General features: G+C 35.8%; 425 protein-coding genes, 1 tRNA gene, 1 other RNA gene, 14 pseudogenes, 3 riboswitches and 2 other annotated features (2 of these 446 running past the window's edge). Of the genes and pseudogenes, 116 read left to right on the top strand and 325 right to left on the bottom strand.

Annotated elements, in window-relative coordinates; genetic code table 11:
• The 5 genes from B5P42_RS06195 to B5P42_RS06175 all read left to right on the top strand — a co-directional run.
• A protein-coding gene (locus B5P42_RS06195) for a DUF3978 family protein (RefSeq protein WP_002145010.1) crosses the window boundary here: on the top strand, positions 1 to 103 show its end. It extends 341 nt beyond the left edge of the window; 103 of the gene's 444 nt are visible here — the last part of the coding sequence; its start codon lies off the left edge, out of view; it ends in the stop codon at positions 101 to 103.
• Between the two features lie 30 nt (positions 104 to 133).
• The gene (locus tag B5P42_RS06190) at positions 134 to 595 is read left to right on the top strand and encodes a L,D-transpeptidase (RefSeq protein WP_113733850.1); all 462 of its coding nucleotides are present in this window, start codon (positions 134 to 136) and stop codon (positions 593 to 595) included.
• Positions 596 to 959: 364 nt separating this feature from the next.
• Positions 960 to 1,625: a response regulator transcription factor gene (locus B5P42_RS06185; protein ID WP_113733849.1), complete on the top strand. Its 666-nt coding sequence runs from the start codon at positions 960 to 962 to the stop codon at positions 1,623 to 1,625.
• Positions 1,603 to 3,036: a sensor histidine kinase gene (locus B5P42_RS06180; protein ID WP_113733848.1), complete on the top strand. Its 1,434-nt coding sequence runs from the start codon at positions 1,603 to 1,605 to the stop codon at positions 3,034 to 3,036. Before B5P42_RS06185 ends, B5P42_RS06180 begins: the two co-directional genes overlap by 23 nt.
• Before the next feature lie 139 nt (positions 3,037 to 3,175).
• Entirely contained in the window at positions 3,176 to 4,078 is a 903-nt protein-coding gene (locus B5P42_RS06175; RefSeq protein ID WP_113733847.1) for an EamA family transporter, read from the top strand.
• 195 nt (positions 4,079 to 4,273) lie between these two features.
• Here B5P42_RS06175 and metG read toward each other — a convergent pair whose 3' ends face one another.
• Entirely contained in the window at positions 4,274 to 5,908 is a 1,635-nt protein-coding gene (gene metG, locus B5P42_RS06170; RefSeq protein WP_113733846.1) for a methionine--tRNA ligase, read from the bottom strand.
• A 50-nt stretch (positions 5,909 to 5,958) separates the two neighbouring features.
• Positions 5,959 to 6,229: a binding site (T-box leader), on the bottom strand.
• Positions 6,230 to 6,342: 113 nt separating this feature from the next.
• Between metG and B5P42_RS06165 the strand changes: the two genes are divergently transcribed.
• From B5P42_RS06165 to B5P42_RS06150, 4 genes are all read left to right on the top strand, one after another.
• Positions 6,343 to 7,161, top strand: a complete 819-nt coding sequence (locus B5P42_RS06165) for a class I SAM-dependent methyltransferase (RefSeq protein ID WP_113733845.1) — start codon at positions 6,343 to 6,345, stop codon at positions 7,159 to 7,161.
• A gap of 413 nt (positions 7,162 to 7,574) precedes the next feature.
• Entirely contained in the window at positions 7,575 to 9,269 is a 1,695-nt protein-coding gene (locus B5P42_RS06160; RefSeq protein WP_113733844.1) for a methyl-accepting chemotaxis protein, read from the top strand.
• A gap of 228 nt (positions 9,270 to 9,497) precedes the next feature.
• A complete protein-coding gene (locus tag B5P42_RS06155; RefSeq protein WP_113733843.1) occupies positions 9,498 to 11,189 on the top strand; it encodes a methyl-accepting chemotaxis protein in 1,692 nt (563 codons plus the stop codon).
• Positions 11,190 to 11,309: 120 nt separating this feature from the next.
• Positions 11,310 to 11,627 carry a metal-sulfur cluster assembly factor gene (locus B5P42_RS06150; protein WP_113733842.1) on the top strand — a complete coding sequence of 106 codons (318 nt, stop codon included), beginning with the start codon at positions 11,310 to 11,312 and terminating at the stop codon, positions 11,625 to 11,627.
• A gap of 44 nt (positions 11,628 to 11,671) precedes the next feature.
• On the opposite strand, the gene B5P42_RS06145 is transcribed toward B5P42_RS06150, so the two are convergent.
• The 6 genes from B5P42_RS06145 to B5P42_RS06120 form a co-directional block, all read right to left on the bottom strand.
• Positions 11,672 to 13,321, bottom strand: coding sequence for a M4 family metallopeptidase (locus tag B5P42_RS06145; protein ID WP_142674045.1), 1,650 nt, complete (start codon positions 13,319 to 13,321; stop codon positions 11,672 to 11,674).
• A 207-nt stretch (positions 13,322 to 13,528) separates the two neighbouring features.
• Positions 13,529 to 14,227: a pirin family protein gene (locus tag B5P42_RS06140; RefSeq protein ID WP_113733840.1), complete on the bottom strand. Its 699-nt coding sequence runs from the start codon at positions 14,225 to 14,227 to the stop codon at positions 13,529 to 13,531.
• Positions 14,228 to 14,276: 49 nt separating this feature from the next.
• Complete coding sequence (locus B5P42_RS06135; RefSeq protein WP_002089461.1) at positions 14,277 to 14,687, bottom strand: MarR family winged helix-turn-helix transcriptional regulator; 411 nt, start codon at positions 14,685 to 14,687, stop codon at positions 14,277 to 14,279.
• Between the two features lie 113 nt (positions 14,688 to 14,800).
• Positions 14,801 to 15,235 (bottom strand): DUF3920 family protein, encoded by a 435-nt coding sequence (locus B5P42_RS06130; protein ID WP_113733839.1) that lies wholly within the window; start codon positions 15,233 to 15,235, stop codon positions 14,801 to 14,803.
• 194 nt (positions 15,236 to 15,429) lie between these two features.
• On the bottom strand, positions 15,430 to 16,629 hold the full coding sequence (locus tag B5P42_RS06125; protein WP_113733838.1) for a cation:proton antiporter: 1,200 nt from the start codon (positions 16,627 to 16,629) through the stop codon (positions 15,430 to 15,432).
• Positions 16,630 to 17,127 carry a cation:proton antiporter regulatory subunit gene (locus B5P42_RS06120; RefSeq protein WP_002015988.1) on the bottom strand — a complete coding sequence of 166 codons (498 nt, stop codon included), beginning with the start codon at positions 17,125 to 17,127 and terminating at the stop codon, positions 16,630 to 16,632. It abuts the gene before it with no gap.
• Between the two features lie 410 nt (positions 17,128 to 17,537).
• Here B5P42_RS06120 and B5P42_RS06115 point away from each other — a divergent pair, with 410 nt between their 5' ends.
• The 3 genes from B5P42_RS06115 (at position 17,538) to B5P42_RS06105 (ending at position 20,034) form a co-directional block, all read left to right on the top strand.
• Positions 17,538 to 18,971 carry an alanine/glycine:cation symporter family protein gene (locus B5P42_RS06115; RefSeq protein ID WP_113733837.1) on the top strand — a complete coding sequence of 478 codons (1,434 nt, stop codon included), beginning with the start codon at positions 17,538 to 17,540 and terminating at the stop codon, positions 18,969 to 18,971.
• 170 nt (positions 18,972 to 19,141) lie between these two features.
• Positions 19,142 to 19,582 carry a Dps family protein gene (locus B5P42_RS06110; RefSeq protein WP_002015990.1) on the top strand — a complete coding sequence of 147 codons (441 nt, stop codon included), beginning with the start codon at positions 19,142 to 19,144 and terminating at the stop codon, positions 19,580 to 19,582.
• A gap of 254 nt (positions 19,583 to 19,836) precedes the next feature.
• The gene (locus tag B5P42_RS06105) at positions 19,837 to 20,034 is read left to right on the top strand and encodes a hypothetical protein (protein ID WP_002166501.1); all 198 of its coding nucleotides are present in this window, start codon (positions 19,837 to 19,839) and stop codon (positions 20,032 to 20,034) included.
• Between the two features lie 105 nt (positions 20,035 to 20,139).
• Here the strand turns inward: B5P42_RS06105 and B5P42_RS06100 are convergent, their stop codons facing one another.
• Positions 20,140 to 20,643, bottom strand: coding sequence for a DinB family protein (locus B5P42_RS06100; protein WP_000533787.1), 504 nt, complete (start codon positions 20,641 to 20,643; stop codon positions 20,140 to 20,142).
• A gap of 369 nt (positions 20,644 to 21,012) precedes the next feature.
• Complete coding sequence (locus B5P42_RS06095) at positions 21,013 to 21,591, bottom strand: LOG family protein (protein WP_001225748.1); 579 nt, start codon at positions 21,589 to 21,591, stop codon at positions 21,013 to 21,015.
• 73 nt (positions 21,592 to 21,664) lie between these two features.
• Between B5P42_RS06095 and B5P42_RS06090 the strand changes: the two genes are divergently transcribed.
• The 3 genes from B5P42_RS06090 (at position 21,665) to B5P42_RS06080 (ending at position 24,018) form a co-directional block, all read left to right on the top strand.
• Complete coding sequence (locus B5P42_RS06090) at positions 21,665 to 21,988, top strand: MazG nucleotide pyrophosphohydrolase domain-containing protein (protein ID WP_113733836.1); 324 nt, start codon at positions 21,665 to 21,667, stop codon at positions 21,986 to 21,988.
• 53 nt (positions 21,989 to 22,041) lie between these two features.
• On the top strand, positions 22,042 to 22,548 hold the full coding sequence (locus tag B5P42_RS06085; RefSeq protein ID WP_002015996.1) for a ferritin: 507 nt from the start codon (positions 22,042 to 22,044) through the stop codon (positions 22,546 to 22,548).
• A 300-nt stretch (positions 22,549 to 22,848) separates the two neighbouring features.
• On the top strand, positions 22,849 to 24,018 hold the full coding sequence (locus tag B5P42_RS06080) for a DUF418 domain-containing protein (RefSeq protein WP_113733835.1): 1,170 nt from the start codon (positions 22,849 to 22,851) through the stop codon (positions 24,016 to 24,018).
• Between the two features lie 46 nt (positions 24,019 to 24,064).
• Here B5P42_RS06080 and B5P42_RS06075 read toward each other — a convergent pair whose 3' ends face one another.
• From B5P42_RS06075 to B5P42_RS06060, 4 genes are all read right to left on the bottom strand, one after another.
• On the bottom strand, positions 24,065 to 25,246 hold the full coding sequence (locus B5P42_RS06075; RefSeq protein ID WP_113733834.1) for a NupC/NupG family nucleoside CNT transporter: 1,182 nt from the start codon (positions 25,244 to 25,246) through the stop codon (positions 24,065 to 24,067).
• Positions 25,247 to 25,733: 487 nt separating this feature from the next.
• The gene (locus B5P42_RS06070) at positions 25,734 to 26,915 is read right to left on the bottom strand and encodes a NupC/NupG family nucleoside CNT transporter (RefSeq protein ID WP_002089478.1); all 1,182 of its coding nucleotides are present in this window, start codon (positions 26,913 to 26,915) and stop codon (positions 25,734 to 25,736) included.
• A 299-nt stretch (positions 26,916 to 27,214) separates the two neighbouring features.
• Positions 27,215 to 28,657, bottom strand: a complete 1,443-nt coding sequence (locus tag B5P42_RS06065) for an alanine/glycine:cation symporter family protein (RefSeq protein ID WP_033708503.1) — start codon at positions 28,655 to 28,657, stop codon at positions 27,215 to 27,217.
• Positions 28,658 to 28,879: 222 nt separating this feature from the next.
• Positions 28,880 to 30,310 (bottom strand): alanine/glycine:cation symporter family protein, encoded by a 1,431-nt coding sequence (locus B5P42_RS06060; RefSeq protein WP_002016014.1) that lies wholly within the window; start codon positions 30,308 to 30,310, stop codon positions 28,880 to 28,882.
• Between the two features lie 304 nt (positions 30,311 to 30,614).
• Here B5P42_RS06060 and B5P42_RS06055 point away from each other — a divergent pair, with 304 nt between their 5' ends.
• A complete protein-coding gene (locus tag B5P42_RS06055) occupies positions 30,615 to 31,253 on the top strand; it encodes an NAD(P)-dependent oxidoreductase (protein ID WP_113733833.1) in 639 nt (212 codons plus the stop codon).
• 40 nt (positions 31,254 to 31,293) lie between these two features.
• On the opposite strand, the gene B5P42_RS06050 is transcribed toward B5P42_RS06055, so the two are convergent.
• The 3 genes from B5P42_RS06050 to B5P42_RS06040 form a co-directional block, all read right to left on the bottom strand.
• A complete protein-coding gene (locus B5P42_RS06050) occupies positions 31,294 to 32,241 on the bottom strand; it encodes a thioester domain-containing protein (protein ID WP_113733832.1) in 948 nt (315 codons plus the stop codon).
• A gap of 125 nt (positions 32,242 to 32,366) precedes the next feature.
• On the bottom strand, positions 32,367 to 33,206 hold the full coding sequence (locus tag B5P42_RS06045; RefSeq protein WP_113733831.1) for an aldo/keto reductase: 840 nt from the start codon (positions 33,204 to 33,206) through the stop codon (positions 32,367 to 32,369).
• A 15-nt stretch (positions 33,207 to 33,221) separates the two neighbouring features.
• Positions 33,222 to 34,385, bottom strand: coding sequence for an MFS transporter (locus B5P42_RS06040; protein ID WP_181458786.1), 1,164 nt, complete (start codon positions 34,383 to 34,385; stop codon positions 33,222 to 33,224).
• Between the two features lie 383 nt (positions 34,386 to 34,768).
• Between B5P42_RS06040 and B5P42_RS06035 the strand changes: the two genes are divergently transcribed.
• From B5P42_RS06035 to B5P42_RS06025, 3 genes are all read left to right on the top strand, one after another.
• Positions 34,769 to 35,113 carry a winged helix-turn-helix transcriptional regulator gene (locus B5P42_RS06035; protein ID WP_088033313.1) on the top strand — a complete coding sequence of 115 codons (345 nt, stop codon included), beginning with the start codon at positions 34,769 to 34,771 and terminating at the stop codon, positions 35,111 to 35,113.
• A gap of 435 nt (positions 35,114 to 35,548) precedes the next feature.
• A complete protein-coding gene (locus B5P42_RS06030; RefSeq protein WP_002124127.1) occupies positions 35,549 to 35,989 on the top strand; it encodes a DUF1641 domain-containing protein in 441 nt (146 codons plus the stop codon).
• A gap of 44 nt (positions 35,990 to 36,033) precedes the next feature.
• Positions 36,034 to 37,212, top strand: a complete 1,179-nt coding sequence (locus tag B5P42_RS06025; protein ID WP_002016002.1) for an NAD(P)/FAD-dependent oxidoreductase — start codon at positions 36,034 to 36,036, stop codon at positions 37,210 to 37,212.
• A gap of 263 nt (positions 37,213 to 37,475) precedes the next feature.
• On the opposite strand, the gene tyrS is transcribed toward B5P42_RS06025, so the two are convergent.
• The 5 genes from tyrS to B5P42_RS06000 form a co-directional block, all read right to left on the bottom strand.
• Positions 37,476 to 38,738 (bottom strand): tyrosine--tRNA ligase, encoded by a 1,263-nt coding sequence (gene tyrS, locus B5P42_RS06020; protein WP_113733829.1) that lies wholly within the window; start codon positions 38,736 to 38,738, stop codon positions 37,476 to 37,478.
• A gap of 52 nt (positions 38,739 to 38,790) precedes the next feature.
• Positions 38,791 to 39,006: a binding site (T-box leader), on the bottom strand.
• 107 nt (positions 39,007 to 39,113) lie between these two features.
• Positions 39,114 to 40,031, bottom strand: coding sequence for a UDP-N-acetylmuramate dehydrogenase (gene murB / locus B5P42_RS06015; RefSeq protein WP_002016019.1), 918 nt, complete (start codon positions 40,029 to 40,031; stop codon positions 39,114 to 39,116).
• Between the two features lie 387 nt (positions 40,032 to 40,418).
• Positions 40,419 to 40,814 (bottom strand): SET domain-containing protein, encoded by a 396-nt coding sequence (locus tag B5P42_RS06010; protein WP_002129853.1) that lies wholly within the window; start codon positions 40,812 to 40,814, stop codon positions 40,419 to 40,421.
• A gap of 211 nt (positions 40,815 to 41,025) precedes the next feature.
• Positions 41,026 to 42,528, bottom strand: coding sequence for a DUF4077 domain-containing protein (locus tag B5P42_RS06005; protein WP_113733828.1), 1,503 nt, complete (start codon positions 42,526 to 42,528; stop codon positions 41,026 to 41,028).
• Positions 42,529 to 42,562: 34 nt separating this feature from the next.
• Positions 42,563 to 43,621, bottom strand: coding sequence for an endonuclease/exonuclease/phosphatase family protein (locus B5P42_RS06000; RefSeq protein WP_113733827.1), 1,059 nt, complete (start codon positions 43,619 to 43,621; stop codon positions 42,563 to 42,565).
• A 219-nt stretch (positions 43,622 to 43,840) separates the two neighbouring features.
• Positions 43,841 to 43,900: riboswitch (Fluoride riboswitch) on the top strand.
• Between the two features lie 54 nt (positions 43,901 to 43,954).
• Here B5P42_RS06000 and crcB (B5P42_RS05995) point away from each other — a divergent pair.
• A complete protein-coding gene (gene crcB / locus B5P42_RS05995; protein WP_002143706.1) occupies positions 43,955 to 44,359 on the top strand; it encodes a fluoride efflux transporter CrcB in 405 nt (134 codons plus the stop codon).
• A complete protein-coding gene (gene crcB, locus B5P42_RS05990) occupies positions 44,356 to 44,712 on the top strand; it encodes a fluoride efflux transporter CrcB (RefSeq protein ID WP_002167412.1) in 357 nt (118 codons plus the stop codon). Before crcB (B5P42_RS05995) ends, crcB (B5P42_RS05990) begins: the two co-directional genes overlap by 4 nt.
• 194 nt (positions 44,713 to 44,906) lie before the next feature.
• On the opposite strand, the gene B5P42_RS05980 is transcribed toward crcB (B5P42_RS05990), so the two are convergent.
• From B5P42_RS05980 to B5P42_RS05955, 6 genes and pseudogenes are all read right to left on the bottom strand, one after another.
• Positions 44,907 to 45,131, bottom strand: coding sequence for a DUF3947 family protein (locus B5P42_RS05980; RefSeq protein WP_113733825.1), 225 nt, complete (start codon positions 45,129 to 45,131; stop codon positions 44,907 to 44,909).
• 63 nt (positions 45,132 to 45,194) lie between these two features.
• The gene (locus B5P42_RS05975; RefSeq protein WP_181458785.1) at positions 45,195 to 45,407 is read right to left on the bottom strand and encodes a DUF3955 domain-containing protein; all 213 of its coding nucleotides are present in this window, start codon (positions 45,405 to 45,407) and stop codon (positions 45,195 to 45,197) included.
• A 181-nt stretch (positions 45,408 to 45,588) separates the two neighbouring features.
• Complete coding sequence (speG, locus tag B5P42_RS05970) at positions 45,589 to 46,104, bottom strand: spermidine N1-acetyltransferase (protein WP_002034701.1); 516 nt, start codon at positions 46,102 to 46,104, stop codon at positions 45,589 to 45,591.
• A gap of 137 nt (positions 46,105 to 46,241) precedes the next feature.
• Entirely contained in the window at positions 46,242 to 46,646 is a 405-nt protein-coding gene (gene psiE / locus B5P42_RS05965) for a phosphate-starvation-inducible protein PsiE (RefSeq protein ID WP_002089513.1), read from the bottom strand.
• A gap of 71 nt (positions 46,647 to 46,717) precedes the next feature.
• Positions 46,718 to 47,014: pseudogene (locus B5P42_RS05960) on the bottom strand (winged helix-turn-helix transcriptional regulator).
• Between the two features lie 32 nt (positions 47,015 to 47,046).
• On the bottom strand, positions 47,047 to 47,478 hold the full coding sequence (locus B5P42_RS05955) for an Lrp/AsnC family transcriptional regulator (protein ID WP_002089514.1): 432 nt from the start codon (positions 47,476 to 47,478) through the stop codon (positions 47,047 to 47,049).
• A gap of 167 nt (positions 47,479 to 47,645) precedes the next feature.
• On the opposite strand from B5P42_RS05955, the gene B5P42_RS05950 reads away from it, so the two are divergent.
• The 3 genes from B5P42_RS05950 to B5P42_RS05940 all read left to right on the top strand — a co-directional run bounded on the left by B5P42_RS05950 (position 47,646) and on the right by B5P42_RS05940 (position 50,116).
• Complete coding sequence (locus B5P42_RS05950) at positions 47,646 to 48,227, top strand: beta-class carbonic anhydrase (RefSeq protein WP_000926491.1); 582 nt, start codon at positions 47,646 to 47,648, stop codon at positions 48,225 to 48,227.
• Positions 48,228 to 48,258: 31 nt separating this feature from the next.
• Positions 48,259 to 48,708, top strand: coding sequence for a cyanase (gene cynS / locus B5P42_RS05945; protein WP_001081567.1), 450 nt, complete (start codon positions 48,259 to 48,261; stop codon positions 48,706 to 48,708).
• Positions 48,709 to 48,835: 127 nt separating this feature from the next.
• Positions 48,836 to 50,116, top strand: coding sequence for a purine/pyrimidine permease (locus tag B5P42_RS05940; RefSeq protein WP_113733824.1), 1,281 nt, complete (start codon positions 48,836 to 48,838; stop codon positions 50,114 to 50,116).
• Positions 50,117 to 50,167: 51 nt separating this feature from the next.
• Here the strand turns inward: B5P42_RS05940 and alo are convergent, their stop codons facing one another.
• From alo to B5P42_RS05820, 24 genes are all read right to left on the bottom strand, one after another.
• Entirely contained in the window at positions 50,168 to 51,697 is a 1,530-nt protein-coding gene (gene alo, locus B5P42_RS05935) for an anthrolysin O/cereolysin O family cholesterol-dependent cytolysin Alo (RefSeq protein WP_113733823.1), read from the bottom strand.
• A 578-nt stretch (positions 51,698 to 52,275) separates the two neighbouring features.
• Positions 52,276 to 53,028, bottom strand: coding sequence for an iron ABC transporter ATP-binding protein (locus tag B5P42_RS05930; protein WP_002192292.1), 753 nt, complete (start codon positions 53,026 to 53,028; stop codon positions 52,276 to 52,278).
• Positions 53,025 to 54,089: an iron chelate uptake ABC transporter family permease subunit gene (locus B5P42_RS05925; protein WP_002089519.1), complete on the bottom strand. Its 1,065-nt coding sequence runs from the start codon at positions 54,087 to 54,089 to the stop codon at positions 53,025 to 53,027. The genes B5P42_RS05930 and B5P42_RS05925 overlap by 4 nt, the downstream gene beginning before the upstream one ends.
• Positions 54,086 to 55,102: an ABC transporter permease gene (locus B5P42_RS05920; protein ID WP_002166486.1), complete on the bottom strand. Its 1,017-nt coding sequence runs from the start codon at positions 55,100 to 55,102 to the stop codon at positions 54,086 to 54,088. The genes B5P42_RS05925 and B5P42_RS05920 overlap by 4 nt, the downstream gene beginning before the upstream one ends.
• A gap of 19 nt (positions 55,103 to 55,121) precedes the next feature.
• Positions 55,122 to 56,135, bottom strand: a complete 1,014-nt coding sequence (locus B5P42_RS05915) for a siderophore ABC transporter substrate-binding protein (protein ID WP_113733822.1) — start codon at positions 56,133 to 56,135, stop codon at positions 55,122 to 55,124.
• Positions 56,136 to 56,565: 430 nt separating this feature from the next.
• Complete coding sequence (locus tag B5P42_RS05910) at positions 56,566 to 57,243, bottom strand: response regulator transcription factor (RefSeq protein WP_113733821.1); 678 nt, start codon at positions 57,241 to 57,243, stop codon at positions 56,566 to 56,568.
• Positions 57,244 to 57,999: 756 nt separating this feature from the next.
• Entirely contained in the window at positions 58,000 to 58,905 is a 906-nt protein-coding gene (locus B5P42_RS05905; RefSeq protein WP_113733820.1) for a TniQ family protein, read from the bottom strand.
• A 4-nt stretch (positions 58,906 to 58,909) separates the two neighbouring features.
• Complete coding sequence (locus B5P42_RS05900; protein WP_113733819.1) at positions 58,910 to 60,055, bottom strand: AAA family ATPase; 1,146 nt, start codon at positions 60,053 to 60,055, stop codon at positions 58,910 to 58,912.
• Positions 60,056 to 60,062: 7 nt separating this feature from the next.
• A complete protein-coding gene (locus tag B5P42_RS05895; RefSeq protein WP_258397424.1) occupies positions 60,063 to 62,516 on the bottom strand; it encodes a TnsA endonuclease N-terminal domain-containing protein in 2,454 nt (817 codons plus the stop codon).
• A gap of 213 nt (positions 62,517 to 62,729) precedes the next feature.
• A complete protein-coding gene (locus B5P42_RS05890; protein WP_369008132.1) occupies positions 62,730 to 63,995 on the bottom strand; it encodes a TniQ family protein in 1,266 nt (421 codons plus the stop codon).
• Between the two features lie 719 nt (positions 63,996 to 64,714).
• On the bottom strand, positions 64,715 to 67,765 hold the full coding sequence (locus B5P42_RS05885; protein ID WP_113733816.1) for a type I restriction endonuclease subunit R: 3,051 nt from the start codon (positions 67,763 to 67,765) through the stop codon (positions 64,715 to 64,717).
• A 34-nt stretch (positions 67,766 to 67,799) separates the two neighbouring features.
• Positions 67,800 to 69,017 (bottom strand): restriction endonuclease subunit S, encoded by a 1,218-nt coding sequence (locus tag B5P42_RS05880; RefSeq protein WP_113733815.1) that lies wholly within the window; start codon positions 69,015 to 69,017, stop codon positions 67,800 to 67,802.
• A complete protein-coding gene (locus tag B5P42_RS05875) occupies positions 69,010 to 70,623 on the bottom strand; it encodes a type I restriction-modification system subunit M (protein WP_113733814.1) in 1,614 nt (537 codons plus the stop codon). Before B5P42_RS05875 ends, B5P42_RS05880 begins: the two co-directional genes overlap by 8 nt.
• A 19-nt stretch (positions 70,624 to 70,642) precedes the next feature.
• On the bottom strand, positions 70,643 to 71,206 hold the full coding sequence (locus tag B5P42_RS05870; RefSeq protein WP_181458782.1) for a restriction endonuclease subunit S: 564 nt from the start codon (positions 71,204 to 71,206) through the stop codon (positions 70,643 to 70,645).
• 417 nt (positions 71,207 to 71,623) lie between these two features.
• Positions 71,624 to 72,376: a hypothetical protein gene (locus tag B5P42_RS05865; RefSeq protein ID WP_113733812.1), complete on the bottom strand. Its 753-nt coding sequence runs from the start codon at positions 72,374 to 72,376 to the stop codon at positions 71,624 to 71,626.
• Between the two features lie 207 nt (positions 72,377 to 72,583).
• On the bottom strand, positions 72,584 to 73,813 hold the full coding sequence (locus B5P42_RS05860; protein WP_113733811.1) for a hypothetical protein: 1,230 nt from the start codon (positions 73,811 to 73,813) through the stop codon (positions 72,584 to 72,586).
• Between the two features lie 20 nt (positions 73,814 to 73,833).
• On the bottom strand, positions 73,834 to 74,325 hold the full coding sequence (locus B5P42_RS05855; protein WP_113733810.1) for a hypothetical protein: 492 nt from the start codon (positions 74,323 to 74,325) through the stop codon (positions 73,834 to 73,836).
• Between the two features lie 690 nt (positions 74,326 to 75,015).
• Positions 75,016 to 75,370: a transfer-messenger RNA gene (gene ssrA / locus B5P42_RS05850) on the bottom strand.
• A 125-nt stretch (positions 75,371 to 75,495) separates the two neighbouring features.
• Positions 75,496 to 75,963 (bottom strand): SsrA-binding protein, encoded by a 468-nt coding sequence (gene smpB, locus B5P42_RS05845; protein WP_002034685.1) that lies wholly within the window; start codon positions 75,961 to 75,963, stop codon positions 75,496 to 75,498.
• A gap of 92 nt (positions 75,964 to 76,055) precedes the next feature.
• Positions 76,056 to 78,488: a ribonuclease R gene (gene rnr, locus B5P42_RS05840; RefSeq protein ID WP_370445689.1), complete on the bottom strand. Its 2,433-nt coding sequence runs from the start codon at positions 78,486 to 78,488 to the stop codon at positions 76,056 to 76,058.
• A gap of 222 nt (positions 78,489 to 78,710) precedes the next feature.
• Positions 78,711 to 79,451 (bottom strand): alpha/beta hydrolase, encoded by a 741-nt coding sequence (locus tag B5P42_RS05835; protein ID WP_162836430.1) that lies wholly within the window; start codon positions 79,449 to 79,451, stop codon positions 78,711 to 78,713.
• Between the two features lie 161 nt (positions 79,452 to 79,612).
• Positions 79,613 to 79,846, bottom strand: a complete 234-nt coding sequence (secG, locus tag B5P42_RS05830; RefSeq protein WP_002016062.1) for a preprotein translocase subunit SecG — start codon at positions 79,844 to 79,846, stop codon at positions 79,613 to 79,615.
• 94 nt (positions 79,847 to 79,940) lie between these two features.
• Positions 79,941 to 80,633, bottom strand: coding sequence for an LrgB family protein (locus tag B5P42_RS05825; protein WP_002129877.1), 693 nt, complete (start codon positions 80,631 to 80,633; stop codon positions 79,941 to 79,943).
• Positions 80,630 to 81,007, bottom strand: a complete 378-nt coding sequence (locus B5P42_RS05820) for a CidA/LrgA family holin-like protein (RefSeq protein ID WP_002016064.1) — start codon at positions 81,005 to 81,007, stop codon at positions 80,630 to 80,632. Before B5P42_RS05820 ends, B5P42_RS05825 begins: the two co-directional genes overlap by 4 nt.
• A 285-nt stretch (positions 81,008 to 81,292) precedes the next feature.
• On the opposite strand from B5P42_RS05820, the gene B5P42_RS05815 reads away from it, so the two are divergent.
• The gene (locus B5P42_RS05815) at positions 81,293 to 82,243 is read left to right on the top strand and encodes a nucleoside hydrolase (RefSeq protein WP_113733808.1); all 951 of its coding nucleotides are present in this window, start codon (positions 81,293 to 81,295) and stop codon (positions 82,241 to 82,243) included.
• A gap of 49 nt (positions 82,244 to 82,292) precedes the next feature.
• Here the strand turns inward: B5P42_RS05815 and eno are convergent, their stop codons facing one another.
• The 11 genes from eno to B5P42_RS05760 form a co-directional block, all read right to left on the bottom strand.
• Positions 82,293 to 83,588, bottom strand: coding sequence for a phosphopyruvate hydratase (gene eno, locus B5P42_RS05810; RefSeq protein ID WP_002034740.1), 1,296 nt, complete (start codon positions 83,586 to 83,588; stop codon positions 82,293 to 82,295).
• A 30-nt stretch (positions 83,589 to 83,618) separates the two neighbouring features.
• The gene (gene gpmI, locus B5P42_RS05805) at positions 83,619 to 85,148 is read right to left on the bottom strand and encodes a 2,3-bisphosphoglycerate-independent phosphoglycerate mutase (RefSeq protein WP_002129880.1); all 1,530 of its coding nucleotides are present in this window, start codon (positions 85,146 to 85,148) and stop codon (positions 83,619 to 83,621) included.
• On the bottom strand, positions 85,145 to 85,900 hold the full coding sequence (gene tpiA, locus B5P42_RS05800) for a triose-phosphate isomerase (protein WP_113733807.1): 756 nt from the start codon (positions 85,898 to 85,900) through the stop codon (positions 85,145 to 85,147). The genes gpmI and tpiA overlap by 4 nt, the downstream gene beginning before the upstream one ends.
• A gap of 32 nt (positions 85,901 to 85,932) precedes the next feature.
• Positions 85,933 to 87,117: a phosphoglycerate kinase gene (locus B5P42_RS05795; RefSeq protein WP_002016070.1), complete on the bottom strand. Its 1,185-nt coding sequence runs from the start codon at positions 87,115 to 87,117 to the stop codon at positions 85,933 to 85,935.
• Between the two features lie 139 nt (positions 87,118 to 87,256).
• Positions 87,257 to 88,261, bottom strand: coding sequence for a type I glyceraldehyde-3-phosphate dehydrogenase (gene gap, locus B5P42_RS05790; protein ID WP_002016071.1), 1,005 nt, complete (start codon positions 88,259 to 88,261; stop codon positions 87,257 to 87,259).
• Positions 88,262 to 88,287: 26 nt separating this feature from the next.
• Positions 88,288 to 89,316, bottom strand: coding sequence for a gapA transcriptional regulator CggR (cggR, locus tag B5P42_RS05785; protein ID WP_002089545.1), 1,029 nt, complete (start codon positions 89,314 to 89,316; stop codon positions 88,288 to 88,290).
• Between the two features lie 135 nt (positions 89,317 to 89,451).
• Positions 89,452 to 89,697, bottom strand: a complete 246-nt coding sequence (locus B5P42_RS05780; RefSeq protein WP_002089547.1) for a glutaredoxin family protein — start codon at positions 89,695 to 89,697, stop codon at positions 89,452 to 89,454.
• A 9-nt stretch (positions 89,698 to 89,706) separates the two neighbouring features.
• Entirely contained in the window at positions 89,707 to 91,014 is a 1,308-nt protein-coding gene (gene rpoN, locus B5P42_RS05775) for an RNA polymerase factor sigma-54 (protein WP_002129881.1), read from the bottom strand.
• Between the two features lie 510 nt (positions 91,015 to 91,524).
• On the bottom strand, positions 91,525 to 91,791 hold the full coding sequence (locus tag B5P42_RS05770; RefSeq protein ID WP_002143723.1) for a hypothetical protein: 267 nt from the start codon (positions 91,789 to 91,791) through the stop codon (positions 91,525 to 91,527).
• Between the two features lie 400 nt (positions 91,792 to 92,191).
• A tRNA-Arg gene (locus tag B5P42_RS05765) sits at positions 92,192 to 92,267 on the bottom strand.
• 357 nt (positions 92,268 to 92,624) lie between these two features.
• A complete protein-coding gene (locus B5P42_RS05760; protein WP_002129884.1) occupies positions 92,625 to 92,825 on the bottom strand; it encodes a hypothetical protein in 201 nt (66 codons plus the stop codon).
• Between the two features lie 911 nt (positions 92,826 to 93,736).
• Here B5P42_RS05760 and B5P42_RS05755 point away from each other — a divergent pair.
• The 8 genes from B5P42_RS05755 (at position 93,737) to clpP (ending at position 98,338) form a co-directional block, all read left to right on the top strand.
• Entirely contained in the window at positions 93,737 to 93,943 is a 207-nt protein-coding gene (locus tag B5P42_RS05755) for a DUF1657 domain-containing protein (protein ID WP_000216167.1), read from the top strand.
• A 107-nt stretch (positions 93,944 to 94,050) separates the two neighbouring features.
• Complete coding sequence (locus B5P42_RS05750) at positions 94,051 to 94,539, top strand: YhcN/YlaJ family sporulation lipoprotein (RefSeq protein WP_002139164.1); 489 nt, start codon at positions 94,051 to 94,053, stop codon at positions 94,537 to 94,539.
• Between the two features lie 28 nt (positions 94,540 to 94,567).
• Positions 94,568 to 95,044 carry a stage V sporulation protein AC gene (gene spoVAC, locus B5P42_RS05745; protein ID WP_002034730.1) on the top strand — a complete coding sequence of 159 codons (477 nt, stop codon included), beginning with the start codon at positions 94,568 to 94,570 and terminating at the stop codon, positions 95,042 to 95,044.
• Positions 95,045 to 96,061 carry a stage V sporulation protein AD gene (gene spoVAD, locus B5P42_RS05740; RefSeq protein ID WP_113708895.1) on the top strand — a complete coding sequence of 339 codons (1,017 nt, stop codon included), beginning with the start codon at positions 95,045 to 95,047 and terminating at the stop codon, positions 96,059 to 96,061. It begins immediately after the preceding gene.
• Positions 96,058 to 96,408 (top strand): stage V sporulation protein AE, encoded by a 351-nt coding sequence (gene spoVAE, locus B5P42_RS05735; protein ID WP_000575919.1) that lies wholly within the window; start codon positions 96,058 to 96,060, stop codon positions 96,406 to 96,408. The genes spoVAD and spoVAE overlap by 4 nt, the downstream gene beginning before the upstream one ends.
• Before the next feature lie 11 nt (positions 96,409 to 96,419).
• Positions 96,420 to 96,626 (top strand): DUF1657 domain-containing protein, encoded by a 207-nt coding sequence (locus B5P42_RS05730; protein WP_000215909.1) that lies wholly within the window; start codon positions 96,420 to 96,422, stop codon positions 96,624 to 96,626.
• 20 nt (positions 96,627 to 96,646) lie between these two features.
• On the top strand, positions 96,647 to 97,516 hold the full coding sequence (locus B5P42_RS05725) for a DUF421 domain-containing protein (protein WP_105589896.1): 870 nt from the start codon (positions 96,647 to 96,649) through the stop codon (positions 97,514 to 97,516).
• Positions 97,517 to 97,756: 240 nt separating this feature from the next.
• Positions 97,757 to 98,338 carry an ATP-dependent Clp endopeptidase proteolytic subunit ClpP gene (gene clpP / locus B5P42_RS05720; RefSeq protein WP_001049163.1) on the top strand — a complete coding sequence of 194 codons (582 nt, stop codon included), beginning with the start codon at positions 97,757 to 97,759 and terminating at the stop codon, positions 98,336 to 98,338.
• A 237-nt stretch (positions 98,339 to 98,575) separates the two neighbouring features.
• Here the strand turns inward: clpP and B5P42_RS05715 are convergent, their stop codons facing one another.
• From B5P42_RS05715 to B5P42_RS05600, 24 genes are all read right to left on the bottom strand, one after another.
• A complete protein-coding gene (locus B5P42_RS05715; protein ID WP_002068337.1) occupies positions 98,576 to 98,824 on the bottom strand; it encodes an HPr family phosphocarrier protein in 249 nt (82 codons plus the stop codon).
• Positions 98,825 to 98,847: 23 nt separating this feature from the next.
• Positions 98,848 to 99,798 carry a DNA-binding protein WhiA gene (whiA, locus tag B5P42_RS05710; protein WP_002016082.1) on the bottom strand — a complete coding sequence of 317 codons (951 nt, stop codon included), beginning with the start codon at positions 99,796 to 99,798 and terminating at the stop codon, positions 98,848 to 98,850.
• Between the two features lie 88 nt (positions 99,799 to 99,886).
• Positions 99,887 to 100,840 carry a gluconeogenesis factor YvcK family protein gene (locus B5P42_RS05705; protein ID WP_113733806.1) on the bottom strand — a complete coding sequence of 318 codons (954 nt, stop codon included), beginning with the start codon at positions 100,838 to 100,840 and terminating at the stop codon, positions 99,887 to 99,889.
• Positions 100,841 to 100,843: 3 nt separating this feature from the next.
• Positions 100,844 to 101,725 (bottom strand): RNase adapter RapZ, encoded by an 882-nt coding sequence (rapZ, locus tag B5P42_RS05700; protein ID WP_002016084.1) that lies wholly within the window; start codon positions 101,723 to 101,725, stop codon positions 100,844 to 100,846.
• 20 nt (positions 101,726 to 101,745) lie between these two features.
• The gene (locus tag B5P42_RS05695) at positions 101,746 to 102,204 is read right to left on the bottom strand and encodes an NUDIX hydrolase (RefSeq protein WP_001190080.1); all 459 of its coding nucleotides are present in this window, start codon (positions 102,202 to 102,204) and stop codon (positions 101,746 to 101,748) included.
• Between the two features lie 215 nt (positions 102,205 to 102,419).
• Positions 102,420 to 103,226 (bottom strand): DUF368 domain-containing protein, encoded by an 807-nt coding sequence (locus tag B5P42_RS05690; protein ID WP_002016085.1) that lies wholly within the window; start codon positions 103,224 to 103,226, stop codon positions 102,420 to 102,422.
• A 160-nt stretch (positions 103,227 to 103,386) separates the two neighbouring features.
• A complete protein-coding gene (gene trxB, locus B5P42_RS05685; RefSeq protein ID WP_002089563.1) occupies positions 103,387 to 104,343 on the bottom strand; it encodes a thioredoxin-disulfide reductase in 957 nt (318 codons plus the stop codon).
• Between the two features lie 84 nt (positions 104,344 to 104,427).
• The gene (locus tag B5P42_RS05680; protein ID WP_002129890.1) at positions 104,428 to 105,939 is read right to left on the bottom strand and encodes a tetratricopeptide repeat protein; all 1,512 of its coding nucleotides are present in this window, start codon (positions 105,937 to 105,939) and stop codon (positions 104,428 to 104,430) included.
• Between the two features lie 145 nt (positions 105,940 to 106,084).
• Positions 106,085 to 106,591, bottom strand: coding sequence for an acyltransferase (locus tag B5P42_RS05675; RefSeq protein ID WP_061673729.1), 507 nt, complete (start codon positions 106,589 to 106,591; stop codon positions 106,085 to 106,087).
• A gap of 53 nt (positions 106,592 to 106,644) precedes the next feature.
• Positions 106,645 to 107,292 carry a pyrophosphatase PpaX gene (gene ppaX, locus B5P42_RS05670; protein ID WP_002089567.1) on the bottom strand — a complete coding sequence of 216 codons (648 nt, stop codon included), beginning with the start codon at positions 107,290 to 107,292 and terminating at the stop codon, positions 106,645 to 106,647.
• 66 nt (positions 107,293 to 107,358) lie between these two features.
• Positions 107,359 to 108,171 carry a prolipoprotein diacylglyceryl transferase gene (lgt, locus tag B5P42_RS05665; RefSeq protein WP_002034719.1) on the bottom strand — a complete coding sequence of 271 codons (813 nt, stop codon included), beginning with the start codon at positions 108,169 to 108,171 and terminating at the stop codon, positions 107,359 to 107,361.
• Between the two features lie 24 nt (positions 108,172 to 108,195).
• Positions 108,196 to 109,125, bottom strand: coding sequence for an HPr(Ser) kinase/phosphatase (gene hprK / locus B5P42_RS05660; RefSeq protein WP_002016091.1), 930 nt, complete (start codon positions 109,123 to 109,125; stop codon positions 108,196 to 108,198).
• 156 nt (positions 109,126 to 109,281) lie between these two features.
• Positions 109,282 to 109,662, bottom strand: coding sequence for a phage holin family protein (locus B5P42_RS05655; RefSeq protein ID WP_002089574.1), 381 nt, complete (start codon positions 109,660 to 109,662; stop codon positions 109,282 to 109,284).
• A gap of 185 nt (positions 109,663 to 109,847) precedes the next feature.
• Positions 109,848 to 112,718, bottom strand: a complete 2,871-nt coding sequence (uvrA, locus tag B5P42_RS05650) for an excinuclease ABC subunit UvrA (protein WP_002016096.1) — start codon at positions 112,716 to 112,718, stop codon at positions 109,848 to 109,850.
• Positions 112,719 to 112,723: 5 nt separating this feature from the next.
• Entirely contained in the window at positions 112,724 to 114,700 is a 1,977-nt protein-coding gene (gene uvrB / locus B5P42_RS05645) for an excinuclease ABC subunit B (RefSeq protein WP_002016097.1), read from the bottom strand.
• 149 nt (positions 114,701 to 114,849) lie between these two features.
• Positions 114,850 to 115,281 (bottom strand): DUF4362 domain-containing protein, encoded by a 432-nt coding sequence (locus B5P42_RS05640; protein WP_113733805.1) that lies wholly within the window; start codon positions 115,279 to 115,281, stop codon positions 114,850 to 114,852.
• A 47-nt stretch (positions 115,282 to 115,328) separates the two neighbouring features.
• The gene (locus B5P42_RS05635) at positions 115,329 to 115,949 is read right to left on the bottom strand and encodes a hypothetical protein (RefSeq protein ID WP_113733804.1); all 621 of its coding nucleotides are present in this window, start codon (positions 115,947 to 115,949) and stop codon (positions 115,329 to 115,331) included.
• Complete coding sequence (locus B5P42_RS05630) at positions 115,946 to 116,707, bottom strand: MerR family transcriptional regulator (protein WP_002129901.1); 762 nt, start codon at positions 116,705 to 116,707, stop codon at positions 115,946 to 115,948. The genes B5P42_RS05635 and B5P42_RS05630 overlap by 4 nt, the downstream gene beginning before the upstream one ends.
• Positions 116,708 to 116,807: 100 nt before the next feature.
• Positions 116,808 to 117,035, bottom strand: coding sequence for a hypothetical protein (locus tag B5P42_RS05625; protein WP_002034710.1), 228 nt, complete (start codon positions 117,033 to 117,035; stop codon positions 116,808 to 116,810).
• Positions 117,036 to 117,051: 16 nt separating this feature from the next.
• Positions 117,052 to 117,444, bottom strand: a complete 393-nt coding sequence (locus B5P42_RS05620) for an ATPase (RefSeq protein ID WP_113733803.1) — start codon at positions 117,442 to 117,444, stop codon at positions 117,052 to 117,054.
• Entirely contained in the window at positions 117,441 to 117,662 is a 222-nt protein-coding gene (locus tag B5P42_RS05615) for a hypothetical protein (protein ID WP_113733802.1), read from the bottom strand. The genes B5P42_RS05620 and B5P42_RS05615 overlap by 4 nt, the downstream gene beginning before the upstream one ends.
• Before the next feature lie 17 nt (positions 117,663 to 117,679).
• The gene (locus B5P42_RS05610) at positions 117,680 to 118,069 is read right to left on the bottom strand and encodes a hypothetical protein (protein WP_113733801.1); all 390 of its coding nucleotides are present in this window, start codon (positions 118,067 to 118,069) and stop codon (positions 117,680 to 117,682) included.
• Positions 118,070 to 118,080: 11 nt separating this feature from the next.
• The gene (locus tag B5P42_RS05605; RefSeq protein ID WP_002016109.1) at positions 118,081 to 118,278 is read right to left on the bottom strand and encodes a helix-turn-helix transcriptional regulator; all 198 of its coding nucleotides are present in this window, start codon (positions 118,276 to 118,278) and stop codon (positions 118,081 to 118,083) included.
• A gap of 80 nt (positions 118,279 to 118,358) precedes the next feature.
• The gene (locus tag B5P42_RS05600) at positions 118,359 to 119,381 is read right to left on the bottom strand and encodes a YeiH family protein (protein ID WP_113733800.1); all 1,023 of its coding nucleotides are present in this window, start codon (positions 119,379 to 119,381) and stop codon (positions 118,359 to 118,361) included.
• 152 nt (positions 119,382 to 119,533) lie between these two features.
• Between B5P42_RS05600 and B5P42_RS05595 the strand changes: the two genes are divergently transcribed.
• From B5P42_RS05595 to abc-f, 4 genes are all read left to right on the top strand, one after another.
• Positions 119,534 to 120,427, top strand: coding sequence for a LysR family transcriptional regulator (locus tag B5P42_RS05595; RefSeq protein WP_060749257.1), 894 nt, complete (start codon positions 119,534 to 119,536; stop codon positions 120,425 to 120,427).
• A gap of 51 nt (positions 120,428 to 120,478) precedes the next feature.
• Positions 120,479 to 120,847, top strand: coding sequence for a MerR family transcriptional regulator (locus B5P42_RS05590; protein WP_002016114.1), 369 nt, complete (start codon positions 120,479 to 120,481; stop codon positions 120,845 to 120,847).
• 4 nt (positions 120,848 to 120,851) lie between these two features.
• Positions 120,852 to 121,397: a flavodoxin family protein gene (locus B5P42_RS05585; protein ID WP_002016115.1), complete on the top strand. Its 546-nt coding sequence runs from the start codon at positions 120,852 to 120,854 to the stop codon at positions 121,395 to 121,397.
• A gap of 264 nt (positions 121,398 to 121,661) precedes the next feature.
• Positions 121,662 to 123,296 (top strand): ribosomal protection-like ABC-F family protein, encoded by a 1,635-nt coding sequence (gene abc-f / locus B5P42_RS05580; protein WP_113733799.1) that lies wholly within the window; start codon positions 121,662 to 121,664, stop codon positions 123,294 to 123,296.
• Between the two features lie 133 nt (positions 123,297 to 123,429).
• Here abc-f and B5P42_RS05575 read toward each other — a convergent pair whose 3' ends face one another.
• The 9 genes from B5P42_RS05575 to secA form a co-directional block, all read right to left on the bottom strand.
• Positions 123,430 to 123,741, bottom strand: a complete 312-nt coding sequence (locus B5P42_RS05575) for a YbjQ family protein (RefSeq protein WP_002112849.1) — start codon at positions 123,739 to 123,741, stop codon at positions 123,430 to 123,432.
• A 65-nt stretch (positions 123,742 to 123,806) separates the two neighbouring features.
• Positions 123,807 to 125,522 carry an ABC transporter ATP-binding protein gene (locus B5P42_RS05570; protein ID WP_113733798.1) on the bottom strand — a complete coding sequence of 572 codons (1,716 nt, stop codon included), beginning with the start codon at positions 125,520 to 125,522 and terminating at the stop codon, positions 123,807 to 123,809.
• 128 nt (positions 125,523 to 125,650) lie between these two features.
• On the bottom strand, positions 125,651 to 126,835 hold the full coding sequence (locus B5P42_RS05565) for a PDZ domain-containing protein (RefSeq protein ID WP_181458784.1): 1,185 nt from the start codon (positions 126,833 to 126,835) through the stop codon (positions 125,651 to 125,653).
• A gap of 95 nt (positions 126,836 to 126,930) precedes the next feature.
• Positions 126,931 to 128,367: a S41 family peptidase gene (locus tag B5P42_RS05560; RefSeq protein WP_098167532.1), complete on the bottom strand. Its 1,437-nt coding sequence runs from the start codon at positions 128,365 to 128,367 to the stop codon at positions 126,931 to 126,933.
• 118 nt (positions 128,368 to 128,485) lie between these two features.
• Entirely contained in the window at positions 128,486 to 129,379 is an 894-nt protein-coding gene (gene ftsX / locus B5P42_RS05555; protein ID WP_002089596.1) for a permease-like cell division protein FtsX, read from the bottom strand.
• Entirely contained in the window at positions 129,369 to 130,055 is a 687-nt protein-coding gene (gene ftsE / locus B5P42_RS05550; RefSeq protein ID WP_002016128.1) for a cell division ATP-binding protein FtsE, read from the bottom strand. The genes ftsX and ftsE overlap by 11 nt, the downstream gene beginning before the upstream one ends.
• 318 nt (positions 130,056 to 130,373) lie before the next feature.
• Positions 130,374 to 130,697 carry a cytochrome c551 gene (gene cccB / locus B5P42_RS05545; RefSeq protein ID WP_113733796.1) on the bottom strand — a complete coding sequence of 108 codons (324 nt, stop codon included), beginning with the start codon at positions 130,695 to 130,697 and terminating at the stop codon, positions 130,374 to 130,376.
• Between the two features lie 457 nt (positions 130,698 to 131,154).
• A protein-coding gene (gene prfB / locus B5P42_RS05535; protein ID WP_113733794.1) for a peptide chain release factor 2 occupies positions 131,155 to 132,253 on the bottom strand; the annotation gives its coding sequence in 2 pieces (ribosomal slippage) (positions 131,155 to 132,180 and positions 132,182 to 132,253; 1,098 coding nt in all).
• Between the two features lie 143 nt (positions 132,254 to 132,396).
• Positions 132,397 to 134,904, bottom strand: coding sequence for a preprotein translocase subunit SecA (gene secA, locus B5P42_RS05530; RefSeq protein WP_002034761.1), 2,508 nt, complete (start codon positions 134,902 to 134,904; stop codon positions 132,397 to 132,399).
• Positions 134,905 to 135,272: 368 nt separating this feature from the next.
• Here secA and B5P42_RS32535 point away from each other — a divergent pair.
• Positions 135,273 to 135,473, top strand: a pseudogene (locus B5P42_RS32535) (tyrosine-type recombinase/integrase); the annotation flags it as partial.
• 55 nt (positions 135,474 to 135,528) lie between these two features.
• Here B5P42_RS32535 and B5P42_RS05520 read toward each other — a convergent pair.
• The 14 genes and pseudogenes from B5P42_RS05520 to B5P42_RS05455 all read right to left on the bottom strand — a co-directional run bounded on the left by B5P42_RS05520 (position 135,529) and on the right by B5P42_RS05455 (position 146,843).
• Positions 135,529 to 136,056, bottom strand: a complete 528-nt coding sequence (locus B5P42_RS05520) for a hypothetical protein (protein ID WP_113708905.1) — start codon at positions 136,054 to 136,056, stop codon at positions 135,529 to 135,531.
• A gap of 41 nt (positions 136,057 to 136,097) precedes the next feature.
• Complete coding sequence (locus B5P42_RS05515) at positions 136,098 to 136,736, bottom strand: ATP-binding cassette domain-containing protein (RefSeq protein WP_088033375.1); 639 nt, start codon at positions 136,734 to 136,736, stop codon at positions 136,098 to 136,100.
• Positions 136,737 to 136,739: 3 nt separating this feature from the next.
• Positions 136,740 to 137,507 carry a hypothetical protein gene (locus B5P42_RS05510; RefSeq protein ID WP_113733793.1) on the bottom strand — a complete coding sequence of 256 codons (768 nt, stop codon included), beginning with the start codon at positions 137,505 to 137,507 and terminating at the stop codon, positions 136,740 to 136,742.
• Between the two features lie 71 nt (positions 137,508 to 137,578).
• Positions 137,579 to 138,273 (bottom strand): annotated as a pseudogene (locus B5P42_RS05505) (hypothetical protein).
• Positions 138,260 to 139,048 (bottom strand): hypothetical protein, encoded by a 789-nt coding sequence (locus B5P42_RS05500; RefSeq protein WP_113733791.1) that lies wholly within the window; start codon positions 139,046 to 139,048, stop codon positions 138,260 to 138,262. Before B5P42_RS05500 ends, B5P42_RS05505 begins: the two are co-directional and overlap by 14 nt.
• A gap of 31 nt (positions 139,049 to 139,079) precedes the next feature.
• Entirely contained in the window at positions 139,080 to 139,664 is a 585-nt protein-coding gene (locus tag B5P42_RS05495; RefSeq protein WP_113733790.1) for a hypothetical protein, read from the bottom strand.
• A 119-nt stretch (positions 139,665 to 139,783) separates the two neighbouring features.
• Positions 139,784 to 140,278 (bottom strand): hypothetical protein, encoded by a 495-nt coding sequence (locus tag B5P42_RS05490; RefSeq protein ID WP_002184661.1) that lies wholly within the window; start codon positions 140,276 to 140,278, stop codon positions 139,784 to 139,786.
• A gap of 288 nt (positions 140,279 to 140,566) precedes the next feature.
• The gene (gene hpf, locus B5P42_RS05485; protein ID WP_002016135.1) at positions 140,567 to 141,109 is read right to left on the bottom strand and encodes a ribosome hibernation-promoting factor, HPF/YfiA family; all 543 of its coding nucleotides are present in this window, start codon (positions 141,107 to 141,109) and stop codon (positions 140,567 to 140,569) included.
• Positions 141,110 to 141,429: 320 nt separating this feature from the next.
• Complete coding sequence (gene cspC, locus B5P42_RS05480; protein ID WP_001990088.1) at positions 141,430 to 141,627, bottom strand: cold shock protein CspC; 198 nt, start codon at positions 141,625 to 141,627, stop codon at positions 141,430 to 141,432.
• Positions 141,628 to 141,753: 126 nt separating this feature from the next.
• Positions 141,754 to 142,458, bottom strand: a complete 705-nt coding sequence (locus tag B5P42_RS05475) for a ComFC family protein (RefSeq protein WP_113733789.1) — start codon at positions 142,456 to 142,458, stop codon at positions 141,754 to 141,756.
• Positions 142,458 to 143,807, bottom strand: a complete 1,350-nt coding sequence (gene comFA, locus B5P42_RS05470; protein ID WP_142674046.1) for an ATP-dependent helicase ComFA — start codon at positions 143,805 to 143,807, stop codon at positions 142,458 to 142,460. Before comFA ends, B5P42_RS05475 begins: the two co-directional genes overlap by 1 nt.
• A gap of 129 nt (positions 143,808 to 143,936) precedes the next feature.
• A pseudogene (locus tag B5P42_RS05465) lies at positions 143,937 to 145,390 on the bottom strand (C40 family peptidase).
• A gap of 133 nt (positions 145,391 to 145,523) precedes the next feature.
• The gene (locus B5P42_RS05460) at positions 145,524 to 145,838 is read right to left on the bottom strand and encodes a winged helix-turn-helix transcriptional regulator (protein ID WP_002089608.1); all 315 of its coding nucleotides are present in this window, start codon (positions 145,836 to 145,838) and stop codon (positions 145,524 to 145,526) included.
• A gap of 162 nt (positions 145,839 to 146,000) precedes the next feature.
• Positions 146,001 to 146,843, bottom strand: a complete 843-nt coding sequence (locus tag B5P42_RS05455) for a DegV family protein (RefSeq protein WP_113733786.1) — start codon at positions 146,841 to 146,843, stop codon at positions 146,001 to 146,003.
• Positions 146,844 to 147,233: 390 nt separating this feature from the next.
• Between B5P42_RS05455 and B5P42_RS05445 the strand changes: the two genes are divergently transcribed.
• Entirely contained in the window at positions 147,234 to 147,869 is a 636-nt protein-coding gene (locus B5P42_RS05445; protein WP_061689030.1) for a YigZ family protein, read from the top strand.
• A gap of 73 nt (positions 147,870 to 147,942) precedes the next feature.
• On the top strand, positions 147,943 to 149,070 hold the full coding sequence (locus B5P42_RS05440) for an LCP family protein (protein ID WP_060749247.1): 1,128 nt from the start codon (positions 147,943 to 147,945) through the stop codon (positions 149,068 to 149,070).
• 53 nt (positions 149,071 to 149,123) lie between these two features.
• On the opposite strand, the gene wecB is transcribed toward B5P42_RS05440, so the two are convergent.
• A complete protein-coding gene (gene wecB, locus B5P42_RS05435) occupies positions 149,124 to 150,239 on the bottom strand; it encodes a non-hydrolyzing UDP-N-acetylglucosamine 2-epimerase (protein ID WP_002034751.1) in 1,116 nt (371 codons plus the stop codon).
• Between the two features lie 75 nt (positions 150,240 to 150,314).
• Positions 150,315 to 151,685: a UDP-glucose dehydrogenase family protein gene (locus B5P42_RS05430; protein WP_113733785.1), complete on the bottom strand. Its 1,371-nt coding sequence runs from the start codon at positions 151,683 to 151,685 to the stop codon at positions 150,315 to 150,317.
• Between the two features lie 450 nt (positions 151,686 to 152,135).
• On the opposite strand from B5P42_RS05430, the gene B5P42_RS05425 reads away from it, so the two are divergent.
• The 3 genes from B5P42_RS05425 to B5P42_RS05415 all read left to right on the top strand — a co-directional run bounded on the left by B5P42_RS05425 (position 152,136) and on the right by B5P42_RS05415 (position 157,092).
• Complete coding sequence (locus tag B5P42_RS05425; RefSeq protein ID WP_002068377.1) at positions 152,136 to 153,209, top strand: glycosyltransferase family 4 protein; 1,074 nt, start codon at positions 152,136 to 152,138, stop codon at positions 153,207 to 153,209.
• A gap of 208 nt (positions 153,210 to 153,417) precedes the next feature.
• Positions 153,418 to 154,155: a polysaccharide deacetylase family protein gene (locus tag B5P42_RS05420; protein ID WP_113733784.1), complete on the top strand. Its 738-nt coding sequence runs from the start codon at positions 153,418 to 153,420 to the stop codon at positions 154,153 to 154,155.
• Between the two features lie 258 nt (positions 154,156 to 154,413).
• On the top strand, positions 154,414 to 157,092 hold the full coding sequence (locus B5P42_RS05415) for a sigma-54-dependent transcriptional regulator (protein ID WP_113733783.1): 2,679 nt from the start codon (positions 154,414 to 154,416) through the stop codon (positions 157,090 to 157,092).
• Between the two features lie 73 nt (positions 157,093 to 157,165).
• On the opposite strand, the gene exsM is transcribed toward B5P42_RS05415, so the two are convergent.
• Positions 157,166 to 157,579, bottom strand: a complete 414-nt coding sequence (gene exsM / locus B5P42_RS05410; protein WP_002166452.1) for an exosporium regulatory protein ExsM — start codon at positions 157,577 to 157,579, stop codon at positions 157,166 to 157,168.
• Positions 157,580 to 157,768: 189 nt separating this feature from the next.
• Between exsM and B5P42_RS05405 the strand changes: the two genes are divergently transcribed.
• On the top strand, positions 157,769 to 158,950 hold the full coding sequence (locus tag B5P42_RS05405; RefSeq protein WP_113733782.1) for a chromate transporter: 1,182 nt from the start codon (positions 157,769 to 157,771) through the stop codon (positions 158,948 to 158,950).
• A 40-nt stretch (positions 158,951 to 158,990) separates the two neighbouring features.
• Here B5P42_RS05405 and chbG read toward each other — a convergent pair whose 3' ends face one another.
• The 5 genes from chbG to B5P42_RS05380 all read right to left on the bottom strand — a co-directional run bounded on the left by chbG (position 158,991) and on the right by B5P42_RS05380 (position 163,208).
• Positions 158,991 to 159,695, bottom strand: a complete 705-nt coding sequence (gene chbG, locus B5P42_RS05400; RefSeq protein ID WP_113708874.1) for a chitin disaccharide deacetylase — start codon at positions 159,693 to 159,695, stop codon at positions 158,991 to 158,993.
• A 51-nt stretch (positions 159,696 to 159,746) separates the two neighbouring features.
• On the bottom strand, positions 159,747 to 161,072 hold the full coding sequence (gene celF / locus B5P42_RS05395; RefSeq protein WP_113733781.1) for a 6-phospho-beta-glucosidase: 1,326 nt from the start codon (positions 161,070 to 161,072) through the stop codon (positions 159,747 to 159,749).
• 3 nt (positions 161,073 to 161,075) lie between these two features.
• Entirely contained in the window at positions 161,076 to 161,399 is a 324-nt protein-coding gene (locus B5P42_RS05390; protein WP_000989054.1) for a PTS lactose/cellobiose transporter subunit IIA, read from the bottom strand.
• A 183-nt stretch (positions 161,400 to 161,582) separates the two neighbouring features.
• Positions 161,583 to 162,890, bottom strand: a complete 1,308-nt coding sequence (celB, locus tag B5P42_RS05385) for a PTS cellobiose transporter subunit IIC (RefSeq protein ID WP_113733780.1) — start codon at positions 162,888 to 162,890, stop codon at positions 161,583 to 161,585.
• A 15-nt stretch (positions 162,891 to 162,905) separates the two neighbouring features.
• A complete protein-coding gene (locus tag B5P42_RS05380; protein WP_001023565.1) occupies positions 162,906 to 163,208 on the bottom strand; it encodes a PTS sugar transporter subunit IIB in 303 nt (100 codons plus the stop codon).
• Between the two features lie 430 nt (positions 163,209 to 163,638).
• On the opposite strand from B5P42_RS05380, the gene B5P42_RS05375 reads away from it, so the two are divergent.
• Together B5P42_RS05375 and speD are read left to right on the top strand one after the other, a co-directional pair.
• A complete protein-coding gene (locus B5P42_RS05375) occupies positions 163,639 to 164,766 on the top strand; it encodes a polyamine aminopropyltransferase (protein ID WP_113733779.1) in 1,128 nt (375 codons plus the stop codon).
• A 27-nt stretch (positions 164,767 to 164,793) separates the two neighbouring features.
• A complete protein-coding gene (gene speD, locus B5P42_RS05370) occupies positions 164,794 to 165,165 on the top strand; it encodes an adenosylmethionine decarboxylase (protein WP_060749239.1) in 372 nt (123 codons plus the stop codon).
• 110 nt (positions 165,166 to 165,275) lie between these two features.
• Here the strand turns inward: speD and B5P42_RS05365 are convergent, their stop codons facing one another.
• Genes B5P42_RS05365 through B5P42_RS05355 form a run of 3 tightly spaced genes read right to left on the bottom strand, consistent with a single transcriptional unit; the run spans position 165,276 to position 167,221 of the window.
• On the bottom strand, positions 165,276 to 165,593 hold the full coding sequence (locus tag B5P42_RS05365; protein WP_078175844.1) for a PTS sugar transporter subunit IIA: 318 nt from the start codon (positions 165,591 to 165,593) through the stop codon (positions 165,276 to 165,278).
• Between the two features lie 9 nt (positions 165,594 to 165,602).
• Positions 165,603 to 166,904, bottom strand: a complete 1,302-nt coding sequence (gene celB, locus B5P42_RS05360; RefSeq protein ID WP_113733778.1) for a PTS cellobiose transporter subunit IIC — start codon at positions 166,902 to 166,904, stop codon at positions 165,603 to 165,605.
• Between the two features lie 14 nt (positions 166,905 to 166,918).
• On the bottom strand, positions 166,919 to 167,221 hold the full coding sequence (locus B5P42_RS05355; RefSeq protein WP_002089630.1) for a PTS sugar transporter subunit IIB: 303 nt from the start codon (positions 167,219 to 167,221) through the stop codon (positions 166,919 to 166,921).
• Between the two features lie 224 nt (positions 167,222 to 167,445).
• On the opposite strand from B5P42_RS05355, the gene B5P42_RS05350 reads away from it, so the two are divergent.
• The 3 genes from B5P42_RS05350 (at position 167,446) to B5P42_RS05335 (ending at position 170,563) form a co-directional block, all read left to right on the top strand.
• On the top strand, positions 167,446 to 168,663 hold the full coding sequence (locus B5P42_RS05350; RefSeq protein ID WP_002016167.1) for a dicarboxylate/amino acid:cation symporter: 1,218 nt from the start codon (positions 167,446 to 167,448) through the stop codon (positions 168,661 to 168,663).
• A gap of 167 nt (positions 168,664 to 168,830) precedes the next feature.
• Positions 168,831 to 169,988, top strand: a complete 1,158-nt coding sequence (locus tag B5P42_RS05340; RefSeq protein WP_078175841.1) for an acyltransferase — start codon at positions 168,831 to 168,833, stop codon at positions 169,986 to 169,988.
• Positions 169,989 to 170,182: 194 nt separating this feature from the next.
• Complete coding sequence (locus B5P42_RS05335; RefSeq protein WP_000609851.1) at positions 170,183 to 170,563, top strand: VOC family protein; 381 nt, start codon at positions 170,183 to 170,185, stop codon at positions 170,561 to 170,563.
• A 53-nt stretch (positions 170,564 to 170,616) separates the two neighbouring features.
• Here the strand turns inward: B5P42_RS05335 and B5P42_RS05330 are convergent, their stop codons facing one another.
• On the bottom strand, positions 170,617 to 172,617 hold the full coding sequence (locus tag B5P42_RS05330) for a YhgE/Pip domain-containing protein (protein WP_113733776.1): 2,001 nt from the start codon (positions 172,615 to 172,617) through the stop codon (positions 170,617 to 170,619).
• A gap of 135 nt (positions 172,618 to 172,752) precedes the next feature.
• On the opposite strand from B5P42_RS05330, the gene B5P42_RS05325 reads away from it, so the two are divergent.
• Positions 172,753 to 173,637 carry a LysR family transcriptional regulator gene (locus tag B5P42_RS05325; RefSeq protein ID WP_002129960.1) on the top strand — a complete coding sequence of 295 codons (885 nt, stop codon included), beginning with the start codon at positions 172,753 to 172,755 and terminating at the stop codon, positions 173,635 to 173,637.
• A gap of 67 nt (positions 173,638 to 173,704) precedes the next feature.
• Here B5P42_RS05325 and B5P42_RS05320 read toward each other — a convergent pair whose 3' ends face one another.
• Together B5P42_RS05320 and B5P42_RS31910 are read right to left on the bottom strand one after the other, a co-directional pair.
• Positions 173,705 to 174,790 (bottom strand): transcriptional regulator, encoded by a 1,086-nt coding sequence (locus tag B5P42_RS05320; RefSeq protein WP_113733775.1) that lies wholly within the window; start codon positions 174,788 to 174,790, stop codon positions 173,705 to 173,707.
• A gap of 89 nt (positions 174,791 to 174,879) precedes the next feature.
• Positions 174,880 to 175,029 (bottom strand): hypothetical protein, encoded by a 150-nt coding sequence (locus B5P42_RS31910; RefSeq protein WP_002016173.1) that lies wholly within the window; start codon positions 175,027 to 175,029, stop codon positions 174,880 to 174,882.
• A 252-nt stretch (positions 175,030 to 175,281) separates the two neighbouring features.
• On the opposite strand from B5P42_RS31910, the gene cydA reads away from it, so the two are divergent.
• The 3 genes from cydA (at position 175,282) to B5P42_RS05305 (ending at position 179,233) form a co-directional block, all read left to right on the top strand.
• Positions 175,282 to 176,637, top strand: a complete 1,356-nt coding sequence (gene cydA / locus B5P42_RS05315; RefSeq protein ID WP_002016174.1) for a cytochrome ubiquinol oxidase subunit I — start codon at positions 175,282 to 175,284, stop codon at positions 176,635 to 176,637.
• Complete coding sequence (locus tag B5P42_RS05310) at positions 176,630 to 177,655, top strand: cytochrome d ubiquinol oxidase subunit II (protein WP_002089640.1); 1,026 nt, start codon at positions 176,630 to 176,632, stop codon at positions 177,653 to 177,655. The genes cydA and B5P42_RS05310 overlap by 8 nt, the downstream gene beginning before the upstream one ends.
• 219 nt (positions 177,656 to 177,874) lie before the next feature.
• On the top strand, positions 177,875 to 179,233 hold the full coding sequence (locus tag B5P42_RS05305) for an arsenic transporter (RefSeq protein WP_113733774.1): 1,359 nt from the start codon (positions 177,875 to 177,877) through the stop codon (positions 179,231 to 179,233).
• 251 nt (positions 179,234 to 179,484) lie between these two features.
• Here B5P42_RS05305 and thiC read toward each other — a convergent pair whose 3' ends face one another.
• Together thiC and lldP are read right to left on the bottom strand one after the other, a co-directional pair.
• Entirely contained in the window at positions 179,485 to 181,245 is a 1,761-nt protein-coding gene (gene thiC, locus B5P42_RS05300) for a phosphomethylpyrimidine synthase ThiC (RefSeq protein WP_113733773.1), read from the bottom strand.
• 112 nt (positions 181,246 to 181,357) lie between these two features.
• Positions 181,358 to 181,473: riboswitch (TPP riboswitch) on the bottom strand.
• 71 nt (positions 181,474 to 181,544) lie between these two features.
• Complete coding sequence (gene lldP, locus B5P42_RS05295) at positions 181,545 to 183,206, bottom strand: L-lactate permease (RefSeq protein ID WP_002016180.1); 1,662 nt, start codon at positions 183,204 to 183,206, stop codon at positions 181,545 to 181,547.
• Between the two features lie 287 nt (positions 183,207 to 183,493).
• Between lldP and B5P42_RS05290 the strand changes: the two genes are divergently transcribed.
• The gene (locus B5P42_RS05290) at positions 183,494 to 183,811 is read left to right on the top strand and encodes a magnetosome magnetite crystal formation protein family (RefSeq protein WP_002167374.1); all 318 of its coding nucleotides are present in this window, start codon (positions 183,494 to 183,496) and stop codon (positions 183,809 to 183,811) included.
• Positions 183,812 to 183,987: 176 nt separating this feature from the next.
• Here the strand turns inward: B5P42_RS05290 and B5P42_RS05285 are convergent, their stop codons facing one another.
• Both B5P42_RS05285 and B5P42_RS05280 read right to left on the bottom strand, forming a co-directional pair.
• Complete coding sequence (locus B5P42_RS05285) at positions 183,988 to 184,479, bottom strand: metal-binding protein (protein ID WP_002089644.1); 492 nt, start codon at positions 184,477 to 184,479, stop codon at positions 183,988 to 183,990.
• A 50-nt stretch (positions 184,480 to 184,529) separates the two neighbouring features.
• Positions 184,530 to 184,895 (bottom strand): YkvA family protein, encoded by a 366-nt coding sequence (locus B5P42_RS05280; protein ID WP_002016186.1) that lies wholly within the window; start codon positions 184,893 to 184,895, stop codon positions 184,530 to 184,532.
• Positions 184,896 to 185,445: 550 nt separating this feature from the next.
• Here B5P42_RS05280 and B5P42_RS05270 point away from each other — a divergent pair.
• From B5P42_RS05270 to B5P42_RS05245, 6 genes and pseudogenes are all read left to right on the top strand, one after another.
• On the top strand, positions 185,446 to 187,374 hold the full coding sequence (locus tag B5P42_RS05270) for an LTA synthase family protein (RefSeq protein WP_113733771.1): 1,929 nt from the start codon (positions 185,446 to 185,448) through the stop codon (positions 187,372 to 187,374).
• A gap of 464 nt (positions 187,375 to 187,838) precedes the next feature.
• Positions 187,839 to 188,723, top strand: coding sequence for a D-amino-acid transaminase (locus B5P42_RS05265; RefSeq protein ID WP_003192435.1), 885 nt, complete (start codon positions 187,839 to 187,841; stop codon positions 188,721 to 188,723).
• Between the two features lie 210 nt (positions 188,724 to 188,933).
• Positions 188,934 to 190,640 (top strand): C40 family peptidase, encoded by a 1,707-nt coding sequence (locus B5P42_RS05260; protein ID WP_113733770.1) that lies wholly within the window; start codon positions 188,934 to 188,936, stop codon positions 190,638 to 190,640.
• A gap of 365 nt (positions 190,641 to 191,005) precedes the next feature.
• Positions 191,006 to 192,217, top strand: coding sequence for a NupC/NupG family nucleoside CNT transporter (locus B5P42_RS05255; protein ID WP_002184643.1), 1,212 nt, complete (start codon positions 191,006 to 191,008; stop codon positions 192,215 to 192,217).
• 262 nt (positions 192,218 to 192,479) lie between these two features.
• The gene (locus B5P42_RS05250) at positions 192,480 to 193,127 is read left to right on the top strand and encodes a dGTP triphosphohydrolase (RefSeq protein WP_113733769.1); all 648 of its coding nucleotides are present in this window, start codon (positions 192,480 to 192,482) and stop codon (positions 193,125 to 193,127) included.
• Positions 193,124 to 194,322: pseudogene (locus B5P42_RS05245) on the top strand (glycosyltransferase family 2 protein). The gene B5P42_RS05250 and the pseudogene B5P42_RS05245 overlap by 4 nt, the downstream one beginning before the upstream one ends.
• A gap of 153 nt (positions 194,323 to 194,475) precedes the next feature.
• On the opposite strand, the gene B5P42_RS32530 reads toward B5P42_RS05245, so the two are convergent.
• Together B5P42_RS32530 and opuD are read right to left on the bottom strand one after the other, a co-directional pair.
• Positions 194,476 to 194,610, bottom strand: coding sequence for a hypothetical protein (locus tag B5P42_RS32530; protein WP_002068447.1), 135 nt, complete (start codon positions 194,608 to 194,610; stop codon positions 194,476 to 194,478).
• A gap of 306 nt (positions 194,611 to 194,916) precedes the next feature.
• Positions 194,917 to 196,431 carry a glycine betaine transporter OpuD gene (gene opuD, locus B5P42_RS05240; RefSeq protein ID WP_113708861.1) on the bottom strand — a complete coding sequence of 505 codons (1,515 nt, stop codon included), beginning with the start codon at positions 196,429 to 196,431 and terminating at the stop codon, positions 194,917 to 194,919.
• A gap of 677 nt (positions 196,432 to 197,108) precedes the next feature.
• Between opuD and B5P42_RS05230 the strand changes: the two genes are divergently transcribed.
• Both B5P42_RS05230 and B5P42_RS05225 read left to right on the top strand, forming a co-directional pair.
• The gene (locus B5P42_RS05230) at positions 197,109 to 197,987 is read left to right on the top strand and encodes a cell wall-binding protein EntA (protein ID WP_113733768.1); all 879 of its coding nucleotides are present in this window, start codon (positions 197,109 to 197,111) and stop codon (positions 197,985 to 197,987) included.
• Between the two features lie 85 nt (positions 197,988 to 198,072).
• Entirely contained in the window at positions 198,073 to 198,375 is a 303-nt protein-coding gene (locus tag B5P42_RS05225; RefSeq protein ID WP_002184639.1) for a DUF3910 family protein, read from the top strand.
• A 235-nt stretch (positions 198,376 to 198,610) separates the two neighbouring features.
• Here B5P42_RS05225 and B5P42_RS05220 read toward each other — a convergent pair whose 3' ends face one another.
• The 3 genes and pseudogenes from B5P42_RS05220 to B5P42_RS32520 all read right to left on the bottom strand — a co-directional run.
• On the bottom strand, positions 198,611 to 199,990 hold the full coding sequence (locus B5P42_RS05220; protein ID WP_113733767.1) for a zinc ribbon domain-containing protein: 1,380 nt from the start codon (positions 199,988 to 199,990) through the stop codon (positions 198,611 to 198,613).
• Positions 199,991 to 200,002: 12 nt separating this feature from the next.
• Positions 200,003 to 200,389 (bottom strand): annotated as a pseudogene (locus B5P42_RS32525) (zinc ribbon domain-containing protein); the annotation flags it as partial.
• A pseudogene (locus B5P42_RS32520) lies at positions 200,347 to 200,445 on the bottom strand (zinc ribbon domain-containing protein); the annotation flags it as partial. The pseudogenes B5P42_RS32525 and B5P42_RS32520, both read right to left, overlap by 43 nt.
• A gap of 191 nt (positions 200,446 to 200,636) precedes the next feature.
• Here B5P42_RS32520 and B5P42_RS05215 point away from each other — a divergent pair.
• Together B5P42_RS05215 and B5P42_RS05210 are read left to right on the top strand one after the other, a co-directional pair.
• Entirely contained in the window at positions 200,637 to 202,256 is a 1,620-nt protein-coding gene (locus B5P42_RS05215) for an SWIM zinc finger family protein (protein ID WP_002068435.1), read from the top strand.
• A complete protein-coding gene (locus B5P42_RS05210) occupies positions 202,240 to 204,996 on the top strand; it encodes a DEAD/DEAH box helicase (RefSeq protein WP_113733766.1) in 2,757 nt (918 codons plus the stop codon). Before B5P42_RS05215 ends, B5P42_RS05210 begins: the two co-directional genes overlap by 17 nt.
• 155 nt (positions 204,997 to 205,151) lie before the next feature.
• Here B5P42_RS05210 and B5P42_RS05205 read toward each other — a convergent pair whose 3' ends face one another.
• Positions 205,152 to 205,637 (bottom strand): VanZ family protein, encoded by a 486-nt coding sequence (locus B5P42_RS05205; RefSeq protein WP_002184633.1) that lies wholly within the window; start codon positions 205,635 to 205,637, stop codon positions 205,152 to 205,154.
• A 111-nt stretch (positions 205,638 to 205,748) separates the two neighbouring features.
• Between B5P42_RS05205 and B5P42_RS05200 the strand changes: the two genes are divergently transcribed.
• The 7 genes and pseudogenes from B5P42_RS05200 (at position 205,749) to B5P42_RS05170 (ending at position 208,661) form a co-directional block, all read left to right on the top strand.
• Entirely contained in the window at positions 205,749 to 205,973 is a 225-nt protein-coding gene (locus B5P42_RS05200; RefSeq protein WP_002016256.1) for a DUF1659 domain-containing protein, read from the top strand.
• Between the two features lie 21 nt (positions 205,974 to 205,994).
• Positions 205,995 to 206,084 (top strand): annotated as a pseudogene (locus B5P42_RS32260) (DUF2922 family protein); the annotation flags it as partial.
• Positions 206,085 to 206,221: 137 nt separating this feature from the next.
• Positions 206,222 to 206,605 carry a rep family protein gene (locus B5P42_RS05195; RefSeq protein WP_016127662.1) on the top strand — a complete coding sequence of 128 codons (384 nt, stop codon included), beginning with the start codon at positions 206,222 to 206,224 and terminating at the stop codon, positions 206,603 to 206,605.
• A gap of 34 nt (positions 206,606 to 206,639) precedes the next feature.
• The gene (locus B5P42_RS05190) at positions 206,640 to 206,873 is read left to right on the top strand and encodes a hypothetical protein (protein WP_139211975.1); all 234 of its coding nucleotides are present in this window, start codon (positions 206,640 to 206,642) and stop codon (positions 206,871 to 206,873) included.
• On the top strand, positions 206,852 to 207,124 hold the full coding sequence (locus B5P42_RS05185; RefSeq protein ID WP_025148143.1) for a hypothetical protein: 273 nt from the start codon (positions 206,852 to 206,854) through the stop codon (positions 207,122 to 207,124). Before B5P42_RS05190 ends, B5P42_RS05185 begins: the two co-directional genes overlap by 22 nt.
• A 447-nt stretch (positions 207,125 to 207,571) precedes the next feature.
• Complete coding sequence (locus B5P42_RS05175; protein WP_113733765.1) at positions 207,572 to 208,414, top strand: hypothetical protein; 843 nt, start codon at positions 207,572 to 207,574, stop codon at positions 208,412 to 208,414.
• A gap of 7 nt (positions 208,415 to 208,421) precedes the next feature.
• Positions 208,422 to 208,661 (top strand): hypothetical protein, encoded by a 240-nt coding sequence (locus tag B5P42_RS05170; RefSeq protein WP_016127659.1) that lies wholly within the window; start codon positions 208,422 to 208,424, stop codon positions 208,659 to 208,661.
• On the opposite strand, the gene B5P42_RS05165 is transcribed toward B5P42_RS05170, so the two are convergent.
• From B5P42_RS05165 to B5P42_RS05155, 3 genes and pseudogenes are all read right to left on the bottom strand, one after another.
• Positions 208,658 to 208,843, bottom strand: a complete 186-nt coding sequence (locus B5P42_RS05165) for a hypothetical protein (RefSeq protein WP_033713836.1) — start codon at positions 208,841 to 208,843, stop codon at positions 208,658 to 208,660. The genes B5P42_RS05170 and B5P42_RS05165 overlap by 4 nt on opposite strands.
• A 418-nt stretch (positions 208,844 to 209,261) precedes the next feature.
• Positions 209,262 to 209,396 (bottom strand): annotated as a pseudogene (locus B5P42_RS05160) (IS6 family transposase); the annotation flags it as partial.
• Positions 209,397 to 209,543: 147 nt separating this feature from the next.
• Positions 209,544 to 209,942 carry a DUF4359 domain-containing protein gene (locus B5P42_RS05155; RefSeq protein ID WP_003192852.1) on the bottom strand — a complete coding sequence of 133 codons (399 nt, stop codon included), beginning with the start codon at positions 209,940 to 209,942 and terminating at the stop codon, positions 209,544 to 209,546.
• A 193-nt stretch (positions 209,943 to 210,135) separates the two neighbouring features.
• On the opposite strand from B5P42_RS05155, the gene B5P42_RS05150 reads away from it, so the two are divergent.
• Positions 210,136 to 210,612: a competence protein ComK gene (locus B5P42_RS05150; protein ID WP_044439437.1), complete on the top strand. Its 477-nt coding sequence runs from the start codon at positions 210,136 to 210,138 to the stop codon at positions 210,610 to 210,612.
• 83 nt (positions 210,613 to 210,695) lie between these two features.
• On the opposite strand, the gene B5P42_RS05145 is transcribed toward B5P42_RS05150, so the two are convergent.
• The 15 genes and pseudogenes from B5P42_RS05145 to B5P42_RS05075 form a co-directional block, all read right to left on the bottom strand.
• Positions 210,696 to 211,166, bottom strand: a complete 471-nt coding sequence (locus tag B5P42_RS05145) for a sigma-70 family RNA polymerase sigma factor (RefSeq protein WP_002089676.1) — start codon at positions 211,164 to 211,166, stop codon at positions 210,696 to 210,698.
• A gap of 174 nt (positions 211,167 to 211,340) precedes the next feature.
• Positions 211,341 to 212,021 carry a YknW family membrane protein gene (yknW, locus tag B5P42_RS05140; protein WP_003192860.1) on the bottom strand — a complete coding sequence of 227 codons (681 nt, stop codon included), beginning with the start codon at positions 212,019 to 212,021 and terminating at the stop codon, positions 211,341 to 211,343.
• 124 nt (positions 212,022 to 212,145) lie between these two features.
• Complete coding sequence (locus B5P42_RS05135; RefSeq protein ID WP_113733764.1) at positions 212,146 to 213,348, bottom strand: ABC transporter permease; 1,203 nt, start codon at positions 213,346 to 213,348, stop codon at positions 212,146 to 212,148.
• Complete coding sequence (locus tag B5P42_RS05130; RefSeq protein ID WP_002089682.1) at positions 213,345 to 214,025, bottom strand: ABC transporter ATP-binding protein; 681 nt, start codon at positions 214,023 to 214,025, stop codon at positions 213,345 to 213,347. Before B5P42_RS05130 ends, B5P42_RS05135 begins: the two co-directional genes overlap by 4 nt.
• The gene (locus tag B5P42_RS05125) at positions 214,022 to 215,206 is read right to left on the bottom strand and encodes an efflux RND transporter periplasmic adaptor subunit (protein ID WP_113733763.1); all 1,185 of its coding nucleotides are present in this window, start codon (positions 215,204 to 215,206) and stop codon (positions 214,022 to 214,024) included. The genes B5P42_RS05130 and B5P42_RS05125 overlap by 4 nt, the downstream gene beginning before the upstream one ends.
• Positions 215,207 to 215,454: 248 nt before the next feature.
• Complete coding sequence (gene pgtP / locus B5P42_RS05120; RefSeq protein ID WP_002184617.1) at positions 215,455 to 216,789, bottom strand: MFS transporter; 1,335 nt, start codon at positions 216,787 to 216,789, stop codon at positions 215,455 to 215,457.
• A 19-nt stretch (positions 216,790 to 216,808) separates the two neighbouring features.
• Entirely contained in the window at positions 216,809 to 217,843 is a 1,035-nt protein-coding gene (locus B5P42_RS05115) for an ABC transporter substrate-binding protein (RefSeq protein ID WP_002184616.1), read from the bottom strand.
• Positions 217,840 to 218,622, bottom strand: coding sequence for a DUF3919 family protein (locus tag B5P42_RS05110; protein WP_016127655.1), 783 nt, complete (start codon positions 218,620 to 218,622; stop codon positions 217,840 to 217,842). Before B5P42_RS05110 ends, B5P42_RS05115 begins: the two co-directional genes overlap by 4 nt.
• A 66-nt stretch (positions 218,623 to 218,688) precedes the next feature.
• A complete protein-coding gene (locus tag B5P42_RS05105; protein ID WP_113733886.1) occupies positions 218,689 to 220,119 on the bottom strand; it encodes a HAMP domain-containing sensor histidine kinase in 1,431 nt (476 codons plus the stop codon).
• A gap of 11 nt (positions 220,120 to 220,130) precedes the next feature.
• Positions 220,131 to 220,802 carry a response regulator transcription factor gene (locus tag B5P42_RS05100; RefSeq protein WP_078213850.1) on the bottom strand — a complete coding sequence of 224 codons (672 nt, stop codon included), beginning with the start codon at positions 220,800 to 220,802 and terminating at the stop codon, positions 220,131 to 220,133.
• A 120-nt stretch (positions 220,803 to 220,922) separates the two neighbouring features.
• Positions 220,923 to 221,915, bottom strand: a complete 993-nt coding sequence (gene galE, locus B5P42_RS05095) for a UDP-glucose 4-epimerase GalE (protein ID WP_078213851.1) — start codon at positions 221,913 to 221,915, stop codon at positions 220,923 to 220,925.
• A 35-nt stretch (positions 221,916 to 221,950) separates the two neighbouring features.
• Positions 221,951 to 222,766, bottom strand: a pseudogene (locus tag B5P42_RS05090) (SGNH/GDSL hydrolase family protein).
• A gap of 104 nt (positions 222,767 to 222,870) precedes the next feature.
• Positions 222,871 to 223,776, bottom strand: coding sequence for a polyisoprenyl-teichoic acid--peptidoglycan teichoic acid transferase TagU (gene tagU, locus B5P42_RS05085; protein WP_078213852.1), 906 nt, complete (start codon positions 223,774 to 223,776; stop codon positions 222,871 to 222,873).
• A 231-nt stretch (positions 223,777 to 224,007) separates the two neighbouring features.
• Positions 224,008 to 224,637: a class D sortase gene (locus B5P42_RS05080; protein WP_078213853.1), complete on the bottom strand. Its 630-nt coding sequence runs from the start codon at positions 224,635 to 224,637 to the stop codon at positions 224,008 to 224,010.
• An 8-nt stretch (positions 224,638 to 224,645) separates the two neighbouring features.
• A complete protein-coding gene (locus B5P42_RS05075) occupies positions 224,646 to 225,353 on the bottom strand; it encodes an LPXTG cell wall anchor domain-containing protein (protein WP_078213854.1) in 708 nt (235 codons plus the stop codon).
• Positions 225,354 to 225,514: 161 nt separating this feature from the next.
• Here B5P42_RS05075 and B5P42_RS32515 point away from each other — a divergent pair, with 161 nt between their 5' ends.
• Both B5P42_RS32515 and B5P42_RS05070 read left to right on the top strand, forming a co-directional pair.
• Positions 225,515 to 225,640: a hypothetical protein gene (locus tag B5P42_RS32515; RefSeq protein WP_255291059.1), complete on the top strand. Its 126-nt coding sequence runs from the start codon at positions 225,515 to 225,517 to the stop codon at positions 225,638 to 225,640.
• Positions 225,615 to 225,875: pseudogene (locus B5P42_RS05070) on the top strand (integrase core domain-containing protein); the annotation flags it as partial. The gene B5P42_RS32515 and the pseudogene B5P42_RS05070, both read left to right, overlap by 26 nt.
• Before the next feature lie 113 nt (positions 225,876 to 225,988).
• Here B5P42_RS05070 and B5P42_RS05065 read toward each other — a convergent pair.
• The 74 genes from B5P42_RS05065 to nuoA form a co-directional block, all read right to left on the bottom strand.
• Positions 225,989 to 227,368, bottom strand: a complete 1,380-nt coding sequence (locus tag B5P42_RS05065; RefSeq protein ID WP_078213855.1) for a hypothetical protein — start codon at positions 227,366 to 227,368, stop codon at positions 225,989 to 225,991.
• 454 nt (positions 227,369 to 227,822) lie between these two features.
• The gene (locus B5P42_RS05060) at positions 227,823 to 229,103 is read right to left on the bottom strand and encodes a flippase (protein ID WP_078213856.1); all 1,281 of its coding nucleotides are present in this window, start codon (positions 229,101 to 229,103) and stop codon (positions 227,823 to 227,825) included.
• 31 nt (positions 229,104 to 229,134) lie between these two features.
• On the bottom strand, positions 229,135 to 230,229 hold the full coding sequence (locus B5P42_RS05055) for a glycosyltransferase family 4 protein (RefSeq protein WP_078213857.1): 1,095 nt from the start codon (positions 230,227 to 230,229) through the stop codon (positions 229,135 to 229,137).
• A gap of 55 nt (positions 230,230 to 230,284) precedes the next feature.
• Positions 230,285 to 232,063 carry an asparagine synthetase B family protein gene (locus B5P42_RS05050; protein ID WP_231348241.1) on the bottom strand — a complete coding sequence of 593 codons (1,779 nt, stop codon included), beginning with the start codon at positions 232,061 to 232,063 and terminating at the stop codon, positions 230,285 to 230,287.
• Positions 232,064 to 232,107: 44 nt separating this feature from the next.
• On the bottom strand, positions 232,108 to 233,115 hold the full coding sequence (locus B5P42_RS05045; protein ID WP_233152550.1) for a glycosyltransferase family 4 protein: 1,008 nt from the start codon (positions 233,113 to 233,115) through the stop codon (positions 232,108 to 232,110).
• A 137-nt stretch (positions 233,116 to 233,252) separates the two neighbouring features.
• On the bottom strand, positions 233,253 to 233,738 hold the full coding sequence (gene pssE / locus B5P42_RS05040) for a PssE/Cps14G family polysaccharide biosynthesis glycosyltransferase (RefSeq protein WP_078213859.1): 486 nt from the start codon (positions 233,736 to 233,738) through the stop codon (positions 233,253 to 233,255).
• The gene (pssD, locus tag B5P42_RS05035) at positions 233,735 to 234,190 is read right to left on the bottom strand and encodes a PssD/Cps14F family polysaccharide biosynthesis glycosyltransferase (protein ID WP_078213860.1); all 456 of its coding nucleotides are present in this window, start codon (positions 234,188 to 234,190) and stop codon (positions 233,735 to 233,737) included. The genes pssE and pssD overlap by 4 nt, the downstream gene beginning before the upstream one ends.
• Before the next feature lie 91 nt (positions 234,191 to 234,281).
• On the bottom strand, positions 234,282 to 235,604 hold the full coding sequence (locus tag B5P42_RS05030; protein WP_078213861.1) for a UDP-glucose dehydrogenase family protein: 1,323 nt from the start codon (positions 235,602 to 235,604) through the stop codon (positions 234,282 to 234,284).
• Positions 235,605 to 235,716: 112 nt separating this feature from the next.
• Positions 235,717 to 236,397 carry a sugar transferase gene (locus B5P42_RS05025; protein WP_078213862.1) on the bottom strand — a complete coding sequence of 227 codons (681 nt, stop codon included), beginning with the start codon at positions 236,395 to 236,397 and terminating at the stop codon, positions 235,717 to 235,719.
• A 19-nt stretch (positions 236,398 to 236,416) separates the two neighbouring features.
• On the bottom strand, positions 236,417 to 237,298 hold the full coding sequence (gene galU / locus B5P42_RS05020; protein WP_078213876.1) for a UTP--glucose-1-phosphate uridylyltransferase GalU: 882 nt from the start codon (positions 237,296 to 237,298) through the stop codon (positions 236,417 to 236,419).
• Between the two features lie 245 nt (positions 237,299 to 237,543).
• On the bottom strand, positions 237,544 to 238,311 hold the full coding sequence (locus B5P42_RS05015) for a tyrosine-protein phosphatase (RefSeq protein WP_087962902.1): 768 nt from the start codon (positions 238,309 to 238,311) through the stop codon (positions 237,544 to 237,546).
• A gap of 83 nt (positions 238,312 to 238,394) precedes the next feature.
• Positions 238,395 to 239,084 carry a CpsD/CapB family tyrosine-protein kinase gene (locus B5P42_RS05010; protein ID WP_113733762.1) on the bottom strand — a complete coding sequence of 230 codons (690 nt, stop codon included), beginning with the start codon at positions 239,082 to 239,084 and terminating at the stop codon, positions 238,395 to 238,397.
• Positions 239,074 to 239,814 (bottom strand): YveK family protein, encoded by a 741-nt coding sequence (locus B5P42_RS05005; protein ID WP_078213865.1) that lies wholly within the window; start codon positions 239,812 to 239,814, stop codon positions 239,074 to 239,076. The genes B5P42_RS05010 and B5P42_RS05005 overlap by 11 nt, the downstream gene beginning before the upstream one ends.
• Before the next feature lie 598 nt (positions 239,815 to 240,412).
• The gene (gene fabZ, locus B5P42_RS05000; protein ID WP_002184592.1) at positions 240,413 to 240,847 is read right to left on the bottom strand and encodes a 3-hydroxyacyl-ACP dehydratase FabZ; all 435 of its coding nucleotides are present in this window, start codon (positions 240,845 to 240,847) and stop codon (positions 240,413 to 240,415) included.
• A gap of 1,194 nt (positions 240,848 to 242,041) precedes the next feature.
• Positions 242,042 to 243,844, bottom strand: a complete 1,803-nt coding sequence (locus B5P42_RS04995; protein WP_113733761.1) for an ABC transporter ATP-binding protein — start codon at positions 243,842 to 243,844, stop codon at positions 242,042 to 242,044.
• 2 nt (positions 243,845 to 243,846) lie between these two features.
• Entirely contained in the window at positions 243,847 to 245,034 is a 1,188-nt protein-coding gene (locus B5P42_RS04990) for a nucleotidyltransferase domain-containing protein (RefSeq protein WP_078213867.1), read from the bottom strand.
• Positions 245,035 to 245,056: 22 nt separating this feature from the next.
• Positions 245,057 to 245,509 (bottom strand): lasso peptide biosynthesis B2 protein, encoded by a 453-nt coding sequence (locus B5P42_RS04985; protein ID WP_016130929.1) that lies wholly within the window; start codon positions 245,507 to 245,509, stop codon positions 245,057 to 245,059.
• 45 nt (positions 245,510 to 245,554) lie between these two features.
• Positions 245,555 to 245,854: a lasso peptide biosynthesis PqqD family chaperone gene (locus tag B5P42_RS04980; protein ID WP_000095761.1), complete on the bottom strand. Its 300-nt coding sequence runs from the start codon at positions 245,852 to 245,854 to the stop codon at positions 245,555 to 245,557.
• Entirely contained in the window at positions 245,854 to 246,783 is a 930-nt protein-coding gene (locus B5P42_RS04975; RefSeq protein WP_078213869.1) for an aldolase, read from the bottom strand. Before B5P42_RS04975 ends, B5P42_RS04980 begins: the two co-directional genes overlap by 1 nt.
• 106 nt (positions 246,784 to 246,889) lie before the next feature.
• Positions 246,890 to 247,021 (bottom strand): paeninodin family lasso peptide, encoded by a 132-nt coding sequence (locus B5P42_RS04970; protein WP_000808480.1) that lies wholly within the window; start codon positions 247,019 to 247,021, stop codon positions 246,890 to 246,892.
• 14 nt (positions 247,022 to 247,035) lie between these two features.
• Entirely contained in the window at positions 247,036 to 248,973 is a 1,938-nt protein-coding gene (locus tag B5P42_RS04965; RefSeq protein ID WP_078213870.1) for a lasso peptide isopeptide bond-forming cyclase, read from the bottom strand.
• Between the two features lie 1,038 nt (positions 248,974 to 250,011).
• Entirely contained in the window at positions 250,012 to 251,181 is a 1,170-nt protein-coding gene (locus B5P42_RS04960; protein WP_088004902.1) for an aminotransferase class I/II-fold pyridoxal phosphate-dependent enzyme, read from the bottom strand.
• A 13-nt stretch (positions 251,182 to 251,194) separates the two neighbouring features.
• Positions 251,195 to 251,827 carry an acetyltransferase gene (locus B5P42_RS04955; protein ID WP_078213782.1) on the bottom strand — a complete coding sequence of 211 codons (633 nt, stop codon included), beginning with the start codon at positions 251,825 to 251,827 and terminating at the stop codon, positions 251,195 to 251,197.
• A gap of 13 nt (positions 251,828 to 251,840) precedes the next feature.
• Positions 251,841 to 252,437, bottom strand: coding sequence for a sugar transferase (locus B5P42_RS04950; RefSeq protein WP_113733760.1), 597 nt, complete (start codon positions 252,435 to 252,437; stop codon positions 251,841 to 251,843).
• A 347-nt stretch (positions 252,438 to 252,784) separates the two neighbouring features.
• The gene (locus B5P42_RS04945; protein ID WP_078213784.1) at positions 252,785 to 254,332 is read right to left on the bottom strand and encodes a lipopolysaccharide biosynthesis protein; all 1,548 of its coding nucleotides are present in this window, start codon (positions 254,330 to 254,332) and stop codon (positions 252,785 to 252,787) included.
• A gap of 48 nt (positions 254,333 to 254,380) precedes the next feature.
• Complete coding sequence (locus B5P42_RS04940) at positions 254,381 to 255,388, bottom strand: glycosyltransferase (RefSeq protein WP_016127645.1); 1,008 nt, start codon at positions 255,386 to 255,388, stop codon at positions 254,381 to 254,383.
• Positions 255,389 to 255,431: 43 nt separating this feature from the next.
• The gene (locus B5P42_RS04935; protein ID WP_113733759.1) at positions 255,432 to 256,358 is read right to left on the bottom strand and encodes an SP_1767 family glycosyltransferase; all 927 of its coding nucleotides are present in this window, start codon (positions 256,356 to 256,358) and stop codon (positions 255,432 to 255,434) included.
• A 128-nt stretch (positions 256,359 to 256,486) separates the two neighbouring features.
• Positions 256,487 to 257,653 (bottom strand): acyltransferase family protein, encoded by a 1,167-nt coding sequence (locus B5P42_RS04930; RefSeq protein ID WP_078213786.1) that lies wholly within the window; start codon positions 257,651 to 257,653, stop codon positions 256,487 to 256,489.
• 72 nt (positions 257,654 to 257,725) lie between these two features.
• Positions 257,726 to 258,907 (bottom strand): glycoside hydrolase family 88 protein, encoded by a 1,182-nt coding sequence (locus B5P42_RS04925; protein ID WP_113733758.1) that lies wholly within the window; start codon positions 258,905 to 258,907, stop codon positions 257,726 to 257,728.
• A gap of 20 nt (positions 258,908 to 258,927) precedes the next feature.
• Positions 258,928 to 260,109, bottom strand: a complete 1,182-nt coding sequence (locus B5P42_RS04920) for a glycosyltransferase (protein ID WP_016127641.1) — start codon at positions 260,107 to 260,109, stop codon at positions 258,928 to 258,930.
• Between the two features lie 12 nt (positions 260,110 to 260,121).
• Complete coding sequence (locus B5P42_RS04915; RefSeq protein WP_078176133.1) at positions 260,122 to 261,312, bottom strand: glycosyltransferase; 1,191 nt, start codon at positions 261,310 to 261,312, stop codon at positions 260,122 to 260,124.
• Positions 261,313 to 261,325: 13 nt separating this feature from the next.
• Complete coding sequence (locus B5P42_RS04910; protein WP_078176134.1) at positions 261,326 to 262,486, bottom strand: polysaccharide pyruvyl transferase family protein; 1,161 nt, start codon at positions 262,484 to 262,486, stop codon at positions 261,326 to 261,328.
• Between the two features lie 17 nt (positions 262,487 to 262,503).
• Positions 262,504 to 263,535 (bottom strand): glycosyltransferase, encoded by a 1,032-nt coding sequence (locus tag B5P42_RS04905; protein WP_078176135.1) that lies wholly within the window; start codon positions 263,533 to 263,535, stop codon positions 262,504 to 262,506.
• Between the two features lie 84 nt (positions 263,536 to 263,619).
• On the bottom strand, positions 263,620 to 264,816 hold the full coding sequence (locus tag B5P42_RS04900) for a glycosyltransferase (RefSeq protein ID WP_078176136.1): 1,197 nt from the start codon (positions 264,814 to 264,816) through the stop codon (positions 263,620 to 263,622).
• A 9-nt stretch (positions 264,817 to 264,825) separates the two neighbouring features.
• On the bottom strand, positions 264,826 to 265,566 hold the full coding sequence (locus tag B5P42_RS04895) for a glycosyltransferase family 32 protein (RefSeq protein WP_078176137.1): 741 nt from the start codon (positions 265,564 to 265,566) through the stop codon (positions 264,826 to 264,828).
• Positions 265,567 to 265,669: 103 nt separating this feature from the next.
• Positions 265,670 to 266,743 carry an EpsG family protein gene (locus B5P42_RS04890; protein ID WP_113733757.1) on the bottom strand — a complete coding sequence of 358 codons (1,074 nt, stop codon included), beginning with the start codon at positions 266,741 to 266,743 and terminating at the stop codon, positions 265,670 to 265,672.
• Positions 266,744 to 266,893: 150 nt separating this feature from the next.
• Positions 266,894 to 267,796: a glycosyltransferase family A protein gene (locus tag B5P42_RS04885; RefSeq protein ID WP_078176139.1), complete on the bottom strand. Its 903-nt coding sequence runs from the start codon at positions 267,794 to 267,796 to the stop codon at positions 266,894 to 266,896.
• A gap of 30 nt (positions 267,797 to 267,826) precedes the next feature.
• Positions 267,827 to 268,918, bottom strand: a complete 1,092-nt coding sequence (locus tag B5P42_RS04880; RefSeq protein WP_078176140.1) for a hypothetical protein — start codon at positions 268,916 to 268,918, stop codon at positions 267,827 to 267,829.
• A 57-nt stretch (positions 268,919 to 268,975) separates the two neighbouring features.
• Positions 268,976 to 270,076, bottom strand: coding sequence for a glycosyltransferase family 1 protein (locus B5P42_RS04875; protein WP_078213791.1), 1,101 nt, complete (start codon positions 270,074 to 270,076; stop codon positions 268,976 to 268,978).
• Positions 270,061 to 271,215 (bottom strand): glycosyltransferase family 4 protein, encoded by a 1,155-nt coding sequence (locus B5P42_RS04870; protein ID WP_078176142.1) that lies wholly within the window; start codon positions 271,213 to 271,215, stop codon positions 270,061 to 270,063. The genes B5P42_RS04875 and B5P42_RS04870 overlap by 16 nt, the downstream gene beginning before the upstream one ends.
• A 117-nt stretch (positions 271,216 to 271,332) precedes the next feature.
• Positions 271,333 to 273,147, bottom strand: a complete 1,815-nt coding sequence (locus tag B5P42_RS04865) for a polysaccharide biosynthesis protein (protein WP_078176143.1) — start codon at positions 273,145 to 273,147, stop codon at positions 271,333 to 271,335.
• A 441-nt stretch (positions 273,148 to 273,588) separates the two neighbouring features.
• Positions 273,589 to 274,248 carry a CpsD/CapB family tyrosine-protein kinase gene (locus tag B5P42_RS04860; RefSeq protein ID WP_002184562.1) on the bottom strand — a complete coding sequence of 220 codons (660 nt, stop codon included), beginning with the start codon at positions 274,246 to 274,248 and terminating at the stop codon, positions 273,589 to 273,591.
• Positions 274,238 to 274,936: a YveK family protein gene (locus B5P42_RS04855; protein WP_078176144.1), complete on the bottom strand. Its 699-nt coding sequence runs from the start codon at positions 274,934 to 274,936 to the stop codon at positions 274,238 to 274,240. The genes B5P42_RS04860 and B5P42_RS04855 overlap by 11 nt, the downstream gene beginning before the upstream one ends.
• A gap of 559 nt (positions 274,937 to 275,495) precedes the next feature.
• The gene (gene galU / locus B5P42_RS04850) at positions 275,496 to 276,377 is read right to left on the bottom strand and encodes a UTP--glucose-1-phosphate uridylyltransferase GalU (RefSeq protein ID WP_041488624.1); all 882 of its coding nucleotides are present in this window, start codon (positions 276,375 to 276,377) and stop codon (positions 275,496 to 275,498) included.
• Between the two features lie 237 nt (positions 276,378 to 276,614).
• Positions 276,615 to 277,823, bottom strand: coding sequence for a glycosyltransferase family 4 protein (locus B5P42_RS04845; RefSeq protein WP_233152496.1), 1,209 nt, complete (start codon positions 277,821 to 277,823; stop codon positions 276,615 to 276,617).
• A complete protein-coding gene (locus B5P42_RS04840) occupies positions 277,813 to 281,052 on the bottom strand; it encodes a CDP-glycerol glycerophosphotransferase family protein (protein WP_078176145.1) in 3,240 nt (1,079 codons plus the stop codon). Before B5P42_RS04840 ends, B5P42_RS04845 begins: the two co-directional genes overlap by 11 nt.
• A gap of 221 nt (positions 281,053 to 281,273) precedes the next feature.
• Positions 281,274 to 282,866: a CDP-glycerol glycerophosphotransferase family protein gene (locus tag B5P42_RS04835; RefSeq protein WP_078176146.1), complete on the bottom strand. Its 1,593-nt coding sequence runs from the start codon at positions 282,864 to 282,866 to the stop codon at positions 281,274 to 281,276.
• 146 nt (positions 282,867 to 283,012) lie between these two features.
• Positions 283,013 to 284,641, bottom strand: coding sequence for a teichoic acids export ABC transporter ATP-binding subunit TagH (tagH, locus tag B5P42_RS04830; protein WP_078176147.1), 1,629 nt, complete (start codon positions 284,639 to 284,641; stop codon positions 283,013 to 283,015).
• Positions 284,642 to 284,656: 15 nt separating this feature from the next.
• Positions 284,657 to 285,460 (bottom strand): ABC transporter permease, encoded by an 804-nt coding sequence (locus B5P42_RS04825; RefSeq protein WP_044438318.1) that lies wholly within the window; start codon positions 285,458 to 285,460, stop codon positions 284,657 to 284,659.
• A 1-nt stretch (position 285,461) separates the two neighbouring features.
• The gene (locus B5P42_RS04820; RefSeq protein ID WP_113733756.1) at positions 285,462 to 286,661 is read right to left on the bottom strand and encodes a CDP-glycerol glycerophosphotransferase family protein; all 1,200 of its coding nucleotides are present in this window, start codon (positions 286,659 to 286,661) and stop codon (positions 285,462 to 285,464) included.
• Positions 286,662 to 286,837: 176 nt separating this feature from the next.
• Positions 286,838 to 288,016: a CDP-glycerol glycerophosphotransferase family protein gene (locus tag B5P42_RS04815; protein WP_078176149.1), complete on the bottom strand. Its 1,179-nt coding sequence runs from the start codon at positions 288,014 to 288,016 to the stop codon at positions 286,838 to 286,840.
• 6 nt (positions 288,017 to 288,022) lie between these two features.
• Positions 288,023 to 288,418, bottom strand: coding sequence for a glycerol-3-phosphate cytidylyltransferase (tagD, locus tag B5P42_RS04810; RefSeq protein WP_078176150.1), 396 nt, complete (start codon positions 288,416 to 288,418; stop codon positions 288,023 to 288,025).
• 317 nt (positions 288,419 to 288,735) lie between these two features.
• Positions 288,736 to 289,737: a rod shape-determining protein gene (gene mreB / locus B5P42_RS04805; protein WP_044438315.1), complete on the bottom strand. Its 1,002-nt coding sequence runs from the start codon at positions 289,735 to 289,737 to the stop codon at positions 288,736 to 288,738.
• Between the two features lie 161 nt (positions 289,738 to 289,898).
• Positions 289,899 to 290,171, bottom strand: a complete 273-nt coding sequence (gene spoIIID / locus B5P42_RS04800; protein ID WP_002089714.1) for a sporulation transcriptional regulator SpoIIID — start codon at positions 290,169 to 290,171, stop codon at positions 289,899 to 289,901.
• Between the two features lie 309 nt (positions 290,172 to 290,480).
• On the bottom strand, positions 290,481 to 290,615 hold the full coding sequence (locus B5P42_RS04795) for a hypothetical protein (protein WP_002016211.1): 135 nt from the start codon (positions 290,613 to 290,615) through the stop codon (positions 290,481 to 290,483).
• Between the two features lie 141 nt (positions 290,616 to 290,756).
• Positions 290,757 to 291,680, bottom strand: a complete 924-nt coding sequence (gene spoIIQ / locus B5P42_RS04790) for a stage II sporulation protein SpoIIQ (protein ID WP_003192544.1) — start codon at positions 291,678 to 291,680, stop codon at positions 290,757 to 290,759.
• Between the two features lie 160 nt (positions 291,681 to 291,840).
• Positions 291,841 to 292,548, bottom strand: a complete 708-nt coding sequence (locus B5P42_RS04785; RefSeq protein WP_016127629.1) for an ABC transporter permease — start codon at positions 292,546 to 292,548, stop codon at positions 291,841 to 291,843.
• Positions 292,548 to 293,390: an ABC transporter ATP-binding protein gene (locus B5P42_RS04780; RefSeq protein WP_002184548.1), complete on the bottom strand. Its 843-nt coding sequence runs from the start codon at positions 293,388 to 293,390 to the stop codon at positions 292,548 to 292,550. The genes B5P42_RS04785 and B5P42_RS04780 overlap by 1 nt, the downstream gene beginning before the upstream one ends.
• A 179-nt stretch (positions 293,391 to 293,569) precedes the next feature.
• Positions 293,570 to 294,577, bottom strand: a complete 1,008-nt coding sequence (locus B5P42_RS04775; protein WP_002184547.1) for a LytTR family transcriptional regulator DNA-binding domain-containing protein — start codon at positions 294,575 to 294,577, stop codon at positions 293,570 to 293,572.
• 377 nt (positions 294,578 to 294,954) lie between these two features.
• Positions 294,955 to 295,974 (bottom strand): stage II sporulation protein D, encoded by a 1,020-nt coding sequence (gene spoIID, locus B5P42_RS04770; RefSeq protein WP_002184544.1) that lies wholly within the window; start codon positions 295,972 to 295,974, stop codon positions 294,955 to 294,957.
• Positions 295,975 to 296,385: 411 nt separating this feature from the next.
• Complete coding sequence (murA, locus tag B5P42_RS04765; protein ID WP_002068497.1) at positions 296,386 to 297,690, bottom strand: UDP-N-acetylglucosamine 1-carboxyvinyltransferase; 1,305 nt, start codon at positions 297,688 to 297,690, stop codon at positions 296,386 to 296,388.
• A gap of 39 nt (positions 297,691 to 297,729) precedes the next feature.
• Positions 297,730 to 298,434: a YwmB family TATA-box binding protein gene (locus tag B5P42_RS04760; RefSeq protein WP_181458780.1), complete on the bottom strand. Its 705-nt coding sequence runs from the start codon at positions 298,432 to 298,434 to the stop codon at positions 297,730 to 297,732.
• Between the two features lie 51 nt (positions 298,435 to 298,485).
• The gene (locus B5P42_RS04755; RefSeq protein ID WP_113733754.1) at positions 298,486 to 298,722 is read right to left on the bottom strand and encodes a DUF1146 family protein; all 237 of its coding nucleotides are present in this window, start codon (positions 298,720 to 298,722) and stop codon (positions 298,486 to 298,488) included.
• A gap of 208 nt (positions 298,723 to 298,930) precedes the next feature.
• Complete coding sequence (gene nuoN, locus B5P42_RS04750) at positions 298,931 to 300,445, bottom strand: NADH-quinone oxidoreductase subunit NuoN (RefSeq protein WP_113733884.1); 1,515 nt, start codon at positions 300,443 to 300,445, stop codon at positions 298,931 to 298,933.
• A 7-nt stretch (positions 300,446 to 300,452) separates the two neighbouring features.
• Positions 300,453 to 301,955, bottom strand: a complete 1,503-nt coding sequence (locus tag B5P42_RS04745; protein ID WP_113733753.1) for an NADH-quinone oxidoreductase subunit M — start codon at positions 301,953 to 301,955, stop codon at positions 300,453 to 300,455.
• Positions 301,952 to 303,814, bottom strand: coding sequence for an NADH-quinone oxidoreductase subunit L (nuoL, locus tag B5P42_RS04740; protein WP_113733752.1), 1,863 nt, complete (start codon positions 303,812 to 303,814; stop codon positions 301,952 to 301,954). The genes B5P42_RS04745 and nuoL overlap by 4 nt, the downstream gene beginning before the upstream one ends.
• 29 nt (positions 303,815 to 303,843) lie before the next feature.
• On the bottom strand, positions 303,844 to 304,158 hold the full coding sequence (gene nuoK, locus B5P42_RS04735) for an NADH-quinone oxidoreductase subunit NuoK (protein ID WP_000100081.1): 315 nt from the start codon (positions 304,156 to 304,158) through the stop codon (positions 303,844 to 303,846).
• Positions 304,151 to 304,675, bottom strand: a complete 525-nt coding sequence (locus B5P42_RS04730) for an NADH-quinone oxidoreductase subunit J (RefSeq protein WP_002198777.1) — start codon at positions 304,673 to 304,675, stop codon at positions 304,151 to 304,153. Before B5P42_RS04730 ends, nuoK begins: the two co-directional genes overlap by 8 nt.
• Entirely contained in the window at positions 304,672 to 305,091 is a 420-nt protein-coding gene (gene nuoI, locus B5P42_RS04725) for an NADH-quinone oxidoreductase subunit NuoI (protein ID WP_002016193.1), read from the bottom strand. The genes B5P42_RS04730 and nuoI overlap by 4 nt, the downstream gene beginning before the upstream one ends.
• Positions 305,092 to 305,116: 25 nt before the next feature.
• Positions 305,117 to 306,118 (bottom strand): NADH-quinone oxidoreductase subunit NuoH, encoded by a 1,002-nt coding sequence (gene nuoH, locus B5P42_RS04720; protein WP_002068471.1) that lies wholly within the window; start codon positions 306,116 to 306,118, stop codon positions 305,117 to 305,119.
• The gene (gene nuoD, locus B5P42_RS04715; protein ID WP_113708827.1) at positions 306,118 to 307,218 is read right to left on the bottom strand and encodes an NADH-quinone oxidoreductase subunit NuoD; all 1,101 of its coding nucleotides are present in this window, start codon (positions 307,216 to 307,218) and stop codon (positions 306,118 to 306,120) included. The genes nuoH and nuoD overlap by 1 nt, the downstream gene beginning before the upstream one ends.
• 3 nt (positions 307,219 to 307,221) lie before the next feature.
• Positions 307,222 to 308,469 (bottom strand): NADH-quinone oxidoreductase subunit C, encoded by a 1,248-nt coding sequence (locus B5P42_RS04710; protein WP_113733751.1) that lies wholly within the window; start codon positions 308,467 to 308,469, stop codon positions 307,222 to 307,224.
• Positions 308,466 to 308,984, bottom strand: a complete 519-nt coding sequence (gene nuoB, locus B5P42_RS04705; RefSeq protein ID WP_113733750.1) for an NADH-quinone oxidoreductase subunit NuoB — start codon at positions 308,982 to 308,984, stop codon at positions 308,466 to 308,468. Before nuoB ends, B5P42_RS04710 begins: the two co-directional genes overlap by 4 nt.
• A complete protein-coding gene (nuoA, locus tag B5P42_RS04700) occupies positions 308,975 to 309,343 on the bottom strand; it encodes an NADH-quinone oxidoreductase subunit NuoA (protein ID WP_000179270.1) in 369 nt (122 codons plus the stop codon). The genes nuoB and nuoA overlap by 10 nt, the downstream gene beginning before the upstream one ends.
• 306 nt (positions 309,344 to 309,649) lie before the next feature.
• Here nuoA and B5P42_RS04695 point away from each other — a divergent pair, with 306 nt between their 5' ends.
• Positions 309,650 to 312,379, top strand: a complete 2,730-nt coding sequence (locus B5P42_RS04695; protein ID WP_113733749.1) for an EAL domain-containing protein — start codon at positions 309,650 to 309,652, stop codon at positions 312,377 to 312,379.
• 17 nt (positions 312,380 to 312,396) lie between these two features.
• On the opposite strand, the gene B5P42_RS04690 is transcribed toward B5P42_RS04695, so the two are convergent.
• The 19 genes from B5P42_RS04690 to B5P42_RS04595 form a co-directional block, all read right to left on the bottom strand.
• Positions 312,397 to 313,050 carry a DUF975 family protein gene (locus tag B5P42_RS04690; protein WP_113733748.1) on the bottom strand — a complete coding sequence of 218 codons (654 nt, stop codon included), beginning with the start codon at positions 313,048 to 313,050 and terminating at the stop codon, positions 312,397 to 312,399.
• Between the two features lie 44 nt (positions 313,051 to 313,094).
• Positions 313,095 to 313,880 carry a DUF975 family protein gene (locus tag B5P42_RS04685; RefSeq protein ID WP_113733747.1) on the bottom strand — a complete coding sequence of 262 codons (786 nt, stop codon included), beginning with the start codon at positions 313,878 to 313,880 and terminating at the stop codon, positions 313,095 to 313,097.
• Between the two features lie 331 nt (positions 313,881 to 314,211).
• Positions 314,212 to 314,613, bottom strand: coding sequence for a F0F1 ATP synthase subunit epsilon (gene atpC, locus B5P42_RS04675; RefSeq protein ID WP_002016279.1), 402 nt, complete (start codon positions 314,611 to 314,613; stop codon positions 314,212 to 314,214).
• Between the two features lie 20 nt (positions 314,614 to 314,633).
• Positions 314,634 to 316,043, bottom strand: coding sequence for a F0F1 ATP synthase subunit beta (gene atpD / locus B5P42_RS04670; RefSeq protein ID WP_002034913.1), 1,410 nt, complete (start codon positions 316,041 to 316,043; stop codon positions 314,634 to 314,636).
• Between the two features lie 69 nt (positions 316,044 to 316,112).
• The gene (gene atpG, locus B5P42_RS04665; protein WP_002034912.1) at positions 316,113 to 316,973 is read right to left on the bottom strand and encodes a F0F1 ATP synthase subunit gamma; all 861 of its coding nucleotides are present in this window, start codon (positions 316,971 to 316,973) and stop codon (positions 316,113 to 316,115) included.
• A 289-nt stretch (positions 316,974 to 317,262) separates the two neighbouring features.
• Positions 317,263 to 318,771 (bottom strand): F0F1 ATP synthase subunit alpha, encoded by a 1,509-nt coding sequence (gene atpA / locus B5P42_RS04660; RefSeq protein WP_002034911.1) that lies wholly within the window; start codon positions 318,769 to 318,771, stop codon positions 317,263 to 317,265.
• Between the two features lie 11 nt (positions 318,772 to 318,782).
• Positions 318,783 to 319,325, bottom strand: a complete 543-nt coding sequence (atpH, locus tag B5P42_RS04655) for a F0F1 ATP synthase subunit delta (RefSeq protein ID WP_002130060.1) — start codon at positions 319,323 to 319,325, stop codon at positions 318,783 to 318,785.
• The gene (atpF, locus tag B5P42_RS04650; RefSeq protein WP_002016287.1) at positions 319,322 to 319,828 is read right to left on the bottom strand and encodes a F0F1 ATP synthase subunit B; all 507 of its coding nucleotides are present in this window, start codon (positions 319,826 to 319,828) and stop codon (positions 319,322 to 319,324) included. The genes atpH and atpF overlap by 4 nt, the downstream gene beginning before the upstream one ends.
• Before the next feature lie 129 nt (positions 319,829 to 319,957).
• Positions 319,958 to 320,176, bottom strand: a complete 219-nt coding sequence (gene atpE, locus B5P42_RS04645; protein ID WP_000052064.1) for a F0F1 ATP synthase subunit C — start codon at positions 320,174 to 320,176, stop codon at positions 319,958 to 319,960.
• Between the two features lie 56 nt (positions 320,177 to 320,232).
• On the bottom strand, positions 320,233 to 320,952 hold the full coding sequence (gene atpB / locus B5P42_RS04640) for a F0F1 ATP synthase subunit A (RefSeq protein WP_000399874.1): 720 nt from the start codon (positions 320,950 to 320,952) through the stop codon (positions 320,233 to 320,235).
• 7 nt (positions 320,953 to 320,959) lie between these two features.
• A complete protein-coding gene (locus B5P42_RS04635) occupies positions 320,960 to 321,352 on the bottom strand; it encodes an ATP synthase subunit I (protein ID WP_002016288.1) in 393 nt (130 codons plus the stop codon).
• Positions 321,352 to 321,576, bottom strand: coding sequence for an AtpZ/AtpI family protein (locus B5P42_RS04630; RefSeq protein ID WP_002089742.1), 225 nt, complete (start codon positions 321,574 to 321,576; stop codon positions 321,352 to 321,354). Before B5P42_RS04630 ends, B5P42_RS04635 begins: the two co-directional genes overlap by 1 nt.
• 26 nt (positions 321,577 to 321,602) lie before the next feature.
• The gene (locus B5P42_RS04625) at positions 321,603 to 321,716 is read right to left on the bottom strand and encodes a DUF4024 domain-containing protein (RefSeq protein WP_000232963.1); all 114 of its coding nucleotides are present in this window, start codon (positions 321,714 to 321,716) and stop codon (positions 321,603 to 321,605) included.
• A gap of 377 nt (positions 321,717 to 322,093) precedes the next feature.
• Positions 322,094 to 322,723 (bottom strand): uracil phosphoribosyltransferase, encoded by a 630-nt coding sequence (upp, locus tag B5P42_RS04620; protein ID WP_002034907.1) that lies wholly within the window; start codon positions 322,721 to 322,723, stop codon positions 322,094 to 322,096.
• A gap of 273 nt (positions 322,724 to 322,996) precedes the next feature.
• Positions 322,997 to 324,238, bottom strand: coding sequence for a serine hydroxymethyltransferase (gene glyA / locus B5P42_RS04615; RefSeq protein ID WP_002034906.1), 1,242 nt, complete (start codon positions 324,236 to 324,238; stop codon positions 322,997 to 322,999).
• Positions 324,239 to 324,491: 253 nt separating this feature from the next.
• The gene (locus B5P42_RS04610; RefSeq protein ID WP_002130064.1) at positions 324,492 to 325,064 is read right to left on the bottom strand and encodes a TIGR01440 family protein; all 573 of its coding nucleotides are present in this window, start codon (positions 325,062 to 325,064) and stop codon (positions 324,492 to 324,494) included.
• Positions 325,065 to 325,130: 66 nt separating this feature from the next.
• Positions 325,131 to 325,574, bottom strand: coding sequence for a ribose 5-phosphate isomerase B (gene rpiB, locus B5P42_RS04605; protein ID WP_000869917.1), 444 nt, complete (start codon positions 325,572 to 325,574; stop codon positions 325,131 to 325,133).
• A 96-nt stretch (positions 325,575 to 325,670) separates the two neighbouring features.
• Positions 325,671 to 326,111, bottom strand: coding sequence for a low molecular weight protein arginine phosphatase (locus B5P42_RS04600; RefSeq protein ID WP_088031721.1), 441 nt, complete (start codon positions 326,109 to 326,111; stop codon positions 325,671 to 325,673).
• A 311-nt stretch (positions 326,112 to 326,422) separates the two neighbouring features.
• A complete protein-coding gene (locus B5P42_RS04595) occupies positions 326,423 to 326,920 on the bottom strand; it encodes a PTS sugar transporter subunit IIA (protein WP_002016294.1) in 498 nt (165 codons plus the stop codon).
• 386 nt (positions 326,921 to 327,306) lie between these two features.
• On the opposite strand from B5P42_RS04595, the gene B5P42_RS04590 reads away from it, so the two are divergent.
• Both B5P42_RS04590 and B5P42_RS04585 read left to right on the top strand, forming a co-directional pair.
• On the top strand, positions 327,307 to 327,693 hold the full coding sequence (locus B5P42_RS04590; RefSeq protein ID WP_002113051.1) for a DoxX family protein: 387 nt from the start codon (positions 327,307 to 327,309) through the stop codon (positions 327,691 to 327,693).
• 161 nt (positions 327,694 to 327,854) lie between these two features.
• Complete coding sequence (locus B5P42_RS04585; RefSeq protein ID WP_002034901.1) at positions 327,855 to 328,466, top strand: flavin reductase family protein; 612 nt, start codon at positions 327,855 to 327,857, stop codon at positions 328,464 to 328,466.
• A gap of 325 nt (positions 328,467 to 328,791) precedes the next feature.
• On the opposite strand, the gene B5P42_RS04580 is transcribed toward B5P42_RS04585, so the two are convergent.
• The 15 genes from B5P42_RS04580 to spo0F form a co-directional block, all read right to left on the bottom strand.
• On the bottom strand, positions 328,792 to 329,070 hold the full coding sequence (locus B5P42_RS04580) for a DUF3935 domain-containing protein (RefSeq protein ID WP_113733745.1): 279 nt from the start codon (positions 329,068 to 329,070) through the stop codon (positions 328,792 to 328,794).
• 81 nt (positions 329,071 to 329,151) lie between these two features.
• Positions 329,152 to 329,283: a hypothetical protein gene (locus B5P42_RS32510; RefSeq protein WP_002139014.1), complete on the bottom strand. Its 132-nt coding sequence runs from the start codon at positions 329,281 to 329,283 to the stop codon at positions 329,152 to 329,154.
• A gap of 19 nt (positions 329,284 to 329,302) precedes the next feature.
• Positions 329,303 to 329,851, bottom strand: coding sequence for a manganese efflux pump MntP (locus B5P42_RS04575; RefSeq protein ID WP_002016298.1), 549 nt, complete (start codon positions 329,849 to 329,851; stop codon positions 329,303 to 329,305).
• 77 nt (positions 329,852 to 329,928) lie between these two features.
• Positions 329,929 to 330,969: an L-threonylcarbamoyladenylate synthase gene (locus B5P42_RS04570; protein WP_002016299.1), complete on the bottom strand. Its 1,041-nt coding sequence runs from the start codon at positions 330,967 to 330,969 to the stop codon at positions 329,929 to 329,931.
• Positions 330,970 to 331,077: 108 nt separating this feature from the next.
• Complete coding sequence (locus B5P42_RS04565; protein ID WP_002016300.1) at positions 331,078 to 331,536, bottom strand: GNAT family N-acetyltransferase; 459 nt, start codon at positions 331,534 to 331,536, stop codon at positions 331,078 to 331,080.
• 49 nt (positions 331,537 to 331,585) lie between these two features.
• The gene (gene spoIIR, locus B5P42_RS04560) at positions 331,586 to 332,446 is read right to left on the bottom strand and encodes a stage II sporulation protein R (protein WP_113733744.1); all 861 of its coding nucleotides are present in this window, start codon (positions 332,444 to 332,446) and stop codon (positions 331,586 to 331,588) included.
• 244 nt (positions 332,447 to 332,690) lie between these two features.
• Complete coding sequence (prmC, locus tag B5P42_RS04555) at positions 332,691 to 333,542, bottom strand: peptide chain release factor N(5)-glutamine methyltransferase (protein WP_113733743.1); 852 nt, start codon at positions 333,540 to 333,542, stop codon at positions 332,691 to 332,693.
• Positions 333,542 to 334,609, bottom strand: coding sequence for a peptide chain release factor 1 (prfA, locus tag B5P42_RS04550; protein ID WP_002113060.1), 1,068 nt, complete (start codon positions 334,607 to 334,609; stop codon positions 333,542 to 333,544). The genes prmC and prfA overlap by 1 nt, the downstream gene beginning before the upstream one ends.
• Positions 334,610 to 334,962: 353 nt before the next feature.
• Entirely contained in the window at positions 334,963 to 335,547 is a 585-nt protein-coding gene (locus B5P42_RS04545; protein ID WP_002016305.1) for a thymidine kinase, read from the bottom strand.
• Positions 335,548 to 335,657: 110 nt separating this feature from the next.
• A complete protein-coding gene (locus B5P42_RS04540) occupies positions 335,658 to 335,903 on the bottom strand; it encodes a type B 50S ribosomal protein L31 (RefSeq protein ID WP_000643447.1) in 246 nt (81 codons plus the stop codon).
• A gap of 448 nt (positions 335,904 to 336,351) precedes the next feature.
• Positions 336,352 to 337,623 carry a transcription termination factor Rho gene (gene rho / locus B5P42_RS04535; protein ID WP_002016308.1) on the bottom strand — a complete coding sequence of 424 codons (1,272 nt, stop codon included), beginning with the start codon at positions 337,621 to 337,623 and terminating at the stop codon, positions 336,352 to 336,354.
• 381 nt (positions 337,624 to 338,004) lie between these two features.
• The gene (gene glpX / locus B5P42_RS04530; RefSeq protein ID WP_002016310.1) at positions 338,005 to 338,970 is read right to left on the bottom strand and encodes a class II fructose-bisphosphatase; all 966 of its coding nucleotides are present in this window, start codon (positions 338,968 to 338,970) and stop codon (positions 338,005 to 338,007) included.
• 183 nt (positions 338,971 to 339,153) lie between these two features.
• Positions 339,154 to 340,443, bottom strand: a complete 1,290-nt coding sequence (gene murA, locus B5P42_RS04525) for a UDP-N-acetylglucosamine 1-carboxyvinyltransferase (RefSeq protein ID WP_002034893.1) — start codon at positions 340,441 to 340,443, stop codon at positions 339,154 to 339,156.
• A gap of 347 nt (positions 340,444 to 340,790) precedes the next feature.
• Entirely contained in the window at positions 340,791 to 341,648 is an 858-nt protein-coding gene (locus B5P42_RS04520) for a class II fructose-bisphosphate aldolase (RefSeq protein WP_002016312.1), read from the bottom strand.
• 211 nt (positions 341,649 to 341,859) lie between these two features.
• On the bottom strand, positions 341,860 to 342,228 hold the full coding sequence (gene spo0F, locus B5P42_RS04515; RefSeq protein ID WP_000398592.1) for a sporulation initiation phosphotransferase Spo0F: 369 nt from the start codon (positions 342,226 to 342,228) through the stop codon (positions 341,860 to 341,862).
• Between the two features lie 202 nt (positions 342,229 to 342,430).
• Between spo0F and B5P42_RS04510 the strand changes: the two genes are divergently transcribed.
• Entirely contained in the window at positions 342,431 to 342,955 is a 525-nt protein-coding gene (locus B5P42_RS04510) for a DUF2529 domain-containing protein (RefSeq protein WP_113733742.1), read from the top strand.
• A 32-nt stretch (positions 342,956 to 342,987) separates the two neighbouring features.
• On the opposite strand, the gene pyrG is transcribed toward B5P42_RS04510, so the two are convergent.
• The 8 genes from pyrG to B5P42_RS04470 all read right to left on the bottom strand — a co-directional run bounded on the left by pyrG (position 342,988) and on the right by B5P42_RS04470 (position 352,904).
• Positions 342,988 to 344,595 (bottom strand): CTP synthase, encoded by a 1,608-nt coding sequence (gene pyrG / locus B5P42_RS04505; protein ID WP_002016314.1) that lies wholly within the window; start codon positions 344,593 to 344,595, stop codon positions 342,988 to 342,990.
• 257 nt (positions 344,596 to 344,852) lie between these two features.
• A complete protein-coding gene (rpoE, locus tag B5P42_RS04500) occupies positions 344,853 to 345,374 on the bottom strand; it encodes a DNA-directed RNA polymerase subunit delta (RefSeq protein ID WP_113733741.1) in 522 nt (173 codons plus the stop codon).
• A 165-nt stretch (positions 345,375 to 345,539) separates the two neighbouring features.
• A complete protein-coding gene (locus B5P42_RS04495) occupies positions 345,540 to 346,169 on the bottom strand; it encodes a TetR/AcrR family transcriptional regulator (RefSeq protein WP_002034889.1) in 630 nt (209 codons plus the stop codon).
• A gap of 64 nt (positions 346,170 to 346,233) precedes the next feature.
• Entirely contained in the window at positions 346,234 to 347,373 is a 1,140-nt protein-coding gene (acdA, locus tag B5P42_RS04490) for an acyl-CoA dehydrogenase AcdA (protein WP_002016320.1), read from the bottom strand.
• 22 nt (positions 347,374 to 347,395) lie between these two features.
• Positions 347,396 to 348,526, bottom strand: a complete 1,131-nt coding sequence (locus tag B5P42_RS04485; protein ID WP_002034888.1) for an acyl-CoA dehydrogenase — start codon at positions 348,524 to 348,526, stop codon at positions 347,396 to 347,398.
• 72 nt (positions 348,527 to 348,598) lie between these two features.
• Complete coding sequence (locus B5P42_RS04480) at positions 348,599 to 349,450, bottom strand: 3-hydroxybutyryl-CoA dehydrogenase (protein ID WP_002016322.1); 852 nt, start codon at positions 349,448 to 349,450, stop codon at positions 348,599 to 348,601.
• A gap of 49 nt (positions 349,451 to 349,499) precedes the next feature.
• The gene (locus B5P42_RS04475; RefSeq protein WP_113733740.1) at positions 349,500 to 350,783 is read right to left on the bottom strand and encodes an acetyl-CoA C-acetyltransferase; all 1,284 of its coding nucleotides are present in this window, start codon (positions 350,781 to 350,783) and stop codon (positions 349,500 to 349,502) included.
• A gap of 9 nt (positions 350,784 to 350,792) precedes the next feature.
• Positions 350,793 to 352,904: a (Fe-S)-binding protein gene (locus tag B5P42_RS04470; protein WP_113733739.1), complete on the bottom strand. Its 2,112-nt coding sequence runs from the start codon at positions 352,902 to 352,904 to the stop codon at positions 350,793 to 350,795.
• A 331-nt stretch (positions 352,905 to 353,235) separates the two neighbouring features.
• Between B5P42_RS04470 and cls the strand changes: the two genes are divergently transcribed.
• The 3 genes from cls to B5P42_RS04455 all read left to right on the top strand — a co-directional run bounded on the left by cls (position 353,236) and on the right by B5P42_RS04455 (position 358,221).
• Positions 353,236 to 354,429 carry a cardiolipin synthase gene (cls, locus tag B5P42_RS04465; RefSeq protein WP_088031715.1) on the top strand — a complete coding sequence of 398 codons (1,194 nt, stop codon included), beginning with the start codon at positions 353,236 to 353,238 and terminating at the stop codon, positions 354,427 to 354,429.
• Positions 354,430 to 354,462: 33 nt separating this feature from the next.
• A complete protein-coding gene (gene uvsE, locus B5P42_RS04460) occupies positions 354,463 to 355,416 on the top strand; it encodes a UV DNA damage repair endonuclease UvsE (RefSeq protein WP_113733738.1) in 954 nt (317 codons plus the stop codon).
• Positions 355,417 to 355,542: 126 nt separating this feature from the next.
• On the top strand, positions 355,543 to 358,221 hold the full coding sequence (locus B5P42_RS04455; RefSeq protein WP_113733737.1) for a DUF4084 domain-containing protein: 2,679 nt from the start codon (positions 355,543 to 355,545) through the stop codon (positions 358,219 to 358,221).
• A gap of 16 nt (positions 358,222 to 358,237) precedes the next feature.
• On the opposite strand, the gene B5P42_RS04450 is transcribed toward B5P42_RS04455, so the two are convergent.
• On the bottom strand, positions 358,238 to 358,384 hold the full coding sequence (locus tag B5P42_RS04450; protein WP_002068556.1) for a quorum-sensing peptide PapR: 147 nt from the start codon (positions 358,382 to 358,384) through the stop codon (positions 358,238 to 358,240).
• A gap of 88 nt (positions 358,385 to 358,472) precedes the next feature.
• Entirely contained in the window at positions 358,473 to 359,330 is an 858-nt protein-coding gene (locus B5P42_RS04445; protein WP_044438295.1) for a helix-turn-helix domain-containing protein, read from the bottom strand.
• 170 nt (positions 359,331 to 359,500) lie between these two features.
• On the opposite strand from B5P42_RS04445, the gene B5P42_RS04440 reads away from it, so the two are divergent.
• Complete coding sequence (locus B5P42_RS04440) at positions 359,501 to 361,255, top strand: M4 family metallopeptidase (protein WP_113733736.1); 1,755 nt, start codon at positions 359,501 to 359,503, stop codon at positions 361,253 to 361,255.
• A gap of 44 nt (positions 361,256 to 361,299) precedes the next feature.
• Here B5P42_RS04440 and B5P42_RS04435 read toward each other — a convergent pair whose 3' ends face one another.
• From B5P42_RS04435 to B5P42_RS04420, 4 genes are read right to left on the bottom strand one after another with little or no spacing between them, the layout of a single operon-like run.
• Complete coding sequence (locus tag B5P42_RS04435; protein WP_113733735.1) at positions 361,300 to 361,902, bottom strand: response regulator transcription factor; 603 nt, start codon at positions 361,900 to 361,902, stop codon at positions 361,300 to 361,302.
• A complete protein-coding gene (locus B5P42_RS04430) occupies positions 361,899 to 363,026 on the bottom strand; it encodes a sensor histidine kinase (RefSeq protein ID WP_113733734.1) in 1,128 nt (375 codons plus the stop codon). The genes B5P42_RS04435 and B5P42_RS04430 overlap by 4 nt, the downstream gene beginning before the upstream one ends.
• Entirely contained in the window at positions 363,027 to 363,761 is a 735-nt protein-coding gene (locus B5P42_RS04425) for an ABC transporter permease (protein WP_113733733.1), read from the bottom strand.
• A complete protein-coding gene (locus B5P42_RS04420; RefSeq protein WP_002034877.1) occupies positions 363,758 to 364,660 on the bottom strand; it encodes an ABC transporter ATP-binding protein in 903 nt (300 codons plus the stop codon). The genes B5P42_RS04425 and B5P42_RS04420 overlap by 4 nt, the downstream gene beginning before the upstream one ends.
• A gap of 157 nt (positions 364,661 to 364,817) precedes the next feature.
• Here B5P42_RS04420 and map point away from each other — a divergent pair, with 157 nt between their 5' ends.
• The 3 genes and pseudogenes from map to B5P42_RS32505 all read left to right on the top strand — a co-directional run.
• The gene (map, locus tag B5P42_RS04415) at positions 364,818 to 365,612 is read left to right on the top strand and encodes a type I methionyl aminopeptidase (protein WP_016121123.1); all 795 of its coding nucleotides are present in this window, start codon (positions 364,818 to 364,820) and stop codon (positions 365,610 to 365,612) included.
• A gap of 527 nt (positions 365,613 to 366,139) precedes the next feature.
• Positions 366,140 to 367,540, top strand: a complete 1,401-nt coding sequence (locus B5P42_RS04410) for a M28 family metallopeptidase (protein ID WP_113733883.1) — start codon at positions 366,140 to 366,142, stop codon at positions 367,538 to 367,540.
• Positions 367,541 to 367,910: 370 nt separating this feature from the next.
• Positions 367,911 to 368,089 (top strand): annotated as a pseudogene (locus B5P42_RS32505) (type I methionyl aminopeptidase); the annotation flags it as partial.
• 190 nt (positions 368,090 to 368,279) lie between these two features.
• On the opposite strand, the gene B5P42_RS04405 reads toward B5P42_RS32505, so the two are convergent.
• The 3 genes from B5P42_RS04405 to B5P42_RS04395 all read right to left on the bottom strand — a co-directional run bounded on the left by B5P42_RS04405 (position 368,280) and on the right by B5P42_RS04395 (position 377,255).
• A complete protein-coding gene (locus tag B5P42_RS04405) occupies positions 368,280 to 373,538 on the bottom strand; it encodes a Cna B-type domain-containing protein (protein WP_113733732.1) in 5,259 nt (1,752 codons plus the stop codon).
• Positions 373,539 to 375,147: 1,609 nt separating this feature from the next.
• Positions 375,148 to 376,818, bottom strand: a complete 1,671-nt coding sequence (gene argS, locus B5P42_RS04400; protein ID WP_002143903.1) for an arginine--tRNA ligase — start codon at positions 376,816 to 376,818, stop codon at positions 375,148 to 375,150.
• The gene (locus B5P42_RS04395; RefSeq protein ID WP_002089794.1) at positions 376,818 to 377,255 is read right to left on the bottom strand and encodes a YwiB family protein; all 438 of its coding nucleotides are present in this window, start codon (positions 377,253 to 377,255) and stop codon (positions 376,818 to 376,820) included. Before B5P42_RS04395 ends, argS begins: the two co-directional genes overlap by 1 nt.
• A 148-nt stretch (positions 377,256 to 377,403) precedes the next feature.
• Here B5P42_RS04395 and B5P42_RS04390 point away from each other — a divergent pair, with 148 nt between their 5' ends.
• The gene (locus B5P42_RS04390; protein WP_181458779.1) at positions 377,404 to 378,444 is read left to right on the top strand and encodes a S66 family peptidase; all 1,041 of its coding nucleotides are present in this window, start codon (positions 377,404 to 377,406) and stop codon (positions 378,442 to 378,444) included.
• Positions 378,445 to 378,469: 25 nt separating this feature from the next.
• Here B5P42_RS04390 and B5P42_RS04385 read toward each other — a convergent pair whose 3' ends face one another.
• Positions 378,470 to 378,832: a YxeA family protein gene (locus tag B5P42_RS04385; RefSeq protein ID WP_002130097.1), complete on the bottom strand. Its 363-nt coding sequence runs from the start codon at positions 378,830 to 378,832 to the stop codon at positions 378,470 to 378,472.
• A gap of 234 nt (positions 378,833 to 379,066) precedes the next feature.
• Between B5P42_RS04385 and B5P42_RS04380 the strand changes: the two genes are divergently transcribed.
• Positions 379,067 to 380,104, top strand: a complete 1,038-nt coding sequence (locus B5P42_RS04380; protein WP_002016349.1) for a PTS sugar transporter subunit IIC — start codon at positions 379,067 to 379,069, stop codon at positions 380,102 to 380,104.
• Between the two features lie 419 nt (positions 380,105 to 380,523).
• Here B5P42_RS04380 and speB read toward each other — a convergent pair whose 3' ends face one another.
• The 4 genes from speB to B5P42_RS04355 all read right to left on the bottom strand — a co-directional run bounded on the left by speB (position 380,524) and on the right by B5P42_RS04355 (position 384,205).
• Positions 380,524 to 381,396: an agmatinase gene (speB, locus tag B5P42_RS04370; RefSeq protein WP_113733730.1), complete on the bottom strand. Its 873-nt coding sequence runs from the start codon at positions 381,394 to 381,396 to the stop codon at positions 380,524 to 380,526.
• A gap of 218 nt (positions 381,397 to 381,614) precedes the next feature.
• Entirely contained in the window at positions 381,615 to 382,442 is an 828-nt protein-coding gene (gene speE, locus B5P42_RS04365; RefSeq protein ID WP_000424693.1) for a polyamine aminopropyltransferase, read from the bottom strand.
• A 186-nt stretch (positions 382,443 to 382,628) separates the two neighbouring features.
• Complete coding sequence (locus B5P42_RS04360) at positions 382,629 to 383,792, bottom strand: MFS transporter (RefSeq protein ID WP_002016352.1); 1,164 nt, start codon at positions 383,790 to 383,792, stop codon at positions 382,629 to 382,631.
• Positions 383,793 to 383,797: 5 nt separating this feature from the next.
• Complete coding sequence (locus B5P42_RS04355; RefSeq protein ID WP_113733729.1) at positions 383,798 to 384,205, bottom strand: MerR family transcriptional regulator; 408 nt, start codon at positions 384,203 to 384,205, stop codon at positions 383,798 to 383,800.
• A gap of 150 nt (positions 384,206 to 384,355) precedes the next feature.
• Between B5P42_RS04355 and B5P42_RS04350 the strand changes: the two genes are divergently transcribed.
• On the top strand, positions 384,356 to 385,081 hold the full coding sequence (locus B5P42_RS04350) for a glycerophosphodiester phosphodiesterase (RefSeq protein ID WP_113733728.1): 726 nt from the start codon (positions 384,356 to 384,358) through the stop codon (positions 385,079 to 385,081).
• 100 nt (positions 385,082 to 385,181) lie between these two features.
• Positions 385,182 to 387,233, top strand: coding sequence for a transglycosylase domain-containing protein (locus B5P42_RS04345; RefSeq protein ID WP_002068524.1), 2,052 nt, complete (start codon positions 385,182 to 385,184; stop codon positions 387,231 to 387,233).
• Between the two features lie 32 nt (positions 387,234 to 387,265).
• Here the strand turns inward: B5P42_RS04345 and B5P42_RS04340 are convergent, their stop codons facing one another.
• Together B5P42_RS04340 and B5P42_RS04335 are read right to left on the bottom strand one after the other, a co-directional pair.
• Positions 387,266 to 387,775, bottom strand: coding sequence for a YwhD family protein (locus B5P42_RS04340; protein ID WP_113733727.1), 510 nt, complete (start codon positions 387,773 to 387,775; stop codon positions 387,266 to 387,268).
• A gap of 25 nt (positions 387,776 to 387,800) precedes the next feature.
• A complete protein-coding gene (locus tag B5P42_RS04335) occupies positions 387,801 to 388,475 on the bottom strand; it encodes a site-2 protease family protein (RefSeq protein WP_002016358.1) in 675 nt (224 codons plus the stop codon).
• A gap of 112 nt (positions 388,476 to 388,587) precedes the next feature.
• On the opposite strand from B5P42_RS04335, the gene B5P42_RS04330 reads away from it, so the two are divergent.
• Positions 388,588 to 388,773: a 2-hydroxymuconate tautomerase gene (locus B5P42_RS04330; RefSeq protein ID WP_001147171.1), complete on the top strand. Its 186-nt coding sequence runs from the start codon at positions 388,588 to 388,590 to the stop codon at positions 388,771 to 388,773.
• 39 nt (positions 388,774 to 388,812) lie between these two features.
• Here the strand turns inward: B5P42_RS04330 and B5P42_RS04325 are convergent, their stop codons facing one another.
• The 6 genes from B5P42_RS04325 to B5P42_RS04300 all read right to left on the bottom strand — a co-directional run bounded on the left by B5P42_RS04325 (position 388,813) and on the right by B5P42_RS04300 (position 394,762).
• Entirely contained in the window at positions 388,813 to 390,117 is a 1,305-nt protein-coding gene (locus B5P42_RS04325; RefSeq protein ID WP_002130105.1) for an HD domain-containing protein, read from the bottom strand.
• Between the two features lie 145 nt (positions 390,118 to 390,262).
• Positions 390,263 to 391,201, bottom strand: coding sequence for an ABC transporter substrate-binding protein (locus B5P42_RS04320; protein ID WP_002138981.1), 939 nt, complete (start codon positions 391,199 to 391,201; stop codon positions 390,263 to 390,265).
• Positions 391,202 to 391,403: 202 nt separating this feature from the next.
• Positions 391,404 to 392,216, bottom strand: a complete 813-nt coding sequence (locus B5P42_RS04315; protein ID WP_000212073.1) for an ABC transporter ATP-binding protein — start codon at positions 392,214 to 392,216, stop codon at positions 391,404 to 391,406.
• A 15-nt stretch (positions 392,217 to 392,231) separates the two neighbouring features.
• Complete coding sequence (locus B5P42_RS04310) at positions 392,232 to 393,248, bottom strand: FecCD family ABC transporter permease (protein ID WP_113733726.1); 1,017 nt, start codon at positions 393,246 to 393,248, stop codon at positions 392,232 to 392,234.
• Positions 393,245 to 394,300 carry a FecCD family ABC transporter permease gene (locus tag B5P42_RS04305; RefSeq protein ID WP_113733725.1) on the bottom strand — a complete coding sequence of 352 codons (1,056 nt, stop codon included), beginning with the start codon at positions 394,298 to 394,300 and terminating at the stop codon, positions 393,245 to 393,247. The genes B5P42_RS04310 and B5P42_RS04305 overlap by 4 nt, the downstream gene beginning before the upstream one ends.
• Positions 394,301 to 394,537: 237 nt before the next feature.
• Positions 394,538 to 394,762 (bottom strand): YuzB family protein, encoded by a 225-nt coding sequence (locus B5P42_RS04300; protein WP_000526075.1) that lies wholly within the window; start codon positions 394,760 to 394,762, stop codon positions 394,538 to 394,540.
• Between the two features lie 289 nt (positions 394,763 to 395,051).
• On the opposite strand from B5P42_RS04300, the gene B5P42_RS04295 reads away from it, so the two are divergent.
• Positions 395,052 to 395,747 (top strand): RsfA family transcriptional regulator, encoded by a 696-nt coding sequence (locus tag B5P42_RS04295; RefSeq protein WP_002016365.1) that lies wholly within the window; start codon positions 395,052 to 395,054, stop codon positions 395,745 to 395,747.
• Positions 395,748 to 395,874: 127 nt separating this feature from the next.
• The gene (gene lipL, locus B5P42_RS04290; protein ID WP_002034931.1) at positions 395,875 to 396,720 is read left to right on the top strand and encodes an octanoyl-[GcvH]:protein N-octanoyltransferase; all 846 of its coding nucleotides are present in this window, start codon (positions 395,875 to 395,877) and stop codon (positions 396,718 to 396,720) included.
• Between the two features lie 69 nt (positions 396,721 to 396,789).
• On the opposite strand, the gene pta is transcribed toward lipL, so the two are convergent.
• Positions 396,790 to 397,761 (bottom strand): phosphate acetyltransferase, encoded by a 972-nt coding sequence (gene pta, locus B5P42_RS04285; RefSeq protein WP_002016367.1) that lies wholly within the window; start codon positions 397,759 to 397,761, stop codon positions 396,790 to 396,792.
• Positions 397,762 to 398,038: 277 nt separating this feature from the next.
• On the opposite strand from pta, the gene hemQ reads away from it, so the two are divergent.
• From hemQ to gerQ, 4 genes are all read left to right on the top strand, one after another.
• On the top strand, positions 398,039 to 398,782 hold the full coding sequence (hemQ, locus tag B5P42_RS04280; protein ID WP_113733724.1) for a hydrogen peroxide-dependent heme synthase: 744 nt from the start codon (positions 398,039 to 398,041) through the stop codon (positions 398,780 to 398,782).
• A 196-nt stretch (positions 398,783 to 398,978) separates the two neighbouring features.
• A complete protein-coding gene (locus tag B5P42_RS04275; protein ID WP_113733723.1) occupies positions 398,979 to 400,256 on the top strand; it encodes a serine hydrolase in 1,278 nt (425 codons plus the stop codon).
• A gap of 174 nt (positions 400,257 to 400,430) precedes the next feature.
• On the top strand, positions 400,431 to 400,853 hold the full coding sequence (locus B5P42_RS04270) for a cell wall hydrolase (RefSeq protein ID WP_088293208.1): 423 nt from the start codon (positions 400,431 to 400,433) through the stop codon (positions 400,851 to 400,853).
• A 27-nt stretch (positions 400,854 to 400,880) separates the two neighbouring features.
• The gene (gene gerQ, locus B5P42_RS04265; protein WP_113733722.1) at positions 400,881 to 401,312 is read left to right on the top strand and encodes a spore coat protein GerQ; all 432 of its coding nucleotides are present in this window, start codon (positions 400,881 to 400,883) and stop codon (positions 401,310 to 401,312) included.
• Positions 401,313 to 401,343: 31 nt separating this feature from the next.
• Here gerQ and B5P42_RS04260 read toward each other — a convergent pair whose 3' ends face one another.
• From B5P42_RS04260 to B5P42_RS33375, 4 genes and pseudogenes are all read right to left on the bottom strand, one after another.
• On the bottom strand, positions 401,344 to 401,712 hold the full coding sequence (locus B5P42_RS04260) for a DUF423 domain-containing protein (RefSeq protein ID WP_002016371.1): 369 nt from the start codon (positions 401,710 to 401,712) through the stop codon (positions 401,344 to 401,346).
• A 63-nt stretch (positions 401,713 to 401,775) separates the two neighbouring features.
• Positions 401,776 to 402,063 (bottom strand): YwdI family protein, encoded by a 288-nt coding sequence (locus B5P42_RS04255; RefSeq protein WP_113733721.1) that lies wholly within the window; start codon positions 402,061 to 402,063, stop codon positions 401,776 to 401,778.
• A 6-nt stretch (positions 402,064 to 402,069) separates the two neighbouring features.
• Positions 402,070 to 402,363: pseudogene (locus tag B5P42_RS04250) on the bottom strand (cation:proton antiporter regulatory subunit); the annotation flags it as partial.
• On the bottom strand, positions 402,332 to 402,433 hold the full coding sequence (locus B5P42_RS33375; RefSeq protein WP_370445688.1) for a hypothetical protein: 102 nt from the start codon (positions 402,431 to 402,433) through the stop codon (positions 402,332 to 402,334). The pseudogene B5P42_RS04250 and the gene B5P42_RS33375, both read right to left, overlap by 32 nt.
• Before the next feature lie 164 nt (positions 402,434 to 402,597).
• On the opposite strand from B5P42_RS33375, the gene B5P42_RS04245 reads away from it, so the two are divergent.
• The 3 genes from B5P42_RS04245 to B5P42_RS04235 all read left to right on the top strand — a co-directional run bounded on the left by B5P42_RS04245 (position 402,598) and on the right by B5P42_RS04235 (position 405,562).
• Positions 402,598 to 403,881 carry a purine/pyrimidine permease gene (locus B5P42_RS04245; protein ID WP_113733720.1) on the top strand — a complete coding sequence of 428 codons (1,284 nt, stop codon included), beginning with the start codon at positions 402,598 to 402,600 and terminating at the stop codon, positions 403,879 to 403,881.
• Positions 403,882 to 404,237: 356 nt separating this feature from the next.
• Complete coding sequence (locus tag B5P42_RS04240; protein WP_113733719.1) at positions 404,238 to 405,059, top strand: Cof-type HAD-IIB family hydrolase; 822 nt, start codon at positions 404,238 to 404,240, stop codon at positions 405,057 to 405,059.
• Positions 405,060 to 405,268: 209 nt separating this feature from the next.
• A complete protein-coding gene (locus B5P42_RS04235) occupies positions 405,269 to 405,562 on the top strand; it encodes a DUF3817 domain-containing protein (protein WP_000953390.1) in 294 nt (97 codons plus the stop codon).
• Positions 405,563 to 405,600: 38 nt separating this feature from the next.
• On the opposite strand, the gene B5P42_RS04230 is transcribed toward B5P42_RS04235, so the two are convergent.
• Genes B5P42_RS04230 through B5P42_RS04210 form a run of 5 tightly spaced genes read right to left on the bottom strand, consistent with a single transcriptional unit; the run spans position 405,601 to position 410,066 of the window.
• The gene (locus B5P42_RS04230) at positions 405,601 to 406,278 is read right to left on the bottom strand and encodes a uracil-DNA glycosylase (protein ID WP_113733718.1); all 678 of its coding nucleotides are present in this window, start codon (positions 406,276 to 406,278) and stop codon (positions 405,601 to 405,603) included.
• 19 nt (positions 406,279 to 406,297) lie between these two features.
• Positions 406,298 to 407,290: an ABC transporter permease gene (locus B5P42_RS04225; protein WP_002089839.1), complete on the bottom strand. Its 993-nt coding sequence runs from the start codon at positions 407,288 to 407,290 to the stop codon at positions 406,298 to 406,300.
• Positions 407,283 to 408,200, bottom strand: coding sequence for an ABC transporter ATP-binding protein (locus B5P42_RS04220; protein WP_113733717.1), 918 nt, complete (start codon positions 408,198 to 408,200; stop codon positions 407,283 to 407,285). Before B5P42_RS04220 ends, B5P42_RS04225 begins: the two co-directional genes overlap by 8 nt.
• Positions 408,197 to 409,078 carry an SGNH/GDSL hydrolase family protein gene (locus tag B5P42_RS04215; protein WP_113733716.1) on the bottom strand — a complete coding sequence of 294 codons (882 nt, stop codon included), beginning with the start codon at positions 409,076 to 409,078 and terminating at the stop codon, positions 408,197 to 408,199. The genes B5P42_RS04220 and B5P42_RS04215 overlap by 4 nt, the downstream gene beginning before the upstream one ends.
• A gap of 10 nt (positions 409,079 to 409,088) precedes the next feature.
• The gene (locus B5P42_RS04210; RefSeq protein WP_113733715.1) at positions 409,089 to 410,066 is read right to left on the bottom strand and encodes a LacI family DNA-binding transcriptional regulator; all 978 of its coding nucleotides are present in this window, start codon (positions 410,064 to 410,066) and stop codon (positions 409,089 to 409,091) included.
• Positions 410,067 to 410,164: 98 nt separating this feature from the next.
• On the opposite strand from B5P42_RS04210, the gene B5P42_RS04205 reads away from it, so the two are divergent.
• Complete coding sequence (locus B5P42_RS04205) at positions 410,165 to 410,791, top strand: YczE/YyaS/YitT family protein (protein ID WP_113733714.1); 627 nt, start codon at positions 410,165 to 410,167, stop codon at positions 410,789 to 410,791.
• A gap of 29 nt (positions 410,792 to 410,820) precedes the next feature.
• Here B5P42_RS04205 and B5P42_RS04200 read toward each other — a convergent pair whose 3' ends face one another.
• The 3 genes from B5P42_RS04200 to B5P42_RS04190 all read right to left on the bottom strand — a co-directional run bounded on the left by B5P42_RS04200 (position 410,821) and on the right by B5P42_RS04190 (position 414,442).
• Positions 410,821 to 412,116, bottom strand: coding sequence for a homoserine dehydrogenase (locus tag B5P42_RS04200; protein ID WP_002130122.1), 1,296 nt, complete (start codon positions 412,114 to 412,116; stop codon positions 410,821 to 410,823).
• A 138-nt stretch (positions 412,117 to 412,254) separates the two neighbouring features.
• Complete coding sequence (gene metA / locus B5P42_RS04195; protein ID WP_002143920.1) at positions 412,255 to 413,160, bottom strand: homoserine O-acetyltransferase MetA; 906 nt, start codon at positions 413,158 to 413,160, stop codon at positions 412,255 to 412,257.
• A complete protein-coding gene (locus tag B5P42_RS04190; protein ID WP_113733713.1) occupies positions 413,144 to 414,442 on the bottom strand; it encodes a bifunctional O-acetylhomoserine aminocarboxypropyltransferase/cysteine synthase in 1,299 nt (432 codons plus the stop codon). The genes metA and B5P42_RS04190 overlap by 17 nt, the downstream gene beginning before the upstream one ends.
• A gap of 234 nt (positions 414,443 to 414,676) precedes the next feature.
• A riboswitch (SAM riboswitch) is annotated at positions 414,677 to 414,781 on the bottom strand.
• 319 nt (positions 414,782 to 415,100) lie between these two features.
• Here B5P42_RS04190 and B5P42_RS04185 point away from each other — a divergent pair.
• Positions 415,101 to 416,330: a chloride channel protein gene (locus B5P42_RS04185; protein ID WP_113733712.1), complete on the top strand. Its 1,230-nt coding sequence runs from the start codon at positions 415,101 to 415,103 to the stop codon at positions 416,328 to 416,330.
• A 186-nt stretch (positions 416,331 to 416,516) separates the two neighbouring features.
• Here B5P42_RS04185 and B5P42_RS04180 read toward each other — a convergent pair whose 3' ends face one another.
• Positions 416,517 to 417,212, bottom strand: coding sequence for a YjjG family noncanonical pyrimidine nucleotidase (locus B5P42_RS04180; RefSeq protein ID WP_044438384.1), 696 nt, complete (start codon positions 417,210 to 417,212; stop codon positions 416,517 to 416,519).
• 107 nt (positions 417,213 to 417,319) lie between these two features.
• On the opposite strand from B5P42_RS04180, the gene B5P42_RS04175 reads away from it, so the two are divergent.
• Positions 417,320 to 417,991: a transcriptional regulator YeiL gene (locus B5P42_RS04175; RefSeq protein WP_044438382.1), complete on the top strand. Its 672-nt coding sequence runs from the start codon at positions 417,320 to 417,322 to the stop codon at positions 417,989 to 417,991.
• Between the two features lie 58 nt (positions 417,992 to 418,049).
• Here the strand turns inward: B5P42_RS04175 and B5P42_RS04170 are convergent, their stop codons facing one another.
• The 3 genes from B5P42_RS04170 to B5P42_RS04160 all read right to left on the bottom strand — a co-directional run bounded on the left by B5P42_RS04170 (position 418,050) and on the right by B5P42_RS04160 (position 421,106).
• The gene (locus B5P42_RS04170; protein WP_002184487.1) at positions 418,050 to 418,676 is read right to left on the bottom strand and encodes an FMN-dependent NADH-azoreductase; all 627 of its coding nucleotides are present in this window, start codon (positions 418,674 to 418,676) and stop codon (positions 418,050 to 418,052) included.
• Positions 418,677 to 418,866: 190 nt separating this feature from the next.
• On the bottom strand, positions 418,867 to 419,514 hold the full coding sequence (locus B5P42_RS04165) for a response regulator (RefSeq protein WP_002016393.1): 648 nt from the start codon (positions 419,512 to 419,514) through the stop codon (positions 418,867 to 418,869).
• Positions 419,515 to 419,534: 20 nt separating this feature from the next.
• A complete protein-coding gene (locus B5P42_RS04160; protein ID WP_113733711.1) occupies positions 419,535 to 421,106 on the bottom strand; it encodes a GAF domain-containing sensor histidine kinase in 1,572 nt (523 codons plus the stop codon).
• Positions 421,107 to 421,240: 134 nt separating this feature from the next.
• On the opposite strand from B5P42_RS04160, the gene pdxK reads away from it, so the two are divergent.
• Entirely contained in the window at positions 421,241 to 422,065 is an 825-nt protein-coding gene (pdxK, locus tag B5P42_RS04155; protein WP_002016397.1) for a pyridoxine/pyridoxal/pyridoxamine kinase, read from the top strand.
• 111 nt (positions 422,066 to 422,176) lie between these two features.
• Here pdxK and B5P42_RS04150 read toward each other — a convergent pair whose 3' ends face one another.
• The 8 genes from B5P42_RS04150 to B5P42_RS04110 form a co-directional block, all read right to left on the bottom strand.
• A complete protein-coding gene (locus B5P42_RS04150) occupies positions 422,177 to 423,232 on the bottom strand; it encodes a diguanylate cyclase (protein WP_113733710.1) in 1,056 nt (351 codons plus the stop codon).
• Between the two features lie 147 nt (positions 423,233 to 423,379).
• On the bottom strand, positions 423,380 to 423,583 hold the full coding sequence (locus tag B5P42_RS04145) for a YbdD/YjiX family protein (RefSeq protein WP_002184484.1): 204 nt from the start codon (positions 423,581 to 423,583) through the stop codon (positions 423,380 to 423,382).
• A complete protein-coding gene (gene cstA, locus B5P42_RS04140) occupies positions 423,576 to 425,651 on the bottom strand; it encodes a carbon starvation protein CstA (RefSeq protein ID WP_002089870.1) in 2,076 nt (691 codons plus the stop codon). Before cstA ends, B5P42_RS04145 begins: the two co-directional genes overlap by 8 nt.
• Before the next feature lie 122 nt (positions 425,652 to 425,773).
• Positions 425,774 to 426,490, bottom strand: a complete 717-nt coding sequence (locus B5P42_RS04135; protein ID WP_002089871.1) for a LytR/AlgR family response regulator transcription factor — start codon at positions 426,488 to 426,490, stop codon at positions 425,774 to 425,776.
• Between the two features lie 208 nt (positions 426,491 to 426,698).
• On the bottom strand, positions 426,699 to 427,898 hold the full coding sequence (locus B5P42_RS04130) for an MFS transporter (protein WP_002016404.1): 1,200 nt from the start codon (positions 427,896 to 427,898) through the stop codon (positions 426,699 to 426,701).
• A gap of 153 nt (positions 427,899 to 428,051) precedes the next feature.
• Positions 428,052 to 428,792: a WecB/TagA/CpsF family glycosyltransferase gene (locus B5P42_RS04120; protein ID WP_002016406.1), complete on the bottom strand. Its 741-nt coding sequence runs from the start codon at positions 428,790 to 428,792 to the stop codon at positions 428,052 to 428,054.
• A 21-nt stretch (positions 428,793 to 428,813) separates the two neighbouring features.
• Positions 428,814 to 429,923 carry a glycosyltransferase family 4 protein gene (locus tag B5P42_RS04115; protein WP_113733709.1) on the bottom strand — a complete coding sequence of 370 codons (1,110 nt, stop codon included), beginning with the start codon at positions 429,921 to 429,923 and terminating at the stop codon, positions 428,814 to 428,816.
• Positions 429,924 to 430,018: 95 nt separating this feature from the next.
• Positions 430,019 to 431,470 carry an O-antigen ligase family protein gene (locus B5P42_RS04110; protein ID WP_044438376.1) on the bottom strand — a complete coding sequence of 484 codons (1,452 nt, stop codon included), beginning with the start codon at positions 431,468 to 431,470 and terminating at the stop codon, positions 430,019 to 430,021.
• A 495-nt stretch (positions 431,471 to 431,965) separates the two neighbouring features.
• Here B5P42_RS04110 and B5P42_RS04105 point away from each other — a divergent pair, with 495 nt between their 5' ends.
• The 3 genes and pseudogenes from B5P42_RS04105 to B5P42_RS33365 all read left to right on the top strand — a co-directional run bounded on the left by B5P42_RS04105 (position 431,966) and on the right by B5P42_RS33365 (position 434,022).
• Entirely contained in the window at positions 431,966 to 432,598 is a 633-nt protein-coding gene (locus tag B5P42_RS04105; protein ID WP_002016412.1) for a trimeric intracellular cation channel family protein, read from the top strand.
• Positions 432,599 to 432,834: 236 nt separating this feature from the next.
• Positions 432,835 to 433,221: pseudogene (locus B5P42_RS33370) on the top strand (protoglobin family protein); the annotation flags it as partial.
• 99 nt (positions 433,222 to 433,320) lie between these two features.
• Positions 433,321 to 434,022: a methyl-accepting chemotaxis protein gene (locus B5P42_RS33365; protein ID WP_002184479.1), complete on the top strand. Its 702-nt coding sequence runs from the start codon at positions 433,321 to 433,323 to the stop codon at positions 434,020 to 434,022.
• Between the two features lie 91 nt (positions 434,023 to 434,113).
• Here B5P42_RS33365 and B5P42_RS04095 read toward each other — a convergent pair whose 3' ends face one another.
• Positions 434,114 to 435,427, bottom strand: coding sequence for an ArnT family glycosyltransferase (locus tag B5P42_RS04095; RefSeq protein ID WP_113733708.1), 1,314 nt, complete (start codon positions 435,425 to 435,427; stop codon positions 434,114 to 434,116).
• A gap of 367 nt (positions 435,428 to 435,794) precedes the next feature.
• Between B5P42_RS04095 and B5P42_RS04090 the strand changes: the two genes are divergently transcribed.
• The 7 genes from B5P42_RS04090 to B5P42_RS04060 all read left to right on the top strand — a co-directional run bounded on the left by B5P42_RS04090 (position 435,795) and on the right by B5P42_RS04060 (position 444,358).
• Positions 435,795 to 436,307 (top strand): acyl-CoA thioesterase, encoded by a 513-nt coding sequence (locus B5P42_RS04090; protein WP_000412118.1) that lies wholly within the window; start codon positions 435,795 to 435,797, stop codon positions 436,305 to 436,307.
• Positions 436,308 to 436,525: 218 nt separating this feature from the next.
• Complete coding sequence (locus tag B5P42_RS04085) at positions 436,526 to 437,254, top strand: glycosyltransferase family 2 protein (protein ID WP_000021472.1); 729 nt, start codon at positions 436,526 to 436,528, stop codon at positions 437,252 to 437,254.
• A gap of 6 nt (positions 437,255 to 437,260) precedes the next feature.
• Positions 437,261 to 437,605 (top strand): DUF2304 domain-containing protein, encoded by a 345-nt coding sequence (locus B5P42_RS04080; protein ID WP_113733707.1) that lies wholly within the window; start codon positions 437,261 to 437,263, stop codon positions 437,603 to 437,605.
• Between the two features lie 231 nt (positions 437,606 to 437,836).
• Positions 437,837 to 438,817, top strand: coding sequence for a glycosyltransferase family 2 protein (locus B5P42_RS04075; RefSeq protein ID WP_113733706.1), 981 nt, complete (start codon positions 437,837 to 437,839; stop codon positions 438,815 to 438,817).
• Positions 438,818 to 438,910: 93 nt separating this feature from the next.
• Positions 438,911 to 440,332: an oligosaccharide flippase family protein gene (locus B5P42_RS04070; protein WP_002184476.1), complete on the top strand. Its 1,422-nt coding sequence runs from the start codon at positions 438,911 to 438,913 to the stop codon at positions 440,330 to 440,332.
• Between the two features lie 322 nt (positions 440,333 to 440,654).
• Positions 440,655 to 443,327, top strand: coding sequence for a YfhO family protein (locus B5P42_RS04065; RefSeq protein ID WP_113733705.1), 2,673 nt, complete (start codon positions 440,655 to 440,657; stop codon positions 443,325 to 443,327).
• Between the two features lie 92 nt (positions 443,328 to 443,419).
• The gene (locus tag B5P42_RS04060; protein WP_113733704.1) at positions 443,420 to 444,358 is read left to right on the top strand and encodes a glycosyltransferase family 2 protein; all 939 of its coding nucleotides are present in this window, start codon (positions 443,420 to 443,422) and stop codon (positions 444,356 to 444,358) included.
• Between the two features lie 48 nt (positions 444,359 to 444,406).
• Here B5P42_RS04060 and B5P42_RS04055 read toward each other — a convergent pair whose 3' ends face one another.
• Both B5P42_RS04055 and B5P42_RS04050 read right to left on the bottom strand, forming a co-directional pair.
• Positions 444,407 to 445,345 carry an SDR family NAD(P)-dependent oxidoreductase gene (locus tag B5P42_RS04055; protein WP_060750551.1) on the bottom strand — a complete coding sequence of 313 codons (939 nt, stop codon included), beginning with the start codon at positions 445,343 to 445,345 and terminating at the stop codon, positions 444,407 to 444,409.
• Positions 445,346 to 445,403: 58 nt separating this feature from the next.
• A complete protein-coding gene (locus tag B5P42_RS04050; protein ID WP_002130146.1) occupies positions 445,404 to 445,976 on the bottom strand; it encodes a TetR/AcrR family transcriptional regulator in 573 nt (190 codons plus the stop codon).
• Between the two features lie 169 nt (positions 445,977 to 446,145).
• On the opposite strand from B5P42_RS04050, the gene B5P42_RS04045 reads away from it, so the two are divergent.
• Complete coding sequence (locus B5P42_RS04045; RefSeq protein ID WP_002130147.1) at positions 446,146 to 447,699, top strand: ABC-F family ATP-binding cassette domain-containing protein; 1,554 nt, start codon at positions 446,146 to 446,148, stop codon at positions 447,697 to 447,699.
• 23 nt (positions 447,700 to 447,722) lie between these two features.
• On the opposite strand, the gene B5P42_RS04040 is transcribed toward B5P42_RS04045, so the two are convergent.
• Positions 447,723 to 448,604, bottom strand: coding sequence for a TetR/AcrR family transcriptional regulator (locus B5P42_RS04040; RefSeq protein ID WP_113733703.1), 882 nt, complete (start codon positions 448,602 to 448,604; stop codon positions 447,723 to 447,725).
• Positions 448,605 to 448,903: 299 nt separating this feature from the next.
• Here B5P42_RS04040 and B5P42_RS04035 point away from each other — a divergent pair, with 299 nt between their 5' ends.
• Positions 448,904 to 452,020, top strand: a complete 3,117-nt coding sequence (locus B5P42_RS04035) for an efflux RND transporter permease subunit (RefSeq protein ID WP_113733702.1) — start codon at positions 448,904 to 448,906, stop codon at positions 452,018 to 452,020.
• 25 nt (positions 452,021 to 452,045) lie between these two features.
• Here B5P42_RS04035 and msrB read toward each other — a convergent pair whose 3' ends face one another.
• From msrB to lytS, 6 genes are all read right to left on the bottom strand, one after another.
• Positions 452,046 to 453,011: a peptide-methionine (R)-S-oxide reductase MsrB gene (gene msrB / locus B5P42_RS04030; RefSeq protein ID WP_113733701.1), complete on the bottom strand. Its 966-nt coding sequence runs from the start codon at positions 453,009 to 453,011 to the stop codon at positions 452,046 to 452,048.
• Between the two features lie 91 nt (positions 453,012 to 453,102).
• A complete protein-coding gene (locus tag B5P42_RS04025) occupies positions 453,103 to 454,146 on the bottom strand; it encodes an AI-2E family transporter (RefSeq protein WP_002089894.1) in 1,044 nt (347 codons plus the stop codon).
• Positions 454,147 to 454,479: 333 nt separating this feature from the next.
• Positions 454,480 to 455,172, bottom strand: coding sequence for an antiholin-like protein LrgB (lrgB, locus tag B5P42_RS04020; protein WP_000168872.1), 693 nt, complete (start codon positions 455,170 to 455,172; stop codon positions 454,480 to 454,482).
• Between the two features lie 34 nt (positions 455,173 to 455,206).
• Positions 455,207 to 455,638: an antiholin-like murein hydrolase modulator LrgA gene (lrgA, locus tag B5P42_RS04015; protein ID WP_113733700.1), complete on the bottom strand. Its 432-nt coding sequence runs from the start codon at positions 455,636 to 455,638 to the stop codon at positions 455,207 to 455,209.
• Between the two features lie 132 nt (positions 455,639 to 455,770).
• Entirely contained in the window at positions 455,771 to 456,511 is a 741-nt protein-coding gene (locus B5P42_RS04010; protein WP_113733699.1) for a LytR/AlgR family response regulator transcription factor, read from the bottom strand.
• Positions 456,489 to 458,258 (bottom strand): two-component system sensor histidine kinase LytS, encoded by a 1,770-nt coding sequence (gene lytS / locus B5P42_RS04005; protein ID WP_002089899.1) that lies wholly within the window; start codon positions 458,256 to 458,258, stop codon positions 456,489 to 456,491. Before lytS ends, B5P42_RS04010 begins: the two co-directional genes overlap by 23 nt.
• A gap of 328 nt (positions 458,259 to 458,586) precedes the next feature.
• Here lytS and B5P42_RS04000 point away from each other — a divergent pair, with 328 nt between their 5' ends.
• Complete coding sequence (locus B5P42_RS04000) at positions 458,587 to 459,885, top strand: MFS transporter (protein WP_016127605.1); 1,299 nt, start codon at positions 458,587 to 458,589, stop codon at positions 459,883 to 459,885.
• A 119-nt stretch (positions 459,886 to 460,004) separates the two neighbouring features.
• Here B5P42_RS04000 and B5P42_RS03995 read toward each other — a convergent pair whose 3' ends face one another.
• On the bottom strand, positions 460,005 to 461,373 hold the 3' portion of the coding sequence (locus tag B5P42_RS03995) for a BCCT family transporter (protein ID WP_113733698.1). 200 nt of this gene lie beyond the right edge of the window; the window shows 1,369 of its 1,569 coding nt (coding positions 201-1,569); its start codon lies beyond the right edge, outside the window — the gene reads right to left on this strand; its stop codon occupies positions 460,005 to 460,007.

Here is a 461,373-nt window from a genome sequence, read left to right as displayed (position 1 = left end):
TGATAAAAACAACAAACACAATACAAAGATTACTACCTTCTTTGAAACATTAGATGAAAATATAAATCAAGCATTACGAGGATTACAAATTCATTGTATGTAAGACTATTACAACAAGTAAAAGGAGAACATAATGAAAAAACTATTATTAAGTGCACTATTATCATTAGGATTTTTAACTCTTCCATTCACTACTGCAGAGGCAGCTACAACGAAAGATCAGCTTATCGTAAACACGCAGATAAATAAAATGGATTATTATCAAGATGGAAAATTCATAAAAAGTTTCACTGTCGCTACTGGAAAAGTAGCAACACCTACACCTAAAGGTACTTTTCAAATCGTAAATAAAATTAAAAACCGTCCTTACTATACAGGCAAAATTAAAGGCGGCGACCCACGTAATCCACTTGGTGACCGTTGGCTCGGATTAAATATGGCAGGAACTTACGGAACAACTTATGCTATTCATGGAACTAACAATAATCAAGCAATCGGAAAAGCGACAACACTCGGTTGTATTCGTATGTATAACAATGATATACACTGGTTATTTGAGCGTATTCAGCAGCAAGCTACTGTCACTGTAAAATAACCTAAGAACACGATTTACGTGTAGCCAAGAATTTTATATCTTGGCTTATTTTATTTATTCAATTACAGTAGCAAAACAACTGTATTTACATATATAATGAGAATAGATTGTGTCAAATAACATCAAAACATTGATAAACATGGATATTAAAATTATACAGTTATAATATTTTATAAATTTTACAATACATACTATAATAGAACTACTGTAATTCTGAAATATTCAGTTTCTCTAAACAATTCCCCTTGCTGCTTTCATGATTATTTTATAGCGGGGGCTTATTATATGTATAAACAATTTGAGTCATCCGAAAAATGATGAATTCGAATATTGCAGTAAAAAGCGTTATTTAGGAGGTGTTACTATGACGCATATACTGGTGATTGAAGACAACCCAGATATACAAGAACTTATTCGTGAATTTCTAATGGCACAAAACTTTAACGTTGATGTCGTTGGCGCTGGCACAGAAGGTATACTTCTTTTCCAAAAAAATTCATACGATCTTGTCCTCCTTGATGTGATGTTACCAGATATAAATGGCTATAGTATTTGTAAAATTATGCGAGGACAATCTGATGTACCAATCATTATGTTAACAGGCTTACATAATGAAGAAAGTGAAATTAAAGGATTTGAATTAGGTATTGATGACTATATTACGAAACCGTTCCATTATACGGTATTTATTAAACGTGTAGAAGCTGTATTAAGAAGGGCAGCAACGAAGGAAGCAGAAACTGCGACTATACTACAATTCCATGAGTTGATGTTAAATTCTACAGCATATGCCGCTTATGTTCATGGTAATCAAATTGAATTGACAACAAAAGAATTTGAAATTATATATACTTTACTGCAAAATCGGGGGAAAGTATTATCAAGAAGTGATTTGTTGAATAAGGTATGGGGCTATGAACATTATGGTGATGTAAGAGTTATAGATACACATATTAAAAACTTACGAAAAAAATTAGGAATTCCTTATATCAAAACGGTGAAAGGCATTGGCTACAAAATCGAATCGTAGTAAAGACAACATCACCAAAAATATTTTCATCAAAACCCTATTATTTTGTATTCTTTTATCACTTTGTCTTTATCAAGTTATTTATTTTCTAGCTTCAAACTACGATAAAGAACGTTTTGCAAAAGAAAATGGCGCGCAGACTACAGAACATGCGGATTCAAACAAACAAAACGACCAAAGTAAAACGAATCAAAATAAAGCTGTGCCAGAGAGTAATATTTTTAATTTTCAATCTTCTATTATAGATTATAAAACACTCTCTACAGCCATCAATCACCTGTTGCAGCCTAGCCAAACTGCAAAAACAAAAGAACATGCACAAAATATTGCGGGGAAAAATAGTACAGCTGCTCCACTTACAGAAGCGGAAAAGCAAATCGCTAACAATGATGCCTTACATAAACAAAATGCAGCACATAAAACAAATGATAATCCAAGATTAGCAGATGCACTGCAACAGTTAGCTCCACATATTGGGGCGACAATGCTTGCATTATCTCTGCTTGGATCTTTAATCTACGCAAAAATAATCGCCAAACCTTTCCGATATATGAGCGATGCTTTAAAAGATATTATGAATCTTGATTTCTCAGATAAAAAGCTACTTAACAAAAATACAGATCAAACAGATTTTAATTTGCAAGTAGCTGCCTCACAAGTACCTACTATTGTGAAAAATTTACATGAAAGCAATCAAGATTTAAGAAATGAGCTCAAGAAGGAACAACAATTAGAACAATCTCGCAAAGAATTTATGTCTATGGTATCCCATGAATTAAAAACACCAATCGCAGCCGTTATGGGACAACTCGATGGCATGATTCACGGAATTGGCGCTTATAAAGATAGAGATAAATATTTAAAACGTTCATATGAGATGATGCAAGATATTAACATATTAACGGAAAAGATGTCAGAATTATCCAAAATACAAAACCCTCAATTTAAACCGAATTTAGAAGTTATTTCATTAACTACTATTATTGAGGATGTTATGAAAAAAGTGGATTATTTTGTATCTGTAAAACAATTAAATGTTCAATCTAACATTAAACAAGATGTACAAATTTTAGCTGATCCTAAATTTATTCAAACTGCTATTTTTAACATTATTTCAAATGCAATTCATTATACAATTGATCATCAGCATGTATATATAAAGCTTTATGAAAAGCCAAACGGTTACGCATTAGAAGTATTAAATACAGGTTCACAAATCGATGAGGATAAACTTGCCCATTTATTTGAGCCATTCTATCGCGCAAATCCTGGCAAACATGGCTTAGTACAAGGTAGTGGTCTTGGGTTATATATTGTAAAACAAATATTAGATAAACATCAGTTCCCTTATGGGATACAAAACACACCTCAAGGTGTAAAATGCTCCATTGTATTCCCAAAAGCAATGTAAACTACTACTATAATTTCATACCCCAAACTCATACTTCGTATGAGTGGCGGAATTTTGTAGAGTCTCTTACTCTGTTTCGTTCGCCCGTTGTCCTTATTAGGATAACGGGCGTTTTTTATTTATATAAGGAGGTTTTCACATGGAGAAATTTAAGTATTCATTACTAGTTTTATTCGGCGCTTGTAGCTACGGCGTACTTTCAACTATTTTTAAACTCGGATTCATCGACGGATTTTCAGCACACCAACTACTAGGAGGACAATATGTCTTCGGATGGATTGGACTACTTTTACTCGTTCTTTTCTTTTCACGCCATAAAGTATCAAAAAGACAATTCTTTTCGTTACTAATAGTCGGTACAACAATGAGTATGACAGGTATTTTCTATGCTATTTCTGTAGAAGAACTGCCAGCCTCTATCGCTGTCGTTTTACTCTTTCAGTTCACTTGGATTGGTGTAGTCATCGAAGCGATTGCGAATCGAACATTCCCAAGCCGTGAGAAAGTTATATCTATTATTATTTTATTTACTGGTACATTGTTTGCTGGTGGAGTATTTGAAGGTCTTGGACAAAACTTTTCTACGAAAGGTATTATTTTCGGACTATTAGCTGCCGTCTCTTTCTCATTCTATGTATTTGTAAGCGGGCGCGTTGCTACAGATGTTCCGCCTTATACGAAAAGCTTTCTTATGACAACGAGTGCTACTCTTATTGTATGCTTATTTTTCCCGCCTACCTTTTTAACGGACGGCGCTTTACAAGCAGGCCTATGGAAATATGCTTTCTTCCTTGGACTGTTCGGGGTTATTATACCTGTCATTTGTTTTTCAATTGGGGTACCAAAAGTCGGAACGGGACTTGGTACAATATTAGGTGCAGCTGAATTACCAACAGCAATTATCGCTTCTATTACACTTGTTCATGAAGTTGTATCACCTATGCAGTGGATTGGGATTGTAGTTATATTACTCGGTATTTTTACACCGCAACTACTTACTGCTAGGAAAGAAAAAAAACATAATCGTGTGCATAGTGCGTGAAAACATCAACTTGTATATAAATGTGAATAAAGTTACGATATGTTAAACTTTAATACTACATTCAAAATAACATATGATATTGCAGCTATTATTCTCGTAATCCTTACTGTACTTTTCTTTTTAAAAGATAAAAAAGAGAGTCCTACTGCATAACTAAAGACCTTTCATTTATTTGAAAGGTCTTTTCCTTATATTTCACTTTACCGCTCCATATAACTTCTCTACCTCATGTTCAATTTGTTTTACATCGATTCGTTCAAATAATGGCTGCACATTATCAATTCGTTTTGGTAACGTGTTTTGAGATTCCCAACTTGGTTTAACAATTGATAATGTATTTCTAACTCTTTCACTAGAAAACGGTAAAAATGGTTCAAGCAAGTGTGCAAAATTAGCGATAAGATAAACACAGTTACAAATCGTTTCTTCACATGAAACTGGGTCGTCTTCTCTTTGTTTCCAAGGCTGCTTTTCATCAAAGTATTTATTTGCAAAGCGTACTGCATCAAATATTGTTTCTAATGCCACCTTAAATTTAGTTTGTTCAATTGCTTCTCCTACACTTTTATATAATCCTTCTACTTTATCTTTCAGCTCTACATCAATACTTCCCTTCGGTACAGTACCACCATAATATTTTTCAATAAACTTTAATGTCCGGTTCACAAAGTTCCCGTATGCACCTAACAATTCACTATTATGACTGTAAATGAATTCACGCCATGAAAAATCAGTATCACGATTTTCTGGTGCGTTAACTGTTAAAAAGTAACGAATAGAATCTGGATTGTAGCGTTCTAATATGTCAGGCACCCATACTGCCCAGTTTTTACTTGTAGATAATTTTCTTTTTTCCACTGTTAAATACTCATTCGAAACGATATGACGCGGGATCGCTTCTTCTCCTATTCCAAGTAATACCGCTGGCCAAATGATTGAATGAAACGGAATATTATCCTTTCCGTGCACATAATATGTTTTCGCTTCTTTATCCCAAAACTCTTGATCATCTTTCCCTGTTTCTTCAGTCCAATTTTTACTCGCCGAATAATATCCTGTCACTGCTTCAATCCATACGTAAATTTTCTTATCTTCATATCCTGCCACCGGAATTGGTACCCCAATTGGTAAATCACGTGACACTGCCCTATCTTGTAATCCTTCCTTTAAATATCTCTCTGTTAATTGAATTGCATTGTCGCGCCATGTTCCTTTCTGCTTTGCAATTTCTACGACCTCTTTAATTTGCTGCTGAAATTTATGCAATGCAAAATAGAAATGCTCTGTTTCCTGTACTGATGGCGTACTACCACATAACTTACATTTCTTTTCTAACAAATCGAGTGGATCTAAAATAGCGGAACAAGCATCGCATTGATCGCCCCTTGCTGCTTCATGACAATGCGGACAAATACCTTCTACATATCGATCCGGTAAAAATTGTGTACACGTTTCGCAATAAGCTTGTTCAACTACTTTTTTATAAATATAACCTTCTTCTAATAGTCGCAAAAAGACTTTTTGAACAGTTTCATGATGATGCTCGCTATCTGTACGTGTATAGCAATCATAAGTAAAACCAAGGCTACGAAAACATCGCTCAAACTCTTCATGATACTTATCAGCAATTTCTTTCACCGTCACACCTTCTTGTTTTGCTCTAATTGTAATCGGTGTTCCATTACAATCACTTCCCGAAACATACAACACATTCTCACCTTTTGCCCGGTAATAACGTGCTAAAATATCTCCTGGTAACAAACTAGCAATGTGTCCAAGGTGTAACGAACCATTTGCATACGGCCAAGCGCCTCCAATAAAAATACTCATCTTATATTCCTCCTTTAAAATATAAAAAGCCCCGCCCTTATCTTAAAAAAGATAAGGGCGGGGCTTTATAAACAGTCGCGGTACCACCTTATTTCGTCAGTCATTCGCATAACTAACCTTAACAAGTACGGAGCTATATGCTCTTATACTGTGGTTTTGATAACGAGTACCAACTCTCGTCGCCGCCTACTATTATCATTTGATAAGTTCAGGACGAAGCTCAAAGGCCATTGTTCAAATGAATATTCTTGCTTCTTCTCAGCTACCGAAGCTCTCTGGAAAGAATGGTTCCATTCTACTTTTCCTTTTCAACGCTTTTATGTATAAAACGTATTTTACGACTTAACAACAGAAAAATCAAACTTTTATTCAAAAAAACAGGAAATCCTACTCATTCACCGAATAACTATACGTTCACAAAAGGAGTGATAAAATTGAATCAAAAACAACTAAGTACTATTAATGAAAAAAGCTGGAACGCAGCTGCTTATGAAGCTTGGACAAATCGCCACGGGGCACCAGAGGATTATGCGAAAAAGCTCATGGAAGATCCCGTGCGCGAGGTCACTCATTATTTACCCTACATACAATCTCCAAAAGGAAAGCGTATTATTAATTTACTCGGATCAAAAGGAAATAAAGCAGTTGCTCTTGCTCTTTTAGGAGCCGATGTAACAGTTGTAGACATTTCAGCAAGTAATGAAAAATACGCAACCGAACTAGCCGAAGCTGCTGGTGTCTCTATTCAATATATCATTTCCGATGTACTAGATTTAAATCTATCCCAATCATTTGATATCGTGTTACTGGAACTTGGCGTGCTCCATTACTTTTTAGACTTAAAGCCACTCTTTCATATAATCTCTCACTTACTAAAACAAGATGGGACATTTATACTACGTGACTATCATCCCGTTTATACAAAATTATTAGGAGTAGATCATCCATCATTTCGAGCAAATGGAAATTATTTCGACGAGGAACTTATTGAAGATGACGTAGCTTATAGTACTCTCCTTACGGGATCACAGAAATACGCTTTACCGAGAACAAAAATTAGGCGCTGGACACTAGGAGAAATAATTACATCAATGGCAGAAACAAATTTCAAGGTTGAAAAATTGATTGAAGAACACGGATCTCATCAAAAGTGGGTTTTCCCTTCTACTGCACCAGAGGGAATTGAAGAGCGTATACCTGGTCTATATACATTAATTGCGACAACATGCAAAAAAGGATCCCTTCACGGATAGGATCCTTTTTTTGCATGCTTACGCATATAAGTTGAGGTTGGAGATTACCATAATTCTGTAGAATAGGACACAAGATATTTCAACATTCGTCTCTGACTTACGTCGTCAAAAAGGGGTATGACCAACATAACGAAGAGTAACGTTCAGTTGATAGTGATAATCGTTATCAACTAATTAGAAGTATACAGGATGTTATTTCAAATTACAATACCATTTCTGATTTTTATTTATGAATTTTTTGATATACAAATGTATACATTTTAAGAACATTTATTCATATCAATTTGCCTCCTTCCATTATCTGCTATAATTTTCACTGAACAGATTAATAACTTCATAATAATGTTTTTATTAATTCCGTTTCTTGTATTTATAAATCATAATAAATAGTTTCAAAAAAGGTAGGGGTAACGATGAAATATATTAGTATTCGAAAAAAACTTCTGTTCACACTCTTAAGCATTTCTTCTTTATTTAGCATTGCTCTTATTGTTATTCTTTCGTTCGCCATGAGCCAAGCAAGTGAAATCGAAACATTAAAAAATGATGTATCAAAAAGAGCAACCATTTTAAAAGAACGCGGTGATTGGTTCCAGGCGCAAGTTGCTGGCTTACAAGAATATTTACTATCGCACGATCAAAAAGGATTAGATAAATTCAACCGGGAAGGAAAGAAATTAGCTGATACAAGAGAAAAAGTAACAAGTGATAAAAAACTCCCTGAAGGAATGAAAGAGGCCATTTTAATGGGAGCAAAATGGCGCAGCGTCGTAGATAATGAAGTCCTCCCTCTTGCACGGGAAGGAAAATGGGATGAAGCATCCAAAATTGCTCTTGCTCAAACAGATTATGTAAATGATCTTTTAAGTCGTTTTACTAAATATGCAAATGAAGAAAATGACAAACGGGACGTATTAATTGCTGACGTAGAGTCTTCTTCATCCCTTATTCAATATATTATTTTCTTCTCACTCATTACATGTACATTAACGTCTATTCTATTGGCATGGTGGTTCTCTGGTAAACTCGTTAAACCGATTCGACAAATTGATGCGAAGTTAAAAGAATTAGCTTCTCAAGATGGCGATTTAACCGCTAGATTACACGTAACGAGTAAAGATGAAATTGGTGACATCGCAAATTCCTTTAATCAAATGCTTGCTAACTTACAGCGTATAATAAAGCAAGTTCAACAAACATCAACAAGTGTAAAAGAAGCTTCTGAAAATGTGTTTATCGAAACAACTGCTTCTATGGAAAATACCGCAAAAACTAAAGAGACTATGAATGCTCTTGAGCACAATATTCGTTCACAAGTTTCTAGCATTGAAGAAAGTTCAACCGCAATGGATGATATGGCAACGAGTGTTCAGCGCATTGCACAAGCTGCCTCTTCTGCCGCTAGCCTAGCTGTTACAACTTCTGAAAAAGCAGATGATGGTAGTAAAGTAATTGAAAAATCTATTACACAGATGAATACAATCAATGACGCTGTTAACGCTACATCAAAAGTGGTAGAGCGACTCATTACACATACGAATCATATTGATACTGCTCTTCAATCCATTTCTAACGTTGCAGAACAAACGAATCTACTTGCTTTAAACGCTTCTATTGAAGCCGCCCGCGCTGGTGAACATGGAAAAGGATTCGCTGTTGTTGCCGATGAAGTACGAAAACTTGCTGAACAATCTCAGCTAGCAGCAAATGACATTAACCATTTACTTCATCAAATTCAAGCGGACACAAAAATAGCAAATGACATGATGACACAAGGTCAGTCAGAAGCTTCTGAAGGAATTACAGTCATTCGTACCGCTGGATCTTCATTCTCAGCAATTGTTAACCACATTAATAAAGTCTCTACACAGATGCAAGAAATGTCTGCAACTGCTGAAGAAATGGCCGCAAGTTCTGAAGAAATGAATGCAGCTTTAAATAATATCGCTTCTATTTCAAATGAATTTGCTGCCGAAACATCGAAAACAGCAACTTCAGCTGGTGACCAAGTAAACAAAATGAGTGTCGTTGCTAAAAAATCATCAGAAATGAAAACAATTGTGCGAGAACTTGAAGTGCTCGTTTCTCATTTCAAAACAAATGGTTAAAATGAAAATTTCATTTATACTTCTACGAACTCTAAATTGTTAGAAAGAGCGATTTAGAGTCTCTCTTTTTTCACGCTAAAATATCTCTTTCTATCTCCCATTCTGTCTGCTATAATTCCTAAAGGAAAGAAGAAAGCTTTATTCCAGATGGAGTAAAGCTTTCTTTCAATTTTTTACATTAATTAATTAATTCTAATACTAAGATTTTACAAGGAGGATTTTTATCATATGAATTTTATTAGCATTCGAAAAAAACTAATGTTCATGATGGGAATGATTTGCGCTTTATTCGGCATCGCCTTAGCTTTTATTTTATTCTTTACCATGGATCAGTCTCATAAAGCTGAAACATTACAAAAAGAAATTTCTCCTCTTGCAACAGAATTGAAAGAGCGCGGAGACGCTTATCAAGTACAACTTTCTGCTTTAAGAGGTTATTTACTACAACATGATCAAGTCGAATTAGACAAGTTTAATGAGATGAGTAAACGTCTTGAAGATACAAAAGGGCAACTTCTTTCTAACCCTAACACTTCTCAGTCCGTGAAAAGCACAATGGAATTAGGATCCACTTGGAGAAAGTTCATTGAAGAGAAAGTATTCACTCTTGCAAAAGAACAAAAATGGGAAGAAGCTTTACAAGTAGCTTCTACAGAGAATGGCACTGTTTATAAAGTAATCGGTGATTTCACAAATTACAGTAATGAACAAGCTAAATTACGTGAACAATCTATTGAAAAAATCGATCAATCTTCACTACGAATTGAATATGTTGTCTTCTTATCACTTGTTATTTGTATTGTAACTGCAATTATTCTTGCATGGTGGTTCTCTGGTAAGCTTGTAAAACCAATTCAACAAATTGATACTAAACTAAAAGAATTAGCCTCTCAAGAAGGCGACTTAACAGCCCGTCTACAAGTAAATAGCAATGATGAAATCGGTGCTATTGCCACATCATTTAATAAAATGTTAGAAAACTTGCAGCATATCATTAATCGTGTTCAAAAAACATCTGTAGAAGTACAAACAGCTTCTGAAAATATGCTAGAAAAGACTAATACATCACGCGAGGCAACAATAAGAGTTCAAAGCTCGATGTCCAACTTAAATTCAAGTATTCAATCGCAAACTTCTAGTATGGAAGAAAGCTCGACTGCGATGGATGATATGGCAATAAGTGTTCAGCGTATCGCTGAATCTGCTTCATCTGTAGCCGAACTTGCTGTAGCTACATCTGAACATGCTAACGACGGAAGTACTGTTATCCAAAAATCTGTTTCACAAATGACAACGATACATGAAGCTGTAAATGCTACATCAGAAGTGGTCGAACGTCTAATCACTCACACGAAATATATTGATACGGCTGTACAATCTATTTCTAATATCGCTGAGCAAACAAACTTACTTGCTTTAAACGCTTCTATTGAAGCAGCTCGTGCTGGTGAGCAAGGAAAAGGATTTGCTGTCGTAGCTGATGAAGTTCGTAAACTTGCGGAACAATCTAAAACTGCTGCAAAAGATATTAACCAATTACTACATCAAATTCAAAATGATACAGAAACAGCTAGTTCTATGATGTCTAAAGGTCGTTCTGAAGCATTTGAAGGCATTACTGTCGTTCGTGAGGCTGGTACTTCTTTCACAACAATTGTTGAACAAGTAAATAAAGTATCAACTCAAATGCAAGACATATCAGCAACTGCTGAAGAAATGGCTGCAAGCGCTGAAGAAATGAACGCTTCACTTAATAACATCGCTTCTATTTCAAATGAAGTATCTAGTGAAACAGCCGCAACGGCACAATCTGCTGAACAGAAAGTCATCGTGATGAATGAAATGACTCTCACTGCAAAACAAATGAAACAAACAGTTGAAGAATTAGATCAGCTTGTATCTCATTTTAAAACTGAATAGCTTTTCAAAAAAATATTCCTCTCTCAGGGAGGAATATTTTTTTGAGCTCATTTCCTGCACTTATCCCGCATATCCGTTATAATGAGAACCGATATCATTAATATTTAGGGGGTGCTACACATGTCACAACAAGCATTTGAAGAAAAGTTATATGCCAACTTAGAAGCTGTTATTGACCCTGAATTAGGTGTTGATATTATCAATCTCGGATTAGTTTATGACGTTACAGCGGATGAAAATAATAATGCTGTCATTACAATGACGATGACTTCTATCGGTTGTCCAATGGCTGGCCAAATCGTATCAGACGTTAAAAAAGTATTATCAACGAACGTACCTGAAGTAAATGAAATAGAAGTAAACGTTGTATGGAACCCACCGTGGACAAAAGAACATATGTCACGTATGGCAAAGATTGCATTAGGTATTCGTGATTAAATAAGGAAAAGACCTGACAATCCAGTCAGGTCTTTTTTCTCTTATTATTTTACTCCTACTGCATCATAAGCTTTCGTTACAGCTTGTACAGCTTTAGAGTTTTTACCGTATAAGTCTTCCGCTGATTGAAGTGCTGCTTGACGCATCATTTTAAAGTCAGAGTTTGCAGTTAAATATTTCGTAAGAGCACGATAGTAAATTTTTTCTGTCGCTTCACGGCCTACTCCAGTTACTTTCAAACCGTAATGTGTGCCGCCCTCAGACACTAAATACGCTGCCTTATTGTTAATACTACTGTTAATATGAACGCCGCCATTATCAGCTTTTCCAGTATAACGTTTATTGTAGTGATCTGGGTAACCTTCACCTGGTTTTAATGGGTTTGGAATAGATGCTGGATCTTTCAGAGAACGAAGTGCATCACCAGGTTTACCAGGTGTATAAATATCAGCACCTAAATCCCAGCTCTTCTTCTCAACCATGACACCCATGATATCAGATAACGATTCATTTAACGCACCTGACTCATCTTTATAAACAAGGTTTGCTGTATGTTCAGTTACAGCATGCGTTAATTCGTGACCGATAACATCTAGTCCAGCAGATAATGGAATGAATGTCTTGCCATCGCCATCACCATACATCATCTGAACACCGTTCCAAGCTGCGTTATTCCAAGATTCACCTACGTGAACAGTAGAAATAAGTCTCGCACCTTTATCATCGAAAGAGTTACGGTTAAATGTCTTTTTATAATAATCATATACTTTTCCTGCATTCACATGCGCATCAACTGCCGCTTTATCTTCGAAGAACTTAGATTTACTTACAACTTCTTCTCCTGTATATCCAAGAATTTGTGAGAATAAATTAAACCAGTTTTCATCCATATTCTCTGCATCAAATGTATGGACACCTTGTCCTCGTGTACCATCAAATAAGTTGAACGCTCCTGTTTTCGTATCTTGAGCAATTTCAAATGATTGTCTAGCACCTAATACTCCGTAACCAAATCCAGTAATGTTATCTACAGCATTATATTTCTCAATAACATTTCCATTTGTTGCATCAACAAAGTAATGCCAATATCCTGGAGCTGGTTTCGAAACCGACGCTTTTACAAGATATGCAAGATAGTATTGACCATCTTTTTCATACACATATAAATCTTTTTTCACACCATCATAATTCTTTACTTTACCAATTTCTTTCTCAATATTAGCTTTTGCAATCGTTTCTGCTTGTTCCGCACTAATACTTGCAGATGCAGGAATATTTTTATTATCTAAATTCGGAATAACTTGTCCGAAAAATGCTTTTACATTATTCTCTTTATCAAGCGTAACTGTTTGATCTGAACCATACACAGGAATGTTATTATGCTTCTCAACTAACTTCACATGTGTTGTACCAGAATCAGCATCTTTTTCTTCACCAACGATATTGAAATGTTTGTCAATATTTCCCGCTAGTTTAAACATATCCTTTTTACTCTCTAAATATTGAAAGACCGTCTCTTTTTTATCTAGTCCTTCCGGCGCTTTCCATTCTTCACCTATGTAAGCTGGCGTTTTAAACTCTTGGTGATACTGGATTTTTTGCTCTTCTGCTTTCGTCGTAGTTGCTCCAAATGCCCCAAACCCACTTGCGATAACAGTTAATGCTAATGCTGATGAAATTACTTGCTTTTTCAATCTAACACTCCCCATTTCCCTAAAAGTTTTTAACACCTTTATAAATATTCTGAATAATCTTTCTAATACCTGCTCTCAAAAATTGAGAAAGTTTTTTCTGTTAATTTAACTCACACAAAAAAGGATATCGTTTTCGATATCCTCTTCCCTATAACTTTTCATCTCGCTATTTACATACTTAAAACCGCCATGGGTTAAAGTTTCACTTTATTCCATTTTCATTTCAATCGCTAAATAGTGAGACTTCTCTTTCGCTTGAATGCGAATATATTCTTCTACAGCCTCCGCTGCATCACGCATTACAAGTGTTTCACCGTTTACAACGCTGCTACCTTCAATTTGTACAAGGTACAATTGACGTCCTTCTTTAACAGGAAAATGAATTTCTTTACCAGCTTCTAATGATAAAGAATATAAATTTGCATCTTGGTGAATATGAATTGGTGCATCTCCATCAGAAGGAGATACCATATGGAACCACTCATTTTCACGTTTACTCCAATCAAATTTAAACTCACCATAGTTTGGTTTATGACCGTCGCGGTCTGGTAAAATCCAAATTTGCAATAAACGTAATGTTTCACTTCCTAAGTTATGCTCACTGTGAAATACACCAGTACCTGCACTCATATATTGAACATGCCCACGCTCAATTGTCCCGCGATTCCCCATACTATCTTCATGTGTTAATTCACCATCTATAACGTAAGAGATAATCTCCATATCACGGTGCGGATGCATATCAAAACCAGTTTGTGGCGCTATTAAATCATCATTCATAACTCGTACTGCTCCAAAATTCATGTTGTTTGGATTATAATAATTTGCAAAGGAAAAATGAAAATGTGTATTTAACCAACCGTGATTTGCTCTTCCCATATTTTTATGATCAACTTTTCTAAACATATCCTTCACCTCATATTATCTCGAAATCGAGATTTTTTTTTTAATTTTATCACTGCAACTTCTTCAGTAATTCTAATAATTGTTTTTGTTCTTCTCTATTTAACTTATCAAATTGCTCTGCTTGAAATGTTTCTTGCGGCGGGACTATTTCTTCATATAGAACCTTTCCCTTTTCTGTTAATGAAATATATTTCGTAGTACCTTCTTGTTCACGCTGAATCCAATCTAGTTGCTCCATCTTATTTAAAAGTTGAGTAACATTTCCTTTCGTAACAAACAACTTATTTCCAAGTTCTTGCTGCGTTAAACGATCGTTTCCTCCAATTTGAACTAATACATCAAACTGAGCGGCAGATACATTCCACTTTTTCAAATGCTGATTCGTCTCACGAATACTTCTATTATAAAAGCGTGATAAACGAAACCATAATATTAATCCAAGTCTTTCCTCTGCTTTCATTCCATCACCTCGCTCATTTGATACTATTAGTTTAGAACTAAACTTATTAAAGGTCAACTACTTATTTTTAATTAGCAACAAATAAAAGCACAGTGATTTTCCTCCACTATGCTTCAGATTAAATTTCTATTTTTATATTCATCTAGCTTCCTCTCCGCGAAATGCCTCGCATCTTTCTCAATCCATCTTTCTTCGTATAGTTCATTTCCAACATATAGTACATCGTCCTTATGCTGCCTCGCATGCCTGAATTCATGCAATAGCGTTTTGAGCACTTGCTCATATTCTTCCCACATACAAACGAAAATTAATTGTTTTTCTTTATGATAAAAACCACCTACTGGGAATAAAAACTCCTCTTCTTCTTCTCCTAATGATAAAAGTACATGATTCGCATCACACGTATCACAAAAAATAACTGGCGTTGCACTTACTTCAATAAGAGAAAACAAATCATTTCTTAACTTTTTGACATCCCAAGGAAGCTCCGAATCCAACACATACCAATTCTCGACTTGTTGATATACATTTTGAAACTGGAGTTCCATTTCTCAATAATCCCCTTCCTAAACTCCCTTTTCCTATATGTATGCCACAATATGTAAAATATTAAACATATCCTTCTCTAACAAATAACAGCCAGTTATTAATTTCCCATAAAAAAAGGAATCTATTTAACTATAGATTCCTTCACGATAATACCTTATATAAAATCTGACCTTACACGTCAATTGTTTAAAATTTAGCTATTCTTTGTATCCCACTTAAAGATTTTATTTAAAAATTTATATACATTCTTTGACTCTTTCGTTAGAAGCGGACCTAAAATGGATAGTATAAGCACATATAGTGCTGAGAATGGTTTCAATATCGACATTAACCCACCCGCGATACCGATATTAGCCATAATGATTGAGAATTCTCCCCTTGAAACGATTGTTAATCCAATATTTGTTGATGCTTTATGAGATAATCCAGCTTGTCGTCCCGCAATCATCCCTGCTACAAAGTTTCCGATTATCGTCAGAAGTACAGCACCTAACGTTAACCATATTGCTCCGCCCAATGAAAACGGATCGATACTTAATCCGAAACTGAAGAAGAAGATAGCTCCGAAGAAGTCTCTAAATGGAACAACAAGATGTTCAATTCGATCACTATGCTCTGTCTCAGAGAAAACTAACCCTAAAAGAAGTGCCCCGATTGCTTCTGCAACGTGAATTGTTTCTGAAAAACCTGCAATAAAGAACAACGAAGCAAATACCACAATAATAAAAATTTCATCTGAACTAATATTGAGCAATCTATTTAATAACGGCGTTGCTTTTCTAGCCACAATAAAGAATAGAAGCATATATCCTAAAGCAATTCCAATTGAAGTAAGGGCACCTAAGAAGGAAGCGTGATCCCCAAGAACTAAGCCAGAAACTACTGATAAATATACAGCAAGGAATATATCTTCAAACATAATAATTCCTAAAATTAATTCGGTTTCATTATTACCAGTTCTTCTTAAATCAACTAATACCTTTGCAACGATAGCACTAGAAGAAATCGTAATAATACCCGCAATAATTAAGATTTCGAGTAACGGGAACCCCATTATAAATCCGTATAATAATCCTAGTGAAAAGTTAATCAAAATATAGATTGTTCCGCCAATCGCGATAGAACGTCCAGATTTAATTAGTTTTTTCATCGAAAACTCTAATCCCAGATAGAAAAGAAGGAACAGAACGCCAATCCTTCCAAGGAAGGATATCACACTTGCACTTTCAATAAATTTGAGATCGATAACACCTATTGTCGGCGCGTGCGGCCCCACTAACATGCCAAGAACAATTAGAAAAGGAATTACTGAGAATTTAAACTTTCCAGCGATTACCGCCGCAATTGCTACTAAAACTAAAGCTGTACCAACTTCAAAAATTAAAGTATCCATCTAGTCAGTCCCCCTATTCGAAAGTAATTCATTAATAATCTTTTTAATTTCTTCTCTCTCACCAGAAACTACAAGCATATCTCCTTCTTCAATCACCGTGTCTGGACCTGGATTAAATAGCTTTTTCATATTCTTTTTCATAACTGCAATTATCGTTACGCTATATGTTTTTCTTATTTCAAGATCACCAATTGTTTTTCCAATTGCTGGCGCTGCATTCTCCACTTTGAACCACTCAATTGCTAAACCTTCAAAGACCATCTCAACATTTTCTAGTGCCCTAGGCTTATATACCATCCCGCCTAATATTGCTGCAATTTGTCTTGCCTCTGAGTCGCGCAATGAAATGCTTGATAGACTTTCTTCATGGTCTGAATCGAAATGATACATTTCTCTACGTCCATCATCATGAATAACAATCACCATTTTTTCGTTACCTTTCGTAACGATTTGAAACTTGTAACCAATACCTGGAAGTTCACTTTCTCTAATATTCATCTTTAACTCCTCCTCAACGGATTTATATTTAAATTTTCTGTTTTTCTGTCTTTTATTCATCCAATCAATTTTAGAAATTCTAACCATTCAGGATATTTGTGATTTGGAAATCTTTTATTGTAATAATAAGTAGCTCCTAGAAACATACTTGAAGATGTAACGATAAAAAATAAATTACTTCTCGTTTTCAAAATCTTAAGGCTTACTTTCAATAAAGATTCTTCTTTCAAATTATCCCCTCTTTCTCGCTTTAAATTTAGTTTTTTAAAATGTAAATAATTCTAAAAACTCCATGATGTAACTTAATCATAACATAAAACACATTTAAGTAACATGTTTTTTACAGGATTTGATTCTGGTATACTTTTTGCATATACTTTTCTTATTATGAAAAAAAGGAAGTGTATTATATGGTTGATATCTTTAGCAGATTCCTTGAAGTAACGAATAATATTTTGTGGTCATATATTCTTATTGCAATGCTAATCGGCTTCGGTCTTTATTTCTCTTTTAAATTAAAATTTGTCCAAATTACTCATTTCGGTGAAATGGTCAGTTTAATTAGTAAAGGGTTCAATCGAAAAGAAAAGAAAAAAGATAGCGTCTCTCCATTCCAAGCATTTTGCTTAAGTGCAGCTGCACGTATTGGTATCGGGAACTTAGCTGGTGTAGCACTAGCAATTTCAATGGGCGGACCTGGCGCAATATTTTGGATGTGGTTTATCGCCATTATCGGTGCAGCTACTAGTTTTGTAGAATGTACTCTCGCACAAATTTATAAAGTAAAAGACGGACGTGGATTCCGTGGTGGTCCTGCTTACTATATGGAAAAAGGCTTAAACAAGCGCTGGATGGGTATTTGGTTTTCACTTCTCATTACAGTTGCATACGGATTAATCTTCAACTCAGTACAGGCAAATACAGTAACAATAGCGTTTGAAAATGCTTTTGGACTAGAGCGAACTATCGTAGGAGCTGTATTAGCTTTATTGGTTGCTGTTATTATTTTTGGTGGTATTAAAAGCATTTCACGTATTACAGAATTGATTGTTCCTCCAATGGCAATCATTTATATCGGCGTAGCTGTTTTTGTCGTTATTAACAACTTCAATATGTTACCAAGCATTTTCATGGAAATATTTAACGGCGCATTCGGTTTAGACCAAGCCATCGCTGGTGGTATTGGAGCAGCAATCAAATTCGGAATTCAGCGCGGTTTATTCGCGACAGAAGCAGGTATGGGTAGCTCTCCTAACGCAGCTGCAACATCAGATGTATCTCATCCTGTAAAACAAGGACTTGTTCAAGCATTAGGTGTTTTCGTAGATACATTCTTAGTATGTACATCAACAGCATTTATCGTATTATGTTCTGGACTTTACAAAGGATCAAATTTACAAGGAATTGAATTAACACAACAAGCATTAAGTTCACAAATCGGACCGTGGGCTAGCACTTTCTTAGCGATTATTATTTTCCTATTCGCTTTCAGTTCTTTACTTGGAAACTACTATTATGGTGAAACAAATATCGCATTCATTAAAGAAAGCAAAACATGGTTAATGATTTATCGTGTTGCAGTTGTAGCAATGGTTTTCTTCGGATCAACCGCTGCCCTTCAAACAGTTTGGAGCTTAGCTGATTTATTCATGGGACTAATGGTACTCACAAACTTAATTGCCATCTCATTCCTTAGTAAATTTGCCTACTCAGCATTAGTAGACTATATAAAACAAAAGAAACAAGGAAAAGATCCTGTTTTCGTCGCAAGTTCTATCCCTGGCTTAAAAAATACAGAGTGTTGGGATGGGCAAGATTTAGAAGAGAAGAAACAAGCTATTTAACAATAAAAATCCCTATTACTTCACAGTAATAGGGATTTTTTATTTACAACATTTCATAATTTGTTCAAATTAATTCCAGCAAAAGGGTTGATTTATACAAATTACTAGATTATAATAATTATAAATTAGTAATTCATATAAAATAATAACTCAAGAGGAGATTGATCATAATGAATACACAAGTAATCGAAGCATTAAACAAACAAGTAGCAAACTGGAGCGTTTTATTTACAAAACTACACAACTTCCATTGGTACGTAAAAGGACCTCAATTCTTCACACTACATGAAAAATTTGAAGAGCTTTACACAGAATCAGCTACTCACATCGATGAAATCGCAGAACGTATTTTAGCAATTGGCGGCAAACCAGTAGCAACAATGAAAGAATACTTAGAACTATCTTCTATTCAAGAAGCAGCTTACGGAGAAACTGCAGAAGGGATGGTCGAAGCAATCATGAAAGACTACGAAATGATGCTAGTCGAACTAAAAAAAGGCATGGTAATCGCTCAAGAATCTGACGACGAAATGACATCTGACCTACTACTAGGCATCTACACAGAACTAGAAAAACACGCTTGGATGCTACGTGCATTCTTGAATCAATAATAGATTAAAAGCGGAAGCGGCTCGCTCAGAGTCGCTTTTTTCTATGGGGTAATCGCGCAGAAATTATATCGGCGATTTTTCCAATATATCGACTTACCGACAAATCACGACAATAATAGCACTCCCCTCCACTACTTTTATCAATATATTACAATCTCTTTTATGTTAAAATATAGGAAACACCCTTTAGTAATTAGATCCAAAAAGCTTGTCCAAGTTCATCATTTACTACTTAAATGACGGGAGTGGTTCAGTTGAAAGACTACTTAATTAGAGCATTTTTTGCGTTAATAACAGTTGGGATTCTCTTACTCATAGCTAATATTTTCAACATACGTGTCGAGGTTAAAGACTATGCTTTCCTCGTTGTTGTAGCTATTGGTGGCGGCTGGGGTGGCTGGTACCTGTATAAAAAACAAAGTAACAATAACAATAAAGGCATTCCGAAATAATATGGAATGCCTTTTTTCTCTAATACATAATTAAGCTTAAGCCACTAATAAAAGCAGTCCCCAAAAACATCATACAACACATATTCTATCGTAAATAAAAAGAATTCATTTTGAATATAGAAATAGTCCAAAATCTTGCATAACAGAGGTATGCCCCATTTGCCGCAACATTGTGGCTATATTCCCACGGTGATATGCTCCGTGGGTGACGACGTGTAGTATTGTTTCAGAAACCGTCGTATCCAGGAGCCCAGCATACGGATTATCAACCTCAAACACCTTTTCATAATCTTGTTGACTACTTAAAAGTTCTTTATATCGTTTAGATAATTCATAAAAACTAGTTTCCATTTCCTCAATATTTTTTGTTTCTAGCTGTTCTTTCAATTGGTCTGTGTGTACCATTGCATCACTCATACTTTTGCCAGAAATGATCTCGAGCCAGGCTAAATCTGTGAGGTATATGTGAGACATTACTTTTGCCACCGAAGAAAAACCACTCTTAACTTCCTTATGGAAAATGTCTTGCGGTAGTTCTTTTAAGCGATTTAAAATAACTTCATTTGCCCATAAGTGGTAGTTATACATTTTTAATACAGAACGACCCATGCTCATTTCTCCTCCAATTTTCATTTTAATGATTAGATTATGATACATAGCTGCTTAAAAATTCCCAAAGGATTACATCTATAAAATTTATTCTGATTACGATTAAAAAAACCTCTATTAACTTCATAAAAAATATTCGCCATCTTCCACAATCTGACCCTTTAACGGAACAATTCTATGTCACTCAATAATTCCTTACTCACCGTTTATTCAGATGTTCTTTTTTTAAGTAAGCAAAACATACCTCCATCTACTTCCCCTCTTCCAACGATTTCACATCTCGCTATCAATATATTTAACCAAATTAAAAACACATGCCTTTTTACGATAAAAAAGACATGTGTTTCTATAAATCGCTATAAAAATGTACTATGATAATTGCTTCCACTTCGTCCCCAAGACAGGACGCTCGTAATTTTGGATTTCATGAATTAGTTTATCTGCCGTCTCAGCGGAAACAATTAACTCTTTATTCGATGGATTCATAAAGCCTTCTTCTGCTGCCCGTTCAACCATTTGCAAAATTGGTCCGTAAAAGTCTTTTATGTTTAATAAACCAACCGGCTTATTATGTATACCAATTTGTGACCAACATACTACTTCAAATAGTTCTTCAAACGTTCCGTATCCGCCTGGTAATGCAATGAAAGCATCCGCAAGCTCTGCCATTTTCGCCTTTCGCTCATGCATCGTTTCTACTTCAATTAATTCTGTTAATCCTGTATGTACGATTTCTCCTCGAAATAGACCGCGCGGCATAACACCTGTTACACGTCCACCTAAACGAAGAACTTCGTTTGCTACTTCTCCCATTAATCCAACACATGAACCACCATATACGAGCTCATAGTCGTTCTCAACAAACATTTTCCCTAACTGGATTGCCTGCTCTTTAAACTCTGGTCTCTCCCCTAAATTAGAACCTGCAAACACACAAATCTTTCTCATTCCTACACCCCAAAACTATATATTGTCATGATACAATTGACATTGTACAACATATTGAGGGGATGAGGAAGAAATGGATATCGTTGCATTTCAAAGATGGGTTGAGGAATTTTACGAAAAACGAAGCTGGTCACAGTATAATGCCTTTATTCGCTTAAATTTCTTAATTGAAGAAGTTGGGGAAGTTTCACGAGTTGTTCGCGCTATTGAAATCGGCCGCGATCGTCCTGATGAAGATGCGAAAACAGAAGAAGAGCTAAAACAAGAACTAAAAGAAGAACTTGGTGATATACTATCTAATCTTATTGTTCTTTCACAAAAATATGATTTGGATTTACAAGACATTATGGACGCACACGTCACAAAGCTTTCGAAAAGGTTCGAAGCACTCAAATGAGAATGTTATCAATTATGGTATAATATTCTTGTCACAATAATAAGGGGGATTTTATGTTATCTAAAAAATTGCACGACGCATTAAATGAACAAATGAACTTTGAATTTTACTCTGCCCACGCTTATATGGCAATGGCTGCATACTGTACAGCTGAGAGCTATGATGGATTCGCTAACTTTTTCCTTGTACAAGCTGAAGAAGAGCGTTTCCACGCAATGAAGCTTTACAACTATATTAATGACCGCGGTGAGCGCGCTATTATTACTGGATTCGATCATCCTAATAACGAATATGAATCTGTACTGAACGCTTTTGAAGTAGCACTTGAGCACGAGCGTGAAGTAACGAAACGTATTTATCACTTATCTGATATCGCTTGGGATGAGCGTGAGCATGCAACAATTACATTCTTAAAATGGTTCGTTGATGAGCAAGTAGAAGAAGAAGCTTCATTTGATAGCATCATCCAAAAATTAAAACGTATTACAAGCGATTCAAACGCATTATTTATGCTAGATGCTGAATTAGAGAAACGTACATTTACGCCTCCAGCTGAGTAGTATTTCAATCACCTTAATGAATATATTAAGGTGATTTTTTTATTTTCTCTCTAGCTTAAAATAACCTTAAAATTCCTCGTATTTGACATAGAATCAGTAAAAAATGGTATTACTTTCAATATAAAGTAAAACTTTAATCCGTGGGGTTTTGTTCATCCCCCACGGATTATTAGCCCTCACCAATCGGGCGTTTACGAGCAGCCCGACTCCCACCTAACTTCTTTGCTCCCGCCGAATTTTGAGGTGGGAGTCTTACTGCCCGCAAATAGCGGGATAAAACAATATACGAGGAGAGAAAAAATGAACCAACGTGTAGAATTTGTTGACGCCATTCGTGGTTTCGCTTTATTTGGCATTTTACTTGTTAATATTACATTAATTCAATTCGGGTTATTCGCTAATGAAAAATCCACTTATATTTTCGGAAAACTCGATGAAAGTGCTAATTGGTTTATTCAATTTTTCGGCACACAGAATTTTATTTCCCTATTCTCTTTTTTATTTGGGCTTAGCATTATTTTGTTACAAAAAAGTATTATCGCAAAAGGAAAAAAGTTTTTCCCTACATATATAAGGCGTATTAGCATTCTTTTACTACTAGGTTTCATTCACGGCACCTTTGTTTGGTCCGGAGATATTTTATTTGCATACGGGCTTATCGGGATTTTCTTAATGATGTTTATAAATAGAAAACCAAAAACATTATTGATTTGGGCAACTATTCTACTCGCACTCATTACACTTATGTCTTATCAAACTGATCCAAATACAAATATTAATGATTTTGCTCCTTATATTGAAAAAGAGCATAAAGTTCATGAAACTGGAAGCTATATGGATCATGTCAACTTTAGATTAACTGAAAATCCTTTCGAGTATATTGGGATTAACGGTTTCTTCGGACTAGTTTTCATATCAATTTTCGCAATAATTTTTATGTCCCCACTTTTCTTACTCGGAATGTATGTAGGAAAAAAGGGCTGGCTATTTGAGATTGATAAACACATACCTTCTATCAAAAAGATTTGGCTTATCACTGGTATTTTCTCTTTTACAATTAAAATCTTAGCCATGTTCGTAAAGCATCCAATTTTAATTATGTTACAAGATGGCCTTACATCAGTAACCATGACATTCTTTTACGGAAGCACAATTATTTTATTATTTCATTACAAAAAAGCATCGCGCTTACTAACATATATGGCGAATATGGGGAAAATGTCGGTTAGTAATTACTTAGCTCAATCCATTATCGCAACAACAATTTTTTACGGTTATGGCTTTGGCTTATTCGGTAAAATCGGATACTTCTTCGGTATTCTTTTAACCATCGGAATTTATACGATTCAACTATTGGTTAGCACATATTGGCTACGGAAATATCGAATGGGGCCTGTTGAATATGTATGGAGACTGGGAACTTATTTAGAGAGACCACGATTTAAAAGAAGTTTGGATAAAGCAAGTTAAACAAAAAAAGCAATGAGCCCACACGCTCATTGCTTTTCTTAATTTATTAAAGCATAACCCCAACGATAATCGCTGATAATATACTTACTAACGTTGCACCGTATACAAGTTTTAATCCGAATGAAGATACAACGTTTGCTTGTTTGCCATCGATACTCTTCGTTGCACCTGCGATAATTCCGATAGATGAGAAGTTCGCAAATGATACAAGGAAGATAGATAAAATACCTACTGTACGAGCTGATAAATCGCCAGCTACTTTTCCTAGATCAAGCATTGCAACGAATTCGTTCGTTACTAATTTCGTTGCCATAATTTGTCCTGCTGTTAGCATCTCTGATGTTGGAATACCCATTACGAATGCTAATGGTGAGAAGACATATCCTAAAATGCTTTGGAATGTGATTCCGAAAATTGAATCGAATACACCGTTAATTGCTGTAATTAATGCTACGAAACCGATTAACATCGCCGCTACTGTTACAGCAATAGAGAAACCAAGCATAATATATTCGCCTAACATTTCAAAGAATGTTTGTTTCTTGTCTTCTTGTAATTCTAAAATATCGTCTTCTTCATTCACATCATATGGATTAATAATATGAACGATAATGAATCCACTGAATAAGTTTAGTACAAGTGCTGTTACTACATATTTCGGATCAATCATTTTCATATAAGAACCGACGATTGACATTGATACTGTTGACATTGATGATGCACAAAGTGTGTATAAACGATTTCTCGGTAATTTGCTTAGTTGATCTTTTACTGTAATAAATACTTCACCTTGACCAACAATTGCAGCTGCTACTGCATTATATGATTCTAGTTTTCCTAAGCCGTTAATTTTACTTAATAGGAAACCGACTGCACGAATGATAATCGGTAATACTTTAATATGTTGCAGGATCCCGATTAATACTGCTAAGAAAATAATTGGTAATAATACTGTTAAGAAGAATGGTGCTTGTCCATCATTTGCTAGACCACCAAATACGAAATTAACCCCTGCTTCCGCAAATTTTAAAATAGCTCCAAATCCATCTGCAATCCCTTTTACTAATACAAATCCGACCTTTGTATTTAGTAAGAAATACGCAAGTACCAATTGAATTACAAGCATAACTGCAATTGGTTTATATTTAATTTTCTTACGATCTGAACTTATAAGGAACCCTAGTACAAATACTACAATTAAACCGACTAGAAACATTACTAACTTCATATGTGAATCCTCCACTTCCATGAGTTATCAGTCGTATAACGAATGACGTCTGACCATTAATGTTAAAAAATATGAACCCCTAAAATATTTTGAACTGTCTTCTAAAATAGGTAAGCGTTTACATAAATTGCAATTTATAACAGGTAGTCTCTTCTTCTCTACCGTATTTAACGTCTGAAATGGATACCACCTACAAATCAAATTGTAAGCGTTATCTAATTGAAATGCAATATAAATTTTAAAAGATTTTTATATGTTAATATATTCCTAACCGATTGGGTTTTTTATGTAAATTCACCATAAAAAATAGCCCTAGCTATGAGCTAGGGCCTCCCTTTTTACCCCGCTTTAACGGGCAGTAAGACCCCACCTCAAAATTCAGCGAAAACAAAGAAGTTAGGTGGGTGATTAACTGCCCGTAAAAGCCCGATTGGTGAAGGCTAATAATTAGCGGGGGATAAAGCCCCCCACTGATTAAAGTTTCACTTTATAACATAACACCAACGATAATCGCGGATAAAAGACTTACTAATGTCGCACCGTATACAAGTCGTAATCCGAATGATGAAACAACGTTTGATTGGTTTTCATCGATCCCTTTCGTTGCGCCTGCGATAATTCCGATAGATGAGAAGTTCGCGAATGATACAAGGAATACAGAAAGAATACCAACTGTACGAGCTGATAAATCACCAGCTACTTTTCCTAGATCAAGCATCGCAACAAACTCGTTTGATACTAATTTTGTTGCCATAATTTGTCCCGCTGTTACCATTTCTGCTTGCGGGATACCCATTACGAATGCTAATGGAGAGAAAATATATCCTAAAATAGCTTGGAATGTAATACCGAACACTGAATCAAACAAGCTATTGATTGCTGTAATTAATGCTACGAAACCAAGTAACATTGCTGCTACCGTAATCGCAATCGTGAAACCAAGCATAATATATTCGCTTAACATTTCAAAGAATGACTGTTTTTTCTTATTTTCTAACTTCAGTGTATCTTCTTCTTCTGTAATATCGTACGGGTTAATAATATGAATGATAATGAAACCACTAAATAAATTTAATACAAGTGCTGTTACTACATATTTTGGTTCAATCATTTTCATATAAGAACCAACGATCGACATCGATACTGTCGACATGGAAGATGCACATAGTGTATATAAACGATGTTTTGGTATTTTACTTAATTGATCTTTTACTGTAATAAATACTTCTGCTTGCCCAACAATTGCGGCCGCTACTGCATTATATGATTCTAATTTTCCTAAACCATTTACTTTACTTAGCATAGTACCAATAGCACGAATAAATATCGGTAAAATTTTAAAGTGTTGCAGAATTCCGATTAACACTGCAAAGAATACGATTGGTAATAAAGCTGTTAAGAAGAATGAAACCTCCCCTTTATTAACAAGGCCACCAAATACGAAAACGATTCCAGATTCCGCGTATCCAAGAAGCGCTCCAAATCCATCTGAAATTCCTTTTACTAAAATATAACCAATTGGCGTATTTAATAAGAAATACGTTAACGCTAGCTGAATAACAAGCATAATTGCGATTGGTTTATACTTGATCTTCTTACGATCAGAACTTATAAGAAAGCCGAGTACGAATACAACTAGTAGTCCTACAAGAAACATAACAAACTTCATTAATAAAATCCTCCATTTAACTCTTCATTAACGTTGAACGTCTGACTACTCAAAACAAGGAATAATCCGAACTTTCCATTTCTCCTCCAAAACCTTCAATCGGATATGAAAAACCATAAAATCTCTTGTCTCAAAGCCATTTTCCATTCTAACACAAATTATAACTCACATCCGCATTTTTCTTAAAAAAATACATTTTATTATAAAACACTCATTAATGTTCGTATTTTCCCTCTTCCTTTAGTTTATCACCATAAAAAAAACGAGCATCAAATTTCTCTGATGCTCGTTCCTTTTTATTATACAGCTTTTTCTTTATCTGCTACTGCTGGCTTGTCCCAGCACTCTGTATTGTTTAAACCAGGAATAGACTCCGCATAAAAGACTGGATCTTTTCCTTGTTTCTTTTGTTTTACGTAATCTGATAATGCCGCGAAAGCATACTTAGAAAGGAATACAATCGCCACTAAGTTAATAATAGCCATGATACCCATGAATAAATCTGCTAAGTCCCAAACAATTTGAATTGTTGCTACAGAACCTAACATAACCATACCAAGTACCGCGATTCGATAAACATTTAGTAAAACTTTACTTCCATTTAAAAACTCAATATTTGTTTCACCATAGTAGTAGTTACCTACTAATGAACTAAATGCAAACAAGAAGATTGCAACTGCTACAAATATAGAAGCCCACGGTCCGATATGTTGACTTAATGCTTGTTGCGTTAATTGAATTCCGTTTAAATCAGCCGCTCCAGGCACATCTGATAATAAAATGATAAATGCTGTACAACTACAAATTAATAATGTATCTGTAAATACTCCTAAAGTTTGAATGAAACCTTGTTTAACTGGGTGCGTTACGTTTGCAGTCGCAGCTGCGTTTGGCGCACTACCCATACCTGCTTCATTTGAGAATAATCCACGTTTTACCCCTAGTAAAATCGCAGCTCCTAATCCCCCGCCCACTACTTCTTTAATTCCGAAAGCATGTAAGAAAATTTCTTTAAATACATATGGAATTGCCGTAATGTTTGTTACAACAACGAATAATGCCACTGCTACATATATAATTGCCATTACTGGAACAATCATTTCAACCGCACGTGCAATACGTTTTACTCCGCCGAAGATAATGATTGCAAGTAAACCAGCCATAAACAGACCTACAAACTTACCATCTGTGTTAAATGCTCCATCAAAAGCCGCCGCTACTGTGTTGGACTGCACGGCGTTGAAAATTAATCCGAAACTAACTGTTATTAGAACAGAGAAGACAACTCCTAGCCAGCGTTTCTTTAAACCCTTTTCCATATAATACGCTGGACCACCACGGAACGCATTCCCATCTTTTACTTTATAAATTTGCGCTAATGTGCTCTCTACAAATGCAGAAGCACCCCCAATTACCGCGATTAACCACATCCAAAATACCGCTCCTGGTCCACCTGCTGAGATTGCGATAGCTACACCAGCTAAGTTACCAGTACCTACACGAGAAGCTGTACTCATACAAAAAGCCTGGAATGATGATACACCACTTTTTTCTTTTTGCGCTTTTCTTGTTTTTGAACTCGCTCCATCCCCAAGTAAACGAATCATTTCTCCAAAGTAACGTATTTGAACAAACTTTACTCGGAAAGAAAAATAAAGCCCAAGTCCAATTAGCATTGCAATAATAATATATGACCAAAGAACATTATTTATATCCCCAATAACACTAGTTAAAAAATCCATCATTGCGTTCCCCCTCTTCATAACACTAAGAAGATTATATTCTAAAAACTTTTAACAATCAAGAATTTTCGACAAGAAATGTAAGGTTTTATAACATGAAAATGTTAACAATTATAACATCCGTATTTTTTATAAAAATTATATTAATCATCTTTTAGCCTTAATATCATTAATTACAACAAAAAAACGAGCATCGAATTCATCTCGATGCTCGCCTTTTTATTATACTGCTTTTTCTTTATCTGTTACCGCCGGCTTATCCCAACACTCTGTGTTCGTTAAACCAGGAATAGAATCTGCACTGAATACCGGATCTTTTCCTTGTTTCTTTTGTTTCACATAGTCCGCCAACGCAGCATACGCAAATCGGCCAAGAAGTGTAATCGCAATTAAGTTTGTGATTACCATTAGACCCATAAATAAGTCTGCCATATTCCATACAACTTGAAGCGTCGCAATAGAACCGAATAATACCATTCCCACTACCGCAATACGGTAAATCGTTAACCAAGTTTTACTTTGCTTAATAAACTCAATATTCGTTTCACCATAATAGTAGTTTCCTAGAAGTGAACTGAAAGCAAATAAGAAAATGATAATCGCTAAGAAGCTACTTGCCCATGGGCCAATTTGTGAACTTAATGCATTTTGCGTTAATTCAATACCTTCTAAATTTGTTGCCTTATATGCACCAGAACATAGTACGATAAACGCTGTTGATGTACATACTAAGAACGTATCTACTAAAACACCGATTGTTTGAATAAAACCTTGTTTCGCTGGATGCGTTACATCTGCTGTTGCTGCCGCATTTGGCGCACTCCCCATACCCGCTTCATTCGCAAATAATCCTCGCTGAATACCAAACTTCATTGCAGCACCAATACCGCCACCTACAGCTGAATCTAAACCAAATGCACCTTTAAAGATTTCTGTGAAAACATCCGGTATTAAATAGAAGTTTTTAATAACAACGAAAACAGCTACTGCAATATAAATAATTGCCATCGGCGGAACAATCATTTCTGACATACGCGCAATACTTTTTACACCACCAAAAATAATAACCGCGACTAATACCGCTAACACAATCCCAACAACGTAACGCTCAATACCAAAAGCATTTTTAAATGCTAATGTAACTGTATTTGCTTGTACGGAGTTGAAAATTAATCCGTAAGTAATTGTAATTAGAATAGAGAACCAAATTCCCATCCAACGTTTATTTAAACCTTTTTCCATATAATAAGCAGGACCACCACGGAAGCCACTGCCATCTTTTATTTTATAAATTTGCGCAAGCGTACTTTCTACGAAACTTGAAGACGCCCCAATAATCGCAATAACCCACATCCAAAATACAGCTCCTGGTCCTCCCATAGAAATAGCTAGCGCTACACCAGCTAAGTTCCCGATACCAATACGAGCTGCTGAACTCATACAAAATGCTTGGAATGACGATACACTTCCCTTTTTACGTGTCTTTCCAGTTAAGCCATCACTCATTAATCGAATCATTTCCCCTAAATGAGTAAGTTGTACGAATTTCAATTTAATAGAAAAATAAAGCCCTAAACCAATTAACATTGCAATAAGAATATATGACCAAAGAATTGTATTCGTTGATGAAACGAATTGTTCTAAAATATTCATACAATTAACCCCTCCTTTTCTCCATAAATCGAATTATATTCAAAAAATATTCAAAAATCAACATTTTTCGACAATTTATAACTTCCAAATTTTAGGATTCACCTTACGAATACAATGCTCTTTTCTGAATCTACTTTCATCAGGTGCGCATACTAAAATAAAAAATAATTTCATAAACAACACCATTGACAAAAACGCACACCTGTAACTATAATGATTACATCAAGTTGTAACAAACCTAATTACACTAAATTCGTTTATTTTTAGATATACACTTTAATAAAGAAACTTGGAGGGAATCATTATGAAAATTGGAATTATCGGAGCAAGCGGAAAAGCAGGAAGTCGTATTTTAAAAGAAGCATTAGATCGCGGACATGAAGTAACTGCAATCGTAAGAAGCGCTGCAAAAATTACAGAAAAAAATGTAAAGATTTTAGAGAAAGATGTATTCACTCTTACATCTAACGACCTACAAGCATTCGATGTAGTTGTAAATGCATTCGGTGCTCCAGCCGGACAAGAACACCTTCACGTAGATGCAGGAAACGTACTTATCGAAGCTATGAAAGGTGCACCTAATACAAAATTACTTGTTGTTGGCGGCGCTGGTAGCTTATTTGTAGACGAAGAGAAAACAACACGTGTATTTGATACACCAGGATTCCCAAATGAATATCTTGCAACAGCTCAAAACCAAGGTAAAAACTTAGAAATCCTAAATCAAACAAATGATATTACTTGGACATTCATTAGCCCTTCTGCACTATTTGCATTAGGAAAACGCACAGGCTCTTATACAGCTGGAAAAGACAACCTTCTTGTTAACTCAAAAGGTGATAGCTACGTAAGTTACGAAGACTTCGCAGTTGCAGCACTTGATGAAATCGAAAATCCAAAACACGTAAACAAACGCTTCACAGTTGTTTCTGAAGCTGAGTAATAGAAAAAGCTCGTAAACATAATGTTTACGAGCTTTTTTATCATCTGTTATATTGATTCGGTTTATGTGGTTCATTTGGTGTATAGGGTTTATTTGGTTTATTTGGTTTATTATCATGACCATTTGCTTTTTTCCAACTTACCGCCAACTCTGGACTTGTTTTCTCTTCACTACGGTCTAATAATACAACTGCATTTTGAATTGTCGGTGTTCCTTTATGTGCAATTCCTTGTAGTTTCGTTAAATTCCCTGATACTTTAAAGCTAAATCCACCCGATGGTGTTTGTTTCGGAATTAAAATGCGGAACTTTTCTCCTACATTAAATTCTGTTTTTCCCTCGCCTTTTTCATTTACGAACTTCGCGCCTTCTGGTGCACCTGTTGCTTGTACTTTATACGTTCCGCTTTTTGCATTTGTTTGCACTGTATATAAACCAGTTTCAAAAAACTCATCTTTTAATACGGCTTCTTGTTCTTCTGACGGTATTACACTCATCGTAATTTCTTGTAAATCTTCACTAGCATTGGCTTTTTCAACTATAGCTTTCGTGACTTTTTCTACATTTTTATTACGGAAATCTAAATCGTTAATATCAATTTGTTTTAACGCATTCCACACCGCAAGCTGCGTTGCGTAATGTGCATCTCTCCAGTCAGAAACACCTAATTCTTGTGGGCTCTTCTGCGGATACCCGTTTAATAGTACACGGTACACGTTAATATCTACTTTACCCATTTCAGGTAAATCTTGGCCGCTCGGAGATTTCAAATCTACATTTAAGCAAAAAGCAATTTTGCCATCTGCCGTTTTAATAAGCTCTGTTCGAATTGGTTTCTTCTTTGACCTACTATAACTCCAATCCATTTCATACTTCGTATGATCCATAACTTCTGCGAATGCTTTTTGAAGTGGGAATAATAAGTTCGCAAATACAAATAAAACACTCAAAAAAGCGGCCACTAGCTTGAACGATCTTTTTATATTCATGTCTACAACCCCTTATTAAATAACAAATTTACTCCTGTTTATTATTTAGTTAGAAATTTTTTTTATGCATAAACAAAACAAAAAAGAGTGCAAACTGTTTGCACTCTTCTCTCTTTACTTTAATCTTAGAAATCGAAGTTATCAGGATCTGGACCAACGCGGTGATTTTCATTTAACGCATCGATTTTTTCCATATCTTCTTTAGTCAATTCAAAATTAAATACATCAGCATTTGCAATAATGCGGTGCTCTTTCGTTGATTTTGGAATTGTGATCACTCCATTTTGTAAGTCCCAACGTAAAATAACTTGCGCTGTTGTTTTGCCGTGTTTATCAGCAATTTCTTGTAATGTTTCGTTATCTAATAATTGGCCTTGCATAAGTGGTGACCATGCTTCCATTTGAATACCTTGTTCTTTACAGAAAGCTTGTAATTCTTTTTGTGTTAAACGAGGGTGGTATTCTACTTGGTTAATCATCGGTTTAATTTCCGCATCTTTCATTACATCTTGTAAGTGATGGATTTGGAAGTTACTTACACCAATTGCACGTACGCGCTCTTCTTTATAAAGTGTTTCTAACGCTCTCCACGTATCTTTATATTTTCCTCCTACAGGCCAGTGAACAAGATATAAATCTAAATAATCTAGTTCTAATTTTTTTAAGCTCTCTTCATATGCAGCAATTGTTGATTCATATCCTTGATCTGCATTCCATACTTTTGAAGTGATAAATAATTCTTCTCTTGAAATACCAGTTGCTTCAATACCTGCACGAATTCCTTCACCCACAGCTTTTTCATTTCCGTAAATTGCAGCTGTATCGATGCTACGGTATCCTGCTTTAATCGCTGATTTTACAGCTTCTACAAGTTCTGGTCCTTCTTCTACTTTAAATACACCTAAACCGAACCAAGGCATTTCTACACCATTATGCAATACTGCTTTACTTTGTAAATTTTTCATTTTATTTTCTCTCCTTTATTTTGCTTGATCTCTTTTTTCTAATGTCATACTCCACGCTGTTAAAATAACAGCGCCTACTACCATAATGCCGCCTACCCAAGCAGTATGGATTAATCCTAACGAATTCGTTACAAGGCCACCTATATAAGAACCTAAAGCAATCCCTGCGTTAAATGCTGCAATATTAATTGCTGAAGCAACATCAACCGCACTTGGAACAAAGCGCTCTGCCAATATAACGACATATACTTGTAGCCCCGGAACATTCATAAATGCGAATAGTCCCATGAAAATAATTGTGATTAATCCAGCTACTTTAAATGGTGCTGTAAATGTTAAAACAAATAATATAATTGCTTGAATAAAGAACATGTAAAATAGCGCTCGAATCGGATTATGATTCGATAATTTTCCGCCGACCATATTCCCTATCGCAATTGCGATTCCATACACTAATAAAATGATTGTAACGGTACTCGATTTAAATCCTGTTACTTCTTGTAATAGCGGAGATAAATACGTAAATGTTACGAATGTTCCTCCGTATCCTAATGCAGTAATGACGAAAACAAGTAAGAGTCTTCCGTTCGTGATAAGTTTGAATTGATCACGAAATGATACTCGTGTACCCTTTTTTAAGTTAGACGGAATTAACATGCTGTTTGCGACTAAGGCAACAATTCCAATGACCACAATCACCATAAAAGATGCTCTCCAGCCAAATTGTTGACCAATAAACGTTCCAATTGGTACACCTGTAATCGTCGCAACGGTTAAACCAGTAAACATAAATGCTATTGCACTAGCACGTTTATTCTCTGGTACAAGTGCAGCCGCAATTGTGGATCCGATCGACATAAAAACGCCATGTGCAAACGCAGAGACAACCCTCGCGATAAGTAACACAGTAAAACTTGTTGCTACCGCTGCAATCCCATTACCGATAATAAAGACAATCATAATCCACATTAATAATGTTTTTCGCGACATACTAGCAGTTAGCGAAGTTAAAACAGGAGCACCGAATGCTACTCCTAACGCGTATAAAGAAACGGTTAAGCCCGCTGTTGTAACAGAAACATGTAAATCTTCCGAAATAGATGGTAATAAACCGACACTAATAAACTCAGTTGTACCAATCCCAAACGCACTAATTGCTAGTGCTAATAAAGCAAACATACTTCTTCGATTCGTCTGAACTTCTGAAGATGATACTGTATATGAACTCAATTGAATTCCTCCTTATTACAAGAAATCCAATCATAATAGTATGATAAAAAGGCCCTTTTATCTTCTAAAAAATATATTTCATACTTACAAATGCTATTATGAATGGTTTCATCCTTTTTTTGAAGAACGCACTTTAAAGTACGATAGGCACTAAAAAGTAACATAGTCACTTTTCAGTACCGTACTACTCATTTGCCTCTTACATGTGCTATTATGAAACATATTTAACATAATAAAAAGTACGTACTTTAAAGTGCTATAGGTACTAAAAAGTAACATTTGTATTATTTAGCTTACTTTTGAAATCTGCATTTACCAAAGGAGGGTTTCATATGAAGAAATACAATATTCCTGTAGAGGCGACTTTAGAGGTTATCGGCGGAAAATGGAAAGTTGTTATTCTTTGTCACTTAACGAAAGGTACAAAGAGAACGAGTGAACTAAAACGTTTAATGCCTGGTATTACACAAAAGATGTTAACACAGCAATTACGTGAATTAGAAGACGACGGCGTTATTCAAAGAAAGGTATATAATCAAGTCCCACCAAAAGTAGAATATTCTCTTACCGACTACGGTTGGTCTTTAGAATCGATTCTTGACTCTCTTTGTACTTGGGGCGAATGCCATCTTGAAAAAGGCGGCAACACATCGATGCTAATCGCAGAGAGTGAATAATAAGAAAAAAGGAAAAAACGAACGTGAATTTGTTTGTTTTTTCCTTTTTTTATTATTATATAGGTATACTTCTCATCGAAGTAAAATAATTTATGCGCTTTCATACCTTGTCATTACTAGGTTACGGGCTCAATATCAAATAATTAGGAATCATTTTTATGTTAACATACGTGTATATAGTATATAATATAGGATATATATTATATACACTTTCCGATAAGGGAACTTTCCATTATGCGGACAAGCCATGTATCGGACAGTTCATAAATAATAGGTAAGACGTTATGGTTTTAAATTTATGTTTTCAGCCTACTTGCTGTCATAAATTTAAAGGCATTTTATTGTGTTTTGTGAAACTTTGTATAAAGTTTCGTAAACGGTTACTATCTTACTTATAAAAAATAAGAGTATTGCTATCGTAAAGGAGAATTGGAGATGCCAGAAACTATGACTCAAACAAAGCCAGAACAAGAAACTGTACAAATTTCTGCTAGCCAAGGACAACTTGATGTACTTGATCAGTTGTTAAAACCTGAGGTACAAGAATCATTAACAACACTAGTGGAACAGCTTCCAAAATTAACTGAGCTTGTTAACATTTTAACTAAGTCTTATGACTTCGCTCAAACTGTTGCTACTGATGAAGTATTAAAAAACGACACTGTTAGTGCAATCACAGAGCTTGTAGAACCTGTAAAAGATACAGTGAAAAGCATGGCTGCAACTGCTATCGAAGCGAAAGATCGTGCTGACGAAAGCAACGAAGTTATCGGCCTGTTCGGTCTATTAAAATTACTAAAAGACCCACAAGCACAAAAAATGTTCCGCTTTGTGAACGCATACCTTCAAATTAGTGCAGAACGTAATAATAAATAATTTTACTTATAACAACAATTAGTAAAGACGGGGGATAACATACTATGTCAAAACAAATTGTCATCTTAGGCGCTGGTTATGGCGGTCTTCTTGCCGCTTTAAACGTACGTAAATATTACAGCAAATCAGAAGCACAAGTTACAGTGATCAACCAATACCCAACACACCAAATCATCACTGAACTACACCGCCTTGCAGCTGGTAACGTTGCTGAGCAAGCAATTGCAATGCCACTTACAAAGCTTTTCAAAGGCAAAGACATCGATCTTAAAATTGCAACAGTTGAGTCATTCTCAGTTGATAGCAAAGAAATCAAACTAGCTGGTGGCACTACGCTATCTTACGATGCACTTGTAGTTGCTTTAGGAAGTAAAACTGCTTACTTCGGTATTCCAGGACTAGAAGAAAACAGCATGGTATTAAAATCTGCTGCTGATGCAAACAAAATCTACAAACACGTTGAAGACCGTATTCGTGAATACGCTAAAACGAAAAACGAAGCTGATGCTACAATCGTAATCGGTGGTGGCGGATTAACTGGCGTTGAGCTAGTTGGTGAGCTTGCTGACATTATGCCTAAACTTGCAAAAAGCCACGGCGTAAATCCAAAAGAAGTTAAACTTCTTCTTGTTGAAGCAGGTCCAAAAATCCTTCCAGTATTACCAGACCACTTAATCGAACGTGCAACTGCTAGCTTAGAAGCACGCGGTGTTACATTCTTAACAGGTCTTCCTGTAACAAACGTTGCTGGTAATGAAATCGACTTAAAAGACGGTCAAAAAATCGTTGCTAACACATTCGTTTGGACAGGCGGCGTACAAGGTAACCCATTAATTGGTGAATCAGGTCTTGAAGTAAACCGCGGTCGTGCAACTGTTGATGCGCACCTACAATCTACTTCTCACAAAGACGTATTCGTTGCTGGAGACAGCGCTGTTGTCTTCTCTCCAGACGGTCGTCCATACCCACCAACTGCACAAATCGCTTGGCAAATGGGTGAGTTAATTGGATACAACTTATACGCAGCACTAGAAGGCAAAGCATTCGAAGAGTTCGCACCTATCAACTCCGGAACACTTGCTAGTCTAGGACGTAAAGATGCTGTTGCTACAATCGGAGCAAGTAATACTCCACTTAAAGGTTTACCAGCATCATTAATGAAAGAAGCAAGTAACGTTCGTTACTTATCACACATTAAAGGTCTATTCAGCTTAGCTTACTAATCTGAATATAAGCCCGAATCATGCCCTGCATGGTTCGGGCTATTTTTATCCCGCTATTTGCGGGCTGATAATCAGTGGGGATGAACAAAACCCCCTACTGATTAAAGTTTCACTTTATCCGTAATTTTCTCTAACTTATTTATTCGGCAGAGTAATAATATAACCCTCTTTAATTATCAAAATATACTGACTCTTTGTGACGAAATTGTGTATATGAAAGGAGTGGAAGTAGGTATCTTCCCTACTTCCACTCTTTCACAAAACTATTCTCCCAATTTCACTAAGCTGTAGTTCTTCTTTCCTTTACGAATAATAATAAACCTTCCATCAAATGAATTTTGGGCAGTAACATCAGTACCTACATCCGTTACCTTTTCACCATTCATAGATATAGCCCCATTATTAATATCTTCACGCGCTTGTCGTCTAGATGGTTCAATTCCTAAATCAACTAGCCACTCTACGATGTTTTTCGGCTCTTTTGAAGACTGGAATGTTGGCATCTCTTTAAATCCTTGTTCAATTTCATCGGCTGTTAGCGATTTAATATCTCCGCTAAATAACGCTGCTGTAATTTTCACTGCCTGTAAAAATGCTTCTTCTCCATGAACGAATTTCGTCATTTCTTCTGCTAATACTTTTTGCGCTTCACGTTTATGAGGCTCTGTTTCTACTTTCACAGCTAATTCATCAATTCGCTCTTTCGTTAAGAACGTAAAGTATTTCAAGTATTTAATTACATCACGGTCATCTGTATTCACCCAGAACTGGTAAAATTCAAACGGTGTTGTCTTTTCCGGATCAAGCCAAATAGCACCACCTGCTGATTTACCAAACTTCGTACCATCTGATTTTAATAATAATGGAATCGTTAATCCGAATACTTTCGCTTCATGACCTTCTAACTTACGAATTAAATCTAAACCACTCGTAATATTTCCCCATTGATCACTACCACCAATTTGCAATTGAACATCTTCTTTTGTGTATAAATGATGAAAATCCATCGCTTGCAAGATTTGGTACGTGAATTCTGTGAAAGAAATCCCTGTATCTAAACGACTTGCGACAATATCTTTCGCTAACATGCTATTTATGCTAAAGTTTTTTCCGTAATCACGTAAAAACTCGATAATGTTTATTTTATGTGTCCAGTCATAGTTATTTACCATCTTCACTTCGCTATTCCCGCCAAAGTCAAACAGCTTTTTCATTTGCGCTGTTAACGCATCAACATTATGCTGCACTACTTCTAAAGTTTGCAGTTGACGCTCTGATTGACGTCCACTTGGATCACCAATTGTTCCTGTTGCCCCACCAATTAAAATAACCGGATGATGACCAGCTAATTGGAATCTCTTCATCATCATAAACGGAATCAAATGTCCGATATGCATACTATCACCAGTCGGATCAACTCCGCAGTATAGTGAAATCTTTTTCTCTTCTACTAGTTTACGTAAACCTTCTTCATCTGTCTGCTGATTCACAGCACCGCGCCATTCTAATTCATCAATAATATTCATCTTTTGTCATCCCCTTTATTTTTTAAAAACAAAAAAGCCCCTATGTCTATGACATAGGGACGATTATTCACCGTGTTACCACCCAGTTTGCATAAATAGCATAGCTACTCATACCACTCTTAGCAATAATATCGATTGCCAATCCGCTTAGCATTACCTAAGATACTCCAGAGTGTAATTCGCAAGTTTGTTTGTGCTAGGTTCCAGCAACCCCTAGCTCTCTCGTTAACAGTGACAAACTGCTACTGGGCTCTTTCAACGTATATTTTATTTGTTAAATTATTAGCCATTATATTGAATCCAAATCAAATTGTCAACAATACCCAAATGTTATTTCGAAATAATTCATACTTTTATACGTTTTTTATTCAAAGATTACTGTAGATCTTCTCCAATAATCCTTACTTCTCTCTCTAATTTCACACCGAATTTTTCTTCAACAGTTGTTTGTACGAAATGAATTAAATCGATATAATCTTGTGCAGTTCCGTTATCAACATTCACCATAAATCCAGCGTGTTTTAAAGAAACTTCAACTCCGCCAATTCGCTTACCTTGCAGTCCTGATTCTTGAATAAGCTTACCAGCAAAATTATTTGGTGGACGCTTAAATACACTGCCACATGAAGGATACTCTAAAGGTTGTTTTGATTCACGCTTATACGTTAAATCATCCATCTTTTCCTTAATCTCTTCACGTACACCTTCTTCAAGTTCAAACCTCGCTTCAAGAATAATGTAATGATTGTTCGCAAATACACTCTTACGATATCCAAATTCAAATGCATCTTTCGTTAAAGTACGTAGCTCTCCATCACCTGTCATTACGACAGCTTCTGTTAGCACATATGCAACCTCACCGCCATATGCACCAGCATTCATATATAACGCTCCGCCAACTGAACCTGGTATACCACAAGCAAACTCAAGTCCTGTTAAACAGTGATCTAATGCAATTCGTGACACATCAATAATTGCTGCACCACACCCCGCAACAATCGCTGTCCCTGTTACAGTAACATTTGTAATATGAATTAAACTTACTGTAATCCCGCGCAGACCACCGTCTTTAATAATAACATTAGAGCCGTTTCCTAAAAACGTAACTGGAATATTGTATTGATTCGCATACTTTATAACTTCTTGAATTTCATCATAATTCGTAGGAGAAACGAACACATCCGCTTTCCCGCCCACTTTAATATGCGTATGATTCTTTAACATTTCATCTTGCTTCACATGACCTTCAGGCAATACTGTACTTAAATATTTATAAACCTCGTGCATATTCATTTTACGATTCCTCTATTTCTATAATCTTTTTATCCCACTATATACGGGTCCATAATATCCCCACATAAAAATGCATTACAAAACAACAGCTAACGTGGTGAATACGGTGTACATAAAGCACACCTATAAACCTCTTAAATTATAAGAGGTTCCACTCATATTAAAATATATATCGCATAATAAAGCAACCCAAATGGGCTACTAAACTTGACATGTAACCATATAGACAACAATTTGTAAAATATATAGGTTTTTCAAAGTAATACCCTTCAATATCTTACTATACCATACGAAAGAAAAGTGGTATTTTTTTGTAATCTTTACTTTATTTTCATCAATAAAAAAAGGGCACATCCCACAGAATGTGCCCTCTCTATACTTTTTAACTTATTTTTCGTTCTCTTCTTTTTCCTTATCAAACCATAATAGCTCATCGTCATCAACTTCACCATTATAATTGATTAGAATCTCTTCTCCAACTTTTATATCTTTGTAAGCAAAGAAGTTAAACGTATGATTCTCAAAGACAATATCATACGTTGCATTCGGCTTATATGAATGATTAAATAACATGCCGTATCCTAAAAGGAATGCCGTATGATTTACCCCATACTCAAATGCGTAGTCAGCAAGTAACGTTTTCTCAATGTGTTCATGCTGTTCATTCGGATAAGAGATAACTGGTGCTGAGTGAATCAACTCACCCTTTTTAATATCACGAGTTGCAAATACCCCTCTATTAAATTCTCCATCACTAAGTTCAGAAGTCTTAACTTCGATCATATGCGTCACCTATATAATTCTTTCTTTGAAGTATTTTATTCCGCTATTTGCGGGGTTCAACTAATAATCAGTAGCGTATAGCCCCACTAATTAAAGTCTCAGTTTATCTCCTTAAGCTTGGCAGAAAACGCGCAGAAAAGCAATTAAATTACTATCAAGTATTCATTTAAATGAAAAAAGAGCACACATGGTGTACCCTTTTTAAGAGATATTACTTTTCTAAAATATCTTCTAGCAACTTCACTTGCTCGCTAACAGTATGTAACGTCTTCACCGATGTATCATTTCGATGCTTTTCTTCTTCAACACTCGCTAACACTTCTTCCGTAGCTGCAGAAGTTTGTTGAATTACGTTAGAAGCATGTGTAACGTCCTTTACGATATTCGTCGTTTTAGCTTGGAAACTTTCTTGATGACCAACAATCTCCCTCATTACATCATTAATCGCATCAATAAACTTCCCTAAATCCGTTACATTCGTCAAAACACTTGCTAACATTTCGTTACATTCTTCTTGTACTCTTTCTGATTTCTCTACCTGTACTTCCACCTTGCTTGCTTGATGACTAAACTCCTTCAAAATACCTTGAATTCTCCCCGCAGAACGATTCGATTCTTCGGCAAGTTTTAATACTTCATTCGCTACTATAGCAAATCCTTTTCCGTGCTTACCTGCTCTTGCAGCTTCTATATTTGCATTTAAGGCTAACAAACTCGTCTGACTAGAAATATTCGTTATTACATCTACAATTTCGTTGATTTGCTTCGACTGCATCATTAAATCTCTAAATATAATTCCTGATTGTGAAACAACATCATTTAAACTTCTCATATTCGCTTCAAAATTTCGTAAAGTATGTACACTACCCTTTGAAATCTCTAAACTTTCATCAACACGAATCGATGCATTTCTTACTTGAGATATAATTTGTTCAATATTCCCTTCCATATCGTTCAATACTTCTACTGAACGTGACATCATCTCTGATTGTGATTGAGTGCCAACTGCCACCTCTTCAAAAGCAAAATTAATTTCACTCATCGACTCCATCGATGTATTCATATTTTGTCTTAAGTGATTGAAATTACTATCTAGTTTCCCAACCGTTTCCTCAATAAGTCTTTGCGTTTCTTCTAGCTCCTGAGCTTTCCTCATTACTTCTTGCTTCTCATCACTTAAACGAGCTAACAGATTAGAGCCAATCTTCGTTACGCCCCACATTGCAATCGTTACAATCGCTAACAAGCTTGCGAAATTTGCAGCTTCAGATGACGCTGTATACGCAAAAAATTGATTTGGCCAATAACTACAAAGTATAAATGTAACAACAACTGCTACCCCGCCAAGAATTAAAATAAGACGTTCACTCAAATAAATAAGTGAAACCGCTAATGTAAAATAGACCATTTGAAATACAGCTGGGCTTTCATTAAATGCTTGTACCATAATGAAAGACATAATAAGTAGCATACATGTCATGATGTATTTATACATTGCTTCCATACTTTCTATAAAAGTAAGCAGCGTTCCAAATACTACGATAGAAATACCACACATCCAAAATGCTATTGCTCTCTCTGTAAAAATATATCCGTAATACCCAATCGCGATTATCCCAAGGAAGAAACTACAAATCGTGATAAATAGCAATAAATGATTTTTCTGTGATTCTTTCTCAAGGTTAGAAAAACAAGTTCTCTTTAACCACTCCATATATGAAGCCCCACCTTCTACTCATACGTATCGATTACCTCAGCTTGAATACCGCACTCACTGGGTTATGATCGCTATTTTCAAACTTCAAATCTTTCCCTTGTACATTTACAATTTCAACATTCGGTGAAACGATAAAACCATCAATAATCGTGACGAAATTTTCACCTTCCACATATTTCTTCACATCATCTCTCACAGTCATAACAGACGGATCTACAGCCCACTTAAAGCCACCATCAGTAAAGTCCTTTGGTAACGCTACTAACCACTCAGGACGCTCTTTCACGAACTTCGGATCACTTAACTGAGCGTTAGAAATTAATTGATTCCAGTCTCCACCCATTATTACATAATCACCATTTTTATAATGCTTGTTCATATATTTTTTTAAATACTCTACTTGCTGCTTTCTAATTTTCCCACCTTCATCATAAGCAGATAAATGTAAGTTTACGAGCCTAACAAATTTCCCATTATTAACAGGAATTTTATGTTCAACAATCGCTCGGTCTAAATCAAATAAACGCTTTGGCCACGGCTCCATTCCAGGAAGCTGAAATCTCTTCGCTGTTTGAACCGTATATTTAGAAAATGTACTTAATCCAGCTTCAGCATATCCCATTGGACTTGTGATTGGTACAGGAACCCATTTTGTATCATAGTTCTTTCCGAACGAAGAAGCATAATCAGGTAGTCCTTTTTTCAAAAATTCATGCCCATTTACATCAAATGATCGCATTGATTTTATATCTACTTCTTGTAATAGCGCAAAATCACTATTCTCATTTTGTAAAAACGAAAGCATATTCTTTAAGTTAGTTTCAGTTTGTTCTTTACTACTTGAACCAGACCCTTTTCCCCCATCCATAAAGAAGTCTTGATCCTTATCTAATCCAGCATATCCAATATTAAATGTTGTAACTTTAAATTCATTTCCATGCGCAATTACGCGCTCTTTATTGTTTTCCACCTTCAAGCTTATAACATCAGCCGGCTGTTCTTTTGTAAGTGTCATATAAGCTAAAAACCCACCTACAACTCCCACACCTACTAAAATACATATAAGTACTATTTTTAATAACTTTTTCAAACAAACGACTCCTTTTCTAAAACATACGATTTTACTTTTCTTTATTTTCAGTTAAATAAAGAAATGACAGACATACGAAATATTTTATCACACTGAAAACCTTATATCACTATATTTAGTTTATAAGTAATGATTCCCTATCTTAAACTATTATATAAATACAAAATGCACCAACTTCTTCACTGGAAATTAAACGCAATGTTTAGTACACTATATGTAATAATCATAGGTGATGGAGTTCGCCATAACCGCTGCTTAGCTAATGACTCCTACCAGTATAACTACTGGTAGGAGTCTATTTTTTTGAGCAAGCTATTTAAAGAGGTGAGAAAATTGATTTATATTATCGTTGGCATCGCCGGCATATTAGGAGCCCTTTCCCGCTATTATTTAGGTCTTACTATTCATACATTTTGGCATCATTCTTTTCCATTAGCTACATTACTCATTAACTTAGCCGGCTGCTTCTTATTAGCATGGCTAACTACGTATATCGCCCGGCTAAACATCTTACCTTCAGAGGTTATCACAGGCATCGGGACTGGATTCATCGGTTCATTTACGACGTTTTCAACATTTAGTGTAGAAACTGTGCAATTAATCAATCATTCTGAATGGAGCACGGCTTTCTTATATGTATCATGTAGCATACTTGGCGGTCTCATTATGTCTGGACTTGGCTATACACTAGGTGATTTCTTAATTAAGAAATCACTTACGGAAGGTGATCACTTATGATGGAAGCTTTATTAGTGGCAACTGGAGGGTTTTTCGGTGCGATTACACGATTTGCAATTAGCAATTGGTTTAAAAAAAGAAATAAAACACCCTTTCCAATTGCTACATTCCTTATTAATATAACAGGAGCATTTTTACTCGGGTATATAATTGGCAACGGAGTCTCTACAGGATGGCAATTATTATTAGGAACTGGATTTATGGGCGCATTCACCACATTTTCGACACTTAAATTAGAGTCCATTCAGCTTCTCAATCGCAAAAAAATTTACACATTCCTTTTATATTTAAGTACTACTTACATAATTGGTATCCTATTCGCATTCCTTGGAATGAAGCTCGGTGGAATATAAAAAAGCGACTCTATTGAGTCGCTTTCTTTCATAAGAAGTATGTCCCGCCATATGGAATGGAAATAAAGTGAAACTTTAATCAGTGGGGGTTTTGTTCTTACCCACTGATTATTAGCCTTCACCAATCGGGCGTTTACGGGCAGCCCGACTCCCACCTAACTTCTTTGCTCCTGCCGAATTTTGAGGTGGGAATTTTACTGCCCGTTAATGCGGGATAAACCAGCTGGATACACATCATAATGTATACTTTGCACAGGAAGCTGTGAATACGACATATACTGGCTCTGCATCATTTGTGCTACTTGTGCTTGCTGCTGCATTTGAATCGCTTGATTCACAGCATGAATTGTCCCCTGTGCTCCTGCCAAAGTAATAGCCGATCCTACTTGTCTTTCAGGATAACAATAATGATTCACCATGATTCAGCTCACTTTTTATTTTTCTTCCCTATCGTATGTTTCTATTTCATGGCAAGTGTTTTATTACGCTGTCTTTTTTCGAAGCACCGAGAAAAGAGCCACACACAAAATTGCAACAATTCCAGTGAAGGTAAATAAATATGCTAACGGAATTAAGTAAAATGGCTCCACTAAAGTTCCGTCTGGTTTTACTTCCGAACCAATTACATTAAACATAATGATGCATAACACTCCTAAAAATATTGGACTAGAAGCTAATAAATATTTTTTCATAATATATTCTCCTTTGATTTCACAATTAATTTATCTGCATTCCTTTTTACTATTCTCAATACCATCATAATAAGCCCACTAACATTTTAAGTCAACAACTATTTATTGTTTTACAATAAATAGTTGTTGTTAAACATAATAAAAAAGGCTATAGACAATGATCGTCTATAGCCTTTTCACTCCATTATTTCGTTCTAAAATATTCCTTCTGGAACATGCACATTCTTATCGCATTATGGTAGTTTCCATCAACGAAAAACTCGTCGAGAAGTTCTCCTTCTACCATAAATCCAACCTTTTTATAAACATGTACAGCCTTTTCATTCTCTTTATCAACAACTAAATAGAGTTTATGCATATTTAATACAGAAAAAGCGTAATCCATCGCTAAACGCGTCGCTTCCGCTGCATAACCATGTCCTTGATAATTCGGATCAATAATAATCTGGAATTCAGTTCTTCGATGAATATAATCAATTTCCACTAACTCAACTAATCCAACCATCTCATTATCTTTCTCCAGGATAAAACGGCGTTCACTTTGATCGTGGATATGTTTATCATATAAATCCTGTAGTTCTACAAAAGCCTCATACGGCTCTTCAAACCAATAAGACATAATATGTGCGTTATTATTAAGTTCGTGCACGAACTTTAAATCTTCCCGTTCTAAAGGACGTAACTTTAATTCCTGACTCATTTCTATAACCTCCAAGTAAAATAACCTCTTCACTTAATTTCTCAATTTTTTTCGATTTCAAACGCCCTAATTACATTGTAAACCTTCAAGTAACTTGAAGGTCAAGGTACAAAAAGTAGTGCAAACTTATGTCTGCACTACTCTTTTCTCAAATCTCTCATATTCGATATGTATAAAGCAATAACTAAAACAAGAATGGATCCCGCATATAATAACGTCTCCATCGGTTCCTCATGAGATACAATAATTAATCTAATTAAAGCCGTAATTCCGATATAAATAAAATAACGTAACGGAAAATGATAATTCGATTTGAAATACTTAATAATTAATGCGATAAACTCGAAGTATAAGAAATAGACGATAATACTTTCAACTAATTTATAAGATGTATACTTCTTCGTCGAAAATATGTATTGAATAAAAGTAATCGTTTCATTAATTAAAAAGATAGATAAGACAATGGATAATATGATTAGAGCTATATTTAATATCCACTGCAAGACACTAGCAATAAAATGATCGATGTTAAATGATTTCATTTTCTCTTTAAACTCCCCTTCGTATAAGTACTTGTTCATTATAGCAAACTTACAATTATAGGAGTGTTAAATCATATATGATCGTCCTCTTTCACTATCACCATTAGGATATCTTTGCTTAATATAGTTGCCTCCCCAATCGCAAAGTACTTTTAAAACTTCTTTTAATGATTGTCCCTGTTTCACTCAACTTTCGGTGGTACTTGATTGTATACTTTTCTAGACACAAGCCCATCTTTTTCAAGCTCTTTCAATTGCTCAGTAAGCATTTTTTGCGTAATACCAGTTACCAATCGTTTTAACTCGCCCGTTAATGCGGGATAAAAATCAAACGACTTTATTATCTCTATACAAATAGGGATTAGCAAATAAGGTTACTATAACCTCAAAAAAAGAAATCTTATTTTAACTTTCCTATTGATAGGTTAACACGATAATTCCCGTACTCTAATAGTCGTCCTAGAAATTTATCTAAGTCTTCATTGGAAGCAAAATGTGTTTTTAATAAATAACATCCCTCACCACTTATACGGTCTACTTCAGAAATCCCTTCTTCTTTTTGAAAGAAATTCATAAACTCTTGATGATTAGCTGTTGTTACGAATAAAGTAACAAATGCAGTCACTACTTGTCCTAATTTGATTCGGTTTATTGCGATTGTATATTGTTCAATAATCCCTAAATCCTCTAATCTTCGAATTCGATTTCCTACAGCCTGCCCCGTCATATGTATTTTTTGACCAAGTTCTTTCCATTGTATTCTTGAGTTTTCTCCTAATAATTTCAGTATCTCAAAATCTGTTTGATCAATGATATAAACCAATCCTTTCATCGTGAAAGTAGAAAGCCAGAAAGTGTTTCGCCAACTTATTCTGCTTGTCGATACAATTCACTATACTTAGTTTATCCTCTTACATCACATTGTTTATCAGTTATATTTACTTATAACACAGAGGACGCAACAAAAAAATACATCTAGATTTAAAGGAGGTTACAAATATGTTATTACAAGAGATTTTATCGTTCAATGAACAATTTGTAGAAAATAAAGAATACGCTCCTCGTGAAGCGACAAAAATGCCTAAAAAACGTATGGTTGTTGTTTCTTGCATGGACGCTCGTTTAATTGAGCTACTTCCAAAAGCTTTAGATATACACGATGGTGATGCAAAAGTTATCAGAAATGCAGGTGGTAAAATTGCTTCTGCTTTCGATAGTGTTATGCAAAGTGTTGTCGCATCAGTATATGATCTAAATGCAGATGAAATCTTCCTTATCGGACACCAAAGATGTGGTGCGAGCCAAACTAATCCAAAAGGAACACTTCAAAAAATATTAGATCGTGGAGTAGCTTCACCAGAAATTTTATCAGCGATTGAATATGCTGGTGTTGACCTTGAAAAATGGTTATTTGGATTCGATGATGTCAACGGTTCAACTCAAGCTAATGTTGATTTAGTAAGAAATCATCCACTTATTCCAAAAGATGTTCCTGTACATGGTTTAGTTATTGATCCTCACACAGGTAAATTAGATTTAATAGTTGATGGATATAAAGCATTAAATGGTATGAAAAATTAATTATTACTTAAATGAAGGGAAGTTATTAGATATGAATAGACAAGAAGCTACGCAAAAAATTATGGAAGCAAAAATTGCAAAAGGTTTAACATGGGAAGAAATTTCAAAAGTAAGTGAAAACTCTGAGACTTGGGTTGTAACAGCGTTATTAGGACAAGCTACAATGACACGTCCAGAAGCAGAAAAAATCGGTAAACTATTAGAATTAGATGAAGAAGTAGTTCAAGCATTAACAGTAGTTCCACTTAGAGGTCAAGTAATGCAAATGCCTCCTACTGACCCAATCTTATATCGATTATATGAAATGATGTTACAATACGCACCAACTCTTAGAGAATTAATCTTAGAAAAAGCTGGAGAAGGTGTAATGAGTGCAATTAACTTCAATCTAGGTGTGGATACACAAGAAGATCCAAAAGGTGGCGACCCTCGTATCGTGATTACACTTAACGGGAAATTCTTACCGTTCCGTACATGGTAATTAATTAAAAATCTATCTATATAATTAAAGTAATTTTATAGATTTACAAAATCCATCCTTTTTAATCTAGCTGTGTAGAAAGGATGGATTTTTACTATGAGATTCTTTTTATACAAGGGAGAATAATATGAATAAAAAATACGTCGATACGAGCTTTAGTATTCTACAGTGGTTTGTGTTTTTATTAGCAAATGCAATTGCATTGCCTATCATTATTGGTGGCATATTCCATTTATCAATAGAAGATATCTCAACATTAATGCAACGAACTTTTTTAGTTGTAGGAGTAAGTTCATTTATACAAGCATGGTTTGGGCATCGCTATCCCATAGCGGATGGGCCAGCCGGTTCATGGGTAAGTATATTTGTCATATTGGGACAAGTCGCTATGCATCAGGGACAAAGTGCAAAGGATGTATTACAACTTTTAGAAGGCGGATTAATTATTGCAGGTATATTACTCTTCGTCCTTGGTATAACAGGGCTTGTTCATCGAATTCTACGTTTATTTACACCCTTGGTTACAGGAACTTTTCTTTTAATATTATCTCTTCAGCTTAGTGGTGTGTTACTAAAAGGAATGATGGGATTACAAGGAGCTGTAACTCATCCTGATTATACAACGGCTGCTATTGCGCTCTTTGTTTTTGCCCTTATTACTTTCTTATCAATTAAAGGGAACGGATGGATGAAAAGTTACGCTGTGTTACTTGGAATTTCATGTGGTTGGCTTTTGTATGCTGTATTAGGAAAATCATCTCATATGCCTTCACACACACCGTTAGTTAAGTTACCAGAGCTATTTTCTTGGGGCACACCTAGATTAGATATTGGAATGGCTCTAACTGCAACTTTATTTACATTTCTTTTAGTTGCAAATACAATCGCTGCTATTTCGGCTGTAAAACAAGTGGCTCCGTTATCTAAAGAAAATGAAAAGCAAATACTGAACCGCGGCGTGTGGGCCGGAGGTATATCGCATATTATCTCGTCGTTGTTTTCTACAATTGGAATTGTACCATTACCTGCATCAGCAGGATTTATTCAACTAACAGGACAAAGAAAAGTGAAGTCGTTCCTTATAGCAAGTCTTATATTAGCAGGAATTTCTTTTATTCCTTCAATTGTAAACTTTATATCCTCGCTACCAGGTCCTATTGCTAATGCCGCACTTTTAGCAACATTTGTCCAAGTAATAGGCATTTCATTTCAATCCATTTTACGTGAAGAATTAAATCAACGCCGATTAACTATATTAGGAATTTCATTATTAATCAGTTTGGGAATAATGTTTCTTCCAGAAAGTGCATTTAGCGGAATTCCTTCTTCCTTACAATATGTTTTAAGTAATGGATTACTTGTGGGTACCATGCTTGTCATTCTATTGGAACAGTTTTGGAAAGAGTAAAATTTGTGACTAAGTAAAAAAGCGCCCTGCTTACAGGGCGCCTTTTTATACCTAATGACTAATACTAGCAGTTGGGTATAATGTTGTTCCTCCAATTGAAACTTTTATTTCATTTGTTAATGGAACATTTTGTTCATTAATAATTGTTCTCCACCATTCCCATGCAAGACCAGTACATTCTCTTGCTACGATTTTTATATTTTTTGAATTTGGTGGAAGAGGGATAACTGTAGAGTAATGAGCCGTTTTGTCTTTGCCGCTACCATCCCATGTTTTATGTGTTAGTACTTCTTTACCATTTTGATCAAATGTGAATTCATCCCAAGATACATCAAATTGCGCAACGTAAGCACCGTAATGATCCAGTGTCATTTTAGCACTTGAATATTCTGTAGTTGTCGTCTCGATATAATCTGTATTGTTATGAACAGCAGCAGTTGCATTATCTTTTAAAAAAGTACTTGTATATGAAATTGGGTATGCTGGATTTTTAAGACTTAATTCAGCATTATCTTTAATGATATTTCGGATTTCATTGAAATCTTTAGTAACAACCTTGTTATGCTCTTTCGCATCTCCGCCTAATACTACAGCAGTAAAAGTACTTTCTTCAAAAATATCTTTGTACTGTCCATTCGTTTCGACGCTGTTATTCTTAAGTAAGGCTTTAAAAGCAGCTTGTACATCTTTGCTCTTAGATGTTGTTTCTAATTTTACATAAACAGTTCTACCATAAGCTACATTTGAGACCATAACAGGTGGGGCCGAATTACTTACACCTTTACGAGTTAACTCACCAAAAGTAACACTATTATCAAAAAGATCGGATGGATTGTTAGGTAGTTCAGCACTTACGGTATAAAATATTTGCTTATATGCCGCTACCATCACTTTTTTCTCTCCATTTGCAACCGCATTAAAATCAATGTTTAGACTGTTATCAAGATATTTGGCGTTAACGTTAAGGGCACTTGCGATTTGTGATTTACTATAAACCATTGATTCTGTATACTGCATTCTTGCAGGTAACGTATGTGTTTTAGAATACTTTTCATTCCAAGTAGATACTAAATCATCTACTCCTCCAGCCACATTACCATATGTCGGATTCTGGACAGTAATTGTATTTTCTTTTCTCATGCCAGGTAAGTCTATACTAATATTTAAAGGCTTTCTCTTAGCCACTAATAAACTCGGTTGATTGTCTGCAAAAGCTTTATTTGCAAGTTGTACCGCTCCTGGATACGTACGATTCACCACAGAATCAATAATCGAAATATCGACTGGTGAAGTTGTAAGTGATTTTTTCTCGCGTTCCACTACTACAAATTTACCATTTGAATTGATACTTTCTTTCGGAACAAAACTCTCTACCTTATCACCATTTACAGCTAAAACCTCTTGATTATTATATTTAAGATTTGCTATACCAGTATCAATGCCACTAGCATTTTTGGTTACATCAGTTGCATTACCTACTTGTGTTTCTGCGAAGGAAATAGATGAATAATTAATAGTGCATAGACTAACTAATAAACACGCAAGGAACTTTCTTCTTTTAGTGTTTTTCTTAATATTCAGAAAAATTACCCCGTTCTTTTTTTAGTAAGATATGATAATGATTGATAAATGATAGCTAACTAATAAACCTACATAAATGCTTTCAAAAGTTCTTGAATTAACGGGATTACGCCACCTACAAATTTCAAAACTGCCATTGCGATTTCCATATTATTTCCTCCTTTTTTATTGCTACGAAAATGTGATTTATCTTTATGCCCTCATTATAGTGACCCCTTACACTTTTATCAATACACTCTTATATGCAATATTACATACAAAAAAAACAAGCTAAATTCTTATAAAAAGTTATACAGAGATAAATTTTTCGTTTGGTAAATACTTGAAAATACGAAGCGTTCCTTTGCATTTCATGAGTAATTTACAAGTTTATTGTTGGAAGCATCGCAGGACCGGAAGTAATGAAATACATGCAGGACTGTTACGAGCAGCCAGAAATATCAAGAGTTATCATGGGCAACCGCATTAAAAAAAGCTGCTGCCTATAAAATACAGACAGCAACTTCAACTAGAGTAGCTGGCATGATTTACACAAGCTACAGTATTTTTTTGACATACTCATTTTTTACACTTTGTAACTAATAAACAGCAATTGGCCCATAAGGACCATTGATAATTTCTATTTTTGTTTCAAAAATATCTGTCAAAATTTCCGGGTCCATAACCTCTTCTACTGTTCCAAAAGCAGCAATTTGTCCATCTTTCATAGCACAAATTTTATCAGAATATTTGGCTGCAAAATTTATGTCATGCATAACAGTCAAAATTGTTCTTCCAAATTCATTAGCCGCACGTCTCAAATGCTCCATCATTTGAACAGAACGAGCAACATCAAGGTTGTTCAGAGGCTCGTCCAAAAGTACATATTCAGTCTCTTGGCACAATACCATCGCTACATATGCCCTTTGTCTTTGACCACCAGAAAGCTCATCTAAATATCTATTCTCTAAATTAGTTAAATCTAGAAAATCGATATATTTAGAAATAATAACTTCATCCTCTTTAGTTAATCTTCCCTTTGAATAAGGAAAGCGCCCAAATCCAACTAATTGTCTAACAGTAAGCCTAGTTACAAAATGATTCTCTTGTCGCAATATAGTCAAAACTTTTGCTAAGTCTTTTGATTTGGATTCAGAAACATCCATATTTGCTACCTGAATTTGGCCTTCATCCATATCTAAAAGTCTTCCAATCATCAATAGTGTCGTTGACTTTCCAGCGCCATTTGGTCCAATTAAAGAAGTAAAGCCCGCTTTTGGTATTTCAATATCCAAAGGTCCTATTTTCACCTTATCAGTATAGAACTTTTTAACATTATCAATTTTTATCATAAAGCCCTCTTCCTTAAAACTATAGTTAAGAATATTATTCCACCAAATAATTCAATAATAACTGAAACTACACCTTGAGCATGGAATACATGATACATTAAAAAGTATGCACTCGTCATTATCAAAAATCCTATTGCAAAAGCCATTGGAAAAATATATCTATGATCATAAGTTGACGCCGCCTGATAACTCAAAGTTGCTACTAAAAAGCCGTAGAAAGTAAGTGGCCCAATTAGAGCTGTTGAAATGGACATCAAAATAGCAACTAATACAAGCGTATAAATTACACTAGGTTGATATTTAACTCCAAAAGAAGTAGCAACATCCTTTCCTAGTGACAAAACATTCAAATTCTTAGAATGAGCAAAAATTAATACTGCTACAATTATGATCATAGGAATTACAATAGGAAAATATGCAGGATCTGCGTGATTAACAGAACCAAATAATTTCGCTTGTAAAATATCAAACTCTGAAGGCGCAAGTAGCTTTCTCATAAAAGTTGACACAGAATTTAGTCCGGTACCAATAATAATTCCAACTAAAAGCATAAGTTGTAAATTCCCGTATTTACCGGAAAGTAACCATCCATAAAGTATCAAACTCATGAAGACCATAACAACAACTTGGAATACAAACGATCCAATTCCATTAAAGTTTATTAATGCACTAGCACCAAAGAAGAATATTGTACTCGTATGAATTGCTGAATAAAGTGATTCGAAACCTAAAAGCGAAGGAGTAATAATCTTATTGTTCGTAATAGATTGGAAAGCAACTGTCGACAAGCTATGGCAAACTGCAGCAATAATCATCGCAACAATGGCTATTATCCTTCTCTTAACAACTGGGATAAAAGAAGGTGAATCTATCGGAACTGGATTGTTATAAACTAAAAGTCCATATGAAGAAAGGAGACCTAAAGCGATCAATGTTATCAGTACAATCCAATAACGTCTTGCTTCCTTCTTAGAACGAAAAGCGCTAGCTGATCTACTTTCATTATGAAGGCTAGAATCGATTTCGACATTTTCTTTATTTCTATAGTCTAATGTGATCATCGCAGCCTCCTTGGTTTTCTTTTTCTCAATAAAATAGTAATAAATACGACTGCTCCCACTGTTGCAAGTATTAAAGAAACAGGTACTTCAAAAGGCTTTATAATTGTTCGAGAAATGATGTCACAGGCAGTTATTGTCCCCATTCCGATCACACATACCCAAGGTAAATTACTCCTAAGATCATCTCCCCTAAACATTGAAACAATGTTTGGAACAATTAATCCCAAGAAAGGTAAGTTTCCAATAACAGCTGCAACAATTCCAACTGCAACAGAGATAAGGCCAGTCCCAAAAAGAACAATTCTATTGTAATTAACTCCAAGGCTTGTTGCGACATCTTCTCCTAGTCCAGCTAAAGTCAATCTATTAGCATACATAAAAATAAGCAAAGTAACGATAACAATCAGCCATAAATATTCATATCTTCCCACCTGAACGGTAGCAAACGAACCTACGAACCAAGTTTCAATACTTTGCGTCATTTGAAAAAGGAGTCCCAAAAAAGTAGACACTGCAGAAATAACTGCTCCAAGCATCAATCCGATAATCGGGACAATTAAAGACGAACGAAGTTTAACTCTTCTTAAAAATAGAAAGAAAATCATAGTTCCTATAAAAGAAAAAATGATTGCACCAGTCATTCTTTGAACTAACGTCGGGGCAGGAAATAATAAATATACAAAAAGCAGGCCTAAGCCTGACCATTCAATAGTCCCCGTTGTAGTAGGTTCAACAAAACGATTCTGTGTAATTAATTGCATTACGAGCCCTGCCATCGCCATTGCAGCTCCAGTAAGCATTAATGCAACTGTTCTCGGAACACGAGTGATGAAAAACATCTCCATTCCGTCCTCTTGTCCACGTATATCATAAACTCCAGTAAACAGTGATATAATCCCTAAAATTATAACAACTATAATCGCTATTATAAAAGGTTTTGTCCATATTTTATTGTGATTATAAAACTGGGGTTGAGAAATATTCTCAACCCTAGAAATCATATTTTTTGACACTGTTTCGTACTCCTTTACACTACTTAGCTAAAGTTTTTGCGATATTTCCAAATAACTCTATATAAGTCTCAATTGATTCATTTGTGTAAGTATCTGCTGGTGCATAAATAACTTGTTTTTTAGAAACAGCAGTTGTGTTTTGAAGAGCAGGTGATTTAGAAATAACATCTTGAGCAGGAGCTGAAGTAGCAGCATCAGATGTTGCAGCATCACGATCTAATACGAAAAGCCAATCAGGATTTGTTTGTGCAATAGCTTCAACAGAAACGTCATCACCTTTATGACCTGCAGTAGAATTAGACACTTCTAGTGCTGGAGTCCAACCGAAAATCTCATACATTGGTCCCCAAACGCGACCAGAGTGAGGAGCAGCAAAACCAATATTCCCACCAGTAACGATAACACTCATAACTTTATCTTTTCCATTATAAGAAGATTTTACATTTTCAATAGATTTATCAAAATCAGCTACTAATTTTTTAGCTTCTTTATCTTTATCAAAGATTTTTCCTAAAGAAATTGTAGAATCTTTAAGTCCTTTTACTAAGTTTTCTCCAGGCTTAGTAGCTTTCTCAGAAACATCAACATTAAGATCGATAACAGCTGCATTTGGCACTAATTTTTTGATTTCTTCGTAATGGCCAGCAAATCTTTGACCAACGATTACAAGTTCAGGGTTTGCCGCTGCAATAATTTCAAGATTTGGTTCGCGGTGATTTCCAATATTTTGAACTTTACTATCCTTTACATATGCTGAATCTGCAGGCATTACATCCTTTGGAGCAGCCGCTAATTTAATTCCCCAATCAGCTAAAGTTTCAAAAGTTCTATTATCTAAAGCAACTACATTTTTTGGATTTACAGGGACTTTAACAGTTCCATGTGCATCAGTGATTTCAACCGTTTTTGGCTTATCACTACTATCACCTTTATTAGCTTTCGAAGTTTCCTTACTTGAATCTGAGCAAGCTACTAACATTAAAGTGAAAATTGCTAGAATACTTACTAATTTTAAAAGCATAGTTTTTTTCATACGTATACTCCTTATAATGTAATTTAGTTTGAAAATGATAACGTCCATAGATTAAATTAGATAGTAACTTTTATGCATCTAAATTGCTATTGATAATCATTTTCATTTGAACATCCTGTTAATAAGTATAGTCATTAATTATGTGAAAATCTTGTGAATGGTGTGAGTTAATAAAATTAAACATACATTAGATACAGTCTCATCTAATGCGCACCAGAATCATCCCCCACACGTACTAATCAATAGATTGGGCACCTTATAAACCATGATTTCTACTGCAAAAAAAATGCCCATGAATAGCTAATTTTTCATAATCCATTGCCTGGTAGCAATCTTCTTTTTATAGTTTCCGTCTTTTAATATTTCACAGAAACTATTTGATTATCAGGTTTAATAGAAAAAACTGTACTTTACCTATTATCTTATTTTATCATTCAATCATTGAATAGCCCCTGCCATGTATCGTTTGAATATATCTATCTCTCTTCTCGCACTTTAACTTTTTTCTTACATACCCAATATATAAATCCACTACATTGGGATTGACTACTACGTTATATCCCCAAACCTGGTTCAAAAGCATTTCACGGCTCAATATTGTATTTTTATTCTTGATTAAAAATACAAGTAAATCGTACTCGCGCTTAGTAAGCATGAGATTTTTACCACCTTTTTTCACAATATTGCTAGATGCATCAACAAAGAGATCTTTAAACTGAAAAAAGTTTGTCTCATTTTGCTGGATACAGTCACTTCTCCTTAAAATAGCTTGAACCCTCGCTACTAATTCTTCTTTCACAAATGGTTTTCTTATATAATCATCTGCTCCTGCTTGTAGCCCTGCTATGCAATCCTTGCTAGAAATATTGTCGGTCACAATAATTATCGGTGTCGTTTTAACAAGTCGTATTTGTCTGCAAATTTCTGGTCCCGATATACTTAATGAATCCCAATCCAATATGATAATATCCCAATTTTGTTCATATATTATATTTAAACCTTGGTTTTCATTGTGAAGTTTTAAAATGAAATAGCCTTCTTGCGTTAGACCGCTTACGATTTTCTTTGCAAAAGACCGTTCATTCTTAATTACTAACACCTGCTTCACCGATGGTTCACCTCTACTTCAATATAACTTAGTTAGATAAAAAATTATCCCAAAAAAATAATTTAAGATTTATAAATATTAAATCCCTAAAAAAAGCCGTTATAACAGCTTATTAGGAGAACTCTATATAATCTTACAATAGATATGGATAAAAACACAAAATATATGAAGATTTAAATACATATTATTTAATCATTAAGAGCAACTATATTATCTAGCTGCTTATTATCAATAACTATTCCCCCAGTTTCTGTTTCAAGGGTACCGCCCCATCCCCTGAAACTTAAGTATTTTATAAAACCACAAAACAAAAAAACTGTATTCTTTCTATTTTTCTACTTATAAATACTTGTGTAGAAGTGATTTTGTTGTTGTTTATTTTAGATAAAATTGTGATCGTTAGGGGATAACACACACAAGGTGTATTGAGAATGGAATTGAAAGAACCGAAGAATTAGATACATTCTGTTTTGAGAACAATAACTTTGCCGCAAACAAAAAGAACCATAACCCCGCCAATCTGGCAAAGTTATGGTTCATATCATACAATGTAACTTTACCCATAAAGTTGCCGCTAAAGGAAGCATAACTTTGCCGGAAATCACATGTTATTGAGGAGATTTAGTTGATTATTCGAGGAAAAAGGAAGCATAACTTTGCCGTGGATTAATTATTAACCCATAAGCTTGCCGTGAATTTTATAACAAGACAAATAAAAATACCTATTATCAGTATGAGGTATTTAATCTTACTATTTTATTCATTAGAACTTTTATACGACAAGTTCAGTAACTTTAACAATGGAATTTTAGTATACAGGCTTAATGATAAAAGTGCTTGTAGTGATATCCTTTGCTTTCTAAGCATAATTGCTTTTAGAGTCATAGGATGTATTTCTGCCGCTTTACAAAACTGGCGATGGTCACTTTGAAAAAGAACTGTTACATACTGTTCAAGCATTAAAGAGATCTCTTCTATTGTCGGAGGAACAATGTATGGAGCTACTTGTAACAATTCTCCTATACTTTTATTAATCCATTCATCTCTTTGAGTTATCTCATATTGCTTTTCCGAAAAATCATATTCTCTTTGTCCTAACCAATTACCACATGCATAACAATGACCCCGAGACTGTCTAATAGCTACTTGTTCTCTCCTACATTTTGGATTAGGACACAAAGCTTCTAATTTTCTTTTATGCTTCAAACATACAGTGGCACAATCAAAATACCAAATAAATGGTTCATATATTTCTTCATCAACCTTCTTCCATTCATCAAGACAGTGGGGACACCACTTCTTATGAAATTTATATAAATTCTGAGAATATACAACTTCCTTCCAAGTTAGCATCGTCATGTACTTAAAACCTTTTTGTAACGTTAACAGTTCTAAGGATTCAGCAATTATCGATGTACTTTTTGCCATACTATAATAAGAAGTCTGATTGATAAAACTTCCCTGTTGAGGTTCTTTAGAAAGTAAGTTACGCTTCTCTGGATGCAAAAAAATAATATGAGAAACAAGGGTTCTTAATTTAACATTATGCGCATCAGCAAGTCTTTTAAGATAACTATTTAAGCATTCAACCATTGGAGTACCAATATTTATAGGTTTTATAGGATAGAAATAACTAACTGTTGGCTTTTTAGATATATCCATATTTTCAGCCTTCCATATAATCTTGTTTACCTACGGGATCTCTTTTTGGATTACGTATTCCTACCTTACGCCCTCTAGTCGCAACTGTTTTTTCCGCTTGCTTTTCCTCTCTCTCTTTTAATCCTATTTTATATAAGAAATTCATCCTATGTTGTTCATCTTCATCAAATAAAGCTTCACCTTGTTCAATTTCCCCATACAACATTTCTAAAGCCTGAATTGGCATAGCATATTTATGTAGCATTTCTTTTGTAATGGTGCTTTTTTGATTATGAAGAGCATCTCCGAGACAACGAGTTAACCAATCTTTTAATATACCTACACACCCCAATGTACGCTCATAAATAAAATCTGCATGCTGTAATAAATTAGGTTCTTCTTCTAGAGGCATGTTTTTTTGCAACATACGAATCACTGATAAAAATGTACGGTATTCATCTACATTACTGGCTTTATATCTTGGGAAGTGTATACTAATTGTCCTACGACTAAGCTGAGCACTTAAATTAAAAAATTCTTTTAATTCATATGTACCAACTAATATGTGAGGTACTTTTGTTTGATTTGCTAAAGACTTAATAGTATCTAGTTGATTTTGTAAACTTTTAGAGCCCGATACTTTTAGCAAATGTTGCGCTTCATCCAATATACAAGCTACAGGTCTTCGAAACTTAAATGCGTTCTCAAGGGAGCTTCTTAACGCATACCAGGTAGATTTACTATGATAGTTAATTGTAGAATTTGGCACCTTATCCTTTTGGTCTTCTATAATAACCTTATGATTTATAAGTGGTTCCTGTAATGCCTCTAAAGTTCGATAATAATAATCTTTCCAAGTAAATTTTCCAGAATCAAATCCTACAACTTCAGTTCTTACTATAGGGATTCTCCCTCGATCCCTTACTAATTCTTCCTTCATTTGTTCAATGAAATATTCTTCTAACACGTGGGCTAAAGTTGTTTTTCCTACCCCACTTGGTCCAAGAACTAAAAAGATAAAGGTTCCTGCCGGATTAAGGATACAAGATATGAGTTGTTCTTTGACTTGTTTAATTATAGTATGTTCTACCACAAGACTTTCAAATTGCTTTAACTTCTTATCTTGTTCAACAAATGAAGGTCTATTCTCATTCTCTTTATATTTATTCATCTTAATCTCAGCCTCCCTTCTTATAGATATCAAACTCTTGAAATTCCATATTTTCCAATAAATCTTTAGCTTTTGATGAAATAGAAGAAGGATATTGTTCTTCAAATTCGTTCTGATCCCCTTTAGAAGACAATTGCCTCTTCATATTCTCTGCCATTAATTTCTCTTTTTCCTCAATATTATTAACAAATTCAGCAATTTTCTTAGCTGTGATGCTATATCCTTTGACATGATTTTGTTTTCTTTTCTTAATTTCCTCCATAGCTAATTTTAACTCTCGTTCCGTTTTCCCTTTTAATTCATGATAATATTCAGAGGTACACGTTATCCATTTTTTATTTACATACGCGTAAGCAATTCCGATATTAAATGGATCATATCTCACAGGTACACTTTTCGCCTCAAGTATAGAATTATTCAAAGCAGGGCTCCAATAATTTATATAATTCACTTTAATACCTGTACGTAAATTCACTTTAGCCACCCCATTCCTTGTAGACGGCAAAGTAGTAACGATAAAGTTTTCATCATACGAGATGAAATCAAGTTTCCGCTCTCCTGTTCTATATATGCCTTCATTAAGTGCTTCATTAGGCGTAAGCCCTTCCAATGATGGATGTACATTATTGCTGTATACCTCCACTAGCCATTTATCAAACACATCCTCTAAATTTTCCAAAGTCCATATCGCGTGATTTACAGGATTTACAGCCTTGGTAACTTGTCGAACATTCTTCATAATTTGAGTATTTCCCCTTAGATTATGAAGAAAATTAGAATTCGAGGTGCCAAACAACCTTTCAATTACACTTCCAAATCTAGCTTTTGCTGGTGGTCTTACTTTTTTGTTAATTTCGTACATAGCTGTAAATGTCTCGAAATAAATGCTGTGAAATTCTTTTCCTCCGTCCACTACAATAGATTGCGGAAGTCGATGATATTTACGCACACATTCTCTCAATGCTACCATCACTGATCTATAACTAGGTGACTCGAAGGTAATATAATGGGAAAGGACCATTCTAGAGTAAGCATCCACTAATAATGTTAACCATGGTTTTCCTAATACTTTCCCTGTCCTAGAACATACAACCTGAATATCTAACTGTGTATGATCTATATGTGTAATCTCAAAAGGCCTATCCCCATGTTTTGGAACGCTTCTTTCTAAGTTCCAATAAAACGGCTCATGCTTATAAGCAGACCGTTCTCCTTGTCTTTTCTTGACTTGTTCATACCGATTTCTATGCTTAATAGCTTTACAAAATGTTTTAAAGCTTGGAACAGGAATATTTTTACTTTCACATAGAATGACTAGCTGTCCGTATACGATCGTTTTATTCTTCTGTTTAAGATTCTCATATTCCCTTTCAATTACTTCTTCTATTAGAGATATTGTTTCAGCTGGAAGCTTTTTCTCTCGATTACCCTTGCTTTGATTTTTAGTTAATAAACCTATATATCCATTTCCATATATCTGTTGCGCCTCTTTGTAGTCTTTTACCCACTGTCTCAAAGTTCTTTCAGAAACTTCACTACTAGGTATTTTTTCATTATTTAATTTTCGCTTAACTACATTTATTTTTCTATTAGCCTTTGCCAACTCTTCTGGTCCCATTTCTAATATATTTTCTATAAAGGGCGCATATTTTCTACCCTCTTCTTTTTCATTTTTGTGATCTATCCTACCGTTATTCAGCAACTCTATAAAATGTATTTTAGGTAGTTCTAATAATCCATTTTCATCCGAATAAAGCGAGATGGATTGAAAACCTACATTTACAATCCTCCAAACAATTCCGTCCCACATAACTGTCGCATTAACATCTATGGTTACAGCTGTTATTGGATGAATATTTTCGGTTTTTGTTGAATTAATACTTTCAAATGCCTTGCTATGCTGTTCACTCAAAAAAATTGGTACATCATTAGAATTGGCAATTATATATTTCACCAGGTCCACATATATTTCATTCTTCACAATCAATGTATATACATCATCAGCATTTGTTGTTTTTAAAGAAGTGAGTAGTTCGGATAATTTCATCCCTAAATTCGAGGAAAGAATATTAAGGATTTCTTTTTTCTTTTCTTCTGATACTGTATAATCTCCATTCTTGAGATACGCCTCTAGAAATATAAGATTTCTGTACACATTTATATCTATTTCAGCCGATGATCGAACAACAAAGTCCAAACCTAATTGACTGGCTGCGATTTCTGCAGGCGGACACCTCCAGTTCCCCCCCTTATCTTTTAAGTACCTTACCGGATCTTTTTCTGAAAGCTTAATTAGTTGTTCTTCTGTTTTCCATTCCTCAATCTGTACACCATCTTTTCTTAACACTAGAAAATCTGGGGTATAATAAAAGGCGATTCTCTTACCATTTTCCCGGGAATAATCTAACTTTAAATTAATAGGCTGATCATAATACTCAAGTACATCATCATCATATTCCATTACGTACATAGCAACTAGTTCAACCGTATAACTCTCATATTGAATAGACATCCCCATTTTTTTACTTGGGTATTTCCCCGATACGTTTTTCTTCGAACTTCTAACACTACGAGCAGGCGGTGATGTCCGGATTTTTTGAATTGTACTAACTGTCTCTTTGGTAAAATCTAATAAAATACACCAGCTTTGAAACTCCTGTTCACTGAACATGACTTACCTCCTGTCATTAGAAAATTCATTTTGCATCAATACATTTAAATACTCTCTTAACTTCTTATCTTTAAGTAACCCTGGCTTATGGGCAATTTCTTCTATCTTTCTTCTACTCGGATACACACCGTGCTTTCCTAGAACTTCAACACAGTTATCAATTATTAAGCAATTATCTTCATAAGCCTGTTTTGTTCGTCTTTTAATAAATTCTTTATTCTTTGCAGAAATAATCTTGCATAGGTCTGGAAAATGTTCATAAAGTGTTCTTTTGGGGTAGCCTATCAACTTAGCTAATTCAGTCATAGATATAATTCGTTCTGAATTGCTGGCATACTTCTCAAGCATAGCCAATGCTCTAGTGTGATCAAATCTGATTTCTCTTGTACCTTGATTCCGTGAAGCAAGCTCTGTATTCAAGGTAATTAGAGTTTTATTTTTATTTGTACTGATATCTTGGGTGTAGAAATAAACCGGTGAAATATCAAATAAGCTACATATTTCAAAAATCCTAGGAAGGGGTGGTAAAACTTTTCCTTTACACCAATCCCAAAGAGTCGTTTTTGCTAGGTTTAAGTTCTTCGCAAACCTTTGTAGATTCCCCTGTTCATAAGTTTCAACAAGATAATTTAAATTTCTAATGATTTGTTTTCTATTTCCTGAAACCGATATCTCTTCCTTGTGTTCTATAAATTTTTCCGCCATTAAAGTGATTTTGTAATTAAGCTCTAGATTATGTGAATCTTGATTGTTACCTTTTTCTATACCTAGCCATGTATTGCAATATACACAGTATCCGTTTTGACTTTTCCTGTGTAAAATAGGGAGATTTTTATTGCAAGAAGGACATTGTGTTTCTAATCTACGTTTATGCTTAAGGCATACCTTCACTACCTCCAGGTGCCACAATAATGGATTATAATGAATTTCTCCATTATTCATTTGTTCTTCATAACATGATGGACACCAAGAAAAATGATTCTTCAATAAATACCGTGATGGAATTACGTCCTTCAAGCCCATTAATGTCAATTGATCTAAATGCTTTACTCCTGTTAGATCTTCTAAAACAGTTACCATGTCTGCAGCATTTTTTTCAAAAGTATTAATTGTTCGGGCACCATCGTAAAATCTATTCCCTCCTCTTTTAACACTGTTGATAAAAAATTCTTTATCAAGTATTGGTGCAACGATATAAGAAAGTAACGATGACGGATAAACTTTATGTACTTCTGATAACCTAATTAAATAACTTGTTAAGCATTCCATATAAGGACTCCCTACTCCCATTGCTTTGACCTCATATAGTTGACTTCGTTTTGAATATGCATAATGCAATTTCAACACCGCGCTTTGCAAAATATCCTATTACAAATATGGACATATATGCTCACATATAAACTACTGGTTCTTTCAAATAAAACATTTATGAATCCTTATTCTAAAAACTAGATGATTGATATAATTAAATGTAATCAATGTACTAGCAGGAGGATTATAAACACTATGTATTATCTTTAATTTTCATGAGATATTTATCATTGTGTTATGTATGATAAACACAAAGCACAGATTGAAGCCATGACAGATAATCCAAGCAGTGATTTTTATGCAGTTGGGAATGAAATAATACGTGGAATCTTTCTTGTTGGGTTGGAATAACGTTTGATCAAAAACATGTTACAAACGTTAATTTTATAATCGAAGAAACCCACGCATTTTGAAAAAAGATTGATCAAAATGAATGGGTTTGATTTTGGAGTAGAGTTAGTTTTTATAAACAAGATTGATTGAAAATCACAATTCTAAATAGCTATTTCAACTTCACCAGATATCAAACTCTGAACAATACTATAATTAACTATGTGAGTTCGTGTACAATGACTTTTAATATATCATCGCCTAGTAGTTAATCGCTAAGTTGTTTCAAATAAAACAACTTAGCGATTTTTAATTCTTATAAAATATAAATTGCACTCTCTTTTAATCTAGCTCTTTTGTAATGGCAAGACATCATGAATCATCATATCTTCAAAAGCGCTTTTGACTATTTTCCAATATTTTAGTTTAATTACTGGATTAGTCGCGTATTCTCTGTATGCTTCATAATTGCTTGTACGTTTCAATTCAACCTCACCATTTTGTTTTTCAAGGTTTGGATTATAATTCGCAACCATAAATGCAAGTTCCTCTTTTTGCACCCACCATTTCTGAACAAACGTGTCAAGAAGCGCATCGATAGTCCGCTGAATCATATCTTCTAATATAGAAGATACATACTGATCACGGTAGGCTTCTGGATTCGCTTGAATGTTTGTCCATAATTCTTCCATGATTCCAGCCAAATTGGGATTACTTTTCTTCAACCATCCGATATATTGATTGATTTCATCCACTGTTTTTTCTGCTGTTGGTTTCTTTTCGGTGTCTTCTCGCGTATTCGGTAAAAAGGCTTGGATGAGAAGCAAAATGTATTCATAATTGATTTCTTCTGTTTTCACAGATTCCAACTCATACTCAATATTCACGTCCACATCGTCTTTATCTTCTTTTTCCCGACGAAGTTTCTCTAGTGCATTGACGTATTTGCCATGGTACTCTTCAATTTCGTCCATTTGGATTGGATAATCTGAACCCAGCTGCACATCACTATACTCGGTATATACTTGAATATTCGCAAAGGCTTTATCTAAAACTTGATAGGCTTTCGCAAATTTCTTCAATTGCGCTGTTTCTAAGCCCTCTAAATCTATTTCTTCAGGTGTTGGGGCTATCTCACGTAATTCCTCAATTGCTGTTAAGAACGCTTCGTGTGCTTCCTCCCACGTTGGTGCAACCACTTTATTTTCGCCACCATTTGAATAAAGGACAAGTGCTTGCTTCACTTTTTCTTCAAAAATCATGGGTGTTTGGAATGTTACGATTTGACCGTATTTTTTCGACTTATCGAACAGACGGTTTGTACGTGAAAAGGCTTGAATTAAATCATGTGGCTTCATTGCAGGGCGGTCAATGAACAATGTCGATAGACAAGGCGCATCAAAACCTGTTAATAAACGATCCACAACAATGATAATATCCAATTGTTCCGATCTAGGTAAGAACTTCTCTTTTTTACGTGCTAAACGGTCATTGACGTTGCGGTTGTATGAACGCATCGTTTCCAACGTATAGCTTGTAGCGAAGGCTTCATTGTAATCAAGAAGGGCCTCTTTCATCTTCTCTTGATTTTCGATAGAAGATTCCTCATTTTCGGAAATCGAGTAGGTAATCGCCACTTTCGGGAAGTCTGGTAAAGTACGTTTTGTTTTCTCACTAATCTGAATGGTTGTTCCCCCTACTTTTACACGTTTAAACAGGTCGTAATAGCGTTGTGCCTGTGCAATCGAAGAAGTTGTTAGAATCGCATTATACGTCTTACCGACACCGTTTTGGAAGCCGAGTTTGTTGCGGGATTTGTTAACGATTGATTGAATGACTTCTAGCATATGACGTTCATCTTCATACACACGCTTCGGTAGACGTGCTTCTTTATCTGCAAGTGTAAGGTCGTCTAATTCAATTTCACTATCTAATTGAACCAATGCTTCATCGAGTTCTTCTTCTGAAAAGGTACTCTTATATTCGATTTGGAACCCTAACACCGCTTTATCGTAAATAGCTTCTTTGACCGTATATTCATGTAATCTTTGCCCATATTGTCCCTCTGTTGTGCGAGGGAGATTACCTACAGCCTGTTTCGCATTTTCAGCGAAAATAGGCGTACCTGTAAAGCCGTACCATAATGAACGAACAAAGAATTCTTTAATTTCTTGTTGTTTTTGAGGTGATACTGCTCGGTGACATTCATCTACGACAAATGCTATTTTCAACTGGCGCAAAGTATCAGGTTTCTTTGTATCGTCTTTTCCATCAAAACGTTTCATAACATGATTTAACTTCTGAATCGTTGTCACGACAACATTTCGGTCTTTGGACAGTAACTTCTTAATTAAATCATTCACATTGTCCGTTTCATCAATTTCAATCACATCATGTTCTGCATACGATTCGAATGAACCCGTTGTTTGTTGGTCTAAATCGACACGATCCACAATAAAGATTGTTTTTTGTAAGGACGGAATTTGAAGTAAATTACGTGCTACTTTGTACGATGTTAATGTTTTACCTGAACCGGTTGTATGCCATACATAGCCCGATTCTTGGCGTCTTGAAGCTTCTTTCACCGCTTCAATCGCATGAATTTGATACGGACGAAGCAAAATCAAAGCCTTTTTCGCACTATCAATGACCGTATATTGCGTCACCATTTTGTGTGCCTGAGGAATCGAGAGAACATTTTCAGCAAAATCTAAGTAATTATTGACCGGTTGATTTTCACAATCTACCCATTTACTTAAAAATTGTTCATTCAACTTTTCATCACGAGCAGTCGCAATATAACGTGTATCTGTACCATTCGATACGACAAACATCTGTACAGTCGAGAAAATGCCTGTAAATTTATCTTCTTTTAAATACTTTTTAATTTGACGAAAGCCTTCCATGTAGGAGTGCTTTCGATTTTTTAACTCAATATGAATCATCGGTAACCCGTTAATGAGTAGTGTCACATCAAAACGACGTTCTTGATCTGATTTTGCTCGTTTATTGCTCTGGTATTGATTAATTACTTCATAAGAGGACATACCTCCCGCTACATCAGCACGATTTAATACTCTCAAACGAATCGTACCAAGTGCCGCATCTTCTCGCTGTACTTGAACTTTAGCGATTCCGTTCTCACCAGCCAACCATTTAGCCGCTTCGTAAAAATTCACGAAATGAAGCTGGTCTTTAATTTGACTGAATTCTTGTTCCGTCAAAGGGACCTCGTTTAGTACATCTTTATTATTGTTTTCGAGCTTGTTTTTAAAATTTTGCCACAACTCATCTTCCGTATGTAAATCCTCACGATACGTCCATTGAGATTCACCACGTATTAATTGTTGAATTAAACTATCTTCTAGTTCTGATTCAGGCACAAAAGAGCGAACCATAAGCTCACCACACCTCATTTCGATTTTTAAAATATTAAACGAACATGCACTGTAATAACGCTTTTTTCAGTTGTTGGTAATCTTCGAGCTTTTTCTGATGAAGGGCGATCGTATCGTCCAGTTGCTTGAAGAATGTGCCGATCTTTTGTTGTTCCTCTTTTATAGGTAACAAAAGAGCATATGGTTCTATGTGTTTGTTATTGATTTGAGGAATAGTAGATGTATCAGCAATCTTATATAGGCCTGTTTTTTCAATAAAAGTGTATAAGAAATCATCAATAATATTTTGAGGTATTAAGCCCATCATATTTGTATCCATATATGAATCTACTTTAAGACTTCGAACTTTATTAGTCATAATGGCAGCCCCCCTTTTCGGGAATACTACGCTCCTTTTGGGTATTAACGGGAATTTAATATTATTAAGAACATGGATTTTTGAAGACTTTTGTGTTCTTATAGATGCATTTAAGTCATCCACTTTTAAAAATACGTTTCCTTCAGCTGTACTACATTCCACAAAATTAGATGGAGACCATCCTGATTTTATAGTTACCAAATCACCTAATTTTCTTTCTTCCCAATCCCCACTAAACCCATCAAAACGAACTTTCGGCACACGTTCGCCTTTTTGTGGGAACATTTTTTGCAGCATCGCTTTTTTGTATTGTTGCTGCTGTTCGACCAGTTGTTGTTGCAAAGCGATCGTATCGTCCAATTGTTTGAAGAATGTACCGATTTTTTGTTGTTCTTCATAAGAAGCTTTTAATATTTCAATAGTGTTTAAAATTGTTTGGCTTATGTTGAAGCGAGTACTTCCTCCCGCTTTTCTCTCGATTTGTTTACGATTTGTATAATTTAAAGATAATTCAACAAATTTAGAACTAAAACTCCCCTTTTTCTTCCCTCGTATTGAGAATCCGCTATATAAAGCATATTCTTTTTCTAAGTAAGCCTTGGACCACCCAACTTCTTCAGACACCTCCGAAGAACGTACAAAAATTAAATCCCCATATTCAACTTTATTTTTTTCTTCAATAGAAGTGCTAACTTCAACAGAACTTCTAATATTTTCATATTTCAAATAAGATTCATCTAAAATATCCATAACACTAATCATTTTTCTACCTTTTCCATAACTTTCTTTAGGAGCATTAATGCCATTAGAAAAATCCATTAGTTCCGATAGATTTATTGGACGCCACTCCTCACTAAATCCTTCAAACCTCACTTCAGGAACATTCTTACTCATTCTTTCCACCACCTAATCCAAATGCTTGAATAAAGTGGTGAAGCTCTTTGCTAGCATCTTCATTCGTACCCTCCAATTCATTCAACATCGCAAATAGATTTTGTTCAGCTTGTTGGAGTTCTTGCTGTGTTTGTTGCATTGCACCTGATAGCTCAACAAGTGAAATTTCATCTTCTTCCTCAAATGTGTCCACATAGCGAGGGATATTTAAGTTGTAATCATTTTCAATGATTTCATCAAAAGAAGCGACATGTGCGTATTTTTCAATATTTTCACGTTGAATATACGTTTCAAGCATTTTGTCGATATGGTCATCTGTTAAGACATTTTGATTTTTACCTTTTTCAAACTCGTTTGATGCGTCAATAAATAGTACATCTTTTGTTGAACGATTTTTCTTTAAGATAATAACCGTCGTTGGGATAGATGTATTAAAGAAAATGTTCGATGGTAGCCCGATCACCGTATCAATTGCGCCATTATCTAATAAGATTTTACGAATCTTGCCTTCTGTATTCCCTCTAAATAAAACGCCATGCGGCAATACAATCGCCATCACACCGCTATCTTTTAAGTGATAGAAACCATGCAGTAAGAAAGCAAAGTCTGCTTTCGATTTTGGTGCTAATACACCATACATTGAAAAGCGTGGGTCATCTAAGAAACCTTTTTCCGCAGTCCATTTAGCCGAATACGGTGGGTTCATTAATACACCATCAAAGTTCGTTGGTTCATCAGTAGGCCAGTCTTGATCTAATGTATCTGCATTGTTCAAATGTTGGTTGGCAGTATCGACACCATGCAAAATCATGTTCATACGAGCCAAGTTATATGTAGACGTATTTAGCTCTTGTCCGAAGTATGAAATCGTTCCGGCTTCATTCGAGTATTTCTTCACGTTTAATAGAAGTGAACCCGAGCCCATTGTTGGATCATACACCGAGAAACCTTTTTGGTTTTCTTTGTCATGTAAAACGATTCTTGTCATAAGCGTTGAAATGGCTTGTGGCGTATAGAATTCGCCCGCTTTCTTACCTGAATCTGATGCAAATTGACCGATTAAGTATTCATACGCATCACCTAGCATGTCACCTTCATGTCCTGCAACATTCAATACGGATAATTCTTTCATCACTTCCGCAATCGTTTGATTTTGTTTTTGAGGTGTTGAACCTAGTTTTTTCGAGTATAGATCGACATCTTCGAATAGATTTTCAAATGTTTCACTTGATTGCTCAATATTGCGGAAGCCTTGTGCCAAATCTTCTAATTGGAATAAGCCTTTATGTATAGCTTGAACAAGTGCTGTAAAGGTTAAGTTCGGTTCAAGTGTATAAGAAAAGTCATATTGTAATTCACCAAGTAAATCATCTTTCACATCTTCATCTTGGTACGCTTCTGCGTAGACTTTTTGTGCGGCTTCTAGGTCTGTTGTTGGTTCTTCGAGTAATGATGCAACATGAATAAGCATCTTATCTGATAAGTATTTATAGAAAACTAATCCTAATAGGTAACTTTTATATTCATTTGCGTCCATTTTAGAGCGTAAAATATCAGCTGAATTCCATAATGCTTGATATAGTGTTTTCGAGTTTTTTTCTTCCATTTATTCCACTCCTAATAAATTAGTTATTTTCCACATCTGATTTTTGAATCAATTTCAAAAAAAATTGTTCTTCTAATTCAGATTGTTGTTTTAATAAATATTGTCGTTTACATAAGTTAAAATAAGCTCTACCAATAAGTGATTGCTTTTGAAGGTTAGGCAAATTAACATGTAAATCTTTTAAAATAGCTGGTGTCATCTTAGGTAAAGTAGAACCTTGCATAAGCATCAGTTTTTGTTTACGAATTTGATTGGCTTCATTTAGGATATAACAGAAATAATATGGATCCATCAATGAGTCATCAATAATGATTTTGGCGAAATTTTGATTAATTAACTTCCCTTGATTACTTTCTGTTATAACAGTTGCCTTTGTACCTACAAAGCTAATTACAATATCACCTCTATGCGTGAGATAATCACTTTGCGAATTCTTATTCTTTTTCACATATTCGTCATCTATATGTGTTAAATCAAAATTCAAATCATCAAATGTATAAAAAATATTGTTATTTAGCTCGTCATCAGGGATTCTTGAAATATTTTGACCTACCTTAATTATTGCAACCTCATCTATTTTCACGCCGCCCCTCCTTTTTGTAATTCTTATGAATTACTTAATGATAAGTTTAATATTACCATGCGAATCATACAAACAACAAGTAATTCTTTAAAATTACTAGAATATAATGAATCAAAAAAGATTTACACTCATAATTTCATCCAATATTAATGCTATTAAATATTGGATAAAGCCTTATTTTTCGCAAATGAAAAACAACCATGTTAAACAAAGGTTGATTAACATGGTTGCATCTATTCTAATTACTAATTTGATTTTTATAAAAAATATTGATTAAAACTTTTACTCAAACATTGGTACGAAAGGATTTTTAAAAAATTTTGCCATCATTTTGATTGAATTTTATTATAAATGATTACACTATTTTCAAAACATCGCAACTTCATTTCAAACCTACAATTTCTCAAGAAAAATTCATCAATATCCTATAACAGTAGTATTAACTTCATTGATAATCTCATTAGGTATTGTGCTTATCGGTAATAAATAGACTTTATTTAAACGAGGATTAAATATCCCTAAATTCTCAATTTGTTTGAATTCGGAATGAATAGAATGAACACTCATTAAATAATATATAAGCAGCTGTAAAGTGTTTTTATTAGTCGGATCTTTCTTTGAAACTTTAAAATCCCATAAAGTCGTTTCAGTTAAAAAATCACCATCTCCACTAGATATAAGCTGAGTATATCCACCTTCAAAAGTGAAACCATCTTTTACAATCGGTCCGTAATTATCGATAAAAGTCCTACTACGCTCTACCATAGTTCTAATATTAGAAATAGTAGAGAAATCTGGCTGAATAGTATGTACTGGCTTATAACTTGCAATACCAGCTCTAAAAGCAGCATCAAACCCTACCAATTTGCACGTATTTTCTATCGAATTATCATCAAGACCGCTAATTCCGTTTAATAATTCTTCTGCATAATCGCTCTCATTAACCCTCGATGCACCTCTAAGAGAAATTTTAAAAGCTTGTTCTAAAGAGGTTCCCATAGTAAACCGAGTAAGATAATCAACGGCTAGCCCAATCAAAGTACTATGTATATTTTCTTCTCCATACAAATCAATACCATCATTTAATTCGATAACATTGAAATCTTTAGGTTTAATATACCCACCTCTTGGCTGTTTAACTTTAGAAATCCTCTGAGTAACCGATACCATAAAAACACCTCTTTTTTTGTATGTTATTTTCATTTTCTTTGATGTTTCTGGTGCAAAAACCTCAAAATAACTATTACAGTTTTGTCAATTGCTTTATCTAATGGTGCTACAAGCCCATGCTTTAGTTATTTTTCTAGTGTAGTGAAGTATCTTACATTAAAAATTAAACAACTATATTTTTAATTTCGTCCTAAATTTAGAACGGGCTTATGCTTCTTTTCTCACTTTTAATATGGCATGTTCATTTAGAAAGCCATAATCTTTAGCATTTTCTATAAACCGCTCTTCATTACCTCTTCTTAAATTATCAAGTATATCTTGGGTAGCATCTGTAATATTTATCTCTTTGTTATTTTCCCTTTCTTCAATAGCTTGTTTAATTTCACTCATTAGATCCGCTATTTCGTGTTCTTCACTAATATTTACAGCGGATTCAGCTTGTTGTTTCCGTAATAAACGTTCATCCAGCGCAACAGTAATATGCCTACTTAAAAATGTTAAGCCTCCTACACCCAAAACAACACAAACAGCTAATGGACTATTCCTTGAAATACTTTTAATATCTAAAAATCGTTTATTCTCTTCAACATATAAAGTTTTATCTATAAAGTCTCTACAAATAATTTCGACACTATTGTCATTTGGATTATAAATACCAATTATAGGTCTAATCAGATTATCAAAAGTTGATTTAAAAGTATTAAAATATCCTGCTATGTTAGATGGCGTTTCATTAATATCTTTAATATTTTTAATATCATTTGCAAGGATACTTTCTTTTGTAATAGCGAGACTTATGAAATCAGATTCCATTTTTTGATAAGATGACATTACCTGAGCAGTACTGGACTCTAAATAATTAGCTAATTTTTTTTGATCTATTTTTTTGTGCTGTTCTTTATTTCTTACTTCTTCTTGACTTGATTGATTGAGGTTTTCATTTGCCAAACTAATAATTTTTTCTTTTATTGCTATCATTGTAGTGTTCGGGCTTATAGAAAAAGTTATCAAACCACTTAAACTCTCTTTATTCAAACCCTTTACTTTATACTCACTTAAGGTCTCATTCACTTTCCTGAATATCTCAAACATACAATTTATTTTTATTAATTTTTCATTCGGAAACATTCCTATGGGTTTTCCCAAATGATATAAGGTTTTTGCATCTCTCTCATTTCTAAGATTTAAAATGCCAAGATTTTTATAGATGTTATTTAACTTAAAAGATTCATCTATTATGAATATATTTTCTAAATCGGTTCCTTTATTAATGTAACTTTCAATAGTATTTAACAACTCATTCTTATAATAACTTCTTGATAAGTTTTCAATAAAGGCTGAAATTTGCCAAGATGATAAAAGTTTTTCCCCATCTCTTTTCATTTCTAAATTAACTCTATAATCACTTTCAACAACAACCTTATTATAAGCATCCATCTTAAAACAATCTCCCTTATTTAATTATCTTTTTTCACACTTTTTAGCACCTCTTGTAACACTTCTTTTTTAGCTAATCTAACTTCATCTTTTAATCTTTTTTCATATATTTTTTCTTTTTGTTCTTCTTTCTTTTCATTAAGTCTAATGTTTACGAATAAAAGTCCTAGATTTAGTATCATAAGTGTCCCATTAGAGATAAAATTATCAACTATAGGTGTAATAATGTTATTTTTAAAAATGTCTATATTTGTTAACCATCCTACTGTTAAGCCTAATCCTATCGCTAATATCAACAGTATGTTACTTAACCAAGAATTCCAAGATCTTCTAAACTTGTTTTCTGAAATTGTAGTCAATCCAGCTGATAAAGCATAAAAAAAAGTGAATACTGAAACACCATTTTTAAAATTCGAACCCATAATATTCGAATCAGGATATATCATATTAACGATAGCCATCACTATTAATACGTATCCTATAGTCGAAATCAATTTATCACCTTTAGTCATTAAAACACCGCCCTTATATACCAATGCTCCCTATACATTGTTCTTGGAATGATAAAATTTTTCATTTGACCTCGGCATCTATTACGGTATCATGGTAATTGAATTATATTTTCACATTCCTTTTAATTACTCTTTTCTTACCTCCTCCTCTAGTTGCATCTGCCATTCTAGTCTGATTGATCATACAATTCATCATTACTTCTACAATCGAGATTTAAATTTTTAAAAATATTTGTTACTCATTATAAAGAACCTCTTTATCTACTTAATATCAAGCCTCGTACCTAAATAAATGATTGCTACCAGCTTAAAAAACAAAATTTTGTCTTCTTATCTTTTTTATTCCTTCCGAATTCATCCACATCTCATATAATTCCTTATTAATCCATATATTAACTTCATTTTACATTAACCGCTTTAAAACATAAACATAAATACATTTTTATTATGATTATTTCCATTTACTTAAGGGTGTTAAGAGAATGGATTATATTACCAAAAGAGAACTAATAAAGATATAGGCTTGAAGCTCTAATATAGTAAAATCTTCATTCAAAATACCCCTAAACTTGCAGAAGGTTTATTTTGGAAGCATAAGTTTGCCGCAAACAAAAAGAACCATAAGCTTGCCGTTCCGGCAAACTTATGGTTCATATCACATACAAAATAAAAAAACCACCAAATATGTATTGGTGGAGACGGTGGGAGTCGAACCCACGTCCAAAAATATCGGCACTTAAGCTTCTACGAGTGTAGTCGATATATTAGCATTTCGCGAACTCTTCGGCCTATCGACAGGCTTCCAAGTTGCTAGTCTGATTGTTCTCTTCCTTCGCCCTCAGACGGCGAACTCCGGCGTAGTCCACTTAGTTTGAGTCCCTTACCCTACCACATGGACGATGGAGGGAGGAACCTTTAGTGCAATTAAGCAGCTAAAGAAAGATTGTTTTGTTTGCCAATTATAGGCTTTGACGTTTTAACGAGGCCGATCCCCTCGACTCGCAACCTAAGCTCGAACTATCCCTGTCGAATCCGTAACGTCCCCATGATAAAAATGGAGCATACGAAGAAATATCGTGATAGCTACTAAGAGCTGTTTTTCAATGTGCAACAATCTTACATAAGTTATTATATCATACGCGCGCCGTTTTACAAATGTAAATATCTGTATTACATCTTTTGACGATCACGGAACACGCGTGCAATTTCACGTTTAGCTTCTTTCTCTTTTAAATCGTGACGCTTATCATATTGCTTCTTACCTTTTGCTAAACCAAGTGCCATTTTCGCAAATCCATTTTTCAAATAGATTCTAACTGGTACTAATGCATATCCTGTTTCTTTTGCGTAACCTGCTAGCTTATCAATTTCTTTTTTATGAAGAAGTAACTTCCTTGTACGTAGCGGATCGTGATTGAAACGATTCCCTTGTTCATATGTATTAATATGCATATTATGAACCCATACTTCACCGTTATGTATACGTGCAAACGCATCTTTCAAGTTCACGCGTCCAGCGCGAATCGACTTAATTTCCGTTCCTTGAAGGACAAGCCCTACTTCGTATGTTTCTTCGATGAAATAATCATGAAATGCCTTTTTATTTTGCGCAATAACCTTACCTGTACCTTTTGGCATATAACGTCCCTCCTCTATTTTTACCATTGTAACAAATGTAAACAAAAAGCGAAAGTGGCTCGCTCAGAATGTAAGGCGAAGCCACTCTTTTCTTACTTGCGCTTTTTCTTTTTCTTCTTGAATCCTGGTACATTTTCAAAGAATCCTTTTTTCTTCTTACCATTACTATTACTATTACTATTACCATCTTTTTTCCCTGGCTGACTAGCGGATGTGGATGCAGATGCTGATGCTTTTCCTTTTCCTTGTCCACTACGATCAAACTTTCTTCCTGTGCCGCGTTCACCACCGCGCTCATTACTACGTTCGCTACGTCCACCGCGTTTCTTTCTGCCTGTTCTTGGCTGTTCAATCACAACTGGACGATCTTTGAACTTACGACGAGGTGTGCCTTTCATGCCAACGATTTCAAAGTCGATTGCACGCTCGTCTTTATTTACGTTAATAACACGAATTGTAATTTCGTCACCGATGCGGAATACGTTACCTGTACGTTCTCCGATCATCGCAAAATGTTTTTCGTCATAACGGTAGTAATCATCTGTTAAATAGCTAACGTGTACAAGACCTTCAATTGTATTTGGAAGCTCTACGAATAAACCGAAGTTTGTTACAGAGCTAATCATACCGTCATACTCTTCACCGATCTTATCGACCATATACTCTGCTTTTTTCATTTCGTCTGTTTCACGCTCTGCTTCAACAGCACGGCGTTCCATATTAGAAGAGTGCTCTGCAATCTCAGGTAAGTTTTCACGCCATTTCGCTTGCGTTTCGTTGTCTACTTTACCATTAATGATGTATTCACGAATCAATCTATGAACAATCGTATCTGGGTAACGACGAATTGGCGATGTGAAATGCGTGTAGAACTCAGTTGATAAACCAAAATGTCCTAAGCTGTTCGAATCGTAACGTGCTTGCTTCATAGAACGAAGCATAACTGTTGAAATGACTATTTCTTCCGGCTGACCTTGAACCATTTCAAGAATTTGCTGCAATGCACGAGGGTGTATTTCATTCGCACGTCCCTTTACTGCATATCCGAAGTTTGTTACAAACTCGAAGAAACGCTCAAGCTTATCTTCTTTCGGATCTTCATGGACACGGTACATAAACGGTACGTTCATCCAGTGGAAATGCTCCGCTACTGTTTCGTTCGCAACAAGCATAAACTCTTCAATTAACTTCTCTGATACAGAACGATCACGCATTACAACATCAGTCGGTTTTCCTTCTTCATCTACTAGTACTTTCGCTTCTTTAAAGTCAAAGTCAATCGCACCACGGCGCATACGTTTTTCACGTAAAATTTGTGCTAACTGCCCCATTTCTTTAAACATTGGTACTAGCGGCTCGTAACGTTCAATTAGTGCTTCGTCTTCATCTTCTAAAATGCTTCTTACGTCAGCATACGTCATACGCTCTGTCGTTTTAATTACACTTTGGAAAATCTCGTGTTTTACAACATCACCTAGATTGTTGATTTCCATTTCACAAGATAGTGTCAGACGGTCTACTTTCGGATTTAATGAACAAATACCGTTTGATAAACGATGCGGAATCATCGGAATTACACGGTCTACAAGATATACACTCGTTGCTCTCTCTGCTGCTTCAACATCAATTGGAGAACCTTCTTGAACGTAATGACTTACATCCGCAATATGAACGCCAAGCTTATAGTTACCGTTCTCAAGCTTCGTTACTGTAACAGCGTCATCTAAGTCTTTCGCATCCGCACCATCAATTGTAACAATCATTTGATCACGTAAATCACGACGATCTTTTATATCTTCTTCTGAAATCGTTTCTGGTACACTGTTTGCATGCTCCATCACTTCTTCAGGGAATGCTAAAGGTAAATGATGTTTATGAATGACAGATAAAATATCTACTCCTGGGTCATTTTTATGACCTAGAATTTGAATAACTTCACCTTCTGCACTTAAACGGTTCTCTGGGTAGCCCGTAATTTTCACAACTACTTTATGGCCTTCTACAGCGCCCATAGATGCACTCTTCAAAATAAAAATGTCACTTGTCCAGCGTTTATTATCAGGTATAACAAATCCAAAGTTCTTTGACTCTGTATATGTACCAACTAGTTCCTTCGTTCCACGCTCTAAAATACGAACAATCGCGCCTTCTTGGCGTGATCCACTTGATTGTGCGCTAACACGTGCTAATACTGTATCACCATGAAGTGCACCATTTAATTCTGTCGGCGGGATGAAAAGATCATCATCTCCTGTTTTCTTCTCTTCTGGAACGACGAACGCAAAACCACGTGCGTGCCCAATTAATTTACCGCGTACTAAATTCATTTTTTCTGGAAGACCGTAGCGGTTACTACGTGTGCGGATAACAAGCCCCTTCTCTTCCATCATTACAAGTGCCTTTACGAAATCTTTAAAGCCCTCAGAGCCTTCGATTCCAAATGCCGATTCTAATTCTTGTATCGTTAACGGTTTATATGCTTCTTCCCTCATAAATAATAACAACTTATCAATATGTTCTTGCATGATTTCTTCCAAGCAGAAATACCTCCTTTAAACCCTTATATTATTTAGTGTATCCGAAAGATGGGGGATGTATAAAGTGAAACTTTAACCATCTCCCAATGATTTTTTACAGCTTTCATAAAGTGTAACTTTAACCAGTGGTTTTTTGTCCGTCCCCACTGATTATTAGCCCACAAATAGCGGGATAAAAATTCCCTTATGAAAAAAAGAGGCAACTAGACCTTACCAATCTAGTTGCTCCAAGAAGTTATATACATCCTCATGTAGCACATCACGTTCTTTATCAAGTGTAATGACATGCGTAGAGTCTTCATACCATTTAATGTCTTTTAACGTAGATTCTACACCGTTATAAATAATGTTAGCACTATCTGTATTAATCATCTCATCATGACGTGCTTGTACAACGAATGTTGGAGCATAAATCATATCAACATTATTGCGTACGTCACGAATCAACTCCTGTAATGCTTTTAATGTATTCATTGGTGTCTGTTTAAATTCAAACATTTCCTGCTCAATTCGTTCTGGTGATTTTTGCTCACGCTTTTTATATTCGCGGGCATATGCCAATATACCTTGGTACATAATTTCTTCACTTTTAATGTACATCGGTGCACACATTGGTACAACACCTAAAATCGGTAATGTATAAGCAAGTTTTAATGAGAATACTCCGCCTAATGATAATCCAACCGCAGCTATTTTCTCGTAACCTTGATCTTTTAAATGCTGGTAGGCATTCATTACATCTTTCCACCAGTCTTCAGGGCCTGTATGAACAAGCTCTTCTGGTGGTACACCGTGTCCTTTATAAATTGGCGCATGACAAGTATAGCCTTTCTTCTCTAAGAAACGCCCTAGCATGCGTACGTCAGCTGAGTTCCCTGTGAATCCATGTAATAATAAAACAGCGCGGTCTCCACCTTCAAATGTAAATGGTTTTGGAGATGCTAATTTCATCATGTACTTCTCCTCTTTCTCTTCTGTAATCTAGTCGTATTCTTTCTATTCTTAGTGTACCATATTTATAATTCTATAATCTAATTAGAAACTTTTTTTGAATAACAAATCAAAAAAAGAAGAACCATTAGCATAATCCGCTAACGCTTCTTCTTTTAATTTTATAAATTTAAGTACGTAACACCAATTGTTAGTACGAAGAATAGTACAGCTAAGACAACTGTAACACGGTTTAATACCGCTTCAATTCCACGTGCTTTTTGCTTACCAAACAATTGCTCTGCACCACCTGAAATAGCGCCTGAAAGGCCTGAGCTATTACTAGACTGCATAAGTACCATAACAATCATTAAAATCGATACAATAATAAGTAAAACTGATAATAACGTATGCACTTGGCGTACCTCCTACAAAGATTCAGTTATTTTAAATGTAGCATAAATCCTATAGAAAAGCGAGAGCTATAGAATCGCTCTCGCTTTTCTTCTATTACATGAACATCATTGCGAATAACGGTCCAAGCAAACATGTCAAAATTGCTGTTAATGTCATTGTTACCGATCCAATAACACCTTCATGCTCATTATTTTTCATCGCTCTCATAACACCCATAATATGAGACGCACATCCAAAGCCAATCCCTTTACCAACTGAGTTTGTAACACGGCTCCATTTTAATAAAATTGGTCCTGAAATCGTTCCAGTAATCCCTGCGATAACGACGAATGCTGCTGTTAAGGACGGGACACCACCAACTTGTTCAGATACACTCATCGCAACTGGCATTGTCACTGATTTTGGTAAAGAAGATAAAATTAAGCTTTTATCTGTTCCCATAAGTGTGGCGATAGCAAAATCACTTGCAATAGCAACTGTTGTACCTACTAATACACCACCAGCAATTGGTACAACATATTTTTGCAAAACATGACGTTGTTTATAAAGCGGGATTGCAAATGCTACAACACCTGGTCCTAGTAGCTTCGCAATCCAGCCACCACCACTTTCCATATAATTTTGATATGGTATATCAAGCATTATAAATAAGAAAGCCATTAATCCTGTTGCAACAAGCATTGGAATGGTAAATGGTGTTGGAAATAATTTGTAGATTTTTTTAGATAATTGATATAATAGCACCGTAAAAAGAACCCAACCGATTCCGATTAATATTTGGCTCATTGTGTCTCTTTTTCCTTTCTATTCGCAAGATATTGTCCTGTATGTCCTGCGACAATAATAATTAAAAACGTACTCGCTACAACTGTAATGAAAAGGGAAATTCCTTTACTCATAAAAAAAGCACCGTAATTCATTAAGCCAAGCGTTGGCGGAATTAATAAAAACGGCATAATAGCAACGAGTGTTTCTGCTCCTAAATCAAACCATTTCACTGGAAGTACTTTTAGGCTAAGCAAAACAAGTAGGAGGAACATCCCAATCAAACTTCCTGGAATCGGAAGATTCAACATTTCTTGCACCCAATTTCCAACCATATAAAATACATAAAGAGCAGCAATTTGGACAAGAATCTTTGTAAGTTTCATGTTCATCATCCCTCATGTTTATACGATCTTCTGTTAATATCCTTATCATAGTATAAATTGTAAAAACCTGCAATTTATCAAATCGACAACGAAAACCCACTATATCATACGCTTACACCCTTGATATGACTACGTTTCCAATGTAATTTACGTCAAAAACCTTGACCTATTATATAAAGTTTATATTTTCTGAATTTTGATGGTTATTATTTTAATAAAACAAAATTCTTCACTCCATTTTTATTCTGCCTTCTCTCTAGCACAGATATATATATAAAGATAGGTGGTGAACGTATGTCTAAAAAAATTCTCATTTTTTGTGATCCTGGAATCTACGATGCGATAGCCCTCCTCCTCGCATTCTTTATCGATGAAATTGAAATTGTTGGGATTGTCGCTGATTACGGCAATGTTCCAAAAGAAATGGCCGTACAAAATGCTCATTTTCTTAAACAAAAATCAAGAAATAGAGACATGAAAATATTTGGTGGTTCAGACCGTCCTCTCAATGGAGGTCCACCCGCCTTTTTTACCAATATTCACGGTAAAGAAGGGTTAGGGCCAATCATCCCAAATGAAAAGTTACAAAACGGAGAAATGGAGAATTTTTTTGAAGTTATCCCTCTTATCGAGCAGTATAAAGACGAACTAATCATTGTAAGTTTAGGGCGACTCACTTCCCTAGCTGCTTTATTTATTTTATGTAAAAACTTAATGCAGCAAATTAAATCTTATTATGTAATGGGTGGTTCCTTTCTGCACCCAGGTAATGTAACTCCCGTATCAGAAGCGAATTTTTATGGCGATCCAATCGCGGCTAACATTGTATTACAATCTGCATCCAACATGTACATATACCCGTTAAATGTAACTCAGTATTCCATCGTTACACCTGATATGGCTGAATATATTGAGGCGAAAGGAAAGGCTTCTCTCGTCAAACCTCTATTCGATCATTACTACTATGGATATTACGAAAAAATTTTACCACAATTAAAAGGCTGCCCTTTTCATGACACGATACCGATATTAGCTTTACTTGATAATTCTATGTTTACCTACTACAAATCACCAATTACCGTCATGACCGAATCTTACGCTCAAGGAGCAAGCATCGGTGATTTCCGCTCTTTAGTAGGACCAAGCTCATTCACCAATCGGCCCTCGCAGCAAATTGCTATCGATTTTGATTATAATCTCTTCTTTAAATACTTCATGTCACTTATGACAGACGAACAATTTTAGCAAAAAAAACAGACCGTGATTTCTCACGGTCTGTCGTTATTTTCTACAATTATCGTTTGATATTGTAGAAAGATTGTAAACCAGCGTAAACAGCGATTTCGCCTAGCTCGTCTTCGATACGTAATAATTGGTTGTACTTAGCAATACGGTCAGTACGGCTCATAGAACCAGTTTTGATTTGGCCAGCGTTAGTTGCAACTGCGATGTCAGCGATTGTAGCATCTTCAGTTTCACCAGAACGGTGAGATACAACTGCTGTGTAACCAGCACGTTTAGCCATTTCGATTGCTTCGAAAGTCTCAGTTAAAGTACCGATTTGGTTAACTTTAATTAAGATTGAGTTAGAGATACCTTTTTCGATACCTTCAGCAAGTTTTTGAGTGTTAGTTACGAATAAATCGTCACCAACTAATTGTACTTTATCACCGATACGCTCAGTTAATAATTTGTGACCATCCCAGTCGTTTTCGTCTAAACCATCTTCAATAGAGATGATTGGGAAGTCTTTGCAAAGCTCTTCGTAGAAATCAACCATTTCTGCAGAAGTTAAGCCAGTACGGCCTTCGCCTGCAAGGTCATATTTACCAGTTTCTTTGTTGTAGAACTCAGAAGAAGCAACGTCCATTCCTAAGAATACGTTCTCGCCAGCTTTGTAACCCGCTTTTTCGATAGCTTCGATGATTACTTCTAATGCTTCACGGTTAGAACCAAGGTTTGGAGCGAATCCACCTTCGTCACCTACTGCAGTGTTAAGACCTTTGTCATGTAATACAGCTTTAAGTGCATGGAATACTTCAGCACCCATACGGATTGATTCTTTGAATGTTGGAGCACCAACTGGTAAGATCATGAACTCTTGGAAGTCAACGTTGTTATCAGCGTGAGAACCACCGTTGATGATGTTCATCATTGGAGTTGGTAATTGTTTTGCATTGAATCCACCAAGGTAACGGTATAATGGAAGACCTACGAAGTCAGCTGCTGCGTGAGCTACTGCCATAGATACACCAAGGATAGCGTTAGCACCTAGTTTACCTTTGTTTGGAGTGCCATCTAATTCGATCATAGCACGGTCGATACCAGCTTGGTCAGTTACGTCGAAACCAACGATTTCTGGAGCGATTGCTTCGTTAACGTTGTTTACTGCGTTAAGAACACCTTTACCAAGGTAACGAGATTTGTCACCGTCACGTAATTCTACTGCTTCGTGCTCACCAGTAGATGCACCACTTGGTACGATAGCGCGTCCGAATGCGCCGCTTTCTGTGTAAACTTCTACTTCTACAGTTGGGTTACCACGAGAGTCAAGGACTTCGCGAGCATAAACATCAATAATTGTTGACATAATAAATTCTCTCCTTTTTATATAAGCAAATTATTTAATAATTGTTTTACCTGTCATTTCTTTCGGTTGTTCCACATTTAAAAGTGTAAGCATTGTTGGGGCGATATCTCCTAAAATACCACCTTCACGAAGCTCTACATCATTTTTTGTAACGATGAAAGGAACCGGGTTAGTTGTATGAGCTGTCATTGGTCCACCTTCAGCAGTTAACTCCTGATCGGCATTACCATGGTCAGCAGTAATAAGTGCCACACCATCTTTTGCAAGAATCGCTTCTACAACTTTTCCTAAACATTCGTCAGTTGCTTCTACTGCTTTAATTGTTGGTTCCATCATCCCAGAATGGCCAACCATATCACAGTTTGCAAAGTTAAGAATGATAACATCATGTTTATCATTTTCGATGTCATTTACTAAAGCGTCCGTTACTTCATAAATGCTCATTTCAGGTTTCAAGTCATACGTTGCAACCTTCGGTGAGTTAATTAAAATACGCTCTTCTCCTGGGAATTCAGCCTCACGACCACCGCTAAAGAAGAATGTAACGTGCGGATACTTTTCAGTTTCCGCGATGCGAAGTTGCTTTAATCCCGCTTGCGCAACAACTTCACCTAATGTGTTATCAAGGTTCATTGGCTTGAATGCCACGTAACCATCTACAGTTTCACTGAAATGTGTCATACAAACGAACTCAGGAATGTGAGGTACTTTTTCACCACGATCGAACTCACGGAAGTCTTCGTTTGTAAATACACGAGCAATTTGAATTGCACGGTCTGGACGGAAGTTATAGAAGATAACTGCATCATCATTATTGATTGTTGCAACTGGCGTGTCATCTTCGTTAACAATTACAGACGGCAATACGAATTCATCATGAATACCATTTGCATAAGAGTCTTCTACACACTCTTCTGCTGATTTATAAGTAGGGCCTTCACCATTCACCATAGCACGGTAACATTTTTCTACGCGATCCCAGCGCTTGTCACGGTCCATGGAGTAATAACGACCAGAGATAGTCGCGAATTGTCCTACTCCTGTTTCTTTAATTACTTCATTTGTTGCATCGATATAACCTTTTGCTGTTTGTGGTCCAACATCGCGGCCATCTAAGAATGCATGGATATATACTTTCTCCACGCCTTCTTTTGCTGCTAAGCGAAGAAGAGCAAACATATGGTTCATGTGACTGTGCACACCACCATCAGAAAGTAAACCGAATAAATGAAGAGCAGTACCTTTTTCTTTCACGCTTTTAATTGCATTTTGGAAAGTTTCGTTCTGATCGAACTCACCTTCACGAATTGCAACGTTTACGCGTGTTAAGCTTTGATATACGATGCGGCCAGCACCGATATTTAAGTGACCAACCTCTGAGTTACCCATTTGACCTGCTGGAAGACCTACTTCCTCACCAGAAGCTGTAAGCGTTGTGTGAGGGAATTTGTTCCAGTAACCATCAAAATTAGGTTTCTTAGCTTGTGCTACAGCATTCCCGTAAGTTTCTTCACGTAGTCCGAAACCATCAAGAATGATTAAAGCTGTTGGCTTTCTCATTTTACCGCCCCCAGAAGACCTAAGAACGAAGCAGGCTCTAAGCTAGCACCGCCAACTAAAGCGCCGTCGATGTCAGATTGTGCCATATACTCTTTAATGTTTTCTGGTTTTACGCTACCGCCGTATTGAATACGAACAGCTTCTGCAGCTTCTGGAGAAACAGCTTCTGCAACAACTTTACGGATATGCGCACATACTTCATTTGCATCTGCAGAAGAAGAAGATTTACCTGTACCGATAGCCCAGATTGGCTCATAAGCGATAACAGTTACTTTAACTTGCTCTTCTGTTAAACCTGCAAGTGCTTTTGTTACTTGACCTGCTACTAGATCAAATGTTTTTCCGCTTTCGCGCTCTTCTAAAGTCTCACCACAACAAACGATTGGTGTTAAACCATGTTCAAATGCTGCAAGAGTCTTTTTATTTACTGACCCGTCTGTTTCAGCAAACATTTCACGACGCTCAGAGTGGCCAAGTACTACGTAGCCTACTTTTAAGTCGCTAAGTGCTACTGGGCTAATTTCGCCAGTGAATGCACCATTTTTTTCGAAGTGCATGTTTTGTGCACCTACTTGTAAGTCAGTTCCTTCAGCCTTTGCTACTAAGCGCTCTAAGAATAGAGCTGGCGAACAAACTACTGCATCAACAGCTGAAGCTGCTGGGATTTGACCTTTAACTTCCTCTACGAAGCTAACTGCTTCAGATAGAGTTTTATTCATTTTCCAGTTACCTGCGATAATTGGTTTACGCATGCTTTGCACCGTCCTTTTTCTTTGGCTGCTACTTATTTGTCGTTAAGACAAACTACACCTGGAAGTTCTTTACCTTCCATGAATTCTAATGACGCACCGCCGCCAGTAGAAATGTGGCTCATTTTATCAGCCATACCGAATTTTTCAACAGCTGCTGCAGAGTCACCACCGCCGATAACAGAGTATGTATCTTCTGCATCTGCTAATGCTTGCCCTACTGCTTTTGTACCTTCTGCGAATGGAGTCATTTCGAATACACCCATTGGTCCATTCCATACAACAAGCTTAGAGTTTTTAATTACATCTGCATAAATTTCACGTGTTTTAGGACCGATGTCCACGCCTTCCCATGTAGAAGGGATAGAGTCGATACCAACGATTTGAGTTGTTGCAGTTTCAGAGAATTCCTCTGTGATTACAACATCAACTGGCATATAGAAGTTTACGCCTTTTTCTTTTGCAAGTTGCATAAATTCTTTAGCTAGTTCAATTTTGTCGTTTTCACATAGAGATAGACCAATTTCATGACCTAATGCTTTAACGAATGTGTAAGCAAGTCCGCCACCGATGATTAAGTTATCTACTTTGTCTAATAGATGACGAATTACACCGATTTTATCTTTTACTTTCGCACCACCGATGATAGCTGTGAATGGACGTTCTGGGTTAGAAAGTGCTTTACCTAATACATCTAACTCTTTTTCCATTAATAAACCAGATACTGCTGGTAGGTAGTCTGCGATTCCTGCTGTAGAAGCGTGAGCACGGTGAGCTGCACCGAATGCATCGTTTACGAAGATATCAGCAAGAGCTGCAAATTCTTTCGCAAGTTCTGCATCGTTCTTTTCTTCGCCCGCATAGAAACGTACGTTTTCAAGAACTAATACGTCGCCTTCGTTCATTGCTGCAACCATTTCTTGTGCAACTGGTCCGAATGCTTCGTCCGCTTTTTTAACATCTTTACCAAGAAGCTCGCCTAAACGTGCTGCTACTGGAGTAAGACGTAATTCTTCTACTGCTTGACCTTTTGGACGGCCTAAATGACTTGCTAAAATTACTTTCGCACCTTGCTCTATTAAATATTGAATTGTAGGAAGAGCTGCACGGATACGAGTTTCATCTGTAATTTTGCCTTCTTTCATAGGTACGTTGAAATCAACGCGGCAAAATACACGCTTACCTTTTAAATCTACGTCACGAATTGATTTTTTGTTCATTGGATTTCCCTCCGACTACTAGTTAGGATTGACAAAACCCATTCAAAAGCTTAACACATTTGCTTCTAAAACGAAAGAAGAGAGAGAGGGAACAAACCCTCTCCCTCGTTTTGTCATTGATTGCTTATATACTTAAGAATTAAAGACCTTTAGAAGTCATGTATGCAGCTAGGTCTACTACGCGGTTAGAGTAACCAGTTTCGTTATCGTACCAAGAAAGTACTTTAACCATGTTACCTTCCATTACCATTGTAGATAATGCATCGATTGTAGAAGAAGCTGTACATCCGTTATAGTCGATAGATACTAATGGCTCTTCGCTGTATCCAAGGATACCTTTTAATTCGCCTTCAGAAGCTGCTTTGAATGCTGCGTTTACATCTTCAACTGTTACTTCTTTGTCAAGTTCAACAACTAAGTCAACAAGAGAAACGTTAGCAGTTGGAACACGTACAGCGCCGCCGTTTAATTTACCTTTAAGTTCTGGTAATACTAATGCTACAGCTTTAGCAGCACCAGTAGATGTTGGGATCATGTTTTCAGCTGCTGCACGAGCACGACGTAAATCTTTGTGTGGTAAGTCTAAGATTTGTTGGTCGTTAGTGTAAGAGTGAATTGTTGTCATCATTCCGCGTTTTACGCCGAATTTTTCGTTTAATACTTTAGCGAATGGAGCTAGACAGTTTGTAGTACAAGAAGCATTAGATACTACGTTGTGGTTAGCTGCATCGTATTGTTCGTGGTTAACACCCATAACTACAGTGATATCTTCGTCAGAAGCTGGAGCTGAGATGATAACTTTCTTAACTGATCCACCTAAGTGTTTCTCAGCGTCTGATTTTTTAGTGAAACGGCCAGTAGATTCTACTACTACTTCTACTCCGTAGTCGCTCCATGGTAATTGAGCTGGGTCACGCTCAGCGATAACTTTAATTTCTTTACCGTTAACAACGATGCTGTTTTCGTTAGCAGATACTTCTGCATTTAAAGTTCCGTGAACTGTATCATATTTTAAAAGGTGAGCTAATGTTTTAGCATCTGTTAAGTCGTTGATTGCTACTACTTCTACCTCAGAGTTGTTAAGAGCTGCGCGGAATACGTTACGTCCGATACGTCCAAATCCATTAATACCAATTTTAGTCATTTAAATTTCCTCCTTGGGGGATTATATTAAAGGGTAATACCCTTTGTTAATTGTTTTGCTGCACCTTCATCTGTAATTAGAATTGAAGTGTGCCCTTGCTTTATTACAGCCTGTATTGCTTTTGCTTTTGAAGAACCTCCAGCGACTGCGACAACGTGAGATACATGTTGTAAATCTTCAAGTTGCATACCAACTGTTCTTACTTTATGAACAACATTTCCTTGTTCATTAAAGTAGTAACCGAAAGCTTCGCCAACTGCTTCGCTTGCCTGAATCTTTAACCAATCTGCTTCTGAAGTATTTCTGCGACGTGCCATTGTTAACGCATCACCAATTCCATGAATGACGATATTGGAAGATCGAATCAACTCAAGAACTTCTTTCACGGAGGGCTCGGTTACAATAGACGCATATGCTTCGCTACTAACGTGATCTGGAACATACAATAAGCGATAATTACTCATCGTATTTTGTGCCATTTTGGCGCAAATGGTATTGGCTTCTAACTCAACACCTTCTCCAATTCCACCACGTGCTGGGACAAATAGCATATGTAAATCTTTGCAATCAAGTTGCATCATGTCCGCAGCAGCAGCTAGCGTAGTTCCTCCAGCCACAGCAACGATATTATTCACTGTCAGACGGTCTTTTATACAAGTCACACAAGCACGGCCCATCTCCAGTTTGACCCAAGGTGATTCATCACTATCACCAGGGACAACGAAAACTTCATCCAAGTCTAATGTTTCCTTAAGTTGTTTTTCTAAAACCTTTAACCCGGAAATTTCTTTCATAAAGTCTTCCAAAGCAAGAACTAAAGCTGTTCCTTCTTCTGTCAAAGTCATTCCAGAAGAAGCGACGTGAACTAAGTTTTGTTCTTTCAAAACTTGAACTTCACTTCGCAATACTCGTTCTGTCATACCGAGACTTGCAGATAAGTTTCTTCTTCCAATCGGCTGCATAAGCCTAATGTACTGAAGCACTTGCATTCTCGTTTGCATAACAGGTAGCAGATCAGGTAATAATTTTTTTGTGTTCTGAATCCATGAGCGCATATCTTTTCTCCTCACTACATCGGTTCATTTCCCTTCATGGTCACTTTATGTCCCGTAGTGACATTTTGTGTCCCACTTAAGTTAAAAAAATAATCCCTGCTACGTGTATTATTGTAACAGGAGACAGAAACTTATTCAACTCTTAACTGCATTGTTTATATAGTTTATTATGACACCTTTGTGAATGTTACCATATTCTACTTGTCTTCCGCCTATTTCTACAACAGGAATCATTAGATGGTATTTCTCTAAAAGGTCATTATCTTCATATATATCTATTTCCTCAATTTGAAAAGAATATTCATATTGTACTTCTTTTAAAACTTGTTTTGCCTTCACGCAAAGACCACAATCTTTTTTTGTATATAGTACAACCTTCATCTTCTTCACCTATCCAATTGTTTTTCTTAGAGACGAAGCAGGAATATGCATTTGTTCTCTATACTTCGCAACCGTTCTTCGAGAAATAACGATTTCATGCTCTTCTTCTAATAATTTTGAAATCTTTTGATCCGAAAGTGGCTTTTTCTTATTTTCTGCTCCAACAAGCGTTTGAATGAATTGTTTCACACGCTTTGTAGAAACCGCCTCATCTTCCGTCGTAGAAATAGAATTACTAAAGAACGATTTCATCTCAAATAAACCGTACGGCGTTTGCACATATTTATTACGCGTTGCACGACTAATTGTAGACTCATGCACACCTAACTCTTCCGCCACCTCTTTTAAAGCAAGTGGTTTTAAATACTCTGGACCTCCCCAGAAGAAATCATGCTGTTTTTCCATAATAATATTCATCACTTGTAAGAGTGTTTGTTTTCTCTGTTTCAAACTGCGCATAATCCATTGCACATGCTGATACTTCTCCGATACGTAAGAAGCCACTTCACTTTCACTATTATTTAGTAACGCACTATACTCAGAGTGAATTTCAATTCTTGGCATATTTCTCTCATTCATCTGTAAAACGAGATGATCGCCATCTTTTTTTACCGCCATATCAGGCACAATATAAAGTGGTTTATCAGAAGAAAATGCAAGACCTGGTTTCGGCTGCAATGATGTAATACAGTTCACCGCATCCTGTAATTCCTCGTTGGTACACTTCAACACTTGAACGAGCTTTCGCCAATCTTTCTTAACGAAATAATTAAAATGATCATCTATAATTTCTTCCGCTAACCCATTTCTTCTTTGTAAGCGCTTCAATTGGATTGATAGACATTCCTGAATATTACGCGCACCTACCCCTGCTGGCTCTAACGATTGAACAAGCTCCACGGAACAGTCCACTACATCAATTGGCGCAGAAAGAAGCTCTGATAACTCTTCATTTGTTTCTTGTAAATAACCATTTCCATCCATGTTCATAATAATGAAAGAAGCTGCTTTTCGCTCTTCTTCATCTATTTTATAATACTGTAGTTGATTTAATAAATGTTGCTGAATCGTTGTAGAATCCACACTGTAGATTTCCATTTGATTCTCGACTTGTTTGCGGGTACTTTTACTTGTGTTAGAGCTCTTTTTCTTCTCCCTCTCAAAACCACCTAACTCAATAAGGGGATTCTCTAACGATTGCTCATACAAAAACTCCGATAATTCTTGTACATTATACTGGAGCATTGTAATCGCTTGCCTTAACTCTTGTGTCATTGCCAAACGTAAGCTTTGTTCTTGTAAAAGACTTGCCTTCAAACTAATCTCCCCCTTGTTTCTATTGTACAATAAGTTTGGTAAAAGGAGAATCCTATCGCAGACACCCATTCCAAAATATTATTAATTTATATGTATTAATGAGATTTACATCTTACAACCTAAATTTGAATAATATTGAAAGAAAATAATAACGCATAAAAATTATTACCACATACTAATAGTAAATCTTATTATCAGATATAACAAGCGATAATAAAAAAAGGTCTGAACTTATACCTGTAAGTTCAGACCTTTTTTACAATGGCGAGTACATATCGAATATTACACGTTTCTTCACCATTGTCGCATTTTCATTTGATAGATTAATTCCGTTCGTATCCTCTACGAGTACCACACGCACCAAATTCACAGCGTTGCGATTTGCTATAAAGATACTTTCTTGTTTATCTGCTTTGTGTAATTTTCGAATTGTGACTTGGATTGCCTCTGAGTTATTTTTCCAGGGTCTATTCTTACAAGTGAACCACATTTATGACATGTACTTTTTACTTAACTGCAATAAATACCTAGCGATGCCGTTATCTTATAAACTTCATTGAAATTTTCATCTTCCATGAAGACCTCCATGATTTCAGGTATTCCTTTTGCATACGCAACTAACATTTCGAATGCATCATCTTTCGTTATCTTGTGACGAGTCACACTACTGTTGTGATGTTCCATCGTTACATAATAGACCTTTTCTCCGCACTCCTCTTCTTCAATACATGTAAGAAACGATTTTATTTCAAATAGCTTGCGAGAACCTTTTTTCATTCTTCTTCTCCTTCATAACGGTCAAGAAAGTCCGATAATGCCAACGAAAGATGATCACTTTTATTAAACTTCAGCTTACTGGAAAAGACGGCTAGCCTGTCCCTATTGCTTTGTGAATCACTACTATCTTACGTGTCATATCTTCGTTCAGCAACTTAACAATACGCTTGTGCAATATATCTCGTTACAATTTCTTTTAGTGCTAAAATCTGTTCTGATTTGAATTGCATTTCACTCTTTAATTCTTTTCATAATGAAAAACCCCCTATACACGATTATTTCTAATCACATACAAGGGGTTTCTTTAGATTTACTATTAATTTTCAACACGTTCTTCACGCTATTATGTGCTATTTACTCAATACTTTTAAATAGAACACATCACAACAACAATACATAACGCGCCCAGAGGGATTCGAACCCCCGGCAGACGTGGTACCGGAAACCACCGCTCTATCCGACTGAGCTATGGGCGCATGATTATTACGATAATATCAACGGTTTGCCTCCGTCTTCTTCCGACTTGTTCTTACCGAAAGTTAAACGTAGGATACGAACACCAACACGTAGACGTTCGCTTCTTTACATATGGATATTATATCCTGACGCTAACCTAATACGCAAGCATAAAAACCTCTTCTACACTAGCTTTAGCGCGCAGTTTTCCTTCTTTCGTTCCCCCTTAATCTACTTAAATCGAAATAGAACGCATATAGGCTCATAACTTCATCATATTAAATCTAATCGTCTAGAATTGCATCTCTCGGCATCGCACTTTCCGCATATAGTCTATAAAAAAAAGACAGGCGAAGTGATGCCCGCCCATCTCCGCACTATTTTATATATTTTGATCGCAGGCTAAATATATCTTCCCCTTCACGAATGCCTGCCGATCCCTTCCTCACATTTTTTACGACAGTCCAATTCGGGTTAGTTTCATCACCGATGTTCTGTACTGTAAAGTTGCCGTCACCATATTCTCGGTGACCTTCTGCCAATTTCTCCGTTAAATCATTCTCTTTTGATCTCACCATCTTTGCGCCATCTCCCTTTTTATACAACCCTCTTAAACTGTCCAACCGATCACACGTCCAGTCAATTGGAGATCCTCGTTTTCCGCTTCGATTAATTTTAACACACTGTCGGGGGTAAGTTCCGATAACGGCTGCCCAATCGCATTAGAAACGTTATTTTCTTTGATAGTAGAAACTCGGCGAGGATTGGGTAAAAGACAATTCGCTGGGCTGCGTCAGGACTTCGCGAGAGATCAACCCCCTGATTCAAAAATCACAAATACTATCTCTAAGGGACTCCTGCGACGGCTCAGCGGGGTGGCTTGGAGGGTTCGAAAAATTTTCGTTTGGGTTGGCTTGTGGTGAATAGCGTATTCATTTTGATGAATGACGAATACAACATAAATGACTTTTGTTACTTTCGACTTTCTCTTCTAAATGTTGATTTAAAAGAATTCGCAAGACTTTCGATGAACAAAACAATTCGTAAATGTTTTATGCATTAAAAGAAACGTTGATTTAATAACGTTCTTCTTTCGTGAATGACTTCGATTGAACGAATAAGATAATGAAGATATTATTTTTTTAAAACTGAACACATCCTTTTTTTACTATACAAGAAAATTTTATTTTAAATTGAAAATAACTACAAGAATAGAAATATATATATTTTATTGATATGTTTTTTGTGAATAATTAGAAATTTAACCTCATGTAATTTTCAGTTACTTTTTAATCTTCAACAGGTAACATACCTACATCATGAATTACATATCATCCTCTTCCATCTTATAAAGCGCCACTATAACAAAGAATTCATTGACGCTTGAATCAAAGCTTCAACTTCAAAAACCTAAATTTTCCAATCATAAATTCACCCAAACCCACAAATTATAATCTTTGAATTGATATTCCAAAGGGGGCTTCATTCAATGACTGTAATTACAAAACTAAAGCAAACTGTTTCTGGATTAAAAAGTGCACAAGCTAGCTTAGAGGGATTCGCTCTTGATACGGATAACCAACAAGCAAAGCAACTTTTCCAAACAGCTGCGCAGCAAACACAAACAATTATCGATTCTTTAAACCCGCGTGTTGAAGAAGTCCAGCAAGAAGAACCACAATACACACAGCAATAACCAAAGGTGCCACTGTATCTAATGGTACACAATTTGAGAAAAAGGGTGATATGCAATCATCCTTTTTCTCTCACATTACATACTGCAATAGAAATGGAATGATTATAATGCGAAAACTTGGAATCATAACCGCGTTATTTATGCTCCTATTCGGTTCACTTACCGGATGTGATAATAGCCCGTTAGATAAAAAAGTAAAGAAAGAAGAAGCTAAGCGAACAGATGAGAAAAAGGGCCCTAAATTAACAAAAATGAGTACAGAATCCTTTAATCAATCTATATCGCAAGACGCTAAGAAAAAAGCTCTTGCTATGGAGGGAATTATAGAAGCTACCGCAGTTAATACAAATTTAGATCTTTACATAGCCATCAAACCTGAACATCACGAAAGATTTGGTTTAAAACCTTTACGAAGTAAATTAAAAAAGAAGCTAAGTGATGAAAACCCTACTTTCGATATTCGTGTAAGTACAGACAAAAAGATCTTTATGCTCATAGAAGAACTTGAAAACAAAATTAAGAAAAAGAAAGTGAGTAAGGATGGCATTAAAGAACAGTTAAAACTCATTCAATCAGAAATGGGATCTAATATTTAAGCTTTCTAAAAGAGAAGGAAGGATTCAAATGTCTAGTAAAGATAAAAATTTAACACCTGTACAACAAGAATATAAAAAATTCGAACAACAGCGCGAACCGAAGCGCCCCGTTTTAAAAAATTGTATAAAAGCTTTTTTCGTTGGGGGATTAATTTGTCTAATAGGCCAACTGATTTCCACCTTTTATATTACGTACTTTGATTTCACTGAAAGATCTGCCGGGAACCCTACCGTTGCAACTCTTATTTTTATCTCCATGCTACTGACGGGATTTGGCGTCTACGATCGCCTCGGACAATTTGCTGGTGCTGGTACCGCAGTTCCCGTTACTGGATTTGGTAACTCTGTTATTGCCGCGTGTATTGAACACCGTACAGAAGGGTTCGTTCTCGGCGTTGGTGGTAACATGTTTAAACTAGCAGGATCGGTCATCTTATTTGGCGTATTTTCAGCTTTTGTCATCGCTCTTATTAAAACGATTCTCTTTCAATGGGGAGGGCTGTAAATGTTACAAGGACACCGAACATGGGTATTCGAAAACAAACCAGTTATCATCTCAACAGGTGTAGTCGGTGGCCCATTTGAGGCAAATGGAAAAATTCCTGAAGACTTCGATACCCTGCATGAAGATTTATGGCTCGGACAAGATTCTTACGAAAAGGCGCATAAAATTTTATTTGAAGAAGCTTGTAGCCGCGCTACCGAAAAGGCAAAGCTCCGTAAAGACGATATTCAATTCGTACTCGCAGGGGATTTAATTAACCAAATAACTCCAACGAGCTTTGCATGCCGCACACTCGGAACACCTTATCTCGGTTTATTCGGCGCCTGTTCTACCTCTATGGAAGGCCTAGCACTCGGCGCAAGTATCGTAAATGCAAAAGGTGCAAAGTATTTATTAACTGGGGCATCAAGTCATAACGCTGCGGTAGAAAAACAATTCCGCTATCCAACTGAATATGGTGGTCAAAAACCTCCTACGGCTCAGTGGACAGTGACCGGTGCAGGCGCGGCTATTTTAAGCGACACTGGATATGGTCCACAAGTAACATCGGCTACCATTGGACGAGTTATTGATATGGGACTAACAGATCCTTTTAATATGGGTGGTGCGATGGCCCCAGCTGCTGTCGATACGATTGAAGCTCATTTACGCGAACGACAAATTGACGCCTCTTATTACGACTTAATCGTAACAGGTGACCTTGGACATGTCGGTCGCGAAATCGCTTACGACCTACTACATAAACATGGAACAAAGGTAAAGAGCGAGCAATTTCAAGATTGCGGAATCATCATTTATAGAGAAGGTCAACCTGTAATAGCCGGCGGAAGTGGCCCAGGCTGTTCAGCAACAGTAGTGTACGGACATTTATTAAATAGAATGAAAAAAGGAGAATTCAAAAAGATACTAGTTGTTGCGACAGGCGCTTTACTATCTCCCCTTACATTCCAACAAGAAGAAACAATTCCATGTATCGCTCATGCTGTATCGATCGAATTTGGAGGTGCAACACAATGATTTTTTTCTGGGCTTTCGTCATTGGCGGACTCATATGCGTAATCGGACAACTTATGTTTGATGTCGGTAAACTTACTCCTGCCCATACGATGGCAACACTCGTTGTTGCTGGAGCAATATTAGATGGATTCAATTTGTATGAACCACTAATCGATTTCGCCGGAGCTGGGGCAACAGTACCTATTACAAGTTTCGGTAATGCCCTCGTTCATGGCGCGATGGAGGAAGCAGCCAAACATGGCATCGTCGGCGTTATTACCGGCATGTTTAAAGTAACGAGTGCTGGTGTATCAGCTGCCATTATTTTCGGCTTCATTGGAGCATTGCTATTCAAACCGAAAGGATAAGAGGTGTTTTCATGACTGTTATCGCTAGCGTAAAAACTTGCCTTGCCAGTGTAAGAGGGGCTCAAGCAAGTTTAAGCTCCCTTTCATTAAATTCACAAGACGAAGAATCAAAACGCGTATTTCATGAATGTATGTTAGAAATGGACAGCGTCATCGCTGATTTAAAGGATAGAATTTCAGTATTAGAACGTGAAGAACCTCAATATAAAGGGTTTTAAGTAGACTGGAGGAAATGACTATGTCTCACCTGCCCGAATGGACACTCGTTATTCTTCGCTCTGTATTCATATTAATCATTTTATTCGCTATTACGAAATGGTTAGGGAAAAGACAAATCTCTCAGCTCTCCTTTTTTGAATACATAGCCGGAATGACCATCGGTGACATCGCTGCCCAAGTATCTACAGGGCTCGATTCAAAATTTTTCCACGGCGTCTTTGCGATACTCATTTTCGCTGTGGTACCTTTTTTCACAGGAATCATCTCCTTAAAGAACAAAACAGCTCGGGACTTCTTTGAAGGAAAATCTACCGTATTAATAAAAGACGGAAAAATACTCGAAGATAACTTAAAGAAAGAAAAGTATACAAGTGATGAATTGCTTGAGCTTCTCAGAGGAAAAAATGCGTTCAGCGTAGCTGATGTTGAATTTGCAGTACTAGAACCGAGCGGAGAATTAAATGTATTATTGAAGAAAGATCGTCAACCACTTACAGCAAAAGACATCAGCTTAAAAGTACCAAACGAAAAAGAACCGCAAACCGTTATTATGGATGGAAATATACTAGATGAACCTCTTTCTGCTAGCGGACATAATCGCGCTTGGTTACATTCTGAGCTAGAAAAACTCGGTGTTGTCATTGAAAATGTCTTTCTTGGTCAAGTTGATTCATACGGACAACTTACTATCGACATCTATAATGATAAACTCCAAATGCCTTCTCCTCAAAACAAGCCTTTATTATTAGCATCCTTAAAGAAATGCAATGCTGATCTTGAATTATTCTCTTTAGAAACGAAATCAAAATCAGCGAGTGATATGTATAGTAAAAACGCAAAACAAATCGAGAAAATCTTAAATAAAGTAACCTATCTGTTAAAAGAATAAAAAATGAAAGAACGCTTCTATACAAAAGGCGTTCTTTTGCCTTTTCCACACCATTAATCACGTTTAAATTTATGTAATTCGGTTATGATGTTGAAGATACATAAGCAGGGAATTTTAAAAACATAGCGAATAAATCATGATACAACTACATATTTTTTGATTTAAAGTGGTTTCGTTTGACCTTCATTGACCATAATTGTATTATAAGACTAAGAAAGCTTTTAAAGGAGGAAATAACAGATGAATTTAATTCCTACAGTAATTGAACAAACAAATCGTGGAGAACGCGCTTACGATATTTACTCTCGACTATTAAAGGATCGCATCATTATGCTTGGTAGCGCAATTGATGACAATGTAGCAAACTCAATCGTTTCCCAGCTTTTATTCTTGGAATCTCAAGATCCAGAAAAAGATATTCACATTTACATCAACAGCCCTGGTGGTTCTATCACAGCTGGTATGGCAATTTACGATACAATGCAGTTTATTAAACCACAAGTATCAACAATCTGTATCGGTATGGCTGCATCTATGGGTGCATTCTTACTTGCAGCAGGTGAAAAAGGAAAACGTTACGCACTTCCAAACAGTGAAGTTATGATTCACCAACCACTTGGCGGAGCCCAAGGTCAAGCGACTGAAATCGAAATCGCTGCAAAACGTATCCTATTCTTACGTGAAAAATTAAACCAAATTCTTGCTGACCGCACAGGTCAACCACTTGAAGTTCTACAACGCGACACAGACCGCGACAACTTCATGACAGCAGAAAGAGCTCTAGAATACGGCTTAATCGATAAGATCTTTACAAATCGTTAAGACACTTAAAAGCGGAAGCGGCTCGTTCAAAATCGCAGGGCGTTGGAGCCCCTGATTCCGAGGCGCTTTTTGCCTCGAATGAAGGGGCGAAACGACCGGAGATTCTAGCCGCTGGAGCTGGATACATCTAAAAGCGGAAGCGCCCTATTACAGGGCGCTTTTTTATTATGTACAAGGGTATCACATACCCCACAAACAGAAAAATAAAAAAAGCTATCGCACATTCGCGATAACCCTTTATTGTACATATGCAGCTAATGCTTCCAAAGCCTCTTCTGCATCTGAACCTTCTGTTGTGATTGTAATCATGCTACCAGTTCCGATTGCTAAGCTCATAATCCCCATTATGCTCTTTGCATTCACTGTCTTTCCATCTTTCTCGATGAAGATATCCGCATGAAAGCGATTTGCCTCTTGTACAAACAACGCAGCCGGACGTGCTTGTAAGCCGTTTTTTAATGCCACTTTAACCAGTTTTTGAACCACAGCTCCATTTCCCCTTTAACCTTTTATTTTTTTGCTACTGTTTCCCCCGCGCGTAATTTCTCTGCAATTTCATCGATTTTACGCAAACGATGATTAATACCCGATTTACTAATTTTCCCCCCGGATACCATCTCACCTAACTCTTTCAATGTTACATCTTGATAATCTCTTCGTAACTGTGCAATTTCTCTTAATTTATCTGGCAAAATATCAAGCCCAACCGTCTCATCAATATAGCGGATGTTCTCAATTTGCCTTAGCGCTGCACCAATTGTTTTATTTAAATTAGCTGTTTCGCAGTTAACTAAACGATTTACTGAATTACGCATATCGCGAACAATTCGAATATCTTCAAATCTTAAAAGTGCATTATGAGCACCTATAATATTTAAAAACTCTGTAATTTTTTCAGCTTCTTTCAAATACGTAATGTACCCTTTTCTTCTTTCCAACGTCTTACTATTTAAATCAAATCCGTTCATCAGTTCACATATAGAATCATTATGTTCCTTATATAACGAAAAGATCTCTAAATGATAAGATGATGTTTCTGGGTTATTTACTGAACCACCTGCTAAAAATGCACCGCGTAAATACGATCGTTTACAACATTTCTTCTCGATTAATTCCTGCGATATATTTCGAATAAACGAAAAGTCATCCCGAACAATGTGAAGATCTGCTAATATTTCGCGAGACTTCTCAACAAGCCGCACGATATATACATTATTTTTCTTCAATCGCATTTTTTTACGAACAAGTAATTCTACCGTCACATCATATCCTTTTTTCAAAAGCGTATAAATCCTTCTTGCAATTGCTGCATTTTCCGTTTGAATATCGATAGATAGGCGACGGTTTGAAAAAGAAAGCGATCCGTTCATTCGAAGCAACGCCGATAATTCTGATTTCTCGCAGCATTCCTTCATTTCAAGGTTGGTCAACTCTTTCTTTGTTTCTGATGCAAATGACACAGTCAACACCTCCTTATACTATTACTTTGGAACAAAAATCTTGTCCTATATGAATGAGGAGCGTTACCTCAAATGAGGCAACGCACATTTATAACAATGAATATAAAATAGAAGCTAACTTTAATGTATCATGTCTTACAACACGATCATCATATTTCGCTAATCGATCTTGAATGATTTCGATATTATGTTCAGCAAAACGATCTGTATCCGGTGCAACTGGTTCCGACATCTCTTCCTCATATAACTTACGTAATTCACGAGGAATATCACGATTATTTACAATCGCAGTGTCGATAAATGGTTTACCTAAATGATCATGTAACGCCTGCACATGATCAAATGCAGTATAACCCTTCGTTTCGCCCGCTTGCGTCATAACATTACATACATATACCTTCTTCGCTTTTGCAGCAAGAACAGCGTCTCCAATTTTGTTAACAACTAAATTCGGTAATATACTTGTGTACAGACTTCCTGGACCGAAAACAAGCAAATCAGCTCGTTTAATTTCCGTCAACGTTTCACATAACGGTTCTACATCTTCTGGAGTTAAAAAGACACGATTAATCTTCTTCCCGAAATGAGGAATCTTTGATTCACCTGTTACAATTTCTCCATCTTCTAATTCTGCATGAAGTACCGCACTTTGATTCGCTGCTGGTAATACACGTCCTCTGACATTTAATACTTTACTCGTTTCCGTAATCGCGTGGTAAAAGTCTCCTGTAATCGAAGTCATACCTGCCAATAGTAAATTTCCTAACGCATGCCCTTTCAGTCCGTCTCCAGTTGTAAAACGGTGCTGAAATAAAGCCTCCACTAATGGTTCTACATCCGATAACGCAACAAGTACGTTACGAATATCACCTGGAGGTGGAATTTCTAGCTCATCACGTAGTCTACCTGAACTGCCTCCATCGTCGGCTACTGTTACAACTGCTGTAATATCAACAGGATATTGTTTTAATCCCCTTAATAAAACAGAAAGTCCAGTTCCACCTCCCATGATAACAATTTTAGGTTTTCTCTCTTTTTTCATCCCTTAATGGCCCTTTCTCTTCTCCACATCACGATGAGATACATGAACGCTATACTCTGGTTTCAAATGTTTCCCAAGGTACTCTGTAAGCGTAACAGAACGATGTTGCCCACCTGTACATCCAATCGCAATTACAAGTTGACTCTTACCTTCTCTTTTATAATGAGGCAGCATGAAAGTGATAAGATCCGTCAATTTCTCTAAAAACTTATGTGTTTCATTAAATTTCAACACATACGACGAAACTTCTTCATCCAGTCCTGTTAATGGCTTCATATGTGGAATATAATATGGATTTGGTAAAAAACGAACATCAAATACTAAATCAGCATCAATTGGAATTCCGTACTTAAATCCGAATGACATAACATTTACACGAAATGCTTGCTCAGTTTCTGTTGAGAATAAGTGAACAATTTTTTCTCGTAATTCTTTCGGTTTCAAATCAGATGTATCAAGCACAATATTCGCTCGTGCCTTCATATCAGTTAAGAGACCACGCTCAGCTTCAATTCCCTTTAACGGCAAGCCAGTTGGCGCAAGTGGATGCGAACGTCTCGTTTCTTTATAACGAGTTACAAGTGTGCTATCTTTCGCATCTAAAAATAAAATATGAGGAATAATCCATGTACGTTCTGATAAATCATCAAGCGCTCCCCATAAATATTCAAAAAACTCTCGGCCACGTAAATCAATACCGAGTGCCACTTTATTCATTTTACCTTTTGAATCTGCCATAAGTTCAATAAACTTCGGCAATAACATCGGTGGTAAATTATCTACACAAAAATATCCTAAATCTTCGAAACTTTGTAACGCTACCGTCTTTCCAGCTCCAGACATCCCTGTAATAATTACCATTTTTATATCATTATTCTCTGTCATCGTATCCTCTCCTTGCAGGTTTAACTCGGATCTAATCGATATGAAAGCAACTCAAAATCTGGGGTATATACAAATGTACCGTAGATTATACCATTCCCTTTAATTAAATAATCAATAATGTGATAATCTCCTGGTGCCATTGCTAAATCATCAATTTTATCAAATGTATGCCAACCAATGATGCCTTCTTCGCTCTCTAATTTGTTTTCTCCTGCAAAATCTGTTGCTAAAAAGGAGAACATCATCCATTCAGAAACAACTTTATCACCTTCTTGGATGACAAAAGTGAAGACCCCTTTTAATGCTGGATTCTTTAAATAAATACCTGTTTCTTCACGATACTCGCGAACAACGGAATCTCTTACTGTCTCACCACGCTCCATTTTCCCGCCCGGTGCAACCCACCAATTCCGGCGAGGTTTTTGGAGTAAGAGTACTTCATTATCTCTAATTAACACACAGTTTGTCACTCTTTGCATGTTTCTTCACCTCAGCTACTTGCAGCAAAATTTCTCACTGCATACTCATTTCATTATACTATCAAAAACAGTTTGCTACAACGAAGGTGCCAGTCCCCTTTCGCTAAGCAATTGTAAAAATTCTTTCTATAACAAGCAATCAAAATACCTTACTTCCCATGAATAGCACATAAAAATCCCCTTAACGATTTTTATCGTTAAGGGGATTAAAACACTTATTTCTTACCGAAATAAGTAACAACCGCAAATCCTAAAATAAAAGTAATAATTGAACTTACAATTGAAATTCCACCAGTCGGAATGCCAGGGAACACAATGACAATCGACCCGATAACGAGCCCAATAATTGCCGCAAATGTCATACTTTTATAACGATCTAACAAATAACTAATTCCTTTACTACTTACAACAAATCCGGCCATCACGCCGGCACCGATAACCACGATTAACGGTAAATTGAGTGTAGTTAAAGCGTTAATTGCTGTCGGATACACACCAATAATTAATAAAATAAACGATCCACTAATTCCAGGAAGAAGCATAGCCATACTAGCCATCCATCCTGCGAAAAATAAACCAATTGCATTTAAAATTGTTAACGTCGTAATCGGATCCGCTGCCTTATCTGGTTTAAAGAATGCTGTTATTGCAACAAGAATTGCTGCAATTATTAATAAGGCAATATGACTACCTTTAAACGTTGCCTTTGCATCAGCTTCTCTCATTAACATCGGTAATATACTAATAATTAAACCGAGAAAGAAAAATTGAGTCGGTTCATAATGATTTGCTAATAAATATTTAATAACGTGACTTAACGTTAGAAAAGCTGCCGCTACACCAGCTGCAAGTGGGATTAAAAACGCTAAATGTTTTTTCCATTCACGACTAAAGAATCCGCTAATTGCTGCAAGCAATTGTTCATAAATCCCCAACACAACAGCGATTGTTCCGCCACTCACACCAGGAATTAAATCACTAACGCCCATACAAAATCCACGATATATATTACGCCATTCCATACTGAATAAATTCCTCATTTCTTATAATGATTTTTCCCGTAAATTCTAGTATAACAATAAGAATCATTATATTCTTAATTGTTTTTGACAATAGTTTGACATTTGGACAAAAAAAGAAAGCCACCTATCGGTAGCTTTCTTCTCAAAAGGAAAAATAACCTTATTTTTCTGTTACAGTCTTTAGTTCCTCTACTAACTCTTCTATATAATGCTGTGCACTCTGCGCTGCAATACTACCATCGCCTGTTGCCGTTACAATTTGACGAAGCATTTTTTCACGAACATCACCAGCTGCGAAAATACCAGGAACTTTCGTTTCCATACGCTCGTTCGTTTCAACATAACCATTTTCATTTGTAATACCTAGCTCAACAAACGGTTTTGATAATGGTAACATACCGATGTATATGAAAACGCCGTCAGTTTTAACTTCTTGTTCTTCTCCACTGTTTACATCTACAAGTGTTACGCTTCCTACTTTACCATTTGCATCGTTAATTTCTTTTATAGTGTGATTCCAAATGAAATCTACTTTCTCATTTTGGAAAGCACGATCTTGTAAAATTTTCTGTGCACGAAGAGTGTCACGACGGTGAACGATCGTTACTTTTGATGCGAAGCGTGTTAAGAACACACCCTCTTCAACAGCAGAATCTCCGCCGCCAATAACAACAAGTTCTTTCCCTTTAAAGAATGCACCATCACATACTGCACAATATGATACACCGCGGCCGCCAAGTTCTGTTTCACCTGGCACACCAATTTTTTTATACTCTGCACCGCTTGCAACGATAATTGCACGTGCTTTATATTCTTTTTTACCAGCAATAATTGTTTTGTACTCTTTACCATCGATGATTGCTTTCACATCACCGTATGCATATTCAGCACCAAATTTCTTCGCATGCTCAAACATTTTATTTGATAAGTCTGGTCCTAAAATAGACTCATAACCTGGATAGTTCTCTACATCTTCTGTATTTGCCATTTGTCCACCTGGAATACCACGCTCAAGCATCAGTGTGCTTAAATTCGCACGAGATGTATATACCGCAGCTGTCATACCAGCTGGTCCTGCACCAATAATAATGACATCATAAATTTTTTCTTCTGACACACTATTCACTCCCATTCATTCATACACATTAAGTTACCCTCATTATACTGTTAGCATCATTTTTTTCCCAATGATTTGCCTACCCTACGTGTGCGTGCGCTTAACAGCCTGCACATACTTTCGTACAGTCGCTACAGATACATTATATACATCACCAAGCTCTGCCTGTGTCATCTTATTTCTTTGTTCGCCGCGTACAATGTATTCAATTGCCGCTGACCAACCGTACACATTTGTAAAAGTCGCTCCAGATGTATATAAACGTATGAACGTGCAAAACCAAAAATTTAAACACTCTTCGATTAATTCATCGTCTTTTTTCGTATAATTGTATAATGCATCCGCGATTCGTACGCACTGTTCAAATTGCTGTAAATCAGCTGGGATGCTTTTATGACTATTAAGTAAAAAGAAATATTTTGCAAGTTGCGATACGATTGGAACACCATTTTTCGCTTGCGTTACATCAAAGAAGAATCCAACCTTCTCTGGTGTTGACAATTCATTCATTAAATATAAAGCTAGCATTTTCTCTTCTAGCGTCGTACTTTGCTGAAATGATTTTCGTAACTCTTCAAATAAAAGATTTTGTCCTTCATCTGCTAAATTCAGTGCATTCCACGGTTCTTTTCCTTTTTTATCAGGATGCAATTCTACAACATGTTGCCACATTTTTTCAGCTACTTGCTGTTCCTTCACCATATACGCAGAGTATGCAAACCAGTAATAAAAACTGACGTCTCCTTCGTATCCTTGACGCTTTAATACTTTGAACCATTTATATGCAGGTTCAAAATGACCAATTGTTGCAAGCGTTGTTCCAAGTTTCAAACGATGCTCAAATGAAATTGGATATACCGAAACTAACTGCCCCGCTAATGACTCTACTTGCTTATGCTCTCCAATTGAATATAGAAAAATAAGCGTATTACAAAGCGCATGCATATTACCAGGATTTTTCTCTAAAATCATTTCTGTTAACTTAAGCGCTTGATCTACATTACCTGATTGAAAATGTGCAATCGCTAAATTATTATGTCCTGACCAAAATTCTGGATATTCTTTCGTAACAACTTCTAGTGTAGCAATCGCCTCTTCTAATTGTCCGTTACGAATGTAGCGGTTCGCTTCTTCTTGCATAACAATTAGCTCATCTTCATCCTCAATCTCTTCCGCACCCATTGCATCTTCTTCCATAATCTCAAGCAATTCTAATGTATCTTCTACAAATTCCTTCTCTTCCGCAACTTCTAAATATCGCTCTGCATATTTCTTCGCCTGTTGAAACAAGCCCATATATGCATAATTATTTGAAATAAAATAATAGCATTGCTCAAGTTCAGGATTGGATCTAACAAGCTTTAGAAATATCTGATTCGACTCTTGATATTCACCAGATTCAGATAATGCTATTGCTAGTTGGCATAAAATAAACGGCTCCTTCTCGCTTTGTGCTGCTCTTCGAAAATACTTAATTGCATCTTGCAATTTTTGCCCTTTATAAGCCCTCATCCCTTTTTTATAAAAGAAGTCCGCTAACTGATTAAAAGAGATAACTTGTCCGTTCTCCTTATATATTCTTTGATTTTTCCCCATATATCCTCCAGTTTTTTGTTTTCTTCGTTCACACATTCTTCTATCTATAAGTATAAACGATTCCGTAAAAAACAAAACATTATATTATAATCAATTATTTCCTTTTTATTCATAAAAAGAGAAGGGAAATGTTACATTTTTAACATCAACCTTCTCTAGTGGCCATTTCCTCTTTCGTATAAATAATACGCATCGGATTTCCGCCTACGAAAGCGCCGCCTGGTACATCTTTATGGACAAGTGTGCCTGCAGAAACGATAGCTCCATCTCCAATTTTCACACCTGGTAAAATTGTCGTATTCGCTCCAATCATAACTTCATTCCCTATGACAATTTCTCCAAGTCGATACTCACGAATTAAATATTCATGCGCTAAAAGCGTTGTATTATAGCCGATAATTGAATTGTCTCCCACAGTAATCTTTTCTGGAAACATAATATCTGGCATTACCATAAGTGCAAACGACGTTTTCTTTCCTACTTCCATCCGTAAAAACGTGCGATATAACCAATTCTTTACGGATAAAAATGGCGTGTAACGTGCGATTTGGATGATAATAAAGTTTTTCATTACCTTCCAAAAAGAAACTGTTTTATACACATTCCACAATGAATTTTCTCCTGAAACAGGATAGCGCGTTGTCCGTCGCACTGAACTCTCTCCTCTACTTATATAAAGTGACACTTTAACCGGCAGGAATCTTACTACCCGTTAATGCGGGACAAAATCGGTAGTAAATCACTCATTTTATCTAGCACATAATCTGGTTTATACGCTTCTAAATACGCTCTACCTTTCAATGTCCATGAAACCGCTACTGTTTTCGTACCTGCATTTTGTCCACCGACGATATCATGATGATTATCACCAACCATCAATGTTTCTTCTGGCTTTGCATCTAATAATTTCAATGCTTTTTGAAGTGGTTCTGGATGTGGTTTCACATGTTCCACATCATCAATCGTCACAACAACATCAAAAAACTGATCAAGTTTCGAAAGCTTTAATCCCATTTCAACCGTCTGTCTCGCTTTCGTTGTAACGATGCCGATCTTATAACCTTGCTTCTTCAATTCTTGAACCGTTTCATATACAGTTTCATACTCTTCCACTAATTCATCATGATGCTCATGATTAAATTGACGATAACATGTAATCATCTCTTCAACCTTACTTGCATCAATTTTACTAAAAGTATCATGCAAAGATGGACCGATAAATGGCAATACATCTTCACGCTTATACTGATTAGAATAATAGTGATTTAACGTATGTAAAAAAGAAGAGATAATAAGTTCATTTGTATTAATTAACGTTCCATCTAAATCAAATAACACTGTATTTATTTTCATCGTCCTTAATCCTTTCATTACCTGAATATGAAAGAAGCAGCATCTTATATAAGATGCTACTTTTCTCTAATTTTCTAAATATCTTTTATCAGCTTGCCCCATTTTTCGTCTCACAATAATGAAAATGATAGAAATAACAACAATTCCAATAGACATTACTTGTGCAATACGAAGTGGTCCTAACATTAAACTATCTGTACGCAAACCTTCTACGAAGAAGCGTCCCACTGAATACCAAATTAAATATGTGAAGAATAATTCACCACGGCGTAAATTCACTTTTCGTAACGCGAGTAGTAAAATAACACCTGCAAAGTTCCATAATGATTCATATAAAAACGTTGGGTGATAATACACACCATCAATGTACATTTGATTAATAATGAAATCTGGTAAATGAAGACCTTCTAAAAACTGTCTCGTTACTTCATCACCATGCGCCTCTTGGTTCATAAAGTTTCCCCATCGGCCAATTGCTTGTCCTAGTAAAATACTCGGCGCAGCAATATCCGCTAACTTCCAGAATGAAAGCCCGCGTCGTTTCGCAAAAAGGATTCCTGTAATAACAGCCCCGATTAAACCACCATGAATCGCCAAACCACCTTGACGAATATTAATAATTTGACTCGGATTTTGCGAATAATATTCCCATTCAAAAATGACATAATACATTCTCGCAAAAAGAATGGCAATTGGTACTGCGATTAATACAAGGTCGATAAATGTATCTTTGTGAATACCAAGCCTTTCTCCCTCGCGAGTTGCTAGCCAAAGACCTAATAGCACACCTGTACCGATAATAACCCCATACCAATAAACAGGGAACGGCCCAAGTTGGACTGCTATACGGTCAAGCTGTGGTACAGAACCTAACAGCATATATATGACCTCCCTCTCCAGAGTCTACTCTTGATTTCCTAACTCAATCGCACTCATTAATCGTTCAGAGAACTGTTGTGCCGCATTGACTCCCATACGTTTTAATCTGAAGTTCATCGCTGCTACTTCAATAATAACAGCCAAGTTTCGACCAGGACGAACTGGAAGTGTAATCTTCGTAAGTTCTGTATCAATAATCTTCATCTTCTCTTCATCAAGACCTAAGCGATCATAATTTTTCTTTTGATCCCAAATTTCAAGATTAATAACAAGTGTAATACGTTTATAATTTCGTACTGCCCCTGCACCGAATAACGTCATTACGTTAATGATACCTAGACCACGAATTTCTAATAAGTGCTCAATTAAATCAGGTGAGCTCCCTACTAATGTATCTTCATCTTCTTGACGAATTTCTACGCTATCATCCGCAACAAGGCGGTGACCACGCTTTACAAGTTCAAGCGCTGTCTCACTTTTCCCGACACCACTTTGACCTGTAATTAAAACACCAACACCATAAATATCTACTAACACACCATGAACAGCTGTTGTTGGCGCTAACTTACCTTCTAAATAGTTTGTTAAACGACTTGATAATCTCGTCGTCGTTTGAGCAGAACGTAATAAAGGCACGCCCGATTCACGTGATGCTTGTAATAACTCATCCGGTACATCTTGATTACGAGTTACAATAATACAAGGCGTCTCCTCAGTACAAAGCGCTTTCATTCTCTCTTGCTTTTGCTCTGTCGTTAACGTATCAAAGAACGTAAGCTCCGTTTTCCCAAGAAGCTGCACGCGATCAGCTGGATAATATGTAAAAAATCCTGCCATTTCAATTCCAGGTCGCGATAAATCACTCGTATCAATCGGACGATGAATCCCTTCTTCACCACTTACTAACTCCAATTGAAATTGTTCAATTAAATCTTTTGTCCTTACTTTCGGCATATATATAAACCTCCACTCCGCTGCGGGTTCAGTCTCATTTGATGTAAAATTCCATTCTATCGGATATTGTACCATTTTTTTCTGGAAACAAGAAACTCGGTTTCTAATAAATAGAAAAAAACATTTCATATGAATCATGAAATGTTTTTCTTTTTGTCATTTTCTCTTTTTTTCATGTAATGGTTCAACAATTACTTTTTCAATTATCATATTAAAAATAGAAATACAAATTGCCGCAACAATCGCTACACCAAATCCTGATATATTAAAGGCGTCCCCTAATAACGAATCCGTCATCTTTAACGTAATCGCATTAATAACAATTAAGAAGAAACCGAAAGTTACAAGAGTAATCGGTAGCGTAATTAAAATTAAAAGCGGCTTTACAAATACGTTTAAAATCGCCAATATAATACTCGCAATAATTGCAGTTTGTATATTTGCTATGTAAAATGCGTCTGGTGCAACCCCTTTTAAAAGTCCGGATACAGCGATTAACACAACGCTATTTACAAGAAGTGATACAATCCATCTCATTTCCTTACACATCCTTTTAACATATATATTTCATCATACGCTAATAGATAATAAACGCAAGTAACATGCAAACACTTATACCAATTTATTCTATTCTTTATACTTGTATACCTACTAACATTCTTACCAGTTTCCCTTAGTGAAATAAAACCGAGTGTAATTCCCACTCGGTTTTTATTAACAACTTATTGTGATAACTCTACTTCTTTTATTTTCTCTTTCATTCTTGCTTTATCACGATCTAAAATCTCTTTTAAATACTTACCTGTATAAGAGCGCTCTTCTTTCACTACTTGCTCTGGCGTTCCGGAAGCAACGATCTGTCCGCCTTTGTCTCCGCCTTCTGGTCCAAGGTCAATAATATAATCAGCTGTTTTAATAACATCTAAATTATGCTCAATTACAAGTACCGTCTCACCACTCTCAACAAGACGTTGCAACACTTCTAGAAGGCGTGCAATATCATGTGCATGTAAGCCAGTCGTTGGCTCATCTAAAATGTATAACGTACGCCCTGTAGAACGACGATGTAATTCAGAAGCTAATTTCACACGCTGCGCCTCACCACCTGATAACGTCGTAGCTGGTTGTCCTAATTTCATATAACCAAGCCCTACATCTACAAGAGTTTGAAGTTTACGCTTAATTTTCGGGATATTAGCAAAGAACTCTACCCCATCTTCAATTGTCATCCCTAACACTTCAGAAATATTCTTATCTTTATATTTCACTTCTAACGTTTCACGGTTGTAACGTTTACCGTGACAAACTTCACATGGAACATACACGTCTGGTAAGAAATGCATTTCGATTTTAATAATTCCATCACCGCGGCACGCTTCACAACGGCCGCCTTTTACGTTAAAGCTGAAACGTCCTTTTTGATACCCACGTACTTTCGCTTCATTCGTGTGCGCAAATACATCACGAATATCATCAAATACGCCAGTGTATGTCGCCGGATTTGAACGTGGTGTACGCCCGATTGGTGATTGATCAATATCAATAACTTTATCTAACTGCTCAAGACCTTTAATTTCTTTATGAGCCCCTGGCTTTGCTTTCGCTTTATATAGCTTTTGAGCTAATGATTTGTATAGTACTTCATTAATTATCGTACTTTTTCCAGAGCCAGATACGCCTGTTACTGCTACAAATGTTCCTAGAGGGAATGACATTTTCGCATTCTTTAAGTTATTTTCTTTCGCACCGACAATCTCCACTTTACGTCCGTCACCTTTACGTCTTTCAAGTGGTACCGGAATAAACTCTTTACCGCTTAAATATTTCCCAGTTAATGAATTCTCGTCTTGCATAACTTCAGCTGGTGTACCTGCTGATACAACTTGACCACCATGAATACCTGCACCAGGTCCGATATCAAGTAAATAATCAGCAGCCATCATTGTATCTTCATCATGCTCAACAACAATTAACGTATTTCCTAAATCACGCATTTCCTGCAATGTACGAATAAGACGATCATTATCACGCTGATGCAAACCAATAGAAGGCTCATCAAGAATGTAAAGTACGCCAGTAAGGCGAGAACCAATTTGTGTCGCTAAACGAATACGCTGCGCCTCACCACCTGATAAAGTTCCTGCGGCACGACTTAACGTTAAATAATCTAAACCGACGTTCACTAAGAACCCAACACGTTCCTGAATTTCTCTTAAAATTAAATGAGCAATTTTTTGTTGTTTCTCCGTTAACTCAACAGTTGAGAAGAACTCCTGTACTTCTTGAACAGAATATTTCGTTACATCGGCAATCGTTTTATCACCAACGAACACAGCTAAACTCTCAGGCTTTAAGCGTCCACCTTTACACTTCGGACAAGCTTGCTCTGCCATATATTTCTCCATTTGCTCACGAATATAATCAGAACTCGTCTCACGATAACGACGCTCAATATTCGGAATAACACCTTCAAATAAAATCTCATTTTCCTTTACTTGACCAAATTCATTCACATAGCGGAAATAAAGCTTCTCTTCCCCGCTTCCGTACAGCACTTTATCAAATAAATCCTTCGGTATATCTTTCACCGGCATATCCATATCGATGCCGTAATGATTACACACGGATTTTAATAATTGCGGGTAATATTGTGAACTTGTCGGTTCCCAAGGAGCAATCGCATGTTCATTTAATGATACATCCCAGTTCGGAATAACAAGTTCTAAATCTACCTCTAACTTCGATCCAAGTCCATCACAAGAAGGACACGCGCCGAACGGACTATTAAACGAGAACATACGCGGCTCTAATTCTCCGATTGAAAAACCACAATGTGGACAAGCATGATGTTCACTAAATAGAAGTTCTTCCTCTCCCATTACATCGATTAAAACTCGGCCCCCGCCAAGCTTTAAAGCACTTTCTAGTGAATCTGCAAGTCGGCTTGCAATTCCTTCTTTCACAACAATACGGTCAATAACAACTTCAATTGAATGCTTCTTATTTTTTTCTAAAGTAATCTCTTCCGATACATCCAGCATCTCTCCATCAACGCGCACACGAACATAACCTTGCTTCTTAATATCTTCTAATACTTTCGCATGCGCACCTTTACGCCCTGACACGATAGGCGCTAGCACTTGTAACTTCGTACGTTCAGGATATTCAAGAACACGGTCTACCATCTGTTCCACTGTTTGTGATGTAATTTCAATTCCATGATTCGGACAAATCGGTGTACCAATTCGTGCAAATAATAAACGTAAATAATCATAAATCTCCGTTACCGTTCCAACCGTTGAACGAGGATTACGACTCGTCGTTTTTTGATCAATTGAAATCGCTGGAGATAAACCTTCAATCATATCAACATCCGGCTTATCCATTTGCCCTAAAAACTGGCGCGCATACGCAGATAAAGATTCCACGTATCTACGCTGCCCTTCTGCATAAATCGTATCGAATGCTAACGATGATTTCCCCGAACCAGACAATCCCGTCACAACAACAAGCTGATTTCTCGGAATGGTTACGTCAATATTTTTTAAATTATGCGCTCTAGCACCTTTTACAACAATAAAATCTTTACTCACTCTTTTCACCCTTCCGCTTTTAATTCTAATAGTAAATCTCTTAATTCAGCTGCACGCTCGAAATCTAATGCCTTTGCTGCTTCTTTCATCTCTGCTTCCATCTTCGCAATTGTATTTTCACGTTCTTTTTTCGTCATCTTCTTAGCTGGTGTTGCTTCATATATTTCCGTATCCTCAGCTGCTGTTGTCGCACGAATAACGTCACGTACTCCTTTTTGAATCGTTTTCGGCGTAATACCATGCTTTTCATTGTAAGCTTCTTGTATACTACGACGACGCTGTGTTTCTTCAATTGCAATTCCCATCGATCTCGTTATGCGATCTGCGTACATAATAACGCGGCCGTTTGCATTACGCGCCGCACGACCAATTGTTTGAATTAATGAACGCTCTGAACGTAGGAACCCTTCCTTATCAGCATCTAAAATAGCTACAAGTGATACTTCTGGAATATCTAATCCTTCTCGTAATAAGTTAATACCGACAAGTACATCAAACTTACCAAGGCGAAGATCACGGATAATTTCAATACGCTCTAATGTTTTAATTTCAGAGTGAAGATAATTCACTTTAATTCCTACATCTTTTAAATAGTCCGTTAAATCCTCTGACATTTTCTTCGTTAAAGTCGTAATTAATACACGTTCATTTTTCGCAATCCGGTCATGGATTTCTCCTAATAAATCATCTATTTGTCCTTCAATTGGTCGTATATCAATTGGTGGATCTAAAAGCCCTGTTGGACGAATAATTTGTTCTATTGCTTTCGGTGACTGCTCTAACTCGTACGGTCCTGGCGTTGCCGAAACGTAAATAACTTGATTCGTTTTCTCTTCAAACTCATCAAACGTGAGCGGTCTATTATCTAAAGCTGATGGCAGACGGAATCCATGATCAACAAGCACTTGCTTACGTGCTTGGTCCCCGTTATACATCGCTCTTACTTGCGGAACCGATACGTGCGACTCATCCATAACGATTAAGAAATCCTCTGGAAAATAATCTAAAAGCGTATACGGCGTTGAACCTGCTGGACGAAGTGTTAAATGACGGGAATAGTTTTCAATCCCTGAACAAAAGCCCATCTCGCGCATCATTTCTAAATCATAACGCGTTCGCTGTTCTATGCGCTGCGCCTCTAACAACTTACCGTTATCATTTAATTCTTTTAAACGCTCTTCTAATTCTTTTTCGATATTTTCAATAGCGACCTTCAGCTTTTCTTCACGTGTAACGAAGTGAGATGCCGGGAAGATTGCTACATGATCACGTTCTGCTAATACTTCACCCGTTAATGCATTTACTTCTCGAATACGATCTATTTCATCCCCAAAAAATTCAATTCGAATACAATGCTCATCAAGTGATGCGGGGAAGATTTCAACTACATCTCCTCGCACACGGAATGTACCACGCTTAAAATCAATATCATTACGTCCATACTGTACATCAACAAGTTCACGAAGCAATTGATTGCGGTCCTTTTCCATACCAACTCGAAGCGAAACAACTAACTCGCGGTATTCTTCCGGAGAACCTAAACCGTATATGCACGAAACACTCGCAACGATAATAACATCATCTCGTTCAAATAAGGAAGACGTTGCCGAGTGGCGTAATTTATCAATTTCATCGTTAATTTGCGCATCTTTTTCAATAAACGTATCCGTATGTGGTACGTACGCTTCCGGCTGATAATAATCGTAATAACTAACAAAATACTCCACAGAATTGTTAGGAAAGAAATCTTTCAGCTCACTATATAACTGTCCTGCTAACGTTTTATTATGAGCCATTACAAGTGTTGGCTTCTGCACTTCTTTAATGACATTTGAAATCGTAAATGTCTTACCCGTTCCTGTCGCTCCAAGCAACACTTGCTTTTTCTTTCCACTATTAATTCCCTCTACAAGCTTCTCTATCGCTCCCGGCTGATCACCTTGCGGGGAATACTCTGAGATAATTTCAAATGGATGTTCCAACTAAAAACCGACCTCCTCATAAAAATCTGTATTATTATTTTACCACGAGTGCCCATAAAAAACCTAAAAAACGAACAGATATTCGGTAAAATTTTCGACAAGATATACATAAAAAAAGAAGGAATAAATACTTCCTTCCTTTACTAACTCTATTTTTTAAGTACATATAATAAGTCATATCCATTGCGCCCATTTTCATTCGTACAATCTATTAACCTATATACCGTTTCTGATTCACGTTGCTCTTTAACAATCCTTTTACAACTATCTTTATGTAACCCTTTATGGTCACCAGCAAATTGATCTTGTCTATTATCTAACACATAAAGTATATCTTTCTCACTATGCTCTAACGTTTGAAAAACAGGCTCACCTTCATGTGTATACTGTACAATTCTTATTTTATCAACTTTCCCTTGTTCCACATTCCAAATGAACTTCTCGAATTTATCTAGATTAGAAATTTCTGCCCCCTTTGCAACGACATCATTCTTCTTATCAATTGCACTGTTAGGTTGTGAACATGCTACTAAACTAAAGAGAAATAAGCATATAAAACCTGTTCTTTTCCCTATTGTTATCCTCTCCTATACAAACTATTGGTATACTAGAAAAAAGCTACTTTCCTCTATGAAAGTAGCTTCTTGTTTCCTTTCTCCTTCTTCGGAAAAATAACATATGAAAATGAAATCGCAGTATCCACTAAAAGAATAATAGCCCATACTTGGCTTACACGGCTTGCTGTTTTATTTAAAACAATTCCTGACTCTAACCAATTCCCCCACTGTTCTATTGGAATAAGCCCATACATGAAGAAAAAGAATATATGAACCGCAATAAACAAAATAAGATGTAAAATCCAATTTTTCATTTCCTGCTTCGCATGCGCCATCCCTGTTACTTCAAGTGGTTCTTCGATAATAGGCGCCGGTTCATTCCGCCACTTCGCAACTAATTTTTGTGCATATATGTCTAATTTCCCCAAATCCTTTTTCCCATAAAAAACTGCATATAATAAAATGACTACCGTAATGATTTGAAAATTAGAGAACTTCCCTGTTTGATAATAGTCCAATACCCCTAAAGTTAAAATAAACACTTCATTTATGAGTAGCACAATCCCCATAATAAAGCTCGCCTTTTTCAAGCGAAATCCATACCTTAGTAAAAAGAATCCAATAGCTGATAGCCAAAATACAATCTCTGCACCAATTAAAAAGTACCATCGATATTCTGCGAGTATACTCATTTATCCCTCTCCCTTTCATCATATATACGAAAAGCCTCATCCATATATACTAGAAGCTCTTCCTCAATTGGATACATACTCATTTTCTGTGAATCTTCTTTTGACTTTCTTACTTCCCACAGTTTATCTAAAAATGCTTCATCACCATTTGCCATCTCTAAACACTTCTGCATTAATTTCTTTGTTGCGCCTTGTACTTCATCACATGATGCTTCCTTACCGTCTTTCATAAAGTTACGTAGTTGCTTTAATAAATTTACCCATTCTAAAACATTCGGATCTTCTTCACTCATGTTCGGCAAATTATGAAGCAACTTTTGTTCTCCCTTAGAAAAAACTTCATTTTGAAACATCTCACGTATTCGCGGAGACTGTTTCGAAAGCTGAATGAGTTCAAACATAACTTTCCAATCCAGTTCTCCCTCCACATCTACTGAATAAACAACTGCCTGTAAAATACGTTCCATTCGATTAAATTTTTTCTGTTCTTCCTGTACAAATCTAAGTTGCTTTTCAAGCGATACTTTTAAATTGAGCTCATCCGTTATTAACATATTCGTAATCTCTTTTAATGAAAAACCCATTTCTTTTAAAAATAAAATTTGCTGCAAACGAACAACATCTCTCTCGCTATATAACCGATGTCCTCCATCAGTTTTCCCACTCGGCTTTAATAAATCAATTTGATCATAATAACGTAACGTCCTTACTGTAACCCCTGTTTCCCTCGTTAGTTCTTGAATTGAAATCAACTCCATCACCTCTTCTCCTTCATTATAAAAGATGACGTAACGTAACTTTCAAGTAGTTTGTAAAAAAAATACAAAAAGCTGTTTATACCTTTTGTATAAACAGCTTTTATGGAAATAACCCCTTTTGTATAGCACGACCACAAAATAAAATAATTGCCCCTACAACAACACTTGTTGCTGTTTTATGATAATGCGCTAAAATTAATAAATAGTATGATAAACCTACAGCACCAATCATAATACATACACTTGGCACTGGATTACGAGAGAAGTTTTGTATTCCCCAAAACAAAGCAAAAATAGCCGTAGCGACACATAATACCGGTAATCCCATCCCAGTTCCCCTTTTTCTATCTATTCCTTGTTGCTAACACACTCGTCGATGCCATACTTATTAATAAACCAAAAATAGCAATATATAATAACTCATTTACATGTACTACTTGCCTATCTAAATACTTATTTACACAAAGATACATAATGAACAAAAAAACGCAGCTTGTAATACAAATCGTAAAATATGACTTCATATTGTTCACAACTCGCTCATCAATTGACGGTATTCTCTCTTCTTTCAAACGCTTCTGTTCTCTATATTCCGAAATGCCATATAAAATGACTAGTGCTACATTCGATATGAAGATCGTTCGCCACGAAATACTTAAAATCATTAAACTCACATTTAAAACAAGACCCGCTAAAAACAAACTTCCTATGAACCGTATAATATCTTGCTTACTCATACATGATCAGCCTCTTTTTGATTTCTATATTTCCATTTCGGCCAATAGTTCACAAAGAAATAAACAAACTGTCCTAATACAAATAAAACAAACGGCATGCCCGCATTTCCATAAACAATTAAATTATACAAACTCCATACCGCTAAAATCATTGTTAAAAACAACCCTAAATATTTAAACGCTTTATCCGACTGAAATCTCTCAAACTCATCTTGCATTTTCATTCCTCCTATCGTTATGCTCGTTTTCCCGCCATTACTCCTATGATGAGACTACCAGCAAATAAGAACCTACATACAATGAATATTTCTGGAATCGGTATAGTAATTCGCCCTATCGCTTTGCTTGCAACAATATAAACAATAAGCAAAAGAAATGCGAATATAAATGAGACATTTACATACTTTTTTATATTTTCATTTACCCGCTCATCTATATCTGGAAGTTCTTCTTTTTTGTACTTCCGCTTTTTGTAATTCGTATACAATATCAGAAATACAATTGCTAAAATGTTACTAACTATAAGCGATAACATCGGTATGGATGGGTCCATAATACGAACTAAAACGTCCCCTCCACATAATCCTAAGACCGTAGCAATATACAACTTTTTAGTATCGTTCATTTTCTCTCCCCTTACTCCAGCGTAAATATTTCCTCCACCTTCATTCCAAAATATTTGGCGATTTTTAGGGATAACTCTAGACTTGGGTTATAGTGGTGGTTCTCAATCGCCACGATTGTCTGCCGCGTCACTTGCATCGCCTTTGCCATTTCAATTTGCGTTATATGATGTTGTTTTCGCAATTCTTTAATTTTATTTTTCACACCCATAGGCTCCACCTTCGAAAGTAAAGATATCTTTACAAAAAAAGGTAAAAAAAAGAGACATCTATAAGATGCCTCTTTTTTTGCTACATAAATCCTAACGCATACACAAGAACGTACCCAAGAACAGATAAGCAAACCGAGCCAATCAAACCTGCCACAAATGCCCTACTTCCTAATTTGCGGAACGTTTTAAACTCTACGTTTAAACCTAGCCCTGCCATTGCCATTGCAATAAGCATGTACGCAATTACTACAATATATCCGGCAACAACTTCTGGGATAATCCCAATCGAATGCACCGCACTCATTGCTAAAAATCCGAAGATGAACCAAGGAATCGGAAGGTCGCGCCACGATTTTTTTTCCTTGCTTTCCTCGCTCTTACCAAACCATAATCCAATTAAAATCGCTACTGGCACAAGCATCGCTACGCGCGTTAACTTCACAATAACCGCGATGTCTACAGCCGTGCTACCTCCTGGCGCTGCAGCCGCGATAACGTGAGCGATTTCGTGCAGCGTTGCCCCTGAGAACACCCCGTAACCGTAGGGTGAGAAGCCAAGCACTGGGTATAATAGCGTATAAATAAGTGTAAATATTGTACCTAAAATTGCAATAATTGCTGCCCCGACTGCTGTTTCTTCATCTTTCGCTTTCACTTGCGGTGCAATTGCCACGACCGCTGCAGCTCCGCAAATTGCCGTCCCACATGCTGTTAAAATTCCAAGTTTCTGTTCTACTTTAAATACTTTCGTTAGTCCATATACAACGAAAATTGTAAATGTAATAACAACCGCTGCGATGACCAATACTTTCGGCCCCGCCTTCGCAATATCTACAAGATTTAACCGCATTCCAAGTAAAATGATCCCAAAGCGAAGCAACTTCTTACTCGCAAAGTTCGTTCCCGCTATCGCTTCTTGAGGAATCCCGATTGCCGCGCGCCAAACCATCCCGATTAGAATAGCGATTACTAATTGTCCCATAATATTTAAAAATGGAAGCTCTGCTAAATATTTCGCGGCGATTGCGATTAATAACGTAATCCCAATACCTTGCGAAAATCCAAAGCCCTTCTTCTTTTGTATAACAAGTGTTTGTTCCACTTTGTACCACCCCAATAATCGTATTGGAACATGCATGTTCTTTCTAGTTACATTATAAGAGAGTTTTAATAATAAGTTTAATATCAATATTGAATCCCTATCATCAGAAATACTTATGATAAAATAAAAGCAAAAATAAAGGGGCCTAACAAATGAACGTCGACATTTTAAAGATCTTTGTTACTGTCGTTGAACAAAAACATTTTTCGCGTGCTGCGGAACTATTAAACCTTTCACAACCTGGCGTTAGTATGCACATTCGCAACTTGGAAAATGAATTTGGGACTACACTTATTCAGCGCTCCCCAAAGCACGTCCAAGTTACGGAAGCTGGAAACATATTATACATACACGCAAAGCAGATGCTCTCACTTTATGAAGATGCAAAACAGGAAATTAATGCGCTGCATAACGTCGTAACAGGGACACTTCGCATCGGCGCTAGCTTTACAATTGGCGAATACTTACTTCCAAAAATACTTGCGCGCTTTGCCAATGAAAATGCACACGTCGAAGTTCATACATTTATCTCCAATACGGAAGAAGTTTTGCAAAGCCTCCGCTCTAATCAAATTGATATCGGCTTAGTGGAAGGCCAAGTCGTATACGCTGACGTAGATGTTGAAACTTTTATGCAAGATGAAATGAAACTCGTCGTCCCGCCAAACCACCCATTGCTCCATATCAAGGGGATTAACGAAAATACATTGCAAGATCAAGTCTGGGTATTAAGGGAGAGCGGCTCTGGCACACGTGCCTATAGCGATCGCTTTATACACCAACATCATTTAAAAATGAAACGCTTCTTTACATTTAGCAGTATTCAAAGCGTGAAGGAAGCCGTTGCAGCCGGTCTTGGCATCGCTATTCTTTCAGATTGGACTGTTCGAAAAGAACTGTTGGCACAAGAAATATTCCACATCCCTGTTCCGAACGAAGAGCTAATCCGTCCATTCTCCATCGTGCGCGGCAAATATTTTATCCCGTCTAAAGCTATTCAAGTCTTTTTAAAACACGTAGATTCTTTTGCGAAAAAACAGAGTTGACCTTCACATTAGTGTGAAGGTTTACAATACATGTAAAAGGAGTGAAACGCATTGCGAATTGGAGAGTTATCAAAAGAAACTGGGGTTAGCGAAAGGGCACTAAGACATTATGAAGAAAAGGGATTACTCCCTTCGAAACGCCTAGCAAATGGCTACCGTGATTTTGATGAAAGTGCAATCGAAAAAGTAGAGCTGATTCAAATGTACTTGCAAATCGGCTTAAATTTAGAAGAAACAGAACGAATGCTACGTTGCCTTGAAATCGAGCCACATCTCTACGAAAATCCGTGTAGTAGTATCCTTGCACTTTACGAAGACAAACTTGATGAGGTAACGAAGCAAATCACATTACTTTCCAACATTCAAACGAATTTACAAAAACACGTTTCACTCCTAAAACAAGCAAAAGAAAAGGGATGATTACATGTTTGTTATACATGGCAGTTCAAGACAAAACGGAAATACGGAAGCTTTAACACATATGGTGATTGATGGGATTGAAACAGAACAAATTTACTTGCGTGATCATATCGTCCACCCAATCATAGATCAGCGCCATGATGTAGAAGGATTTCAACCTGTAAATGATGACTACGAGCAGTTAACCAAACGCATGCTAGAGCACGACACGATTATCTTCGCTACACCGCTATACTGGTACGGAATGAGCGGCCACATGAAGAACTTCGTTGATCGCTGGTCACAAAGCTTGCGTAATAAATCTCTTCATTTCAAAGAAAAAATGAAAGGCAAAAAAATGTACGTTGTCATCGTTGGCGGAGACAGTCCAAAACTGAAAGCATTGCCGCTTATCGCCCAGTTTCAATATATCTTTGATTTTGTTGGTTCATCATTTGAAGGGTATATTATTGGGGATGCGAATGGACTAGATGAAATCAAGAACGATGCTGAAGCGCTGGCAAAAGCACAATTGTATAATAATAAATTCAAAAATAGCACACAGAAATAAGTTTGACAAATCCATTTGTATGCGCATACAATAAAAATAATATTATGAAAGGAAGGTACTTTGACCAATGAAGTTCTAATTCTCTTATTTATTTCATCCATCACAAATAGTGAACAAAAATGATGAAAACTAGCAGAGGATTAGTCTGTCCATTTGTCGATACTTTCTTTCGATACGATCATGTAAAAAATCGTTTATTTATGTACGATTTTTACATTAAAGGGCGACATTTATCCTCTCTAGTGAAACTAGGGAGGTTTTTTTATGACTATTTTAATCGCACGTAGTATCGAAAAGAGCTTTGGTGATCGCACCATATTTACGTTACCATCACTAGAAATTCAAGCAAACGATCGTATAGGAATTGTCGGAGTCAACGGAGCTGGAAAATCTACGTTATTACAAATATTAAGTAAAGAAATAGAAGCTGACAAAGGCACAGTAACTCATCATAGTTCTATCGCCATCATTCCACAGCTTAGCGAGGGGATACCGGAAACCGCTTCTTCCCTCGCTAAGGGTAAATGGAATATTTCAAACGTCGCAAATTCAATGAGCGGCGGTGAACGAATGCGCCTAAAGATCGCCCATGCCCTCGAACAAGATGCAGGCATTCTATTTGCTGATGAGCCAACAAGTCACTTAGATATGTTCGGTACAGAGCAATTAGAAAAGGCACTTTTATCTTATAAAGGTGCACTTGCTTTAATATCGCATGATCGTTATCTTTTAGATGCCATATGTACAAAAATCATCGAAGTTGAAGACGGTACTATTCAAGAATATAAAGGTAATTATTCAAACTATCGAAAGCAAAAAGAACGTGAGCGAATACAAAAGCAGGCAGAATATGATCAATATATACAAGAAAAAAATCGGTTAGAACAGTCAATTTCACAAAGAAAGCAACGTGCTTCTCGCATGACAAAAATCCCAACACGGTTCAGTTCATCTGAATCTAAACTTTATAAGTGCAGCGGGGCTCATGGGCAAGAAAATGTTAGCAAGGTAGCGAAAGCACTAGAAACACGCCTTGAAAAGTTGGAACAGAAAGAAAAACCGAAGGACTTTTCTCAAGCTCAGTTTGACGTACAATACCACACACCAATTCATAGTAAAGCAGTTGTTCAGTTTAATAAAACAACGAAGAAAATAGGGGATCGCACATTATTTAAAAATATGAATGGAACAATTGTCCCTGGGGCAAAGCTTGCTATTTTAGGGGCAAACGGAAGCGGAAAAACAACTTTGTTCAAAATGCTTCTCGCGAACGAGCGTGGCATTCAGCTTTCGAAAAGTTGTAAAATTGGATACTTTGAACAAACATTATCTATTTTAAAAACAGATAAAACAATTTTAGAAAACGTTCTAGAAGAAACAAACTATACAGAATCGTTCGTTCGAACAATACTTGCAAGGCTCCTATTCCGCCGTGAAGATGTTCATAAACCTGTGCACATCTTAAGTGGTGGAGAACGCATGAAGGTTGCACTCGCAAAAGTATTTTTAGGAAACTATAATATGCTTCTGCTCGACGAACCGACAAACTATTTAGACTTGGCAACGCAAGAAGAATTAGAAAGCATGTTACAGGAGTATCCTGGTACAATACTTTTCATTAGCCATGACCGTGCCTTTATTCGTTCTGTTGCAAACCATATTCTACAAGTAGATGAGAGCGAACCAAGAATATTCCACGGCAATTACGAGCAATACACAAAAAGAACCACCCAAGCTTCTGTAAACGTTACTGAACAAGAATTATTACGATTACAAACAAAATTAACAGAAATCATCAGCCGGATTTCTATCCCAAATCAGCATGATGACATCACATTTCTCGAACAAGAATACGAAAAATTATTAGTTCGAATTCGGCAGTGTAAAGAAGCACTCTAATGTCTTCCCCATATATCGACGGGACCTTCCACATTTCCCAAGAAATATCGAGGCTTCGACATAGAATATCACCCTACCTATCATGTTAGACACAATAACAACAAAAAGCCGTGCACCAGCACGGCTTTTCACTTTATATACGGACAGCAGTCCCACTCACCGCAACCATTAGCATTCCTTCGCGAACTACTTCGTAGTCCACGTCGATACCAACAATGGCGTTCGCATTTTTTTGTCTTGCGAGAGTTTTCATCTCTTCCATTGCAATGTCGCGTGCTTCTTTTAATTTACTTTCGTAGGCGCCTGCGCGACCACCGACAACGTCACGGACAGAAGCGAAAAGGTCACGCACGATATTCGCACCCATGATTGCTTCGCCATTAACGATATCGATATAATCAATAATTTCTTTCCCTTGAATTGTAGAAGTTGTTGTTACAATCATGCTTTGTAGCCTCCCAAATAAGATTTCCACTTACTTATGGTGCACTAATTCAGCAGAAATTATATTTACGAACTAAACTGCGCCTCATACAATCGGCTGTAACCCTCGCCTCGTTTGATTAGTTCCTCATGTGAACCTTGTTCTGCAATACCGTCTTTATTTACAACGACGATACGATCTGCATTTTTAATAGTTGCAAGCCTGTGAGCGATAACTAATGTTGTACGGCCAACAGATAGTTCTGCAAGTGATTTTTGGATAGCAAGTTCTGTCTCTGTATCTAGCGCAGAAGTTGCTTCATCTAAAATTAAAATTGGTGGGTTTTTCAAGAACATACGGGCAATTGCTAAGCGCTGCTTTTGTCCTCCTGAAAGTTTCACACCACGCTCACCGATAACTGTATCTAAACCGTCTGGTTGCGAGTAAATTAAGTCCTCTAGCTGAGCACGTTTTACCGCCTGCCAAATTTCATATTCTGAAGCTTTTAAGTTTCCGTAAGCGATATTTTCACGAATTGTTCCTGAGAATAAGAAAACATCTTGCTGTACAATTCCGATTTGCTTACGAAGTGACGATAACGTCATCTCTTTGGTGTCAATGCCATCAATTTGAATTGATCCAGATGAGTGTTCATAAAAACGAGGTAATAAACTACATAGTGTTGTTTTCCCTGCCCCTGATGGTCCAACGAAAGCAACTGTTTCACCTGCATGTATTTTCAAACTAATATCGTTTAAAATCGGCTCTTTATTTTCATATCCGAACGTGATGTTATTGTATTGAATATCGCCGTGTACATGTTTAACTTCTATTGCATCTTTAGAATCTACAATATCCGGCTCTGTTTCCAGAAGTTCTACATATCTTTTAAAACCAGCGATTCCTTTCGGATAACTTTCAATAACCGCATTAATTTTTTCAATTGGGCGGAAGAAAATATTCGTTAATAAAACGAATCCAATAAATCCACCGTACGTTAATTCACCTTGCAGAACAAACCATGTGCCACATATTAATACAAAGAGTGTTACAAGACGCATCAGCATATAACTAATCGATGAATTTAACGCCATAATTTTATACGCCATTAATTTTGTTGTACGGAAACGAGCATTATTTACAGCAAATTGCTCTTTCTCAAACTTTTCATTTCCGAATGCTTGTACAACGCGGATACCGCCTACATTGTTCTCGATACATGCATTGAAATCAGCAACGTCTGAGAATAAACGTCTAAACGTACCTGTCATTTTTTTATTGAAGTAAAGTGCCAACCATAATAAGAACGGGATTACGAAGAATGTTAGAAGTGCTAACTTCCAGTTAATCATCATCATAAATGAAAATGCTCCAACTAAAGTCATAATGGCAATGAATAAATCTTCTGGTCCATGGTGAGCAATTTCCCCAATTTCCATTAAATCGTTTGTAAGACGTGAAATTAAATGACCTGTTTTATTATTATCAAAAAATCTGAATGATAGCTTTTGAATGTGATCAAATAATTTCTGCCTCATATCTGTTTCAATGTTAACCCCAAGCATATGTCCCCAATATGTAACGACATATTGCAAACCTGCATTTAACACATAAACTACGAACAAACCGAAACAAGCCCATAAAATAAGCGTCCAGTTTTGTCCTGGTAATAACTTATCAATAAATTGATTTACGATAAGCGGGAAACCAAGTTCGAGTAAACCTGCGATAACTGCACAGGAAAAATCGAGTACGAATAAACCTTTGTACGGTTTATAGTAAGAAAAAAATTTACGTAGCATATCTTTCCTCCCTTTTCCAAATTAAAAGACTCTCTAAATGATAACCATTATCAAATAATTATTCAAGTTATCCGTCTATGAAACTAAAAAAACCTTCATCTATATTTGATGAAGGTTTCCATTTTATTTTATATAGCTTCCGAATCCCACTCGTGCTCTTGCTGAACAAATACAACACCTAATTCATGATGTCCCCCGGCGTATAATGCCGTTTGAGCAAGACGAAGCTCACCATTTGTATCTACTACTTCTAATTTACAAAACGCTCCTGTCGTCTTCGTTTGAAGCGCGTCATAAAACTCTTCGGTACTTCTTGGAATGATTCCATTTACTTTCGTAATAACTTCTCCAGGCTTTAAATTCATCTCTGCCCCAATTGTATTCGGAATTGTATCTAACACAACAAGTCCATCATTACGTGCGGCAAAGTATGCTGGTCTTTTCTCGTCTGCAATTTTCTCTTGCATCGAGATTGTAAAGCGTCCAAGCATTGCGACTCCCATCGCGATAATTGCGAATACGTGCCACCAGTAACTTGCGATACCTAAAACGAGTACGAGCCCCGCTAAACCATAGACACGTCTTCCTGTAAATAATAAAGCTTCCGTCGGCTCATAACTTCTAACCTTTCTCATAAATCCAATTAAAAATGGAACGAGGAATAAAGAGTATGTAGTCGAACCTATTGAAACGACAGGCCACCAAGAAATAAATCCTGTCACCGCGTCTCCTGGTATAAGAATAAATACTGGTACAAGCCATAAACGATTGGATTCATGTAGTCCAATTCGTAGCCCACGCTTACCTTTGTTAATTTTTGGCGTAGAATAACGAACTGCATTTTTAGAGATTAATAAACCCTCTACAACGAGCATAACGCCTAGTAAAATAGCAAGGGATACAATCATACCCTCTTCACCTTCTCCAAGCTGTAAGAAGGAAACTGGCATCTTAGACGATAACAACACGAGTGCAATCGCGATTCCGAAAGTATAAGCTACAGATAAATATCGATACATAGCAGTTAATCCGAATAATAACGTCCAAAGTAAAATTGCCCATAAACTCGCTTTTGAAACAACAAGCCCAAGCCCAATCGTAATAATAGATACGATTAATCCGTACCCAATACCTGCAAATAGAGTTGTTCGTAGTTCAAACCAAATATCATATACTTTAAAAGAAAAATCTTTTCGTTCTCGTAATATACGTAAGTATCCAACGAAGATACTACTAATTAAAAATACATAGACAGCAGGGTGTAAGAAAAAACGTCCAACTGCTCGTAGTATTTCAAAAAGCCATGCCTCCACGAATTCATTCACCACCATTTATATCAGTCTTTCTTTTTATCTTATCATATTTAACACATAAAAAAATACAGGCATCAAAGTGCCTGTATTCTTTCTTATTTCGCTATTAATTTCAATGCCGTCTGTAATTGTAAATCATTTTCTCCAGAACGGATTTTTTCAATAATTTTAGTTTGAATCGCTTCAGCTGTCTTTTTATCGAGTTGTCCTGTTGCTTCCATCTCATTCGCATTTTGGAATGCTTTTAGTGCTGATTCTGTCTCTTTGCTAAAGTATCCATCTTCACGTCCTGGTACATATCCTAAGCTCTTAAGCATTTCTTGCGCGTGTTTTACTTGTACATCATTTGAATTGTATGAAAGTGTCTTTTCAATTTGAATTGGTGTCGCATGATAATAATCTGGTTGCTTCACTTCTACAGTTGGCGCGATTCCTTTTTTATGAATCCAATTGCCATCTGGTGTTAACCATTTAAACATTGTTAATTTAATGTTGCTGCCATCTTTAAATGGAACAGCCTGCTGAACAGTACCTTTACCAAACGTTTTTTCACCAATTAAATCGTATCCTTCTCCTTCTTTTAGCGCACCAGCTAAAATCTCTGAAGCAGAAGCACTTCCGTTATCAATTAATACTGAAATTGGATATGGCTTTCTCTCTTTCAGTTCCGTAGAGAATTTCTTCTTCTCACCATTTCGCTGTTCTACTTGTAGCATTGGCTTTTTATCTGTCATGATGTCTCCTAGTATATCTTCTACACTATTTAAATAACCGCCAGGATTACCACGCACGTCAATAACTAAGCCTTTTATGTTTTTCTTCTCTAGCTCTTTTAACTGATCCTTAAATTCTTTCGCAGTATTTTCAGCGAAAGAAGTAATTTGCATATAACCGATATCTTTTCCGCTATCTTGCTTTACGGAACTAAATACAGTGAAAATCGGAATCTTTTCACGCTTAATTTTAAATTCTATCGGATCAGCCACTCCTGCGCGCTTAATTTCAATTGCAACAGTCGTTCCTTTTTTACCACGAATTTTTAATACTGCTTCTTCACGTGATAAATCTTTCACACTATTTCCATCTACAGATAAAATTTGGTCATTCGGTTTAATTCCTATCTTTTCTGCTGGTGAACCTTTAATTGGCGATACGATAATAAGCTTACCGTCCGTCTTGTTCACTTCAGCTCCAATCCCTTCAAGTTCAGGATCAAGTGACTGACTAAACTGTTTTGCCGTTTCTTTATCCATATACGTGGAATAAGGGTCCTTCAGCGTAGACAACATTCCCTGTATCGCACCTTCGACTAATTTGTCGTCTTTCACGTCTTCCACATAACGTGAATCAATTAGTGCATACGCCTCATTAATCTTTACCAAATTCCCTTGCGCTGTGCCAGCATTACCATTCGATACTGTTTGCGTTACATACGCTGGGTTTATCCCAAACCAGTACATACCACCAAACATCCCGCCAGCACCAATTAAAAATGCAACAACCATTCCAATAATTGCAACTCTACGTTTCAATGCGGAATTCCCCTTTCCAGAACACACAGGTGGTGTAGCAAAAGGCATCACACGATGTGTGATGCCTTTACCTATTTCTACTATATGATAAGCTTGTACGAATTATGTTTGCAACTTTTTATACTTTTAAGAAGCGACGAATTGACATTACACTTCCCCACATACCGATTAATGCACCGATTAACATTAATAAACCAGCTAATTGGAATACGAATGGGTTGTATGGTAGAAGCTCGAAAATTGTTCCGCCAAGTTTTTCATTAAACACACCTTGCAACGAATTATACATAACTAAAATTAGGCCAATTGGAATAATTGATCCTAATACTCCTAGGAATAATCCCTCTAACAAGAACGGCCAACGAATAAACCAGTTTGTTGCACCAACAAGTTTCATAATTTCAATCTCAGTACTACGAGCATAAATTGTAATTTTAATTGTGTTAGAGATTAAGAACATCGCTGTGAATAGAAGACCCGCAATTAACGCAATCCCGATGTTACGACCAGTTTTTACAGTATCAAATAATTTTTCAACTTGACCTTTACCGTATTGAACATTACTTACAAACTGCATTTTCTCAATCTTTTTCGCAATTGTTGCCGTATCTGTTGGTTCTTTCGCCTTTACAACAAATACGTTTTTCAGTGGGTTATCTTGCTCAAATAACTCGAACGTTTTTCCACTATCGCCTAAGCTTTTAATTAAACGTTTCAACTCTTCTTCTTTAGAAGAATATTTAATAGAATCTACTTTCGCAATTTTACTCATATCTTCTTCTAATTTCTTTTGATCAGCTTCTTTTGCTGCTGGATCAACATGCACACGAATTTCTACATCTTGCTCTACTTTCGTCGCAAAATGGTTCATATTCATAATCGCTGTCAAAAAGACACCTACAAGTAATAATGTAACTGTTACTGCACTTACAGAAGCAAATGTCATCCATCCGTTACGGGATAGATTTTTCACACCTTCTCGCAAATGTCGACTAAGGGTTTTAGCCTTCATATCCGTATCCTCCCTCAATCTCGTCTCGAACAATTCTTCCGCCTTCAATTGCAATTACACGATGACGAATTGTATTTACGATATCTGCGTTATGTGTCGCCATAACAATCGTTGTACCACGCTCATTAATACGTTTAAAAATCTTCATAATATCAAGAGCTGTTTCAATATCTAAGTTACCTGTTGGCTCATCGGCAATTACAACCTTTGGCTTATTTACAATCGCTCTTGCAATCGCCACACGTTGTTGCTCTCCGCCCGAAAGCTCATTTGGAAGTGCATCGGCACGCTCTTCAAGACCAACAAGACCTAACACTTCTGTAACGCGCTCACGAATCGCTTCCTTCTCTTCTTCAATTACTTCTAAAGCAAACGCAACATTCTCATATACCGTTAATTTAGGTAGCAATTTAAAATCTTGGAAAATCACGCCTAATTGACGACGGAAATATGGAACATCTCTTTCTGCTAATGTTTCAATTACAAGTCCATTTACATTAATTGATCCTGTAGATGGCTTCTCTTCACGATACATCATTTTAATAAATGTAGATTTTCCGGCTCCACTCGGTCCAACTACGTATACGAATTCACCTTGTTTAATGTTAACTGTGAGACCAGCAATGGCTTTCATACCATTTGGGTACTCCTTATAAACATTCGTCATTTTTATCATTATTTATCACCCAATACTTAATGATTTTTTTAGAAATACTTTTCTGTACATTTGAAAATAAAAGAAAAACCTTTATTTTCGTTCGACCATTCTTGTTGAAGGTAGCTTCCATACATGCTTTTTATTAGCAACGCTACTCTATGTAATATATTTCATCAAAATTCTACAAACCCCATTGTAACATCAATCGGTTTCCAATTCGGATACATTTTTGTTACAGTTATGTTACATCCTAAAAAGGTAAACGAGCTGACATAGTTCTTAGCCTAAATCATTTTTAGGTAAGATCCTATAATCAACTCGTCTATTTCACCTTTTTTATTTATGTTCAGCTAGCCATTCGGATACTTTTTTTGCGTCCTCACCTTGAATAAGTCCAGGTGACATTGAGCCCCGACCTTTTTTAATAATTTCTTCGATAGCCGCAGCGTCATACTTACCGCCTACTTTTCTTAAATCAGGTCCAGTTGCTCCTGATAAATCTTTCGCGTGACAACCTGCACAACTTCTTTGGAAGATTTGTTCTGCACTATCTGTGCTTGCAGATTGTTTTGATGATTTACTCTCTTCTTTATTTCCACATGCTCCTAAAGCAAAAACGACTGATGTCCCCAGCGTAATAGCCAACAATTTCTTTTTCACTTCTATCGCTCCCCATTTTTGATATTCTCTTCATTCATAAATAGGCAATATTTTCATACCACACTCAATTTTCATTATAAGCATTATCTTTATATAGAAAAACTAAGGTGTATTTCATATTTTTTACAAATATAGTGAGAACCTTAATAGAATAAAGCTTTCATAAATTGTTTCAATTCTGTGAACACATTAGAAAGTTCTATAAAGAACCTTTTTCTCCAAAATAAAGCAGAGAAATTCCATATAAAGTCCTACTCTATTATCACTCTGTTTTACTATTCTCTACTTTTTACAAAACAATATACGACATTGTATTCTACATATAATCTCATCAAAAAGAGAAGTTGTCGTTTCCAACTTCTCTTCCTCTTTATTTCATCAATATAAATAAGATAAGCCTCTTTATATCCTCTTGGACCTCAGCATGTGCCAACAATTCTGTTGGCTTTTTCTCTTATTAAATGCGAGAACGTAAATAAGCATCGATAAATGGATTAATTTCTCCATCCATAACTGCTTGCACGTTACCAATTTCTGTATTTGTACGATGGTCTTTTACAAGAGAATACGGGTGGAATACGTAAGAACGGATTTGGCTGCCCCATCCAATTTCTTTTTGCTCTCCACGAATCTCATCTAATTGCGCTTGTTGTTCTTCTAGTTTCTTTTGATATAATTTCGCTTTCAGCATTTTCATCGCATGCTCACGGTTTTTAATTTGAGAACGCTCTGACTGACATGTTACAACCGTGTTTGTTGGTAGATGCGTTATACGAACTGCTGAATCTGTCGTATTAACATGCTGTCCGCCTGCACCACTTGCACGATACGTATCTATTTTCAAATCTTCTGTACGCACTTCAATTTCAACTTCATCATTGAATTCAGGTACAACTTCACAAGATACGAACGATGTATGACGACGACCTGAAGAATCGAACGGTGAAATACGTACAAGACGATGTACACCTTTCTCCGCTTTCAAGTAACCGTAAGCGTTATGACCTTTAATTAATAATGTAACACTCTTAATACCAGCTTCATCGCCCGGTAAGTAGTCAACCGTTTCTACTTTAAACCCACGTTTCTCAGCCCAGCGTGTGTACATACGTAATAACATAGAACCCCAGTCTTGTGACTCTGTTCCACCTGCACCTGGGTGTAATTCTAAAATAGCGTTATTTTTATCATAAGGATCGCTTAATAGTAACTGCAGCTCGTACTCATTCATTTCTTGAATTAAAGTTTTCACTTCAGATTCTAGTTCCTCATGTAAATCTTCATCATACTCTTCTTTAAGTAAGTCATGCGTCATTTCTAAGTTTTCGAACGTCTCATCTAACTGACGGAACCTTCCAACCATATCTTTCAGCGCATTCGCTTCATTAATCACAGCTTGTGCGCCTTGTTGGTCATCCCAAAATCCTGCGCCCATCATCGTTTCTTCTAATTCTGCAATTTGTTTTTCCTTAGTAGGAAGGTCAAAGAGACCCCCTAAAAGCCGCTAATCTCTTAGCCATTTTTTCTAATTCTTGCCTAATTTCTACTAATTCCATTTCCTTCACCTCTATGTAATTGCTGTTACTTTCATATGAAAACAAGGGAAACTCTCTCCGCTTATTACGGAGAGAGTTTAATCCTTTTCATTATACATTTTTGATGTAAAAATTTGCAAAGCAGTCTAAACTACAGTTTCTTATTACTGCCCAATGCCACAACAGTTTTTATATTTCTTGCCACTACCACATTTACATAAATCGTTGCGTCCCATTTGGTCACCTTTTACAACCGGTTTTTTCTTCGCGTCTTCGCCATCGCTTGATGGATGAACAGCTTCACCTTGAACAACTTCTTGACGCTCTAAGTTTTGCTCAATTTCAGCTTTCATAATGTAACGAGAGATTTCCTCTTCAATAGAAGCGATCATCGATTCGAACATTGCGAACCCTTCCATTTGGTATTCACGAAGTGGATCGATTTGTCCGTAAGCACGTAAATGAATACCTTCACGAAGGTGATCCATTGCATCGATATGATCTGTCCATTTCGTATCTACAACACGGAATACAACAACCTTTTCGAATTCACGCGTCTGCTCTTCAGGTAGAAGCTTCTCTCTTTCGTTATAACGCTCTAACAATTTCGCGATGATTGATTCGCTCATTTCTTCTGGAGCAAGGCGACGTAACTCTTCTTCTTTTACATCTCCTTCTTCAAGAAGGTTTGTATTTAAGTAATCGACAAGACCTTTAATGCTCCAATCTTCTTCGATTTCTTCTTGCGTATGAAGTGCAACAGCACGTTCTATCGTAGATTTCATCATACCTTCAATAATACTGCGTAAGTTCTCTGAATCCATTACTTCTTGACGCTGTTTATAAATTACTTCACGTTGTTGACGAAGTACATCATCGTATTGCAATAGCTGTTTACGTGCATCATAGTTATTTCCTTCCACACGTTTTTGCGCAGATTCTACCGCACGAGAAACCATTTTACTTTCGATTGGCTGTGAATCATCCATACCAAGGCGATCCATCATCGCTTTCATATTGTCAGAACCGAAGCGGCGCATTAGTTCGTCTTCCATTGATAAGTAGAACTGTGTTACACCAGGGTCCCCTTGACGACCAGAACGACCACGTAACTGATTATCAATACGACGACTTTCGTGACGCTCTGTACCGATAACTGCTAGGCCAACGTTTCTAATATCGTCGCCTAACTTAATATCCGTACCACGACCAGCCATATTCGTCGCAATTGTTACAGCGCCTTTCATACCAGCCTCTGCAATGATATCTGCTTCACGCGCATGGTTTTTTGCATTTAAGATATTATGACGTACACCTTTACGTGTTAACATTTTTGAAATAAGCTCTGACGTTTCAATTGCAACTGTACCAACAAGAATAGGTTGCCCTTGCTTATGACGATTTACAATATCCTCAACAACTGCATTGAATTTACCTTCCATTGATTTGAAGATTAAATCAGCACGATCATCACGAATAATATCTTTATTCGTTGGAATTACGATAACATTCATATTGTAAATACTACGGAATTCTTCTTCTTCCGTTTTCGCTGTACCAGTCATACCAGATAATTTTTCGTACATACGGAAGTAGTTTTGGAACGTAATTGTTGCAAGCGTCATACTTTCATTTTGAATTTCTACGCCTTCTTTTGCTTCAATAGCTTGATGTAAACCTTCGCTATAACGACGACCTTTCATAAGACGACCAGTGAATTGGTCTACGATTACGATTTCGCCTTCTTGTACAACATAATCTGTATCAAGGTGCATAACAACGTGTGCACGAAGCGCCTGATTAATATGGTGAAGAAGTGCTACATGTTTTAAATCGAATAAGTTATCGATATGGAAAGCTTTCTCAGCTTTCGTAATACCATCTTCTGTTAACATTACATTTTTCGTTTTCACATCAAATGAATATTCTTTTTCATTTTCTAATGTACGAACGAATGCATTTGCAAACATGTATAGCTCTGCTGATTTTTGAGCTTGTCCCGAAATAATAAGCGGCGTACGTGCTTCATCGACTAAAATAGAATCGACTTCATCGATGATAGCAAAATTAAGTGGACGCTGAACGCACTGCTCTCTATATAACACCATGTTGTCACGTAAGTAATCGAACCCAAGCTCGTTATTTGTACTATACGTAATATCAGCAGCATAAGCAGCTTGTTTCTCTTCACGTGACATACTATTTAAGTTAATCCCTACAGTTAGGCCAAGGAACTCATGAAGTTGTCCCATTTCGCTCGCATCACGTTGCGCTAAGTATTCATTGACTGTAACAACGTGAACACCTTTTCCTGTTAATGCGTTTAAATATACAGGTAAAGTAGATGTTAACGTTTTACCTTCACCTGTTTTCATCTCAGAGATATTTCCTTCATGTAAGGCGATACCACCCATTAGCTGTACGCCATATGGACGCATTCCAAGAACACGATTCGCTGCTTCACGAACAACCGCAAAAGCTTCAGGAAGTAGATCATCTACTGTCTCACCTTTTGTTAGACGTTCTTTAAATTCAATCGTCTTTCCTTTTAATTGTTCATCAGTTAGCGGCTTAATAGATGATTCTAATGCATCAATTTGCTCCACTGTCTTCTGCATACGTTTAATTTGGCGTTGGTTGACATCAAATACCTTTTTTAAAATACCGATCATAGGAAATACGCTCCTCTTTTATTAAAATAAAACTTCCGATTGCTTTCTTTTTCTCTTTACAATCAGTCGTTATAAAAATCAAATTTATGTTATGCCAATTTTTCTCCTAATTAAAAAACTAAAATGTATAAACCTAATGATAATTGTAACACTTGTCTTATAACTATGACAACAATCGTCCAAATGTCGAGCCGTAGATTCAGAAAAAGTTTTTATTTTATTCGTTTCAACAAATTAATAATTCTTTTCCCTACCTCTCTATTTCAAATTCATATTCCAAATTTCATATTAATTCTAAATAATATTCTTTCCCGTTCCCTTTAAAAAGAGTAGCTGGAATGAACATATTAGTAAGATTTAAATCGACAATTACAAAAGCCAAAGATTTTGCCGGTGCAGCATCCATAGATACTCACACAATGCGCAAAACCTTCAGCTTTTGATTTCTATAAACAATATCTATCATTAGATTGCAAGATATACTCAACCACAGCAACTCAAAAATAAACTTAAAATATATAGATATCAATAAAGAAGAAAAAGACACTATACTTAATACATTTTATATAGAACTTTTTCTTTTTTTACAATTACACTTCAAATTAATACTACTAATAAATGTTATTAATTTATTGGTATTTCTAATTCATGATATTTCCCTTCCTTATCCTTCAAAAAAGAAATGAATTTCACCTTAGTTGATTCGTTAGAAAAATTTTTATAATGCTTACCAGGGTCATCTCCTACAAAATAATTTGTCCCTATATATCCTCGTACTGTTTTACCAGCAGGTATTACAGGATCAAACTGATATTTTTCAGGTAATTCCATTGAATAAGGAACTAAATTATAAAACTCCCCTATTTTAGAATAAAACATTGTATTAGAAATAGACTTATTACTAAATAAGTTAATATCCCGATTTGTTGTATTTGTAATATTTAAAGGTAACACATACGTCACTACTTCACGGTCTTCATAAGGATCATAAACTTTTGTAGGATCAAGAGGCTCAAGTGCATGAAACTTCACTCCTTGTCCATCTTCAAAAGTTCTATTAGATAAAAACTCATCTTTTACCACTTTATAAGATTCATTATTTTGATTTAATGTTTTAAATCTAAACAAACTAGCAAATGTACATAGCAACACACACAATCCAATGATTATTAAGACATGTTTTCTTGTCACTATTAATCTACCAACTTTCCATTATTAACATGTACAATACGATCTACTATTCCATTATCTAGAACATGCACATCATGACTAGCTACAATAATAGTCGTTCCCTTAGATTTTTCTACTTCCAAAATATCTAAAACATCTTTTATCCCATCACTATCTAAAGCATTAGTTGGCTCGTCTAATAACAATAATTTTGGTCGTTCCATTAAAGCTTGCGCTATCCCTAAACGTTGTTTCATACCTAAAGAGTATCTTTTATACTTTCTCTTATCTGCTTTATCAAGTCCAACCCTTTGAATAATATTATAAATTTCCTCATCAGAAATTTTATTGTTAATCGATGCTAAAAATTTCAAGTTCTGAAAACCAGTATACCCTGGAATAAAACTTGGATATTCAATCAATATTCCCATAGAATCAGGAAATTGCTTTTGTTTTCCAATAATTTCATTATCTACATAAACAAATCCAGAATTCAAACGCATTAACCCTGATATAGCTCGTAAAATCATCGTTTTACCAGAGCCATTATGCCCCTTCAAAACTAAAAACTCGCCTTTTTTTATCGATAAACTAATATTATCTAACACAATATTTCCTTTTAATTTTTTCATCATACATTCACATTTAATATAATTGTCCATAAATTATTCACCTATCACATCTAGTTTTTTAAAACAAAAACTACCTAATAAAATCATTACAACAACAATTACTACTCCTATTAAAAGTAAATCATTACATTGAATAGATTGATTATTACCTAAAGTCAATTGAATTGAACTGTGATCAACAAAATACCAGCGATTTGGCATAACAAAAGAGCCTAAAAAATAAATACTATGAAAGAAAATAGACATAAATAGGTACATCAACATCAGTACAAAAACAATAGTTATTGGTATATAAAACGTTAAAAACTCAAAAATTAAAGCTAATAAAAAGCTTATGATTATTTGAATTAGCATAGTACCTAATATTTTATAAGAAAATTGACTATATAAATTTAAAAAAGAATACTCGCCAAAAGAAAGCAAATAGTAAACAGTAAACCAAAGAAAATACATAACAATCCAAATACTAATTATATAAAAGAACAAAGATAGTATTTTCGTTAACCAAAGAAAATGCTTCTTCTTAACACGAGGAAATAAATAAACACCATTCTGTTGAATATCTGAAAAAGCAAAATTCCCTACAAGCAACAAAGGAGTGATTTGAAAAAAAATCCAATAAAAAGGGATAGAAAATCGCCCCTCCTTATAAAAGTGAGATAAATCAACAAAGTCTACTCCATGAAAAAATCGATAAAAGGTAACATCTACTAATACAGGTTCTTCTTTACCATTAATAAGAGACTGATTGTATAAAAAAGTAAATACAATCATAGCGTAAATTAAGAATAAAAAAGCCATTATCTTGATGGAATCTCTAAACCTTACATGTAAATCTCTTTTTAACAAATGATATAAAATCATAATGTAAACTAGATCACCTCTGTTTCATCATTCATAGAAATATAACTTTTTTAGATAAAATCCATACACTTATAAAAAAGATAGAAAAACATCCAAATAAACGTATAAATAAACCCGTAGCATCTTCAAACACATTTATATAAAAAACATTTGCAAATAAAAATCCATGTAATATAAATCTATCTAGTAAAACAGCAGTGATCATACATATTATTGCAAGTAAACTAGGTAAAAATAATTGCAACAAAGCACTTATCATACATATGAAAATATTCGCAAATAATTGAATGCAAAATAATAATGGATAATTCACAGAAATACTATTTACAGCCATCATATTTGACATCAAAAACAACTGTAAAATCATACTCCCCGCAAAAAAACAAACGAAAACTAATAATTTTAAATAATATATAGAAACTAATTTCAATGCATTATTCACTCTATAAACAACATAAATACTAAAAAAATTCGACATAGAATATACAGAAAAAACGATTGTTAAAGGAATAAATATAGTTGATAAATTATAAAACGACATAACCTTATACAAAGTTTCCAATTCATTCATTTTCTCTTTTACAATTCCAGATTCAAAATAATTGAACAAACAACCAATGATACTGACATTAAGTAAAAAGAGAATACTTAACCAAACATATTTCATCCTTATAGTTTCTTTCATTACATTATAAAAGAACATGCTTCCTACTCCCCCGTAAATAAAGAACTACAGAGCAAAACCAAATACATAACAGTACACTAAGAAAAATTTGTAATTCAAAAAAGCCGAAATCTTTAATTAAATAATCTTTAGGATTGAGAATCCCTTTTCCAATACCAAGCCAAAAAATATGTAGAATAAATGGAACTAAATAAATAAAATAAACTCGTTTTATAAAAAAAGAAATTGATAAAGCCAAACTTGAAAAAACCGCACCGTATAAACCATTTAAAAATACATACATTAGAAAATATAAAGTAGGGTACTCATAATAAACCGTATTAAATTGAGCTGTTGGCGAAACAGTAGCAGCCATATAATTTAATATTGGATGCGGAGCAACTGTTGGATAAGTCATTGCATATAAATAAAAATTAAATAGTAAAGGGAAACTTATAATAAAAAAAGATACAATGAAATTAATAAAATAAAGTAGCTTAAAATAATAACCTGTTCCCATCTTAGAAATAACAGGATAAATAAATCCATAATTTTTATCAATTCTATAAATCCCTGTTACAGCCATCGCGGAAAGCATAGGAAATATAAGTAGATAAAACTCACAATAAAACGATAATCTATTAAAATGTAAAATATTAGACAAATATGGGGATACCTTTATAATCCCATCATCGTTAAATCCTTTAGTTGTTACACACATAGCAATATATTGAGCAATAACAATTATTAACATAATAAATAAAGACAACCAAAACATCCTACCTTTTAAAATCCTTCCTAAAAAGTAACTCATCTATAGCTCCTCCATAAACCATTAATTAAATTTAAATCTTTTTTAATATGAATAATTGATCCGCAACACCATAACATTTATTTTCTTTATTTAACCAAATGTAACGAAAAGAAACATTTGCTCTCTCTCCTTCAAATTTAGGAAACTCAACTTCATACTGATAAACATCATACTGATAAGCACCATTTGCATCTTTTCTTTGTACACTCTTAACTTCTTGTTTCCACTGAATTACTTTTCCATCAATTTGTTCAATCCGTCCCAAAAGATACGTTGGTTTTTTCTTATTCGTAACACCCGTTAAAAAAACATAATAATTTTCTGGTATAACTCCTGACTTTAAATTTTTATCTAAAAGCTTATCTTCTATTGCAATATCATTTCTATCTATTTGACCTTGAAAGAAATCATTACCATTTTCATTCCCAAAAAATACTTGTTCATAAATAGTATTTTTCTTAATTTCTTGCAACTGAATACTTTTTAAATTTCCTTTTTCCGTTAAAGTATCTTCAATATTTACAATAGGTTCATCTACTTTCTTTTGACAAGAAACTAAGAAACTAATACTCAATATAAAAAAACAAACTAAAATATATTTTGAAATAAGTTTCATTACAGCTCCTCCTATTTTTAAAAATTAAATAGCAGAAAAAAGTCGTATAATCTAGATTAGAAACGATACGACTTTTTCTAGCGCTACAAAATAAATAATTTCAATTTATAATTTCTAAATCAATATTCGATGTAAGGCCCATTAGGTCTTACACTATCAGGGCTCCAAGCAGTAGGATAAGCATTATTTTCTCTAGAATAACCACCAAATCTAACAGGAACATTTTTCCCATAGTTTTCATATGCATAATTTTTGAAAAGATATGTTTTACCTGGTTGCACTTCTCCTTCATGCTTACCTGAATCACCTGAAACATTTACCCATTTTCTATTTTCTGCATTTTTATTTTTATCCGCTTCTGTCCAAACGTTGAAAGAACCACCGCCCTTCTCACTGCTCTTCACACGCATATACATAGAAGTATCATTCTCTTTAGGACGTGCATTAGTATAATCATATGCATTCCAAAGTCTAAAGGTAAATTCCACATGATCATCCCTTGTATTAGCCTTAGTATCAGCCTTGGCCGGTTCGGTTAAAGCAAAAGTACTAGCTAAAATACCTAAAGATAAAACAGATCCAAACATAAAACGACTTTTTTTCTTAATACTCACTAAAAACACCTCCGATAATTTGTAGCATTATATTGATTTTATTTTTTCACTGAAGGAATAAATTAAATCCTTATAATACAATATTAGGATATCAAAGCCGAAATGCACTATCAATTAATTTCAGAAAACTTAACATTTTATTTACAATTATAAAATTTTGTTAAATTAAACAAAGTTAGTATGCTCATGGCAAGGAAATACTTGTAGAGATAATCACACTCAAAATCTCAATACAACCACTAAAACATATAAAAAAAGCGCAGCCATTTCGGCTGCGCCTTCGAATTATTATTTAGTTTCGATTAAACCATATTTCCCATCTTTACGGCCATATACAACATTAGTTTCATTTGTATCAGCATTTGTGAAGACGAAGAAACTATGTCCTAGCATATCCATTTGCAAGATCGCTTCTTCAACGTCCATCGGTTTTAAATCGAATCGTTTTGTACGTACAAGTTCTAATTCATCCTCTTCTACCGCATCCAGAACAGCTACTGCTTCTGGAAGGATAAAGTTAGTTTTAATAGAACCCTTTTCACGTAATTTACGGTTTACTTTTGTTTTATGTTTACGAATTTGTCGCTCAATTTTATCAACTACTAAATCAATCGCAGCGTACATATCGCTATTTGTTTCTTCTGCACGAAGTAATAAATCTGTAAATGGAATTGTTACCTCGATACGTTGCTTGTCAGAGTATACTTTTAAGTTAACCTTAATCTCTGGGAATGTATCAAAATAACGCTCTAATTTACTTAGTTTTTTCTCTACATATTCCTTTAATGCTGGAGTTACTTCAATATTTTCACCACGAATGTTGAATTTCATAGATGAATTCCTCCTTTCAAGCCTATGTACTATAATTTCGACATCGGCTTAAAAACTCCTTCTAATTTTTTTAAAAAAATTAGTGGAATTGCGATTTTTTTATCGTTTTTTGTTGAAATGAAAAGATGCATCGTTTCTATCTTTATTTTATCCTATTACCATCGTGAATAACGACTGTAACTGTGGACAATTGGTTACAGAAAAGAAACAACTTTTTGACAACTTCCCCAAAACAAAAAAGCCCTTGTTACGAGCAAGAGCTTCACCATCTATATAATGCTGCTAAAAATACAGCTCTATCTTTTCCAAAAACTTAATTTTTACAGTTTCACAACATTAGCTGCTTGTGGTCCACGTGCTCCATCAACAATATCAAACTCAACTTGTTGACCTTCTTCTAACGACTTATAACCATCTTGTTGAATAGCAGAAAAATGAACAAACACATCGTCACCATCTTCACGCTCAATAAACCCAAATCCCTTTTCTGCATTAAACCATTTTACTCGTCCTTGCATGTTCATTCCATTCCCTTCACTCTTAAAATCAGGGCTTTCGCCCCATATTCTGACTATAACGAATGACAAGACTTTAAGTCAAAGAAGACCTGTCGTCTTTTTATTACTCCTTTCGACATTCACATATTAACCTCTACAAAGCGTCAAACAAGAAACTTCTCTCGCTCCTCGATCATACAAAAGGCTTCCAACTTGCCTGACAGTAATTCCTGTCGTATACACATCATCCACAATTAAAACATGTTGCTCATGAAACAGCTCTTCTCCCTGAAAATAAAAAGGATTAACTCCCGATATCCTTTCTTTACGCTTCTTCTTACTTTGTTTTTCTGTTTCTATTCTTCTTAATGATGTACAAAGCATTTTGATAGGCAAACAAGAAGCTAGTAACTCAGCTTGATTAAAACCACGCTCATATTCTCGCTCTTCACTAAGGGGGACCGGAATGACAGCTGAAACATTCGCAAAATATTTTTGAAAAAGACTTCGAAAAGGCTGATGAAAAATATGCACTAATTCAGCATCTCCTCGAAATTTAAACTGTGCTAATATTTCTTTCATCCCTTCATCATACACATGCAACGAACGATTTATGAGAGACGGAAACCTCTGCTCGTTCGTCCACCTTATGCAGTCCATACAAATATCCCCGTTTTTATATTCAGCTGGTACAAGTTCTAAAGGCCGACCACACTCCTTGCAAATATCTCCTATAATATAGGAAAGTTTTTGCTCACATCTATCACATATATACTTTTTATGAAACTTAACAAAAAAAGTGTACCAACTAATCGCATATGAAATATACTCATCACAAAGTAGACAATGCATCAATCTATCAGTCCTTGTTCTTTAGCATTCTTATTCATACTTTGAATATGTTTTTTCGCACGCACCATGGCCTCTGTCTTTCCATAATGAAAATAGATAACATCTCCATGCGGTTCATCAGAGCTTCTGCCAGCACGCCCTGCAATTTGAACGAGAGCACTTTCTGAAAATATTTCTTCCTCAGCTCCTAAAACTGCAACTTGTAAATTTTTAATAGTTACTCCTCGTTCCAAAATCGTCGTTGTAACTAATAAAGGGATTTCTCCTTTTCTGAAAGCTGCTACCTTCTCTTTTCTCGCCGGATCTTCTGCATGCACACCGTCAACTTGATTGTTTAATGATTTTAATAACTGGCTAATTTCTTCTACATATCGCACATGAGGAACAAATAGAAAAATGGGGTATCGTTTCGATAAGTACAGATTTAACCATTGTAATAAAGCACGAGGAATTTTTTTACGTATAAGACCCTTTTTCCAATTTCCGCACCACCGAAATATCGGAACTGGCAATGGATGACGATGGTATCGCCCTGAAATAATAACCCCTTTTTGCTTACCACTTCGCAACTTACGCTTCCACTTTTCATCTGGAGTTGCAGTTAAATAAATACGTGCTGCCTTCTCTTTCATCGCTTCGTTTACTGCATACTGCAACATCTTATCTGCATGATACGGAAAAGCATCTATCTCATCTACAATCATGACATGGAACGCCCTATAATAACGTAACAATTGATGTGTAGTTGCAACGATTAACGCCGCATCTTTTTCTCGGTCTAAACTCCTTCCGTATAAAGCAGCTACATTTATATTTGGAAACACTTCTTGTAATCTTGGTGCTAATTCAAGTACAACGTCCGTTCTCGGTGTTGCAATACAAACTCTTTCTCCCTTTTGTAGTGCCTCTGCAATTCCGTGAAACAACATTTCTGTTTTTCCAGCCCCGCACACCGCCCAAATAAAAAATGATTCTTTCTGCTTAACAGCGTCAACGACACTTTGCGCAGCTAACTCCTGACCGTCAGACAAAACGCCTTCCCACTGTAACGGATTCAAATAACCTTCTCCGCTTATTTCAGCAGTCCCGCGAACAAGTACAGTACATTCACTTACCCTGCCCATCGTTATACATTTCCGGCAATACGTACATACTTCATTGCACCTTTTACATAGCAATGATGCAAATAGTCGCTGCTCTATATTTCCGCAGCGCTGACACATATATTTTGAAGACTTCTTAATTAGCCCTTGTACACAAACGACGTCTCGATTCCTTTTCAAATGATCCAATTTATCCTGCAAATCTGAAGAGAGTTCTTCTAACAATAACTGTCTACCAGCTAACATCATCAATAGCCACCTCCAGCACTACTATAAATCCTGCTCTTTATCTCGTAAAAACTCAAAAAGCCGATAACCTACTTATAAAATAGTAAGCTATCGACTTTATACACGTTTTTTATTCAATTATAATTCCTATAATCTACCGTAACCTAAGAAATGCTTTTGGTTGTAAGAGCTATTTACACTACCGTAAGTAACACCTGTTGACTCATCAGCAGCATGAATTATTTGACCGCCACCAATGTAAATTCCAACGTGAGATACGCCTTCTCTGTAAGTACCTTGTAAGAAGATAAGATCTCCTGGCTTCGCTTCAGATGCACTAATTTTTTGTACAGAGCTCCATAAGCTTCTTGTATCTTGACGACCTAAACCGTAAACATAAGAGATTAGTCCACTGCAGTCAAAACCACCATTTGAAATTGACGCACTACCCCATACATATTTTAGGCCCACTAAACCTCTAGCTTTTTCAACAACATCCTGTCTGCCACCATGAGTATCCGGAACTGGAGTTGGAGTTGGAGCTGGAGCTGGCTTTTTCGCTTCTTGTTTTTTAGGCTCTTCTTTTTGAGCTTGTCCAGCATTGTTTGCTGGAGCAGCTTGTTCTGCAGGCGCTTGCGCTGGTGCAGCTTGTTGAGCTTGTGCTTCTTTAGCAGCTTCTTGTGCTTGTTTTTGAGCAGCAGCTTCTTGTGCAGCTTTTTCTTGCGCTTCTTTTTCAGCGATTTGTTGTAATTTTAATGCCTGTTGTTCAAGCTCTTTCAATTGACCTTCCGTACTTGTCATTGTAGTTACAACTGTATCCATTTTACCACTTAAATCGTTTACTGCTGTTGCTTTTTTCTCTTTTTCAACGTCAAGTTCTTTCTTAGCAGTTTCAATTTGAGCTTGTGCTTCTTTTAATTCTTTTTGTTTTTCTTTTACTGTCTCAACATCTTTTTTCACGTTCGTTTGATCTTCTTGTTGTGTTTTCATGATATCTTCGTCAGATTCCATAATTTTAGACACAGAAGCTAAACGATCAACTAAATCTGCAACGTTTTTAGAGTTTACAAGAACTTCTGTTACAATGTTCGTATTTGGCTGTTCTTGTAGTGCAACTAAACGTTTTCTTAATAACTCTTCACGTTTTGCAATCTTTGTTTGTAGTTCTGCAATATCTTTATTTTTATTTTCGATTAATTGCTCAGTATCAGAAACTTTTTTTGTTGTTTCATCAAGTTTTGAAGCGTTCTCTTGAACAGACTTATCCAAACCTTGGATTGTTTTGTTTAAGTCATTCATTTGTTTTTGTAATTCATCACGTTCTTGTTGTTGTTTATGTAAAGTATCATTTTGTGTGTTAATTTGTGATTTCACGTCAGAAATTTTATCTTCTGCAAATACATTTGGTGTTAGCCCAGAAAACATTAACCCTGCAACTAATGCGCAAGATGCCATTTTTAGCTTTTTCATTTTATTTTTTACACCGCTTTCTTTTTTTCATTTTCCGTATATAACCTATTAAAATTTATACCATAATTCGGGAGTTTTTTTGCTAATGTTACGGTTTTGTAAAATAAATGTAATATTACATTTATCTCTATAGCAAAGTATATCTAAATTTGTATATATATGTAGAATTTTAAGAGCCTTACACCGTTTTTTATAGGATTGAAAAAAAACGTAAGGGAACCCCTTACGTTTTGAAAATACTCCAATATGAATGAAATAGAAACGTTACTTCATCCATTTCTCAGCCCAATTTTGGACCTCATCCATAACACTTTCCAACGCTTTCCCTTTATCAGTTACACCGTACTCGATTCTAACTGGTACTTCTGGGTAAACATTACGAACTACAATACCTTCGCCTTCTAATTCCTTTAAACGTTCTGACAACATACGATCGCTCATATTCGGTATAATATCTGCGATTTCTCTGAAACGTTTCGGCTCTTCGAGCAAAGATTTAATAATTAAGCCAGTCCATTTCTTACTAAGCATTGTAAAAGCTGACTCAAACTTTGGACATAAACAAGAATTATGCTCCATATGTTTCACCTCTCTTCTATTATAATATAGTTTCTTGTAAAAAGTAAGTAATAAAACTTTCCTCATTATTTAATTTTACGTACATTTTACCATTTCCAAATATTAACTTGTCAAATCCCCGTAAAAAAACCCTCTTCAAGTAAGAGAGCTTTTATATCTTTATCACTTCGTATACCAACCTAAACCAAGCGCACCTTCACCTAAATGCGTCCCAATTACAGCTCCGAAATAACTCGTACGAATTGTAACATGAGGGTATATCTCTTCTAAGTCTTGTTTCCATTCATTAGCTTCCTCTTCACGATTCGCATGAATAATAACAGCTTCCATAGGCACACCTTTATTTGCCTGCTCATCAAAGATTTCAACGATACGCTTTAACGCTTTTTTACGCGTACGAATTTTTTCGAATGGAATAATTACTTTATCTCTAAAGTATAATACTGGTTTTACTTGTAACAAACTACCGATGAAAGCTTGTGCACTATTTAATCTTCCACCACGTTGTAAATGATGTAAATCATCCACTACAAAATAAGCATCCATCGTTTGCTTCATTTCATCAAAGCGAGCGATAATCTCTTCTGGGGCTTTCCCTTCACTTACTAATTTCGCCCCTTCACGCACGTAAAACCCTTGTACTTCACAACTAATTTCAGAGTCGTACGTATATACATCAATACCATCTACCATCTGTCCAGCTGCCGTTGCTGTTTGATATGTACCACTAATTCCACTGGAAAGGTGAATGCTAATAACTGCATCATATTCTTTAGATAACTCTTCATATAACTCTAAAAACTTTCCAATTGCTGGTTGCGAAGTTTTCGGAAGTTCTTCTTGTTCACGTACCTTTATATAAAAATCATTTGCTGAAACTTCAGCCTCTTCTTGATAAGATTCCGTTCCAAACACAACGTTTAATGGAATCATATATATATTGAGTTCGTCACGAATATGCTTCGGTATATATGCTGTACTATCGGTAACAATAGCTGTTTTCATTTTCGTACCTGCCTTATAAAAAATTTTTATCCCCTAATTTTACACGAAAACTAGAAAAGGTGCATCCATACATAAAAATGCCGGCTAGAAACTACAATCACTCGCTCGACAAATTACAACAAAAAGATAAAGTGAAACTTTAATCAGTGGGGGTTTTGTTCATCCCCCACTGATTATTAGTTGAACCAATCGGGCCTTTACGAGCAGTTGACCTCCCACCTAACTTCTTTGCTCCAGCTGAATTTTGAGGTGGGAGTCTTACTGCCCGTTAATGCGGGATAAAATACTCACCAAAAATTTCAACATATTTGTAAAAAATGTTTGAATATAAAAACGCTCGCTTTTAAAATGTAAAGTACTAGTTATTTTGAAAGATAGGGGCGTATACCATTGTTATTACAATATTTAACAATAAAAGGCTATGGAGAGCACGAAATTGTGATTCAAAAATCAAGATTCATTTGCTATGTGAATCGCGCCACAACGGAAGAGGAAGCTCAAACATTTATACAAAAAATAAAAAAACAGCATTGGAATGCAACACATAATTGTTCCGCATATTTAATCGGTGAACAAGATCAAATTCAAAAGGCAAACGATGACGGCGAACCGAGCGGCACAGCTGGTGTACCTATGTTAGAAGTATTAAAAAAGCGAGGTCTAAAGGATACTGTCGTTGTCGTCACGCGCTATTTTGGTGGCATTAAACTTGGTGCTGGTGGATTAATTCGTGCATATGGAAAATGTACAAGTGAAGGACTTAATCACGTAGGCGTTGTTGAGCGAAAACTAATGCGCGTTATGGAAACAGAAATTGATTACACATTGCTTGGCAAAGTTGAAAATGAATTACGTAATTCAGAATATAACATTAAAGATATACATTATCTAGAAAACGTCACATTCGATACGTATGTAGAAGAAAATCGAAAACAAACATTTACGGATTGGATGATTGAATTAACAAACGGGAAGTGTACAATTAAAGAAGGAGATATGTTGTACTTAGAACAAGGCGTTATCTAAGAATAGCTAACGTATCGCCTTTAAAGATTAATGTAGTGAATTAATTCCCTACAAATGAATAAGGAGATTATATATGGAAGAACGTTATTATCATCTCCAAAATAGCAGAATAAAAAAGAAACGTAGAAGAAAGTTTTTCTTCTTTCTTATTTTCGCATTTTTATTTGGTAGCGTAGGACTTTATATGTTAAATTCCTACACTTCTCTCATGGGGATGTACAGTGGATTTGCTCGTGAAAAATCGGATTTAAGAACCGAAGATGTAAAAATTACAAAGGAACCATTTACAATCCTCATTATGGGAATAGAGGATTATGCAACAGACGGTCAAAATGGTCGTACAGACTCATTAATGTTTGCGACAGTCAATCCGAAAACTCAAAAGGTTTCGCTTATGAGTATTCCTCGTGACACTAAAGTTCCAATTGTTGGAAAAAATAAAGAAGATAAAATCAACGCTGCACATGCTTATGGCGGAGAGAAAATGGCAATCAAAACAGTCGAAGGGTTTCTAAAAGTTCCAGTCGATCACTATATTAAAATTGATTTCCAAGGCTTTAAAGGTATCGTTGATGCAGTTGGCGGTGTTACAGTCGATGTCCCCTTCGATTTTTGGGAACGTTCTGACGTGGATTACTACAAAAAAATCCAATTTAAACAAGGGAAACAAGATTTAAACGGCGAAGAAGCACTTGCTTACGTCCGTATGCGAAAGCAGGATCCAAACGGCGATTATGGTCGGGCCGCTAGACAAAGACAATTACTAGCCGCTGTTGCTCAAAAACTAAATTCCGCCTCTACTGTATTTAAAATTAAAGATTTAACGACTGTAGTTGGAAAATATATAAAAACCGACATTCCTATTTCAGACGGACTCGCTCTTTACAATAAACTCTCTGGATTTGATCCTTCTACAATACAAACGTTAAAACTTGAAGGAGAAGACAGAAAAATAGGCGGTATTTATTACTTCCTTCCAGATCCAATCAGTGTAGAGACTGTACGTAACGAAATTGAAAAGGAAATAGGAGAAAAAGCAAAAGTTCCAACAGAGACTACGAAAAGTGAGAATACAAATTCCGATTCAAATTCTAACTCCAGCGCAAAAGCAAAGAAGGAGCCGAGTGAGAACAAAACACCACCGCCTCCTCCCCCTTCTACAAATGCTCATGCAGAGTGGATTATGAGGAATCATGAATAAAAAAAGAGCCAAATCGTATACGATTTGGCTCTTTTTATTTCACGCAATTGTTGTTACTTCTTAAAGTGTTGTAAAATCGCTTCTACAATACGCTCTGATGCACGACCATCGCCGTAAGGGTTAGATGCTTTCGTCATCTTATCATGAGCTTCTTTATCAGATAACAACTCATCAGCAAGACCAAAGATTGTCTCTTCATCTGTTCCTGCTAATTTCAGCGTACCTGCTTCGATACCTTCTGGGCGTTCCGTCGTATCACGAAGGACAAGGACTGGCACACCTAGTGATGGTGCTTCCTCTTGTACACCACCAGAATCAGTTAACATTAAGTATGAACGAGCTGCAACGTTATGGAAATCAATTACATCTAACGGCTCAATTAAATGAATACGGCTATGCTCGCCTAAAATATCATTCGCTATTTCGCGAACAACAGGATTCATATGAACAGGGTATACAACTTGTACATCTTCGTGCTTATCAACAAGACGCTTAATTGCACGGAACATATTGCGCATTGGTTCTCCTAAATTTTCACGACGGTGTGCTGTCATAAGTACAAGACGATCATTTCCAAGTTTCTCTAACACCGAATGGCTATAAGTTTCTTTTACAGTTGTCTTCAGTGCATCGATCGCTGTATTTCCTGTTACGAAAATGCGTGACTCATCTTTATTTTCTTTTTGTAAGTTCGTTGCTGATTTTGTTGTAGGTGAGAAATGAAGATCCGCCATTACACCTGTTAGTTGGCGATTCATCTCTTCTGGATATGGGGAATACTTATCCCATGTACGAAGTCCTGCTTCAACATGTCCTACTGGAATTTGATTATAGAAAGCAGCTAAGCTTGCAATAAATGTCGTCGTTGTATCACCATGCACAAGTACGATATCAGGCTTCGCTTCTTTCATTACTTTATCTAAACCTTCTAAACCACGTGTTGTAATATCGATTAACGTTTGACGATCTTTCATGATATTCAAATCGAAATCTGGCGTAATTCCAAAGATATTTAATACTTGATCTAACATTTGACGGTGTTGTGCTGTTACAGTCACAATTGATTCAATCTTTTCTGGGTGCTTTTGCAACTCTAATACAAGAGGGGCCATTTTAATTGCTTCTGGTCGTGTCCCGAAAATTGTCATTACTTTTAAACGTTCAGTCATTTCATTACCTCTTTTCTTTCACTAGTTAAAACTTCTATTATCGCATATAAAAATATGCATGTGAAAATACAGTTTTTAACGCGCCTGAGAAACATTACTATTACAGACGTCTTTTCGCCCAACTGAGTAATAATCTAATCCATGCTTCTCGGCATCCTCATTAGTATAACAATTTCTCCCATCAAATAGAATAGGTTCCCTCATAAGCTGTGCATACTTTTCTAGCGGATAATTTCGAATTGATTCCCATTCTGTTACGATAAAAACTGCATGCGCCTCTCTAATCGATTCATCTATACACTCAGCGTATCGTATCGTATTTCCAAATAAACTTCTTACATTTTGAATAGCTTGCGGGTCATATAAAACCACATCCGCACCTATATTAATTAATCCTTCTATTGTAATAAGTGATGGCACTTCCCTAATATCGTCAGTATTCGGTTTGAATGCTGCACCAAGAACCGCAATTCGCTTCTTCTTCATATCTATAATTTTCTTCGCTTTTTCAACTAACAACAACTGTTGTTTATTATTCACTTCAATGACTGCTTTCAACAAGCGAAAATCATGAGAAACATTCCCTGCAATTTGCACAAGTGCTTTCGTATCTTTTGGAAAACAAGATCCTCCATATCCGATGCCTGCATTTAAAAAAGATGCACCAATTCTCTTATCCATCCCCATCCCTGTAGCTACATCTACTATATCTGCACCCACTTGCTCACATATATTAGAAATTTCATTAATAAAACTAATCTTCGTAGCTAAAAAAGCATTAGATGCATATTTAATCATCTCAGCACTTCGAATATCTGTAATATACGTTTGTAAGCTTAATTTACTGTACAAATTCTCTACTTTCCTTGCTGCTTCTTCACTACATGCTCCAATTACGATACGATCACCCTGAAAAAAATCATAAATACCAGAACCTTCTCTTAAAAACTCTGGATTCGATACAATATATAATTCATGTCTACCTTGTAGTTTATCCTCAATCCATTCTCTCATTACATCATTTGTCCCTACAGGAACCGTACTTTTCGTAACAACAATAATATCGTTATTCACATATGTTCCAATATCATCACAAGCGCTACGAATATACGTTAAATCTGCTGTTCCATCTAATAAAGATGGCGTTCCCACTGCAATAAATATAAACTCTACATCATTAAATGCCGCTGATTTACTTGCTGTAAAAGTTAAATGATTATTCTCGTATGCTTCATTTATTAATTCATTTAATCCACATTCATAAATAGGTAACTCGCCTTGTTTAATCCGTTCAATTTTCCCACTATTTATATCGAAACATGTGACTGAATGTCCCAATCTCGCCAATCCTACTCCTGTAATCAATCCAACATATCCGGTACCTATTATCTTAATTTTCATTTTCTTTTTGCACAGGAATATACATAAGAAAATATACGAATACATAGAACTCCCCCTGTGCTTCCCCCTCTCACACTAAGAATGATAAAACTCTTTCATTTCTTTATTATATGAATCGTTTTTTTATTATTTTTTAAGATTTTGTAAAGTTAAATGATGCAATATATACAAAATGTAAATTCCCACAATTTAACACGGAACTTACTCATTTTACGTGCAACACTTATAATACTGAAACAAAAGTCATCGCTATATGAGAGGGAAGTACAATGTCATATTACAAGCCACAATATGAGATCAACCTTCTCAAAGGACACAACATTCCATATCCAATTGTCATATATTCTATTCACTCCCCTTTACAGCCAAAAGAAAAAAAGATTGAATTCTAATCTTTTTGTGATACCATATGTTATGAGCCTGTAAATAAACATCATAATTTTCAGATAAATAAGATTGAAAAAATTACGTTAAACTATAAAGGGTGGGGTATTAATGGACTCACAAGTGATTTATGCCATTTTGGCATCTTTCATCACTGTACTCGTCGTTACTCCTTTAGTTATTAAATTAGCTTTCAAAATAGGAGCAACAGACAAGCCAAATGCGCGTAAAGTACACCAAAAAATTATGCCTCGTCTTGGCGGGTTAGCAATTTTCATCGGTGTAGCCGTAGGATTTGTTGTCGGTGGATTGTACGAACAAAGAATGTTATCGATAACTTTAGGTGCTATCATCATTGTTATCATCGGGATTTTAGATGATATGTACGAACTATCTGCGAGGGTAAAATTCGGTGGACAACTATTAGTTGCCATCATGATTGTAAAAAGTGGATTATTAGTGCAAGTATTATATATTCCAATTCTTGGAGATACTGAACTCGGATGGCTTGCTTATCCAATTACTGTATTTTGGATTGTCGGTATTACAAATGCCATCAACTTAATTGATGGATTAGATGGATTATCCGCAGGGATTTCATCTATCGTACTTGCAACGCTAGCATATATGGCCTTCACTAGCCCATGGGGTACTGGAGCAGCTATTATATTACCTCTAGCACTGATTACATTAGCAAGTACAATTGGATTTTTATTCTACAACTTCCATCCAGCAAAAATTTTCATGGGAGATACAGGAGCACTATTTTTAGGATACTGTATTTCTGTTATATCGTTACTTGGATTATACAAAAGCGTAACGTTATTCAGTTTTATCGTTCCAATCATTATTTTAGGTGTACCTATATTTGATACGACATTTGCAATTATCCGCCGTATCGTAAATAAAAAGCCTATTTCAGCACCTGATAAATCGCATTTACATCACCGTTTGCTTGCAATGGGATTCTCTCATCGTAAAACGGTACTAATTATTTACGCATTGGGTATTTTCTTTAGTGTAAATGCAATTATTTTCAGTAGTGCAACATTATGGTTATCCATTATTCTTCTTTTCATTTTAATCTTCTTTACAGAAATCATTGCTGAAGTAATCGGTCTTGTACACGAACGTTACAAACCAATTATTTCCTTCTATAAAAAAGTGAAAAAACGCGAAGACTAATTGTAGTATAGCCTTTACTATTATGAAATATTCAAATAGCATCCTCTTTTCATAAGAGGATGCTATTTTTTATTTTTTAATCCTTATTCCCCATTTCCAAAATATAGATTGTTTGAGAGTGCCTCTATTGGAGAAAGATATACGTATAACGAAAAAAGTATCAAATTTTCATTTTTACATCTTGATTGTCAAACTGAGGGTGAATGTTATGATCAAGCGATTACTTCAATGTATAATTTTATTTTTAACTATTACTATGTACGCATCATCGAATACAAAAGCAACTACAGACATTCAAGTAAAAGATTACCAAAGTATTCAAACTACCTCTCCTACAACAAAAATTGCGTACTTAACATTTGATGACGGACCAAATAAATACACACCACAAATTTTAAATATTTTAAAAGAGAAGAACGGAAAAGCAACTTTCTTCGTTATTGGCGGAAAGGTGCCACATTATAAAAAAACGATGGAGCGATTGATTAAAGATGGACATTATATCGGTCTCCATAGTATGTCGCATGATGTAAAACGTCTTTATACTGGCAATCCATCTGTTTTAATTGCAGAAATGGAGCAAACCCAAAACATTGTCCAGCAAGTTACACATTTAAATACACATCTCGTTCGGGTCCCATACGGTAGCATGCCTTACTTAAAAAAGAATTACCGTGATGCACTCGTATCTGCCCAGTATAAAATGTGGGATTGGACAATTGATACATATGACTGGAAAAGCTATGATAATCCTTCCGCAATACTAGAAAGGGTACGAAATCAAAGCGATGAACAAGTAGAGGTTATTTTAATGCATGATTCTAGTGTCACAGTGCAAATACTCCCAAAAGTAATTGATTATTTACACTCACAAGGATATAAACTACTTCCCTACAATCCATCTTCCCATCTCGAAGTGAATTTTTGGAAAGACACAAGATTGTAACAGCTTTAGTGCCTATGTACTAAAGCTGTTTTACCCCGCTATTTGCCGGCCAGTAAGACTCCCACCTCAAAATTCAGCTGGAACAAAGAAGTTAGGTGGGAGATCAACTGCCCGTAAACGCCCGATTGGTGAAGGCTAATAATCAGTGGGGATGAACAAAAACCCCACTGATTAAAGTTTCACTTTATTTTTCTCTTCCCACACTTCTCATTTTTGTGTAGAATTTTAAATAGTGATGAAGTTTCGAGGTGAATAGAAATGAAACGAATAGATCTCATTTTTAACGCAATACAAAAAGGGAATTATACAGAAGGTATAACAGCATCAGAACTCGCTACACTTCTACAGTTAGACCGTGCAAATGTTAGTAGCGATTTAAACAAGCTTGTGAAAGATAATCGTTTATTAAAAACGAGTACACGCCCTGTCCGTTTTTATATAGAAACGAACACTTCATTGGAAACGCATTCAACAAAGGGCACTTCATTAGATACATTTGCTATTGAAAATACAAGCCTAAAAATTGCAATTGAAAAAGCAAAAGCTTCTATTCTCTATCCTCCAAACGGTATGCATACTTTACTACTTGGAGAAACAGGTGTCGGAAAATCGATGTTCGCTTCTTTAATGCACGAATACGCAATTGAAGTGGAACAACTTCCAAAAGATGCACCTTTTATCGTCTTTAACTGTGCTGATTATGCAAACAATCCACAACTACTACTTGGACAGTTATTTGGGATAAAAAAAGGAGCTTACACAGGTGCCAGTGATCAAAAAGGGTTAATTGAAAAAGCACATGAAGGAATCCTCTTCTTAGATGAAGTACATCGCCTTCCTCCAGAAGGACAAGAGATGCTCTTCACATTTATTGATCGCGGAGTATACCGCCGCCTTGGAGAAACGGAAAATGAACGTAAGGCACGAGTGTTGATTATTACTGCAACAACCGAAGAACCAAATTCATTCTTATTAAAAACATTTACAAGACGTATTCCGATGACCGTTACGCTTCCACCACTTCGTGAGCGAACACATAAAGAACGGTTTGCTTTACTACAACTATTTTTTACAAATGAAGCAATTCGTCTAAGGAAAGAGATTCATGTTAGTCCAAATACAATGCGTGCTTTCGTCTTTTACAATTGTCCAAATAACATCGGTCAATTGAAAACGGACGTACAAATTGCCTGTGCGAAAGCTTATTCTGATTTCGTAACAAAAAAACGTGATTCTGTCTGTGTTTCAAGTACAGATTTACCTTGGTATATGAAAGAAGGATTATTTATTGAAAGAAAGAGCCGTCATCTATATCAAATACCAAATGAAACATTTGTATTTACAGGTGATGAAGGTTGGAGTAAACATACGATAAAACCCGAAGGAAGTCGCTCTTCTATTTACGATTATATTGATTATAAATATGAAGAACTTCAAGCACGCGGCATTGAAGAGGAAGAATTAGAATTACTAATAGAAAATGATATTCAAAGCTTTTTCGTCCAATACTTTAACCAAATATCTAAAAAGACAAGTCATGAAAATGTTTTTAAAATTGTGGATCGTAATATCGTTTCCGTATGTGAAAAAATCGCGGAACTAGCTGAAAAATATTTATCTAAAACTTTCGATGAAAAAGTATTTCTCGCTTTAAGTTTACATGTACAGACAACTCTACAACGTTTACAGGGCGGGAAACAAATTCACCACCCACAATTAAATCAAATTCGTACGAAATATAAAGAAGCTTTTTCCGTAGCTATGCAATGTATTCAGCTATTAGAAGAAGAATTACAAATAACAATACCTATTGATGAAGCTGGCTTTTTAACAATGTTCTTCGTTGTTGATCCAATTCCTGCCTCACAAACAGAAGTAAAAGTATTAATATTAGCACACGGTAATGGCATCGCAACAGAAATGGCAAACGTTGCAAACGAACTTCTCGGTATTGATGAAGTAACTGGTATCGATATGCCCTTGCATGAATCACCAAAAGACTTCTTAGAGCGTGTTAAAGTGTATATGAAAACACTTCAAAATGTAAACGGGCTTCTCTTACTTGTTGATATGGGATCTCTCGCTTATATTGGTGATATATTAGAAACTGAATTCAAAATCCCTGTACGTGTTCTTTCCATGACGAGTACACCACACGCACTAGAAGCAGCTCGAAAAGCTCAACTTGGCTATTCATTAGATGCACTATACGAAACAGTGAAGAACTTAACACCGTTCTATTTAAACGTACAGGAAGAAAAGAAAAAGCCACTATCGCCAATGAAATCCGTGATTTTAACAGCTTGTTTAACCGGCGAAGGAAGTGCTTTAGCAATTCAAAAAATGTTAGAGAACTATTTACGCTTTGATAAAGACTTAATTGAAATTATTCCGATTAGCATCGTTCATGAAAAAGATTTAACGAAAATGATCGAGAACATAAAAAAAGAGCGTAATATCATTTGTATCGTCACGAATTTCGATATGCAAATACCTTGCTTAACATATCATTTCCAAGACATTGTGAACTACACAGCTATTCAACCAATTCAAGAATTGATTACGTATGAAGAAACATATGCAAAAATGGCTGATATTCTTGAACAACAAATGCAGCGTAACGATGGAGCATTACTTATTAAAACAATTCGTTATGCATTAAATACAATTCAAGAATTGATTTCTTTACAGCTAACTCCCGACAGTTTAATGGGTGTGATTTTGCATATGAGCTGCATGGTTGACCGTCTTCAAAAAGGCGAAAGTCTCATCCCTCATCCTGATAAAGAGAAACGAAGACAAGATGAGTACTGGATGTATATGAAAGTGAAAAAAGCATTGCAACCTATTGAAAATACATTTGAAATACAAATCCCAGATGACGAAGTATTTTATATAATGGACTTCTTCATTAAAAATCAGCCTGTAAAAAATTAAACTAGGCGATATTGTAGCACTCTATATAATTAGAAAAGGCTGTTCCAAAATGTTTTTTGGACAGCCTTTTCGCTTACTTCTTTACTTCCCTTATTCTCCCCCTTATTTCTCCCTTTTTATTAGATTTCGTATTAACATTTACATATACATTTGCTTGCATTATCTCTTGAAACAAGCTGTCAAATGCTCTCCCCTGTAAAGGCCCTTCAAAATCCTCTACTCTAGCTACACCAGTAACGACTCCTTCATTCACGCTAATTCCTTGCTCTAACGGACCAAACAAACTTAAAATAACTGGACCAATTTGATTCGCTTTTCCTAAATGAATTTGGCATGACGTGATTTTTTTTATATTTTTTAATATGACCCGATATTGCAACTTCTTTAAATCTTCACTAAAAATGAGCTCTGTTACACCGTAAGCTTCTGTATTTACAGGAGGTACTTCCCTCTTCCCTGTTAACCTAGCAAAGAAATGTGTTGTCATACGGGCATTCTCCTCATATAAATTTCCCAGCACTACTTCTACTACTTTATGGTTTAGACATAATCATTTATGACTTTTTCAAATTTTAATTACGAAGAAAAGATTCACACAATCTTTACATTAAAATCGTTTCTTTTGCTTTACTCCCTCTTGTATAATGCACTTAGAAAAACAGTCTAGGAGGAAATTTTGAAAAATAATAACTACTCTTTCCAATCATTAATAGAGATTTTTCTCGTATCATTTAAATTAGGACTTACTTCATTTGGTGGTCCTGTCGCCCATCTTGGTTATTTTCATCATGAATACGTGCAAAAAAGAAAATGGATGGATGAACGAAGTTACGGAGACTTAGTAGCACTATGTCAATTCCTTCCTGGCCCTGCTAGCAGCCAAGTCGGTATGGGAGTTGGCTTATTGCGCGGCGGATTATTAGGAGCCATTATTTCATGGATCGGATTCACTCTCCCATCTGTGCTCGTTTTAGTTTTCTTCGCTTCATTTCTTAACCAATTCGAGCTTGGAAGTACTGGCTGGATTCACGGACTGAAACTTGTAGCGGTCGCAATTGTCGCTCATGCAATATGGGGAATGGCTCAAAAGTTAACACCAGACCGAAACCGTGCAACAATCGCAATTGCAACTGCCGCAATCGCCCTATTATGGCCAAGTAGCTGGACACAAGTAATTCTCATTATAGTATCTGGTTTCATCGGTTGGTTTTTATATCGTGGCCAGCCAATTAGCCAAGCTCATAAAATAAACGTACCTATTTCAAAAATGGTAGCCATATCTTGTCTCGTCTTATTCTTCGGACTATTAATACTGTTACCGATGTTACGACCATACTCTTATGTCATCTCTTTATTTGACAGCTTCTATCGCTCTGGTGCACTTGTATTTGGCGGAGGGCATGTCGTACTTCCTCTTCTTGAAAGTGAGTTTGTACAAAACGGGATGATGACAAAAGAACAATTTCTTGCTGGATACGGATTAACACAAGCAGTGCCAGGGCCACTATTTACATTCGCTTCTTATATAGGAGCAGTGCTAAATGGAACCGCCGGAGCAGTTGTTGCAACGATCACTATCTTTCTTCCTGCCTTCCTGCTCGTTGTTGGCGTTTTACCATTTTGGGACAGTGTAAGGAGAGTATCTTACATACAAGGTGCACTACTTGGAGTAAACGCAGCCGTTGTCGGCATTTTACTTGCAGCTTTTTATGATCCAATTTGGACGAGTACAATTATGAATTCTGTAGATTTCGTTTTTGCTTCTCTTCTATTTTGCTTACTCGCTTTTTGGAAAACACCACCTTGGGTTATCGTTATAATCGGGGCCTTCGGTGGATATGTTCTATCTATTTTGTAAGCACAAAAAACGACGGCCCCATTTAGCCGTCGTTTTCCTATTAAAACTTCACAAGCTCCATTCCCTCAGGAAGCTCACTCTCCGTTAAAATACGCAACTCTTTCACGCGATCCATTACGTAAGAAGAACGTTTCACAAGCTCTGGGTCAATATAAGCTGGATGCACCATAATTTCTACCGTTTGCTCGTCCTGCACTCTTTCCTTTAACTTCACAAAGTAATCTTCCGTCACACCGTCAGCGTAAAAGTCACTGTAAAACACATCTGAAAATGGGCGCACCGCTCGCTCTTCTTCACAACGACGAATTGGAACATTATATTTACTTGCTAATCTCTCAAGAACGTCGTTTAAAAGCGGTAATCCATGCACGTGATGATGACTATCTAAATGAGTTGGTGTTAATCCGTAAGATAAAAACTTCTCAATTTGAGCAGTCCATTCTTTTTCTACCTCTTCTGGATTTATATTTCCTTCCCATACAACACTTTGTTTATGAAACAATCCATCGCTACTTACAAGTGATGGAACGTCTTTAAGAAGCGGTTCTCCTGCCGTTAATACGAGATGAACTCCTATCCCTAACGTTTTATACTCTTTCGCTAAGCGTACGGCATGCTCTGTCCCTGGCATATTCATCATCATCGTCGTTGAATTTACAATCCCGTTTTTATGTCCATCAATAATCCCGTAATTTGTACCTTCCGTAAGACCGAAATCATCTGCATTTACAATTAGTTTAATCATCGCAATACCTCCTACTAGAATTAAAAAAAGCGGGCTAAACAGCGCCGCTTTTTATTTCTCTATCTTCTTAAAGAATTGTGGAAGATGTTCTTTATGTGCTTCCAACATTTCATCTAAAATTTGTTTTGCAACTTTATCTGATGGTACAAGTGGGTTAATTGTCATAGCAAGCAGCGCCTTATGATAATCCCCTGTAACAGCAGCTTCAATTGTTGTGCGCTCAAATGATTTAATTTGCTGTACTAAACCGCGAACTGGTACTGGAAGATCTCCGACCGCAATTGGTTTTGGACCTTCTTTCGTAATAATACAGTTCACTTCAACAGCCGAATCATGTGGCAAGCTTGCAATTGTTCCGTTGTTTCGTGTATTAACAGGCTGGATATCACCTTTATTATTGTAAATAGACGTAATTAAGCTACATGCTGCGTCACTATAATAAGCTCCGCCGCGCTTTTCTAATTGTGGTGGCTTAATATCTAAATTAGGGTCTTTATATAGCTCGAATAAATCATCTTCTAATTGTTTTACTACTTCTGCACGTGTACCTTTTTCAATCGAAGCTGCTTTCTCTTCTTCCAACATTTCACGTGTTTTATAGTAGTAACGATGATATGGACACGGAATTGCACGAAGACCGCGAATAAAGTCTGGCTCCCAGTTAAGCGCAGCAATGTTTTCCATCGTAATTTGCTTTTCTGGATTTGTTACAAGTTCTAATACACGATCCATTACGCTTACGCCATCCAAGTATACATCTAATCCGTATACCATATGATTTAAACCAGCGAAATCAACGTGTACCCGGCTTGCATCTACTTCAAGTAATCTTGCAAGACCCATACGAATTCCAATTGGAACGTTACACAGACCAACTACTCTTTGAATGTTTGTATAACGAAGGACAGCTTCTGTTACCATACCAGCCGGATTCGCAAAGTTAATTAACCATGCATTCGGACAAAGTTCCTCCATGTCCTTACAAATATCTAAAATAACAGGAATCGTTCTCAGCGCTTTGAACAAACCACCAGGACCATTCGTTTCCTGACCAATTACATCATATTTTAATGGAATTGCTTCATCTTTTGCACGTGCTTCTAACAAACCAACGCGAAGCTGCGTTGTTACGAAGTCAGCATCTTTTAATGCCTCACGGCGATCAAGTGTCAAATGAATATCAATTGGTAAACCTGATTTTTTCACCATACGTTTCGCTAAGTCACCAACGATTTCTAACTTCTCTTTTCCTGCCTCAATATCTACTAACCAAATTTCACGAACAGGAAGCTCGTCATAACGTTTAATAAATCCTTCAATTAACTCTGGTGTATAACTAGAGCCACCGCCGATTGTAGCAATTTTAATTCCATTCATGCTTTATTCCCCTTTCGCTTCTAGCTTTTTATAAAGGTCAATAAATTCTGCCGCTAATTCTTTTACCGTAATAGAATTCATTAAATGATCTTGCGCATGAATTAAAAGAACACTAATCTCTGTTTTTTCCCCTCTTGCTTCTGATTGTATGAGCTCTGTTTGGAAATGATGCGCTTCATTAATCGCTTCTTTCGCCTTTACCATCGCTTCATCAGCTTCTGCCATTTTCCCCTGTTTGGCAAATTGAAGTGCCTCCATTGCAAAGCTTCGTGCATTACCACTATTTAAAATCAATTGGAATGGAATTTGTTCTGCTGTAGTCATCATAATTACCGCCCTCTCTATTATGGTTCAACCGATTTAAATACCCCTTCAATTTGAACATTTCTATTAAATTATTATTTTATTAATGATAGTTTGGTGTTCTTGTAGATGGGTCTCATCTTTCTGAACATGATATAAAGGTGATTGTTCTCACAGATAATGTTACCTGTGAGAACAATTACTATGTTACATAGGTACAGAGTTGTTATTTCCTTGTGCTGCTGCTTTTTCAGTACGAACAACAGAACGGTCAGATAATACAACGAATGGATAGTAGATTACCATCGCAATTACAAAGTTGAATAACTGTAGAATTGCACCTGAGAAATGTCCACCCGTTACAAGATAACCACTAATAATTGGTGGTGTTGCCCATGGAATCATCACAACTGTTTTTGGTACCCAACCAATAGATATCGCTGTATAAGAAGTAATTACTAATACAATTGGTGTTAGGATAAACGGTAAGAATAAAATTGGATTTAAAATAATTGGTGTACCAAAGATTACTGGTTCGTTAATATTGAATGCACCTGGTCCAATTGATAAGCGAGATACACCGCGTAATTGTGCACTTTTTGCTACAAGTAATACGACCACTAAGAATGCTAATGTTGCACCAGAACCACCAAGATATACAAAAGTATCAAAGAATGGTTTTGTAATAATGTTTGGAACATCAAATGCAGATGTACCACCTTGGAATAACTTCATATTTTTCTCTAATGCCGGTAAGTATAATGGCTCAATAATACCACCAACGATATTTGGCCCATGTAAACCGAAGAACCAAAGAAGATGAACAAGGAGTACAATGACAATTGCACTTGGTAATGTCCCTGCTAAACTTTGCAGTGGTGATTGAATCGTATTAAAGATAAATTCATGAACACTTGTACCAGCTAATTTCACTGCTAATTGAATACCTGCAACTACTGTTAAGATAACAAATGCTGGAACTATAGCTGCGAAAGATCTTAAAACTGCTGGTGGTACTCCATCAGGCATTTTAAAAGTAATGTTTCTTTGTACAAAGAAACGGAATACCTCAGTAACAAGGAGTGCCACGATAATTGCTACAAATAGCCCTTGTGCCCCTGTCCAAGCTAAGTTCAATCCGCCTTCTTTCGGTGTTGTTGGCGTAAGAATAATTAACGCACCAAATGAAATAATACCTGCTGACAAACCATCAACGCCGTAAGATTTTGCTAAGTTATAACTTGTTGTAAATGCTATGATTAGTGCTAGAATTGCGAAAGAACCAGTCCACATTCCACTGCCAACTTGTTTCCACGTTTCACCAAACAAACCTTTCATGAACTCTTGGAAAGCTTCAGACGGAAAACCATTAATTAGTGATGCCAATGCACCAACTAAAATAAGTGGCATAACTGCAATAAATCCATCACGGATCGCAGCTAAGTGACGTTGCGATCCGATTTTACCAGCGACAGGAACAATATACTTCTCCATAAATGCAATAAACTTTTGCATTTCGCTTCCCCCTAATTATTTTTTTAGTGTTAATGCGTGATCTAAAACTGCTTCTCCATTCATCATGCCGTAGTGCATTGGGTTAATAACATCGACTCCAACGTTTTTCTCATCGGCAAGCGTTTTCATTGTAGAAAGCATGTAACGAACTTGCGGTCCTAATAATAGTACGTCTGCTTGATCGATATTGTTTTTTACTGCATCCCCAGATACAGCCCAGATCTTACCTTCTAGACCACGAGCTTTTGCAGCCGCTTCCATTTTTGTAACTAGTAAACTTGTAGACATCCCTGCTGAACAACATAATAAAATATTCATTTATAAATCCCCCTTGTGTGGTATAAAAAATTTATGTTTTTTATTTTTCTTTACGCTATTTATTAATGCAATTACCGTGCCAACTTTTCAAAACGCCTAAAATCAGCGTTTTTTCGAGTGATTTCTTTGTGTGTTACCGCTTTCAATCAGTGTGTCCCCAAAAAAACACACAGTGTGTTATAAAACACCTCACTTTTAACACATAACTGTATGAAAATAGATTAGTGTTTAGTTGTCTAGTTGTGTTTAAAACAAAAAAACACTAATTTTTTTAAAAGTGTGAAAATATAGTACCAAAAAATATAATATTTCAACTCAAATCAAAACAAATACCTATTCAAGACACTCGTCTAGTTATTGTCCAGTCAAACTCTATTAAATTACATAGAATAGAATAGAATAAAATAAAGTATTTTGAAAGGGGATTCCAATGCCAAAGCATAGAAAAAAGAATAGAATGAAGATTTATAGAATACAGGTTCAAAATAAATGGTATAAACAAGAAGAGGATTCTGAATTAAATTCCAACACGGATACACTAGATCGACAGGACACTGAAGATAAACAAGACAGACCTGACAAACACGACGAACCAGATAAACACGACGAGGATGAAGACGATAAGCAAGTACAATCGGAAAATGTAATTATAGTACCCACAGATTCACACAGCTTAGATGTGTGGGATGAAATTTCTCTAAAGGAAATACAAGCTGGTGAACATACGAATTTATTTGAAGAAAAGAGTAATTATCAAAATATTAACTTAGTCCAAGTAAACGATGTTCGCTTATACTTGGACAAGCAACTACAATTCAGCTCCGTTGATGAGCAAATTTATCATGAAGCGCTTGTACATCCGATTATGGCAAAAGTAATTGATCCAAAACGTGTTCTCATATTAGGTGGTGGCGATGGTCTTGCCTTACGAGAAGTTTTGAAATATGAAACTGTGCTACACGTAGACCTTGTTGATTTAGACGAGGCAATGATTAATATGGCACGTAATGTTCCAGAAATAGTATCTTTAAACAAAAACGCTTTTTTTGATAATCGCGTGAACGTGCACGTATGCGATGCAAAAGAATTTCTAAATTCACCTTCATCTTTATACGATGTAATCATCATTGATTTCCCTGATCCAGCGACAGAGTTATTAAGTACTTTATATACAAGCGAACTTTTTGCTCGTATAGCTACGTTTTTAACAGAAGATGGTGCGTTCGTCTGCCAATCTAATTCACCTGCTGATGCACCTCTAGTATATTGGAGCATCGGTAACACTATTGAACATGCTGGATTAACTGTGAAAAGTTATCATACAATCGTTCCTTCTTTCGGAACTGACTGGGGATTTCATATTGCTGCTAATTCTGCCTATGTACTCGATCAAATTGAGCAATTATATGTAATACCAACTCCTCGAACATTACCTTCTCTTCTTTCTCCTTTGTTTCAATTTAAAGAAGAACATTTAGAACAACGTAATCTCGCTCTTTTAAACTCAGAATCGAATCTTATCCTACATCAATGTTACAAAAAGGAAATGGAGTTTTGACAATATTATAGTAAGGAGTGCTACCCTATGGAATATTCTACTTTTGGTAAGCATATAATAGTAGATTTATGGGGAGTGGACTTTTCCCTATTAGATGATGTTCACTTTTTAGAATATCATTTAGTTAACGCTGCAGATTGCTCTGGTGCCCATATTTTAAACGTAAGTACAAAAGAATTCGATCCGCATGGCGTTACTGTTTTAGTTTTACTATCCGAAAGCCACCTTTCAATTCACACTTATCCAGAAAAAAACTTTGCAGCCATCGACTGTTATACGTGCGGTACGACCGTTGAACCGCAAATAGCGATTAATTATATCGTAAGTATATTAAGACCAAATGAGATGCATATAAAAAAACTAATTCGTGGTACAGGAGAGATTATTACTGCCGATTAATTATCACTCTTACCCATCCGTAAAAAGGAGGATTGTAAATACCATCAGTGGAACAAACACTCCACTGATGGTACGGACACATACATAAAAAAACCTCGCATAAGCAAGGTTCATTCATCCACCGACATCTTTCTATATAATTCTACAAACTCACTCGCCAATTCCTTCACTGTAATTGCGTTCATTAAATGATCTTGTGCATGCACCATCAAAAGGGTAACTTCGGTTTTTTCCCCGCCAGCTTCTTTCTGTATGAGCTCCGTTTGTAAGCGGTGTGCCTCTTGCAATTCATTTAAAGCTTCTTGTAGTTTAGCTTCCGCTTCCTTAAATTCACCGCGCTTCGCACAATCAATTGCTTCCATTGAACAACTTCTCGCATTTCCTCCATGCAAGATTAAATGAAAAGCTTTCGTCTCTATCGTATCCATGTTATTTCTTTACTCCCCCTTTTCTTCCGCTACTTTTTGTTTATCCCATATTTTTAAGAATGGCAAATAAAGAAAGAATGCAATCGCAAAGTTAACGAGTTGCAAAACAACCCCTGAAATTTTCCCGCCTGATCCTAAATATCCACTAAAAAGAATAGGTGTAGTCCAAGGTACAGCAGCTCCGCTCGGACGTCCAACCCATCCCCATTCCATTGCAAAATAAGAAACAACCGTTAACACGACTGGAACCAGTATAAATGGAATAAGTAAAAGCGGATTCATTACAATCGGCATTCCGAAAGTCACCATTTCATTAATATTAAAAATACCAGGTGCAATCGACAATCGTCCTAAACTTTTCAATTGCTGACTTCGCGCAAATAATAACATTCCTACAACTAAAGCAAGTGTTGCGCCAGAACCGCCCATATAAATCCATAAGTCAAAGAACTGCGCAGTAATCGTATTCGGTACGTCTTGCCCAGCCTGAAAAGCAATTCGGTTTTGGTCCATTAACGACAACCAAATCGGGCTCATTACACCACCTACAATTGCAGCGCCATGAATTCCGCAAGCCCAAAGTACATGGACAATAATAACTGCGATTACCGCGCCCCAAAGACTAGCCCCAAGCACGCTAAGAGGCTCCTGTAAAAGCTTCCCTACAACATTATGAATACTACCGAAAGTCGTATGTTCAAAAATCAATCTAATGATCCAAACAACCGTCACGACAATAAAACCTGGAATAAGCGCAGCAAATGAACGTGTTACTGCTGATGGAACTGTCTCTGGCATTTTTATAATCATCTTTTTTTGCACAATAAATCTATAAATTTCAGTAGATATAATTGCAATAATCATCGCCACAAACAAACCTTGGCTTCCCATTAGCGCAGCTGGTATAACCCCATCTACAAGTACACTTTCCTTTGTATTTGGTATCATATACATAACCTGGAACGGTGTTGCAAGCAAAAATGATACAAGTGATAATGCACCAGATGCTAAAGAATCCACTTTATAATACTCACCAAGTCTGTAAGCGATTCCAAAAGTAGCTATTAAAGACATTATATTAAATGTTGCGCTAACTGGATACCCTAAAGCTTTTTGCCAACTCTCCCCAAACAATCCTGCCATAAAATCATTATACCCGGGTATGGGTAAAGCACTAATAATTAGAAAGAAAGATCCAATAATCAAGAAAGGCATCGTCAAAATAATTCCATCACGAATCGCTTGCAAATGCCTCTGCTCTGCAACCTTCCCTGCCACTGGCATCACATATTTCTCTAAAAACTTTATCATCTATCCCACTCTCCTCATGGTTTCATGGACAAAGCTGCTTGTAAGATAGCCTCTCCATTACAAAGTCCGTAATGGACGGATTGAATGACATCAACAGGTATTCCCTTCTCCTTACATAATTCTTTCATTTTCGGTAATAAATAACGTACTTGCGGTCCAAGTAAAAGTACATCTGCAGTATCAATATGATTTCGCACTTCTGAACCTGATACTGCCCAAATCTTTACCTGTATCCCTCTTGCCTCTGCTGCTTTCTCCATTTTTGTAACAATCAAACTGGAAGACATTCCCGCTGCACAGCAAAGTAAAATATTCATCTCGCTCCCCTCCCCCTTTTTCCAAACCTAAGTTATGGTGTAGCCCTTGCCACCACTAGGTTACAAATATATATGTCTAGATTTCTAACTGTATGCCGAGCTTAAAAACAAAAATTTCTCGGTTTTCACGCTATTCCATCTATCCGTATTTTCCTAGTAAAGAAGTCTCTAACTCGCTATAATGATTCAGTATGATTTTTTATAATCGATAGGAGGATATATTTATGAAGGCATATCGCTTTCCGCTTATTTTATTATCTTCTATCCTAATTGGTGGTTTCATTGGTTATTTCATGGGTGCCGATGCAGTTGCTTTAAAGCCGCTTGGTGACATTTTCTTAAACTTAATGTTTACGATTGTTGTACCGTTAGTGTTCTTTAGCATCGCGTCATCTATTGCTAATATGGATGGATTAAAACGTTTCGGTAAAATTATGTCTAGTATGGCTGGAACTTTCTTATTTACAAGTATTTTAGCTGCTATTTTTATGATTATTATCGTGAAAGTATTCCCGCCAGCACAAGGTGTTGTATTAGAACTAACGCAGCCTGATAAAGCTGAAAAAGCAGTTAGTGTTGCTGATCAAATTGTCGGTATCATAACAGTATCAGACTTTTCAAAGTTACTATCTCGTGAGAACATGTTAGCCCTTATTTTCTTCTCTATCTTAATGGGGGTTGCAACTTCAGCAGTTGGTGAAAAAGGAAAACCATTCGCTACATTCCTACAAGCTGGTGCAGAAATTTCAATGAAAGTCGTATCTTTCATTATGTACTATGCTCCAATCGGACTAGCTGCCTACTTCGCAGCATTAGTTGGTGAATTCGGACCACAACTTCTTGGAACTTACTTCCGAGCAGCAATGGTATACTATCCAGCTTCTCTTATTTACTTCTTTGTATTCTTTACATTCTATGCGTACCTTGCAGGTCGCAAACAAGGTGTACAAGTATTTTGGAAGAACATGGTCTCTCCTACAGTTACATCACTTGCAACTTGTAGTAGTGCCGCAAGTATTCCAGCGAACTTAGAAGCAACGAAGAAAATGGGTATTTCTTCTGACGTTCGTGAAACAGTTGTCCTTCTTGGATCTACACTTCATAAAGATGGATCTGTTTTAGGCGGGGTATTAAAAATTGCTTTCTTATTCGGTATTTTCAACATGGAATTCGAAGGACCGAAAACATTAGCAATTGCACTTGTTGTTTCTCTATTAGTAGGAACAGTAATGGGTGCTATTCCGGGCGGGGGTATGATTGGTGAAATGTTAATCGTTTCTCTATACGGATTCCCACCAGAAGCATTGCCAATTATCGCCGCAATTAGTACAATCATCGATCCTCCTGCAACAGTGTTAAACGTAACAGGAGATAACGCTTGTGCCGTAATGACAGCTCGTCTTGTAGAAGGTAAAAACTGGATCAAAAATAAATTTGCTTAATATATAGAAAGAGGATGCTCGGTGGAGCATCCTCTTTTTTGTTGTTATTTGTCGAAACGTCGATATAATCCCATCCCGCCACAATTTTGTTATAATCTTCACAAATATTCCACATCCATTATCCATTCTCCGTACTATAATCATGTATGGAAAAGGAGATGGATACAATGACTCAAAGCGCACCAGAATTCAAAGTTTTGCAAAGCATTGCATTTCTTGCTGTCGTTTTGCAAAGTTCCTTATTATATACAATGAATCAAGGAAATGTCTTACTCGAGCAATCCCTCATTATGGGCATGCTATTTAATCTTGCAAAATTTTCAGCACCTGCATTCATATTTATCGTCGGCTTCCATTTAATTCGGCTATATACGAAGCAACTCGTTTACAGAGAATATATTTATGAAAAAGCCGCACATTTACTCATTCCTTATTTCTTCTGGTCTATTCTTTACCTATTAACAACAAACGATGTCATTACACTACAAGGCGGAATAAAAAGTTTATTACTCGGAACAGCTGCACCTCATCTTTGGTACGTTATTATGATGTTCCAAATTCACTTATTGTTCCCGTTGCTATGCACACTATTTTATTGGTTTCAAAAACGAACAGAAAATAAAAAAGACATATATAAATATATGACCATTTTCGCTTGTCTATATTTCTTCTTAATGTGGTACTCTTCTCACTACATTTTTAATGGAGAGAAACTGACTAGTTCAACCATTTTACATTATACAGATCGTTCCTTCTTCTTCTACTCATTCTATTTCGTCATGGGAGGAATAGCTGCTGTATCATTAAAAACTTGGCGTATATTTGTCATGAAACATATTCCGCTTATCACAATACTATTTTTCATCTTATTTTTATTCATCAATTATGAGTTATTTAGTTTTTACGGCGCCAATTCTATTCATTTAACGGTTTCTACTTATTTAAAACCGTCCATGTTTTTATATATTGTTTGTGAAATTATGATACTGTACGTGTTATCTATTACAATTGTACAGCGACGTGGTTTCTTATATAAAGCTTTACGTTTTATCGGGAATTACACGTATGGCGCTTATTTAGCTCATTTTTTCTTCTTGCAACTATGTACAAAATTTCTTTCCTTATTCGCACTGCAAGAAAACACAATATTATATAGCCTATTACTATTTATATTAACGACCACAATCTCTATTTCAGCAATGGTCATTGGTAGCATACTACCATTTCACACGTGGGTTACAGGGCCTTCCCCTACGACAAATATGAAATGGGCGAAGATTGCCATTCGGAAAAATCATGAAAAAGTATTTAAACCTTATATTTGATATAATAAAGTGAAACTTTAATCAGTGGAGGGGTTCTTCATCCCCCACTGATTATTAGTTGAACCAATCGGGCATTTACGGGCAGCCCGATCCCCACCTAACTTCTTTTCTTTTGCTGAATTTTGAGGTAGGGGTCTTACTGCCCGTTAATGCGGGATAGTATTTCATATAAGAAAAGAAAGTAGGACACACCTATGATTAATCAAATTGGGCAAATTATGTTATATGTAAATAACCAAGATGAATCAGTACAATTTTGGACAGAAACAGTAGGATTCCAAATCGTTGCGGAAGAAAATAACGGTCAAGGATTTCGCTGGATTGAAATTGCGCCGGCAAAAGAAGCTGGAACAAGCATCGTCCTTCACGATAAGGCGTTAATTGCGAAGATGCAACCTGAATTAAACTTAAATACCCCTTCACTTATGTTCTTCTCTAATAACTTAGATCAACTGTATAAAGATCTTTCTGAGAAAAATGTTACAGTTGGACAAGTTGTAGATTTACCTACTGGTAGAGCGTTCAACTTTGCTGATAATGAAAATAACTACTTTGCAGTTATGGAAAAGAAATAAGAAAAAGCTATCCGAAAAGGTCATAATAAAACCTTTTCGGATAGCTTCTTTTATTAAGAAACTTGCTCTGCATTCGTTTCCTTATGCTGTATATGACTCGTAACCCATGTGATTCCACCAGCGACAACGAGATAGCATAATAAAATTAAAATTTGCATTCGTAATTGCGACCAATCTCCTAAAGAGATAACATCTTGTAATCCTCTAAGAGAATGAGACATTGGGAGAAACTGTCCAATTTTGCTAAGCACAGCTATATTTAACTCTCCTGGGAAAGTACCTCCGCTCGTCGCTAATTGAAGAACGAGAAGCGTTACCGCTGCGAACTTCCCAACAATGCCGAATACCGTTACTAACATAAGAATAAATGTCATGAACGTAAAGGAAATAACAATACTTGATAAAACAAAGAGTGATACACTTGCAACTTCTAATTTCATAACTCCTAACACTACCACATCTACAAGTAGTGCTTGAATGAGTCCAATTAAATATACTAATCCTAGTTTATTAATAAAATGTACTGTTCCGCTTACCTTCATATTTTGTCTACGGCCAAGAGGTAAAATATTCGATGCCATAATTCCGCCAACATAAAATGCCAGTGATAAAAAGTATGGTGCAATACCTGAACCGTAGTTAGGCACATCAGAAACTGTCGACTTCACTAATTGAACCGGCTCTGAGAACATCGTATTGCGTGCATCATCATTGCGAACATCCGCTATCTTCTCTGCACCCTCTCCCAATTTCGTAGAAAGTTCTTTCGCACCATCGTCAAGTTTAACAAATCCGTTCGTTAACTTATCAGCACCATGATTCAGCTCTGTTCCGCCACTCGCAAGGTGATTTACACCTTCTTGTAATGATGTAAATCCATTTCCCCACTTCGTAAATCCATCAGCTAAATTCGAAGTACCATCTGCTATCTTTTTCGTTCCAGCGGTAGCCTCGTTTAACTTAACTCCGAATGTATTCATGCCTTCCTCAATCTTATGCTGACCATCAGTAAGCTTCCGCGCACCTTGTGTCAATTGTTGTTGGCTATTATTTAAAGTGTTTGTTGCTTTAGCTAATCCGTTAGAAGTAGCAATGATCTTTTGAAAAGCAGGATCTTGCTGCACTTCTGGATGACTTTTCACGTACTCTTCTAATTGTTGTTTTACACTATTTGCTGCATTGTCTGCTTTCACTTGCCCTTCAGCAAGTTTCTCACTTCCGTTCACCCATTCATTTGTACCAGCACTTAATTCACTAACTCCTGATTGTAAAGACTTCTCACCCTGTGCTAGCAGCTCCATACCATTATGAAGTGATGTCGCTCCCTGACTAAGCTCATTTGCTCCCCCAGTTAAGGCCGATTGACTAGAGGCAAGCTTATCACTTCCTTCTTTTAACTTCACTGTTCCATCATTTAAACGATGAATACCATCTGCAAGCTGATTCGCCCCATTTTTTGCATCCGTCGTTCCTTCGTGCAACTTCTCAGCGCCATTTCTTGCATCACTCAACCCTTGTGCCAAATCTTGAAACTTTGAAAAGACACCTTCTGTATAAGATTTCGTAATACTATTTGAGATTTTTGTTTTCATATTTTCAACAGCTGTCGTTCCAATTTGAGCTGCTACAAAGTTTTTCCCTGGATTTACTTTGTACTGCAGCCTCGCCGGCTCTGGTTTCTCATCCATTAGTGTACTTACCTTTTTAGAGAACTCCTCCGGAATCGTAACCACCATATAATACTTATCTTCTTTTAGCCCTTCATCAGCATCTTTTTCTGATACGAAATGAAACGCCAATTCCTTATTCTCTTTTAAATTTTTAACAAAATCGTCTCCAGCCTGGATTGTTTTTTCATCCATCACAGCACCCTTATCTAAATTAACAACTGCAACAGGTAATTTATCTAATTTTCCGTACGGATCCCAATATCCAGCTAAGAAGAATCCTGAATAAATTAAAGGAACGATTAATAAAAAAATTAAAGCGATACGTCCATGTTTATGGTTCCACATCGCCTTCCAATCTTTAAATATAAGTTGAATTCCCTTCATGAAACATACTCCTTCTCCTAATTTAACACCCTTCGAATGGTTTAACAGATTTACTATACACGTCACTTTCCATACTGTATAATACATCTTTAATTATCAATTCATTCCTTTTGGTCTATAGAAAGGAGATTCGAAGTGGAACTTCTTCAATTAAAATACTTTCAGACAGTCGCACGACTAGAACATATGACAAAAGCAGCTGAAGAATTGCATATCGCGCAGCCTTCACTCAGTAAAACAATCGCTAGACTAGAAAAGGACTTAGGCGTCCCCTTATTTGATCGCCAAGGTCGACAGATTACATTAAACTCTTTCGGCAAAGTATTTTTAAAACGAGTAGAACGCATTTTTCATGAATTGAGTGAAGGGGAACGCGAAATTAAAGATTTAGCTGAATTACAACAAGGCTCTATTACACTTGCAGTTTCTATTCCAAGAATATTACCCGAGTTACTCGGTTCTTTTTTACTAGAACACCCTAACGTTCGATTCCAACAATTTCTCGCATCTACTCCTTCTATGAAACGGCAACTAGATAATATGGAAATTGATTTTTGTATCTCCTCTGTACCAATTGAAGGCGAGGAAATGGTTTGGGAACCACTTATCACAGAAGAAATTTTCTTAGCTGTTCCTTCAGGACATCGGTTATCAAACCGCGAAAGTATCTATTTGCATGAAGTAAAAGACGAATCGTTTATTAGTATGAACACTGGTTACGGATTTCGGCACTTAACAGATGAATTTTGTAAAAAAGCTGGTTTCACTCCACATATCGCTTTTGAAGTAGATGAACCAACCGTGATTAGCGATCTCATTAAGCAAGGTCTTGGCATCGCCTTTGTCCCAAGTTTAACTTTATTAAAAAACTCTACTTTAGCATCAAATAAGTTACGTATTATTGAACCTAATTGCGAACGAACTATCGGCTTAAGTTGGTCGAAGAAGCGCTATTTATCAAACACCGCCCAGCAATTTCGTGAATTCGTGATTGATTACTTCTCCAATATTAGGGCGTAAAATTATATCGCTTTACAAACAAATAACGACACAAATAAAAGGTACCATCCCCATAGGGTGGCACCTTTTATTTGTTACTCTTATCCAATTCCATTTCCGCTAAAAGCGGCAATACGTTATCGAAAATATGTGTATTATTATTCTCACCTGTTACATATCCACCATAATATCTACTAAATACATTATCATTTCGGAATGTATTCATCCGCTCATACAATTCCTTCGCAAACTTTGTATCACCTGTTTGTAGTACGTACAAAATTGTTAATCCGTATGATGCTGGTGATTCATAGTTCACAGCTTGTTTTCCCGTTTCTAAGTTATAACGACCATATAACTTTTCGTCTTCGCGAAATTTCTTCTTTATAAATTCCAAATAAGCGTCTGATGAAAGACCGCCTAAACTACGATGATAAGCAACGTATGATTGGTCAATAAGATTCACTTCTTTATCGTACGTAAATGTCCCATCATCTTTATACTCTTTCGGGAATGCCCAGCCCTGCCTTGGATAATCCGCTAAAAACTGAACAACTTCTTGATACTGCTGTGCAGAAATTTTTCCATACTTTTTCATATAAGAGAATGCATGCGGATTTATGTAAGATGTTGTTGCAAAGTTATTTTGTTTTCCTGTATCTGCATCGTAATAATCAACGTAATAATTACCTTTTTTATTATAACGAAGTACAGAATCACTCAATTGATCTGCAAGGTTTTTATAGCGATCTTCCTTGTACATTTCATAAGCACGATATAATTGTTCTATAATACGAAGATCATCGATAAGTGCATTAGTAGCTGACTGCATTTCTCCCTTTTCAGAGATTTTCCATATAACGATGCGATCCTTATGTACAAAGTTATTTTGAATAACCTTCACTTGTTCATCAAATAAAGCTTGATCATCTTTATCAAGTGTATATTGTAGCCATAGCCCTGCAGATTCTGATAAAGCTTCACGGCCCTTCGCTTCACCCTTACCTGCCTTTGTATCCTCTAAGCGATACGTTGCAAGTGTTCCATTTTCATTCACCATATGTCGTAAAATAAAATGCTCGGTACGATTTCCTTGTAAAGCTGACCAAAATACAACTCCACCTAAAGCGATTAAGAGAATAATCCCAATCCCTATATATAAACGTTTTCGCAAGCTTTTCACCTCCTTTTAAGGCTAACCTTAATTTTACCAGAACATACGCAAATATAAAAAAGACAATCCTTTAGATTGTCTCTCTCACCTTATCCTTCGCAAGCCTCTTTAGAAGGTCTATATAGCGATTCCACAAGTCGATCATATTCACGACGCGTAATTTCTTTATTATACAACTTTAATAATAAATCTCTATGCTCTCTTGAAAATGCCATCTTTTTAATGACTTCAGGATACATAAAACACCCTCTCCATTTCACATAAACTTCTTCATCCCGGAAATAGAACTTACGTTCGCATAAAAGATTATAAAAGATTCAGCCCTAAAAAACAAATAAAATATTACCAAATATCAATTTCTTTCTTTTTAGAATATTTAAATATTGCATTACCGTACTCATTTTTTAAATACATATATATTTCTGGTAGTTTTTTGAATAAATTTTCCAATTCAATCAGAAAATAATGGCAAAAAGAAGAGGAGTATACATATGGATACCGTAACATTAGCAAGGGCATTTTTTGGTTCTTCATTAGCATTCCACATTATCTTTGCAACGCTTGGAGTCGGGCTTTCTTTAATGATTTTTATAAGTGAAATACTCTATCACTGGAAGAAAGATTCCGACTATGCCATTATGGCAAAAAGATGGACAAAGGCTTTTGCTATCCTTCTCGGTGTAGCAATTCCAACTGGAACAATTGTTGGTGTACAAATTTCACTTCTTTGGCCTGGTTTCGCCAAAATTGTTGGGCAAGTTATTTCCGTTCCGTTTCAAATTGAGATTTTCGCCTTCTTTTTAGAGGCTTTATTCATGTCTATTTACGTATATGCGGCTGATAAACTGCCTCCAGTTATGAGATTAATCTCGCTATTTTTCGTTATGATTGGCGCCACTGCATCTGCCGTGCTTATTACATCGGCAAACACATGGATGAATACACCTGCGGGCTTTTCAATGAATCCAGATGGCTCAGTTTTTAACGTTGATCCGTGGAAAGCTTTCTTTAATCCGAGCTTTGGCACAAGTGCATTCCACGTCGTTATTACGGCCTATACAACTGGAGCAGCTGTTATTGCTTCTATCGCTGGATTTAAATTATTAAAGAAAAATTTAAGTGCTCGTGAAATTGCTTACCATAAAAAAGGATTACTGTTAGGGCTTGTCGTTACATTTATCACAGGTGCTACGATGTGGCTTTCAGGACACGAATCTGCTATTGCCTTACATAAACATTCACCTGAAAAACTAGCATCTGCTGAAGCTTTGTTTGAAACGACATCACACGCGCCTTTATCGATTGGCGGGGTTGTGGACCCTAACACACTTGAACTAAACTATGCCCTTGAAATTCCGAACATGCTTAGCTTATTAGTGGGACTAGACCCTAACACCGTTGTAAAAGGGCTAAATGAATTCCCGCAAGAAACGTGGCCACCATTTTACACACATACACTATTCAACTTAATGGTCGGCACCGCTGCCTTTACCTTTGCAGTTGCAGCTATTGCCCTCTTATATTGGTACTTTGTTTACCGAAAAAAAGGAGTAGAGTTACCGAAGTGGCTTCTTTGGGGAGCTGCCGCCTGTGGACCCGTTATGTTGCTCGGTATTGAATTCGGATGGATTTTTAGTTGTAGTGGTCGTCAGCCATGGACAATTTATGGCATGCAACGCACGGTAGATGCTTCTACGCGCGCTGATTTCGTCGGTCCTTTATTTGTTTTATTCATCATTTTATATATCGGACTCGGTATTTTAACAGTCTTTGTACTACGGACATTCTTTAAGAAACATCCGTTAAAGAATGATTTACATCACGAAGGAGGCGATTCTCGTGCATGAGGAAAGCATTGCAATCATCATCTTATGGGCTCTTATTTTCGTATATAGCATACTAGGGTCTATTGATTTTGGAGCTGGTTTTTGGGGCATGGTATACGCTAAACACCCGACGCTTGCTGCCAAGCTTGCTAATCGGTACTTATCACCAACTTGGGAAGTAACAAATACGTTTCTTGTCTTTGTCGTCGTTGCTTTTCTCGGTTTCTTCCCAAAAGCGGCCTTTACCCTTGCAACCGTTATGTTTGTACCAGTTATGTTAATTTTAGTACTCGTTGCGATTCGTAGTACATTTATGGTATTTGCTTACTCCCTGCCAAAATACCAACACCTTCTTCGGATTATTTCAGGTATTACCGGGCTCTTAATCCCAGCTCTATTAATTACCGTTCTGCCAGTTACAGAAGGTGCCTATATTACGATGTCTGAAGGAAAAGAAGTGCTCCTTTACGGAAAACTTCTTTCTAGTCCCGTTATTTATTGTTATATGCTCTTCGGACTAACTTCGGAACTATTTCTATCATCTCTCTTTCTTGCTGACTTTGCTAGGGAACAAGGTTCTGAAGATACGTACCGAATTTATAGAAGAAATGCCATCATACTTGGTCCTGCAACGCTCGTGACTGCTATTATCGCTCTCGTTGTAATGGACCCTGAAACACACTGGCTTATGCAAGGACTAATAAAGCAATTCCCATGGTTTACAGTCTCTATCATTTTATTTGTTATCGGATACTCTTCCCTTTGGTGGACAAATAAGAAATATGGCACACTAGGCTTTCCTCGCATTGCAGTTTTAGCTGTCGTCGCTCAATATGCATTTGCAAGCTACGCTTACGGCGTCGCCCATTTACCTTATATCATTTACCCGGACGTAACTGTATTTACAAGCTTTACGACGGTCGAAACATTCTATGCACTTCTTATTCTTTACGCAATCGGGATTGCAATTTTACTACCAGGATTTATTTTCTTCTGGAATTTATTCTTAAAAGATCGAACATTTTTAAAGGAAAAATAGTAAATTAGGGGCATTCACACATAGAATGCCCCTAATTTATTAGACTCCTCTCCTAATAGTTATTAAACTACTCCTTATACTTGCCTTATTGCTCAAAATACACATATTCACTAGATTAAGGTAGATGCCTAGTTCTTCTTATTTTCTTTTGAATATAATGCTATATAAACTTGAGACAAGCTACATTTGTTCAAGGGAAAATAGAAAGGTAGGTTAAATATGAGCATTGAAATATGGATTACTATTATTGTATTCTTCTTAACGATGATTGTTGTCTTTTGGCGACCTCGCGGTTTAAATGAGGCGTGGCCGGCAGCAGTCGGCGCTAGCATTATCCTCATTACTGGACTTGTATCAAAACCAGACGTCATGGACATTATAAGTAAAATCGGCGGTGCCTCTATAACGATATTAGCGACCATCGTTATGGCGGTTATATTAGAAAGCTTCGGCTTCTTCCACTGGTCCGCAGCGAAGCTCGCAAATTTAGCGAAAGGTTCCGGACGACGCCTATACTGGTACATTCAATTACTATGTTTTCTTATGACTCTTTTATTTAATAATGACGGTAGTATTTTAATTACAACACCGATTTTGATTTTACTTCTGAAAAACCTTCAATTAAAACCTCATCAACAAATCCCTTATTTATTAAGCGGTGCTTTAATTGCCACTGCATCTAGTGCACCAATCGGTGTAAGTAATATCGTAAACTTAATCGCATTAAATATTGTTAATATGACTCTTTATATGCATACAGCTATGATGTTTGTACCTGCAACATTAGGGCTACTGTTTATGTCATGGCTCATGTATACAGTTTTAAAGAAAAAAATCCCAGAAAGATTGCCTGTTTCTTCATATGATATTGAAGAAATTTTCTTCACGAAAAACTTCCATCCGTTAAAAGGACAAAATTCTGTTAATACGAAACAAAAACGTACGAAATTCATGTTAAAAGTATTAGGCTTCGTCTTCCTTATGCGCTGTCTTCTATTCGTTGCATCCTTCTTATCGATTCCAATCGAAATCGTTGCCGTACTCGGTTCACTCGTTCTTCTCATCTGGAGATGGTACTACTTACGAACAAACCCAGTCGATATTTTGAAAAAGACACCGTGGCACATTTTAATTTTCGCTTTCTCTATGTATGTAATTATTTACGGGCTTCATAACGCAGGGTTAACAGCGGCACTTGTAAGTTGGCTCGAACCAGTTGTAAGTCAGCATCTACTCTATGCCAGCTTTGCAATGGGCGGACTCGTTTCCCTCCTCTCTAACGTCTTCAATAACCACCCTGCACTTATGATTGGTACAATCACATTAACAGAAATGGGACTAGATCCAGTCACATTAAAAACTATCTATCTCGCAAATATCATCGGTAGTGACATCGGTTCACTATTATTACCAATCGGTACACTAGCTTCCCTCATTTGGATGTATATCTTAAGACAAAACAAAATTAAAGTGAAATGGAAAGATTATTTAAGCGTATCTCTCATCGTAATCCCACTCACAACAGTCGTCACATTATTCCTCTTATACTACTGGGTACAATTATTCTTCACCTTATAAAGTGAAACTTTAATCAGTGGGTGGGTGTTCATCCCCCACTGATTATTAGCCCGCACCAATCGGGCGTTTACGGGCAGTTTATCTCCCACCTAACTTCTTTGCTCCAGCCGAATTTTGAGGTGGGAGTTTTACTACCCACAAATAGCGGGATAGACGACAGAAGCCCCCTTTGCTACCGTCTTAGCAAAGGGGGCTTCTTCTATATTTAAGTTAGGTACAGTGTGATCAATCAAGTAAAGAGGTGTAACGTGTTATTGATATAAGTGACTACCAGTTTCTTTGAATTCTACCGCTTTCTCTTTCATTCCTTTTTCAATTGCTTCTGTCGTTTCTAAGTCATTTTCTTTCGCATATTCACGAATATCATGTGAAATTCTCATACTACAAAACTTTGGGCCACACATTGAACAGAAATGCGCTGTTTTCGCCCCTTCTGCTGGCAACGTTTCATCATGGTACTCCATCGCGCGTTCAGGATCTAAAGATAAATTAAATTGGTCGCGCCAACGGAATTCAAATCGTGCTTTTGAAAGTGCATCATCACGCTGATGAGCCGTTTTATGCCCTTTCGCAAGATCGGCTGCATGCGCAGCGATTTTGTACGTAATAACCCCTTCGCGAACATCATCTTTGTTCGGTAAACCTAAATGTTCTTTCGGGGTTACATAACAAAGCATCGCCGTTCCAAACCAGCCGATCATCGCAGCACCAATCGCTGAAGTAATATGATCATAACCTGGTGCAATATCTGTCGTTAACGGCCCAAGTGTATAGAACGGCGCACCCTGACAAATATCAAGTTCTTTCTCCATATTTTCTTTAATTAAATGCATCGGTACATGCCCAGGTCCTTCAATCATAACTTGCACATCATGTTTCCAAGCGATTTTTGTTAATTCACCAAGTGTCTCAAGCTCAGAAAACTGCGCTTCGTCATTTGCATCTGCAATAGAACCTGGACGTAATCCATCTCCAAGAGAAAACGAAACATCGTACTGCTTCATAATTTCACAAATCTCTTCAAAGTGAGTATATAGGAAGTTTTCTTTATGATGGAATAAACACCACTGCGCCATAATCGAACCACCGCGCGAAACAATACCTGTCATACGCTTTGCAGTAATTGGAATGTAACGAAGTAATACACCAGCGTGAATCGTGAAGTAATCAACGCCTTGCTCCGCCTGCTCAATTAACGTATCACGATATACTTCCCACGTTAAATCTTCTGCAATTCCGTTTACTTTTTCAAGCGCTTGATAAATTGGCACAGTTCCAACTGGTACCGGAGCATTACGAATAATCCACTCACGTGTTGTATGAATGTTTTTACCTGTAGATAAATCCATAATCGTATCTGCACCCCAGCGAGTCGCCCACGTCATCTTCTCTACTTCTTCTGCAATAGAAGACGATACAGCAGAGTTTCCGATATTTGCATTTACCTTCACGTGAAAATTACGTCCAATTATCATCGGTTCCGCTTCAGGATGGTTAATGTTCGCCGGCAAAATCGCACGACCTTCTGCAATCTCCTTACGAACAAATTCAGGCTCTACCCCTTCACGAATCGCAACATATTCCATCTCAGACGTAATAATGCCATTACGCGCATAATGCATTTGCGAAACATTTGCACCTTGCTTCGCTCTAAGCGGCTTACGATCCATTTGCGGGAAAACAGGTGTATGTCTTGAAGCCACTTTCACACCGTCATCCTCAGGTTTAATTTCGCGTCCTTCATAAGCTTCCACATCACCACGCCCCAAGGTCCAAGAGTGGCGCGGCGTTGGAATCCCTTTTTCCAGCTCCACTTTATACTCTGGATCTGTATAAGGTCCACTCGTATCATACACACGGATTGGCGGATTTTGAACACCGTTCGTATCGCTTTGTTCAATCTCGCGCATTGGTACTTTCATACCTTCACGTGTTCCATCCACATACACTTTCTTACTTCCTGGTAAACTCGATTTCAATTCAATTTGCTCAGCTGAAACAGACTGTTTCATAACCTTTGTTGCCCCCCTGTTCGTGACAAGGACGAGATATGGCCAGCGCATGCCAAAATAAAAAGAGCCAGGTCCATAAAAGAATAAGGACCTGGCTCATAAAGACATAATTATGTAAAGCCGTTAACTTCCCTACGCTGGTACGAGCCAGATCAGGTCCAAAGGGTTAAGAAGTTCACACGCTTCTCTCTCAGCCTACGCATACGTTAGGCACCCCTAGTTTATCACTGATTTAATTTTCAATACTTTCCCATCATACACTATAATCTGAAAAATGCAAAGTTTATTTCTTTTGTTGTTTACGGAATCATCCAAGTTAAATAATAAGCCTGCACATACGTCATAATCCCAACAATAGTAACGAAGAATAAACTATGCTTCAATGTAAAGCGGAACAAATCTGACTCTTTCCCAGCAAGTCCAACTGCCGCACAAGCAATCGCAATTGATTGCGGAGAAATCATTTTACCTGTTACACCGCCCGTTGTATTTGCTGCAACAAGAAGCACTTCAGATACACCGACTTGCTGCGCTGTAATTGCTTGTAAATTCGAGAACAGTGCGTTCGCTGACGTATCTGATCCTGTTAAGAATACGCCAATCCATCCTAAGAATGGTGAGAAGAACGGGAATAATCCGCCAGTTCCTGCAAGTGCTAACGCTAATGTAGAAGATAGACCAGAATAGTTTGCGATAAATGCGAATCCTAATACGAATCCAATAGATAGAATTGGCATTTTTAGTTCGTTTAACGTTTCTTTAAATGTTGCTACTGCATCTTTTGCACTCATTTTCAAAATAAAGATAGAAATGATACAAGCAATTAAAATTGCTGTTCCAGTCGCTGATAAAATATCTAATTTCAAGATTGCTTCATAAGGTGTTGGTTTATTTACAATTGGCTCTGCTTTCATTACTAAATTGTGCAAGCTTGGAACTTCAAATTTAAATACGAGACTTTCTAAAGCGCCGCCCGGAGCGAATAACGCTTTAAAGAAACTCTGGCTCCAGATGACTACCATCACAGTCAAAATAATGAACGGAGACCACGCTTTTACTACTTTTCCTACCGTTAGTTTCGGCATAGATGTCGCCGTCGTCGTTGCTGCTACTTCACTATTCGCTTGCTTAGTTTGATAAATTTCTTTCGGTTGCCAAACTTTTAAGAATAGCGATAAACTTACTAAACTTACAAGCGCTGAAGTAATATCCGGAAGTTCTGGTCCTAAAAACGTCGCTGTAATAAACTGTGTAATTGCAAATGAACTACCCGCTACAAATAAAGCAGGCCACGTTTGTTTTACTCCTTTAAAGCCATCCATTAAAAATACGATAAAGAACGGAACAAATAAAGATAAGAACGGTAATTGATGCCCAGCCATTTGTCCAATTTTATGCGGATCAATGCCTGTTACTTGTCCAGCAACTGTAATCGGAATCCCCATCGCTCCGAACGCTACTGGTGCAGTATTTGCGATTAAACAAAGACCTGCTGCATATAAAGGATTTAGCCCAAGGCCTGCAAGAAGCGCTGCCGTAATCGCTACTGGTGCACCAAATCCTGCTGCCCCTTCCAAAAATGCTCCAAATGAAAATCCAATTAAAATAACGAGTAAACGATGGTCATTCGTAATGGATAATACAGATGCACGAATGACATCAAATTGACCTGTTTTCACAGAAATTTTATATAAAAATACCGACATAATGATAATCCACGCAATTGGCCATAATCCGTATAAGAAACCGTATCCGGTCGCTGCCATTGCCATTGTGAATGGCATTTTATACGCAAATAACGCCACCAAAATCGTTAATACAACTGTAATAAATCCTGCCACATACCCCTTCATGCGGAAAACCGCTAAAGCTAAGAAAAAAAAGATGATTGGAATAAGTGCGACTGCTGCCGAAATCCAAATGTTACCGAACGGATCGTAAACTTGTGTCCATGTGTTCATTGTTCTCTCCCCCTAAAGAATCCCCTTTTAAATAAGATATAACCTTATCAATAGACTACCAGGTCATCATACCTTTAAGCCTAAAAAATACAAAACATTTAAGAAAACGTTTTCAATAATTTTATCACAACAATTTTCATTTAAAAAGATTTTTTCGAAAATTTCATCATTTAAAAAGGAAATCTTACAAAAGCGTCACGTTTTTGTAATGTTAATCGATAGGAAGGTTGCCAAATTTATCGCATACTAAAAGTATAACAACGGACATTACTTATGAGGTGATATATATGAACGGAAACAAAATATTAGCAGCTTTATCATACTTTAGTGTATTATTTGCACCTATCTTATTCCCTATTATCGTGTGGATTGTGGGCGATTCTGAAACGAAACCACATGCGAAACGTGCTCTATGGACACATATCGTTCCAAGCATCGCTTCATTTATTGGATTAGTTATTTTAGGAATTATGGGCATCGGATCTGATCAACCAGACGTAACACTTGGAATTGGAGCAATCATCGTCTTATGCATTTGCGGAATCATTAGCTTATACTACTTCATTTGGAATATCGTGAAAGGTATTAAGATACTGAAAGCTTAGTTTTAAACAAACGTTTGATTAAAAAGGAACTGTCCAAAAATTAATGTCGCATGATCGTAAATGAAATTTTATCGGCGATTCGACAAGGAATATCGAATTAACTACAAAATACGACAAGAATAACCTACCTATTAATAAGAAAAAACCGTCCCAAAATACCTTTTGGGACGGTTTTTTTATCTTCTACGTTTCTTCTTTTTTCTCATCATTTTCTTTCGGCGCGTATTCGCTTTATCCGCTATAATGTGGAGCGTACTCGCCACAACAATCCCCATTACAAACGTTACAATTTCAACCTCGTGTTCCTTCGCAATTTCTATTAAATTTCCACCGAATGCGATTATATTTAATAGGAATAAAAACGGAGAAAACACAATTAACATGTATGCAATACGAATAATATCACCAATTATAATCGTATGTGTGAAGAAGGAACGATGGGGCATTACGCTCCTATATGGATACCAAAAAATGCGGAGGAATCCCCATTTATTATACGCATTACTGTACGTATCTAAATCCGGTGTTAAAAATGAAGTACCTACTAAAAAGCCAATTGCAAAAGTTAATAAAAAATCAAAACTTGTTAATCCATACGAAAAGAGCATAAACAAAACAACCGGAAGGGATATTAAGTTTATTTTCGTATGCGTTCTTCCTGATGGCATAATGCACTTCCTCGCTTACGTTCGCCCTGTCATCCTATGACAGTTCTCACCTATTGATCTAATTTTTGATCGATAAATGATGTGTCTATATCCGAACCAAACCATTCTGCCAACTTCACTCGTGCCTTATCTTTCACATCTTCATTTACGTATATCGATGCTTGTAATAGTGCGGCCATTAACGCACCTAAATCATCCGTATAACCGACTCCAGCAATGAAATCTGGAATGGCATCAATCGGTGCAATGAAATAAGCAAGTGCTCCGATTACAATAATTTTCACTCGTTTTGGAACATCCGGTCTTTGCAAAACGTAAAACAACAATAAACTCGCATAGATTACCGACTGCCCTGCCTGCTTCGCAACATGTTTTATTTTCTTCCAAAACGCTTCAACTGAAAATTTTTGTTTCATTCAAAAGCCTCCCTATTTTCAAAAGAAATAAGCTACAATATGTTATGTTATCAGTAAAAGTTCATCAAAATTACACATAATCTATCAACGAAATTTCATTGTAACAAACAAAACCAAAAAGAACAAGTGTTCGTTAATTTTTTCGTATTTTCCTTCATATAATAGTTTTCTAGACAACCACTTAAAGATTTCTATTCCATATTTCTCAACCAAAAAACTTTCAATTCCGCTTAACATTCTTTTCTATTTTTGTTATATTTTCTAGTTGACGGGCATATAAACGAATGTTAAAGTTTTCTCTGGTAGTGACAAATCACATACAAAAAATGTAAAATGTTATAGTGTTTCTCAGAAATGAATTTTGTTGTATAATACAGAAATGACGTTATGCTTATGAGCAGCACAAGAAACCAAAAAGGGTATGCATAGTTAAAGTCGTATATGGGTGAATATAGAAACTCTAATTATGGCCAAGAAAACTATGTATTTTTTATTTTAACATTTTTCGCTCCAAAATCGACCAAGCCTGATAGAGAAAGGGTGGAAATGAATGAAAGAAACCATGAAATCACAATTTCAAAACGTGCGTTTTACTTTATTCGTGGCTTTGGCCGTATGGCTAAAATCCTACATCATTACACGCACTAGCTTCGATTTAAAACTTGAATCTTTCATGCAAGAATTCATTTTATTCATTAGTCCATTAGCAGCATCATTACTGTTTGTGGGTCTTGCATTATTTGCAAAAGGGAAAAAACGTAACTATATAGCACTAGGAATTAACTTTATCTTAACGTTCATTCTTGTTGGTAACGTAATGTTCTACGGATTCTACAATGACTTCGTTACTTTACCAGTACTAGGACAAACGTCTAATTTCGGAAGTTTAGGTTCTAGTGTGAAAGAATTATTTAACTACAAAATCATCCTTGCATTTGCGGATATTATCGTATTCTTCGTTCTATTGAAGAAGAAGAAAGATTTTGCACCGACAGAACGTGTAGCGCGTCCGATGCGTTCTCTATACTTCGTGTCAACGGTTGCTATTTTCTGCGTAAACCTAGGATTTGCAGAAGCTGAGCGTCCAGAACTATTAACACGTTCATTCGACCGCGTTATGCTTGTTAAAAACTTAGGATTATATGTACACCAAGCATACGATCTTGGCTTACAAGCAAAATCAAGTTCACAAAAAGCGTTTGCTGATGGTAGTAAATTACAAGAAACAGAAAACTACGTGAAAACAGCACAAAGTAAACCAGATCCAAATATGTTTGGTACTGCAAAAGGGAAAAACGTAATTGTTGTCTCTCTTGAATCATTACAAACATTCTTAATTGGTGCGCAAGTTAACGGACAAGAAGTTACACCATTCCTAAACCAATTTGCGAAAGAAAGTTATTACTTCGATAACTTCTTCCATCAAACTGGGCAAGGTAAAACGTCTGATGCTGAATTCTTAGTAGATACTTCAATGTATCCACTAGACCGTGGTGCTGTATTCTTCACACACGGTAATAACGAATATACAGCAACTCCAGAAATTTTGCGTCAGCAAGGATATCACACATCAGTATTCCACGCGAATAACGCAACGTTCTGGAACCGTAACATTATGTATCCGGCACTTGGTTATGATCGTTACTACAACGAGCTTGACTACAAAATTACGCCAGAAACAAAATTAAATTGGGGATTAAAAGATATCGAATACTTCGATCAATCTATCGATATGTTAAAAGAAGTGAAGCAACCGTTCTATACTCGCTTCCTTACTTTAACAAACCATTACCCATTCACTTATGATGACAGTACGAAATTAATCGATGAATACAATTCTGGTGATGGCGTATTTGACCGTTACATGGTAACTGCTCGCTATTTAGACGAAGCAATGAAACACTTTATTGAGCGTCTAAAAGCAGAAGGTATTTACGACAACTCAGTTATCGTATTCTACGGTGATCACTATGGTATTTCTGAAAACCATAACCGTGCAATGGCACAGTTCTTAGGAAAAGAAGAAATCACTACATTTGACCATATGAACTTACAAAAAACACCGATGTTTATTCACGTTCCAGGTCAAAAAGAAGGTAAAACAATTTCAAAACCGACTGGTGAAATTGACATTAAACCAACAATTCTAAACTTACTTGGTGTGGATTCTACGAATCAAATTCAATTCGGTCATGATGTATTCTCACCTGATAATAAAGGATTCGTTGTTCTTCGTGACGGTAGCTTCGTTACAGATAAGTACATGTACACGAACAGTACATTCTACGACCGTAACACTGGCGAAGTTGTACAATTACCGAAAGAAGAATCTCAACCACTTATTGATCGTGCCCAAAATGAATTGAACATGTCTGACAAAATCATTGAAGGTGACTTACTTCGCTTCTCTGAAAGTAACAAGATCAAAACTGGTGAAGTAAAAACAGCTATTAAAGAAGAAAAGAAGAGCGCTGAGTAATCTCAGCCTCTTTTTTTATTTTCTACTATCCTTCCTCTCCTATTCATTAACTTTAAAATTACATAACCTTCACCGAATATTTACACTACATTAATGAAGTATCTTTATAATAAAATATGTAAACGAGGTTTCACATATTTCTTATCTCTCATCTGTGATAAGATCCCTTAGAGAAATATGTGCACCATTTGTTTTCAACTTTCTTATAATTGTCTTACTAAAACTTTTAATAAGACGATGTCCCTACGAAAGATAGCTACCCTCCTTGTGCAGCATTCAATACGAATGTTGCTTTTTTTATTTCAAAAAGCAGGATTCGTATTTCTCATTTTCGAATTTGTATATACAAAATGCTATAAATCACCACTACTTCTCTATAATTTTCAAATACATATACGTCATATGAAGAGAATTGCTCACATAAAAATAACTAGAGTGCTTTTTATTCATGTACTAACGAAAGGATGGGACGAAAATTGGCATACGAAAAATTTGTACTATGGAATGATGCAGTTATTGATACAACGAAACATAGCGCGTACATAGAACTTGAAGAAAGAGGCTTGCAGTTTGGAGATGGTGTCTATGAGGTTATTCGCCTATATAAAGGGAACTTTCACTTATTAGATCCGCATATCACAAGGTTATATCGCTCCATGGAAGAAATAGAATTATCACTTCCTTTCTCAAAAGCAGAACTTATTATCCTACTTTACAAACTAATTGAAAGTAATAATTTCCACGAAGATGGTACTATTTATTTGCAAGTATCTCGTGGTGTACAAGCTCGTACCCATGCATTCTCATATGACGTCCCTCTGACAATCTATGCCTATATTACAAAGAAGGAAAGACCAGCTTTATGGATTGAATATGGTGTACGTGCTATATCAGAACCAGATACGCGCTGGCTACGCTGTGATATCAAATCTTTAAATTTATTACCAAATGTATTAGCTGCTACGAAAGCTGAACGCAAAGGTTGTAAAGAAGCTCTTTTCGTACGAAACGGTACTGTAACTGAGGGGAGCTGTTCTAATTTCTTTCTCATAAAAAATGGAACTCTTTACACACATCCAGCCAATCACCTTATTTTAAATGGCATTATTCGTCAATATGTCCTTTCCTTAGCGAAAACCCTTCGTATTCCTGTACAAGAAGAACTGTTCAGCATTCGCGATGTTTATCAAGCAGATGAATGCTTCTTTACGGGAACGACTATTGAAATTTTACCGATGACCCACCTTGATGGAACTGCAATTCAAGATGGTCAAGTTGGCCCTATCACAAAAATGCTACAAAAATCCTTTTTTCAAAGCTTGTTACAATCCAACATGTCATCTTCTTAAACACGAATAATTTCTATTCTCTCTACATCCAACATATGTATTTAAATAAAAATCAAGGTTTAGATTTATACCTTGATTTTTTCTTGTAATCTTTTTGTCATATTCAGATTCCCGCATAAGTCTTGACAGTAATCGACATGCTCTTTAGAATTTTTAACAGTTGGTAAATATTTCTTCACTACATTACAGACAGAAAGGAATCGACAAATTATGAAAAAATACCTTGCCGGTCTTGCGGCAGTGTCTGTAGCAGGAGGAGCAGCACCTACACTTGATAGCGTTCAAGCTGCCCCTGAACAAAACACACAAAAAGCTGCTACACAAACTGTCCCAGCTTCCGCATCAAACAGTTCATCTTATACAGTAAATGCTAGCGTGCTACATGTTCGCGCAGGATCTAGCACTTCTCACGACATTATCTCTCGCGTTTATAACGGTCAATCATTAAACGTAATTGGAGAAGAAAATGGTTGGTTCAAAATTAACCATAATGGGAAAACAGGTTATGTGAGTGGTGAATTTGTATCAAAAAATGGGGAAAAAACAAATAACAATGTAAGCACAGGTGGAAACAATAAAGTTACTGCTGATGTATTACGTGTACGTACCGCTCCTAACACTTCTAGTTCTGTTTCAGGACGTGTATATGAAGGACAAACATTAAACGTAATTGGTCAAGAAAATGGTTGGGTGAAAATCAACCATAATGGAAAAGTTGGCTATGTAAGTGGCGAATTCGTATCTGGTGTTTCTTCTAATGCAGGTTCTTCAAACAACAATACGAATAATACTGTAAAACCAGCAAGCGGAAACTATACAGTAAACGTATCTTCCCTTCGCGTTCGTACAGGTCCTAGCACTTCTCATACAACTATAGGTTCTGTGAAAAAAGGACAAGTAGTACAAGTTGTAGGCGAAGTTCAAGATTGGTTCAAAATCAATTATGCAGGACAAACAGCTTACTTAAGCAAAGACTACGTAACAAAAGGCGGTTCTAACGAAAACACCACGCAAGGTAACAACCAGGAACAAAACAATAATGTAACTGTTCAAACTGGTGGCACTTACGTCGTTAACGCAACATCACTACGTGTTCGTACGGGCCCTGCTACTTACCATAGCGTAATTGGTGGCGTATTAAATGGTACGAAATTAAACGTAATTGGATCTGAAGGTAGCTGGTTTAAAGTTAATTATCAGGGAAAAACAGGCTACGTTAGCAGCGAATTCGTAAAATTCGTTAAAGGTGGCACTACTACTCCTGAACAACCTGAGCAACCTAACCAAGGTGCAATTGGCGATTACTACATTAATGCTTCTGCACTAAATGTACGTAGCGGCGAAGGTACAAATTATAGAATCATAGGCGCACTTCCACAAGGACAGAAGGTTCAAGTAATCTCTGAAAACTCTGGATGGAGCAAAATTAACTACAATGGTCAAACTGGTTACATCGGAACACGTTTCCTATCTAAAACACCAGTTGGGGGCGCAGTAGATAATAAGCCTAATGAAAATGAAAATCAAAACAATAACAATACAAGCAATAATAGCGGTGACAGTTCTTCTATACTTGCATACGCGAAATCTATGCAAGGCGTGCCATACGTTTGGGGCGGTTCTTCTGCTAATGGTGTCGACTGCAGTGGTTACATCTACCACGTATTTAAGAAATTTGGCCATAACATTAGCCGCCAAAGTGTTGCAGGATATTGGAGTAGCTTACCAAAAACTTCAAGTCCACAGCCAGGCGACTTAATTTATTTCCAAAATACTTATAAAGCTGGTCCTTCTCACATGGGTATTTACCTTGGAGGTGGATCGTTTATCCAAGCTGGAGATAAAGGTGTAGCAATCGCTTCATTAAGCAACTCTTATTGGAAAAGCCATTTCTTAGGGTATACGAAAGCACCTTAAGTGATAGTTTCAGAGGCTTCTAGTTTACTAGAAGCCTCTTTTTTTAAGGTTTCAATATATGAATCCCTCTTATTCTCTTTCTCACGAAAAAATTATGCGTTCATTCTCCTATTTCGTACACCATATTCTATAAAAATTGTCCAAAACGTTATCACAATGAATATATTTCAACAAAAAACATAACCTATTTCATGTCGATTCATTTTATATGTGTTTTTTCAAAGAATTTTCTTTTTATTTAAACTTTTCGTTAGACGTTTGACCTCCGATGTCCATTATGATAAGTTACTTAAGATGTTATATTCGCAAAAGTATAGACAACTGGTTTATACACTTTTTTACTATGAGGAAGGAGCATACACTGCATGAATGTTTTATGGGGAATTGGCGGCGTGATTGGAGTATTAGCAATCGCTTTCTTATTATCTTCCAACCGCAAAGCTATTAATTGGCGCACAATTTTAATCGCGCTAGCATTACAAATGTCATTTTCATTTATCGTATTACGATGGGATGCCGGAAAAGCAGGTTTAAAATACGCTGCAGATGGCGTTCAAGGATTAATTAATTTTTCTTACGAGGGAATTAAGTTCGTTGCTGGGGATTTAGTCAACGCAAAAGGACCTTGGGGATTTGTATTCTTTATTCAAGCACTACTTCCAATCGTATTTATTAGTTCATTAGTAGCAATCTTATATCATTTCGGTATTATGCAGAAATTTGTTAGCGTCGTTGGTGGTGCATTAAGTAAACTTCTTGGAACTTCTAAAGCAGAAAGCTTAAACTCAGTAACGACTGTATTTTTAGGACAAACTGAAGCTCCAATCTTAATTAAACCTTACTTAGCACGCTTAACAAATAGTGAATTCTTCACTATTATGGTAAGCGGTATGACAGCTGTTGCCGGATCAGTTCTTGTCGGCTATGCAGCAATGGGTATTCCGTTAGAGCACTTATTAGCAGCAGCAATTATGGCAGCTCCATCAAGTTTATTAATTGCGAAACTAATTATGCCAGAAACAGAAAAAGTAGATAACAACGTTGAACTTTCTACAGAACGTGAAGACGCAAACGTTATCGATGCAGCTGCACGTGGTGCATCTGAAGGTATGCAACTTGTTATTAACGTAGCAGCAATGTTAATGGCTTTCATCGCATTAATCGCTTTATTAAATGGTCTATTAGGATTAGTTGGGTCTTTATTCCATATTAAACTTAGCCTTGATTTAATCTTCGGTTACTTATTATCACCATTTGCAATCTTAATCGGGGTTTCACCGGGTGAAGCTATACAAGCAGCAAGCTTTATCGGTCAAAAACTTGCAATCAACGAATTCGTTGCATACGCAAACTTAGGACCTCACATGGCAGAGTTCTCTGCAAAAACAAATCTGATTTTAACATTCGCAATCTGTGGTTTTGCAAACTTCTCTTCTATCGCAATTCAATTAGGTGTAACAGGAACATTAGCTCCTACTCGCCGTAAACAAATTGCACAATTAGGGATTAAAGCAGTTATCGCTGGTACACTAGCGAACTTCTTAAATGCAGCAGTTGCAGGTATGATGTTCCTATAAATTAATGTACAGTCTCCTCTTTTAAAGAGGAGACTTTTTTGTATACTATAAATATAATTTTCATATATACTAAACACCACATGTCTAGATATCTAGATGATATGTTACGATAATTAGTATGTCTGTTTATTTTTTCTTGCACAAGAGGGATACTATTTGATGTCGCACGCTTTAAAAAAAATTCCAGCTACACGGTCCATTTATTAATAATTGTGCATACTACAAATATCCTGCATGAATTATCTTTAAGGAGGAAAGTTTCGTGAAAGATAAATCCTATAAAATCCTTTCTATGTGGATTTTACAAATTTTATTTTATTTTACTACTGTACATGTGACGAAATATGAGCACGCGCTCATTTTTACAATTATATATGTCATCATAAATGTACTATTCCTATTTTTAGCTGATAAAACAGCATTTATTTTCTTTATACTGGGAACCATCATTTCAGTATTCTATTTATTTTATGAAGCGTGGCTTCACTTATGGAGTACATCAGAACAATGGGAATATATCATTACCCACTTCCTAATGGCAGCTAACTTCTTCATTGTTTATATTTCAACCCACCTATTAAAAAAGGTCATCCTTAAAAATAAAGAGTTAACTGAACGAGTGAGAGTGTTGGAGCAATACATCGGAGAATCAAAACTATTAACAAGGCAAGAATTCGAAAGACGACAAGCATTATTAAGGACTGCGATGGATCGTCGTAATGAAACAGGCATGATTATTTTCTTTGATTTCACTTCCTTTAGTAAATATACGAAGGAAAGTGTCATGGATCGTGTAGCTTCATTATTAGTTGATACAGTAAGAACTGACTTTGACCTTGCTGCTGAAGCAATTCAAGATATTAAAATAAAACGAGAACAAATCAATGCAAAGGGACATATCACATTATGATGACACTCGTTATGCTTCTTTTATTTATTTTGTTTTGTGTACTTGTTTTCTGGATCAGCATCACATTTTCAATTAAATATGTATTGATTTTTACCGCCTTTCTATTCTCTGCTTTACTCGTTTATTACTCTTTCTTAACAATTGCGGGCTTAATTCATCGAAATAGTAAACGAAAAGATCGTACGCTAGAACATTATCCAAGTGTAGATATTTTAATACCTGCCCATAATGAAGGCGTCGTTATTAAAGATACATTAGAAGCAATGGCAAAGATTGAATACCCAGGCAAACTAAACGTTTATTTATTAAACGATAACTCTCAAGATGAAACACCTGAAATTGGCGATGATTTCGACAAAGCCTATGCTCATATTCATCACATTCGTGTACCACCTGGCGAACCGAAAGGAAAATCGCGTGTATTAAACTACGGCCTTAGCATTTCGGATGGTGAATATTTCTGTGTTTACGATGCAGATAATCAACCTGAACCACATGCACTGCGAATGCTCGTAGAACATGCTGAAACAACAAAGGATGCCGTTGGAGCAGTTGGACACGTTCGTACAGTAAATGAGAAAAGAAACTGGCTTACACGAATGATTTCATTAGAATTTCAGATTTTCCAGCTCCTTATGCAATTGCAGAGGATGCTGAATTAACATTAAGAATTACCCAAAAGGGCTATCTCTTACCAATCGTCCCGGAATCGATTACATGGGAACAAGAACCTGAACATTTAAAAATTCTTATAAAACAGCGGACACGTTGGCTTCAAGGAAACTTATACATTTTAGAAAAAATGTTTTCTTCATTAAGCTTTTTTAAAGGGAAACTTCTCGTCCATTCCTTACAACAAGTTTTAGTGTATGTCGTATTTTGGCTATTCCTAATCATTTCAAACGTTTGGTTTATAATTGGACTGCTCGGCATATTCCAAATTCAATATAGCATTCCATTACTATTTATGTGGTATGTCGCATATATTACATATGTTTCTCAATTATTTAGTGCTCAGAGCGTCGAACGAACCTTTACACCGACCAATATTTTCATAAGCGTCATTATGTACTTTACGTACGCACAGCTCTTTACGTATTTGTTTATTCGCAGTCTCATTCTTTACTTACGTGCAAAGAGCAAGAAACAAGTAATTGGTTGGGATAAAACAGTACGATTTAAAAAAGAAAAATAGATTTCATTAAAAAATAAGCACAGAGCGCCGTATGCTCTGTGCTTATTTTTTACCGTAATACTATATATCAGACAATACCCCTTAGCTGAAAGTTATTTCACGTCCATCCCCCAACGAACGATCGACCTTCATTTATATACGAAAAAGTGATTGCTATTTTTGTAGAACCAATTGCTTCTCTTGATGCTCTTTACGAGTTTCAGTCTTTGGTTCCGTGCTTTCTTGGGCATTTCGATGTGCCACACGTTTCAAACAAATATGCTTCCACTTTCTTTCGTAACGTTTCATTATTCTAGTTGTCCCCCTTGAATGCGCTTTAAAACTATTTGAAATCGCTTACAGGAAATAATATAGCACATATACATAAAAGTAACAACACATTTCCGACATATTTTTGTCAAAAATATGAATATAATGTGTAAAATATCGGATAATGTCGAACTATATCGATTTTTCTTTTCAAATTACCGATATCTATAGTATTCCGTAACAAAGTAATGATTTTCCTACAATAGTATAGAACAGTGAAAAAGGACTGCCGACATTCGACAGTCCTAATACTATTTATATATACAGAATTTTTTTCTTCTATTATTAATGCTGTTTCATACGTCCTTCTTTTTGCAACTCTTTAAATAGTGCTGCAATCATAAAGAAAATAACAAATACGAACGGGAAGGCCGCAATAATCGACGCAGTTTGCAGCGCCTCTAATCCTCCGACATACAATAAGATCGAGGCTAACGCCGCTAGAACAATACCCCAAACCATTTTAATACGATTTGGTGGGTTTAAGCTACCATGTGTCGTTAACATCGCTAGAACAAACGTAGCAGAGTCTGCCGATGTAATAAAGAATGTTGAAATAAGTAAAATGGCTAACACACATAAAGCCGGTCCCATACTACCCATTTGGTCTAACATCGCAAACAATCCTACTTCTGTGCCCATTTCTTTAATTTGTCCATATATATTTGCATCATCAAATAGCTCCATGTGAATACCTGTTCCTCCGAAAACAGAGAACCAAAGCGCACCAATTACTGTTGGTACGAGTAACACACCAACAACAAATTCACGAATTGTACGCCCGCGTGACACACGAGCAATAAACGTACCTACGAATGGTGACCATGCAATCCACCATGCCCAGTAGAAAATTGTCCATGACTGAATCCATTGATTTCCGCCTTCATTTAATGGACTTAAACGGAAACTCATACTTGGCAATTCTTGAATGTATGAACCGATTGTTGAAGTGAAATAATTCATAATAAAGTTTGTTGGACCTGCAAATAATACAATTATCATAAGTGCAAACGCTAAAATAATATTCGCATTACTTAAATATTTAATTCCTTTATCGAGTCCCGTTTGCGCAGATAGCATATAAAGAACAGTTACAATTCCGATGATTACTAGCTGTGTCGGTAATGAGTTTGGAATGGATGTTAAATAACTAACACCACCCGCAATTTGCTTTGCCCCAAGTCCTAATGATGTCGCCACACCAAATACTGTTGCAAATACAGCTAGAACATCAAACATATGGGCAATACGGCCATGTTCACCGCCTTTAAATAGCGGACCCACTGTCGCACTAATTGTACTTGCTCTTCCTTTTCTAAATGTAAAATACGCAATACATAATGCTACAAGTGCATATAATCCCCACGGATGTAATCCCCAATGGAAAAATGAGAAACGAAGTGCAAGGCGTGCACTCTCTTCAGTCGCACCCTCTCCAAACGGAGGTGTGTATAAATGGTTCAACGGTTCTGCGACGCCCCAGAAAACCAAACCGATTCCCATACCGGCACTAAATAACATAGCAAACCATGTCATATAACTATAATCAGGTTCATCATCATCTTTACCTAAACGAATCGAACCGTACTTAGAAACAATTAAGAAAATAGCAATTCCTAAGAAAATAGAAACGGAAATAATATAGAACCATCCAAACTTACTAACTAACGCAGCTTGAATTACAGTCGTTACATTTCCTAAGCTACCTTTTCCAATAATAGATTCGGGAATAATCCCCCAAAGTGTAAATGCAATACATAATGTTAATGAGACAATAAATGTTTTCGTCAGTTTCCTCATCAAATCCCCCTTCGTATGTTTCATTTCTTGTAAAAATCATAAATTCCGATATGTTAAATCGGATAGAAAACCATAGTTTTTTGTGGTGATTTTCTTTCGGCTCTCTTAGTTTTGCCTTCACCAATTAGAGTTCTTATGGACAGCCTTACCTTCCGTACAACCTTTCCACTCTGCAAGAGCTACAAGATTGGAATACTACTGTCAAATTGTGTGAGAAAAATGCGGATGGGAAGAGATTTCCCCAAAAAAGGATGTGTTACAGTTTTAAAAAAGGGCAGATTTATTCTTTACAACCCTTTCTTCTTGTAACAATTATGCGGTTTTTTGCTAGTATATAGCGCGTGTTTATAACTTCACAAACGAGATGTTTATGTTTATATAACTATATTACCCATAAAACGGTAAAATACTCAAGGAATGTAACTGTATAGTAATCATTATGTAACACCCCTGTAATATTTTTATTTACACCGAAAAAAATATGTTGTATTAAATATTTTGAATATAACTAGAAACCTACTAATTATATGGAATGAAAAACGCTTTCCTCTCATTCTAGCTATATTACAAAGTGTTAACGACTTATTACGAATGGTTTGTAATTGTGTGTTTTCCCAAAATCCGAAAAAATCTGTTGCTATAATGAGGACACGAAAACAAACGCAATGGAGGCTATCATGAAAAAATTAATTGGAATAGCAACAGCAGCAGTTTTTGGTCTTGGGATTTTCACCGCATCTGCTAATGCAGAAACTGTTGTAACAACAGACGTACTAAACGTACGAGAAAACCCTACTACTGAATCAAAAGTTGTCGGTAAATTACAGAATGGTCATAAATTAGATGTTCTAAATACAGAAAACGGATGGTCACAAATCAAATTAGATGGTAAAGACGCATTCGTAAGTGCAGAGTTTACAAAGAACTCTTACTATGTAACAACTAACGTATTAAATGTACGTGCTGAAGCGAACACAAACTCAGAAATTCTTGGAACGCTTAAGAAAGACGATATGATCGAAACAACGAACCAAGTACAAAATGAGTGGTTACAATTTGAATATAACGGGAAAACGGCTTATGTTCACGTTCCTTTCTTAACAGGTACAGCACCTGTTATCGAGAAACAAGAACAACCTGCTCCTGCTAAAACTGTAGCACCAGCTAAAGCTCAAGCACCTGCAGCACAAGCAAAACCAGCTGCTAAGCCTGCTGTGAAAGCTGCTGAGACTAGCACACCTTCTGGTGGTCGTGAGTTAACAGTTGTAGCTACGGCATATACAGCTCACCCAAGTGAAAACGGTGGCACATACGGCGGCCGTGTATTAACTGCAATGGGTCATGACTTAACAGCGAACCCAAACATGAAAATGATCGCTGTTGACCCGAAAGTAATCCCATTAGGATCTAAAGTATGGGTAGAAGGTTACGGAGAAGCTATCGCTGGAGATACTGGCGGTGCAATTAAAGGTAACCGTATCGACATCCTACTTGGATCAGATAGCGCTGCTCAAAAATGGGGACGCAAAACTGTTAAAGTGAAAATTTTAAAATAACCAATGACTGCTAAATTACAGCCGGTTCTCTTTATTGAGAGCTGGCTTTTATTTTTTATATAATACATATAAGGAGGTGACGTCCATGAATTTAAAAGCTAAGGTAGACTGGGTCGGTACACCAAAACCGTACATATATAAAGATGATATAACATATGATGCTATCGCAATTGACTTCTCACTCGCAAATGATGACAATCGCTATAAATTAATTGTGCTCAAGTCTGAAGAAAATACACATTACAAAATCGTACAATATGGAATAAAGCCAGGCTCTCAAAAGCCATTTCCTATTGATATTCCATTCGAGCAAGGAATGCTACCATTTATAGAACAAATATTACAGGATCCATATGTACAAGCGATATTAAAGCAAACACGCTCCTAATTGCCAAAAAGGGTATCACCTAGTAGAATTTTCCGACTAAGTGATATCCTTTTTTATTTTCCCTTCATGAATACGAGTAGAGAAAATTATATCAATGATTTTCCGAATATATCTATCATAAATTACAATATATCAACGGTTCGACATGAAATATCGATTTACCGACAAAGATTGAAAATAGCGGTGCTACATAAAAAAAGAAACTGTTCAAAATTGAACAGTCTCTCTCTTAATATTAACGAGTCGGACCAGATACTTCCTCTGACTTCAGCGTATTATTCGCTCCAAGAGAATGGTACAATATCTTTCCATTTCCATTAACAGTAACGATATGGTCATTATTAAAGCTTTTGAATTTTACAGAGCCATCACCATAACGAATATGATATTCTTCATATGTCGTTACTTTATACTTCGTTTCACTTTGACGCTCTACATTACGAATTCCCATTGTTAATAAATCTTCTGTAATTCCTTTTTTGTGTAGATATTGCAAGTAATCACGGTCTTTCTTATACGATTTCCCGCTCTTATCATAATCACTTTCAATTAAGCTAAAATCATTTAATGCAATTGCACGCACGTTATTATAAATATGATTTTGTACAAAGTCACCAACTGCTGAGCTTGAAGCTTCTTTCGGGAACTTTAAATAATATGTGCTTTGGTCTCCAACTTTGATGCTTTCGGATTTAATGACACCAAAGTCAGTGTTTTTCTCTAAATGTACTTCTACCGTTTCATCTGTCGGTACAGGACCAAGTTTATAGCTACCGTAACTTAATTTTCCGCGTTTCTTACCATTAACAAAAACAGTTGCGTCGCTTTCATCGGAAGAAATGGTTACATAATTTCCTTCAATTGACAAATTCACTTCTACTGTCCCATTCTTTTCGTCTGCTAGATCTACTTCTTTTTCTGTCTCTAATTCAGTAAGTTCTGTCTTCGCCTTCGCCTTTACAACATAAGCACCTGGGAAGTATGGACCTAATTCTTTTGAGGTTTTATCACTAGAAAGCTCTGTTTCTTTTTTATCATTTACATATATTTCAGCATTCTTTGCAGTTGTGCTAACACTCATGTAATAAGATTTCATGCTGAACTTATACTTCGGATATAAGAACCACTCTTTCCCGTCTTCTATAATTTGCCCATCTTTAAAAGATGCATTATCACTTGCTAACTTTTGATTTACTGTTTCTTTTTGTAAATAAGACAGTAATGCTTTATTGTACGAAGGATTATCCTTTAAATAACGTATGTAAGCTTTAATATCTTCTGTCTTCACTTTTAAGCTTGGATCGTCTACTTTCAAAAACTCATCGATTGCATTCACATCTTTCTTTTGGAATGCTTCGATCATTGCATTTACTTGCTTTTCCTTCGAAAACTTGCTTGCACCGAATTTATATGCGCCAAACAAAATAGCAACAACAATGACAAAACCTATAAGTAAAAACATGTTTTTCTTACTTTTCACTCGCCTTGTTGCTCTACGCATTTCTGAATGAGAAGAAGCTGTTTGATCAGCAATTTCTTCTACTTTACTTCCACACTCAGGACAAAAGTTCAAATGGTCTGCAAGCTGATTTTTACAAGTTCCACAAAACTTCAATATGCTCTCCCCCTATTTCTTAGCTAATTTCATTCCAGCGAAAGCCGCTACATATGTCACAATGAAACTAAACAAAGTTAAATATATAAATGAATTCTGCATAGATAGCACCGTGACAATTGCCTCGAATAAATTCATTACATTTCCAGATACATCAATTCAAAACTTAGAAATTATGTTCATTACAATCATCATAATTGTGTAAGAGCCACTGCATACCGCTAGTGTAATATACATATTAGTAGTCGGTAATTCTACTAACTTTCTACCTGCGCTAAACATAAGGAATAACGGAATCACAAGTAATAATAAACCATAATGGAAGCCATCATTTACTTCATCAACCTCTGCGATATCTGCATTTGCACTTGCATTCCCTTTTTCAATTGAGCAATTTCTTGTGCAATTTGCAACTTCTGCTTTCCTTGTTCTATTCCCTCTTGTATCTTATTCATTCCACTACCTAATTTCGTCTATAAATCTGACAAGCTAACTCTCTCCCTATAAACATATGGTAATATACAAAATTAACTTCATATATATTACCATGATTTTCTAATTGTGTAATTAGAATTTCATTTTTTCTGTTTTGAGCATTTTTTGTTTATAATGGTAAAGGAAAGAAATCTGTGTACGGAGGAATATTATGCTGCAAGACTCAATTACGAAAGATGAAATTATGATGATTGCGAATGAGTTCGTTCAAGGGCTTGATCCACAGCAAGTTGCTGATCAAGAGCATGTCGCTACAGCTCGGCAACTATATCGTAGTGGTGTTGTCTATAACGTTGACTTTGATGGCTATACGCTATCCGGAACTGTAAATGCTGAAGGCAGTGTATATAGCGTTCACATCCCGATTCGTAATGTCACTGAAAGCTATTGCGATTGCTTCGCGCCAACGCAATGTCAGCATATGCTTGCTGTGTTACTATCTGCAGCTTCTAGTTTTGGGCAAGTAGGAGATGTATTAACTTTATTCAAAAATAATACAAAACCTTCTCTTCCTCCTATTCGAACTGCACGACAAGTATTGCAATCATCAGCTTTTGAAGAAATGGATTATAAAAGTTGGCAAACATACTTTGAAAATGAATATGAATCATTTAAAAAAGAACAAGCGCGGCTCACTTATAAACAAATGTATTTTCTTATGAGTCTTTTTACAGACTTCTATACAAAATTAGAACGGAAAGCTCCGCGCATCGTTGCTATTCATGAATTATTTAAGTTGCACGCGGCACTTTATTGCTTTCAAAAATTATTAGAAGAAATTCAAGAATTTGAAGCAAACAAACTATATTCTTATCACCAACCAGTTAACGTCGTTCGCCTATTCGTTGATAAAGTTGAATCTACCGTTAGGGACCTAAAAACAGAGGCGATTCCAGAAGAATCCAAACCGATTTTAGAAGAAACAGCGCGGCTCATACATGAAGCATTCTTCTCTACCGATGCCTATACACAAGAGCGATTCTTCATTTATCGTCACGTATGGGGTGAACTGTTAAGAACAGAAGAGCAGCTACAAGAAGAAAAAAAAAGAATCGATACTAAAATCAATCCACTTTCCAAAGCATTAGCATCTTCTCACCTGCTCTTTTTAAACGGTGAAGATGTATCGGCAATGGAATTACTGGAAAAACAGCCTTCTTCTGTTGTGAGCCTTTACTTCTATTGGTTAGAAGAGTTATTAAGTGCGATGGAGTGGGACCGCGCTAAAGATTGGCTTTCCTTTACTTATAAACAAGTAAAAGAAACGATAACGGAACAAGAAAATACCGTCTTCATACAAGATATCGTTCGATTATTTGTGATGATGTATGAGACATATGCAACGCATACGAATGAACAAGCGGGATTAGAAATGATTTTACAAGAACTATTACCGTATAGTTTCACAAATTATGAACAATATGTACTTGCGAAGAAACAATACCATGCATGGACGGAACTTCAGCTCTTATATGGATTCGAAGTAATCGAACTTTTGAAAGAACCATTGAAAGATATTGAAAAAGAAGCGCCCGAAGCAGCACTTCCTCTTTATCACCATGCCGCAATGGAAGCAATTGAAGAGCGAAATCGCAAATCATATAAACGTGCCGTTCGTTACTTAAAGAAATTACGTATGCTTTATAAACGACTGAAGCGAACTGATGAATGGGATGCTTTCATTATTCATATCGCTAACTTACATTCACGTCTGCGTGCACTACAAGAGGAATTACGGAGAGGAAAATTAATCGATGATCATACAAACTGAAGTAACAATTAGGCTCCAGCACGTTAGTCAAGGTTGGTTCCTTTGGGGAGAAGATGATAGCGGTACGCTCTTATCCGTAGCAACTTGGAAAAAAAATGCATTCGCATGGCACTCTACTTCTTTCTACGGAACGTTTTTAAAAGAAGCAACGTATGAGGGAAAACAAGGCGTTATGTTAACGAATGCACAGGCATTTGAATACATCGCAAATAAACCGATGAATTCATTTGCAAATATGCAAATGAACGGTCCTATTACGGCACTTACAAAGGACGCAAGTGAATTATGGGACGCTTTCGTCAGCGGCAGCTTCGCACCTGACATGAAGCATTGGTCTCAGCAGCCATCTTGGAAAGTTCAGAATACCTCAATTGAAGATGACATGTTAGCATCTCTTTTCTCTGCCGCTGTGAACGAAAGTATTTTGCAAGATGCTCGCTCAAATGACGGATGGGAAGATGCAAAGAGACTATATGAACATTACGACTTTACGAAAAGGCAATTGGAAGCAGCACTACATGAAGAAGATTGGCTTCGAAAAATTGGTTACATTGAAGATGATCTTCCATTTACAGTCGGCTTAAGACTACAAGAACCGCAAGAAGAACTTGAAATGTGGAAGCTTGAAACAATCGTTACACCAAAACGTGGTGCACATCGCATATATGTATATGAAAGTATCGATTCCTTACCAAAACGATGGCACGATTACGAAGAACGTATCCTTGAAACACAAGAAGGATTCAGTAAGCTCGTACCGTGGCTAAAAGAGGACGACAAGTTCCGAGAAGAACTCTTTGAAACGGAAGCTTGGAACTTCTTAACCGAAGCAAGTAATGAATTACTGGCAGCAGGTATTACAATTTTACTACCATCATGGTGGCAAAATTTAAAAGCAACAAAACCGAGGTTGCGTGTACAGCTGAAGCAAAGTACAGCACAAACACAGTCTTTCTTCGGCATGAATACGCTCGTTAATTTCGACTGGCGCATTTCAACGGACGGAATTGATTTATCAGAAAGTGAATTTTTCGAACTCGTTGAACAAAACAAACGTCTTTTCAATTTAAATGGTCAATGGATGAGACTTGATCCTGCCTTTATTGAAGAAGTAAAAAAACTAATGCACCGTGCCGATAAATATGGACTTGAAATGAAGGATGTGTTGCAGCAACATTTATCTAATACGGCAGAAACAGAAATTGTAGAAGACGATAGTCCGTTTACCGATATTGAAATCGAGCTAGATGGATATTACGAAGAGCTTTTCCAAAAACTTCTACACATTGGAGATATTCCAAAGGTAGATGTACCATCTTCGCTACAAGCAACACTCCGCCCATATCAACAACACGGTGTTGAGTGGTTACTATACTTACGAAAGCTTGGATTTGGAGCGTTATTAGCCGATGATATGGGACTCGGAAAAAGTATTCAAACGATAACTTACTTACTATACGCTAAAGAAAACAATCTCCAAACAGGTCCTGCATTAATTGTGGCACCAACATCAGTCCTTGGAAATTGGCAAAAAGAATTTGAGCGTTTCGCACCAAGTTTACGTGTTCAGTTACACTATGGAAGTAACCGATCTAAGGATGAGTCATTTAAAGATTTTCTTCAATCGGCAGATGTTATATTAACTTCTTATGCATTAGCTCAGCTTGATGAAGAAGAACTTAGTACGTTATGCTGGGACGCTGTTATTTTAGACGAAGCACAAAATATAAAAAACCCACATACGAAACAGTCGAAAGCAGTAAGAAACCTACAAGCAAATCACAAAATTGCTTTAACCGGTACACCGATGGAAAACCGACTTGCTGAGCTTTGGTCTATTTTCGACTTTATCAATCATGGGTATCTCGGAAGCTTAGGACAATTCCAGCGCCGCTTCGTCACACCGATTGAAAAGGACCGCGATGAAGGAAAAATCCAGCAAGTTCAGCGGTTTATCTCGCCGTTTTTACTGCGTCGTACGAAGAAAGATCAAACGGTCGCATTAAACTTACCAGATAAACAAGAACAGAAAGCTTATTGTCCACTAACTGGCGAACAAGCTTCCTTATATGAACAACTTGTTCAAGATACATTACAAAATGTAGAAGGATTAAGCGGAATTGAAAGACGCGGATTTATATTACTTATGCTGAACAAGCTAAAACAAATTTGTAATCACCCAGCCCTTTATTTGAAAGAAGAAGAACCACAAAATATCGTCGAGCGCTCTATGAAAACAAAAACGGTAATGGAGCTCATCGAAAATATAAAAGACCAAAATGAAAGTTGCTTAATCTTCACTCAATACATTGGCATGGGGAACATGCTAAAAAGTATGTTAGAAGAAACATTTGGTCAGCGCGTCCTCTTCTTAAACGGGAGCGTATCGAAGAAAGAGCGTGACAAGATGATTGAGCAGTTCCAAAACGGAACGTATGACATCTTCATCTTATCGTTAAAGGCTGGCGGAACAGGATTAAACTTAACTGCCGCCAACCATGTTATTCACTATGACCGTTGGTGGAATCCAGCTGTAGAAAACCAAGCAACAGACCGTGCTTATCGCATTGGTCAAAAACGCTTCGTTCACGTTCATAAGCTTATTACAACGGGAACACTTGAAGAGAAGATTGATGAAATGTTAGAACGAAAACAATCATTAAACAACGCCGTCATTACAAGCGATAGTTGGATGACCGAACTATCAACCGACGAACTAAAAGAATTACTTGGCGTATAAAGTGAAACTTTAATCAATGGGGTTTTGTTCATCCCCCACTGATTATTAGCCTTCACCAATCGGGCTTTTACGGACAGTTAATGCTGGATAAGGTGGATGTTTCTATTCCCACAAATAGCGGGATAAATGAAAAAGGAGCAAATCTCTAACTGAGATTAGCTCCTTTTTCTATGCCAAAACCAATTGCTTATTATAATTCCTGTTAACCCGCCGCACGTATCAAGCAATGAATCTTGCCACATCGGTGTACGGTCTCCTGTAAACCATTGATGAATTTCATCAAATGTTGCATACCCCGCAACGAAAAGGAGGGCGTATGCAAAGCACCTTTTTCTCGAATAACCCGATCGATGAAAAGCATAATACGTCAATGAGCCGAGCATAAAGAACACCATAAAATGAGCACCTTTACGTAGGAAAAACTCAACAAATCCAGCTACACCTTTATTTGCGATACTAACAGGTGTACCTCCGCCATAATCGATAGATACCCATGAAAAATGCTCTTTCACAAACTCAACATTTACATATTGCTCAATATCCGAGCGCATATCCTGTTTTTTATATGGCTGAGCTGAAGAATAGAAAATAATCCCCATCCATAGTAATACAGGAATCCAAAATAACCATTTACGATTCATTCTTCCGAAAACCCCTCTCTTAGTCTTTTAAGAGTACCAAAAAAAAGAAAAAATTTCACGCCAAAACATGACATTTACACCCTATTTATAAAGTGAAAGGGGGTGATAAACATGGCAGTTGAAACAATCGTAATGGATTTAACTTTACGCCTTGTATTAAACGGAGGATTAGACAAAAACGGTAAAACAGTTTTTAAGAACAAGCAATTCAAACGTGTAAAAACAAATGCAGATTTAGGAAAAGTACATGAAGTAGCACGTGCTCTTGCTTCACTACAACAATCATCACTTCACGCTGTACAACTTGTAAGCACGTCAGATCTTTCTAATCTATAATTAAAAAGGAGGGAATAAAGCATGCAAGTACTAGAGTTAATTTTCGTGAAAGAAGATGGAAAAACAGTTGCCTTTTCTATCGAAAATCCCATTACACCAGTAAAAAGGGTGCACGCCTCATAGAAAAAACGCTTCTGTTGCAAGAAAAGCATTACCAAATGAACGGGTTTCTAAGTGTCTTAGATTAGTGAATAATAAAACCAACGTTCAGGTTTGGGAACATAAAAAAACTAAAAGGGCATTTTATAATGGCCTATTGGTTTGTGGAAGTGTTTGAAATTGTCCGGTTTGCGCAGCGAAAATTAGTGAGAGACGACGTAAGGATTTACAGCATGCTTTTAAGTGAAGGTGGTTATATCGCTTTATTAACCCTTACGTTTGGTCATAATAAAGCTGATAGATTAAAAGAAACGTTAGAAAAATTCGGAAATGCTACTCGTAAATTTATGAGTGGACGAGCTTATAACAATATTAGAGATGAGTTAGATTTGATTGGTAGAATTCAAGTTTTTGAGGTTACATATAGTAAGAATGGATTCCACCCACATGTACATATTGCGTTGTTCTATATGAATGATGTTGAATTGAAAATTATAGAGAAAAAATACTTTTTTGTGGGAAAAGGCTTGTGAAAAATTCGGATTAAGTACGAGTTATAAATATGGTTTGGATTTGCAAGATGGAGATGAAGCTCAAAATTATTTAAGTAAACATGGTACTTGGGGTTTGGATCAGGAACTGAGTAAAGCGCATATTAAAAAAGCTAAAAATGATTCGATGACGCCTTTTGATTTTTTACGGAGATATCTTGAGGAAGATGATGAAAAGTATTTAAAATTATTCCTAGAATATGCTGAGTGTTTCAAAGGTAAGCGCAATTGCAATGGTCACAAGGTTTGAAAAAGAGATTCATATTAGAAGATAAGACAGATGAACAAGTTGCTAAAGAGAAGCTAGAAGACGCTGATTTGTTAGGTTTATTAGATTATGATATTTGGAAAAAGATTTTAAAATACGAAAATCGTTCCTACTTCTTGGATTTATGCGAGAAATATGATTTCAAGAAAGCGGTGAATATCGTGTCTAACTATAAGTTTGACAAAAATAAAAAGCCAAGTCCCCAAGAATTAGAACTTGACTTCAAACAATAGCACATTGTTATATTTTAATTCTTTTGGTGTTAGCGCACTAAAAGGATTTTTTATTGTTTTAATGGAATTATTATAACATAAAATCTGAGTCTTGTTCACGGATTTAATTGCTATTTATTAGTTTTGAGTGAATGTATTCTTTCGTAAAATGCCAATTTTTTGCTTAATTCCTCGCACTTTTCCTTTAATACCTCGCACTCCCTATTTTTGTTGTCGAACCGTTTTGATAAACGTTGGATTTCCTTTTGTAATTCTGTTGAATCGTTAAGTATTCGTGATATCCGCCCTGTTAAAGTAGTCTGTTTTACAAGTTCTTTTATCGCCATAAACTCCAACTCCTTTATGTTTTTTAAATAAAATTCTCTATGAGTTATAAGTTTCCCTTCTTTTATATTTTAAAAAAATGATATAATTGTTTTAAATTAAAAATCAAAAGAGGTGCGACTTATGAGTTATAACGGTTCGGATGAAAATTTAAAAGTAAGCCCTAATTTTAATTTTATTGATGATGTAGGGAGTGTAAAACCTTTAGAGCATAACGTAGATGGACAAAAAGTAATTGTTCCAGTACGACAATATAGCAAGGAAGGCTTTGTTGAAATGAAAACTAATTCCTTTAGATCCTTGCTCGACTCTTTAAATGACAAAATAAAAAAGAACTGGGATTCATATGAGAAAGAAAAAAGACAAACGCAATTATTAAATACTAAATTACTAAACAAACAAGCGGAAATTGAAATGCTAAAAACAAGATTAAAAGCTTATGAAAAATTTGAAAACCAACAAGGAAAAGGAAGGCCAAAAGTATTAAGCGGTGAAGAATTAGCTATTGCCTATAAACATCTTAAATCTTACAAAGAAAAGACAGGTCGCTATAACTATTCGAGGACTTTTCGTTACATGCAAGAAAATTATGCATATGAAGGCTCTCACGTAACGCTGATAAATAGTTTAAGAGAAAAACATCCAGAAATACTGGATAAGCCTTCACAAATTAATACAGGGCAAAACAAACGGTCTAAACCACTATTAACTGATGAAATGTTAGAAATTGCTTATAAATATCGTATGAAAAATTCAAGAATAGCTGAAGATGGAAAGCGTAAATATCCCAATACTATGAAAATAAACGAATACTTGAAAATAAATCATGGTTACTATGGGGGAGTTGAGCAATTGAAAGAGAGATTATCAGTTAAAATTAGAGAACAAAAAGGTGTTCAGAAAATGGACCCGGCATCGCTAGCTGTTCAAAAGTTGTTTCAAGAAAAATTGAAAGGTGACAAATGATTGGAAAATGGGTAGAAGTCGAGATAAATGGTCAAATATGCTACGAAAAGTTAAAAACAAAGAAGCCTTACCGCCAGTTATCATAAGAGCAATATGGACTCGTTATTCTTGTGGACAAACACCAGAAAAAATATATGAAAAACTAAAAGAAGAACGACAAATAAGTGCTAGTTTGGAAACTATAGAAACTTATATAGAGAAAGTAGTAAAGCCTTATTTCGATAAAAAAGAGAGTGGAGAAGCTTAATTTCTCCACTCTTTTTTACAATCAGGACATTGCCAGTTCAAGATTGTATCGCGTGTGATACTTGAAATCCCGATTTTTCGAGTAAAATGAGTGCAGCCATACCATTTTTGTGATTCTTTAGGAATCGGATCACCTTGCAAATTAGCGTTGCAATGAGGACAAAATTCTTTGCTATCGTTCATGTAATTCACCTCCTTGTTTTTCGGTGTGAGTGTTGTGTCTGAGTATAAATTTGATAAAAATAAAAAAGACAAGTTCCTCCCAAGAACTTGACTTTAAATAATAACTTGTGATTTAAGTATCTAAATTATATGTAGATTAGATTTATTCAATCCTTTTGATGCAACCAACACCGAGAGGAGTTTTTGATTTTTTTGACGGAATTATTGTACCATAAGTTTAGTTTTTTGTTCAATTCAATGTAGTTATAGTTTTGTTTTATCATAAGGTTTTAATTTTTGTCCACAGTTTAACGAAAATCAGCTCAGTTTAGCGAAGTATCAGTTCATTCTCATAAAGTATTAGCTTAGTCTCATTAAGTATCAGCTTAGTCTAGCAAAAGCGTAGTTTCTTTTGACGATAGGTCAAATTGTTTTAAGGAAGGGATAGCCCACGTTCTTCCATCATTTCAACTAAATCACGAAAACTGATGCTATACCGTCGGTACCATCTCACGGTTAATAAAATAATATCCGGTTGAGAATGTTTCCACTTGAATAGATTGTTCTCTTCCATACCAATCACATCCTTTTTTAGAGTACTAATATCAGTATGTCCAAGTTTAGGAGGTCATTTACAAGCGTTTTGGAGTGTTTGCACCAGAACCAAAAAAACTTTATCTGAAGTTCAGATTACTCCGTAAATCAAAAAGACGAATCTGCATTATTTTGCAGATTCGTCTTTTTTCTTCGGCATTTCAATCGGGATAAAGATGTTTGAAAAACCAACGCAAACATACTTATAATTCTCTCCGCCTACATCAAACTCTGTCTTATATGTCGAGAAGAAAATATAATCATTTCGCTTTGTATAATGATCGATTAATAATCCAACTTGTGGCTCAACATACTTATTTGCCAATTTCTTTCCCGCCGATGCTAGATCGCCAAGTATACCCTCTTTGTTTTCTTTCTCAACCTCGTCTAGCTTCTTACTCACATCATTACGCTTCATAAATTGTTTTGCTGCCCAATCCGTATATTCTCCCTTACCCGGATTACTGTTTGCTAAATAAACTAAGAGAACAACAGCTAGAGCCATAATAATATACTTTTTCTTCATGCTATATCACCGCCTACTCTTTTCTATTTTCATATATATGTACAAGCGATGCAAATTAGAAAGACTATCATCTATTGATTGTAAACGAACCGTAAAAATTTACAATACGAAACAAAAGATTAATAATATTTTACATAATTCGTATATAATTATATTCAGAATAACAATTTTTATAAGGGAGGATTTTAGAATCATGGATAATGAAAATGATATTTTTATTTCTAGTTCTACAATGATGCTCGAACCTTGCAAACACCCTTATTACCGGACAAAAATTATCGACAGTAGCGGAAACCCTCTGTACTCTTGCCAAACAGCTATCCAACTCATAAAGAAATCTTGTCTAACACATGTTCATTCTACTTATCAAGGTAGACGTCATGCAGTCCAAATAAACTTTAAGCTCAAACAAAATGTTCCAATTCCGATTAATCACAAAGAATATATTTGCGTTTTCCCAACAGAATCTCCTTCTTCTCCAAGCTGCATTTGGTTGTTCTATAACCATATAGATGAGATAGAGTTTTCCAAAAAAACTAACAAAGCTAACATTCATTTTTTTAACGGAACTACCATAACAATACAAATAGGTTCTCATAAGTTACAGCAACAATTTTTCAAGTCTGGACATGTATTATCCCGAATGAACATGAAAGATTCATTACCTTAAAAAACCTCTTGCCACATTTACTGCCTTAAAGTAAATAGAATGGAACGCAATATTTCCTTTGCCTTCCATTCTACTTATTATTCTTATCCCCTTACACTATCTCTCATTTTCTCAAGTGCTTGTCGATATACCCATCTCACTTGATAGTACGTCATCCCCATTTCAGAAGCTATCTCTCCCATATTTTTCCCTGTAAAAAATCGCTCTGAAATGATATGCTTCTCCCTCTCATCTAACACACTCATAAAATCCTTCGCCCTCGTTCCAGCATCTTCACACTCAAATCGTTCCTCATACTCGTCCGTGCATACATAGCGCTCTTGCACTACGCATTCTTTCTTCAACCTTTCCAATATATAACCACGTACCGTTACAACCGCATAAGCAGGAAAACTCCCTTTTTCCTCCTCATACCTTTCATAAGCATGCCAAAGACCAATTAAACCACATTGATAATACTCTTCATAATCTTGGTAAATATTTAACCTCTTTATTTGATTTACAATCATACCTTCATACAAAACAACCGTATCTGCAAAAGTCGCTGGCTTCACACAGTGCCCGTTTCTAAAAGGTATACCTCTTCAGTATTCCGCGGTACCTCTACAATATAAAATGAGAAAGGAAATTTCATTGTGGGTAATTTCAAATACTGATGGGGGTATTTGAAATAGGGGTAAAAATAAAAAAGGTGACTCTAGGAAGAGCCACCTTTTCAAAATAACATATTACTTACCAAAGCCAGAGAACATACCGCCTAACATACTAAATCCAATTGTAAGGATAAAGAATATAGAAATTAAAATTATTGCCTGTTTTTTACTTAAACCGGCAACGATATGCAAGCCTAAACCAGTTAAGATCAAGCTCCAAATGTTAAACACTTCAAACGCAGAACCAATACCATAAGCAATCGTTCCCTGATCAAATAAAGGCGCTAAACTTGTATATTTATCAGTACCAGTTCCACCAAGAATAAAACCTAGCACTGCATTTAGAATACCACCAAGATAATAAACAATATTTGCATATAAGTAAATAGATAATATCTTCATATACGGTGTATCATTACTCATGAACATCATAATAACCTTATAAAATCCAGCTACAATAAACAAACCAACAATTGTTCCAAGGAAACCAAAAATCGCTCCCCCTCCAAGAGTAAACCCTTTAACCATACCTGCTGAATCGCCCTTAAGCTCTTTTGCCAACTCCGGAGTATTAACTAACGCTAAATAAGCCACTACCGCTGCCGTGATTGTCCCAAGTATAGCAAACAGGAAAAATGCCCCCCAAACCGGACTTTTCGTTTTCATTCTCTCAAACTGCACACCTGGAGATGTAATCATTCCAAATAATGATGGCTTTTTCGAACCTACATCTTGCGTATTAATATTCGCTTCCATTATAACGCCTCCCTCTATTTATATAACCCGTTCTAACGGGCGGTTCACATCCTCATGTAGAGGCTACGAACCGCCCACTAGAACGGTAACTTGTAGTAGAGAACTTCTCTACTACACTAATAATCTACTCATAACGAAGTGCTTCGATTGGATCTAATTTCGCAGCTTTGTTTGCTGGAATTAATCCGAAAATAATACCGAGTGTCATAGAGAACAATACGCCTCCAACGACAACTTCCCATGAAACGAGCGGTGGCCATTTCGCAAATGTGGAAACAATATATGCCCCGCCATATCCAAGACCAATTCCGATCAAACCACCTAGAAGCGTTAACATAACCGCTTCAATTAAAAATTGTAATAAAATTTTACTACGCGTTGCCCCAAGCGCTTTGCGTACTCCAATTTCGCGCGTACGCTCTGTTACAGATACGAGCATGATGTTCATTACACCGATACCACCAACGACTAATGAAATACCAGCTATACCACCGATGATCATCGTCATGATATTAGTAACTTTAGAAACATTTTCTTGGAACTCTTTTAAATTCACCAGTTCATATTTACCTGGAATTTCACTTGGCTTACGACTATTTAATACATCAACAGCTTGTTTCCCTGCTGATTCTAAATTGTCTACATTTTTAGATTGAATTGCTATACTTTGAATCTCATCTGTTCCGTATAAAATAGGCCATAAAGTAAGGGGAATTAACGCTTCTTCCATTTCAAATCCCATAAACTCATTGTCAGATGTATACACACCAATAATTTGCATTGGCTGCCCCTTCATCTCAATAATTTGTCCAACTGGGTTTACGTCCTTAAATAACGTCTCTTCTGTTTTTGTACTAATCATCACAACGTTATTTGCATGAGAAATATCGGATTCATTTAAAGTACGTCCCTTTACGACCTTTACTTTATTAACCGCAAAATATTCATTATCAAGACCAATAACATTTAGATTTGCTTTTTTATCATTTACATCAAGTACCTCTGAATTCTGGTTTGTCGTAATAACGTGTGAAACATCTTTCACTTGTTTTACTTCCAAAATATCCTCTTCAGTTAACTTCGGTATTTGAAATCCACCTATAGCAAACTCATCATTAATATCTGGTTTAAATTGAATTGGCATAAGGTTATTACCACCAGAACCTGCGAATTTCGACTTCAGCATCGCTTCCCCGCCTTGCCCAATCGCAACGACAGTAATAATAGAACCAACACCAATAATAATACCGAGCATCGTAAGAGCTGAACGCAGTTTATGAGCTAAAATAGAAGATAGGGCAATTTTTATACTATCTAGTAAACTCATACTGCACACCTTCTATCTTCTGTAATTTTCCCATCTCGCAGTACAATGCGGCGGGAAGAATACGCTGCTACCTCTTCTTCATGCGTAACCATAACAATCGTCGTACCTTCTGCATTTAGCTTCGTGAAAATATCCATAACTTGTGCACCAGACTTCGTATCAAGCGCACCTGTCGGCTCATCGGCCATAATGAACGTTGGATTATTTGCAATCGATCTTGCGATAGCTACACGTTGCTTCTGTCCACCTGATAATTCACTAGGTAAATGGTCTACTCTATCTGATAATCCAACTTTTCCAAGCGCTTCAAGAGCTCTTTGACGACGCTCTGCTTTCTTCACTCCACCGTAGATGAGCGGAAGTTCAACGTTTTCCACTGCGGAAAGACGCGGCAGCAAATTAAAGTGCTGGAACACAAAGCCGATATATTCATTACGAATTAAAGCTAGTTTTGACTCGTCTGCTGTTAAGATATTCACATCATTCAACATATATTCACCTTCTGTTGGACGATCTAAACAACCGATAATATTCATAAGCGTTGATTTACCAGAACCAGACGGTCCCATAATAGAAACGAACTCACCGCTTTGAATTGTTAAACTAATACCATGTAAAATCGGCACCGCAAGTTTCCCTTGATAATACGTCTTAGCAATATTATTTAACGTAATCATTTCTCTTTCACTTCCATTCCGTCATACACGTCGTCGGAAGGATTTTTAACCACCTTTTGCCCCACTGTTGCGCCTTCAACAATCTCTGTCCAGTCTCCATCAGTAGAACCTTTTTTCACATTTTGTTTACGAAGCTTTCCTTTCTCTTCAATATAAACAAATGCATCTTCGCCTTTTTCTGCAATGCTCTTACTTGGAACAGCAATCATTGTCTTATTCTCTAAATTTACTTGCAGAGAAACGTGATAACCTGGAGATAAACCATCTTGGCTATCAAGACTTGCTTTATATGTATATTGAGACATATTTTGAGTTCCCTCACCAGCAGCTTGAGCCATCTCTGCACTCGTTGGGAATTCACTTACTTCCGTAATTTTACCTGTCCACTTTTTCTTATTATTTGCTTTCGCAGTTACAGTGAACGTTTGATTTTTTTGAATTTGTGACTTTTGAAGCTCTGTTAAAGTCCCTTGAACTTGGAACGGGTCTTTAGAAGCAACTTGTAAAAATGCTTTCCCTTGACCACCTAACGCTTGAGATGAACTTTGTGCCGCATCTTTGTCTAACTTTTGTACAACACCAGTGAAATTACTATAAATCGTAAGTTCTTTCTGTTTTTTACTTAACTCTTCTTTTTGTAACTTCCCTTTTTCTTTCTCAAGGTCAGTTGTTTTCTGAGCCATTTCTAACTCACTTACTTGCTCTTCCATTGGGTCTGTTACTTCTTTCCCAGCCCCACTATCTTTTACCTTCTTAATTTCTTTCTTCAATGAATCAATCTTCTTTTTCCCTTGATCGTAACGCATATCAGCCATCTTCTGATCAAGATCAGCTTGCTTCATTTGAAGATTAATTTCTTCATTATCATAAGAGAATAGTTTCGTTCCTTTTTCTACCTCTTGTCCTTCTTTCACTGCAATATCTTTCACTTTTCCTTTAGTCGGATCCGCATAGAAACTTTCAATATTTCCTGGCTTCACTTGACCAGAAATTAACTTCGTATTATTAAGCTTTCGCTCTGTCACTTTCTCAAAACTTACAGCATCTGTCTTCGCCGTACCTTTCTTCTTACCTTGCATAACAAAAATATTAACTGCTGCTACAATAACAATTAGTGCAATAACTCCGATGATAATCCATTTCTTCTTCTTGTTTGGAGTACGAACCGTATTTGGTAACATATTCTCTCTCCTTTTATATCTTAATAGTTTAATAGATATTTAATTGTATAAAACTTTCGGAAAATTGCATCCCCACTTACATTGTTACACTCATTTTACAAAGTTTTACACAATCATTTATATTGTAACAAAAATACCAATGATTAGAAATATGACATTCTATCTTTTAAGATAGTTTTAAGGAAAGGTTTCCTTATATAAAAAAAGCGATCCAAAATAATGATTGGATCGCTTTTCTGAATAAACTATTACGCCACTTTAGGACCTTTTCTTTCATGCCCACGTTGCACGATAAATAAGAATACTGTTGATAAAATACCGCCTGCTAATAGTAAGATGAAGCAGCCATCCCAACCAGAACGATCAACAATAACACCAATTGCTGCGTTTGCTACAAGACTTCCGCCTACATAACCGAACAGACCACACATACCAACTGTTGTACCTACTGCAAATTTCGGTACTAATTCCATCGCACTTAAACCGATTAAAAACTGTGGTACGTAAATTAAACAACCGATAATAGAAACTGCAATACTTACAACAAGTACGCTAGATGCTTGCCAATATACAACCGTACCAACAACAACTCCGGCCATACTCATAATACATAATGGCATACGTTTTCCTTTAAATAACTTATCACTTAAAAGACCAACGATTAATGAACTTGGAATTGCCATACCTTCAAAAATCGCGTATGCAGCATGCGCTTCTGCTTTTGAAAAACCTTTAACTGTCGTTAAATAAAGCGGAACCCAGTTAATAACACCGAAACGAATTAAGTAAACAAATGCATTTGCAATACATAAATACCAAACGAACTTATTTGTCACTACATATTTCATTAAAATTTCTTTTGGTGACATCTTATTAGCATTATCTGCTTTTTCAAGATTTTCATAGTCATTACGATACTCATCAATTGGAGGAAGACCTTCAGATTCTGGTGTATCCTTCGCATTAATCCAAACAAGAACTGCAATTACCATTGCGATAATCGCTGGGAAAATAAATACCCCGCCCTGCCAATGATTTTCACCGAAAATACCTACACCAATTCCGACAAGGGGCGGCACTAGCATTCCACCAACGTTATGTGAAATATTCCAAATACCTGTTTTCGTACCACGTTCTTTCTTCGAGAACCATTTCGTCATAACGATACTACAAGGTGGTGCTCCCATACCTTGTACAATACCATTTAAGACAAGTAATGTAACAATCATCCCAAATGAAGATGCAAAACCGAAACAAATATTTACAAGCCCCGATAAGAATAATCCGACTGCGATAAAGCGCTGGGCGAAAGCTTTATCGGATAAATTCCCCATAAAGAACTTACTAAATCCATAAACAATTGCCATTACTGAACCTAGCAATCCAATTTCCGCTGTACTAAAACCATATTCTTGTACTAAATACGTACTTGATAACGTAAAGTTACTACGCACTAAATAATAAGCAGCATACCCAACTGAAATTCCCATTAGCACACGAATACGTAATAATTTGTATACCCTGTCAATCATATCCGCCGGCAATCTCTCAATTGCAGGTGCTGGCTTAAGCCATTTAAACATATTCTTTCGTCTCCTTTTCTCACTGCTGAGAGAGACGCTGTCTATTCCATATCTCGATTATTCCACTATTTGATATATTTTTGTTCGTCCTTCTAACCGGCTGACCTTCTATCTCTTTCTGATTCTTCGCAAACATCGTTGGTACGCCAAACGAAACTTTTTCTAAAATGTGCCCCGCTTCTTCTGATAAACAATAATCAATAAATAAGTCCGCTATAAAACCACTCGGTGCACGCTTCAGTTTCGAAATCGCATTAACAGATAATCCTGTTTGCTCAGGTTCGTTACTTACAATAGGAAAGCCTTGTTTCTGAAGCATTCTCTGATCTCCCGCAAAATTGATGCCTATCATATATTCACCGCTCGCAACCAGTTCTGCGGGCATATAACCATTCACCGTTACTTCACCAACTTGCCTTGCAAGATTCTTAACATACTCTTTCGATTCTTCTTCACCTAAAGTATCAATAAGTGATTGAAACAAAGTATATGCTGTGCCGGAAACGTTTGGATCAGGCATTGCAATCTTACCCGTATATACCGGATCTAATAAATCTTGCCACCTTGATGGATATGGAAGACCGAGCGGCGCTATTTCTTCATTCCACCGCTCTTTATTAATCGCGATTGCCAGTTTCTCCACTTCATAACCGTACCAATAACCATCTTTATCTTTAACAGTCTTTGAAATACGGTTCGCATGCTGGGTCGTAACAGGAATAGAAAGGTTCTTTTGCTTCATCATTTGATGCGCATCTACTGTACCGCCAATAATAATATCCGCCTTCGGATTTCCAGCTTCCTCTTCTACTCTCCGAAGAAGTTCTTCTGTCGATAGACGAATAAATTCATATGTACACCCGCGTTGTTTACAAAATGACGAAAGCAAAGCTTCACCAACTTCCTCGCGGGCCGCTACATACGCAACGAGATGACGATCATCCAAAATAGGGAGACCACTTTTATTATATTTAATAGAGGTTGTATCTCGAGAGCAACTAGACATCGCTCCTCCGATTACTAGCAAAAAGAAGAAAAAGGCTATCTTTCTCATGACACACTCTCCTTTACAAGGAATTCTGCTAGGGAGCCCTTCATATACATGACATTCCCGTTATTATCACCGAGATATTGCACAACAAAGTACGATGGATACACAGAAATAGTTAGAATATCCTCCCGCTCATTCTTTACACGTTTGCCTGTTTTATAGGCAGTAATATAAGCAATCGGCTCATTCTGTGATTGTAATAATTTCTGAATTTCTCCGTAATCTGTAATTTGCTTTGCGTATCGAATAGAATCAAATATTTGCGTAAGATCTATAGTACGTATTACATCCCCTTGCCTCACTACAACTTCCTTTGCCTCCGCAAAGAAATTACTAATGCGCTCTGGTGTATAATACAGACTTAACAAATACGTTTGAAATGCTGAGATCATCGGATCCGTACCATTCTTTCCGTATACATTAGCCTCGTACTGGAACAAGTCACCTACTGCAAAAGTACGTTTATGTCCATTCAAGTACGTTACTTCTCCAGTAAATACTTGTTCTTGATTCCTCACTTCTCTCGGTTCTATTCGAATTCGGTCAAAGAATGAAACAATCGTATGCAAACGAACTTCATCCGTTACAACAATTTCTCCCCACTTCTCATGCCTTACTTTCACTTCAGTAGGAAGGGATTCATTCACTCTTTGTAAAACGGCTTGTTTGTCATCCACAATTGTAATTCGATTATATATTTGCTTCTCAATAACATAAAACAAAATAAGAGAAACGATCATACAAAAGACAAACATAAGAATTTGAAATGATAGCCTTTTCATTTCTGCCTACCTCCAAGATAAAAAAACGTTGTTTCGAAAATACCGCATAATTGTTTCATAAATGTATCATTTAACCGCTTTCAAGTTTTTTATGTCTTCCATCCGTCTCGGAAGTAAAAATGTAATGCATATTGTAGTCCCCATCTCTTCACTACTCTCAATTCGCATACTTCCGCCTTGCTTCTTCATAATCTCCTGACAAATGTATAAGCCATAGCCATTCCCGTAACTTGAAGGAAGCACCTTACCTTCCGGAGACTCATTCCATTCTGCAAGCACACCTTCATCCATACCAATACCATCATCATGAACAAAAACTTTCGCTTCCTGCTCATTTATAATTACATTCATACGAACTTGCGTAGCATCACTATATTTAATCGCATTATCAAGCACATTCAAGAAAATTTGCTTCGTCTTATCAAAATCCGCAACGACGTGTACTTCTGTTAACTCATTCATAACTTCAATTTCAAACTGCTGCAACCTAAGTTTCACAATCGAAACCGCTTCTTCTGCCAATTCTTTAATATTCACGACTGTAGGTGACACTTCAAACGTACTCTTCCCGTACTTTGAAGACTTAAGTAATTCCTCTACAAGTGATAATAGACGCTCACTTTCTACAGACACATAACGGAGGCTCTCCTGCACATCCTCCTTCGACTGCAACTTCGGAATTAAATCTACATAACCGATAATCGCTGTTAACGGTGTTTTCAACTCATGCGTAATTCGATCTAAGAAATCTTTCTGTTTCTCTTTCTCTTCCTTCAACTGTTTAATATGTAGTTCAATTCCATCAGCCATCGCATTAAAGGACGCCGAAAGCTGCGCAATTTCCACATACTCATTTAGCTCAATCTTACTTTCATAATCTCCATTCGCAAGCCGATGTGCCATTTGCCTTAATTGATCAATTGGTTTATGAAGAGACTTCGCCAAACGAATCGCAAAGAAAATACCGGCAGCCACTAAACAAAGAGACGTCATTAAAAACGTCCAACTCACATTTGTTAAAACTTCCTTCTCATCCGTTAGCTCATTTATGAAACGAATGCTCCCAATGACATCGTTTCCATAATAAACCGGACTTGAAAACAAAAGAATTGGAGCTGGTTCTCCCTCCTCGAAAACATAAGATTTCTTTCCCTTCAAAGAACTCTCAATGTCGATATTTCGATGAAGTAATGCTCCCTTTTGTGTATCTGCCACAACATCTCCATTCTTCCCAATCATCTGCACACGAACATCCATTCGCTTTGCTAAATAAGAAGCAATTAAAAGCGAATTCGGACCTAGCGTCTCGACTTCCGCTTCCTTCTCTAAATAATTCATCGTATAAATTTGTGCTTCCACACTTAATTTCTCTAAGGAATCTGCCGCATTATGATACACATTCTTCTCCAGTGCAATATACACAACTGCATACAAAAGAACAAGAATTGGAATCAGCAATCCAACTATTCCAAACACCATATTTCGTTTTAAAGACATATCATCACCTTTTAGCAATCAAGCTTATATCCAACACCATAAATCGTCTTAATATACTCCCCACTCTTCCCGAGTTTCTTACGAAGTCTTTGCACCATAATATCAACCGCTCTCGTATTTCCGATATACTCAAAGCCCCATACTTTCTCAAGTAACTCATCTCTCATAAACACACGCTGAGGATTCGAAACAAACAACTGACATAAATTAAACTCTCGATACGTTAACTGAATTTCTTGCCCACTCACATGTACCTTTCTTTCCTTTGGACAAATTACCAATTCTCCTGCTCGAATCACCCCATGATTAGAAGACACTTCCTCCTTCTTTACACGACGACTCATATTTTTCACACGAAGAATAAGCTCCGCATAATTAAAAGGCTTCGTCACGTAATCGTCTGCACCAAGCTGCAGACCAAGCAATTTATCATTCATCTGACTCTTCGCTGTCAGCATAAGGACCGGAATATCACGATCCTTCTCTCGGAATAAACGTAATAACTCATACCCATCCGTATCAGGAAGCATCACATCTAAAATGAGTACATCTGGCTGCTCATTCCATTTCTCTAAAGCTTCTCTCCCGTCAGCTGCCGTCAATACTTCATATCCTTCCATCTCTAACTGCATCCGAATCAAATTACGAATACTCGATTCATCATCAACTACAAGTATTTTCATCATTCTCCTCCTTCCATCCTGTATTATAGTACAGTTTAGTATAGCAAAAATCATACAAAAAAAGAGAGGGTATTGTCGAACATATGTTGAACGACGATCCCCTCTCTTTTTTATTTTTACTTACTTCTCATAACCATGAGGTTTCTTCTGATGCCAATTCCACGCATGCTCAATAATTGTCTTCACATTTACATGCTCAGGATTCCACCCTAACTTCTCTTTCGCCTTTTGAGAAGAAGCTACTAAACGTGCTGGATCTCCTGCTCGTCTTGGTGCAATCTCTGCTGGAATTTCATGATTCGTAACTTCACGAACTGCATCAACGATTTCTTTCACACTGAAGCCATTACCATTCCCTAAGTTATAGAAATCACTTTCCCCGCCATTTTGTAGATCCTTAAGTCCAAGGAAGTGTGCTCCTACTAAATCATCAACATGAATATAATCACGGATACAAGTACCATCTGGTGTATTATAATCATCACCAAACATCATAATCTTCTCACGTTGACCTAATGCAACTTGTAAAACAAGAGGTATTAAGTGTGTCTCAGGGCGATGATCCTCACCAATAATGCCACTTGGAGTTGCACCAGCTACATTAAAGTATCTGAAAATTTTATACTTTAAATTAGAAGCTTGGCTATACCAATGAAGCATCTTTTCGATCGCTAACTTCGTCTCTCCATACGTATTCGTTGGATTTGTTACCGTCTCTTCAGTAATAAGATCAACATCTACCTCACCATAAGTAGCCGCAGTAGAAGAGAAGATAAACTTATCTATTTTGAACTCATCCATTACTTCTAGCAAGCAAAGTGCACCATACACATTATTATTATAATATTGAAGAGGTTTCTCCATACTAACGCCAACTAAAGAATCAGCTGCAAAATGCATAACCGCCTCAATATTTTCTTGTTTAAAAACATCTCTTAGAAAACCTTTATCACGAAGGTCCCCTTTATAAAACTTTGCACCCTCTGTAATCGCATCTTCATGCCCAGTTTGTAAATTATCAACTACTACTACAGATAGGCCTTCATCTATTAATTTTTTTACAGCGTGAGAACCGATGTAACCAGCTCCGCCACATACTAAAATTGAACTCATGTTCTTCCTCCTGCTCATATGTTAGAGTCTTATAGTTACTTCCCTATTATAAAAGGTATACGATTCAACGTATACCCTTTGGCACTTGGGAAACCGAACTCCTCTTGTAAGTACGGTAAAATCTCCTTCGTAGTTGCATTTGGCCATGCTTCCCAATGGTCAATATATGCATAACCATTTTACTTCGCAAATTGCTTTAATGCTTCAATTGCTTTCGGATAATTTTTCGCACCATACACTGGGTTTGATGGTTGGATCATAATCGTATTGCCTTTTGCACTACTAGAAAGTTCTCCAACAAATTTTTGTGCATTAGCGACAGAATTTCCATTACCCGTTTTATTATTGTCTGTAATGAACGGTGCTTCAAATAAAATAACATCTGGATTTTCTTTCGCAATATCTTGAGCACGTTTATTCGCAATTAGTTCCTCAGTACTTTCATTCTTATATTCCTTAACCGTCACATTCCATAAACCTTTTCCATAATTGGCATCTAAATTAGATACAAACTTAGACACCCAAGTATCCTTCGCAGGTGAAGAAGCTTCATCACCAACAATAACAATGTTTACTGTCTTCTTATAAGCTGCAGCTTTCTTTAATTTCTCTTTTACTGCATCTGGTAAATTCTTTGCATATGCTTCGTTAAAAGATGCCTTTGCATCTTGCTTTTCTTCTTCCCTTTTCGTCTTCGTATTCTCTACTTTAGTCTTTGTCTTTGTCATTTTCACTTCATTTGTTTGTACTGTTGCATTAACAACCTTCTTATTCCAGTGTATCTTACCACTTACAATAGCAGCTACAAACAATACGAACATAACAAGGACCGTTATTGCTTTCTTACTCATCGATTCACCTTGTCTAATAATCTTACATTATATAATACTAATATAAAGACATAAAAAACAAACCCAACTCTTTCCAAAAGAGTCGGGTTTATTCGTATTATTACTTATTTTAACTCTAGATGCGTTCTTAATTTATTCGTTAAATCTTGTTTCGCTGCTTCTGGAACATAGTAATACCAAATACCATCAGATGCTTTATGACCATCACCTGGGATTTGAATATCCTCACTATTTTGTAAGCAATCTTTATAATTCTTTTGCATATCAAACATTTGATCTTGCGTTAAGTTTGTTTTCACATTCTTTTGAATCGCTGTTAACACATCACCATAACTTGTAAGTGATGTGAAACTTGCACCCTTTTTAATAACAGCTTGCATCACTTGACGTTGACGCATTTGACGACCGAAGTCACCACGTGGATCTTCTTTACGCATACGAGTGAATGCTAAAGCTTGATCACCTGTTAAATGAATATTTCCCTTTTGGAAGTGCTTTCCTTCAAGAGAGAATTCCAAGTCATTATTTACATCAACACCGCCCACAGCATCAACAATGTCCTTAAATCCTTCCATATTCACTTCTATATAATAGTTAATAGGAATATTTAATAATTTTTCTACTGTCGCAACAGACATATCTACTCCACCGAATGCATAAGCATGGTTAATTTTATCACTTTTTCCTTTTCCAACAATTTCTGTATATGTATCACGAGGGATACTTACTGTCTTCATAGAATTGTTCTTCGGATTTAACGTAATAACCATTAAAGAATCTGAACGACCTTTATCTTCACCACGTTCATCCGCGCCTAATAATAAGATTGAAACAGGCTCAGATTTATTAATTTTCTCTTCTTGTTTATTATTTTGATCACGTTTTAAAGGTTTATGAACTGTATCTAATGTTTTTGAAACTGAGGAATATATATTATAAGCGTAAACTCCTCCACCTATAATCAGTACTCCTATGATTCCTAATATCCAAAATAAAATTTTCTTTTTCATTATCTTACCCTTCTTTCTTAGATTTCCAAAGGAATAAAGTGCCAATTAAATTATACATGGAATTAGCTCTCTTCATCAAATGAAGCTATGTTTCATATCTAACATCTAACTTATATATTTCCTCATATAACCTCTTATCTATACACTAGATAAAACGGAGAATTCCTTTTATTAATACAAAGAAAGCCCAATTGCACAAATAACAATTGGGCTTTCCTTCTCAAACTAAGATTATCTCCCTAAATCTGGATTAGACACAAGCTTCGTATACACAATAAAACGATCTGGTGCGTCACCAATATACTCAAACGGATAGCACGTTGTTAGCGTCAGCGTCTCATAATCAGTTGGAACAATAATTGTTTCATCGTTTGCTCTCGTAATTTTAAAGTCTGTGATTTCATACACAAAATCACCATATGGTGTTGCGAATTTGATTTGATCACCTTTTTTCACATCTTCCAACTTACGAAAACTTGTATTACGGTGTCCACTTAACACAACATTTCCGCCTTGCCCTGGTAACATACTTCCAGAAAAATGTCCAACTCCTGATTTTAACTCTTTCGGATGCGTTCCTTCTACAACTGGAACCTCATATGAAAGAGATGGGAACTTCAGGTCACCCAGTTTCTCCCCTGGATCGGGAATCTTAGACCACATTTGTTTAAACTCTTTTTCCGCTTCCTCTGGCTCATACGATGTAATCACTGTATGAGCTAACAATGTTGTTTGCTTAGTAAGTTCCCAGCCAAAAAAAGCAACAATACCAAGACCTAACAAAATAATGGAAACGGGAATCCCAATGATTACCCATCTCCATTTTGATTTACGTTTATGTACTTTCTTTCTCTTCTTCATAAAATGAATTATGCTTGCTCTGTCTTACGAGCTAATCGCATCGCTGGAACTAATGCAGCTGCACCTAGAAGTACAATTAAGCCACCAATTAACATATAAGTTTGTTCATTAGATGCTGTATTTGGCAGTTCAGCATTTGTCATTGGAACAAAGTGACCAGTTGCGTTTAGCTCACGCTTCGCTTCCATCGCAACTTTCAATGCATTTACCATGCTTTTGAAGTTAGCTGCTTGTACCATTTCTCTTGTTGGGTTAATTGTCGCAAGCAGTTTTCCATCTAAATCTTTTAATTGAATTAATAAGTTATTATCCTTACTAATTGTATAGTTTAAAAGATCTAACGACTTCCCACTTTCATCTACAAGTGAAACTTGTAAATGTGCAAGTTTCGCACTATCGAGGAATAAACGAAGCATTTCTACTTTTTGCTCATTCTTTAAACTCATAACATCCTTCGCACCTGAAAGAATTTCACTCACTCGAGCTGCATTTGCATTAATTTGAGCTTGCTCTTGATCAGTTAAGCCCGTCTTTTGTAAATATGCATATAAATAGTCCACGTGATCAAGATTTAAAGTTTTTAATGCACTTACTAGCTTTTGTGAAGCTTCTTTTCCATTCGTATCCGCATGTGCAGCTGGTGCAGCAAACGCTGTTAAGCTAAGACTAAGCGCAGCAACTAATGAACCTTTTTTCATAATGTCTTTGAAATTCATGGTTGTTTCTCCTTTTTATAACAATTTGGTAATTTAAATATATCACGAAGAATCCTATGAGGGATAACTTAAACATGATTTCTCATTATCGGAGTTAGTATAGTCATATGGACACAACTTAGTTAAGTCCTTACAATGGATTTCAAGGAGGAAGTGTCCGTATGACAAACAAGAAATTTAATGAAGACTTTAAAAAAATGGTTGTTGAATTATATCGTTCGGGACAGCCCGTAAAAGAATTAAGCATATACAAGTCAATAATTCCAAAGCATACTCATGAATTATAAAATAAAGTCTTCTTTCAGTAAAAAAGGGTGCCCTTATGACAATGCTCGTATCGAGTCGTTTCATGCCATTTTAAAGAAAGAAGAAGTATATCGTACACAATATGTCACGTTTGAAGAAGTAAATCTAGCACTATTTCAATACATCAAGGGCTGTTATAACCGTAAGCGAATCCATAGTAGTATTGGTTATAAAACTCCCCAAGCAATAGAAGATCTAACTAAAGAAGTAGCTTAGATCTTCTATTGTTTGTGTCCAAAATATTGACTCAAATCCACCTTTTTAGTAAAAAACTATTTTGACCATGCTCATTTTAACTTAGCACTTCTTCCCTGTTAGTTATCTGTATACTAATTCCTTAAAACATCCGATTCCTTTTTTATTAATAAAGCTGCAGACTTTTTCTCCCTTGCTAAAATATATCCATAGGTTAACAAATAAAATAAAAAATAATTAGCATTATTTTTCACTCCAAATGAATTATATCCGGAGAGTGCAAAAATAAAAATTATCGCTAATATCTTATACTCTATTCTGCATAGGATAAGAATTAACAAAAGAATGTAGAATAATATAAAATACCCCACATCAAAAAATAAAATAATCCAAGGGTTTTCAGGAATTATAGGGGTATTGTATTGACCGATTATTCGAATATTCTCTGAAGCTCCACCTAAACCCATAATTTGGAATGAAAACAAATGTTTTATAAAATAGTCTATTAACATAAAGCGTGCATCCGTAGAATCACCTGCATTACCAACTCGACTCATCAAAGTAGATCCTAAAGATGTATTAAATGTCAATAAAAATGCAATCCCCATTACACATACAGTGATAAAATATTGCTTAATTTTCTTCGATCCATCCTTGAAACTCTGTCCATTATATAAAAGCACCATAAATGATATAACAAAGATACTTCTTGAACCGGTTAGCAAAATATCGATTACAAATAATAGAAGTAAAGTATACTTTAACTTATTATCCTTAACCCTCATTTGAACAATAATCATTGAAAAAAGGAAGAATACAGCATTATCTAATGGATGTCCAATTATGGTTTTAATTCTGTACCCTTCACGGTATGTTGACTCTAACCATGTCGCATTGCTTGTACTATAAAGTTCTTGAAAAATATTAATTTCTGTAAAATATTCAAAAATCCCTAGTAACCCAATTAATACTGAACAACAAATCATAACATTTACTGCCTTATTGACCTTTTTAATATTAACTTGCTTTTTACAATAAAAAAACAGGAAGAATGCGATAGGCCCAAGATAGTTATGAATTGCTAGTGGTAGTCCATCCATTCCTTTAACAACAAAAGTAACTCCAAAAAATGAAAAGAGTACTAATATACATAACAGAAAAATCTTATCAAAAATTATTTTTTTTGTTAATAAATTTTCTATAAAAAATAGAAAGAAAACAACTAACCAGGCAAGTACAAAAGGATGAATCTTTAATGGATTTAACTCATTATTATTATAAAAATCAAGAAGGAAAAAATCCCCTGTTAAGGCCAAAGCAATACTAAGTACTGGAATTATAAATAAAAAAGGGGTTTCCCGCCCTAAAAATTTTGTTAATAAATAAAAAATAAATCCAAGCAACAAATATATAAAGTATGCATAATAATTTGTTCCCAGTAAAAAAGAAAATGCAATAATGCAAATTAATGGGAGAACCAAATTAATAATAACTTGCTTTGATTTTATTTCCATATTTCCCCTCAACATCTTCTTAATATATTTAACTGAAAAATGTTTCCTTTATAGTATAGGTGTAAAGTGAATTGCACCACTGAACTACTACCCATACCGTATAAGCACCTGAAAATTCATTTATCAAAACACTAAATCAGTTATATATTTAATTATGTTTCAACCAACTACTTGATTGAACTAAACGATATACTTTATCTAGACATTAAGTAAACCATCCATAAAACAGTTAAAAATATTTTTTCCCATTTAAAGTGATGATACTGAATACTCAATGTGTTTTTGCAAACAAAATACAAAAACCTAATTCGAAATCTGCTGGACACAAAGTTCCTACAAGGACAATTCACTCATCTAGACGAATACATTCGATGATACTTAGGCGGCTAATCTAATTTAACATCAAATGTATTTTTCATTGCACTACTCTATAACAATACTTCTTTTCTATAATTTACTTGGTTTCATTAAGAATGTACCTATTTTTATAATTTAAATACATTTTTATTAATATTACCGAATATAATAATCGTGCCAGTGCCACACTAATTGCAGCCCAAATCACTCCAAAAGAAGGTACAGTAAGGAAAATCAAAAGTATAATTAGCCCCATTTGAATATACTTACCTAAAGTAATGAACATTGGTTTTCCTAAGGAATAAATAGCCTGTTCAATAGGAACAATAATAAATCCTAATATTGCCGAAATCAACATTATTTGAAGAATAGTAACAGCCCCTAAATACTTTTCCCCCAGAAAAAATGGGACAATTAGTGGTACTAAAGGTACCATACATAACATGAGGACAGAAACTATTACTGTAGGCTTTATAATTTTTTTAGTTTTGCTCACTACTTCTCGCCCATCTAGCTCTGACATTGTAGGTAGCATTACTTTTCCAAAAGCAAATGGAAGAAATGAAACAATGGCCGATAATTGGAAGGCAGCGTTATAAACTCCAATTTGCTCATAAGTAACCCAAATAGAAATCATAAAGAAATCAATTCTACCTAAAACATTATTAGGTATAGAAATCATTAACATCCACTTTTCATAATGAATAATCTCTTTTAGTAATTTTTTAGGGAAATGTGAAGAAAAGTAAATTTTAATAAATTTAAAATACTTAAATGCAAATGGTAAGGAGATTATAATTGGGATGAAGTATAGAATAAATACATACTTCAATAACAACATATTATTTAATAGTAAACTTAAAACTATAAGTATTAAAGTAAAATACCTAAATATGTTAATCAATGCTCTCAACTTGAATTTTTGAATGGCTTGTAAATAAGTATCATTAACAAATAAAAGTGATTCTCCTATATATCCCACGATTAAATATGGGATATATTGAATTATTTCATCTTTACCTTGGCTAGAAAAAATATGACTGCCAAATAAGATTAATCCTGTAATTACAGTTGCAGTAATAATTATTTTTGTGAAAAAATACAAACCAAATATACTTTGCATTTTCCCTTTATCTCTTGCTGAAAATCTTACTGCTGTATTCTCCATACCAAAATCAAAGAATGCACTACAAAAAGCTACAGTGACAAATACAAATGAATATTTACCATAATCTTCGGGACCAAGTTGCCTAGATAAAATTAAAATACTTATAAAACTCAATGCCTTTGTAATAATACTTTCTAAGAATACGATACTAAGATTTTTGAATAAAGAATGATTGACATACTTGTTTAAATTAACTTTTAAACTTTTCATATAAAAATACCTTTATCTTCATTTTTCATATTTAGTTTGTACATAATCCTCTATAAACTTCGTTATATCTCTGAATCATTTTTTCTAGAGAATATTCACGATTTAAATATTCTAAAGTTCCGTTATTACTCTCATACCGCTGGCGATAATCTTTATCAGTTACTAAATGATATAATTTTCGGGCTAGTTCTTGATGATTTTCCTTTTCAAAATATAAACCATACTCTTCATTTTCTTTTACAATCTCAAGAGGTCCCTCAAGTTTACTAACAACTACCGCACAACCAGCTGCTAAAGCTTCTACTACTACCAATCCAAAACCTTCATATCTAGATGGCAAAACAAAAATATCTACGTCTTTATATAACTTTTCTATATTCTCTACATTGCCTAGAAATTCAACATTTTCTTCTAAATGATATTCTACAATTAAATCATTTAATTCATTAATATGTTTTGGATCTGCCGCGCTTCCAGCAAAAAAGCAATTAAATTTAGCAAACCCATACCGATTCTTTAAAATATTAAGTGCTTTAATTAAAATATCTTGACCTTTTTTTTCTGGTACGATACGAGCGACACAGGCAATATTAAATGCATCTTTATTTCGAACGTTTAACTCTCGGCTACCACCAAACTTTTCAAGGTCTACCCCATTATAAATTAACTTTATTTTTTCTTTTGGAACGTATTTATTCACAACATTATAGACCGTTTTCGAAATAGTAATGTACATATCAACAGGATACTTATTTAATGCTTCATTATATATTTTAGTATCGTGTACAGTAAATACCAATTTTACTTTCATAATTTTCTTAAGCAAATATGCAAACTTTAAACTAAACGTATCATGACAATGAACAACATCAATTTTATTTTTCTTTATAAACTTACACGCTTTATAGATAGTACCTATATTTATAATGGGATTTCTCGTTCCTTCTTTTCTATTACATAATAAAAGGGAGTCTTTATTAAGAATTTCTATATACTCTTGACTCCACCTATCATTTATCACGCAAAGATAATGAGGAATTTCACTGTTTTTCACCATTAAGTCTACAATAATTCGTTCTAAGCCACCGCCAAGAAACAATTCGGAATTCAAATGCATTATTCTCATCCTAATTCTCCTATTCTACTTTAAGTTTAGCCTTTCTTGCTTTAGAATATCCGAATTACATGATATATTTATTCATTTGATTCACAAATACTAAAAATGTAACTACTTGATCTTTTTCAAGTGTACTCCCTTCCCTAAATAAATCTGCACAATCATTTTTTAAAGTCGTATCCTGGATTAAATTAATATTTTCATCATATCTTTCCTCATAAAACTCTTTTAGATATTTATTTGTTCTATACCAATAATCCATCGGATGCATATGATTTTTTGAATTTAATTTTAAACCCAGTTTATTTTTAACTAATTTAATACCTGCTGCTGGAATGCTCGTCCAAGGAACTGGAACTCCCTTCACAGTTATTACTTTTTTGTTTATTTTACCTTTTACTTTTTCATAAATAAAATCTGCAGCTTCCGGATAATATTCGTTTATCCATTTAATATAAATTCTGTGTCCTTTTCTATACTCTAGTGGCAAAGTTAAGCAAAATTCCATAAAATCAATATCTAAAAATGGAGAAATTGTCTCAGTATATTGGAACATAGGCTTTAATCCAGTATTTACTCCTGTAAATCCTCTATTATAAAATTTAAAAACCTCTTGGTCTTCTAAATGAAAAGCCTTATCTACATCGTACTCCACCTTATCAATCAGTTTAGTAGAATATGCTCCTGCGCCTGGTGCAAAACTTTTTCGTTCGCCCTTATCATAAAAAGTTCCAATTATTGCATCGCCAATTTGTCCAGTATGGATTATCCCATATTTATCTAGGTTGATATTACTAACCATACTTAACGTATGGGCAATAGTACAAGCTTGACTCCTCGCCCCCGATATTTTAACTGATTCATCAAAATATTTATAAATATATGTTCCATTGTCTAATGCTTTAAACATCCACTCTGTTTTTAATTTATCAGAAATTTGTTTGGGTATTTTTTCATCCAAGTAATCTGTTTGAGAGAAAGTATAGTTAAGCATATTAGTATATCCCATAGTATGAGCAACCCAGGCGGTCATTCTAGAATCTAATCCACCACTTAATGCTACCAAATGTTTATAACCATACTCTAAATCTTTTTCGAATGCTCTCTTAATTGCATTCTTAAAAAGAACGTCTAATTTTTCCAACGCCTCTGCTTCTGAAATCTCAATAGGCCTATTATTTAAAGTATAGTAACACTTTTTGTCAATTCCACTTGTAGAATACTCAATGTAATGCCCCGGTGTTAACCTATACACATCTTCAAACAAAGTTTCATTACACAACACATGAGAATGCGTCATTAAACTATAAGCAGCATTATGATTAATACGGAATTTTCCACCTGTTTTTTCACAAACTAACTTTATAAGCACTTCAAATTCAGTAGCAAAATAAAGTGTGTTCTCCTTCTCATGAATATGGTAAAAAATCTCTTTATCACCTACATGATTTGTATATAGGGTAAAGAGATTTTCGTCTTTGTTAAGCAAAGCCCCTCCAAAACTTCCTCTAAACTTTTGGAAGAACGTTTTAGGATCTATATTAGACATCTTATTTAGCAACGTCTCTATTCTGTCTTCATTAACATTATATTCTCTATACAAATCGCCCTTATTTAAAATAACACCATCTAAAATGGAGAAATGATTTTGATTTTCTTTAAACATTTTATCTTTTTCAAATTTCTTAATTGTATTTCTGAAAAATTTCCCATATAACAGTGGAGTAGTAATTTTTCTTTCCTCTTCAATTAAATGCTGATTTTCATCGATAATGTCATAAATATTAATATCCTTATCTAATATCTCTTTTTTATTTGAAATAAAGCCAAAAAATCCAGGCACTACGCTCAACTCACTTTAACTAAAATTTTTAGCTATAACTTTTATTAGGGTTTTTTTATAACTTTTTCATATAACGCAACAACATGATCTAACGAATTATAAACATTATATTTTGAACTTATTTTCTCAACATTATGTTCGCTCATTGAATTACTTATTGAATTATCATTCAATAGGTAGATGATTTTATTTTTTAACTCATCTATATCTCCAGGCTTAATAATGAATCCATTTTCCTTCTCAACTACAGAAGGAATAGATCCAACGTCAGTAGATATAACAGGTAACCCATAGCTCATTGCCTCTAAAACAGACATGGGCATACCTTCATTGTACGATGGTAATACATATATAACACTTTTGTGATAAATGTCTTCTATTTTCTTTTCATCTGATACCCAACCAGGAATAATAAACAAATCATCTAAATCTAATTCACTGATTTTTTGCTGAGCTTTTTCAATTTCACCATCACCAGCTAATACAAACTTATATTTACTATCTATTTTTCCTTTTAGTTTCGCACCAACTTCAATCAAATCATATGTACCTTTTCTCTGGGAAAGTACTCCCATTGTTGTGATGTATATTCCTTCTTCGGAATTATTGGACACCTGTTTCGGAAATACGGCATTGTCCAATGACACAACTTCCGTTTTACAGATTGACTCATAATATTCTTTCCACTGTTCTCCTAAAGCTAGTATAACAGTAACTTTATTTAACGTATCTATGATTTGTTCCTTACGTTTATCTGAGCTTTCATTATAAAAATCTTTAAATTGTGACCCATGCATATGTAATATGATAGGAATATTTTTTCGATTCAATAACTGTATAATCTTTCTCTTACGTACAAAACTACCTCTATAAGACATATGAATATGTGCTACATCATACTTACGACTTAATACATTCAGTTGGAAAAATAACTTTATATATTGACCTATAAAGTACATGATATTCACGAAATGATTGCTACCATAATACGTTGGGAAATATTCTAGATTTGTTTTTTTATTAAGGCCAGCTTGCATATAATTTTTCACCACTCTGGTAATCCCACCTGTTACTTTTAAGTGAGATCCGATCATGATAACATTCATTGATTCACCTTTTTTCTGATATTTTTTCTAAATCTCTTTTCCAATAAAATTATTAGGATACATCTTAATTTTTTAATGGAAAATTATACGTTTTCCATTAAAAAATTCTCTAATACACCTATAATGTTTTCGGTATTAGACTCATATTTTCTAAATTTCATATCCTTTACGGACTTTAATGCATTTTCTATTTCACTAACATCAAAAACTCCGTATATTAAATTGGAGTTTTTGAACTGCTCTATTATTTCAAATTGGTGATTGTCTACATGTTCACCATGCTCTACCATTCTAGGGATACCAATAACCTTTTTCTCTTTCTTTACTCCATTAATAATGGATCCTGTTCCTCCATGGGTAACAATTATTTCACTTTTATCTATTAAATTTAGAAATTCTTCCTTATTTAAAAAATTTTGATATGAATAAAAACGTGGTTCATATGTCGAATAACCAATTTGAGCAAATACGTCTTCAGAACTCACTTGTTTTTCTTCAATCAAACGATCAATTTCTTTTAATAGTCTATCAAATTGAAACTTTTGGGAACCTACTGTAATAAAAATCAATATATTCCACCTCCGTACTTTGCGTCAGGATAAAACTCCTTCATATCTTCCCATTGCACTAAAAATAAATCTGCATGCTTATACAATAATTTCCCAGTAATAGTCGGCGAAGTTATCTTAGAAAAGGATTCAATAAATATTAATTTCTTCCTAAACAATTTAGCTAATAGGCACATTGGCACTGTCGCTAATGCACCAGTTGAAATAACAACATCAGGTTTTTCCTTTAATAAAATTATTAAAGTTTGTACAAATAAAATTATTAATTTAAAAAAGAAAGTAAACTCTCTTCTGTTAATTTGAACTACATCATAATGCTTAATATCTCTTGAGTTAAATTGATAATTTGTTTTTTCTGTCAAAATAAAACTTTTATTTTTTTTCATCATGGGATATAACATCATTAATTGCTCTAAATGTCCCCCTGATGAAGCTGCAAAACATATTTTCAAAGCTCTCCCTCTTTCACTGGCTTTTCCTAGAAAATTAGTAAACTGGCGTATTTGCTATTCTTACTTCTATTTACTTTTTATATTAATGAAATCAAACACACACTTGTTTTTTATCAACTGCTCTCCTTCCTATAGAACGATACTTGATATCACTATTTTGAGCATCTTCTATTGCAAAACAGTTTCTACCATCGTATATATTTACTTCTTTCATTTCATTTTTAAATGTTTCTAGCGATATAGATTTTATTTCATCCCACTCTGTTAAAATAAATACAATATCAGTATCTTTAATGGCCTCAATGACTTCGTTCACATATTCTACTGCATCCGGTAATGCTCTCTTTGCATTATCCATTGCAATTGGATCATAAGCTTTTACATGAACCCCCATTTTGACTAGTTCTGGAACAATGACTAAAGATGCTGCCTCACGAATATCATCCGTATTTGGTTTGAAAGCTAATCCCAGTACACCCACTTTTTTTCCGTCCAATGTACCAAAATCTTCTACCGCCTGATCAAGTAACCTACGTTGCTGTTTATTATTAAACTCAATTACTGCGCTCAATAAACTGAAATCATATTCTACATTTTCTGCAATTTTCTTAAGAGCCTTCGTATCTTTAGGGAAGCAAGAACCACCGTATCCGATACCCGCCTTTAAAAATTGATTACCTACACGACTATCTAATCCCATTCCTACCGCTACTTGCTCAACATCTGCCCCTACTTTTTCGCATACATTAGCAATCTCATTAATAAAACTAATCTTTGTAGCTAAAAATGCATTAGATGCATATTTAATCATTTCTGCACTACAAATATCAGTCTCATATATAGGAATACCAAATGGTTCATTAACCTTACGGATAGTCGCTGATGCCTTTTCACAATCTGATCCAATTACAATTCGATCGCCATTAAATATATCATACACTGCAGATCCTTCACGAAGAAATTCTGGATTTGATACCACTTCAGCTTTAACACCTTCTGATAACAGTTTATTTAATTTGCTTTTAATGTAATGGTTCGTCCCTACAGGTACGGTACTTTTCGTTACCACAATCACGTCCTGTTGAACATTTTGAGAAATTTGTTCTACAACTTGATTAATATAAGTTAAATTTGCAGTTCCATCTTCATTTTCTGGGGTACCTACTGCAATATAAATAATGTTCACTTCTTTAAATGCTTTGAAATGATTAGTAGTAAATCTTAGGCGCCCTGCTGCGATATTTTTCATCATCAAAGTATCTAATTCAGGTTCATAAATAGGTGATTGTCCACTTCTCATTTTTTCTACTTTTTGTTCATCCGTATCTATACAGACAACATTATGTCCCACTTCTGATAGACCGACGCCTGTAACTAACCCTACATAACCAGTTCCTACTACTGCTATATTCATATTAGTGTATCTCCCTTGCAATCATTCTTTTTTGAATACAAGTTAGAGCGTATGCCATAACTTTTTATTAAATATGTATCCTATTGGTAATTCTGATGTATATTCCATGCTATTAGAAAGCATCTTTAGATCCAAATAACACCAAAACTGTTTTAAACATCAATTTAACATCAAACCATAAACTACGATGTTGTATATATGTTAAATCCAGTTCAACCATCTCTTTAAACCCAACACTATTTCTCTCCGTCACTTGCCAAAGCCCTGTACATCCTGGCGTAACAAGTAATCTCTGTTTATCATAAGAGGTATATTCCTTCACTTCTCTTGTAAGAGGTGGCCGTGGCCCAACTAAACTCATCTCACCTTTTAAAACATTTAATAATTGAGGTAATTCATCAATGCTTGTTTTGCGAATAAATTTTCCGATTTTTGTTACACGAGGGTCATCTTTCATTTTAAACATGGCACCCGATACTTCATTATGTTGTAATAAATCTTTTAATTTCTCTTCTGCATCAGTTATCATAGAGCGAAATTTATACATCTCAAATTCTTTCTCATTTTTCCCAACTCGGTTTTGTTTAAAAAAGATTGGACCCTTTGGATCTTCTAACTTAATAAGTAGTGCAATGATAAGAAAAATAGGCGAAAGAAGAATAAGACCACATAACGCACCTACTATATCCATTAAGCGCTTCATAAATAAATATAACCACTTTTGATTTACCTCTTCAGCAGCAAGTAATCCATTTTTCTTGACCGTTTCACCTGATACTTTCATTAAGGCCACTGCTATTCCACCTCACCTTTTATACATATACATTTTCTTTTTGTACAAGCTCATTCATATATTTAATTAATTCGTCTTTTAGCTCATCGTGCTGAAGTGCCATTTCAATCGTCGTCTGAATAAATCCTAATTTCTCGCCAACGTCATAACGTTTACCTTCAAAATCATATGCAAATACACGTTGGATTTCATTTAATCTTTGGATCGCATCCGTTAACTGAATTTCTCCACCGGCCCCTGTTTCTTGATCCTCTAGGAACATAAAAATTTCTGGTGTTAATACATAACGTCCCATAATTGCGAGGTTTGATGGAGCTGTTCCTTGTGTCGGTTTTTCAACAAATCTGCTCACTTGATAACTACGCCCTTTTTGTTCTAGTGGATCGATAATACCATAGCGATGTGTTTCATTTTCTGGAACTGTTTGGACACCAATTACCGATGACTTTGTTGCTTCATATTGATTCATTAATTGACGTAAACACGGTGTTTCCGCTTGAACAATATCATCACCAAGCAATACGGCAAATGGTTCATTCCCAATAAACTTACGTGCACACCATACTGCGTGTCCGAGTCCCTTTGGTTCTTTTTGTCTTATGTAGTGAATGTTAATTTTGGAAGAAGCTTGTACTTTTTCAAGCATTTCATACTTCCCTTTTTCTAATAAGTTCTGTTCCAGTTCAAAGGAATGATCAAAGTGATCTTCGATTGCACGCTTTCCTTTACCAGTTACAATAATAATGTCTTCAATTCCAGATGCAATGGCTTCTTCCACAATGTATTGAATCGTTGGCTTATCAACGATAGGTAACATCTCTTTCGGCATTGCTTTCGTAGCTGGTAAAAACCTTGTCCCCAGTCCAGCAGCTGGAATAATTGCTTTCCTTACTTTTTTCAAATCAGTACCCCAAAGCATTTTTTCATATATATGTATGTAGCGATAACAAAAAACCCTATCTATAGAGTCATATTTATAACCTCATAGGTAGAGTTTCTATCATAAATAAATTATGGGCATCTAACCCTACCTCACATCATGCTTTTGACAACAAACGCGTCTAAGGTAGAAATTTACTCTACCCACAGCATAGCCGAGTGTCTCCATTGATATTGGTTAGGAGGCATCACCAAGTTGTTTTCTCTTTAAAAGAGACCGAATATTTTTTTTCGTCTTATTTTCTCGGGCTCTTCTCGATAAATCATTTTTCCACTTATTAGTTCATACGTATTTTCCTTGAAGTAGTACAATGTAGAACTCCCAAATGTTTTCTCTACTGTTTCATACGCAGCTTGCAAGTGAAAGGACCGCGTTGTTGTGTTATGAGCATCTGATGATATGACATGTGTTAAATGATGCTCAATAAGTTGCAATGAAAACTTATTGATTTTCTTTCCGAACTTCCCTGTGACGCTTCCTGCGGTAATTTGTGTTAGTGCCCCTTGATTGACGAGCTTATACAACACATCGGGGCGTTCAATAATTTCCATATTCCGTTCTGGATGAACTATAACCGGCGTGATCCCTTTCACACGTAATTCATATAACATTTTTTCTGCATAGCGCGGGACATGGTTTGCTGGAAATTCAATTAATATATATTTATCGGTACGATTCAGTGTAACAATACATCCCAAATCATAGTCTTCTAATAACTCTCCGTACAACCTGATTTCTTGACCAGGTAAAATGGTTAAATTGATATCCTCTTCTTTTAATCTTTCATTTAACTGCTTTACCTGATGAAGAATGCTTTCTGCTAGATTCATATAAACCCCATTTTGGTGATGAGGAGTAGCAACGATTGTATGAATTCCTTCTTCGCATGCTGCCTTTGCCATTGCAATGCTGTCTTCGATTGATTGTGCTCCGTCATCGACATTAGGCAAGATATGACAATGTAAATCAATCATTCTATTTCATCCCCTCTTCACATATTCTTCACATACTGAATACAAGAAGAAAAGATGAATGTTCACCTTTCCTTCTTTTGCATTTAGTTAGAACCGTAATAGTAATATTCGGATCCATTTTGTTCTTTATCATTTAAGACAACGCCAAGTAATTTACCTTTTGCGCTATCTAATGATTGTTTTGCTTTAAGTGCCGCCTCTTTTTCTGTTGCACCACTTCGAATAACAAGTACAGAAGCATCACATTGATTTGCCATAATTTGTGCATCTGTAACTGGTAAGATTGGTGATGAATCAAAAATGACAAGGTCATACGTGCCATAAGCTTCTGAAAGTAAATCTTTCATCGAGCTTGCACCCAGTAATTCCGCTGGATTTGGTGGGATTGGACCACATGGTAAAAATGTTAAATTACCGATTTTCGTTTGTGTCACACATGTTCCTAGTGTTTTACTACGTGTTAATACACTTGTTAAGCCAAATATATTCTCCACTTGCATCATTTGATGTAATGCTGGTTTACGTAAGTCTGCATCGATAAGTAATACTTTCTTACCTTGTTGTGCGAAAACAACTGCAATATTAGCAGCCGTTGTTGTCTTTCCTTCACTTTGATTCGCAGATGTTACGATAAGAGAACGAATCTTCTTATCAATAGATGCAAATTCAATATTTGTTCGTATATTTCGGTATTGCTCTGACACAGATGATTTTGGTTGTTCATATGCAATCAGCTGACGGCGAGCACGTAATATTTTTTTCTTAAGAACCAATTGTATGACCCCCTACTCTCTTCGTTGCTGATAAACTACCGCTCTTTGTACCATCTTCCTCCATATGAGAAACGACGCCAAGAACCGGTACACCAAGTAGTTTTTCAATATCTTCTTCTTTTTTCATCGTGTTATCTAAGTACTCTAGTAAGAATGCAATTCCAACAGAAGCCATTAATCCAACAACAAATGCAATTGCTATATTTAACTTTTTATTTGGTTTGATTGGTGACTGACCTTCTGCTACTTCTGCTTTTGATAAGATCGTTACGTTATCAATACTCATAATTTTTGCAATTTCGCTTTTGAATATTTCCGCTGTTGTATTTGCGATATCACGAGCTAGTTTTACATCTTTATCTTGAACTGTAACAGCTATTACTTGTGAATCTTTCTCATTTTCTACATTAATTTTTCCATTTAACTCTTGAGTAGACATGCCTAACTTTAATTCACTCTTCACCTTATCTAAAATTACAGGGCTTTTTACAATGATCTTATATGTATTAGTTAATTGCACATTGGTTTGCACTTCGTTATACTGAATGATTTTCTCATCTTGTTTCTTTTGGTTAACAAGAATTTGCGTCGAAGTCTGATAAATCGGCGTTATAAAGTAGAAACTTACGATCGCGCTTACAAGTGCTGCACCAATCGTAATTACAAGGATCATAACTAATCGTTTTCTTAAAATAGCAAATAACTCTTTCAAACTTATTGTTTCTTCCATGCCTTCCTCCAGCTTTCAATAATTTGTTATAAAAACTTCTGAAAATAAATAATTTGTCAGGTTTTAGGCTGACAAAAAAATCTGGTATCTAGCCCTAAAGTTGTTTAGCGATAAATAACCATTTAACATATTACAGAACTTACATTAGTATAGCAAGAATGGTTGAGAAAATTGTTGGAGAAATTGACAAATATTATACTGCCGAATATGACGAGTTTCGACACAGTTTTTAATGTATAGGTTTTCATTTGTTATATACTGTCGATATATGGGTATTATTAATATTACTAGTGAATATACCATTGATTGATCTGTGTATTTATACTATCCTGTTTATAAAAATCTTACCTTTGTTAATTTTTATTTTGTTTCTTCTTAATCTTTCAATATCTTTTCCAGACTTTAGTTGATAAACTTTTTTCGAAGGTCCCCTATATTTTTTAATCAAACGTTTGTTTAAAAGTAAGAGAACTTACCTATCGACAAATCCTCTTACCTTTCGTCCATTTCTTCATAATTCGCTTCAATAACAATAAAAAAGATGAATGACCATACTCTCTTCATTCATCTCCCAACGTAAAGTTATGTTAACAAATCTTTATTCTTTCTTATCACCAATTGCAAATGTGATTTCAGCTTCACAAGCGATTTCACCATTTACAGTTGCTACTGCTTTTCCTTTTCCAATCGGTCCACGGACACGTGTCATTTCGACTTCTAGGCGAAGTTGATCACCTGGGCGAACTTGACGTTTGAAGCGGCAGTTATCAATACCAGCAAAGAATGCAAGGCGACCGCGATTTTCTTCCTTCTTCAGTACCGCAACAGCACCCACCTGCGCTAATGCTTCTACAATTAGAACACCTGGCATCACAGGATAATCTGGAAAGTGTCCATTAAAGTATTCCTCATTTGCCGTTACATTTTTAATCCCAACCGCACGCTTTCCTTCTTCTACTTCTAAAATTTGATCGACTAGTAGAAATGGATAACGATGTGGAATAATTTCTTTAATCTGTTGAATATCTAGCATATCATTCTCTCCTTATATACCAAATTGGTCATACCACCAACACACTGTCCTTATTATCCCATTCTCCATTGTTTTTGTCACGAAAAACAAGAAATGCTTTCTACCCAAAATATCTATTAGGACTATTCATACAAAAAAGATACACCCTTTTCCCTTCGCTAATCGGTATAACAAAATAATGGCAATTAACACGGAGGTTGGAAAAAGGTGTATATCAAAGTTAGGGAGAGAAAATATACATTATTTTCCTCGTATGTCGTATTCATAGCTCATTATAAAGGACAAAAACAAGAAAGAAAAATTCAATATTTACTCCTTTTTACCATCATACCCTTAATTTTCTACAAATTTCTACAAATTTCTTCATTTTTCTTATATTATCTTAAATAGCATATCTAGAAATTAAGATTCGCAATCCAGAACACTATGCTTTATAAAAAAATAAATCTTCGTGGATTAGCCTTTAATAAAAACCCTATAAAATATCATCACAAAAGATACATTTTCATTTTACATAAATGTCCAATATTACATATAAATTCTTTTAAATCTATTTAACGATACATGAAAATAGAGTATAACTAATAAGAAATTGTTGCTTTTCCTTGTTTATCTGTTAAATAAGGCATTCCGGAGTATTTGAAAGAAAAATTCAAATGAAATTAAAAGAAATACTTATATAATATTCTTCACTATCTCTCTTTCATTTCCTCAAATCGTTTCCCTTCTTAATTACTTATATAAAATTAGTAGCAATTCAAAATACCAACAATTCATTAGGCACTACCTCTCATTAATCACTGACCATAAAAATGTCTACAAGGTGCTTCAAAATATATTATCACAACTACACTAATAAACCTTTATATACAAAAAGCAGCGAGACCTCTCGTCCTAAAGACGAGGGGTCTCGCTGCTTTTTGTATATGGTATAAATAAAATCAGGTTCCATGTTAAATTATAACACGGATATTTATACATGTATATAGATGGTATATTAATAAGTCACAAAAAGTATTTCTAGTTTTTTTACTGGTCACACAATTAAATTAAGCTCATATTTCCATAAAAAGACCAGTATACAAATACCAATTATCCCCCAAACCATAAATAATCAAATTGTGTTACCGGCCCGAAAGAAATAAAGGCAGTGTATTCCTTAAATTTATAAAAAATAATTGTGACTAGTCATATTTAAATGTTTACCTTAGCCTGTTGTCCAAGTAGACTACTAAATAAACCACTTTCATCTTTTGCCAGTTGTGCGAAACTACCGTGTTGAATAATTTGTCCTTGATCCATTACAATTACTTGGTCAGCTTTACGTATAGTAGATAGTCTATGTGCAATGACAATAATTGTCATGCTTCCTTTCAATCTTTCCAATGCTTCTTGTATTTTCGCTTCATTTTCAGCATCTAACGCACTTGTTGCCTCATCTAATACTAAAATAGAAGGCTTTCGAAGTATCGCTCTAGCCAGAACAAGACGTTGTCGTTCTCCCCCTGAAAGTTTGACTCCCCTATCGCCAATCAGTGTATCCAATCCTTGCGAGAGCTTGCTAACAAACTCAGCGGAAGCAGAAAATTCCAAAGCTTCCCAAAGCTGCTCCTCACTTGCATTTGGTTCAACCATTCTCAAATTGTCTCTTATACTGGCATTGAATAGAAATGGATCTTGAGGAACATAGCTAATAGATTTCCTCAATGATAATAGGTCCTTACTTGTCAACGGTTTGTTATCTATTAATAACTGACCGCTCTCCGGCTGCATAAGTCCCATTATGATATCAATTAATGTACTCTTTCCAGCACCGGAACGCCCTGAGATAGCCGTCATACAATTTGCAGGAATACGCAAATTAATATCTTTAAGTGAGTACACAGCATTTTCTTTATTGTAGCGGAAAGAGATATTTTGACACTCAATAGATTGTTCTATCTGCATAGGATTTATACAATCATAATCCTGCTCTATATCTTGCAATTCTATACTTTTCTTACACGCTTCCTGTAATTGCAGCAAATCTTTAAAAGCGGGAAGATTCGCTGCAATTTGTTCCATGTTTGATTGTATACCTGCAAATCGTGGCCACAAACGAGAAAATATAAGAATAATTAATAATAATTGCTCCGTTTTCGTCTGAAACAGCTTAACAGATAAAAAGATAAGAATAGCAATGAAAACAGCTGATGCAATTTTATAAAAGAGTTGAGAATTATTTCTCACCTTAATATATGCAAACTGTTCACGTTCCACATCTTCTACCCAATTACGTAACCACATATAACGAGATCGTTCGAGTGTATTGCTCTTAATATCCTTAATTCCATTAAAATGATCAGTTATACCTGCAAGATACGCTTTTGAATTCTCTGAGGTTCGACCACCTAATCTTTTTGATTTTTTAATAAATCTTCGTGAAAGAAAGGCAAGTACCACAGCGCAACATAGTAAAAAAATTGTTATATCTGCCGCTAACCAAAAAGCGAAACCAATCTGTATAAATGTAAACATTAAAGAAGTGAGCAACTGTAAAAATAAATTAGTGCCTGCGCTAACACGCCCTAATTCCGTTGTCAAAGAATTGATAAGATCTGATTTTCTCTTTTTCACAAAAAAACTCCAGTTGGCCTGCAACAATCCACGATAAGTTTCCAATCTCAAATGATTAATAAAACGTATCTGGATTTTCGCATTACGAACTGTTATATTCCTTTGTAAAAGCGCTTGTCCCACGACCAATATAATATATATTCCTAATACAAGTGGTAATCCTAAAGTAGTTGGAAACTCACCTAGGAATCCAAGAACCCCTGAAAGAGGACTTGTCTGTTCATTCATCTTCGCAATACCGCTAATACTTATCATAGGAATTAATAATAAAATGCCGATTCCTTCTACAAGACTGACCAATACCATTCCCATGAGATTAACAATGAGAATGTTTCCAGTAAAAGAGTATAACCGCTTTGTAAAATATAAAATATTTCTCATTTTCACTTCTCCTTACGGTACCTCATTTCCCTCCAAATCCATAAAACCGGCCGCAAAGGGAAATATAAAACATGCAGCTGTTTTGGCAGTGGTAAAGTTTCCACATCCTGAGGATAAGGATACAACCAACTAAGATGAAACAGTAGCTTTTGAGAGCTTGTCTTTAACAAATATAAATATCGCTCATGATATTTTGAAACTTCTTCTGGGACAGGATCTGTATGCAAGTTAATCATACTTTCCAAGTAATATATAGCAAGCTGCGCTAATTGCGTTACCCTTCTCCCTGACATTAATACTTTTGTCTCTTCTTCTATTATAAGAGTATCTAAAAGCTTAGAAGATAAAATAAGGGCCTGACCTACCAGTTGTTTGCATCCGTATTTTTCCAACATAACAATGAGTTCTTTCCAATCTATTTCTTGCCTTACCATACGGTCAATGTCTGTTAACCATCGAAGCCTGGACCAACCATGCCTAGTCCCATGAGTCACAAGAAACATAAACAAATCCTCTCTACCTAAAAAATAGACAGGATAATTTGTGACAGGACTCGTCCTCTTTCGCTCCCATAACTCATCAAAGCGTGGTTCCTTTCCCGGCCCTGGGTGTAGTCGCCAATGAATCTCCAATTTCACCTTACTTATCGGATGCATGTAAGTTGTATGGTGGCGTCTCCACTTCCATTCATTCATAACCGTCGGAAAATCATCCTCTTTGACATAACCATTCTTTACAAGTAATTCGTTCACTTTTCCAAGATCATCTATAGGAACAAGGGCATCCAGATCCCCTGATGTTCGAAGGGAAATATCTCCATATAGATCCGTACCAAGAATAGGGCCCTTCAAAAATAGAAGTCGAAGTTGGTTTTCAGCAAATAATTTACTTACCTTTCCCATTTCTCCACTTAAATGAAGCATATGGAATGTATTCCTTTTAAAATATGTACTTAATACTTGCATAACATTTGATGGAACTAACTGTTTATCAATAGATTTCATTTTTGGATAAATGAACGCATACATACGATGATGCAGCGCCAGTTTCAAAAATTTGTTCCAATCAATATTTATGAACCAGTCTTCCGGGATTTCTTGTATCTCTTTATCTTCCTTCTTTATAATTTCAAGTAACAATTTTAGTTCTTTAGGTAAATGACTCAAATCAAGATTACAACCGGTATACATCTCATTCTCCTTCAAGATTTTTTTACCCTATCCTCTTTGCAAATTTACCAACAACAGTAAATCTCTTCATTTCTTCTACGCCAGTAATATAAAAGGGCCCGCTACGTAACCACGCATGGGCAATCATATTTCCTGTCTCATCTTTCGCGGTCCCTAAGTAAAGGGTACTTTCAATTTGACGCTTCTCCAACATTTTCATTGCAGCGATAGCTTTAACGAGACACTGGCTTTCCCAAAATGTATAACGGCTCATCATATGCACTGCTTGAGAAATTTCCCTTAACGTAATCTTTTCCGATTCATCATAGCTTAAAGACGTTTCTGCCATATGAATTCCTAATATAGGAGCAGCTTTAGAAAACGGTATACTTTTAAGAATACGAGCCCAGCCTAAATAAAAGAAAGCTTCTATAAGTAATAATTTTGTTCCCATATCGAACGACAAGAAAGCTTTGGCTTTATTTATGATATTCATCGATCCTACTCCTAATCTATTAAATCTGGAACGTTCAATTAAAAATCAAAGTTTTTCATCAACCGAGATTAACCCTTCTGCATACAAATGATTTAAGAAAGAGAGTACTTGTTCCTTACATTCTGCCTCTTCAATCATATATCGAGACAATAATATATCAATCACTTGATTGACAGATATTAATTCATTAATTAAACTCCAAATTTCACCACCTATACCTCCTAAGTTATAGTATTTCCCATTATGGATGCTCATCATCACTTTCTCCCCATCCATATCGCTCACTACATTTTCCTGACCTTGTACAACAAAACTGTGTAATGAAATTGTTTGTTTACTACTCATTATTTTTCCTCCTCTTTTAAAGACTCTAGAATTTTGGATACTAAATCATGTGCCGTAAACTTTGAAATAGGACGTCTCAATTGAAACATATCTATTTTGTTTACGATATTTGTAGAATGCATAAAATGCCATTCCATCATCCCCAATCGTGGGATTAATGAATTCCTATATGTATGACGCAGCAATGTGCGTAGTCTCTCCAGTCCTTCAATCTGCTGAAGTTCAACATCCCCATTTTCTACTTTCACTAATTCGAATACACCTGCCAATGGTAATGGTTCCTCGAAAAAGTTAGCTGTAACGGGGACAGCATATTTAGTTTCCCTTTCAAATAATGGCTGATAATGCGCTGTCTCCATTCCAAACTGATCAAGACTCTCTTTCCATAACTTTTGTTGCGGATAAGATGGTGTAACAAAAGGAGTATTATCCTCAGAAAGAGACACAGCAATTACATCATCGCTTAAAAGCTTATAGCCTTTGCTTAAAAGGGCTGATGCAAGAGTTGATTTTCCAGCTCCTGATCTTCCTACAAAAGCATACGCCTTTCCATTGATGGCTATTACACTTCCATGCAGAGGGAGTATTTTTCTCTGCATCAACAATGCCCCCATACAAGTCCCAAGAATATAAAGCCGAATCTTATCTTGATCAGACCCTTTCATAGGTGAAACAATGATTTTTTCTCCATTTTGAATACAAAACGTAGCAGTTTCGGGGATTTGAAACATAATTAATTCTTTTTCAACTACAAACACTGACTTCGGAGAAGATAACTCTCCCCATAATTGGGACAAATCTGCAGTTTCTATTTTTACGTCTACTTCATTTTCGTAATTACTTACTTGAGGCAATTCCGGCAGGGGAATCTCACTTAATAGGGCTAATCCGAAGGCTTTGTAAATCTCTTTCTTTACAGTATGTATCATCTTTCTCACTCCAAATAGTTGAAAAATTGATTAAAAAAACCCTTATACCGTAATTAAACTATATAAGGGCTGTAAAGCATATAAATCTTATTTAAATATTAGTGCATTAGCTGTGGTGAAGAGCGCCTTGCTCATCCTCATCTTCAAAAACTTGGTCAACAAGTCTCTTTCCAGGTCCAGCCATTGTCATGTTGATATCAAGTACTTCTAATACTGGTGATTGCCATTCTTGTTTCATAATTTCACCCCCTTTCAAATATATTTTTTGATAAATCGATAGACAATAAGACTACGCATTAAAATTCTAAAATCTGGATCAAACACGTATTCTACTCGTGGTTCTCCTTGAATTTTCAAAATCGCGCTCTTAATAATCTCCATATTAAAAAAGTTAGAGGCCACTGGGTCTTTACTAAGCTGCTGAAGTTCCTCGATAAACATTTTCCATGAAGGAATCATGCGATGAACCACATCAGCTGCCTGTATTCCCCGCACACGCTGATTTAATCTTACTTTGTCAGGAAGAAATCCTTTTGTGGACCTCCGGACAAGTGCACGATTTAAGCCATTTTGAACAAATTGTTCGAGTGGTAACGATAAACAGAATCGAATTACCCGTAAGTCATTCGTTGGATCATGCCCTTGTAAACCATAACGCAAGGAGAGCTTTGTTCCACTTGTACCCGTTGTATTCCACAAGTTTAGCTGTTCAAAATGTTTCTGCCTTATTTCATATATATTTGGGATAGAAGCCCCTGTTACTTTCACACCATGTTCTTCAAGCTTTCTAAATACATCAGTACGTTTTGCAAGTTCTGGACTAACTAACGTTGGCAGTTCGTATTGCTGTTCCGAGGAAAACATGTTTTTTATCGATGGAAATGCTTTCTCCCCTACAACTTTCAGTATTCTCGATTTTTTGACCCCAACGTTCTTACCATACAAATCAATTTCACGATAAAGCTGCAACCAGCTGAACTTTTTAAGTAAAATCGCATAATAATCTAAAGCTGGCCCCCAAGAGATTGTGAAATTTCCTCTCGCTCCATTTAAGAGCACCCCAATCCCTTGTTGTTGGGCTTTTTCATAAATTCCTTTCACCCAGACGGAATTTTCGAAAAATTTATATGGCATCTCCATAATCTCAAGCCAATCATCAATTTCTGAGAAAGAATTTTCTCCCGGAAAATTCAAATAATTCCCTTTAATATTCCCTACATGTTGTACTGTAGTTTGAATAAATGGCTTTTCATCAGCAATCGTATGACCACGAGTCCAATCAGTAAACCCTTCCGCAGGTACTGAGCTGAATGTATATAATTTTTTGTTCTCTTTTTGCAGGGCTCTCGCAGCAAAGCTAGCAACAGCTCCTGAATCTAATCCCCCACTTAAATGAGAACCAACATTACGATGAGTACGTAACCTTGATGTTACTGCACTTTCAAATACGTCCCTGAACGCCTCTTCATAATCTTCATTTGATTTGAGTTGCAACTGCTCCTTTACAAATAACGTGTCGTATTTCGCAATACTAACTCTTCCCTTAACTACGGAGATAGTATGAGAAGGCGGGACTTGCTCTATATTTTTATGCACTGTTGAAAATGCATCTATTGTATCAAGCATATTAGGTATCGCTAAATATTCAGCTAACCATTGCTCATTCAATTCCTTCCCGACGTACGGTAAAGAAAACAGCGGTTGTATGCTAGTACAAAAAGCAAATTGATTTTGATTGCGGTAAAAGTAAAAAGTCCGACTTCCTGAAAAATCACGTGCACCAAAGAGCAATTGCTTTCTCTCATCCCAAATCATAAAAGCAAAATCACCAATTAGATACTTTGGTACATGCTCTCCCCACTTTTGATAAGCGAGTAAAATCAACTTACTATCAGGCATCTCTCTTCTATGTACCTTGTCTACTTGCAATCTATCGAATAATTCATTGCGATTATCAATAATAGCATCAGCAGTTATAACCAACTGTGTTTCATAATCATAGTAAGGTAATTGTTCATTAATAGATTCAGATGTTATCCATTTTGCATGGGAGCCAAAAAAAATATTTTCCTTGTGCCATATATCGGTATTGTCACCTGGATAACGAGATAAATCTTTCATGATTCCAATCCTATGTTCAGGCGGTATCGGTTCTCCATTTAAATGATAAATTCCGGTTATTGCACTCATTTTTTCCTCCCACTACGAGACAATTAAGGGAAAACCCGATGGATAAGCAAATTACTAGATATATCAAAAAAATGTTATTAATATACCAGAAAACCCTTTCCTCAAACTACCTCGTTTACGCATAACAGATTTTAAAACCCAATTTTATAGCCTTAAATCTTTTTTCAGTTGAAGTATTCAAGCTTTCAGGCTACCTATCCTATTGTAAACCCTCGCATTTTAATTTTCTCAAAAAAAGAACAAAGGTGTGATTTTCTTAATTCGAATCAAAATATTACCATCTGAATTTTATATAAATAAAAATCACTGAATTTAATATATCAATAAAACGTTTATATTCTTTATAAAGAATATAAACTCAGATTACCATTTCACTATTGCATTGTCAAGTATCTATATACTCAAGAAAACAAATATTTATGTATCTTTTTTAGTAACTGTAAGAACAAATAATACAGTAAAACTTTAATCGGTAGGAGGCTTTACATCCCTACCGACTATTAATCTTATCAATCGAGCTTTTACGAACATTCCATCTATCTTCTAAGTTTCCCTAAAATCTTAAGGTAGTGCTCTTAATGTTCACAAATAGCAGGATAAACGTTATATCTTACAAATACACAGGAGAATTTTCATCTTTTTATATTTTGAAAATTTCTGTGCTATGATATTTCATATAATTTATTATTAACCTATTAATTAACGCTGATTTTCATATTTTATGTTCTCTATTACTTCATTCCCCTGCTTATTTAATCAAAACAGGAGAATAACCTTTTTATATTTATACCATTTTCACAAAAGGGATGATATAATATGCGTTTACCACTAATAATGCTAGCAAAGAATATAATTCGCATTTACCACAAGATTATGTACGCTTACTATTTCACTCTTTATAGGGATTGCCGTGACTTTCATTCAAAAAAAATTTTTTTCCGTAAAATGAAATTTCACAAAAACGGCACTGACTGAGATATTAAATCCTCCTAGTTCATTAACGCCTTTCTTAATTGAAGCTCTTTCTATTTTTTATCTTTACATGCTAGCACTTACCGTCAATATATTCTTAATACATGTAATAACTCTTGTCTGATCTTTTTCTGTCATACCTGATCCAGATGGAAGACATAGACCGGTTTCAAATAGTTTTCTAGCAATATCTTCACGTTCACTATGAGAATAATAAGTTATTCCCTCAAATAGGGGTTGCATATGAAGAGGTTTCCAAACAGGACGCGCCTCAATGTTTTCATTTTCCAGTTGTTTCAGTAATGCCTGAATCGATACTCCTGTTTTTTCTTCATCTACAGTAAGAACTGTAAGCCATCGGTTTGAATAGGTATCCTCTAACTCAGGCATAAACTGTACCCCTGGAATATAAGATAATTCTTGATAGTACCTATCAAATATTTTTCTCCTTGCCTGTACTCTATCTCGTAAGACTTGCAGCTGCGCCCTACCTACACCCGCTAAAATATTACTCATACGATAATTATATCCAACCTCACTATGTTGGTAGTGTGGAGCCGGATCTCTTGCTTGGGTAGCTAAAAATCTTGCTTTTCTCAATGCTTCGACATCATTCGAAACAAGCATACCTCCACCTGAGGTTGTAATGATTTTATTGCCATTGAATGAATAAACACCGAATTTTCCGAATGTTCCACTCGCTTTACCTTTGTAGGAAGAACCAAGTGATTCCGCTGCATCTTCTACTACTGGAACATTATATGTATTACATAACGAAAGAATCTCATCCATTTTAGCGCTTTGTCCATATAGATTCACAACAATTACTGCTTTCGGAAGTACCCCTTTCTCTTTTGCATCACGTAATGCACATTCTAAAGCCTGCGGTGACATATTCCATGTTTCAGGCTCTGAATCAATAAATACTGGTGTAGCCCCTAAATATAAAATTGGATTTGCGCTCGCTATAAAAGTAAGACTTGAACAAAACACCGTATCTACATCTCTTACATCCAGTAAGCGAAGTGCCAAATGGATAGCAGAGGTTCCTGAACTAACTGCAGCCGCATCAAGAACTCCAACATGGGATGAAAGTTCACTTTCAAACGCATCTACATTTGGACCAAGTGGAGCAATCCAATTCATATCAAATGCTTCCCCTATATATTTTTGTTCATTACCGCTCATATGTGGAGCGGAGAGATAGATTCTTGTTTTTTCCTGTGAGTATACCACTTTAAACACTCTCCTATAATTCTTTTTTTATTACTCTAGCTGGAATACCAACTGCCTTACAATTCGCTACAATGTCACGGATCACTGTTGCTCCGGCACCGATAACGGACCAATCGCCAATTGTAATATTTGGAATCACATTAACTCCTGCTCCTATATGTACTCCTGTTCCTACAGTAACGGATCCTGTAAGCACTGCATTTGGGGAAATATGTGCAAAATCATTTATCTTATTATCATGTTCAATAATAGCGCCTGAATTGACAATAACGTGATTCCCAATTTCAACATCTGCATTAACAATTGCACCTGGCATAATAACCGTACCAGCTCCAATCTTTGCACTTAAACTAACAATAGATTGTTTATGTATAAGCGTCGCATAGCGATGACTGGGAATCTCTAACTGCTCCATAATTATCTTTCTTGTTCTGTTATTCCCTATAGCTATCACTAACTTTGTATCTACATGCTCATCCATTAACTTTACAGCTGCAGAAATAGGTCCAAAATAGACACCATCCTCAATTTTCAACTCTTTATACACATCATCTAATTGCGCAATGATTTCATAATTTCCATACGATAGGATAATATCTCGGATTACTTTACTATGACCACCTGCCCCAATCATAATTATTTGCATCCATCTCACCTCCTCAAGAATTCTTTGTACCATTAAATTTTTCCACAGTTACATGCCCAACCTGATTGATTCCTTCTGACTTAAATACTTTCTTTACCGTTAACAACAAAATTTTCATATCAAGCCAAAAAGTCCGTTTTTTTGCATACCATACATCAAAACTAAATTTTTCCTCCCAAGAAATCGCGTTTCTGCCATTTACTTGGGCCCATCCCGTAATCCCTGGTCTGACATTATGTCGCTTGGCCTGCTCTTCTGTGTATAGTTCCAAATACTCCATCAATAATGGTCTTGGACCTACCAAACTTAGGTCCCCTTTTATAACATTAAACAACTGTGGCAATTCATCTAAACTATATTTTCTCAGAAACCCTCCGAAACGGGTAAACCTTACATCATCAGGCAACGCATTCCCCTCACTATCCTTCTCGTCAGTCATAGTTCTAAACTTATAAAGAAAAAAAGGGACACCATGCAATCCCGGGCGTTGCTGCTTAAATATGATAGGGGAACCCAACTTAATTCTAACTAAAACAGCCACTATTATAATAAGAGGTAAAAGAAACACCAATAATGACAAAGAAACGAACAAATCGAAAAGTCTTTTCATATATAATCATACTCCTAATTTGGTTTATGTATTAACCTCTACTCCATAACTGCCTAAAACTTCTATCTTCATAAAAAGCAGCCGCATTCATAGTTGAAAAATAACGAATTGATTTACTTTTTTATTTAAGGACATGTCATGCAAAATATTTAATTAAAATACTCAGTAATAAGAACACCACCATATTCAACAGAACATAGTGGTGTTTCATTTCTAAAAGATTCTTAATATTTTCCTTTTATTTACTTGCTCTTACTTTAAAGCATTATAATTTTGTGTCAATTCATTAGGCGCTGGTGCTCGATGGATTGGGTTAGTAACGGGATTATAGAAATGTAGATTTCAAATTAAAAAGTGCCCTTTTTGTTTGACTGAATTTTCACCCTCAGGTTTCCCATTATACTTTTAACAACTCCAAATAAATACTTAAATTCATCTGTCTTATAAAAAATAAATACATAAATAGCATTTGGAATTATTAAACAAATCACCCCTCTTAATATTAATGCTAGTAATCCATTATACGGAATAAGACCACATATTAAACTTGTGATAACGCAAGCTCCTAGCCCTATCATCACATAGTAAGTATATTTTAAAAAATAATCCCTAACCGGTTTACGAAATACTTTCTTATATACTAAATAAGGAGCAATCCAAAATGGAACCACTAGTGTACTTATAAGTGTTCCAATAAAGACACCTGTTATACCCATATATTGCACCAAGACAATAGAAGCCACCAGATTTACGGCAGCCTCTAAAAAGGGAGCATACCTATCTTCATGAAAAATCCCTGATGTTGTTTTGACCATAGATATAGAACGTCTCATTCCTGATACATAAAAATTTATCATTAATATAATTAATACACTTATATCCATAATAAATTTCGAACCAATCCATAAAGTAATAAAGGGTTGCATTATAATATATAAAAATATGGAAAAAAATGAGTATATCCAAAAATTACAAAGCATAGTAATCTTAAATATGCTATAAATTTTTTCATCGCTTTCTTTTGCAACCAAATTCCCTACACTATGATTAATATTATCAAAGATTTGATTTATAAAGGTTCTACAAATGTTAATTAACATATAATAATTTGAATACAATCCAACAGCTGTAACACTGACAAAAGACGCAATTAACATGTTATCAGTACCAAAGACAATATATCCACCTATATTATGTAGCACTAAAGCCTTTACATTTTTAACAATATTACTTTTGGTTTCACTATCTAATTTGCTTGCTGCTTTATTTTTTAAAAATGGGTACATCTTATCTACCAATATAGCCAAGAACGCAGAGGTACTAATTGTTATAATAATATCGATTATTAGATATAAAATATAACTATGCGTAAAGTATAAAATTCCTATTTTAACGCAAGTAGATATAATAGATGAGATAGAATAAATCCCTGTAACAATATATCCCTTTTGACATACATTTAAAAATGAGGTTTTATAAGAAAATAGATAAGATGAAGCTGTATTAATTAAAAATATAATATAAATAAAATGAATATTGTCTACCTTTGCATCTTTAGCGATATATCCAAGAAAAGGTAATAAAAGTAATCCTAGTAACAATACTATTAAAGCTATTGCCATATATGCCTTTCTATAAAAATTCATAAGCATATTGATTCTATCCTGATTATTTTCTGCCACTGGTTTATATAGATTATATATGATAGCAGATCCTATTCCTGCTTCAGCTAAAGATAACATTCCTAATATATTAGTAAATAATCCATTTACCCCCAGGTACTCAACACCTAAATAAGTAATAAATATGGTTCTGGAAGCAAAACTTAGTAACGTAATAATAACTTGACTACCTATACCGGCTGATATATTAATTATTGAATTTTTAACTCTCATTTTTCCTCCCACTTCAGAAAGTATGAAAACACTTTCAATCAAAGAGTATTACCTGATTTCTCTTTTATATGCTGCAACTATTAAAGGGTACACTTTAAACTTTATTGCTAAATAATATATATACTCCTTAAAGTTATTGCATCGATATGAAAAACCAATTCCTTTTACACTATCTGAGAACATTTCATAATTCACTATTCTACGAAAAGCATTATTAACATCCACATTAGGATCGCTTTTTAAATTATTAACCAACAGTCTATATATGTGATTTATATAATAATTAGCCATATCTTTTTTAAATTGCTTATCGTGTAGTAAACCAAATTCTTGTGAAAGTTGTCTTCTCATTTGATATTGTAAAACTAAACTGTTCTCTAAATTTGGTTTATACGGAACCCTCATTAAGCTATTTGGATTATTAATAGTATAAAAATAAAGAACTTCTGAGATTGCACATACCCTTTGTGAGTGCAATAAAAACTCTAAATTAAAAATAACATCTTCTCCAATAAACACTTGTTCATTAAATCTGATGTTTTTTTCTTTTATAATGCTTAAATTGTATATATACCTCCATGCAAAGCATAGATCATTCTTGGAATGAACATTTGGAGAGCTCAGTACAAAATCCCTCCCGTTCATAACAGTATCTAATTTGAAGTTAGGAATAATACTATTATTATTTGGAACAGTTTTGTATCCACATATTACAGCATCACACTTTTCATCTTCTGCAATACCATATAACCTAGTAAAATAGTTTTCGCTTACCTCATCATCGGGATCTATAAACACTATATACTTCCCTGTAGCAGCTTCGATCCCTGCATTTCTTGCACTACTCACTCCTCCATTTTCTTTATAGATTACTTTAATTCTATTATCCTTTTCTAAATATTCTCCACATATTTCACCACATTTATCTGTTGAACCGTCATTGACTAAAACTAATTCAATATTGACGAAAGGCTGTTTTAAAACACTTTCAATACATCTAGCTAACCATTTTTCCACATTATATATGGGAACAATAACACTTATTAATTCATGCAATCCTTTCACCCCTACATTACTTACATAAGTTAAACCCTCACGCCTATCTTATTACAGCTTTAATTTCGTTTAAATATTTCTCATCTTGAATATCGCCCACATTTTGTCCAGCACCTGCTTCACATACGTACTTATTTTCAATTTTGATTTTAGTTTTTGCTTGTCTTAAAAACCATTCGTATTCAATATCCACATGCCCTATATCAATTGCTTGATATCCCTCTTTATACAAATCATATGCTAATATAGTAGCAGTAGGCCCTATTGCTAATAGAATCAATTTAGATTTATTATTTTTTTTTGCTGCTGTTAAGATTTTATTGTAATGTAAGAATGCGTGCTCCTCTGGTACTAAAATCCTTTCAATTGATTTAGCATTGTCAAACAGATCATTTCCAATACCTAATCTACTCTTACTGCCTTCTATTAAAACTATATCCCTATCTTTCCATATTAATTTTAATAATATAAACCATTCTTTACATTTTGACTTATCTCGAAAGGGATAATAGAATCTCGATATAAAGGAATTATAATATACTTTTCCCTTCTTCAAATCTTTATACCACTTTAATCTATATTTTGCAGTATGAAGACTCCAATAATTTTTTGGTTCATCTGCATATTTTGATAAATCTTGAAAAACATCCGGTAAACAAACTAAGAACTTCTCATCTTCACTTAGCAATATTTCTTTTAATCTTTTTGATAACAAATGATCCGCCCGTTGAAATGTTATATCTAGATTATGAATTAATTTAAATTCACCATCACCATACCTGGCTACGGAAGCTTTATCATGAATAATTTTTTTTAAAGTTTCATCTATAGATTGAATTCTAGGAGGCTTGAAAAAGCACTTCGTGAATCGATCTTTTATGATAGTTAATCGATTCAAACTCTGAATTTTCACATCAACCAATTTATTCCAAATAAAAACTAACATACTTTTTATTTTTATTTGTACCATACCAAGCTCCTTTCTAATACTTTTCTCGATAGAGCATTAGATTATCTTCCCTCTTTTTCTTAAGAAAATTACTCTTATCCCTCTATTCACATCTTACATAATATTTATTCTTATTATTTCCCAATTTTTCAACTAGCCTTTTTTCTCAATGAAATATCGCCTCTAGAATTTTCAGCGGCAAGTTTCCGGCCTATTTTTATTGATGGAATTTCAATAAATTTATAACATAAGACCGACACAACCATAGTAAATATGAAAGAAATTAATAAAATTAAAGGCACTGATATCTTTCCATAGAAAATATGAACTGTTGTTAATAGAACAATTGGATGTACTAAATAAAGACTATATGATATTTCCCCTATAAATTGTACTGGTTTAATCAGTAATAATTTAGAAAATAGTTTTGAACTTAGGGCGGATAGAATAATTAAAACTGCGCCAAAACATATATACCAATCGATGATGATAAGATACAACTCATAATCAATTTCACCAATTAGTTTGGAAAGTAACATAAATGGGATACGTGGATAGCTAAAAAATAAAAGACCTAAAGGCAATAATAGATATTTTACTTTTAAATTAATAATTTTACTCACTAAATATTCTCTGTTTTTAGCTAGTAGTGCACCAATAATAAACATTGAGCTATAATGTAATGTGATAAAGTAATTGGTGGATACTGGAATATTAAATTCGCTTGGAATGTTCTTCATTAATAAATAACCAATAACTGATAAAAACATCGCTATCCCAATACTTACTTTCCAGTTTACTCTAAGTAAAAGAAAAATAATTAAAGGAAACACTATGGAAATTCGCATCTCGTGAACTAATGACCAAATCACCATAATAAACGCATCAGAATTAAATTCTCTCAAGAATAAAATATGATCCATTACTCTATTAAAAGAAACTTCTATGTTCCATGAACCCCATTGTACCAAACCGGGAATGGTACCAATTTTAGAATGAATCCCCAATTTAATTCCTATTGCAATAAAAAGAATCACAATATAAGGAATATAAATCCTACAAACTCTTTTAATAAGATACTTTAAATAATTAAATTTCGTCCCTTTATAAAAAGGCAAGGATAGAACAAATCCACTTAACACAAAAAATATAATAACAGCCGAATGACCTTGCCATAATATAGAAAAATAGGCCCCAAATGTTGAATACATTACCTTTTTACCTAATATCGGAAATAATGCTAAGAAGTGTCCTAATAGAACAATGATTGCAGCAATACCCCGAAGGGAATCCAATTCTTTATAACGTCTCGTCATAATTCTTCCCTCTGTTCTAAAATGAAATTTATTAATCTAACTATTAAAATTTAGTCATCCTTATAAGGATGACTAAATTTTATAATTATTACGTAAATTAATTAATCTAATACAAAACCCTTGTGTGAATGGCAATATATCGAATAACGTAGAATATACACCTATATCCTTCGTATCACCTTGAGAGAAGTCAACCGCTCCGTTTCTTCTTGTCACTCCCATCAAATAACCGATAGCTTTATCTGCACTTTCCAAACATTCCTTTGAAATATCCTCTATCTTTGCTGCATTCAACATAAACCACCCCAGTGTGGATGTAGCGGAGGAATCTGGTCCGCATTCGTTCCTGGTTACAGTCCAATTCCAATTGCCTTGTTGTTGAAATTTCATCGTAGCTTTTGCAAATTTACGTACACTTTCTTCTAATACAGGTTTATAGCTGTTGTTTTCCGGTAATTCATTCCACGTATCTATAAGACCTATAGCAAACCATCCAAGACCTCTTCCCCAGCCATATAAACCTAGAGGAACTTTATCTTCTAATCTATAAGCATGGCATGGTATATGACTTAAGTTTAACATTCCATATGTTTCATATTCTTTAATCTGCTTTACAGCCAAATCTATACACTCACTTTTGTTATACCTAATGCCGTAAGTCACTAAGAATGGACATATGAAACCAATGGTATCTACGTATCGATACCCCTTCATAAACTTTCTATATTCTATCGTACCATCCTCACCTATATGCTCTTGTATCATTTCCCAAGTAGCATCCAAGGCTTTTTTATATTTATCTATATCCTCAAAATCCAGCTTCATGATCGCATAAGCAAGTATTGCTCCATCTACATACTGAGGTTTGTGCACCCACTGACCATTATGATCAAATTTAGAGTTCAAAAACTTCGTAATTTCATGTTTCACTGCTTTGTCATCGTTATATTTCAGGTATTCAGATAACCCTAATAGTAAAGATGCTTCTTGCCAATGCTGTATAGCACTTTTCGTATAATTTCCTTTCAACATATCAATTGCTATTAATCTTGTGTTATCAGTTACCTTAATCTTTGGTGTTTTATTTAGCCACTTAACACCTATATGAGTGATTGACTGATTCCATAAGCTTTTATCCGTATATCTCCCTATTTTTATTCTTCCCAACCAATTCTTTCCTATAGGAATGAAATCAATTACTACAATAATTGCGATTACAGCAAGTAACACAAGGCACGCTGCCTGTATAACCATATGATTATGTCCTTTCTATACTACTTAAATAATGTATATAATTTTTTTATCTCCGACTCGGTTCCTAGCTCTTCATCTGATAAGTTCTTTATTAACTTATTTCTTAATTCTTCATTATGTATTAATTTCTTAATTCCCTCCGAAAGTGAGTGAGCATCCATGTCTATAATCAGCCCATTTTCTTCATTTTTAATTTGATCTTTAGCTGTACTGAAATTTGTTACCATTATTGGTTTATGCAGTATTTTTGCTTCGTCTATTGCGATAGATTTTCCTTCGAACCTGGATGGTTGTACATATATATCTGCTTCTCTTATATACGGATAGGGATTTTCTTTCAGTCCTAACAGTAAAAAATGATCTTGAAGGTGATTTTCTTCTATCATTTTTTCTAACTTACCTCGCCCTTCCCCTTCTCCAATGATATACCACTTTATTTCATATCCATCTCCAACCAGATTCTTACATGCTTCTATAGCCAAATCAAATCCCTTTTCATGACTTAGCCTTCCTACAGAAACAAGCTTTACCCCTTTACGCTCTAGATCTACCTTTTCCTGTGACATTTTATTTATCGTACTTGGAGATACGATGTTATGAATAACACCTATTTTGTCGTTATATATAGAAAATCTTTGTTTTAAAACATTGGCACATTCCTCAGACACCGTCACTATATGATCCAATGAACGAAAATAACCCATATCAATGTTAGGATCCATTCCTAATTTGTCATAATCAGTGTGTATAAAACCAATTTTCTTATTCGCATTTACTTTGTCTATACAAAAGTAAACTGGGTTCTTTTCTAAGTACCCAATCGCTACATCATACTTTTTACTTATATTCTGTAAAGATTTTGATAGATATCGCCATACTCTCTGTTCACAACGGGCTTTGTTTTTTTCACTTTTAAATATGTAACCTGCACAAACCCTTGATAAGGCTATATCTAGTCTTCCTTGTCGCAAGCATTTCATGACAGCTGCTTTTATCGGCATATCAAACAACTGATACTCAGAAGGTTCTTCCAATACATTCACTTGTTTAGGGATTTTATTAAGGAATAAACCTTCATGCTTAAATAAAAATAAATCCACATTATAGCGAGAGTAATCCATCGTATTCAACAGAGAGATTAATGACTTCTCAGCCCCACCGCAGTTCAAATTATTGATAACAAATAATACGTCTTTTTTCATAATAATCACCTTTTAAAGAATTCCGTAGAGCTTATTTATTTCTTTTTCGGTTCCTAACTTTTCTGTAGATAAATTATTTACGATTCTTTCCCTTAATTCTATATCTTTGATAAGCCTTTCAATTTCAGTTGCTATTCCTTCTTCAGACATCTCAGTAATAATTCCGTTTATTCCATGATTTATTTGATCTTTTGCAGTTTCAAAGTTGGTCACCACTATCGGTTTATGCAATATTTTTGCTTCATCAATTGCTATAGACTTACCTTCATATCTAGATGGTTGCACATATATATCTGCTTTTCGTATATAAGGATAGGGATTTTCTCGAACCCCCAAAATTGTAAAATGGTTTGATAGATGATGATCTTCTATTAAACGTTCTAATACATCTTTTTCATTTCCATCCCCTAATACGTACCACTTTATCTTGTATCCTTTTTCAAGAAGTAACTTGCAAGATTTCACCGCTAAATCTAAACCCTTTTCATGACTTAATCTGGCGACAGTAATAATATTGGTATAATGTCTATCAAACAAACTGTCATCTTCTATATCTTCTTTAGATAAATCATATATAATGCTAGGAGCTACTATATTATATATAATCGTAACTTTATTTTTTAGTTGTGGAAAATTTTCTTGCAACGATTTTGCACACTCTTCTGAAACCGTTATTAGATTATCTAGTTGTTCAAAATATGAGTTATCGAACTGGCAATCCATACCTGAATTCGAGTAATTTGTATGTATCCATCCAGCCTTTTTTTTGGCATTGACTTTATCAACTACGAAGTATATTGAAGACTTTTCAAGATAGCCTATCGCTGCATCATACTCTTTTTCTAACACTTCAAATGACTTACTTTGATATTCCCATGTATACTGTTCTGAAATTGCAGCTTCCCTTATCAATCTATTTTTAATAGTGAACATCAGTCTTGAATATGCTAAATCAATTTGTCTATTCTTTAAAAAGCCCATTATTGAATTTTTAAGGCTAGATGCAAATATTTTATAATCACTTGGCAGATCTAATATATTTACCTCTCTTGGTATCGAATTTATGAATATTCCTGTTTTATTAAACAAAAATAAATCTACATCATATAAACTGTAATCTATCTGAGATAGTAAATTTATCAAGCTTTTTTCTCCACCACCAGCAGATAAACTAGGCATAACAAATAGTAGTTTTTTTTTCATAATGTACCCCAAATTACTTAGACAATTCTTTCAAATATTCTACTGCTTTGTAAGACATTTTCTTTATATTAGGTATAGATTGTTGTAACTTTTGTTTTATTTCCTCTTCCTCTCGTACCATCTCATCAAATCTTGCTTTTAATTTATTACTATCAGATATCTCCTCTATATCTAAAACTAATTTTTCTTCCCCAAATATATCTTTAGATATCCCTTTGGACTTTACACTATATCCCAATACCATAGTCGGAATAAAACTAGAGTAAGCAGCTATAGTTGCATGCGTTCGAGCTCCTATAAAGAAACGCATTCTAGCTATATACCCCTTATACTGTATTGCATTTAAGTTATCTGGTAACAGAATCACTCTGCCTGTGTCCTTAAATTCTTGGTAATATTTGTAGAGAACTTCGTAATCATTGTTCCCATCTTCAATAACGTGAGGTGTAAGAGCAATCGTCATATCTGTAGTATTTAATATATGATTAACTAACTCTCTTACCGCGACTTGAGAATTCTCATTTCTATTCCATACAAGCGGGCTAAAATTAAGACCCATTGTATTTCCTTCCTGCCATCCATTAGGCAACTCCAATTCTTCTTTTTCCATTGTAAACGCAGCATCAGCACACAATTGAACATTATTTAATCCTTGTTTTTTTAACATATTATAGGTAAGACTTTCGCGTGCTAATATTAAATCAAAGAGCTTTAGATCTTCCAACTTTCTTTCAGACATATCCTCTTCTCCTATAGAACATCCCCATAGTACTAGCTTTTTCCCCTGCATTTTTACTCTTCTATCAATCTCATACCACCCAGGTTGCTCTCCATAGCAATAATTATCCCCTCCGATAGATAAACATACATCGGAACTTTTTATATGCTTTATTATGTTATGATGAATTTTCCCTAATGCATAAGACTCATCGTTAAAGAGTTTTACTTTAACTGAGGACAATAACCAATCATATGAATATTTTTTCAGACTGCGGCTAGAACCATCATATATATAATCTAACTTATTGATTACCTTATCTGTTTCAGGTCTATCTGATGCCAAACATACTTTTGCTCCATCTATTTTTTCTTTTATAATATTTGTAGAAGCTCGAACTATCGCTTCGCACCCTCTATTCAAACTGCCCCCATGGGCAAACATCATAAACTTCACACTAAATTCCTCCAGTTTTATTTATTTCTAAGCCTGCTGTAAGAGACTGCGAAGTATAACCCCACAGTAGATTTTCTTTTAATCATATTTATTAAAAATTTCTCATATCTACCAAGCTTGCTATAAGTTACTTCACAATATAGTGGCAATGCCTCTCTAACATATTGATTACATATCATTTTTTTTATGTATTCATATCTCTCACTAAACCGTATTTCCTTAGACGGTTCAAAATAAATATATACGTAGGAAATTACACTATTTATAAACTTTCTTGATTTCAATTCACGTATCTTTGCCTTATCGACCTTTTCGATGTAAATTTTCGGTAGTTCCATGTTATATACTTCCACAGCTCGCTTGAAATAATCTTTTTTTGAGATATCCCGAGTTGCGCTACCCGCTACATCCCTATAATAATACCCCGTATAATCTATATATTTCATATTAGTTGCATTACTAAAAAATTGAATATTAAACATTCCATCTTCTCCTAATGCAACCTTCTCTGGAAACTTCACATTACTTTTCGTTATTATGCTATTTTTATAAATTTTGTTTACAGCAGTATTTAAATTATCGCTTTTAAGAAAATAGGGTAATATCTCTTTATTTATATATTCTTTTTCCAGAACAATATTAATTGGAAATGGATATTCAATTGTTACCTTATGCCCTTCAATCTCACTTCTTAAATTTGATATAATTACATCACAATTGCTTTGTTTTGCTGAATTATACAGAGTTTCATACATATCCGCTTCTACATAATCATCTGCATCAACAAATCCAATATATTCACCATTAGCTATAAGAATTCCTTGATTCCTTGCAATACTCACACCTTGATTTTTTTGATTTATAAGTATAATCCTGTCATCTAGTGCCCTATACTTTTCAATAATCTCTACACTATTGTCCGTTGAACCATCATTGATAAAGATAAATTCGCAGTTATGAAGCACCTGATTTAACAGTGATTCTATACACCGAGTAATATATTTACCAGCATTATAAACCGGTATAATTACACTGACATTTCTATTCATGAGCAAATCACCCCTTTGCTTCGAATCTCTTATACTTTCATTTTTAAAAATTTTTGTAGTTGTACCAGTACAATTAATAAACTTTTAAGCCTCCATAATTTCATACAACTTATTTAATTCATACTTATTACTATAATCAGTATTACTACAATTGTTAGCTAACTGCTTTCTTACGGTAGCATCCCTATACAATTTTTCTATTCCATCTGCTATTCCTTCAACGGATAATTCCGTAATATATCCGTCAACCCCATTTTTCACTTGACTGTTTGCGGTTGTATAATTTGTAATTAGGACTGGTTTTGCAAGTATCTGAGCCTCTCCTACTGTAACAGCTTTTCCCTCATATCTAGATGGTTGGACATATAAATCAGCTTCTTTTATATATGGATATGGATTAATTTGCTTTCCTAACAACACAAAGCTATTTTCTAATTTCAAATCCCTTATTAGACTTTTAATCATTGTTTCGTCTCCACCATATCCAACTACATACCAGGCTATATTCTCATAGCCTTTATCTTTCAATATCCTTAAAGCCCTAACAGCATTATCGATTCCTTTTGCATGAGATAGTCTAGCCACAGTTATAATTTTAAAACGGTTATCAAGAAGCATAGGGGTATCTATCTCTTCATTCGCCATGTCTCTAATAAACTGCGGGGAGGTTATATTTTCCATCACTATAACCTTATTTTTTAATGCACTATATTTTTTTAAAAATGAATTTTTGCATGCTTCTGATACGGCTACAATATAATCAAATTTATTCCATACTTTTAAATCCATCTCTATATCTGTCTCAATTGTAGAATAATCTGTATGGATCCATGCTATTTTTCTCTTAGCCTTGACCTTATCTGCTACAAAATAATGCGGCCACAAATAACTAATTGCAACATCATACTCTTTATCTAGTTTAGGTAAAAATGGAATAGCATATTTCCACATTAATTGCATTTGATAATATCCTGTCTCTACTATTCCTTTAGCTTTTCCTGCAAAACGAGTATTTATCTTAGATAAAATTCTAGAAAATCCAATGCCATACTCTTTATCCTTTAAAGTTTCTCCGATTGACTTCCTAAAGGTGGTGTATTGTGGAACTTCTTCTAATAGATTTACCTTGTTACAAACTAATTCCAAAAAATCCCCTTGATGCCTATACAGCATTAAATCAACAGCGTATTTTTTGTAATCAAAACCCTCAAGCATACTTATAAGGCTTCTTTCTACTCCTCCAACTTCCATATCAAATGAGGCCACCAGTATATCCTTCATATATGCCTCCTAATTTTTTGTAACAAATTTTCTTATCCGCGCTATATTTTCTCCACCTATAACCTTAGATGCTAACAGTTTTAAACCACTCTTCAATCTCGCTTTAGGTGGTAACCAACTTTTATAAAAATGATGCATTGCATATGTATTTGGAGTAATAAATTTTCTACAGTTAATATAATCATATGGAGAAAAATATGTTTGAGGATAGAAGGCTCCTATCCCACTTATTTCTTGATATTTTCCATTCAACTGTAATCCTTTATTTTTTAGTATCTCGCTTATAATGGCCACATTGGTTAAACTGTCATACTTTCCATCCTCTTTAATAAAACTTTTTTCTTCGTATGAATCTAGAAACATTTTTATTAATACATTTCCTTTAGTGGCTCCTATTGTACTTGTAGCTATATAGTTCTCTTGTTCAAATCCCCAAAATGAATCATGATGTAGCATATCATCAAAAGATTTGAATACCTCCACATCCGTATCTAAGTAAATTCCTCCAAATTTATAAAGAGCGTATACTCTTACATAATCACTTACAAATGCAAATTTTTTGTATTCATAGGCTTCCTTGACATATAAATTACAATTTATATCAAAATTATCTTCATTCCACTCAATTATTTCATAACCAGCCAAATTCTCTTTCCAGCTATCTATACATTTTTTTACTATTATTGGTTTTTCTCCTTTACCAAACCAACAATAGTGAATGATGCGTGGAATCTTTTCTGTAAATGCCAACTCAGTATCCCCTTTCTAAACTATATAGAATAATACACCTATACACCTAAATTTCCATATTTCATTGATCAACTAGTCATTAACATATTTCACCTTAAAAAACTTAGAAATTTAAAAAATTACTTTTATAAATAATGTTTAATGTTAGTACATTCTCGTATGCATAGAAAATAAAATAAAATATTAATATTGCATAATAAACTAGTTTTTGGTCTTTATCAGTAAATAATTTTATAATCCATGAAATTAAAATTAATTGGTATAATCCAAAATATATAGAAAATCTTGCAAAAATCCAATTTTGTGTTGAAATTATCATGAATACAAGTCCTAATATAGACATATTTACTACATAGTCACTTTTAGGAAATATTCCCCTGAGTTTCTCTCTTCCAATGTAAGCAATAATAATTGGAGGAATATTAACTCCAACTCTAAGTATATTTGCTCCGCCCTCAGAAAAGTTCTTGTAATCTCCATACTGACTATCTCCTATGACTGAGAATAAGGTATCTAAAAATTGATTAAACCCTATAACTATGAATACAGAGCAAAAGAGGGTTACATACGTTTCCCATGACCATGCTTTTCTCCTAATCATAAAATATATTGGAATAAGGATAAGTGCAGTTTGGTGTATTGTTGATGCAAATAGAATAATTAGAATATACTTTTTCCAGTTACCTTCAAATATATATTTTGTTGCAGCAAAAATAATTGCTGCTGCAAGAAATTGCCTTATCCCATTCATTGATATTAAATACATTCCACCTGTTATATATACATATAAACTTAATTCGAACATTCTTGTATATTTATATAAAACCAATACAATAAGTACATTTGTTATTAGTGCCGTTACAAAAATCAATATTTGAGGGTCATTAGAGAACTGTTTTAAAATCATCTGAAGCACATTAAAACCCATATCTTTTCCTTCTTTTATATGTTCCCAATCAAACGTATCTTTTTTATAAGAATACATATAAAAAAAAGTATCCCCGATATTATTACGGAGACCAGACACCATTACAAGAATAACTATTGTTAAAAATACTAACAGCTTATTTGGCTTTGATTGAACAATGTGTGGTCCCATTATTACAGGAGTAGAAAAATATCTTGCTAAAAAAGAAAGAATATAAACTAAGGCCAGCGTAACCCAAAATATAAACATTTTTAAATTCCTTTCATATTATAGATTGTAAATATAAAACTCTTTGCTATTCTTTAACCAAATAATTCAATAATATAACCTATCAGTCCTATATTTCTCTTACAATCTAAATACATATGACAATAAAATACACAGTCAATTAAAGACCTACTATTTATTTTTCAAAACAGTAGCTTTACTTGTCTTTTGAATATAAAAATGAAGCATAATCCCAAAAGGTGTAGCCACCAAAGTAATAAATTTATATGGGGACTCAATGAGAAATTTATAGTTTTTGATCATCAAGTTGCTAGATACATAATGTATAGATTCCCGAAATTTTTCTTTTAATGTAGGAGCATATTTCATAGCAACTTTTCTAAAGAATGAGAACCCTTGAGGATTTTTTCTATATTGCTTAATAATGTTCATGCTAGATCCATCTGCTAAATACTCAACATGACAAAGAACTTTATTCATGATGAGTAACGGATGCTCTTGATCAATAAGAATATATTTATAACTTAAAGGACAGTACTTTTCGCCCGGAAATATTGGATATGGTGGGGTTTTTCGTGTTAACTCTGATCGATAAACTAACTTTTTATCACCTGTGACTTTATATTTCGCATGCAAATCTGTCAGTTTAGATTCCTTCACATGTTCCGGCATCATCGTTCCAATAACTTTTCCATTTGGATTAGCGTCTAATCCTATTATGCCAGCGTAATCATTACTTCCATACTCCTTCCAAAAACGAGTGATATTTTCAACGGCATCATCCGCCATATAATCATCAGAATCAATACAAACATTAAGTTCCGTATCAATTAATTCGTAAGCAGTATTATGTGCCCCGTGCATTCCCTGATTCTCTTGATAATGATACTGAATTGAGATACTGCCTTGGGAAATCCAATTTTCTATTAACTCTCTTGTGTCATCTGTAGATCCATCATCAATAATTAACCAAACAAAATCCTTACTTGTCTGTCGCTTTAAACTTTCATAACATAAATGCAGCGTGTAAGCACGGTTAAATGTAGGTGTAAAAATTGTAAGAATAGGTTTCAATTTACATCTCTCCATCAATCATCTAATCTATTAAAATTCATCCCCTAATATTGTTAATATACTATTTAATACTAATCTATCAGGTCTTACATATTCATGGTAATATCTATAATTGTTAATCATCATTTGATATCTATAATTTTCATCATTTGATAAAGTATATATTTGATTTATACATTCTTCTGGTGTTTTAAAAACAAGATAATTTTGACCATCACGAAAATCACCTGAGACTTCATAATGTAATTCTTCTGTTACTATAGCCTTGCTTGCTGCAACATACTCTGCAAATTTCCAACCAATAGATTGATGTAATCCCATAGTTGCAATACAAATTGCAGATTCTTTTACCTTTCTTAGGTAATTATTCCGTTCAGTAGCTTTTCCGTCTTCTATAACAATATCTGCATAATTTTTATATGCAAATTCTGATGGTGCTACTCCTCCATAAAATTTATCTCCAAACTCTTTTCGACAAAGTCTAATGCATGTTGCTCGAAAATCATTAATATATGCACGTTCTTCCTTTTTATTCGAAGAAATTTGCCCTTCATAATCTCCATTTACATCCCATAGCCTAGCCATAAAAAGAATTTTTGAATCTATTTCTTTATGAGGTATATCTTCAAAAGAATTAATACGATATAAACCATTGTAATATTGAGACAACGGAACCTTCCGTATTATTTTCTTAATTTTCTCCCTAAGTGGATCTTGAGGCATCGGTGAATGCGCAATATTTCCAGGTATTGTAACCATATAATTTAATCCAAGAGGATAAATTTTTTCCTTATGCCTTAACTTTGAATTATAAAAACTATTAAAACTTCGCTTAAAGTAAAAGTCGTATTTTTCTAACAACACATTCATAAACTCAACATAATCCTGATTTTGCTTAAGCAAATTATCATAACCGTCATTAACATCATATAAAACTCGAGTTTTCCCGTTGATTATAACTTCCATCATATTATAAGGTAATTGATCTTGATGATTCTTACTAAGTTTCTCTATCCTCAAGTCTATTACTCCTTGTTGAGCAAGTAGAACAAAACCTGCAGTTATATTATAGAGATGCAGCGGAACTTCTCCTAGCCTAAGACAACATGAAACTCTTGACATCATTGTGCTCCTTTTTAATCCTTTAGACATTATTTAAAATATAGAAGTTACTATTAATTAAAGCGCTTGAAGATAAAAATTCTCAAGCCAAGTAGCCGATTCACTTATATCATATCCTTCTTTCTTGATATATCCTTCTACATCTTGCATACGTTTATTGACATCCAATATATCCTGCGCCCATATTTCGGGGGAGGTATTTATGCTTTCAAAACCCACTAGACCTGCTCCCATGTCTACTTCTTTAGTTATCGCATCCGAGATTACACAAGATAACCCAGCTCCTTGCGCTTCTATAAGAGTAACAGGCAATCCTTCATGAATGGATGGGAATGCAAATACATCAAAAGCTTGAAGTAAATGGTCGATATCGCTCCTTATGCCAAGAAACTTTACATTAGCCCCTAAATTTAATTCTTCCACTTTTTGTTCAATCTTTACCCGTAACGGACCATCCCCCACCAAAACAAGAACGGAATCTCTTCTAAGTTTAACTAACTGAGCAAACACTTCTATAAGGAATCCATGATTTTTTTGATGCGCAAACCTTCCTACATGCCCTACTACAAAGTTATCAACTGTAAGATTTAGTTCCTCTCTTATCTGTTTTCTAATTTCGGGGGAAAATGAAAACTTTTCAGGCTCAATTCCATTTTTTAAAATCGTGGCAGTATCTGTTTTACCTGCAAATAACCAGCGAGATGCTGCATCCGAGCATGCTAGAAGATGTGTCGCACTTCTTAATATATACTTCCCTGCATACCACTTATATACTTTCGCAGCAACTCCACCTTCACTGCTAGTATTGTGACTATGTGCGATACGAACTGGTATACCGGCTTTCTTAGCTGCACGTAACACAAATCCACTCATCTTATCCATGTGTGAGTGTACAATCTTATATTCTTGATGAGATTCAAAAAAATTATCTAAAGACTTTATGTATTCGTTATGACCACCATCAGTAATATATGGAATCCTGTGCACTTTCCCACCTAATTCTGATATTTCTGTATCGAAAACACCTTCCTTACAAGTAAGAAAATCAAACTGCACTTTATTTCGATCTATATTCCGGTACAAGTTCATAATAAGGGTTTCTGCACCACCACGGTTCATATTGACTACAACATGTAAGATTCTTAATGGACAATCCAATCTAACGCCTCCGTTCCACTCATAAACATGGTGTAAATATAGCTCTTTTCTTCTAATACTTTATTGACGGCATAATTATTTTTAATAATCTCACGACCAGACTCTCCGAATATGCCTTGTAAGCTACTATTTTCAGCAAGATATTTTATCTTTTCTGCCATTGTCTGTATGTCTTCACGACCTACTGTCCAACCATTTACACCATTTTGAATTAACTCTTTATGGCCCCTGTTCTCACTAGCTATAACAGGCAATCCGCAAGCCATCGCTTCCATAATATTAACTGGTAACCCCTCACGTAGACTGGATGCAACAGAAATATCACAAATAGGTAAAATTTTTGCAATATCATTCCTATAACCAAGGAAATCTATCATTTCAAATACGCCCATTTGTTTAGCTAAATTTTTGCAATCATTTATCAAAGGACCATTCCCAGCCAATAGAAGCCTCGCATTGGGAACATGATCTTTTATTAAGGCCAATGAACGAATCAAAAACTGCTGATTTTTATTTTTATTAAACTCAGCCGCATAAAACATTAAAAAATCATCCGGTTTATAACCCATCTCAATCCTTAGACAATTCTTTTGAGCCTCACTAACTGGTTTAAAATATTCTGTGTCCACTCCCACCCCATGAATTTGTTCAATTTTAGGTACTTTAAACTTTCGCTGAACAGCCAAGTTATAATCTTCTTGGTTAATTGTAATGAGGCAATCTGTATAATTTGCTAGCATTTTTTCAATTGGATAATATAACAGCCAATTTGCAAGCGGGGCACCTTTACAAAAATGAAATCCATGCGCAGTATATAAAACTTTTGTTCCATGCTTTCTAGATTTTCTTGCTGCCAAACGTGCAACGGCTCCCCCCATCGGGGTATGACAATGAATAATTTTATATTGATTTTCATCAATAATATCTTTCAGCTCTTTATAAGCCTTAATATTCTTAAATTGCAAAGGTGACCTTTGAATAGAAATGTCATACTTCTTATCCACATATGGGAGTTCTATGTTGCCAGCAGCAGCAACATGGACTTCCCAGCCTTGTTCTTTAAACCATTTCATATACGGCAAATGAAATGCTTTAAAGTGAAAGTCTACCGTCGCACAAAATAATACTTTATTTTCCATATATATATCACCCTACAATTGTTATATTGTAACTAACCACCTGTGCATACTTCATTCTCATTTCTCTACATAGTAAAACATAAGTCTAAGCATATATATGCAGATCAAAATCCATATTTATATCATATTTCGTGGAGTTATATGACTATTTGCCAATGTCAATACACGTTTTCTTAATTCCGTCTTCTCGAGATTCTTATAAGTTTGGAGAACTGCTTCAATTTCGTTTATACAAAGGTTCGATGTTTTACCTATATAAATTTTAGGATGAATTTGTTGTTCATGTATTTCTTCTTTTTTCAATAGTTCTTCAAAGAGCTTCTCTCCAGGTCTTATTCCAGTGAACTCTATTTGTATTTCTTCTAGCGAATTTCCTGATAATGTAATTAAATTTTTCGCAAGATCTACTATTTTCACAGGATCTCCCATATCTAACACAAATATTTCTCCACCTTTAGCTAATGCACCAGCCTGTATTACAAGCTTGGACGCCTCTGGAATTGTCATAAAGTAACGAATCATATCTGGATGTGTAACCGTAACTGGACCACCTTGCTTAATTTGTTTTTTAAACAACGGTATAACACTACCGCGGCTTCCTAATACATTACCAAATCTTACAGCCACAAACTTTGTATTACTTGTTTTGTCCAAGTTTTGAATTACCATTTCAGCAAGCCTTTTTGTTGCTCCCATTACACTTGTCGGATTCACAGCTTTATCTGTAGAAATCATTACAAACGTCTCGACCCCATTCCAGCTTGCCGCTTTTGCCACGTTTGTTGTCCCAATTAAATTGTTTTTGATAGCTTCTTCGGGGTTACGTTCCATCAATGGTACATGCTTATGTGCAGCGGCATGATAAACAACTTGAGGCTCATATTGACTCATTACTGACATCATTTTCAGATCATCCTGTACATCAGCAATTTCTGTGGTAACGACAACATCTGTGTCACCGTATAGCTCTTTCAATTCCATTTCGATAGAATAAATACTATTTTCACCATGACCTAATAAAATCAATTGTTTTGGGTTGAATTTTGCAATTTGACGACAAATTTCAGATCCAATTGAACCACCAGCACCAGTTACTAAAATAATTTTATTAGTAATAAATTCTGAAATACTTTCAATATCCAATTCAACAGGATCACGTCCTAATAAATCGTCTACTTGGACATCACGAAATTCATTCACTGAAACTTTTCCAGTCACTAAATCCTCTAGCATTGGAAGAATTTGTGTTTTTATTTTTGTCTTGGAACATTCTTGAAAAATCATATTTAATGCTTTCTTGCTAAGTGAAGGAATTGCTATTATGATGCTATCGATATCTAATTGCTGAACAGCAAATTCAATACGGTCAATTCCTCCAATTACCGGTATTCCAAGAATATCCAATCCTTGTTTCTTTATATTATCATCTATAAATGCCACAGGCAGTAATTCAGTATCATTACTATTCAAAAGTTGCCTTACAACCATTGTACCTGCAGAACCCGCACCAATAATTAGTGTTCTTTTTTTGTCCTCCCCTTTTTGAATATAAGCATCTCTGAACATCCGCCATAGAAAACGTGATCCTCCAATCAGTAAAATATGAATCATCCACGTTACAACAAGAAGACGGAAATAAATATCTTGGACCAATATTTGTTGTACTACTGCTGTTGTGATAACAGAAAGTGTGATTGCTTTTAAAATAATTAGCAATTCTCCTACACTTGCATACTCCCATGCTTTTTTATAAAGCTTATAAATAAAAGAAAAAATATGATGGCTAAATAGCAGCGTCATTGCACTCACTACGATGGGAAATGTTATGACATTGAAATCAGCACTTACTAAGAAGCGACTAAAGAAAACCGTAGTTAATACGATTAAGGAATCAATTAAAATTAATAAGGATAATCTCTGGCGATACGTCATAATAGGCCCCCCTCTCTAAATTTTTTATATATAACAAAAGGAAATCCTCATAATTGTTATCTTAGAATTAAAAGATTTATATATTGAATATGTCTAGCTAAACATATAGACAAGGAAAATAATCAATAACCAACTAATACAAAGTTCCTATCTACAAAATCCTTTAGAAAGACTTTCTAGACAAGAACTTCAAATAAGTTTGGGCATCCAACCCTCCCTCACACCACACTCTTGACGACTAACGTCTAAGGTTCTTCAACCCACAGTATGATCGAGTGTCTCCATTGATAGTGGTAAGGAGACATCACCGTACCCTATAATTTTTTATAGGTGGTCTTTCATTCTCTACTATAAAATATATGAAAAGCTTCTCATCCTTACGTCACCCATTAGGAAAGCGCTGGATTATTATTTTATGTATAATCAATTCTAATAAATCTCTTATACTTTTTTATTTAGAATAGCCCCTACAAGCTTTCCTTTTGTTAAATCTAAGGCCCTATTCGCTTCAACAACTGCTTCACTAGCAGTTTGATAGCAACTTAACACCAATAATACCCCATCACATTGACTAGCTAGTATATTTGTATCTATAACCTCAAGAAGGGGCGGAGAATCAAATAAAATAATGTCATACTGCTCTATTGCTTTGCTAATTAAATTTTGCATAGATGGTAAACTAAGCATCTCAGCTGGATTATTAATTTCGGGACCACTTGTCAATATATGTACATTTTTGATTTCTGTCTGCATTACCACTTTTTCTAATGCTGCTTTTCCCTCCAAAACATTTGTTAATCCAGATTTATTTTCCATTCCAAAAATCGCATGTAGTTCCGGAGTTCGCAAATCCGCATCAACAACTAAGACTTTTTCATCTCGCTGAGCCATAGAAACCGCCAAATTTGCCACAGTGGTGGTTTTACCTTCTCCATATCCAGGAGAAGTAATAATTATAGTTCTTGTTTTGTCCGTGCCAATTGCAAATTGAAGGTTAGTACGAATTGTTCGATATTCCTCAGCCATCTTCGATTTCGGAGCGATATGAGCAATTAAATGACTATTATCAAGGATACGGCTTTGCTTTTTATTATGAATCAAATGTTTTCCCCTCCACTATTACACTTTCTCTCTTACTTGTTTTATCTACTATATTATTTTTCTTCATTTGAGAAACACTTCCTAAAACGGGAACCGGTAATAATTTTTCAATGTTACGTTCCGATTTAATTGTTTCATCAAGAGAATCCAATACAAAGACTACTCCGATACTCAGTATAAGACCGGCAGCCAAGGCCATCTCAATCGCTTTTGCATGATTCAAGTTTATCGGTAAAGGATGCTCTTGTACTTTTGCTTCTGTTAAGATGCGGACATTCGAAAAATTTAGGATAGCATTGGCTTCTTCTTTATAAACATTTGCTGTAGCATTGGCAATTTTGACTGCCTCCGCTGGATTAGTATCCACAGCTGTAATAACAAAAACCTGCGACTCTTCAATCTTTCCAACACTAACCTGTCCATTCAATGCATCTGCTGATTTTTGCGAATTTAATTGCTGGGCCACTTTCTCTAAAACAATAGGTTCCTTTATCATCACTTTAAGTGTAGCTATAGCATCAGCATTAGCTGGAATGAGGATTCTTGCAGAAGACGCATATAAAGGCGTTTTCATGAAAATGCTATATATACCACCAATACATGCCGCTAATATCGTAATTACTGCAATAATCCAAAATTTTCTTTTTATAACATTAAATAAATTTTTTAAGTTTATTTCCTTTTCCATGTTTCCCCTCCATTACTGTCTATTTAACTAATAAAAAAAGCTAATCGCTGGTAAATCAAATCGTATAACCTAAGTTAATTTTGATTATATCGAACATAATTTACTAAATCATAAGTAGAATGAAATTTCCGAGTATATATTTCATTCAGAAAATATATACCTTGTTTCTTTAATCTTAATATACTCATTTAATATTCATTTTAGTTCTTGATAATGAAGCCGTCAATATAAATTTATACATCAAATCCAACGATTACCTTATTATATTTAATTCAATTATCCTTATATAAATTCAAAAATAACTTCATAAATAATTATTTCAAATGAATTAACTTCTTCATATATTGACATATTATAAAAACTATTTAAAACTGAATTAAACAATATCCTACAAGTTTGACGACTGAAAAAAAGAAGTATTATTAAAAAGCTAATTCCAAAAACAGATTCACCTTAACTGTTTACCCAACATATTGATTCTGATCCATAAAAATTTTAGCATCCTTTTCTACAAAAAAAGACTTCATTTCTAATGAAGTCTTTTTTGTATCGTTAAAGCTTAGTTACAAACCATTTCACTTTCCACTAACTTTTTCATATAATCTAATAGCTCTTTTTTTAACTCTTCGTGTTGCAGTGCCATTTCAATTGTTGTTTGAATAAACCCTAGTTTTTCTCCGACATCATAGCGCTTTCCTTCGAAATCATATGCAAATACACGTTGAATTTCATTTAAACGCTGAATCGCATCTGTTAACTGAATTTCTCCGCCTGCCCCTGTTTGTTGATCTTCTAAGAACATAAAGATTTCTGGAGTTAACACGTAACGCCCCATAATCGCTAAGTTAGATGGTGCTGTTCCTTTAGCAGGTTTTTCAACAAATTTACTCACTTGATAACTGCGATCCTTTTGCTCTAGCGGATCAATAATACCATAGCGATGCGTTTCATTCTCTGGAACAGTTTGAACACCAATTACTGATGATTGTGTATTCTCATATTGATTCATTAATTGGCGTAAGCACGGCGTATCCGCTTGAACAATATCATCACCAAGTAGTACCGCAAATGGCTCATTTCCAATAAATTTACGAGCACACCAAACAGCATGTCCTAAACCTTTAGGCTCTTTTTGGCGAATATAATGAATATTGATCTTTGAAGATTCTTGTACTTTTTCAAGAGTTTCATACTTTCCTTTTGATAGTAAGTTTTGTTCTAATTCAAAGGAATGATCGAAATGATCTTCAATTGCACGTTTTCCTTTTCCTGTTACGATAATAATATCTTCAATTCCAGACGCAATTGCCTCTTCCACGATATATTGAATTGTTGGTTTATCAACAATTGGTAACATTTCTTTTGGCATTGCTTTTGTTGCTGGTAGGAAGCGAGTCCCTAATCCAGCTGCTGGAATAATAGCTTTTCTTACTTTTTTCAATGATATTCCTCCTAGTAATCTAAAACATATTTATATAAACTATAAAATTTAACCACTATAAAAAGAATTAAATAATTTAATTACACTACTATGTAAAAATAAATTATCTATCCTCTGTTTTAATTTTATGATTTTTGCCTACTCATATTTCCCACATTATTATTCTATAACTAAAGATATTACTAATACAAAATCAATGAAATATTATATCGATATCTCTGACAATACCTTCTTATTCTATTTTAACTTTTTTTGTACTTGTTCTTCTAAAATATTTTCCCACTTATCACCAACAACATTAAAAGTATATCTTTCAACATTTTTTTTAGCCTTGCGACCATATTCTTTTCTTAATTCTTCAAATTCCATTAAGGTCATTAATGAATTAGCAAGTTCATCAATATTTCCTTCTTCTACAAGCAATCCATCTTCTTTATTTTTAATTATTTCGACAGGCCCTGTACAAGCAAAACTTACACAAGGAACTCCTACTGACATGGCCTCAATTATAACCATTCCAAAAGGTTCATATCTGGAGCTTAAAACATAAATTGATGAATTAAGCATCTCACCAATAATATCATTCGTTTTTGGCATTAAGAAAATATTATTATAGGCTTTATAATCAAAAATCTGTTGTCGAAGAAGTTGTTCATCTTCTCCCGAACCAAATATTTTTAGCTTCCAATCCGGATATTTCTCTATAACTTTAGAAAACGCAGGGACTAAAAGGTCAAAACCTTTCTGAGGTACATATCTACCCGCAGCAATCACTACTTTTTTATCTAGTGCAGCTATTTCTTTAGGAACCGCTGTAGCATTTTCTACTTTATATAACGTTACCCCAGTTCCCTTTAATAGTGATTGATAGTCGCTAATTTCTGAATCTGTTAAACATGTTAAAGCATCTAATTTCCCATAATATTTTTCAATTTTATTTTGTAAACACTTTTCATGACCACCGAAATACTTATGTTCTTGACCAATCTTAATTACATTATTACTTACAAATCTAGTTGCTAAGATATTAAATGATGGTATTGTTGTAATTAAGATACCCTCATTAATTTTCCTTAGAGCCGCAATAATCTTAAAATCGACAAAGAGATTAAACATATGATATAAATCTTCGCTTTTATCTATGAAATAACTTGGCATTTTCAATAAGATCTTTTTTATTACTTTCTGGTAAAGAGGTGTGTTTCTCCCAAATAATTTTCCTCTTCTAGCATCAAAGATAGGATTAAGCTTTACTTTTTTATTAATATCGAACATCGGTTTTGCACTCGTTCTTCTAACACTGACAATCTCCACATCATAATTTTGAGAGGCAAAATAGTTAGCAGTATTCACAACTGTTCTTACAGTTCCCCCCATTCCATAAATATTATATACAAGAAAGGTAATTTTCATCCTTATATACCTCACTATTTCTTTATTTTTCATTTGATATTTTCTTGATTTCTTTATAAATTCGTTCGAAATTCTTTTTATCATGACGCGCATAATATTTTTTAGACTTAATGAGGTACTTAGGTTTATATTTAAAATCTTTTTGAACATACTCATTAATATATTTTATTACTTCATCTTTTGTATATGCTATATCTCCAACTAACTCCCTGCTCAAATCTACATAAGATCCTCTATGTTTCAAATAATCATTGATATCAAAATGATAGAAAATCGATGGTTTTTTCAAGTAATTAAAATCAAACACAACACTTGAATAATCTGTAATCATTAAGGAACTACTTTGCATCAATTCTTTTACGCTTTCTTCGCCTAATTTAACAATTTGTATTCTCTTATTTAAAGATGAAAATTCATCTTTATATTTTTTTTGTATTTCGATATGTGGAAAGAATTTTAATACTAAATCATTTTCCTCTAATAGATTATGCAACCTCTTATCTTTTAATAATTGACTATAATGCACATAAAAATCTGATGCTAAAAATTCTTTTTTTGAATCAATAATCCAATCTCTCCATGTAGGCATAAGAAGAATCTCTCGAGTTTTTCGACTTTTACTTTTATCTACTAAAGAATCAAATCTAGCTAATCCGGTAACCATCACTTGATCCTTTTTAAAATTCATTTCGTTTATCATAATATTTTGTTCATGTGTAGAGGAAACAACGAATTTTTTAATCATTCCATTATAAGACTTTCTATTAAACTGCAATTTTTTCATTGCAATAATACCATGTTGTAGGTAAATTACTTTCTTTGGATTACTTCCCATCTTAGGATGGACAATGCTTGGAATAACATCCCTAATGCCATGACTTACGATAAGATATTCACTTAAATGATATAGAACAAGGTGTTTAAAACTATCATACCGCAGAACCTTTTCTTTATACGGTTCTAGGTTTGCCATATTTTTGTTATTGGTTGTACTCACATAATAGTAATTTTCTGAGGTTTTATTCTTAACACAAGACTCAAAAAAAGCAAATCCATTATCTTGCGCAACTTCCCCCAAATTTTCCCCAATAAGCCATACTGGTTTCTTTCGAAATTTACTCCATACTTTAGCAACTCCTCTGGCCATTAAGAATTTTATTTTTTCTTTTTTTCTTTCATGTGCCTTTAAGCTCCTTATTTCAAGTGACATTATCTTATCCTTTTTATTAAAGAACGTAGAACAATATAAACCACTTTCCATTTTTATCGTATTTTCTTTAAAAGTGGAGTTTTTATTGATAATATTTATATCCTCACAAAGTACCATTGTTTCCACATTATTATTATTAACATTCGCAGCAAAGTACACATCCCATTTCCCTGCATCATGAAGCTCATTTACTTTCATAAATGATGAATTAATATAAAATAGATACTCATTAAGATTATTTAATTTACCTTTCTGTGTTACAGTTTGACCAGTTTTCTTTTCCTTAAAAACTAACCTTGCATCTTGCAATTCAAGCTGTTTTTCTACCGTTGAATAAATTTTGAGTTTTATATTATCCTTATTTACATCCATTTCAGTACAATAGGATTGTAAAGAATTCTGTACAGACACTGATAATTCATTTTGATTTGTATAATAGGGCTGAATTTGTATCGGATGCCCATTAACATTCCGGTTTAATGAAGGATAAATAATTGCCTTTGCTTTATTCTTTATATCATCTAAATTAGATATGAATTTAAACACAATATTATTTCCATTACCCTCAATATAAATCATAAACTGTAAGTTTACTTCACCAATTGTTTCAATATCAAATGAATCCCAATCATATGAGCTATTAAAATAATAGCCTCCGTCTCCTTCTGAAAATTCATTTATACAATTGATTTTTAAATCCATAGATTCCTCATGAAGATACACATCTTTTAAAACATAGTTAACATCCGGAATGCTTACAAAGCCTTTTACGATTAGCTTACTCGCTTCATAATCAACTCTAATAACATCACAGTATACTCCTTCATCTCTAACCAATACTGCTAAATTATTATCTAAAGTAACATATGGTCGGATTCTTTTTATAGTACCGGATCGGGAATAAATTGTTTTAGGTATAACTACAAAGTCCATTTTAGCTTCTAGGGTAGAATCTAGATTTAATGGAACTCTATCTTTAACCCCGCTCACTTTAAAACTTAAGAACACATCCCAAATTCCCTTTTCTTCAAAGAAATCACCTTCTTCAAACGCTATTGTCTTTGTAAAAGAATGGTTTATTATCCTAATAGGATGTGATTGATGTCTTTTCGTATCTCGATGGATAAACAATAACTCTACCATCTGATTTTCCGCATCCACCATACAATTAAATTGCACGAATCCCTCGATAGTGAGCTTGTTCTGTCCTAAATTTACAGTTTTAATTTTAGTAGAAACCATTCTCTCTTCATTTTTTTCAATTTTAAGAATTAATTCTTGTTTATTATTACGAGAAAACACGTGATAATACAATTGATCATTATAACGAAAATAATGTCCAACTACTTTTTTTTCTTGTTTATTTTCAACCTTTATTAATACAGACTTGCCATTAAGCTCCCCTTCGCAATACAATTCCCAGTTACCTTCATATAAAGGATTTCCCTTTAAATTCAGCGTTACTTGATATTCATTTGTACTGTCATTCACTTTTAAATCTGTTAAGTTTTTCACTTCTTTTGTAAGGCCATTTTTCAAAAAGAACTCTTTTAAATAAACCTCTCTACGCTTAGACTTCGGGGAGAAATCCCCCAGTATTACAAAATCTTTTTCTTCATTTTCAAAAATTTCATTTGCAGAGACAACAATTCCTACAGAGTCTTTTCTACTAAATTCAACAAACTGTTCAACTGAATTAATCGCATTCACTTGAAAAATTGTGTTATCAGGACATATAAAGAATTCCTTCTCCAAATTGTTATATACATGAAGAACAACAATGTCTTTATCTAGTTGTAAATAAACTTTTAATTTTCCATTATTCATTATTTCGGAAAGTCCCGAAATTGGTAGAACACATATAATTCTATCTTTATGGATTTTCATACTAGATAGTGATAACTGTTTTTTAGAATTTCCTTTATGAATAAATAATCCCTTTACTCTCTCATAAATATCTTGCATATTTCCATCTGTTTGTATAGAGATTTCAAGTTCGATGCTTTTATTTTGCGTAATTTTCATTTCTTCCAATAACACTTTTACTTTCAATTCAATCTCACCTTTCATCTGTTAACAGTTAAATCCACTATCCGACTACTTTGTGTCCATTTCTCTATTTACAATTTATGTTTTATAACTTATATAAAAAATTATCCTAACTACTATCATTAGTAGGATTGATATTTCTATATTCAAATAAAGATAACGTAGTATACTTATTTATTTAATTAACAATATAACGAAACAATTCTAACTAAAAAAGGGCGGATTTAGTTTTTCAGTTGCTCTCTCTTTGCAAGGATCTCCAGGACAATTCTCTTTGAATTATTTTTATCGATATATGAGAATAAGTGATTTCTAAGCGATTTATACCTTTCTTTCTCCTTAAATCCATTGTGCATATAGAAAGTTAAGAGTTGAACTAGTTCATCCACATGCACACATCTATCTCCAAATAATTCATGTTCTACGTTTAAATAACCATTCATTATATGATCGAACTGAAAGAAAATAATTGGTTTTTTTAAATAATACATATCCCAAGAAACACTAGAATAATCTGTTATAAGCAGTGAAGATTCCATTATCAACTCATTAATTTTTATATCTTTGTATTTTACAAATTGTACATTTGAAGTATTACACTCAAAATAACGAATAGAACTATGAATTCTTGGATGCATACAAAATTTTAAAATAACGTTATGTTTCTCTAGTTGTTCAACAAGGGTTGTATCATTTAGCAGCCTTTCATATTGCCTATAAAATTGACTATCTAAAAACCCTTCCTCTGATACCTCATCTAGCCACTCTCGCCATGTCGGTAGCAATAGAATTTGTTTTTGCTCCCCACTCTTATCTTGCAAATAATCCCACCTTGCTAATCCACTCACAATGATTTCATCTTCTGTATAATTAAAAAATTGTTTTACAATTTCTTTTTCATATTCCGAAGATACACAAAATAAATTCGTTCCATTCGGACTACCTTTTTTAAAAATTGAATCCACCTTTTTCAAACCTAGCACACCGTGTTGTAGAAAAACGTGCTTTTTAGTATGAATAACTTTCTTTAACGTTCCCCTGTTTTCTTTCCATATATAACAATGTGCCTTTGACTCAGAAGATATCATAAGTGTACTAGCAAGGAGATAAATCATATACTTGATGCTCATAAAGTCGATAACTTTATCCTCATATTGATCAAGCATCTTATAGTCATTAGACTTTTTGTTAATCACATAATATAGATTGGGAATTTGCTTATGATCATAGCAATACTTAAAGAAATAATAAGAATTATCTTGTGCGGTATGGCTAAATTTCTCATATACTAATACAATGCCTTTTCGATCCCAATGCCATTTAAATGTATAATATATGATTAATGCCAGCTTTTCTTTCAAAGCATATTTTAACTGATCATAGGTTCCCTTCCTTCGATAATGTAAGCTGAGTCCACCTTTAACAGTCACATATGGATATACTACATATCCATCTTCACCATGGTCACGCTGTAATCGATTGTTTAGCTTTCTATTAACAATATAGCTGGGATGTTTAATTCGATAACTCTTAAGTTCATCGGATTTCAAATGTACATAAAAATCCCAAAAAAACGGGCCTAGCTCAAGTTGATCCAGCTCTACTTCAAAGATAACCTTTTTTTCAAATTCATTTACGCTACTTTCCTGATACGGGAGTTGATAAACTTTATCTCCGTTCCTTTTTTTTAAAGTTATAGCCTCGACCGTACATTTATCTCTACATTTTACTCTAATAGCAAACTGCCATTTTCCTTTTTTCTTCTTAAATGACGTTATTCGTATTTTAGAAATTAACTTTCCGGAGGATTTGACCATTCGCTTCACTCTTTCTTTAGCACTTCAACGAATCAAATTCATATAGTTAAATATATGATTTTCAAGAAATTTGTATGTTATAACTCAACTATGAGCGATATACGAAGGTTTTAATCCCACCGTAATCATGTAAACACTTCATCAATTTAATTAGCATGTAAAAATATAGATATTTGATCAACAGTTATACCATCTGCGGATGAAAATTTAAAATCATATTTATCAGAGCGGTATATAAATGATGCTCCGTCTTCACTTACTAACTGCGCTTGACCTAACTTCTCTAACATCGCCACCTTAGGGATAGACATATTCTGTATTGTAACCTGTTTTACAGTGAACTGATGGTTATATAGAACATTGATATTTTCATAACTATTTAATGTACCCTCTAATAGTTCTTCGGTGTTTTTTGGCTTCCCTATCACACCTTGTACATCTTGTTGATTTTTTCCTAATAAAGATATACCACTTTCAAAGTTTTGATTTGAGCCCGATAGCCCCTTTAACTTGTTGGAGATAACCTCATACTGTAAAGCTGAGCTAAAAGGAATCGTACTTGACACACCCTCACTAATCCATCCTTCTGTTCCATCTTCATATACAATTTCCAACCAGTTTATATCGTTTTTTTCATCTTTTTGCTGTGTCTTTACCACAAACGGTGTACCAAATTCCATCATAGCTACTTGTTTACCATTTAGATTTGGCATACTTCTGATCTTTGCCTTTGCCATTTTCACATATCGAATATCTAAATCCGCCAATGGATTTTTTTTCTTTTCATTAGACACTTGTTTCTTTTTACTTTCAGCTTCCGCCTGGGGAGGCTGGACAAACAGATCCTTTTTCAAATAAGCAGTACTTCCAACTCCGATACATAAGACCAATCCTGCCAATGGAATCATATATTTTTTCTTCCGTTTCCTTGGATTTAATCCAATATGTGCAATATCTAAAGCCTTAGCGTCCTCCTGCTTCATTTCCTGACCGGCTTGTTTTCTCTGTGCTTCTTCTTTAAATTTTTGTTGCTCCTCTTTACTCATAGCACGGTATTCTTTTAAAAACTGTTCGTATTTAGGCATTACGTCTTGCATAAGCCCATAATCCTTAATTTCACCATATTCAATCCATAACGCTTTTGTACAAAATTGCTTTACTTGTCCTAATGAATGACTCACAAAAAAGATCGTTTTCCCTTGTTCTTTAAATTCATTCATTCGTTTTAAACACTTATCTGTAAATGTTTGGTCACCTACAGACAAGGCTTCATCAATAACTAAAACATCTGGATTAATATTCACAGAAATTGCAAAACCAAGGCGAGATTTCATACCGCTAGAATATTTTTTTACAGGCATATCAATAAACTTACCAATATCGGCAAACTCGATAATTTCTGGTGTTAATGTTTGAATCTCATCCTTACTTAGCCCCATCATCAAACATTTCAATTCAATATTTTCTCGGCCTGTTAATTGGTTATTAAGTCCGACAGCTATAGCAATAAGTGATATTTTACCCTTTATATCAATAGTTCCTGCCGTAGGTGGTGTAATGCCAGCAATTAAATTAGACATTGTTGATTTACCAGATCCATTTACGCCAATAATACCAATTACATCACCTTTTTGGGCTTCAAAACTTAAATTTCTTAACGCGTAAAAATCTTCACCAAACCCGCCCGGATATATAATATCCTTTAACTTATCAGAACTTTTACTATGCATTTTATATTTTTTTGTTACATTATGAAACTTCACTGAATAGTTCATTTTTTACAATCCTCATTATAGATAGTCTACAAAATGTTTTCTAAATTTCACATGTACTGCTGTACCAATCAATAGCATAAAGAACACAATTCCCCAGAAATACAGTGTATACATTATATCTTCATAAAACCAACCCGTTCCTAAAAAAGCATTTCGATAGCCTTGGACTATGTAGCATAATGGATTCAGCTGCATAATCTTTTGTAAAACAAGCGGTAACTTCTCAGGGGTCCATAAAATGGGAGTTAAATAGAGTAGCATCCGCATTAAAGATTGCACTATCATTTGTACATCACGTACGATCGTAGATAAAGTAGAAGTAATTAAAGAAAACGCAAAAACAAGCATAACTGTGGCAAACATATAATAGGTCAATTGAATATAATAGATTGAAATCCCTTGACCCGATACTAAAAATATAAAGGTAACAATGCCTATTAATACTAGATGTTGATAAAAGTTAGACATAATTACATAACTAGGAATAACACTCATTGGAAAGCTCATCCTTGAGATCATATTTAACCTTGTATAAATAGATTTAGAAGCTTGCATAGTTGCAGGATTAATAAAGAACCATACCGATATGCCAGAAATCAACCAATATATAAATGGAACACCATTTACCCCTGAACCACCTCTTATTGCAGTTCCAAAAACAAACCAATAAATGCCCATTTGGATTAGAGGGTTTAACATTTCCCAAACGATGCCTAGATAGTTATCTTTATTTGTACTTTTAACTTGATAAATAGATAGGCGTTTAATTAAATAGAGACTATTTATCTGTTCTTTTAATACCATAATCATTGCATTCATTTTATTGTGCCTCTCCAAAAAACACTTTCTCTACTACACGTTTAGATGCAAGACCATCTTCCAAATAACAGTAGTTATTATAGAAAGTATCATATTTTTTTTCAAATTCGCCCAATCCATCCCTTGTGAATTTCATAATCTCTTCCAATACACCTTCAGTTGTTGAAACAACTGGTCCAGGAGCTTCCTTTTCTAAATCAAAATAAAAGCCTCTTAGCTTATCACGATATAAATCAATATCATACGTATAAAAAATAATAGGTCTTTTCAAATTTGCATAATCAAAAAAAACAGAAGAATAATCTGTAATTAGCACATCTGATAATACGTACAATTCATTAATATCGACATGATGGGAAAAGTCATAAACAAACCCTTTATACGGAGCTAAATCAAACTGTTCTGCTACTAAATAATGCATCCTTAACACAATGATATAATCAGAACTTAACTTTTGCTGTAAAAGGTTTAAATCCAGTTGTAAGTCTAATTTATAACGCCCTTGGCTATAAAATTGATCATCTCTCCACGTTGGAGCATATAAAATGATTTTTTTATCTACAGGTAAACTGTTTTTTTTCTTCAGCTCTTCAATCTTCTTACAATTATTGTTTACATATAAAAAGTCATTTCTAGGATATCCAACTTCAACTACATCTTTTTTAAATTGAAATGCGCTTCGGAAAATCTTTGTTGAATACGCATTCGGTGACAATAAATAATCCCAATTTTGCGCTTCTCTCTTAAATTTTTCCTTATATTTTTCTGTAGTTGTGCCTGGCATATGAACTTCTTTCATATCCATAGCTAATTTTTTTAGTGGTGTACCGTGCCAAGTTTGTACATAAGTAGTATGCTTAGGCTTTGGAAGCCACAATGGCATCCGACTATTTGTAACCCAATATTGCGCACGTGCCATTAAAATAAACCAACGGATTGAAAAGCGCTTAACATATGGAATATTCGCCTCTTTAAACTGTTCTATATAGTTTTTATTCACACTCCACACCATTCGGAATCCTAAATGTTGCTGTTCCATATACTCGTATATCGCACGTGGATTACAACTATACTGTTTGCCAGAAAAACTTTCAAAAACAACTAATTTCTTTTGAGCAGGTAAGTGACTGCATAGTACAAATATCGTTTTACAAGCAACCTTTACTATTCGATGATTTTTTATTTTTTTGATTACACTCATATTATCCATGCACCTTCTAACTACAATTAGCCTTTTTATAAATTATCACGATAACCATTTACATTCTTACATTCAATGCCCCTGATTCAAAGACCGTAAGAAAAATTAAACACCCACGAAAAAAAGCTAAGTATTTTCCTTGGATCTCACTTAGCCCCTTTACCTTACAACTTAACTTAAAGCTCAACCTCTTTTTGATCAAATAAGCAATTGACCAACTTCTTACTTGAATTCCCATCCGAATATTGATTCCAACGTGCATTGAATTGCTTCAACTTATTACTATCAAACGAATAGTTTCGCACTGTTTCAATAATTTCAGCTGAGTTATACACAACAGGTCCAGGGACATCAGCAATAAAGTCTCCAATGATTCCTCTTTTCTTCACATATTTCTTTAGATCATATGCAAAAAATATCATTGGTTTATTTAACAAACAAAATTCAAAAGGGACAGAAGAATAATCTGTTATTAAAATATCTGTTACTAAAAACAAATCATTTATATTCGGGTATAGAGAATAGTCGTATAAGAAATCTTTATACGATTCCTTATATTCCAGATTATTTCTAATAGCTGGATGTAGTTTGATCACAAGAATATATTCATCTTCTAAAGCCTCATACATTGCATCAATATTTAAATGTAAATCAAAATCTTCCAGTTCTTTATCTCTAAAAGTTGGAGCATATAAAATGACCTTTTTCCTTTGTAGATCAGGAAGACCACATAGGAGACTATTAACAATATGCTTTTGATGATTTTTATTAAAAAAAACATCTGTACGAGGGATGCCCGTTTTTAATATATTTTCCTCTTCTATTCCAAAGGCATCCATATAGATATTTGCCAAAGCATCAGAGCCTACTACAACTTTATGAAAATTGTTGTAAACCTTTAAAAACCTTTTTTGTGCGTATTTACTTCGCCTTTTAAAAGAAGGGGCCAATAATCCGAATTTTTTAATGGCACCCGCCGCATGCCAAATTTGGATACATTGTACCCCGCTTTTAAACCGGATCGTTGACAACGATCCAAAATAATTATCGATAATAACATGTTGAGATGTCGCTAAATGATACACTGCTTGTATAGTTTGTACTATACTTTTTGTTTCAAATGCGAATGATTTTACATCCGGATAACTTTTCACTTCATACTTACAAGTTGATTTATACAAAAAAACAACTTCACAATTTACATGTTGTTTCTGCATTTCTTCATAAATAAAGATAAGATTTTCCCCATAAGACATAATAAAGGTTACCTTATTTTTAAGAGGAAATACTTTTGCTATGTTGAATAGGATTTTGAACACAATTAGATATACTGTTACAATCAGTTCTCGAAACATAATACACTATCTAGCAACTAACACTAGCTCCTGTTTAATTTTAGTAGTAGAAATCCCAATTGTTCTTGGTAAATAAACAACCTCACAGTATTCTTTCAAAAAATCAAATTCTCCTCCCCAATCATCACCCATAACAAAAATATCTACGTCATGATTAACAACATCTTTTACTTTCTGCTCCCAACTATGCTCAGGAATCACCTCATCCACATAACGAACCGCTTCTAGAATCATTTTACGATTCTCATAGCTATGATAAGATTTTTTATTTTTTAATTTGTTAAATTCATCTGAAGAAACAGCAACAATTAAATAATTCCCTAAATCTTTCGCTCTCTTCAATAAGTTAATATGTCCCCAGTGCAATAAATCGAAAGTCCCATATGTAATAACCTTTTTCATAATCGCGCCCCCTGTGAAATGTTCTTTTTTTATAATTATTTGCTTTAGAAATATATTAAAATTAGAGCGTCCCTTGCACCTATGTAAATCCAAAACAAATTTACATAGATTTTACATCAAGTTCACACGAAATTCACAAGGATGATTATAACATAATTTTTATTTACAAACTATGACAATAACCTAACACCATTGTCACATCTCGTTTAAGAAAGCGCTTTCTTATCTAGTGTTACAAATCTCCTCTTCCTTCCTTTTATTCACAAAAAAGTGCGAAGGAACTATTTCCTTCGCACTTTTTACTACCCTTTATATAACTATTTCAACATACGACGTGGCAATTTATCAATGTTCTCTAACATAATACCGGTACCAACTGCAACACATTGCATTGGGTTTTCAGCAATTAATACTGGTAATTTTAACTCTTCTGCTAGAAGCATGTCGATACCGTGTAATAAAGCTCCACCGCCTGTTAGAATAACACCACGGTCAATAATGTCCGCAGATAGTTCTGGTGGTGTGCGCTCTAGTACGCCTTTTGCAGCTTGTACAATGATAGCCGCGTTTTCTTTTAGTGCTTCTGTAATTTCTTCAGAGCATACTGTAATTGTACGTGGTAAACCAGTTACCATGTCACGTCCGCGAATTTCAAGCTCTTCACTACGTGCACCTGGGAATACTGTACCAACTTTAATTTTAATATTTTCTGAAGTACGTTCTCCAATCAATAGCTTATACTTACGTTTAACGTAGTTTAAGATCTCCATATCAAACTTATCGCCAGCCATTTTGATAGAGGAAGAGGTAACAATATCACCCATAGAAAGTACGGCAATATCTGTTGTACCTCCACCAATATCAACAACCATGTTTCCGCTTGGCTGGAAGATTTCCATACCAGCACCAACTGCGGATACTTTTGGTTCTTCTTCTAAAAATACTGTTTTACCACCTGAACGTTCAGCAGCCTCACGAATTGCTTTTTGTTCTACAGATGTGATATTTGTTGGACAGCAAATTAAAATGCGAGGTTTTGAAAAGAAGCTCTTCACGTCCAATTTGTTAATGAAATACTTTAACATTGCTTCTGTAATTTCGAAATCTGCGATTACACCATCTTTAAGCGGACGAATTGCTACAATATTACCAGGTGTACGTCCCACCATACTTCTTGCTTCTTCACCTACTGCTAATACTTTTCCACTATTACGATCAATTGCCACAACAGATGGCTCATTTAATACAATACCCTTACCTTTAACATGAATTAATACGTTAGCCGTACCTAGGTCAATTCCGATATCTCGCGCAAACATTCCCGTCATTTCCTCCTCGATATTCAAAATCAGGTTACACCCGAATTCTTTTACACCTAATTCCTGATTTTATCATAAATTTAACAGAAACGTAATATTCGCAAAAAGAATTCTTCTGAAAAATATTACCGAATTTGCAAGGAATGTTTGCTATTTTAGATTTATTGGCGCACAGGGTTTTCAGTATCTTCTTTTCTATACTTCTGCTTTGTTGCTTCTCCCCCTCTTAAATGACGAATAGACTTATGATAATCAAGAATTTCTTTCACTTCATTTGCGAGCTCTGGATTAATTTCTGGCAAACGTTCTGTTAAATCTTTATGGACTGTACTCTTTGATACCCCAAACTCCTTTGCGATTACACGCACTGTCTTTCTTGTCTCCACGATATACTTGCCAATCTTGATAGTTCTCTCTTTGATGTAATCGTGCACACCACTCGCCTCCCTAAATTGGATGTGAGAAGTGTGAAATGAGACTCGCTGCATACGACTATGAAGTAAATGTGAGTGCTGTTTGTAAGCGTTAAACATTCTTGGATTTATAATGAAATGATTCACGATTTCTCACCTCAAACACTCTCTTTGCATTGGTTTATACCATTGTATTGCCCGCACTACTGATATATGCTACATGTTCACTATTTTTGCGGACTAAGTTAAGAAAAATTACGTTTTTTTGTGAGAAATACGTTAACAATGACAATTATGGCGAAAAAAAGTGACACCTCTTTATAAAAGGTGTCACTCTTCTCTTTCATACTCTTCTTCTAACAACTGATGGTGGGGAACTTCTTTCTTACCGGCAATATAATAATATAAAGCGAATAAAACAAACAATAAAATGATAGCAATCGACAGAACAGATAAAAATGACACAGTATCCCCTCCCTTTTGTAATATATATTCGAGAATCTCGTCATTTTTCCTTGTTATTGCAACTTTTTTCTCGAAATTGATTATTTTTATATAAAAATAAAAAAATCAGCTCTCCTAATGAGAACTGATTTTTTTACTTTATTATTCTTGTGAAGAAGAACCGTTAGATGATTCTGTAGAACCATTCGTTGATTTTTCTTCTTTTTGAGATTTCTCATCTTGTTTGCCATTCGTCTCTTTATCACTCTTCGAGCCGCTTGTTGACTTCTCTTCTTTTTGAGACTTATCTTCTGTTTTACTTTCTGGTTTCGTGCTTGTTGACTTTTCTTCTTTTTGAGATTTGTCATCAGTTTTTTTACCAGAAGCATTTGTCGCCTTTGCAGCACCCGCATCAGCTTTAATTTCTGCTACTGATTTATTTAAGTAACGCTCAGGGTTCACAGCCACATTGTCTTTACGTACTTCAAAGTGAACGTAAGAACCTACCTCTTTATTCATTGCATTTAGACCTGATTTTCCTAACACTTCACCTTGCGCGACTCTTGCACCTTTTTCTACTTTCACACTGCCTAAACTTTGATAATATGCCGCTACACCATTTCCACTATCTACTGTTACAACATAACCAAGAAGTGAATCTTTTTCAGCTTTCGTTACTGTACCACTTAAAGCAGCTGTAACATCAAATTCTTTTCCGTTTTTCGCAGCAATGTCGATTCCTTTATTCGGGGAATATGTGTTGTTATAAAAGACAAGTGCTTTTTCTTGTTCCGCCTCTGATGCTGCATCTTCATAGAATTTCTTCTGTACTACTACTTCTGCATTTGCTGCAGCTGGCATTTTCATTACTTCTGAAGATTTTGTTACCGGTACTGCTGGATCTTCCGTTTGTGTATACGGTGTTGCTTGATCTTGGTTCGGAGCTTTCTTTGGATTAGCTCCCTGGAACCATAGCGCAACCATTAAGATTACCGCTGCACAAGCAATGTATAGTGCCGGAAACACCCATCTTTTTTGAAATAAATGTACTACTTTTCGCGACTTTTTACTATTTCTTCCTCGCATTCCATCATCACCTCAGCAATCATTTTGAACAATATTCACTCATCCTATACAACCTATAACTAATTACTTTTCGACAAAATCTGTAAAAATATGTATAAGAATTGCAGAATTTCCGAGGAAATGATGAAAAAAGAAAAAACTGAGCGTTTGAGCTCAGTTTTTAGTCCATTTGTTTCTTTCTATAAATGAAGAGTGTAATAACAAGTACTGCAACTAACCAAATTGTTATGTTCAATAAATTACTAGTAATTGCACTAAAACCTCCACCTTTTATAACACTGCTAACTGCAAGACCGATATGACGAGTTGGCAAATAATCGACTATTTTTGTAACGACTTCATTCTTCACAAACATTCCAATTAAATCACCGAAAAGGAATGTCATTAATATTGGTAATCCAATTGTTGATGTTTGCGGTACATTTTGAGCTAATAATCCAATACAAGTACCAATGAGGTTAAATATTAGCATTCCAAGAACAAAGATGAGTAATAATAATGCAATATTACCTTCTAATTTACCTAAAATAAGTAGATTAATAAAACAGGTCGCTACTGTAATCATACCCGTTAATGAACTTTTACCAATTAATACTTCAATAGATGATGCTGGTGATAGCATAAGAACACGAAGCGTATTTTTTTCCTTTTCTTCAGCGATGAGCATCGCCTGTACAAAGCCTCCGACCATAACTAACGCCATCGCAGTTAACGTACTTGCTCCAACTTCTCTCATATTATCTGAGCGACTAAATAATACCGAAAAGACAAGTGGCATTACCAACATAATTAAAGTTTGTGAATTCGTTTTAAAATCCTGTACCTCTTTCCGAAAAATTGCTGAAAATCGTCTCATTGAAAATGTCATTATAGTCCCCTCCCAGTAACTTCAATAAAGATATCGCCTAATGTTGGCTCGTGTGAATGAATAGATAGTAATTCGCCTTTTTTCATCCATTCTGAAATGCGTTTTGCCCCTAATTCATCTTTTTTCACAATTTCTTTCTTCTTATCTGTTAACACAACTTGTATTTGATCTTTCGCGTATTGCAAGCGAAGGTTTTCTGGTGTATCAAGAGCTACTATTTCTCCTCCACATAGAAAGGCAATGCGGTTACAAAGCGTTTCTGCTTCGTCCATGTTGTGCGTTGTTAAGAAAATCGTTGTTCCTTCTTTATTTAAGTCTTTTAAGATTTTATGAATGTTTTGTACGTTTACTGGATCAAGTGCAGATGTTGGTTCATCTAAGAAGAGGATATCTGGTTTATGAAGAATTGCTCTCGCTAGTATGACGCGCTGCTTCATTCCTTTTGATAACTTTTTCACTTGTGTTTTTTTATCATCCAATAAGTTCACTTGTGCTAACACTTCATCAATTCGTTCTTTTTTACAATCGTATAAGTCACAAAATAATAGTAAGTTATCATAAATGCTAAGTCTGTCATATAAGCCGCTATTGTCTGTTAAAATACCGATTCGTTTGTAATCGATGCTGCTTGGCCCTGTAATGTCTTTACCTAATACTCGTACTGTTCCAACGCTATGAAGCAATTGAGAAGTTAAAATTTTCACTGTTGTCGTTTTCCCAGATCCGCTCGGTCCAAGAAATCCGAAGATTTCTCCTTGCTTCACCTCAATATTTACATTTCGAAGGGCCGTTTTTCCATCGAAACTTTTCATTACATCTTTCATTTCAATTGCCAATGTCATTTCGTCATCCCCTTTGTTTTTCTTTTTATAGATGAAAGTCGCTTTAGCGCTTTTCGTTTGTTTGTTTCGCTTTTCTTGACTCAATCATATGAAAAACAAAGGGGTTACGCAGTAAAATACCAGTAAAAGGAGTATTTTTACCGGTGAATGAATCCTATTTTGAGCTTATTGGAGCATTTTTATAGTCCAATTACACCTTTTAATTCATCCATTCGTCCTTTCGAAAGCGGGATTGAACTTTTTCTTTCGTCATCCAAAATTAAACTAAAACTATTACGTGTCCACGTAATGACTTCTCGTACTCTTTGTAAATTAACGAGGTACGAGCGATGACATCTAAAGAATCCGAATCCTGTTAATCTCGTTTCTAGTTCACTTAATGTTAATGCGCATACGAAGTCACCTTCGCGCACATGAATATGTGTCACTCCATTTTGTGTTTCAATGAAATGGATCTCCATCGGATCCAGTAAAATGATTTTATCGTTCACTTTCGCTGGTATTCTTTCCAGTTTCATTTGCGGAATCATTTGAACTACTTTTTCTTCATCTACTTCTTCAACTTCTTCTTGCTCTATTTCTATCTTTTTCACACCATCATTGTTTAATATGTATACATCTTCTGTCAACGAAAGGGCATCCGATAAAAAGGAGGACGTAATAAAGATTGCCTTTCCTTGCTCTTTCATTTTCATAATCGCTTTTCGAATAATAATCGTACTCTCTGTATCTACATTTTGCTCTGGCTCTTCTAAAATAACTAAATCCGGATTGTGAATCATAATCCGCCCGATATGAAGACGGCGTTTCTCTGAAAATGACAATTTTTCTATTTTAGCGTTTAACTTATCTAGGAGACCGACATATTGTACAACTTCTTCTATACTCATATGTGATTCATAAAGCCCTAATAAAAACTTGAAGTACTCCTTCACCTTTAAACGGTCATATGCTTCATCTTTCAAAAAACAAAAGCCGATGCGTGAATACATCTTCTTTCCAATCGATTCACCTTCAAATAGCACACTGCCCAAAGAAGCCTCTTCTTCTCCGATAATAATGCGATGCAACACTTTAGCTGTATGATTATTGCACTGCAAAACAACACATTGCCCTTTTTCAACCTCCAGTTCAATTGCCGGCAACTGGTTCGTCTTCCCTAATTGTTTCAACTCCAATAACGCCATTCTGTCTCCTCCAAATGTTTTTCCCTAATTATATCAAACATTTAATGGAAAATTATGATATTTCATGAAGTACCATAACAAATAAGGACCTGTCCCAAAATCGATGAGAGTAGCTCTTTTTTCATGTCGCATGATGGCAAATAAAGTGAAACTTTAATCAGTGGGGGTTTTGTTCATCCCCCACTGATTATTAGCCTTCACCAATCGAGCTTTTACGGGCAGCCCTACTCCCACAAATAGCGGGATAAAATTTTATCGGTGATTTTTCGAATATATCGACCACAACTCGAGTTTTATCAGCGATTCGACAATAGTAGCAACTTATAAATATGAAAAGACCGTCCCAAAACACCTTTTGAGACGGTCTCTTTTGCGTTCTATTTTTTCACCATTAACTTTCCTTCATAATCATTCATCGTCTTTATTTCAACGCCTTTATAATAATGAGCGACGATATCTGTATATTTCTTACCTTCCACTGCCATGCCATTCGCACCGTACTGGCTCATACCGACGCCGTGACCGAATCCTTTCGTCGTAACGGTGATGTTATCCCCTTCTTGTTTCCACGTAAAGTCTGAGGAGCGTAAATCTAACTTTTCACGAACTTGTTTTCCTGTTAATGTTTTCCCTTGGAACTCTACATCCTTTACTCGCTTTCCTTCCGTAAGGTCTTTAATATTACCAACCTTTCCGTTTGCTAGTACTTTCACACCGAGACGTTTTTGAAAATCAGATACTGTGAATTTTTGCTCACTCGTAAATTTTGGAGAGGCTTGATCCCACGGACTATCTACACTCTTTAAGTATGGATAATCATTTCCCCAATAATCAGCTGCATTTTCTGTTCGTCCGTTACTCGTTGAGAAGAAGGATGCTGAAATTGGTTTTCCATCATACGTTAAAACTTGTCCTGCGGTTTTCGAAACGGCTTCCTCAATTTTCTTTAAATTATTTTCGTAGTTATTACCCCATTGTTTCTTCAATTCCTCTTTGCTTTTGTACACTTGATCTTTCACTGTATCTGTCACGTCCGCATTGTTTTTCTTACCTCCGCTTAGCATACGCTGCACTACAAATGTTCTTGCTGCTAATGCCTGCGCCTTTAGCGCCTCTATTTCAAAGCTGGCATTCATCTCAGAAGCTACTACACCGGCCACATACTCCTCCATAGGTAATGTTTCTACCTTCTTCTGCTGATCACGGTATACAGCAACTTGAACCGCTGTATCCACTTTCCCTGGAGCTGGTATACTTTCTATCGCTGGAGGAGTTTTAGAAGCTGCTTCTTCCCCTACTTTTGCTTTCGCAAACGGAATAACAAGAGCAGCAGGTACAATGATAACGAGCGCTATTAAGAGCGCTACTGTAATGAAAAGCGGCTTTGAAAATTTCATCCTATTCCCCCAATATAAAGTTGGATTCCTTTCATTCTTATGGAACTACGGGATCTTTTAGAACATACTTGGGGGTATCGGTATAAAGTGAAACTATAATCAGTGGGGGTTTTGTTCATCCCCCACTGATTATTAGCCTTCACCAATCGGGCGTTTACGGGCAGCAGGGCTCCCACATAACTTCTTTGCTCCAGCCGAATTTTGAGGTGGGAGTTTTACTGCCCGCAAATAGCGGGATAAATTGAAACTTTAATGAGGCAGGGATCTTACTGACCACAAATAGCAGGATAAAAACGAAAATTTTCTAAATATTTTTAATGAGACGTGCATAAGTATAGAATTTATTGACTATAACAGTAATAACCCAAAAAAAAATAGCCCCTATGTCAAAAGACATAGAGACTACTTCAATTAAGCGTGAAGATCAGAAACTTCTTGTTCTTTCACTTCTTCTACTTTTTCGTTTACACGTTCAATAGTTGCACCTAATGCAGCTAATTTCTTATGGAAGTCTACATAACCGCGGTCAAGATGTTTTAACTCTGTTACACGAGTATAACCTTCTGATACTAAACCAGCTAAGATTAATGCTGCTGCAGCACGTAAATCAGTTGCGCCTACTTCAGCACCTTGCAGGCTACTTGGACCGTTCATAATTACAGAACGACCTTCGATTTTAATATCAGCATTCATACGACGGAATTCTTCAACGTGCATAAAGCGGTTTTCGAATACCGTTTCTGTAATCATACTTGTTCCATCAGCATGTAGTAATAATGCCATCATTTGTGATTGCATGTCTGTTGGGAAACCTGGATGAGGCATAGTTTTAATATCAACCGCTTTTAACTTATCTGGGCCGATAACACGTACACCTTCATTTTCCTCAATAATTTTAACACCCATTTCTTCCATTTTCGCTGTAATTGAGCGTAAATGTTCAGGCACAGCATTTTCAATTAAGATGTCTCCACCTGTAATTGCCGCTGCAACCATGAATGTTCCTGCTTCAATACGGTCAGGAATAATAGGGTGGTTTGCACCATATAATTTTTCAACGCCTTCAATACGAATCGTTCCAGTTCCAGCTCCGCGTACTTTCGCTCCCATTGCATTTAAGAAGTTAGCTAAGTCAACGATTTCTGGCTCTTTCGCTGCGTTTTCAAGGACTGTTGTCCCTTTTGCTAATGTAGCTGCAGACATAATGTTTTCTGTCGCGCCTACGCTTGGGAAGTCTAAATAAATTTTAGCTCCTTTTAGTTCGCCCTCTACGTGTGCCTCAACAAATCCGTTACCAACTTTTACTTTCGCTCCCATTGCTTCAAAGCCTTTTAAATGTTGGTCAATTGGACGTGAACCAATTGCACATCCACCAGGAAGTGCAATACGAGCACGACCGTTACGTGCTAATAATGGTCCCATTACTTGAACAGATGCACGCATCTTACGTACATACTCAAATGGTGCTTCAATGTTTAATTCTTTAGAAGAATCGATTGTTACTTGGTTATTTTCAAATACGACTTCAGCATTTAAATGACGTAATACCTCGTTAATTGTGTATACATCAGATAATACTGGTACTTCAGATAGTACATTCTTTCCGTCACTCGCTAATAGGGCTGCAGCGATTATAGGTAATACAGCATTTTTTGCGCCCTCAACACGCACTGTGCCGCTTAACCGCTTTCCGCCACGGACGATGATCTTTTCCAAATTATTCCCCTCCGTGTCCTTTTTTCAGTATCTATTCACTCAATACTCAGAAGTTATGATCGGTGTGCCAACCACAATTGTATCTTTGTTGTTTGTAGAACGTATTGCTATTTGCACATTTATTTTCTCTCTATTTGTTGAAAGAGCGTCATTCCACTTTTTATTATATGCGGAGACTGATACAAATGCTCTTTCTTCTATCTGTTCGATCGCTCTTGCTGAAAGATCTTTCAAAACCTGATTGGTTTTATTTTGCAAAACACCTTCAATCTTATCATTCAGTACACCTTGAACACAAGTGTAAATTATAGGTTTTTCACTAAAAATTTTATCCATGTTCTGAACGTACTTCGGGTCCCATTTCGCCCCGCTCACTTCAAAAATAATAAAAGTGTTTTCTTTAGTATTTTCCTTACTCCAAGTTACTACTATTCGTTCTTCATGTGAAGAAGATTTTTTATAGGATGTAGCCTTATATCCATCTGGAGATTGTTCTAATTCCCAACCTTCGATGTTTGCCTCTTCCTTCACATCGTTTAACAATTTTTGAAACGTATGTATATTAGAAATTGTTTTCGTTTCTCGCGCTAACCATGACCACCGCTCTACTTTTGCATCGTTCTTCTCTAAAGCTGCAATCATGCTCTCCATTTTCTGTTCATCGCTTATAGGTTTCATCTCTTTATATCCAACCAATAATAAAACAACACTTACGATAACGATAAGAATGGCTTTAAACTTCAATTTCATCCCCTCCTATCCCCATTGTTAACGGAGATATGAGGTTCTATACACTTACTTTACTAAATACGTTAAACTCTTTGAATAGCCTAAATAATCAAGGGAAAAGTTACTTACAGATGTCCCAATTGCAATTGTAATTAGGATAAGTAATACTCTCGTCTGCATCACTTTTCCAGACTTCATTAAGCGCTCAATGTGAATACCTTGTAAGGCCCACCACGTAATGGTAATAAACAATAAATGCGAAACAATGGCAATCAGTGCTTGTTGCCCTAAAAGATGTGCCAAAAAATCGACCCCTTTTTTTGCTTGGCTACTACTTACGCAAAATGTAAAAAACGATACCATAAATAAGTAGGAGCCACACTTTTTCAAACGCAAATAAGCATCTTACATCGTAATTTCCTCTCGGAAAACATATACCTATAGACGTTTTCATTTGTTGTTACTCCAAAATAAAAAGCGTAGAGTACGGACTCTACACCTTTTATTTCCACTATTGTACCACGTTCCCCAAGAAGAAGAAATCCTTCATTAATGGAAAATGTTCATAAAAGAAATTGTAACCAATCATCGGCATAATCCCTAGTATTACAATTGAAATTGCGCAAAGACTCATGACAATCTTTATATTTAACGGTAATCGGAGCTTTTCTTCTGTCTCTCCCTTGCGGAAAAACATTTGCTGTAATATTTGGAAATAATATACGAATGAAATAACCGTCGTCCCCATCATAATAGAAGCTAATACGTAATGAGCAGGTTCAACATGAAGTGCCCCTAAAAAAATGTTAATTTTCCCGATGAAACCTGCTGTCCCCGGTATTCCAGCTAACGATAAAATAAAGACCGTCATCACTATAGCTGTAAAGGGGGATCGCTTATATAACCCTGTAAAAATCGTCATGTTTTCCTTATCATTTTGTAAGATTAATCCGTGGATGATTGCAAATGCTCCTATATTCATAAGCATATATGCAAGCATATAAAACCACATACTATCCATCGTAAACTGTGATAGCGCTACAAGAGGGACTAGCAAATACCCAGCATGCGCGATACCTGAATAGGCAAATAGACGTTTTACGTTGTATTGCTTTAATGCTACTACGTTCCCAACAATCATCGTAATACTAGCTAGTACCGCAATGTATATACTCATACGCCCGTACAAAGATTGTGCGTCTCCTTGGATTGCCACACCTGCAAACACCATAAGAAACAAACGCGTAATGAGTAGAAAACCAGCAATTTTAGAAATCGTTCCGAGAAAAGCAGTGACAGGTGTAGCCGCTCCCTCATACACATCTGGTGCCCACATATGAAATGGCACTGTTGCAATTTTGAATGAGAGTCCAACGAGCAAAAGTAGAAATGCGAGAGCTAACAATAACTGAATGCCCCCAGCCAATCCTTGCGTAAATACCTTTTGCATTTCCACTATGTTGGTCGACCCTGTAATACCGTATAAATAACTCATTCCAAAGAGTGTAATTGCTGTTCCAATTCCTCCGTTAATGACATATTTCATTGCAGCCTCATTCGATGCACGGTTTCTTTTTCGGATTCCTACTAAAATATAGGAAGAGAGCGAAAGCAACTCTAAACCAACGAACAATGTTATGAAATCAACGCTAGAAGCCATGAACATCGCTCCAAGAAGCGCCATTAAAAACAAATAATAATATTCTCCTTTATCTTGAATAGGCTCCTTCTTGTCATCGCTTATTGCCATACATAAAACGAGAGCTGCTCCGCCTAATAACAACGTTTTAAATCCTTTTGAAAATCCATCTAGTACAAACGATCCATTTAAAATATCTCCTGCCGGTTCGCTATATAGCGTCATTAATGACACTATCGCTAACAAGGCAGCGGCAATTGCACCAATCGCAACGTACCTATGGTTCAGCTTAAAAAACAAATCACATATGGAAAGAAGGATGGCTGCCCCGAGAATAATGAATTCTGGTACCATGAGATGCCATGATAAGCTAAGTAACGTGTTCATATCCATCCTACTTCACCCCCAATGTTTTCAATGTAGTTTGAAGTGGATCCCCTAGTAGTTCTGGCATTACCCCAATTGCAATAATACAAACGATAAGCACTATAACAGGAACGTACTCCCATCCGTGTATATCAAATTTCGCTTCCCATTCTTTCTTACCAAATATCACTTGAAGTGTCGCTCTTAATACGTATACAGCGGTTAAAATAATTCCAATTACACCGACGGCGGCGATAACAGGTTTCCCTTGGAATAAACCGAGAAAGGCAAGGAATTCGCTAATAAATCCGGACATCCCTGGCATTCCAAGCGATGCCATACCGCCCGCTAGGAAGAAACCGCTAAGCACCGGAACACTTTTTGCAAGTCCACCAAGTGCTGTAATATCCGAAGTCCCGAAACGCTCTTCAATAATGCCAAGCAAGAAGAAGAGTAAGGCCGCAATTAAACCGTGAGACACAACTTGGAACAATGCCCCTTGTGTACCTGGTGCATTTAACGCCGCAAGCCCCATTAATACAATGCCCATATGCGAAATACTAGAGTAAGCAAGTACCTTTCTAAATTCCGTTTGGATGAGTGCTAGAAAGGCCCCATACAATAAATTAATTACCCCTAAAATCGCAATTAGCGTTGCAAAATCACGAAAATATTCTGGGAATAATCCTTTCCCGAAGCGAACAATACCGTACGCGCCAATCTTCAGCAAAACCCCCGCGTGAAGCATAACTACAGCAGGATGCGCTTCTATGTGTACATTGACCATCCAGCGATGCAAAGGGAAAACAGGGAGTTTAATCGCAAAAGCAATCATTATGGCAAGAAACAAGCCGAACTGTACGCTACTTGAGACGGCCATTCCTCCCCCAGCACCTACACTCGTTAATATTTCTTTAAGCTCCGCAATATTTGTTGTACCTGTTTTCGCAAATAAAACCGAGAAAACGATAAGTAAAATAGCTGATCCAATACCGTTATATATTAAATAACTATATGCAGCCTTTTCACTCGACAATTTCCCCCACTTGCCAATTAATAAAAACATTGGTGGCAACGTAATCTCAAAGAACATGAAGAACAACATTAAATTTTGAGCAGCAAAGACACCGAGCATACCTATTTCTAACATGAGTAACAGCATGTAGAATGCTTTCAAATTTCTTTTAATAGAAAATGCCGCAATAGCTGCAAGCATCGCTAGAAGGGCTGTGAGCAACATCATTACAAGCGATAAACCATCAATGCCGAGCTCGTAATAAATTGAAAACCACCTTTTGTCCACTGCTGTGAAATCCCCAAATTTAATCCATTTCACTTTTTCATCAAATATCGATAAGCTCTTTCCTGAAGCGTATGTACAAGCAAGGACGATAGCAATTCCAAATGGAAGCGCCGTTCCGAATAAACCAAGCGCCTGCACTGTACGCGATTCTCGTTTCGGCGTTAATAAAAGCAAGAGAATTCCTAAAAGCGGGGAAAAAATGAAGAACGTTAATAGCAATCCATTCACCGTAAATCCCCTCCCGTATATAACAAAATAATTAGGAGCACTGCGAGCGAAACTGCTGTTACAGTTCCATACACTTGTACATTCCCGTTTTGAAGCCGCGATCCTAGTCCACTCATACCTTTAACGAGTCCAGCAATTAAAACTGCGATTCCTTCTACAACGTATACTTCAAATAAGCGAAGCACATGAGCGATTCCTTTCGTAATAGGAAGCACCGTCGCATTGTATAGTTCATCCACATAATATTTTTCTTTCAAAAGGTTATAAAAAGACGTCCCTTCTCCGCCGGCCCAATCTCTAGAGATAGATTTCTTGCCATATATGAAATATGCGAGGGCAATTCCCGCAAATGAAACGAGCGTCGCAACAACCATAATCCAAACAGGTCCATGCACTTCCTTCACCTGGAATCCTATATCTTTCGTAAGCCAATCCCCAAGAAACGTTCCGAACCACGGTGTATTTATATAACCTGCCACTACCGCAAGAACACCAAGGACAATCATCGGATACGTCATGGTGCGAGGTGATTCATGCACCTCTTCCTTCGTCTTCGTTTCCCCCGTAAAGACAAGAAAATATAGACGGAACATATAAAATGCTGTTAGAAATGCCGCAATTACTGCTAAAACGAATAGAAAGTAATTGCCATTCATCCAAGCCGCCGCTAAAATTTCATCTTTACTAAAAAATCCGGAAAGAAGGGGAACACCACTAATTGCAAGTGTGCCTATTAAAAATAGTGCACCGGTTACTTTCATCTTTTTCTGTAAACCGCCCATTTTATTAATGTTTTGCGTATGGACTGCATGAATTACACTTCCTGCTGCAAGGAACAATAATGCTTTAAAAAAGGCGTGTGTCGTTAAGTGAAAGATACCAGCTACATAACCAGCCGAGCCTAGCGCAAGCATCATATACCCGAGCTGACTAACTGTAGAGTAAGCAAGAACCCTCTTAATATCAGTTTGCACTAGACCGATAGAGGCCGCAAAGATTGCGGTGAAAGCCCCAACGATTGCCACAGTTTGCATCGCTACCGCACTTGCTGAAAATAGCGGGAACATCGTCGCTACTAAATATACACCGGCTGCAACCATCGTTGCCGCGTGAATAAGCGCCGAAACAGGCGTCGGTCCTTCCATTGCATCTGGCAACCATGTATGAAGCGGGAACTGACCCGATTTCCCCATCGCACCGATAAAAATTAATATCGCCGTTATTGTAATCATAGAAGGAGAGAGGTCGCCCGTATGAATCGCTTTAAAAATCGCGTCATATTCAAAACTACCTGCGTGCCAAAAAATTAATATCATCCCAGTAAATAGCCCAACATCCCCAATGCGTGTCATAATAAAAGCCTTTTTCGCAGCAGCCTTCGCTTCTTCTTTAAAGAAATAAAAACCGATAAGTAAAAACGAACCAAGGCCGACTAACTCCCAAAATATATAAAGCTGTAATAAATTCGTCGATATAACTAGCCCAAGCATCGCAAAGGTAAAGAGCCCTAAATATGCATAAAAGGTTGGTAATCTGGTGTCACCTTTCATATAACCTTTTGAGTACACATGTACAAGAAAACTCACAAGTGTAACGATAAACAACATTAAAGCCCCTAATGCGGTAACTTCAAAACCAAATGATATATCTATATCTCCTACCCTAAGCCATACCCACTTATGCTTCACTGCCTCGGATGAAAATCGTTCTATTAGTACCACTACCGCGGATATAAAGGAGAGAAAGGTAAAGAAAATACCTAGTACACTACTTCCCTCTCTAATTTTCTTCCCGAACACAATAAGTAACAAAAACGAAACAAGCGGGAAAAGCGGTATGAGCCATGCATAATCGATCATTGTTTCCTTCCCCCTTTTCGGTCACAATGCTATCCTTTGAGCGTATCCATCTCATCTACATGAACTGTCGGGCGATTACGGTACAAAGCAATCAAAATTGCAAGACCTACCGCTGCCTCCGCTGCCGCTACAGACATCGTAAACAGCGAAAAAATTTGTCCTGTTAAATTCGGAAACAAGCCTAATTTACTAAACGCTACTAGATTTAAATTGGCGGCGTTTAACATCAATTCGATACAAACTAGTACAATTACTGTATTTCGCTTTGTTAAAGCTCCAAATAAGCCGATGCAAAACAAAATAATCGCAAGTGTTAAATACGCAGAAGCCGGAACGCTACTCATGGGAATCCTCCTCTCCCTCATCCTTCTTAGCAAGGATAATCGCTCCTACAAGTGCTACAAGTAAAATAACTGAGGTTAATTCGAATGGAATAATATATTTTGAATAGAGAAGTGTACCGATTTGAAGTGTGTTATTTTCATGGAGAGGTAAACTTCCTTGTGTGCTTTGATTTGAAAAATCGATACTATTAACAGCGAAATACATAACTGCTCCAAATGCTACAACCGCAAAGAAGATAATCCATTTTCGAAGAGTAAGGCGCGATTCATTTTCCGCGTTATGTTTCGTTAACATAATGCCAAAAATCATAATAATAGTGATTGCACCAGAGTAAAGTAAAATTTGTGCCACTCCGATAAATTCGGCTGATAAGAGAAAGTACAAACCCGCAATGCTAAGGAACGTAAGCACAAGGGCCAGCATCATATGCATTACTTTCGTTAAATTCAGCATAAGAACGCCGCCGATAATCGCAGACAAGGATAATATAAAGAAAGCTATAAACTCGCCGTTCATGCTTTATTCTCCTTCCTGATGTTCTCGTCGTTCTCGTCAAGCCACTGCAAATTTTTAAATAAATCATCACGTGAATACTCTGCAAGTTCAAAGTTATTTGTCATTACGATCGCCTCTGTCGGGCAAACTTCTGTACATAAATCGCAAAGAATACAAATTTCAAAATTAATATCATACGTGTCGATAATTTTCCCTTTTTTCGTAGGATCAGGATGTTTTTTTCCTGTTAATTGAATGCAATCTGTCGGACAAATATTGGAACACTGATTACAAACAATACATTTCTCTGGATAAAACTTTTGAATACCTCGAAATCGGTCTGGTAATGGCAACGGTTGATTTGGATAATCATACGTTACCTTTTTCTTACTCAAATTACTAAGCGTATATTTTAACCCTTTAAATAGTCCTTTCATCTCTTACTGGCACCCCCTTTATAGATTAGAAGAATAGCTCCTTAATCAATGCCGTTAAGAAAATATTTGCAAGTGCGATTGGTAATAATACTTTCCAACCAAACTCCATTAACTGGTCACCTCTTATGCGCGGGAACGTAACGCGGAACCAAATCAATAGAAAGACCACACTGCTGAATTTCAAAGCAAACCATACGGCTCCTGGAATAAACCCAAGGAACATAACTGGATTCCAGCCTCCTAAAAAGAGTACTGTAATTAAAGATGACATCCCGAAGAAATACACATACTCTGAAAGCATGAAAAACGCCCAGCGAAAACCTGAGTATTCCGTATGGTATCCTGAAACAAGTTCTGACTCCGCTTCGGGTAAATCAAACGGTGTCCTATTTAACTCTGCAACTGCCGCGATTAAGAAAATGACGAAACCGATTGGCTGTGCGAAAATGTACCATACCTTTTCCTGCGCCGCTACAATTTCATTCAAGTTAAGACTACCAGCTAACAAAACGACGCCAATTACACTCATCACAAGTGGAATCTCATAAGAAATCATTTGCGCTGCTGCGCGCATCCCTCCTAAAAGGGAATATTTATTATTTGATGCCCATCCCCCAGTTACAACTCCAATCGTCGTAATCCCAGAGACAGCAATGTAATACAGCAATCCTACGCCAATATCCGCAAACTGAAATTTATCAGTAAACGGGATAACCGCAAGCACCATAAATGCTGGTGCGAATGCAATAACAGGAGCTAATATAAACAACGGTTTATCTGCAGCTTTCGGAATACTATCTTCTTTTAATAATAATTTCAAAACATCAGCTACCGTTTGGAGTAAACCGAACCGGCCCCCAACTTGGTTTGGTCCAATCCGTCCTTGCATAAATCCCATCACTTTCCGTTCTGCCAAAATACCGTATGTAACGAAGCCAAGGACTGCAAATAATAGAAGCACCGCTAATCCGAAAAAAATGAAGAAATTCGTCCAGCTTGAAGGTGATTGTAAGAGCGTCTCAATCATTAGCCGTCAACCTCCCCAAGTACAATATCAACCCCACCTAAAATCGTAATTAAATTGGCGATGTTTTCACCTTTCAATAACTTCGGTAAGATTTGCAAATTATAAAAAGACGGTCTGCGAAATTTCAAGCGGTACGGCTCTTTCTTTCCATCACTAGCAATATAACAGCCAATCTCTCCCCGCGGTGACTCTATACGGACGAACGCTTCTCCCTTAGGTGCTTTAATAATTTTCGGCACTTTCGCTATAACAGCTCCATCTTTTGGGAACTGCTCGGCTGCTTGCTCAATAATTTTTAATGACTCCTCAATTTCCTTCATCCGGCAAACGTATCGGTCCCAAGCATCTCCCGTGCTCCCAACAGGGATATCAAAATCAAAACGATCATAAATAGAATACGGCTCATCTTTACGAAGATCCCAGTGGACTCCCGTGCACCGTAAATTTGCGCCGCTTAAAGAATACGAGATCGCCTCTTCCGCGCTATATACGCCAACGCCTTTCACACGATTTAAGAAAATTTCATTTCCGCTAACAAGGTCGTGATACCCTTCCAACTGCTCTCTCATATACGGAACAAACTCTTTCACCTTTTCAATCCAGCCGTCTGGCGCATCCCACTTCACGCCGCCGACTCTCATATAGTTGAAAGTAAGCCTTGCACCGCACAATTCACTTAATAAATTTATAATCATCTCTCGTTCACGAAAGGCATATAAAAATGGACTAACCGCTCCTATATCAAGCAGGTTCGTTCCCCACCAGACGAGATGGCTCGCAACTCTCCCAAGCTCCATCGCAAGCACCCGTAAATATTCAGCACGCTCTGGAATCTCAAGATCCATCATCGTCTCTACAGCGTGGCAAAGGACGTAATTATTCGTCATTGCTGATAAATAGTCCATTCGATCTGTATACGGAATAATTTGTGTATATTGCAAGCTCTCAGCGATCTTTTCTGTTCCGCGATGTAAATATCCGATAACCGGTGTAGCCTCTTTAATAATTTCCCCGTCAATCTTAATTACAAGCCGAAACACACCATGTGTACTCGGATGCTGCGGCCCTACATTTAAGAGCATCTCTTCCGTACGGATCACAAGCTACACCTCCACATCATACGGTTCATAATCCTTCCTAAGCGGATACCCCACCCAATCATCAGGCATTAAAATGCGAGATAAATTAGGATGACCTTTAAACACAATACCGAGCAAATCATACGCTTCGCGCTCCGGCCAATCTGCCCCTTTCCAAAGCGGCGTCACCGATTCTACTTGCGGCGCTTCCCTATCCAGCTTTACCTTCACTGCTACTGACTGTTTCTTTCCATATGAAAATAAATGAACGTATACTTCCATATGTGTCACAAAATCCGTCGCATGTAGCTCTGACATATAATCAAAAGCAAGTCCCTCATGGAATCTTAGCAATTCCATCACTTCATAATATTTCGAAGGCTCCGCCACAAGCGTTGGAACATCTTTTGAAAGCTTATTAATATAGGAATCTACTAATGCATATTCTCCTACCCTCTCCTTAACAACCTCCACATAGCGATTTAAATATGGTTGGTTAACTGATGGTTCTTCCTGCTGCAGTTCGTCTTCTATCTTATTTACAGATCCCTTTGCCCTTGCCGCAGCAGCGGCTTTCGCTTTCGCGGCTGCAATTGCCTTTGCTTTCTCATCTCCAGAATCCCCCTCACCTTGTGAGGCTTTCTGCTTCGCTAACGCTGCTGCTTTTGCTTTTGCAGCTGCTTTCGCCTTTGCTTTAACTTTTTCTTCGTCCGTTACTTCTTCTGATCCTTCTCGCTTCTGCTTCGCTAATACCGCTGCTTTTGCGGCTGCTGCGGCTTTCGCCTTCGCTTTGGCTTTTTCTTCGTCCGTTACTTCTTCTGATCCTTCTCGCTTTTGCTTCGCTAATACCGCTGCTTTTGCTTTTGCAGCTGCTGCGGCTTTCGCCTTTGCTTTAACTTTTTCCTCGTCCGTTACTTCTTCTGATCCTTCTCGCTTTTGCTTCGCTAATGCCGCCGCTTTTGCTTTTGCAGCTGCTGCGGCCTTTGCCTTCGCTTTAACTTTTTCCTCGTCCGTTACTTCTTCTGATCCTTCTCGCTTTTGCTTCGCTAATGCCGCCGCTTTTGCTTTTGCAGCTGCTGCGGCCTTTGCCTTCGCTTCTTCTACATTAATCCCCTTATCTTTTGGTAGCGCTTTCTCTTTTTCTCGATGTTCTCCTTCAAGTTTAGACATTTCCGCCCCATGTTTCGCAGCAAGACGTTTTCGCGCTTCCTCTTTCGCATGACGGGCTGCTTCTCTTTTCATACTTTCTAAGTCTTTATTTGAATCACTCATTTATTCGTCACCTGCTTCCCGGTCCTCGCCTCGTAACGAATTTTTTCTTTTAATTTATTAATTCCATAAATTAAAGCAGCAGGATTTGGAGGGCATCCAGGAATATACACATCAACTGGTAAAATTTGATCTACACCTTTCACAACAGCATACGAATTCACATACGGACCACCGGCCGTTGCACAAGATCCCATCGCAATTACCCACTTCGGTTCAGGCATTTGATCATATAGGCGCCGAACAATAGGTGCCATTTTCTTCGTTACCGTTCCTGACACAATCATGACGTCCGATTGTCTTGGTGAAGTCCGAAAAAATGACCCAAATCGATCTAAATCGTAGTGTGATGAGCCTACTCCCATCATTTCAATCGCACAGCATGCCAGTCCAAATGTCATCGGCCATAAAGAGTTGCTCCGCGCCCATCCCTTCAACTGTTCCAATGTAGAAAAAAAGATATTTCTTTCTAATTCCGCTCGCTCCGGTGGGTGTAATTCCTCAAAATTTATAACCATTGTAACACCTTCTTTTTCCAAGCATACGCTAATCCAACTAGCAACATCACAACAAAAATGAGCATTTCAATCAGTGCAAATAAACCAAGCTTGTCATATGCAACAGCCCATGGGTATAAAAATAAAGTTTCTACATCAAAGATGACGAACAATAAAGCGAAAATGTAATAACGAGCATGAAACCGAATATTTGCATCATGAAAAGGCTCAATTCCACTCTCATACGTCGTCGCTTTCGCTGCACTCGGTTTGTTTGGACGCAGCATTTTCCCTAATGTAAGAGCCACTACCGGCAGCAATATACCTAATAGCAAGAAAATCAAAACGATCATATAACTATTTTCATATACACTTGCCATTGTGAAACCCTCCCCCCTGAATTAAGAACAAGTTCACATAGTAAACAATATGTCTTACTTGCATTATTTATTATTTTTAAATTTTTCTAAATAATGCAACTATTTAATTCATTATAGCAAACTTCAAATTCCTATGTCGATATATTGGGAACAGAAACAACAATTAATACTTGCTGAGCAAATCTATTTTTACAACTCATTATAAATGTGTAAAATAAATATAGAAATTCTATATGTTTTCAAGCAATCATAAAAAACATAAACTACAAAAAGGTGGTTCTTATGTATATACAGTGGGTGATATAAATGAAAAAACAAACACATGTAAGTATTCTTATAAGCATTTCATTGTTGTATATAGCTATTCATTACGTATCAATGTCCTTTTTATATGAGTACGCACTCCCATTTCAAATATTAACTGGAATAAGTACCATATTAATTGATATTACAATTTGCAGTTATATATTTTATTTTTCAAATATAAAACAAGGGTTATCTCGTTTGTTTTGGATAACATTAACTATCGGATCCTTCTCTTATTTCATCGGCGATATAGTAGTTGCTTATCAACGCTTAATTCTGCATGACTACTATACATTCGTTGATCCATCAGACTTTTTTTACTTATTATTTTTAGTTAGCTTTGCATTTGCCTTTCTATATGAAATTATTTATGGCCGAGATTTATTGGAACAGCTTTTTACGATATGTGATATTTGTATTATTGTTACTGCTCAATTTACTTTAAGCTACTATTTACTTATTGAAAGAACCATTCATATTTTTACAACATCATATATCGACATGTTTGTTCAACTCACGTATCCAATGGCTGATCTACTCTTTCTTTTAATAGGAATCAACCTTTTATTCAGACCATTATCCTTACTACCAAAGCAAGTTGGTGCTCTTCTTGGCAGTGCTTTAATTTTGTATGCTACTACGGATTCTATTTATGCTTATATAAAATACTTCCAGCCTGAGCACTCTATGTTCACAGTTGCTCCATTCTATCAAGTAACCTTATTATTGGTAGCAATCGCTTGTATACTTCACACAAAAGAGCCCGAAAAACAAGAACAAATATTACTAACGCCTCAATTTGGTGAATCAATCCGATTATCATTACCGTATATTTCTGTCGTGATGCTTATTGTTTTTATATTGGTCGAAAATGTTTTTGCACCTATCGTAGTAATTGGACTTATGGTAACTTTCGCCTTCGTTCTCATACGCCATATGTTAGTTCGAAGACAAAATAAAATATTATTGCTAGCACAAATGCAATTCAGCTTAGAACTCGAGAAACAAATCGAACTACGTACAGAAGATTTAGTAGAACAAAAAAATGAGTTATATCATAACCAACAAATGTTTAAATCTTTATACGAGCATCATCCAGATCCAATTTTCACATTAGATTTGTACGGTAATTTTCTCAATGTGAACAACGCTGGAACTACTTTACTCGGTTATCAAACGAATGAATTATTAAACCAACCATACTATTCACTTATGTATGAAGAAGATTTAGAAGAAATCATTACTGCCTTTCATCACGTGAAAAAAGGGAAATCTATTTCTTTAGAAATACGGGCATATCATAAAAATAGAGATATTTACTACTTACATGTTACAGCTGTTCCCATCTTTTTAAAGGAACATATTTCTGGGGCCTATTTAATGATTAAAGATATTACAGAAAGCAAGCAGCAACAAGAGCAAATTAATTTCCTAGCATATCATGATACTTTAACGGAACTTGCAAATCGCCGTTCATTTCATCTGCAGTTAGAACAAGCAATTGTACGAGCAAAACTATCGAAAAGACCTTTTGCTGTTATGTTTCTCGATTTAGACCGTTTTAAAGTTATTAACGATACTCTCGGTCACCGGGTAGGAGATCTTCTTTTAATTGCTGTAGCAAAAAGACTAGAACGAATATCGACGTCAAATATGAAACTTGCTCGGTTAGCTGGGGATGAGTTCACAATTCTTATAGAAGATTATAAAGAAGATAGAGATGTACAAAAAATAGCTGATATGATTGTACTATCTATGAATGAGCCATTCGAAATTGAAAATCAACATTTACAAATCTCGCCAAGTATCGGGATTGCAATATACCCAGAAGCAGGCGAAGATCCGTTATCTATTTTACAACATGCTGATATGGCCATGTACGAAACCAAAAATAAAGGAAAGAATGGTAGCTCACTTTATACGAAAGAGTTATATAAAAAAATGGAGCGAAAAGCTCGAATTGAAAAAGATTTACCACTTGCTTTAGTAAATAAAGAATTCTTTCTCGTCTATCAACCACAAGTTGACATTACAACGAATAAAATCATCGGTGCCGAAGCTTTAATCCGTTGGAAACACCCACTATTAGGTGACATTTCACCATGTGAGTTCATTCCGATTGTGGAAGAGACTCCGCAGGTCATCCCACTTGGGCATTGGGTGCTACGAGAGTCTTGTCGTCAACTAAAAATATGGCAAAGTTTTGGATACACAAACTTAAAAATGAGTGTCAATTTATCAGCGAAAGAATTTCAACAAAATCAATTAATCGAAAATATTTCACAAATACTAAAGGACGTTAAAATTGACCCGAAAGATGTAACACTTGAACTAACAGAACGAATTGCGATGATTGATGAAAAAGAAACATTATCGAGACTAAAGCAATTAAAAGAATATGGTATTCAAACGTCCATTGATGACTTCGGTACCGGCTACTCTTCTCTTGCTTATTTATCAATTTTCCCTATCGATACATTAAAAGTACCAAAAGAATTTACACAACTAGCCGATCATCGGCCTGAAGAAAGAGCCATCGTTTCCACTATCCTTTCCCTTGCAAATACTTTAAATCTCTCTGTCGTTGCTGAAGGAATTGAAACAGAAAAACAGCTTAAGTTTCTGCAAAAAAACAACTGTAAATACATGCAAGGTTACTATTTCAGTAAACCTCTAACAAGTAAACAGTTTATAAAATTCCTACAAAAAACACCCAGTATGAACCAATAGTTCACACTGGGTGTTTTTTAAAGTGTCGGAATTCTTTTTTCGTAATATTCTTCTGCAATCTCTTCGTAAAAAGCTGCTGTCGTTGTATAAAAATATGGAATCAACCATAAAAATCCAATCCCTAATGTAATACAACTTAATATAAACCAACCAATAAAACTTAAACATAAAATGAAATACTCCATCTTATGTCCAGCCATCATATGACGGCTTTCTGTAATAGCTTGGTTCAATGAGTACTCAGGATGATCATTTAAAACATAATACGTCATCGCATAAGAAAATGATTTAATAATGCCTGGAATAATAAAAAGCAAGAACCATAAAAAAATATAAACATTTACTAGTATATATACTAAAAATGACTTTAGAAACTTTGTACCTTCTGTAAACCAGCTGAATAGATGCCCAATACGAACTTCTTTTTCCCGAATTATATGTAGCGCTAAACAATAGCCACCTAGCGTTAATGGACCCACTATAAAAATTGTAATAATCTCTATTGAAAGCGAACTATTCCATTCTCCCCAGTTCCATACTTGCGAAAAAATAAATTTAATACTAACACTAAAAGCTGACGTAAGAATCCAAATAAGTAATGTAGCCCCTACACCTAATCCCCATTTCCCTTCCAGTGAATCTAGCGCTTCTCCTTTTAAATCACTAATCATAATTAGCCTCCAATACGTAACAATTCTATTAGTATAGCACGTCCCTACTGCAATTCACCTTTTGCAATATAGCGATAAAAGTGCGCTGTCGTTGTACCTACATATGGACTAAGCCAAAGAAATCCTATTCCAAGAGTAAGAATTGCTAAAATAGCCCATCCTATGAAGCTAAGCCATAAAAGAAATAAATCTAGTTTATGCCCCTTCATAAAGTTCTTACTTTCTTTCATCGCCTGTGAAACGCTATAATCTGGATTTTCAACCATAACATAATACGTCATCGCATAAGAAAAATACATCACAATCATTACAACAATCGAAATAGCTAATAGTACAAAGAAAGCAATCGTTAATGATACATTCCCTTCCTCACCAAAAAATGCGAATACACCTAGTAACAACATCGGAATCCACGTACCTGTATATAACAAAATCGCAAGCATAGCCCACATTGTTTTCATCATTCTTTTAAAGCCACGAAATCCTTCAAATAAATAATCTACTCTAGCATCTTCTCGTTTACTAATTTGTAGCAACACATTCGTATAACCGTATGATGTAATACCATAAGATGCATTACTCAAAATGATCATTATGCAATAAAAAATTCCAAATGCAATACCTGCACCGACTGATATTGCTTCCTCTTCAATTGAACCCGCTAAACCAACAACTAAGAAAAATATAATAATTCCTGGAATTAAAAGTATAAGCATTGCAGCCATTGAAACAACATAACTTAAAATAATATGTAAAATTGTTGATCCAACACCTAGTCCCCATTTTCCTTTTAAAGAGTACAATGCTTCTCGTTTCATTTCACCGATCATTTGTTCATCTCCTTTATGAAATATAAATTGTTATATATTCTCTACTTATACAAACAACAATATAATTATACCAATTTTGTCAGTTCATTCTATCTAATAAATTGAGTTTCAGTTTCGACATTTAAATAAAACACAGCTATGCATAACAAAAAGATAACCTGCAGTTCTTTTTATTTCTCGATTTTCACTTGGCATCGGGCAGAAAAAGGCTCTGACCGCTTCTATGCATGGTTGGATGCTCTCTCCTACCTAAAAAAGAGGCGTTTTTTTCCTCTTTTAATTTATATCCATAACAAAAAATCCGTAAGGGTCAGAGCCCTTACGGATTTTTTTACTTCATATCAGAAACGTTTAAACGGTTCACAGCACGCTGCAAGGCCATTTCTGCACGTCTAAAGTCAACATGTGCTTGTTTATCTTGCATACGTTGCTCAGCGCGACGTTTCGATTCATTTGCACGATGGATATCGATATGGTTTGCTTCTTCAGCAGATGATGATAATACAGTTACTTTATCTGGACGAACTTCGATAAAGCCACCGCTTACTGCTACATAATCAGTGTGCCCACCATTTTTCAGACGAACTGCACTAATTTTTAACGGTGCAACAGTTGGAATGTGACCTGGTAAGATCCCCATTTCCCCACTCTCTGCTTTTACGCTTACCATTTCTACTTCTTTTTCGTAAACCGGTCCATCAGGAGTTACAATACTGACTGGAAATGTCTTCATAATTCGTCCCTCCTAAGGCCTTACGCCATCATTTTCTTCGCGTTTTCAATAACTTCTTCAATGCTACCAACAAGACGGAATGCATCTTCTGGAAGGTCATCATATTTTCCTTCTAGAATTTCTTTGAAGCCACTAACTGTATTTTTCACAGGTACGTAAGAACCTTTTTGACCTGTGAACTGCTCAGCTACGTGGAAGTTTTGAGATAAGAAGAATTGAATACGACGAGCACGATGCACAACTAACTTATCTTCTTCAGATAACTCATCCATACCTAAGATAGCGATGATATCTTGAAGCTCTTTATAACGCTGTAAAGTTTGCTGTACTTGACGAGCTACTTCATAATGCTCTTCTCCTACGATTTCTGGAGAAAGTGCACGAGACGTAGATGCTAATGGATCTACGGCTGGGTAAATACCCATTTGTGTTAAACGACGCTCTAAGTTTGTTGTTGCATCTAAGTGAGCGAACGTTGTAGCTGGTGCTGGGTCAGTATAGTCATCGGCTGGTACGTATACCGCTTGGATAGACGTGATAGACCCTTTATTTGTAGATGTAATACGCTCTTGTAATTGACCCATTTCTGTTGCAAGTGTTGGTTGGTAACCTACCGCAGATGGCATACGACCAAGAAGGGCAGATACTTCAGAACCTGCTTGCGTGAAACGGAAGATGTTATCGATGAACAATAGTACGTCTTGTCCTTGCTCATCACGGAAATGTTCAGCCATTGTTAAACCTGTTAATGCAACACGTTGACGTGCTCCAGGTGGCTCGTTCATTTGTCCAAATACCATCGCAGTTTTCTTAATTACGCCAGAATCGCTCATTTCGTGGTATAAGTCATTACCCTCACGAGTACGCTCACCTACACCAGCGAATACAGAGATACCACCGTGCTCTTGTGCGATGTTGTTAATTAATTCCTGAATTAATACCGTTTTACCTACACCGGCACCACCGAATAGACCGATCTTACCACCCTTAATGTAAGGAGCAAGTAAATCTACTACTTTAATACCAGTTTCAAGAATTTCTATTCTTGTAGATAGTTCTTCGAATGCAGGTGCTTGACGGTGAATTGGATCACGACGTACATCCGCAGGAACATCACCATCTAAGTCAATTGCATCACCTAATACGTTGAATACGCGACCAAGTGTTACATCACCAACTGGTACAGAGATTGCTTTACCAGTATCTTCTACTTCTGTGCCACGAACAAGTCCATCTGTGGAAGACATCGCAACTGTACGAACTGTGTCATCACCTAAATGAAGTGCAACTTCAAATGTTAAGTTGATGCTCGCTCCGTTTTCGTTGCTTTGTTTTACCGTAAGGGCGTTGTAGATTGCTGGTAGCTTTCCGCCATCAAACTTAACGTCTACAACCGGACCCATGATTTGCGTAACGCGCCCTTTATTCATCGGGTTCCCTCCTAGCTTTCTTTTAATTAGCCAGCTTTCTAAGAGAAGTCGGCTTTTAATTTTTTATTACTATTCTAACGCTGCTGCTCCACCAACGATTTCCGTAATTTCTTGCGTAATCGCTGCTTGACGCGCACGGTTGAATGAAAGTGTAAGTGAATCGATAACTTCCATTGCGTTGTCTGTAGCACTCTTCATTGCTGTCATACGCGCCGCGTGCTCACTTGCTTTACCGTCTAGTAATGCACCGTACACTAAGCTTTCTGCGTATTGTGGCAATAATACTTTTAAAATTTCTTCTTCAGAAGGTTCGAATTCATAAGCTGTCGTCGGTTTATTAGACGCCACATCCGTAAGCGGTAAAATTTTATTTTCCGTTACTTCTTGTGAAATTTTACTTACATAATGGTTGTAGTAAATGTACAGCTCATCATAAGCACCGTCTGCGAACATCGCAATTGCTCGAGAAGCAAGATCTTTAATATCAGTAAATGATGGGTGGTCAGATAATCCAACTACTTCATCAATGATGTTAAAGCCGCGACGTTTTAAATAATCACGTCCTAGTCGTCCAAGCACAATAATTGAATATTGGTTTGAATCCATATTATGACGTTCACGAACTACGTTACTTACTGTACGTAATACGTTACTGTTATAACCACCTGCTAGTCCGCGATCAGATGTAATAACGATGTATCCTGTACGCTTTACAGGACGCGCATTTAGCATTGGATGATTAATTCCTTTACTTCCTTGCGCAATGCTCGCTACTACTTCTTGAATCTTTTCCATATACGGAACGAAAGATTTAGCATTTTGCTCTGCACGGTTTAACTTAGATGCAGATACCATCTCCATCGCTTTCGTAATTTGACTCGTTTTCTTTGTCGAGGTAATCTTCGCTTTTATATCGCGTAAAGATGCCACAGGTTTTCACCACCTTTTTTCCGGAAGTTGGCACGATTAGTAAGAATCCTCTTTCTAATCTACGTTGCAAGATATTCTTGCTCATGATTGAAGGAAAAGAATAGGTGCACCTACTCTTTTCCTTTACATAACCGTCGGCAATCTCAAAGATTGAGATGCCTTTATATTATCTAGCTCCAGCGGCTTGAATGCTCGGTGGCTTCACTTCTTCCTACGAGGCAAAAACCGCCTCTTCGTCAGAAGCTCCATCCCCCTCACATTCAGAACGAGCCGCTTCCGCTTTTATTTATTATTCAGAAGCTACGAATACTTTTTTAAATCCGTTAATTGCTGCTGCAAACTTGTCGTCATCCGCAAGTTTCTTAGTTGTGCGGATTTCTTCTAATAAGTCAGTTGCATTTGAATCTAACCAAGCATGGAATTCTTCTTCGAAACGAGTGATATCTGCTACTGGGATATCATCTAGGAATCCACGTGTTAAAGCGTAAAGAATGATAACTTGTTTCTCTACACGTAACGGTTTGTGTAATCCTTGTTTTAATACCTCAACTGTACGAGCACCACGGTTTAATTTCGCTTGTGTTGCTTTATCAAGGTCAGAACCGAACTGAGCGAACGCTTCTAACTCACGGTAAGATGCAAGGTCAAGACGAAGTGTACCTGATACTTTACTCATCGCTTTAATCTGAGCAGATCCACCAACACGAGATACAGAAGTACCCGCATCGATCGCTGGACGTACGCCAGAGAAGAATAGGTCAGATTGTAAGAAGATTTGTCCATCCGTAATCGAAATTACGTTTGTTGGGATGTAAGCTGATACGTCCCCTGCTTGTGTTTCGATGAAAGGTAGTGCAGTTAAAGAACCGCCGCCTCTTGCATCACTTAATTTTGCTGCACGCTCTAATAAGCGAGAATGTAAGTAGAATACATCCCCTGGATATGCTTCACGACCTGGAGGACGACGTAATAGTAATGAAAGCTCACGGTAAGCCGCTGCTTGTTTTGATAAGTCATCATATACTACTAATACGTGTTTACCATTGTACATGAACTCTTCACCCATTGTTACACCAGCATAAGCAGCTAGGTATAATAATGGAGCTGGTTGAGAAGCTGATGCAGTTACAACGATTGTGTAATCTAATGCACCGTGCTTACGTAGTGTTTCTACTACGTTACGTACTGTTGATTCTTTTTGTCCGATAGCTACATAGATACAAATCATATCTTCATCTTTTTGGTTAATGATTGTATCAAGTGCAACTGCTGTTTTACCTGTTTGGCGGTCACCGATGATTAACTCACGTTGACCACGGCCAATTGGTACAAGAGCATCGATCGCTTTAATACCTGTTTGAAGTGGTTCATGAACAGATTTACGATCCATTACACCTGGTGCTGGACTTTCGATTGGACGAGTGTTTGTTGTATTGATTGGGCCTAAACCATCAACTGGTTGACCTAATGGGTTTACAACACGACCGATTAGTTCTTTTCCTACTGGTACTTGCATGATGCGACCAGTACGACGAACTTCGTCACCTTCACGGATTTCTGTGTAAGGTCCTAAAATAATGATACCTACGTTGTTTTCCTCTAAGTTTTGTGCTAGTCCCATAACGCCGTTAGAGAACTCTACAAGTTCACCAGCCATAACGTTATCAAGACCATGAGCACGCGCAATACCGTCACCGACTTGGATAACTGTACCAACATCACTAACTTCGATTTCAGACTGATAGTTCTCGATTTGTTGCTTTATCAGTGCGCTAATTTCTTCAGCTCTGATGCTCATGTGCTTCACCCCTATCTATTCTTCATTAATTCACGCTGAATACGTGCTAATTTTCCTTGTAAGCTTCCGTCGTAAATGCGATTTCCAATACGTACTTTAATGCCGCCTAGTAAATCTTCATCCACAACATTTTTCACGCGAATTGCATCTTTTCCTGTTTTTTTTGCAAATGCTTCTGCAATGTTAAGTTTTTCTTCTTCCGATAGAAGACGAATAGAATATACAGTTGCATCCGCTACGTTACGTTCTTCATTAGCAAGAACAACATATTCATTTGCAATTTCAGGTAGGATATCAATACGCTTGTTATCAATTAAAATATATAACGTATTTAAAATAGATTCAGAAACAGATGCGAATACGTTTGCAAGAAACGTTTTCTTCTGCTCTTTTGAAATGTTCGGTTGCGTTAAAAAGCTATGTAGTTCTCCGTTCTTTGTAAAAACGTTTTGTACAAGGCGTAATTCCTCTTCAAACATTTCTAATACGTGTTTTTCTTTTGCAATTTTGAAAAGAGCGACAGCATAACGTTTTGCTACAATCCCATTGCTCATCGCGCTTCTCCTACTTCTTTAATATAATCGCGAATTAACTTCACTTGATCTTCTTCTTTTAATTCTTTTTCAATTACTTTAGAAGCAATATGAACAGATAAAGAAGCAACTTGTTCTTGTAAAGCAGCAATCGCTTGCTCTTTTTCGCGTTGAATTTCTTGTACAGCAGATGTTTTAATTGATTCTGCTTCTTCTTTCGCAGCAGCAACAATAACATCCTTTTGATCTACAGCTTGTTTCTTCGCTCTTTCGATTAACTCTTGTGCTTCAACACGCGATTGTTTTAACATTTCACGTTGTTCTTCTACTAATTTCTTCGCTTCAGCATTACTTCTTTCTGCAGCGTCGATTTCATTAGTAACATGCTCTTCACGTTCTTTCATAATTCCCATTAAAGGACCCCACGCGAATTTGCGTAGCATTACTAATAGAAGTAAGAAAATGAACAATGTATAAGCAATCGTTCCAAATGGAATGGAAGCCCCTAATAATAAAGTTGGCACAAGGATTCACTCCCTTCAAAATATCTAAATTGATCATATGAAAAAAAAAGACATACGTTTCGTTCATAAAGCAATGGCGAAGAAAGTTCGGAAAAACACTCTTCGCCATCTATGTAAGGGGAGTCTCCCTTATTTGTTCATTACGATGAAAGCAATAACTACACCGATAATTGGAAGTGCCTCAACTAATGCAACCCCGATGAACATAATTGTTTGAAGTGCGCCTTTTAATTCTGGTTGACGAGCAACACCTTCGATTGTACGTGATACGATAAGACCGTTACCAATACCTGCACCTAATGCTGATAAACCAATTGCAATTGCAGCTGCGATTACACCTAAACTCATTTAATTTGTCCTCCTTTGTATTATAAAAAAATAAATTTTTTCTTACTTAAATTATATTAATGGTCATGGCTTACTTTATGAGCCATATAAACCATCGTTAACATTACGAAAATAAATGACTGGATTGAACCAACGAATACGCTGAATCCCATCCATGCTAACATCGGTACAAGTGCACCTAATGCTCCTAAGAATGATGCCCCGCCTAACTTAGCAAGTAATCCTAATAAGATTTCACCTGCGTAAATGTTACCAAATAAACGAAGACCTAACGTTAATGTGTTAGCAAACTCCTCAATAACCTTTAATGGGAATAAGAATTTCATAGGTTGGAAATAACCTTTAACATATTCTTTCGTACCCTTCATCTTAATTCCATAATAATGGGTGAGGGTAACTACCATCACGGCTAATGTTAATGCAACTGCTGGATCAGACGTTGGTGATCTCCACCATGCAATATGTTCGCCAGCCTCAACTGTTGAATACATGAATGGTAAACCAAGGAAGTTCGATACGATGATAAACATGATAAGCGTAACGCCAAGCGTTAAGAAACGTCCACCTGTTTTCCAATCCATCGTACTATTGATAATCCCTTTCACGAAGTCAAACACCCATTCCATGAAATTTTGCATCCCGGTTGGGCGAAGCGCTAAGCTGCGAGTTCCGATAACAGCGATTAAGAAAACAATAACTGCTGCTACAGTAACCATCATAACTGATGACAAATCGAACGTTAAACCTAGAAATTCAACTAATTTACCGTGTTCCACTAGTAATTCACCTCTCTTCCCTGCTCGTATACTCTAAATAAAGAAAATCTATGATCATGACAAGGTATCCTGTCAGCAATCCTACACCTAAGCCCCACATCGCAATTAACTCTTGATATTTGGCTGCAAATAAAATTAATAACCCAATCGTGGCGAATCTTGAATATGTACTTACCGCTGTCGCCTTAAACTTCACGTTTTCTCCATTTGTTACGCGATCTAATAGCTTGTCTGTTCTACGTGCAATGATGCGCAAACTAAGAAAACTGAAAATCGTTCCGATAATCAGCCCAAGAAATACATCCTTGTAAGAGGTAATTCCCCATCCTAGCACTAGAAGCGCAAGCAAGTAGTACATATATTTCTTTTGTCGTTGGACAAGTCCATGTACGTCTATCATCATTGCTCTCCCGAATAGTAATGTTGAATGAGTCGAATCATTGCGTATACCCCTGTTCCTAACCCGAGTAATAACCCTATAATAAGAAACAACGGAAACGTTCCAACCTTATTATCAATCCATTGCCCACCAAAGATTCCGATAAGAATAGAACCAACTAACTGAGCAAGTATTCCTGACATTAAAGCATACGCTTTTATATGGCTGCGATCGTTTTTTTGCAAGGATTCATCCCTCCAATATGTAACCCTCATTCACGATGTGTTAATAATAACTCATTTTTCTGCATAAATTCTATACAAAATAAAAAGTTTACATTTTCGTCACGGAATAGATGCATTTTTGTCACTGAAAGCCCTACCATCTATCCCCGTTGTTAGCATACAATAGGGTATTAATAGTGTCAACGAGAAATCGTAAAAAATCAAAAAATTTGAGTATTAGGCATTTCCTCCCAAAAATGAAAACGTTCCCCTTCTAAATACTGGTTAGAGATATGCAATTTCTAACAGTTTTCTCTTTATAATAGAAGAAAATGTTCACAAGTTTGTCACTATTATATTTTTAAGATATAGCGCTTTCCTTCCATAATATAGTGTCCCCGAGACGTAAGACTTCTATATTATATGTGATGTGTATATAACTTATGTTGTATATACCCTGTATATTTATCTCCCCCTCCCCCGTGCGCTGAGGGCGAAAAAAAAAAACGAGCGGGGAATCCCCCTCTCGTCTGTTGTCTTACTTCGTTCCGAATAAACGGTCACCAGCATCACCAAGACCTGGAACTACATAACCATGGTCATTTAACTTCTCATCTAATGCCGCTACATAAATATCAACATCAGGATGCTCTTCCTGCACTACTTTTACTCCTTCTGGAGCAGCTACGATACACATTAATTTAATTTGCTTTGCACCGCGCTTTTTCAGAGAATTAATTGCTTCAGCCGCAGAACCACCTGTTGCTAGCATCGGATCTAGTACGATAAAGTCACGCTCTTCTACATCCGTTGGAAGTTTCACATAGTATTCTACCGGTTGCAATGTTTCAGGGTCACGGTATAAGCCAACGTGTCCTACTTTTGCTGCTGGAATTAATTTCAGAATTCCATCAACCATTCCTAAACCTGCACGTAAAATCGGAATTAAACCAAGTTTTTTACCAGCGATCACTTTTGTTGTCGCTTTGCTTACAGGTGTTTCAATTTCAATGTCTTCAAGTGGAAGGTCACGAGTAATCTCGAAAGCCATTAAGCTTGCTACTTCGTCCACTAATTCACGAAAATCTTTCGTACCTGTATTCTTATCGCGAATATATGTAATCTTATGTTGAATTAACGGGTGATCAAATACATACAGTTTTCCCATGTGAATCTCTCCTTTAGATGATATTCATGCGTTTACACGCTTCTTTACACTATTTACGATTGTAAAGAAAACGCTACTAATATTCAAGGGCAAATTTGGTAAAATCATGATTTTACGATGAATCTATCTAGTATCTTTACCAATTATGGGAGCTGTATCCTTCATTATATCGCCAAAATTTATTCATCATTTGTATACATACTTTAAAAACAATATATGTCCACAAAAAAAGACTACTAAAACAATTACGTTTCAGCAGTCTTTTTTAATCTATTATAGATTTGTATACATTGGGAATTTGCTCGTTAACGCTTCTACACGTTTGCGCGCTTCTTCTAGTTCAGCTTCATTCTCATGATTTTTTAATGTATGAGCAATAATTGCTGCAATCTCATCCATTTCTTCTAAACCGAAATCACGTGATGTTACCGCCGCTGTACCGATACGTACACCGCTTGTTACAAATGGACTTGCTGTTTCAAATGGAATCGTATTTTTATTCACTGTAATACCAACTTCATCTAATACGTGCTCTGCTACTTTACCTGTAATTTCCAAGTTACGAACATCAATTAAGATTAAATGATTGTCTGTTCCACCAGAAACAAGTGTAAGTCCTTCCTTTTGAAGGCCTTCAGCTAAACGATTCGCATTATTAATGATATTTTGTGCATATGTTTTAAACTCATCTTGTAGTGTCTCACCAAATGCAACAGCTTTTGCAGCAATTACATGCATAAGTGGGCCACCTTGAATACCAGGGAAGATTGATTTATCAATTTGTTTTGCAAATTGCTCTTCACATAAAATCATACCGCCACGTGGGCCACGTAATGTTTTATGTGTTGTTGTTGTAACAAAATGTGCATGTGGTACTGGATTTGGATGTAAACCAGCTGCTACTAAACCGGCGATATGTGCCATATCAACCATTAAGTACGCGCCCACTTCATCTGCAATCTCACGGAATCGTTTGAAATCGATAACACGAGGATATGCACTTGCACCTGCAACGATTAATTTTGGTTTATGTTCTTTCGCTTTTGCTAATACATCATCGTAATTAATACGGTGAGATTCAGCATCCACGCCATATTCTACGAAATTATATTGTACTCCACTGAAGTTAACAGGGCTTCCGTGTGTTAAGTGACCACCATGAGATAAATTCATGCCAAGTACTGTATCGCCTTGCTCTAAAATCGTGAAGTATACTGCCATGTTCGCTTGTGCACCAGAATGTGGTTGAACATTTACATGCTCTGCGCCAAAAATTTCTTTCGCGCGATCACGTGCGATATCTTCTACTACGTCTACGTGTTCACAACCACCATAGTAACGTTTTCCAGGATATCCTTCAGCATACTTATTCGTTAGAACAGAACCTTGCGCCTCCATTACTGCTTCACTTACGAAGTTTTCCGAAGCAATTAACTCGATCTTTGAACGCTGTCTTCCTAGTTCTGCCTCAATTGCAGCAAATACCTTTTCATCTTGACGTTTTAAATGATTCACCAAAATCCCCCTTTTCTGAACGAATTACATCAATTCCCAATAGTTTTTTCTCATTTATTCAGAAAAAACGAAAATTCAGGTTGTAATTCTTTCGAACCTTCATGTTTTCAACTACATTCTAACATGACTTTCTATATCATAAAAGAAAAAAAAAGACCAAAATTGGTCTTTTCTTTCTTCTATTATAAGGTCAGACTACATACCTTTTACCTTTCGATATACAGCTGTTATAAGACTTTATAATTTTTCATGTTTAACGGCAAGGAATAGCTTCTTCATTTGCCGCATAAACGGCACGTGCTCCACCTATTAGTTTCCCACGTGTTTTCGCCATCGTTACATGCGCACTTCCTATTTCCTTCACACTTGTACGAACCGGTACAGCTACATGCTTTAAATGCATACCGATAAATGTATCGCCGATATCCATTCCTGCATCTGCTTTAATAAACTCAATTACTACCGGATCTTTAAAATTGTGATACGCATACGTCGCTAATGCACCACCTGCTGATCTAACAGGCGTAACTGTTACAATTTCAAATTGATATTTCATCGCTACATCTCTCTCAACTACTAAAGCACGATTTAAATGCTCACAACATTGAAACGCCAATTCAATACCTGTTCTCTCTTGAAATTGTTTTAACTCAGAAAAAATCGCCTCTGCCACTTCCATCGTTCCTGATGTTCCAATTCTTTCACCTAGCACTTCGCTCGTGCTACACCCCACTACAAAAATTTGACCACTTTGCAGCGTGGCTTGTTCTTGGAAATCAGAAAGCGACATTTGTAGCTGTTCTCTTACCTTTACGATTTCTGTCATTACGCCTCTTCCTTTCACAGGTTGGTTCACCAAATTATATTTCATACTACTTATAGTTAGAATCTATTACTTTGTTTCGTACGTTTTAATTTTTCCTACTCGGTTTTCGTGACGGCCACCTTCATAGTCAGTTGTTAGCCAAATTTTCGCGATATCACGCGCTAGACCAGCTCCAATTACACGCTCGCCCATCGCTAACATGTTAGTGTCATTATGCTCTCTCGTCGCTTTCGCACTGAAAGTATCATGAACTAATGCACAACGAATACCATTTACTTTGTTTGCTGCGATTGACATACCAATGCCTGTCCCGCAAACTAAAATACCACGATCCACTTCACCATTCGCGACCATTTCTGCTGCTGGAAACGCAAAATCAGGGTAATCAACAGAACCAGCTTCACATTCACAACCTAAATCAATATATTCAATATTTAACTCTTCTAATAAACTTACAAGTTCTTTACGGATATTCATACCGCCGTGATCAGATGCTACTACTACTTTCATTTTTACCCCTCCGAAGTTTCAATCAATTATCTTCATTTCACACTCGCTACCTTAATGGAACAAAGTGATCCCCAATATCGTATTATACACGAAACATCAACCTTCTGAATGTTTTTTCAGTAAAGTTTGTACAAGTTTTTCCATCTCCTCTAACGTTTCTTTATAAATAGAAAGCGATCCGCCAAATGGATCTGAAATATCCTTACTTACACCCTTAGTTAATCCATATAATGTATCCAATTTCTTTTCCACGCTCGGATAATACCCAAGTACAATTTGCTTATGGTTTTCCGTCATTGTTACTACAATATCCGCCCAATCAACCAAAGTATCGTTTACCTGCTGCGCGGCATGATCGATTACAATTCCTTTTTCAGCTAAAGCTTCCTTTGCATGTATCGACACATCGCTTCCAGGATAGGCGAAGACACCAGCAGATTGCACTTCAAATTTACCTTCTCCATAATGACGAAGCAAAGCCTCAGCCATCGGACTACGGCATGTATTTCCAGTGCAAACAAATAACACCCGTTTCATCTAAACCCACCCCTTTTTTTCTGTTTCCTACATTTATCCCGATTGGTGAAGGCTAATAATCAGCGGGGGATGAACACCCTCCGCTGATTAAAGTTTCACTTTATCATAGCGTACATTAGAATAGAACAAAAGAAATGTGAATATACGAAAGGCGCATTTCTCTTATATTTTTTCTAAGAAAAATGCGCCTTATCCACATATATGAAACCCTATTTCCAAGTGCCCAAAGTATTTTACCATACATAACGAACACACTACGAAACAAAATAAGGAATCCATTTCATATGAAACGGATTCCTTCTATCAAATAATTATTTCATTGTAACTTTCATTACTTCTGTTGAACCTTTTGTAGCTGTTACACCTACAGTTGTCTTAATAGACTCAGCTGCATCTGTGTTTGTAATAACGATTGGAGTAATTGTGCTTTTCGCTTTTTCACGAATTAATTCTAAGTCAAATGAGATTAATTTATCTCCAGCTTTTACAGCTTGTCCTTCAGAAACGTGAGCTTCGAAACCTTCACCTTCCATTTTTACAGTTTCTAATCCAACGTGGATTAAAATTTCTGTACCGTTTTTCGCTTTAATTCCAATAGCATGTTTCGTGTGGAATAATTGTACGATTTCACCATCAACTGGAGATACAACTACACCTTCAGTAGGATCGATCGCAACACCGTCACCCATCATACGACCAGCGAATACTGGATCTGGTACTTCTTCAATATTTTTCACTGCTCCAGTTAATGGAGCTACGATTGTTTCTTCATTTGTTTTTGAACCAAAACCGAATAATTTTTTAAACATAGGATAGTCCTCCTTATAATTTACCTAAAAGTTTATAGGGCAATCTCTATTCAAGATCGAAATACACGTAAGACTTCATACTTCGAATGTTATACTGTAAAAACGCTTTCGAAATAAATCATGTCATTACTACTAGACTCTTATTGTAGCGCCTCACAAAATTCCAGTCAATTCTGATTGTCTGAATAACAATAAGAAGTTAACTTCTACTTATATTTTCTCTTTTTTTCACTTGCTTGTCTAGAGGTCTTTACTACATTTTATTTTTTGTTGTTAATTTGTAAAATTAATTTCAAACTTTTTTCAAAATCCACTTGACTAAAGTAAGTAACTATTTTATTATTACTTACATAAGATAAGTTAATAACTTTTAGGAGGTTTTTTAAATGATGGATATCGGTCTTCTTATTATTCGTCTTATTATAGGTATTACATTCATGGGTCATGGCGCTCAAAAATTATTCGGTTGGTTCGGCGGTTATGGCTTAAAAGGAACAGGTGGCTGGATGGAATCAATCGGGTTACGCCCTGGTGTATTCATGGCATTTATGGCTGGCGCAACTGAATTATTAGGTGGTTTCTTATTTGCAGCAGGTATTTTCACTGTAATTGGTTCATTATTTATCGTTGGAACAATGTTAATGGCAATCTTCACTGTTCACGGAAAAAATGGTTACTGGGTAACACAAGACGGATTTGAATATAATTTAATTTTAATCGCCGTTGCAGTTGGTGTAGCTTTAATCGGTCCTGGCGCATACGTTTTACTTTAATATTTATCTCTATTTCGAGATATTTACCAAAAAAGAGATTACTTCAAATTGAGGTAATCTCTTTTTCACATCATCAAAAAAATATTTTTTTCAGCAGGAGATTCCCATTGATATCTTGTAAACAAACAATAAGTATTCATATTTAGAAAGGGGATTACAACATGTTATCCATTAATCCAAACGAACAAACCGAAAAAGATAATTACAAATTACTAACAGGAAGTATCATTCCACGTCCTGTTGCATTCGTTACTTCTGTAACTAAAGATGGTGTATTGAACGGTGCGCCCTATAGTTATTTCAATATCGTCGCTGCCAATCCACCACTTATCTCAGTTTCAGTACAACGCAAAGAAGGAAAACCGAAAGACACTTCCAGAAACGCAATAGAAAAAGGGGAATTTGTCGTACATATTTCTGATGAATCTTACGTAGAAGCGATCAACGAAACAGCAGCCAACCTCCCTCCTAATGAAAGTGAAATCGAATTAGCAAAACTAACACCGATTGACAGTGATGTCATTTCAGTACCAGGAGTTAAAGAAGCAAACATTCGAATGGAGTGCATATTAGAACGCGCTATCCCACTCGGCGGAACCGAAGACTCGCCAGCTTGTGACCTACTAATCGGCCGCGTCGTTCGCTTTCACGTCGCTGAACACTTATACGAAAACGGTCGAATTCACGCCGAAGAACTAAAACCAATAAGCCGCCTAGCAGGACACAACTATGCAAAACTAGGAGAACAATTTGAATTAGTGAGGCCTATCTAAAAGTGGAGGCGACTCGCTCAGAATGAGAGGGGGATGGAGCTCCTGACGTAGAGGCGCTTTTTGCCTCGCAGGAAGGCGCGAAGCCACCGACCATTCTAGCCGCTGGAGCTGGATACATTTAAAAGCGGAACCGACTGCCCAGACCCGGTGGCTAAGGTTCTTCCTCACAGAAGATGCTTTTTATCTTCTCGTGGGGAAGGTTCTTAGACTCAAGAGCCTAGGAGGTGAATCTGGCCACTGGAACTGGATATATCCCCTAAAAGCGCAAGGGGCCCGTTCACTTCCATCACCTAAACATAACCCCCCGCTGAAAGCGGGGGATTTTTTATCGTAATTCTTCGTTCTTCTCCTCTAATGCCGGTAATTTCTCTTTTTTAGATCTACCAAGCTTTATTACAAAGAAATATAAGGAAAGTAACGTAATAAGGAAAACAATTAAAAACGGGTACGGAGAATAAAAAGTACGCGCCGCCTCCGATTTTCCTGCAACAAACTTCAATGACTCAATATCTAAAAACTCAGCAAACATTTGTACACCGAGCATACTGAACCAAAAAACAAAAAAACTAATAATAATACCAAAAACTTGCTTCAATCTCGTCATTCATCTCATCCTTTCTATATTTGTAATTTTTTAGTGTGATCAATATAGTACAAACGAAACTATGCACAGAAAGGAACTATCTCACCATTCACGAATTAACTTAATCCAACCTAACATCGAAATTTGCAAAATAACACCCAATATTATAAGTCTTCTTAGCCATCGAGGAAAGAAGGTTAAAAGCTTAACATACCATTCCAATAGCTTGTTCATAATTCCCTCCTACATAAAATTATATAGGAAAAAGGAGATACAATCCAAACCCAACAAGAATAATACCACCTACTATTTCACCGTATGTGCCAAGTATATTTTTGGCATGGCTACCAAGCAATAAACCCATCCAAGCCAGTAGCATACTTATTAGTCCGAACAATAATATCGTAATAATTGTCTCTGCTCCGTAAATTCCAAGACTAAGACCTACTGAAAAACTATCTATACTGACACCAAATGCAAATACAAATAAACTAATTCCAATTGGAGCAGTTCTAGTCTCTTCCCCTTCTAAAATAGACGAATATACGATATAGAACCCTAGCCCAATTAATAAAATAGCTCCTGCAAAATTTGCGACATCCCCATACCTCTCTGATAGAAAACGTCCTAGTACCATTCCGATAAATGGCATAATAATATGAAATATCCCAATCGTCATACCTATATAAAGGATTTGTCTTAACTTTAATGTTACCATCCCCATACCGAGGCTCACTGAAAATGCATCCATCCCCAGGGCAAATGCCATAATTATTAAAGGTATTAATTGTTCAAGTGTCATTCATATCCCCCCTCGGACGTGCTACTTCACAATATGCTTATCCGAGGAGAAATATTCTGTTTGCTAAAGGTACATTATCATTCAATAATAATCTGATGTCCCGCAGCTTTTGTTAAACGATTCATAATTGCATTTCCTATGCCTTCATTCGGGAATGATTCACTAAAAATAACATCTACTTCACTTGCATCAAACGTTCTAAGCACATCATATAACTTAGTCGCAACGCTGGCTAAATCGCTTCGCACACCACAAGACAATACAACATCTGCACTATACACATGCTGATACTCTTCTGTCGTTAATACACCTACTTTAAACCCTTCTTTCTTTTTCTCATCCACAATACGTTGAATAAACTCACGGGACCCTTCAACAATACTAAGTGGCGCTTTCGGTGCATAATGTGTATATTTCATTCCAGGTGATTTTGGTTTTTCTTTCTCATCCTTTAAAGCTGGATCTAAAGAAACATTTCCTATCACGGCCTCTAATTGCTCCTTCGTAATCCCACCTGGACGTAAAATCGTCGGAACCTCGCTCGTACAATCAATTACAGTTGATTCAACGCCTACTCCTGTTGCCCCGCCATCAACAATACCAGCAATTTTCCCATTTAAATCTTCATACACATGAGAAGCTAACGTTGGACTTGGGCGTCCTGAACGATTCGCACTCGGTGCCGCAACAGGCACGTTTGCCTCTTCAATAAGGGCGAGCGCTACTGGATGATCCGGCATCCTCACTCCGACTGTATTAAGTCCTGCCGTAACCCTCTCTGAAATCCCTTTTTTTCTCGGTAAAATGATTGTTAATGGTCCTGGCCAAAAATGCTCCATTAACTTTTCTGCAACCGGCGGAATTTCTCTTACGATACCATCTAACTGAGATTTTGTTCCTATGTGGACAATCAGTGGATTATCGCTCGGTCTCCCTTTCGCTTCAAAAATTTTCGCTATCGCTTCATCATCCATTGCGTTTGCTCCTAACCCATATACCGTTTCCGTTGGGAAGGCCACCGCTTCATTTTCTCTTAATAATCTCGCTGCTTCTTTTAATTGTGGATAATATTTTTTTCTTTCCACAACATTATCCACAACCCACATATTTGTATGCATTTTTTCCCACGTCCTTTTCTACCATGAAATACTTGTCTATTTTTAGTTTACTATGAGATTTATCCAAAAGACAAACAAGGTTTATCCACAAAATGTGGATAAACCTTGTTAATCCGTGGATAACTTTGTGAATAGCTGACAATTTAGTATTATTGCATTTAGCTCTTTTATATTTTTACAAAAGTGTTCTAACTGTCGAATTTCCTCTGGCACTTCCTCTTTCTCTATAATGACAAAGTTAAAAAACTGAAAGATGGTCACAGATTGTGGATGATTTGTGAGTAAGTACAATTGTCGAATATCTTTTTCTTTCATATACTGCAAAAACATCTCGAAAAAATATAAGAAAGTCTGTTTATCCACATTAGGTGTGAATAAACAAGAACGGATAAGTGCATTTTCTCCACTTTGTTCATATCCAATTACCGCTCGTATTTCTCCCGCCTCTTCCAAGATCATAAATTGTGCGTACAACTCATTTATTTTATCATCTTTTTTATTAGCTTGTCCGAAAAAAGAATGTAATCTTTCTACATCTGCTTTCGTAGCAAAATACACGTTCTTCATAATAAATCCCTCCTCATTGATATATATGAGGAAGGATTTATTAATAGCACTATTTAGAGAATAAAGATGTAAAAGCTTCGACGATAAATAATTTAACCTCTGGTTTCTCTTCCTCTTCTACTGTTACATACTCATTTTGCTTTTCTTGTTTTTGCTCCACAGGTTTCTCCACTTTTTCCACAGTTTTTGTTTCTACTTTTTTTACAGGCTGTTCTTCTACTTGTGTTTCGTGTTTTACTACTTTCTTTTCCTGTGCTGTTACTTTTTCAGCTTTTTCCGGCTTTACTACTTTCTTTTCTTTCACCTTATCCTCTTTCTTCTCCGGTACATCCACTACTTCCTCATCTAATTGTCTCACCTGCTCCTCTTCAGGAGATTCAGCTTTCACAACATGTTCTTCTTTCCTTACAGCTGTACCACTTGAAAAATCTAAGAAACACATCGGTGGAAATAATACACACCACCAGTTTGCACCTTCACCTTTTCCAATTGTAATAAGTACCGCTTCATATTCTCCTGCTGGATAAATAAAATTCCCATATACCTTTGTAGGAAATTTCACATTCTTACCGAATTTCACTTGAAACGCCTCTTTACTTCCTTCTCTTTTCAGTGTATTTGCCACTGTCTTTTCAATTTCAGGAATATGATTTTGAATTACTTTTCGAGCTTCTTCAAATGACGTTAAATCCGCTACCCATCCATCAATTTGCACTTTTACTTCATCGCGTACTTTACGCTTTAACGCCTGATCTTTATCGGAATCACTATTAGCTAAAATACGTAATCGAACGGCCTCTTTCGGAATAACAGTAGGCCCTTTTGCATCAGCTTTCATATATCCAAACTGCACAAGTAACTGTGCACCAATTAATAATAAAAGAAAATAAGCAATAACTTGTTTTTTCATTTCCTCCACCGTCCCCTCTAGAAACAGTGTGGACAGACTTTCATCTTTCTAAACTATTAAATTCAAAATCTATATAAAAAACCGATAGAAAAGCATTTTTTTAATTGGCGAGAGGAACTGGCTATGTATAGGTAATAAGGTACGTATTTTCTCTGGAATAATACTCCTTACCAAACTTCTAAATAGAAAGTATGGCTGAGTAGTTACGAATTTTTCATACAAAAAATAGAGTAAGGCTTATACCTTACTCTATCTCTGCAAATACCATGCGATCTTTTCCATTAATATCAAATACAACTTCAACTTGAGCGCGCGGGAAAGTTTGCTGTAATAATGCTTTCACATCTTCACCTTGCCCTACACCAATTTCAAACGCCACAATCGCCTTTTTCTGTAATACATTCGGTAATTCCTCCATAAAACGACGATAGAAATCTAGTCCATCTTCACCACCAACAAGTGCACGCTTCGGCTCATGCTCCTTCACAACAGTAGAAAGACCACGCCAATCTTCCTCTGGTATGTACGGTGGATTGGAAACAACAACATCTAACTTCTGACTTGTTTCATAAAACGGAGACAGTAAATCGCCGTGATAGAAAGTTACATCCGCCCCTAAAGTTTTTGCATTTTCTTTTGCAACTTCAATCGACTCCTGCGCGATATCTACTGTATACACATGAAGATTTTTATTTTCTAAAGCGAGCGTAATAGAAATCGCTCCACTACCTGTTCCAATATCCGCTATGTGAAGCTCCTCATTACCGAAATGGCGCTCAATTCTCTCTAGCACCCCAACTATAAGTTCCTCTGTTTCCGGTCTTGGTATCAATACCTCTTCATTTACAAAGAATGATCGGCCATAAAACATTTCATAACCGAGCATATATTGGATCGGAGTACCTTCTACGTGCTTGTGGATAAATTGTGCAAAACTTTTCTCTTGTTCCGCAGTTATTTCTTCACGCATATTCATGAGCATTCCGGTTCTGTTCGTCTTTAATACATGACAAAGGACAATTTCTCCCGCATTTTCATCTCGTCCATTTTCCTGTAAAAAAGAAGAAGCCCATTTCAGGGCTTCATAGACACGCATTACTCAGCTGCCTCCATCTTTTGCGCCTGATCTTCCATCACTAAGGCATTGATGAAATCATCTAACTTACCTTGTAGGATTTGATCTAGCTTTTGAATCGTTAAACCGATTCGATGGTCTGTAACACGGTTTTGCGGGAAGTTATACGTACGAATACGCTCTGAACGATCTCCCGTACCAACAGCTTGTTTACGGTTTTGATCATACTCAGCTTGCGCTTCTTGTCTAAATTTATCATAAACACGTGCGCGTAATACTTTCATCGCTTTTTCTTTATTCTTAATTTGTGATTTCTCATCCTGACAAGATACAACTACACCAGTCGGTAAATGCGTTAAACGTACCGCTGACATCGTTGTATTAACGCTTTGTCCACCAGGACCACTAGAAGCAAACGTATCAACACGAACATCTTTTTCATGAATATTAATTTCTACTTCTTCTGCCTCTGGTAGTACAGCTACAGTTGCTGTAGATGTATGAATACGTCCGCCAGATTCCGTTTCAGGAACACGTTGTACACGGTGAGCACCATTCTCGAATTTCAGCTTCGCGAAAGCACCTTTACCGTTAATCATAAAGATAATCTCTTTATATCCACCTAACTCTGTATAGCTCGCTTCGATAATTTCAGTTTTCCAACCTTGCACCTCAGCATAACGGCTATACATACGATATAAATCACCAGCAAATAAAGCTGCCTCGTCACCACCAGCAGCGCCACGAACCTCAACGATAACGTTTTTATCATCATTAGGGTCTTTTGGAACAAGTAAAATTTTCAGACGTTCTGATAATGTTTTCTCTTGTCCTTCTAATTCAGAAACCTCTTCTTTTACCATATCACGCATATCAGCGTCTAACTTATCTTCTAACATTGCTTTTGCATCTCGTAATTGCTCACGAACATCTTTATACTCACGGTACACCTCTACCGTGTCCTGAATATCAGATTGCTCTTTTGAATACTCACGAAGCTTATTTGTATCACTAATAACCTCTGGGTCACTTAACAATTCATTCAACTTCTCATAACGATCTTCTACAGCTTGCAAACGATCTAACACACCATTCACCTCTACATCCTAGTATCTAATACAAATAGTATATGGTACTTAATCAAAAAAACGCAAATTATATTTAAAAGCGTAAGCGGCTTGCTCAGGATCGCAGGACATTGGAACTCTCGACCTTGAAGCGCTTTTTGCTTCGAGCGAGAGAGTGAAATGGCCGGAGATTCTAGCCGCTGGAGCTAGATAATATTTAAAGCGCAAGCGGCTCGCTAAGCTCTGACTGGCTAAGGTTCTCTCGCACAAAAGGTGCTTTTCACCTTGAGTAGCGGCGGTTCTTAGACACGAAGAGCTTGCCACCAATCTTCATCTATTTTCGAAAAAAACCCGCTCTACATAGCGAGTTTAATTTATCTTTGTTTTGTAGGTACTGCATGACAATGACGACAACGTGGTTCGTACGATTCTGAAGCCCCAACTAAAATAATTGGATCATCAAATGCCGCTGGTTCTCCATCGATTAAACGTTGCGTACGACTTGCAGGAGATCCACATTCAGAACAAACTGCCTGCAATTTAGTTACATGTTCAGCAATCGCCATCAGCTGAGGAACTTGTCCAAATGGTAGACCACGGAAATCTTGGTCTAATCCAGCTACAATGACACGATAGCCACGATTTGCCAATACTTGCACCACTTCCACAATGTCCCCATCAAAAAATTGTACCTCATCGATTGCAATAACATCCATTTCTTCTGTTACATGGTTAAATATATCTTTTGAAGCTGAAACAGGAACTGCTTTAACCTTTAATCCATTATGTGATACAACATCTTCTTCACTATAACGATTATCAATACATGGTTTAAATACAATCGCATGTTGTTTCGCAAATTGTGTACGGCGTATACGGCGGATGAGCTCTTCTGATTTACCAGAAAACATACTCCCGCAAATCACTTCAATCCAACCATTTTGATTCATTAAGTACATTGAGCTCTCCTTTCATCTACTTTCCTAATCCAAAGTAGGGTAAAGGTTTAATATTTTCACAAAAAAAACAGACAAGCGAATACATACACTTGCCTGTTTTATGTTCTTTATTACTTGATGCCGTATTTCTTATTGAAGCGGTCAACACGTCCGTCTGCAGTAGCAAACTTCTGACGTCCAGTGTAGAATGGGTGAGAATCAGAACTGATCTCAATTTTTAGTAATGGATAAGTGTTACCATCTTCCCACTCAACAGTTTCGCTAGAGCCTTTTGTAGACCCGCTTAAGAATTTGAAGCCAGTGTTCGTGTCCATAAATACAACTTTATTGTAATTTGGATGGATTCCTGCTTTCATTCTTTTCATCTCCTTCCGCCCTGAATCATTTTCGAAACAGAGTTTTTCATCTTCAGCTGCTTACACAACTATATTGATGAAACACATATGATGAAATTATAACAAGGCTAACTCCATTTTGCAACTACCTGTTTTTGTCTTTTTAAAAATTAAAAGCGCAAGTGGCTCGTTCAGAATCGCAGGACATTGGAGCTCTCGACCAAGAAGCGCTTTTTGCTTCGACCGAGAGAGCGAAATGACCGGAGATTCTAGCCGCTGGAGCTGGAACTAGATACACCTTAAAGCGCAAGCGGCTCGCCCAGAATCGTAGGGCACTTCAAGCTCTCAATCCAAATATGATTTCCATCTTAAAAAACAAATTTTTTCCATATATTACTCTCTCTAATATTCCCTTAAAAACATAAAAAACTCGCTTACTACGAAATAAGCGAGTCCCCATCTTTTCCCTTTACTTAGTGGTTACATACCTTTTTGAGTCTGCAACAATGTTTTGTAAAAATTCTTCATTTGTCTTTGTTTGACGAAGTTTACGTAAGAAGCCTTCAACAAAGTCTGGTGTATCACGCATTGTTTTACGAATACCCCACAGCTTGTCTAAATGTTCTTTCGGAATTAATAGGTCTTCTTTACGCGTACCAGAGCGACGAATATCAATCGCTGGGAAGATACGGCGCTCAGCTAATGAGCGATCTAAGTGAAGTTCCATATTTCCAGTTCCTTTAAACTCCTCGTAAATTACATCATCCATACGAGACCCTGTATCAACAAGCGCTGTTGCTAAAATCGTTAGGCTACCGCCCTCTTCGATATTACGCGCAGCCCCAAAGAAACGCTTCGGTCTATGAAAAGCAGCAGGATCAATACCACCCGATAAGGTTCTACCACTTGGCGGAATAACAAGGTTGTAAGCACGCGCTAAACGGGTAATACTATCCATTAAAATGACAACGTCCCTTTTATGTTCTACAAGACGCATTGCACGCTCTAATACAAGCTCCGCTACTTTAATATGATTCTCTGGCACTTCATCAAAAGTAGAACTTACAACATCACCTTTAACAGAACGTTCAATATCTGTTACTTCCTCTGGACGCTCATCAATTAAAAGTACAATTAATTCTGCTTCCGGATGATTTGTTGTGACACTGTGTGCAATTTCTTTTAACAGACTTGTTTTACCAGCCTTTGGAGGCGCAACAATTAAACCACGTTGTCCAAATCCAACTGGTGCGATTAAATCCATGATGCGTGTCGGTAACTTTTTCGTTTCCGTCTCCAATTTCATTTGGCGATCTGGGTATAACGGTGTTAATGCAGGGAAATGTACACGCTCTTTTGCTGAGTCTGGATCATCTCCATTTACAGCTTCAACTTGTAGCAATCCAAAATAGCGCTCATTTTCTTTCGGAGGTCGTACTTTACCAGAAACCTTATCTCCATTACGTAAATCGAAACGACGAATTTGCGAAGCCGAGATATAAATATCTTCTGAGCTTGGAGAATAATTGATAGGACGTAAGAATCCAAATCCTTCTGATTGAATAATTTCTAATACGCCTTCCATGAAAAAGAAACCTTCTTTTTCTGCTCGAGCTTTTAAGATAGAGAAGATTAGCTCTTTTTTCGTTAACTTGCTGTAATACGAAATCTTAAATTCCTTCGCAAGCTCGTATAACTCTTTTAATTTCATGTTTTCTAATGCTGCAATTGACAAATTCATTCAGACACCACACTTTAACTTTATTCTCTTTTCACATGGGTAAAGGGAAAAATACGGAAGGCAAATAAATAATAATGAAAGGCAATAAGTTCAAGTAGGATAATATTCACTATTGTAACCCTTTTATCTAGTTTTAATCAATACGTTGAAACACAAATACAAGAAGCGAAGACAAGAAAATTTGTCTTCGCCTTTTCATATTTCTTTCTTTTTTCTACTCACCTGATTTTAAGGCAGAATAGATAAGGCATTTCTGCTTTTATTTAATCCAGCTTCAGCAGCTAGAATCTCCGGTGGTTTCGCTTCTTCCTGCGAGGCAAAAAGCGCCTCTTCGTCAGGAGCTCCATCCCCCTCCCATTCTGAACGAGCCGCTTACGCTTTTTATTTAATAACCAAATTCGGTTTTTTATTTAAGCTATGGCGGCCGTCTACGAAGCGTACTGTGCCTGATTTTGCACGCATAACAAGGGATTGTGTTGTTCCGACGCTACCTTTAAATTGAACGCCTCGTAATAGTTCTCCGTCTGTTACACCTGTTGCTGCAAAGATTGCATCGTCACCTTTTACTAAGTCTTCCATACGAAGGATACGATTGATATCTTCAATACCCATTCTTTTACAACGAGCTAGTTCAGCTTCGTTTTGAGGTAAGAGCTTCCCGTGAATTTCTCCACCTAAGCATTTTAATGCGACCGCAGCTAATACACCTTCAGGTGCTCCACCAGAACCGAATAGAATATCTACACCAGTACGGTCAAATGCTGTATTGATTGCTCCAGCTACATCTCCATCGTTAATTAATTTAATACGAGCACCAGCTTTACGAATTTCTTCGATAATTGCTTGATGACGTGGACGGTTTAAAACTGTCGCTACAACATCTTCGATATCTTTATTTTTCGCTTTCGCAACTGCACGTAAGTTGTCGATAATAGGTGCGTCAATATCAACTGCACCAACTGCTTCTGGACCAACCGCTATTTTATCCATGTACATGTCAGGAGCATGTAACAAATTGCCGTGATCTGCAATTGCAATAACAGCAAGCGCATTCCAGCCGCCAGCCGCTACGATATTTGTCCCTTCTAAAGGATCAACTGCAACGTCTACGCGTGGTCCATATCCTGTACCCAATTTTTCTCCGATATATAGCATTGGCGCTTCATCCATTTCACCTTCGCCAATTACAACTGTACCTTTCATCGGAATTGTATCAAATACATCACGCATAGCAGATGTTGCTGCACCATCTGCCTCATCTTTTTTTCCGCGCCCCATCCAACGCGCTGATGATAATGCTGCAGCCTCTGTTACACGTACTAACTCCATAGATAAACTTCTTTCCACGATAATCCCTCTCCTTTAAGTCTTTATATTTCTGCCGTATTTTGTGAACCTTGTTTTTCTATAAAGTGTACTTCCGTTAGTAGTGATTCTTCGCTCCCCATTAACGGAAGTATCACCACCTTATCCCGATTGGTGAGGGTTAATAATCGGCGTGGGATACCCCATACTGATTAAAGTTTCACTTTATGCATTCTTCATTTCTTCAATTTCTTGCTTTGTCATTTGTTCTCGCCAAATGTTTGCACCAAGCCCTTTAAGCTTGTCTACTATATTTTCGTAACCTCGATCAATATGATCAAGTCCCGTTACTTCTGTAATGCCATCTGCCATTAAACCCGCAATAACAAGGGACGCACCAGCTCGGAGGTCACTCGCTTTCACCTTCGCACCTTGCAATAAAACCGGTCCAGTCACAATTGCTGAACGGCCTTCTACTTTAATTTGCGCGTTCATACGGCGCAATTCATCAATATGCTTGAAACGTGCGCTGTAAATTGTATCAGTTACAACTCCTGTTCCATGCGCTTTTGTTAAAAGCGTTGTAAACGGCTGTTGTAAATCCGTTGGAAACCCTGGATATACAAGCGTTTTTACATCAACTACTTTTAACCTTCTATTGCCGTTCACTGTAATTTGGTCATCGTTCGTTTCAATTTGAACACCAGCTTCTCTTAGCTTCGCAGTAACGGATTCTAAATGCTGAGGAATAACATTATCAACTGTTACTTCTCCTCCTGATGCTGCTCCTAAAATCATATACGTACCAGCTTCAATACGGTCTGGAATAATAGTGTGGTGACAACCGTGCAGTGAATCCACACCATCAATTCGGATTACGTCTGTACCAGCACCTTTAATACGTGCTCCCATACTCGTTAACAATGTAGCTACATCAATAATCTCTGGTTCTTTCGCTGCATTTTCAATAACAGTTCTACCTTTCGCTCGTACAGCCGCTAGCATAATATTAATTGTAGCTCCTACACTAACAACATCTAAATAAATACGTGCCCCACGTAGTTCGTCTGCTCTTAAATAAATGGCACCTTGTTCATTTGTAACATATGCCCCTAACGCTTCAAACCCTTTAATATGCTGATCAATCGGTCGTGGCCCTAAATGACATCCACCTGGAAGCCCAATAACAGCTTTTTTAAAACGGCCAAGCATTGCACCCATTAAATAATAAGAGGCGCGCAATTTTTTCACTTTTCCATTTGGTAAAGGCATCGCAACCATGTTAGAAGGATCGACTACCATCTCTTCTTCCTGCCCATAAGTTACTTTCCCTCCAATTTCCTCTAGTAAGTCTCCTAACATTTTCACGTCCGAAATATTAGGAACACCGCCAATAGTTACTGGAGTATCTGCTAAAATTGTCGCTGGAATTAGTGCAACAGCACTGTTCTTTGCACCACTCACACGAATTGTTCCATTTAAAGCTCTTCCGCCTTCAATTAGCAACTTTTCCATATTGAGCTCCCTTCTTGTGAATGTATTTATCTTCTACTTCTTTATAAGAAGTAGAAGATTCCCCCTTAAGAATCTCAATCACTCTTTCCATCCCGAAACTCAATAAGTAGAAAACCATCACCTGTAGCTCCCCTGCTGTACAAATAGATGAAGATTAACTATTCATCGAATCAAATTACTCAATTCAGATACTTACCACATTTATTAATAGGACTATGCACATTATTTTCTATATTTGCAAACCAAAAATTCACTTTATAAAATCTTTAGACTTGTTCGCGCTTTCATTATACAACGAAAGGAAACCGTCTAAAAGACTAGACGGTTTCCAAAACGGAATTTTATTCTTACGCTTTACCGTTAGAACCGAACTCACGCATTTTACCAGCAACAGTTGCTTTGATAGCGTCGCGGCCAGGTCCAATATATTTACGAGGATCGTAAACTTCTTGGTCTTTGTTTAATGCTTCACGAACAGCTTTTGTAAACTCAATTTGGTTCTCAGTGTTTACGTTAATTTTTGAAGTACCTAGAGAAATAGCTTTTACGATATCAGCAGTTGGGATACCAGTACCACCGTGTAATACTAAAGGTACGCCAGTGAAGTCACGAACTTGTTCCATTTCAGCGAATCCTAAGTTAGGCTCACCTTTGTAAGGACCGTGTACAGAACCTAAAGCTGGAGCTAGGCAATCGATACCTGTTGCTTCAACAAGGTGCTTACACTCTGCTGGATCAGCGTAAATTACGCCTTCAGCGATGATGTCGTCTTCTTGTCCGCCAACTGTTCCAAGCTCAGCTTCAACAGATACGTTACGAGCGTGTGCGTATTCTACCACTTTTTTAGTAGTTTCAACGTTTTCATCGAATGGGTGGTGAGAAGCGTCGATCATTACAGATGTGAAACCTGCATCAATTGCTTCTTTACATTTTTCGAAGCTTGAACCATGGTCAAGGTGAATCGCTACAGGAACAGAAATGTTCATTTCTTCGATTAAAGCTTTAACCATAGCTACAACTGTTTTGAAACCAGTCATATGACGAGCTGCACCCTCAGATACACCTAAGATTACAGGAGATTTTTCTTCTTCCGCAGCAGCTAAGATAGCTTGAGTCCACTCTAAGTTGTTCATGTTGAATTGACCAACTGCGTATTTTCCTTCTAGTGCTGTGTTTAGCATTTCTTTCATAGAAACTAAAGGCATGGTGAATCCTCCTAAAAAACGTTTTTTGTATCCGATAAATTCTTATCGCTGGTAGTATGACCAGAATAAGGTAAAATATGTATATTTACATACCGGACTTCTTTCTACACTCAATAGGATAACAACTTGTACTCAAAAACTCAACTGTATTCACCTGCTCAATAGTCCATGTAAACGCTTTTTTCCATATTTTTTATAAAAAATTCATTTTTTACGCCTCTACAGCAAGCTGATCTCTCACTGCTTGACGAATCTCATCAATATCAAACGGTTTAGCAAAGTGCATTAAAGCTCCTAAATCTTTCGCTTCTTGAATCATATCCAATTCTCCATAAGCAGTCATTAAAATCACTTTAATACTCTCATCAATTTCTTTTACATGTTTTAAAATCTCTATACCATCCATACCTGGGATTTTCATATCTAACACTACTAAATCCGGATTATCTTTTTTCACGATATCTAAAGCTTGAAATCCATTCGCTGCTTGGAACGTCTGATAACCTTCTTTTTGGAACACTTCATGCAATAAAACACGAATGCCATATTGATCATCAACGATTAAAATTTTCCCTTCCATAACTCCCAACCTTTCTGTGTAAGTACAAGATTTAAAGCTTCTTATATCTTATCGGTTTATTTTCGCTACTCTTTGCCAAATCCCTTCCTATTCTTTCTTATTTTACCGTTTCCTATTTTGTTATGCCACCCTACTATTTCCCCTTTCCAAAAAAAATAAGCTATAATGAGAACCAGCTAACACGAAAGAAAGGAGCAACAACATGTTAAAAATTTTCTCGACTCAATTAAGTGGATATTTATCCAAAATTTCTCAAAAAGAGGAAATGAATATAGAAGATAGCGCTCGTCTACTTGCCCAGGCGTTAGTTGGCGATGGCTTCATTTACTTGCATGGTACAAACGAAATGGAAGGTATTGTTTCAGAAGCATTATTTGGCGCCGAACCAATGAAACAAGCAAAACGTTTAATAGAAAACGGTGAACCGGCGGCAGTGACTTCTGCGGACCGCGTACTTCTTATTAGTCGTTTTTCGACAGATGAAGAAATTATAAAAACCGCGAAAAAACTTCATGAAGAAGGCCAATCTATCGTTGGAATCTCGGCTATTCAAGAAGGTGTTGAATCACTGGAACAATATACAGATGTACATATTGATACAAAGCTGTTAAAAGGTCTTATTCCAGATGATGAAGGTAACCGCTATGGGTTCCCAAGTTTAATTATAGCTTTATTTGCTTATCACGGATTGAAATTTACAATTGATGAAATGTTAAACGAATATTAAAAAAAGCGCCCTATTTCAGGCGCTTTTTTTTATTACTTGCTCTCTTTATTCGTAATAGAAGCACTTACGAAGTCATGGAACAATGGTTGTGGACGGTTTGGACGAGATACAAGTTCTGGATGGAACTGTGCTGCCACGAACCAAGGGTGATCTTGTAATTCAATAATTTCCACTAGACGACCGTCTGGGCTTGTACCAGAGAATACAAATCCTGCTTTTTCCATATCTGGACGGAATTGATTGTTGAACTCATAACGATGACGATGACGCTCATATACAACCGGCTCATTGTAAGCATTGTAAGCATTTGTTTCTTCAGCAAGCTTACATGGATATAGACCAAGGCGAAGTGTACCACCTAAATCTTCTACATCTTTTTGTTCTGGTAATAAATCGATGATTGCATAAGGTGTGTCAGGATTAATTTCAGAAGAGTTAGCCCCTTCTAATCCTAATACGTTACGTGCGAATTCGATTGATGCAAGTTGCATACCTAGGCAAATTCCTAAGAATGGAACTTTGTTTTCACGAGCATATTGAATTGCAACGATTTTACCTTCTACACCACGATCGCCGAAGCCACCTGGTACAAGGATACCATCTGTGTCGCCAACTAATTCTTTTACGTTCTCTGCTGTTACGTGCTCAGCATTTACCCATTTCACTTCTACATCTGTGTCGAATGAATAACCTGCATGACGAAGCGCTTCTACAACAGAAATGTATGCATCTTGAAGCTCTACGTATTTACCAACAAGAGCGATTTTTGTTTTCTTAGAAAGGTTACGTACTTTATTAACTAGCGCAGTCCAATCTGTCATATCTGCAGCTGGATTGTCTAACTTCAAGTGATCACAAACGATTTGGTCCATGTTTTGTTCTTGAAGAGATAATGGAACCGCATATAAAGTATCTGCATCGCGTGCTTCGATAACTGCTTTTGTATCGATGTCACAGAATAATGCAAGCTTGTCTTTCATGTCCTGAGAAACAGGTAGTTCTGTACGAACAACGATAATATTTGGTTGAATACCTAAGCTGCGAAGCTCTTTAACGCTATGTTGCGTTGGTTTTGTTTTCATTTCACCCGCTGCTTTTAAGTACGGGATTAACGTACAGTGAATGTACATTACATTGTCACGACCGATGTCGCTCTTAATTTGACGAATTGCTTCTAAGAATGGTAAAGACTCGATATCACCAACAGTTCCACCGATTTCTGTAATAACAACGTCGGCATTTGTTTCGCGACCAGAACGATATACACGTTCTTTAATTTCGTTAGTAATGTGAGGAATAACTTGAACTGTTCCTCCTAAATATTCACCACGGCGCTCTTTTTGAAGAACTGAAGAGTAAATTTTACCTGTTGTTACGTTGCTGTATTTGTTTAAGTTGATGTCGATAAAACGCTCATAGTGACCTAGGTCTAAGTCCGTTTCTGCACCATCATCTGTTACGAATACCTCACCGTGTTGGTAGGGGCTCATAGTCCCTGGGTCTACGTTAATGTATGGATCAAACTTTTGAATAGTTACGTTTAAACCACGATTCTTTAAAAGTCTTCCAAGAGATGCTGCTGTAATACCTTTACCTAAAGACGATACTACACCGCCTGTTACAAAAATATACTTAGTCATGAAAATACTCCCTTCTACTTCGTTGTTATATAATCACCGTTGCAAAGCGCAACGTATGTAGATAACACTGTATCTATCTTATTGTTAGGCTCTTTTTATTTTCTAAACAAAAAACAAAAAAGAAAATTGCTCCCCTCATCACATAAAGTAATAAGTAGGGAGCAATTTTCTTTTATATTTACACTTTAAAAGTATTATCGTCTTTTTTTAAAGAGCCCAAAAATGATTCTACATGGACGATAATGAAAAGTCAAGAACTACCGCTCTTCCTCTTCTTCAGTTTCATCATACTCAAGTTCTTCTTCTGCGAAGTCTTCATTATCTTCTTCTAAATCATCAAGATCATCATCTTCATCATCTGCGTCTTCGTCTTCAAGAACTTTGTCCAAATCTACTACATCTTCTTCTACTTCTTCTTCTACTTCTTCTACATCATCTTCTTCAATGTAGTCGTCAAAACCGTCTTCTTCAACTTTACGTTTCTTCTTCGGTTTTGGCTGAGGCAGAATTTCTTCATCAATTTGCTCATATGGGTACCAGCTACGTAGCCCCCAACGATTTTCTCCTAAATTAATGAAACGTCCATCGATGTTTAAATCTGTATAAAATTGTGCGAGTTTCGTATTAACTTGCCCTTGAGATAGTCCCAGCACTTGAGCGATTTCTTGAACCAACTCGTTGAATGTCGTTGCTTGTCTTTTATTCCCTAAAACACTATGTACAACTTCAATCATTGAACATTCTTTTAGCTCTTCTGGTGAATATTGCTTAAAACCCACTTATGCGGCACTTCCTTTCTTCAAATATAAGCTTATATATAACGGTCTGCTTAAAAAAATCCATACTATTCATTATAAACAAAAGTCGCACAAATATGCTACAAAAAAAACGGGAAACTTTTATCCCGCTATTTACGGGCAATAAAATTATAATTTGTCCATTCTTTATTTCGGAGACATATGTGCTCCTTGCAGTACATACCTAATTTGCATTTCTGTATATTCTTCGAGAGTATACAGTTTTTGCAGGGCCCAACGTCTAAATCCCCACATTTGTCCTTGTATGAAAATATTATGTGCAAGAAGCTGTATTTCCTTTTTATTTAGTGTAAATGTCCCATTTTCCGTACACTGCTCTAAAATATCCTCAAACATCCCGACCATTTGAAACTCTTTTTCTAATACATATGGGAGTGATTCTTTCGGTAAAAAACGTACCTCTTGATACATAATTAATACTTCTTCTTGCAATTCATCCATCACTTTAAAATAATTCATTATCGCTATCTTTAAGCTTTCTATACTTCCCTTCTCTGTACACACTACTTCCTCTAACCGCTCTTTTACATGTTCATAAATACTATCACAAACTAAATATAATACATCATCTTTTGTGCGAATATACTCATAAAGTGTTCCGATACTAAATCCAGCCGCTTTCGCAATTTCTCTCGTTGTTGTACGCGGGAATCCTTTTTGCTTAAACAGCTGCACCGCACCTTTAATCATTTGTTCACGTCTTAACGCAACTAATTTTTCATCTTTCACTGACGCATGTACATTATGTTTAACCATCCCTTCACCTCTCTCTATTATTTTTGGAAGTAAAAAGCGTAGGAAAATACCTACGCTTTTGTTCCTACTTCGTTAACATACGAGAAATTACAAGCCTTTGAATCTCTTGTGTTCCCTCATATATTTGTGTAATCTTTGCATCGCGCATATAACGCTCTACTGGATAATCTTTCGTATAACCATAACCACCAAATACTTGTACCGCTTCAGTCGTTACCTTCATCGCTGTATCACCTGCAAATACTTTTGACATCGCTGACTCTTTCCCATACGGAAGCCCTTCAGATTCAAGCCAAGCCGCTTGATATGTTAAAAGACGCGCTGCCTCTACATCCGTTGCCATATCCGCAAGTTTAAAGCCAATTCCTTGTTGCGCCGCAATTGGCTTCCCAAACTGATGACGTTCTCTTGCATATTCTACAGAAGCATCTAAAGCGGATTGTGCAATACCGACTGCTTGTGCCGCAATACCATTACGGCCGCCATCTAATGTCTGCATCGCAACTTTAAATCCTTGGCCCTCTTCCCCTAGTAAATTCTCTACAGGAATACGGCAGTCTTCAAATATAATTTCAGTTGTTGGCGAAGAACGAATCCCTAGCTTACTTTCCTTCTTCCCAACCGAAAATCCTAGCGTATCACTCTCCACAATAAATGCACTCGTGCCGCGCTGCTTCGAATCAGGATCTGTTAATGCAAAAACAACATAAATATCAGCAATACCGCCATTTGTAATAAAAATTTTCGAACCATTTAAAATGTAATGGTCTCCATCTCGTTTTGCAGTCGTCCTCATTCCACCAGCATCTGATCCAGAGCTTGGTTCTGTTAAGCCATATGCACCAATTTTCTTCCCTTCAGCCATTGGGCGCAAAAACTTTTGTTTTTGCTCTTCCGTTCCAAATTTAAAAATTGGCCATCCAGCAAGTGAAGTATGTGCAGACAACGTTACACCTGTAGAAGCACAAACGCGGGATAATTCTTCAACGGCAATTACATACGCCAAGTAATCGCTTCCAATTCCGCCGTATTCTTCAGGCCACGGAATACCGGTTAAACCAAGCTCTGCCATTTGATCAAATAAAGCGCGATCAAATCGCTCTTCCTCATCACGCTCTGCTGCTGTCGGTGCTACTTCATTCCTCGCAAAATCCCGAACCATTTTTCTTATCATTTCATGTTCTTCTGATAATTTAAAATGCATTCCCGTCTCCCCCTCTGCCTTTTTATAAAGCTCGACTAATTACAAGCTTTTGTATTTCGCTCGTTCCTTCATATATTTGTGTGATCTTCGCATCACGGAAAAATCTTTCTACTGGATAATCTTTCGTATAACCATAACCACCAAATACTTGCACCGCTTCAATCGCAACTTCAACAGCCGTCTTAGAAGCAAATAATTTCGCAATAGAAGCTTCTTTACCGCATGGTAATCCTTGTGCTCTTAGCGATGCTGCTCTGTATACAAGTAATCGCGATGCTTCTACACTTGTTGCCATATCTGCAAGTTTGAATCCGAGTCCTTGCTGCGCCGCAATTGGCTTTCCGAATTGCTCACGCTCTTTCGCATAATCAATCGCACATGCAAGCGCCGCTTCCGCGATTCCTAATGCTTGCGCTCCGATTCCAATTCGCCCAACATCTAAATTCGCCATTGCCACCTTAAATCCTTGTCCTTCTTCACCAAGTAAATTCTCGGCCGGCACTTTCATATCTTCAAACGTAAGTTGCACTGTACGAGAACCAAGAAGACCCATCTTATGCTCATCTTTTCCAATGATTAAGCCTGGTGTATCTTTCTCTACTATAAATGCTGAAATCCCGCTTTTCCCCGCATCTGGATTTGTAGACGCGAAGACGATATATGTACTTGCTTCACCACCATTTGTAATAAAGACTTTCGATCCATTAATGATGTAGTGATCGTCTTTCTTTACAGCTCTTGATTTCAAACTACCTGCATCTGATCCTGCATTCGGTTCTGTTAGAGCAAATGCGCCTAAATATTCACCAGTCGCCAGTTTAGAAACATATTTCTGCTTCTGTTCTTCTGTTCCGAAGTATAAAATCGGATTCATTCCAACTGACGTATGTACAGCCAAAATTACACCAACCGTTGCACTTACCTTTGAAATTTCCTCAATTGCTAGAATGTAAGAAATAAAATCCATTTCTGCCCCGCCATATTTTGCAGGCGCTGGAATACCCATTAGTCCAAGCTCACCCATCTTTTGCAAAATCTCTTTCGGGAACACCCCTTGTTCCATACTAGGAACAAAGGGAGCTATTTCCTTCTGTGCAAAATCTCGAACCATTTTCCTCATCATTTGTTGCTCTTCAGTAAAGTGAAAATTCATGTACTTCGCCTCCGTTTGCTATATATCTTTTTAACAATCTGGTAAGACCACTACTTCAATAAAGGGAGGCCTTTATTCGTAAACGTAGAAACCACGACCCGTTTTACGTCCTAACCATCCTGCATTCACATACTTACGTAATAATGGACATGGGCGATATTTACTATCTCCTAATCCTTCATGCAACACTTCCATAATGTATAAACACGTATCTAAACCGATAAAGTCAGCTAACGTAAGAGGTCCCATCGGATGATTCATACCGAGTTTCATTACTTCATCAATCGCTTCTTTCGTCGCTACTCCTTCGTATAACGTATAAATCGCTTCGTTAATCATCGGTAATAAAATACGGTTCGATACAAACCCTGGGAAATCATTTACTTCAACTGGCACTTTCCCGATTTTTTTCGTAATATCCTCAATCGTTTCGTACACTGCATCATCTGTAGCTAAACCACGAATAATTTCAACGAGTTTCATAACTGGAACTGGATTCATAAAGTGCATGCCGATTACTTTCTCAGGACGTTTCGTTACCGCTGCAATTTCCGTAATAGGTAACGATGACGTATTCGTCGCTAAAATTGCGTGTTCTGGAGCGATTTCATCTAAATTCGCAAAAATTTTCTTTTTAATATCCATTTTTTCAACAGCTGCTTCAATAATAAGATCAGCTTCTTTGACACTATTTAAATCAAGCGTCCATGTAAGACGATTTAAAGTCGCATCTTTCTCTTCTTCCTTCATACGGCCTTTTTCTACTTGGCGGGCTAAATTTTTTGAAATAACAGCTAGCCCTCTATCTAATTGCTCTTGCTTTAAATCTTGCACTTTCACATCATAGCCTGCCATTGCACACACTTGTGCGATACCTGAACCCATTTGCCCTGCACCAATTACAACAATCTTTTGTACACTCATTTTTTCTTCCCCCTTAATTGTTAATAAACTATATATCTTCTAATCTTAATTAGTGAACTTCAATCATCACTGCATCACCTTGACCGCCACCGCTACAAATAGAAGCAATTCCAATTCCGCCGCCGCGCTGCTTCAGTGCATGGATAAGTGTAACGATAATACGTGCTCCGCTCGCTCCAATTGGATGCCCCATTGCTACAGCACCGCCATTTACATTCAATTTTTCCGGATCGATCCCTGCGATTTCTGTACTTGCAATTGCTACAGCCGCAAATGCCTCATTGATTTCAAATAGATCTATGTCTTCAATTGTCTTATCTGTCTTTTTCAGCAATTCATTAATTGCATAACCTGGCGTTCTTGGGAAATCCTTCGATTCTACCGCAATCGCCGTATGCGCCAAAATTGTCGCTAATGGTTTTCTTCCTTCTTGCTTCGCTCTGTCCTCGCTCATTAATACAAGTGCAGCACCGCCATCATTTAGTCCCGGAGCATTACCTGCTGTCACCGCTGACGTCTTATCAAATACAGGCTTTAATTTCGCTAATTTTTCAATCGTTGTATCCCCGCGTGGCGCCTCATCCTTAGCCACGACGATAGGATCGCCTTTTCTTTGCTGAATTGTTACTGGTACAATCTCCTCTTCAAAACGCCCTTCTTTATGTGCCGAAACCGCACGTTGATGGCTACGATATGCCCATTCATCTTGTGCTTCGCGAGAGATTCCATCTTCCTTCGCAACTTCTCCGCCATAAACACCCATGTGTATACCTGAAAATGCGCATGTTAAACCGTCTGCAACGTTTAAATCGATAACTTCGTTGTTACCCATTCTGTATCCCCATCTTGCCCCTCGTAAAATGTAAGGGCTGTTACTCATCGATTCCATTCCACCAGCTACAATCAGTGATTGATCACCAGTACGAATAATTTGATCTGCTAACGTAACTGCGCGAAGCCCTGATGCACAAACTTTATTTATTGTTTCTGTCTGCACTTCCCAAGGAATGCCGGCCGCTCTTGCTGCTTGGCGTGATGGAATTTGTCCTTGCCCTCCTTGGATAACCGTTCCAAATATAACTTCTTCAACATCACTAGCGGAAACATTCGCCCTTTCAAGCGCTGCCTTAATTGCGATTCCTCCAAGCTCTGTTGCTTTCACGTCTTTTAAAGTTCCTCCAAATTTTCCAACCGGTGTTCTTGCAGCACTTAAAATAACTGTTTTACTCATGTTTCTTTCCCCCATTTCTTTTTTTAGCACCGAGCGCTCGCTCGGTATCCTTGCGCCTAGAAGAGGTGCAAGTATTGCACCTCTTTCTAAATTTGAATGCATTCCTACAAACTACATTGCTTCTTTCTTCTGTCCGATAACTGAGCGTTCTAAAATCTCTGTTACGTCCAAAGTTTGAACTGTTTCTTCAACTTCTTTCGCTTTCGTGCCGTCACTAATCATCGTTAAGCAATACGGGCATCCTGTACCGATAATTGACGGCTGTACAGCTAGCGCTTGTTCTGTACGAGCAACGTTAATACGAGAACCTGTCGTTTCTTCCATCCACATTAGGCCGCCACCCGCACCACAGCACATTCCCGTTTCACGTTTACGCGCCATTTCTACAAGGTTTACACCTGGAATTGCTTTTAGAATATCGCGCGGCGCTTCGTATACTTCGTTGTATCTTCCTAAGTAACAGGAATCATGGTACGTAACTGTCTCTTCAATAGAATGGACAGGTTTTAAACGACCTTCCTTCACCCACTGGGCTAGTAATTCTGTATGATGATAGACTTCTGCTTGTAAGCCAAAGTCCGGGTACTCATTTTTAAAAGTGTTATAAGCATGAGGGTCAATCGTAACGATTTTCTTCACTCCTGCTTTTTCAAATTCTTCAATATTTTTAGTCGCCATTTCCTGGAATACAAATTCATTTCCAAGGCGGCGCGGTGTATCACCAGAGTTCTTTTCCTTATTACCAAGAATTGCGAATGAAATGCCTGCTTCGTTCATTAGCTTCGCAAATGATATCGCAATCTTCTGACTGCGATTGTCATACGAACCCATTGATCCAACCCAGAATAAGTATTCAAACTCTTCGCCAGCTTTTGATTTCTCCTTTACAGTTGGAACTGTTACTTCATCGTCACCTTGGCGCCATGTTTCACGCTCTTTACGGTTCAGTCCCCACGGATTACCTTGACGCTCAATGTTTGTCATTGCACGCTGCGCTTCCGCGTCCATTTTTCCTTCTGTTAAAACGAGATAGCGGCGTAAATCAATAATTTTGTCAACATGCTCATTCATAACTGGGCACTGGTCCTCACAGTTACGGCACGTTGTACATGCCCAAATCTCTTCTTCTGTAATAACGTCTCCGATTAAACTTGGGTCGTACGCTAGCGCTGTAGCCGCTGATTCTTGTTGTCCTTTTCCAGCTGCCATCATCGCTAACTGATTTCCTTGTGTATTATTAAAAGCAACAACTGGAACCCACGGTGCTTTTGATGTTACCGCTGCGCCTTTATCAGTTAAATGATCACGAAGTTTTAAAATTAAATCCATCGGTGATAACATTTTCCCTGTTCCTGTTGCCGGACACATATTTGTACAACGACCACATTCGACGCAAGAATATAAGTCGATAAGTTGATTTTGTCTAAAGTCTTCAATTTTACCAACACCGAATGTTTCTTGTGTTTCATCTTCAAAATCAATTTTTTCAAGTTTTCCCGGATTTGAAAGACGACCAAAAAACACGTTAACTGGTCCAGCAATTAAATGCGCATGTTTTGATTGTGGAACATAAACTAAAAACGTTAACAAAATTAGTAAATGCACCCACCAAGAGAAATAGAACACTGAAATGGCTACGGTTTCATTTAATCCCGAGAAAACGTAAGCGATTGCAGAAGCGATCGGTTCACTCCATGAAAGCTCCTCGCCGTGCCATATAATTCCCATTCCATTACCAAGTAGCACAGAAATCATTAAGCCACCAATAAAGATAAGAACAAGTCCTGATTTAAAATTACGTTTTAAACGAACAAGCTTTTCAATATAGCGTCTATGAAAAGCCCAAAAGACTGCAATTAAAATAACGAGTGTGACAATTTCCTGGAAGAATGTAAATGCAGGGTATAGTGGTCCAAGTGGAAGATGCGATCCTGGTGCAAGTCCTTTCCAAACGAAGTCAATTGCTCCAAATTGGACAAGAATAAATCCGTAAAAGAACATAACGTGAATGATGCCGCTCTTTTTATCTTTCAGCAGCTTTTTCTGACCGAAAACATTGACCTTAAGAAGATCCCAACGCTCTTTAAAACGACGGTCAAATTCGATCTTTTTTCCTAATTGTATGTAGGCCATCCTTGTTCGTATAAGATATACAAACAAATACCCCGCATAAGCAATAACAGCAATGGCAGCCAGCCAATTAATGATTAGTAAGCTATTCATTTTATGCTACCCCTCTCTTTGTAAGCTCTCTTTCTTTTTTAGAATCTTCGAAAATATATAATTTTCTGAATTATATCCCCTATTCCCATTATATAATGAGTGAGCATTCAGTCAACAGTTTTTTGTTATACAACAACACATTTTTTAATAAAGCTGTTTATTTCGGTGAAACTATAAAGTGAAACTTTAATCGGCGGATCTCTTCATACCCAATGATTATTAACCCACACTAATCGGACTTTTACGGGCTGCCTGCAAATAGCGGGATAAAGTGAATTTTTGATTTGTAAAAAATTGATGGTGAAAAGACCGTGAAGGAGGGAATTTACTTATGTTTTTCTTATCTCTCTTGTTATTAGGCAGCGCTCTCTGGATTACAATCGACCTTTCATATGGGAGAATTGTTCACTTAAAGCGTGTACGTTCTCGTTCTTTCCCTTTACGTCAAAGTGATTTTCGCCTTTATACATACGGAAATGATCTGTACGATGCTCTCTTTACTGATATAAAACAAGCTAAACACCATGTGCACGTTTTATTTTTCATTGTAAAAAACGATGACATAAGTCGTACGTTTTTAAAGTTACTTATCGATAAAGCACAAGAAGGAATTGAAGTAAGACTTTTACTCGACCGGTTTGGAAGTCATTATTTATCAAAAGAAACGATGTACTCCCTACAAAAGCATGGTGTCTCTTTTTCATTTTGTCACAAAGTGAAATTTCCTTTTCCTTTCTTTTCTGCAAATCAAAGAAACCATAGAAAAATTACAGTTATTGACGGGGAAATTGGTTATATTGGCGGATTTAACATTGGTGAGGAATATTTAGGGCATAATCAAAGGTTAGGGTTATGGCGAGATTATCATTTACGTCTTACAGGAGAAGGGATACAAGATTTACAAAAACAATTTTTACATGATTGGCTCGACGATACAGACCAAAATTTATTAGATTCATCTCTTTATTTTCCTACGCAACAACCAGGGACCGTTCTACATCGTTTCATCCCTACTGATGGTGCCTATTTACAAAATACATTTTTACATTTAATCGAAAGCGCGAAAAAAGAACTCTTTATCGGTACACCATATTTTATTCCTGGAAAAAAAATTATGAATGCATTATTAAAAGCGCGAAAACGTGGGGTTCAAATAACCATTCTCGTTCCACAAAAGGCTGATCACGCCCTCGTTCGAGAAGCAAAATTCCCATATTGCCGAAAGTTAATACAAGCTGGTTGTAATATTTACGCTTTTCAGCAAGGATTTTTCCACGCAAAAATTATTATAGTAGACGATCATATTTGTGATATTGGAACTGCTAATTTCGATATGAGAAGTTTATATGTTAACCATGAAATCAATTGCCTTTTATACGATAAACATTTCATACAAGAAGTAAAAAGTAAATTCGAGGAAGATTTGGGACGCTCCTCATTACTTTCCTTTGAAGATGTCAGCCCTCTCTCCATTATCGGTAGAGGAAAGGAATGGATAGGAACGATACTCGCGTTCTTTTTATAGGGAAATTTCAAGAGCAAAAGAGGTGCATCACATATGATAATTCGATTTGGATATGTCTCACATGCTATGGCATTATGGGACTGTTCGCCTGCCAAAACAATAACATTTACAAGCTGGAAAAAACTAAAAAAACAAGAGCGTGCAGATAAATTGTATAATGTTACACTGCAAAATCTAGAACACACAATACGCATCCTTCATTACAATATTGCACACGAAATTCCATTATATCGTTTATCATCTTCTATCGTCCCGCTTGCAACACATCCTGAAGTTAAATTTGATTACATCCAAATATTTGCACCGCTTTGGCGTAAAATAGGGGCATTAATTCAGGAACACAATTTGCGCATAAGTTTCCATCCCAATCAATTCACACTATTTACAAGCGACAAACCACATATTACAACTAATGCAATTACAGATATGACCTATCATTATAACGTGTTAAATGCTATGGGAATTGCAGATTCTTCCTACATTAATATCCATGTAGGTGGCGCATATGGAAATAAGGAGACGGCAATCGAGCGTTTTCATGAAAACATACAAAAACTTCCTTACCATATAAAAAGACAAATGACTCTTGAAAATGACGATAAAACATATACAACTTCTGAAACTTTGGCTATTTGTCAAAAAGAAAAAATCCCTTTCGTGTTCGATTATCATCACCACATAGCGAACCTTTGTAATGAACCGCTAGAAGAATTACTTCCTATGATATTTAAAACTTGGTCACATACAAATGTCCTTCCTAAAGTTCATATTTCTTCTCCTAGATCAGAAAAAGAATTTAGGGCCCACTCAGATTATATTGATTTAGAGTTTATTAAACCCTTTTTACACATCGCAAAAAAAGTTGATCATAATTTCGATATTATGATTGAGAGTAAACAAAAGAATTTAGCACTTCTTCAATTAATAGAAGAGCTCTCTTCTATTAGGGGAGTGAAAAGAATAAAAGGCGCAACATTACAATGGTAAATTGTAACGTTGCGCTATTTTTTTCAAAAAGTATTTCTTATAGTAAAAAAGCTCCTGTTTTATATGCTATTATTTAAATTAGCATTTTCCCCCTGTGATTCAACTTTATTGAAACGGAGCCATTATATGATCAATCAAAAAAAATATGTACAATTTGTCATGATGTATATTATTATATTTTCTCTTTGGATATTCCTTATCCCTAAGGACTTGAATATAAAAGAAATTGGAATTCTCTTCTTATTTTGTTTTGCTGCACTCTTTTCTTGCTATTGTTTATATAAAGCAATTAAAAAAATGAAGCGCGGTGATAAACTATTTTGGGTTTTACTACTATGTACTTGCCTATGTGGGCTAACTATGGAAATAACTTTATTTCTTCATTCTCTTTCTATTTATGACCAAGTCATATTTTCATATAAAGCACTACCCTTTTTCATCGTACAATATATTTTGCTCTTTTCTGGCTTTGCTATAAAGTTTATACAACATTACTCCATTAAAGGTCTTGCCCAATTTTCATTCGATAGCATCTTTATTGTTATTATGAATATTTATTTTACCTTAACCTTTATTTTAGATATTTCAAGCTTTCGTATGTTAACCAAGGAAGCGTGGATTTTGATTGGGTATTTTATTGCACAATCATTAGTAATTTACGCCGTTATTAGCCTATATAGAAGAGAACGGTATTCTTCTAGTAGAATCTCATTAATTATTGGCTTTACTATCATACTTGTTTACGGATATATACACTTGCTTCAGATAAACTCAGGGATGGAAACCTCTTCTGAAGTCTCTTATTTAATACATACTGCTTCGATTTTACTAATCGGTTTATCGTCCATACTGTACATTTGGGATAAACCAATACAACATGAAACGAAAACGAAATATTATCGATTCGATTATGTACGCTTTATATTACCTTATTTTAGTATAATCATTACTTTTTCCTTTGCTGTTATTCAGCCTTGGGATGATAAGTTCATGCTAATCGGTCTAGTATTATCACTAGTCTTATTATTCCTACGACAACTTTTCATGTGGAAAGATAATCAAGTATTAATCGATACGTATGAACAGTTGACTACACAACTAGAAGGTGCAGTTGAAGAAGGCGTATCTGCCCTATCAAAAAGTGAACAACGTTATAAATCTTTATTCGAAGATCATCCTGATGCTGTTTTTTCTTTAAATATGAATGGGATTTTTCAACAATCTAATACGGCTTGTGAAAGTTTATTTACAGCCTATTATTGTGAAGTAACAAGCTATTCTCTTCAACACTTCATTGATCCACAAGATCATGAATTATTGAAGAAATCTTTACAAATTACAAAAGAAGGTAGACCACAAACTCTAGAAATTCGTACAAAAGAAAAAGAAGGATATTATTATCACCTTCACATTACATTCATCCCTATTTTTATAAATAAAGAGGTTGTTGGGATGTTTGGTATAGCACGTGATATTACAACTTTATATGAAAAACAAAAGCAAGTAGAGCATATGGCTTTCCATGATGCACTTACAGGACTACGGAATCGCCGGAAATTCGAAAAAGATTTAAAAACGATTTTAAATACAGCTCAAAACACCACTAATGACGTTGCGGTCATGTTCCTCGACTTAGATCGATTTAAAAAAATTAACGATCGACTCGGCCATGATGTCGGAGATTTATTATTAATTGAAGTAGCAAAAAGATTACGTGGATGTTTGCGTTCAAAAGATATCGTTGCCCGCCAAGGCGGAGATGAATTTACGATTCTATTACCAGATATGTACTCTGAAAAAAGTGCTTCTTTTATGGCTGAACAAATTTTAACTATTTTAAATAAGCCTTACTTTATTAAAGATGAAGAACTTTCTGTTACACCGAGTATCGGAATTGCGATGTACCCTGACTACGGAACCGATGTAACCGAATTAATGAAAAATGCAGATATGGCTATGTATCGAGCAAAGGCTAATGGAAAAAATAGATTTATTTTCTTCTCAAAAGAAATGAGTATTGCGCAAAATGAAATACACTTCCTAGAAGGTGAACTTTCAAAAGCTCTACAACAAAATGAATTTTTCCTTGAATATCAACCACAAGTAAATACAAAAACAAAACAAATTATCGGTTTTGAGGCATTAATTCGCTGGAAACATCCAAAACTCGGAATTGTATCGCCTGCCCAATTCATTCCTCTAGCAGAGGAAACAGGATTTATTATTGAACTTGGTAATTGGATTTTACGTACCGCCTGCTTAGAAGCAAAAAAGTGGCATAACCAAGGATTTTCTCAATTAAAGGTTGGTGTAAATTTATCTGTTGTTCAATTCAATCACGCAGATTTAATATCAACTATTTCAAAAGTCTTGGAAGAAACCGAACTAAAGCCGGAAGCGCTAGATATTGAGATTACAGAAAGTATCGCGATTAATCAAAATCATTCTGTAATTGCTAAACTAGAAGAACTTCAAAATCTCGGTATCCAAATTTCAATTGATGACTTTGGAACTGGTTATAGTTCTTTAGCTTATTTAACGAAATATCCAATCAATACATTAAAAATTGCTCGAGAATTTATTTGTGGAATTACAAATAGCCCTTTAGAAGAAGCGATTATCGCTTCCATTATTACGCTATCAAAAGAATTAAATTTAGAGGTTATTGCGGAAGGTGTAGAAACAGAAGAACAATGGAAGTTTTTACACGAACAAAACTGTGACCACATTCAAGGATTCCTCTTTAGCAAACCTGTTTCTAGTAAAGATGTTTGGATGTTACTCCACAAAAAAACAACCGTCTAAGTAAGACGGTTGCTTTTTAATACTCAAAAGGCATATCTGAAGCTAATTGTACCTCTTGATCATTATGAGAAATTACTTGGCTTTTCTCTAAAGCTGTATCTGCTAATGAAATACCCCATGCCATCGCTAACGTTAATAGACTACCAATAAGTAGTTTTTTCATATTCCATCACCCACATTTTTCTTTTAATATATCATGAAAATTTATCCATATCGTATGCAATTATGCATATCTATTTTTCAGGTCGTTTTTATTTCTTCATTTTTTTTATAAGCGTTTCTTTATACGCATGCATTTCTAATATATCGAAAAAGAAGCAAGCTTTTTCATAAGCATCTTCAATCTCTGCCCCATCATACTCTAGCTTTTCTAAGCATTCACCTTTTTGATAGTATAACTGTCCAATCAATGCCATACTATTAATTCGACATGATATTTCAATGGCTTTATTTATTTGATAAAGTGCTTCTTCATATTGATTATCTAAGTATAATGTTTTTGCATGATTATGTCTTACCTTCACATCAAACTCTTTATTTTCAGGCAATGCCTCTAATTGCTTTAATATACCTTCAAATAACTCCATACCCTTCTTAAAATAACCATTTTCAGCATAAATATTTGCAATTGCATTTTCTATATAAAGTTTTTGATACACGTCTATTCCAGTTAACTGTTGATTTAGTAGCTTTTTTAGCTCCAGAATACAATATTCATAATCAATCTTCTTTAGCACATACGCAGATACATGATATTGCCATTGAAGAAACTGCTGAAACTCAGGATGATATTCTTCCTTTTTCAGTTCATTCCATACTTTATTATATATTTCTTTATATTTCTTTTGCTTACAAAGCATAATGATTTGATCTTTTAACTGCTTTTTCCTCTCGATATCAGAATAAATGAGTACCTCATAAAAATGAATAATGGGAACTTGTAACTTTGCTGCAATACCTTGCAATATATCCATACTTGGGTATACCGCGCCCGACTCAATTCTGCTCACCTCCGATTGATGACATACATTATCGGAGAGTTGTTTCTGTGTTAATCCTCTCATTCCCCTAATTTTCTTTATTTCGCTTCCTAGTTTTTCTGCGTGCATACTTGCTCACCGTCCCATTATAACAATCTAATTTTTTAAGTTGTCATACCACTACAATAATGTGCATTCGACAATTTTTGATATGAAATAATGCATAATATATATAAAATTCGGCAAATTCCTCATACAATTCATCTCACATACACAATACAAGATTAGGAGTGTTATAGATGAATTATAGAAAACTTGCTAGTGCTTTCGTTACATTCGGTCTTCTTTGTCCTTTATCAACAGAAGTTATTCACGCTCAAGAATTAGATAAAAATGAAGTAAAAGTTGAAATTGCTCAGCCTGGTTTAACAATCGGAAAATTAACACAACCTCAAAACGATACAAAAGAGAATATTGCTAAAAAGTATTTAAAAAGTGAGGTAAATGGGGCTAAAGCTCAACAAGAGCAAGTTACTACTGAAAAGAATGTCGATTTTCAACCTACAAATAAAGAAACAAAAGAAAATCAAACCGAATTACGCCTTGCACAAACATACAAAAACTATAAAGTATATGGTCAAGATCTCATTGTAAAAGTAGATAAAAATGGAGTAATTACAACTGTTAGTGGTAAAGTTGCCCAAAATTTAGACCAACAACTTAATCTTACTATAACAAATTTTTTGTCGAAAAATGAAGTAAAATCTAAATTACGCAATATACTTCAAATTCCAAGTGATGCGACAGAAACAGAATTTTCTAGCGAAACGGTAGTTTATAAGAAAAAAGATGGCTACTATACATACGCAACGGTCCTTACATTTACTTATGAAAACAATGAACAAGTTATAAACGGAAATGCAATCATGGACTTACAAACTGGTGAAGTACTTTTCCAAGAAAAGTTTATTAAAAATAAAGAGAATAAAACTATTAATCAAGTAACAGCACCTAAACTATCACCAGCGAAAGAACAAGGAACTGGGAAAAATGCGCTACAAGAAAATGTATTATTTAATATTGCGAAAGGCTCTGATGGAAAATTTTATTTAGCTGATTTATCCCGCGGAAATGGTATTTATATTTACAACGCAAACTACGCTGATTCCCTTGGTGGCGATAGCCAAGCTGGTTATCCAGGGACACTTATTTCAAGCGATAACTCTAACTTCTTAGATAAAGAAGCAGCTGGTGTTATGAAAAATATGAGTGATATTTACGACTATTTTAAGAAAGAACATAATCTGAAAAGTTACGATAATAAAGACTCAAAAGTTGTTGCTAGCGTCCACGGATTTGATTCTACTGAAGTTAGTGATGGTGTAAAAGAAAACTATGTAAATGCATTTTGGCATCCAGGTTGGAATCAAATGGTCTTTGGTGACGGGCTAAATGGAAAATTAACCTCTGCTCTTGACGTAACAGCTCATGAATTTGGACATGCTGTATTTAGTGGTACGACGAAAAATAAAATTGTGCGATATCCAAGTGCTGAAACATCCGCGCTAAATGAAGGTCTAGCAGATTTTTGGGGTACACAAATAGAATATTACGTAAAGAAAGATAAAGGAAATTGGATTATGGGTGATACGTTAGGTGGTCTAACAATTCGTGACATCCCAGGGGAAATTGGTGACGGCGGCAACAAACTATACACAAACTTAAAAGATTTCTATAATGATGGAAATGATCAAGAATCTCACGTGAATTCTGGAATTATCAGCCATGTATTATATCAATTAGCTGAAGGTAAAACGTATAACGGTATATCTGTTCAAAGACAAGGAAATGAAAAAGTAAGTAAAGTTGTTATGCGTGCATTGCAAAACTACGCAACTTCAGCAGAAGATTTTGAATCACTTCAATCTCACATTGTACAAGCTGCAAAAGACTTATATGGTAATATGACAGCAACAGAATTCGAAAAGGCTTTCCAAGCACATGGATATAAGGATCTAGCAAAAATTAGTAAAGTAGTAGAAGTACAACAATGAAAATAAGCAAAAAAGAAGTTTACCACTCATAGGTAAACTTCTTTTTATATCCATCCCTTTTCTTCCGCAATTGTAATTGCCTCAATTCTATTTTTTGCTTCCAGTTTCGCTAATACTTCAGAAATATAATTACGCACTGTACCAGGTGAAAGATAAAGTGCCTTCGCAATTTCATTTGCTGTCTTTCCCTCTTTCGCAAGTAAAAGCACTTCTTTTTCACGATCCGATAACGGATTCTGCTCTTGCCATAAGCCAAACATTAACTCTTGAGAAATCTCTCGTTTCCCTTTCATTACGTTACGAATCGCCGAAGCTAAATCCTCACTTGGGCTATCTTTTAACAAATATCCGTGCACACCAGCTTTCATTGCCCTTTCAAAATAACCAGGACGCGCAAATGTTGTTAAAATCATTACTTTACAAGATGATTTTTCTTTCTTTAAAGTTTCTGCAACATCTAATCCACTTTGAATTGGCATTTCAATATCCATAATACTTATATCTGGCTCTAACGATTCAATTAACTTTAAGGCCTCTTCACCGTTCGCCGCTTGCCCAACTACTTCAATATCATCTTCTAGATCAAGCAGGGCTCCTAATGCACCACGAAGCATTCGTTGATCTTCTGCAATAATAATTCGAATCATGCCCTCACCTCATCTTTTCCTGTTCTAATTACAATTGGAACTTTCACCGTTAACAGTGTCCCTGGATTGATCGTATCCAGTTCAACTATTCCATCAATAAGGGAAATCCGCTCCTTCATACCTCGAATACCGTTTCCATCATGACTTTGATTTTCCAAACCGACGCCATTATCTTCTACTTTCAAAATTAACTCACCCTGTGATTCTAATATAGAAACTGTACATGCCTTTGCCTTACTATGCTTCACGACATTCGTAACAGCTTCACGTAAACACATCCCTAAAATATTTTGCTCAATTGGCGATAGCGAACTAGAATTAGCCTCCTGCTTTACTTCTAATTCAATATTGGCAGCTTGCAAAATCGCTTTTATTTGCTCAAGTTCTTCTTCCACTGTAATCATACGCATATCCGAAATTAACTCGCGCAGTTGTTTTAAAGCAGTACGAGATGTTTGTGTAATCTCCTTCGCCTCTATACTTGCGCGTTCTGGATTCTTCACAATCAATTTCTCCACAAGCTGACTTTTTAAAGTAATAAGAGATAACGTATGCCCTAACGTATCATGAAGATCTCTTGCGATTCGCTGCCGTTCCTCACGTTTTACTAAGTCTTTAATTTGTTCGTTTGCTTCGTTTAATTGATTTTTCAACATCTTTTTTTGATTAAAATTACGCATTCCAAATGGCGTAAGAAGCATTAAAATAAACATTGGAACTATATTCACTAAACTCGGGATTGTTAGTTGATTAACATTTATAAATATAAAAGCCCCAAGCATTACAACTAATAAACATAACAACACACGAAATGCCTTCTTACTTGGCGCAAATCCCATCGCACTTGCCGTAAAAAAGCCAAAGAATATCATGAAAGGATTATAAAATACGGCAAATAAACAGGTTAGTATCATTTGAATACACGCCCACAACACGAACGTCCTCTGAACAAAATAAAGTTGACGGTATGTGATAATGAAAACTATCAACATACCGATCCCTATTACAAGCTTCCATCCCGATACTTGTGTTAAATTATAAATTGGAAATAATAAATACACTAACCACATATATGGGAAGAAACCCATCTGTTTCGGAAAAATCTCAAACTTCTTCTCTATCATTTATACCGCTTCCTGTCTTTTCCTTATATATATTGATACTACAACAAATATAAGGAAATAACCTCCTAGTACCGCGACATTTTCCCAGCCGATTGATTTTCCAGCTACAATATCCCATGCCCCGCTCCCAAAATGATATGTTGGTGTCCATTCTCCAATAGTTCTTAATACTTTTGGGAATACTTCAATTGGCATCCATAATCCGCCAACTACAGCTAAGCTCATATTTAAAATATTAGCCAGGCCAGCAGCTGCATCCGCCTTCTTAATTGAACCTATTACTGTTCCGAGTGCTAAAAATGGTGTCACGCCTAATAATAACCATAATCCGGCACCAATCCATTGACCTACTGTTAACTCAACATTATTAATTAATATTCCTGCCATAAAAATAACTAAGATTGAAAAAGCATTCACTACTGTTTGGGCAATAATCTTTGCTGCTAAATATGCCCCCTCTGGAAGTGGTGTAATTTTTAAAAGATGTGTCCATCCTTGCCCTTTTTCCTGAGAAAGTCTCACACCGAAACTAAAAAGTGCAGTCCCTACAATACTGAAAGTCGCCATTGAAATTAAATAATGAGCTTTCCAAGCATATCCGTTTTGTGGTACTTGAATAACATTTGTAAAGATGTAGTAAAACATAACTGGCATTAATAATGAGAAAAAGATAAATAATTTATTACGGAACGTACGTAAAACCTCTATTTTACATTGCATCCATAGTGCTCTCATGCGATTTCCCCCTTCTGATTTGCGACAAACTGTTCAAATGCTTCATCGAGACTTCCACGTTCAACTGAAATATCTGTTACAGGTAAGTTCTTTTGATAAATTGCTTGTAACGTGGCATCGGTATCCTCCGTTGTTAAAATAATCCGCCCCTCATTTGACTGTACTCCTGTTACATTCGGCAATTCCTTTAGCAGGCCCGTAGGGATACTTTCTTTTGAATAAAACGAGATCGTTTTTCGAGAAATCGTCGCTTTCATTTCATCCGGCGTACCATCTGCGATAATTTTTCCGTTTGCGAATAATAAAATGCGGTCCGCTAACGCATCTGCTTCTTCTAAATAGTGCGTCGTTAAAATAATCGTTTTCCCTTCACTTGCTAACTTTCGAATCGTTTCCCAAAACACTTTTCGAGACGTAATGTCCATCCCTACAGTTGGTTCATCTAAAAATAATAAATCTGGATTTCCCGCAAGTGCGAGTGCAAAATTCAACCTTCTCTTTTGACCACCTGATAACTTTTCACATCTTTGCTTTCGCTCTGATTCTAAATTCGATAGCTGAAGTAATGTTTCTTTCGCTACTGGATTCGTATAATAACTACGGAATAACTCAATTGCCTCTTCTACTGTGATGCTGTCAATAACGCTTACTTCTTGCAACATCGCACCGAGGCTATTACGAACATCTCTATGCTTCGGGCTCTTTCCAAATATCGAAACATTCCCTTCTGTCGGATCTTTTAATCCGAGCATCATTGAAATTGTCGTTGTTTTCCCCGCACCATTTGGGCCGAGTAATGCTACTATTTGCCCTTTATTTACATGAAATGAAACGTTATTTACTGCTTTTTTATGTTTAAATGTTTTAGAAACACCATTTACTTCAATAATCTTTTCCATCTCTCCACCCCCGCCGTTTCTTATATTTACATTGTATGTGCTGGAAAAGTTAGGAAACAGTATGATGCGTCATGACATCCATATGACAATTGTCATGTATTCTTTATGAGAGGAATCAGCCTGCATACCGCATGCGAGTAGCAGTACAAAAACAAACATGATACAATCGGATAAGACATATATTCGAGGAAGGACAGTGGTTTTCATGATTATTCGTAATGAACAAGATTTAGAAGGTTTACGAAAAATCGGCCGCATCGTTGCACTTGCACGCGAAGAAATGAAAAAACAAGCGAAGCCAGGTATGACAACGAAAGAGCTTGATTTAATTGGTAAAAAAGTATTAGACGAGAACGGTGCTATTTCAGCGCCTGAAAAAGAATATAAATTCCCAGGTGTAACTTGCATTAGTGTAAACGAAGAAGTTGCTCACGGCATTCCAAGCGATCGCGTATTAAAAGAAGGCGATTTAGTAAACGTAGACGTATCGGCAGCACTTGACGGATATTATGCAGATACAGGTATCTCATTTGTTCTTGGCGACGATGAAGAAAAAGAAAAACTTTGCCAAGCAGCAGTAGACTCATTTTGGGAAGCAATGAAAAAAGTAAAAGCTGGCTCAAAACAAAATCAAATTGGTCGTGCTGTTTCTAACTTTGCACATAAAAGTGGATATAACGTTATTCAAAACTTAACTGGTCACGGTATTGGTCTTAGCTTACACGAAGCTCCAAACCACATCTTAAGCTACTATGATCCAATGGATAATGCGCTTCTAAAAGACGGTCTTGTTATCGCTGTAGAACCATTCATCTCTATGAAAGCTGATCATATCATTGAGCGCGGTGATGATGGTTGGACATTCGTTACACCAGATAAAAGCCTTGTTGCACAATGTGAACATACAGTTGTCGTCACTCGTGGCGAGCCAATTATTTTAACTCAACTATAATCAAAAATAGCCGTTTTGTAGATTCCTTCTACTAAAGCGGCTGTTTTTGATTATGTAACATCCCTATAAACAGAAAGCTTATAAAAATAAAAAGGTGATACATCAAAGTATCACCTTTTTAACGGGGTGAGGCTGTCCAAAAGTACGGAAAACTCTTGAACAGCCTCGTATTTTCATATGGATGCCTTACATATATCACTGATGATAATTATGAAATGCGGAAACATAGTTATCATCACATGATTCAAACAAAAGAAAAGAAATCCTATAACGGATCTCTTTTCCCTACATAATCTAAAGTTTGGGTACACTAGATTCATGCAATGTAGGAGCCTTCAAAACAGAAAGCGATCCTTCATTTAAAATGATAGCATACATATATCTGCTAAAAATATACAAATGTGCATATAGCGTTTTTTATTTCTCAACATCAAATTATTGAAAATTCAGATATATAAAGTTAAAATTAAGTCGTTATCCGTCTTCTTTTGTCAGTCAGAGAGAATAGAAGAATGGGAGAGGAAAAAATGAGAAAATCACTGAAACAAAAAATAGTAAGCTCCTTGCTTGCTGTATCACTCGCCGTTAGTTTAGCTCCAATCGGACAAGCAAAAGCTGATTCCACATCAGAAATTACACAAACTCCATCTATTACAAAACAAGTTGATGCAAGCCGCGCCATCGAGCATATCCGTTTCTTATCCGAAACAATCGGTCCCCGACCAGGTGGTACAAAATCAGAAGAATGGGCTTCTCGCTATATTGGTATGAAGCTTAAATCAATGGGATATGAAGTAGAATATCAGCCCTTTCAAGTGCCGGATCAATACGTTGGATTTATTGAATCAACATTATCCACAAAGCGTAATTGGCAAGCTGGCGCTGCTCCAAATGCACTAATTTCTACAGAAGCTGTTACAGCTCCGCTTATCTTTGTTCAAGGTGGTACAAAGTTGGATGATATTCCAAATGAGGTAAACGGAAAAATTGTTTTATTCGAAAGAGGTGCAACAGTAGCAGATTATAATAAACAAGTTGAAAATGCTGTTAGTAAAGGGGCAAAAGGTGTACTTTTATACAGCTTAATTGGAGGTCGTGGAAACTACGGACAAACCTTCAATCCTCGCTTAACTAAAAAGCAGTCTATCCCTGTCTTTGGTCTTGCTTATGCTCAAGGAAATGCGTTTAAAGAAGCAATTGCTAAAAAAGAGACAACAATGCTTTCCCTAAAAGCGAGACATGAATCTAATTTAACATCCCTAAATGTCATCGCTAAAAAGAAACCAAAAAATAGTACAGGTAATGAAAAAGCTGTTGTTGTAAGTTCACACTATGATAGTGTCGTTGGAGCACCTGGGGCAAATGATAATGCTTCTGGTACAGGATTAGTATTAGAATTAGCTCGTGCTTTTCAAAATGTAGAAACTGATAAAGAAATTCGTTTTATTGCTTTTGGTTCTGAAGAAACTGGCTTACTCGGCTCTGATTATTATGTTAATAGTCTGTCCCAAAAAGAACGCGATCGAATTTTAGGTGTCTTTAACGCAGACATGGTTGCAACAAATTATGATAAAGCAAAGAATTTATATGCAATGACTCCTGATGGATCAACGAACCTTGTAACAGATGCTGCCTTACAAGCAGGTAAACAATTAAATAATGATCTCGTTCTTCAAGGAAAATTCGGCTCTAGTGATCACGTACCATTTGCTGAAGTGGGTATTCCTTCTGCACTATTTATTTGGATGGGTGTCGATAGTTGGAATCCATTAATCTATCATATCGAAAAGGTATATCACACGCCTCAAGATAATGTATTTGAGAACATTTCACCAGAACGTATGAAAATGGCATTAGAAGTTATCGGAACTGGTGTTTATAACACCCTTCAAAAACCTGTTACTCAAACAGGTCAAAAAGCTGCTTAATACTATTTCAAGCTACCGATTAATCGGTGGCTTTTTATTAAGGAAAAATAAATATGTATAATAGCATATTTGTTACATGGCGTTATTACCCTAAAAAAATCTTAATACATTAATTTAAGTATATCAATTATACGATTTATTGTGTATAATATAAAACGTAATATATTAATGTAATTGTATTATTGAATGGTATTACCATGTAGAATAATACAATTACATCTAATAAAGAAGGCTTTCTACTATGAAAAGATTATTCTTGCATTTGTGTTAGCTTTAACAGTTATTTTTAGGAACAAATGCCTTTATTCCTGAAACAAACGCTGATGCAGCTACTCACGAGCAAAGCTTTACAAAATACTATTTCTAAATTAGCCATAAAAATGGCTATGCATTCATCCAAAACTTAACGGAACATGGTCATTGATCTTAAATTACATGAGATACCACACCACATTCTAAGCTTATGGTCCAATACATAATCGACTTATCAAAAACGATTTCATTGTTACTTTAGAGCCGCTTATCTCTATGAAAGCTGACCATATTATTCGGCCGCTGATTGAGTCCAACCTGAACTTGTTCTCTTTTTTCTAAAAAAAGCCCTTCAGGTTGCATTCTTCCCTTCACTTTATCGTGAAGTGTTTTTGAATACTTACCTAAAGGGCGTAATATCAATAGTAATTTTTTAATTTGTCTGCTACTCAGATTACAGTGTAATCAATAATCTAAATCTTTTTTATTATTTTATTCGCTGACGAGCGAGTAGGATTCCACCTAAAAGGAATAATACCATACCTCCAAGAATTGAACTCATTTCTGCTGATGTTCCTCCTGTGTTAGGAAGTAATGTTGGCTTATCATTTTCTGTAGTAGGTGGAACTTTTGAATCGCTATTTTTGTCTGCATTTGTGTTTGGATCTGTACCTGGATCTTTTGGATTTGTGCTTGGATCTTTTGGATCTGTGCTTGGATCTTTCGGATCTGTACTTGAATCTTTTGGATCTACACCTGGTTCGTCCTTGATTTTTGTATTCGTGATGTCATAACCATTTACTTCGGATTTGTATCCCGCTACTGGTTGTTCTTTCACTTCATACTTGTACGCCTTACCTTCAGCATCATATGCTGCTAAATCTTTAAACGCATATTTCCAATCACTTGCTGTACTCACTTCTTGTGTTGCGATTACTTGGCCATTTTGTAGTAAGTCTACTTTAATCATTGAAGGACGTTCTTTCGCATTATCGTCTTTCCACGTTTTCGTTCCTTCTACTTTTGTTTGACCAACCTTTGTATTCGTGATGTCATAACCATGTACTTCTGTTTGATATCCGTCTACTGCTTGTTCTTTCACTTCATACTTGTATGCTTTTCCGTCTGCATCATATGCTGCTAAATCTTTAAATTCATATTTCCAGCCTGTTGCTTTGCTTACTTCTTGCGTCGCAATCACTTTGCCGTTTTGTAGTAAGTCTACTTTAATTGCTTTCGGACGATCTTTCGCATTATCGTCTTTCCACATTTTTGTTCCTTCTACTTTTGTTTGGCTTACTTTTGTATTCTTGATGTCATATCCTTTTACTTCGGATTGATATCCGTCTACTGGTTGCTCTTTCACTTCATACTTATATGCTTTTCCTTCAGCATCGTATGCCGCTAAATCTGTAAACACATATTTCCATTCGCTCGCTGCGCTTACTTCTTTTGTATCGATAACCTTGCCATTTTGTAGTAAGTCTACTTTGATCATTGAAGGACGCTCTGATGAATTACCGTCTTTCCATGTTTTCGTTCCTTCTACTTTTGTTTGACCAACCTTTGTATTCGTGATGTCATATCCTTTTACTTCTGTTTGATATCCGTCTACTGCTTGTTCTTTCACTTCATACTTGTATGCCTTACCTTCGGCATCATATGCCGCTAAATCTTTGAATTCATATTTCCAACCTGTTACTTCTGTTACTTCTTGTGTTGCGATTACTTGGCCATTTTGTAGTAAGTCTACTTTAATCATCGTCGGACGATCTTTCGCATTATCATCCTTCCACGTTTTCGTTCCTTCTACTTTCGTCTTGCCTATTTTTGTATTCGTGATGTCATTACCTTTTACTTCCGATTGATATCCGTCTACTGCTTGTTCTTTCACTTCATACTTATATGCCTTGCCTTCGGCATCGTATGCCGCTAAATCTGTAAACACATATTTCCATTCGCTTGCTGCGCTTACTTCTTTTGTATCGATTACCTTGCCATTTTGTAGTAGGTCGACTTTGATTATTTCTGGACGTCCTTCACCATTTCCGTCCTTCCATACCTTCGTTCCTTCTACTTTTGTTTGACCAATCTTTGTATTCGTGATGTCATTACCTTTTACTTCTGTTTGATATCCGTCTACTGCTTGTTCTTTCACTTCATACTTGTATGCCTTACCTTCGGCATCGTATGCCGCTAAATCTTTAAATTCATACTTCCAACCGCTTGCTTCTGTTACTTCTTGTGTTGCGATTACTTGGCCATTTTGTAGTAAGTCTACTTTAATCATATTTGGACGATCTTTCGCATTATCGTCTTTCCACGTTTTCGTTCCTTCTACTTTTGTTTGACCAACTTTAGTATTCGTGATGTCATAACCATGTACTTCTGTTTGATATCCGTCTACTGCTTGCTCTTTCACTTCATACTTATATGCCTTACCTTCGGCATCATATGCCGCTAAATCTTTGAATTCATACTTCCAACCGCCTGCTTCTATTACTTCTTGCGTTGCGATTACTTGGCCATTTTGTAGTAAGTCTACTTTAATCATATTCGGACGATTTTTCGCATTATCGTCTTTCCATGTTTTTGTTCCTTCTACTTTTGTTTGCGCCACTTTTGTATTTGTAATGTCATAACCTCTTACTTTGGATTGATATCCGTCTACTGGTTGTTCTTTTACTTCATACTTATATGCCTTACCTTCGGTATCGTATGCCACTAAATCTGTAAACGCATATTTCCATTCGCTTGCTGCGCTTACTTCTTTTGTATCGATTACCTTGCCATTTTGTAGTAGGTCTACTTTGATTGTTTCTGGACGCCCTTCACCATTTCCGTCCTTCCATACCTTCGTTCCTTCTACTTTTGTTTGACCAACCTTTGTATTCGTGATGTCATAACCTTTTACTTCTGTTTGATATCCGTCTACTGCTTGTTCTTTCACTTCGTACTTATATGCCTTACCTTCGGCATCGTATGCCGCTAAATCTTTGAATTCATATTTCCAACCTGTTGCTTTGCTTACTTCTTGCGTCGCAATCACTGTACCATTTTGTAGTAGGTCTACTTTAATCATTTCCGGACGATCTTTCGCGTTATCGTCTTTCCATGTTTTCATTCCTTCTACTTTTGTTTCGCCTACTTTTGTATTTGTGATGTCATAACCGTTGACTTCCGGTTTGTATCCATCTACTGCTTGTTCTTTCACTTCATACTTGTATGCTACTCCGTTTGCATTATATGCTTGGAGGTTTTCAAATGTGTACTTCCATTCTGTTGCTGCTGTTATTTCTTTTGTGTCTACTACTTTACCATTTTGTAAAAGGTCTACTTTGATCATTGTCGGACGATCTTTCGCATTATCGTCTTTCCATGTCTTCGTTCCTTCTACTTTTGTTTCGCCTACTTTTGTATTTGTGATGTCATAACCATTTACTTTTGATTCGTATCCATCTACCTGCTGTTCTTTCACTTCATACTTGTATGCTACTCCATTTTCATCATACGCTGCTAAATCTTTAAACTCATACTTCCAACCTGCTGCTTCACTTACTTCTTGCGTCGCAATCACTGTTTCTTTTTGTGCTTGTGAGTTATCTTTTTGTACTAAATCTACTTTGATGGTTTTCGGACGATCTGACGCATTGTTATCGTTCCACGTCTTCGTTCCTGAAACTGATGTCTTACCTACTTTTGTATTCGTGATGTCATAACCATTTACTTTTGATTCGTATCCATCTACCGGCTGTTCTTTCACTTCATACTTGTATGCTTTTCCATTTTCATCGAACGCTACTAAATCTTTAAATTCATACTTCCAACCTGTTTCTTTGCTTACTTCTTGTGTCGCAATCACTGTACCGTTTTGTAGTAAGTCTACTTTGATGGCTTTATGCTCTTCCTCTGTACCACCTTTCCACGTCTTCGTTCCTGCAACTGATGTCTTGTCTATTTTTGTATTCGTGATGTCATAACCATTTACTTTTGATTCGTATCCGTCTACTGCTTGTTCTTTCACTTCATACTTATATGCTTTTCCGTCTGCATCGTTTATCGCTAAATCTTTAAATTCATATTTCCAGCCTGTTGCTTCGCTTACTTCTTGCGTCATAATCACTGTACCGTTTTGTAGTAAGTCTACTTTAATCATCGTCGGACGACCTTCCGCATTTCCGTCCTTCCATGTTTTCGTTCCTTCTACTTTGGTTGTTTGTACCACTTTTGTATTTGTAATGTCATAACCATTTACTTCTGTTGTGTATCCATCTATCGGTTGTTCTTTTACTTCATACTTGTACGCTACTCCATTTGCATCATAAACTGCTAGGTTGTCAAATTTGTATTTCCAACCATCCGCCGCTGTTACTTCTTTCGTGTCTACTATTTTCTTATTTTGTAGTAATTCTACTTTGATTGAACTTGGACGATCTTTCTCGTTATCGCCTTTCCACATCTTCGTTCCTGAAACAGATGTAGTTTTCACTTTATTTGGAATATCCAGTTCGACTCCATTTTCATCATCTGATTTTATTTCAAACTCTACTTTTTTCTGAGGATCGAAATCAATATAGTCTGGAGCTGAAACCTCTTGTACATAATATTTACCTGGTGATAATTGAGGAGTTTCAACTATCCCTTTTTCATTTGTTGTATATTCGCCCCCAACTTGTTCACCAGACTCTTTATACAACTTAAACGAAACATTCGGGATTATTTTTTCTTTATTTCCTTCAATATGTTTAATAATTTTCAGCTTTCCTTTTGGGACCTTGTTACCGGTAGCACCACCGCCAGCTGTCATATTTTCGACTGGATGAGTACCCGATTCAGTAACTGGTTCTTCGTTTAAAACTTGGTAATCAATCGTATAATCATTCTTAAAAAAATCTTGCGTCTTCCCAGCTTCCGTTATAGTAGATGTATAACCAATCGAAAAGGAGGCAAGACGTGCTTTATCCTTATTAAGCACAACTTTAAATGATTTGTCTCCGGTAAAGGTAATTGTTCCGTAACCTTGCCCTTCAAGCTCTTGTAGCGTTAAAGATCGACGACCTAAATCATCATCTACAATTATATAGAAACTATCCTTATTAAGTGTTTGACCTTCCTGTAAATTATCAGTCACAACAATATCACGACTTAACTCTTCTTTAGCTAAGTTTATATTCAAGAACCAACGTACTTCATCGTCCTTACCTGAGTTCATATCACCAGTTTTATAAAAAAACGGTGGCTTTCCAGGATCTGTACCACCACCACTGCTTGGGCCGGTAATTGTTACAGATTGCTTATCTACATTTGTACCAAAATTGGTTTCAATCTCTTTCTTTTGATCCGTTCCTACATTAGTAGCTTCCACGAAAAAGTTTAAATACCCTTGAATATTTTCATGTGTATCCACTTTATCATTAAATGTACATACCACAGTACCTGCTGTAACTTTACAAGTACCATAGTCATTTAATAGAAACTCTCTATTTAATCCTTTTAATTCTGGAGGCAGTGTTAATGTTAGTGTGTCTCCAGGCTTCAGCCTAAGTCCATCTTTTTCACTGAAGTTTACAGTTACTTTAGTCCGTTCTGTGGTACTTAGATTTGTTTTACCAATCTGAAAACTATCCACAAGTCCTGCTGTGTTTAGCTCTTGTGCATTTGCTACTATAGGTAGCAAACTCTGACCTATAGTAAACATGAAAATCATTATAATCGAAAAAATCGAAGTAATTCTTTTTAAATACATATTTTATGTTATCCTCCTATAAAATTAAAAATAGATAGATCCTGGTACAAGCATACTATGACAAAGATTCTATTATTCAATGTCATTAAGCCACTTTACTTAAATATTTTCGATAGCTATTATCATCTTTTTCTCTTTTTTCAACCCTTCTATTACTTAGAAACTTGCAGTTTGACTCTTATATAGATTCATCTAATTTCTCTGATGTTTCATTTCTCGTATATACTGTTTAACAAAAACAGATACAGGACAAATTTCGATAAAGAAATTCAAATTACAAGTACACATGAACGGACCACAGAATAACTTCAAAGTTAGAAGGAGACAATTTGAAAAGTACTCACAATAAAGCTCATGACAGCCATTGTCGTCTTATTATGCTGTAAAATTTCCGGAATTTCTCCAAACCCAATGCAAACGTTTGCTCTATAAATACCGAAAAATTCGTTACCGGCAAGTATGGCCTAGCTACTTCACAGTAAATATGCATTTGGTCAACTTCCTTACTTATCCTCCTAAAGAATAACAAGAAGTACCATCTATAATCGAAATTAGCATATCAGCCGAGGAAGATTACGATTGTGAAACATGCTAGGATACTCGTATTCTAAAAAATGTTATTGAAGATGCATTTTCTGCCATTATGAGTTGAGGTGAAATTGGCCATATGTTAAAACGTTTGGTGTTTAATTACACAGCCAACCTACACACCGAAACAAGTAGAACAAAAAGCGTTCTATCGCCAGCATTATATAATTAAAAACGCTCTGGATGAAGTATTGTTTGCCTATGCAAGATGATAGTCATATTCTCCAAATTTGAATACAGTGGACCGAATTTGGGGGTAACTAAAAAAGAGTATGATTTTCAACTGATTTCATGTAAATCGCATAGAAATACGAAATTCAGCCTTTTCATTTTTGGAGTATATAAATGAGTGTCGAGAAAAAACACTTTGCCTAATGGGTTCCATGGCTATGTCGAAGAATTAAAATGAGCTTATATATGATGATAATATCAAAACCGAGAGATTTATATCCTTTCATTATTTTTTATCAAATCATGAAAACTTCAATTGTACTATATGTACTATTTTAAACATATCCCCCTAGTTTCTTGACTAAGCTGGAAGTTTTCAAGATTAATTACTAATTGGTTAGATACTTGGTTAGATGAATTGTTATTTTAGTATTTGGCATAGCTGTAACAATGTTTTTTACAACAATCACACCATTTCCTAGTAACATCCCACCAACTAATAATACATATATGGATTTTTGATAATTTTACCCCCAACAGTCTATTATTCTAGAATCGTTCCTAAAAATCAATAGTTAATTGGTACTTTACTATTTTCACTTCATCACCATAACATATATTTGTCACATGTATTTATATTAGTAAACTGAAATAAAAAAAAAGAGACAGCTCTGCCATCTCTTTTTTATTTCAGTTTACCCTCATCAAGACGTACGTGAGGTTCTCCCCCATACGTCTTTTCGTTGATCTTCTTTCTTTGACATCTAATCAGTGTATAGACTGATTAGATGTCTTTATATCAACTTGTATATCACTTCTAAACAAAAATAAGTATCTTTTCTTTTGTCTATTACATTTTTTCTGGTGCAGATACTCCTACGATTGCTAATGCATTTTGAAGTGTCGTGCGTACTGCTTTCATTAATTCGTAACGAGCTTTACTTAATTCTAAGTTATCTTGGTTTAATACTTTTTCTGCATTGTAGAAGCTGTGTAATGCTGCAGCTAATTCAAATGCATAGCTTGTAATGCGGTGTGGCAGACGCTTTTGCGCTGCATCCGCAACTACAGCTGGGAATTCACCAAGTTTTTTCAGTAACTCTACTTCTTTCTCAGAAGTAACAAGTTTGTAATTCACGTCTCCGCCTGTAGCTAATCCTAACTCTTCACCTTGACGAAGGATACTGCATACACGGGCATGTGCATATTGTGCATAGTATACTGGGTTTTCATTAGATTTTGATACAGCTAAGTCCATATCGAAGTCTAAATGAGAATCACCGCTACGCATTGCGAAGAAGTATCGCATTGCGTCCACGCCTACTTCTTCCATAAGCTCACGAAGTGTAACTGCTTTACCTGTACGCTTACTCATTTTCATTTTTTCACCATTTTGGTACAGTTGTACCATTTGGATGATTTCTACTTCAAGCGTTTCTTTATCGTAACCTAGTGCTTGAATAGCAGCTTTCATACGAGGAATGTAACCGTGGTGGTCAGCACCCCAAATGTTGATTAGCTTATCGAAACCACGCTCTAATTTATCACGGTGATAAGCGATATCTGGCGTTAAGTATGTGTAAGAACCGTCATTTTTAATTAATACACGGTTTTTGTCGTCACCGTAAGTCATTGAACGGAACCAAGTTGCTCCGCCTTCTTCAAAGATTTCGTCACGCTCTTTTAATACAGCAAGAGCCTGATCAATTTTTCCGTTTTTGTATAATGATGTTTCTGAGAACCACACATCGAAGTTAACACGGAAGCTTGCTAAATCTTTTTGAAGTTTTGCTAACTCATACTTTAAACCGTATGAACGATAGAATTCATAGCTTTCTTCTGCATCAGCTTTTGCATAACGATCGCCAAACTCTTCAGCTAAGCGTTTACCGATTCCAATGATGTCCGCACCATGGTAACCGTCTTCTGGCATTTCTTTCTCTAAACCTAAAGCTTGCATGTAACGAGCTTCAACAGAAAGAGCTAAGTTATGAATTTGGTTACCAGCATCATTAATGTAGTACTCACGAGATACATCATATCCTGCTTTTGCTAATACGTTACATAAAGTGTCACCTACTGCCGCACCACGTGCATGTCCTAAGTGAAGATCACCTGTTGGATTCGCAGATACGAACTCAATTTGTACTTTTTCACCTTTACCAGTATTCGTTTCACCGTATGCTTCACCAGCGTTGACGATTGTTGGGATTAAGTCTGTTAAGTAGCTATTATCCATGTAGAAGTTAATGAAACCAGGACCAGCGATTTCAATTTTTTCAATAGAAGCTTTTGCTTTATCGAAGTTTGCAACTAAGTCTTCTGCAATCATACGAGGTGCTTTTTTCGCAACGCGTGCAAGTTGCATTGCCATATTTGTAGAGAAGTCACCATTTGTTTTATCTTTTGGAGATTCTAATACAACGTTTGGAATTTGTTCTTCTGTCGCTAGTTCTGCCTTTAATACAGCAGCTTGAATTTCTTCTTTAATCAATCCTTTTACTTGTTCTAAAGAATTCATTATTTTGCCTCCTTCAAATTAAGTGTAATTGTATATCTGCCAGCTTCTTGTTCACTTAGAAGCAATGCGTACGTTAAGAAGAGTTGTCCTTTTTTCTTTTCATCCGACCATTTAAAAAGAACGTTATCAGTTTTCGTTTGCAATGCAAACGTACCAAGTTCACTCGTATACGTACCAGTTGTCCATTCACCTTTCACATGCGTCTGACGCATAGAAATAGCACCTGAACGCATAATGAGAACTTGTTCATCTTGAATTTTAATAATTGTTTTCACTTCGCCTTGTTCGTTCGGCTCTTGGAATGTTATATATGTACCTTGACCTTTTACATAGTATTGACCATTTGCTTCAAAAGCAACGGTTTCCTTCCTCGCCCCTTCACGGATTTCTGTTACGAAATGAACGTGTACCGGCAAGCCTGCAAGTTGTTTCTTCACGTCTTGCACACCCTTCAAATGTTATAGATATTAAATACTACTTATAATAAATCACTTTTCCTATCATATCAAAAAAAGACTCTGTCTGTCTGCTGAAAAATCAGGAAAACTCCTTTTCAAAAAATAATTCACCTTCACTTTATTTCATATGTTAAAATATTTTTTAAATCTAAATATTCTTTCATTTCAAGGAGTGAATTTGGTGCTACCAACAAAATTAAAAAAAGGTGATGAAATAAGGGTTATTTCACCATCTTGTAGTTTAAGTATTGTCTCAAATGAAAACAGAGACCTTGCTATAAAAAGATTAACCGACATAGGCTTTCAAGTTACATTCTCAAAATATGCTGATGAGATAGATCGATTCGCTTCCTCTTCTATTTCTTCACGAGTTCAAGACCTCCACGAAGCATTTAGAGATCCTAATGTAAAAGCCATTTTGACGACACTTGGCGGATACAACTCTAATGGTTTATTGAAACATCTCAATTATGATTTAATTCGAGAAAATCCGAAAATTTTCTGCGGTTATTCTGATATTACCGCTTTAAGTAACGCAATTTATGCTAAAACAAGCTTAGTTACATATTCAGGTCCTCACTTCTCTTCATTTGGAATGGAGAAAGGGCTCGATTATACGACCGATTACTTTTTAAAGTGCTTAACTTCTCATGAACCTATTGAAATACTACCAGCTGAAACTTGGAGCGATGACTCTTGGTATATGGATCAAGAAAATCGAGAATTTATTAAAAATGAAGGATATGTTTCAATTCAAGAAGGGGAAGCGATGGGAGATATTATTGGTGGCAATATGAGCACATTTAATTTACTGCAAGGTTCACCATATATGCCAAGCTTACAGGGCAAAATTTTATTTCTTGAAGAGGATAGTTTAACAGGAAAATCTACCCTAAAAACTTTTGATCGATATTTACATTATCTTATGCATCAACCTGACTTTGAACATGTAAAAGGCATTGTTATAGGACGAATGCAAAAAGGAGCAGAATGTACGATAGAAGACATTCAAGAAATGATTGCTTCAAAGCCTGAACTTACACATATACCTATCATTGCAAATACAAGTTTCGGACATACAACTCCTATTTTTACTTTCCCAATTGGCGGAAGGGCAAAAATCATTTCTAATAAAGAAAGTTCAGCTATCACCATTTTAACGCACTAAAAAAGGAGCGAACGATTCGCTCCTTTTATGGTTTTTCTATTTTTTGCAACGCTTTTTGCGGGATTGATTCTTTCGAGATTTCAGCCCATCCTTTTCCCTGCATACCTTTTGCATAAATTTTTATAAAAGCACCCGTATGCAATTCACGGTTCACCATTCTTTTAATAACTTGTAGCTTTCCATCTTCTGTATACCCTTTAAATGTATACAAATATTCATCGTCTTTTTTCTCACTTTTATCTATAACAGCATAATAATCTTGTATTTCTTTATTTGAAAAGAAGTTGTCTACAAAAGCATGCACACCTTCTGTTTTCGTGTTTAAATAATATGCTGTTCCACCTAAAATAATGGCGAACACAGCTAAAACTTTAATTACCAATTTCATAAATGCGCCTCCTGTTTGCACTGCTTTCTCACTAGCCGTATGTCTATACCTGTATTATACGAAAAAAGGCATACTATACTCTATCGAAATGCCTTACACTTTCCTTACATTATTGTAAGAGTTTTTCACCTTACAGCAATTTCCCAATAAAAAATTTTTCCGTTTAACAAACTTTTATATTATTATTGAATGATACAAATTTTTATTACAAAAATCAAAGGAGACAATTTTCAAATGGCTATCTTGCAAGGTTTAGCACTATTACTTGTTGTACTTTGTCTATTTACACTTTTCAGTTACCGTGCGCCTTACGGAATGAAAGCAATGGGCGCTTTAGCTAATGCAGCAATCGCAAGTTTTCTTATTGAAGCATTTCACCGTTATATTGGTGGAGAAATGTTTCATAATGACTTTTTACAATCAGTAGGAGTAGCTTCTGGTAGCATGAGCGGTGTCGCAGCGGCAATTTTAGTCGCATTAGCAATCGGTGTCTCACCCGTATACGCTGTTTTAATCGGTATAGCTACTAGTGGATTCGGTATTTTACCAGGATTTTTCGCTGGATACGTTTGTGCTTTCGTCGTGAAATTTCTCGAAAAGAAATTACCAGCTGGTGTAGAATTTTTAGCAATTCTATGTATTGCCGCACCAATTTCACGTGGAATGGCCATGCTTATGGATCCACTCGTTAACGCAACACTCGGTAAAATCGGTTCTATGATTTCAGTTGCGACTACAGAAAGTCCTATCATTATGGGTATTATGCTTGGTGGATTAATAACAGTTATTTCTACATCTCCATTAAGTTCTATGGCACTAACTGCAATGCTTGGATTAACTGGTTTACCAATGGCAATTGGTAGTCTTGCGGTAGCAGCTTCTGCCCCAATGAACTTCATTTTCTTTAAACGACTAAAAATCTGTTCAAAGAAAGATACAATCGCCGTGGCAATCGAGCCGTTAACACAGGCCGATGTTGTCTCAGCAAATCCAATTCCTATCTATATGACAAACTTTGTTGGCGGTGCGCTTGCCGGTATTATTACGTCGCTATTCCAGCTCGTTAATAATGCACCAGGGACAGCATCACCAATTCCAGGACTTCTCGTACTGTTCGGATTTAATGATGTAATAAAAGTAACGATTGCTGCCGTATTATGTGGAATCGTTACCACTATTGTTGGATACGTCGGTTCCATTGTGTTCCGCAAATATCCAATCCGTTCTGCTGATGAAATTCGCGGAATTACTTCGGAAGAGAAAGTTGCGTAAAGAAAGGGAGCTATTCTCATCGTTTGAGAATAGCTCTTTTTTATGTCGCTTGACGGTAAGTGAAATTATATTGAACACAACTCCGCATATATCGACTTAACTACTAAATAAAACAATAATAACCTACCTATTAATAAAAGAAGCCGGCTCAAAACACTTTTTGAGTCGGCTTCACTTTTACTTTATCCAGCTACAGCGGCTAGAATGATCGGTGGCTTCGCTTCTTCCTTCGAGGCAAAAAACGCCTCTACGTCTGAAGCTCCATCCCCCTCACATTCTGAGCGAGCCGCTTGCGCTTTTATTTTATCCAGCTACAGCAGCTAGAATCCCCGGCCATTTCACACTCTCGTTCGAAGCCAAAAGCGCTTCTCGGTCGAGCGTTCCAATGACCTGCGATTCTGAGCGAGCTGCCTACGCTTTTATTTAACCCAACCGAGCAGCATTTCCCGCACGAATTTGCTTGCTGCGATTGGTGTTTGATCACTATGATCGTAGACTGGAGCTACTTCTACTAAGTCTGCTCCGACTACTTTTATATTTGAATTTGCAATTGCTACGATGGACTCTAATAGTTCTTTAGATGTGATACCTCCAGCTTCTAATGTTCCTGTTCCAGGAGCGTGAGCTGGGTCTAATACGTCGATGTCAATTGTGACATAGACTGGGCGTCCTGCAAGTTTCGGTAATACTTCCTTTAACGGTTCTAATACGTCAAATTTATATAAGTTCATTCCTACTTCTTTTGCCCATTCGAATTCTTCCTTCATTCCAGAACGAATACCGAAAGAATATACGTTTTCCGGACCAATTAAATCGCACACTTTACGAATTGGTGTAGAGTGGGATAAAGGCTCTCCCTCATATGACTCACGTAAGTCAGTATGAGCATCCATATGGATGATTGCTAAATCCGGATATTTTTTTGCCATTGCCTTAAAAATTGGCCAAGACACTAAGTGCTCTCCGCCGAGACCTAGTGGAAACTTACCGGCATCTAATAGTTTTGTTACATATTCTTCAATCATGTCTATGCTGCGCTGTGGATTCCCAAATGGTAATGGGATATCACCCGCATCAAAATATTTTACCTCTTCTAGTTCACGATCTAAATACGGACTATATTCTTCAAGACCGATTGATACTTCACGAATACGTGCAGGGCCAAAGCGAGATCCTGGACGGAAACTTACTGTCCAATCCATAGGCATCCCGTAAATAACTGCCTCTGACTCTTCAAAAATTGGATGACTTTTAATAAATACTTTACCTGAATAAGCTTCATCAAAACGCATATTCTTTTCCTCCTTATGTGGAACTTAAGGTATCCCAACCTTTCACTATTTCTCAAATTTGGAGCGCATTGCTCCTCTTTCTCGATTTACCTGGGCCTTCTTGTTATCACAAGAAGACTACTTCATTTGTAGCAGTGTAAGTAACTAGCATGTTCAAGCCTTCTAGAAAAACACCTTAAATGAGTTACTTACACTTTATTTATTTCAATTTAACGCTCTTACTTAATTAAATCGCCAACAAATTTCGGTAATGCGAATGCTGCATTGTGTAATTCTTTTGTGTAATATTTCGTTTCGATTTCATGGAAACGCTCTTCACTTACTTCTAATGGATCATGTTTTTTAGATCCGATTGTGAACGTCCAAAGTCCACTTGGATACGTCGGAATGTTTGCTGTGTATAGACGAGTAATTGGGAAAATCTCTTTTACGTCTTTAAACACAGTTGTAATTAGTTCTGGTGTAAACCAAGGGTTGTCCGTTTGGGCAACGAAAATACCATCTTCTTTTAACGCTTTAGAAATTCCAGCGTAGAAGCCTTTTGTAAATAGGTTTACTGCTGGGCCTACTGGCTCAGTAGAATCTACCATAATTACGTCATATTCATTTTCGCTTTCTGCGATGTGTAGGAAACCGTCTCCTACTTTTACTTCTACACGCTCATCATCTAATGCGCCTGCAATTGATGGTAAGTATTGTTTAGAGTACTCAATTACTTTTCCATCAATTTCAACAAGAGTTGCTTTCTTTACGCTTGGGTGTTTTAATACTTCACGAATAACACCACCATCGCCACCGCCTACTACTAATACGTTTTCAGGGTTTGGATGTGTAAATAAAGGTACGTGCGCTACCATTTCATGATAAACGAACTCGTCCTTTTCTGTTGTCATAACCATGCCATCTAAAATAAGCATGTTTCCGAACTCTTCTGTTTCAACCATATCAAGTTTTTGGAATTCTGTTTGCTCCGTATGTAATGTGCGGTTAATACGCGCCGTAATTCCAAAATGCTTTGTTTGTTTTTCAGTGAACCATAGTTCCATCGTACAATCACGCCTTTCAATGCAAATTTATAATAGGGACATCATTAATGTCCCCTAACAAAAATAAAACAAAACATCCAAAAAGTATAGTTAAAAGTACAAAAATACCGAAAATATATTTTAGTCAGAGGGTTCTAACATATATGTGAAAAGGGATTGCTCTGTAATAGGAAAGAAAACCCTTTCTTAAGAAAGGGTTTTTGTCTCTATTTCTACCGGTTTACGAATCGGAATTAAGATCATTACGCAACCAACTAACACAACAATTCCACCGACTAAAAACGGACTTTGTGGTGAAACTGTATGACCGATGACTCCTGATAAAATTGGAGCAATCGCGCCCCCTAACCAACGAACGAAGTTATAAACACCTGATGTAACAGATCTTTCATAAGGTGAAATATCCATTACATAACTTGTAAATAACGCGTTATTTAAGCCTGATGCTAATCCTGATAGAACGATTAACACGATTTGTAACCACATAATTTTAACGAAGAATAGTGCAATTAAGAAAATCGCAAATACGAGTAAACTACCTTTTAACAATGTTTTTGGTTCATATTTACCTTCTAGCTTATGCGCTAAAATTGCTGATCCGTAAGCTAATGCTAATCCCCATCCGCAAAATACAAATCCTAATTGAATAGCAGATAAATGCATAATAAGTGGCGAATATGCTAACACGACGAAAAATCCGTAGTAATATAACATCCCGGAAATGGCACCTTGCATAAACGGTTTATACTTCACCAGGTTAAGTAATTCTCCTACGCCTGCCGCTTTACGCTTCACTTTTCGCTCTGGTTCTTTTACAAAAAAGAAAACTAAAATAAATGCTAAAGAAATTAAAATACTCGTCGCAAAAAATGGGTAACGCCAAGAATGTCCACCTAATATACCGCCTAATAAAGGTCCACCTGCCATCCCTAAACCGATAGCTGCTTCATATAATCCTACTGCTTCATGAACTTCTTTACTTAATGCAATTAATAATGTCATCGCCGTTGCGAAGAACATCGCATTTCCTAATCCCCACCCCGCGCGGAAAAGAGATAATTGAGCAATCGTTTGCGATATACCACATATAAATGCAAATACAGTTACAATCGCAAGACCGATCGTCATCATTCGTTTATCACCAAATCTTGATGCAAATATTCCAGCTGGTAACATCATAATTGCCATCGTTAAAATATAAGCTGTAAATAACATCTCGACTTGCCAATGCGAAGCACCAATTTGTTCAGCAATACTTGGTAAAATTGGGTCGACTACTCCTATACCTGAAAAGGCAAGGAAGGTAGCCACCACTGTAATCAATCTCCCTAATTTTTGTTTGCTCTCCATTTTGATTACTCTCCTTTTGTATTCTCTAAAAATGTAACTGCACGGCTTAAACTATCCTCTAGCTCTGCCTTAACACGCTGCATTTGCTCCATTTTTTCGTCTAACGTTTGCACTTGTTTTTCAAGCATCTCTTTAATTTCTTGAATCACTTCACGGTCACGCGGATTCTCACTATTTCTTCTTTGTTCCATTCTTTCTTTTAACGATAAGAAATGTTGCATTTCTTGAAGCGTAATTCCTAGTACTTCTTTCGCTTCCACAATCCTTTTAATTCTCGCAATGTCCTCGTCTGTATACAGGCGAATGTTCCCTTCACTGCGTTCTGGGGGATGAATTAAACCAATTTCCTCATAATAACGAAGTGTACGCTTTGTTAAACCAACTTGCCTTGTTACTTCATCAATTTTATACATGTGTATTCCTCCCTTCACCGATTATTACATTTTACGTTAACGTTAACTATTGTGCAACTGTTATACTTTTGTAAATGTTTGTCATATGAATTGTATTTTTCTCAAAGCAGTTTCATAATGAAAGAAAAGAGATGATAAGGAGATTTCCACATGAATAAACCACTTATTTTCGCTCATCGCGGGGTAAAAGGAACACACCCAGAAAATACGATGATTGCCATCCAAGAGGCTGAACGCATTGGGGCTCACGGAATTGAACTTGATGTTCATCTATCAAAAGATGGTGAACTAGTTGTTATTCATGATGAAACGGTGGACCGCACAACAAATGGCGTGGGACTTGTTTCTGAGAAAACTGTAGAGGAATTACAAGCTTTAGATGCTGGTAGCCATAAAGATCCTTCTTTCCATGAGGCGAAAATCCCAACATTACGAGAAGTATTTATTTGGCTCTCTACAACAAATTTACAACTTAACATTGAATTAAAAACAGATGTTCTTCATTATCCAAATATTGAAGAAAAAGTTGTTGCTCTTGTTCGTGAATATCATCTATCCAATCAAATTGCATTTTCATCATTTAACCACGATTCCGTTTCATTATTAGCAGAAATTGCTCCAGAAATTCCAAGAGCGATTTTGTACGATACACCACTTGCAGATCCTATTGCTGAAGCAAAAAGGCGCGAGGCGACTGGATTACATCCAAACTTTCAATTATTAACGAAAGAGTTTGTCCAATTAGCACAGGGGCAAGGATACGTTTTTCGTCCTTACACTATTAATGAATATAAAGATTTACAAACTATGATTGACTATGGTGTAGATGTCATCATTACCGATTGGCCAGCACGTGCCTTTGAGCTCCTTTCTTAATTGAAGGGGCTTTTTTGTTTTCAAAATTTCATTGTTTAAAATAAACGAAAACCCTCAATACTAATACAATAATGCTTGTATTAATGAGGGGCTGAAAAAGATGGATCAGACTATGAATCCAAAACTTAAAAAATATAAACGTCTTTTCTTCACCGTAATGTTTTCTTGTGTTCTTTTTTTCGTTTTTTCCTTTTTTATTATCATTATAGCTGCAAAAATTATGGGTCCTCCCCCTGTTGCAGTGCCGCAAACGAGTGTCTTTTACGCTAATGATGACACTGTTATAGGGCAAAGTAATGAAACACAAAAGCGCTATAATGTATCTCTTGATGAAATTTCTCCTTATGTAAAAGAGGCAACACTATCTATTGAAGATCAACGATTCTACAAACATCATGGATTTGATATAAAGCGCATTGTTGGTGCCATTGTTGCCGATTTAAAAGCAATGGCAAAAGTACAAGGTGCTAGTACTATTACACAACAGTATGCTCGTAACCTATACTTAGATCATGATAAAACGTGGAAGCGTAAACTATTAGAGGCAATGTATACCGTTCGCCTTGAAGTGAACTATAATAAAAATCATATTTTAGAAGGATATTTAAATACAATTTATTACGGGCATGGTGCTTACGGAATCGAAGCTGCTTCTCGCCTGTATTTCGATAAAACTGCAAAAGAATTAACATTAGCGGAAGCTAGTATGCTCGCAGGCATTCCGAAAGGACCTAGCTTCTACTCTCCCTTTTTAAAAGAAGAGCGTGCTAAAGGGCGTCAATCTCTCATACTAGATGAAATGGTAGAACAAGGTTATATTACAAAACAGCAAGCTGCCTCGGCAAAAAAGGAACCGCTAACTTTCGCCTCATTAGATACGAAAAAAGTGGCAGAGGTCGCGCCTTATTTCCAAGATGCTGTACAAGCTTCTCTTCTTCGTGATATCGGATTAGATGAGCAAGCCTTACAGCGAGGTGGCTTACGTATTTATACAACGCTAGACCCTAAATTACAATCTGTAGCAGAGCAAGCTGTAAAAAATCATATACCTGAAACAACAAACATCCAAACTGCCCTCGTCTCTATGAATCCAAAAACGGGTGAAGTGGCTGCCCTTGTTGGTGGAACTGATTATAATACGAGTCAATTTAACAGAGCTACACAAGCCGCTCGTCAGCCCGGCTCTACATTTAAGCCATTCCTATATTACGCAGCCTTAGAACGAGGATTCACCCCTGCTACGCGCTTAAAAAGCGAATACACTGTATTCACTTTAGGTGACGGTGTTTCCAAATATAAACCGAAAAATTATAAAAACTATTATGCAGACGACTTTGTGACAATGGCACAAGCACTCGCTGTTTCTGATAACGTATATGCTGTGAAGACAAATCTATTTTTAGGCGAAGACATTCTTACAAAAACAGCGAAGCAATTCGGTATTACTAGCGCATTAAAAGATGTTCCGTCTCTTGCTCTCGGCACATCTCCTGTAAAACCAATTGAAATGGTCAATGCTTATAGCATGTTTGCAAACGGCGGGAAAGAAGTAAAACCAATCTTTATAAGGCGCATCGTTGATCATGAAGGAAATATGCTATACGACGCTCATTTAGAAAGTAAACAAGTTCTAGATAAAAGCAAAGCCTTTGTGATGGAAGAAATGATGGCAGGCATGTTTAATAAAAAACTAAGCAGTTATGCCGCTGTGACCGGTCAATCGATGTTATCAAAACTATCAAGAACATATGCTGGAAAGTCTGGTTCTACAGAAACTGATAGTTGGATGATTGGATTTACCCCGCAGCTCGTAACAGGGGTTTGGATTGGATACGATCAACCTAAATCCATTTCAAACGTAGCAGAACAAGGATACGCAAAAAAAATATGGACCGATACAATGGAAAAAGGATTAGATGGACAGCCTAAACAAGAGTTCAAACAACCAGCAGATGTTGTTGCAGTCGATGTTAATCCTGAAAACGGTAAGATTGCTACAAAAAATTGTCCCATTTCTGTGAAAATGTATTTCGCAAAAGGTACAGAGCCAACAGAGTATTGTATGGATCACGTTGATGATAAGGAAGAGTTCGAAAAGGTTAGTGAAGAGAAGAAAAAGACGGGTTGGTGGAAAAAATATCTCCCGTGGTAAAAAAATAGCTGACGGAAATCCGTCAGCTATTTTTATTCGCCTAATAATGCGTGGCGCAATTCTTCACTAGATTCGTTCCAAATTGCTTCATTATGCTCTTTTAAGAATGTACCAAGTATTTTTTTAGATGATTCATCCATATGATCAATCATGATGTGACGCTTTAGTGATTTATCCATTTTATTTACATGCTCTGGAAGTGATTTATATCCGCGGCGAATTTCACGATCAACTGTCATTTCACAGGCTGTTGCACCTGCGTAATAAGCACCGTTTGGTGTTCTTTCAATTGTTACCCAAACAAGCCAAAACGGTTTTCCGTTTGGAACTTCATCTTTATTTGTTAAAAACTTAATTCCTTTTTCTACTGTACTACGCGCATGCATCGCACCGATATCAACGAACGCAGTTTTCTCTAATACATCAACAAATACAGGAGAAATATTTTCTAAACTTAATGCCCCAACGCCAAAACCACCATGTCCATCTGTTGAATCATTTTTCACGATATTAAAACCGATTTTTTTCTTTTTCTCTGTCATATGTAAACTCCTCCTCGCTTAATGATTAAAAAAGCCTGAAAATAGGCGCAATGATATTTTGTAAAAATACTAATACATATGGAATAACAACATTGAAAATAGGTTGAATTGTGTAATTGCTAAGCGGTGTAATAACAAGAATTAATAACGCAATTGATCCATACTTTTCATACTGTGTCATTTTCGCACGAATATTTGCTGGTGCTAAATCTTCCACAACGCGATAACCATCAAGTGGCGGGATTGGTAATAAATTAAATACAAGTAAAACAATATTAAGCATAATAAAAATTTGGAAAAATTGATCCAGCGTATCTGCTACTGCAAGTGGCATCGCATCTAACACACCAAATGTTATTAAGCTATACCAAATAATTAAACCAATTGCACTTAAGATAAGATTACTTATCGGTCCCGCAATAGAAACTAATATTCCTGCAAGACGCGGTCTTTTAAAGTTATATGGGTTAACAGGCACGGGTCTTGCCCAACCGAATCCAAGAATTAATACAGCAATCATACCGATAGGATCTAAATGAGCCATCGGTGATAACGTTAAACGCCCTTGCTTTTTCGCTGTATCGTCTCCAAATTTATATGCAACATACGCATGTGCAAATTCATGCACAGATAGCGCAATAATAATCGCCATTGCTACCAACGGAATTTGTTGCAATGGGTATCTAAATAACTGATCCATACTTCATCTCCTCTTCAATATGTCAAAAAAAGAAATTATTTGTTTTTCCGATTGTTCTTCCTCATAATCCGCTATAATAAGAGTGTAACTTACATAAAAGGAGCGATCATATATGCCATACGTAACAGTGAAAATGCTAGAAGGACGCACAGAAGAACAAAAGAAAGCTCTTGCTGAGAAAGTAACAGCAGCAGTAAGCGAAACAACTGGTGCTCCTGAAGAAAACATCGTTGTTTTCATCGAAGAAATGTCTAAAAACCATTATGCAGTTGGCGGAAAACGCTTAAGCGACAAATAATTTCAAGTTTTTTCATAAGAAGCAGCTCTTAGCTGCTTCTTATTTCTTTCCTTCTAACAACTCGATAATTCTCTCTTTATATTTTCCTTTTCTTCCATCTTCATAGATTAAATCATGCGGATAGAATAGCTTTTGATCCGTTCGCTTCTTACCTGTAATCGCCTCAACAATATCCGATTCACGCGAAAGCTCTCTAAGTTCCCCGTTCGGCATAAGAAGTAAGATTGGCAGACGCTCTTCTTCTTCTCCTGCACGGTAAAAGTCATACGGTAAGTCTGATGTTGAATCAACAACTAAATAATACTCTGGGTCTAGTCCAATTTTTTTAAATAAGCTACTTAGCTCCATCCAATTATCTAAACCGTGCTTATCTGTAAACTCCACATATTTAAATAGATTTCGATTCATAAAACGACGGCATAAGTCACTTAAAATCGGATCTTCTTCCTCTTGCCATACTTGGAAGTAATAATACATTACGTTCTCGTCTAGCTTTAAATAATCCTCTACTGTTACTTCTTCTTCAAATAAAGAATAGAAATGAACAGGATGATTTTTAAACGCATAATATTTCTCATGCAACGATTTAGCTCGGTGTAAAATCTTCGTTAAAATTACTTCTGCACTACGTGTTACCGGATGAAAATATACTTGCCAATACATTTGATAACGGCTCATAATATAATGCTCTACAGCATGCATACCACTATTTTTAATGACAACTTGATTACCGTACGGGCGCATGACACGCAGTATACGTTCCATATCAAAGTTCCCATACTTTACACCAGTAAAATATGCATCTCTTAATAAATAATCCATACGATCGGCATCAATTTGGCTCGAAATCATACTAATCGCTAATTTATTAGTAGATGTTTTCGCAATTACATCTGCTACCTTTTGCGGGAAATCCTTATCCACACGGCTTAACACACGATTAATTTCCGTATCACCAACGATAATCTTTTGCGTAAATTTCTCATGATCTAACGAAAATACTTTTTCAAACGAGTGAGAAAATGGGCCGTGACCGACATCATGAAGTAATGACGCACATAAACATAACAATCTATCTTCAGCATTCCAGTTCGGTCTGCCATCAAACACATCATCAATCATACGACGAATAATTTCATATACACCTAACGAATGAGTAAAGCGACTATGCTCTGCACCGTGAAATGTAAAAAATGTCGTACCAAGCTGCTTAATACGGCGCAAGCGTTGAAATTCTTTCGTTCCGATTAAATCCCAAATAACGCGATCACGCACGTGTACATATTTATGTACTGGGTCTTTAAACACTTTTGTTTCGCTGAGTTTGTCGTTTAAATATACCACTTTCCGACATCCCCCTTTCTTTACTGCATTCTTACTATATATTATAAACGATATAGGAAACAGAAAGAAATGAAAGACTATATTAATTCCTGTTATATAAAGAAAAATCACCTTTACCAAAGCAAAGGTGATTTTTCTTTATATATTATTTTCCTAAAATGAACTCAGTAACTTCGTCTAGGATCATTTCTTTACCTAGTGGGAAGTATCCTTTGTTTACATCTTCATTACTGATTGTAAATACATGGTTGTTTTTAACAGCGTTCATATTTTTCCAAATTGATTCTTCTTGGAATTCTTTTAGACGCTGAGAACCGTCACCAGTTGTAAATACGAATAAGTAATCTGGGTTGTAATCAATTAAAGCTTCTTTTTGTATTTGTACTAACGGTTTATCAGTTGGTGTACCTTTAACTGCTGGTAATTTTAAATCACCAAAGATTACGCTACCGTAACCGTAGTCACCGTATACACGGAATGCATTTGGATATGCAGCCATTTTCATGAATGTTGCATCGCCAGTTTTAGCAACGATTTTGTCATGTAATTTGCTTGCTTTTTCATCATACTTTTTGAACCATTCTTTTGTTTCTTTCTCTTTACCGAAGATTTGTCCTACTTCTTCGAATTTTGGACGCCATTGGTCTAATGGAGTTTTTAACATAACTGTTGGTGCAATTTTAGATAATTGATCATAAATCTTTTCTTGACGATTGTTTACAATAATTAAATCTGGTTTTGCAGCAGCCACTGCTTCGATGTTAATTTTATCGCCCCACGCAGAACCAACCGGTTTTACATCTTTCAATTTCTTCTCAATATGTGAATCAATTTTTTCTTGTGTTGTATTTGCAGTAATAATCGGTTTCATACCGAAAATTAATAATTCTTCTGTTGAACCACTAAGGTCAGCAATTTTCTTTGGATTTGCAGGAATTTTAATTTCCCCTTTTGCGTGTTGTACAGTGCGCTCTTCAGTTTTCGCATCTGCTTTCTTTTCTTCTTCTTTGTTAGAACAAGCTGCAAATAGTACAGAAGTAACAACTAGTACCATTGCTAATAGTGCCATTTTAAAATTCTTCATATTCCGACTCCTTCTAGCTGTATTTCTCTTATAATTTGCATGTAACTATAAGAAACGAAACAACATTTAATTAATATATTTTTATTAATCGTTGTTTATAACCCGTTCTAACGGGCGTTCAACTTCCCATCCGTGGGTAAGAAGCTCAACGTCCATTAGAACTCCCCCTCTCACCTCTTTAAGAGGGGGGAAATTCTATTAATTATGCTTTTTTACGCAATTGATTATTAATCATCGCTAAATCGTATGTTAAACAAATTGGTTTACAGTTTACTGGACATGGAACGATTTGCGCTTCAATCTCAAATACGTTACGAAGTGTTTCACTCGTCATAACTTCATCTGGCGTTCCTTGTTTCATTAACTTACCTGCTTTTAATGCAATCATATGATCAGAGAAACGAGAAGCATGATTTAAATCGTGAATAACCATAACAATCGTTCTGCCTTCTTCTTTGTTTAACTTCTTCAGTAAGTTTAATACCTCAAGTTGATGAGCCATATCTAAGTATGTTGTTGGTTCATCTAACACAAGTAAATCTGTTCCTTGTGCAAGAGCCATCGCAATCCATACACGTTGACGTTGACCACCTGATAAAGCTTCTGCTGGACGATTTGCGAATTCTGTCATCCCCGTCACTTCAAGTGCCCAATGAATGTAGCGATAATCCTCTTCTTTCAATGTTCCAAATCCTTTTTGATGAGGAAAACGTCCATATGAAACAAGTTCAAACACAGTAAGGCCTGTTGGCACTTCTGCAGTTTGTGGTAAAATCGCCATTTTCTTTGCGATTTCTTTCGTTGGCTGTTTCTCAATTGCTTTTCCATCAAGATAAACAGTACCTCGTTTTGCTTTCAAAATACGAGAAGCCGTTTTTAATAATGTGGATTTCCCACAACCATTTGGTCCAATAATCGTTGTAATTTGTCCTTCCGGAATTTCAACTGTTAATCCATCTATAATTAACCCTTCATTATATCCAACAGATACCGCATCAACTGCTAAAGTTGCCATACAAAAAGCCTCCCTTTATTTTGTCCTCATAAGTAAATATATGAAATATGGTGCACCAATTACAGAAATAACAAGACCGACCGGTATTTCTGAAGTTGGTAACACGCTTCTTGAAATTACATCTGCAAATAAAAGCAAGAACGTTCCTATTAATGCAGCTGTTGGTAACATAATTTGATGTTTACCACCAACGAGGCGTCTCGCTAAATGCGGAGCCATTAAACCGATAAAACCAATGCCGCCCGCCACCGCAACAGATGCACCTGCTAAACAAACTGCAATAAATAATAATTTACGTCTTTCCTTTTCTACGTTTACACCAAGGCCAACTGCTGTAGAGTCGCCTAAATTCATTACATTTAATATGTGCGCTTTACTAATGGCAAGTGGTAAGAAAATAACCATCCATGGGAGTACACTTAGTACGAACTTCCAATCTGTTCCCCATAAACTTCCTGCCAACCAAATCGTTGCAAAACGGAAGTCGTTCGATGTCATCTTCATAGAAAAAATTAAACTAACAGCACCAAATCCGGCTGCAACAGCGATACCAACAAGAATTAATCGAGTTGATGAAACGCCGTCTTTCCATGCTAGTAAATAAATAATAACCGCTGCTAATATCGCACCAACTAGCGCGAAGAATGGAAGGATAAATACAGATAAAAATGTACCAGTTCCAACTTTTCCAAAGAAAAAGTAGACGAATACAACAACTGTTAATCCCGCTCCGGCGTTAATACCGATAATACCTGGATCAGCAAGCGGGTTTCGTGATAGCCCTTGCAAAATTGCACCTGACATAGCTAATGCAGAACCAACTAATATAGCAATAACCATACGCGGCATACGAAATTCAAATAAAATAACAGATTGATCTTCTGCACCTAATCCAACCAATGACTTTAATACATCTATTGGAGGAATTTTAAATGTTCCTGTATTTAAACTTATTAAAAATACAGCAACAATTAATCCTACTAAAATCGTTAAAATAGAAACGTTCTTTTTTGTTAAGACGCTCGTCCTCACATCTTTCCTCTCCCTTCATTACGTGCTAAGTAGAGGAAGAATGGCACCCCAATTAGCGCTGTAATTGCTCCAATTGGCGTTTCAAATGGTGGATTAATAACGCGAGATAACATATCTGCACATTCAATTAGCAATCCACCTAAGACCGCAGAACATGGAATAACCCATCTATAATCTGAGCCTACAAGGAAACGAGTCATATGCGGAATTACAAGTCCAACAAATCCAACTGATCCTGCCATAGAAACCGCAGAACCTGTTAATACAAGAACAAGTACTGTTCCGATAAATTTAATTAATGTCGTATTTTGACCAAGTCCAATCGCAATTTCTTCACCAAAGCTTAAAATTGTCATATATCTCGACATCATAATTGCTATAATGAGACAAACAAGACCAATCGGTACTAACATATTAATACTTTGCCATTTCACTCCGGCAACACCGCCTGCATTCCACATACTTACCTCTTGGGCAAGGTTGAAATACAATGCAATTCCAGATGAAATTGCCCCTAATAAAGCACTAATTGCTGCACCTGCTAAAGCTAATTTTACAGGCGTTAATCCACCTGGTGAAGAAGACCCAATACCATATACAATGCTCGCTCCAAACGCAGCTCCAATAAAAGATGCGATAACAAACATTAAATAAGGTGAATTAGGGAAGAATGCATACATAATTGCAATTCCGAATACAGCACCATCTGTAATCCCCATTAACGATGGAGATGCAAGTGGATTTCGTGTCATACCTTGCATAATTGCACCTGATACCGCTAAAAAAGCACCTGCAACTACGCCCCCTATTGCTCTAGGCATGCGAAGTTCTTGAATTACGTTATGGTGCGTTATGGAACCATCAAACTGAAATACAGCTTGCCAAACGGTCTTTAAACTAATATCTGCTGCACCAAACGAAATAGAAACTGCCATACTTAAAGCTAACAAAATTGTGCCTGCTATTAAAATAATAGAAGCAACGAGCGGTCTGCTCTTAATCTCTTTAACATTCACATCTTGCTGTTCTATACTCCTTGCGCTCGCTTCCATCCCTCAACCATCCTAACCAACAACATATATTTAATAAAATGAAATTTATTCTCAAATAATAATAAAAAAATTAGGTGAATTGACCTTTTTCATGATAATGATTATCAGAATCAGACACTTTCTATTCTACCTACCACGTCAAAAGACTGTCAACCATTATTTTGAAATACGAATTCATACAAAACGCTATCTTATGGACATAAAAAAAGAAGAGTAATCTGTTCACTCTTCTTTTTCTTACTTATTTAATTTTGCTTCAATTTTTACAATTAATTCGTCTTCTGTTGGAGCCGCAACTGGACGATTATTTACAAACGCGAATGATTTTTTACGACCAGGGCCACAGTAAGACTGACATGCAACCTCAATCGTTGCACATGAATCTACTTTTTTTAACTTCGGAATCAACGTTTTAACGTTCGTTGCCTGACAATCATCACACACACGAAATTCGTTTCCCATTATATATAACACTTCCTCTATTTTAAACTTTTCACAAGTACATTTAAAAATAAACACTAAATGGTATTTTACCGCTCTTTGAAGCTTGTTGCAAGTCTCCGGGCATAGCTCTATTCCTATATAAAGCTACCTATTTTTTATATTTTCTCCTTCAAAAGCTTTCATCATTCATAGCCACATTTCTTCTCTTCATTGAAATCTACCATATTTTTAAAAGCTTTGTATAAAAGCTCATTTTTTTGCCCATTATAAAAATAGGAAGTTCATAAAAAGAAAGGGAGTTGAATCTATGAAAGTAAGACAAGATGCTTGGACAGACGAGGACGATTTATTACTTGCTGAAACGGTGCTTCGCCATGTTCGAGAAGGAAGTACTCAATTAAATGCTTTTGAAGAAGTAGGAGATCAGTTAAATCGCACATCTGCTGCTTGTGGTTTCCGCTGGAATGCTGTTGTTCGCTATAGCTATGAACAAGCTCTTCAACTAGCAAAAAAACATCGTAAAGATAAAATGCGTGCTGCGGGCGGTGAACAGACAAAAAAACGTTTGCTTTACACACCACCAGCTTCAGCGGCGGCGATAACTGATTATGAAGAACACGTACCGTATGAAACAGCTGTTCAATATACAGAAGCTACTCCATATCAAAAGCCGACTGTCCCTGCTCCAAAAAGCTCAATAACAATGCAAGATGTTATTTACTTTTTACAAACAGTTGGATCTTCAAATATAAAAGTAACAGCTCTTGAAAACGAGAATACGAGATTGAAACAAGAAATTAAAACGCAAATCCTGCGAAATGAAGAACTAGAAAAGAAACTAGAAAAATTAGAACAACAATCTCATACTGTACAAGAGGATTACGAAACACTTATGAATATTATGAACCGTGCTCGTAAATTAGCAGTAATGGATGATGAGGAACGCTCACAAACATCTTTCCGCATGGATCGAAACGGTAACTTAGAAAAAATTGCAGAATAAAAAGGATGCATGCAATGCATCCTTTTTATTCTTTCACCTCTAAACTTCCCTTTATATATGAGAAAACCCCTTTCTACATTTTTTGCTATAATAAAGGTTGTCATTTTAAAAATAAGGGGTTAGTTATATGAGCAATTCCCGTTCGATTTTATCTCAGCCAGAGTGGCGTATTGTAGATCAGTCTAGTTTAGGACCAACTTTCCATGCACTTCAGTCATTCGCAATGGATGACACGTTATGCACAAGTATTGGAAATGGTCTATCCGCTGCAACAATGCGCTCTTGGGTTCATCACAATACAATTGTTCTTGGCATTCAAGATTCACGCCTACCACATTTAGAAGAAGGTATTTCCTTTTTAAAAGAAAACGACTTCAATGTTATCGTTCGTAATTCTGGTGGACTTGCTGTCGTACTTGATGAAGGTGTTTTAAATGTATCACTTTTATTCCAAGAAACAGAAAAGGGTATCGATATCGACCTTGGATACGATACGATGTGGCATTTAATTAAGGAAATGTTAAAAGATTACGATGTTACTATCGAAGCAAAAGAAATTGTTGGTTCTTATTGTCCTGGTAGCTACGATTTGAGCATTCGCAATCAAAAATTTGCTGGTATTTCTCAGCGTCGTATTCGCGGAGGCGTTGCTGTACAAATTTACTTATGTGCGACAGGAAGCGGATCTGAGCGTGCCGCACTCGTTCGTGATTTTTACAACGTAGCAATTCAAGGCGAAGAAACAAGATTTACGTATCCTGAAATTGTACCGAGTACGATGGCTTCACTATCTGAATTACTTGGCGAAACAATTACAGTGCAAGATTTAATGATGCGCCTTTTAAAAACGTTGCAACAATTCACTCCAAAGTTAACATCATCTCAGCTAACAGTAGATGAAGTTCCTTTATATGAGACGAATTTACAACGTATTATTGACCGTAATAATAAGGCACTTGGTTTAGAAAAATAGAAATCAAAAAGACCACCCTCATTTCAAAAGAAATAGGATGGTCTTTTTTCATATTAATTCGTTATAGAATTAAAGTGCTTGAGCTGCTGTAATTAAAGCTAACTTGTACACTTCTTCTTCGTTACATCCACGAGACAGATCATTTACAGGCATATTTAAACCTTGTAAGATTGGTCCTACTGCTTCGAAGTTACCTAAGCGTTGAGCGATTTTGTAGCCGATATTACCAGCTTCTAAGCTTGGGAATACGAATACGTTAGCATCACCTTTAATTGTAGAACCTGGAGCTTTCTTCTCAGCTACAGATGGTACGAATGCAGCATCGAATTGGAATTCTCCATCTAAAGTTAATTCAGGAGCCATTTCTTTTGCAATGCGAGTTGCTTCTACAACTTTTTCTGTTTCTGGAGATTTCGCAGAACCTTTTGTAGAGAAGCTTAACATAGCAACGCGTGGGTCAATACCGAATAGTTCAGCAGTTTTCGCACTTTCGATACCAATTTCAGCTAAATCTTGGCTGTTTGGTGCAATGTTAATTGCGCAATCAGCGAATACATACTTCTCTTCTTCACGTACCATGATGAATACGCCTGAAGTTTTTGTAACGCCTGGTTTTGTTTTAATAATTTGAAGTGCTGGACGAACTGTATCAGCTGTAGAGTGAGCTGCACCACTTACTAAACCTTGTGCTTTGCCCATGTATACAAGCATCGTACCGAAGTAGTTTTCGTCTTTAAGGATTTTGCGAGCATCTTCTTCTGTTGCTTTACCTTTACGGCGTTCAACGAAAGATGCTACCATTGCATCCATCTCTTCGTATGTAGCTGGATCGTAAATATCAACGCCTGCTAATGTTAAGTTCATGCTAGCAGCTTTTGCGCTAATTTCTTCTTTATTACCAACTAAAATTGGTTTTACTAACTCTTCTTTTGCTAAACGCTCTGCAGCGCCTAAAATTCTTTCATCAGTTCCTTCAGGAAGTACGATAGAAATGCCTTTTCCTTGAACTTTTTCTTTTACTGCTGTAAATAAATTGCTCACGAATAAACCCTCCTACAAATGTTAAAAACTCTACCTTTAAGAATACTTCTTTTCAGCTATATTTTAAACTTATAGCTCCCAAAAAATAGATAAAATGAAAATGATTATATTTTCATAAAATTCAGCCGAGAAATAATGCCTACTTAAGCCTTATTTTCTCCCGTTTTCCAGTAAATATAAATGTGACAGTTTTATGCGCCGAAACTTTATGTAGATGTTTTTAATCCTATATATGCTATAGTTAACGTGTAAAATATCATTAACTGAGGTGAATAGAATGAGTGAAGCAACAACAACGTTAGATGGCTGGTATTGTTTACATGATTTACGTTCTATTGATTGGGCAGCATGGAAAACATTATCTAGTGACGAACGCGGACAAGCAGTGTCTGAATTTTTAAATGTCGTTGAAAAATGGAACGAAGTAGCTACTGCAAAAAAAGGCAGTCATGCAATGTATACAGTTGTTGGTCAAAAAGCAGATATTATGCTTATGATCTTACGTCCAACAATGGAAGAGTTAAATGAAATCGAAACAGAATTAAATAAAACAACATTAGCTGAATATTTAGTTCCTGCATATTCTTACGTATCTGTTGTTGAACTAAGCAACTATCTTCCAGCTGATGAAGACCCATACCAAAACCCACAAATCTTAGCTCGCTTATATCCTGAGTTACCGAAAGCAAATCACATTTGCTTCTATCCAATGGATAAGCGTCGCCAAGGTAATGATAACTGGTATATGCTTCCTATGGATGAACGTAAGAAACTTATGTACAGCCATAGCAAAATCGGTCGCCAGTACGCAGGTAAAGTGCGCCAAGTTATTTCAGGATCAGTTGGATTTGACGATTTTGAGTGGAGCGTAACATTATTTGCTGACGATGTTCTTCAATTTAAGAAACTTATATATGAAATGCGCTTCGATGAAGTAAGTGCTCGTTATGGTGAATTCGGAACATTTTTCGTTGGAAACATTTTACCAGACGAAAAGGTAGAGAAATTTTTACACATATAAATCGTAAAAAAGGAACGAAATTCGTTCCTTTTTTTATTACCCTCTATATTTCTCCTCAAAAAGCTTCTTTTCTCTGCAAATTTGAACAAAAATCGACAAATTCTTTTCAATTTCCTTACAAAATTGTAACCTTTCTATATCCAAATTTATGCTAAAATGGTACGAGCTATATGCTAATAACGATGCGAAGGTGATAATGTATATGAAGAAAATCTTGTCTATTTTACTAGTGTCTCTATTGTCATTTTCTTCCTTAGGAGTAACAACATCCCATGCGGAAGAAAAAATACATATAGAGGCAGCTGCTGCACTTCTATTTGATGCGGATACAGGAAAAATACTGCATGAACAAAATCCAGATGAATTACTAGCTATCGCTAGTATGTCAAAATTAATTGTTATTTATGCCGTATTAGAAGCAATTAAAGAAGGAAAAATCACTTGGGATACGAAAGTAACTATTTCTGATTACGCTTATGAAGTTTCACGTAATAATGAATTCTCTAACGTACCGTTTGAAAAGGGACGCCAATATACTGTAAGAGAATTATATCATTCTATCGTTATCTTCTCTGCGAATGGATCTAGTATTGCTTTAGCAGAATTACTTGCAGGAAGTGAAAAGAACTTCTTAAATCTTGCAAATGAACATGCGAAAAAACTAGGGTTAAAGAAATATAAATTTGTAAACGCTACTGGGTTAAACAACGCTGATTTAAAAGGAAAACATCCTGAAGGAACTGATCCGAATGGAGAAAACTCCATGTCAGCTCGCGATATGGGTATTCTTTCAAAAACAATTATTACAAAGTATCCAGAAATGCTAGAGGATACAAAACAAAGATTTAGAAACTTCCCAGATAATCATCCGAAACCAATTCGTATGGAAAATTGGAACTGGATGTTACCAGGTGCTGCTTTCTCTTATGAAGGAGCAGATGGTTTAAAAACAGGAAGTTCTGATACCGCTGGATATGGATTCACTATTACAGCAAAACGTGGTGATTTACGTCTTATTTCAGTTATTATTAAAACAAAATCAATGGACGAACGTTTCACAGAATCTCGCGCATTAATTGAATATGGATTTAATAACTTCGAAAAACAGAAATTAAAAGTAGATAAAAATAACAAAATTTCTGTAGTAAAAGGAAAAGAAGACTACGTAACAGTTGCACCAGAAAAAGAAGTGACAGTAGTTACTGCAAAAGGTAGCAAATCACCTTACAAAATTTCAGCTGAAGCAGATAAATCACTTGCTGAAGATGGACATTTAGTTGCCCCTATTAAGAAAGATGCAAAAGTCGGTTCCATCGTTTTAGAATCAACTGATAAATACGGTTTCTTAGACGGAAATAAAAGTATAAAAGTTACTGCAAAAACGACTGAAGAAGTAGAAAAAGCAAATTGGTTCGTATTAACAATGCGTTCAATTGGCGATTTCTTCTCAAACTCATGGTCTAAAGTATTTTAATGATGAAAAGCTAGCCCACGCTAGCTTTTTTTCTTTTCCTCTCAAAATGTAAAACTTTGTTTGGTTGTCATATCTGAGTCCTTTTTCTCATACGTATGAACTAGTAATTGTTCCACACTTCATCTAGAAAAAACCTCTTTCCGAAGGGTATTCCAAAAAGAGAGGTGACACATAATGGGTGTTATCGCACATACAGAAGAAGATGTAAAGTTATTAGCTAGACTCATGCGTGCCGAAGCTGAAGGAGAAGGACAACAAGGCATGCTAATGGTTGGAAATGTCGGTGTAAATCGTGTCCGCGGAAATTGTTTGGATTTTAAAAAAGTACGGAACTTACGTCAGATGGTTTATCAAAATCCTGGTGGTTTTGAAGCTACTCAAAAAGGGTACTTTTATCAACGAGCACGAGAACAAGACATTGCCTTAGCAAGGCGTACCATTCAAGGACAACGTTTTTGGCCTGCAAATTTCGCCTTATGGTTTTTCAGACCTGAAGGTCCTTGCCCACCAACTTGGTATGACCAACAAAACTCTGGACGTTTTAAAAAGCACTGCTTCTTCCAACCAACTGCCGGGGATTGCCCTAGCATATATTAAGGAATGAAAACGAGGAGGGATTTTTGAATGGCACAGCAACAAAATCCATACTATGGAACAGGTTTCTATCAACCATCTGGAACTTATGTACAACCGCAACAAATGACCGCGCAGCAGCAACAGCAACAACAGCAAGCGATGCAACAACAAGCTGCTCAGGCTCAATTGGCAGTTTCTCAAGGTATGTTACCACTAGAGCAATCTTATATTGAAAATATCCTTCGTTTAAACAAAGGTAAGCAGGCTACAGTTGTAATGACTTATGAACGTGGTAGCTCGCTTGGCACACAATCTTATACAGGGATTATTGAGGCAGCCGGCCGTGATCATATCGTTATTAGTGAACCGAAATCTGGAAAACGATTTTTACTACTAATGATTTACTTAGATTATGTAGAATTCCCAGGAGAAATTGCGTATTTACCTGGTCAACAAGCAACTTATGCTCCAAGACCATAAAAAAAAGCTGGCAAATGCCAGCTTTTGTTTTTTATAACCCTTTTACAACTGCAGTTCCGACTAAAATCCACGCCACAATAAACGCTACACCACCAAGAGGTGTAATTGGGCCAAAGAATTTAATACCTGTTGTACTTAATGCATAAAGACTGCCTGAGAACATAATAATCCCAGCTACCATAAGCCAACCTGCAGTGCTTAAAAGTGATGATTGCATTTTGTCCATTAATAGAGCAACTACGAATAAGCCACCGGCATGAAACATTTGATATGTAACGCCCGTCTTCCACACTTCTAACATTTTTGCAGAAATTTTATTTTCTAAACCATGTGCTCCAAAAGCCCCTAATGCAACAGATAGCCCCGCTGCAATACAACCTAGTAAAAAGAAAATTTTCATCTTAATTCCCCTTTTTATTTTTATCATAAGCAATTTTCACATATAATCCAAACGATTTAATCCCTAAAAATCAAATAAAGAATTACCATTTGCACCTTCTTCTTTTATATACACAGGTTCTCCAGAAACTGGCATAACCGGTTGAACTGTTGTTATAGGCTGAGATCCGATTATTTGTGATTGAACTTGTGGTTCTCTATACGTAGAAGGCTCAACTCGTTCATCTAATAATAAATCACATAATGCACGCACAACTAATAAATGCTCTTTTGATTTTTGTCCTTCACTACTTTTTGCCTTTGCAATTTCACTCGCCATTTTATTTAAAACCTTATCGCTAGATACTTGCATTCCTTGTCACCTCTTACTTTGTAGTTCTTTCTCAAATTGCCTCAGTTTTTCCACTGAACCAAATACTATTATCATATCATGTTCTTGCAGTTTTTCCTGCCCCGTTGGATTATGGATAATATCCCCATCTCTTAAAATCGCTAAAATTGTTACACCAAATTGATTTCTCACATTACTCTCTAATAACAATTTACTAGCTAAGTTAGAATCTTTACCAACTTGAATTTCTTCAATTACAAATGATTGCTCTATTCCATACAATACTGTATCAATATAATGCACTGTTAACGGATTCGCAATATCCAACCATCAATACAGTAATCATCGTCATCCAAAATGCTTGAAACAAGCTAATCTCTTCAATTGTCATAGCATTCCTAGAATTACAACAAAAGTCATACATATAACCGCTATCCATAATTGCTTCCGTACATTCATATTACGTTTCAACTCTTTTCTCTATCTACAATCTTTGCCAGAGGAAATGAAATACGTATATACTAGAAAACGGAATCTATGAAAGAGGTTGATATAATGAAGCTATTTCTTTCTGCCTTACAATGGGCACTATTTATTTTAGCTGGAAGTCTTATTGTACCAATTAGTGTCGCAACTAGTTACGGCCTTGATGGCGCTGAAGCTATCGCGTTTGTACAAAGAACATTATTTGTTCTCGGTTTTGCCGGTCTCTTGCAAGCCATATTTGGTCATAAACTTCCTATCCAAGAAGGTCCTGCAGGCCTTTGGTGGGGAATTTTCTCCTTGTATGCAAGTTTAGGCGTCGTATTATTTGGATCAAGCAATGAAACACTTAAGGTCCTTCAGTACGCTTTCCTATTAAGTGGCATCATTTGTATTATTCTTAGTGTTTTTGGACTTATTGATAAACTAGTTCGTTACTTTACACCGACAGTAATTGGAACGTATTTATTCCTTTTGGTCGCACAACTTAGTGGCTCCTTCTTAAAAGGCATGTTTGGCCTTGATGGACAACATACAGAAGTACAGCCAAAGGTATTTATTCTTTCACTCATTGTTATTTTACTATCTTTTTTCATTATGAAGATACCTATTATTGGACAATATTCCGTTCTTTTCAGTATCGTCTGCGGCTGGATATTATTTGCGTGCTTCGGATTATCTAATCCAGTAACACCTGTGACAGATATAATTCGTCTTCCATCTCTGTTTGTTTTCGGAATACCTCGCATTGAATGGAACATGGCAATTACGGTAGTTTTCGTCACACTACTACTGCTAACAAATATGTTAGCAAGTATTCGCGTTGTACAAAAGGTTGTTTCTAAGTATGAAGAAGATGCTGCTCCAGATCGCTTCAAACAAGCTGGCATTATAACAGGAATAAATCAATTGCTAGGCGGTCTATTTTCAGCCATTGGTCCTGTTGCCATTTCTGGATCCGCAGGATTTATTGCAACGACAAATATTTATAAGCGCCTTCCATTTATGTTAGGGTCAAGCTTTATCATTCTTGTTAGTATATTCCCAAAGATTACTTCATTCTTTGCAGCCATCCCCGTTGCAGTTGGGTATGCTGCGATTTATCCTGTATTTGCAAGCATGATTGGTCTCGCTTTCCGCGAATATGACACTGTACAAAATAAAGAACAATTATTTAAAGTAGCAGGCCTTTCAATCTTTACAGGAGTCGGCGTTATGTTCGTTCCAGCAGGAGCGTTTTCTACGCTACCACCATTTTTAGCTTCATTTTTAAGTAACGGTCTTGTTCTTGGATCTGTAATGGCTATCTTGCTGGAAATATTATTTTCTCGTTCGCACGAAAAACAACCATCGTAAATTGGAAAACTTCCATTATTGCACTCTATCTTTAGAGTTGTTACGATAATGATAAAGTGAAACTTTAATCATTGGGGGGTGTTCCTCCCCAATGATTATTAGCCCACACCAATAGGGCATTTACGGGCAGTGGATCTCCCATCTAACTTCGTTGCTCAAGCTAAATGCTGAGTTGGGAGTTTTACTGCCCGCAAATAGCGGGATAAATTATCATGGGCAACACGCTCATGATAATTTATACTAACAATGCAGAACTTCTCCTAGTTTCATGTAAAGAAGTTCGATGTCTTACTATATATTCCCCACTATCTTCATAAAAATTTATTTCTATTTCAACAAAGAAAGGAATTTTCTATATGACTTATAAAATGATTGTTTTAGATTTAGATGATACTTTATTACGCGACGACCATACAATTTCACCTCGTACGAAAGAGGCTTTAATGACAGCACAAGAGCAAGGAGTTAAAGTTGTACTTGCTTCTGGGCGCCCAACGTTTGGTATGCGCAATGTTGCAAAAGAACTTCGTTTAGAGGAATATGGTAGCTTCATTCTATCTTTTAACGGCGCAAAAATTATTAACTGTAAAACAAATGAAGAAATCTTCAGTAGCACGCTATCTCCTGAAATCGTTCACAACCTATTTGAAATTAGTAAAACTGAAGATGTATGGATCCATACTTATATTGGCGATGATATCGTAACAGAAGAAAATAATCCTTATACTAAAATTGAGGGCGAAATTACTGGCATGCCGATTATTGAAGTAGATGATTTTAAAACTGCTGTTAAAGAACCTGTAGTAAAAGTATTAATGAATAAAGAAGCTGAACGCCTTGTTGAAGTAGAAAAGAAACTACAAAAACAACTAGAAGGTCAATTAAGCGTTATGCGCTCTAAACCATTCTTCTTAGAATTTACTGAATATGGTGTTACAAAAGGAACAAGCCTAAACCAGCTAATCCAAAAACTTGGTATTAAGCGTGAAGAGGTTATCGCAATGGGTGATAGCTATAACGACCAAGCAATGATTGAATTCGCTGGTCTTGGTGTTGCGATGGGCAATGCACCAGATGATATTAAAGAAATTGCAAACTATGTAACAGATACAAATATGAACGATGGCGTTGCAAAAGTTGTAGAGAAATTCGTTTTAAAAACGGAAGTACTTGTTTAATATTTTCATTCATAAAACCTATTTGAAGTCAAATACTTCAAATAGGTTTTTATTTAAATTGCAATGCTTTTGTGACTATATTTTGAACTTTGCACTATTCTCGTAGTGTAAACTTTCTTTTTGTATATAATTAAACAAAATAGACTATTTCATTTTGAAAAAGAATACAAATTTACTATATACAAGCATACATTAAAGGAGGCTACTTCATGTTATCTACACCAATCGGAAGATTAAGAGCAATCGGCTTAATTGAGGGGATTTCTTTCCTATTACTATTATTTGTAGCAATGCCATTAAAATATTTTGCAGGGTTTGCAACAGCTGTTAAAATTACAGGCATGGCTCATGGCGTTTTATTTATTCTATTCATCTTTGCAGTAATTCAAGTAACAATCGTACACCGTAAATCAATTTTATGGGCACTTGGGGCATTCGTTTCATCAGTTATCCCATTCGGTACTTTTGTACTAGATGCAAAACTAAAGAACGAACAACAATAATAAAAAGGTAGTTAACAACTGTTAACTACCTTTTCTATTTATAAATTTGGAATTTCCCAATCAATTTCTCTTTCGCCCATATTAGCTAAAATCGTATTTACTTTAGAGTACGGCTTACTTCCAAAGAAACCTCGTCTTGCTGATAATGGACTTGGATGTACAGACTCGATAATACGATGATTCGTATTCGTAATTAACTTTTTCTTCGCCTGAGCATGGCGTCCCCATAATATGAAAATAACTGGCTTTTCACGTTCATTTAATAGCTCAATTACGCGATCTGTGAAATGCTCCCATCCTTTTCCTTTATGAGAATTCGCCTCACCTTGACGAACCGTTAATACAGTATTTAATAGTAAAACTCCTTGCTCCGCCCACTTTACTAAATAACCGTTATTCGGAATTTCATAACCGTATTCATCTCGAAGTTCTTTGTACATATTTAGCAATGATGGCGGCGTTTTAATACCAGGTTGTACCGAAAAGCTTAAACCATGCGCTTGATTCGGTCCATGATATGGGTCTTGTCCTAAAATAACGACCTTTGTATTTTCATAACTTGTATACTCTAGAGCGTTAAAAATATCTTCTACCTTTGGATAAATCACATGCTCCTCATACTCTTCTTTTAAAAAGTTAGCTAAATTTTGATAGTATTCTTTCTCAAATTCTGGCCCCAGTAATGGTCCCCAATCATTCTGCAAAATGTTTTCCATGCCTTCACTTCCTATCCAATTAATTCACCATATCCTGCCTTGTAAATACTACAAACGAAATGATAAGAGATACTACTGCCCAAACCGTTAAATTTATTAAAGAAAATCCCATTGATAATCCTTGTAATGCAGGCAGTTTTCCTGATAAATAATCCGTTAGCGATAAGTTGACACTAAAAATGTATTTCGCACCTTCCCAAGACGTTGCGAATGAACTTAAAATGCCGCCTGCAATTAACGCAGCTAACATAACGCCCATACCAGCTGGTGTATTACGAATTAAAACAGAGACCATAAATGATATAGTTCCAACAACGATAGCAACAAACCAAGCTAGTCCGTACGCCATTAAAATGTATTGCCACTGCGGAATAAGGTGTACAAAGTTCGTATTTAACGTTTCCTTATCAATGACGAATCCTGTTAACACAGGTAAATTCCATCCAGAGTATCCAAATACAAGCCCTGATAATGCGTAAGCAAACAAACCGACAAGAAGCAATATGAGCGAAATGAAAAATAACATCGTCACATATTTACTAAGGAGTATTTTCCAGCGCCGAATTGGCCTCGTCAGAAGCATTTTCATCGTACCATCGCTTCGTTCTCCTGAAACAATATCAATGGCGACAATCATAACGAGCAATGGAATAAATAACGTTATTCCTTGTTCAATAAACGCCCTCACAAATGTCGGTGCTCCTGGCGCAGTCGGATTAATATTATGATCTAAATAATATTGTTGTTGTTCCACTCTTACTTTTAACCAATCCCGCCATTCTTCTGGCAATCTAGAATTGTTCAAGCGGTTTTGTGAATCAACAATTTGTTGCTGTAATGATACTTTCCAATCGGTCGTACCAAGCCTTTTTTGCGTCGTTTCTATTTCACGATACTGAGCATACACAAAAAGTGGAATCAAGATTGCTAAAATAAGCATGACAACAACAATTCGTTTCTTACGATAAATCTTTTCTGATTCATTTAAAACTAGATTCGCAAATTCACGCATATTGCTCACCCCTTGTGAGTTCAATAAATAAATCTTCTAGCGTAAATACAAGCTCTTTGACGCTATGTACATCTATCCCGTTTTCTACAAAATGCTTATTCCAAACATTAATAGACGCAACATCCATACGACATAATAAACGCTCATCTTCTACACTAACTTCCTCTATCTCTTCAACAGCGTCTAACATGTCTTTCGCTTTGGAAATCGGTGTAACGACCCATTCCACACGATCACTCGCTGTTTTGATCAACTCCTCAATAGGTGCAACTGTTATCATTTTTCCTTTATGAATAATAGCAACACGGTCGCATATCAGTTGCACTTCACTTAGCAAGTGACTCGAAATAAATACACTCATATTTTCTTCTTTTACAAGCTTATGTATAAATTCCCTAAGTTCTCTAATCCCAGCTGGATCTAAACCATTCGTCGGTTCATCTAATATGAGCAATTTCGGGTTTCCAAGTAGCGCCTGTGCAATTCCAAGGCGCTGCTTCATACCAAGGGAATATGTTTTTACCTTATCGTGAATACGCTCATCTAAATGAACCATTTTTGCAATTTCAATAATACGTTCATCTGATATATCACCAAGCATGCGCGCAAATTGCTTTAAGTTTTCCCATCCCGTTAAATATGTATAAAGCTCTGGGTTTTCAACTATACTTCCAATTTGACGCATCGCTTCTCTGAAATTTTCCTTAATAGAATAACCACCGATAGAAATAGTACCTTCTGTCGCTTTAATCAGTCCGACTAACATTCGAATTGTTGTCGTTTTCCCGGCTCCGTTCGGTCCTAAAAAGCCAAACACTTCTCCTTGTTTTACATCAAATGAAATGTCCTCTACAAGCGTCTTCTTTCCAATTACCTTCTTTAAGTCTCGTACAGAAAGTATCGTTGTCATTTTATCCCTCCTTGCTCTAGTTTTAATTTACTTACGACGTTTTGGACTAATCGCTCTGCCATATATGTGTAGCCTACTTCATTCGGATGAAAATGATCGGAGTATAATAAATCTTTCCCACGATTTTGGAATAAATCAAATGTCGGTGTAATATATACATTTTTATCATTTAATGCTAACTTCTCTAAAGAAGCATTCCAATCAACAACAATATTTGATGAACCTCTTAAATCTTCTACATCCTCAAAAGGATTGTATAAACCTAGCCAAAAAATAGGACTATCTGTGTTTAATTTACGAATTTCTTCTATAATTTTCTTCGCTTCATTTTGAAACGTTTCCGTATCAGGACGATACGTCTCTAAATCTATCTTTCCGAGCGATTCCCATCCTGGGAATAAATCATTTCCTCCAATTGTTAAAACAATTACATCTGCTTGCTTAATTGAATATTGAGCTCCGCTGCTTTCGATTTGTTTTAATAAATCAGGCATTTTCGCACCACTAACTGCCAAATTGCTTAGTGCAACTTTTTGTTTATAATCTTTTTGTAAATTCTCTTTCATTCGTCCAATATAGCCAATTCCTTCTTTATCACCAACGCCGCGCGTTAACGAATCACCTAAACTAACTATTTGTAACGTTCCTGTTTTCTTTTTCTCTTTTTCCACTACGTCAGTCTTCGTAATTAATTTTGAAGCTTTCGGATTTAATACATCATTTACACCCGAAACAAAACCGTATGCAAATAAACAGAAAGACGCAATTGTAATGAGTAGAATTACTTTTACTAATTTTGATCTCATATCAAAACCCCTTTTAGCCCCTATAGATTGTCCATAATTATACCAAACGAATTTTCGAAAAGCGATTTTCACACCTTCTCTATTATGTCGTTTCCCTATCTACCAAATCTGGTAATAACTCTACATGTTTCACATCTATTTCCTCATCATTAATCTTTTCATATAATAATTCAAACGCTTTTATCCCGACATTTTTACTAGGATGCGAAATCGTTGTTATGCCTAATATATCTGCCACTTCTTGATCATCACATCCGATAATCGTAATATCTTCTGGCATTCGAATTCCTTGTTTTTTCGCTTCTGTTACCATTCCCGCAGCAATATGGTTACAGGATACAAGAAACGCCGTCGGTTTTACAGACATACGAGCCCATTCCCTGACTACATTGCGCCCATCTTCCACCGTAAAACAGCCCTTAAACTTCCAGGCATCTAACGGTGTTACAACAATCTGTTGAAGTGAATCCTCATACGCCTTTTTTCGCCTCTGGCTATTAATACTATTACTTCTTCCAATGCAATATCCGATACGTGTATGACCAGCATCTATTAAGCTTTTCATCCCGCGCAAAAATACTTTGTAGTAATCAATATGTACACTCGAAATGAAATTCGAATCTATTTCTTCACACATCACAATTGGACCAAACTTCGTATACTCTTCAAGTTTTTCCTTACTATTTGTCCGTGAACATATAATTACTCCATCAAGCTTTTTCATTTTTAACATATGTAAAATTTCAAGCTCTTTTTCTTCGCTATAATTTGTCTGGCAAAGCATCATATTATAATTGTTCTTTGCGGTTTCCTTTGATATCCCCCCAATAATGGCACTGTAATATTGATCATTTACGTGCGGCAATAAAACGCCAATTACATTCGTTTTTCCTTTCACTAAATGAATCGCATTCACATTTTGCGTGTAATTTAATTCTTCAATAATCGCTAAAATCTCTTTTCGTTTCTGTTCATTCACATACGGATGATTATTGAGTACACGTGAAACAGTTGAAACAGATACCCCAGCAAGTTCAGCAATCTTTCTTATATTAGTCATCTCATTCTCCCCTTCCCCTCAAAAATTCTCGCTTGACCTGGTAAGCTTTCCACAGTATATCCTTTCTTAGCAAATACATTTTGAAAGGATATACAACTATGCTTCGATTCAAACTAGAATATATATTTTTCATTGGCGGTTTACTCATTCTCGCCATCGGTATTAATATGATGACGACAATTACTTCCTTTGGACTTAGCCCTTATGATTCCTTCTTTATTGCACTATATCAAAATTTTGGGATAAGTATTGGTTTTTGGATTTTCATGATTAACTTTGTTTTTACCCTGATCGTACTCTTTTGGGACAAAAAACAAATTACAATCGGCACAATTGTCACAATGATTCTTATTTCTCTTTTTGTTGATTGGGTTGGTTCTATTACGACTATTATGGATACTATCCGCTCTCTTCCAAAATATATAACACTTATTTGCGGAAATCTATTCATCGGAGCTGGAATTGGTCTTTACGTCTCTACAAACCTTTGCGCAGCACCTCAAGAGGCTTTCGTTTTAACTGTTGCTGAGAAAAAGAAATGGACATTTAGAAGAACAGAAATTTCATTAGCTTTTTTATTTTTAACATTAAGCTTCTTATTAGATGGGCCAATCTATTTTGGAACAATTATCTTATCCTTTACAACAGGTTGGATTATTCAAGCTTTTATTCAAGTTGGTACGAAGATTTTAAATAGAAAAAACCCTATTAAGCAAGCCGCTTAATAGGGTTTTTCGTTTTATTAGAAAAGATACTACTTAGCATCTCCCTCAATTCGATAATTTGCTTTCACACAATCTATTTCTTCATACGATTGCAATGTATGTAGAATGTACTCATAATCCGCAAGAGAAGCACGATGCGTTACGATTACGATTTCTGCTTTCCCTTTCTCTTCAAGTGGCATTTGAATAATCTTTTCAAAACTAACACCGCGCTCAGAGAACAATGATGTAATTTTTGCAAACACACCAATTTCGTCTTTCACATGAAGTCTTAAAAACTTTTTCACAACAATTTCATCCGGCTCTTTTAGTACCTTTTGATATTGCGGGACTACCGCACTATTTCCGTTTACACCAAGCCTAATATTTTGCATTACAGCAACTAGGTCAGAAACAACAGCTGTCGCTGTCGGTAAACTTCCTGCTCCCGGTCCATAAAACATCGTTTCTCCTACCGCTTCACCATACACATAGACAGCATTATATTCATTTTGCACTGCCGCAAGAGGGTGTGCATTTGGAAGTAAAGTTGGCTCAACTGTAACCTCTAATTTCTCGCCATCTCGCTTTGCAAGACCAATTAATTTAATTGTATAGCCTAAGCTCTTACTATATTCAATATCTTCTGCTGTAATAGAAGTAATTCCTTTTACCTTCACATCTCCAAGCTCTACATTTGTAGAGAAACCGAGGGTAGCCAAAATCGTCATTTTTCTTGCTGCATCTAAACCTTCTACGTCTGATGTTGGATCTGCTTCTGCAAATCCAAGCTGCTGAGCTTCTTTTAACACGTCGTTATATGCTCTCCCTTCGTCTGACATTTTCGTCAAAATAAAATTTGTCGTTCCATTTACAATTCCCATTACTTTCGTAATAAGATCTGAGGAAAGTCCTTCTACGATGCTTCGTAAAATTGGAATCCCTCCAGCTACACTTGCTTCGTAAAATAAATCAGCCTTATTATCTTTTGCTACCGCTAAGAGTTCCGCTCCGTGTAACGCCATTAAATCTTTATTTGCAGTCACAACGTGCTTCCCGCTTTTTAAAGCTTGTAAAATATATGCTTTTGCATCATCAATGCCGCCCATTACTTCAATGACAACATCAATATTAGGATTATCTAAAATTTCATTCACATCTTGTGTTAATAGAGTAGAAGGCACGTCTACTTCTCTCTCTTTCTCAATGTTTTGCACCAATACTTTCGTTACTTTCACTGGACAACCTACTTGGTGTATAAGTCGTTCTTGATGATCTGTAATAATACGAACTACACCACTACCAACTGTCCCAAGACCTAATAACCCCACTTGAATGTCTTTCATAATACTGTCCACCCCTCAAAAATTGTGTTTAGATGCCATTATATAGACAAAAAATCTGAAAAACAATGTATTTTGAATATTAAGAAAAATAAAGGTTGATCTTTACAAATAAAACGCTACCACGTGTTATACAATCATTTACAATATATAAGGGGTTTCTTGATACACATAATAATTCAGCCAATTAGAGAATAATAAATTCCCATGACTCCTCCACCTAACAAGTGGCTTCTCATCTGGATTATTATGTTTAAAATAATTTTTTGGCACATCAATATTTAACCCTCTTTGGCAGTCCCGTTCGTATTCTTGCTTTAACGTATCACAACTGTATTCACTATGTCCGAGTGCGAAAACTTGCCTTCCCTCTTGCCCAATAGCAAGATGAACACCTGCTTCTTCAGAATTGGCTAATAACGTTAATTCTTTCACCTTTTCAATATCACTCTCTCTTACTTCTGTATGACGAGAATGCGGAGCAAAAAACACTTCATCAAACCCTTGTAACAATTTCACATGTTGCTCGCGAACCTCATGTTCAAATACACCAAACATTTTTTCCGCAAGAGGATACTTCGGCACACCATAGTGATAATACAAACCTGCTTGTGCCCCCCAGCAAATATGAAGCGTAGATGTTACATTCGTTTTTGAATACTCCATAATACGTCCAAGCTCTTCCCAATAATCTACCTCTTCAAAAGAAAGAGTTTCAACTGGTGCTCCTGTAATAATGAGTCCATCAAATTTTTCATCCTCAATATCACGAAATGTTTTATAGAAGCTCGTTAAATGGTCCTGCGCTACATTGCGAGACAGATGCGATTCCATATGAAGTAAATGCACATCTAATTGCAACGGCGTATTTCCAATTAAACGAAGTAATTGCGCCTCTGTTTCTTGCTTTGTGGGCATTAAATTTAATATAGCAATTTTCAAAGCACGTATATCTTGTGTTACTGCTCGCTCCTTCGTCATTACAAAAATATTTTCCTTCTGCAATACTTTGCGAGCTGGTAAATCTTTATCAATTATGATCGGCATGTTGTTTGCCTCCGACTAGCGCCGCTTCTAAATCTGCAATAATATCAGAAACATCTTCTATACCGACCGATAAACGGATTAAATCAGATGTAACGCCAGCTAAACGCTGATTTTCTGCGCTTAATTGTCTGTGCGTCGTACTAGCAGGATGTATTACACAAGTTCTTGCATCAGCTACATGCGTTACAAGAGTTGCAAGCTTTACATTTGCGATAAATTCTTTCGCTGCTTCTAATCCGCCCTTAATACCAAATGTTAAAACTCCACTAGTACCTTTTTTCAAATACTTTTGTGCTAACGAGTAATTTTCATTACTATCTAATCCTGGATAATTCACCCATTCAATGCGATCATGATTGGCAAGCCACTTAGCAACTTCGAGAGCATTTTCACTATGACGCTCCATTCGTAAATGCAATGTTTCCAGGCCAATGTTGCTAATATATGCATTGAATGGGCTCATACAGTTTCCGTAGTCTCTTAATAACTGAACGCGTGCTTTCACAATATACGCTGCTGCTCCAAAATTTTGAACATAGCTTACGCCGTGATAACTCGGATCAGGTTCGACAAGCTCAGGGTATTTTCCATTTGTCCAATCGAAGTTCCCTCCATCTATTACAATGCCGCCTAGAGAACTTGCATGGCCATCAATATATTTCGTTGTAGAATGGACAATGATATTTGCCCCATGTTCAAACGCCTGGCATAAATAAGGCGTCGCTAATGTATTATCAACGATAAAAGGTACTTCTAATTCTTTTGCTGCTGCTGAAAGTTCTTTGAAATTCAAAACGTTCATTGCTGGATTTCCTAACGACTCTGCATAAACGAGTTTTGTCTTATCATTAGCAAGTGCCGCAATTTCATCTGCCGTTAAATTAGGATTAAAGAACGTAACATCTATGCCCAGCTTTCGCAAACTCACTCCAAATAAATTAAACGTTCCTCCGTAAACAGTTGAAGAACAAAGTAAATGGTCTCCACTACTGCAAATATTTAAAACCGCAAGCATAATGGCTGCCTGCCCAGAAGCTGTTGCAACAGCCCCTACACCGCCTTCTAAATCTGATAACTTCTGCTCAAATGCAGCTAGAGTAGGATTTCCAATACGCGTATATATATATCCTTCTGCCTCTAAATTAAATAGTGCTGCTAAATCATCTGACGTATCGTATTTATACGTTGTACTTTGATAAAGTGGCAAAACACGTGGCTCACCATTTTTTGGCGTATAGCCACCTTGCACACAAATCGTTCCTTTCCCCCATGATTCTCCCATCTCTCATTCTCCTTTCTTTTATCCCGCTATTTGCGGGCAGTAAGACTCCCACTTCCAAATTCGGCAAATGCGAGGAAGTTAGGTGGGAGATAACTGCCCGATTGATGAAGGCTAATAATTAGCGGGGGAGGGACAAAACCCCCACTAATTAAAGTTTCACTTTATCCAAAATAAAAAACTGCCCCTTCCCTGAAAACAAGAAAGGAGCAGTTTGAAAACACGCTCTAAGGCTCTTTCTTATCTCTCAGGATTATTACCTGCAGGATTTGGCACAATTCCGTTATACGGCTGTTGCCAAGGTTTCATCGGGCCTGTCCCTCCACCTTTTCTTGATAAGACTATGCAATTACCGTTGATTTTATAGCAATAATTTCCTGATGTCAAATGGTTTTTCTGAATGTTCTAAATTAAATGCGAGGAATTTAATATAAACAACAAAAGAAATATATTCCATATTCATTTGAAAAAGACCTTTTAAAAACTCCGATCAATATATAGAATTAAATAAGTGGTTTAACCGCGTTGGTTTCAAATTTTCATGAGATTTCAATATATTGAATAAGCCAAACCCTCAAAAAGATACTATATATATTCAATTCATTTCACACTAGCATATTTAATCCTTTCTACATGAAAATTTACATAACGGAGGTACAACATGACAAATAAAAAAGACATGCACTATATACTCGTCCTATATGGCATTCTTTTAGGCTCTATAGTAGGAGCTACAGTCTGGTTATTTTTAGTTACAATAAATATCGGAATTCACTTTATTTGGGGATACTTACCTACTATTTTCTCTTCTCCGCCTTATTACACCATTTGTGTAACAATCATCGGTGGTATCCTCGTTGGTTTAACACAAAAATACTTCGGTACATATCCACGTCTTATGCCCGAAGTGATGGCTGAATATAAAAAAACAGGTAGAATCGAATACAGTTTTGTACATAAAGCTACTTTAACTGCGATTATCGTTTTAATATTTGGAGCTAGTTTAGGCCCAGAAGCAGCACTTGTTGGAATTATCGGTGGACTTTGTACATGGGTAGGAGATCGCTTTAATTTTGCTTTAAAGGGAATGAATGAACTAACAGAGGTTGGAATTGGTGCTACTTTAAGTGTAATTTTTAATGCACCATTATTCGGTTTCTTAGCTCCGAATGAAAATGAGGGTGAACAAATTAATGAATTTTCGAAAGGAAAAAAAGCAATTGTATATTTAGCTACCACTTTTGCCGGTTTTTCCGTTTACTTATTGCTTAGTAAACTCGATAATCGTGGATCCTTTATTGTTGATTTTGGGGAAGGGTCTCTTGCTCTTAATGAATGGATCGCCTTTCTACCACTTGCTAGCATTGGTGCTATAGTTGGTTTCTTTTATTTCAAATTAGAATTCACATTAGAGAAATTAATCCACCCCTTCAAAGAATACAAGGTATCACTTGGAATTATAGGCGGTATTTTATTAGGAATTACAGGAACTTTTCTTCCTTACACGTTATTCTCAGGGGAACATCAATTAAAAGATTTAGTCGTTGAATGGAGCCATTTATCCTTCTGGGTACTACTTCTTTCAGGAATTTTAAAATTATGTATTACTGCCGTTTGTTTAAATACGGGTTGGCGCGGCGGACATATTTTCCCAATTATATTTGCTGGATCAAGTATCGGATACGCTATAGCTTCTATTCTACCCATAGATCCAATATCTTCTGTAGCCATCGTCACGACAGCTATTTCAAGCTATGCATTAAGAAAACCAATAGCTATAACATTACTATTACTCATGTTTTTCCCGCTCAATTTATTATTACCGATGCTCGGGGCAGCAGCGATTGGGAATGCATTTCCGCTTCCTAAAAACAATGAAGCTACAAACTAATACATACAGGCAGTAGGGACAAAAGTTCCACTGCCTGTTTTTATCCCGCTATTTGCGAGCAGTAAGACTCTCACCTCAAAATCCGGCAAGTGCGAGGGAGTTGGGTGGGAGATAACTGCCCGATTGGTGAAGGCTAATAATCAGTGGGGGATGGCCAAAATCCACACTGATTAAAGTTTCACTTTATTACACATGCTGCTTTAATAGCGCGTATAACGCTTCAAAACTATGCACTTCATATGTTGGCACAATCTCGCTATTATTTGGTTTCTTTTCTGAATTAAACCAACAAGTATCAATTCCCGCTACATATCCACCTTTAATATCGGCACTTAACGAATCCCCAATAATGAGCCCTTCTTCAAAAGCGAAATTAGGAATCCTTTCAAAAACATAATCAAAATACTCTTCCATCGGCTTTTGGAATCCCGTATCTTCAGAAACAAAAATATCTTTAAACAATGAATGTAATCCTGCATTACGTAAACGTTTATCTTGCGTCTTAGAAATACCGTTTGTCACTATATATAAATCATACTCATTTTGAATTTGATTTATAAATTCAAATGCACCTTGCATGAGTTGGTTTCCTTCTTCTAAGTAGCTACGATAATTATTTTCGAATAATATCCCATCTACTTCTTCCCCGTACTCTTTAAACAAAATCGAAAATCGTGTATTTACGACTTCATCACGGTTTATTTCACCTTCTTCAAAAGCATCCCAAAGGCTTTTATTAATTTTTTTATACTGCGCTTCAACCTCGCTAGTTAAAGGAATCCCTTTCTCTTCAAAGAGCATACGTAACGCCACTTTCTCCGCCTTCTGAAAATCTAACAATGTATCATCTACATCAAATAGCAATGTTTTATATTTTTTCATAAACCCCTCACACTCTCTTTCCTACAAAAACAAATTTACATAAATCGTATCATTCTTCCTTGTAAAAATAATAGGAGATATCTCATACTACAAACAGGGGTGAAAATATGAAAATCAGTAAAAATGAGAAAGAAATTTATCAACACATGCAAATTCATCAATTCCATACTCTTTTTTCCTTTCATGTCTTACCATATGTAGAACTACATTCTTTTCAAAAGAAAGAGATGATATGTAAGGAGGGAGTCGACCTCCCTTATCTCTATTACTTAATTTCCGGGAAAGCAAAAATATATATGAGCCATAAAAATGGGAAAGTCTCTTTAATTAATTTTATTCAAGCACCTTCATTCATTGGGGAATTAGGATTAATTGGCGTAGAATCTGTTACGAAAGCGGTTGAGGTGATTGAAGATTGTATTTGCTTAGCGCTTCCTCTTAAAGATTGTCAGCATCTTTTATTGCAAGATGCTACCTTTCTACAGAAACTATGCAAATTTATTGGAGAAAAAACAATTACCCGAACAGAAAATTACGCCAAAAACTATAGTTATCCATTTGAAAACCGATTAGCTGCGTTCATTCTATTAACGGAACAAAATAATTGCTATACCGAAAAACATACTGAGGCCTCAGAATACTTAAACGTCAGTTACCGCCATCTTTTATATGTATTAAACCAGTTTTGCCAGCAAAACTATTTAAAAAAAGAAGGCCGAACATATTATATACAAGATCGAAATCAATTAGAAAAACTTGCTGACGAGCTAAAAATATAAAAAACAGCATTAACATAAAAGTTAATGCTGTTTTTTTGAGTGGCGATTATAATTTTAATTAAAATTTGCTTGCTACTTTAGCTGCTTCTTCAAGACCTGCAGTAATGATTTCTTCTGCTTTATCTGGGAATTGGTTATGTCCCTCGATAATTACCGTTTCCATGTTTGTTGCGCCGAAGAAGCCCATCATGCTTGCTACATATTTTACAGCCATTTCCATTTCAGCTGCTGGTCCTTCAGAATATACGCCGCCACGTGCATTTAATAACGCAATCTTCTTATCTCCAATAAGCCCAACTGGACCTTCTGGTGTATATTTAAACGTTTTACCAGCACGGTTTAAATAATCAATATACGTGTGTAATACGGCTGGAATCGTTAAGTTCCATAATGGGAAACCGAAAACTACTTTATCAGCTTCTAGAAATTGATTTAAATACTTATCAGCAACTGCTACCACTTTTGCTTCTTCTTCTGTTAAATCAAATCCTCTACCTGCTTTGAATGTACCATTAATCATATCTACGCCTACATATGGTAATTCTTCTTTATATAAATCAAGTTCTACCACTGTATCATTTGGATGCGCTTCTTTATAGTTTGCTAAAAATGCCTCGTATAATTTCACACTAACTGCTTGTTCCGCTGGGCGGTTGTTTGCTTTTACAAATAAAACTGTTGCCATTGTTTTTCCTCCTACTACTCACTCTTATGTTGTTATATATCACTTACGAAAAAGGGTACTCCCTTATAATTATTGTTGCTTACAAATACATTTTATCTTTATATCAAGACAATTACGTCCTCACATAGACGTATTTTTCCATAAAAAAAGTCCACCTTCTAAAGGCGAACTAGGTCTTACGACTTTTGTCTTATACAATTCCATTTTTCACTGCATATAATGCTGCTTGTGTGCGATCGGATAAATGTAACTTACTCAAAATACTACTCATATGAGCTTTTACCGTTTTTTCTGTAATAACTAAAACAGAAGCAATTTCTTTATTACTCATCCCTTTCGCCAATAACTGCAATACTTCATTTTCTCTCGCTGTTAATACATCCACTTGAACGGAAGGTTCTTCTTCTTTCTCTTCCTGTGGTAATGTTTGAGAAAGAAGGGCATTTGCTATATCTGGATGTAATTGAATATTACCTTTATACGCGCTTCGAATAGCTTCAACAAGCTGATCTGGTTCGATATCTTTTAAAATATAACCGCTCGCCCCAGCTTTTAGTGCCGGCAATACATGAGCTTGATCAGAAAAACTAGTCAATACAATTACTTTCACGTTTGGATATTCTTTTTTGATACAAGCTGTTGCCTCAATTCCATCCATCTCAGGCATATATAAATCCATTAATACGACATCTGGACTCGTTTCGCCTACTTTCACTAGCGCCTCTTTCCCATTATTTGCTTCACCAACTAATTCAAAATCTTCCTGTGTGCTTAGAAAAAATGCTAATCCTTTTAAAACAACTGTATGATCATCAACTAACAATACTTTTATTTTCACAAACTTCCCTCATTTTCACATCATAATGGTACATTTACTTTTATACTCGTTCGTTTCTTACTACTTACAATTTTAATTGTTCCACCAACTAATTCTACTCTTTCACGCATCGTAGTCATACCGAGTGATTTCTTCTCTTTTATATCCTTTTCTACAAACCCATTTCCTTGATCGACTATTTCTAATGATACATTTTTCTCCGTCACTTTGAAATAAATCGTCGCTTCTCTTACATCCGCATGCTTACTTACGTTATTTAAAGCTTCTTGTCCAATTCGCCATAGCGCTTCTTCTACTACACGCGGCAAATCACGTACACCTGTAACTTGTTCCCGAATTTTCAATCCTAAACTTTCACCATATTGCTTTAAAGCTGGTAATAACCCTTTCTCTAATCCAGCCGGACGGAGCTGCCAAATTAATGTCCTCATTTCTTTTAAGGCACCTTGTGCTAATTCACGCATCTCATACAAAGACTGATCTACCTTTTCATTTTGACCCTTTAAGACAGCTTCAGCGCCTTTCGTCATAAACGTTAATGAAAACAACTTTTGTGAAACAGAATCATGTAAATCTCTAGCTAAACGATTACGCTCTTCCATTCGTACAAGTTCGCGGCGTTTTTCATTTAATCTTAAGTTCTCTATCATTAATGAAATATGATTTGCTAACGCTTGTACTACATCTATCGTATTTATATCAAATTCTCCATTATTAGAACTTACACTTAATACTCCAAATATATGATCTTGAATATGTATCGGAATAGCGATAACTGTCCTATTGGGATGCTCTATATTACCAACCTGACGCTTCGACAAGACAGACTCTTCTTTTTCCAACGCTTCCTGTGCTACTGCCCTCAAATCATCTTGTAGTTCACCTTTCTTATAAGAAGCTCTCACAGCTAGTTCATTTTCTTCTCTAATAAAGAATACAACTTGCTCCCATAGAAATAAGCTCCCTATTTGCATTACAATCTCTTCTGGTAATGCATTAAATTTATGAATTGTCCTTAAAGCTTGAATAAAGCGTTCTAACTTTACATAATAATGAGCTCTTCTCTTTTCATTTTCATACAGTTTTGTACGCTTTAATGCCGTTCCAATTTGAAAGGCAACTGATTGTAATAGTACTAATTCTTCTTCCGAAAAATGCGTTTTACCTGGGCTAGCTACATTTAACACGCCAAATTCATCTTCTCCCGCTTTTAGCGGTACTGTCGCATGATGTACAATCCCTTCTGTATCTCCCCAGTTGTATTCAATCGCATTATTAATTCTCTTACATTCAATAATATTAACTGCTCGCTCTAGTTTTCCTTCCACAAAGCGGTGTAAGCACCAGCAATTCCCCTCACACATCGGTCGTTTATTTTCGAATTTCAATCCCTCTGGTAATTGGTAATCAATTAATTTTGTATATCTACCATTTTCATCCGCAAGGAAAATCCATCCTGTCGTTAAACCAGTTACATTCAACAGCTTTTCCAGCACAGCTTGAAGTACGTGATATGTATCATTTGAGGTATTCAACGTTTCTGCAATCTCTTTTAATATAACTAATTCATTTGTACGATTCTCTTGAAACATAATTCGTCTCCTACACACAAGATTTTAAATAGTACTTAACATAAATCATCTACTTTTCACTTTGTACTTATTCGTAACATTGATATAATGGTGAAAACATAGTTTTCATTATATCACTTGAGGGGGCTTTCATAATGACATTGAATAAGGCACTTACTATCGCTGGTTCTGACACAAGTGGCGGTGCTGGTATACAAGCAGATTTAAAAACATTCCAAGAACTTGGTGTATACGGAATGACATCTCTTACGACAATCGTAACGATGGATCCACATAACGGTTGGGCACATAACGTATTCCCAATCCCAGCTTCTACATTAAAACCACAATTAGAAACGACAATTGAAGGCGTTGGCGTAGATGCTTTAAAAACGGGTATGCTTGGATCAGTAGAAATTATCGAAATGGTTGCGGAAACAATTGAAAAGCACAATTTCGAAAATGTAGTAGTTGATCCTGTTATGGTATGTAAAGGAGCGGATGAAGCGTTACATCCTGAAACAAATGACTGCTTACGTGACGTTCTTGTTCCAAAGGCATTAGTCGTAACGCCAAACTTATTTGAAGCATATCAATTAAGTGGTGTGAAAATTAATTCTCTTGAGGACATGAAAGAAGCTGCAAAAAAAATCCATGCTTTAGGCGCTAAATACGTACTGATTAAAGGTGGTAGCAAACTAGGCACAGAAACTGCTATTGATGTGTTATATGACGGCGAAACATTCGATCTTCTAGAATCAGAAAAGATTGATACGACAAATACACACGGTGCAGGTTGTACATATTCTGCTGCAATTACAGCAGAACTTGCAAAAGGAAAAACGGTGAAAGAAGCAGTAAAAACTGCGAAAGAATTCATCACAGCTGCAATTCGTCATTCATTTAAGATTAACGAATATGTAGGACCAACACATCACGGTGCATACCGCAAATTCGTTGCACCGAAAGAACTTGTCTAACATAACGCTTTTTATTAATAAATTTAAAAATAGATTAAAACCCACAGAACATTTATTGTTCTGTGGGTTTTAATTACTTTACAGAAATCTTTTAAAGTACTCCCCGAATTCCTATGATGCTGAACTAACCTTGTTTCTACCATTTCTTTTTGAATAATATAACGCATCATCCGCTGATTGAATAAATTGCTCAGGCGATTTTTTATATTCTGAAAGCCCAACAGAAACTGTAATTTTAATTTTTTCCCCATTTTGCAGTTGAAATGAATGCTTTTCAACTGCTAGCCGAATTTGTTCCCCTATACGAGTTCCAAATGCTACTCTCTTTTTTGGTAACAACAGAGCAAACTCTTCGCCACCCTTTCGAAAGACTAAATTTGGGAATGGTGCATTCTCTAACAAAATACGCCCTAGTTGTTTTAACACTTCATCTCCAGCAGGATGACCGTACGTATCATTTACATACTTAAAGTGATCAATATCGATAAGTAATAAACAAAGTGAATCATTTTTCATATGCTTACTATCAATATGACGATTCATCTCAAAATCAAACTGTCTTACATTTCCTAGATTCGTTAATGCATCTATCGTTGCATAATGCTTCATCGTTTGAAATAATTCATTGGATTGCAATATGTAACTTGCACTTACAAATGTGATGTATGCCGCTACAATACAACAAATTAAATATAATACCACTACATATATATCCTTAAATAAAATATAAAGTGGTAGTATTAAAATAGACAAACTGTACACATTAAACCATATCCATTTTGTAAATATAGAAATCTTCATCCGCCAAATGAGAGTAATGCCAATCCCTATTGCCACGATAGTATAGCAAGCCAATTCAGAGGCTAAAGAATACTCAGTAAAAAATACCCGCGTTATTAAAATAATCATAACAGTTATAATACTAGCTATTGGGCCACCAATTATAATTGCCAAAACAACAGCTAAATAACGTAAATCCAACATAATATCTTCAATATGCACACCAAAATGCATCAACAATATACTCAATATTCCAGTTGAAATACCGACCAAACATTTCTGCCAAAAAGAGAATCCTTCTTTTAATGGCTTATCTCTTAAAAGCTGAGCACCCACAAAGATAAAGGACAGAATAATTGTCATATTTACAAATAGATCTCTGAACATAAAATAATCTCCCTACTTTTTCTTTTCCATCTATCCCTTTCTATATGCTATTGTATTACGTAATCCCTATAATTCCCAATCTTTTTTGTTTTACTGTTCCACGTGGAACAGTAAAACAAAAAAGGAGACGAAATTTCGTCTCCTCCATTAACAACATCGCGATATCTTTCCGCCTTTTGCATTAAATCTAGCTTCTTGTGCCTCAGCAAAAAATTGCTTTTGACATAGAATTTTCTCTTCTGGATGATGTAATTTCATGTGATTTACATACGTTTCATAACTTGGAACTCCGACAAGTAAACTAATAAATTGCTTTCTCTTTCCCCATACGTTCCGTAAATTTTTAAGCATAGTTCCTCGACTCACTTTCATCTTTTGGAATATATGGTGCCTCTTTTAACGGCATTGGCTTATTTCTTAATACTTGAATCCAAATTCGAAGTGCAGAAATTAATACAGCAATTACAACTATCATAAAAATTCCACAAAGTGCCGCATCAATATAGTCATTAAAAATAATTTGTTTCATTTGCGCAACATTTTTAGCTGGAGCTAATACCTTACCATCATCTAATGCTCCCTGAAATACTTTCGCATGTGATAGAAATCCTATTTTAGGATTTTCATGAAACAACTTTTGATAACCAGCTGTCATCGTTACAATAAGTAATCCTATAGTCGGAATAAGCGTTACCCAAACGTATGCCTTTTTCCCCATTTTGAATAAAATTGTCGTTCCAAGTAATAATGCAATCCCCGCTAACATTTGATTTGCAATACCGAAAAGTGGCCATAGCGTATTAATTCCACCGAGAGGGTCAACCACCCCTTGATATAAGAAGTACCCCCAGCCTAGTACGCATAACGTTGTAGCAACCACATTCGCTATTGTGGAATCTGTTTTCGCAAACGGCTTGTACACATGCCCTAAAATATCTTGAATCATAAATCGTCCTACACGTGTTCCAGCATCAATCGTTGTTAAAATAAATAGTGCTTCAAAAAGAATGGCAAAATGGTACCAAAATGCCATCATCGCCGTTCCACCTATTACTTGTGAAAATATATGTGCCATACCAATTGCTAATGTTGGTGCGCCACCTGTACGTGATAAAATGGTCTGTTCTCCGACGTTAACAGCAAGTTCTTTTAATTCATTCGGTGTAATAGCAAATCCCCACGAAGAAATAACTTGAGCTGCTTGTGATACATCTGTTCCGATCAGTGCTGCTGGACTATTAATTGCAAAATAAGTTCCTGGTGTTAATACACAAGCTGCAATCATAGCCATCGCTGCTACAAATGATTCCATTAACATTGCCCCATAACCAATTGGCTGTGCATGACCTTCTTGCTCAATCATTTTCGGCGTCGTACCTGATGAAACGAGAGCGTGGAATCCAGAGACAGCACCGCAAGCTATTGTAATAAATAAGAACGGAAATAAATTCCCGGAGAAAACAGGACCTGTTCCATCAATAAACTTAGATACTGCCGGCATCTTCAAATCTGGAGCTACAATTAAAATACCAATTGCTAATCCAAGTATCGTTCCTATTTTTAAAAATGTACTTAAATAATCACGTGGTGCAAGGAGCATCCAAACTGGTAATGCCGATGCAATGAATCCATATACGATAAGCATAATAGCAATTGTTTCACCACTAAAAGTAAACATACTTGCAAGTGTTGGATTTTCTGCTACATACTGTCCACCAATAAGCGATAGGACTAGTAGAACAATACCGATTACTGATCCTTCCCCTACTCGCCCTGGTCTAATGTAACGCATGTAAACTCCCATTAAAATAGCAATTGGAATTGTTGCTGCGATTGTAAACATTCCCCATGGGCTTCCAACAAGTGCCTTCACAACTACTAAAGCTAATACTGCTAATAAAATTATCATAATACCTAAAATACCAATCATCGCAATTAATCCTGTAACAGGACCAATTTCATCTTTAATCATTTCTCCTAATGATTTACCATTACGTCTCATTGAAGCAAATAAAATTACAAAATCTTGTACAGCTCCGGCAATAACTACCCCAACAATAATCCAAATAGTCCCAGGTAAATACCCCATCTGCGCCGCCAAAATTGGTCCTACTAAAGGACCTGCCCCTGCAATCGCAGCGAAGTGATGTCCGAATAAAACCCATTTATTTGTTGGAACATAATCCTTCCCATCATTTAACGTATGAGCAGGCGTTTGCCTATTATTATCTAGGCCAAAAACTTTCCTTGCTATAAATCTACTATAAAAGCGATAAGCAATCGCATACACTGATACAGCAGCCACTAATAGCCATACAGCATTAATTGTCTCACCTTGTGATAAAGCTATTACACCAAAAGCAGATGCTCCTACTGCTGCAATAACTCCCCAAAGTAAAATTGATTTCAATGTTTTCACGTACAATCCCCCCATTACTACTTCTTAGAGGAGATTGTACTAAATTTTCTGAATATTTAATTTGAATCCTCCTTATCATGAAGGATTTCTAGGCTATTATGTTAAAATTCTCTCATTACTTGTCATAGCTCAATTTTATTTCGAAGCCGTTTTACATAATTACGGCTTACTGGAATCGGTTGCTCATCGTACCTGTCTAAATGCAAATTATACGTGCCATTATAATAAGGTTTAAGTTCTTGTACATATGACATATTAATTAAATAGCTTTTATGTACACGTAAAAAATCATATGCATTTAGTTTATTTTCTAATTCCTGGAGTGTGTATGTTGAAATATACTGATTATTCGTTGTATAAATTGAAACGGTTTTATTTTCCTTATTTTTACTAATATATACAATATCCTCCGGGAGAATATATCTAATCCCCTCATGGCCTTCTATCGGCAGTTTACGCAGATGACTCTTTGCTTTCTCACCTTGTTCTTTTCCCATTTTATATAAAATGAATTGTAAATCTTCTTCACGAAATGGTCGTAATAAATAATAAAACGCTTGGAAACGAAAAGCTGTAATTGCCTCTTCTATATCCTCACCAATAAAAATAAATTTCGTATAACAATTCACTTCTCGTAACAAACTCGAATATTCAAAACCAGTACCATCCATTAATTGCGAATTTAAAAAAACAAAATCAGGTGTATGTTTTTTCATTATTAGCAAAGATTCTGTTCCAGTTTTCGCTTCAAAACATTCCACATTTCGAATGTTTTCAGTAAAGTTCTCAACTAATTTTCTTCGCTCTTCTGTTTCTTCCATGATAAGTAAGATTTTCATTTATCCAGCCACCTAATTCCTTTGTCCATATGTCTTGTTGTATACATTCGCTTTAGTAAGAAACATTCCCTTTTTCTTACTATACCATTATTTATCTAAAAAAACAGAAAAAAGGAAACCACTTTGGTTCCCCTTTTCTTTTATCCCGATTGGTGTGGGCTAATAATCAGTGGTTGATGGACAAAACACCACTGATTAAGGTTTCTCTTTATACTAATTCCCTCTGTTTCGTTTCTTGACCAAGTATAACTACAGCAAGTGCCCCAATTAGAATTGATCCACAGAAAATCGTAAATATTAGCGATAGTGAAGCTTGTGAAGCAACTAAATACCCTACTAATAGTGGTCCAAGAATACCACCAATACGCCCAAATGCAGCTGCCATTCCTGCACCTGTACCGCGAATAGTTGTTGGATACTGTTCCGGTGTATAAGCGTATAATGCACCCCAAGCACCTAAATTAAAGAAGGATAGTAACATACCCGCCACTATTAATGCTGTTAATGAATCCGCAATTCCGAACACATAAGCACTACATGCTGTACCAATTAAATACGTAACCAATACAAATTTACGACCAAGACGTTCAATAAACCATGCAGCTGTGAAATATCCTGGAAGTTGAGCTAAAGTCATAATGAGTACGTACTGAAAACTTTTTATTAAACTAAAGCCTTTCAGTACCATTACACTAGGTAACCAAAGGAACATTCCATAATAGGAAAAGACCACACAAAACCATAGAATCCATAACATAATTGTTGCTTTACGATATTCTCCAGACCAAACCGATTTTATATTTTCAATAACAGATGGCCTTTTTGCAACCTTTTGGAACCTTGGAGAATCGGGTAAATTCCATCTTAAATATAAAGCATATAACGCTGGAACTGCACTTAATACCATAGCAACTTCCCAACCGTATTTAGGAATAACAAAATATGAGATAAGAGCTGCGATTAACCAACCACCAGCCCAAAAGCTTTCTAATAGTACAACTATTTTTCCACGTTCGTGCGCTTCAACACTTTCTGATACAAGAGTAGATGCAACTGGAAGTTCCCCGCCAAGTCCCATACCAATTAAAAAGCGTAAAACGAGGAACATCGCGAATGTCGTCGTTAAAGCAGTTAAACCACTACCGATAGAAAATAGTAATAATGTAATAATAAAGACTGATTTCCGTCCTATTTTATCTGATAGTATCCCAAAAAGGAGCGCTCCTACTGCCATACCAATTGAATTAACGCTACCTATCCAACCCATTTCTTGAGTACTTAATCCCCAATCTTTTTGGAGTGCTACGATTACAAATGAAAGCATTCCAACATCCATTGCATCAAATAGCCAGCCAAGCCCTGCTATACCAAGTAGCTTTCGCTTCGAAATTTCTTTTACCTTGCTCACAAGAAGTCCTCCTTACACAGGTGTCTTTACACATCATTTTACATGTGTGTATTGCATAAGTAAAATACTTTCTTATAAAAATTCTCCTTCATCATTCCCAAAAAGTAAAATGTTTATCAAAAATAAACAAATAAAAAAAGTAGCGATGTTCCGCTACTTTTTTGAACGCATTACTTCTTTTAAAAATTCAGCTAATACTAACTGACGACGCCAACGTGTTGGATTACTACATAATCTGTAAAACCACTCTAAATGAATAGATTGAATCCATTTTGGCGCACGCTTTACCTCTCCAGCCCACACATCTAAACTACCGCCTACCCCAACAGCCATTTTCGTTTCTAAACGATGCTTATTGTTTTGGATAAAGTTTTCTTGTCTTGGAAAGCCAAGTGCAACAAGTAATAGATCTGGTTTTGCCTCTTGAATACGTGAAACAATATTCTCTTCTTCTTCTTGTTTAAAATATCCATCTTGTATCCCCACGATAGATGCAGCCGAATATGTCTTCGTTAAATGATCAGCCGCGGCTTGTACAACATGTGGTTTTGCACCTAATAAGAAAACAGATACTGGTTTATTCTCTTCTGATAACTTCGCAAATAAATTACACATTAAATCAAAACCTGCTACACGTTCTTTTACAGGTGTACCAAGCATACCACTTGCTTTTACAACCCCAATACCATCAGGTGTAATTAAATCGGTATTTAGTAATGTTTTATGGAACTCTTCATCCTTTTTTGCACACATAACAATTTCAGGATTTGCTGTTACTACCTGAAAAGTATGAGTTTGCTCCAATTCTAGTTGTTCCTTTAAATATTGGACCGTTTCATCCATTGTCATTGTAGAGAAAGGAACACCTAGAATATCAACCGTTTGTACTGCCATATTTAACTATCCTCTCTATCATTAAAAGTTTTTCGCTATTAATTGCTTATATGTTTCTTTCGTATCTTCATATAATTTTTGAAGTGAGAAGTTCATAGTAGCATGCTCATAAATATGCTTGCCCATTACTGATAACTCTCCAGTTTTCCACTTATCATACGCCTCTTCTAATGCCGATGCCAATGCTTTTCCATCACCAGTTGGTACAATCCACCCATAAGTTTCATCTGCAATTAACGGTTCGATTTCTCCAGCTCTAGTCACAATTGATGGTACACGTTGATTTGCCGCTTCTAATAAAACTAATGGAAATCCTTCGCTATGGGAAGTTAACAAATTGACATGTGATGAAGCAAATAATTGTTTCACATCTTGACGATGCCCTAAAAATTCAACTTTATCATTAATCCCTTTTTCAGTAGCTAACGCCTTTAGTTCTCTTTCTAACGGCCCGTCACCAACTAATAACACTTTAATTTTCTCCAATTTTGTTTGTTGTAACGCATCGAATAAAACTTCATGTCCTTTAACAGGATGCAAACGCGCTACTTGGATTGCCGTAAACACATCTTCATCAATATTAAACATTTCCTTTTTATTATAGCCATCTGCTTTTTCCTGATCATATTCAATCCCGTTATAGATAACATGCATCTTTTCATTTGAAATACCTAATGCGGCTAAGCTTTTTTTCAACCTATTCGTTACAACAAAAAATAAATCTATATTTTTTAAAGCTTTCAAATTTAATTTAGTAAAAATCCAGCCTTTTAAGCCTTGTTTAGTAAAGTCTTGAAATGGATCACTATGAATTGTCGTAACCCATTTTGCCGCGAATTTCTTCTTCATTAGAGAAACAAAGAAATTCGCCCTAGGACCGTGTGTATGAACTACATCAAATTTTTCTTTATTAATGAATTCACTTATGTTCTTTAAAATGGATAAATCATAGCGAGATTTTTGTGAAAACACATGAACTTTTATTCCTAGCTCTCTTGCTTCTTTCGCAACAATTCCATCTTCAAATACTGCTAATTCTACTTCACCATCCGGAAACTGATCGAGCAGTGAAATAATATGTGTTTTTCCTCCACCATCTTCTGCCCCTGCATTCATATGCAATATCCTCATATTTTTTCCTCCTTTAAATCCTCGCTACATTTCCATCTATCTTTATTTTACTGTACTAAAAAATAAAAGCTAACAAAAGTTAGCTTTTATTTTTATCATTCAATTTCTAAATCTACAATTAGACAAGCTAACACCACTACAAAGTAAATCCCGACTCCTGGTGCTGTCAAAATATGTCCTGCAATATACGCAATACCTAGTGCTAATACTAAGCTTGCTGAAATCATTCCATATTTCACATTGAATATTTCCTTAAATCTTGTAACAAATGCTATTAAGATTCTTAAGCCGTAATAAATAAATGGAATCATCATTAACGCAAAACCAATAATTCCGAAATCATAAAACCAATCATGGAAGTCCATTTCAATTAACTTCGGATCTGGCTCTTTTTGTTCATTATACTTAAAGTTACCTGCGTAACCCATTCCAAATAATTTTTGTGACATTGGCGCTTCTTTAAAGAACTGCTTATGTCTCTCTTCATATACTTGACGTCCACTGAAAATAAGATTTTCTTGATTTTCTTTCTTTTGCTCTTTCTCAAGCTCTTTCTTAACTTCCGCTTCTACCTTCGCCTTTTCTTCTGGTTTCTCAACTTTATGTTGTTTTTCTTCTTTTTTAATTTTCTCTTTAATTTCTTTTTCTTTTTGATCTTGCTGCGCTACATTTTGTTCTGATAAATAGTTGTTATGAATACCCATATTTTGTGCTAATGGCGTCATTTTAAACGTTCCAACAACACCAGCTAATAGGATAATAGCAATTAATCCATTAAGTACAAGAGACCTTTTGTTTGGATTTCTTCTATCAAATAATAATTGTAGTACGATAATCCCGATTGCTGCTGCTAACGTAGCACCAATTGAGCCCATCCCTACTTTCGTACCAACTTGAATTAACGAGTAAATCATTAAAAGCGATGGAATCCAATATAAAACGTGTTTCACGCTCTTTGTTTTTTGAATAGAATATAGTACCACAATAGGGAAAATAATAGCTAAGATTGACCCTAGTTCATTACCTGCATAGAACCATCCTCGGGAACCAACCTTCATCCATTGATAACTACCAAAGTCTGTAGATGTCGAAATAGAAATAACCATAATAGCGTTAATGATTAATGTTGAATACACAATACTATTTCTGACTTTGTCACTAATATTTACTTTCTTTTTCAATGATTTTAAAGCTAAAATGTATGATCCTAGCATGATATATATATATAATGCCTTCGCAACAAACTTAACTTCTTCACTAAGTACAATAGGATTCTTAACTAGTTTATTATTAATAAACCCTATCCCTAAAACTACTGCTAATAATATTAAGTAAATTAAAAACTTCCTATTTTCCTTCTCTTTTGCCTGAATTAAAATGTAAATACCACCAACAGCCATAATAAGAAATCTTACCAAAATTCCAACAGTGGCATTTGACTTTAATAAAACGATGCTAAGAGACGTTAATAAATCTAAAACAGGCTGTAAAATAATAAAAAAGAGCAAAAAATGCTCAAATCTAACCCTAGCTTGATTTGCTAACATTCCAAGACCTCCATACAAAATCTTTACATTATCTTTTAATCATAGTTTTCTACTGTTTAAACACACCCAGCAATTATAACATAACTCATATTTAAATTGAGAACTATTTTTCATGCCGAAACTAGTCAAATCCAGCATTATTAGTAACCGAAAACATTGTCCTTTAGCTATCCTTCCCTGTCCCTATAAAAACTATCTAACACATATGCACTTATTTTCGACCGTACAAAAATATTTTTTTATCATTTTATACAAATGTACAAAACGGACTTATCTTATTGTACCATCCCTCCAACTAAGCTACATCAAAAAACTATACTATTAATCTTTCCACACTTTTTCGCTTTACTTTATTGCTACTTATCAAGCATTTTCAAACGCTTTCTTTAGCTATTTCATCCATTTTTCTACATGTAGCGAAAAGTAATTGTTATTTCCAAAACTTTAGTGTATATTTTTTCTCTGGAACATCTTTAAGAGGAAGGAATTAAAGCCATGTTATTAATCGATATATTTACGTTTCTTGGCATTATCGCCGCTGCCATTTCTGGTACATTAGTTGGTTTAAAAAAAGATCTAGATTTATTTGGTGTCCTTTGTTTAGCTGTAGCTACTGCGCTCGGCGGCGGTATTATTCGTGATATTATGATTGGTAACCTGCCTCCTGTCGCATTTGTAAAACCCATTTACTTTTTCGTAAGTGTACTATCAGCATTATTCACATGTATGTTTTTTGAGCGCATTAATAAACTTCAAGTTGTTATTATGCTTTCTGATGCTGTTGGTTTAGGGGTATTTACAGCTATTGGTGCAAATGCAGCAATGTCACATCACGTTGACGCCTCGTTTTTAGTCGTTTCAATGGGAGTTATTACAGGTATTGGGGGCGGTATTTTACGTGACATTTGCGCTCAAGATATCCCGTATGTATTCCGAAAAGAGATATATGCAATTGCTTCTATTCTAGGAGCAGTTAGTTTCTTAATTACACATGCAATGGGGGCACACATATTAGCTTTCTATGTCTGTTTATTAATAACATTCGTTATTCGTGTAGTCACCGTAATATATAATGTACATTTCCCAGTTTTCTTTAAAACACATGCAAAAATTAATAAAGGCCATTAAGAGAATTCTATGTAGAATTCTCTTAATTTATATACAATTCCATATACTATAGAGTAATTGTATATAAAAATATATAATTACATTAGAATAAAAAAATGAAAACGCTTTATAAACAGGGGGGGAGAATGATGCTTGGGGTTTTTTAAAAAAATAAAACAAACACCAGTATAATTGAATTAAGCAAAGGCCAACAAATCATATTTAACGTGCCTGCTAATTCTGAACTAAAAACTCAAATGGATATGCTACATATTTCAAAGGAAGATTTACAAATTGTTAAAGTATTACAGCCATTTATTTATGAGGAAATAGATTGGATAACAGAAAAATTCTACACCAACATCACAAAACAACCTAATTTAATTGCTGTTATTGAACGCTACAGCTCTATTCCTAAATTAAAACAAACTTTAAAGACACATATTAAAGAATTGTTCAGCGGGAATATGAATGAAGATTTTATTGAACAACGTGTTAGAATTGCAAAAAGGCACGTACAAATTGGTTTACATAGAAAATGGTATACCGCTGCTTATCAAGAATTATTCCGCTCCGTCATAAAGATTTTGCAAACGAAAATTTCAACGATAGACGGTTTTTCTTATTCTATAAACGTAATAAATAAATTATTCACATTAGAACAAGAACTTGTTATTGCAGCTTATGAATCCGAATATGAAAGAATCCAAAAAGAACATGAAAAAGAAAAAGAACTGACAGCTATGACGATTACACATATTGCAACAGAACTAGCGGCAGTATCTGAAAAAACAAGCTCTTCTATTCAACAGTTAACATCTAAATCAGAAAGTATCGTAGGAATTGCAAAAACAGGTACATCATTAGCTACGACATCAGAAGAAAAGGCCAATAAAGGAAAAGAACAATTAAATCTGCAAAACAAACGAATGGAAAGCATCCAAACGAATATGGAAACTATCATTACTGATACTCATGAACTTCTTGATATTTCTAACAAAATTAACGAAATCATTGATATTGTAAAATCAATCGCCGAGCAAACAAATTTACTAGCATTAAATGCTGCTATTGAATCTGCACGTGCTGGCGAATTTGGTAAAGGTTTTTCAGTCGTAGCGGGAGAAATCCGAAAGTTATCAGAGCAAACGAAAGAATCAATTTCCAACGTTACAAAACTCGTTGAAAAAACTAATGAACAAATTATACATGTCTCTTCTTCCGTGGAACAAATAAGCTCTCTCGTATCTGAAGGGACAGATAGTATGCATGCGACAGATCAATATTTCCAAGAAATCGTAAAAGATATGTCTAACTCTAAAGAACAAAATAAAAAAATTGAAAATGAATTAGAGACTATCTCACAAGTAATGAAGAGTATTCAAGACGATTCCTCAACAATGGCCTTAACAGCGGATAATTTACAACTAGAACTAAACCGATAAGACGAATCGATATAAAGTGGAGATTCTTCATCTCCGCTTTGCATTCATCCTTATCATCCATCTACAAAAAAAGAATCCAAAATGGATTCTTTTATTTTCTGAAAAATATTTTTTGGCAATAAAAATAACTCATATAAACACCAAAGCTTTGTAAAATAAACAAAGCTGGCATAATAATATTATAATATGCCATATCTACTCGGAAAAGCCTTAACGACACGTATCCGGTAATTAATAATACAAACAACATATATCTTTCATTTTGCTGTTTCTTAATTAGAAAATGTAATAAAGCTATGGCCATAAATAATGTCACCACTATATATATAAGCTTTTCACATTTAAAAATAATAGAATTTATTCCCTCGTCTGAAAGCTGGTTAATAACTGGTTTTAACAGTTTAAATCTTTCTACTTCCATTTCTTTTAACTCTTGATCAATGTGCTCTTTTACACTTTTATTTTTGGATGTTTTTTCTTCATTTTGACTTTTTCCAATTAAAACAGATTGAACATAAGTCTGATTAGAAATCGTATACTGTGACATTCCCATCATCTTGATACCATAGCTCACACCAAAATGAGTACTATAAAACAGAATAAGTATTCCCATCATTTTTAATAGTAATTTTTGTTTCGTTGCTGATTGAAATAATTCAATTAACAGCACATATACAACTATAAAAATAGGTAAAAATAACCCCATTGGGAAAATCATATTGCTAAGCGCAAATAAAATGGCTGAAATTACCCACATATAAGGATGGTCTAATCCCTTATATAAAAATATGTAACAAGCACAATAAAATAAAAATATTGCGAGTGATTCCGCCGTTAATACAGAACTCATAAATATATTTGGAATATATAAAGCGTAAAACATTGATGCAATACGACCACACTCTTCTCCAAAGACCATTGACGCAATGCGATAAATGAAAAATGCAGTTCCTGTACAAAATAAAATATTAAATAATTGTAAAGCGAATACCGTATCACCAAATATACGAATGATGATCGATTCATAAATAATAAAAGGTAACTGTGCTATATTTTCTATATTATTGCCAATTGCAATCTGCTTTGCAGACTCATACATAGCTTTCATATCACCTATCATTGGAACATCTACAAATAGAACTGTGATAAGTCTTACAACTGTAGATATGCTTATAAGAAAAACAAGAAATTGTTTATCTGTAAAACGATATTGCAAAATTGATGCTACTAACAAAATAAGAATAACAAAAATCACTAATACAATTGTTATACTTGTTGTACTTCCTCCAAAAAATTGCTTACTTGTTTCAAAAGCCGACCAACAACTATAGGCAAAAAATGCGAGCATCGCACCAATCATTATTTTACTGAAGAAAGACGAAAAATTTGTTCTTATATGATTCATATGTCCATTGCACCTCTATTTCCATTCATAACAAAACGATTCTATCATGAATAAGCACAAGGTTAATAGGGAATTTCTATGACAAATACATAGTCATTACTTTTTCACTTGCAATGTAAGCGAATCCTCTTTTACACTACATTTTATATATGATAAATTTTCTTTCAGTTACATGAATACAAATACAGAAATTTCAATAAAGTGAAACTTTAATCCACGGGGGGTTTTGTTCATCCCCCACTGACTATTAGCCCGCAAATAGTGGGATAATCCTCTTTTGGAACACTTTACTTCATTAAATATCTAATATGGGTACTCCACTTACACATGTCACTCTGATTGAAAACAGAAAATAGGGGATGAATATATGGAAAAGAAATTCATGCGAGAATCAAAGGCAATTAAAACAACACGTGTTTTTCCTAACGATTTAAATAATCACCAAACACTTTTCGGGGGGAAATTATTAGCAGAAATTGATAGTATAGCTTCAATTGCAGCTGCGAGACACAGCCGCAAACATTGCGTAACAGCATCTATCGATTCCGTTGATTTTTTAACTCCAATTCACCAAGCAGATTCTGTTTGTTATGAAGCATTCGTATGTTATACAGGAAAATCTTCAATGGAAGTTTTCGTAAAAGTAATTGCAGAGGATCTACTAGCAGGCGAGCGTAGAATGGCCGCAACGTGTTTCATTACATTTGTCGCATTAAAAGACGGAAAACCTTCATCTGTACCACAAGTAATTCCTGAAACAGAGGAAGAACATTGGCTACATACAACTGGTTCAGAGCGTGCAGAAAATAGAAAAAAAGGACGTTTGAAAAGTAAAGAAATGGCTGAAGTGTTAACTTTAAGTAAGCCTTGGAATATGTAACATTAGGATTTTATATTATACATGCACAGGTTTTTTCTTCCTTGCATGTATTTTTTATTATAATAAAGTGTTACACCTTAGCGTTTTTATTCGATGCCTGTTTCCTAAAATCACCCATCAGCTTTTCCTTTATTTTGTTATACTATTAATGGTATATTAAATAATGTTCGTTTAAAAATAACCATAATATGATTAAGTATATAAGGGATGGTGCGGTAATGTCTATTGAGGTACCAATTTCAATACCAAAAACGTTAATTATTATTCCAGCGTATAACGAGGAAGAAGCAATTGCAGATACATTAACAAGATTATTAGAACTAAAACAGCATTTTACAGCATTAAGCATTTGCGTTATTAATGATGGATCAAAAGATAAAACAGCTCAAATCGTAAAAGATTTCCCTGTTCATCTCGTTAATTTACCATATAATCTAGGTATCGGTTCAGCTGTACAAACTGGATATAAATACGCTTATGAGAACGGATATGATATTGCGATTCAGTTCGATGCTGATGGACAACATAATCCTGATGATTTATACAAAATCATACAGCCTATTGCCGAGGATCAATGCGATATGGTGCTGGGTTCACGTTTTACAGAAAAAACAGCATATAAAGGTAGTATTTCCCGAAGAATCGGTATTTTTTATTTTACCGCTCTATTGAAAGTACTAACAAAACAAACATTTATGGATCCAACTTCTGGGTATCGTGCTATCAATCGAGAAGTAATTAAGATTTTTGCACACAATTATCCAAAAGATTATCCAGAACCAGAAGTCCTTATTCATTTAAAAAAGAAAAAACTTCGCATTAATGAAATATCTGTAAATATGCAAGAGCGACAAGGTGGACAATCTTCCATCACTCCCCTTAAATCTGCATATTACATGGTTAAGGTGAGTCTTGCTATATTGATGCAAAAAATCGTGAAAGGTTGATAATGAATGCATATAATTACCTTTTCATTCATCTTTATTTTATTACTATTCTTCTCAATTATTAATTCCATTCGTCGTGGGACTTTAGAAACAAAATATGCTATTTTATGGATTTTCGTTTGTATTACAATGGCTATTTTAAGTTCTACGGATAAAATTATAAATTGGATTGGAAAACTATTAAAAGTAGAATATCCTCCGTCCATTTTATTCTTATTCGGACTATTATTCTGTTTTATCCTAATTTTTGACCTGACGAGAAAAATCTCCAAATTACACCATCAACTTGTAACATTAACGCAAGATTATGCATTATTAAAACAAAAATTAAAGATAACAGATAAGGAATAACTTCCTAACTAAATACTAATATACTAAAGCTCCTGAATTTTGCTTGAAAAATTCAGGAGCTTTTATCATTTCAAATTATTTCTTTCTAATTATACGAGGTACCACAATAGAAAGTTGATTTACAAAGTTTATATGCGTTAAACTTATACAGATGTTCTTGTAGTCTTCTTCCTTTCAAAAGACTTGTATATATGGTACAAAACATAAAAAATTTGAGGAGATAAAAACTCTATGATGGAACAAAAACAACTCGTTTCCGTTGTCATACCTCTGTATAATACGGAAAAATATATTGAAGAAACGATGCAATCAATACTAGATCAAACATATAAAAACATTGAAATTGTAATTGTAGATGATGGAAGCAAAGATCAATCACCTTCTATCGTAAAAAATCTTGTACAAAAGTACCCAGGACAAATAAAATACGTCCCTCAAGAAAATCAAGGTGTTTCTGTTGCTCGTAATACAGGAATTGAAAATGCTAGCGGAGAATATGTTGCTTTTCTTGATAGTGATGATTTATGGAATCCAACAAAAATCGAAAAACAAGTTGAAAGCATGCATAAAAACAACATGAACGCTTGTTATTGTGGCTATATGAACTTTTACGAAGAGACTGGTGAAAAAGTTGAGCACACGACAAACTTTATTAAAGGTGATATGACAAAGGCTTTCTTAACGCATCAAGTTGTTGCTCAGACGAGCACTTGGATTTTCAAAAGATCTATCGTAATGGATCATAACATTCGTTTCACACCAGGATGTAGCTGGGGAGAAGACTTAGAATTTCTATTTAAATTAATGAGTGTAACAAATGTATGCTATGTAGATGAATATTTAACATATTATCGAATCTTATCAGAAGGAAATCTTTCTTCAAAGTATAAAGATTATGAATTAAAAACAAAAAAAGAATTAGAAGTGTTTAATCGAATGAAAGATTGGGTTCATAATAAATCAAAAGACTTGATCGTGAATGATTCTACAGAACTTATTGAAATCCTTGAAACTTATCTATTCCCATATACAGTCATTAACAATGCTTGTATATACATTAAAGGAAGCTCTAAGTTAGATAAATCACAAGTTCAATTAATCAAGGGCGATATAAATAAATATTGTCGCAAAATTTATTCGAAAAATGGAAAACGAAGCAAAAAGCTATACGCGATGCTTTGGTTTGTACGAATAAAGTTTATGTTTTCTTAAATAAAGAATACGCTTTTAAACATACTTTCCGTAAACAAATCAAATTTACAAATAGGACGAAGTGCGTCCTGAAAAATAGAAAGGTCTTGTTCCATGAAAACAAATAAAATCCTTAAAAACGCCTCCTACCTATTTGTAGGAAATATTACTGTTCGATTTGTACTTGCTATTGCGACCATTTTCTTTGCAAGATATGTTTCACCAAAGGAGTATGGGATGTTTACAACTGCATTAGCAGTTTCCGCTGTTATTTGTTATTTTACAGATGCAGGTTTGACACATACGTTTATGCGTGAAGGAACGAGAAGCAACGCTAACATTAGCGTACTAATTAGTAGTTATTTACGTATTCGTTTAGTATTAGCTATCGTAATTTCTGTGCTCTTCGCTATTTTCGCTCAGTTCTTCTATCCTGATGCTTACTTACGTGCGATGGTATATTGGGTTGTACTGCCGACAATGTTTGGAGCCACTTTACAAGGTGTTGGGATGGCTTACTTCCAAGTAACAGAACGCATGCAATTTACAGCGATTATTTCTGTAATACAAGGTGTAACAGCCGCAGCTGCTCTTCTACTAGGAATGTCCTTTAAATGGTCACTTATGATGGTTGCTGCCATGTACGGGATATCTAGTCTTGTAACAGGACTTATCGCCTTTATAATGGTAATTCGCCATACAACAGTTCATAAGGGCTGGGATAAAGGCATTTTAGATCAATTGCTCATTTTCACAATCAATGGCATTATCATTATGCTCTTACCACAGTTAGGGCCTATTATATTAGAAAAAGTCTCAACATATGAGCAAGTTGGATTCTTTGGCGCTGCATCGAAAATACCTGCTGTACTTTATCAAATACCGGGCGTAATTGCAGCAGCCTTTTATCCAAAGTTATTTGCTTTTGGAAATGAAAAGAATATTGATGAACATAGAAAACTATCACAGTTCGAATTAAAACTTATGTCTTTCTTAGGAATGGGAATCTCCATTCCATTTATCGCTGATCCAAGCTTTTGGATTGTTACTTTATTAGGTGAACAATATGCACCAGCCGGTGATGCTCTTGCAATTTTAGCCTTTATGGTTATTTTACAATCTATCAACTATCCACTTGCTGATAATTTAACAACTATTGGTCAACAGTGGAAGCGTGCGACAACGATGGGAATTGGATTAGCTGTCGCTATCGTAAGTTACATCGTATTAGGTGGCCAATTTGGAATGATGGGAGCTGCGGTAGCTGCTATCATTACTGAGGTTACTTTATTAATCGGATTTACTTTATTCGTTCGTAAAGGATTTACATTACTATTCAAAGGGATTGTATTTAATACACTAGCATTTATAATCAGTTACGCCCTATACCGCACAGTATTAATTAACTTACCACCACTGGTAGCTCTAACACTTACTGGTATATTGTACGGTATTATTGGCCTTGCAATTGATCCACAAATACGCGGGTTGATTTTAGGATTTGTAAATAAAAAATTAGTTCGTAAAAACGCTTAAAAGCCAAAAGCTTTTCCTATTAAGAATGGAAAAGCTTTTGGCTTTTTATATACCATCATTTACAGAACATAAATTCTGAAGACTGCACTTCATTATTCTCGAATTTTCAGTGGTTAAAAATGCTATATATTCCATGTCAAATTGACTTACTTTCTGAGAATGCTTTATACTAAATTACAAGTAAACTATGAAACTCAATGCTTGTAAAATATATATGATACAACAAAAATATATATTTTTTTATGCTAAAACTAAAAAACACACCTTCATAATTGGTGTGTTTTTATATGTAACAACTTTCGAAGGAGGATTATAAATTTTTATGAGCATTAAGCCGAACAATAAGATTTTCTCAAAGAAAACTATAATGATTATTCCGATATTATTATTGTGTGCTTTTGCTTTTCATTATTTCTTTTTAACATCTAATCAAGTCTTTTCTGGTACAGGTGATGCATTAAGCCAATTTGGTTTCTTTACATTTCTCCTGCAACATGCCTTTAAAGATGGTAATCTTTTTTGGTCTTTTGATTATGGATTAGGTGGAGATTTATTTGGAGAGTTTAGTTATTATTACAGTACAGCGCCGTTCTTCTGGATTACGCTGTTACTTCCTAAATTAAATATTGAACAAATCTATGATATGAAATTATACATGAGTATTTTAAAAAACTTTTTAGCTATGTTATTCATGTATGGTTCTTTACGTTATCATAATAAAACAGTCTTCTCATCTTTTATTGCTGCTATTATGTATGGTGGATGTATTACTTTTATGCGCCATTCATTACTTTGGGATTTCATGGCTGATGCCATCGTATTTTTACCATTAGTAATATGGGGACTTGATAAATATATTATAGAAAAGAAACGTGGACTTTTCTTAGTAGCTGCTACTTTAATGTTAGCATCGAACTTTTATTTTGCTTTTATTACAAGTATTTTCATTTTCATTTACGCATTTTTCCAATACTTTGCCACACAGCAAAATAAAACAATCGTCTCTTTTCTAGCCTATTATATTAAAATTGGATTATTATACGGTCTATCACTTGGCTTGGCTGCAGTTTGCTTTATTCCATCAGTCAATGCGGTATTTAGTGCGGATCGGTTAACGAAGAAATTTGATATACCTTTATTCTTTGAAGATACATTTTATAAAGATCTAATGGAAACTATCTTCTTCGTATATGATGCTGAAAATCATCAATTAGCTTTACCAGCTTTAATTTTATTCCTAATCATATTTGGAATGTTTATACGTGATAAACTTGTTAAAAATAAAGTACTCTTTACGTTTTTCATGTTCATTCTGTTTATGCTTCCGTATACATACTCTGTATTTAATGGTTTCTCAGCAATGCAATATAGATGGCTTTATTTATTTGTATTTGTAATTGCTCAAACTATAGCATACATCTTAGATTGGATGATTGTTCATAAGAAAGAACATAAATTACCTTATATAATAAGTTCATTAGTATCAATAGGATTATTCATTTATGCATTTTATAGAAAAGTAAATATAAATGTAAGTGATAAACCTTTACAGGTAGTTGACAATATTTTAATCGGAACTATCGTTCTTTCTCTCATTACAGTATGTTTATGGCGTTATCTTTCTAAACCTTTCATACAATTTTTAGTTGTAGTGAACGTACTCGTTAGTACAATTTCCATGAATTACATGTATGCTAATAATATACTTAGTACCGTTTTCGGACAAAGCAATGCTACAAAAGAAGCTTTACATGTATCTGGCTATGATAACAAAGATGAGATTGCTGCCATTCGTTATATACAAGAATATGATAAAGACTTTTATCGTATTCTTAACCCAGGTAGCGCCCATAACACACCAATGTTACAAGGTTATCATGGTACAAGTACGTACCAAAGCTTGATTAATTATTACGTTCATGACTTTATGAAAAATAAATACAACGTATTCCAAGGGTTCGACACTCCTTCGATGTTCTTCCAGGTTGATAGTCGATTACTACTTGAAAATATGTTAGGTGTAAAATATCGCGTACTAAGCGCTGATACAGATCAAAAAAATATCCCATATGGATATAAACTATTAAAACAAGTAGGACCGTATAATATTTACAAAAATGACTATGCTTTACCGTTAGGGTATGTATATGATTCTAGTATAAGTGAAGAAGAATTTTCTAAATTAAACTTTGCTCAGCGTGACCAATTGTTATTACATGCTGTAGTCGTTAATAATGGAAAAGACTTTTCATTAACCCATTTTGATAAAAAGAACCTTAATTCAAAAGCGGTATCTATCAAAATGGAAAAAGTACAACTAGAAAATATGGAAAAAGAGAATAATAAACTCATTGTCCATGGCAATGGAAATATGATTGTACCTATAAATTATCCTAATACTCCTGGAGATTTAATTGTAGAATTAAAGATAAAAAATAAAGGTTCATTCCATGCAATAGTTAACGGGAAAGATATGGGGAAAGGTGAAGACACTGGTGCATACTCATATCCTTTAGAAAGATTTGTTTATAATTTAGGTAAGGACGATCGTCCAGACCAACTAACTATTTCTATTGATGCACCAGGTGAATACGAACTTGAAGACTTACAAGCAAATATCGTAAATTACGAAGGTGTACAAAAAGAAACAAAAAAACTAACTGAAAATAGACTTCAAAATATTTATTATAAAAACAACTATTTAAAAGGTGAAATCAACTCGAAAAAAGATGGATTACTATATTTATCTGTTCCATATAGTAAAGGTTGGACTATAAAAGTTGATGGAAAAGAAACAGAATTCACGAAAGCAAATTCTGCCTTTATTGGCGTACCGATTACAAAAGGAGCACATGTAATCGAAATGACTTATGTTACACCTTACTTTAAATTAGGTATGATTATATCAATTATTTCACTAATTATTTGTGTAGCCTTACTAGTTTTTACAAATCAAAAAGGACGCCGAAAATTGCCTTTTAAAAAGCTGCAATGAGCACTCAATAAATCATGAAGCTATCCAAAGTGGATAGCTTCATAAAAAATATTAAATAACGTTTTAACCATTATAAACAAGGAGGGTCAAAAATGACTCTTTCAATAGTCGTACCATGCTACAATGAAGAAAAGATGCTTCGAGCCTTTTATTCAGAGACTTCTCTAGAAATTCATAAATTAACTACCGATTATGAATTTGTTTTTGTAAATGATGGTAGTAAAGATGATACATTAAATATTCTACGTGATTTGGAAAATTCAGATGCAGCTGTTCATTATATATCATTTAGTCGGAATTTCGGCAAAGAAGCCGCTATGTTAGCTGGTTTAAAATACGCTACAGGTGATGCAGTTGTTATTATGGACGCCGATTTGCAACATCCTCCTACACTAATAAAAGAAATGTTAGAAGGATATAACGAAGGTTACGACCAAGTTATTGCAAAAAGAACAAGAACAGGTGATTCACCCGTTCGCTCTTTCGTTTCTCGTCTATACTATAAAGTGATGAATAAGTTTGTAGATATTGAACTAGTAGACGGCATTGGAGATTTTAGACTTTTAAGTAGAAGAGCTGTTGATTCTCTATTATCTTTAAGCGAATACAATCGCTTCTCAAAAGGTTTATTCTCCTGGATTGGATTTAATGAACTAATTATTGGATATGAAAATGTATTACGTTCTGATGGAGAAAGTAAGTGGACTTTTTCTAAATTGTTAAATTACGGAATAGATGGTGTTATCTCATTCAATAATAAACCATTAAGACTATCTATATATCTTGGATTATTAACAACTATTTTAGGGATTTTATACGTAATTACTACATTTATTCAAATTATTGTTGGTGGTGTTGAAGTCCCAGGATACTTCACTTTAATTTCCGCTATATTATTTATTGGTGGTATTCAACTCATTTTCCTAGGTGTTATGGGTGAATACATCGGTCGCATTTATTATGAAACAAAACGTAGACCACATTTTATTGTAGCTGAAAAGAAAGTTAGTGAAGTCAAACAAAAAGCATAATAAAAAAGTTACTTCTACCTACAGAAGTAACTTTTTTTATACTAATATTTACACACCTTTATGTTGCATAGATATAATCGTTTCTTTTAGCCCATTATAATAAGAAGTTTTTGGTATATTCCCAATATACCTCTCATATTTCTCTCCGCTTAATACAACAGGATTTTCTGTCAAATATAGCATTTCCACAAATTCTTTCATCTGCTTATCAAATAGTCCAATTAAATTTATCATACCTTTTTTTACTGTCATTACTGGTTTTGTATATCCCGTTAATTCTTGTATATGTTGAATCATCTCTTCACCTGTAATGACACCATAACCCGGTATGTTCCAATTTTGTCCATAGGCCTCATCACGTAAAGCTAATTCAACCATTGCTTTTGCACCGTCTGGTGTAAAAATATATTCACGAGCAATCTTTTTATCTCCAACAAAGCTTGATAACTTATTTACAAGTACACCTTTCAAAGTATGATGAACAAGCGTACTTTCTGCATTTGGGCCATAAAAATCAGGAAAATGTGCAATAAACATTTGTACATTTCCCTGTTTTGCCATCATTTCTAGCTGTAACCGAATTTTCCCTTTCTTCGTATGTGGTGCCTTTTTAACTTCTTCCACTACAAGTTCTTCCCCTTGCCTCCCATACGCATAAATATTATCAACTATCCCTAACTTACTGTCGTAATACCTTGCTACTTCTAATATATTTTTTAATAATTTTGGTTGCTTCTTCTCCCAATCTGAATATGGAATGTTTACAGCATGAAATATAATATCAACGCCTTTCGCAGCTTCCATTATATCCTCCTGTATAAATACATCTCCCGCTAGAACTTTCACATTTTCTTCTCCAGAAAATAATATCTCTAATTTCTCTTTATTCCTCGCAAAGGCCACTACATGAATTCCTCTGCTACATAATTCTTTTACAATTGCATACCCCATTGATCCAGATGCTCCTAGCACTAAAGCTTTTTTCATTATATATCCCCCCTAAATTAATTAACCGCTGTTCAATTAATATTAAAAAGAAAATCACTTACATAAGAAGTGATTTTGAAATAAACTCCACGTGTACTTTAGCTAATCCTTTTACTTCTTCAAATGTTTGATCATTCCCACAATAGTGTGCCACAAACCCATGTAATGATAGAAAAACAGACCATATTGTCATTACATTTACCTTCTCATTACACAAAGAAGATACAACAGTAGCAAATTTTTCGTAACTAACATTTGGGCCATCTGCTAAACATTCTTTTAACTCATCATCTCTAATTAAAAACATGATTTCATAATGACTTTGATTTTGCAAACCAAATTCAATAAAACCAAATAAAACAGCTTTCAATTGTTCCTCTTGTGGTAAATTTTGATCATTAATCTCATCTAATTTTTGATTTAGCAATTGAAAATCTTGCTCTACCATCGCATAGAAAAGCTCTGCTTTATTTTTAAAATGATAATAGATGGCACCATGGCTATATCCTAGTTCTGTTGCAATTTTACGCATTGAAGTATGCTGATAACCTAATTTTATAAATAAGTCTCTTGCTACATTCATAATCATTTCTCTCGTTAATTCTTGTTTAACTGCCCTTCTTGGCGACATTTTTCATACCTCACAATTTAATTGACCACTGTTCAATTAATATTATAACCTTTTCCCAAAAAAATACAATGAGTTTCTTACAAAAAGATACATTTTGAAAGGATAGCATTATACTCAATAATTTAGTATCATGATTCAAGGTACTATTTCAAGTTGGACGGAGGATACTATGAGCTTATTAACAGTAGAAAAACTAGGCCATACATTTGGCGATCGCACATTATTTAAAGATGTATCCATGCGTTTACTAGCAGGAGAACATGTCGGATTAGTCGGTGCAAACGGTGTTGGTAAATCAACATTTATGAATATTATTACTGGTCAACTTATCCATGATGAAGGCCGTGTAGAATGGACACCTGGTACAAATTACAGTTACTTAGACCAGCATACAATTTTAACACCTGGTCGCACAATTCGTGATGTATTAGCTGACGCGTTTTTACCTTTATTTGAAAAAGAAAAAGCTTTAAATGAAGTTGCAGAAAAAATGGGAACGGCAACACCGGAAGAATTAGAGGACCTTCTTGAGCAGATGGCAGAAATCCAAGATGCTCTCGAAGCAGGTGGTTTCTATTTACTAGATATGAAAATCGAAGAGGCAGCAAGAGGTCTTGGAATTGATGCAATCGGTTTAGATCGTGATGTTTCAGCACTAAGTGGTGGACAACGTACAAAAGTATTACTTGCAAAGCTATTACTTGAGCAACCAGAAGTGTTATTACTCGATGAGCCTACTAACTATTTAGACGTTGAACATATTCATTGGTTAACTAATTATTTAAAAGAATATCCACATGCATTCTTATTAATTTCTCATGATACGGAATTTATGAACAAATGCGTTGATGTTATTTTCCATCTAGAATTTACAAAAATGACGCGCTATACAGCGACATACGAAAAATTCCTAGAGTTAGCCGAAATTAATAAAAATCAACATATAAATGCTTATGAAAAACAGAAAGAGTTTATTAAAAAGCAGGAAGACTTTATTGCAAAGAACAAAGCTCGTTATTCAACGACAGGTCGTGCAAAAAGTCGTCAAAAACAACTTGATCGCATGGAGCGTATTGATCGTCCTGAAACAGCAATTAAGCCAGAGTTCTCATTTAAAGAGTGTCGTGCAAGTAGCCGTTTCGTCTTTGAAGGTGAAGATGTAGAAATCGGATATACACATCCGTTATTACCAAAACTAACAATGACAATTGAACGCGGTGAAAAAATTGCCATCGTTGGTTGTAATGGTGTTGGTAAATCAACATTACTAAAAACGATTTTAGGAAAAATTAAACCTTTAAGCGGTAAAACAAGTCTTGGTGACTTCTTAGAGCCTGCATACTTCGAGCAAGAAGTAAAAGCTGATAATATAACACCAATTGATGACGTTTGGAACACATTCCCTAGCATGGACCAACATCAAGTTCGTGCAATGTTAGCGAAATGCGGATTAAAAAATGAGCATATCTCTCGCCCGCTAAATCAATTAAGTGGTGGCGAACAAGCAAAAGTTCGTTTATGTAAGTTAATGGGTGAAGAAAGTAACTGGATCCTATTTGATGAGCCAACAAACCATCTTGATGTTACAGCAAAGGAAGAACTTCAAAAAGCTCTGAAGGCATATAAAGGGACAATCCTTCTTGTATGTCACGAACCAGAATTTTATGAAGGCTGGATTACAAAAACTTGGAATGTTGAAGAATGGTCACAAAATAATTCTTAATTATAATAGAAAATCCTTGCGTTCTATATGCAAGGATTTTTTATATTATAGTATGCCGTAAGCCTCAATCGAAACTCATTTAAACTAGGATATACCGCTAAATTAGCAAGCATACCTCTAATGACTGGAATTCTTGGATTTTGCAATCTCATTTCTGCTTCTAAAACATCTAAAGTTACAAGTAACTCATCATTTTCTAATTGATCAGCTAATGTTCGTTTAAATACAATAATTTCACTTAGAAAATGTTCCTTCACCTGTTCCTTAATAAGCTCGGAACTACAAAGAAATTCTCCTAGTCTCTCTTCATGTAGGACAGGTTCCTCCGAAGATTCTAGAAGCCCCTCTACTAAATTGTCTATCCTTTTTAAAATAAAAGCTGAGACATAGGACAAATCAATTTCTGGTGCATTTAAAATAATTAATTCTAAATACCCACGGCATATCCCTTCCACCATAATTACTAGATCTAACAAGTATGGAATAACCTTTTCACCATAAATGGACAGTAAGCTATTCCGATAAAATGCATGAGACTCTAATTTCATCCTCATCATAAACTCTTCTACTTCTTTATTAAACGGAATTGCATTTTCTCTTGCATGCATAATAATAAATTCTTTATGTTTTTGCACATCAGTAAACTGACAATATAATTGTTTTTCAAATTTTTCACGTGGTAATAAAGATTCTTTTTCAATATCCAGCATTTTCTTCTGAATCTTGTCATAATAATATCGAAGTGTGGACAATAATAACTCATCTTTTGATTTGAAATATAAATAAAAAGCTCCTTTTGATATACCACATGCGGTTACGATTTCTTGTACTGACGTTGCATTTACACCCTTAGTTGCAAATAACCTCATAGCCATCTCTATAATTAAGCGCTCTTTTTCTTTCATATTCTCTCTCCTAAATTTAATCTCGCATCTTATGTAAATTCAAACTTGATTTTATTCCACATTAACTGAAAATAAAACTCCCCATCTAAAATTTAATGGAGTAAATGGTTTATATAGAAGCCTTTCCATCTATAAAATCCGGTTAGTAAAAGCCAATGATCAGAAAAAGAATAGGAAACCGACTACTTACAGTTTGATTTTATTATACCATCTCTTTTCATTGACGACTGACCAATCGGTCAGTTATATTATGTATTAGACTGACCGATTGGTCAATATAATAAAAAGGGAGCGCAAACATGAACAAAATCATCAATTTCACGTTAAAAAATAAGTTCGCAGTTTGGCTACTAACCATTATTGTTACTATTGCGGGTATTTATTCTGGACTCAATATGAAGCTGGAGACAATTCCTGATATTACAACACCGATTGTAACAGTAACCACGGTTTATCCTGGTGCTACACCAGAAGAAGTAGCTGATAAAATTTCAAAACCAATGGAAGAACAACTCCAAAATTTAAGCGGTGTAAACGTTGTTAGTTCATCATCTTATCAAAACGCATCTTCTATTCAGGTAGAATATGATTTTGATAAAAATATGGAAAAAGCCGAAACGGAAATTAAAGAATCGCTCGCAAACGTGAAACTGCCAGAAGGTGTGAAAGACCCGAAAGTCTCACGAGTAAACTTTAATGCCTTTCCTGTTATTTCATTAAGCGTAGCGAGTAAAAATGAATCTTTAGCTGCCTTAACAGAAAATGTAGAAAAAAATGTTGTTCCTGGATTAAAAGGACTTGATGGTGTCGCATCTGTTCAAATCGCAGGTCAACAAGTAGACGAAGTACAGCTTGTCTTCAAAAAAGATAAGATGAAAGAATTAGGTTTAAGTGAAGATACTGTAAAAAATATGATTAAAGGTTCGGACGTATCGTTACCACTTGGCTTATATACATTTAAAGATACGGAAAAATCAGTTGTTGTCGATGGTAACATTACAACAATTAAAGCATTAAAAGAATTAAAAATTCCAGCTATCCCTTCATCACCGAATGGTCAAGGTAGCCAAAACGCTGGTGCTGGAACACAAGCACCACAGATGAATCCGGCCGCTATGAATGGCATACCAACGGTTACATTAGAAGAGATTGCTGATATTAAAGAAGTTGGAAAAGCGGAATCCATTTCTCGAACGAATGGAAAAGAAGCAATCGGCATTCAAATTGTGAAGGCTGCTGATGCGAATACAGTTGATGTTGTAAATGCAGTTAAAGATAAAGTAAAAGACCTTGAGAAAAAATATAAAGACTTAGAGATTATTTCAACATTCGATCAAGGTGCGCCTATTGAAAAATCAGTCGAAACAATGCTTAGCAAAGCTATTTTCGGTGCTATCTTTGCGATTGTTATTATTATGTTGTTCCTGCGAAACATTCGAACAACACTAATCTCTGTCGTTTCTATACCACTTTCTTTATTAATTGCAGTTTTAGTAATAAAACAAATGGATATTACCCTTAACATTATGACACTTGGAGCAATGACAGTTGCTATTGGACGCGTTGTTGATGACTCAATTGTTGTTATTGAAAATATTTACCGACGTATGTCTTTATCAGAAGAGAAATTACGTGGGAAAGATTTAATTCGTGAAGCTACGAAAGAAATGTTTATCCCGATTATGTCTTCTACAATTGTAACAATCGCTGTATTCTTACCTCTTGGGCTTGTAAAGGGTATGATTGGTGAAATGTTCTTACCATTTGCTTTAACAATTGTTTTTGCCCTACTTGCTTCCTTACTTGTGGCAGTTACAATTGTGCCGATGCTAGCACATTCCTTATTTAAGAAGGAAAGCATGAGAGAAAAAGAAGTACATCATGAGGAAAAACCAAGCAAATTAGCAAACGGCTATAAACGTATACTTGAATGGGCGTTAAACCATAAAATTATTACATCAAGTATCACAGTCCTCCTATTAGTAGGCAGCCTTGCACTTGTACCAATCATCGGTGTCAGCTTCTTACCATCTGAAGAAGAAAAAATGATTATCGCAACGTACAAACCTGAGCCAGGTCAAACGTTAGACGACGTTGAAAAAATTGCAACGAAAGCTGAAAAGCATTTCCAAGATAAAAAAGACGTCAAAACGATTCAATTCTCATTAGGCGGCGAAAACCCAATGAGCCCTGGTCAAACAAATCAAGCGATGTTCTTCGTTCAATATGATAACGATACGAAAAACTTTGAAAAAGAGAAAGAACAAGTCGTTAAAGATTTACAAAAGATGTCTGGAAAAGGTGAATGGAAAAACCAAGATTTCGGAGCAGGTGGCGGTAGTAACGAAATTAAGCTATACGTTTATGGAGATAGCTCTGAAGAAATTAAGCCTGTCGTGAAAGACATTCAAAATATCATGAAGAAAAATAAAGATTTAAAAGACATAGACTCTAGTGTTGCAAAAACATATGCAGAATATACTTTAGTCGCTGATCAAGAAAAGTTAAGTAAAATGGGGCTAACTGCTGCTCAAATTGGAATGGGACTTTCTAATCAACATGATCGCCCTGTTCTTACAACAATTAAAAAAGATAATAAAGATATAAATGTATATGTAGAAACTGAAAAACAAAACTATGAAACGATCGATGACTTAACAAATCGTAAAATTACAACACCACTTGGTAATGATGTTGCTGTTAAAGATGTTATGACTGTAAAAGAAGGTGAAACTTCTAACACAGTAACACATCGTGATGGCCGTGTTTATGCGGAAGTTAGTGCAAAACTAACATCTGATGACGTTTCAAAAGCATCTGCCGCTGTTCAAAAAGAAGTAGATAAAATGGATCTTCCTTCTGGTATAGATGTTTCTATGGGTGGTGTTACACAAGATATTCAAGAATCATTCAAACAACTTGGCTTAGCGATGTTAGCTGCGATTGCCATTGTATACTTCGTTCTTGTTGTTACATTTGGCGGTGCCCTTGCACCATTCGCAATTTTATTCTCGCTACCATTCACAATCATTGGTGCACTCGTTGCCTTATTAATCTCTGGCGAAACGTTAAGCGTATCTGCGATGATTGGGGCCCTTATGCTAATTGGTATCGTTGTAACGAACGCAATCGTGCTCATTGACCGTGTTATTCATAAAGAAAATGACGGCCTATCAACACGTGAAGCATTATTAGAAGCTGGTACAACACGCCTGCGTCCTATCTTAATGACTGCAATTGCAACAATCGGGGCTCTTATCCCGCTTGCATTAGGATTTGAAGGTAGCGGCTTAATTTCTAAAGGACTTGGCGTAACAGTAATTGGTGGATTAACAAGTTCAACGTTATTAACACTTCTTATTGTTCCAATCGTTTATGAAGCATTAAGCAAATTTAAAAAGAAAAAAGTAAAATAAAAAAATAACCTCGCTGACTGCGAGGTTATTTTTTATTCCCAAACAAGATTAGGAAATCACCATATCCTTCTTTTTCTAAATCTTCTTTTTGAATAAAGCGTAGCGCTGCCGAATTAATACAATAACGAAGGCCGTTTTGTCCTGGGCCGTCTGGAAATACATGCCCAAGATGTGAATCTCCTTCTTTACTTCTCACTTCCGTACGCGTCATATTATGGCTAACATCCATTTTTTCTTTCACACTAGCTGACATAACTGGTTTCGCAAAACTCGGCCATCCACAGCCGCTATCGAACTTATCGAAAGAAGTAAATAATGGTTCCCCCGAAACAATATCTACATAAAGCCCTTCTTCTTTATGATTCCAATACTCATTTTGAAAAGGCGGTTCTGTCCCATTTTCCTGTGTTACATAAAACTGCATCTCGTTTAATCTTTCTTTTAAATGAGCATTATTCTTTGGCCAATGTTGTTTAATAAAAGCATCTCGACCTGAGCCTTTACGATATAACTCATAGCGAAATGTATTCTTCTTATAATATCCTTGGTGATATTCTTCAGCTGGATAAAACGTAGCAGCTGGCAATATTTTTGTCGCAATTGGCTTCGAAAAATGCCCACTTTTCTCAAGCTCTTCTTTTGAAGCCTCTGCCTTTTTATGTTGTTCTTCATTATGATAAAAAATCACCGTTTCATAAGACTGCCCGCGGTCGTGGAATTGTCCCCCTATATCAGTCGGGTCAATTTGTCTCCAATATATATTTAACAACTCTTCATACGGCATTTTATTTGCATCAAATTTAATTTGTACTGCTTCATAATGCCCAGTTGTTTCCGAGCACACTTCTTTATACGTTGGATCCTCTTTATGGCCACCTGTATAGCCTGAAACAACCTGTATAATCCCTTCCATCTCTTCAAATGGCGAAACCATACACCAGAAACACCCTCCGGCAAACGTAGCTAACTCTATCTTTTCATTTACAGCCATTATTTCACCCCTATTCTATCTTCTCCTTACAGTATGGCATAAGGAACGTCATGTTATAAAAGAAAAAGCATCGAACATCGATGCTTTTTCTTTACTTCACTTTATTTTTTTCAACGTCCTTCTCCATTTCATCACTTGTCACATCTAAGACATCTAATAAGAAAATGAAGATTGGAATACCGATAATAAGTCCCCACACACCTAAGAAATGCTCAGAGAAAATTAATACCATAAATGTGTAGAAGATTGGTAAGTTTGTTTTTTGAGACATAAACTTCGGATTTAATACATAGCTCTCAAGTGCATGAATTACTGTTACGATAACTACAATATAAACGACATACATAATACCGCCAATATTGTAAGCAATCATACAGAGTGGGAATAACGAGATAATAACACCCGCCACTGGAATTAAGCCAAGCAAGAAAATCATTAACGCTAAACCTAGTAATTGCGGGAATCCTAATATCCATAATGCAATAACAGATAAAACACAGTTAACAATTGCAATTAAAAATTGTGCTTCGATTACTTTTCCGAATGAACGTGCAAATTTCTTTCCGAAATACTCTATTTCGTTATAGAAAATTGCAAGTCGGCTTTCTTTAAATTTCGAAGTAAAAGCAACGATACGTGCTTTTTCAAGTAAGAAAAATAAGCTTAAAATTACAGAAAGTAAAACTTGAAGGCCAAATTTCCCAACATTCGTAATAGATTTATACAAAATGTCTACGCCTTGCCCCACATATTTAGAAAGCTCCATATGATTAACAGCATTAACTGCATACTTAATTAATTCACTATCAGGTGGATTTCTTAAAAATACATTAAATTGATAAATCAATTGTGAAATTTGTATTGTTAATACCGGTAAATATTTAAATAGCGTAATGGCAATTCCTGCCACCAACATTACATATAAAAGCGCTATAATAATTTTTCGATTAATTGGCATGAAATGATCTAATTTACGAGAAATAAACTTTTGGAATCGATCCATTAAATACGTCAACATAAACGTAATTAAAATTAAATTTAACATACTTTGCATCCCATACAATATGAGAGCAAGTAATACTAATACGATTAACCTCTGAAATCCTTTGCTTTGAAACAGGTTTTTTATTTGCATAATCGACGAGTACTCTCTCCTGTCCTATAAAGTAAAACGTTAACAAGTAGATCTCTCTCTATTTTCTACTTATAATTATCCTTTAATATTAAAGCCATTGCGAGCAATTTATATTCAACCCTAACCACCCGTTAATTGTGCTATATATTATGTTACTTCTTATTTTACAATACAATGACCTATTTCAGAACGCATTATACGTAGTATTAATGAAGATTTAAGGAAACTTTTATCCTTCAATAGGTCTTACCACTACTGTAACATAAAAAGCAAGCTATCAGTAGAAATCCGTCCTACAAATAACTTGCTTTTATATTTTTTTAGTAAGTTTTATCATCCAATAAACGGCATGAACATTGGAATAACCACCACTGTTACGACACCAACCACTGTCACAGCGATACTGGCCATAGCTGCTTCTACTTCACCCATTTCGATACCTACTGCAACCCCTAACGCATGTCCTGCTGTTCCAAGCGCTAAACCTTTAGCAATCGGATGTTTAACTCTAAATGTTTTTAAGAATAAAGCTCCTAATGCGTATACGATAACAGCATTAAAGATAACTGCAAATGATGTAATTGCTGGAATACCACCGATACTTTCAGAGATTGGTAATGCAATTGCTGTTGTTGCTGCCTGCGGTAACATTGAGTTCATTACAGCTGTATCTAGACCAATTGCTTTTGCGACAATGAACACAACAACCACTGAACAAATAGATCCAACCACAATAGCCGATAAAATTTGCCACCAATATTTTTTTAACTTATCAACTTGTTTATATAATGGAATTGCAAATGCGATTGTTGCTGGTTCTAAGAAGAAGCTAATCATTTTTCCGCCAGTATTATATTCTTCAAAAGTAAAGTTACCTACTTTTAGAAAGACAATCCCTAATACCATCGCTACGAATAATGGTGTGAATAAGAAGAATCCTTTTGAATGCTTAAATAATAATGTTCCGATTCCGTATGCGATTAATGAAACGACGATTCCGAAATATGGAGTCATTGTGCTTGCCATGTTCATTCCCTCCTAACAATATATACTAAATTGGTTACGCAACTTTTCCGTGCTTGCGTCCTTTATTTACTACTTTCAATTCTTTCGTATCTTCTATTTCTTTATCGTCTTTTCCTAAAATAAATTGTGCAAATAATCCTGTTACAGCGAGTAAAATAATTGTTGCGACAACGATTACAGTTAGAATTTGTACGAAATATTGGCTCATTACACCAAGAGAGTTAATAACTGAAATACCTGATAGGACGAAAAGGAATCCGATAATAGCTGTTAAAGCTGTTCCAAGTGATTCAACTTGCTCTAATTTAATAACGTTTAAACATAATAGACTAAATAAAACGACTAACCCGATTACTGATGAAGGCATCGGAATTGGTAAATGGGTTGATATAATATTAGAAACTAACATAATAGCTGAAAAAACGAATATTTGTGATAGAAAACCATATACTTTTTTTGTGCTCATTTTGGCCACCTCTTTCGATTTGGTACCTTTATTTTATAGGATATAAACACCTAAGTAAGCGTTTACATAACGGGATGTCAAATATAAACAGCCAATTACAAAAATCATACGGTGAAATACAAAAACTGCTTCTTAAATACGAAGCAGCTTTTTAAGTTCTTTTGCATATGTACGGCTAACCGGGACTTTGGATCCCTCTTTCATAATTAAGTTATAAGTCGAATTAAACCACGGCTGTATCTCAGAAATATGATTAATATTAGCAACGAAACTACGATGAACACGCATAAAAATTGTTTGTGGTAATTTCTTTTCCAAAATGACAAGCGTATCATGTGTTACATATGTTTCTCTCATTGTTTTTACAGTTACTTTCCCATCTACAAGCCCTACATAAATAATATCTTCAATGTTAACAAGTACAATTGATTCCTCAATTGGTAATGCTAATTTATGCATCTCGGCCGTTACATCTACACTCTTTACATCTTGCTTTGTTTCTAACTTTATTTGCTTTTGTTTTTTATATTTCTTTAATGTCTGTACGATACGTTCTTCATCAAATGGCTTTAAAATGTAATCTAACGCATCTACTTCAAATGCTTGCAACGCATATTGATCATATGCAGTAGCAAACACAATTGAAGGTGGGTTTTTCATTTTCTTTAATATATTTGCGATTTCAAATCCATTATCATCAGATAATTGAATATCTAGAAAAACAATATCTGGTTTGTTTTTCATTAATTCTTCTAATGCATCCTCTACACAATCCGCCTCACCAATTATCTCTACTTCTTTTGTTTTCTCTAATAAATATTTCAATTCATCCCGTGCTAACATTTCATCATCAACTACTAATACTTTTAACACTCCGTTTTTCCTCCTCTACTTTTTTCGGAATCACAAAGAGGATCTTTGTCCCTTGCTCTAATTCACTTTCAATTTGAAGCATTGTCTCTTTCCCAAATAACCCGATAAGTCGTTCATTAATATTATATAAGGCTGTTCCCGTCCCTTTCTTTGATGGAACTACCATTTTTCCTAATTGCTCTAGACGTTCACTCTCAATCCCTTGTCCATTATCCTTTACTTCAAAGTGAACCATCCCTTCTTTTTCAAACACATGTACCTCGACTTGGCACACTGGCTGCTTTTTCGGAAAAGCATGGCGCAATGCATTTTCAACTAATAGCTGAAGCACAAATGGTGGAACTAAAGTCACCTTTAGTGCCTCTTCAATGTACATCTTCACTTCATACTTATTCGGAAACCTCGCTTGCTCTAACGATAAATATGCATGTACATGATTCAACTCTTGTTCTAATGGAATAAGTAATTGTCGTGCCCCTTGCAAATTACAACGAAAATAAACGCTAAGCTGCAATAATAATTTTCTCGCTTTCTCTACATCTGTTCGGCATAAAGCTGATACTGTATTAATTGCATTAAATAAAAAATGCGGATTGATTTGTGCTTGCAACGCTTTTATTTCGGCATCTTGCAATAACTTACTTTGTAACTCAGCTTCACCTAACTCAAGCTGTGTGGAGAATATTTTCGCTAGCCCTTCCGCTAACTCTTCTTCAACACGACTTAATTGATTAGGGTTTTTAAAATAAAGTTTTAATGTTCCTATCGTATTTCCATGTGAAGTTAATGGAATAACAACTGCCGCTTGTAATGGACACCCTTCATGTTGACAATTAATAATCTCACGTGATTTTGCCTTCATTATTTTCCCTGTTTTTAATACTTCTTTTGATAAACCTGTTATTAAACTGTGTGAAGGAATATGATGATCTGATGCTAATCCAACGTGAGCTAAGATTTCCTCCGTATCTGTTAAGGATACCGCATCTGTTCCCGTAAAGCGGTGAATAATTTGTGCCACATGTTTACAAGACTCTTCTGTTAACCCTTGGCGGAAATATGGTAACGTCTTATCAGCAATTCGTAATACTTTATGCGTTTGCAAAGCTTTTGCGTTTTCTTCTTGTCGTAAAATAGCTAGTATCATCGAAAGTAAAATGAAACTGCCAAAACTATTTACAAGAATCATCGGTAGCGCAATTGTTTTCACAACACTAAGTCCATCTTCTATAATTAATAGAATCATAAGCATTTCTAAAGTAACGATAAAAACACTTAAAATCGCAGAAAATTTAGGAGTAATAGTACGGTTATATTTTTTGAAAATATATCCAATATAACCTGTTATAATCCCAGCCAAAATTGATGAAATTGCACAACTTACTGCCGTCGTCCCGCCAAGCATATAACGATGAATACCCGCAATAGAACCTACTCCAATTCCGACGATAGGACCGCCAAGCAATCCACTAATTCCAACACCCATGATTCGTGTATTCGCAATTGTGCTGGATGATGAAACACCTTGTAACCAATTTTCATTCATAATAGTATTTCCTGCTATTTCAATCCCTGTGTAATTGCTTACAATTGTAAACACTGAAAAAATACAAATAAGCTTAAACTTATCTACATATCCGTCTTGCTTATGAAGAAGACGCCGGAACGTTTTAATATGAGAGAGTAAAAATCCTAAAATAACAATAAGTCCGACGCGTTCAATCATCATAAGTACTAAATTTAGCATCTGTGATTCATTCCTTTTTATATTAGTTAGTTTTATTATGGGAAAATAATGAAGCGTGCGTCAAGGAGAATGAAATGTTTTTTGAAATATTTTACACATAACTATCCCCTCTTTATTTGACAATCTAACAGAAGAGTGCTAAAAATAAAGTAATATAATACAGTCCTTTAACCCAACCCCGTGAGGTTGAGAAGGAAGTCGGAATATACTATACGTATGGTCTTTTTTAAGGATACGTATGCTTTTTTGGCCTTCTCATCATATCAGGTGAGAAGGCCTTTTGTTATTCTTCCATAGCGACTGTAGAAGAAAATAAGGAGGAGTAATGATGAACGTCACTACTGATGTACAATCAACAACAGAGGAGACGAAAGAGAAAAGATATAAAACATTGTTTGGTTCTGCGCTAGGATATGCAGCAGAAGGTTTAGACATGTTGCTCTTATCTTTCGTACTCGTCTACATTTTAAAAGAATTTCATTTAAGCCCTGTTGAAGGTGGAAACTTAACATTAGCTACCACAATAGGAATGCTAATCGGGTCTTATTTATTTGGATTTATTGCTGATTTATTTGGGCGTATCCGTACGATGGCCTTCACAATCTTACTATTCTCACTAGCAACAGCACTTATTTATTTCGCAACAGATTATTGGCAATTATTAATTCTTCGCTTTTTAGTTGGAATGGGAGTTGGTGGTGAATTCGGGATTGGGATGGCCATCGTAACTGAAACATGGTCTAAAGAAATGCGCGCTAAGGCGACATCCGTTGTTGCACTTGGATGGCAATTTGGCGTACTAGTCGCTTCACTCCTTCCGGCATTTATCGTCCCGCATTTCGGATGGAGAGCTGTTTTCTTATTTGGACTCATTCCCGCTCTACTAGCTGTTTACGTCCGCAAAAGTTTAAGTGAACCGAAAATATGGGAACAAAAACAACGATACAAAAAAGAATTGTTACAAAAAGAAGCTAAAGGTAATTTAACAACTACTGAGGCAGAACAACTAAAGCAAATGAAAAAGTTCCCACTTCGAAAGTTATTTGCCAATAAAAAAGTAACGATAACAACAATTGGTCTTATTATTATGTCATTCATCCAGAACTTCGGATATTATGGGATTTTCACATGGATGCCAACTATTTTAGCGAATAAATATAACTACACATTAGCAAAAGCGAGCGGCTGGATGTTCATCTCTACGATCGGCATGCTAATTGGAATTGCGACTTTTGGTATTCTAGCCGATAAAATTGGTCGCCGTAAAACTTTTACAATCTATTATGTCGGTGGTACTATATACTGTCTCATTTACTTCTTCTTATTCACAGACTCAACATCATTGTTATGGGGAAGTGCATTGCTTGGATTCTTTGCCAATGGCATGATGGGGGGATTCGGAGCAATTTTAGCTGAAAACTATCCTGCTGAAGCTCGCTCGACAGCAGAGAACTTTATTTTCGGTACAGGACGTGGGTTAGCTGGATTTGGACCTGTTATTATCGGCTTACTTGCTGCAGGTGGTAATTTAATGGGAGCATTATCTCTCATCTTCATTATCTATCCAATCGGTTTAGTTACAATGCTATTATGTGTCCCAGAGACGAAAGATAAAGTATTAGAATAGATTGAAACTATACGAAATGTTTATCCAAATACTGTCCCCTCAGAAAAAGTATTTGGATAAATAGCAAAGAGGAAGCATCTCAAATGAAATGCTTCCTCTTCTTATATAAATACAATTATTTATTTTGATTTACTAGCTTTTTGGAACAAGAAGCTAGTTTTATCTTCTTCTTTTACAATACCTTGTTTTAACGCTAATTCCCCTGCGACTTTAGGCGCTAGCCATAGCATTGGGAATAACAGAATAGATACCGGAACAGCCGTCACTACAATGAAGGATTGTAAGGCGTTAATACTTCCCTCACCCATATATAAAAGAATCGCCGCAACTGCGCCCATAATAAGCGACCAAAAAACTCGCAAACTAATTCTAGGATCTCCATCTCCAGTCACTGCCATTGAAATCGAATAAGCCATTGAATCTCCTGTTGTCACTACAAATAAAATTGTTAATAAAAGAAATGCAGGTCCAATAATATTAGATAGTGGCAGTTGCTCTGTAATTGCAATCATAGCCGCTGGCATACCAGATTCACTTAATGCGGTCGAGATAGAACCAGGATTCATTAACTCATAAAACACACCTGATCCCCCTAGTATAGTAAACCAAAACGTTGTAATAATAGGTGCAATAATTCCAATTGCAACGATGATTTCTCGGATTGTTCTTCCTCTTGAAATTCGGCTCACTAAAATTGCCATCATCGGTCCATATCCAACAAACCATCCCCAGAAAAAGATTGTCCACGATCCTAACCAAGCTGTATCACCACGATATGTGCTCATTGGAATAAATTCATTTATATAAAATCCAAACGAAGAAACAAATGAATCGATAATAAATCCACCTGGTCCAAATAGTAATACAAATACCATTAATAGAACTGCTAACCTAACATTTAAATTACTTATAATTTGAATCCCTTTATCAATTCCCGTTACCGCAGATATAGTAGAAACAGCTACTACGCAAACAATAATGGCCAATTGAGTAGTAAACACATCAGGAATGTTAAACAATGCTTGTAACCCATAACTTGCTTGTAGTCCTAAAAATCCGATTGGACCAATCGTCCCTGCAGCTACCGCAATAATGGCAAATACATCGATCATTGTTCCAAGCCAACTCTTTCGCAATTTCTCTCCAAAAATAGGATATAAAAGCGTTCGAGGTTTTAAAGGCATATCTTTATGATAATGCCCGTACATCATAACTACCGCACTAATTGTACCTAAAATCGTCCAAGCCAGGAAACCCCAGTGCATATAACTTTGTGCTAAAGCCGGCATTACCGCTTCTTTCGTTCCAGCAGTTATACCTTCATGTATTGGTGGCACCGTCATCAAATGGTACATCGGCTCTGCGGCTGCCCAAAAAACGCCACCTCCGGCAAGTAATGTAGACATAATAATAGCGAGCCATTTTGTCGTACTAATCTCAGGTTTTTCTAGTCCCCCAAGTTTAACTCTCCCATATTTCGAAAACGCC

The sequence above is a fragment of the Bacillus sp. SRB_331 genome (assembly GCF_003264175.1).
Lineage (GTDB): Bacteria > Bacillota > Bacilli > Bacillales > Bacillaceae_G > Bacillus_A > Bacillus_A mycoides.
The sequence above is the reverse complement of the archived record's forward strand: the minus strand, read 5'-3'. Positions and strand labels throughout refer to the sequence as shown.

Bases quoted from the DNA above. Each gene is read 5' to 3' on its own strand.
- celF (WP_113733781.1), bottom strand. From the start codon at position 161,072: ATGAATGGAATTAAAATTGCTACAATCGGCGGTGGCTCTAGTTATACA.
- B5P42_RS06155 (WP_113733843.1), top strand. From the start codon at position 9,498: ATGAATTTTATTAGCATTCGAAAAAAACTAATGTTCATGATGGGAATG.
- B5P42_RS04455 (WP_113733737.1), top strand. From the start codon at position 355,543: ATGATCAATCAAAAAAAATATGTACAATTTGTCATGATGTATATTATT.
- B5P42_RS06070 (WP_002089478.1), bottom strand. From the start codon at position 26,915: ATGAAGTTTGTTATGTTTCTTGTAGGACTACTAGTTGTATTCGTACTC.
- B5P42_RS04815 (WP_078176149.1), bottom strand. From the start codon at position 288,016: ATGTTTCGAGAACTGATTGTAACAGTATATCTAATTGTGTTCAAAATC.
- B5P42_RS06040 (WP_181458786.1), bottom strand. From the start codon at position 34,385: ATGTTTGCTTTATTAGCACTAGCAATTAGTGCGTTTGGGATTGGTACA.
- B5P42_RS04305 (WP_113733725.1), bottom strand. From the start codon at position 394,300: ATGGAAGCGAGCGCAAGGAGTATAGAACAGCAAGATGTGAATGTTAAA.
- yknW (WP_003192860.1), bottom strand. From the start codon at position 212,021: ATGGAAGCGAATATTAATACGCAAGATGTAGGTTCGAAAAAGCCATCA.
- B5P42_RS04915 (WP_078176133.1), bottom strand. From the start codon at position 261,312: ATGAAAAAAAAACTACTATTTGTTATGCCTAGTTTATCTGCTGGTGGT.
- B5P42_RS06010 (WP_002129853.1), bottom strand. From the start codon at position 40,814: ATGATCGAAGTTAAGACTTCTGAACTTAGTGATGGAGAATTTAATAGA.
- lipL (WP_002034931.1), top strand. From the start codon at position 395,875: ATGAGCAATTCCCGTTCGATTTTATCTCAGCCAGAGTGGCGTATTGTA.
- B5P42_RS04065 (WP_113733705.1), top strand. From the start codon at position 440,655: ATGAGCATTAAGCCGAACAATAAGATTTTCTCAAAGAAAACTATAATG.
- B5P42_RS04950 (WP_113733760.1), bottom strand. From the start codon at position 252,437: ATGAAAAGACTTTTCGATTTGTTCGTTTCTTTGTCATTATTGGTGTTT.
- B5P42_RS04880 (WP_078176140.1), bottom strand. From the start codon at position 268,918: ATGTCAAGAGTTTCATGTTGTCTTAGGCTAGGAGAAGTTCCGCTGCAT.
- B5P42_RS05375 (WP_113733779.1), top strand. From the start codon at position 163,639: ATGCCAAAGCATAGAAAAAAGAATAGAATGAAGATTTATAGAATACAG.
- B5P42_RS05760 (WP_002129884.1), bottom strand. From the start codon at position 92,825: ATGGTGAGATCAAAAGAGAATGATTTAACGGAGAAATTGGCAGAAGGT.
- B5P42_RS04825 (WP_044438318.1), bottom strand. From the start codon at position 285,460: ATGAATGCAATGATTATGGTATTAAAAGAACAGATAAATAGTCTCTAT.
- B5P42_RS04450 (WP_002068556.1), bottom strand. From the start codon at position 358,384: ATGAAAAAACTACTTATTGGTAGTCTATTAACGTTAGCGATGGCATGG.
- hprK (WP_002016091.1), bottom strand. From the start codon at position 109,125: ATGCCGAAAGTAAGGACAAAAGATTTAATTGAACAATTTCAATTGGAG.
- B5P42_RS05950 (WP_000926491.1), top strand. From the start codon at position 47,646: ATGTTATTACAAGAGATTTTATCGTTCAATGAACAATTTGTAGAAAAT.
- B5P42_RS05795 (WP_002016070.1), bottom strand. From the start codon at position 87,117: ATGAACAAAAAATCAATTCGTGACGTAGATTTAAAAGGTAAGCGTGTA.
- B5P42_RS05100 (WP_078213850.1), bottom strand. From the start codon at position 220,802: ATGAAAATACTTGTAGTTGATGATGAATCGAGTATTCGTAATTTGATT.
- lytS (WP_002089899.1), bottom strand. From the start codon at position 458,258: ATGCTAAATTTAGTACTTATGATGATTGAACGCGTCGGACTTATTGTT.
- B5P42_RS04575 (WP_002016298.1), bottom strand. From the start codon at position 329,851: ATGACACTTGAACAATTAATACCTTTAATAATTATGGCATTTGCCCTG.
- B5P42_RS04890 (WP_113733757.1), bottom strand. From the start codon at position 266,743: ATGTTTATATTTTGGGTTACGCTGGCCTTAGTTTATATTCTTTCTTTT.
- atpC (WP_002016279.1), bottom strand. From the start codon at position 314,613: ATGAAGACATTTCCAGTCAGTATTGTAACTCCTGATGGACCGGTTTAC.
- atpA (WP_002034911.1), bottom strand. From the start codon at position 318,771: ATGAGCATCAGAGCTGAAGAAATTAGCGCACTGATAAAGCAACAAATC.
- B5P42_RS04220 (WP_113733717.1), bottom strand. From the start codon at position 408,200: ATGACAACGATACTTTCTGTACGAGACTTAAAGAAGGTAATTGGAAAG.
- speE (WP_000424693.1), bottom strand. From the start codon at position 382,442: ATGGAACTATGGTTCACTGAAAAACAAACAAAGCATTTTGGAATTACG.
- lldP (WP_002016180.1), bottom strand. From the start codon at position 183,206: ATGAACACATGGACACAAGTTTACGATCCGTTCGGTAACATTTGGATT.
- B5P42_RS04040 (WP_113733703.1), bottom strand. From the start codon at position 448,604: ATGAAAGAAAAAGAGCGCTTAATTATAGAGATGGCTATGAGGTTATTT.
- B5P42_RS05725 (WP_105589896.1), top strand. From the start codon at position 96,647: ATGTCTCACCTGCCCGAATGGACACTCGTTATTCTTCGCTCTGTATTC.
- B5P42_RS04330 (WP_001147171.1), top strand. From the start codon at position 388,588: ATGCCATACGTAACAGTGAAAATGCTAGAAGGACGCACAGAAGAACAA.
- B5P42_RS04780 (WP_002184548.1), bottom strand. From the start codon at position 293,390: ATGACATTGGCAATTGAAATGAAAGATGTAATGAAAAGTTTCGATGGA.
- B5P42_RS05425 (WP_002068377.1), top strand. From the start codon at position 152,136: ATGGACTCACAAGTGATTTATGCCATTTTGGCATCTTTCATCACTGTA.
- opuD (WP_113708861.1), bottom strand. From the start codon at position 196,431: ATGAGGAAACTGACGAAAACATTTATTGTCTCATTAACATTATGTATT.
- B5P42_RS06185 (WP_113733849.1), top strand. From the start codon at position 960: ATGACGCATATACTGGTGATTGAAGACAACCCAGATATACAAGAACTT.
- B5P42_RS05890 (WP_369008132.1), bottom strand. From the start codon at position 63,995: ATGGAATGCTTAACAAGTTATTTAATTAGGTTATCAGAAGTACATAAA.
- B5P42_RS05625 (WP_002034710.1), bottom strand. From the start codon at position 117,035: ATGGGATTACCGGTATTATGTGTCGCTACGGCTATTTTTGCTTTGTTT.
- B5P42_RS04430 (WP_113733734.1), bottom strand. From the start codon at position 363,026: ATGATAGAGAAGAAGTTTGAGATTTTTCCGAAACAGATGGGTTTCTTC.
- B5P42_RS05570 (WP_113733798.1), bottom strand. From the start codon at position 125,522: ATGCTACGTAAATTTTTTTCTTACTATAAACCGTACAAAGGTTTATTC.
- B5P42_RS32510 (WP_002139014.1), bottom strand. From the start codon at position 329,283: ATGAACAAGCTATTGGAATGGTATGTTAAGCTTTTAACCTTCTTTCCT.
- B5P42_RS04225 (WP_002089839.1), bottom strand. From the start codon at position 407,290: ATGCGTGAATTTGCGAATCTAGTTTTAAATGAATCAGAAAAGATTTAT.
- smpB (WP_002034685.1), bottom strand. From the start codon at position 75,963: ATGCCAAAAGGTACAGGTAAGGTTATTGCGCAAAATAAAAAGGCATTT.
- B5P42_RS04480 (WP_002016322.1), bottom strand. From the start codon at position 349,450: ATGAGTGTACAAAAGATTGTTGTAATTGGTGCAGGGCAAATGGGTTCA.
- B5P42_RS05730 (WP_000215909.1), top strand. From the start codon at position 96,420: ATGACTGTTATCGCTAGCGTAAAAACTTGCCTTGCCAGTGTAAGAGGG.
- lgt (WP_002034719.1), bottom strand. From the start codon at position 108,171: ATGCTGTTAGGTTCTGTACCACAGCTTGACCGTATAGCAGTCCAACTT.
- B5P42_RS04110 (WP_044438376.1), bottom strand. From the start codon at position 431,470: ATGTTAGCAAATCAAGCTAGGGTTAGATTTGAGCATTTTTTGCTCTTT.
- B5P42_RS05350 (WP_002016167.1), top strand. From the start codon at position 167,446: ATGAAGGCATATCGCTTTCCGCTTATTTTATTATCTTCTATCCTAATT.
- cls (WP_088031715.1), top strand. From the start codon at position 353,236: ATGTTTTTCTTATCTCTCTTGTTATTAGGCAGCGCTCTCTGGATTACA.
- B5P42_RS05955 (WP_002089514.1), bottom strand. From the start codon at position 47,478: ATGAAAGGATTGGTTTATATCATTGATCAAACAGATTTTGAGATACTG.
- cggR (WP_002089545.1), bottom strand. From the start codon at position 89,316: ATGCGCTCATGGATTCAGAACACAAAAAAATTATTACCTGATCTGCTA.
- B5P42_RS04270 (WP_088293208.1), top strand. From the start codon at position 400,431: ATGGGTGTTATCGCACATACAGAAGAAGATGTAAAGTTATTAGCTAGA.
- B5P42_RS05110 (WP_016127655.1), bottom strand. From the start codon at position 218,622: ATGAAAAGGCTATCATTTCAAATTCTTATGTTTGTCTTTTGTATGATC.
- B5P42_RS05515 (WP_088033375.1), bottom strand. From the start codon at position 136,736: ATGGACAATTATATTAAATGTGAATGTATGATGAAAAAATTAAAAGGA.
- B5P42_RS04955 (WP_078213782.1), bottom strand. From the start codon at position 251,827: ATGCAAATAATTATGATTGGGGCAGGTGGTCATAGTAAAGTAATCCGA.
- B5P42_RS05630 (WP_002129901.1), bottom strand. From the start codon at position 116,707: ATGGAGTTGATTTCAATTCAAGAACTAACGAGGGAAACAGGGGTTACA.
- B5P42_RS04255 (WP_113733721.1), bottom strand. From the start codon at position 402,063: ATGCAAGTATCTAGCGATAAGGTTTTAAATAAAATGGCGAGTGAAATT.
- B5P42_RS04035 (WP_113733702.1), top strand. From the start codon at position 448,904: ATGAACAAAATCATCAATTTCACGTTAAAAAATAAGTTCGCAGTTTGG.
- nuoA (WP_000179270.1), bottom strand. From the start codon at position 309,343: ATGGCAAGTGTATATGAAAATAGTTATATGATCGTTTTGATTTTCTTG.
- lrgA (WP_113733700.1), bottom strand. From the start codon at position 455,638: ATGAGCACAAAAAAAGTATATGGTTTTCTATCACAAATATTCGTTTTT.
- rho (WP_002016308.1), bottom strand. From the start codon at position 337,623: ATGAATTTGTCAATTGCAGCATTAGAAAACATGAAATTAAAAGAGTTA.
- B5P42_RS05900 (WP_113733819.1), bottom strand. From the start codon at position 60,055: ATGAATAAATATAAAGAGAATGAGAATAGACCTTCATTTGTTGAACAA.
- B5P42_RS04160 (WP_113733711.1), bottom strand. From the start codon at position 421,106: ATGTTTCAAGAGAATCGTACAAATGAATTAGTTATATTAAAAGAGATT.
- gerQ (WP_113733722.1), top strand. From the start codon at position 400,881: ATGGCACAGCAACAAAATCCATACTATGGAACAGGTTTCTATCAACCA.
- lrgB (WP_000168872.1), bottom strand. From the start codon at position 455,172: ATGGCAAGCACAATGACTCCATATTTCGGAATCGTCGTTTCATTAATC.
- tagH (WP_078176147.1), bottom strand. From the start codon at position 284,641: ATGAACTATTCAGTGAAGTTTCATAATGTAACAAAAAAATATAAAATG.
- B5P42_RS05075 (WP_078213854.1), bottom strand. From the start codon at position 225,353: ATGAATTTCAAAGACATTATGAAAAAAGGTTCATTAGTTGCTGCGCTT.
- B5P42_RS04115 (WP_113733709.1), bottom strand. From the start codon at position 429,923: ATGAGGATATTGCATATGAATGCAGGGGCAGAAGATGGTGGAGGAAAA.
- B5P42_RS05340 (WP_078175841.1), top strand. From the start codon at position 168,831: ATGACTCAAAGCGCACCAGAATTCAAAGTTTTGCAAAGCATTGCATTT.
- B5P42_RS04240 (WP_113733719.1), top strand. From the start codon at position 404,238: ATGACTTATAAAATGATTGTTTTAGATTTAGATGATACTTTATTACGC.
- B5P42_RS05750 (WP_002139164.1), top strand. From the start codon at position 94,051: ATGCGAAAACTTGGAATCATAACCGCGTTATTTATGCTCCTATTCGGT.
- tagU (WP_078213852.1), bottom strand. From the start codon at position 223,776: ATGAAAAAGAAAATTTTATTTTGGATATTAGGAATCATAGGAGTACTG.
- B5P42_RS04905 (WP_078176135.1), bottom strand. From the start codon at position 263,535: ATGAATAGAAATGTCAGTGTAATTATACCGGTTTATAATGCTGGTAAA.
- gap (WP_002016071.1), bottom strand. From the start codon at position 88,261: ATGACTAAAATTGGTATTAATGGATTTGGACGTATCGGACGTAACGTA.
- B5P42_RS04360 (WP_002016352.1), bottom strand. From the start codon at position 383,792: ATGGAGAGCAAACAAAAATTAGGGAGATTGATTACAGTGGTGGCTACC.
- B5P42_RS04510 (WP_113733742.1), top strand. From the start codon at position 342,431: ATGTTAAAAATTTTCTCGACTCAATTAAGTGGATATTTATCCAAAATT.
- B5P42_RS06100 (WP_000533787.1), bottom strand. From the start codon at position 20,643: ATGGGTCGTTCTGTATTAAAAATGTATAACTACCACTTATGGGCAAAT.
- metG (WP_113733846.1), bottom strand. From the start codon at position 5,908: ATGAGTATTTTTATTGGAGGCGCTTGGCCGTATGCAAATGGTTCGTTA.
- B5P42_RS05605 (WP_002016109.1), bottom strand. From the start codon at position 118,278: ATGGGTGTGAAAAATAAAATTAAAGAATTGCGAAAACAACATCATATA.
- B5P42_RS05825 (WP_002129877.1), bottom strand. From the start codon at position 80,633: ATGAGCCAAATATTAATCGGAATCGGTTGGGTTCTTTTTACGGTGCTA.
- B5P42_RS05420 (WP_113733784.1), top strand. From the start codon at position 153,418: ATGATCAAGCGATTACTTCAATGTATAATTTTATTTTTAACTATTACT.
- B5P42_RS04025 (WP_002089894.1), bottom strand. From the start codon at position 454,146: ATGCAAATAAAAAACCTGTTTCAAAGCAAAGGATTTCAGAGGTTAATC.
- wecB (WP_002034751.1), bottom strand. From the start codon at position 150,239: ATGACTGAACGTTTAAAAGTAATGACAATTTTCGGGACACGACCAGAA.
- B5P42_RS04590 (WP_002113051.1), top strand. From the start codon at position 327,307: ATGATGGATATCGGTCTTCTTATTATTCGTCTTATTATAGGTATTACA.
- B5P42_RS05815 (WP_113733808.1), top strand. From the start codon at position 81,293: ATGTCTAAAAAAATTCTCATTTTTTGTGATCCTGGAATCTACGATGCG.
- B5P42_RS05880 (WP_113733815.1), bottom strand. From the start codon at position 69,017: ATGAGTAAGAATGTTCCTGAAGTGAGGTTTGAAGGATTTAGTGAGGAG.
- B5P42_RS04420 (WP_002034877.1), bottom strand. From the start codon at position 364,660: ATGGAAAAGATTATTGAAGTAAATGGTGTTTCTAAAACATTTAAACAT.
- ftsX (WP_002089596.1), bottom strand. From the start codon at position 129,379: ATGAAGGCTAAAACCCTTAGTCGACATTTGCGAGAAGGTGTGAAAAAT.
- B5P42_RS04925 (WP_113733758.1), bottom strand. From the start codon at position 258,907: ATGGTTATACAGGCAGCGTGCCTTGTGTTACTTGCTGTAATCGCAATT.
- spoVAE (WP_000575919.1), top strand. From the start codon at position 96,058: ATGATTTTTTTCTGGGCTTTCGTCATTGGCGGACTCATATGCGTAATC.
- B5P42_RS05170 (WP_016127659.1), top strand. From the start codon at position 208,422: ATGGGTAGAAGTCGAGATAAATGGTCAAATATGCTACGAAAAGTTAAA.
- celB (WP_113733778.1), bottom strand. From the start codon at position 166,904: ATGATAAAGTTTTTAGAGAAATATGTGATGCCAGTGGCAGGGAAGGTT.
- chbG (WP_113708874.1), bottom strand. From the start codon at position 159,695: ATGATTAAACTAATTGTAAATGCAGATGATTTCGGTCTTACGGAAGGT.
- B5P42_RS04135 (WP_002089871.1), bottom strand. From the start codon at position 426,490: ATGAAAATCTTACTTATCATGGAAGAAACAGAAGAGCGAAGAAAATTA.
- B5P42_RS04145 (WP_002184484.1), bottom strand. From the start codon at position 423,583: ATGCTTAAAAATTTACGGAACGTATGGGGAAAGAGAAAGCAATTTATT.
- B5P42_RS06075 (WP_113733834.1), bottom strand. From the start codon at position 25,246: ATGAAGTTAGTAATGTTTCTAGTCGGTTTAATTGTAGTATTTGTACTA.
- B5P42_RS05510 (WP_113733793.1), bottom strand. From the start codon at position 137,507: ATGGCTTTTTTATTCTTAATTTACGCTATGATTGTATTTACTTTTTTA.
- B5P42_RS05175 (WP_113733765.1), top strand. From the start codon at position 207,572: ATGAGTTATAACGGTTCGGATGAAAATTTAAAAGTAAGCCCTAATTTT.
- B5P42_RS04200 (WP_002130122.1), bottom strand. From the start codon at position 412,116: ATGAAAGACATTCAAGTGGGGTTATTAGGTCTTGGGACAGTTGGTAGT.
- nuoH (WP_002068471.1), bottom strand. From the start codon at position 306,118: ATGATTGAGACGCTCTTACAATCACCTTCAAGCTGGACGAATTTCTTC.
- murB (WP_002016019.1), bottom strand. From the start codon at position 40,031: ATGAATATGCACGAGGTTTATAAATATTTAAGTACAGTATTGCCTGAA.
- B5P42_RS04730 (WP_002198777.1), bottom strand. From the start codon at position 304,675: ATGAACGGCGAGTTTATAGCTTTCTTTATATTATCCTTGTCTGCGATT.
- B5P42_RS04775 (WP_002184547.1), bottom strand. From the start codon at position 294,577: ATGGCGTTATTGGAGTTGAAACAATTAGGGAAGACGAACCAGTTGCCG.
- spoVAD (WP_113708895.1), top strand. From the start codon at position 95,045: ATGTTACAAGGACACCGAACATGGGTATTCGAAAACAAACCAGTTATC.
- B5P42_RS04475 (WP_113733740.1), bottom strand. From the start codon at position 350,783: ATGCATTCAAATTTAGAAAGAGGTGCAATACTTGCACCTCTTCTAGGC.
- pgtP (WP_002184617.1), bottom strand. From the start codon at position 216,789: ATGTTTAAATGGCTTAAGCCAGCACCTGCAATTGAGAGATTGCCGGCG.
- B5P42_RS05225 (WP_002184639.1), top strand. From the start codon at position 198,073: ATGAATTTAAAAGCTAAGGTAGACTGGGTCGGTACACCAAAACCGTAC.
- B5P42_RS04870 (WP_078176142.1), bottom strand. From the start codon at position 271,215: ATGGAAAATAAAGTATTATTTTGTGCGACGGTAGACTTTCACTTTAAA.
- B5P42_RS05205 (WP_002184633.1), bottom strand. From the start codon at position 205,637: ATGAATCGTAAATGGTTATTTTGGATTCCTGTATTACTATGGATGGGG.
- spo0F (WP_000398592.1), bottom strand. From the start codon at position 342,228: ATGGAAGGGAAAATTTTAATCGTTGATGATCAATATGGCATTCGTGTT.
- B5P42_RS06085 (WP_002015996.1), top strand. From the start codon at position 22,042: ATGTTATCTAAAAAATTGCACGACGCATTAAATGAACAAATGAACTTT.
- speG (WP_002034701.1), bottom strand. From the start codon at position 46,104: ATGAGTCAGGAATTAAAGTTACGTCCTTTAGAACGGGAAGATTTAAAG.
- comFA (WP_142674046.1), bottom strand. From the start codon at position 143,807: ATGTTAGCTGGTAGACAGTTATTGTTAGAAGAACTCTCTTCAGATTTG.
- B5P42_RS05860 (WP_113733811.1), bottom strand. From the start codon at position 73,813: ATGGATGCTTATAATAAGGTTGTTGTTGAAAGTGATTATAGAGTTAAT.
- B5P42_RS05615 (WP_113733802.1), bottom strand. From the start codon at position 117,662: ATGCAAGATGAGTTTGAGAGATTTCAGTCGGATAAAGCGTTTAAATAT.
- B5P42_RS04920 (WP_016127641.1), bottom strand. From the start codon at position 260,109: ATGAAAAAAGACGTATTATTTGTTATCAATAATTTGAACTGCGGTGGG.
- B5P42_RS04315 (WP_000212073.1), bottom strand. From the start codon at position 392,216: ATGGCAACTTTAGCAGTTGATGCGGTATCTGTTGGATATAATGAAGGG.
- B5P42_RS04945 (WP_078213784.1), bottom strand. From the start codon at position 254,332: ATGAGAGTTAAAAATTCAATAATTAATATATCAGCCGGTATAGGTAGT.
- B5P42_RS06035 (WP_088033313.1), top strand. From the start codon at position 34,769: ATGAAGAAATACAATATTCCTGTAGAGGCGACTTTAGAGGTTATCGGC.
- B5P42_RS31910 (WP_002016173.1), bottom strand. From the start codon at position 175,029: ATGTATCCTGAAGTCATTAAAAAGATGGCATTTTCAAGAGAGCATAGA.
- B5P42_RS04580 (WP_113733745.1), bottom strand. From the start codon at position 329,070: ATGACGAGATTGAAGCAAGTTTTTGGTATTATTATTAGTTTTTTTGTT.
- speD (WP_060749239.1), top strand. From the start codon at position 164,794: ATGGAATATTCTACTTTTGGTAAGCATATAATAGTAGATTTATGGGGA.
- B5P42_RS33375 (WP_370445688.1), bottom strand. From the start codon at position 402,433: ATGACAATTGAAGAGATTAGCTTGTTTCAAGCATTTTGGATGACGATG.
- B5P42_RS04300 (WP_000526075.1), bottom strand. From the start codon at position 394,762: ATGGGAAACGAATTTCGTGTGTGTGATGATTGTCAGGCAACGAACGTT.
- B5P42_RS05130 (WP_002089682.1), bottom strand. From the start codon at position 214,025: ATGATTACGTTAAATAATATTGCTAAGACGTATTATCAAGGGAAACTT.
- B5P42_RS04995 (WP_113733761.1), bottom strand. From the start codon at position 243,844: ATGAGAAATATTTTATATTTTACAAAGCGGTTATACTCTTTTACTGGA.
- B5P42_RS06030 (WP_002124127.1), top strand. From the start codon at position 35,549: ATGCCAGAAACTATGACTCAAACAAAGCCAGAACAAGAAACTGTACAA.
- B5P42_RS04710 (WP_113733751.1), bottom strand. From the start codon at position 308,469: ATGAGTGATTCAAATAAAGACTTAGAAAGTATGAAAAGAGAAGCAGCC.
- B5P42_RS05415 (WP_113733783.1), top strand. From the start codon at position 154,414: ATGAAACGAATAGATCTCATTTTTAACGCAATACAAAAAGGGAATTAT.
- nuoL (WP_113733752.1), bottom strand. From the start codon at position 303,814: ATGATCGATTATGCATGGCTCATACCGCTTTTCCCGCTTGTTTCGTTT.
- B5P42_RS06150 (WP_113733842.1), top strand. From the start codon at position 11,310: ATGTCACAACAAGCATTTGAAGAAAAGTTATATGCCAACTTAGAAGCT.
- B5P42_RS06050 (WP_113733832.1), bottom strand. From the start codon at position 32,241: ATGAATATAAAAAGATCGTTCAAGCTAGTGGCCGCTTTTTTGAGTGTT.
- B5P42_RS32530 (WP_002068447.1), bottom strand. From the start codon at position 194,610: ATGAAACGTTACGAAAGAAAGTGGAAGCATATTTGTTTGAAACGTGTG.
- B5P42_RS04835 (WP_078176146.1), bottom strand. From the start codon at position 282,866: ATGGTCAAATCCTCCGGAAAGTTAATTTCTAAAATACGAATAACGTCA.
- B5P42_RS05230 (WP_113733768.1), top strand. From the start codon at position 197,109: ATGAAAAAATTAATTGGAATAGCAACAGCAGCAGTTTTTGGTCTTGGG.
- B5P42_RS05265 (WP_003192435.1), top strand. From the start codon at position 187,839: ATGGGACGAAAATTGGCATACGAAAAATTTGTACTATGGAATGATGCA.
- B5P42_RS04570 (WP_002016299.1), bottom strand. From the start codon at position 330,969: ATGCATACAAATATGTGGGTTGTGGATAATGTTGTGGAAAGAAAAAAA.
- B5P42_RS04340 (WP_113733727.1), bottom strand. From the start codon at position 387,775: ATGACAGAGAAAAAGAAAAAAATCGGTTTTAATATCGTGAAAAATGAT.
- B5P42_RS05030 (WP_078213861.1), bottom strand. From the start codon at position 235,604: ATGAATATAGCAGTAGTAGGAACTGGTTATGTAGGGTTAGTTACAGGC.
- B5P42_RS04405 (WP_113733732.1), bottom strand. From the start codon at position 373,538: ATGTATTTAAAAAGAATTACTTCGATTTTTTCGATTATAATGATTTTC.
- B5P42_RS04245 (WP_113733720.1), top strand. From the start codon at position 402,598: ATGAAGCTATTTCTTTCTGCCTTACAATGGGCACTATTTATTTTAGCT.
- B5P42_RS04380 (WP_002016349.1), top strand. From the start codon at position 379,067: ATGGCTATCTTGCAAGGTTTAGCACTATTACTTGTTGTACTTTGTCTA.
- tpiA (WP_113733807.1), bottom strand. From the start codon at position 85,900: ATGCGTAAACCAATTATCGCAGGTAACTGGAAAATGAATAAAACTCTA.
- B5P42_RS05655 (WP_002089574.1), bottom strand. From the start codon at position 109,662: ATGAGATGGATTGTATCACTTCTTGTAAATAGCGTTGTGTTAATCGCT.
- B5P42_RS05925 (WP_002089519.1), bottom strand. From the start codon at position 54,089: ATGATCACATTAGACTATAGAAATAAAGAAAATGTCGAAATCGATTCT.
- B5P42_RS04170 (WP_002184487.1), bottom strand. From the start codon at position 418,676: ATGGCAACAGTTTTATTTGTAAAAGCAAACAACCGCCCAGCGGAACAA.
- prmC (WP_113733743.1), bottom strand. From the start codon at position 333,542: ATGCGTGTCTATGAAGCCCTGAAATGGGCTTCTTCTTTTTTACAGGAA.
- B5P42_RS05460 (WP_002089608.1), bottom strand. From the start codon at position 145,838: ATGGAGCATAATTCTTGTTTATGTCCAAAGTTTGAGTCAGCTTTTACA.
- B5P42_RS04000 (WP_016127605.1), top strand. From the start codon at position 458,587: ATGAACGTCACTACTGATGTACAATCAACAACAGAGGAGACGAAAGAG.
- B5P42_RS05875 (WP_113733814.1), bottom strand. From the start codon at position 70,623: ATGGAAGAAAAAAACTCGAAAACACTATATCAAGCATTATGGAATTCA.
- B5P42_RS05855 (WP_113733810.1), bottom strand. From the start codon at position 74,325: ATGACTAAAGGTGATAAATTGATTTCGACTATAGGATACGTATTAATA.
- B5P42_RS05200 (WP_002016256.1), top strand. From the start codon at position 205,749: ATGGCAGTTGAAACAATCGTAATGGATTTAACTTTACGCCTTGTATTA.
- map (WP_016121123.1), top strand. From the start codon at position 364,818: ATGATACAATCGGATAAGACATATATTCGAGGAAGGACAGTGGTTTTC.
- secA (WP_002034761.1), bottom strand. From the start codon at position 134,904: ATGATCGGTATTTTAAAAAAGGTATTTGATGTCAACCAACGCCAAATT.
- B5P42_RS04435 (WP_113733735.1), bottom strand. From the start codon at position 361,902: ATGATTCGAATTATTATTGCAGAAGATCAACGAATGCTTCGTGGTGCA.
- B5P42_RS04150 (WP_113733710.1), bottom strand. From the start codon at position 423,232: ATGTTCAGAGATCTATTTGTAAATATGACAATTATTCTGTCCTTTATC.
- B5P42_RS04090 (WP_000412118.1), top strand. From the start codon at position 435,795: ATGGAAAAGAAATTCATGCGAGAATCAAAGGCAATTAAAACAACACGT.
- B5P42_RS04470 (WP_113733739.1), bottom strand. From the start codon at position 352,904: ATGAATAGCTTACTAATCATTAATTGGCTGGCTGCCATTGCTGTTATT.
- rapZ (WP_002016084.1), bottom strand. From the start codon at position 101,725: ATGACAGAGAATAATGATATAAAAATGGTAATTATTACAGGGATGTCT.
- B5P42_RS06140 (WP_113733840.1), bottom strand. From the start codon at position 14,227: ATGTTTAGAAAAGTTGATCATAAAAATATGGGAAGAGCAAATCACGGT.
- acdA (WP_002016320.1), bottom strand. From the start codon at position 347,373: ATGCATTTTAAATTATCAGAAGAACATGAAATGATAAGAAAAATGGTT.
- B5P42_RS04545 (WP_002016305.1), bottom strand. From the start codon at position 335,547: ATGTACTTAATGAATCAAAATGGTTGGATTGAAGTGATTTGCGGGAGT.
- B5P42_RS04390 (WP_181458779.1), top strand. From the start codon at position 377,404: ATGTTAAAATATTTTTTAAATCTAAATATTCTTTCATTTCAAGGAGTG.
- B5P42_RS04385 (WP_002130097.1), bottom strand. From the start codon at position 378,832: ATGAAATTGGTAATTAAAGTTTTAGCTGTGTTCGCCATTATTTTAGGT.
- B5P42_RS04685 (WP_113733747.1), bottom strand. From the start codon at position 313,880: ATGATCGGTGAAATGAAACGAGAAGCATTGTACTCTTTAAAAGGAAAA.
- B5P42_RS05780 (WP_002089547.1), bottom strand. From the start codon at position 89,697: ATGAAGGTTGTACTATATACAAAAAAAGATTGTGGTCTTTGCGTGAAG.
- tyrS (WP_113733829.1), bottom strand. From the start codon at position 38,738: ATGAATATTATTGATGAATTAGAATGGCGCGGTGCTGTGAATCAGCAG.
- B5P42_RS05455 (WP_113733786.1), bottom strand. From the start codon at position 146,843: ATGAAAACAGCTATTGTTACCGATAGTACAGCATATATACCGAAGCAT.
- B5P42_RS05820 (WP_002016064.1), bottom strand. From the start codon at position 81,007: ATGATGAACATGAAACTTACAAAGATTCTTGTCCAAATTGCTGCTCTT.
- B5P42_RS04540 (WP_000643447.1), bottom strand. From the start codon at position 335,903: ATGAAAGCAGGAATCCATCCAAATTACAATAAAGTTGTATTTATGGAC.
- nuoI (WP_002016193.1), bottom strand. From the start codon at position 305,091: ATGAAAGGACTATTTAAAGGGTTAAAATATACGCTTAGTAATTTGAGT.
- B5P42_RS05285 (WP_002089644.1), bottom strand. From the start codon at position 184,479: ATGCCATCAGGAAGAACGCATACGAAAATAAACTTAATATCCCTTCCG.
- mreB (WP_044438315.1), bottom strand. From the start codon at position 289,737: ATGTTTGCGCGAGATATCGGAATTGACCTAGGTACGGCTAACGTATTA.
- B5P42_RS04990 (WP_078213867.1), bottom strand. From the start codon at position 245,034: ATGTATACCGGTTGTAATCTTGATTTGAGTCATTTACCTAAAGAACTA.
- B5P42_RS04175 (WP_044438382.1), top strand. From the start codon at position 417,320: ATGAAAATCAGTAAAAATGAGAAAGAAATTTATCAACACATGCAAATT.
- celB (WP_113733780.1), bottom strand. From the start codon at position 162,890: ATGCAAAAGTTTATTGCATTTATGGAGAAGTATATTGTTCCTGTCGCT.
- B5P42_RS05680 (WP_002129890.1), bottom strand. From the start codon at position 105,939: ATGGGGAAAAATCAAAGAATATATAAGGAGAACGGACAAGTTATCTCT.
- B5P42_RS04595 (WP_002016294.1), bottom strand. From the start codon at position 326,920: ATGTTTAAAAAATTATTCGGTTTTGGTTCAAAAACAAATGAAGAAACA.
- B5P42_RS05940 (WP_113733824.1), top strand. From the start codon at position 48,836: ATGAATAAAAAATACGTCGATACGAGCTTTAGTATTCTACAGTGGTTT.
- msrB (WP_113733701.1), bottom strand. From the start codon at position 453,011: ATGGCTGTAAATGAAAAGATAGAGTTAGCTACGTTTGCCGGAGGGTGT.
- B5P42_RS05905 (WP_113733820.1), bottom strand. From the start codon at position 58,905: ATGGATATATCTAAAAAGCCAACAGTTAGTTATTTCTATCCTATAAAA.
- B5P42_RS04855 (WP_078176144.1), bottom strand. From the start codon at position 274,936: ATGGAAAAGGAAATAAACTTAAAAAATTTATTTAATGTTATAAAAAGA.
- B5P42_RS32515 (WP_255291059.1), top strand. From the start codon at position 225,515: ATGACAAACAAGAAATTTAATGAAGACTTTAAAAAAATGGTTGTTGAA.
- B5P42_RS04425 (WP_113733733.1), bottom strand. From the start codon at position 363,761: ATGAGAGCACTATGGATGCAATGTAAAATAGAGGTTTTACGTACGTTC.
- B5P42_RS05635 (WP_113733804.1), bottom strand. From the start codon at position 115,949: ATGAGTATACTCGCAGAATATCGATGGTACTTTTTAATTGGTGCAGAG.
- B5P42_RS05895 (WP_258397424.1), bottom strand. From the start codon at position 62,516: ATGGAATATGATGATGATGTACTTGAGTATTATGATCAGCCTATTAAT.
- hemQ (WP_113733724.1), top strand. From the start codon at position 398,039: ATGAGTGAAGCAACAACAACGTTAGATGGCTGGTATTGTTTACATGAT.
- B5P42_RS05015 (WP_087962902.1), bottom strand. From the start codon at position 238,311: ATGATTGATTTACATTGTCATATCTTGCCTAATGTCGATGACGGAGCA.
- galE (WP_078213851.1), bottom strand. From the start codon at position 221,915: ATGAGTTCAATTTTAGTATGTGGCGGAGCTGGTTACATCGGTTCTCAC.
- B5P42_RS04485 (WP_002034888.1), bottom strand. From the start codon at position 348,526: ATGAATTTTCACTTTACTGAAGAGCAACAAATGATGAGGAAAATGGTT.
- B5P42_RS04965 (WP_078213870.1), bottom strand. From the start codon at position 248,973: ATGAGTGCAATAACCGGAATTTATCATTTAAATGGAGAACCGATACCG.
- B5P42_RS04085 (WP_000021472.1), top strand. From the start codon at position 436,526: ATGTCTATTGAGGTACCAATTTCAATACCAAAAACGTTAATTATTATT.
- B5P42_RS04235 (WP_000953390.1), top strand. From the start codon at position 405,269: ATGTTATCTACACCAATCGGAAGATTAAGAGCAATCGGCTTAATTGAG.
- B5P42_RS04440 (WP_113733736.1), top strand. From the start codon at position 359,501: ATGAATTATAGAAAACTTGCTAGTGCTTTCGTTACATTCGGTCTTCTT.
- cspC (WP_001990088.1), bottom strand. From the start codon at position 141,627: ATGCAAGGACGAGTAAAATGGTTTAATGCAGAAAAGGGATTTGGGTTT.
- B5P42_RS06120 (WP_002015988.1), bottom strand. From the start codon at position 17,127: ATGAATATTAGAGAAAGTGAACTTCCAGGTATTGGTTACAAGTTTCAA.
- tagD (WP_078176150.1), bottom strand. From the start codon at position 288,418: ATGAAAAAGGTTATTACATATGGGACTTTCGATTTATTGCACTGGGGA.
- B5P42_RS04985 (WP_016130929.1), bottom strand. From the start codon at position 245,509: ATGAATATCATAAATAAAGCCAAAGCTTTCTTGTCGTTCGATATGGGA.
- B5P42_RS05585 (WP_002016115.1), top strand. From the start codon at position 120,852: ATGTTTGTTATACATGGCAGTTCAAGACAAAACGGAAATACGGAAGCT.
- B5P42_RS05595 (WP_060749257.1), top strand. From the start codon at position 119,534: ATGAACGTCGACATTTTAAAGATCTTTGTTACTGTCGTTGAACAAAAA.
- B5P42_RS05065 (WP_078213855.1), bottom strand. From the start codon at position 227,368: ATGGAAATAAAATCAAAGCAAGTTATTATTAATTTGGTTCTCCCATTA.
- clpP (WP_001049163.1), top strand. From the start codon at position 97,757: ATGAATTTAATTCCTACAGTAATTGAACAAACAAATCGTGGAGAACGC.
- metA (WP_002143920.1), bottom strand. From the start codon at position 413,160: ATGCCGATCATAATTGATAAAGATTTACCAGCTCGCAAAGTATTGCAG.
- B5P42_RS05705 (WP_113733806.1), bottom strand. From the start codon at position 100,840: ATGAAAAAAGAGAGAAAACCTAAAATTGTTATCATGGGAGGTGGAACT.
- B5P42_RS04355 (WP_113733729.1), bottom strand. From the start codon at position 384,205: ATGTATAAAATTGATGAAGTAACAAGGCAAGTTGGTTTAACAAAGCGT.
- eno (WP_002034740.1), bottom strand. From the start codon at position 83,588: ATGTCAACAATTATTGATGTTTATGCTCGCGAAGTCCTTGACTCTCGT.
- B5P42_RS05835 (WP_162836430.1), bottom strand. From the start codon at position 79,451: ATGAAATTAGCATCTCCAAAACCATTTACATTTGAAGGTGGAGACCGC.
- crcB (WP_002167412.1), top strand. From the start codon at position 44,356: ATGATGGAAGCTTTATTAGTGGCAACTGGAGGGTTTTTCGGTGCGATT.
- B5P42_RS06190 (WP_113733850.1), top strand. From the start codon at position 134: ATGAAAAAACTATTATTAAGTGCACTATTATCATTAGGATTTTTAACT.
- spoIIR (WP_113733744.1), bottom strand. From the start codon at position 332,446: ATGAAAAAACAAGTTATTGCTTATTTTCTTTTATTATTAATTGGTGCA.
- B5P42_RS05290 (WP_002167374.1), top strand. From the start codon at position 183,494: ATGAACGGAAACAAAATATTAGCAGCTTTATCATACTTTAGTGTATTA.
- B5P42_RS05690 (WP_002016085.1), bottom strand. From the start codon at position 103,226: ATGGAATGGCGTAATATATATCGTGGATTTTGTATGGGCGTTAGTGAT.
- B5P42_RS04295 (WP_002016365.1), top strand. From the start codon at position 395,052: ATGAAAGTAAGACAAGATGCTTGGACAGACGAGGACGATTTATTACTT.
- atpD (WP_002034913.1), bottom strand. From the start codon at position 316,043: ATGAATAAAGGGCGCGTTACGCAAATCATGGGTCCGGTTGTAGACGTT.
- murA (WP_002034893.1), bottom strand. From the start codon at position 340,443: ATGGAAAAGTTGCTAATTGAAGGCGGAAGAGCTTTAAATGGAACAATT.
- B5P42_RS05610 (WP_113733801.1), bottom strand. From the start codon at position 118,069: ATGAACGATACTAAAAAGTTGTATATTGCTACGGTCTTAGGATTATGT.
- B5P42_RS06055 (WP_113733833.1), top strand. From the start codon at position 30,615: ATGAAAATTGGAATTATCGGAGCAAGCGGAAAAGCAGGAAGTCGTATT.
- B5P42_RS05270 (WP_113733771.1), top strand. From the start codon at position 185,446: ATGAAAGAAACCATGAAATCACAATTTCAAAACGTGCGTTTTACTTTA.
- B5P42_RS04185 (WP_113733712.1), top strand. From the start codon at position 415,101: ATGACAAATAAAAAAGACATGCACTATATACTCGTCCTATATGGCATT.
- B5P42_RS04625 (WP_000232963.1), bottom strand. From the start codon at position 321,716: ATGGTAGGGCTTTCAGTGACAAAAATGCATCTATTCCGTGACGAAAAT.
- B5P42_RS05105 (WP_113733886.1), bottom strand. From the start codon at position 220,119: ATGTCTTTAAAACGAAATATGGTGTTTGGAATAGTTGGATTGCTGATT.
- B5P42_RS04600 (WP_088031721.1), bottom strand. From the start codon at position 326,111: ATGAAACGGGTGTTATTTGTTTGCACTGGAAATACATGCCGTAGTCCG.
- B5P42_RS04785 (WP_016127629.1), bottom strand. From the start codon at position 292,548: ATGACATTTTCAATGAGACGATTTTCAGCAATTTTTCGGAAAGAGGTA.
- B5P42_RS06125 (WP_113733838.1), bottom strand. From the start codon at position 16,629: ATGGATACTTTAATTTTTGAAGTTGGTACAGCTTTAGTTTTAGTAGCA.
- B5P42_RS05495 (WP_113733790.1), bottom strand. From the start codon at position 139,664: ATGAAACTTATTTCAAAATATATTTTAGTTTGTTTTTTTATATTGAGT.
- B5P42_RS04120 (WP_002016406.1), bottom strand. From the start codon at position 428,792: ATGGCAGTACAAACGGTTGATATTCTAGGTGTTCCTTTCTCTACAATG.
- pdxK (WP_002016397.1), top strand. From the start codon at position 421,241: ATGACATTGAATAAGGCACTTACTATCGCTGGTTCTGACACAAGTGGC.
- B5P42_RS05930 (WP_002192292.1), bottom strand. From the start codon at position 53,028: ATGATAAAAATTGATAATGTTAAAAAGTTCTATACTGATAAGGTGAAA.
- B5P42_RS04075 (WP_113733706.1), top strand. From the start codon at position 437,837: ATGATGGAACAAAAACAACTCGTTTCCGTTGTCATACCTCTGTATAAT.
- B5P42_RS05330 (WP_113733776.1), bottom strand. From the start codon at position 172,617: ATGAAGGGAATTCAACTTATATTTAAAGATTGGAAGGCGATGTGGAAC.
- B5P42_RS04585 (WP_002034901.1), top strand. From the start codon at position 327,855: ATGTTATCCATTAATCCAAACGAACAAACCGAAAAAGATAATTACAAA.
- ppaX (WP_002089567.1), bottom strand. From the start codon at position 107,292: ATGAAAATAAATACAGTGTTATTTGATTTAGATGGAACGTTAATTAAT.
- nuoN (WP_113733884.1), bottom strand. From the start codon at position 300,445: ATGAACACGTTACTTAGCTTATCATGGCATCTCATGGTACCAGAATTC.
- exsM (WP_002166452.1), bottom strand. From the start codon at position 157,579: ATGACAACACATTTCTTTGCTAGGTTAACAGGGAAGAGGGAAGTACCT.
- nuoK (WP_000100081.1), bottom strand. From the start codon at position 304,158: ATGAGTAGCGTTCCGGCTTCTGCGTATTTAACACTTGCGATTATTTTG.
- B5P42_RS04820 (WP_113733756.1), bottom strand. From the start codon at position 286,661: ATGAGTGTAATCAAAAAAATAAAAAATCATCGAATAGTAAAGGTTGCT.
- B5P42_RS05430 (WP_113733785.1), bottom strand. From the start codon at position 151,685: ATGTATTCGTATATTTTCTTATGTATATTCCTGTGCAAAAAGAAAATG.
- cynS (WP_001081567.1), top strand. From the start codon at position 48,259: ATGAATAGACAAGAAGCTACGCAAAAAATTATGGAAGCAAAAATTGCA.
- fabZ (WP_002184592.1), bottom strand. From the start codon at position 240,847: ATGCTAGATATTCAACAGATTAAAGAAATTATTCCACATCGTTATCCA.
- B5P42_RS04335 (WP_002016358.1), bottom strand. From the start codon at position 388,475: ATGGATCAGTTATTTAGATACCCATTGCAACAAATTCCGTTGGTAGCA.
- B5P42_RS04975 (WP_078213869.1), bottom strand. From the start codon at position 246,783: ATGATACATACTGTAAAGAAAGAGATTTACAAAGCCTTCGGATTAGCC.
- B5P42_RS05135 (WP_113733764.1), bottom strand. From the start codon at position 213,348: ATGAGTTTACTAGATAGTATAAAAATTGCCCTATCTTCTATTTTAGCT.
- atpH (WP_002130060.1), bottom strand. From the start codon at position 319,325: ATGAGCAATGGGATTGTAGCAAAACGTTATGCTGTCGCTCTTTTCAAA.
- B5P42_RS04045 (WP_002130147.1), top strand. From the start codon at position 446,146: ATGAGCTTATTAACAGTAGAAAAACTAGGCCATACATTTGGCGATCGC.
- B5P42_RS04345 (WP_002068524.1), top strand. From the start codon at position 385,182: ATGGATCAGACTATGAATCCAAAACTTAAAAAATATAAACGTCTTTTC.
- speB (WP_113733730.1), bottom strand. From the start codon at position 381,396: ATGCGTTTTGATGAAGCTTATTCAGGTAAAGTATTTATTAAAAGTCAT.
- upp (WP_002034907.1), bottom strand. From the start codon at position 322,723: ATGGGAAAACTGTATGTATTTGATCACCCGTTAATTCAACATAAGATT.
- B5P42_RS05885 (WP_113733816.1), bottom strand. From the start codon at position 67,765: ATGGTTCGCTCTTTTGTGCCTGAATCAGAACTAGAAGATAGTTTAATT.
- psiE (WP_002089513.1), bottom strand. From the start codon at position 46,646: ATGAAATCATTTAACATCGATCATTTTATTGCTAGTGTCTTGCAGTGG.
- B5P42_RS04095 (WP_113733708.1), bottom strand. From the start codon at position 435,427: ATGAATCATATAAGAACAAATTTTTCGTCTTTCTTCAGTAAAATAATG.
- B5P42_RS04695 (WP_113733749.1), top strand. From the start codon at position 309,650: ATGAAAAAACAAACACATGTAAGTATTCTTATAAGCATTTCATTGTTG.
- rpiB (WP_000869917.1), bottom strand. From the start codon at position 325,574: ATGAAAGTAGTAGTAGCATCTGATCACGGCGGTATGAATATCCGTAAA.
- nuoB (WP_113733750.1), bottom strand. From the start codon at position 308,984: ATGGTTATAAATTTTGAGGAATTACACCCACCGGAGCGAGCGGAATTA.
- B5P42_RS05150 (WP_044439437.1), top strand. From the start codon at position 210,136: ATGGATAATGAAAATGATATTTTTATTTCTAGTTCTACAATGATGCTC.
- B5P42_RS05355 (WP_002089630.1), bottom strand. From the start codon at position 167,221: ATGAATATTTTACTTTGCTGTGCAGCGGGAATGTCTTCCAGTTTGATT.
- B5P42_RS06065 (WP_033708503.1), bottom strand. From the start codon at position 28,657: ATGGATTTTTTAACTAGTGTTATTGGGGATATAAATAATGTTCTTTGG.
- cydA (WP_002016174.1), top strand. From the start codon at position 175,282: ATGGATACCGTAACATTAGCAAGGGCATTTTTTGGTTCTTCATTAGCA.
- B5P42_RS05005 (WP_078213865.1), bottom strand. From the start codon at position 239,814: ATGGAAGAAACAATAAGTTTGAAAGAGTTATTTGCTATTTTAAGAAAA.
- B5P42_RS05390 (WP_000989054.1), bottom strand. From the start codon at position 161,399: ATGATGACTACAGCAGAACAAATTCCATTCCAATTGATTTTAAATAGT.
- B5P42_RS04845 (WP_233152496.1), bottom strand. From the start codon at position 277,823: ATGAAAAATAAAGAAATAGTGAGGTATATAAGGATGAAAATTACCTTT.
- B5P42_RS05865 (WP_113733812.1), bottom strand. From the start codon at position 72,376: ATGGTATCGGTTACTCAGAGGATTTCTAAAGTTAAACAGCCAAGAGGT.
- B5P42_RS04210 (WP_113733715.1), bottom strand. From the start codon at position 410,066: ATGACTAATATAAGAAAGATTGCTGAACTTGCTGGGGTATCTGTTTCA.
- B5P42_RS33365 (WP_002184479.1), top strand. From the start codon at position 433,321: ATGACGATTACACATATTGCAACAGAACTAGCGGCAGTATCTGAAAAA.
- B5P42_RS04055 (WP_060750551.1), bottom strand. From the start codon at position 445,345: ATGAAAAAAGCTTTAGTGCTAGGAGCATCTGGATCAATGGGGTATGCA.
- rnr (WP_370445689.1), bottom strand. From the start codon at position 78,488: ATGCAAGAACATATTGATAAGTTGTTATTATTTATGAGGGAAGAAGCA.
- B5P42_RS04900 (WP_078176136.1), bottom strand. From the start codon at position 264,816: ATGAAGGATATACTGGTGGCCTCATTTGATATGGAAGTTGGAGGAGTA.
- B5P42_RS05620 (WP_113733803.1), bottom strand. From the start codon at position 117,444: ATGAGTAAGCAAGATATTATACGGTTCATAGGAAGTTTGTTTTTAGCG.
- B5P42_RS04180 (WP_044438384.1), bottom strand. From the start codon at position 417,212: ATGAAAAAATATAAAACATTGCTATTTGATGTAGATGATACATTGTTA.
- B5P42_RS05500 (WP_113733791.1), bottom strand. From the start codon at position 139,048: ATGAGTTACTTTTTAGGAAGGATTTTAAAAGGTAGGATGTTTTGGTTG.
- B5P42_RS05695 (WP_001190080.1), bottom strand. From the start codon at position 102,204: ATGCAAAGAGTGACAAACTGTGTGTTAATTAGAGATAATGAAGTACTC.
- B5P42_RS06090 (WP_113733836.1), top strand. From the start codon at position 21,665: ATGGATATCGTTGCATTTCAAAGATGGGTTGAGGAATTTTACGAAAAA.
- B5P42_RS04930 (WP_078213786.1), bottom strand. From the start codon at position 257,653: ATGACGAGACGTTATAAAGAATTGGATTCCCTTCGGGGTATTGCTGCA.
- uvsE (WP_113733738.1), top strand. From the start codon at position 354,463: ATGATAATTCGATTTGGATATGTCTCACATGCTATGGCATTATGGGAC.
- B5P42_RS04980 (WP_000095761.1), bottom strand. From the start codon at position 245,854: ATGAGTAGTAAACAAACAATTTCATTACACAGTTTTGTTGTACAAGGT.
- argS (WP_002143903.1), bottom strand. From the start codon at position 376,818: ATGAATTCTTTAGAACAAGTAAAAGGATTGATTAAAGAAGAAATTCAA.
- B5P42_RS04205 (WP_113733714.1), top strand. From the start codon at position 410,165: ATGCTTCGATTCAAACTAGAATATATATTTTTCATTGGCGGTTTACTC.
- B5P42_RS05165 (WP_033713836.1), bottom strand. From the start codon at position 208,843: ATGAACGATAGCAAAGAATTTTGTCCTCATTGCAACGCTAATTTGCAA.
- B5P42_RS04690 (WP_113733748.1), bottom strand. From the start codon at position 313,050: ATGATTAGTGATTTAAAAGGAGAAGCGCTAGATTCACTGGAAGGGAAA.
- B5P42_RS04070 (WP_002184476.1), top strand. From the start codon at position 438,911: ATGAAAACAAATAAAATCCTTAAAAACGCCTCCTACCTATTTGTAGGA.
- B5P42_RS05755 (WP_000216167.1), top strand. From the start codon at position 93,737: ATGACTGTAATTACAAAACTAAAGCAAACTGTTTCTGGATTAAAAAGT.
- B5P42_RS05080 (WP_078213853.1), bottom strand. From the start codon at position 224,637: ATGAAGAAGAGAAAGAAAGTACATAAACGTAAATCAAAATGGAGATGG.
- B5P42_RS04105 (WP_002016412.1), top strand. From the start codon at position 431,966: ATGTTATTAATCGATATATTTACGTTTCTTGGCATTATCGCCGCTGCC.
- B5P42_RS04080 (WP_113733707.1), top strand. From the start codon at position 437,261: ATGCATATAATTACCTTTTCATTCATCTTTATTTTATTACTATTCTTC.
- B5P42_RS04520 (WP_002016312.1), bottom strand. From the start codon at position 341,648: ATGCCTTTAGTTTCTATGAAAGAAATGCTAAACACAGCACTAGAAGGA.
- B5P42_RS05475 (WP_113733789.1), bottom strand. From the start codon at position 142,458: ATGCATTGTCTACTTTGTGATGAGTATATTTCATATGCGATTAGTTGG.
- B5P42_RS05915 (WP_113733822.1), bottom strand. From the start codon at position 56,135: ATGAAAAAAACTATGCTTTTAAAATTAGTAAGTATTCTAGCAATTTTC.
- thiC (WP_113733773.1), bottom strand. From the start codon at position 181,245: ATGAAACAGTCTGTTTCAGCTGAGCAAATTGAATTGAAATCGAGTTTA.
- B5P42_RS05195 (WP_016127662.1), top strand. From the start codon at position 206,222: ATGGCCTATTGGTTTGTGGAAGTGTTTGAAATTGTCCGGTTTGCGCAG.
- B5P42_RS05055 (WP_078213857.1), bottom strand. From the start codon at position 230,229: ATGAGAATAATGCATTTGAATTCCGAATTGTTTCTTGGCGGTGGCTTA.
- abc-f (WP_113733799.1), top strand. From the start codon at position 121,662: ATGACTATTTTAATCGCACGTAGTATCGAAAAGAGCTTTGGTGATCGC.
- B5P42_RS04635 (WP_002016288.1), bottom strand. From the start codon at position 321,352: ATGATAGACGTACATGGACTTGTCCAACGACAAAAGAAATATATGTAC.
- B5P42_RS04190 (WP_113733713.1), bottom strand. From the start codon at position 414,442: ATGGGAGAATCATGGGGGAAAGGAACGATTTGTGTGCAAGGTGGCTAT.
- B5P42_RS05980 (WP_113733825.1), bottom strand. From the start codon at position 45,131: ATGGTGAATCATTATTGTTATCCTGAAAGACAAGTAGGATCGGCTATT.
- B5P42_RS04565 (WP_002016300.1), bottom strand. From the start codon at position 331,536: ATGAAGAACGTGTATTTTGCTACGAAAGCAGATGTAGAAAGATTACAT.
- B5P42_RS04935 (WP_113733759.1), bottom strand. From the start codon at position 256,358: ATGGTACAAATAAAAATAAAAAGTATGTTAGTTTTTATTTGGAATAAA.
- spoVAC (WP_002034730.1), top strand. From the start codon at position 94,568: ATGTCTAGTAAAGATAAAAATTTAACACCTGTACAACAAGAATATAAA.
- hpf (WP_002016135.1), bottom strand. From the start codon at position 141,109: ATGAAATTCAACATTCGTGGTGAAAATATTGAAGTAACTCCAGCATTA.
- B5P42_RS05125 (WP_113733763.1), bottom strand. From the start codon at position 215,206: ATGTTACCAAATACGGTTCGTACTCCAAACAAGAAGAAGAAATGGATT.
- B5P42_RS05210 (WP_113733766.1), top strand. From the start codon at position 202,240: ATGATCATACAAACTGAAGTAACAATTAGGCTCCAGCACGTTAGTCAA.
- pyrG (WP_002016314.1), bottom strand. From the start codon at position 344,595: ATGACTAAGTATATTTTTGTAACAGGCGGTGTAGTATCGTCTTTAGGT.
- B5P42_RS04050 (WP_002130146.1), bottom strand. From the start codon at position 445,976: ATGTCGCCAAGAAGGGCAGTTAAACAAGAATTAACGAGAGAAATGATT.
- B5P42_RS04865 (WP_078176143.1), bottom strand. From the start codon at position 273,147: ATGACGTATCGCCAGAGATTATCCTTATTAATTTTAATTGATTCCTTA.
- B5P42_RS05770 (WP_002143723.1), bottom strand. From the start codon at position 91,791: ATGAAAAAAGGTTCTCGCAAGCTATTTGAAATAAAATCGTTTCTTACA.
- B5P42_RS04060 (WP_113733704.1), top strand. From the start codon at position 443,420: ATGACTCTTTCAATAGTCGTACCATGCTACAATGAAGAAAAGATGCTT.
- B5P42_RS06175 (WP_113733847.1), top strand. From the start codon at position 3,176: ATGGAGAAATTTAAGTATTCATTACTAGTTTTATTCGGCGCTTGTAGC.
- B5P42_RS05440 (WP_060749247.1), top strand. From the start codon at position 147,943: ATGGAAGAACGTTATTATCATCTCCAAAATAGCAGAATAAAAAAGAAA.
- B5P42_RS05305 (WP_113733774.1), top strand. From the start codon at position 177,875: ATGAGCATTGAAATATGGATTACTATTATTGTATTCTTCTTAACGATG.
- B5P42_RS04320 (WP_002138981.1), bottom strand. From the start codon at position 391,201: ATGAAGAATTTTAAAATGGCACTATTAGCAATGGTACTAGTTGTTACT.
- B5P42_RS04970 (WP_000808480.1), bottom strand. From the start codon at position 247,021: ATGAAACAAGAATGGCAATCACCAGTATTAGAAGTACTTGATATCAAC.
- B5P42_RS04410 (WP_113733883.1), top strand. From the start codon at position 366,140: ATGAGAAAATCACTGAAACAAAAAATAGTAAGCTCCTTGCTTGCTGTA.
- B5P42_RS05380 (WP_001023565.1), bottom strand. From the start codon at position 163,208: ATGAATATTTTATTATGTTGTTCAGCAGGGATGTCTACAAGTTTACTA.
- B5P42_RS06080 (WP_113733835.1), top strand. From the start codon at position 22,849: ATGAACCAACGTGTAGAATTTGTTGACGCCATTCGTGGTTTCGCTTTA.
- B5P42_RS04260 (WP_002016371.1), bottom strand. From the start codon at position 401,712: ATGAAAATTTTCTTTTTACTAGGTTGTATTGCAGCGGGGCTATCTGTT.
- ftsE (WP_002016128.1), bottom strand. From the start codon at position 130,055: ATGATAAAAATGACGAATGTTTATAAGGAGTACCCAAATGGTATGAAA.
- B5P42_RS05335 (WP_000609851.1), top strand. From the start codon at position 170,183: ATGATTAATCAAATTGGGCAAATTATGTTATATGTAAATAACCAAGAT.
- B5P42_RS06045 (WP_113733831.1), bottom strand. From the start codon at position 33,206: ATGAAAAATTTACAAAGTAAAGCAGTATTGCATAATGGTGTAGAAATG.
- B5P42_RS05215 (WP_002068435.1), top strand. From the start codon at position 200,637: ATGCTGCAAGACTCAATTACGAAAGATGAAATTATGATGATTGCGAAT.
- B5P42_RS04495 (WP_002034889.1), bottom strand. From the start codon at position 346,169: ATGGTTAAACATAATGTACATGCGTCAGTGAAAGATGAAAAATTAGTT.
- B5P42_RS04350 (WP_113733728.1), top strand. From the start codon at position 384,356: ATGAATAAACCACTTATTTTCGCTCATCGCGGGGTAAAAGGAACACAC.
- atpE (WP_000052064.1), bottom strand. From the start codon at position 320,176: ATGAGTTTAGGTGTAATCGCAGCTGCAATTGCAATTGGTTTATCAGCA.
- B5P42_RS06025 (WP_002016002.1), top strand. From the start codon at position 36,034: ATGTCAAAACAAATTGTCATCTTAGGCGCTGGTTATGGCGGTCTTCTT.
- B5P42_RS06060 (WP_002016014.1), bottom strand. From the start codon at position 30,310: ATGAATATTTTAGAACAATTCGTTTCATCAACGAATACAATTCTTTGG.
- spoIIQ (WP_003192544.1), bottom strand. From the start codon at position 291,680: ATGCGAGGAAGAAATAGTAAAAAGTCGCGAAAAGTAGTACATTTATTT.
- B5P42_RS05255 (WP_002184643.1), top strand. From the start codon at position 191,006: ATGAATGTTTTATGGGGAATTGGCGGCGTGATTGGAGTATTAGCAATC.
- B5P42_RS04230 (WP_113733718.1), bottom strand. From the start codon at position 406,278: ATGGAAAACATTTTGCAGAATGATTGGGGACCATTACTGGGGCCAGAA.
- B5P42_RS06095 (WP_001225748.1), bottom strand. From the start codon at position 21,591: ATGAGAAAGATTTGTGTGTTTGCAGGTTCTAATTTAGGGGAGAGACCA.
- B5P42_RS06005 (WP_113733828.1), bottom strand. From the start codon at position 42,528: ATGGAGTGGTTAAAGAGAACTTGTTTTTCTAACCTTGAGAAAGAATCA.
- B5P42_RS05155 (WP_003192852.1), bottom strand. From the start codon at position 209,942: ATGAAGAAAAAGTATATTATTATGGCTCTAGCTGTTGTTCTCTTAGTT.
- B5P42_RS05060 (WP_078213856.1), bottom strand. From the start codon at position 229,103: ATGAAAAGTTTAAAAGTTAATTTAAACAAGTATGTCAATCATTCTTTA.
- B5P42_RS05280 (WP_002016186.1), bottom strand. From the start codon at position 184,895: ATGAAACAAAAATTTTCAGTTGAAGCGTTTTGGAAGAAAATAAAACAT.
- B5P42_RS05575 (WP_002112849.1), bottom strand. From the start codon at position 123,741: ATGATTGTAACAACAACTTCTACAATTCAAGGGAAAGAAATTATTGAT.
- B5P42_RS06160 (WP_113733844.1), top strand. From the start codon at position 7,575: ATGAAATATATTAGTATTCGAAAAAAACTTCTGTTCACACTCTTAAGC.
- B5P42_RS04275 (WP_113733723.1), top strand. From the start codon at position 398,979: ATGTATATGAAGAAAATCTTGTCTATTTTACTAGTGTCTCTATTGTCA.
- B5P42_RS04445 (WP_044438295.1), bottom strand. From the start codon at position 359,330: ATGCACGCAGAAAAACTAGGAAGCGAAATAAAGAAAATTAGGGGAATG.
- B5P42_RS06135 (WP_002089461.1), bottom strand. From the start codon at position 14,687: ATGAAAGCAGAGGAAAGACTTGGATTAATATTATGGTTTCGTTTATCA.
- B5P42_RS06115 (WP_113733837.1), top strand. From the start codon at position 17,538: ATGGTTGATATCTTTAGCAGATTCCTTGAAGTAACGAATAATATTTTG.
- B5P42_RS05115 (WP_002184616.1), bottom strand. From the start codon at position 217,843: ATGAGAAAGATAGCCTTTTTCTTCTTTTTGCTAGTAATCGGAGGAGCG.
- B5P42_RS05260 (WP_113733770.1), top strand. From the start codon at position 188,934: ATGAAAAAATACCTTGCCGGTCTTGCGGCAGTGTCTGTAGCAGGAGGA.
- B5P42_RS06130 (WP_113733839.1), bottom strand. From the start codon at position 15,235: ATGGAACTCCAGTTTCAAAATGTATATCAACAAGTCGAGAATTGGTAT.
- spoIID (WP_002184544.1), bottom strand. From the start codon at position 295,974: ATGAAATTTTCAAAGCCGCTTTTCATTACAGTAGCGCTCTTAATAGCG.
- gpmI (WP_002129880.1), bottom strand. From the start codon at position 85,148: ATGAGAAAGCCAACAGCTTTAATCATTCTTGATGGTTTCGGACTACGT.
- B5P42_RS06110 (WP_002015990.1), top strand. From the start codon at position 19,142: ATGAATACACAAGTAATCGAAGCATTAAACAAACAAGTAGCAAACTGG.
- B5P42_RS05365 (WP_078175844.1), bottom strand. From the start codon at position 165,593: ATGGATACGATAGAGACGAAAGCTTTTCATTTAATCTTGCATGGAGGA.
- B5P42_RS04610 (WP_002130064.1), bottom strand. From the start codon at position 325,064: ATGACAGAAATCGTAAAGGTAAGAGAACAGCTACAAATGTCGCTTTCT.